Source organism: Methanoculleus oceani (genome assembly GCF_023702065.1).
GTDB classification, from domain to species: Archaea; Halobacteriota; Methanomicrobia; order Methanomicrobiales; family Methanoculleaceae; genus Methanoculleus; species Methanoculleus oceani.
Map to the genome: position 1 here is coordinate 1 of NZ_QFDM01000001.1, position 442,545 is coordinate 442,545.

Below are 442,545 nucleotides of genomic sequence, written 5' to 3' on the forward strand. Positions count from 1 at the left end.
GCGTAGGGACTTGAGTTAACTCTTCAAACGTCTCCAGATCGCTTGCTTGATGTCTGGGGACTGTCTCGAACTTCTTTTCTTCGGGGTGTTGTTTGCACCGTGCACGGATTTCCAGTTCCAATCGCCAGGGGGGGGGGGGCGGAGGGGGAGGGGGGCTTGCCCCCCTCCCCTGTCCCCACCCCCCAGACGCGATACCCAGTGGAAATCCGTGTATGGAGTATGCAACCGAAAAGGAAGTATGAACCGCTCGAAGAGCACTGCTCAAACTTCAACTACTCCACCGGCAGTCTCCTCCTCAAACTGTCGGAGCCACAGCTCCGCGCAGGCTATCCGCCAGAACTCGGTGGAGTACGCGCTCTTCCCCTCAAGGAACTCCCAGTAGTTCCGGAGCACCTGTTCCGCGTCCCAGTAGGGCCGCCGGGAGAACTCGGGCGAGGAGAAGAGCGCGAGGATATGGGATGCAAGTTCGTCCTTCATCCAGACCTCTTCGGGGGTGACGAATCCCATCTTGTCCATCCTGCACCGGACGGCGTCGGGGACCAGCCCCCGGATCGCCCGCCGGAGGACGTACTTCGTGACGCCGCGGCGGACCTTCTGGTCGAGCGGGAGCCCTGCGAGGTACTCCACCAGCCGGTAGTCGAGGAACGGGACCCGGGCCTCGATCGAGAAGGCCATCGAGTTCCGGTCCTCCCAGTGCAGCAGGAGGGGAAGGTTCGATGCCGTGACCTCCCGTTTCAGCACCTCGTCAAGCGATCCCGCATACCGGAGAACCTCCGGCACGGACCCCCGGAGAAGGCCCCGCCGCTCCGAACGGACCCGGAACTGTCGGGTCGCCCACGAGAAGAAGGACCGGTGGTGCCGGGCACTCCCGATTCCCTCCCGGAGAGCGGCGGCGACGTTGCCGCTCCGGAGGAGACCGCGGATGTAGGGCGCCTGGTAGGCGATGTACCCTGCAAGCTGCTCGTCGGCACCCTGCCCGTCGAGGACCACCTTCACCTCGCTTTGGGCAAGCCGCATCACGCAGTACTGGGCATAGATCGAGAGAGACGCAAACGGCTCGTCCTGCATATAGAGCAATCTCCCGATATCCTCCCAGAGCCCGTCCGTGCCCGGTATCGTCCGGCGGCTGGCAACGCCCGTCGCCGCGACCACCGTATCGATATGCCGGCTCTCGTCGAACCTTTCGTCATCGAAACAGACCGAGAACGTCTTCTGCCGGTCCCCGACGCTCTCCGGACTCTCCGCCCGCAGGAGAACGTTGATCAGGGCGGTGACCGTCGAGGAGTCGATGCCTCCCGAGAGGCAGGTTCCGACCGGGACGTCGCTTCGAAGCCTGAGCCGGACGGCATCGGTCAGGAGGTCCCGGACCTTCCCCGCTGCGGCTTCGTCGTCGACCCCTCCCGGGGCGGGGTTCATCGCGAAATCCCAGTAACGCTCCTGCTCCCCGACGCCCTCCTCCGAGACGACGACCGCGTGGGCCGGCGGGAGCTGGAAGATGCCGTCGTACATCGTCCCGGCGGTATGGTCCGCGACCCCCCACGCAAGAAACGTCGAGAGCATCCGGTCGTTCGGCCTTCTCCCCGCTTCAGGATGCTCACGGAGCGCCTTGATCTCCGAGGCAAAGAGGAACGACCCTCCGACCACGGTGTAGTAGAACGGCTTGACGCCCAGGCGGTCCCGGGCGCAGAAGAGTTCGCGGCGCCGCTCGTCCCAGAGGGCAAACGCCCACATCCCGTTGAACCGGGTGAGGCAGTCCCGCCCCCACTCCTCGTAGGCGTGCAGGATCACCTCCGTATCGGTCGCGGAGGCGAAGCGATGGCCGGCGGCCAGCAACTCCTCCCGGAGCTCGCGGTAGTTGTAGATCTCGCCGTTGAAGACAATCTGAAGCGATCCGTCCTCGTTTCCCATCGGCTGCCGGCCTTCGTCGGAGAGGTCGATGATCGCGAGGCGGCGGTGGGCGAGGCCGACCGGGCCGGAGAAATGGCTCCCCTCGCCGTCGGGCCCGCGATGAGCCAGCCGCTCCGCCATCGCCCCGACGAGGGCCGTATCAGCCGCATCTCCGTTCAGGGCAAACTGCCCGGCAATACCGCACATACCAGGAGTCGATCACTCGTCGGAACAGGTCTTGTTCAGGCCCGTGCCGTTGATGTCGCAGGAGGGGCAGGGGCCCGAACCGTTCACCACCCGGTAGGCGTCCGCGAGGACCGCGGAGTTCGCGAGCATACCCGCGATCAGGATAACCTCCAGGATCTCGGCCCGGGTCGCGCCCTTCGCCATCGCCGACTGCATGTGGTACTCGACGCAGTGGCTGCACTTGAGCGCGGCGCCGACCGCGAGGCTGATCAGCTCGATCACCTTCGGCTCGAGCTGGCTGGTCTCGACAACGGCGCCCTTGTAGAGCAGGTGCGATATGAGGATCTCGGGTCGTTCCGCCATCCGCTCAAAGATCAGGGGGACCCTGCCGTATTCGGCCTCGATCTCCCGGAGGAGCTCCTCCGCGATGACGTCCGACCCCCGTTCTGCAACCCTCGTGAGTATCTTCTCGAAATCCATCGCTACACCAATATCCCGGTTTCCGAGAAAGGTTTAATCCGGATCAATATGTAATTGCGCATTCGTGACGGCGTAACGTCGGCGATATCCCCGATGGCGACCCCATCGGCGACCTCGAGCGACCGCACGGCATCGGCGTACGAGTCGTAGGGAAGTTTCACCCGGAGCCCCTCCATCTGGGCGGTCACCGGCGTCGGGTGCGTCAGCATGGTGACCTCGTGGATCTGCTCCTCGACGATCGCCATCAGGCGGGGCGGGAAGACAGAGAGGGGGTCCTTTGCGAGGTTGTCCCGCCGGGCGTCCAGGGTGCGGGAGACCTCGTCCACCAGTTCGTCGAGTTTCGCGAGCTCCTCGGGGCGCTTGAACCGGTGCATGATCCGGCCGACGCCCCCGACGTACCCCTCGACAGGCGGGTCGATGATCCGCATCAGGGTTTCGCGGTCCGGGGCTCCGGTCACGACGATCGGCACGTGGATCCCCCGCCTGAGCACCGGAAACTTCTGCCGGATGCATTCTTCAAAACTCCCGAGCGCGTAGACGGCGAGATCGTGCTCGTTGATGACGTCCCGCTCCTCGTCGTTTAAGTTTGCGATCCGCTTGCCGAATCCCCGGGAGAGCCCGACCATGTTGGTCTTCGCGCCTGCCCGCCGGAGGTACTCGGCGATGTCGCAGGAGGTATGGGGGAGGTGGTGGATCTCCAGGCTCGGGCTGACCACGGCGATCTCGGTCCCGACGAGGGGCGCCTCGATCACCTCGCCGGCGAGCGGCTTTGCAACCTCCCGTATCAGGTCGATATCGTCACGCGGCACGAACGACTGGAGCACGACGTCCTGGGCCATGACGTGTTTCTGCACGATGTAGCCCCCGAGGTCGTCGATCAGGTCCATGATCTCGTCGTGCCGGTAGACACCCCCCTTGTAGGTCACCGGCACCAGCGTCGTCACAGCGTCACCCCCATCTTTGCGAAGATCGGCGCGACCATCGTCTCCACGATGTCGGCCGGCAGGGTATCCTCGCTTGCCACATAGTAAAACTTCTCGTCCCGGATATACTGGCGGCGGACCTTGAACCCCTCGGGGGCAATATACTGGAGCGCGTAGATGACGTCCTTATACAGCGTTTCGCTCGGGTCGGCCACCACCATCCGCTCGAGATCCCCCTCCCCCGCCAGCGCCGCCGGGAGGACGACGGTGAACCGGTCGGGCTGGTCGACGTTCTCCTTACCGTAGCGGGCCCAGAGTTTCTGGAGCAGCGGTGCAAGGTAGGTCTCGTCGCCGATATCGAGGACAACCTCCCTCTCGCCGGGGTTGACGTTTGCAAAGTCGGCAACGCGGATCTCACGCGGCATGTGGCGGAGCAGTCCGGCGGCGACGAAGATCGGCACCTTCGGGTCGACGTAGATGTGCAGCCGGTCGATCGCCTTGATGAGATCGAGGTCCTGGAGGACATCGGCCGCGATCCGCTCGTAGGCGTCCCTCCCGACCTCGTCCGGGGACTCGACCACGAAGTAGTTCAACGGGGGCATCTATTCTCCCTTGATGAATCCGGATGCAAGCAGAGCAGACCCGACCGCGCCGATGTACTGTGAGTGGGGCGGGACGACGATCTCGGTCTGCAGGAGCTGGCCCATCGCGTAGACCAGCCCCTCGATCAGCGAGGTGCCGCCGACCATGATCACCGGCTCCTTGATGTCGATCTCCTGCAGCTGCTGCTCGAAGACCTGTTCCGCAACGCTGTGGCAGGCCGCAGCCGCCACGTCCTCACGCGAGCTCCCTGCGGCGAGCGCGTTCACCAGGCTCTGCGTCCCGAAGACGATGCAGTAACTGTTCATCGGGACGTTCTTCCCCATGCCCTTCATGGCCAGGGGCCCGAGCTCGGTGATGTCCACGCCGAGACGTTTCGCGGTCATCTCCAGGAACCGGCCGCTCGCCCCTGCGCAGATTCCGCCCATCGTGAAGGTCCCGGGGATGCCGTCGAGCACGCTGATCGCCTTGTTGTCCATGCCGCCGATGTCGATGACGGTCGAGGCGCCCCGCTGGTGGCCGGCGAGGTAGACGGCGCCTTTCGAGTTCACCGTCAGCTCCTCCTGGATCAGGTCGGCCCCGAGGTGCTTGCCGATCAGGAACCGCCCGTATCCGGTGGTCCCGATCGCCTGGATATCCTCACGGGTGAGCCCCGCCATCTCGAGCGCGTCAGCAACCGCGCTCTCGGCGCTCTTGATCACCTCGGTCGTCGGGTGCCATCCGGTGCCGACGATCTCGTTGTCCTTCATCACGACCGCCTTCGTCGTGCTCGACCCCGAATCGACGCCCATCGTGATCCCGGTCTGCTCCTCGCGGGCGAGGAGGGCTCTCCGGCGTGCGATGGTGGTCAGCGCCTCCATCCTGGTGAGAAGGGTGCCCGAGGTCGTCCGCTCGGTGAAAGAGTAACTCACCACCGGCAGCCGCGAGTGCTCGTGGATATACCGCCGGAGTTCGTTTCGGACGATCGCCGCCTCGGCACACCGGAAGCAGGTGCCGATGAAGACCCCGTCCGCATCGACCTTCCCTTCCACCAGGGCCTTGCCCCGGGCGATCATCAGTTTTAAGTCGGCGCTCCGGACGTCCAGCCCGAACGCATCGACCGCCCGCTCGACGTCGGCGAGCGCGATGTCGGGGAAGAAGACTTCCGCGTCCACCGATTCGGCGGCTTCGTAGATCTCCTTCTGGACGCCGCTGTATTCCGGCCCGCAGGAGAGCTGGGCGATCCGCACCTTCCGACTCACGCTTCACCCTCCTTTTCGAGACCGGCAAGGAACTTCCTGACTGCGGCGACGAACTGCACGCCCTCCTCCTCGTTTGTGGGGTACTTCAACTCAAGGATCGGGATGCCGCTCTGGCGCAGGGTGAAGAGGATCAACTCGTCGGTGCGGGCGCATCCCATGCACCCGAACGCAAGGTCGGCGTCGGTGACGATGACCGCGGCCTCGGCCTCCTCGAGGAGCGGACCGTAGATAGCCATCCGCCCCCGGACGCCGGACGGCACCTCGACGGCCGCGTACTTCAGGCCACGCTTGGGCTCTTCGGGAGTGATCTGCAGGGGCGGGGAGTCTACCCCGGCGGTCTGTATCCGCTCGCGGATACCAAGGGCTGCACCGAGCGGTTTATGGCCGAACCGGGCTACCAGGTCGGAGAGAATGAGGCTCGTTGCAGGATAAATAAACACCTTTGCCATTCTGTTCAGGACTCCTCTGTCTCTATGAGTTTTTGTAGCCGCTTGATATCGAGTTTGGGTTTCTTCTCCCGTGCGGGCGGCGTCGGTTCCGGCACCTCCGCCTCCTCGCCCCGCCGGTCGAGTTCCTCGAGGCCGCGGGTGATGTAACGGAGGATGCGGAACTCCCGTTCGTGGCCGAGGTAGCCCGGCCTCGCTCCGCCGAGGTTCGCCCGGCACCGTCTCGGGTCCCCGGGAGGGAACCCCCGGTCCTTGACGAAGATATGGCTCGGGTCGAAAGCGCGGATCACTTCGATGAGGCGGTCGACGGACTCCGGTTCGCCCGTCACCTGCAGCCCGAAACACGTCTCCTTGATCAGGACGCCCTCGGACGCTTCGTATGCCCTGAGCGCGAGCTCGCCGGGGGTCATGGACGGGGACTCGACAAAGACGTATTTGGTCACCGTGCCCACGTAGTCGGGAATATACTCGGCCATCACTTCACCTCCTTCACGTATACCGTCGTCCCCTCGCGCATCTTATCGAGGTTCCCGGCATCGAGCACCTTCCCGATGACGTTCGTCCCCGTAAGCGGCTCGGATGTCGGGCCGAACTCGGCGTTCGGCGTCGTGCGGACGCCGATCATACCGGCGCCCCGCCGCGAATCGTTCGTCATCGCGAGGGTGAACGCCGGCACCTCGCCTGCGGGGGTGTTCTCCGGGATGATCCCGACGCCCTTTCCGATCTTCGGCTTGAAGAGGAAGACGTCCTCGAACCGGAAGGCGAGCGGCATCTTCCCGACGGCATGATGCTTGAGCCCGGTCACTTCACGGAAGATCGTGACCGACCGGGGCGCGGCCGCCTCGTCGAGGGTGATGCTGACGACATGGCCGGCCGGCTCCGTTGCGACCCTGACCTCCCCTGCGGCCAGCACCTCGAGCGTCGTTGCCGGGGTCTGGCCGACCACCACGCGGTCGCCAACGGCTTCGTCTGCGGTGAGGGAGACGCCCCGCCGGGCGGCGACCGCCCCGGCGTCTGCAAGCGAAAGACCGACCAGATCGAACTGCTCGGGTTCTGCACGGATAGCGAAGAGGTCGCCCTCGCCGGCAAACCGTACGAGTTCGATACCGTGGATAACCCGGCCTACGACGGTATGCACCGGGCTTGCCGATACGCCCTGCGTGTAGATGTAGACCGCTCCCGAGGATTTCCCTGCCGTCCTGACCGTGACGGTTCCTTCAAGCCTCGGCCCGGAGAACTCAAGAGGGACTTTCGTCGGCACCAGGTGCGTATCGGCGATGTAGGTGCTGCTCGAACGACCCGCCAGGAATTCGCCGCTCTGAACGGAGAGGAGGAAGTGCTCGACGCTCCGGGCGGTTGCGGTATCTATCCCGTCTCCCCCGAAACCCTGGACTTCCGCCTCCACGTAGGAGACGACCTGCATCCCGTCTTCGAGCGGGAACTCCGCATCGCGGGTGATGATCGCGTGCGACCGGTCGGCACGCCGGAGCACCCGCTCGACCCCGGTGATCCGGTCGCCTTCGCCGATCCGGTCGAGCAGTCCCCGCCCGGTGACGACCCTCCCGATGACGCCGCCGTCCGACGGGGCGCCGTAGTCGGCGGCATGCCGCATACGTGCAAATATCAGGTAGGAAAGGGACGGGTCGTAGCCGCCGCACCCGAGGATCACGTCGCCCCGTTCATACCGGCCCGGCTCCCGTGCCGGCCGGACGCCGGACTCGAACGGCCCGAAAGCGGCGGCGTAGCGGTCCTGCCAGTGCAGGCGGAGCCGTTCGGCAAGCCCGGGCTGAAAAAGCCGGGAGACCGTCGTCGGCTCCGCCACCTCGACGACCATATCGCCGGCCGAGGTGACGAACCTGATCTCCCGTGACTCCGCCGCATCCTCCTCGAGTGCCGGGCGGATGACGGCGACGCTGCACCGGAAGTCCCATCCAGGGAGGAGATCCCCGAGCCGGGAACCCGCCGGAACTAGAATGTGTTTTCCGTCCAGGAGGATCTCCATCACATGCTCCTCAGGGGGCTCCGCCGGCCCCCATCACTTTTCGTTCGTCCTCGGTGAGGTGGGCGAGCACCTCCTCCGTCGGGCCCATCTGGATGATCTTGCCTCCCCGCATGAGGGCTACGCGGTCGCAGATATCTCTCACAAATTCCATATCGTGCGAGACCACGATAAATGTCTCGTCCATCTCCTCGCGGGCGTGGAGGATCGAGTGCTTCACGTCGATCTTCGTGATCGGGTCCATCGTGCCGGTCGGCTCGTCGAGGACGACGAGCAGGGGCTCGCGGATGAGAACCTGGGCCAGCGCCACACGGTGTTTCTCGCCCTCGGAGAGCTGACCCGGATAGCGGTCCAGGATCTCCTTGCTCTTCTCGGGCGTAAACCCGGCCATCCCGAGGGTGATGATCGCCTTCCTCATCGCGAGTTCCTTGGGGAACTCAAGGCCGATGGCGTCGGTGAGGTTGTCGAGCACCGTCCTGTGCGGGTAGAGGTCGTATTCCTGGTGAAGGAGGCCGATGTAGCCCTTCGCCCGGCCGCGGTTTTCGATGCCGGGTTTCGTCATATCGATCCAGTCGTCCCCGATCCGGATGTTCATCTCGCCGCTGGTGGGCTCGAGGATCCCGGATATGATCCGGGAGAGGGTCGTCTTCCCTGCACCGCTCTTGCCGATGATCCCGAAGATCTCCTTCTCGCCGACATCGTACGAGACGCCGTTCACCGCCCGGACCACGCCGCGGTCGACCGAGAGGTAGCGCTTGACCACGTCCCGGGCGACCAGGATCTTCTCGCCGACCTCCCCGATCTCGTGCTGCTCGACGTCGCTGTAGTTCTCCATGAACCGGTGGATGACTTCATCGGGGGCCCCGATTCCCTTGATCTCCCCGTTTTCAAGCAGGATCGCCCGGTCCACGACATCCTCGATGACGTTTGAGAAGTGGGACGTGATCACCATCCCCATATCGTTCTTCTGCGCGCTCTCGATGAGCATCCGGTGAACGAGCGTCGCGGTCTCCGGATCGAGCGTCCCGGTCGGCTCGTCCGCAAAGAGCATGAACGGGTTCTTCGCGAGCTGCCGGGCGAGCACCACCCGCTGCTTCTCGCCGCCGGAGAGGTCGCGGGCGATGTGCATCATCCGGTGGGAGAGCCTGACCTGATCGATGAGGTCGGCGGCCCTGCTGACCGCTTTCTCCGCGGGATAGCCGACGTCGTCGAGCGCCCGCAGGATGTTCTCGATCACCCGGTCGTCACCGTAGAGGGCGAACGTCCGCTGAAACATGATGGCGGTCCTTCGCATGATCCGCCGCTTCATTGCTGCGCTTTCTTCCGCCCAGAGGTCGACGTCGACCGGTTTGAGTTCGCCCCCGCAGGTGGGGCACGGCTTTCCCGCCTCGCTCGGGACGCCGATGTAGTCGCACGCATCACAGGCGACGACGTGATAAACGATCGCACCCCGTGTCGGGGGCTGGTCCACGCCCCGCATCAGGTGCATAAGAACGGTCTTACCGGCCCCGCTTCTTCCGATAATACCGACCGTCTCTCCCTCCGCCACCTCGAAATGTATGCCTTTGAGCACAACGGTTCCGTTGAACTCCATGCAGAGGTCCTTTACCGTAATGAGTGGGGTCATCTTGAGCTCCTCGTTAAACTAATCTTCTCGTGGTATCATATTAGGGTTTATATTGTTGCACTTTTCCCGGCCGCCGCGGTATCCGCGAGGAGTTCCGCCACAATACCGGGCACCTCGCTGACGTTCCGGATCACCCGGTCTGCGGTGGTATAGAGTATATCCGGTTTCCGATCGGACTGCTGTTCGGTGAGCACCGCGAGATCCGCCTTCCGGAAAGCGTTCAGGTCGTTGATGGCATCCCCTACCATAACAACCTTGTCATACTGCTCCTGGAGGTCTTCGACGATCCGGGCCTTCATCGAGGGGGTCGCGACGCCGTAGACCCGTTCCCGGGGGATGCCGAGGTAGTCGCCCATCCGTTCGAGCTTTGCGACGCGGTCCCCGGACGCTATGTATGCGGGAACGCCCATCCGGTGCAGTTCGCTGACGGCCTCTCTCGCACCGTCAAACGGTCTCCCCCCCGTCGTCACCGTGAACTCGATGCAGGAGAGGTCCATATTCAGGATCACGCCGCTGTTCATGGTGACGATCGACTCTCTCTTGCAGCAGTTCCAGACCTGCCTGATACAGGCCTGCAGATCGCTGATACGGGCATGCCTGTCGGTATAGAGGAGCTCCGCGACCTCCTCGGCGGGGATGACCCGCCGCGAACAGGCCACCCCGAAGCCTATGGAGCGCTCCAGGAAGAACTCCGAGAGGAGCCGGTCCTCCGGCGCTTCCATGACGTCCCGGGAGTGGAGGTGGAGTACGACGAGCACTCGCGCATCTGATCCGAAGGTGATGGTCGTGGTCTCGACCTCGGTCAGCATCTCGTCGTGAAGGAGATCGCGTGCTACACGGTAGGTCCGGAGAAGTGTGCCCGCACTATCGAAAACAACGGCTACCGACATCTATTCTCACGTCAATAAGTCTATGTAGTGGTCGTCTGAATGAATGACTATGTTACTGAGTGAGACGGCAGCAAGCATAAAGAGTATGGAGATCCGGGGCGCCGGCAGGATCGCACGGGCGGCGGTGGAAGCACTGGCCGATTATGCCAAAAATCTCGACGCGTCCGACCCCGAGACCTTCAAACGGGAGATGCAGAGGGCGGCCGATATCCTCACCGGGACCCGCCCGACCGCCGTCTCGCTCCCGAACGCGGTGAGAAGCGTTATGCGGGCCCTCGACTCATTCGAGTCCGTGGAGGCCGCACGGGACGCGGTTCTTGCCCGGGCAGCGGAGTTCGTCGATCACTCGGAGCACGCGGTCGAGCGGATAGCGGCGATCGGGGCACGCCACATATCCGACGGCGACGTCCTCCTCACCCACTGCAACTCCGAGGCGGCGCTCGGGTGCATCCTCGAGGCACACCGGCAGGGCAAAGAGTTCGAGGTCTACGCGACGGAGGTGCGGCCCCGGGGCCAGGGGCTCGTCACGATCAGGACCTTGAACGACGCCGGAATCCGGACGAACTACATCGTCGACTCGGCGGTCCGCTACTTCATCAACGACGTCGACCTCGTCTTCGTCGGCGCCGACGCGATCGCGGTGAACGGCGCGGTGGTGAACAAGATCGGGACCGCCCAGATCGCGCACGCCGCACACGAAGCCCGGACGAACGTCATCGTGGCGGCCGAGACCTACAAATTTGCTCCGAGGACCATCCTCGGGGAACTGATCGAGATCGAGGAGCGCGATCCCGACGAGGTTCTGCCCCGGGCGGTGGCGGAGGAACTTCCGTTCGTCCAGGTCAGGAACCCGGCCTTCGACGTGACGCCCGCGGAGTACGTCGACCTGATCGTCACCGAGCAGGGGGCGATCCCGCCGGGGCTGGCGTATACGGTGATCCGGGACTGCCTGGGGTGGAAGATCGAGGAGTTGCGGTGAATACGGTGTTCGATGAGGAACCGCTCGATGAGGAGACACTCAGGAAGATCGAGCGGTCGCTTGAGGACCTCAGGGCAGGGCGGACCTATACCCTGGAGGAGGTCATGGCGGAACTGAAGGGGGGTGACCGGCGTGGTCGTCGCGGCGACGGCCCGCGATGACACAGAGAGCGTCTCGCGGCTCGTAGCGGTGCAGGGAGGCGAGGAGCCTGCACCGCTTGCCGGCGAAACGTCCGGATGAGAGGTCTTATGTCTCCGGGGGAGTATCGGGGATATACGACGGGTACGTCTTGTAGACGGAGGAGACCATGCATGACTCGTTGACCTGGACGACAATCATCGAGGCGGTCATGCGGTCGTCGGGGTCCGGGTCCCCGAGGCGAAAGAGAATCTGGGTGTAGTTCACATTCCTCTCAGGATAGGAGCCCTTTGAAAATACGATCGTATCGATGCTCTTGTTGCCCAGCAACCCGACGACCTCCGGATCATGGAGCGCCACGGTCAATGCGTCGCGCGACGTGATCCTCTCCGGGCATGCAACCCCTGCCGTGGCGGGCTCGCCCTGCGCTGCAAGGAGATAGTCGACCCCGGTTCCAGCGATGAAGGCCAGGATTACGAGGGCAGCAGTCAACGGTTTTACACTATTCATAACCTGATACACCTTTGATTACCATGCCGCGGGGGGCATCGGCGATGGAGACTTCGCGATTCCTCCTTATACCTTTTCTCGGACAAACACCAATTTGTCCGGGCGTTCGAAGGCTCCGGATCGGAAGAAAGAGGTGGTCTACCAGCATCGGAGCCTGACGTGTCGGCGCTTCCCTTGGAGACTGGGGGCAGGCAGAACGCGTGCATTCGGCATTTTTCCGACCCTGTCGTCACCGCAGGTCCATCCGCATGAAACGGGTGTACGCCGCTCCGAAGAAGATCGCCGGTAACGCAAGCATCGCGACGATCGGCTGCCAGATGAGAGCGATCAGGCCGGGTAGATCGGGAAGCGGGTCCTCCATGGGGTTGGGCGTCCTCAAGGCAAAGGGGTCGGGGATGATCCACATCGAGAACCGTGGATTGGTGATCGCCAGCGAGAGTTCCAGGTAATTCCTTTGTGGCGAGAGGAGGCGGACGGTCGCTCCGATACGCTCCTGGTGTTCGAGGTAGGCTCGCTCCTCCTCCCGGTACTGCAGCCACACCTCCTCGGTGAATTGCGGGTCGCTCGTGTCCACCGGTTCCGGGGGTGTTCCGGCAACCGCATCGGTAAGGATGCCGCCGAAGATCGGTACGATGGAGGAGAAGACGAAGATAGTGACCAGGGACCAGACAAGAGCGCTCCCGCTGTCGGCAACGACCGCCGAGGCGAGGAGAGCGACCGAGAAGAATGTGAAGAGGTAGACCAGCGAAACGAACCAGAAGACCAGGATCGCACCGAGTTCGGCAGGCGACGGGACGATTGCAAAGAGCAGGAGGAGCGCGAGCGCGATGAGAACCGCGATGCTCATCGCCAGCGTCAGGGCGGCGAATCCACCGAGCGCCTTGCCGGTGATCACCTCGTCGCGAAAAACCGGACGAGAAAGGAGGGTTTTGAGCGAGCCTGACCAGCGTTCCCGCGTGATCAGGTCGAACCCGGTCGCGATCGCAAGCAGCGGGCCGTAACTCGCGACCATCGAGGAGAGGTTGAGGAAGACCGTGAGGAGAGAGGGCTTCTCCGGCATCCACCCGGGATAACCCAGGAACTTCGGCACCGGCGCGGTACCGTCGGAGTATGCCGCGAGTTTCTCGCTGTAGTTCTCGACGCCCTCGTAGAGGGAGACGGAGCAGAGGATCAGGAAGAGGAGGAGGACAAGGGTGAACCGCCGGCTCGCGAGGTGGTCGGCAAACTCTTTCCATGCCACGAGGAGCGTGCGATTCGGACCGGATACCCGGTCTGCCATCCTCTTGTCTTCCACGAATCCGTTACCACCCCGGGTTATAATTTTCAGAAAGAACCTCTCCCGAATGGGCGTTCATCCATATTTCAGCCGCCCTCGGCGGATCCTGCGAGCGGTGCCGCTCGTCGTCGAACGTGATGTGCCAGGCAAGAGGCACCGCGACCGGTTCCGTTGATGGACGTTGCCGTGCGTTCAGGTCGTACCACCGCAACTCTGTCGACCGGATGGCGAACTCGCCGGGATCCTTGCCGTAGGTATCGTTGAGGTACGCCAGAACCCGTTCCTGTACCGCGTCTTCCGGGATCGAGGGGTCAGGATCGGCCATGGTGTCGTTGTTCGATACTTTCCAGAATTTAGAAAAAGAGACGACGCGGCCGTTGACCGAATCGATTGCAAGGATGAACCCGTCATACAGGCAGAGAACGCCGTCGATCGAGCGCCGATACACGAAATGGTACGGGCCGTTTCGCGAACCCAGCGGTGTATCTACCATAGAGAGTGCGGCGTCGGTCTTCACGATGTTCGAACTCTCGGTTCGCTCCCGGAGATACGCATCGGCAATCTCTTCCGCCGCATCGATCGTGATTGCAGGATCATCAGACCGGAAATAGTCGCGGCCATCCTGGAAATGCACCATCTCCCCGTCGACAGCATCAATCGATACCATGATATCGTCTGCAGGATCGCGGTCGTCTTCCGCTTTCACCCGGAACCGCCAGACGTCGCCGTAGGTCTGCACATCGTACGGTTCGGCGACCATCCGTTCGATCCGGATCCCGGGGATCTCCCGCTCCAGTCCGGCCGCGGCGAGAAAACGCGCTTCTTCCTCGCCGATCAGGCCGTCCGGCGACGGTTGGGCCGGTGTCACCCCGGGTGACGCTGTCGCCTCCGGCGATGTCGGTGCAGCCGGTCCGTCTCCACCGGCATCCGTCCCGACACACCCCGCCGACGCTGCCAAACAGGCAAGGAGGAGGACTGCTGCGAGTGTGTAACCGATTTTGTTGATAGGTTTCATGGTTCTATCCTCATTTCACGCATGCCCCGGGAGGCCGCGGAACCGCAAGGGCTATTCCTGTTCACAGCCGCCAGCACCATCAGCCTCCAGGCACGCCGTGGGAGCCGGGAAACGACGCCAATCGAGATCCGCAGACTCACGCAGGATACCGCATGCGGTATCGCCAATCGAGACGTTGTTGTCCGTCTTTATACCTTTTCTGTGCCAATCATCAATTCGACCGGATATTCGAAGGCCCGTATCGTGAATCAGATCCGTTCTGCAGATGCAGGAGCCTGCTACTCCGGCACAATCCCCGAACACCGGCTGCAGGCCGATCGGGCACGTCTGCGCGGCGCCGGCGGGGGCCGGAGATGTGCCGGACTGAAGGTGGCAAGAGCCTTCATCCGCAAGACAGACTCACACGGTATGTTCCGCCGGCACCCGTGCGGGTTCGGGGCTGCGGTCATGCACATACTCCGCCAGCATTCGAGAGGAGTTGTCGGTGAGAGTATACCGCACATACCGCCCCTCCCTCTCGGACGTTACAATCCCCTGGTGTTCCAGATATTTTACGTGCGTATAGACTGTGGCTTTGGACAGACCCGACTCTTCGGCGAGTTCTTCGGTGCGTGTACCCCCATTCAGGGAGATCTGTGTTATAATTCCCCGCAGGGTGTCATCACCCATGGCAATGATAAGAGCCTCTTTTTCAGCAGAGTACGGCGAACCTGTGGCGAAATAATGGCATCTCCCCCTGCTCCTGATCGCCTTCAACAGGCCTGCGGACTCCAGTCTTTCCAGATGATACCCAAGTGTCCCTCTCGTCAGGGACATCTCCTTCAGCAACTTCCTGAAATGCAACCCCGGGTTTGCCTTGATGAAACTCAGGGTCTCAAGCCTCCGCGGGCTGTCCAGAACATTCTTTCTGGAGATTCGTTTGTACCCGAGGTAGCCGACGGCCTTCAGGGGGAGAAGGGTCTCGAACGGGGCCACCGTTAACTGGGGAAACACGCATAGCAGCAGGACGAGCCAGAGCGGGATCGGGTCGATCTCCTGCACCTTCTCGCCCGATACAGATATACCAGGCTCTTGCCCGACGTTTCTAGAAGGCCGGACCGTGTATTCGGTGGCATCGGCAACCGATACCAGCAGTACCGAAAAAAGGATCGAGAGGGTGAGTAACCGGAGAAGTCTGCCCGGTTCAGCGCAGGTAAAAGTTGAGGGTGTATGGTCTCTGGAACGGCACCCGCTCGCCGTATACATCGGATGTCCGGGTTCCTGGTTCCACATAATTGCTATCTGGGTCAATGTCGATATCAATCCTGTTATTTGTCTTCCCATCGCTATCGTCGCGGAACGTGGCGGGCCTACTCCCCGGAAGGACGTATGTCAACATCCGGGTTGAGGCTCAGTCCTCCGGATACACTCTGGATGTGCGACACCGCTTCCGACATAGAACCGGTGCCTGTTAGTCTCACCCTGGCCGATGCTGTCGCACAGCCGCAGGATCATTACCGGAATCGTCCGACGCCGGAGGGCGGGTACCCGCCCTTCAGTTGCCGACACCGGGGGCACAGCGAAGAAGGCAACGGCCGACAGCAGGGCAAGAGTTATACATTTTCTCTTTTCTGATACCTCAATGTCGTATTCCATATTTTATGAGTTTTATAGCACAAACACCAATTCTATTCTCGTCTCTGCCCCCATTTATTCCCGGGGGCGAACTTGCCTGAAAAACCATCACAACCGGATTGGGGCCGGAACAGTCATACCTGAAGAAACGGGTGCAGTATTGACGTGCCGGGACAGCCTGCGCGCAGCGTTGAACTGCACACATCACGAGACGTCATGAATCAGAGAGCCCTTTCCGGAATCGGAGCCCCGGGTCTCGTTCGGCCGCCCCAGCACAGGCTCCAGCCGGCAGCGGCGAATTTCAGAGAGCCAAATGTATTGAACGCCTCGGCATGTAGCTGATTGTGACAGAAAACGTATGTAGAGGAACGTTGAGTTCTCAATCATGAATGCTGCATGCGGTCGCCTGCACCAGTGTAGAGGGTGGAGATGATTGAAGGCCTATCAATAAGGAGATATATCACCCTGGCGATCTGCATCGCATTCGCCGCCGGTGTTCTATCCATATTCGTGCTTAGTTACGACCCAGGACCCCCCACAATTTCCCTTTCGCAGAACATCTACGGCATCCCGCTCTCGGAAATGTGGGCGATCGTAGAGGAGCAGACCGGCGTCGAGAACACAACGGCTGTCCTTAGAGAGTTCAGGCTCGTAACTGCAAACGACGGGTCGATCGAATCGTTGCATATGGACTTCCACGGAGACGCTGAAGGTCTCCATCGATGGTACCGGATTGCAGTCAGCCCTGTGGGCGCCATGACCTGGGATTCCCTGACAATCGATACGGTGCCGGCAGGGGAGCATCCGCTCGTCCTTCTCTCCGAGATCGAACGGATCCCTTATCTGGAGTTGATCGGCGAGAACAGGGGGTTGATCGTCGAAGTCGATGCACAGTATGGGGATCTGGCATACGACGCCGGATATCGACCCCTCTTCGCCCTGAACCAGGGCGAGGTCGTTCCCCTGGAGAGGGTGGTGTTCTCTACAAACGACCCCTGGTATGACATCGCCGTCTTTAACAGAACAGAGGACAGTGTTAGAGGAGGTGTGCACTACTGCACGCTGTTCACGCGCAGCGACCTTGACAGAACTGAGACGGTTGATTACAGGGAGGCGGAGTCTTCCACAAGAGTGTACCATCCTGACGGTCTCTGTGATCAGGGCCCCATCACCGTCACGCTCGGAGGGCTTCCCTTCTCGAAGGGTGGAAAAAGCGCATCGCTTCCGGATCTGGAGAATTTCACCACCGCCATAGAAGATCGGATACAGAAAGACTACCTCTATCCCAACGGGTCTCTCATCGGTTTCGGCTACGATCTTGACGGCTATCTCCGGGTGAGCCTCTGGAACGGCCCGCCTCCGCCGGAGAACGTCTCCTCGATAGAAACAATGTATACGGTGCTTGATACGCGGGCAGGGGAGATGGGGATTGAGGATATCCCGGTGAAGTTCACGGTGTTCATTTCCCCGCCGGAGCCGGTCCTCGGTCCTCGAATGGAACCATAAGGATGCACCGCTCCCCTGCCGGACCCCATCCCCCACGAACCACCACGGTTTATCACCCGCCGCTCCCAATACCTACAATAGCGAGGCTACACTATGGAGATGGAGATCGGATTTACCAAACTGCAGGGAAACGGCAACGACTTTATTTTGATTGACGAATTCGAACAGGAAGCCATCCCCGAGGAGATGAAAGGAGGGTTTGCGGCGCTCTACTGCGACCGCAGGTTCGGCATCGGCGCCGACGGCATCCTCTTCCTCCAGGCGTCCGAGAAAGCCGATATCCGGATGCGGCTCTTCCAGCCCGACGAGAGCGAGGCCGCGATGTGCGGAAACGGCATCCGGTGCCTCGCAAAGTACGCCCATGACGCCGGCTACGTCAAGGAGTCCTGCTCGGTCGAGACCGGGGCCGGGATCGTGGCGGTGACGATGGGCTACGCGGAGGACGAGTTCACCGCGACGATCACCATGCCGGCGCCTGCGTTCGAGCGGAGCGCGATTCCCGCTACGGGGAACGGCGAGTATAAAGAGGAGATCCGCGGTTTCACCGTCTATGCCGCGAACACCGGCGTCCCTCACGCGGTCGTCTTCGTCAAAGAAATAGGCGCCGTCGACATCGCCACCGCCGGCCCGGCCATCAGGAACCACCCCACCTTCGTTGAGGGTGCGAACGTCAACTTCGTCGAGACCGCCGGCGATGTGCTCCGGATCCGGACGTTCGAGCGCGGTGTCGAGGGCGAGACCGAGAGCTGCGGCACCGGCGCCACCGCGGCGGCGGCGATCGCCCGCCGTCTCGGCAACGCCGGGGAGACGGTCCGGGTGGAAACGAAAGGCGGCCCGCTCGTCATCCGCTTCGGCGAGACCGTCACCATGGAAGGCCCCGCCGAGACGGTCTTTGAGGGCGTTATACCGTTCTGATCCCGTCCTCGGTGATCACGAAGTCGAACGAGAGCCCTTCCGGCCGGGACCGGTGCTTCCGGAGCATCGCCCGCCGGACGCTGTCCTTCTTTTCGAGCCGTATGATGGCCTTCGAGAGGTGCTCGAGCGCCGTCCCACCGAGGCCGGCGACCCGGTCGCGTTCGATATCCATGAAGATCTGGTTCGTGATCATGACGGGGATGTCGTACTTCTTCGCAAGCCCGAGGAGTTTTATCATGTGGTGCGAGAGTCTCCGCAACGCCTCCCGGCCGAGATCGAGTTCGGTCCGGTAGAGGGCGGTCGCCGAGTCCATCACCAGCAGCCCCACGGCGGCCTGGCCGTCCCTCTTGAGCAGCCCTTCCGTATCGGCGATCATAGCTCCCTGCTGGGCGAAGTCGAGCGGTTCGAAGAGGTAGAGCCGGTCAGCGAACGCCCCGGCGTTCTCCCCGGCGAGCTGCGTAAACCGCTCCACCGAAAATCCTTCGGTATCGATGTAAACGACCGAGTTCCCGGCCCGGAGAGAGGCCACCGCCGCCATCAGACAGAAGGTGCTCTTGCCGCTCGCGGGTTCGCCGTAGATCTGGGTGATCGTCCGCCGCTCGAGCCCGCCGCCGAGCAGGTCGTCGAGGGCCTGGCTTCCCGTGCTGACCCGGTCCGGCTTCATGGCGCGAGCACACCCCGCTCGATGAAGAGACGGCGTGCAGCCGCCTCGACCGTTCCGGCGACCTCGCGGAGCGGAACCCCGGTCTCCCGTGCGCACGCGGCCGCCTGCTCGTACTCCGCCTTGAAGGAGGTGATTTTCCCTCCCGACCAGCCGCACTTCACGTCGATCGTCCGTTCCCGGTCCCGGATGGTCACCGTGACCGGCTCGATTGTCCGTTCGGCGACGGACCGGTGTACCATCGGTATGCACCGGATGCCGAGCGTTCCGAGCTCCGCGGCCATCACCCCCACCAGGCGGTCGGTCGCATCGGGAGGAGAGATCACCCGGACGAGGTGGCCGCTCCGCCCCTTCTTCATCACGGCGGGAGTAGCGCTTGCGTCCCGGGCCCCTTCCTCCATCAGGCGGCCGATCGTGTAGGCGAGGGCTTCCCCGGTGACGTCGTCCACGTTCGTCTCGAGGATATCGACCCGGTCGCCGCCGGCATGCTCCTCCGTCGAAAGAAGCATCGAGCGGATGACGTTCGGCTTCCCCGGCGGGTTCCGACTTCCCGCCCCGTAGCCGACCGCCCTGATGGCCGCAGGACCGAGGTCTTCGGACCGGAGGGTCGAGAACTCGGCGAGGAGTGCGGCTCCCGTCGGGGTGCAGAGTTCCCGCTCCTCGTTCCCGGGGACGGTCTTCAAGTCCGATCCGGCGAGGACCGCCACGGTCGCGGGAGCCGGGATGGGGAAGGTCCCGTGAGCACCGACCGCAAACCCCCGGCCGAGCGCCACCGGGAGGACGGCCACCCCGGCGACGCCGAGGGAATGAAGGGCGGTGCAGGCTCCCACCACGTCGGCGACGGCGTCGTCCGCACCCACCTCGTGGAAGTGCGCCCCCGTTCCGTGGATACTCTCCTCGGCCCGGTGTATCCGGAGAAAGACCCGCCGGGCCATCTCCCGTGCGGGGGCGGGGGCGTCGCTTTCGGCCACCCGGTCGAGCACCTCGTCGAGGGTGCGGTGGTCTACCGGAGCATGCGCTCTCACCCAGACGGCCCGGATGCCGGAGCGGTCTACCCGTTCAATTGTCGGTTCCCCGACGACGGAACGCATGGCTGCCCGAACAAGCCCCTCATCGGCCCCCAGATCGAGAAGGGTTCCGATGATCATGTCGCCCGCGGCTCCGTTGAACGGATCGAAGAGAAGTATGTTCATGCGTCTCCAGTACTTATAAATCCCCGAAATATAAGAACTAGAGGTAATGCCCGAGATATACTTGAAGGTAGATAGCGCTTATCCGGAGGATCAGGGGGCAGGCAAGGCACGGCTTGACCCTGATACCATGCTGCAGCTCAGGCTCAACCCCGGAGACCTCGTGGCTATCGAAGGGAAGCGTCGCACCGTGGCCAAGGTCTGGCGTGCCATGGTGAACGACTGGCACCAGGGTAAGGTCCGGATCGATAATTTTACCCGGCTCAACACCGGTGCGAGTATCGGCGACCGGGTAAAGATAAGGACGCTGGACGAAGAGGACGAGGCGAAACGGGTCGTGCTCGCTCCTCCCGAGGATCTCCCCAAGCAGCTCCCCATCAACTACGGCAGCGTCGTCAACAAACTGATCGACTTTCCGGTCGTCAAAAACGACTCGGTGCCGATCCAGGCGGGGCTCCCGTTCATGCAGCCCCAGCTCGTCGCGTTCAAGGCCGTGGTGGTCGAGCCGGAGACCGCCGTGATCATCACCAAGAACACGAAGATCGAGTTCTCCGAGAAGCCCGCAGCCGGATTCGAGGGCGTCAAGAGGATCAGCTACGAGGATATCGGCGGCCTCAAGGGCGAACTCCAGCGTGTCCGGGAGACGATCGAACTCCCCATGCGGCATCCCGAGATCTTCCGCAAGCTCGGTATCGAACCCCCGAAGGGCGTCCTCCTTTACGGTCCGCCGGGAACGGGAAAGACCCTCATCGCAAAGGCGGTCGCGAGCGAGAGCGGAGCCCACTTCATCTCCATAGCGGGGCCGGAGGTGATCTCGAAGTACTACGGCGAGAGCGAGCAGCGGCTCCGTGAGGTCTTTGAGGACGCCCGGCAGCATGCTCCCGCCATCATCTTCATCGACGAGCTCGACTCGATCGCCCCCCGGCGCGAGGAGGTGACCGGGGAGGTCGAGCGGCGTGTGGTCGCCCAGCTCCTGACGATGATGGACGGGCTCGAAGAGCGGGGGCAGGTCGTGGTGATCGGGGCCACGAACCGGCTCGACGCCATCGACCCCGCCCTCCGCCGTCCCGGACGGTTCGACCGGGAGATCGAGATCGGGGTTCCCTCAGAGGACGACCGGATCCAGGTGCTCCATATCCACACCCGCGGGATGCCGCTTGCGGACGACGTGGCGATCGCCTCCATCGCCCAGCAGACTCACGGGTTCGTCGGGGCGGACCTTGCCGCCCTCGCCCGTGAGGCGGCGATCAAGGCGTTGCGGCGTTATCTCCCCGAGATCGACCTGGAGGCCGAGGAGATCCCACCCGAGACCCTCGAGAAGATGGAGGTCCAGGGCAGAGACTTCCGCGACGCGCTCCGCGACGTGGGCCCGAGCGCCATGCGGGAGGTTCTCCTCGAAGTGCCCCACACCACCTGGGGAGACGTCGGGGGCCTCGAAGAGGCGAAGCAGGACATCCGCGAGGCGGTGGAGTATCCGCTCACCCAGCGGGAGCGGTTCGAGAACCTCGGGATCGAGCCCCCGAAGGGCGTCCTCCTCTACGGTCCGCCGGGAACGGGCAAGACCCTCATCGCAAAGGCGATCGCAAGCGAGAGCGGGGCGAACTTCGTGCCGGTCAAGGGTCCCCAGCTCCTCTCGAAGTGGGTCGGGGAGAGCGAGCGGGCGGTCCGCGAGATCTTCAAGAAAGCCCGCCAGGTGGCGCCGTCCATCATCTTCTTCGACGAACTGGACGCCCTCGCCCCCGCCCGGGGCGGTGGCACCGAGTCGCACGTCATCGAGAGCGTCTTGAACCAGATCCTCACCGAGATCGACGGCCTCGAGGAACTCCGGGGCGTGGTGGTGATGGGAGCGACCAATCGGCCGGACATGGTCGACCCGGCGCTGCTCCGGCCGGGACGGTTCGACCGGCTCGTCTACATCGGCGAGCCCGGACGGGACGACCGGGAGAAGATCCTCGCGATCCACACCCGTTACGTACCGATCGAGGGCTCGACGATGGAAGAACTCGTGGAACTGACGGAGGGGCTCTCGGAGAACGAACTCGAGGACCTGGTCCTGGCCGTCGGGGCCAACCAACGGGTGAGCATCGAGGACGTGAGGAGTCACCGCGCCGCGATTGAGGCGAGCGACGACGAGGGGCTCCGGAGCCATCTCCGGAGGAAGAAACTCGTCGACCTCTTCTCCCAGCAGAAGGTGAGCCTCGACGACCCGGCACGGGACCGGCTCCTCGGAGAGATTGCGACCGGTACCGAGGGGTTCGTCGGCTCGGACCTCGAGGCGCTCGCCCGGGAATCGGCCATGCTCGCCATGCGGGAAGGCTCCTCCCTCGTGAACACGTCGCACTTCGACCGGGCGCGGGAGAAAGTGCACGCGACGATGAACGAGCGGCTGCGGCAGTACTACGGGAAGGTGCAGCAGCACTTCAAGGGCGGACTGCCGAAAGAAGTGCAGCCGCCGGAATACCAGTGAGAAAACTGTCCGGGGAGACTTCCCGGAAACCTCTTTTTAGCCGATCCGGTTCCCCGGCGGATATGCGATCAGCCCTTCCTTGACGCCTCTGACAAAACCGCCCTTCTCGTAGAGCCGGAAGACGTTCTCCTCCCTCCTGCCGGTAAGAAGCATCACCTTGTAGCAGTTCGCTTTCCATGCGTAATCGAGCACGGCGGCGAGAAGGGCCGTGCCGAACCCCCGGTTCCGGAACTCCCGGCGGGTTACGACGTTCTCGACGAGCCCGTAGGGCCGTGCGCCCCGGGTGAGGTTCGGGAGAATGTGCAGGACGCAAGACGAGACCGGCACGCCTTCGTATTCGAGGAGGAAGAGATGGGTCCGGGGGTCGCGGCGAGGATATCCTCCCAGGCCGTCTCCAGTGCACGAGCATCGGCCACCTCATCGGCATCATGCATGTGCGTATAGAGCGAGAGGACCGCATGCAGGTCCTCCCGGACGGCCTCGCGTACGAGCGGCGTGTCGCTCTGCATACACTCCGGTTCTACCTGTCCGGTAATCTCCTTTTGGTTTTACCCGCCCGGAGTCCCGGTAGTGATCCACAGCCGCGACCGCTCCCGTATCCCCGGGGCAACCTATTTACAGCACCATGCACAAGCATATACATCAAAGCGCATACATGCCGCCCGGAGTCCCCCCATGCCGAATTGTACCACGTTTCTCGACGCCAACGCCTGTAACCCCAAAAAAGTCGCTCTCGTCGTTCCCTCCACCGGAGAGTCCTACACCCGTGCCGACCTCCTGGACCGGGCCTCCCGGGTCGGACGCGGCCTCCTCGACCTCGGGGTCGGGCGCGGGGAGCGGGTCTGCATTTACCTGGACAGTTCGGCGGAGTACCTGGTGAGTTACCTCGCCCTCTGGCGTATCGGCGCCGTCGCCGTCCCGACGAACCGGGTCTACCGGGAGAGCGAGGTCCTCTACGCCGTCCGAGACGCAGGAGCCTCCGCCGTCATCACCGACGTAGAGGGTGCGGCCCTCGTCGGGCGCATCCGGGACCGGGCACCGACGCTCCGGCATATCGTCGCCGTCGGCGGCGAGGCTGCGGGCGCAACCCCCTGGACCGACCTCCTCCGGGCACCGGCGGACCTCCGTGCCGCCCACTGCCGGTTCGACGACCTCTGCCAGATCCAGTACACCTCCGGCACCACGGGAAAACCGAAGGGCGCCATGCTCACCCACGGGAACTGGATCGCGGCCATGGATGCCGAGCGGGACGTCCTCCGGATCACCGATACGGACGTCTACCTCGGGATCTACCCGATGGGGCACGTCGGCGTCAGCTGGGGCATCGCCACGCTCCGGGCCGGCGGGACCTACGTCGTCATGGAGCGGTTCGATCTCTCCCGCTACCTCGACCTCGCCCGCGACCACCGGGCCACGATCGTCGCCGGCATGCCGCCGGTGATCCACTCCCTCCTCCAGACCCCGCCGGGGACCGAGACGGCGCTCGCCACCGCCCGGGTGATGATCAGCGGCGGCGGACCCCTGACGCCCGGGGTCTGGAAGCCCTTCCACGAGCGGTTTAACATCCCGATCGTCAACGCCTACGGCCTCTCCGAGACGGTCGTCGTCGGGACCGGGACCGCGATCCGCCCCGAGCACTACGCGACCGCAGACGAATTCCGGAGCGTCGGCACCCCGGTCGGGTTCTCGGAGGTGAAGATCGTCGCCGCGGACGATCCCGGCCGGGAACTTCCGCCCGGCGAGGACGGGGAGATCGCCCTCCGCGGGCCGGGGGTGGCGCTCGGCTACTGGCAGATGCCCGAGGAGACCGGCGCCGCCTTCCTCCCCGACGGCTGGTTCCTGACCGGCGACGTCGGCCACCTGGACAGGACCGGGATGCTCTATATCACCGACCGCAAAAAGGACATGATCGTCATGTCGGGCTGGAAGGTCTACCCGACCGAGGTCGAGGACGTGCTCGTCCAGCACCCGGGCGTCCGCGACGCGGCGGTCTTCGGGTGCAGCGACGAGCACCGGGGGGAGGTGCCGGTCGCCGTGGTGGTCCCCTCCGGCGAGGACGTCGCTCCCGACGATATCATCGCCTTCGCCCGCGAGCGCCTCGCGGGCTACAAGGTTCCCCGCCGGGTCATCCTCGCCGGCGAGATTCCCCGGGTGAACGGGTGGAAACTCCTGCGGAAGCGTCTGCGGGAAGAGTACTGCGCCGCCGCCGGCGTGCAGGATCGCACCTGACCGGGTAGTATTAAAGAACCGGCGGCGAATAGGTAGTTTAGAGGACACACCACCGAGGTACAGACGTGGCAGACATCACCAGACGTTCAACAGGAATCGCGGGCCTGGACCTTGCACTCGAAGGGGGATTTCCGCCGGGCACCCGCATCATCATCTCCGGATCTCCCCTGAGCGGCCTCGAACTCCTTGCACAGCAGTTCTGGCAGGCGGAAGAAGGAACAGGTGCTTACCTGATGCTCGATGCCGTGCCGCTGGAAGGCATGACCGACGCACGGGGTATGGACGCCGCTGCACTGATCGCGGCCATGCAGGGCGAGAGGATCGTCGTGGACTCCCTCTCCACGCTGATCGCCGCCTGGGGGGTAGACGCGGCTACCGAGTTCGTCCTCGAGGACACCCGCGCGATCATCGAAGGAGGGGCGAACATCGTCTACCTCCTCTACACCGATCTGCACACCCCGCATGAGGAGGCGCGGATGATGCGTGCCGCCGACATCTTCATCACCCTCAGGCACCAGGTCCACGGCAACGAGTTCGAGCGGACGCTCGCCATCGAGAAACTCAAAGATGCAAACGTGCCGCAACGGGTGATCCCCTACCACATCATCGCGAGAGGCCTTGAACTCTCGACGACGAGCAGGGTGGTCTAGCCGGTATACTCGGCCCGGGCCTCGCCCGCCGCAACAACCATATTTTTCAGTTTTCCAAGTGCCGCATCCCGCGACTGCATCCGCAGACCGCAGTCCGGGTCGATGAGCATGGCCTCCGGCGAGAATACGTCGATACCGGCCTCGATCCGTTTGCGGATGGCCTCGACGCTCTCGACGCCGGGATCGGCCGAGTCCACGCACCCGCAGCCGATCATCCGTCCGCGCAGATCCTTCCCCGAGAGCACCTCGAGGTTTTGGGGGTTGTTCGCGAACTCGAAGTCGAATACGGCGACATCCGTCCGGAGGACGTCGTCGATGACGCGCTCGAGGCCCCCGCAGACGTGGAGGCATACCGGCACCCGGAGCCTGCCGACGATCGCGTTCACCGCCTCGCGGCCGACGGCGATGTTTGCGGCCCCCGTGGAGAAGATAGGCTCGTCTATCTGGAGGAGCGTGACCCCAGCGTCCTGGAGGTAGCCCGCCTCGACGGCGAGCGCCTGGGCGAGGTCGAGAACCAGTTCGTCCTTGTTCCGGTAGAACGGGGTCTCGAGCGAAAGGCCGTGCGCGAGCGTGCTCGGCCCGGTGAGGATCCCCTTCACCTTCGGGTGACGGGAGAGGGCATACTTCGTATCCGCGAGCGTGATGGGGCGCTGGGCGGGCTGGACCTTCCCGACGACCGAAGACCCGCGGATGCCGGGAAGGTGGGAGGTGAAGGCCCGGATCATGTCGCCCCGGACCTGGCCGTCGGAGATGATATCGATCCCGGCATCGATCTGGTCGGCGACCGCTACCTCCACCGCGTGTTTCAGCGGGTCCATGAGGGCGCGAACCCCCGAGCCTTTCACCACCGGATAGCTCCCGACCACCGTGGTGGGCAGGCGCTTGCTCATCAACGTCATGGGGTCAGTCTGTGCCGGTCACGCGGGAAGAGCACCGCCTCGCGGATGTTTTGCAGGTCGAGCATCGTCATCACCAGGCGCTCGATGCCGAGCCCCCATCCGGCGTGCGGGGGCATGCCGTAGCGGAACGCCTTCAAGTAAAACTCGAAACTCTCCGGAGAGAGTCCCTTGGCACGGATCCGCTCTACAAGGTTATCATGGTTGTGCACACGCTGGGCGCCGGAGGAGAGTTCCATCCGGGGGTGCATCAGGTCGAACGCCTTGCAAAACTCGGGCTTCTCCGGGTAGGGCATCGCGTAGTAAGGCCTGATGTCGGTCGGCCAGTCGACGATGAAGTAGTGTTGCCCGATCGTATCCCCGATCGCCCGCTCGGCAGCCGGGGAGAGGTCGTCGCCGAAGGAGAGTTTCTCCTCGACGGTGCGGTTCGCGATCTCGATCGCTTCCACATACGGGATACGGGGGAACGGTTTTGCCGGGACCGCGAGGTCGACCCCGAGTTCCGCGAGGTGTTCGCTGCAGTCCCTCGCGACAGCGCCGTAGACGTGGACGATCAGGTCTTCGAGGAGTTCCATGACGTCGTTGTGGTCGGCAAACGAGACCTCGACATCGAGCGACGTGGCCTCGTTGAGGTGCCGGACGGTGTTGTGCTCCTCGGCGCGGAAGATGGGGCCGATCTCGAAGACCCCCTCGAACCCGGCAGCCATCATCATCTGTTTATAGAGCTGCGGGCTCTGGTTCATGAACGCCTCTTTCTCGAAGTAGGCGATCGGGAAGAGTTCGGTGCCGCCCTCGGTAGCGGCGGCGACGATCTTGGGGGTGGCGATGTCGACGCAGCCCCGGGAGGAGAGGAAGGAGGTGGCGGCACAGGTCACCGCCGAGCGGATGAAGAAGATGGCGCGGACACGCGGTTTCCTCGCGTCCAGGAACCGGGAGTCGACCCTCGTATCCATCTCCGCGGGCACCTTCTCGGCGACGTCGAGCGGAAGCGGGCTCTCTGCGACGCTGATGATCTCGAGTTCCTCGGGAACAATCTCGCGCCCGCCGGGGGCTTTCTCGATCGCCTTTACCCTCCCCTGGACCCTGACCACGGACTCTCGCGAGACGCTCCGGGCGACATCAAGGATCTCTGCCGGGACCTTCTTCTTCGGGATGGTCACCTGGATGATGCCGGTCCGGTCGCGGATCAGGAAGAACGAGAGTCCTCCGAGATCGCGGACCTCGTGCACCCAGCCGATGATCTCTGCGGATTCGGTTTCCGGGGTTACGGCCCGTATTGGTAGACGCATATGAAAAACCTGGATACAGTATGGGCCGCGGGAGGTATTTTGTTTTGCGCTCCTCGCCGGGGGTGGCCGGATATGGCCGGTCCCGGACAGCCGTAGGAAAAGGGATGGCCGGTCCGGGAGATAGGGGGTTACAGGAAGACCGCTGCGGCGAGGACCGTCGTCCAGCGACCGCTCATATCCCCTTTTGCCGACTGGCAGGTGTGGGTCGTGTTGATGATCCGACCGCTCGCCTTATAGATCTGTTCCCGCTCCTGCCACGCTTTGTCCGGGTCGAACTCGATCCCGAGCGTTGTCGCGAGCATGGTTGCCGCAAGGTCTTCTGCGTATTCGCCCGAGACCTCTGCAGTCTCGCCGAAGGCGTGGTGCTCGGAGAGGTAGCCGTAGGTGTTGCTCTCCTTGGGCATCGCGTGGCCGATGGCGGCGGATGCGAGCCGGCTCGGTTCGTTGGTCTCGTTCCGGGCCATGACAACGTAGACGATGCTGCCCGGAGAGAGGTCCTTTAAGCCCTCCTCCTTCGAGACCAGCTGGCAGTTCGGGGGAAAGATACTCGAGACGTAGACCAGGTTGTACTTCTCGATGCCCGCCTGCCTGAGAGCCAGTTCAAACGATGCCAGTTTGTCTTTGTGGATGCCCACACCCTTCGTAAAGAAACACTTGGTCGGAACGAACATTAGGGATCTTCTTATCGTTTGACTTTTTTAAAATTTTCGGTAATAACAGTCACAAATTAAAAACGGAGCGGAATTTCCAACCATTTCGACGTTAGAGGACGAAAATGCAGATAAATCGGAAAACACCCGGAAAAATACGGATTGTTCAGGTGCGCCGGGGTGGCCGCGGGCACGCCCGGGCCCGCCGATCTCCCCCTGCAGAACGACCTGAACCGGAATCGTCACCGGAACAGTCCATATCGGAAAACTCCCGCGACCTTGCGGGGAGCGCACCCGTCAGGCGAGATCTCCCCGTGCCTTGATCGTCTCCAGCGCCTCGAACGCTTCCCGCCGGACGTCCCTGTCGGGATCCTGGAGGAGGGTCTGCAGCGCCTCGGATGCCCCGGGGGCACCGATCTCGCCGAGGACGATGGTGGACTCTCGCCGGGTCCCGGCGTCGCCGGTGCCGGCCAGATCGATCAGGGCCGGTGCCGCCGCCTCTCCGGCCCGCCAGAGTGCCTCCATCGCCCGGTGCCGGGCAGCCTCGTCGCCGTTCCCGAGGGCTTCGATGAGCGGGCCGACGGCCGGCGCACCGATATCCGCGAGCGCACCGCAGGCGTACCGCCTGACCTCCCGGTCGGGGTCGGAGAGCGTCTCGATGAGCGGGGCGACCGCTTCCCCGGCCCGGACCTCCCCGAGCACCCGCGCAGCCCACCGGCGGACGGACGGCCGTTCGTCACGGAGGGCGGCCGAGAGGGAGCCGACCGCCGGAGCACCGATACGGGCAAGAACGGCCGCACTTCGCCGCCGGAGATCCTCGTCGTCGTCGCCGAGCGCCTCGATGCAGGGAGAGACCGCACCGTCCCCGAAACCGGAGAGCGCATCGGCGGCGAGAGACCGGACCTGCTCGTCCGGGTCGCGAAGGAGGCCGACAAGGCTCTCCATGCCGCGCTCGTCCCCCGACCGCCGCACCCCGGCGATCGCGCACCGCCGCACCCGGGGGTCGTCGTCGCCGAGCGCCTCCAGGAATACGTCCCCGGCATGGCCGCTCCCGAGCGCCTCCAGGGCTCCACAGCGGATCGCGCCGTCCCCTTCACGGGCCGCCTGCTTCAGGGCGTCCACCGCCGGGCTTCCGATCAACCGGAGCGCCCAGGCGGCGTCTTCACGCACGGCGTCGTCCGCGTACGAGAAGGTCCCGATGAGGTGAGGGATCGCCGCCGGCCCCGCCCGCCCGAGGGCGCCTGCAGCCGCCCGCCGGATGCACCAGTCCTCATCCTCGAGGGCTTTCATCAGCGGGAGCACCGCCGCTTCCCCCATCTCGCCGAACGCCCGGACCGCTCTCCACCGGGTCGCGATATCGGCGCTCTCGAGCGATTCCGCGAGGCCTGCCATCCGGGCATCCTCCTCTGCATCGACAGATGCTGCCGCTGTCTCCTCCTCCTGCTTGCGCACGCCAAACCGGTTCCACAGTCCCATGGTCATCCTCCAGGTGATCGGTCTTCTCCGATGATGGTACGTGGCAGAAGATGGCGTATAATTCTTCTGATCTTCTCCCGGAGCCCCAGGGGGCACCCGTTGCCGTCCTCTGCCGCAGGCGCCCCCGGAGGAACGCTTATAAGGGATGGCGCTGGATCCGGTGCAACCGGGAGTGTGCCGTCGACGCATCACGGTACCCGGATTCGCACGCGCGCCCCGCAACGGAAGGTGGAGAGAAGTGGAACCTGAGAAGAAACCCGCGGCGGTCGTGGACTGTATCGGGCTCTACTGCCCCATGCCGATCGCGATGACAAAAGAGGCGATCGAGAGACTCGACGTCGGAGAGGTGCTCCTGATCGAGGCGGACGACCCCGCCGCGGAGGAGGATATCCGGCGCTGGGCGAACCGGGTGGGGCACGAGATCGTGAAGTTCGAGAAGGATGACGGCGTCATGAGGTTCTCCATCCGGAAGATGAAATGAGGTGAGATGAATGTACGCGGATAAAACGGTGAGTTGTGTCGGGATCTGCCAGTCGCCGATGCTCTCGATCGAGGAGGAGATGGAAACGCTCAACATGGGACAGGTCCTGCAGGTGACGACCGATAAACCGGACCTCGTCGGAACGGTCAGGTCCTGGGCCGGTGAGAACGGGCATACGATCGAGGAAGAGCACGTCGCGAGCGGCGTAACGACCCTCATCGTGCGCAAGGGAGCGGCGGCAACGGCAGAGACGAAGTGATCGCATGGCTGCCGGAGGCTACGTGGATGCAAAGGGAGCCTACTGCCAGGCGCCGGTCATCCTGCTCAAAGAGGGGATGGACAGGCTCGCGAGCGGCGAGATCCTGAAGGTCGAGGTGGACAATGCCCCCACGGAGGAGGACGTCCGGGTCTGGGCAAGGCGGATGGGCCACGAGATCGTGAGCGAAGAGAAGGATGGAGAGAAGATCACCTTCTCCATCCGGAAAGGAGCGTGAAAGGTATGGCACGGATACTTTACATCCAGACCAGCGGCACCGATACCCCCGAGCGGCTGTACGCACCGTTCGTTCTCGCGATGACGGCGCGCAGCATGGACATGGACGCCGACATCTACTTCATGATCAAGGGGGTGACGGTCGTCAAGAAGGGCGCCGCAGAGGAGATCCAGGTCGGGAACTTCCCGAAACTCTCCGAGATCATGCACCAGGCAATCGCTTCCGGGGCAAAGATCTACATCTGCGAGCAGAGCACCCAGCTCCTCGGCATGGCACGGGGCGACTTCATCGCGGAGGGGCAGGTCGTGGGCGCGCTCACCTTAAACGATCTCGCCGTCGACGCCGACGCGGTCATCACGTTTTAGGGACGGCCGGATATGGAGGAGCGAATCTATCTCGACCACGCGGCGGCGATGCCGGTCCACCCGGGGGTTCTCCGGTTCGGGAGGCAGTTCCCGGGCGAATTCGCCGGCAACCCCTCCACGCTCTACCAGGAGGGGCTCGCGGCGCAGGAAGCCGTTTCCCGGGCGCGGGAGCAGGTAGCGTCGCTCGTCGGCGCGAGCGACACGGCCTCGATCGTCTTTTGCAGCGGGGCGACCGAAGCGAACAACATCGCCGTCCGGGGCACCGCACTCCGGAATGCGAAACGGGGGAAAAACGTCGTCGCGAGCGCCATCGAGCACATATCCGTGCTGAACCCGGCAAAAGACCTGCAGAAGAGCGGGTTCTCTCTTACACTCGCTCCGGTCGACCATTACGGCACGATCGACCTCGACGCTCTCAGGAAGGCGGTCACGCCGGAGACCGTTGTTGCGTCGGTCCACTACGCGAACAACGAGATCGGGACGGTCGAGCCGGTCCGGGAGGTGGCGGAGATCGTCCACGACCGGGGCGGGATCCTCCATGTGGACGCCACCGATGCCGCGGGAAGGATACCGATCGACGTGGAGCGTGACGGCATCGACCTTCTCACCCTCTCGGGAAACCAGCTCGGGGGGCCGCAGGGGGTCGGGGCGCTCTACATCCGCCCGGGGGTCCGGGTCCAGCCGGTCCTCGTCGGGGGCGGGCAGGAGCGCGGTCTCCGGCCGGGGACCGAGAACGTCTTCTCGATCGCCTGCATGGGCGAGGCGGCCCGGCTTGCAGGGGAGGAGATGCCGGGGGAGAGCAGACGGCTCCGGGCGATCCGGGACCGGCTTATCTCCGGCATCACGGAGATGGAGGAGGCCTACCTGACCGGCCACCCGACTGAGCGCCTCCCGCACCACGCGAGTTTCCGCTTCTCCCGGATCGAGGGCGAGAGCATACAGCTCGCCATGGACATGCTCGGGATCGCGGTCGCCACCGGGTCGGCGTGCACCTCAAGGACGCTCGAGGCCTCCCACGTCCTCCTCGCCATCGGGCTCGCCCACGACGAGGCGCACGGGTCGATGGTCGCGACGCTCGGGCGCACGAACAGCCCGGACGAGGTGCCCCGGATCGTCAGGGCCGTCGAAGAAACAGTTAAACGCCTGCGGGCCATTACACCGCTGTAGGTAGAAAGAATGGCAGACCAGATCGGATACAGCCAGAAGGTGATGGAGCACTTCATGAACCCGCACAACGTCGGGGTGATCGAGAACCCGGACGGCTACGGCAAGGTCGGCAACCCCGTCTGCGGGGATCTCATGGAGATCTTCATCAGGGTCAAAGACGACGTCATCGAGGATATCAGGTTCCGGACGTTCGGGTGCGGATCGGCGATCGCCACGAGCAGCATGGTGACCGATCTCGCCAAAGGAAAGACGCTCGACGAGGCGATGAAGATCACCCGCGACGACGTGGCGACCGAACTCGAGGGGCTGCCGCCCCGGAAGATGCACTGCTCGAACCTCGCGGCGGACGCGCTCCACGCGGCGATCCAGGACTACCGGGAGAAACAGAAGAAAGAGTGAAAGAGGTGCTTTCAGCACCCGTAGATCAGCGTCAGGATGCTCTTCGCGAGGTCGAGGCTCTTGCCCCGGTTGACCATGAGGGTGTCCAGGCGCAACGCGCCTTCAAGCCCGACCGGGTCCCGGGTATCCTGGATGAAGAGATCCACGAAATCCTCGTAAAGACCGTAGGTCCCGGCCGATGAAGCCTCTTTTCCGAAGGCCTGCATCAGGGCCGCCGCCGGGCCGCTGACCGGCGTATCGCCGATGAACGGGCTGACCGCGATGACGCACTGCCGGCGGAGCGCCTCCCTCACCCCGGCGCACTCCAGGATCGGCGATATGCTCGTGACCGGGTTGCTCGGGCCGATCACCACGGCGTCGCTCGCCTCGATCGCCCCGATGACCTCGTCGGTCGCGACCGGAGGCTCCCCGAACCGCCGGCTCACGCCGTCGATCGCCATTTCACCCCGGTGCTTCACCCAGTACTCCTGGAAGTGCATCTCGCCCTGACCGGTGCGGACGTAGGTCGTCACGACGGAGTCGGTCATCGGGAGAACGGTCGCCCGGACGCCCAGGTTCCGGCAGAGCGCCGCGGTTGCCCCGGTGAGCCTTATCCCGCTCCTGAGCATCTCCCCTCGCGCAACGTGCACCGCCCGGTCCTGGTCCCCGACGGCGATGTACTCGTCGATGCCGAGCCTCGCGAGGAGGTCGTGGGTGATGTAAGAGTCATTGCGGATCCCCCACCACCGGTTGGTGTCGAGGATGCCCGCAAAGAGGTACATGACCGTATCGATGTCGGGCGAGAGGTGGTTGCCGGAGAGCCACGTGTCCTCGGCCGTATTGACGATGACCGCGATATCCCGGTCGTCCAGCAGCTCCCGCATCCCGCGGAGGAGCTTCGGGGTCCCGGTCCCGCCCGAGAGGAAGGTTATCATTGGATAATTAGCGTATCAAGTGCATCTGTATATGTATTTTCCCAAACTTTGCCGGAGGGTCAATGCCCCATTTTCACGAAATTGCGTGGCGTATGACCGCCATGATGTCCCAGGCGAGCGATTCGGCCTGCCGCTCGTGCATCAGGCGTGTCTCGAGACGGAGCGACCCGGGGACGTCGTCGGGGTCGTGGATGTCCTGGACGAAGACGTCGACGATATCCCCATACAGCCGGGAGACCGCCGGAGCGTTCGGTGGTTCCCCGACGGCGTACATGAGGGCGGCGTCCTTTGGGTCCGGCGCGACGCCGCCCGAAAACGGCGAGACCGCGACCACGAACTTCTCAAGGAGGAGATCCCGCATGCCGGCGCAGTCGAGGATGGGGAGGATGCTCGCCGCCGGGTTCGCGGGGCCGATCACCACGGCGTCGCTCGCCTCGATCGCCGCCCGCACCTCTTCCGTGACCGCCGGGGGTTTTGGCCCGACGAGTTCCCGGACCTCCGTCTCCATCCCGGCGGCCGTCCGGTACTCGAGGAGCGGGAGGCGTTCGGTGCCGGTATCGACGAAGAGGGCGGCCTCTCCATCCGTCATCGGGAGGACGGTCGCCCCGATGTTGAGCGAGCGGCACTGCGCCCGCACCGCCTCCGTCAGGGTCCAGCCCCTGCGGAGGAGACCCGCCCGGGCGATCTGGACGGCCCGGGCACGGTCGCCGACCGGGAAGGGTTCGCCGCCCGCCACCTTCGGAAGGTAGTTGTGGGTGGCGTAGGTATCGCCCTTGATCCCCCACCACCGGCCGGTATCGAGGATGCCCGCGAAGAGGAAGACGGCGGTGTCGATGTCGGGCGCACAGTGGCTCCCCGAGACCCAGAGATCCTCGGCGGTGTTCGCGACCACGGCGATCTCGCTGTCGTAGAGGATCTGCCGGGCGCCCCGGATGAGCGCAGGTACTCCGGTTCCGCCGGAGAGGAAGGTGATCATGGCTGAATGTCATTGTATGTGGGGTGTTTGGGGGGTTAAGAGTTTCATTTGGGGGGTGGAGAGGGAGGTGGGGTGTTGGTGGGCGTGCTCCGGGTTCTTGGCCCTGCTGGATGTTCTCGAACGGACACTCGTCTCCAAGGCATAGCCGGTGAAGAATTACATGAGGCTGATGTGGGAAAGGGAGTTATGACAACACGATTTCTGCTCCAATCCGATCAGATTTCTTTTCGTAACGTTTTTCGTCCTCACCACCGCAATTCTCAATTACGATGGGTTGGTGTCAGATAATTACCGAAACTTTTTCCCTGGTACCATTATGCTCCGTCTCTGGGTCATTGCTAACGGAGGTTGCAAATACAGCAGGATATGGCACTACCCGATTTGCAACTAATATTATCTCTCTTTCTGTCAGTGAGGTAGTAATCCCCATTATCATAGCAGTAATTGCAGCTGTTATTGGAGGGGGAATATATGCTGCGATACGCACCGTTGCAACACGAAACAAGGACTTTGAACAGCAATTCTTGCGGGTAAAATTTACATCGAAAATTTCTCCTGATGACTTCGGCTTTGGCAAGGACACCTTTAGCTTTGACAAGGACAAGAAATCCTTCTATCTGGAGAGGAAATATCAAAACAGTGACGAAACCCTAGAAGATCGCATCTCTAAAAGAGTTACTGGTGTCCACTTACGGGGAAATGACGTCCTAATTATGGGAAAACCGGATTCCGGCAAAACTAGGATGGCATATGAAGTCATCAAGAATTTAAATGGTCATTATATTCTGTTGATTCCAAAAACTGGCATTTACGATACTTCAAATCTGAAACTCCCGTTCTACCCACGATCCTATTTGTCACCCAGCCGAAAGCCAAAATTCATCCTCTTTCTTGATGATCTGCAAAAATATTGCACATCAACGAGTCTCGATGACCTAATCTCGAAACTTCAAAGTCGTTTCCCGGTAACTATCATTGCAACTGTCAGGGAGGGAGACGAGTACATAAAGGCCGTTGGGAATGAATTGTTTTGTAATTCTAATAGGTTTTCAGCCCTCTTGGACAGCGACGCCTGTTTCCATATCCCGGACGTTTCAGATGAAGAAGCCAATACAATCGCTTGTGAAACCGGGAAGCCCATCCCGGAGGGATTTGAGGCTATTCGAACCGTAGGGGCAATACTTTCAGGGTGGGATAAGTTAAAAGAGAGTTATACGAAAAAGGTCATGTCTTCGGCAGATATTACTGCTCAGAATGCTCATAAAATTATGATTTCCAATAGGGCTCTCTATGACCTTGGTTTATCTACAACAGACTTCGAAAGGGTCAATATAATCCTAAGCGAGATTTACGGCATTCAATTAAATAAGTCTCAAATTACTGCAGCTGAGAATCACCTGCAGTCTAATCATGTCATTGCATGGGATACTACAACAGGAGAGTGGCTTGCAGGAGGAAAAATCTTAGAGTTTTTGGTGTTGGATGCGTTGAAAGAAACCAAGTTATTAAATCACATCGATTCTGTTTTCAAGCAGTTCCAGGGGAACCACGATTTTCTTGCACTATTTGAATGCGGGATGAGACTTTACGATAGAGATCTGCTGGAGGTTTCCTATCAGGCATTCTCCTACGCAATCCAGATTCCAAACTTGCCAACTTCATTCCAGGGTATCCTGTATTCTTTATTAGGAACTACTCAGGGAGACCTCGCTAAATACTGGTATCCAGTGGACGCTGAAGAAGGGATCAAACTCTTCAACCAAGCCTTTGCGAAGTACGAGAAAGCGGTGCAGATTGAGCCAGATTATCATGAAGCCTGGAATGACTGGGGAAGTAATCTGGCGAACCTTGCCAAATACCGGTATCCGGTGGACGCTGAAGAAGGTATCGAACTCTTCAACCAGGCCTTTGCGAAGTACGAGAAAGCACTGAAGATCAAGCCGGATGACCCTCAAACTTGGCATAGCTGGGGAACAGATTTGGGAGACTTTGCCAAATACCGGTATCCAGTGGACGCTGAAGAAGGTATCGAACTCTTTAACCAGGCCTTTGTGAAGTACGAGAGAGCGCTGAAGATCAAGCCAGATGCCTATCAAATTTGGTATAATTGGGGAATAGATCTAGGGTATCTCGCCGAATATCGATATCCGGTGGACGCTGAAGATGCGTCAGATCTCTTCAATCAAGCCTCTGCGAAGTGCGAGGAAGCATTGAAGATCAAGCCGGATATGCATGGTGCCTGGGTCAACTGGGGAACCACTCTGGGAAAACTCGCCGAATATCGATATCCGGCGGACGCTGAAGAAGGTATCGAACTCTTCAACCAAGCCTCTGCAAAGTATGAGAAAGCGGTGAAGATCAAGCCGGATGACCATGAAGCTTGGTACAACTGGGGAACTGTCTTGGGGTACCTCGCCGAATACCAGTACCAGACGGACGCTGAAGAAGGTATCAAACTCTTCAACCAAGCCTTTGCGAAGTACGAGGAAGCGGTGAAGATCAAGCCGGATAAGTATGATGCCTGGTGTAACTGGGGAAATGTTCTGGGGAGTCTCGCCGAATATCGGTATCTGGTGGACGCTAGAGAAGGTATCGAACTCTTCAACCAGGCCTTTGCGAAGTACGAAGAAGCGGTGAAGATCAAGTCAGATGGCCATCAAGCTTGGTGTAACTGGGGAAATGTTCTGGGGAGTCTCGCAAAATACAGGTATTTGGTGGACGCTGGAGAAGGCATCAAACTCTTCAGCCAGGCCTTTGCGAAGTACGAAGAAGCGGTGAAGATCGAGCCCGATTTCCATGACGCTTGGAATAGCTGGGGAGTTACTCTAGGGAATTTCGCCGAATACCGGTATCCGGTGGATGCTAGAGAAGGTATCGAACTCTTCAATCAAGCTTTTGCAAAGTACGAGGAAGCGGTGAAGATCAAGCCAGATATGTATGAGGCCTGGTGTAACTGGGGAACTAATCTGGGGAGTCTCGCCAAATATCGGTATTTGGTGGACGCTGAAGAGGGTATCAAACTCTTCGATCAAGCCATTGCGAAGTACGAGGAAGCGGTGAAGATCAAGCCAGATTATCATCAAGCTTGGGAGAACTGGAGAAATGTTTTGATTGGTATTGCAGAAGTTTTGCTGAACCATTTCACATATCAGAATCCAGTGGACCTTGAAAAAGTGTCCGAGTATGCCATCCAAGCCGCTAAGAAATACATGGAAGCGATAGAGGACAAGCCGTCACAACCCTCCGTTACGACAGACCGCCAAGTAACCATCACCTGGAACCTCTGGCTATCCGTCCTCGTCCCCGGACTCAGCCTCCCGGTGATTGCAATAGCCATCAGGGAGTACTGTCTCCCCGACCCGACATGGTTCCCGGCCATCTGCGTTGCAGTGCTGGTTGGGGGGGCGTCTATCTATGGGGTCTGGGTAAATAGGGAGTTTAATAAGCAGTATCAAACAGTGACGAATCCAAATTAGGGCTCATTCTTTAATTATGGTGGAAATTGACAAAATTTGAACTTCAATTTGCTGGTATATTTGCTAACGTTGATAGATCTATACTTGGGGTGAATCTCGACAAAGGGTTTCGGTTAGAGAAAATGATCAGAGAGAACTAGCCCCCGGGAGCGCGAAGCGAGACCCGCCCCTCCCCGGCCCTCGATGTCTCCACCCCCACACCCACACCGCGCTCCCGCCGAAAGAAAACCCCTCTCCACCCCGCGCGCCTTCAAATACCTTTATCACTCATCTCCCAAGAATCTTAACAGAACCGATGAAGATCATCAAAGATCCGGTGCACGGCTACGTCGAGGCGGATGCGCTCGCGCTCCGGCTGCTGGACTCGGAGGTCGTCCAGCGGCTCCGCCACGTCACCCAGCTCGGGTTTGCAAACCTCGTCTACCCCGGGGCAAACCATACACGCTTCGAGCACTCGCTCGGGACGATGCACCTCGCAGGCCTCATGTCGGGCGAGCTCGGGCTCGACGAGGACGAGACCGAACTCGTCACCACGGCCGCCCTCCTCCACGACATCGGCCACGGCCCATTCTCCCACGTCACCGAACCGGTGATGGAGGAGTTCACGGGGAGATGCCACCACCAGATCGATCATCTGGTCTGCGAGGGGACGATCGCCGGGATCCTCGAAGCGGAGGGGATCGATCCCGCCGAGGTCTGCGCCGTCGTCGCGGGGAAGCACCGCCTCGCGAGCATCATCCACGGCAGCCTGGACGTCGACCGGATGGACTACCTGATGCGGGACGCCCACTACACCGGCGTGCCCTACGGGACGGTCGACGCCCACCGGCTGATCCGGTGCACGATCTTCGCCGAGTCCGGCATCGCGCTGCACGAAGGCGGGATCAACGCCGCCGAGTCGCTCCTCATCGCCCGGACCCTGATGCGCCCGGCGGTCTACTTCCATCACGTGAGCCGGATCGCGACGAGCATGTTCGTCCATGCCCTCCGCGAGGAGGTGCAGAACGTCCCGGGTGCGGACGCCCGCGAACTGATGCGGATGGACGACGCCGCCTGCATGGAGCGGCTGAAGCACTCTTCCTGCGAAATCACCCGCGACCTCGCCCGCCGGGTCTACGCCCGGGACCTCTACAAGCGGGCGCTCTACATCGGCGAAGACCGGGTGAACGCCGCCGCCCTCCAGCAGGACATCGGGGCCGCCCGGGAACGGGACCTCGCCATCGCCATCGCACAGACCGCGGGGGTTCCGGAGGACTGCGTCCTCGTGGACATCCCCCGGCTCCCCGGCGCCCTCTCGATGGAGGTCCGGGTCAGGAACAGCCACGCGATGATGGATATCGAGGAGGTCTCCCCCCTCATCAACACCTTAAATGACACCCGGCGGCAACAGTGGCGCCTCGGCATCTACACCACGAAAGAGCACCGGAACAGGGTGGAGCAGGCGGGAACAGAGGTGCTCCGGGTGAAGCGGGCGACAAAACAGGATAAACTCATAATTGCATAACATCTGAGGAGCACATGAAGAAGGAATTCGTCGTCGGAGTCACCGGGGCAAGCGGGGTCGTCTACGCCCGCCGCCTGCTCGAGGTGCTCTGCGATCAGGCAACGGTGCATATCGTCATCTCCGATACCGCCCGGCAGATAGCCGGGATCGAGCGGGTGGACCTTACCGGGTTCGACGCCATATACGCCGAGAACAGCAACCTCGCGGCCGATATCGCGAGCGGGTCGTTCTGCTACGACGGGATGGCGATCGTGCCCTGCAGCATGAAGACGCTTGCGGCGGTCAGCAACGGGTTCGCGGACAACCTGATCACCCGGGCGGCGGACGTCTGCCTCAAGGAGAGGCGGCCCCTCCTCCTCCTCCTCCGGGAGATGCCGCTCTCCCGGATTCACATAAAGAACATGCTTGCGGCCGACGAGGCCGGCGCGACCGTGATGGTCGCAAGCCCTCCTTTCTACCAGCACCCGGAGACCATCGACGACCTGGTCGATATGGTGGTGGCCCGGGTGCTCGACCACATGGGAGTCAAGCACCGTCTTGGATCCCGATGGAGCGGATACGATGCGTGATTTCATAGCGATGATGAGGGAGCGGGGCAGGGTCGAGGATATCGAGCGCCCCTGCTCGACCGTGTACGAGGCTCCACGCATGGGGAGCCGGACCGATAAGATCCTCTTCTTCCACGACCTCGACGGCCACCGTGGAGTGATGAACCTTCTTTCCGACCGGGGAGCGCTTGCAGCGGCGCTCGGCGTGGAGGAGCGGGAGCTTGTCCCGCACCTCGCCGCCATGACCTACGGCGGCCGCGTGGTGGACGCGGGCCGTTGCGAAGGCGGCGTCAAGCCCGATCTCTCCCGCCTCCCGGTCATGAAGCACTTCCCCGGGGATGCCGGGCGGTACCTCACGTCCGGGATCGTTTTTGCGCGCTACGACGGCGTCGAGAACGCCTCCATCCACCGGATGATGGTCCTCGACGATCGAAGGGTCGTCGCCCGCCTGGTGGAGGGGAGGCACACCCACACCCTGCTCAAGGCAGCGCTCGCCCGGGGGGAGAGACTCCCGATCGCCGTCACCGTCGGGACCCATCCGCTCGTGACGTTTGCCGCCTGCACCCGTGTCCCGGAAGGAAAGGAACTCGCCTACGCGGCGGAGCTGATGGGCGGAGAACTCCCCGTCAGAGAGTGTGCGAACGGCGTCCGGGTTCCCGACGCTGAGATCGTGCTCGAGGGATATATCGGGGCCGAAAAAGCGGCGGAAGGGCCGTTCGTCGATATCACCGGGACCTACGACCCCGTGCGGCAGCAGCACGTGATCGAGTTCACCCGGATGTACTGCAAGGAGGACCCCATCTTCCACGGCATCCTCCCTGCCGGCGACGAGCACAAACTCCTGATGGGAGCGCCCTACGAGCCGAAGATCTACCGCGCGGTCGGCGAGGTGACGACGGTGAGAGACGTCCTCCTCACAAAAGGGGGCGCCGGCTACCTCCACGCGGTGGTCCAGATCAGGAAGAACACCGAAGGAGACGCGAAGAACGCCATCATGGCGGCGTTTGCCGCCCATACGTCCTTAAAGCACGTCGTGGTGGTGGACGAGGACATCGATATCCACGACCCCCACGACGTCGAGTACGCGATCGCCACAAGGGTCCGGGGCGATACCGACATCATGGTCGTCACCGGGGTGCGGGGCTCGTCGCTCGACCCGACGCGCCTCTCCGACGGGACGAACGTGAAGGTCGGGGTCGACGCCACGATGGTCATGGGGCGGGAAGACGAATTCAGGAGAGCGGAGTGGCCGTAGATGTATCTCGATAACGATGACGAAAGGGTGCTCGCCGGCGAGTTCGGCGAGACACGCCAGAAGATGATGGAGATCCTGGTCGCGCTCGGGGGAGTCTACGACGCCGAGAGGCTCGTCCCGATTGCGAGCGCCCAGGTGAGCGGTGCGTCCTATAAGACCATCGGGAGGTGGGGGCTTGCCTGGCTGCAGAGCCTCAACGCCCGGGTGGCGGTCCCGACGGTCTTAAACCCCATCGGGATGCCGCAGGAGGAGTGGCGGGAGTTCGGGATCCACGAGGAGTTCGCCCACCACCAGACGGAGGTCGTCGAGGCCTACCGGAGGCTCGGGATCCGGCTCGAGTGCACCTGCACGCCCTACTACCTCCGCATCACGGAGTACGGGGAGCACCTGGCCTGGTCGGAGTCCTCGGCGGTCGCCTACGCAAACTCGGTCCTCGGCGCCCGGACGAACAGGGAGGGCGGGCCGAGCGCCCTTGCGGCGGCGATCGTCGGGAAGACACCGTATTACGGCCTCCACATCGTCGCCAACCGGCGGCCGCAGGTCGTCGTCGAGGTCGAGAGCGGCACGGGTCCGCGGTCCGACCACTGGGGCGCCATCGGCCACATCGCCGGGAAGAAGGTGGGGAACCGGATCCCGATCTTTTCCGGTATCCGGCCGGGTCGCGACCACCTCAAGGCCCTCGGCGCCGCGATGGCGGCGACCGGCGCCGTCGCCCTCTTCCACGTCGATAAGATCACCCCGGAGGCCCGGGTCTTTGAGTTCGATACCGGCGGCCTCGACCGGGTGACGGTGACACAGGACGAGGTCGAAGCCCTCTTTGCGGAGACCGAGGTCGAGGCGGTCGCGGTCGGGTGCCCGCACTGCTCCGCAGACGAACTCCGCGAACTCGCGGATCTCCTCAAGGGAAAGACGACGACGAAACCCTTCTACATCTTCGCCGCCCGGGGGGTCGCGCGGAGCAACCCCGACCTGGTGGGCGCCATCGAGCACAGCGGCGCACGGGTGATCCCGGACACCTGCATGGTCGTCTCGCCCCGGATGGACGAGTTCAAGTCGATCATGGTGGACTCGGGGAAAGCCCTCGCCTACGTCCCGGGGATGTGCGGGGCGCTCGCCCGGATCGGGACGAGGAAGGAGTGCGTCGAGATCGCGACGTCGTGAAGGGGGGGCTGCGGCCCGCCATCCCTGTCAAACTCTTTTATATGGTGCTTGAACTCCGTTCGGCCTGAAAGGCCGAACATCGCCCTCGAAAACGCTTCGCGTTTTCTCGAGCTCCGGACGTTCCGTCCGTCGCTCTCCGCAACGTTCATTAGACGATACCCCATAGTTACGCCGCAATGACCTGTCAGGAAGGTCTTGAATGAGAGAGAAGGATATCGACACCATGCGGCGGAAGCGGAACATCGACGGGCTGGTCGGGGCGCTTTCAGACCCGGCAGAGATCGTGCGGCAGACCGCGGCCGAAGCCCTCGGCACCGTCGGAGACGAACGGGCCCTCGAACCGCTGGAGCGGCTGAAGTTCTCGGACCCGGACGCGGGCGTCCGGCGGGCCGCATCGCTCGCGCACTCCCGGGTGGCGGGGAGGCTCGCGGAGAAGAAGGTCGTGGAGGGCTGGCTTCTCGATACGTAGCCGGGCGGGGTCCTGAACGTCTCCTCCCCGCGGTACGGCGTCACCTCCGGTCCACCCGGCAAGGCATATATACCGCCGGGACGTCTACGCGAAAGACGATCAGAGGAGGTTGCTATGGCGACACTGGACGATATCGATGCCATGCGTGACGACCGGGACGTCGACGGGCTGATCCGGGCCCTCGCCGATGAGGACGAGTTCGTACGATCGCAGGCGGCCCTCTCCCTCGGGACGCTCGCTGACCCGAAGGCAACAGAACCGCTTGAGAGGATGCGAAACGAGGACCCGAGCGCCTCGGTCAGGGAGGCGGCCGCGACCGCGTACAGGTGGGTGGTCGGCCGGCTTCGGGAGGTCGAGGCGGCCCGGGAGCCCAAAACCCCGCCGACCCGGTAACACCGGCTCACAGGACGACGAAGTTGAGCCAGAGGAACGCCGTCCCAATGGCCACCGTGACGAAGAGCACAAGCATTCCGACCTTCAGGAACTCCACAAACGATATGGAAAAGCCGTTTCGTGCGGCGATCCCGAGGACGACGACGTTTGCCGACGCCCCGATGACCGTGCCGTTCCCGCCGAGGCAGGCACCGAGCGAGAGCGCCCACCAGAGCGGGTAGATATCCATTGACCCGCTCATACCCTGGATCAGGGGGATCAGGGTGGCGGTGAGGGGGATGTTATCGACGATTGCTGAAGCGATTGCGGCGAACCAGGCGATGATCAGTATGGCCTCGCCCTCCGAGTGGACGTTCTCGACCACGAACCCGGCGACGCTCGCGATGACCCCGGTCTCGACGAGGGCACCGACGACGACGAAGAGCCCGCCGAAGAAGAAGAGGGCCGGCCACTCGATCTTCTCAAAGATCTCCTCCGGGGACTGCCTGCTCCAGAAGAGGAGGATCGATGCGCCGATCAGGGCGACGAGGGCGGGCTCGAGGCCGAGCTGATCGTGGACGAAGAACATCCCGATGACGAGTGCGATGACGACGACCGACTTCTTGAAGAGGGATCGGTCGCGGATCGCCTCCTGCTCCTTTAAGCCCGCAAACGTCCTCTCGATCCCTTCCTGCTCGCCGGGCGAGACGTGGAGCTCCTTTCTGTAGATGAGGACGAGCAGCCCCAGGACGACGACCATGTTGATGACCATCATCGGCGCCATGTTGACGATGAACTCGTTGAACGTCAGGCCGGCGGCCGAACCGATCATGATGTTCGGCGGGTCGCCGATGAGCGTCGCCGCCCCGCCGATGTTCGAGGCGAAGATCTCGGCGATGAGGAAGGGCATGGGGCTGGTCTTCATGACGCTTGCGACGTAGAGCAGCATCGGGGTGATGAGGAGGACCGTCGTGACGTTGTCCAGGAACGCGCTGGCGATGCCGGTCACGAGCGAGAAGAGGAGGAGCACCCGCATCGGGCTCCCTTTTGCCAGTTTCGCCGTCTTGATGGCGATGAACTCGAAGAGGCCGCTGCCGCGGGCGGTGTTGACGATGATCATCATCCCCATCAGGAGGAAGATGGTGCCGAGGTCGATGTACTCCGGGATCTTCTCCCACGGGACGATGTGGAGGAAGACGACGACCGAGGCGCCGAGCATCGCCACCACCGCGCGGTGGATCCGTTCGTCGATGATGAGCGCGTAGGTGAAGAGGAAGACCACGATGGCGATCAGTTCCGGGCCGACGATCACGCCACCCCACCCCGGCGACGGTTGGGGCTCGATGCGGCAGAACACGTCATGAGAGACTGAAAGGTAGACATAGAACTCCCCGAAAAGAATGAACCGTAGAATTCTGGTGTGCACGGCACGCCCATAATCATGCCGGTCCACACAGTCTGCCAGGCCGGTGATTCCCGATGCTTCCGGCGCTGAAACGTCCGGGGGCGAGAGGGGCGGCGATGGAAAGACGCGCCGGGCGCTCAGGAGCGGGAGGAGGGACGGGGACCCTCCGGTTCACCCCGCCGCGGGGGTTTATCCTTGGTGCTCAAGCTCCGGTTCTAGCGAACCGTCGCACGCAACATGACCGCCTTGTAGACCTCCCCGGCGATCAGCACCGGGAGGCCGAGCAGGGCGAGCAGCCCCCAGTCGGCAGGGGTCAGGGGTGCGGTCCCGAGGAAGGTCTGCAGGATCGGGACGTAGACCACCAGCGCCTGGAGGGCGAGGCTCCCGAGGATCGCGAAGATCAGGGCGGGGTTCGAGAAGAACCCGATCCGGTGGAGCGGGAACCGGAACGACCTGAAGTTCAGCACGTTGTAGAGCTCGAAGATGATGAGACCGGTAAACGCCATCGTCCGCGCCCGGTCGAGGTCGACCTGGTAGAGGCCCGAGAAGACGTAGATGGTCAGGAGACCGAGCCAGACCCCGAGGATGAGGACGACGAGGTAGGCGTTCCGGGTGAGGATGGACTCCCCCGGGTCTCGCGGCCGCCTCTGCATGACGTCTTGCTCGGCGGGTTCGAGACCGAGTGCGAGGGCGGTGAGGCCGTCGGTGACCAGGTTGATCCAGAGGATCTGGACGGGGATGAGGATCAGCGGCAGGCCGAGGAGGAGCGCGCCGACGATCGCGACGAGTTCCCCGATGTTGGAGGAGAGGAGGTAGCGGGTGAACCGGGCGATGTTGTCGTACTCCCGCCTCCCTTCCTCGACGCCGGCGACGATGCTCGCGAAGTTGTCGTCCACGAGCACCATGTCGCTCGACTCCTTGGCGACGTCCGTCCCCTTGATGCCCATGGCTATCCCGATGCTCGCCTTCTTCAGTGCCGGAGCGTCGTTGACGCCGTCGCCGGTCATGGCGATGACCGCACGCTCCCGGGCAAGGATATCGATCACCCGGAGTTTGTGCTCCGCCGTGACCCGGGAGAGGACTTTCGTGGTCCGGAGACGGCTGGCGAGCTCATCGTCGGTCAGTGCCTCGAGATCGGCCCCGGTCAGCGCTCCCTCGCTCGAGAGCCCGAGATCCCGGGCGATGGCGTAGGCGGTCAGCGGGTTGTCCCCCGTGATCATGATCACGTCGATCCCGGCGCTCCGACAGAGCCGGATCGCCTCCGCCGCTTCGGGCCGCGGGGGATCGACGATCCCGGCAAACCCGAGAAAGATCAGGTCCTCCTCCACCGTCTCCTCGGTCCACTCGAGACCCTCCGGGAGCGGGCGGTATGCCGCCCCGAGCACCCGGAGCCCGCCGGACGCGTACCCGGCGATCTCCGCGAGGAGTGCGTCACGGAGGTCGTCGGTGAGCGGCACGACCGAGTCCCCCCGGAGCAGCCGGGACGAGCGGGCGAGAAGCACCTCCGGCGCTCCCTTCACATGGGCGACAAAATCCCCCTCTCCGGGGTAGACGATCGTCATCCGCTTCCGGGTGGAGTTGAACGAGAACTCCTTCGCCGCCTCCGGGGCATCCTCGCGGGAGAGGCCGGCTTTCGCCGCCGCGACCACGAGCGCCCCCTCGGTCGGCGTGCCGAGGATCCGCCACCCTCCCTCTTCGAGCTTGAGGGTTGCGTGGTTGCAGAGGAGGACGGTGTGGAGGAACTGCTGGAGCCCGGGGTCCGCGAGCGGGTCGATGGGGTTCTCCCCCACGAGGAACTCGCCGTCCGGAGCATACCCGGTCCCGGTCACCGCGACTTCGGCGCCGGGCGTCTTCACCCGGACGACCGCCATCTCGTTCCGGGTGAGCGTCCCGGTCTTGTCGGTGCAGATCACCGAGACCGCGCCGAGGGTCTCCGACGCCGGGAGGTGGCGGATCAGGCAGTTCCTCCGCATCATGTTCTTGATGCCGATGGCGAGCGTCAGCGTCACGACCGCCGGGAGACCCTCCGGGATCACCGCCACCGCGAGCGAGACGCCGACGAGGAACATCTCGAGAAGCTCCCGCTGCTGCAGAAGCCCGACGGCGACCGCGAGCACCGCGATGCCGAGGGCGATCAGCCCGAGGTCGCGGCCGAGACGGTCCATCTGCCGGGCAAGGGGCGTCGCTTCGTCCTCGACCCGCTGCGAGAGCCCGGCGATCATCCCGAACTCCGTCGTCATCCCGGTAGCGACGACCACGCCCCGTCCCCGCCCGTTGACCACCGTCGTGCCCGCAAAAGCCATGTTGCTCCGCTCGGCAAGGGTGGTCCCGGCAGGGAGCGAATCCGGCGCCTTATCGACGGGTGACGACTCGCCTGTCAGAGGCGCCTCGTCCACTTCGAGCGACGTCGCCTCGACGATGAAGAGGTCGGCGGGCACCCGTTCTCCCATCTCGAGAGCGACGAGATCCCCCGGCACGAGCCCCGCAGCATCGATCTCCTGTCGTTCCCCGCCGCGGACGACCACGGCACGCTGGACGAGCATCTTTTTGAGCGCCTCGATCGCCTCGCCGGCCTGCCACTCCTGGGAGAACCCGAGCAGGGCATTCAAGACGACGATGATGAGGATTGCGGCGGCGTCGACGGGTTCGCCGACGAGGAACGAGATCGCGGCGGCAATGACCAGGATGACGATCAGGACGCTCTTGAACTGCCGGAGGAAGACCTGGAGACGGGTCTCCCGGGCCTCTTCGCGGAGGACGTTTTTCCCGTAGCGCTGCAGCCGCTCATCCGCTTCTCCCGGGCTCAAGCCTGCCGGGCCGGTGCCGAGTTCCCGGCGGACTTCTTCCGCGGAGAGGGTGTACCAGTCAGCCAGAGGCCTCCCTCCCGCAGGCGGTGTTTCTGCCGGATTCTCCAGTCGGCACGGGCATATGTTCCCGGTTTTGCGCAGGGCTATAAAAAGGTATAGAGATCGCATCCATCTGTCCGCGAAAAAGCCGCAACGGCGGCCGGGGCGGTCGGACGGATCGCCGGACGCCCACCGTTCCCGGCCCCGATACCATTATATCCGGCCGAACCGATCAGGGCCGGGTCGGAAGTCCGGCCCGGGGAGGAATGACGATGAGCAGAATAGCAGTCCTGATTACGGATATGTTCGAGGATGTCGAGTACACCAGGCCCGCGGAGGCGTTCAGGGAGGCCGGCCACGACCTCGTCCACGTCGGCCTCTCCGCGGGGGAGACCGTGCATGGGAAGAAGGAGCAGACGCCGGTCAAGATCGACCGGGCCGCATCGGACGTATCGGCGGACGACTTCGACGCGCTCTTCATACCGGGCGGTTACTCGCCCGACAAGCTCCGGGCCCACGATGCACCCGTCGAGTTCGTGCGTCGCTTCGTCGAGAGCGGCAAACCGGTCCTCGCCATATGCCACGCGCCCCAGCTCCTGATCACCGCGCAGGTGCTCCGCGGCCGGAAGGTGACCGGCTGGAAGTCCGTCGCCCAGGACATCAGGAACGCCGGTGCGGAGTACATCGACCGGGAGGTGGTGATCGACGGCAACCTGGTCTCGAGCCGGCAACCGGACGACATCCCCGCGTTTATCGAGGCGTCGCTTGCGAAACTCAAGGAGACCGGCGGCAGGAAGGTGGAGGCTGCGGCTGCAGAGCGGTGAGACGGGAGCGGGGCCGCATAAACTCTTTATGGATGCGGCCCGCACCCAATCTTTGAGATGAATCCTGCAGGTCTGCCGGGGGACGCACGGGAATGGGGCAGGCTTGCGATAATCGCTCTCGCCACGGTGCTCTCCGTTCTGCTGGACCTATTCTTCAACACGGTCACGTACACCCACTTCTTCTACCTGGTGCTCATCCTCGCCGCGTTCTGGTACCGCAGAAGCGCGGTCGCCGTCGGGATTCTGCTCGCCGCGGTCCACATCGCCGTCGAGTACTTCCTCTACGGCCCCCCGGGTCCGGACATCCTCATAAGTGCAGGGGTCTTCGTCGTCGCGGCATACCTCCTCGGGTACCTCTTCGAACTCGCGGGCAGGCGTGCCGACGGCCTGCACTTCCGTATCGGCGAGCCCGGCGCACCCGCATGCGACCGGGATACGAAGAGGCTGATCGCCCGGTTATCGAGCCGGGACCCGGATACCCGCTACCAGGCGGCCGGATGCCTGGGTGACGCGGGCGTTCCCGCTGCGGTCGAACCGCTCGCCGCCCTCCTGGCCGACCCTGAGACCGGCGTCCGCTGGAAGGCGACGGAGGCGCTCGGGAAGCTGGGGTCTCCGGCCGTCGGGCCGCTCACGGAGAGCCTCGATAGCGAGAACGCCGATGTCAGGTGGATGGCCGCGGTCGCTCTCGGGGAGATCGGCGATCCCGCGGCGATCCCGGCACTGATGGGGGCGCTCAACGACGAGGACACCTACGTCCGGAGCAGGGCGGGCCTGGCGCTCGGGGCCATCGGCGAGGCCGCACGGGAGGAACTCATCGCCGGCCTCCACGACGGAAACGAGCGGGTCCGGTGGGGGGCGGCCCTCGCGCTCGGGAGCATCGGGGGAGAGGAGGCCGCTACGGCCCTCATCGGTGCGCTCCGCGACCCCGACGGGGACGTGCGGCAGCGAGCCGCGGGTGCGCTCGGGGATATCGGCGAGCCGGCTCTCCCCTCCCTCATCGAGGCGTTCCGGACGGACGACGAGGAGCTCCGGCGGGGGGCGATAGCAGCCCTCGGTCTCGTCGGAAGGCCTGCCGTCGCGGCGCTCACTGCGGCGCTCCGCGCCGGCGACGACTGGCGCATCCGCAGTGGAGCGGCGGCGGCCCTCGGGGCGATCGGCGAACAACGGGCAACCGACGCCCTGATCCGGGCGCTCGACGACGAGCGGGAGGAGGTGCGCGAGGCTGCACGGGAGGCGCTCGGCAGCATCAGGAAGACATAACACCAGCGAGGGAGCACCTGAACGCTATGACTGACGACACCCGGATCGAGGAACTGATCGCCGATCTCCGGCGGGGCCCTCTCGCGGTGCGCCGGGCGGCGACCGCCGGGCTCGGGGCGAGCGGAGAGGCCGCAGTCGACCCGCTCATCGCCGCGATGCAGGTCGAGGAGAACGACGTCCGGTGGTATGCCGCCCGCGCGCTGGTGCAGATCGGCGAGCCTGCAATCGCCCCCCTCCTCGCGGCGATGCGTGCCGCGGACGACCGGGACTTCCGCCGGTACGCCGCGGCGGCCCTGACGGGGATTGGCGAACCCGCCATCGAACCCCTCATCGGCGTCATCGAGAGAGCCGACCCGGATCTCCAGCCGTTCGCCGCGATGGCCCTCTGCAGGATCGGCGAGCCGGCGGTCGAACCGCTCCTCCGCCTGATGCAGAGCCCGGACCCGAAGACGCAGGAACGCGCCGCGCTTCTCCTCTGGAAGATGGGAGAGCCGGGAGCCGGCCCGCTCACCGAAGCACTTGAGGCAGGCAGCCGATCCGCGAATAATAAATGATCGGGAAGCCTTCAGATCAATAGGGTCTGATGGCACCTCGTATCACAAAGAGCCCCCTCCACCTCCTGCCGATGGGGCGTTACTTAAAACCCCGGATGGTCCTGGTTGCAGGAACTTCGGGTACTGCGGTCCTTGCCGCGCTCCTTGTGGAGCCCCCCGGCACCAATCTTATCCTCTGGTTCCTTCTTTTCCTTCCTGCCGCGATCGCCGGCTACCTCTACCGGGAGAGGGGGATCGTCGTCGCCACCGTGCTCGGGCTTGCCTACATCGGCGTCACGGTGCTGCGCGCATACCCCGAGCCGGGCGCGCTCCTCCCCTTCGTCGCCATGATAGCTCTTGCGTCGCTCGCCTCGACCGTCGGCTACTCGGCCCGGGAACAGATCCACCACCGGGAAGCCATGGAACGGGCTCCCGGAGGTGCGTTTCTTCTCAGGCAGGAGGACGGGACGATAGCGGACGCGAACCGGGACTTCGCGGAGCTCCTGGACTACACGACGAAAGACCTGGAGAACCTGCCGATCTCCAGGATCTGGCCGTTCGCCGACGACCGCGAACGGTTCTTCGCCCAGGCAAAACCGGATGCGGGCAACGTGGTCCTCGAGACGCAGTTCGTCGACCGGGAAGGCAGAATCCGCTGGCTCGTTCTCTGGGGACGCTGCTTCGACGATGCCGTCATCTCCTGCCGGGTCTCGGAGATCACCCGGTACAAAGAAGCGGAAGCGGCCCTGAACGCCGAACACCGCCGCCTCCTCTCGGTCCTGGACACGCTCCCCGCCTACGTCACCCTGCAGGGGGAGGACCATACCTTCCGGTTCGCCAACAGGGCCTTCCGGGAGACCTTCGGCGACCCGGGCGAGAGACCCTGCTACGAGGTGCAGCGCGGCTCCCGCAGGCCCTGCAACCCCTGCCACAGCACGCTGGTCTTTACCCTCAGAAGCCCGCAGCGGTGGGAGTGGGACCACACGAACGGGAAGACCTACGAAGTCCACGCCTACCCGTTCACCGACACGGACGGGTCGCCCCTGATGCTGCAGCTCGGGGTCGACATCACCCAGCGGGTGCAGGCGGAAGAGGCGCTCAAAGGGTTTGCCGGGAACCTCCAGACAAAGAACCGGGAACTGGAGGTGCTGCGAAGCCAGCTCTCCATCGTCAACCAGGAACTCGACGAAATGGTCAGGGAGCGGACCGCCGACGTGGAGAAACTCCTCGCCCAGAAGGACGAGTTCATATCGCAGCTCGGGCACGACCTCAAGACGCCCTTAACGCCGCTGGTCGCGCTGATGCCGAGGATCATCCAGCGGGAGCAGGATCCGAGGCTCCGGCGCCTCCTCGAGATCGCCGGCCACAACGTCACCTACATGAAGGACCTGGTCCAGAAGACCCTGCAGCTCGCCCGGATGAACTCCCTCTACATCGAACTCGACCTCGAACCGCTGAACCTACGCACAGAACTGAACAACATCCTCAGGAACTACGCGGTCTCCTTCAAAGCAAAAGCCATAACCCTCGAGAACCACGTCCCGGCCCAGATCAGCGTCAGGGCCGACAGGGTCCTCCTCGGAGAGATCTTCGATAACCTGATCGCCAACGCCGTCAAATACATGCAGAACGGGACCGGGACGATCAGCATCGACGCCGGCCGCGACCAGGGGGTCGTGATCGTCGCGATCCGGGATACCGGGATCGGCATGACCCACGAGCAGCTCGAACGCGCGTTCTTCGAGTTCTACAAGGCCGATTCCTCCCGGCACGACCTCGAATCGCCGGGCCTCGGCCTTGCGATCTGCAGGCGGATCGTCGAGCGGCACGGGGGCCGGATATGGGCCGAGAGCGACGGAGTGGGGATGGGATCGACCATCTTATTCTCCCTGGAAGCGGTAGACGCCCCGTGAGGAGAATCCGCAGATTTATAATCGATCCGGGCGAGAGAAAACTACGAAAAACCTGGTGGGTGCCAGGGAGGGACCAGATGGCAGAATTACCGTGCCGGCAGATTATGATCGTCGATGACGATGTATTCATCCTTGAGGTGATCGAGGAACTCTTCGAACCGGAGGGGATCGACGTCATCACCGCGGAAAGCGGCGATGCGTGCATCGCGGAACTGGAGAAGGGATTCCGGGGCGTCATACTGATGGATATCATGATGCCCCGAAAGGACGGATGGGAGACGATAGAGGAGATGATCGCCCGGGACCTGATGGACGGGAACGTCGTCGCGATGCTCACCGCAAAGGACATCCCCGACGCGAAACTGGAGGGGCTCAAGGAGCACGTCATCGACTACATCACGAAACCGTTCGAAGCAGACGAGATCGTGGCCGTCGTGAAGGGCTACCTCGATTATCTCGCATGAAGGGAGAGCGCATGGATAACTCTGCACCTGGTCGGGACGGCCGGAACATCGTGGTCATCGGTTCGTCGACCGGCGGCCCGCGAACCCTCGAGACGATCTTTTCACAGTTCCCGCTCGTCGATGCCGCCATCGTTATCGTCCAGCATATGCCGCACTACATCAACAACTCGCTCTGCGCGCATCTTGCAAAGACCTGCCTGATGGAGGTCAAGATCGGGGAGGACGGCGAACCGGTCGAGCACGGTACGATCTACGTGGCCCCAAGCGACGTCCACTTAAAACTCCTCGGGAACCGGACCATCCGTCTCTTCGACGACGAGAAGATCCAGTACGTCAGGCCCTCGATCGACGTCGCCATGACGTCGCTCGAGCGGCACCGCGGCGACCGTCTCGTCGGAGTGGTCCTCTCGGGGATGGGGAGCGACGGAGCCGAAGGGATCCGGCATATCAAGTCGATCGGAGGCACCACCCTCGCGCAGGCCCTCCGGACCTGCGCCATCCACGCCATGCCCCGCGCCGCGTTCGAGACAGGGCGGGTGGACCAGATGCTTCCGCCGGAAGGGATCCGGGAGAAGATCATCCGGATCGCGGGGATTCTCTAACGATTCTGCCCCCGAAGAGATCTGCCGGGACCGGAGGCCCGGACCCGGGAACGAGTCCTCTAAATGCGTGAAGGGCCTATACTTCATGCATGGAGGTCTCACCCGCTACCGCCCGGTACTTCGAGGAACTGATGGCCGGGCTCGAGTCCGCGATGAAGCAGGCGGCTGCCGCACGGACCCGGGGACTCGATCCGAGGACGGAGATCGAGATCCCGGTGGCAAGCGACCTCGCCGACCGCGTGGAGGCGCTCCTGGGCTATAAGGGAATCGCGGCCAGGCTCCGGGAACTCGAGCAGGAGATGTCCCGGGAAGAGGTGGCGCTCCGTATCGGCGACGATTTTGCAGCTAAAATGTTCGGCGAGACCACGCAGGAGGAGATCCTCGACCACGCCATCCGGGGAGCGATGGCGCTCCTGACGGAGGGCGTCGTGGCCGCCCCGACGGAGGGGATCGCGAAGGTCAGCCTCGGGAAGAACGACGACGGGACCGATTATCTAAAGATCTACTACGCGGGCCCCATCCGGAGCGCCGGCGGCACGGCGCAGGCGCTCTCGGTGCTGGTGGGCGACTACGTGCGGCAGGCGCTCGGGATCGGCCGCTACGTCCCCCGCCCCGAAGAGGTGGAGCGCTACATCGAGGAGATCCGGCAGTACAACAACATCATGAGCCTCCAGTACCTCCCGAGCGAGAAGGAACTCCGGATGATCATCACCAACTGCCCCGTCTGCATCGACGGCGAGCCGACCGAGCAGCAGGAGGTGAGCGGCTACCGGAACCTGGAGCGGGTGGAGACGAACACCGTCCGGGGCGGGATGGCGCTGGTGGTCGCGGAGGGTCTGGCCCTCAAAGCCCCGAAGGTCTTAAAAAACGTCCGGAAGATGAAGATGGCCGGCTGGGACTGGATCGAGGAGATGATCGGCGGCGGCCCGAAGAGCGACGACGACGATGCGGGCGCCGCGATCAAGCCCAAGGACAAGTACATCCGGGACCTGATCGGCGGGCGGCCGGTCTTTTCGTACCCGATGCGCAAAGGCGGGTTCCGGCTGCGTCTCGGCCGGGCGCGGAACACCGGGTTTGCGGCGGCGGGCTTAAACCCGGCGACGATGCACATCCTCGGGGACTTCCTCGCGGTCGGGACCCAGATGAAGGTCGAGCGCCCGGGGAAGGCGGCGGGGATCGTGCCGGTGGACTCGATCCAGGGGCCGACGGTCAAACTCCGGAGCGGGGAGGTGCGCCGTGTGGACGATGCGGCGGAGGCCCGGCGGATCGCGGGACAGGTGGACGAGATCCTGGACGACGGCGAGATCCTGATCAGTTTCGGCGAGTTCATGGAGAACAACCACCCGCTGATGCCCCCGAGTTACTGCGAGGAGTGGTGGATGCTCGAAGGGGGGCCGCGGCACCCGGAGAATGAACTCGAGGCGATCGGGTTCGCGCTCGACGGCGCACCCCTCCACCCCGACTACACCTACTTCTGGGACGACGTCGGCCCGGCCGATATCGCCCTTCTCGCGGATATGGTCAGCACCGGCGGCAGGGTCGAGGACGGGGTGCTGATGCTCGAGAACACCCCCCAGACGAAGGCGATCCTCGAGGAACTCCTGGTGCCCCACCACCTTTCAGGGGACCGGATCGCGATCCCCGAGCACCTGGTCTTCCTCGCCTGCCTCGGCCTGACGCTGCAGCTCGAAAAGCGTCCGGCGTGGCAGGACGCCCCGATGGAGAGTTCGCTCGACCTCGTCATGCACCTCTCGGGCTTCACGGTGCGGTCGCGGGCGGGCACCCGGGTCGGCGGGAGGATGGGGCGGCCGGGGAAGTCGAAGCCGCGGGAGATGCGGCCGCCGCCCCACTCGCTCTTTCCCATCGGCGACGACGGCGGTTCGCGGCGGTCGTTCCAGGCGGCCTGCGCCTCGAAACACCGGTCCAACACGGACGGGGGGGTGATCGAGGTGGAGGTCGGCGAGCGGCACTGCCCCGCCTGCGGCGCCTTCACCTACAAGAACCTCTGCGAGTGCGGCACGCATACGGTCCCGGTCTTTCGGTGCCCGAAGTGCGGCAAGGACGTCGGGCAGGCCGTCTGCCCCCGGTGCAACGTGGAGACGGTCTGCCACCAGAAGGTCACGATCAACGTGAAAAGCGAGTACTCGGCGGCGATGGAGAACCTAGGGGTGCGTGAATCGTCCGTTGCACTCCTCAAAGGCGTCAAAGGGCTGATATCCCGCGAACGGCCGGTGGAGCCGATCGAGAAGGGGATCCTCCGGGCGCTGCAGAACCTTTATGTCTTCAAGGACGGGACCTCCCGCTACGATATGATCGACCTTCCCCTGACCCATTTCCGGCCGGACGAGGTCGGCGTCCCCATCGAGCGGCTCCGGGAACTCGGCTACACCCACGATACCTACGGCCGGGAACTCGTCTCGGCCGACCAGGTGCTGGAGCTCCGCCACCAGGACATCCTGGTCTCGGAGGACTGCGGCGAGTGGCTGGTCCGGGTGGCGAAGTTCGTCGACGACCTGCTGGTGCGGTTCTACGGGCTCGAACCGTTCTACCGGGCCGAAAAACCGCTCGATCTCGTCGGCCACCTCCTGATGGGGCTTGCGCCGCACACGAGCGCCGGGGTCCTCGCCCGGCTGATCGGCTACTCGAAGGCCGCGGTCGGTTACGGCCACCCGTTCTTCCACGCGGCGAAACGGCGGAACTGTTTCTCCGGCGACACGGAGATCGCCGTCTCCGACGGCAGACAGTGGATAACGGTGCCGATCCGGCAGTTCGTGACGGAGAATTTCGATCTCAGCAAACCGGGGCTGGACCACGTCGGGACGTTCTACTCCGATCCGGAGCAGCCGTTCTACGTCCGGAGCATCGATCCGCAGGGGAAGGTGAGCCTGAAGAAGGTCACCTCCGTCTCGGTCCACCGGGCCCCGGCGCACCTGATCCGGTTCGTAACAGGGCGGGGGAGGGTTCTTACGGTCACGCCCGACCACGCGATGCTGGTCTGGGACACGGATTACCTCCGAAAGATCCGGGCGCTCGAGGTTGCGGTCGGCGACCGCGTCCCGGCGGAGGAGGGCGGGCTCGTCGTCAGCGACGAGGTCGTCTCCCGCGAGACCGTCCAGGCGCTCGACGACCGGGTCTACTGCCTGACGGTCGCCGATAACCATACCCTGGTCGCGAACGGCATCTACTGCGGGCAGTGCGACGGCGACGAGGACTGCGTGATGCTCCTCCTCGACGGGCTGATCAACTTCTCCCGGGCCTACCTCCCCGAGACCCGGGGCGGGACGATGGACGCGCCGCTGGTCCTGACCACCCGGATCGACCCGGCGGAGGTCGACAAGGAGAGCCTCAACGTCGACGTCTGCGACCACTACCCCCTCGAGGTCTACAACGGCTGCCTCGCCTATGCTCACCCAAAAGACCTCGACAAATACGTCGACCGGGTGGAGCGGCGGCTCGGGACCCCGGCACAGTGCGAGGGGTTCCTCTTCACCCACCCGACCGCCAGCATCTCGGCAGGGCCCCTTGAATCCACCTACACGAAGCTCGGGTCGATGCTCGACAAACTCGAGGCGGAACTCGACCTCGCAAAGAAGATCCGGGCGGTGGACGAGGACGACGTCGCAGAAAGGGTCTTGAACACCCACTTCATCCGCGACCTCCAGGGCAACCTCAACGCGTTTTCCAAACAGAAGGTCCGGTGCATGAAGTGCAACGCGAAGTACCGGCGGATGCCGCTTGCGGGGAAGTGCACCCGCTGCGGGGGCAACGTCATCCCCACGGTCCACGAGGGCTCGGTGAAGAAGTACCTGGAGATGTCGCGCAACATCTGCGAGACCTACGCGGTCTCGGCGTACACGAAGCAGCGGGTGGAGGTCCTCTTCATGCAGATCGAGTCCACCTTCGGCCAGCCCCCGGAGAAGCAGCTGGGGCTCGCGGATTTTATGTGAGTGGGGTGCGGGGGCGGCGGGGGTCTTCCGTTCCCGGCACCTGCCCGGCGAGGGGCTCCGTCCCGGCGGCGGGTTGCCCGGCGGGGCGGGCCGCCATCAAGCTCATTACTTTAGAGGTTCAAGAGGTACAGGCGCGAGTGTTACCGAGAGGCCAAAGGTGATCGACTCAAGATCGATTCTCGAAGGAGTTCGCAGGTTCGAATCCTGCCACTCGCATTTTTGTTTTTTGATGTTTCGGTAGTCGCCCGGCTCTAAGCTTCGTTGATCTTGTCCAGAGCAAGCACCAGCTTACAGGCCTGTTTGTCAGGGTTCCAAAGGACGCAGCGATCACCACGGCAGGGGTCAACAGTCCGGGCCATGTTCGCCATGAACAAAAACGGGCACTCTTTTCTATTTTCAGCCATAGAGATCAGTTCTCTCTACCTAGCAAAAACACCTCACATTTTGGTTATGGGTATTTCGGAAAATGGCCCCCAAAGGGCAACTGTAATACCGCCGGTTCATGGTATGCCAGCAACGTCTTCACGCTTGTTATCTTCAGGTTAATGTCCCTCCTGTTAGCCACGGTTTATTTAGTCAAAATATCTACAAATGCCCTGCAAGTTTGATTTCTAGAGCGAGTATTAAGATTTGAAAATATTATTCTCACTAGCCAGTGAAAGGTGAGAAAAAGTTTCTTGATATTTAACATACTAGGGGGTTGTAATCAAATGGTGGATACACGAAGTCCAGAGCAACGCAGACGCATCATGGCAGCCGTCCACAGTAAAGATACAGGCCCCGAACTTCTAGTACGTCGATATCTTTGGTCGAAAGGCATTAGATATCGCCTTCATCCCGAAAACTTACCGGGCAAACCGGACATCGTCATACCTCGATGCAAGATAGCCATTTTCGTCCACGGTTGCTTCTGGCACGGCCATGAAAACTGCTCTTTAGGTCGCTTACCAAAATCTAGAGTAGATTACTGGAAAAGCAAAATTGAAACTAACAAAAAACGGGACCGCCTCATCAAAGAAGAGCTAAAGGCTTTGGGCTGGCATCAATTAGTAATCTGGAGTTGCCAGTTGAGAACGAAAAAAGCGGCATCTACTGCCTTACCTGCCCTTTTAAACGAGATACTAAATATTTGCCCTGACTTATCCTCAGATGATTCGCGCACTCTGTAAACGTACATGAGAATTATGGCGTTCCTCTTAAGAAGTAGGGTGAATACCTATGGAAGGCTGCGTACTGTTCGAGAGCTTCTTCAGTCTTTTGGGCATTCTCGTCAATTAAGTATCCCAACTCCGCGGATAAGATTTTGCCTCGTTGTCCGTTGCATGGAAGCAACTTCTGGAGGTGCAGGCGTTCTTTTGTACTAAGATCCGGAATTTTGATTAATTTCGGATTTTCCCACGTAAGATTGGCAAATTCCCAGCTTTTGAAAGCTTTAACTACTCTTCGATCCTTGCGAGGCCATATTACTCCTGTTAATGTGAACATCCAAGTTCCATCATTGTAATAGAAAGACGAGACAGGATGGAATGCCAAGTCAGCAACCGCCGGCAACGCTTCCTGGGCGGCAATCTGCAACATTTCCTGAACTAAAGAGGTAAATTTCAGGTTTTCTCTTGGCAGGTCGGTATTCGGGTTGGGCAAGACTTCTGAGAACTTCCTATGAAATTCCTCGATTAGCCTCGCTCTCTCCTCTTCAGGCTTATCCCAACCGTAATCCCTAGAATTGGCGCGTAAAGTAATCTTGACCATGCTTCCTTGAGCAACTTTACCAAGGAGCGTCATGAAATCCTCAAAATGCGTATAGTCCAGTCCGGTATAGTCCAACCAAAATATACTTTTACTATCTAATGATTCATATTCGGCGATAAAAGAACACATATCACAGTTTTTAAGTTGGATGATACCACAGGGAAGATGAAAGCCCTGACGCAGATACACATCTGGATCTTCCTCAATCGAAACCATTTGAACTTCAGGGCAAAACTCGTAAATTAGACGCATATCTTCAAGGTAGGGCCCTCCCATGCCGTAGTACGTGTATTCGTCCAAGTCACCTCCAAGTTTTGAGAGGCGTCTGATTGCCTCGATAAATGCAAACCTATCTGCAGCTTTGTTTTTGCGTAAATGATACGGAGGACTGCTCATTTCATAACTTCCTCGTAAATTGTATCAAAACACTTTATTCCAACCTCATTCGGATCCAATTCGGAGTTTCCAAAATACTCTCCCACTTTTTTTATCTTCACTAATTCTTTTTTGAAAGAGATACGCCGAGTCGTCGGTTCAGGTCTTTCTGGTACAGGCAGATTAGGCTTGTAGTAATTTCCGTTTGGGAGTGAACGTGAGATCTCCTTGAGGGGGAGGTTTTTTGACTCCGTCTTTATCTCATGAAAGGATTGCTTCATTGTTTCCTTAATTTGCCTTTTAGATTCGTCTTCTAAACCTTTCCACTTGTTGGTGTAATCGGTGAAGATTTTCATTCCTTCACGCATTTTATTTTTTATTTGGAGATAAAGAGGGGAAGATGCGTCGATGCCCCTTTTAGTTGTGGTGGTTGGTAACTTACGGGGATCATCTGATTTAAACTCCACAATGCCTGATATCGCAATAAATTGATTGTGGTATCGGGGAACGTTCGCTTCTCCCCATCCAGTCAGTTCGGTACGGTCACAATGTACCACTGTCCTGTCGTTACAGATAATCGTCCATCCGGCATCATATGATGAATATTTTGCACTTTTCTTCTCATCGTCGATCTCATTCTCAGAAGGAGGTTCTCGCGTAAACCCAACTGCCAAAAACACTTCTACGCCATCCGACTCAGTTTCGAAAATATATGGACGTATCCCTGTACTTTCACTAAGATCAAATGACAACTTAGTGGTGCGAGGGCTGACAATTTCATCGTTAATTTTAACTTCAAAGCCTTTTTCGATAATGTAAGCATAAATGGCTGAAATCGATTTTCTTAGCTCGGATATAAAGTTTTTCGCATCTACATCAAATAAATCAGAAATGCCTTCATTTAAGCTTTTAATGACTATTTTAGTACCGTCTGTATCCATCAACCCTTTGACATTTTTCATAGGTAAAAACCAATTGCTTTCATCTTTTAACCATTCTGGCGTTATCTCAACCTCATATTCGTCAGCTCCGCTCCGTGTCGTAATGAGACAGTGCTTACCTATTTTAAAAATTGCTCGTTTCATTCCGATTCCGTAAGTGCCTACGGTTCTGGAGACACCTACTGGACGGTCTTGATCCCGTCCCATCCTGAAGGCATAGGGATGCAATTCCCAAGGAATCCCGCCACAGTTATCTGAAATCGAAAAAAAATCCTTCTTTATTTCAATTTCAGCCCAAAACCCCTGATATGGCTTCTCTCCCTCACATTTACTTGACCGACGAATGCCATCAATACAGTTATCCAGTAAATCAAGAATAGCATCGTTTAAAGCTATGTCACGCGTGAGCATATTGACAAAGAAAGATTTTACTGGAGCCGCATTAACCTCATCATCCTTAATCAACTTTCCTTCTTTCATCTTTTATCTCCCATTCCCGATCATATTGCATTCCGAACGACTGCAAGCAATCGCTCCGCAACTATCGGGCTGACACTGCTCCCGATCTGGCGGAAACTATGCCACTTTGTCGGCGCAAACCGGAACCAATCCGGAAAACCTTGCAGTCTTGCTGCCTCCCGAGGGGTTATCGCACGATTTTCGGTCGGATGAATCGGGCGAAGGGCTTGATGGCTGCCATGATCGCGACCCGTACCTGCCCGTAGAGTCGGACAAAACCCTTCGGGATCTAAGCGAGTAGCTCTTGAAATCGGATCCCTCCTGCCGAACTCTACCTTTGCATACCGCTGAACAACCTCATCCGAATGGCGAGTACCTAAGAAACCGGAAACTAGGCTTTCGTCCCTGAGGCGACTCAGAGCAACAGGATCTCCAACCCCCGGAGGTACGTGACCCTGGAGCCTCGATGCGTAGTAACCATTACCACTGGTGCGAACTATTTGCCAACTCTGCTCCTCTTTCTGCCATTCGGGATTAATTTTTATCGGCAAACCACGCAATGCGTCTTTCACGAATATTTTCTCGATATCCGAGGATGGCAGGAAGTCATTCGCCGTCAGGGGTTCCATTTTGTCCCGGTGATAACCAAAGAAAAATATCCGCGTCCGAGTTGTCGCCACCCCATATTCATTCGCCTTTACCACCAGAGGCGGTAAAAAAACGTACTTATCCTCAACAAAGGAGAGTCCCTCGTTTATGATATCCGAATTCTCCTTACACAAAATGCCGGGTACATTTTCGGCCAAGAAAAACTTAGGGTGGGTTTCTGCGACTATGCGAAAGAACTCTGGGAACAATCTATTACGAGGGTCATTTTTGTCTTTTCTCCCCATCGAACTGAAACCCTGACAAGGAGGGCCACCGATAACCCCTGTGAGACTTCCACTCTTCAATTTGAGTAGATCTAACAGTTTCTCACCCGTTAAATCGGAAACGCTGGTCGAAATGTGAATTGTGTTCGGGAAATTGCACTTATGAGTGCCGAATGCAATCGGATCGTTCTCCACTGCACCGCGAACGATAAATCCTGCACGTGCCGCTCCTATACTGAGCCCCCCCGCGCCGCTAAAAAGATCCACGATTTGAGGGCGGTTTCGCTTATTATGGTTTACTGCATCGACAACGCTTTCTTCAACAACGTGCAATTGATAACCTACCTTTTACGGTTCTTTACCTTCGGAATATTTAACCGATACGATTGGAAGGTCTGCAGCCAAATTTATCGATTGATACATCAGCATACAACAGATCCAATTTAATTCAATGCAACTTTCGGAAAATACTAATTTAGTAGAAGTTAGTAGTTCGCGGCAGCGATGCCCGGGGAAGGCGCAACAGGAGCCCCCAACCCACCCGGCATGCGCCATCAGGACCCGGAGGATTATAAGATGAGCCCGGGAATACATTGAATTTAAACATTGAGCCTTTTGCTGCCCTCAAGACGCAAGCATTTTGCGACTTGCACAGTATATTCGTTGTATCAGCCCATAAATGAGAAAAGAAAAACAGTTTGAAATTCCGGGCGGCTCACTTTATCTTTTTCTCGAGCTTCTTGAGTTTCTTCTTGGCGGCCGGGCTACCCGCAGCCGCCTGCTGCGCGAGTTCTTCTGCCTTGGCCTTCTTTGCTCTGTTTAGTTTCTCCAATTGTTTCTTGCTCGTCGGCATACAGTTACCTCGCTACGTCTTTGAATGGTTCTATTTACCATTTTTCCGTCATATACATATCCCTATCGTTGTACCAGCCGAGAAACTCCGGGTAAATGAAAAATCGGCCAATTCAACTGTTGAAGGCGTATGCAAGGAGGAGAGGAAGGAGAAAGCGTATGCAAGGAGAAGGAGAAGGCGTATGCAACCCAGTCGGCTTTGCCGGCGGCAGCCGCCCGCGAAATCCAGGATCCCCCGCGGCAGAGGAGGGAAGATAACCCGGTCTGACAGGATTAGACAGATAAGAAGTCGCGTATCGAAAAATTATTCCATCCACGGCCACAACCCTGAGTATGACCGATGTAAACCGGCCTATAGTGAGAATACGATGCCCCGACTGCGGTGTTGCGCTTCAGATTACGGCCGAGCACTTGAGAGACAACAAGCCGATCGTCTGCAGCGGCTGCAACAAGATCATGACCCTTCGCGACGTCGACAGGTCGATTGACGGTTATTTAAATGATTTCAGGGCGGCGGTTGAAGAGATCGACCGCAGCACGAAGCACTGACCGGGACGGTTCAATCGTATATCACCGGGCCATATCAATAAAAATAGCCGATGGAGGAGCCCTCCTCCCCCATACCTCGTTATCCCCGGGTCCCACCGCCGGTTGGGGTATTGACTTCAAATCCCAGAGCGCGTGCAAGGGAACTCTTTAGATCGTTGAAGAAGGTGAAGACCGGTTCGAGCAGCTCCTGGGGTTTCGCTTTTTGCTCAACGCTGAGTATCCCTCCCTCATAGATCGTCCTTGTCCCGGAGTCCCAGATCTCAACGGTCACCACACCCTCTCTGACAAACAGGGCATCGCCGACAAGCAAGCTATCTCCTGCATATGCAGGAAAGATCCGGGCATTTCTATGGATCTCCGCTCTGCCCTGAATATATTTCACCGCTCCTGCTTCAGTTTGTCCGTAATCCACGTAAATTATCCCGCTGCCCGTCGGGGTTTCCGTCACCTCGGGAGCCGCCGCCTGTCCGGAGCCGCCGCCTGCCCGTTCGAGCAGGACCGCGGTTCCCCCGGTGCCCCCGCCGAGCATCGTCGCATCGCTCCTGTCGACCAGCTGTATGTCTGCAAACGAGCCGCGCTGCAGGGTGATGATGTCTTTATGGCGCAGCGTGTCGCCCACGCCGGCAGGCTGAACGCTCGTGCCGCGTGTGATGGTGATGGAGTATGCACCGACATCCGAAGCCGGGGTGATCGAGACGATTCGGCCGAGAACCTCCTCATCCGTGTATACCTGCAGTGTGGTATGCGAGCCGGCCTGCCCCGCTGCCGGCAGAACACAGATCGAAAGGAGCCCGATAATAACAAGTAGACGGTAATGCTTCGATAAGGACTGCATAATAGTAAATAGAGAATCTCATATAAATAATATGAGTAAATAAAGACACCTCATGTGAATAATATTAGCAAATATGGGCCCATCCGTGAATAATATTAGAAAATAGAGACATTTCATGCAAATAATGTGTAAACCCATAATGTGGCAGCACGAACCCATGCGACACAACTCTCGCCCCATGACGGCCTCCCGTCATGAGACGATTTCCTGATACCACGCCGGATAGCGCACCGGGAAATCATCTCCGGATAGCCCTGCACCGGAACCCGCGAGAAGCCTCACATCTCCGCAACGCATCCCCGGTGCCTTAAGCCCGCCGCTACACCAGCCCCTGCAACGTCGCGCCCATCCCCGGCGGGCCGGCTGCGAACTCTTCCAGGCCGACCCCCATCAGGAAATCAACGTGAGTGGCTGCCAGCTGTTGCTGTGCCCTGACTGCCGCCGAGAGCGGCCCGTCGATGAGATCTTCCATCGGAAGGCCTCCAAACTGCGAAGCCATATCGGGCAGCGACGATGCAGTGGAGACGGCCGTCGCCCCGGCAACCGGACAGACGGCGCTGCCGACCACCGCAACCAGAAGCCCGGCCACAATGAGACTCCTCCATGCTTCCATTCCCCTATCACCCCCGGGATATGAAAGGGAAGGAAAAACCCCGATATAAATATGCTGTTTCGTCTTTGAGGCATTTCACATCTTTTCACAGTCCATCCGTGCATCCATGCCCGCTTTTTTCACAACTGTTAAATACCCAAAAAGTAACAGAATGCTCTATTGGCAGTGTTGATTTGCCGTTAAACGTCCGGATCGTTTCCCGTTATCGCAGACAGCCATTCTTCGCGGTGCACACTCCCGGGGAGGGGAAGGGACTGCAGACGGTTGCAACGGCAGATGCACCCCGGATACAGAACAACCGTGTGGAGTGCTGTGTATGCAGTTCAATCAAAACAATGCCGGCAGGGTCCTTTCCGCCCTGCTCATCCTCCTGACCGCCGCCATTCTCGTATCAGGCTGTATCGAGTCATCGGAGAGCGGGAGCGGTTCCCTGGCGGGGACGTATTCCGACTCCGGGTACATCCAGATCTGGACGGTCCCTTCAGGTGCGTCCGTCTATGTCGACGGAGAGTACCTGGGGGAGACGGACGATGTGGAGGACCTGTCCGTTCGGGTCAGTCCCGGATCGCATAAACTGGAGATATATAAGCAGGGATACGAGTCGTACCTCGAATACCTGTATATCGGTAGCGGCGAGACCGTGACCAGGGACGTCTTCCTCGAGAGCACCTATTACGACCCGGACCCCGGGCCGGTATGGACACCCGCCCCGACATGGGAGCCGGACCCGACCTATCCGGGCCCCGTGTACGAGGCAGCCACCCGTCCCATCTATTAACCTCTTTTCCGGGGCTGCACCTGTTTTCTCTCCTCCGGAGAGCGCCGGGCAGCCTCGTTCACGATCCGGCACACGGCTCAAAGCGACGGCGGTCGACTCAGGAATCAAGATCCCGTGCATCATCACGCCGGGTATGTAAAAAAAATGTAGTTTCGGGCCGGCAGAAACCCGTCACCAGATGACGGGCCTCTCTCCGACCTCCCGGTAGAGGGCGTCGCCGGGCCGGATCTCCGGGAAGGCCTCGTAGAACTCCGGTATATTGAACAGGACGCCGTTCACCCGGAACTTCTCCGGGGAATGCGGATCGGTCAAGACCAGGTTCCGGAGCGAGTCCTCCCGGTCGTTCACCCTCCAGAGGTGTGGTGCCGCCAGGAAGAACTCCCGGTCCGCGGCGGGATCGGCTGATCCGTTCTCCGTCTTCTTCCACGCGTGGTAGGCCATGGTCAGGCCCCCGAAGTCGGCGATGTTCTCCCCGAGAGTGAGGTTCCCGTTGACGTAAAGGCCGGGAAGCGCCTCGAACGCATTGTACTCGGCCACGAGCAGGGCCGTCCGGCTGTCGAAGTTCGCGGCGTCCTCCTCCGTCCACCAGTCCTTCAGGTTCCCGTCCCTGTCGTACTGCCTTCCCTGGTCGTCGAAACCGTGCGTCATCTCGTGCCCGATCAACCAGCCGAGCGCCGCGTAGTTGAAGGCGGGGTCTCTATCGGGGTCGAAGATCGGCGGCTGGAGGATGCCTGCGGGGAAGACCATCTCGTTCCGGCTCGGGTCGTAGTAGGCGTTCACCGTCTGCGGGGGAATAAACCAGACGCTCCGGTCGACCGGCCCGCCGATCTTTTCAAGCCCTTCGGGCCCGTGGATGAAGGAGTGGGCTCTGGCGGCGCGGACGTTAGCCACGTAGGAGCCGGAGAGGTTCAGCCCGGAGTAGTCCGTCCATTGGTCGGGATACGCGATCTTCTCCCCCATGGCGGCAAGTTTCTCGCGGGCCGCGGCAATCGTCGGTTCGCTCATCCAGGTGAGGTTTTCCATCCGTTCATCGAAGGTCTCCCGGATGGCGAGGAACATCCCCGACACCATTCCGCGTGTCCGGGGGTCCACGTAGTCGGCGACGTATGCCCGGCCAACCAGGTCGCCGAGGAACTCGTTCTCCGCCGCCACGACGCGCTGCCACCGGGGTTTCATCTCCGGAACGCCGTAAAGCGTCGTCTCGTAGAAGGCAAAGTGCTCCTCCTCGAACGATGAAGAGAGGTAGGGGGACGCCTGATCGATCAGCCGGTAACGCAGGTAGACCTTCCAGTCTTCGAGCGGAGCGGTCTCGAGCAGGGAGTCGAGTCCCTCCACGTATCCCGGCTGGTAGACATGCACCCGGCTGACCGGCCCGGAGCCCGGGATGGCGGCGAGGGTCTCCCACCCGACCGCGGGGTACCGCTCCTCGAGTTCGGCGAGAGTATGGATGTTCGTGGTCTTCTGCAGGTCGCGGTTCTCCTCCTGGCTGAGGTGGGCCGCGGCAAGGGTCTCTTCCATGGCATAGATCGTCCTTGCGTCGGCGGCCGCCTCTTTTGAGGACTCGCCGGCGAGCACCAGCACCCGGGCTATGTGCTCCCGGTAGGCATCCTGGAGCTCAATGCTTCCCGTGTCGTTCCGGAAGTAATAGTCCCGGTCGGGCAGCCCGAGCCCGCCCTGGTAGAGGGCCGGAACCATCCCGGTGCTGTCTTCGGGGTTGACCCCGGCCCCATAGAAGTAGACCGGACCAAAACCCCCTTCCAGGAGAACGACCGTGGTTTCAGTCAGATCGGCACGGGAGTCGATCGCGTCGATCGTCGCGAGGAGATCCGAGAGCCCGCTGAGCCCTTCCTGCTGGATCGTCCCGGTATCCATGCCCGACCGGTAGAACTCTCCGAGGAGGATGATGTTTCTATCCGCACTCTCCGGCGGGGCGGCCGCCGCCTTCTCGAGGAGTTCATGAATATCACCGTCCACCCCGTCGCGCATCCCGGTCAATATCGCATAGTACTGCTTATCGGCCGGAATGGGGTGCTCCGCCATCCATGCATCATTCACGTAGGCATAGAAATCGTCGCCCGGGTGGACGGACTCGTTGAGGGTGAATTCGCTCTCCGTCGCCTGCAACGCGGTATCCGGGACCGTTGTCCCGGCGGGGGCAAAACACCCGGCGGATACGAGAGATGCGAGCAGAAGAAGAGGCAACAGAACGTTTTTCACAAGGAGGATGGCTCTTTTTCAGGAATAAGAATTTTGATCTGTGGTAACCGGGTTTCGGAGGCGATGAAGCGAGCAGCTCCTGATTCTGCATGCAGCCAGTCGTTACTGGAGACTGGCTGAGAAGGAGCACAACCGGGTATGGAATGATCGAGGGGTACGGCTTATGCTGCGGCAGCACCGGCAAGAAGATGTGGTCGGGGCATATCCGGGGCCGGGGGATGCGGGAGAACGCGAAGAAGGACCGGCAGCGGGTCCAGGAGGCAGGACGAAAGGGGAAGGGGCCGGCCGCACCCCCATCCCCGCTCGACCTTACCTCCCCCCCGCCCCGGCGGCCGCCCGTTCCGTCAGCCACTCGTAGAACTTGCGGTGCCAGAACGGCACGTCGACCGGCCGGGAAAGCGACTGCCAGGCCGCCCACATAACCCGTTCGGACATGTTCTGCCACTCGCCCGCCCGTTTGGCCATATCGTCCGCCGGCTGCCCTACCGCATGCAGGATCTCGTGCCAGATGCGGAGGATCAGCGCCTCATCATCCCTGTCCTCGCGCGTGACCCGGATGCTTGCCCGGTTCTGCATCCCGCCCCCGAGCGCCCGGGCGGGGATCGCGTCGTCGAAGACGTAGACGGTTCTGTCCGGCACCGGGAAGGGGAAGCCCTTCCACATTGGGTCCTTCTGGTCGAAATAACGGACTTCCGGTGTCCCGGTCCGGACCGTGAACTCGAAGAACGGCGGAATGAGCCGCAGGTGCGGCTCAAGCCTCCGCCGCAATTCTTCGGTCTTGAAGAAGAGGTCGAAGTGAGGCATCGGGGCCGCATTGGTGCGGGTGATAATAAATCCTGAGGTCCGCCGGATACGGCCCGTATCTCCGCCTCCATACTCGTCCGCGGATTCCCCGTATCCGGGCAAGGCGCGGATCGCCGCCGGGACCCTGCGCGCCCGGGATAGTTATCCTCGATCTCCACCCTGCAGAGGCCTTTGTTCGAGTGCCTCCTGCCGCTTGTCGATCCATGCCCGGGTCCAGACCCGGAGATCCCTGATGCTGGCGGACCCCTGCCGGCCGCGCATCGTCCGCAGGTGGTCTTCAAGTTCGTCGGCCATTGAAAATATCAGCGCTTCGGACGCTTCTTCCGGTAACGGCCCTTCTACCCGCAGGCGGGCAGCGCCCAGGTCGAGAAAGTGCTGCAACTCGCCTGTTGCCTCGAGGATCGTGGTGAGATCCAGTCTGACAGTAGGCCCCATGAAGAGGGGATTGACGCACCCGGTAATAACCTCATCCATTTGGTTCAGGGCCCATAGACGACCCCTTCTGTCTGATTCCCACCTTTAAGGACTTCATCCGGCCATAACGCCCACCTGCTCCGCGACCGGGTGAGGAGGATCGGGCGGGTCCCCGACCTCCGGGTGCAAATCATTTTAAGGACTCCCGGTACTCAGTGCACGCCCCCTGGAGTGGGGTCTGGAGATGAAGAAGATGCAGGAGAGATCTGAGGTTATCCTGGAACGCAGGACGCGGACGGCCGGCGAAGAGTGGTTCATGTCGGCCGACGACATCCTGGACAAGAACGTGATCAACCCGCAGGGAGACGACCTCGGGGAGATCTCGGATATGCGGATCGGGTTCCCCGAGGGCAAGGTGCAGTACCTGGTCCTCAGGTACGGGGGCCTGCTCGGCGTGGCGGCAAAGAGGTTCGCCATTCCGCCCGAAGCCGTGATCTACCGTCCGGGGGACGACAACTTCGTCGTGAACATCGACAAGCGGCGGCTGGACGACGAGCCGGGATTCGAGGAGGACAACTGGCCCCGGGAAGCGGACTTCAGCCTGATCCAGTCGGCCGGAGCCATGACCCCCCCGAGCAGGGAGGAGGCGGAGGCCGTGAAGCGGCAGGAGACTCCCCCGCCCGAGGTCATCACGACGGAGCGGGTCGAGACGCGGCCCCGGCGGAAATAACCCCGGACGACGGTTCGGGGCAGGGACACCTTTTTTCGGCAGGAGGAGAGCGACCGCAAGGAAGATTATCCGGGACCGATGAACGGGCCATGTCGTGCCGGCACCTGAAGACGGTCCGGCGCCGGAAGAGCGGCCCTGCGTCGACCCTGGTAACCGGGGAGGAACCCCTAACCTCCGGCAGGTCGTCCTCACCGCCACGCTCATCTCTGCTGCCGTGAAGGAGAGAATGGGAGGGCAGCCGTAGCGGACGGTTCGCCCTGCACCAGGCTTTTATACTCCGGAACCCATGACGCCGACCGTCCATCCCGGCACGCCGGGATGTGGTAACGAGGGGGGGAAAGCATGCAGTTCATAAGCATATTCACCTGGGAGCCAGGGAAGGCGGCCGAGATCATGGAGGCGCGGGCCAGGGAGGAGATTCCGGAAGGTGTGACCCTGATCAACGAGTGGGTCGACATCGTAGGGAACACGGTCTTCCGGCTGATCGAGACGGACGACCCAGTCGCCCTCATGAGAGTCAGTTTTCCCTGGAGTGACCTCGGCTATAAAGAAGTGCATCCGGTCATGGAGTCAAAAAAAGCGTTAACTATTCTCAGGGGATGAGGAGGGGGGCCTTTACGCCCCTCCCCGCAGGCGCCCCGTGCATTTCTGCTCTCTATCGCCCCGGTCGAGCGTTCCGACGCCTGCACACTACAGCATCCCCTGCTGCCCCATCGCAACGAGCAGCATCGTCGCCGCCGCCGAGAGCGAGAAGATCGTCACCGCCCAGACGATTATAAACCCGACAATCATCAGCGGGCTCGTCTCCCGGTAGGGGACGAGCCCCTCGTTCATCCCTTTCGCCGTCCGGTAGGCGTCGTAGCCGCCCCAGAGCCAGACCGCCACGCCCGGAACGATCATGACGAAGAGGCCGAGGAGGCTTCCGAGCAGCACCAGGACGCCTCTTATGAATTGTCCGTTGTAGGCCTGCCCGAGGCCGTTGAAGAGGAGTGAAAGACCTGCGGCTATCGCCGGGTTCTTCCTCTTCTCCCGGCGGGATACCTCCGCCGCCGCTATAGCATCCGCAAGCGAGACCCGTTCCGCCGCATCGCCGTGCATGATTGTCAGGTACGCCCGGCGGGACTATCATTCTTTCCCGGGTTCCCGACAGGGGACGTGCACGCGAGCGGTCCCGACTGCACGAGTTCATGCCCGTCCCTGACGATCGACCTCCCACCTGCTATATACGGGAAAGGCGTATACCCGGTGACGCCGGGATCTGCGGGGCCGGCTTCTGGTGGCGGTATGGAACAGGCTGCAGGAAAGACCCGACAGGAGAGGAAGGCAGATTTCAGGGATCTCGTCTACCGCATCCTCTCCGACGGCCTGATGATCTTCCTCGGCCTGGTGATGGCCCCAATCGTCATCATACCCCTCCTGGTCCCAACCCTCTCCCAACCGGTCGTTGAGTTCCTCAATATGGCCGATACCACGATCATCGCCATCTTCGTCCTCGAATACGTCCTCAAACTGGCCCTTGCAGAGGACCCGGTGAGCCACTTCCTGGACCCCTGGCATCTCCTCGATCTCGTCATCATCACGCTCCCGGTCCTCGAGGTGGTGCCGATTGCCGGTTCGACCCTCGCGAGGTCTTCCCCCACGCTCCGGCTCCTCCGGGTGGTCCGGGTGGCGGCGGCCGGCGGAAGATCGGTTGAGCGGATCGAGCCGGAGATTGCCGTCCCGGGGCCTGCGGCACCGGCATTCTCGACGATGCGGATCCGGGGGAGGGTGGGGGATTCCGGAGACGGCGAGAGGGAGTTTACCCCCGCCGAGGTGAAGAGGTATCTTGACGACCCCTCGGTCGAGGCCTGGTTCGATCTCTCCGGCGCTTCAAGGCTGGATTTCCCGGTGCTCTCGGAGATCCTCGATCTACCCGCCGTCTTCTTCGAGAGCCGGCTGATGAGACCGTCGCACCCCGGGATTACGTTTGCCGACACGACCCGGCTCATCTTCGTGCAGGAGCCGGAACGGACGCTCCGCGTTCAAAACGGGGTGCGGATCCCGGTCGTGACGAACATCGGGCTCATTATCGTGAACCGGAGCAGGACGATCATCACCGTCTCGAAAGCAGAAGACCGCTTCTTCGGACCGATCCGGGCAGGACTCTACGGGAGCGCCCTCGCCGGCGTGCCCCTGGACACCCGGGTCCTCTACGGCTCCCTTGATGGGATCAACGAGAACTACGCCCGGATCCTCGCGGAGCTGGAGGCCGAACTGATGCGGCTTGAGGGTACCCCCAACAACGAGATGCCGAAGGACTTCCTCGATACCGTCTTCCAGCTCAAGCGGGTGAGCAGCGTTCTGGCTTCAAGCCTCTTCCACCAGAGGGAGGTGACGACGATCATCGCGAGGGACCTCCCCTCTACGAAATCACGGGCAGGAGAGAAGAGCATCTTCGACGCGCTCGCGAACGAGACGGACTACCTGCACGAGAGCGCCGGGAACATCCGGGAAGGCCTCCTTTCCCTGATCGACGTCCACATCAACACCGTCTCCTACGAGATGAACCGGGCGATGCGGGTGATCGCCGTCCTCTCGGCACTCGTGCTGATCCCGACCCTGATCGGGCAGGTACTCGGGACGAACATCCTCGGCACCCCCTTCAGCCTCCACATCTGGCAGGTGACCGCCTGGACGATCATCTCGATGCTCGTGGTCGGCTGGGTCTTCTACAAACTGGGATGGCTGAGGTGAGCACTGCCAGCACCGCTGTCCATGATATCCACCTCACTTCCTTTTTCGCATTGTTTATGACCATAACGACCCATTATGTATTGCGTGAGAGTATACGTCGATGAATCCGGCGATCTCGGATTTGGACCACGGGCATCTCAGTATTTTGTTCTTGCAGCCATTGTAGTCCGAGACGATCAGAAGATTCGGCGGTGCTTTAAGAAGATCCGGCAGAGAAAACTCAAGAAATCTCTCAGGGATCTGCCCGAGTTCAAGTTCAACAACACGAAAGGGCTAATAAAAGACCCGATTTTACAATGCATCGCCGATTGCGATCTCGACATCACGTATGCGGTGCTCCGTAAGAATCAGGTGCACAGCAGGTTGAGGGATAAACAGCAGATCATCTACAATTATCTTACAGGATCCCTCATCTCCAAGATTGCTCATCAGTATGCGACCGAAGGACACATTTATGTCTGCATCGACAAATCGACATACAGCCTGGAGCGGGATCATTTCGACGACTATCTCACGTATCGCATGTTCGACGATGGTGCCCCCAATGCAACATCGTTCGATCAGCTCGCCATAGAGCATCTCGACTCTCGAACGGAACCATGTATACAGGCTGCAGACTTCGTGGCAGGCGCAGTCCATCAGATGTATCGGGAAAACGATGAGACTTACTACAGGATTATTGAACCCAGAATCGCGATTGCCCTCGACTTTTTCCAGGGGCGACAGAAGTGAAAGGGTGAACCCTTCCCTACTTTGTCCCACCTACCTCATGGTAGCCTCATTCGTTTCGGGAAGGACTTACTCACTATGCATATACAATGTATAATTGAATATAAAATTATGCACAGGCCACGGCAATAACCTGGGGTCTGCAATCTTGAACCATGCTGCTTTTCTCACATAAGTATTGGACAGAGAAGTGCCTGTTTACCGTGCCGACTGCTTTGCAGGATCTGTTACCTATCATCAGTACGGCCCGATAAACGAGGAGCCGGGATCCTCTTACCAGCAGATGCTGCTTCCACGCACCCCTTCCCACACAGGATTTTCGGCGCACATTCTCGACGGTAAGTGTGACCAGAACCCCGCCATCCTGATCCAGGACCCCCCGCCTCACGGCAGCGCTACCGCGTAAACTCCTTCTCGATCCGCACGCGCCGCCCGAGTTTCGCCTCGTACCACTCCTGCTGCTTCAAGGCCTGCTTTATGCTCCTGATACGGTGGCGGACTCGCGTCCCCGTCGCCGCATCGATCAGTACCAGCCTCGGCATCTCGATCTCCCCATCGATGCATGGAGCTCGACTTCAGGGGTTACGAAGGTTTCCTTTCGGGATCGGCCTACGCACCGACCGAACATCGGATGGTGAGCAACAACGAAGCACTGGCTGGAATTAAATGTTCCGTGTTGTCAGAATGGGCCCCTATCATCAAAAAGAGACGTTGTCTCCCTGCATTAACTTCTCGTCACTACGAAATATAATAATAGTCGGTCTGATACGGGTGAACTATTACTTGCTGGACAAACGAACCATAATTCCCATTTGTAACCAAAAATTCATGGCTCCCAGCAGGCAGCGTTATTGATAAACTGTTTTGGTGACCATGAAGTGTCCCTCGTAGAGTACCATCGACATAGATTTCTGCACCGATTGCATATGGGCTACTCTCCTCAATATTTATACATACCATACCCTCTCCTGAAACCTGTGGAGGAACAGTTGGTTTTGGTGTTGGAATTTCATACAAAAACACGTTCACCTTCTGAGATTCACCTGGTAAAACGGATACAGTTTTAGTATCTTCATGATATCCAGATCTCTTTGCTGTCACTGTATGAGTTCCAGCCGGAACCGAAATTTCTAGGTTTGATTTGCGCCCATAATATATCCCGTCAACATAGACTGATGGGGCTTGCACATTTGAAGAGATAATCAGAGTGCCTGGTAGAGCAGCCATTTCTGAATAAACTACCATCTGAGCATTGGGAGTAATGTTTATAGATCGATTATAAGTCTCATACCCATGTTTTGATATTGTTATCGTATGGAGGCCGCTAGAGAGTTCTAATTCGGTAGCTACCTTGTCTCGGCACGTTGCTGCATATTCACCATCAACGCGTACAATCGCTCCAACAATCGGGGATTCAATTCTCAGTCTACCAAATGATTGAGTTATCGGGTTCTCGGAATCGACCACATTTTCACGGTTGGTATCCGACTGGTTTTGAGTTGCCGCTACATCTTGTAATTTCACCGTATCGCTGCTTGATGTTGTTGTACACCCACAAGAGCAAGTGAATACTACTAGTATGAAAGTTACTAGGAGGTAGGGTTTTTTTATTTCCGAATACTCCTTTTTTATTTTTAACCTTGAGCCAGATCTCCAACGTCTTGTGCAAATCACCTAGAAACACCGTACAGTATGTTTGAGGGGACCACTGAAAATGAAGGTTACGATCCGTACATATTTTAAGCAGAACAATTTCCTATTATTAATGAACGCTATCTTATCTGTCCGTGACCTGATCCCTACCTTTGGCAGACAAGAAAAATCAGTCTGATAATTCGATTTTTGAATTATGTTTTCATAACTCGTTTAGAGACTGTTTTCTTTAATAATTCCCTTTCTGCAATGAAAAATAATGATCTTAGTTTGATTCATCAATCCCGATCATCGGGCACTATTCTCACGTTCACTCCACTACGTCGGATGCTCACGGAGCGGCCGGAAGAACGCCCGGATATCCCGGGCCATGAGTTCCGGGACCTCCATCGGCGCAAAGTGGCCGCCGCGCTCGAGCACCGTCCATCGCCGGATATCTTTGAGGTTGCGCTCCGCATACTCCCGCGGGGGAACCGGGTCGATATCCTTCGGGGGGAGCGCGAGTCCCACCTGGACGTCGACCCTTTGATCCGGTGCAAGCGAGGGCGAGACCCACTCCTCGCGGTAGCTGATGTTCCTGACCGAGGGAACGCTCGTCCAGTAGAGCATGACATTGGTCAGCAGCTCGTCTTTGCTGAAACGCCGCTCGACATCCCCGTCGCAGTCGCTCCAGGAGCGGAACTTCTCGACGATCCAGGCAGCGTAGCCGGCAGGCGAGTCGTTCAGCCCGTAGGCGAGGGTCTGCGGTTTTGTGCCCTGAAGGACTGCATACACACCCTCGGAAAAACCCCACGCCTGTGATTGCGAGAGGTACTCCCGCTCCGCATCCGAGAGACCCGGGAAGTTCGCCATCAGGATGGGGAAGCCGATGTCGGTGAGGTGGAGGCCGACGATCGATTCCGGGTGGTGCACGCCCAGGAGCTGCGAGAGCGGACTTCCGCCGTCCCCGCCGCCGGCGCCGAAACGCTCGTACCCGAGTTCTTCGGTCATCAGCCGCCAGGTTAACTCCGCCATCTTTGCGAGCGGCCGTGCCGTGTCCGATCGCGACATCCCCGGATCGCCGATCAGCGAGGGCACGACGACAGTGAACGAGTCGGCGGGATCGCCGCCGAAGCGAGCCGGATCGGTCAGCATCGGGATCAGTTTGAGGTAGCGGCAGATCGAGTCCGGCCAGCCGTGGAAGAGGATGAGCGGCATCGGATCCGGCCCCTTACCGCGCTCGTGGATGAACCGGAGCTCCGTCCCGTCGATATTGGCGGCGTAGTGGGCGAACCGGTTCAACTCCGCTTCGCGGGCCCGCCAGTCGTATTCGTGCAGCCAGTAGTCGGCGAGCTCCTTCATGTAACTCAGGTTCGTGCCGTAGCCCCAGTCCGCACCCTCGACCTCGTCGGGCCAGCGGGTGCGTGCAAGGCGGCGGTGCAGGTCTCGGTCGAGGACACCGGTCCGGGTGTGCCGGACGAGGTGAAGGAGAAACTCTTCCACCGGTTCGAACGGGGCATGGCACGGGGGAAAGGCGAAGGCCTCGGGCTTTTCATCGTCCGGACGCTGGTGGAGCGCTACGGCGGGAAGGTCCGCGTCGAGGACCGGGTGCCCGGCCGGCCGGAGGAAGGGGCGGCGTTCCGGTTCACGCTCAGAATTGCCGCGTAACTTCACGGTTCTCTGTGGCAGGAGCGGTTAGCCTGCCGATGGAGAGACGTCTGAAAAGATGTAGCCAAAATCGGGGAGAAGAATCGAGGACGAATACGAAACGCCGCCAACAGGACTCGAACCTGTGACATGCTGGTTAACAGCCAGCCACTCTACCAACTGAGTTATGGCGGCACCGGAACAAGTGCTCTATAATGTCTCGCCTGAATCGTATTAAACATTACGGGAATTCTCTTTCCGCATAGCCTGCAAAAGATCGATCAGTTCGTCGACCCCGCCCTCGAGATCGGAAAGAAGGTCGGCCGCGAGCGGCGTCGCCACCGCACCGGCCGGGGAAGCGCGGATATACCCCTCCTGTTCGAGTATCCGCAGCGAGTAACGGACCCGGTGGTAGGGGAGATCCAGGATCTCGGAGAGCTTCATGATCCCGATGGGCTGGTGCTCCACGACCGCCCGGATCACCTCGAGGTGCCTTGAGACGAGTTCGATCTCGGATTTGAGTTTTGCGAGCATTTCATCCGCCCTCAGGTAAGGTGGGTTCACGTGCGTTACGGCTGTTCCTGCAGCCAGGCCTTCGTCAGGGTGTAATGCTTCCGGAACGAGACGGAGAAGGCCACCCCGACGGCGAGGAGGAGGATGCCGATCACGAGGCCGGGGGTTCCTTCTGGCGCGAACCGGAAGAGGACGAAGGCCGCCATGGCGAAACAGAGGACGATGATGTTCAGCATGACCGTCAGTATGACAAACCTGCCCTTGAAAGCCTGTCTGGTTGCCTCATCCATTATTCATACTTGAACGCGGTGGTAAAAGTACTTGTGGTTTCAACGAAAGAGCTGGTATCATGAACGGACTGGATTCGGCTATCCGGGATGCCGGAGCAGCAGCATACGCGGCATACGGATCGTCTGCGGATGCCAACGTACGCTACCTGACCCGGTTCCGCACCACCGACCCCGTGGTCTACGTCCAGAGGCCGGGCGAGCGCGGGATGATCGTCGTCTCGCAGATGGAGCACGAACGTGCGGTCCGTGAATCGGTTGCGGCGGTCGTCACCCGCGCCGATGCCGGGTATCTCGAGTACATCAAGGCCGGAGAGCCGCGCTGGCGGGCGACCGCCCACATGATCGCGGACCTCGCCGGCGGCCCCGTCCTCGTCCCGGCAACCTTCCCGCTCGCCCTCGCCCGGGAACTCGAGTCGTTCCACCCGATCGTGCTCGATGCCGGGGCGGTCGAGGGGATGCGGGCGGTCAAGACACCGGAGGAGATCGAGTGGATCCGGGCCGCACAGCGGGCCACCGAGGCCGCGATGGAGCATGGGATCGCGCTCATCCGCACCTCCGTCCCGAAGGGGGGCATCCTTCACCGGGAAGGCCTGCCCCTCACCTCCGAGGCCGTCCGCGCGGAGATGCACGCCTACCTCCTCGCCCAGGGATACCACGGGGTCGACACCATCGTCTCCTGCGGTCCCGACACCGCCCTCCCGCACAGCCCCGGTACGGGGCCGCTCCGGGAGGACGAGCCTATCGTCATCGACATCTACCCGCAGGACGACCTCTCCGGCTACCACGCCGACATGACCCGGACGGTGGTGAAGGGCGAGCCGACCCCGGAAGTCCGGGAGATGTACGACGCCGTCCGGGACGCAAAGGCTCTCGGCATATCGATGGTCCGTGCCGGGGCCGTCGGCGCCGACCTTTATCGTGCGGTGGTGGAGTTCTTCCGCGACCGCGGCTACGAGAGCAACATGCAGGGGTTCACCCACAGCCTCGGCCACGGCGTCGGGCTCGAGGTGCACGAGGAGCCGTCGCTCGGACCCCAGGGAGGGGTGCTTTGTGCCGGCAACGTCGTCACCATCGAGCCCGGGCTCTACTACTCCGGGACCGGCGGCGTCCGCCTGGAGGATATGGGCGCGGTGACAGAGACCGGATTTGACCGGTTCACCCAATACGAAGAGGAGCTCACGTTATGATCATGGATGATGAAGTCTACGACGCCTACCGGGAAGCAGGGGCGCTGGCACGAAGGGTGCTCCGCCGGGGTGCGGGGCTCGTGAAGGAGGGGGCAGGCCTCCTCGATATGGTCGAAGAGACGGAAACGATGGTGACGGAGGAGGGAGCGCTTCTTGCCTTCCCCTTGAACGTCTCCTTCAACGAGGCCGCGGCCCATGACACCGCCATGCCCGGCGACGAGCGGACGTTTGCCCGGGGCGACCTCATCAAGGTCGACCTCGGGATACATGTCGACGGCTACATCGCCGACACCGCCATGACCGTCGACCTCGGGGATCACGGGGCGCTCGTCGAGGCGTCCCGGGCGGCCCTCGAGGCGGCGATCGCCGCCGTCCGCCCCGGGGTCGCCACCGGGGAACTCGGGACGGCCATCCAGACGACGATCGAGGAGCATGGCTACCGACCGGTCGCAAACCTCACCGGGCACGGCCTCGACCGTTACAACCTTCACGCGAAGCCCACCATCCCGAACGTCGCCATGACCGGCGGGGCCGTCATCGAGGAAGGAATGGTCTTTGCGATCGAGCCCTTCGCCACCACGGGGTCGGGGAGGGTCGGCGAAGCGACGCGCGTGGAGATCTACCGGCAGGTCGCGGCCCGCCCCACCCGCCTGCCGTCGGCAAAGCGGGTTCTTGAAGCGGCACGGCCGCGGCGTGGGCTCCCGTTCTCCCGCCGATGGGTCCCGGGAGACAAGGTCGAGATCGGGCTTTCCGCGCTGGTTCGGGCGGGGATCCTCCATCCCTTCCCGATGCTGCACGACGTACCGGGATCGTTCGTCTCGCAGGCCGAGCACACCCTGATCGTCACGGAGGGGGGGTGCGAGGTCACCACCCGGTGAGTTACGCTTATTGACACCGCATGCCAATATGTCTGCTCATAGATATGACCATTGAAGCGGGTACGCGTGACGTCCTCACCATCATGGAACTCCTGCTCACCGCGGAGATATTCAACCGGAACGAGGATCTCGGCATCAACGACCTTCATCCGCGCTGCCGGGAGTTCTTCAGCGCCGGGAGCGGCGGCAGTTCCGAGGTGAAGCGACCCCTGATCGTGAGCGAGGGGGCGATCAAGAAGGTGTTCGGCAGCCCGGACGCCGTCTGCCAGGCTGTTCGCGCAAACCCGTTCGTCGGCTACGACGAGTTCGGGCAGCGCCTGAGCCTGCCCTCGCTCGACGCGGCGGCAGGATGGTTCCTCAAGAAGGGCGGGCAGGAGAGGGTCGGGGAGAACCCCGTGCTCGCATACTTCTTCGAGGGGAAGGACGGCGTCGCCGTCCGGTACCAGGAAGTTCGGGCGAAGAGCCCCCGGTTCGAGGACACGAAGGAGTACATGGAGGCGAAGGTATCCCGGCTCATCGCCGGGAGCGAGGAGATGCGGGAAGCCCGTGACCTCATCATCATCAGCGCCCCGAACGAGGTCGAGTTTTCGCTCGCAAAACTGGTCTGCACCCCGCGGCAGGAGGAGATCATCAAAAAGATCGGCGTCGCCCTCGAGCACCGGGGATTCTTAAAAGAGCACGGCATCTACGAGTTCGGCCGGCTCCTCTTTGTCGGCCCTCCCGGCACCGGGAAGACCTCGCTTGCGCTCGCGATGTCGCGGGAACTCCACATGCCGGTGCTCGAGGTCCGTCTCGCGATGGTCACCTCCCAGTACCTGGGCGAGACCTCGAAGAACATCGACCGGATCTTCGACCTAGCGAAGAAACTCGCCCCCTGCATTCTCTTCATCGACGAGTTCGACTTCGTGGCGAAGACCCGGGTCAGCGACGATCACGGCGCGATGAAGCGCGCGGTGAACATGCTCTTAAAGAACATCGACCAGATCAGTTTCGTCAAAAACGGCGTTCTCCTCATCGGGGCGACGAACCACCCCCGTATCCTCGACGAGGCGGCCTGGCGGCGATTCGACGAGGTGGTGGAGTTCCCGCTCCCCGACCAGGCGATGCGGCAGGCGATCCTCGAGAAGGTCGCCGCCACCATCGAGTGCGAGTGCGACTTCGCGGACCTCGCCGCCCGGACGGAGGGGTTCTCGGGCTCCGACCTCCGGATGATGATGAAGGAGGCGGTGATGTCGGCGCTGATGGAGGACCGGCACCGGGTCGACCCGGTGGACATCGAACAGGGCCTCCTCAGGGTCGAGGAGCGCAACATCATCCGCGGCATCGGATACTGATATGCAGATCACGCTGCTCGGGACCGGCGACGCCATCGGGACGCCGAAGGTGGGGTGCGACTGCGAGAACTGCCGGGCGATGACGGCGGCGGGGAGATCAAGGCTCCGGACATCCCTCCTCGTCGAGACGGGAGGAAAGCACATTCTTATTGAGTCGTCGCCGGACCTCCGGCAGCAGCTCCTCCGGGCCTGCTCCCCCCGCATCGACGCCGTCCTCTGGTCCCACGGCCACTACGACCATTTCATCGGCTTTGGAGAGTTCTACCGGGTGCAGAAGGTGCCGCCGGCCTATGCGCCGCCGCCGGTGATGGACTACTGCTCCGGCTACCTCCACTTTCTGCCGTTCGAGAAGCACCCGGTCCCGGTGTATGAACCGTTCGACCTCTTCGGGGTCACCTTCACGTTCTTTGAAGTGAACCACCCCCCGGTCTACACCTGCGGCCTCCTGATGGAGCACGACGGCGTCACGGTCGCCTACACCGCCGACACGCGGGAGGATATCCCGGAAGAGAGCCGGGACCTCCTTTCCGGCACCGATATCGACCTCCTCTTCGTGGACGCCATCGCTCCCGAGGGCTACGCCATCAGCAAGCACATGAACTACGCCGAGGCCGTTCGGTTCGCCCGCGACGTCGGGGCGAAAGACTACCGGTGCGTCCACATGAGCCACATGGTCCCGCCGGACATGCCGCACGCGGGATACGATATGGAGACGTTCTGCTGGGAGTAGGCCGGGGAAAGCCCTCCTACCCGTTCCTCCCGGTTGAAAAGAGGAATTTATTCATTTCTTGCGACGTAGAACGTGACCATCCCGCTCGTCCCGGCCCCGTCGTCCGGCAGGAGGTTTTCGTGCCGAGAGACGACGTTAAAACCCTGCTTGTTAAGGATGGGCTCCAGATCCTCCGGACGGTAGTAGTGTGTCCAGAAACGATATACCGCCGGCGGGTCCGATTCCGAGCAGACAGTATGTTGCTGGAGAATGACGCTCGCCTCTTCATAATGGAACGTCTCCGAAAGGGCAAGGTAGGGTGCGTTCTTCCAGAACCCGGCCTCGGCGGCTTCCCAGGATCTGCCGGGAACCTTCATCGTGTCGGGCGCTTTGGGGTTGAGGGTATCAAAGACGAACAGCCCGCCCGGTTTAAGAGCGCGATGGATCTTCTTCAGCAGCCGCGTCCGGTCTTCGGGAGCGAGCACGTCGAAGTCGCAGAAGATCATCATCGCCAGGTCGAACCGGCACTCGAAGTCCATGTCCAGGTAGTTCTGGTGAATGTAGTCGATCTTCAGGTCTCTCCGGGCCGCCTCCCGTCTCGCATAGGCAACAGATCGTTCTGAATAGTCTACGCCGGTCACCAGATGGCCATGTTCTGCCAGCACCTCGCAGTACAGGCCCGGGCCGCACCCGAGGTCCAGTATCGTATTCTGTCCGTCGTGCAGGTGCGTCTCTATCCACTGCACGGTTCTCCGGACGGTATCTTTCTTCCTGCTTGCTGCATCGGTTTCCTGGCTGAGATGCATCTCCAGAAGATGCCCGGAGATGTGATCGTCCTCCCACATGCTTGCATTGCCCGCCTCAAAAAGAGGGGGGCGTTTTGTTACGTAGGGGATATTCGATATCTGCATGGTATTCTCCGTTCTCGTAAGGTGGCATTTTCAGTGGCTTCTTTTTTCCGCCCTGAATAACAGAACCGGGGTGCCGGGGGAGTCCGGCACCCCGCCCCACCCATACCTATAATCCCTCCCGGGACCAAACATAGGGTGCGTATGGCCATGAAACTCAAACTCCTGGAGCTGACTGACGACAGGGCCCGGATCCTCTTTGAGGGCGAAGGGAAGACCTACATAAACGCGCTCGCCGCCGAACTCATCAACGATCCCGAAGTGGACGTGGCGCAGCACAGACAGGTATTCCTGTTCGCAGACCCCGAACTGGTCGTCACCACGATCGGCGGCCGGGCCCCTCTTCTTGCAATCACGGACGCGGCAAAGCGGCTCTCCGGCGTAGCCGGCGAACTCCTCCGGCAGGTGGAAGCCCTCGATACCGCATAGACGGGAACCCGCACGAGGCGGGAACCCCCAACGAGGTGGTTATGAAAAAGAGCGCCGAAGGCTTCACCCGGATTGCCCGGGAAGTCTTTGCCCCCATCTACCCCGTCATCGCAGAGCAGGTGCTCGCGTGGTCCGGGATACGGGACGGCATCTGCCTTGACCTCGGGAGCGGTCCCGGCCTCCTCTCCGTCGCGCTCGTAGAGAAGAGCGATCTTTTCGTCATCGCGCTCGACACCGATCCGGCAATGGCCCGGATTGCCCAGAAGACCGCCGCCGGATTCCCGGACCGGGTGGTCCCGATCACCGGCGACGTTCACTGCATGCCGATGCGGGACAACTCCGTCTCGCTCGTCGTCAGCCGCGGCTCGGTCTATTTCTGGGAAGACCGGGCGCGAGCATTCCGGGAGATCGAGCGGGTACTCCGGCCCGGCGGCGTCGCGTTCGTCGGCGGCAGCTTCGGGACCCCCACGCTCCGGGAGACGATCTTTACCGAGATGCGGCGGCGAAACCCCGACTGGGACCGGGACGTCGCCCGGCGGAGCGGGCGGGCGACCCCGGACGTGCTCCGCCGGGAAATCAGCCGGAGCGGTGTCGCCCACGCCCGTATCAGGGAAGAAGAAGAGGGGATGTGGGTGGAGATCCGGAAAGGCACGATCAGTCGGCCCGCTCGGTGAAGATGATCGTCCCGGCGATCCGGGTGATCTTCACCTTCACCGTCTGACCCGGCTTTGCGTTCGCGACATACATCGTGTAGCGGTCGATCTTCACCACGCCGTCGCCGCGCTTCGAAAGGAACTGCGGGGTGACGTCCATGATGGCGCCCTCGACCGGTTTTGCCGCTGCAGAGGGGTCCACCGTCGCTTTCCGCTTCCGGACCGGCCGGTGGCCGCCGCAGGCGTCGCACCGGAGCGTCAGGACCCGCTCGGTCTTGACCAGGCGGGTGTCGGGCTTTCCGCACTCCGAACAGATGACGTAGTCGTCGACGTAGCCTTTGATGATCGTGTTGATCTGCTCCTGCTCGAACTTCCCCGAGAAGACGGCCCGCGTCCCCTCGATCTTGCCGGCGGTGCCGAGCTCCCCGAGGAGGTGCTTCATCAGGTGGTCCTGGTCGCGCCGGAGGATGCCCGCAATCTCGGCGAAGTTCTCGAGAACCGTGGTCTTCCCCTCGACGAAGGCACGGGCGACGGGAACCGTGAACCGATCCTCAAACTCCGTCGGCTCCGTGATATTGGTATACGCCTCCTTCAGGAGGTCTTCATATGACGGGGTCATACCCCACTATTGGTCGCGCGACGTCAAAAAGTGAGTACCTCATCCGGGGCTTGCGCACGATCATGCAGGCGGGCAGCCCGCCGGTTTTGCAGTATGTTACCGGCTCAGGACCATGCATTGCTGCGAAAAATCCCCGGACGCGACCCGACCGACGTCGAGCGTGCCCGTTTTGAAAACCTCTGGAGCGAACGCTGCAGTTACCGGCCCACGAAAGCCCTCCTCAAGACACTGCCCACGACCGGGAGCGGGATGCTGCTCGGGCCGACGACGCCGCAGTCATGCGGTTCAGCGACACCTGTGCCCTCGCTACCGGGATGGGGAGCCGCAACCACCCGGGTTACGTGGATCCGTACGACGGTGCCGCGAGCGGGCGGACGAGCCCGACCAGGGACTCCACCGCCTCCGGCTTTCGCACCTCCCGCGCCGTGAGCGCGACCGCACCCCGGACGTCGGCGCCCCGGTCTGCAAGCATCGCCGTCATCGTATCGAGAGCCTTCCTCGGTGCCCCGCCCGAGGTGCAGAAGACGACCGCGGCCTTCCCCTCGATGCCCTTCAGGGCGGCGACGGCGGCGTTGACCGCAGGGGTAGGGTTCCCCGCCCACACGGGAGTTCCGACGACGACGGCGTCGTAGCCGGAGACGTCGATGGCGGCGGGTTCGATAGCGGCGAGCTCCCTTCGCATGGCTCGCGGAGCTCCTTTCAGGTACATCCCCACCTTCGAGTAGCCCGCAAGGTCTTTTACTTCGATGAGATCGCCTCCGGTCGCAGCAGCGACCTGCTCGGCCACGATCCGGGTGTTGCCGGTCTCCGAGTGATAGATGATGCAGACGGACATACCGGAGATTACCACCGGCGGGTATAAACGGGTATCGGCCAAAAAGAGAGGGTGTTTACTTCCGGAACTGCGGCATGAATCCGCGGAGTTCCTTGCCCACCTCTTCGATCAGGTGCTCCTCGTCCGCCCTCGTCAGCGCATTGAAGACCGGCCGGTTCACCATATTCTCAAGCATCCACTCCCGGGCGAACTCGCCGTTCTGGATCTCCTCGAGGACCTCCTGCATCGCCGCGTAGGTCTCCGGCCCGATGACGCGCGGCCCCCGTGTCAGGTCGCCGTACTGGGCGGTGTTGCTGATCGAGTCGCGCATCTTCGTAAACCCGCCCTCGTAGATCAGGTCGACGATGAGCTTCGTCTCGTGCAGGACTTCGAGGTAGGCCATCTCGGGCGCGTACCCGGCGTCCACCAGGGTCTCGAACCCGGCCTTGATGAGCGAGGTAATCCCGCCGCAGAGGACCGCCTGCTCGCCGAAGAGGTCGGTTTCGGTCTCCTCGGCAAACGTCGTCTCGAGCACGACCGCGCGGGTCGCACCGATCCCCCGGGCGTAGGCAAGCGCGATGGCGTGCGCCTTGCCCGTGTGGTCCTGGTGGATGGCGATGAGGGCCGGGACGCCCTTCCCTTCCTCGTAGGTCCGGCGGACCATGTGGCCGGGCCCCTTCGGGGCGACCATGATCACGTCGACGGTGGGTGGGGGGACGATCTGGCCGTAGTGGATGTTGAACCCGTGCGAGAACATCAGGCAGGCGTTCTCTCTGATATTGGGGCTGATCTCGGTGCGGTAGACAGCCGCCTGGTTCTCGTCGGGAAGGAGGATCTGGATGATATCGGCACGCTTGACCGCTTCCGCAACGGAATAGACCTCCAGACCGTCTTCGGATGCTCTCTGCCAGCTGCTGCCGGGCCGCAGGCCGATGATGACCTGACAGCCGGAATCACGTAGGTTCAGCGCCTGTCCGCGTCCCTGGGATCCATAGCCGATGACGGCGATGGTCTTGCCCTCCAGGGTGCGGGGGTCTGCATCGGACTCGTAGTATTTTTGCACCATAGGTTCTCACTCCCGGTTGGACAGCAAACCTGATAAATATTATATCGCAGAACTTCACTGCACCAGTGAGGTTCATTTTAAGGTTGATGAAGAGAAACCTTACTCTCTATACGCTATTGAGGATTTGTGATGGAACTGCCAGATGTCCAGTCCAGCCTGCCGGAGGTCCGTATCAACCTGACCAGGGTGGGTGTGAAGAACGTCCAAAAACTCGTTGAAGTCGCCCGACCCGGCAAGCGGCCGGTCATTTTCATCTCCAGATTCGACGTCTTCGTCGACCTGCCGGGAAGTCTCAAAGGTGCGAACCTCTCCCGGAACTTCGAGGTGATCGATGACGTGCTGCAGCAGGCCATCGACGGAGATGTAGAGGAGATCGAGGAACTTTGCAGCGCGGTGGCGAGGAAACTCCTCGACCGGCACGAGTATGCGGAGAGAACCGAGGTCCGGATGCAGAGCAAGTTCATGGTCCGGCGGGAGACGCCGATCAGCGAGACCGGTTGTCATGAGGTCGTAAACGTCCACGCGAGCGCGATAGCCCAGCGGAACGAAGGGAACCCGATCATCCGAAAGAGCATCGGCGCCGAAGTGACCGGGATGACCGCCTGCCCCTGCGCCCAGAACATCATGAAGGACCATGCCCTGCATGTCCTCGAGAACCTCGGCATGGCGGAGGAGAAGATCGAGGCGTTCTTCGACGAGGTGCCGATGGCCACGCACAACCAGCGCGGCCGGGGTTTCCTCTGCATCGAGATCGACGACGATCAGCATATCAGCCTCGAGAAGATCATCAAGATCCTGAAGGATTCCATGAGTGCACGCATCTACGAGCTCCTCAAGCGGGGCGACGAGAGTTACGTGGTGATGGAAGCCCACAAGAACCCGCGGTTCGTCGAAGACTGTGTCCGTGAAATGGCCCGCAAAGTGATCGCGCAGTTCCGGGATCTGCCCGGGGATTCCGTGGTCACCATAAAACAGACGAACGAGGAGAGTATCCACCAGCACAACGCCTACGCGGAACGAAAGGCGACGATAGCAGAGCTCATCGCGGAGATGGACGAGGGCACACTATAAACGGAATATTATTTTACCTTTTTTATAGATAGTTAACACATTTTAATATTTCTTGTTACGTCTTGCGTAAATCGTAATATTCCGAAAAATTCCTGAGCGAAAGATATAAACTCTGTTTTCTTCATATTCCTTGTTGACGTACTCATGTACGTTTTCAGTACAGAATTGTGTGGTAACACCAGTATAGTGTTCAGAACATCATAATATCGGAATGAGGCGATATATTTGTCGAAAGTTGTAGAGATTTCCCCAACAACGAGACATGAAGGCCATTCAAAGCTCGTTCTGAAGGTCAACGATGACGGCATCATCGAGCGTGGAGACTGGCTCAGCATCACCCCGGTGAGGGGAGTCGAGAAACTCGCCATCGGCAAGACGATGGAGCAGGTTCCGAAGATCGCATCACGCGTCTGCGGTATCTGTCCTATCGCGCACACCCTGGCGGGTGTCGAGGCGATGGAGGCATCCATCGGGTGCGAGATCCCCGAGGACGCAAAGCTGCTGCGTTACATCCTGCAGTGTGCCAACAGGATGCACAGCCACGCCATCCACAACATCCTGTCCCTCCCGGACATGTACCTTCCCGGAACCGACGTAAAGATCAACCCGTTCACCAAGGAAGAACCGGTCAGGAGCGTCGCTCTCCGGATCCAGCGGCTCCGTGAGATCGGCCAGACCATCGGCGAGATCGTCGGCGGAGAAGCAATCCACCCGAGCAACCCCCGCGTCGGCGGTATGTACAAGAACATCACCCCGCGTGCCAAGGCGAAGATCTACGATCTCGCAAAGGAATCCCGGGTGCTCGCGCAGGAGCAGATGGAGTTCATGATCGCGATCTTCCGGAACTACCAGAAGCGCGACTGGGCTGAAGTCGGCGGCGTCGAAGTCCCGATCCCGAAGGACCTCGGCTACCACAACCAGGGCTACATGGCCACGGCGCCGGTCTACGGCAGCTCGAGCCTCGACGAGACCCCGATGTGGTTCCCCGAGCGGTTCACCGAAGTCCGCCCCTGGGACTGGTACATGGGCGAAGTCGAGATCGACGAGGCCGACCCGAACTACCCGATCGGCGGCACCACCCCCGTAGGTACCAAGGCCTGGCCCCAGATGGAGGCCTGCACCGGCGTCCCGCTCTATGACGGCCAGCCGGTCGAGGTCGGACCGCGTGCACGTCAGGCAATCTTCAAGAACTACGATGAGAAGGGCACCATCGGCCTGCAGATCGCACGCCAGATGGAGTTCCCCGAGACCGCCTACGGCATCATCGACGCGCTCGACGCGCTCGACACCTCCGGATCGGTGCTCGCCGACGAGATCCCGCAGGGTGACGGCTCCCTCGGATGGGCCGCGAACGAAGCGCCCCGTGGAACCGACGTCCACCTTGCCAAGGTCAAGGACGGCCGGGTGCAGTATTACGGGATGCTCGTCCCGACCACCTGGAACTTCCCCACCTGCAGCCGTGCACTGACCGGTGCACCCTGGCGGCTCGCGGAAGTCGTTATGCGTGGATACGACCCCTGCGTCTCCTGTGCGACGCACATGCTGGTGATCGACGAAGACAAGAGACTGGTGGCCCAGAAACTCATTCAGTGAGCGTACACGCATGCTATTCCGTGAGATCGTGATCGCAGGATGCGGCAACCCCCTCTACGGAGACGACGGGTTCGGTCCTGCAGTCGTCGAAGAACTCCAGAAGCTACAACTGCCCGACAACGTCAAGGTAGTCGATGCCGGCCTTGGCGCCCCTCACTTCCTCTTTACGCTGATGGAAGATGCGGAGGTGCCGGTGAAGAAGCTGATCATCATCGATATCGCCGATTTCGGCGCCAACCCCGGTGATGTGACGAAGCTCCGGCCCGAAGACCTGCCGCCGGGCGCCTACCGGGATGCCCATTCGTGGGACCTTTCCGAGCCACTGCAGCGATTAAAAGACATCATCGATATCACGATCATCGGGTGCCAGCCCAAGCGTGTCGCGAGCCATGAGTTTGAACTGGGGCTCACTGAGGAGGTTGAGGAGGCCATTCCCAAAACAGTGCGAATCGTACTGGAGGAGATTGGGGTAGAATATGGGGCTGCTATCAACCATCAAGGAACGCATCTTTGGGCGTCGCCGGGAGAAACCACCGGAGATGCCGGGAAGAAACCCGGAGAGCAGGCCTGAGGCGAAGCCTGCGGCGAGCGAGCTGCAGACGAAGCCCGCGGTGAAGCCCTCTGATGTGATTGAAAACGAAAAGGTGGAAGTTGTACAAAAGGAGGAAAAGCCTGTGGCAGAAAAGATTTCGATAGGTGAATTACACCTGAGCGGATGTACGGGATGCCTCGTGACGCTTGCGGATAACTACGAGGGTCTCTTCAAGCTGCTCGATGATTACGCGGACCTGGTCTACGCGTTGACCCTGGTCGACGTGCGCCACGTCCCCGAGATGGACGTGTGCCTGGTAGAGGGGTCGTGCTGTCTGAACGACAAGATCTCGGTAGAGGAACTGAAGGAAGCAAGGGAGAAGTCGAAGGTGCTCGTCGCCTACGGCGCCTGCGCAGCCTACGGCAACATCACCCGGTTCTGCCGTGGTGGCCAGTGGAACCAGCCCGGTCACGAAGCGTTCGTGCCGATCAGCGAGGTCGTCGATGTCGACCTCTACATCCCGTCATGTCCCCCGTGCCCGCAGCAGGTCAGAAACGTCGCCGTCATGGCCTACCTGCTGCTTCGGGGCAACGACGAACAGAAGAACCTCGCGACCGCCTACCTGACGCCGCTGATGCAGCTTGCACAGCGCGGCAACGAGGCCTGCGGCTGCGACCTGATGTATGACGTCATCAACCAGGGTCTCTGCATGGGATGCGGAACCTGCGCCGGCACCTGCCCGGTCCGTGCCATCACCATGGAATACGGCAAGCCGAACGTGAACCGCGACCAGTGCATCAAGTGCGGCGCCTGCTACGCGCAGTGCCCGCGGAGCTGGTTCAACTTCGACGTCATGAACAACTATGAGGGCATCATGGATGCCATCAAGGGAGCCATGCAGTGAGGTGAGAAAGATGGACGTACTCGGTAACTACAAGTCCGCTATCTCGGCACGCTCGACCGACAGGGACATCACAAAGAAGTCCCAGGACGGCGGCATCATCACGACGCTCTTTGCCTATGCGCTCGAAGAAGGCATCATCGACGGTGCCATCGTTGCGGGCCCAGGCGACGAGCCCTGGAAGCCGGAGCCCATGGTCGCGACCACGAAGGCCGAACTCCTGGCTGCTGCCGGAACGCGCTACAACATCAGCCCGAACCTCTACCTGATCAAGGAGGCGACCCGCAGTTACGGCCTTGACAGGGTCGGTATCGTCGGTGTGCCCTGCCAGATCCAGGCTGTCCGGAAGGCCCAGCTCTACCCGATCGGCCTGCGCGATGTCGACGACAAGATCGCTCTTGCGCTCGGCATCTACTGTATGGAGAACCTCTCCTACCAGGCGCTCGAAGCGATCGTCGAGGACCACTGCAACCAGAAGATGGAGTCCGTCAAGAAGATGGACATCGGCAAGGGCAAGTTCACGGTCTACACCGAACGCGGTGCAGTCAGCCAGATGCCCCTGAAGCTGATCCACAAGTACGTGCAGCCCGGCTGCAACGTCTGCCTGGACTACGTCGCGAACCTCGCCGACATCTCCAGCGGTTCCGTGGGCAGCCCCGACGGCTGGAGCACGGTCTTCGTGCGGAGCATGAAAGGCAACGCCGTCTGGGACGGCGCCATGGCCGCCGGTCTCTTCGAGACGAAGCCGATGGACCAGGTCAAGCCCGGCCTCGACCTCGTGAAGAAGCTCGCAACCGAGAAGATCACGAAGAACCAGAAGAACGTGGATGCACGTAAGACTGTGGGCCTCAAGGCGGACGGAACCCCCAAGGGTCTCCGGAACCCCTACGAGTCCCCCTGAAACACTTTTTTTTCGGTCGGTTCGGCCTCCCCTCAATCGAATATCGCCGTTAACTGAGTTCTGCCGGGTTTACGTGAAACCGTCGTCCAACCCCGGTCAAGCTGCCCAGGCCGTCACGGATTGGGCATATCACCATGCAGCGGACCGTGCAGGGTTTTACAGAATAGACTCGTCTGGATTATCCAGCCGGGTATACAGACCCGGAGGTCGGGGCTATATCTATCAGGAAAAATCGAGGGTGGGGGCCGCCCCGCCGTAGTTTCCGATTATGTCGGTGGGAGATGGCAGCGGCTCTCTGCTGTTATACATTCCCTTGAAGCGTTTGCCGGGTGCCGTGTTCGTATTCAGTCCCTGAACAGTACCTGGTAGGTTGCCGATTCTGCTCCAAAAAAGTTCCTGCAAAACTCTGCTGCCTTGGAAGGCTCGTATTCCTTGCAGCTGAAGATATCGAGGTAGGCTGCATTGGTCTCGTTCGCGAAGTGACCGGAGACCAGCGATGTCTCGATGAGCTGGGTCATGGAGAATCCTGCGACCCTCTCACAGGGGCCGAAGTGAATGATCTGCGGTTCGCCGAACCTCTTCATATCGATAAGGTCGCACAGTTCGATGATGAACCGGTGAATCTTCTCCGCGTCCCTGATCGATGCCGGGTCGCATCCCTTCAAATCCACACTCGTGTACAGTCCCCAACAACCGCGCTGCTTGAACTGTGCAACGATCTCTGCGTCGCTTACGGTCTCTGCCATAACGTTGTTTGCCGCAACGTTGTTTGTCATTACTTTACTAGCCATGATCTCACCTTCGAGAGGAACTCTGATCGATTGATCTCTGTAGTTTTTGATAGTTCAGATTTTAAACTTATCCATTATACTAATGAGAAATAGCCGTTATTTCCCGGTTACACAAGAGCAATCCCTGCGTATCCGAAATTCTACGACGTAATCTTGACCGATTTTGAAATTGGTGACTTTGCGTGGCCTATCTGCCCCAGAGTATGCAGAGATCCGAGATAAAATCATACTTGGTATGATTATATCCTGGCGCCAGATTTTTTCCGGGGCCCCTGCTCCGGGGTTTCGTGACGTATCGGGACCGTAAAAATTAACTCTTTTTTCGCTACTGTTTCCAGATTTCTTTTCAGGAGTGAAAAACCATTAAGTCGGGGTTTGAAAATATCCACTCCCGTACCAGCCAGTACCCCGACCGAAAGGCAGTCGGGCGATGACTACGGGACCCCCCCTCCGGGGTCCGGAGATCGGGCATCTCCACCACCCGACGCGCATCACCTGTCCCTCCACCGGGCACCCGGCCGGGGACTCGTAAAGAGACCCGCCGCAGGCGGGTGCCCTCACCGGACCACCGGGGGGCGCCGGTGCGCACGCCGGACGTGGGCGTGGAGATCTTCGAGCGTTGGATACTGCCTGCCGCAGACCGGGCAGATGAACTCGCCCGTCTCCACAAAATCAGGGACCCTTCTCCTCCGGGGAGGTTCACCCATCCTGATCCCTCCCGGCCGCAATCTCCTCGAGCGTCCGGTCGGAGACGACCGACCGCGGTTCCGTCGCGACCGGGTTTCTGCCGGGGTCCGCCTCGGCATCGTCCATCTTCACGAGGAGCCAGGCCTCGCCCTTCCCGGTCCTGAAGCGGGTGAGCGCATACCCGCCCCGGACCTTCTCCCCCTCGAGCCGGAAGGAGACGTGACCCCGGCCGAGGGCCTCGGCGACCCCGATCTTACGCCCCTCCTTCTCTGTGAGGTTCCGGTAGGTCCCCCGGTCCCAGACGAGAACCGTCCCGGCCCCGTAACTCCCCTCGGGGATGACACCCTCGAAGCCGGCGTAGTCGAGGGGGTGGTCTTCGGTGGGGACGGCGAGGCGCTTCTCCTTCGGGTCGAGAGACGGCCCTTTCGGAACCGCCCAGGACTTCAGCACCCCATCGGCTTCCAGGCGGAAGTCGTAGTGAAGCGTGGTCGCGTCGTGCTTCTGGATGACGAAGATAGGATGGGAGGTCGCCTCCCGTTCCCCCGGAGGCTCCGGCGTCCGGGAGAAATTCCTCTTCTCGCGATACTCATCGAGCGTATCCGGTCCTGCCATACGGGAACTCCGGCGGTACCGGGGATAAGGATTGCCCCCGTCACAACTTCCGGCCGGACGCAGGGACGATCCGGACGTTCATCTTCTCCGAGCCGATGATCAGGATACCCTCTCCCGGCTGGAAGTTGAGAAGGTCTTTTTCGCTCACCTCGAAGAACTTGGCGTTCTCCTGGGCCTGCTTCTTGTTCTCCGACCGCATGCAGAACTTCACGGCGATGTTCGCCAGGATCTCCTCGTTGAAGTGGGCGATCAACTGGGACGCAAGGATCAGCGAGACCCCGAACTTCCGCATCTCGGTGGCGTACTTGTTTAAGACCGCCTTGATCGCCGTCTTCGATCCGCTCTTCTGGCTCACCAGGAGTTTCGCCTCGTCGACGATGACAAAGAGCCGGAACTTCGCCCGGTCATCCTCCGTCCCCCGCGGGATCTCGCCCGTCGCCTGGAGGGTGTAGTAGATCCGCCGGAGGAAGAGGTCCGCAAAGAGGTAGCGCAGATTCTCCGGGAGGGCGTTTAAATTGATATGGGTGATCCCGCCGGAGAGGATCGTGGGAAGGGAAATCTTCTCCTCCCCCGAGAAGAGTTTGTAGTCGAAGATGTCCTCGAGGTAGGCCGGGATCGCCTCGTCCTCACAGCCCATGATCTCGCCCTCGATATCGTCGAAATCGAGCACCCGCGTCCAGGTCTCGGTGTTCCCCGTGATCCCCGACATCCGGTAGCAGTCCTTGATGATGTTCTTGATCTTTCGGCGCTGCTGGATGCCGAGGGTCGGGAAGTTGATGGAGATGGCATCGACGAAGTCCGAGGTGGCCCGGAGCGGGGTGATCTCGTCGATGGAGGGATCGAGCTCCAGCGGGTTGAAGTAGTACTGCCCGCCCTCGCGGATCTTGTAGGACCGGATGTCCCCCGTGCTCGCGGCCATGTCCCCGTGGAAGTCGATCAGGACGACCGGCATCGCCTTCGTCGCAAGCTCCGAGGCGATGCACCGGATCGTCTCGGTCTTGCCGGCGCCCGAGCCGCCGAGGATGATCATGTGGCCGTTGTTGAGCAGTCCCGGCGACCAGTCGACCTGCCGCCCGTCCGGGGCGTGGCCGAGGAAGATGTCGAGTCCGCCGGCGCGGGGAACGACTGGCCGAAGGGCAGGAGTTCGAGAAGCCGTCGGGCTTCGAGGAACAGAATTTGAGGAGGCCGCAGACGACGGCACGGACGGGATCGACTCTTTCTCCTCTTCTTCCTCCTCTTCCTCATCGTCGGCGAAGAGGGGTTCGTCCCACTCGTCCTCCTCCACCCCCTCTTCGGCCTGAGGCATGGGCGTTGCGGCCGCGCTCTCCTCGAAGACGATAAAGGGCTCTTCACGGAGAGGGGGGAGAGGCTCCGTTGCCGGAGCCGGCCGCTCTATGGCGATTTTTTCAGCAACCTCGGCCATCAGCTCCCGCCCGAGGTCGCGGAGGCGCGCTTCGTAGAGGTTCCGGTCCTTGACGATGAAACGGGCGAGGTCGACCCCGTCGTCCTCGCGCACCCCCTCGAGGACGTAGATCGCGTCGGTGAGCAGGGAGAGCACCCGCACCAGCTCGCGGCGGTGAGCCGGCGAGGCCCGGATACGGTCGTAGTCCTCACCGCAGGCGAGGTAACGCAGAACGGTGAACGTCGAGTAGAACGACTCGAGGAGCATGTCATAGTGCTCCCGGACCCCCGGGTCGATCCGTTCAAGCATCCCCTTGAGGATGTACGCAAACTCCGGTGGAAAGGTATAGACGACGCCGTCGGCCCTGGACCCGTCGAGATCGTAGGCGTAGGCAAGGACCGCGCACCCGGCGGCCTTGAGCCGGGCGGCGAACCGCTCGCACTCGGTAAAGAGGCCGGGACTGTTGTTGAGGAGAAAACTGACGAACGTCTCTTCGGTGCGGGGAAGCGTGGATGGGAAGGTCTTGTTGATAAACGACCCCTTTACGGTCCCCGCGAGAAGGGCCGGGACGACCTCGTGGATCTCGCGGGCCAGTCCCCGGATATCCAGCGCCCGGAGCCGCGCCTCCATCAGCGGCCGGGCTATCGCTTCTCCGGTAGAGGTCGCCCTGATCACCGTCGTGCCGTGCCAGGAAGTGGACGCGATGAGGTCGACCTGCCTGAGCGCGAAGAGCGGTCCCGACGTATAAGCGTAACAACTCTGTTCGACCACGCCCTCCCCTTCCCCCCGGGACGACGCGCTGTTCTGGGCGATATAGATGTAGAGAAGCGTCTCGACGATGTCGCGGACCTCCTGCAGCCGGAAGTCCCGCAGGTATTCGATGACGGCGGGAGGGAACGACTCCACCAGGGTACGGACCCCGGCATCTGCATAGCCCATCGCTTTGAGTGCTTCGGTAAGGTCTGTTGACACGGATTCACCAGCGGGTGCGTTCTCGTGGCGCCGGGGTCTTCCGGGCAGGTGGCGACACGGTACGCTGCACGGTACCGCTGCACGCGATGCGGGCCTGCGGGCAGCCGCATTGGTGAAGCAGGCGGTTGGGAATAGATTTGCTCTCCGACCTATTAAACATAGGCAGTTTGGAGAAAACCGGCCGCATCCGGCAGAATGCTCCCGATACGGGAGAGCCGGGGGAGACATCCCGTCCACTCCGTACGGCACCGGTTCCATTCCCGACCGATCTCCGGTGTCTTATCCCCCATGATCTTACTCTCTTCCTCCGGAATCCGGATAACTCGCCGGAACCTGGAGACAATATGCATGCGGACATTTTTATAATATTAAAATTATATATACAACCAGTCGAGGTGGGCACCCCGTGACTACCCTTACCGAACAGCAGCGAGTGGCCATCGTCATGGCCCTTCTGGCCATATCGATCTTCCTGACCTACTACTTCCACGCCATCCTGATGCTCGGGACCGTCTTTTCGCACTTCTTCTACATCCCGATCATCCTGACCGCGCTCTGGTGGGAGAAGCGGAGCATACTGGTCGCCATCTTCCTCGGCGGGCTCGTCGTCATCAGCAGCGTCCTGTACAGGCCCGATCTCCTGACGTTGAACGACTACGGGCGCGCCCTGATGTTCGTCGTCATCGCCTTCGTCGTCGCCTCCCTTTCCGAGCAGCTCAAAGGGCGGGAGCGCGAGGAGAAGAAGCAGAGAGATCTTGCTCAGCGCTACCTCGACGTGGCTGCCGTCCTCTTCGTCGTCATCGGCGCCGACCATACCATCCGGCTCGTCAACCGCCACGGCTGCAAGCTGCTCGGTTATCGCGAGGAGGAACTGCTCGGAAGAGACTGGTTTACGGCCGTCGTCCCCGAAGCATCCCGGGAGGGGCGGCGACGGGACTTCGATGCCGCGATCGCCAACAATGCCGCCTTCCCCGGCCGGCGGGAGAACCCGGTCGTCACGCGGAACGGAGACGAGCTGATCCTCGCGTGGCAGGACACGGTGTTTACCGGCGACGACGGTCGGGCAGCCGGGATAATCGGTTCGGGAGCCGACATCACCGACCGGATCCGCGCGGAGGAAGCGTTGCGGGCGGCCCACGGCGAGGCAAACCTCTACCTGGACATCATGGCGCACGACATCAACAACGCAAACGCCGTCACTCTCGGCTATGCCGACCTGCTGGTCGAGGCGCTGGAGGGGAAGGAGAGGGAGATGGCCCGGAAACTCAGGGGCGGCATCAGCCGGAGCATCAAGATAATCCAGAACGTCTCGACGATCCGGCGCCTGCATTCCCATGAGACGACGGCAAGACCCGTGGACCTCGACGCCGTCATCAGGGACGAGATCGCCCACCATCCCGATGCCAGGATCGCTTACGAAGGAAAGCCGGTCCGGGTTATGGCCGACGACCTTCTCCCGGAAGTCTTTGCGAACCTCATCGGCAACAGTATCAAGTTCGGGGAGTCCCGAGCCGAGATCGCCGTCCGCGTCGAGAAGGGCGACGGGACGGTCGGGGTCTCGGTCGAGGATACGGGGCCGGGGGTGCCCGACGCGGTCAAACCCGTTCTCTTCACCCGTTTTGCGCGGGGCACGAGCGCCCGGAGCGGGAAAGGGCTCGGCCTCTACATCACCCGCACCCTGATCGAGCGCTACGGCGGGAGCATCAGGGTCGAAGACCGGGTGCCGGGACATCCCGAATGCGGCGCGGCGTTCCGGTTCACGCTCCGGTCCGACCGAACACCGGAGCCGCCGGTATCCCCCGCGCCGGCGGCCGGCCGGATGATCACCGCCAGACCCTGACCGGGTCGATGGCGGCGTCGATGATCAGGTCGAAGTCGAAGAGATCGAGCCAGCCCATCTTCTCAAACATCTGCATGAAGCAGATGCCCACGACCTTCGCCCCGGGATGGGCGGCGACGGCCGTCTGCACCGCTTCTTTCGCGACAGGGACGCCCGGCATCGAGAGCCCGCCCATCAGGACGATCACCTTCGGGTCGACGCGGACGACGTCGCCGGAGACCTGCATCCCGACCCCCTCGGCCGGGCGGATCGCCTTTGCCGCCGCCTCGTCCGCGTAGGGTACGTAAACCTGCTCGAGGGAGAGGTCACGGACGGCGAACCCCAGGAGTTCGATGAAGGGGGTGCAGGTGCCGGGGCAGCCGTAGTAGACGACCTGGTCGCCCGCACCGAGCCCGATCTGCCGGAGGTATGCCTTGAACGGCCGGAGCATCCCGGGGACGCCGGTGAGTTGCTCTTTTAATTCCATGAATGTCCGGTTGTCGCCGGGGCATATACCGTTACCGGATGCGGCCAATCGCTACAGCAGTCCGCACCCGGAGAGGTGATAGAGCCTCTGGACCCTCTCGGCCGCCTCCTCCGATACCGCTTCACGAATACGGACGAGGATGGTCTCGATATCCTCCTCCGGCATACACCCGAGGTCTTCCCGGCCGGAGAGGATCTGGTCGGTGAGGTAGCCCCAGTCCTCGTCGGAGAGGCGGCCGACCCTCTCTGCAAAATCCTCCTCGTCCTCGGCGATGTGGTTAGAGACCGGGGGGAGGATCGAGTGGAACTCGTGCCCCGATTCCGGGCAGAGGACACCGCTGTATTCGGGGGCCAGTTTCCGCAGGATGGCAAAGTCCTTCTCGTCAAGTTCGCGCGCCATGGTGCCGTTCACTCCGGGGTTTGAGGCTTCTTCCGGCTAAAAAATGTTTGGTGCCGCAGGACTACGACTCCGAGAGGAGTTTTCCCGCCCGGGCGATGCTCTCGGTCCTGAGTTCCTCGAAGAAGATGGTGACCACCTCGCGGTCGACACCGAACGTCTTCGTGACCGCGGCGGTGATCTCGTCTGCGAGTATCCGTTTCTGTTCAAGCGTCCGTCCCTCTGCCATACGAATGGTTATTACCGGCATGGTTTCTCAGAAGAGAGTGGGGCGGGACGGTATTTATCGTTGCGGAAGGCCGCCGGGGCAGACAACCCGGAACCCCGTTGCGTCACCCGGCATCTCCCTCGCGATCGTGAGCCCCACGATATCCCGGACCACCTGCCCGAAGGGTTCCCACGCCTCCGGCGGCTCCCGCTGCCGTCCCGCATCCGCGATCCGGGCGGCTGCACCGTCCGTCTCCCGCTCGAGTATCCGTCCCAGCGCCTGACGGGTGCCGTTACTCCCGGAGACGCACCGGAGGAGGAGCGCCTCGGACCCGGGCCGGGACTGGCTCTCTCCAGCAGGCGCGTGCAGGTCCGCGATGTCGTCGGCGATCTGCATCGCCTTCCCGGCAGAGAGGCCGAAGCCCGCGAACGCGGCGACGACCGTCTCCTCCTCTCCCGCCGCCATGGCACCCCAGGCGGCCGCGAGCGAGAAGAGGCACCCGGTCTTTCTGGCGATGATGGCGTCATAGAGTTCTGCTGCCGGGAGCTCCGGGCCCCCGAGCATCTCCCAGGCCACGCCCCGGGCCATGCTCTGCTGGGCTGACGCAAGCATCGTTACGTATCCGGCACCGTAGGGGGCGGCGAGCACGTAGGGGAGAGCGAGGATGCCGACGGCGTCGAGGACCGCACGCCCCTCTCCCCGGGTGAGATGAAGGGATGGGGCCCCCCGCCGGACGGTATCCCCGTCCAGCATGTCGTCGAGGATGAGGCTTGCGGCGTGGGCGAGCTCGACGGCACAGGCGAGGTCGAGCGCCTGGCGGGTGGGTACCGTCGTCCGGGCAAGGCCGGCGTGGATGCGGAGGAGGAGGCCTGCCCGCATCCGCTTCCCCCCGATGAGGAGCGGGAGGACGCCGGGGTCGATTGCACCCCCGCCGTTCGCCGCCTCCTCGATCCGGCAGTTGACAGCGGGCCTTATCCTCTCGAGATACTCGCGAAACGGTATCATGGCTCGTCACTCCCGGAAGCCGGTGCATCCCGTTAAGACGCCAGGGCGGTAAAAAGGTGTGGGTCGCCCGGTGCCATGGGCACTTTCATTGCCCTGCAGAACCACCGGCAGGCCCGGAGGTGCAGCAGTTGATCGTCGAGAGGAAGGTGGGACACCTGGAGGTCGGCGATGCGTTCGGGGACTGGCTCGCGAGCGTCCTCGCCGACCGATTGGCCGGGTGGCGCGGTAAGATCCGGGTCTACCGGGTAGAGCCTGCATCGCACGTCGTCTGCCGGTACGAGTTCGTCGGTTCCGGGGTCAGCGTGGTCGGAAAGTTCTTCGGCGCGCCGACGGGTGCGAAGACCCACTACAACGCGGATGCGGCGATGAAGAACGAGTTCCGCCGGCTCCGCCATGTCTCCGGCTGGATCCGCGTTCCCCATGCCATCGCCACGAACAGCCGGTTTCATGCGGTCCTCGTGACCGAGTATGTCCCCGGCCGGACGCTCCGCGAGCTCCTCGCGGCGAGGATATCCATGTACGACCCCCTGACCGGCGTCGCGCACCTGCTCCGCCGGCTCCACGACGGCACGCGGACCTCCTGCAAACGGGAGCGCGACTTCGCTTACTTCCACGCGATCCTCGACCAGAACACCCTCCCGGGCTCCCGGAGGAAGCGGTTCGACCGCCTGCTCGGGGCGTGGTGGCACGGCACGCGGCTTGACCCCGATGCTGGCTGCATGGTCCACGGCGACGCCACGCTCAGCAACTACCTCTTCGACGGCGAGACCTGCGCGATCGACTTCGAGGGGGCCCGGAACCACACCCACCCGGTCCGCGATCTCGGTATTCTCGCTTCAGAACTCAAGACGTCGGACGGGAGTAGCGCGAGGGCCGAAGACTACATCGGTCACCTGCTCTGGCACTATAGTCGTAGCGTTGAAGAGTTCCGGCGCCATACCGCCGTCCTCCCCTTCTTCATGGCGCTCGGATACCTCAGGATCGCCCGGCTGCCCTGGCGGGCGGCGGAACGTGACTGGCTGCTTTCGGAGGCGGAGGCGTGTCTCGCCGCGATCCACCGGTAGCGGGGGTTCTCTTCGACTGCTACGGGACGCTCATCGACGTCCTGACCGACGAACGCGATATCGAGACCTACCGGTACCTCTCGCGATGGCTCATTTACCAGGGCGTCCGGATCATGCCCAAAGACCTGCAGGAACTCTACGCCGGCCGGGTCAGGGCAGCGGCCGGCCGGACCGGGGGGCCCCATCCGGAGGTGCGGGTCGAGGAGGTCTTTTCCGGCATCTGTGCCGAACACGCGGTCTGGAAGATCGACAGCGAGCGGCTCGGCGTCGAGACCGCCCGGGCGTTCCGGGCCGCGTCGCTCCGGCGGCTCGGCATCATCGAAAAGAGCCGGCGACTGCTCGACCTCTTTTGCACGCAGAAGACGGGGGTCGTCTCGAACGGGCAGCGGGTCTTTTCGGAACGCGAGATGCGGATGCTCGGGCTCTACGACCGTCTCGGCTTCGTCATCTTCTCTTCAGACCTGGGCTACCAGAAGCCGGACCCGCGGATATACGCGGCGGCCCTCGGACGGATGGGGCTTTCCGCCCCCGACGTCCTCTTCATCGGGGACAACTCCGAGAACGACGTCGATGCTCCCCGGAGGCTCGGGATGCAGGCGCTGCACGTCGAGGAGGCGTGGAGGCGCTACGGGGTCTAGCAACGGGAAGCACACGCTAACCGGGGCCGCGGGTTTCATGGGATCCGGGTATACATAGGGCCTCACGATGGACGAAAGACGGTGGCTGATCGCCCTGGGTGCAGGGCTTATTCTCCTCTCGGTCGTGCTTTACGCCCTGCACTTCCTGATCTTTCGGGACTTCTTCCACATCAGCATCTACACGCTCGGCGATATTGCGTTCCTCCCGCTCGAGATCCTGCTGGTGACGCTCGTCTTTCACCAGGTGCTCGCGTCCCGCGACCGGCGGCAGAGGATGGAGAAACTGAACATGCTCATCGGGACGTTCTTCTCGGTTCTCGGGAGCGAGCTCCTGACCTACATCTCCGACAACGATCCCAACCTGGACGAGATCCAGCAGCTGCTGATAGTCGACGACACCTGGACCGACGAGACGTTCCGGGAGGTGGAAAAGCGGCTGAAACGGCATCCCTGCCGTGTCGGGGTGGAGAACGTCGACCTGGCCGGCGTCAAACGGTTCATAGGGTCGCGCGAGGACTTTCTCCTGCGGCTGCTGGAGAACCCGGTGCTCCTCGAGCACGAGACGTTCACCGAACTCCTCCGGGCGGTCTTCCACTTCAACGAAGAGCTGCAGCGCCGGCCCGGCTTCTCCGACCTGCCCGGGACCGACACGGCGCATCTCGCAGGCGACCTCGAACGGATCTACGGACTCCTGATCCGCGAGTGGCTGGACTACATGCGCTACCTGCAGAAGAACTACCCGTACCTCTTCTCGCTTGCAATGCGGACAAACCCCTTCGACGAGACGGCATCGGCAGTTGTAGAATAAACGACGGGCCGAAGGGTGCGACGTTCCAGTGGAACGGAGCAGGAGCACCGAAGGTGCGGGTTGCGACGGACAACGTCCGGAGCATGAGAAGCCGTCAGGCTTCGATTCCGGAGTTCGAGAAAATGCGAAGCATTTTCGAGTGACGACTGCCGGAACGGCAGGAGCTTGAGCACCCTAGGTGCGAATGGCGACGTTCCGTAAGGAACGGAGTTTAAGCGCCGTCAGGTGCGAGTTGCGACGCGTGCCCTAGGGAGGCAGGCGGAGTTTGAGAAGCTGTCAGGCTTCAAATGCGACGCGTGCCCCAAGGGGGCAGGCGGAGCAGGAGCACCGCAAGGTGCGACTTGTGATGTGTGCCCCGGAGGGTGCGACGCTCCAGTGGAATGCGACGGGCCGAAGGGCCAGAGCAGGAGCACCGACAGGTGCGACTTGCGGCGCTCCGCCAGAAGTGGAGTTCGAGTCCCGAAGGGTTTCGAGTCCGGGCCCCCTCTACGCCATCTGCGCCCTGATGTGCTGCACCGTCTCGGGATACTGCTTCTCGAGCCTGTTCTTTTTGAGGTTCTCCCTCACGATCCACCGGATGTCTTTGTCGTCGAGGGTGGCGAGCTGCCGCAGGTACTCAAACCCGATCCCGGGAAGGGCGACGATGACCAGGCTGAGCGTGTAGCCGAGCGCTTTTCGAAGCGCGCGGAAGGCCTCGGACTGCCTCTCCTTCGCGGTGTAGACACGGATCAGGGTCTTCCTGTGGAGCCTGAACGCCGTCTCTGCGAGTTCCGGTTCCGCGAGGAGGTCCGGTTCGGCAATCCCCGCGACCGCCGCCCGCATGGCGAGCCAGGACCCTCCTTCCACCCAGTCTTCCAGCTCCGGAACCGTCGTATCCCGTTGCCGCGAGAGGAGGTTCTGAAGTCCCATCGCCACCGCCTCCCTGATTCGCCACCGCGGGTCGTCGGAGGCCTCCGCCAGGTGTTTGAGCGCCTCCTCGACGCATGCCGGCGATACGGACCCTATCGCACCGATGCCCCGAACACCGCAGAACCCGAGGAACTCGTGCGGGTCTCCCGTCGGCGCATCTTCCGGAGAGACACAGGCAAGCTCGACACAGAGATCCCACAGGACCCGGTGATCGTCGGCATCGGCAACGGCAAACTCCCGCACGGTCTCGGCAAACGCCTCCGCGAGCTCCAGGTTTGCCCGGGGTCCGGGGAGACGGCTCTCCGCAACCAGGTAGGCGAGAAGATCCCCGGCGTTTCCGCTCGAAAGAAAACTCGTGAGCAGCCGGGCAACCTCCCTGATATGGGTCTCTTTGCGGGTCATTGTGTGCAGAGAAGAACGACCCGCAGGCAGTAAAAATGATCGTTACCGGGCGGCCAGGGTTGCCACGAAGGCGTCGAGTGCCGCATGGACATTCTCACCGTTCCGCGCGGAGATAGGGTGCACCATCTCCCCGGGGAGATCCCGGCGGACGGCCTCGGGCACCGCACCCGGACTGTCGCACTTGTTCGCCATGAACGCGAGCGGCACCCTGAGATCCTTCAACTGGCCATAGAGGTGCCGGGTCATCGCGTCCACTCCCGTGGTGGCGTCCACGACGATGATCGCGCCGTCCATCCCCCGCGAGAGGATCTGCCGGACGAACTCGAACCGTTCCTGCCCCGGCGTCCCGAAGAGGTAGACCGCCCGGTCTCTCACCGTCAGCCTGCCGAAATCGAATGCAACGGTCGTGGGTCCTTCTTTCGAGGTTGCCTCGATGTGACGGCTGCGGGGGTCGAGTGCCTGGATGAAACTGGATTTGCCTGCATTGAAGGAGCCGAATACGACAATCTTGAGCCTGCCTTCTGCCATTAGCCTTGTATCGGCACCAGGATGTTTTAGGGTTTCGCTATGGTGGCGCCGTGGCGAGGATGGAGACGTAGCCGACCGGTTCCAGGAAACATTTTTTCCCGAATCGTGATGGAGGGAATGATCGATGGCCGGTCTCGCGGGGGGCTTCCTGAACTATATACCGACGGGTCAAAGTACAGGTATGGAGTCGGAGGAGGTGGATTCCGTCGTGCAGGAGATCGTGGCCACCCTGGATAATCTCTTCCATGCGGAGAAACGTGCAAGACTTCAGGTATCTGCGCTCGAGGAGCGGGAGTATCCCCTGGCCGCGACGTTCGAGATGGTCAGGGATCTGGAGGCCGACAGTGCCATCGAGGAGGCTCTCGCCGGGTTCGGTTTCGAATACCACACCGTCGACGACGATGCCGAACTCTGGATCTCGGATGAGCACGGGCTGATGGTCTTCCTCTCCTTCACCGCCCCGGACGGGCGGTACTACAACTACAGGATCGTCGCGTTCGACGTCGTCGGCGAAGACGAAGAAAGAAGTGCGTAACCGCTGCGGGTGACGACGCGCCCTCCGCCCGCAACACAGAGGGGTGCCGTGCCAGGTGCTATATACCGTAAACGACATCTGGTGTGCGGCAGAACCTGGAGGGATGGAGATGGAACGCTCGGTAAAACGCCTCATGGAAGACAGGGAGAAGCGGCGTGAGGAGAACATCGGCAAATACATCGAGCAACTCTCGGACAGGAGCACCCCCTACCGGCTGCGGGCGGCCGAAGCGCTCGGGGGGTGCGCCGATCCGCGGGCGGTCGAGCCGCTGATCGTTGCCCTCTCCGACCCGGAGAACGAGGTCCGCTGGGTCGCCGCACAGGCGCTCGGGAAACTCCGCGATCCACGGGCGATCGAGCCGCTGCTGCCCCTTCTCGCGGACCCCGACCGGTGGGCGCGGCGCGGGGCCGCCTGGTCGCTCGGCGAGATAGGCGACCCCCGCGCGGTCGAGCCGATCCTCCCTCTTCTTGCGGACAGAAAGAAGGACGTCAGGACGGCCGCCGCCGATGCGCTCGGGAAACTCCGCGACAAGCGCGCGGCCGCTGCTCTCTCCGCCGCGCTCGAGGGTGAGGAGGAGCCCGAGGTTCGGACGGCAATCCGGCGTGCGCTCCGGGAGATCACCGGCGAGGCGGGTCTTTGACCGAACACGAAGGGCGGGAGAGGCTCTTTCGCTACTATCCGGAGGACTTCGGGGCGCTCCCCGTGAGAGTTGTCCACATGGATCTCGCCTTCGACGTCTACGACGGCCACACCCGGGTCGTCTCCGCCTTCACCGCCGAGACACTCGACGCGCCGCTCGCTTCCCTCGCCCTGAACGCCCGCGACCTGGATATCCTCCGGGTCACGTGCGCCGGATATGCCGTCACCTACACCTACGACCGGAGCGCCGCGGCCCTCACCGTCGCCTTCGACCCCCCGGTCCCCCCCCGGACCCGGTTCACCCTCGATACCGAGACGATCTGCCGGCCGAGCAGCCACGTCCTCGAGGGCCTCTACTACGACGGGGCCTGCCCCGCCGGGCCGCCCACCCAGATCACCCAGTGCCAGCAGTGGGGGTTCCAGCGGCTGGTCCCCTGCCTCGACGACATGACCGCGAAGTGCACCTACACGACGGCGATCGTCGCGGACGACGGGTATACGAACCTCATATCGAACGGCGACCCCGCGGGGCCGCGGTACTACCCGGGCCTCGGCCGCTCCGTTCAGGAGTACCGGAGCATCACGACCCCGATGGCCCCCTACCTCTTCTTCCTCGGGGTGGGGTGCTACGACACCCACCGGCGCGAGTTCGAGTACCCCGACGGGCGGACGTTCTCCCTCGAACTTCTCGCAAAACCCGGCTCTGATGCGGCGGCGGCGGAGCGTGCGCTCGATATCCTCGCGGACGCCGTGATGTGGGTTCACCTCTTCACCGGCCCCGCGCAGTACCGCGACCACGAGACCCGGGAGGAGGTGTGGCGCCAGGTCCGGGTGCGGGACGAGGCGAAGCACGCCGGGGACCGGGCAGCCATTGAAGCGTCCAGAAAGGTGCTTGCCGGGCTTGTTGCGGCCATCCAGACAGGCTACGCCTACACGGGAGCAGTCTACCGGGAGATCGCCATGCAGAACTCCGACTTCGGCGGGATGGAGAATGTCGGGAACACAACCCTTGCCGCAAACAGGATCATGCCCTACCCCGAAGCGACCGACCCTGCCTTTGAGTATATGGTCAGGGTGAAGGTCCACGAGTACTACCACAACGAGAACGGCTCCGAGGTGACGGGGAGGAGCCCGTTCGAGCTCTGGCTGAACGAAGCGGTGACGGTCCATATCGAGAACCGGCACCACGCCTTCCTCTTCGGCGAGGCCTACTCCCGCCTCCAGACCGTGCTCGACCTCCTCGACCCCGAGGCCGGGACGCTCGTCCTTGACCGGGGCGCGGGCTCGATGCCGATCGAGCCGGACGGGTTCAACGACCCCAACGACCTCGTCACGGGCGTCACCTACGTGAAAGCCCCCGAATTCGTCAGGATGATCGAGACGCTGATGGGGAAGGAGACGTTTGCGGAAGGGCTCGGCCGCTACCACGACCGGTTCCGGCACGCCAACGCCTCCCGGGACGACTGGATACGCTGCATGGAGGAGACCTCGGGACAGAACTTCTCGGGGATGGCGGCGACCTGGCTGAAGGAGAGGGAGTACCCGGTCCTCACCGTGACCCCCACATACGACCCGGCTTCCCGGCGGTTCACCCTCGCCTACCGGCAGAGCCGCTCACCTGAAGGCCGCATCTGGGAGTTCCCGTTCCGGTTCGCGCTCGTCGACGCCGGAGGCCGGGACCTTACGGACCGGACCGTCCGTATCGCGGACGAGGCAGGGGAGATCGTCATCGACGGCGTCGATCGGCCCGCATTCCTCTCGCTCAACCGCGGCTACTCCTTCTACGGGAAGGTGGCATACCGGCCGCCGGAGGACGAACTCTACCTCCAGGTGCAGAGCGACACCGATATCGTCGGCCGCTTCACCGCGTTTGCGGCGCTCGCCGACCGGGAACTACTCCGGCTCCTCGAGGACCCGGACGCGGCGGTCTCGACGCAGTTTGCCGACCTCTGCACCGCTCTCCTCGCCGACGACCGCCTCATGGAAGAGGCCGGCGGCCAGTTCCTGACGATCTTCCCCTCCGTCGGGGATGAGCGGTTCGCCCACCACTACCGGGCGCTCTACGATGCCCGGAAAAGGATCCTCGGTGCCGTCGCCGTCCGGCATCCGGATGCCCTTCTTCGCGTCTACCGGCAGGCGGCGAACGCTCCGGGCGGCTCGGGCTACCTCGGAGGAGAGGCCGCGGCGATCCGGCAACGGCAGAGGAAGAACACCTGCCTCGCGATCCTCGCTACCCTCGATACCCCCGAGGTCCACCAGTTGATCGCCCGCCAGTTCCGGGAGGCGACGGCCGCAACCGACCGCCTCACCGCATTTTCGCTGCTCCTCGAGAGCAGTGCCCCGGAGCGCCGGGAGATCCTTGCGGCGTTCTCTCTCTCCTCGGCGAGAAGTCCTGTGGCGTGGGAGTCCTTCCTTGCCGCGGTCGCCGGGAGCGATTGCGACGATCTTGTCGCGATCCTCCGCGAAATCGAATCCTCGCCCGCCTTTGCAATAGAGCAGGCCGACCAGCAGCGGGCGCTTTACGGGAGGTTCGCGCTGAACAGGAAGCGGTCGCTTGAGACCGGAGAGGGGCGGGCCTACCTCGCGCAGGTTCTCCGGCGGCTCGCTCCGGTCAATGAGTACAGCACCGTCCGGGCTCTCGACGCGTTTGCGTTCATCGACGGGATGGAGCCCCGCCACCGGGTTCCGGCCGTTGCGGTGCTTGCCGACCTCCTTGCCTCCCTCGATGCGGGCGCCCACCCGGCCGTCTACAACAACGCCCGCCGCTTCCTCATCGGCGCCCCAAAAGCCGTCCGCGCCTATGAGGAGGAGCACGGGGAGATCCCGGCCCTCCGGGGACTCGCCCCCTGACTCACCCGTACTCCAGGTGCAGCCCGACGCCCGCCTCCCGAACGTCCGCGATCTTCGAGAGTGCAACCTTTGCCGCAAGGTCGGTGCAGTGGCAGGGGTGAAGGACCGCCGGCTGCACCTCCGCAAAATAGTCGAGGATCCCCTGCACCTGCTCCGGCGGCGCGTCGAGGAGGTGGAACCCCCCGATGACGTCGGCGACCCGATCTTCGTCGCAGATCTCGCGTGCCTGCTCGACGATCGAGCAGATCCCTGAGTGAGAGCAGCCGGTGATGACGACGAGCCCCTCCGCGGTCTTGCAGGCGAGCGCGGTATCGTCGGCGACGGTGTCGTCCCGGATACCGTCGGGGGTGTAGATGTAGCCGCACGAAGGCGCCCGCTCGAACTCGAACCGCCGCTCGATCTCGCCGAGGAAGACCAGGTTCTCGGTCAGCCAGAGGGGAGCCGCGGTGAGGAGGACCTTCCCGTGCCGGAAGAGTTCCTCGACCGAGAGGTGGCACCCGATCTCCCCGACGCCGTCGCAGCTCCGGGTGAGGAACGCGTCGGGATGAGCGATGAACGTGGGCTCGATCCGCTCGCGACCCTCGAGGATAGCCTCGGTATGGAGCCGGACGAGGGCGTCGAGACCCCAGGTGTGGTCGAGGTGGCCGTGGGAGATGACAATCTCTTCGACGCGGAGGAGGTCGATCCCCATCTTCCGTGCGTTCTTGACGAGGATGCCCGAGTAGCCGGCATCGAAGAGGACGCGGGTCCCGCCGTCCTCGAGGTAGATCGAGAGCCCGGGTTCCGCGAGGAAGTAGCGGTCGGTGAGGGTGGCGTTATCGACGAGGACCGTCAGCCTCATGTGCAGCGTTCACCCCGGGGACGAAGAGGCCGGGAGGCGGCGGAGACCTCGCCCCGGCGGAGAATCGGGGGTGTGAACGGATCCATGCAGATACTGGGAACGTCGGGGTTAAGAAGGTTTCCCGGGGGCGTTCGCACCTAACGATGCTCATCCTCCGTTCCGGTGGAACGTCGCGGCTCGAAGACCTTCGGTCTTCTCATGCTCCGTTCCGGTGGAACGTCGCAACTCGCACCTTCGGTGCTCGAGCTCCGGCTCTTACGACCCGTCGCTTTCCGCACGCTCCCTGAGCGCCCGGTTCATCAGCAGGAACCCGAGATGGGTCGCCCGGAAGGTGCCGGTGAGGTCGACGACGGGCACCAGCAGCCCGGTGAAGACCTCGGCCTGGACGAACCGCGAACCGTCGCCCTCGGGAGCGATGGTGAACCGGTGTTCTCCGTCGAAGAGCCCTGCGATCAGGACACGGCCGATCCACCGGAGCTCGTGGTCTTTCGCGACCCGCAGCACCCTCGGGGAAAACCGCATGCTCTTCCGTCCCGGGGGTCGGATCTCGACCGAAAGGCGTGTCCCCACCCAGGGTTTCCCCTCGATCGAGAGGATGAACGGGTTCCAGTCGGGGTAGGAGGCGAAGTCGGTCAGCACCCGCCAGACGACTCCGGGAGGGGCGTCGATGATGGTCTCGGCCCGGACTTCCCGGACCAGGATCCCGGAGTGTGCCGGCAGGGGGGCGGTCATGCTTTCATCACGATCGCACAGGGGGGGCAGGAAGGGAGAAAAGGCTTTCTTCCTCCCGCAAAACCGGGAGGGGAGAAGGCAGTCCGGGACTGGTTGCCCCGCGGCGGCCGGAGAAAAGAAGTCGTTCCCGGTGAAACCAATCTTTGAGAGTGATCCATGACGGAAACAGGATACGAGACCTTCTCCCCCGGGGATCCGGAGGAACTTGAATCGATCGGCTTTGCAGTCGGCGTGCGGCTCGGGCTCGATCGCTTGAAGGACCTGCAGGAACGCCACGAACTGGAGGTCATCCTCTACTTCGACGAAGACCTCGCCCGGAACTCGACGCTCGAAGCGGACTTCGCGGACTTCCGGATCGTCCCGGTGCAGGCCCGGCCGTTCATGCCTCTTGCGGTCTTCCTGCAGGTGTTGACGGAGCATGATCCGGGGTTTGCAGACCGCATGCGCCGGGAGCCCCCGATAGTCGAGGTCCTGGAGACCGGGACGATCGACCGCTACTCCGGGTGCGTCCTCTGCACGAGGCCGTACGTGAAGGGACTGCTGCTATAACCCGCCGGTCTACCGGCGGGCCGCCCTGCCACGGGCGCCGGGCGTCCGATTCCCGAGATCGAACCCGGCAAGTACCCGGCGGCAGGTGCAGTGGCTGCCCAGGTGGCAGATGGCGGCCTTCGTCACCTCGAACCGGATCGGAAAGTCGATCCCGGGCAGGATCTCCGGAAGGTTGCCGAACCCGAGCGTGATGTGCGGTGAGTAGCGCAGATACGCCGAGGTCTTCTGGAACCGGACGAGGCAGTCGACGGATGATGCGGACGTCTCTCCTGCAAACATCTCCGGTCCGGCCGGGGGCGCAGGATACGGCTTTAATGCGTTCATCACAGTCTTGTGAAAGAGCTGGAGGATCTCCGCCCGGAGGATGTGGAACGCGGAGACGGTCTCTCCCGTGCCCGAGCGGTGTTTCACGACGGCGTCGACGGTCATCGTCATGGGGGAACACTGCCGGGCAATCCGGTCCACCTTTGCGGTGATCTCCGGGATATCGCCGCTTCTTACCGGGAGCATCGCGACCGAGATGTGCGGGAGGCAGTCCTCTCCATCAAGGCGTATTCCCCCGTCCGGGCTGCCGGCGAGCAGGGTCCGGTTCGCGCCGATCGCCATATCCATGATCGGCCCGGGCGGCAGGAGAACGACATCGATAGCAACCGTATCAGGAAGTTTGTGCATGAGGCCGAACTGGCGAAAGAGGTAGAAAAGAGTTTTCCCCGGGATCGGCAGCCCGCTCCGTGACGCCGCCGGGTCACGCCGGGCCCCGCTCACCACCTCACGCCGAAGATCGGCTCCTCCTCGACGATGTTCGTGATCCTCCGGACACTCGCCTCCACCGGGACGTCCTGCCCTGCGCAGAGTCCCTGTTTGAGTTGCTCGAGGCCCGCAGCCACCGAATCATCCTTCGAACGGACACCGCTTACCGTCACCCTGAACGTCAGCGTCACCAGCCATTGAGTCGTCTCCATCTCTTCTCCCTCAGAACGTGGACGGAGTATACCGCCAACGAGTGATAAAGACAGCTCATGAAACCCTCCTGTCCGAAGAGCAAAAAAAGGTGGTGGACTGATGGGTGAGAACGGAGAGCAGCACGGTGTTGTGAGCACCCGGATAATGAGGACGTATAGGGAGGTATAGAGCGTTGCAACACGAATGGAGGTATGTTTGCGACCACTCATCCGGTCAATCGATCCGGTACCGGCTCATCCGTATCCCGGAGACAGTATAATTCCGATTGCATAAAAATATTTTTGGACCCATATACTTATCGCATCGTATTATGCCCCCCGGGGGAGCAGCCATGCACAACGGTTATATATAACCATCAGGGAATCTCGGGCTCCGAAGATCTCTATCCAGGAGAGAAGAGAGATGGTCCAGAAGTCCGCGGCTGCTCCCCGGGGGGGCATAAGGAGGCGAGCGATCGGTTGTATCGCGTGCGCACTCATGGTAGTTCTGGTGCTTGTTCCGACAATAGCGACTGCGCAGGCCCCGACGGTGTTCGTCTCCAACTACACCGTCACCCCCGCCGTCCTGATGCCCGGGGACGAAGGGACGATCACGGTGGTGCTCACGAGTACCGCTTCCCCGGCCACGGGTTCGCCGCTCAACATCCGGCTGGACCCCGGTACCGGAGAGACGAACACCTCGACAGAGACGCCGGAGAACGCCTACATCGAGAATGTGCTCTTAAACGGCGAAGGGATCGATGTTCTCTCCGGGAGTTTCCAGGATATCGGCGAGATCGGTCCCGGCCAGTCCTTCCCGCTCACCTTCCAGATCCGTGCTCCCGGCGAGGCGGGGGTCTACTTCCCGGAGGTCTGGGTCAGCGTGCGGAACGCGGCCGATGTACGGTATCCCGTACCGGTGAACGTCAACTCCGCATACGCCCTGATCAAGAAACCCGCGCTCCGGGTGGAGAGGACCGTCCCGGCATCCGTCGACCCGGGTGATCCCTTCAACGTCACGCTCACGCTCTACAACGAGGGCGGGGCAAGCGCAAGCGACATATCCGTCAGCATCAACGCAACCTCCGGCGCGATCACCGCAGGCAACTCGGAGAACTACTTCATCCCCGAACTCGGGGCAGGGGAAGAGTCGGTCCTCGACCTGACGTTCGAGACCGATACCAGCGCACCCCTCGGACTTACACCTATCCTCGTCACTATCGACTACCGGAGCGCCGATCTCGCAGAGTTCCAGCAGGTGGCGACGATCGGTGTCCCCATTGTCGGCCGCGCCGAGATGGGCATCGCCTCCATCAGGACCGAACCTTCCCGGATCACCGCCGGCGACCCCGTGGACCTGACGATCCGGCTGGAGAACACCGGGACGGCGGACGCGGAGTCGGTCCGGGCAACCGTCGAGGGGCTCTCTCTTCCCGGTTCAAAAGAGGCGTTCCTCGGAACAATCGAGCCCGGCAACGACGGTCCCGCCGTCTTCTCCCTGCAGGCCAGCGAGGCGGGAGAGTTCGACTACACCCTCGTCGTACAGTATACCGACGACTACGGGGCGCACACAACCCGGCAGGCCCTGCAGGTTGTTGTTGCGGAATCAAGCCCGATCCTGGCTATCGCCGCCGTGGCAGCGATACTCATCATTGTCATCGTGGCCGCGGTCTTCTGGTACCGGAGACAGAAGGAGGAGTGACTTGCCCGTGCTTGCAGGCCTCAGGGTCTCCGCGTTCCTGGCGTGGAAGTCCATCCAGCGTGGGAGCAGAGGGACGCTCGCCCTCACCATCATGATCATCGCCCTCATCTTCGTGAACCTGGTCTTCCTCCCCTCCATCATCTCCGGGGTCGTCGAGACCTTCAACACCCAGTCTATCGACTTCGACCTTGGAAATCTGGTCATCGAGCCCCGGGAGGGGAGCCAGTATATCGACGGCGTCGGATCTCTCCAGAAGACGGTCGGGCGGATCCCCGGGATCACCGGCACATCACCCCGGATAGCCGCCGGGGCAACCTACTTTTATAAGGGCCGCAACGCCGCAAGCACGCTTTACGGCATAACGCCCGAGGATGAGCGGTCGGTGACGAGGATTGCCGAGTACATGACCGAGGGAGAGTTTCTCTCGAACGGAGATACCGACGCAATCGTCATGGGCACGACCCTCGCGGGGACGGAGGGGGAGGAGGCAGGCGGCCTTCCCTCGCTTCAGGGGGTCGGGGTCGGCGACTCGGTGGAGGTAGCCTACCCGAACGGCGAGATGCGGACCTACCGGGTGAAGGGGATCTACGAGACCCAGTCCTTCAGCGTCGATACGGCAGCCTTCATCACCAGCCGCGAGATGAGCGGGGTGCTCGGCCTCCAGGACCAGGCGTCCATCATCCTGGTGAAGACCGAGGTTAACGGCAGGGAGGAGGAGTACAAGACGGAGATCCTCTCCTACGGCATCCAGGAGGAGGTCCGGACGTTCCAGGAGAAGTCGGGAGGGTTCGTCGACCAGGCGATCCAGAGTTTCAACATCATCAACGCCATCTCGACGCTCGTCAGCCTGATCATCGCCATCGTGGTGGTCTTCATCGTGATCTTCATCAACACCGTGAACCGGCGGCGGCAGATCGGGATCTTGAAGGCGATCGGGATCGACCAGCAGATCATCATCAACTCCTACGTCCTCCAGGTGCTCTTCATCACCACCGTCGGGGCGCTGGCCGGGATAGTGCTGAACGCCGGCGTGACGACCTACCTGACCGCCTATCCGCTCGTCTTCCCCGGCGGCCCGGTCTACCCGGTCGTGGAAGCGTCGGCAATCCTCCGGAGCATCGCGAGCCTCTTTGCGGTCTCGGTGGTGGCGGGCTACATCCCGGCGTGGCGGATAGCACGGGAGGATATCCTCTCCGCAATCAGGGGGTGAAGAGATGATCGTCGCAGAGGACCTCAGGAGGGTCTACACCATGGGGAGGGTGGAGGTCCGCGCCCTCGGGGGCGTCTCGCTTGAGGTCGCAAAGGGGGAGTTCGTCGGGATAATGGGCGCGAGCGGCAGCGGCAAGTCGACACTCCTCCATATCCTCGGGCTCCTCGACCGCCCCGACTCCGGCAGGGTGACGATCGACGGGACCGACGTCCTCGCCCTCTCCGACCACCGGCGGACCCTCTTCCGGCTGAACCGGCTCGGCTACGTCTTCCAGGACTACGCGCTGATCGGGGAGCTCACGGCACTCGAGAACGTCTACCTAACGTCGCTTGTCCGGGGGGCATCAAAGAAGGAGTATCTCGACCGGAGCGCCGATATCCTGGAGCGGGTCGGCCTCGGCGACCGGATGGACCACCGGCAGAGCGAACTCTCGGGCGGGGAGCAGCAGCGCGTGGCGATAGCCCGGGCGCTCGTGAACAACCCGAGCATCCTGCTCGCCGACGAGCCCTGCGCCAACTTGGACAGCCAGACCTCGAAGAGCATCCTCGACCTCTTCGCCCGGTTGAACGAAGACCTGGACCAGACGATCGTGATGGTCTCGCACGAGGAGTGGCATAAGGAGTACTTCTGCCGGGTCGTCACCCTGCAGGACGGGTTGATCGCGGATGTAACGGAGTGCAGGAAGGGGCCACGCCCGGGCGGCGGGGAGTAGCCGGCCGGTCGCTCGCCCCGAAGTGCCGCACGGTGGCGGTGCCGGTGCAGCCGGGTGCGGCAATTCGGACCTCACACGAGCGGTTGCGGCAGAAAAACCGACGGCGATATTTTTATATCTAACATGAGATACAACCCCGGCCGGTGAGAAGTATGCAGGAGATGAAGACATTCAGGTGCAAGGACCTTGGCCTTGCGTGCGAGTTTGAGGAGAAGGCAGAGAGTGAGAACGAGCTGATCAAGCGGGTCGAAGGGCATGTTCAGACAGCCCACCAGATGAACCCGGAACAGCCCGAAGTGCAGGAGAAGATCCGCAAGGCGATGAAGTGAGGGGCGGCAGATTCATCCGGGATGCACGCCACCGGGACAGGTATGGTGCAGCACAGGCATTCCTGGAGACACTCGCCCGAGGAGGAGGCCGCACGCCGGCGCTGGCAGCATCCGGAGTCCATCCTTGAGGGGATCGGGCTTGCTCCCGGAGGCACCTTCGTCGATGTCGGGTGCGGGGACGGATTCTTCGCGCTTCCTGCGGCACGGATCGTCGGGCCGCACGGCCGTGTCTGCGGGATAGATATCGATGCCGGAGCGCTGGACCTGCTCCGGGAGAAGGCCCGCTCCGGGGGTTTCGACAACGTCCTCCTCCACCAGGGGATGGCCGAGGAGATCGTCCTCTGTGACGGATGCGCGGACGTCGTCTTCTTCGGCATCGACCTCCACGACTTCGTCGACCCGGTCCAGGTCCTTGCGAATGCAAAGCGGATGGCGCTCGACACCGGAGTGATCGTCGACGTGGACTGGAAGAAGGAACCCCTTCCCCTCGGCCCGCCGCCCGCAAAGAAGTTCAGCACCGAGCATGCGGCGTCGCTGATGGCGGAGGCGGGGCTGGAGGTCAGGACGGTGGCGGAGTCAGGGCCGTACCACTACATCATCACGGCCGTGCCGGGGCGGTAAAAAAAGGAGGGGCCAGGGTTACTTCAGGTTCGCGATGCTGCCGTAATCGACGGCGTTTACGAACGCATCGAGATCCTGCTTGGATCCGTCGACACTGATATAGACCATGAACCGTTCATTGATGCCGACCCAGGTGCCATAGGAGTCCGGTTCGGTGAAGACCTCCCAGGCAGGGTGTCCACCGACCGTTTTCTGCTTGTAGTAGCCTTCAGTCGTCTCGAACGCGACAAGCGAGTCCCATGACTCCCAGTAGCCCACACCGTAGTAGGCCGAGTCCTGGATCATGACCGCTGCCACGGCATCGCCTTTCCTGTAATCACAGGACGCCCAGGTCCACTGGCCGTCATCGGCAGTCCAGGATGCCCCGACGGCTTCCTCTGCAGTCCAGCCCGCCGGCGCATCGGGCAGGAGCGAGATAAGGGTCTCAAACGAGACCGCGGTTACGCTTCCCTGTGCGGCCCCGGAGACGGTAGTGGTGGCGGCAGGGGTTACCTGCGGTGTGGTCGTATCGGATTCGTCCGACGTACAGCCTGCCGTGAGAAGGCAGAGCCCGAGCACAACGAGGAGTGCCGGGAAGATCAGTTTCTGGGGGGATATTCTCATAATGATGCCCTCAGGGAGTTTTGAACGACAGAATATTATTTATAGCTTATCGTTTTGCAGTACAGGGCGACTGAAAAGCCCCGAATCTGTTTTGGAGCGCTCACCGATCTCCTCTGGAACGGCCGATCCCCAAATGATCCAGAGATCTCTTCCGGGACTTTCAGTAAATTATTTACCGGATATGACCAATCATATCGCATGGTTCAGAAAAAGAGTATCTATGCCGTCCTGGTTGCAGGACTCCTGGCACTGTGCATGCTCGGTGCCGGTTGCACGTCGCAGCCGGCGGAACCGGGAACCCCGACCGCGACGCCCACCCCGGTGGCGACCACGCCGCCCGCGGCGGAAGAATTCGTCTTTAACGAGACGAACAACAACGAAACCATCACGCTCCCGGTCGGGAGCGCCATCACCATCAGCCTCGACGAGAACCCGACGACCGGATACGAGTGGAACGTCACCTCTTCCGCCGGGCTCGAGTACGTGAACGACACTTACATCGCGCCGGAGACCGGACTCGTGGGTGCCGGAGGCGTGCACGTATGGGAGTACCTCGCTGCCGAGGAAGGCAGCGCCGAGTTCTCCGCGATCTACAAGCGCCCCTGGGAGAACGTGACCGGAAACGAGACCACATTCTCGATGGCGTTTGTCATCGAGTAACCTTCCACCCTCTTTTTGCGCATCCGTGCCGTCACCGCCCGTTCCCGAACCACCGCAAGACCTCCGTCCCCCGCCACGGCCCTCCATGCGCCCCGTAGACCCGTTCCGGCCCGAAGGCAAGGAGTGTCCGGAGGCTCCTCCGTGCCGCCGCGGGGTCGTCCATCCTGAAGGGCAGCCGGGGCCTCCCTCCGGGAAACAGAGCAGAGAGAAGGTCCCCGACGATAGCGGTGCCGCCGGCAACGAGTACCGAGATCGAGCCGGAAGTATGCCCCGGCGTGGGAACGATCCTGCCCCGCACCCCGAAGGCCGCAAGGTCGGCGATGCCCCTGACGACGATATCGGGCTCAACACCGCCCGAACCGGGAACGGTCTTCCTGCCGCCTGCAAACCTCATCAGGCGCGGGATGAGCCCGGCGGGAAAACGCAGCCCGTCAAACCCGAGGCGCATGGCACCGGCGTCGGCCTCGTGGACGGCGACCGGTGCGCCGGTCAGTTCCCGGAGCGCGTCGGCGCTCCCGTAGTTGTCCGGATGGCCGTGGGTGACCAGGATCAGCGAAACTTCGTCTGGCCTGATGCACGCTCTCCTCATCGCGGCCAGGATGGCCATCTCATCCCCGGGGTTGCCGGTGTCGATCAGGATCGCGCTCCGGTCCCTGACAACGAACGCGGTGGTCGGGCCGAGCGGGACGGAGATGACCGCCGGCAGGTAGCGAACGGCGACGCTCTCTGTCCTTCGTGCCGGAGCCCGGGTAGCCTGTCCGCTCCCGGCAGAGCTCCCCATACCCGGGTCGGCAGCCGTCATGGCATTCTTACCATGAGATACCCTCTCGCCGCATCAATGATTCGGTCGGGGTGGGGGTGGAGGTGGGGCACCGGCAGGCAGCGGCTCCGGCGGTGTTTCAATACGCATATATATCGCGGAAACCAGGTTGGCACCATGACTCGTGAGAGAGTGACATCACGGTATCTCCTCGTAATCCTCGCGGTTCTTGCACTGGCGCTCGTCGTCCCGGCAGCCGCACAGGAGACCATCCCACGGGTGGTGCAACCCGGTGAGACGATCGAGGTGGGGAGCGAACCGCTCGTCCTCGACCTCATCAACCTCCGCGACCAGGACACATTCAACCCGGTCACTGAACTCCGGTACTACCGGGACGACGACCCCAACAAGCAGGTCGTCAAGGTCATCGGCGTGCCGAACGACGACCGCGTCACGATCGGTACTCAAACGCTCAACGGACAGTACGGGCGGTACTACGCGTACAGTGACGAGGACGGCCTGCTCCAGCAGAACAGCATCATATTCACGCCCGCTCCGACGGCTACGCCCACAGAGACAACGACACCCACGGCCACGCAGACGCCCACAGAGACGGTAACAGACACAGCCACGGCCACGACGCAGGCACCGCTCCCGGGACTGATCGCAATCGCCGCAATCGGCATCTGCGGGCTGCTCGCGGCAACGCAGAAGCGATAGACAGGCTCCCGGACAGTCTCGCACTTTTTTTCAGGCACGAAGCCATTCCGATTGCAAACCCGGCAACCTCCGGCAAGCAGATCCGCTCGCCGGGAGACACGAAACGAGGAGGGGGATCGGGATTACGCCAGGTGGTCATCCGGCCACGGGATCTGCTCCTTTAACCTCTTGCGCCGGCAGATACCCTTGACCACGTCGTCCACGATGCCTCCGGGAACCCGCTTGAACCCACCGAATTCGATGTTCCACGTCGCACGACGCCCGGTGGCGAACCGGACGGCTCCAGCTGCGTTTCAACACATATAAATATTGCGAAAACAAGTTTGGCACTATGACGTGTGATAAAGTAATATCCCGGTATCTCCTCGCGATCTTCGTTGTCCTTTGCCTGGCGCTCGTCGTCCCGGCAGCCGCACAGGAGACCGGCAAACTGACGGTACAACCCGGCGAGACGATCGAGGTGGGGGCCGAACCGATCATCCTCGACCTCATCAACCTCCGCAAAGCGGATACGTTCAACCCGGTCACGGAACTCCGGCTCTACCGGGACGACGACCCCTTAAAGCAGCTCGTCCAGGTCATCGGCGTGCCGAACGACGACTTCTTCAAGATCAACGTCTACACGCTCAAAGGGAAATACGGACGGTACTTTGCGTATAGTAAACAGGACGGCCTGATACACGAAAACAGCATCGTATTCGTCCACGCTTCAACACCTACGGCCACGGAGACCGTCGCTACGGCCACGGAGACGCCCGCAGAGACACCGGTGGCAACGACCGCCACGGCCACGACGCAGGCGCCGCTCCCGGGACTGATCGCGATCGCCGCTCTCGGCATCTGCGGGCTGCTCGCGGCGGCGCAAAAGCGGTAGGCAGGCCCCGGTGCGGTGAGGGGTGGGCTCCCTCGCCGTGCCGTCCTCCGGGAACGTTCATCTAACCTCCTCTATTCCGAAAAACCTCTTCTCAGATCACTCGATAGGCCGGCGGTTTCCTGTAGAACGCCGAAGGGTGGCCCTGCGGAGGCCTCCCGGCCGGGCAGGTCAATGTTATATACATCCGTGCATACTCCCCGCCCGAGGAAGGATTACCTGTGCGGCCTCTCCCCACGCTCCCTGCGATAACCGCTCGATACCCACGTCATAGAGTTCCTGTGCTCTCAGGGGTTACGAAAAGCCGTCAGGAGCTTTTCTCCAACACGGGGGTTCCCCGGGCCGGCACTCCAGAAGCGGCCGGAAGAACCTCCGGGAGGCTGAAATGCTGGATAAACGCAACTTCTATGTACCGGTGCTGGCGCTGATCGCGCTCGCGCTTCTCACCGGCATCGCATCGGCCGCCGAGCATCAGGTCACCAACGCTACGGTGGACCAGGTCTATGCAGCGGTCCTCAATGATCGCATCCTCTGGTCCGACAACCGGACGGGAGACCACGACGTCTACCTCTACAACCTGACCGAGGAGAGCGAACGCACCCTCTCCCCGGCGGGCACAGACCAGTTCGCCGCAGCGCTGCCGGCCGGCATGGGGATGAGCACAGACCGGGTCGTCTGGGAGGACAATCGGAGCGGGAACCGTGACATCTACCTCTACGACCTCACCACGGGAGAGGAGACGCAGATCACCAACGGGTCCGGCCACGAGGTCAACCCCGCCATCGCCGGCGACTGGATCGTCTGGCAGGACAACCGGAACGGCAACTGGGATATCTACCTCTATGACCTCTCTACCGGACAGGAGACCCGGATCACCGAAAACGAGAGCGCGCAGATGACCCCCGCCGTCACGGAGAGTATGGTCGTCTGGAACGACTACCGGAACGGCAACTGGGATATCTACGCCTGGACGCCCGATGAAGCGGCACCGTCCGCCCCGTCTGTGCCGGGACCGGCCGGGACGCCCGCTCCAGGGGCCGATCTGACACCCTCTCCACCCGGAGCGCCGGGTACGGTCACCCCGACACCGGAAGCGACGACAACCCCCTCACCAACCTCAACGGTAACCCCGGCAGAAGACCTGCCGCCAACAACCGCACCGCCAACAGGAACCCTGCCGCCGTTGACCTTCATAGCCGTGACACCTACGACGCTGCCGCCGTTGACCTTCGTAACCGTGGCGCCAACCCAGCCGCCGGTAATCCTGTGACTGAAACCGGAACAGATGCGAAACCCGGCATAACCGCCGGCCCCGCATCGCGCCCTGCGGGACGACACGGGGGCCCGGATAGAGGCGGCCCGCCCGTCATGCTCCCGGACTCCCGCGGGGCCTCGGCAGGGGTCGGCGCGAAATCCCCTCCGCGCCCGAAAGGAGAGATGCGGGGCATTGCAGCGGAAAGGCCGGTCTGCATCGCGATCCTGTACCCGGCAGGCTGCTATTATATACAGCCAGACCCATTCCCCGCCGAGGAAGGATCACCCGTGCACCCTGCTCCCCCAATCTCTTGCGATTACCCGTTTGATGCCCATACCAGAGATATCCTGTGCTCTCAGGGTTACGAAATGCCGTCGGGAACCTTTCTCCAACACGGGGGTTCCCCGGGCCGGCACTCCAGAAGCGGCCGGGGGAATCTCCAGGAGACTGAAATGCTGGATAAACGCAACTTCTATGCACCGGTGCTGGCGCTGATTGCCCTCACGCTCCTTGCCGGTGTCGTATCGGCAGAAGAACATCAGATTACCAACGCTTCGGTGGACCAGGTCTATTCAACGGTGCTCGACGACCGCATCCTCTGGTCCGACAACCGGACAGGCGACTACGACGTCTACCTCTACAACCTGACCGAGGAGAGCGAGCGTGCGGTCTCGCCGCCGGATACCGACCAGTTCGCCTCAGCACTCCCGGCCGGCATGGGGATGAGCGGAGACCGGATCGTCTGGGAGGACAACCGGAGCGGGAACCGGGATATTTACCTCTACGAAATCGCCACGGGAGAGGAGAGCCAGATCACGAATGAGACCGGCCATGAGGTCAATCCTGCCGTCGCCGGGGACTGGATCGTCTGGCAGGACAACCGGAACGGCAACTGGGATATCTATCTCTACGACATCGCCACGGGAACGGAGACGCAGATCACCACGGACGAGAACGTGCAGATGACCCCTGCGGTCACGGAGAGCATGGTCGTCTGGAACGATTACCGGAACGGCAACTGGGACATCTACGCCTGGACACCCGACGCAACGGCACCATCCGCGCCGTCTGGGCCGGGGGCGGGCGGGATCCCTGCTCCAGATGCGCCGCCGGCTCCAGGGGCCGATCCGACACCCCCACCACCCGGGGCATCTGGCACGACCACCCCCCCGACCACTTCGGCACCAACCGTGACATCGACAGCTACCCCGACCCCAACACCGGAGGAGGATTACGAAGTCGGTGAAGTACCCCCGGGACCATCGCCTGAATCGCAGGGGGGACCACCTGTAACGCCGGTAACCTGGACACCCGTCGAGGTAACGCCGAGAATTCCGCTACCCAGCGAGCTAGGCGATCCGCCGCTCGTCGTAACACCGACGCCCCCGATCCCGGGGCCGCTCTGACACCCCCTCCACCCGGGGCATCTGGCACGACCATCCCACCGACCACTTCGGCACCAATCGTGAAATCGATAGCTACCCCGACCCCAACACCGGAGGAGGATTACGAAGTCGGTGAAGTACCCCCGGGACCATCGCCTGAATCGCAGGGGGGACCACCTGTAACGCCGGTAACCCGGATACCCATCGAGGTAACACCGAAAAGCCCGCTACCCAGCGAGCTAGGCGATCCGCTGCTCGTCGTAACACCGACGCCCCCCGATATAATCGTCAAGTGATCGGATCCAGACCGGCGTAGAATCTCAGATACACCCGGTGGGACATGCCCCTGCATTCCAACGGGCCTACTGAGTAGCAGAGCATACAGATGTTTAAAGGTCGGAGACGGAGCTATCTCGAGGGTAGTTTTCAGCAACAAATTCCTGCCGGCAGTCTCGCGCGGTGAAGAGAACGCATCCGCTCGCCGCAGAGAAAAACAAAAAGGGAGGGTATCGGGGGGTGATTACGCCAGGTAGTCGTCCGGGCGCGGGATCTGTTCCTTCAGACCCTTGCGCCGGCGGATGTTCTTGACCACGTCGCCCACGATGCCGGCGGGGACCAGTTCGAACCCGGCGAACTCGGTGCTCCACATCGCACGCCCTTCGGTGGCGGACCGGATGTCTCCGGCAAACCCGAAGAGCTCGGCGACCGGCGCCCTGCCGACGATCGTCATCGTGTCGCCTTCGCTCAGCATATCGGAGACCTGACCGCGCCGACCCTGGATCTGCGAGGTTGCCGCACCCATCTGGTCGGTCGGGACCGTGATCTGGATCTTCTGGATAGGCTCGAGGAGCGAGTCGCCGCCCATCAGCAGCCCCGCCTTGACGGCGCTCCTGACCGCCGGAATGACCTGACCGGGACCGCGGTGAATGGCATCCTCGTGGAGTTTCACGTCCACCAGCCGAATTTTCAGGTTCTGGACCAGCTCGTCGGCGAGCGGGCCGCCGCGGAGCGCTTCGCGCCAGCCGTCGAGGACCAGTTCCATCGTCTCGTTGAGGTACTGGATACCCTTCGTCATGTCGATGAACATGTTGGTAGCCTCGATCGCCTTGACGTTCTTGGCCTCGTCCTTATCCATACCGGCGGCAACGAGGGCATCACGCCGCTCGAGCGCCTGCTGGTTCATCGAGACCTCGCCGTCCTGGATCGCCTTCACGACTGCCGGGTCCATCGGCTCGAGCTCGATGTAGAACCGGTTGTGGCGGTTGGGCGACTTCCCTTCGACCGGGCCTGCCCCGCTCGTGATCGTCTCGCGGTAGACGACGATCGGCGGGGAGGTGATGATCTCGACACCCTTGTCGCGCTTGATGCGGCCGGTGATGATCTCGAGATGGAGTTCGCCCATGCCGCTGATCAGGTGCTCGCCGGTCTCCTCGTTGATCGAGACCTGCACCGTCGGGTCTTCCTTGCCCACCTGCCGGAGGACCTCGACGAGCTTCGGGAGGTCCTTCATGCTCTTCGCCTCGACGGCGACGGTCATGACCGGCTCGGAGTAGTGCTTCAGCGACTCGAAGGGAGTCATATCGATGAGCGTCGTGACGGTCGAACCGACGATGGCGTCCTTTAAGCCCGTCACGGCGGCAATGTTGCCGGCGGCCAGTCCTTCCACCTCGATCCGCTCGGCACCCATGAAGATACCGACCTGAGCGAGGCGGTTCGCGCGCTTTGCCGTACCCATGACGTAGCACTCGGTGCCCCGGCGGAGCGTCCCCGAGAAGAGACGGCCGGTGGCGACCTCGCCTGCATGCGGGTCGAACGATATATCGGTGACCATCAGGCAGACGGGGCCGTTCGGGTCGCAGTTGATCATTGCCTTGCCCTCGGGGGAGGTGTAGTCGCCGTGCCAGATGATGTGGACACGCCGGTCCTGGGCCTGGAGGGGGTTCGGGAGGTGCTTGACCACCATGTCGAGCAGCACGGCATGGAGGGGGCTGTTCTTCGCCAGCCACTTCATGTCGCCGGTGTTGCACTTCTCGTAGACATCCTTGAACGAGACACCGCTGCTCTTCATGAACGGAGCGGAGACGGCCCAGTTGTAGAGAGCCGAGCCGAAGGCGACGGTGCCCTTCGCGGCATCCAGTTTCCAGCCTTCGTTATACATCTTCTCGTTCATGCCCTTGATCAGTTTGTTGACCTTGTCGATCACCTTCGCGAGGCGGATCTGCATCTCCTGCTCGTCCACCTTCAGCTCGTTGATCAGCCGGTCCACCTTGTTGATGAAGAGAACCGGGCGGACACCCTCCTTCAAGGCCTGCCGCAGCACCGTCTCCGTCTGGGGCATGGTGCCTTCGACCGCGTCCACCACGACGACGGCGCCATCCACCGCACGCATGGCGCGGGTCACGTCACCGCCGAAGTCCACGTGGCCGGGGGTATCGATCATGTTGATGAGGTACTCCTCCCCGCCGTACTCGTGGACCATCGATACGTTGCTCGCATCGATGGTGATGCCGCGTGCCTGTTCCTCCTCGTCGGAGTCCATGAAGAGCTGTCTGCCGGCGAGCTCCTCGCTGATCATGCCTGCGCCGGCGAGCAAATTGTCCGAGAGTGTTGTCTTTCCGTGATCGATGTGGGCGACGATACCGATGTTCCGGATGTGCTCCGGCTTGTCCATCAGCTCCGTCACCCGCTCTACCATCTTCTTTCGTCTGGTCATGAAATACACCAAAAAAATAATAGAGAGTTTTAGCGGGCAGCCTTTGCAATACGTTCTCTTTCTTCTTTCTTCGAGACGGCGTATGAGCGGGTGTCGCCGTTCGCCGCAGCGATCAGCTCTTCGGCAAGCGCCTCGCTCACGCTCTTCTTCTTCTTGTGGCTCGCCTGCAGGACACCGGCAGTGATGAACCGGAGCGCAGTATCGACACGGCGCTGGGGAGCGGTATCGACCGACTTCGGCACGTTGATACCGCCGTATTTCAGCCGGACGGTCTCCTCGCGGGGCCCGGTGTTCGCGACTGCGTCCACCAGCACCTGAACCGGGTTCTTCTTGGTCTTCTTGTTGACGATCTCGAAGGCGTCCCGGACGATGCGGATGGCGAGTTCTTTCTTGCCGGTATTGTTCTCGGTCTGCATCAGCTTGTTGATCAGGCGCTCGACGATCAGCATGTTGCTCTTGTTGAACTGCTGGCCGACGAGCTTGCCGCAGGAGTGCGGCACGATCATCGTGTGCAGGTTCACGTAACGGGCAAGGCTCGGGTCCTGGATCTCCACCTCGCTCATGTCCCAGCGGTTAAAGAGGAGCTGCTGGGCTCCCGTTCCCGCCTCTGCTTCTACCATACTATTTACCTCCGCGGCTTCTCCTTGCGGCCCGTGACCATTTCACGCAGGCTGACGTTGTTCACCTTGGTCACGACGAACCGGACGCCGGGGATATCACCCATCGACCTGCCCAGTCTGCCGCCGATGCCCTCGATCTCGACCTCATCGTGTTCGTCGATGAAGTTGATGGCACCGTCGCCGACGGCGAACGCCGTTACCTGACGACCGTTCTTGATCAGCTGTACGCGGACGCACTTCCTGATCGCAGAGTTCGGCTGCTTTGCCTCAACACCCACCTTCTCGAGAACAATCCCGCGGCCCTGCGGTGCTCCCTCAAGGGGGTCGGATTTCACATCGAGCCCGAGCTGGCGCCGTGCGTAAACGGTGTCGTGCCACCGGTTATTATTTGCGTCGCGCTTCAGTTTTCGGGCTGCAAATTTACCATTTCCCATCGAATACCCTCGTATCAGTTGAATTTGTGGATAGGAGCAACTCCTGGTGTGCTATAAAGCAACGCGCGTTACGGATTTATATATTGTGGAACCCGTCTGCGCGCCGATCTTCCGCCTTAATTATTTGATCGGGAGCTGATATAATATTATATCCTGGCGGGCAACCTTCATTGATGATAACCCGGATATACAAAGAGGTTTTTTTCGAGGCTACCCATCGCCTGATCCACTATCAGGGGAAGTGTTTCCGGCTGCACGGTCACCAGTGGCGTGTAGAGACCTGGATCGAGGGTGAGGCCGATGAGCGCACCGGGATCGTCCTTGACTACAACTGCATCAAAGAGGTCGTCGGACGATTCGACCACCAGGTGATCTTAAACGAGGACGACCCCATGGCGGCATGCATCGAGGCGTTCCATCCGGTCGTCACCACCCCGGGCGACCCGACGAGCGAGCTCCTTGCCGGCCTCGTCGCGGAGATGATCGATGCCGAAGCCGCACGGCAGGGACACGATGCCCGCGTGGCGAAGATCCGGGTCTGGGAGTCGACGACCTGTTACGCAGAGCGCACCTATGATCGTCAGTGAGATCTTCCGGAGCCTTCAGGGGGAGGGGAAGAACCAGGGGCGGCCCTGCACATTCGTCCGGCTCGCCGGGTGCAACCTCCGGTGCGCCTGGTGCGACACCTCCTACGCCAGGGAAGGCGGGACGGAGATGAGCGTCATAGAGGTCCTCGACCGGGTCTGGCTGCAGAACGGGAAGCAGATCTGCATCACCGGCGGGGAACCACTCCTGCAGCAGGAGGAGGTTCTCGAGCTCCTCAAGAAGTTCAGCCTTCATGGATATACCGTCGAGATCGAGACGAACGGCACCCGCGACTTCCGGCGGATGCAGCCGTACGCCTCCATCTGCATGGACGTCAAGTGCCCCTCGTCGGGCGAGAAGAGCGATCTTTCGCTCCTCTCATTCATCACCCCCCGCGACTGCGTCAAGTTCGTGGTGGCGGACGAGGACGACCTCCTCTATGCACAGGCGGTGATGAGCCGGTGCGAGATCCGCGGCGAGGTCTTCATCTCGCCGGTGGAGGGGTCCGATTACCGCGCCATCGCAGACTACGTCGTGAAAGAGAACCTCCCGGCGAGGTTCCAGCTGCAACTCCACAAGATCCTGGGGGTAAAATGATGAAAGCGGTCTGCCTTCTCTCGGGCGGCATGGACTCCACCACGCTCGCCTACGTCGCAAAGGATATGGGTTACGAGATCGTCGCACTCCACTTCACCTACGGTCAGCGGACGGAGAAGAAGGAACGGTCATGTGCCCGAACCGTCGCCCGTATGCTCGATGCTACGGAGTTCGTCGAGATCAGCCTCGAACACTTCAAGAAGATCGGGGCCTCGAGCCTGACGAATGAGAAGATCCCGGTCGAGGAGTATGCCGGCGAGGAGGAGGGGATACCGAGCACTTACGTTCCTTTCCGGAATGCGAACCTCCTCGCCATCGCGACCAGCCTCGCGGAGGCCCGGCGGGCGGAGGCGATCTTCATCGGCGTCCAGACCGGGGACTACCCCGGCTACCCCGACTGCCGGCCGGAGTTCATCGAGGCGTTCCAGCGGGCGGTCGACCTCGGCACGGCGGCAGACCCGCGGATCACCCTGATGACGCCCTTCGTCCGGATGACGAAGGTGGATATTGTCAGAAAGGGGCTCGCGCTCGGCGTCCCCTACGAAGAAACCTGGTCCTGCTACCAGAACGACGACCGGGCCTGCGGGGTCTGCTCCTCCTGCCACTACAGGAGGGAGGCGTTCCGTGAGGCCGGGATAGAGGACCCGATCGAGTACGAGAGGTGAATAATGGAGATCTACAGCGGTGGAAGGCTTACCGTCGAGATGAAGGAGGTCACGCTCCCGAACGGAGAGAAGAAGGAGCGGGTGGTCATCCGCCCGGGCGGGGCGGTCGCGATCCTCCCCCTCGAGGGAGACGACTGCTACCTCATCCGGCAGTACCGGTTCGCCGTCGACGAATACATCTTCGAGGCGCCGGCAGGCACCATCGACGAGGGCGAGAAGCCGCATGAGACCGCATACCGGGAACTGATCGAGGAGACCGGGATGAAGGCGGAGACGTTCGTTCCGAAAGGCTGGATCTACCCCTCTCCCGGCTACACCGACGAGCGGATCTGGCTCTACCGGGCAGAAGGGCTCTCTCCCTGCTCCGACTACGGGATGGACGACGACGAGGTGATCGAGGTCGTCCGTGTCCCGGCAAGAGACCTCGGGGCGATGATCGCGGACGGCAGGATCGTCGACGCAAAGACGATCTGCCTCATCTGCCGGTGCCTGCAGTGAGGGGGCGGATGTGCGCAGATTTATGCCCTCTCCGGGGAAACATATGGTAGCTTCGACAAACAACATTCAGCTGGCCTGGTGAACTCCTATGGAAGAGACGCAAGAGATGGATACCCCGCGAAAGCGCTATGAATTTAAAAAGATGCTTGAGAGGCTTGCGGAGAAGGAGGGGAGCGGCACCGAGCTGATCACACTGTATATACCCCCGGATAAGCAGATATACGACGTGACCGCCCAGCTCCGCGACGAGTTCGGACAGTGCGCCAACATCAAGAGCAAACAGACCCGGACAAACGTCCAGAGTGCCATATCCTCCATCCTCTCCCGCCTGAAATACTATAAGCGCCCGCCGGAGAACGGCATGGCGGTCTTCTGCGGCACGATCAACATCGGCGGCGACCGCACCGACCTGGACTGCGAGATCATCGAGCCGCCCGAACCGCTCAACACCTATATGTACCGGTGCAGCTCCTCGTTCGAACTCGAGCCGTTGCAGCAGATGCTCGGGGAGAAGGAGATCTACGGCCTGATCGTCCTCGACCGGCGGGAAGCCTACATAGGCTTTCTGCGGGGCAACCGTATCGAGCCGATCCACGGCATCACCTCGACGGTCCCCGGCAAGCAGCGCAAGGGCGGCCAATCGAGCGCACGTTTCCAGCGGCTGCGGCTGATCGCTATCAACGAGTTCTACAAGAAGATCGGTGATCATGCAAGCGAGATCTTCCTCGCCGAGAAGGACTTCTTCGAGCGGTTCAAAGGCGTGCTGATCGGCGGTCCGACGCCGACCAAGGAGGAGTTCGAGGCGGGGGGTTACCTCCATCACGAACTGCAGAAGCGGATCATCGGACTCTTCGATGTCTGCTACACGAACGAGTCCGGGCTTGCCGAACTCGTCGAGAGTGCGTCGGATGCCTTGAAGGGCCTTGATGTCATCAAGGAGAAGAACGTGATGAACCGGTTCCTCCAGGAACTGGTCAAAGACGACGGGCCGGCCGCTTACGGCGAGGAGAGCGTCCGGAAGAACCTGGAGCTCGGGGCCGTCGATACCCTCCTCCTCTCGGACAAACTCCGGAGAGCCCGGCTGAAACTTGCCTGCTCAAACAGCGACTACACCGAGGAGCGGACGGTCAGTATCGAACCGGGAAAACATATCAAGGATCTCGACTTCGGCACCTGCCCGAACGACGGCGGGTCGTTCTACGTGGCGGAAGAGACCGATATCATCGAAGAACTGACCACGCTCGCGGATCAGAGCAGCGCGTCGGTCAGGATCATCTCGGACGACTTCGAAGAAGGCTCGATGCTTTATAATGCGTTCGGCGGGATCGCAGCGATTCTGCGTTACAGGACCGGATATTGATGTTTCAGGAGAAGTACCACCAGATCGAGTGCATGCTCCGGGCATGCACCGGTGAAGAGGATGTCCTCCTCACAACGGGGGGAGATCACGCCGATCTCGCCTCGACCGTAGCGTTTAAACTTGCAAAGAGGGAGAAGCGGGCCCCCCAGATGATCGCCGCCGATATCGCTGGCAAGCTCTCGGTAAATCCCGAACTCGGGGATATCCAGGTCGAGGCGACCGGGCCTTACATCAACTTCCGGTTCGGGCCGACGCTTCTCTCCGAGGCCGTCAGGGAAGCCGTTCGCTCCGGCTACGGGAGCCTCTCCCGCCGCTCCGGGCGGGTGGTGCTCGAGCACACCAGCGCGAACCCGAACGGCCCCCTCCATGTCGGCCACATCAGGAACACCGTCATCGGGGACACCCTTGCCCGGGCATTCCGGAAGGCCGGCTATCCGCTCGAGGTCCAGTATTACTTAAACGACATGGGCCGCCAGATCGCCATCGTCTCCTGGGGGTTCGACCACCTCGGTCTCGCCCGCGAGGAGGGCGAGAAGGAGGACCACTACGTCGCCCGGGTCTACATCGCGGCGAACCGGGAGATCGAGAAGAACCCGGAGATCGTAAACGAGATCGACCGCCTCATGCAGAAGGTGGAGCGCGGCGACGCGGAGACCGTCGCAAAGTTCAGGAAGGCCGTCTCCCTCTGTGCGGAGGGGATCAAGGCTACCCTTGCCGCCCTGAACGCTCATCATGACCGATTCGTCTGGGAGAGCGACTTTGTCCGGATCGGCGACGTGGACCGGATCATCGAACGGATCCGGCGCCTGCCGCAGGCCCACGAGGACGAGACGCTCTGGGTCGACCTCACCGAGCAGGGTTTCGAGAAGAAGTACATCCTCCGGCGGAGCGACGGCACCTCGGTCTACAGCACCCGGGACCTTGCCTACCACACCTGGAAGGGGCGCAACTACGACCGGATGATCGACGTCCTCGGGGCTGACCACAAACTGATCGGCGCTCAGCTCCGTGCCACCCTCGAACTCCTCGGCGAACAGCCGCCCGAGATCGTCTTCTTCGAGTTCGTCTCCCTCCCCGAGGGCTCCATGAGCACCCGGGCGGGCAAGTTCGTTTCAGCGGACGCGCTGGTGGAGGAGGTGGCCGCGAAGGCATTCGATGAGGTGACCGCCCGCCGGCCGGAACTCCCCGAGGGGGAGCGACGCTCAATCGCAGGGTCGGTCGCCATCGCCGCCATCCGCTACGACATCGTGAAGGTCTCCCCCGAGAAGAGCACGGTCTTCAACTGGAAGGAGGCACTGGACTTCGAGCGGCAGAGCGGCCCCTACATCCAGTACGCCCACGCCCGCGCCTGCAGCATCCTCGAGAAGGCCGGGGAGTTCGAGCAAGCGTATAACTACGAGACCGAACACGAGGTCGCGCTCGCCCGGCACCTCGCGAGGTTCCCCGCCGTCGTCGAGCAGACCATAGAGGAACTCCGTCCTCACCTGCTCGCCTCCTACGCCCGCGAGCTTGCCGACCTCTTCAACGCCTTCTACCACTACGACCCGGTCCTGAAGAGCGAGGGCGAGACCCGGAACAGCCGCCTTACGCTCGTCGACGCGGTCAGGAACACCTTGCAGGAGTCCCTTACGACTCTCGGGATCGATGCACTCAGAAGCATGTAAGGCCCTCAAAAAGCAGGGCTACCAGTTCATCACCCCGAACACTTCGGCGGCTGTCAAGCCCTGCATGTGGAACAAGCGGGCGCTTAAGGGCGGGGAGATGTGCTACAAGGCGCAGTTCTACGGCATCGAAAGCCACCGTTGCGTCCAGATGACCCCGACTCTCAAATGCAACCAGCAATGCCTCTTCTGCTGGCGGTCGTTCGAGCACGAGGTGACGGAAGAGGAGGAGTGTCCGCCGGATGTTATCGTCGCAAACCTCCGGCGCGTCCAGAAGAAGGCGCTCTCCGGCTACAAGGTCTCGCCCTACGTCACGCCGGAACGGTTCGCGGAGGCCCTCGACCCCACGATGGTCGCGATATCGCTCTCGGGGGAGCCGACCTGCTACTCGCGCCTCCCGGAACTGATCGACGGACTCAATGCCGATGGGTACACGACGTTCCTTGTCTCGAACGGGACCCGACCGGACGTCCTCGCGAGGTGCCGGCCATACCAGACCTACGTCTCCCTGGACGCTCCCGACCGGGGGACCTATCTCTCTCTCTGCCGGCCGAGGGAAGACTACTGGGACCGGGTGCAGGAGAGCCTTGCCGGGCTTGCCGGCCGCCGGTCGGCCATCCGCACCACCGTGGTGCGCGGCTACAACGACTTCTCCCCGGAGGGGTATGCAGCGATCTACCAGGACTCCGGCGCCCGGTTCGTGGAGGTAAAGGGTTATATGTATCTGGGGTACAGTAGGAATCGACTGCAGAGGGACCAGATGCCCGAACACTGCGAAGTACGGGCGTTCGCGGAGAATATAGCGGAACACTGCGACTATTGCATCATGGACGAGAGCCCGGTGAGCCGGGTCGTCTGTCTGGAGCGAGACGTATGAGATTCGATGTGGAAGAGTTCAAAAAGAGAGCGAGAGAGGACTTCGAGCACGCGTGGCACGAAGGGCCGTCGGTACTGACCCCGCCGGGGGTCTCGGGCCGGTACCCCCGGTTGAAGTACACCCGGGCTGCGGCGCACCCGATCTTCGAGATCATGCAGCGGCTCCGCGAGACCTACCTTTCGATGGGGTTTGACGAGGCGATGAACCCCCTGATCGTCGAAGAATCGGACATCTACCGGCAGTTCGGGCCCGAAGCAATGGCCGTCCTCGACCGGGTCTTCTACCTCGGCGGGCTGCCCCGCCCGAACGTCGGGATAGCGAGAAAGCAGATCGAGGAGATCGAGGCCATTCTCGGCCGTGCCCTCCCGTCCGGGGCCGAGGAGAAACTCCGCGAGACCCTCCATGGCTACAAGAAGGGAACGGTCGACGGCGATGAACTGACGCATGAACTCGCGGCCGTCCTCGAGGCCGACGACGCCGCCGTGGTGCATATCCTGGATGCGGTCTTCCCCGAGTTTAAGGCGCTCGCCCCCGAGTCGTCGCGCAACACCCTCCGGAGCCACATGACGAGCGGCTGGTTCCTGACGCTCTCCTCCCTCTGGGAGAAGCGTCACCTCCCGCTCCGGCTCTTCTCGATCGACCGGTGCTTCCGGCGTGAGCAGGAGGAGGGCCCCACCCGCCTGATGACCTACCACTCCGCCTCCTGCATCGTCGCGGGAGAGGACGTCACCCTCGAGGAGGGAAAAGCCATCAGCGAGGCACTCCTCTCGGCGTTCGGCTTTACGGAGTTCCGGTTTCAGCCCGACGAGAAGCGGTCGAAGTACTACATGCCCGAGACCCAGACGGAGGTCTACGCCCGGCACCCGGTCCTCGGCTGGGTCGAGGTCGCCACCTTCGGCATCTACTCGCCATCGGCGCTCGCGGAGTACGGGATCGGCGTGCCGGTGATGAACCTCGGCCTCGGGGTGGAGCGGCTCGCGATGATCGCCTACCAGTCAAACGACGTCCGCCAGCTCACCTACCCGCAGTTCTTCCCGCATGACCTCTCCGACCGCGAGATCGCCGGCGCCGTCCACCTCCGCGAAGAGCCGGCGTCTGCGACCGGGAAACGGATGGCGGAGGCAATCCGCGCTACGGCCGCCGAGCACGCGACCGCGCCGGGGCCCTGTGCGTTTGTCGCGTGGAAAGGCGAGATTGCCGGAAGGGAGGTGGAAGTCATCGTCGAGGAACCCGAATCCAACACGAAACTCTGCGGGCCGGCCTGTTTCAACGAGGTCTTCGTCCACAACGGTTCGGTGCTCGGGGTGCCGGATACCGAGAAGTGGGCGTCCGTCCGGCAGGAGGGAGCCTCCACCGGAATCACCTACCTCGACGCGGTATCGAGCCTCGCCGCCGCACGGATCGAGGAGGCGGCACGGTGCGGGGAGGAGGCCCACGTCCAGGTGAAGATGTCGAAGCTCCCTTCCGACGTCAACCTCAGGATCGAGGAGTACGCGATGCGGTTTGTCACCGACCACAACAAGAAGGTGGACCTCCGGGGGCCGGTCTTCCTGACGGTCAGGTCCGTCATCCCGGAGCCGCCGACTCGATAAGGCTTTTTTCCCGTCCCGGTTTCTCTTTTTTCCCGGCCGCGCCGTCTTTATCGCGCTCGATGCACCTCCGGAGCAGGGGCAGCACGTCCCGCTGGGCAACCAGGTTGAAGCGGGCCCTGCTCGGGGAGAGACCGACCTTGATCGAATAGGCTTCGGGCGGCATCGCCTCAAAGAGGTCTTCATCGGTCCTGTCGTCCCCGATAGCAAGAATGAAGTCCCAGGCATGTCGGGAGACCCAGTTCAGCGCCGCCCTTCCTTTGTTGACGACGTTGTTCTTGATCTCGATGACCTTGTTCCCCTCCATGACGCCGACGTTGAGGTTCGACGTCAGGTGCAGGAGGTCGTCTTTGAGATCTTTAGCCCGCTGTGCACCGAGCAGCGGCTCGGTTCTCCGGTAGTGCCAGACGAGGGAGTAGTCCTTCTCCTCGATGAAGGCGCCGGGCGTGCGGTCCGTGTAGAGTTCGAGGAGCGGGTAGATCTCTCCTTTCCACTCGTCCGAGAGCGCTTCGGGCATCCGCCACTCCCCGGAACGCTCCTTTATCCAGACACCGTGCTCGGCGATGATCCCGAGATCCATCGCCCCGAACCAGGCATCCAGCGTGGACCGGTCTCTGCCGCTGATCACCACCACCTCGTTTCCGGGTGTGCGGGAGAGGGCCTCGAGCACCTCCCGCGTGGCGTCGCCGGGAACCGCTTTCTCGGGTTTTGCGGCGAAGGGCACCAGGGTGCCGTCGTAGTCGAGGAGGAGGAGCCGATCCTTGCCAGCAGCGTAATCCGTGACCAGCTCCTCCCTGATGGCGGGGGTGACGATCTGCTCCGAGCGCTCGACCCGGACCGCCCGGGCATCGCTCAAGCGGTTGAGGAAGTCACCGACCCAGTGCTCGATGTCGTAGCGCATCAGCCGTTTCTGCATGGCCCGGTTCCGCTCGGCCTGCTCCTTCTCCGGCATGGCAAGCGCCGCCTCGATCGCCTCGATCACCGCGTCCTGGTCGTTCGGGTTGACGATGACCGCCTCCGCGAGTTCCTCGGCCGCTCCCGCCATCTCGGAGAGGATGAGGACTCCCGTGCCGTCGGTCCTGGTGGCGACGTACTCTTTCGCCATCAGGTTCATGCCGTCCCGGAGCGGCGTCACCAGGGCGACGTCGGCGGCGCTGTAGAACGCCACCAGTGTCTCGAAGGGGAGGAAGTTGTAGAAGTAGCGGACAGGGATCCAGTCGGTCGTCCCGTACTGCCCGTTGATTCGGCCGACGAGTTCGTCGATCCGTTTCTTCAGCATCTGGTAACTGCTGACGCTGGTCCTGGACGGGACCGCGACGAGGACGAGGGAGACCTTCCCCTGGTATTCCGGCTTCTTCGTAAGGAGTGCGTCGAAGGCCTCGAGCCGGAGCGGGATCCCCTTCGTGTAGTCCAGGCGGTCGAACGAGAGGATGATCTTTCGTTTCCCGTACTTATGCCGGATCCGTGTGATCTCCTTCTGGACCGGGGTGCTGCCCGCGGAGTCGGCGAACCGGTGGTAATCGATGCCCATCGGGAAGAGGTCGGTCCGTACCATCCGGGTCCCGGTCCTGACCTCCCCGAAGGTGTGCTCGTACCCGAGGAGCCGCCGGACGCTGGAGAGGAAGTGGCGGACGTAGCCGTAGGTGTGAAAGCCGATGAGGTCCGCTCCAAGGAGGCCGGAGAGGATCTCCTTCCCCCAGGGCAGGTTCCGGAACACCTCGAACGACGGGAAGGGTATGTGGTGGAAGTAGCCGATCTCCGCGTCGGGCAGGCGCTCCCGGAGCATCTGCGGCAGAAGCATCAGGTGGTAGTCGTGGACCCAGATGACGTCGTCGGGCCGGGCCACTTCCATCACGGCATCGCAAAACCTCTCGTTCACCCGCTGGTAGACCTGCCATGTCTTCGGGTCGTAGTCTGCAAAGAGGTTGAAGTAGTGGAGGAGCGGCCAGAGGGTGTTGTTGCAGAACCCGTCATAGTAGTGCTTGATATCGTACGGGGAGAGGAAGACCGGATGGCACTGCTCTTTTTTGAGCATATCGACGATCCGGTCTTTCTCCTCCTCCTGCTTCCTCTGAACGTTCATACCGGGCCAGCCGACCCAGAGGCTCTCGTAGGACTTGTAAAAAGAGCCGACTCCAGTCGCAAGACCGCCGACACTCCGTTGCAGGCGGAGATCGCCGTTCTTCCGGGAGATGCTGATCGGAAGCCTGTTTGAAACTATCAATAACCGGTTCATGGTTGACCCTGCTCACAATCGTGGGAATGATCACCACCCAAGGATTCTCAACCAAAATTAAGGTTTTGGAGAAATCTCGAAAAATTGCAGACATCGAACCCGGGGCGAACAACTCTTCTTCCCGGCTCTCCCGGAGCCCGCCGGCACCGCGTATCCCGCGCATGCCCCATCGCGGCGGTTTCGTCTGGGCATCCGCGGCGGCGGTTGCCGGCGGGAAGGCCGATTTTCACAGGGCCCGGCGTGGCCGGGATGCCGGTCCGTATACCGGCGGGAAGGCCCCGACGGATGGCGTCCCCGGAGGCACACCCGCACGATACCGGAAACGTTATATTTTTCTAACTCAATGTTAGATATACCTAACAGGTGAAGTGATGAAGACGCGATACGCGGTACAGATTGCGGCGGGAGCGGTTCTCGGCGCTGCAGGAATCCTCCTCCCGTTCCTCGTAGCCGGGACGGAGGCAATCTCCTCGATCCTGGTGACGATCGGTCTCGTGATCCTTGCGGTGGCCGTGGTCCGGCACTGGAGGTTCCGGGACGAGCCGGAGAAAGACGAGCGGACGCAGAAGATCGGGGCATACGGCATCTCCTACTCGTGGTTCCTCACCCTCGTCTTCCTCGCGCTCCTCTTCTGGGTGGACTACCTCGGCGTGCTCTCCCTCACGGTCGAGAGCGTGCTGCTCGCCACCATCCTGTTGATGGGGCTCTCGGCCCGCATCTTCCAGTGGTACCTCTTCCGGCAGGGTGACATAGCGTGAGACCGGCAAACGCAGCCGGACGGCATCTGCCCGGGAAGGGGGACGTCGGGTGAAGACCCGGATCCGGGAACTCCGGGCGAAGACGGGGATTACCCAGGAAGAACTGGCACAGCAGGTGGGGGTCCGCCGGGAGACGATCGTCTTTCTCGAGAAGGGGAAGTACAACCCCTCCTTAAAACTCGCTTACAGGGTGGCCCGGGCACTCGGCTCCACCATCGAAGAGGTCTTCACCTTCGAGGACGAGGACCCGGCATGATCGTGCCGTAGCCGGAAGACCGGGAACCTCTGAACGCCGCTGCCATCCGGACCTCCCCGGACAGGCGGGCCCCGGGATTCGCAACCGACACCCCCGGGAGAGGACGGGCAGGCGGGTGCAGCAGAAAGCGTCCGCTCCGGGACGATACGACGGAAAACGGAGGAATCGCAAAAAGATATTGGGGACAATCACTAAGGTTGGAGTGGCAGGGTAAAAGCATTTTGATTTAAAATTCGTAGAATAATGCTCCCGATTTTCGTTTAAACGATCATTTGCGCCCATTTCCCCGGAACCAATTTTTATCAGACCATGAATATATTATATGGGAACGCTCCGATCATTCGGGGTGAGCGCAGCACCAGGGAATTGTTTTCCGCATTTTGGAGAGACATGTGTCAATCGTTTCTACCTGCCGGTCACCGCCGTCCGGCCTCCCGCAAAGACCCGCGGACGGCAGAACGTGCAGAACGCCGGCCCCTTCCGATCGGTCTCGGCGATTGTGTTCGAGAACCGCATGACACACCGGGGATCATCACAGTGGGCGAGCCCGAAGGTGTGTCCCAGTTCATGCACCGCTTCCACGACGGCCCGGCGCTGGAAGATGCCCAGGTCTTCAGGGAGGCTGTAGAACGGCTGCCTCAAGCGATGGAGGGAGATCAGGGCGCATCTCCGGCCCGCTATCCCGAAGACGAAGTTCATGCCCGGGAAGTAGAGATCGGCGTCGGTGACCCCCAGTACCCGATCGTAGTCGGCGGTCTCCGTGGAGAGCGAGAGGAACTCGAGCACCATCTCCGCATCGTACTGGTTGCGGGCGGTGTTCCGTGCAGCCGCGGGGAGCGGGATCTCCCTGCCTGTCGCCACATCACGGGAGAGCGCTGCCTTCAGAGGGTTCTTGAGCATCAGTATCTCTGCCGGATCGACCTTCCCGATAGGAACGAGGATGATACTCATGGCGGCGTCCCGGCGCCGGTTATCGGCAGGCGAGAACTTGATGGTATCGGTCAGGGATTCGTGGGTTGGCCCCCCATGACAGAGAACCGTCCGGCAAGGTCTTCGAGGATGATAACGGCCGCCTCCCGGTCAAGCGGCTGGTTCTGGTTCCCGCACTTCGGGGAGTAGATGCATGCCGGGCACCCAGCGGCGCACGTGCAGTCGCGGACCAGTTCGTGCGCCATCCCGGCGATCGCAGGGAGAAGGGCGAAGGCTTTCTCCGCAAGCCCGATCCCGCCCTCGTAGCCGTCGTAGACGAATATCGTCGGCGCACCGGTCGCGGAGTGGAGAGGGGTCGAGAGCCCGCCGATATCGCGGCGGTCGCAGACGACATGATAGGGCATGACGGCGATCAGGGCGTGCTCCGCGCCGTGCAGCCCGCCGGCAAGGTCCTGCCCCCCGGCGGCGACCGCTTCCGCCGTCCGATCCGGCACGGTGAACCAGAGAGCCTTCGTCGCGAGGCGGAGCGGCGGGAGGTCCAGCCGGTGGTGGCTCACGAGGCGGCCGTAGTGCCGTACCGTATACCCGACGACCTCTTCGGTGACCGTGACGTCGCCGAACGAGACCTGTACGCCGCCGATATCGCGGCGCCGGAGTTCCTGCACGACCGCCACGTCGGTGGTGGTGAGAGGCTGGGTGTAGGTATCCGTATCGGCCTCTTCCACCCGGATGGTATGTTGGTCGAGGTCCATTCCGGTCACCGCGTAGGTCTCTCCCCGGTGGAGGAGGACGGCGCCCGGGTGTCCCTCCCGGTAGGCCTGCCCCCGATCCATCGTCTCGAGCAGCCTCGCCCCGTGCATCACCCGGAAGGTATCGGAGGAGACGGCGTCGAGGCTGACCGTATCCGCCGCCCGTCCCTGTCCGGCGTAGATCCAGCCCCTTGAGGCCTTCCGGAGCAGGTGGACCCGCTCGAACGCCGCAAGCATCTCCGGCAGATCCTGGCCGAACCAGCGGCCGTCGCGCTCCGGATCGACCGGGAGTTCCGCCGCCGCGCAGAGGAGGTGGCCCGAGAGGATGTAGGGGTTCCCCGTATCCACGACGGCGTGCTCGCAGGGCCGGGAGAAGAACGCCTGAGGGTGACGCATGAAGTACTGGTCGAGCGGGTTCTCGAACGCGACGAGAACGGCAAACGACTCGCCGGAACGGCGCCCGGACCTCCCCGCCTGCTGCCGGACCGAGATCATCGTCCCGGGATACCCGGAGATGATGACGCCGTCGAGCGACCCGATATCGATCCCGAGTTCGAGGGCGTTCGTCGTCACGACGCCCCGGAGACTGCCGTCTTTGAGGGCGTCCTCGATCGCCCGCCGGTCTCCCGGGAGGTAGCCGGCCCGGTAGGCGCTTATCCCGGGGACCCCCCGGGCCCGGATCGCGATCAGTTCGGCAAGTTTCCGGGAGACGGTGAAACAGAGCGTCCGGCACCCGCTCTCCACCGAGGCGAGGAGGAGGTCTTTTGTCACCGAATGGACGGACCGTCCGCCGTCGGCAGAGGGATTGTAAAGGACGAACGCTTTCTCACCCCCGGGAGACCCGTCCTCCCCGATAGAGATCGCCTCCTCGCCGGTCAGGCGGGCGGCGAACTCCGCGGGGTTTGCAAGGGTGGCGGAGGAGAGGACGAACTGCGGGCGGGCACCGTAGTGTCCGGCGATGCGGGCAAGACGGCGGAGGAGCATGGCCATATGCGACCCCGCGACGCCGCGGTAGCGGTGCGCTTCGTCGATGACCACGAACCGGAGGTTCCGGAAAAACCGGCTCCACTTCATGTGCCAGGCCAGGACCTGGTGGAGCTCGTGCGGGTTCGAGAGGACGACCCGTGAGCGCTCCCGGATCGCCGGCCGCCTCCCGCCGGGCGTGTCGCCGTCGTAGATGGCGGCGTCCACCCGGATCCCGGAGACCCTCTCCAGCTCCCGGACCACCTTCATCTGGTCGTTCGCGAGTGCTTTTGTCGGGTAGAGAAAGAGCGCGGTCGCGGCGGGGTCCCCCGCGAGGCGCTCGAAGACCGGGAGCAGGAACGCGAGCGTCTTCCCGCTCGCGGTCGGGGTGGTGATGATGACGTTCTCCCCCGCCCGCAGGTGCTCGATCGCCGCGCACTGGTGGGTATAGAGCCGGATCCCCTTCCCGTCGCAGTAAGCCCGGACTTCTTCCGGGAGTGGGCGGGAGAGGTCACCGTAGCGGGCTTCACGGGGAGACGTGGTCTCGATATGCACGACCCGCTCCCGGAAGTCGGGGTCGGTCGCGAACAGGTCGAGGAAGTCACGCACCGCCGTCGCCATCCCCCCGGAGAAGCGCGAAAAGGCGGGCGAGCGAGACGAGGTCCTGCCGGTTATGCTCCACCACCGGGACGAGCGGGCCGGGATTCCCGGTCCGCTGGTAGGCGTCGTAGAACTCCGGCACCATCCTGCCAGGAACATCGCTCTCCCGGCCGACGCCGAGGACCCCCGTCTCGAGCGCGCCGAGCCGGCAGGAGGCAAACGAGTCTCTCCAGCGCCGGCGTGCAAAATGGAGGACGTCGAAGTGCGGCATGCCGAGGTCTGCCGGAATGCCGTAGTAGGCAAGCCGCTCCCTGATGTAGGGGAGGTCGAACGCCCGGCCGTTGAAGGTGACGAGTGCCGTACCATCCGCTTCCAGATCCGGGAGGACAGCGGTGAGCGCCGCCTCCTCCTCAACGACCGACCGGAGCAGGTACTGGCGGGTGGTGATCGATCCGTCCCCGACCCGGGCGAGGCCGATGAGGATGATCGGCCGGGAGAAGAGTCCCAGCGTCTCGATGTCGAGGAAGACGAAGTCTTCGGGGGCATGGAACCGGCTGGCCTCGAGGAGGAGCGGGTCGCTTCGTCGATGCCGCCGCCCGATCCACTCCAGAAGATCGCAGGTGTTTCCTTTTGCTACCGAGTCAAGGAGCCGTGCGGCCTCGCGGCGGTAGCGGGGGTGCCGGGCGAGATCGGCGACCGTCCGGTAACCCCGCCCCTTCAGCCTCCGCTCCGTCGCCTCGCCGATGCCGTGGACCAGGGTGAGGTCGCCGAGAATGGCCGCCGCCGCCCGGTCCGGACTCCGGTCGTCGAGGTCCATGGCACTCCGGGATTCGAGAACGTAACATGTCCCGGAAGGGCACGCAACCTCCCGGCCGCAGAAGACGTCCTCGAGTGCCCGCCCCCGGTACCCGGCGACGAGGTCGTCCCGGAGCCTCCGGGCCCTGTCGTAGTCGGAGCGGCAGATGAACGAGGACCAGGGGTCCGGAGAATACTCGTTGCTCTCGCCGACGGCATCGTACTCCCCGGCCCGGTCGACCCGGGCCCGCCACAGCCTCCCTGCCTGATCGAACGGGTGAGCCATCCTGTCGGCAGAGGGTTGGATTCTGCCGGCATTCAACATAACCGCCGCGTGGTGAAAGTGAACGGGGACCTCCCTCCCCCGTGTCCCGGGCACCGCATAAATACTCCTGCAGACAACAGAAGGAGAGATATGGAGATAGGAGCAGTTCTGATCGACATCGACGGCGTCCTCTACGTCGGCGACCGGCCGGTCGCTGGAGCGGATCGGGCGCTCCGGGAGCTCGACCGGCAGGGGATACCCTACCGGTTCGTCTCCAACACCACCCGCCGCTCCCGCCGCTCGGTCTCCGCCCGCCTGCAGGGCCTCGGCTACGCCATCCCGGAACCCTGGATAATCACCGCCCCGGTCGCCGCCGCCACACACCTGCGGGAAGGAGGGCGGACCCGGTGCTTCCTCCTCACCACCCCCGACGCCCGGACGGACTTCGAGGAGGCCGGTATCGTGGCTGTCGAGGAGGGGGCCGATGCGGTCGTGGTCGCCGATGCGGCCGACGGACTCGCCTATGCCACGCTGAACCGTGCGTTCCGCCTTCTCGTGAACGGCGCGGACCTCGTCGCGCTCGAGAAGGACCGCTACTGGATGGGGCCGGACGGGCTGATGCTCTCGGCCGGCCCCTTCGTGGCCGCGCTCGAGTACGCCACCGGAAAGGAGGCGGAGGTGATCGGGAAACCCTCGGGGGCGTTCTTCCGCCGTGCGCTCCGGGAGATCGGGATAAACCCGGATAAGGCGGCGATGGTCGGCGACGACATCGTCACCGATATCGGCGGCGCCCGGGCCTGCGGAATGCAGGGCATCCTGGTCAGGACCGGCAAGTACCGGGAGGAGACGGTCCGCCGATCCGGCATCGTGCCGGACCTCGTCATCGACTCGCTCGCGGACCTTCCCGACTATATCTGATACCATGTGGAAACGCATCCTCACCGCGCTCGTCCTCGTCGCCGCGGCACTCGGTGCCGGATGCCTGGGCGGCCTCCTGCACCCTTCGGTCGTCGCGCCGGCGATCGTGCCGGTCGAGGACGCGGTTCTCGATGACCCGCCGGTCTACACCTTCCCCTTCGAGGACGGGGAGGAGACGATCCGGATCGACCCCGACCCGGCGGTCTACGCCGGTGCGAAAGAGGCCGATCGGCAACTCTACCTCGCAAAAGACCTCCCAAAAGAGGAGTGGATCCCGATCTATTATCGGGCATTCGTCAACGACTCCCACCAGGAGCCCTTTTACGCAGACCTGCTCGCGGCACTCCGCGAGATCCGGGACCGGGAGGGGCTCGACGACGACCGCTACCTGGAACTGATCGCCGCGTTCGTGCAGTCCATCTCGTATGAGACCGACGCCTCGATTGTGGAGCCGAAGTTCCCCATCGAGACTTACGTCGACGGGGAGGGCGACTGCGACGACAAAAGCCTCCTCCTCGCCGGGCTCCTCGCACGGGAAGGCTACGGGGTCGCGCTCCTCTACTTCGGGGAGGAGGGGCACATGGCCGTCGGAGTGGGGAGCGCCGGGTGCTTCTACCGCAACACGTCTCGCGCCTACATCGAGACCACGAATAGAAGTTACGTCGGTATCCCGCCCGCGGCGCTCGCGGACGGGACGGTCCTCGCCTCCGACCCCCTGGTGATCCCGGTCGGGGACGGGGACCGGTTCTACGGTGCGTGCGGCGAGGTCGAGGCGATCGAGCGCGCCCTCTCGGCATCCCGCGACCGGGCCGGGGAACTCGGGGCGGAACTCGCGGCACGCGGCCGGGAGCTCGAAGAGGAGAGAGCGTCCCTTGAGTCCCTCGGCGCACGGCTGACGGCTCTCTCCCGGTCGGGGGAGATCCGGGAGTACAACCGCCTCGTCCCGGAATACAACCGGATGGCCCGGGACTACAACGATGCGATAGGAGCCTACAACGCCCTGCTTGATGAGTCGATGGCTACCGTGGACCTCCACAATTACCTTATCGCCCACGCCCACGATCGGCCCGGGTCGTACCTCCGTGCCCGGGAGTACCTCGCGGGGTGACCGGGGGCCGGTCACTCCCGGACGGTGCAGCGGGGGAGGTGCCGGGATTCCCGGGAGAGTTCAGGCGTAGCTCTTTGTCTCAAGAAGGGTACGGTTTGCCGGAGCGGTGGTGGCGAGGTACACCGCTTTACGCATCTGGCTCCGCCGAACAACGGTCGGATACCGGGCAGCCCGCTCGGCGAGGCAGGCAAACGTGGTGAATGCGGATCTTTCCATATATGAAACGGAGTGAGGCCGTTACTTAACCGTAGGCCGCGTGCGGGGTGAAAGTGAAGATCCGGGAGGTCCGCCCGGAATTCCCCACTTTTTACGCAGCGGTTCGGGGAATTTGAACTCATTCGGCCGGAATATCGGGTGTCACCCCGACCCGGACCCTTAGCCGCCGGAACGGTAATTGCTCCGTTGGCAAGTGTTAATGTATCCCCTGACAAATACATGGAACGGAGTGCCGTATGCTGGATATCAGTGATTTACACGTGGAAGTGGATGGCACCGAGAAGCTCCACGATATCAACCTCCATATCGGGCAGGGGGAGACCCATATCCTGATGGGGCCGAACGGCTCGGGAAAGAGCACGCTGCTCAAAGCCATCATGGGGTTCGGCGGCTATACTATCACGTCCGGGTCTATCGTTTTTAAAGGACAGGACATCACCGGGATGCCGATCCACGAACGGGCCCATCTCGGGATAGGCATGATGTTTCAGCACCCGCCCGCGATATCCGGGCTGAAACTCGGGAAACTGCTCGCCGCCACATCCCACATGGGGGAAGACGCGATAGAGGCGCTCGCACAGACGGTCAACATGGAGGACTTTCTTGCCCGGGATACCAACGTCGGGTTCTCCGGCGGTGAGATAAAGCGCAGCGAAGTCCTGCAACTGAAGGTGCAGCAGCCCGATTTCCTCATGCTGGACGAACCGGAGAGCGGCGTCGACCTCGAGAACATGAACCTGATGGGCAAGGAGATCGCAGGCCTGCTCGAGAAGGATGTCCATATCGTCAACCGCCGTCGGAGCGGCCTGATCATCACCCACACCGGCTACATCCTCGATTACCTCGAGGCCGACCAGGGGCACGTGCTGATCGACGGCCAGATCCGGTGTCACGGAAACCCCCGCGAGATCCTGCGCGTGGTCAAAGAGAAAGGATACGGAGAGTGTGTGCGTTGCAAACAGATGTGACCGATATCGAGCAACTCTCAGAGAAGGACCGGGAACGCCTCGCTCTGACCGGCCTTGAAGTAGGGATGCAGAATCGGTGCGGGAGTTTCTTCCAGATCGACCAGGACGTGATCCAGACCACCTGCGGGGCCGAAGGGATCGAGATGATCCCCATCAAGGCCGCCCTCGAGAAGTACGACTGGATCAAGGACTACTACTGGAACGCCGTATCGCGCGATAAGGATAAATACACGCAGTACCTGGCGAAGCAGGAGAACCCGCAGGGCCTCGTCGTCATCGCTCACGAGGGTGCAAAGGTCGAGATGCCCCTCCAGGCCTGCCTCTTCCTCCGCGAAGAGCCTGTGCAGCACGTCCACAACATCTTCATCGCGAGGGAAGGCTCGGAGATCAACATCATCTCCGGCTGCGCGAGTTCCTGGCAGAAGGAGCACGGAGCGCACATCGGGGTGACCGAGATTTACGTCGGCAAAGGGGCCAAGGTCACGTCCACGATGATCCACAACTGGAACCCGGGGATCAGCGTCTTCCCGCGGAGCGCCACCATCGTCGAGGAGGACGGGACGTTCCTCTCGAACTACGTCTGCATGCAGCCGGTCAACCGGATCGACATGTACCCGACGGCACGCCTGGTCGGGAAGAACGCCGTGGCCCGGTTCTCGAGCATCGTCGTCGCGACGCCGGGCTCGACCCTCGACCTCGGCTCCCGCGCCATCCTCGGCGCCGAGCACACGAGCGCCGAGCTCGTCACCCGGGCGATCACCACCGGCGGCACCATCATCTCCCGGGGCCACATCCTCGGCGAGAAGGACAACACCCGGGGCCACATCGAATGCAAGGGCCTGATCTTAAAAGACGGCATCATCCACGCCATCCCCGAGATAGAAGGGACGCTGACCGGTACCGAACTCTCCCACGAGGCTGCTGTCGGCAAGATTGCCCGCCACGAGATCGAGTACCTCATGGCACGAGGACTCTCCGAGGAGGAGGCCACCGCAACCATTATACGCGGGTTCCTGGATGTGAAGATCAGCGGTCTGCCTGCAGTTCTGCAGGCGCAGATCGATGCCGCAATCGATAAAGCTGAATCAGGGTTCTGATTCGGGAGAGGGGATGACACAGATCGATCCCTGCATGGGGGAACGCGAGGAGATGGTGGAGTTCCAGATCCGGGCCCGGGGGGTCGGGGATCGGAGGGTGCTCGCCGCGATGCGGAAGATCCCCCGCCACCTCTTCGTGCCGAAGGGCTTCGAGCGTGCCGCCTACGAGGACCGGCCGCTCCCCATCGGGGAGGGGCAGACCATCTCCCAGCCCTACATCGTCGCCGTCATGACCGAACAGCTCGAACTTAAACCGCACGACCGGGTCCTCGAGATCGGGACCGGCAGCGGCTACCAGGCGGCACTCCTCGCCGAACTCGCCGGCACGGTCATCTCCGTCGAACGCCTGCCAGATCTTGCCGAACGCGCCAGAAAGAACTTCGCCCGGGCGGGGGTCACCGGTGTTACGGTAGTCATCGGCGACGGCACGCAGGGGTACCCGCCGGAGGCACCCTACGACGCCGTCATCGTCACGGCGGCATCGCCCGATATCCCGAAGCCCCTGATCGACCAGCTCGCCGAAGGCGGGCGATTGATCGCTCCCGTCGGGCCGCGGGAGTGTCAGGACCTCGTCAAACTCGTCAAACGCGAAGGGAGGGTGGATAAGATCCCGCTCGGCGGCGTCTGTTTCGTGCCGCTGATCGGGCAGTTCGGATGGAAGGGAGAAGATTCCCCGTGAAGGTCTATGACATCACCCGGGACCTCTCCGAGAACGGCGTCCTCTACCCCGGGGACGTCCGGCCCCGGTTTCGCGAGATCGACAACGGGCAGTACCGCGTGACCGAGATGACCCTCGGGAGCCATTCCGGGACGCACATCGACGCCCCGTCGCACTACCTGGAAGGGGGCCGGACGGTCGACGAGATCCCGCACGGGGTGCTGGTGGGGCCCGCACGGGTGCTCGACTGCAGCGACGCGGGAGGGATCATCGGTCCCGGCAGCCTCGCTGGCCGCCTCGACGGCGCGAGGACGATCCTCGTAAAGACCTGGTTCTCGGGACGGCGGGAGTTCGAGCCCGGCTACCCGTCGCTCTCTCCCGAAGCGGCGGAGATGATCGTCGAGGCCGGGATAACCTGCCTCGGGACCGATGCCCCGTCGATCGAGGCATTTCATGGCGACGGTTCGGTCCACCGCCGGCTGCTCGGGAGCGGGACGGTCATCCTCGAACTGCTCGATCTCTCTGCCGTGCCGGGAGGAGACTATTTCATGGTGGCGCTCCCCATGCGGCTCAAAGGTGCGGACGGATCGCCCGTGCGGGCGATCCTCTGGGATAAGGAGGAAGAATCATGAGTTTCTGGCACGATGCAATCGGGAGACTGGAGACGATCCTTGCGGACAGCGGGTGCGAGGACGGTGTCGTGACGCTCGGTGTGAACTACGAAGCAGACGTCTGCCAGTACCCCAGAGGGGTCTGCATGGAGGGGTGCTTCGGCGGGCGGGGCGGACAGTTCATCACGAGCGAGCCCCTCCGGGCCAACACCCGGGTCTCCTTCATGTTCGGTGCGCCGCTCGCAAGCCCAAAGCAGCGGAGTGCAGCAGGCGCGATCGTCAACGCCGTCTCGGCGTTCCTCTGCCTGGCACGGAAACTCCGTCCGTGCACCCCCGACTGCTACGCCCCCTGCCTTGCGGAGCTCTCCCGCGAGGTCGGCGGCAAACGGATCTACCTCGTCGGCCCGATGCCGGTGCTCGAGCGGGCCCTCGGCAACCAGATCGTTGATGCGCCGGAAGCGGCCGATCTCTTCCTGGTCGCCGGAGACGGCATGACAACCGACGCAGGGGTCGCCTGCATCGACGAGTACCGGGGAAAGAAGCGGATGATCTTCCTCGGCCCGTCGGCCGCCGGGGTCAGCGGCCTTATAAGTCTCGAGCACTGGTGTCCCTACGGACGATGAATACCTTTTTTTAGGAAAGAAAGGATTATACAGGAGTATGCTTTTCGGCTCTTCCGGAATCCGGCAGGAGTTCGGTCCCGGTCTCGTCGATCTCGCGCTCCGCATCGGAGCAACCACCGCAGCCGGCGCTTCGGGGATCGTCGTTGGCAGGGATACCCGCACGACCAGCGAACTGCTGGAGCACGCCGTCATCGCCGGGATGCTCTCGGCCGGTGCAACCGTCTACACCTGCGGTATCGCGCCCACGCCGACGGTCGCGCACGCGACGGGATGCGTGGACGCAGGGTGCATGATCACCGCCTCGCATAACCCCGAGTCCTACAACGGGGTCAAACTGCTCAACCCCGACGGGTCGTCGTTCACCCGCCGTCAGCAGACGGCAATCGAGGGTGCGCTTGAGGGGTCGCACTGGGAGAACTGGGACAGGCAGGGGCACGTCTCTCCCGTCGACGCGGTGGACGCGCACCGGGAGGCGATCCTCGATCGGGTCAGCCTCTCCCGCCCCATCACGGCCGTGCTGGACTGCGGCAACGGTGCGGGAAGCGTCATCACCCCCGACCTCCTTAGCGAGGCGGGAGCAGCCGTAGTCGGGCTGAACTGCAACGTCGCAGGGAGGTTTGCCCGGCCTTCAGAGCCGCTCGAGAAGAACCTCCCCTACATCGGGGAGATCGTCCGGAGGCGGGGGGCCGCGTGTGCGGTGGTCAACGACGGCGACGCCGACCGGATGATGGCGTTCGACGAGAAGGGCCGCTACATCGACGGAGACCACCTCCTCATGCTCTTCGCGAAGTATCTCGACCGGAAGCACGTGGTCACTACCGTCGACGCCTCCATGGCGATCGAAGAGGTCGCGGAGGTCCGCCGCACGCCGGTCGGCGACAGTTTCGTCTCCGAAGAACTCCTCTCCTGGGGAGATTTCGGCGGGGAGGCATCGGGTAGCTGGATCTTTCCCGAGCACTCCTACTGCCCGGACGGGGTCTACGCCGCGGCCCTGCTCTGCGAGATCGCGTCGGAGTGGTCGATCGCCGAGGAACTCGACCGGATGCCCCGGTATACCCTCCTCCGGGAATCGTATCGAATCGACGCTCCGGGAGAGATCATGGCGGCGATCGGTGCCGACGAGCCGACGCACGGTATCCGGTTCGAGGATGAAGACGGCTGGTACCTGATCCGTGCAAGCGGCACCGAACCGAAGGTCCGGATCACGGCCGAGGGAAAGACGCCCCAAAAGGCGAAAGAGATGCTTGAAGCGGGGCATAACGCCCTTGAGCGAGCGAAACGTATTCTGGAGTGAGTATATGCAATGTGTCGTACTGGCAGCAGGCGAGGGGAAACGGATGCGTCCCCTGACCGCCCGGCGTCCGAAGGTGATGCTTCCCATAGCCAACCACCCGATGATGGAACATCTGGTCCTCGCGGCCCGCGATGCAGGGATCACCGACTTCATCTTCGTCGTCGGTTACTTCGAGCGTGAGATCCGGAACCACTTCGGGAACGGAAGCGGCTTCGGCGCGAAGATCACCTACGTGACCCAGCGGCACCAGCTCGGCACCGCCGACGCCCTGCGGGCGACGGCAGGAATGATCGACGACCGGTTCCTCCTCTTAAACGGCGATATGGTCCTCAAATCCGACGACATCAAGGGGTTCTGTCGGATGGATGCCCCCTGCGTGGGGATACACGAGACGGACCACCCGCAGGACTACGGCGTGGTGACCGTGGAGGGAGGCCGCATCACCGGCCTTGAGGAGAAGTCCGAAGACCCGAAAAGCAACCTGATCAACGCGGGAGCCTACCTCTTCGACCCCGATATCTTCGACCTCCTCTCGGGGATCACGATATCGGGCCGGGGCGAGTTCGAGCTGACCGACGCCCTCGAAACCTACATAGGGAAGAGAACGCTCAGAGCTTACCCGCTGGACTACTGGCTTGACGTCGGCCAACCGTGGGACCTCCTCGACGCAAACGAGGCGCTCATCTCCTCGCTCTGCCACGAACGGCACGGCACCGTCGAAGACGGGTGCACCGTCCCGGAGACGGTCAGCATCGGGAAAGGGACCGTTATCCGGGCCGGGACCTACATCGAGGGGTCCTGCGTCATCGGCGAGAACTGCATCATCGGCCCCCATGCTTATATCCGGGGCTCTACCGCCATCGGCGACAGCTGCCACATCGGCCACGCGACCGAGATCAAGAACTCCATCATCATGTCGGGAACAAAGATCCCGCACTTCAACTACGTGGGCGACAGCATCGTCGGCAGCGGATGCAACTTCGGGGCAGGCACCAAGGTCGCAAACCTCAGGCACGACAACGGAGCGGTGAAGGTCTGTGGGAAGACGACCGGCAGAAGAAAGTTCGGCGCCATCATCGGCGATAACGTCCTCTTCGGAATCAACTGCTCGGTCAACGTCGGGAGCCTCATCGGCAGCAACGCGAGAATAGCTCCTCACTCCCTCGTGGAAGGGTGCATCGAGGACGGTTCAATCATCAGGTGATATGATGCAGGCAGTCATTCTAGCAGCGGGAGAAGGGAGTCGCCTCCGGCCACTCACCCGGAGCAAGCCCAAAGCCATGCTTCCGGTAGCAAACCGGCCGATCATCGAGTACGTCATCGACGCCCTGCTGGAGAACGGGATCCGTGACATCGTAGTGGTGGTCGGATACCGTAAAGAGGAGGTCATCCGGCACCTCAACAGGCTCGACGCCCCCATCCAGGTCGTCGTGCAGGAGCGGCAGCTCGGGACCGCGGACGCTCTCCGTGCGGCCGCGTCAGAGATCACCGACGACTTCCTCGTTCTCCCCGGCGACAACTATATCAACGCAGAATCTATTGCCCGGATCAGGAAGGAGCAGAACGCCATGCTCGTCGCCGAGCACCCGAACCCCTCGAACTTCGGGGTCGTGGTGATCAGGAACGGCCTCGTCCGCGAGGTCATCGAAAAACCCGAAGACGCCCCGACGTTCACCGTATCGACCGGAGTCTACTCGTTCACACCCGATGTCTTCTCCTACCTCCAGACGACCGAGATCCCCGACGCCCTCTCCGCCATGATCGCAGCGGGCCGGCGAATACGGGCGATCCCGGCAGACGACTGGCAGGATGCCGTCTATCCCTGGGACCTCCTGAAACTGAACAGCCGGATGCTCAAAGGGATCATCCCCGAGGTAGGGGGGACGATCGACGCATCCGTCATTCGCCGGGGGACCGTGCATATCGGAACCGGGACGACAGTCGGCCCGAACACCGTCATCTACGGACCCGTCACCATCGGGAGCAACTGCAACATCGGCCCGAACTGCGTGATCATGCCCGATACGAGCATCGGCGATAGGGTGGTGCTCGAGCCGTTCACCTACGTCGCCGACTCGCTCATCATGAACGACGTCACGATCGGGTCCCACTCAAGGATCGTCTCGGCAGTCTTCGGCCAGGGATGCATCCTCGCCGACCATACCACCACCTACCCTTCTGCGAGTTTCATCGAAGTCGGAGGCCGTATCCAGAAGGAGGAATTCGGTGCAGTCCTCGGTGAAGGGGTTCGTGCGGCACCATTCACAACGTTTAAGAACTGCATCGCCGGTAACAGTGTCACCATTGAGGGTGGGAAGACGGTGGTCGGTCTCATCGAAGATGGCACCCGGGTGATGTAGATGTGCGGAATCGTCGGTTATATCGGGAGACGGGACGCAACCCCGGTCCTGATCCAGGGCTTGAAGCGGCTCGAGTACCGTGGTTACGACTCGTTCGGGATCGCGACGGTAGGGAGCGCGATCGAGGTATATAAGAAGACGGGCCGCATCTCCGACGGGGAGGCCGGGGCGGTCGGCCTTCACGGGTGCACCGGGATCGGGCATACCCGGTGGGCCACGCACGGCGAACCCAACGACATCAACGCCCACCCGCATACCGACTGCGAGGAGAGGATCGCCGTGGTGCACAACGGAGTCATCGAGAACTACGGCGAACTGAAGCGGCAACTGCAGGAGCGCGGCCACACCTTCCGGTCCGAGACCGATACCGAGGTGATCGTCCATCTCATCGAGGAGCATTACGACGGGGATCTCCTCGGGGCGGTCAACGCAACCCTGCCCCTGCTCAAAGGCTCGTACGCCGTCCTCGCGATCGCCGAGGATACGCAGAGAATCGTCGCCGCCCGCGACGCGAGCCCGCTCGTCCTCGGCGTCGGGGATGCCGAGGTCTTTGCCGCCTCGGATATGACGCCGCTCCTCGAGTACACCGAACGCGTGATCTTCCTCGAGGACGGCGACGTCGCCGACATAACGCCCGACCGCTACACCATCTACCACGACGGCCAAACAGTGGAGCGCCCGGTCGAACTGATCGGCTGGTGCGTCGAGGATACTCGAAAAGGCGGGTTCTCCCACTACATGTTAAAGGAGATCTACGAACAGCCCCAGTCCTTTTACGAGACCGTCAGGGCAGGCATCGACGAACGCGTGCGGCAGATGGTCATAAAGGCAGACGAGATCACTCTGGTTGCATGCGGGACGTCGTATCACACTGCTCTCGCCTTCAAATACCTGGCCGAATCGCTCTGCAGCATACCGGTACGGGTCGAGATAGGGTCGGAGTTCAAGTACTTCACCCCGCCCCTCCGCGGCCTCGTGATCGCGGTCTCGCAGTCGGGGGAGACCGCGGATACGATCGCCGCCTTAAAGATGGCGAAAGCCCGCAACTGCCCCACGCTCGCCATCACCAACATGCAGGGGAGCACGGTCACCCGGGTTGCGGATGAGACCCTGCTCATGCGGGCCGGCCCCGAGATCGGCGTCGCCGCAACCAAGTCCTACACGGCGCAGCTTGCGGCGCTGATGCAGATCGTCAACCTCCGGTGCGAGGGGGCGTTCGACGACGCCCTGTCGCACGCGCACCTGGCCATAGGGGATGTCCTCCTCCAGGATGTCCGGGAGGCGGTCAACCTCTGTTCTACGGCCGAGCATGTCTTCTTCGTGGGAAGAGGGGCGTTTTACCCGGTCTCACTGGAAGGCGCCCTCAAGATGAAGGAGATCAGTTACGTCCACGCCGAGGGGTATGCGGCGGGGGAACTCAAGCACGGCCCCTTCGCCCTGCTCACCGCGAAGACGCCGGTGGTCGCCATCTGCACCCCCGGCCCGACCTACGGCGTGATGGCCTCGAACATCAAGGAGATGAAGGCAAGGAAAGCGCCGGTCATCGCGCTCGGCGTTGCCGGCGATACGGAACTTGCCGAGATCGTGGACATCTTCATCCCCATTCCGAACACACATCATCTGGTGCAGGTGCTGACCACATCGGTCGTCCTCCAGCTGCTCGCCTATCATACTGCCTGTGCGCTGCAGCGGGATGTCGACAAGCCGCGGAACCTGGCAAAGAGCGTGACCGTTGAATGATTGAGTATGGACGTAACGCCCTCGGCAAGGGGGCGACGATATTCGAGCCGGTGACTATCGGGTTTCCTTCCCGCGACCGGATCGGAGAGGAGGACTACCCGGGCGCCACTATCGGGCGGAACGCGGTCCTCCGGTCGGGCACCATCATCTACTGCGACGTGACGATCGGCGATGCCTTCCAGACCGGCCATAACGTGCTGATCCGCGAAAAGACGACCATCGGCAACGGGGTGGCGATAGGCACGGCGGCGGTGATCGAGGGCGACTGCACGATCGGCGACGATGTCCGCCTTCAGAGCCTGGTCTACGTCCCCACCGGCGCCCGGATCGGCGACCGGGTCTTCGTCGGCCCGAACGCCGTGCTGACGAACGATCGCTACCCTCCGGGGCCTCACGAATCCCTCCGGGGTCCGGTGATCGGGGACGATGCCGTCATCGGTGCGAACGCGACGGTTCTCCCCGGCGTCACCGTCGGGGAGGCAGCGTTCGTCGCCGCCGGAGCGGTGGTGACGAAGGACGTCCCACCCGGGACGCTCGCGGTGGGGACCCCGGCACGGTTCCGGCCGCTGCCGGCGGAAGCGAGGCGGTGCCGATGAAGATCCCCGTCGCCCGGCCACTCGTCGGGGAGGAGGAGATCGCGGCCGTCACCGACGTGATGCGGTCGGGGATGCTGGCACAGGGGTCGGTCGTTACGGAGTTCGAGTCCCGTTTCGCGGAATACTGCGGTGCTTCGCATGCAATCGGCGTGAACTCCGGGACCGCGGCGCTCCATGCGGCCCTCCTTGCCGCCGGCGTCGGGCCGGGAGACTCAGTGGTCGTCCCGGCGTTCACGTTCTTCGCGACGGCGTCGAGCGTCTCGATGTGCGGGGCAACACCGCTCTTTGCGGACGTCGACCCACAGACGTTCAACATCGACCCTGATTCGGTCGGGGATCTCGTCCGTCCCGACACCCGGGCGGTCATCGGGGTCCACCTCTTCGGGCAGCCCTTCGACGTCGGCGCTGTCCGCGCTCTCTGCAACGACCACGACCTCGTCCTCATCGAAGACGCAGCCCAGGCACACGGCGCGGAGTACCACGGGAAACGGGCGGGGAGCCTTGCCGACCTTGCCTGCTTCTCGTTCTATCCGACAAAGAACATGACCACCGGCGAAGGGGGCATGGTCACGACCGACGACGACCACCTCGCCGGGCGGGTCCGGCTCCTCATCAACCATGGACAGAGCCAGAAATACCTGCACTCGGCCGTCGGCTACAACTACCGGATGACGAACATCGCCGCCGCCATCGGCCTCGTGCAACTCGGCCGGGTCGAGGAATTCAACGAGCGCCGGATCCACAACGCCCGGTACCTCGACCGCCACCTCGCGGGCACGGGACTCGTCACGCCCTACGTTGCGCCGGACGTCCGGCACGTCTACCACCAGTACGTGACGAGGCTCCCCGCCGGCTACGCGCTTTCGAGGGACGCGTTCATGAGCGCTCTCGCGGAGCGGGGGATCGGGACCGCCGTCCACTACCCCATCCCCGTCAACCGGCAGCCGGTCTACGAGAGCGCAGGTGAGCGTGCCTCATGCCCGGTATCGGACGACCTTGCGGCATCGGTCGTGAGCCTCCCCGTCCACCCGTCGGTGACGGACGAAGAACTGGCGTACATCTGCGATGCGGTCCGGGGGCTCCGAGCCGCATGACCGGATTTAGATATTCATGAAGATTCTGCTCGTTTCCACCCAGGACTACATCCATCACCCGATCCCGTCGAGGCACCACAACATCTTCGAGGAGCTCGCGACACGGCACGAGGTCCACGTGCCTCACTTCCACGTCAGCCGGGGCAAGGAGCGCGAGACCCGTCTCCATGTCCACGAGGCGACGCAGTTTCCCGTGGAGAGCCCCTTCCTCCACTACACCGCAAACGCACCCCGCCACTACCGGGTCATACGCGAGATCATCCGCGACCACAATATCGACATCGTCGTCGGCGCCCACGTCCTCGCGGGGACGGCAATGATCCGGGCGGCAGAGAAGGCCGGCGTGCCGGTGGTCTTCGACCTCAAAGACTGGTTCCCCGACTCCGCCGCCGCCTACTACAAAAATCCCGCCGTGCAACGGCTGCTCCGGGAAGGCGTCCTCGCCATAACCCGTTACAACCTGGATCACAGCGACGTCGTCACGACGGTCTCCCCGGGGCTCGTTGCAAAACTCAGGAGCTACGGCTACGAGGCGGAACTGATCACGAACGGCGTCGACACCGACCTCTTCCGCCCTATGAACAGCGGGGCGATGCGTTCCGCCCTCGGGATCGCCCCCGACGCCTTCGTTCTCGGGTTTGCCGGCGCCGTCGAGCGGTGGTATGCCCTCGACGAGGTGATCCGGGCGTTCCCGGAGATCCAGAAGAAGCACAAGAATGCAGAACTCCTGATCGTCGGCGGTTCGCTCTTCACCGGCTACCTGGACGAACTGCGGGCGCTCGCGGCCCGGCTCGGGGTTGCCGACCGGGTGCACTTCACCGGCGCCGTCGATTACCGCGACCTCCCCGGCTACATCGCGCCGATGGACCTCTGCCTCATCCCGCTCTCTCCTCCACAGTGGGTCGATATCGCCCTCCCCAACAAGTACTTCGAGTACTCGGCATGCGGGAAACCGATCCTCTCCACCCCCATCCCCGACATGCTCCGGATGGGCGGCGACCACATCGCCGTCTACCGGGGCAGGGAAGAGTTCCTGGAGCGGGTCGACGAACTGGCTCTCTCCCCGGAGTGTGCCCGCCCCGCGATCGAGGAGCACAGCTGGAAGAAGAAGGCCGAAGCGTTCGAGAAGATCTTTGCGCGGGTGACGGGAACACGCTGAAATCCACTCTTTTTTCCAGTGTCGCGGATACGCCAAGGTTATTAATGGTTCGAAGGGAAACTGATTCGTAACAAGGAGTGTCCGATGGCTCAGATGGATCTCAAGAAGTACCAACCATATATCATCATTGGCGTTATCGTCCTGTTCGCCCTGCTCACGCTCTGGACACGGGGTATCCCTTCGGAAGGCCTGGTGACCGCGGAAGGCGTCAACCTCCTCGGCAACGACCCCTGGTATAGTCTCCGCCAGGTCGAGCAGACCGTCGCCAACTTCCCAAGCTACGCCTGGTTCGACATCATGACGCTCTACCCGAGCGGCGACGTCATCTACTGGGGACCGCTCTTCATTCAGATCATATCGGCGCTCTGTGTCCTCGTCGGCGCAACGACGCGGCCCGAGATCATGGTAGTGGCATCCTGGGTCCCGCCGCTGATGGCCGTGGCGATGGTGCCGGTCACCTACCTGCTCGCGAAAACGATTGCCGACTGGAAGACCGGCCTCATCGCGGCAGGCCTGATTGCGGTCATCGGCAGCAACTACGCCTACCGATCGCTCTTCGGGTTCGTCGACCACCATATCGCGGAGACGCTTTTTTCGACGATCTTCGTCCTCGCCTACGTCGCGGCCCTGCTCGCGGCACGCGATATTTCGCTCTCCAAAAAGAACCTCGAGACCCTGAAGATGCCGGTGATAACGGCGGCGCTTGCCGGTGTTGCGTACCTCCTCGGACTCTTCAACATGCCGACGATGATCCTCTTCGCGCTCATCGTTGCAGCCTTCACCCTGGTCCAGTTCCTCCTGGACTTCTTCCAGGACAGGTCAAGCGACTACCTGGTCCTCGTAAACGCCGTCGTCTTCGCCGTCGCAATCGTCGGGATGGCGGCGTCCGGCTTCCCGCACCCCGGCCTCGATCTCTCCCGATACACCGTCGGGCACGTCATCGCCTACGCCGCCCTCATCGGCGGGACGGTCGCGCTCTACGGGCTCTCGACCTACCTGAAGGGGCGCCCGAAGTATTACTTCCCGGCCGCACTCGCCCTCGTTGCGGCACTCGCCGTCGCGGTGCTCTTCGTCGCCCTGCCGGACATATACAACCTTCTGGTAGCCAACCTCTTCTCCTTCTTCGGTGAACGGGCCACGACCACGACCGTCCAGGAGGCGCGGGCCTGGTCGTTCGACGCGGCCTGGATGACGTTCCACTGGGGCCTCGTGCTCGCCGCCGGCGGAGCTGCCGCCCTGCTCTGGTGGAGCAGGGAGAGGGTGAACCCGGCCCACGTCTTCGTCCTGATCTGGACGGGGGTTATCCTCGCTTCGACGATGGCGCACGTCCGCTACGAATACTACCTCGCCGCAAACATCGCCCTGCTCTCGGCGGTCTTCGCAGGAGCGGTCATAGATGCGACCTGGAAAGACGCCGCGCGCCTCCTCGGGAGAGGGGGCGGCAGCAGGGCATCCTCCAGCCCGGCGGCCACCGAGAAGCAGGAGGAGCCGGGAAGGAAGGGTAAAAAGGGCGGCAAGGCCCCTGAAGCCCGGAAGGCGAAAGTTCCCCCGAGAGACCAGCCGGACTACCTCAAAGTCGGGACCTTCGCTGCGGTCATCGCCGTCACGCTCCTCTTTGCCGTGGCATCCCTCCAGGCAAACCTTGCCATGGCCACCAGCGCGAGATATAGCGGCATGGACTCGCAGTGGATGGAGGCGCTGGAATGGATGGGCGAAAACACCCCCGACCCCGGCGTCGATTACTACGCCATCTACGACCGGAACACCTTCACCTACCCCGAGGGTTCCTACGGCGTCATGTCCTGGTGGGACTACGGCCACTGGATAACCTTCATCTCGAAACGGATCCCGAACAACAACCCCTTCCAGCACGGCGTCTCAGGCCCGAACGGCTCGGCAACCTACTTCGTCTCGACCTCCGAGGAGGCCGCAAACCGGATTCTCGATAACATCGGCACTCGCTATGTCGTCACCGATATCCAGCTCGACACCTCGAAGTTCCACGCCCCGGCGACCTGGGCCGATCCCGCCGTGGGTCAGGAGCCCTTCCAGCCCTACTTCCTCCTCCCGGAGAGCGCGGGCTCGACGGGTTACCAGGCGGTGCCGTTCAACAGCCAGAATTACTACCTGACGATGATCTCCCGGCTCCACAACTTCGACGGCTCCATGACCGATCCGACATCGCAGGTGATCTACGCCGAGTACCGTGAGGAAGGCTCTGCGAACACCTCTCTCCCGGTCATTACGCGCACCGAGCAGATGAACGCCACCGCAGGCGCGGCCGCGGTGGAGGCCTACAACAGGAACGCGCCGGCGGGATCGGGTGCGACGCTCCTGAACATGTATTACCAGTACCGGGGAGACTCGATCCTCCAGCCGCTCGAGCGTGTACCGGCGCTCCAGCACTACCGACTCGTCCACGAGACGCCCCAGAACGTCTACGGCAACGTCGGTGAGAGCGGTCCCGACCTCAAAGCCGTCAAGGTCTTCGAGTATGTTCCCGGTGCCCGCATCAGGGGCGAGGGGATCATCGAAGTGCCCGTCGTCACGAATACCGGCCGGGAGTTCACCTACCGCCAGGAGAGCGTGAACGGTACGTTCATCGTCCCGTACGCGACGTCCGGGTGGTCGGGCGAGGTGAAGACTACAGGGTCCTACCGGATCACGGGCATCGGCCAGACGTTCGACGTCACCGAAGATGATATCCAGCAGGGACGCACCATTAACTGAACGAGGATGCGCTCTTCGGTCATCTATGGTGACGTCTTCACCCGGCACGACATGGAACTCCACCCCGAATCGGGCTCCCGGTTACGGGTAGCCCTCTCCGGGGTCCCCGGAAACGTGAGGTGGCGCCCCCCGGTCCGGGGTACCGAGGGGGACCTGGAGCGGATTCACCGCCCGCAATACATCCAGTGGGTGCGGGAACTCGCCCGGGGAACCTGTTTTTTAGACGCGAACACCTACGTCACCTGCCACTCGTTCGAAGCAGCGCTTTATGCCGCCGGATCGACCTTTGCGGCGGTCGAGCGGGCGCTTGACGGCGAACACCTGTTTGCCCTGGTCCGTCCGCCGGGACATCATGCCGAACCCGACCGGGCGATGGGGTTCTGCATCTTCAATAACGCCGCCGTCGCGGCGGCGAAAGCCCTCGAGTCGGTCGACCGGGTTGCGATCCTCGACTGGGACCTGCACCACGGCAACGGCACCCAGACGGCTTTTTACGGGAGCGACCGGGCGCTCTTCTGCTCGGTACACGAGGAGAACAGTTTCCCCAAGACCGGCTGGGTGGACGAGATCGGCACCGGCGCGGGCCGGGGCTACACCCTCAACGCCCCGCTTGCGGCAGGGTCCACCATCGCCGATTACCGGCATGTCTTCGAGGAGGTCTTCGTCCCGGCGCTCGTCCGGTTCCGGCCCGACGTCCTGATCGTCTCGGCCGGGCAGGACGCCCTCGCCGACGACGAACACGGGAGGATGAATCTCGAACCCGACGACTACGGCGTGCTCGCCGGGATGCTGATCGACGGCACGGACCTCCCCCTCGCACTGACGCTCGAAGGAGGTTACGGGCCGTCGCTGGGCAAAGCGATCGCCGCAATATTTCGTGCCCTCCAGGGGGAGCGTCCGGTCCCTGCAGAGATACCCCTGCACCGGAGCACGAAAAGGGTCGTGGATCTCCTGAAGAAGGTCCGGTTTTGCTAGCCCGTGAAGGATCTCAACCCTGCGCGGAGTGCTTCCGATCGGGATCCATGTAAGAGATCTCGAACCCGGGAAGGATGACACGCACCACCGGCACTGCGGTCCTCGATAGGTCGCAGACGCAGACCCGGTCCGTATGGGGGCCGACCTTCTCGAGCACCTGCCGGATATCGAGGTCGAACCGGTCGGTGCTCGTGTCGGGAACCTCGGCGATATCGACGGATTCTGCATCGGCAAACCAGATCCCGTTGATCCGCTTCAGCCGCTCGTACCCCGCCTTCCTGATGACCGTCTCCCGCCGGGGATCGCTCGGGCCGCCGTGGCCGCCGTAGAGGTAACTCCCCCGGCTCCGGGCGACCCCTGTCAGGGCGCGGAGCGCTGCAATCTCGGGGCAGGTGTGCGTCCCCGAGCCGATGACGATCATCGCCGGGTCCTTCGTGACGGTGTCGTCCGCGGCGGCCGCGACCGTGGGGATACCGGTCTTCCCGTCGAGCAGCCAGAGGTGGATACCGACCCCGTTCTCCTCGAACCGGTCGAGGATCTCGCGGGCGGGGCATTTCTTCTCGAGGGTGAGGCGGCGGCCGAGGTCGCGGTTTTTCTCGGCAACACTGAGCGCGTCCCGCTCGATCACTTCGAAGAGGGCGTGCAGGATCGCCTCCTCCATGACATTCCCCGCTGCAAGCCCGTTCGGGTCGCTCCGAAAGAGGGGCACGGTCATGCCGAGCGAGTCGTAGGGGTGAAAGACGGCGTTGCTCGGAACATAGACCTCTTCATCGTTTAAGATATCCCACGCCGGCGTCCAGTGGAGCATCTCTCCCTGTTCGAGTTTTCGCGGAAGGATCAGGTCTTCGGGGTGTACCGCCCGTCCCGGGCCGATCTCCTCGTAGGTCGCGTACTCCATCCGGTCGCCCCGGTACTCGGCGGAGTAACGCTCGAGCGCCCCCATCATCGCCGAGACCCGGGCGTGGACCGGTTCCTTTCCCTTTCCGGTGTGGACGCGAACCCCGCCCCGCGCCGCTCCCGGCCGGATCGCCGCAAAAACCGGGATCCCGAGACGGTCCAGGGGGGTGAGATCGATGATCTCGGCAACACCGATCTCCGTCATCAACGGCTCCACGTCGGCACGGGTCTCCTCAGGAGACCGGGAGCGGTGCGTTCCGTCAAAGTACAGCTTCTCTACCGGGCGAATCGTGATTGCCATTCAAGATACCTTGGAGGTGATACCTTAATAGTATGACAGATGTACCCTACCACGTTATGAGCACGGATGACGTGGCAGTGGGCGCAGTCGTCCGATACCCACGCACCGGCACGACCGGAAAGGTCGTGCGGGTCGAGGAGATCGACGGCTGGAAGTATGCCGAACTCGACAGCACCGGACTCTACTACCGGGTGGACGAACTCATCAGTGCCGACAAAACGGCCGGGAGCGTGGAGAGAGAGGAGCGCTCTCTCGAGGAATACTTAAAAGAGCACAAGGAACTCCAGGAGCAGCTCGAAGAGGTGTGGGAGAAGGGGACCGACCAGAGCTGCGAGGGCGGCGGTTAACCCTCGACCGGTATGGTGGTGAGTTTCACCGCCTCAACGCCCTTCTGCGCCATCAGTCTCTCGGTAATATCCTTCAGTACGGCTCCGTCCCCCCGGATCAGGATCACTTCGAGGCACTTGTTCTGGGTCACGTGCGAATGAAGGGATGCCTGGATGTTATGGGCGTACTGGTGCTGTATCTCGGTGAGCGTCTGGAGCAGCCCCCGCTGGTCATGGTCGTAGACCATGGTGATGACGCCCTGGCGCTCCCCTTTTACATCGGATATCCACTGGTAGTGGGTGATGTAACTCCGTATTGAATCCCGTATCCCTTCGGATCGGGAAGAGTATCCCCTGAGGCTCAGGATCTCGTCGAATTTATCGAGAAGGTTCTTGGGTAGAGAGATCCCGATACGTGAAAGTTCGGTATCACCTGACATGTTGCGATCAGTTTCCATATCTCTATTCATGGGGTATAAATTTTCGCTAACATCCAGGGTATTATTCACACTTCGTATGCCACCCGGGCGGCAGCAAACGGGAGATCGCCCGGGTGCGCTATAAAAACGGGGCCGCCGACAGAAACGTAATCCCTACTGATTATGTATAAGTAGTGTCACTATATATTGGATAAGGAGGTTCGAAAACTTTTGCGAGATGCATTCATTCCCGGTGTCAATATTGGGCTCGTGGGTCATGTCGATCACGGCAAGACCACTCTGGTCAGCGCGCTGACCGGTACCTGGACAGACAGGCACAGCGAGGAGATCAAGCGCGGCATCTCCATCCGGCTTGGCTACGCGGATACAACTTTTTACAAATGTGAGGGGTGCAAGGGGGCAGAGGCTTATACCTCCCATCCGGAATGCCCGAACTGCGGAGAGAAGGCAGTCCCGTTCCGGACAGTCTCGTTCGTCGACGCCCCCGGCCACGAGACGCTGATGGCGACGATGCTCTCCGGCTCCGCGCTGATGGACGGCGCGATGCTCGTTATCGCTGCAAACGAGGTCTGCCCGCAGCCCCAGACCAAGGAGCACCTGATGGCGCTCGAGTTGATCGGCATCAAGAAGATCATTATCGTCCAGAACAAGATCGACGTGGTCACCCAGGCCGAGGCACTGGAGCACTACAAGCAGATCAAGCGGTTCATCAAGGGCACCATTGCCGAGAACGCACCCATCATCCCGGTCTCCGCGCAGAAAGGAGTCAATATCGGCGCCCTTATCCAGACCCTTGATACGATCATCCCGGAACCCGTTCGCAACCCGGATGTCGACCCGTTGCTGCTCGTCGCACGATCGTTCGATGTCAACAAACCCGGCTGCAGCTGGCGGGACGTGAAGGGCGGCGTCATCGGGGGCTCGCTCATCCGGGGAATCCTGCGTGAGGGGGACGATATCGAGATCCGCCCCGGCCGACAGGTTCAGATCGAGAACCGGACGAAGTGGGAGCCGGTCGAGACGAAGATCACCTCCATCTACGCCGGTAAGATCAGCGTGACCGAAGCGGCGCCCGGAGGCCTTCTCGGCGTCGCGACGAAACTCGATCCGGCACTGACGAAGAGCGACGCCCTCGCCGGACAGGTGGCCGGGCTCGCGGGGAAACTGCCGCCGGTCTGGGAGCGGCTGAAGTTCGACGTCACGCTCATGGACCGGGTGGTCGGCGCGGACAGCGAGCAGATCATCGAGCCCTTGAAGCATAAAGAGCCGCTGATGCTCTCGGTCGGTACCGCCGTCACCGTCGGCGTGATCGTGAACACGAAGAAGAACCAGGTGGAGGTCCAGCTGAAACGGGCGGTCTGCGCGGAGGTCGGCGCACGGATCGCCATCAGCAGGCAGGTCGGCGGACGATGGCGGCTGATCGGCATGGGTGTTCTGGTCGAGTGAGGGTACTCCTCGACACGAACGCCCTCCTGATGCCGGCCCAGTTCGGGATCGACCTGTACGGCGAGCTCATGGCCCTCTTTGGGGACTTCGAACCTATAACGCTCGAAGAGGTGGTCGGCGAGCTCTCCGGGCTCGCCCGTGGGCGCGGCCGCGATGCGGCTGCCGCCCGCGTGGGCCTCGCGATGGCCCGGCGCTCGACGGTCGTGTCGAGCGGGAGTACCGCAGAACGTGTGGACGACCGGGTGATCGAGTACGCCCGACGGGAAGGATGCACCGTGGTGACGAATGATCGGGAACTCCGGAACGCTCTCCTTGATGAGGGAATCGACGTTGTGTCGATGCGCAGAGAGCGAACACTGGAGCTGATGAGGGGTTAGTGAAACCATGTACTATAAGATGACGCTGGAGGACAAGGTGCGCGTTCCGCCGCACCGCCTCGGGGAAGACCTGGAGAAGGTTATTCTCAACGTACTGCAGGAACAGCTGGAGGGCAGCATCGCAAAGGAGATCGGTATCTTCATTGCGGTCACGAAGATTCTCAACGTCGGCGAGGGGGAGTTGATCCCCGGAGACGGTGCGGTCTACTATGACGTCAGGTTCGAGGCGGCAGTGCTCCGCCTGGCGCTCCAGGAAGTGATCGAGGGCGAGGTGGTGGAGACGACGAGTTTCGGCGCCTTCATCAGCCTCGGGCCCATCGACGCCATGCTCCACGTGAGCCAGATATCGGACGAATACATCAACTACGACGAGAAGAACGGCAGGCTGATCTGCCAGGACTCGAAGCGGTCCATCGCCGTCGGCGACGGTGTCCGGGCCCGGATCGTCGCGCTCTCGTTGAACGAGCGCGAGCCGAGAGAGAGCAAGATCGGCCTCACCATGCGGCAGTCGGGGCTTGGAACTTTGACCTGGCTGGAAGAGGAACTCGAAGAAGAGAAGAGGAAAGGAGCGGCATAACATGGTCGTCCGTAAGAAGGTGGTCCGGGTCTGTCGCGAGTGCCACCGGGTCGTCGAAGGGGAGAGTTGCGTGGTCTGCGGCACGGCCAACCTGAGCGAAGACTGGGCGGGCTACGTCGTGATCATCGATCCGGAACACTCGGAGATCGCAAAGAAGATGAACATCACCATGGCCGGCCGGTACGCGCTGAAGGTTCGTTGATGCTCCGGCTTCCCGAAGCGCACCGGGATCTCTTCAAAAAGCCGTTCGGCACCCTATACGGGAATATCGACGAACTCCTCCCACGGCTTGAAGGCCGGGCAGTCTACGCCGTCGGGGACGTGGTGACCCACAACCTCCTCGCCGCGGGGGTCGTCCCGGATATCGCCATCATCGACGGCTATACGATGCGCATGCCCTGCACCCGTTCACCCCTGCTCCGGGCGCGACGGCTGACGGTGAAGAACCCTCCCGGCACGATCACCGGCGAACTTGAGGACGCGATCGGGGAGATCGTCCGGAACCCTCCCGGGGTGATCTTCGTCGACGGCGAGGAAGATCTTGCAGTCATCCCGCTCGTCCTCGCCGCGCCCACCGGAGCGGCCGTCCTCTACGGCCAGCCGGGAGAGGGGGTCGTCCTCCGGCTCGTTGATGCGCCGGCGAAGCAGGAGGCCACGTCTATGCTGAATGTTTTCGTGCGCGAGTGAGGGATGCGGTGAAACCCGTTCCCGCGCTCCATCCCAGAGTGTGAACTACCCCCCGCTTACGCAGGGGGCTTCCTGCGAGTGTCCGGGTCTCTCAGGGATTGCCAGACCTGTTTGTCGCAGATTACCAGCAAAGTGCCGGTAGCCCGTCCACAGGGCATTCTGTGATAGGAACCTGACCATGATGTTGACCGCACTGTTTCGGTCGCGATCCAGGGTGTTCCCGCATTCACATGTCATCACTCGTTTCCAGAGCGGCATCTCATGAAGCGCCCCACAGACACAACAGGTTTTGGTCGTGTTCTGTTCATCGACTGTTATTACTCTCTTACCTGCAAGGGCTGCCTTGTAGGTTAAAAGTCCGATGAACCTTGATAGGTGTCCCGTGTTCTGGGTGGAGCGGTTGAGCCCGGGGGTGGCCTGCCAGGATCGGGGCATCTGTTTCACGCTCAGATCCCCGACGAGGATCGTGGCGGCCCGGGTGTTCGCAATGAGTTTCTTGCTCGCTTTGTGCTGGAAGTCTTTGAGCTGGTTGCTCTGTTTCCGTTCGCACTTCCGCTTGAGTTGATTCAGCTTTCGCCACTTCCGGCTCTTCTTCTTACAGTGGTCCCTTCGGGCCTGCAACTCAGCGATCGGGGTTTTCCAGTACCTGTCGGGACGAGCCAGGGGGACCTCGATGAACTTCCCATGACTGTTCACCCCGACGTGTCTGGTGACCCCCAGATCAAACGCCTGATAGAGGCTGTTGTCACGGTACTCCTGCTGAGGCTGGACTTCGTGAACAATGGATATGTAGTATGCTCCTTTGAGGTCGTCGTGGAACAGATCAACCTGTTTGGCGCTGGAGAAATGAACCCCTTCGGGGAGGGCGAAAGACAGGGGAACCGTGTTGTAGAAGTGGGAGAATCGGATCTGGACACCCTTGAACGTGAACCCGCTCTGGTTGTAGCGCAGCGTACAAAAGTGATCCTTACCCTTAAATCCTGGAGGGTTTGCGTCCACATCCCCGGCCTGTCGCAGGGCAAAGAACGACCTGAAATTGTCGTCCAGAGACTTCAATGTAGTCTGGAGCACCTTAGAGTAAACCCATCGGTACTCTGGATACTTCTTCTTCAACGCAGGAAGAGCTTTCGCCTGCTGCACATACCCGATATGCTGCTTATCGGGTCGATCCTTGTTCTCCTGATAGTTCCGCAACCGATCAGCAAGCGCAAAATTGTAGACTAACCGGCACTTCTCGGAGAGATGCCAGAGCACGTCCTCCTGTTCGGGCGTGACCTGAATCTTGATCTTCGTGGTAACGTACATCGGGAGCTCTCCTGCCGGTTATCACGTTAATTTTTGACATACTTCGGCATAATGAATAGCCGCGCGGGGTGAAGGTGAATCCAACATTTGGGCGCCGCTCCCATCCCCCAGCGTGCGCAGGGAGGCTTCCCGCTCTACCCCTTCAACCCCCACAGAGTATAAATAAACCCCCAAACAATATTTTAGGGATATCGATGGACTTCGAAATTACCCGTGATGTGAGGAACGAGGTGTTGAGCAGGCGTGAGGTTTCGTTTACTCTCACCTTCGACGGACCGACGCCCTCGCGGAAGAGCATTCAGGAGAAGCTCGCCGCGTTGCAGAACAAGGATGTGAACCTCGTCGTGCTGGACCTTGAGCGGACCCGGTTCGGGAAGATGGAACTTCTCGGCCGTGCCCGGATCTACGACGACGAGGAGACCAAGAAGTCGACCGAGCGGGAGTACCTGCTCAAGCGCGGCGAGCCGAAGGCCGAGAGCGAGGCGTGAGAAGCATGGCGGTCAAGAGACACGAGTGCTACGAAGTCAAGGGCGATGCGGCGGTTCTGCAGAAGCGGCACTGCCCCCGGTGCGGCCCCGGCGTACTGATGGCCGAGCACAAGGACCGGGTGGCCTGCGGCAAGTGCGGCTACACCGAGTTCCAGAAGTAGGTCCTCACCCCCTGATACCAATACGGTCCCGGCCACGGTTTACAGGCCGGGGCCGGTCTTTTTCGTAACGTGACGAACGGAACGATCGGGACGAACGGAGCGATACCTGTTTTATGTCTGATATAACACTCGATGACGGGCTGGTGCTGGGTCTCGAGGGGACCGCGTGGAACCTCAGTGCCGCCCTCTTCGGGGAAGACCTGGTCGCCCTCCACTCGTCGCCCTACGTCCCGCCGAAGGGAGGAATCCACCCGAGGGAGGCCGCGCAGCATCACGCCTCGGCAATGAAGGAGGTCGTCTCCCGGGTGCTCACGGAGCCGGAGCGTATCCGGGCCGTCGCCTTCTCCCAGGGGCCCGGGCTCGGCCCATCGCTGCGGACGGTGGCGACCGCCGCACGAGCCCTCTCGATCGCCCTCGGCGTGCCGCTCGTCGGCGTCAATCACTGCGTGGCGCACGTCGAGATCGGGAGGTGGGCAACGGGGTTTTCCGACCCGGTCGTCCTGTATGCGAGCGGCGCGAACACGCAGGTGCTCGGCTACTTAAACGGCCGGTACCGGATATTCGGGGAGACGCTGGATATCGGCCTCGGGAACGCGCTCGACAAGTTCGCCCGGAGCCACGACCTCCCGCACCCGGGCGGTCCGGTCATCGAGACCCTTGCACGGCAGGGAGACTATATCGAACTTCCTTACACGGTGAAAGGGATGGACCTCGCCTTCTCCGGGCTCGTCAGCGCCGCCCAGGAGAGCAACGCGAAGCTCGAGGACGTCTGCTTCGGCCTGCAGGAGACTGCGTTTGCAATGTGCGTCGAGGTGACGGAGCGGGCGCTCGCGCATGCCGGCAAGGACGAGGTGCTGCTGGTCGGCGGGGTCGGTGCGAACGGGCGGCTGCAGGAGATGCTCGAGGTCATGTGCGAAGAGCGGGGAGCGGCGTTTGCCGTCCCGGAGCGGACCTACCTCGGCGACAACGGCGCGATGATCGCCTACACGGGCAAGATCATGCTGGAGCACGGCGCCGTGCTCTCCCTCGAGGAGTCGCAGATCCGCCCGGGCTACCGGGCGGATGAGGTTGAAGTCGCCTGGCGGACGGAGCCCGGCGAGATCTTTGCCGCCGCCCCGCACGAGGACGGCGTCGCCCGGGGCGCCGAGGCGGTCGTGGAGATCGGGGAGGAGCGGGTGGTCAAGCGCCGGACGAGCAAGCGCTACCGGAACCCGGGTCTCGATCGGCGACTGATCGCGGAGCGGACCCGGGCCGAGGCCCGCCTGATCGCGGCGGCGAGGCGGGCAGGCGTCCCCACCCCGGTGATCCGGGACGTCACCGCGGATACGATCGTCATGGAGCGCGTCGCGGGAGAGGTGCTGAAGTACGTTGCCACGCCGGAGAACATCTACCTCGCGGGTGAGGCGGTCGGGAGGCTGCACGGAGCGGGGATCGTTCACGGCGACCTGACGACGAGCAACATGATCGTCCGCGACGGCCAGTGCGTCCTGATCGACTTCGGGCTTGCGTCGACGTCCTCAGAGGTCGAGAGCCGCGGGGTCGACCTCCACGTATTCTTCCAGACGCTCGAGAGCACGACGGAGAACTTCGGGGAGTTGAAGGAGGCCTTTATCAGGGGATACGCGGGCGTGTTCCGGGGGGCGGATGAGGTCCTCTCCCGGGAGCATGAGGTCGAACTGCGGGGGCGCTACCTGTGAGGCTCGCGGTGGTGACGAGCAACGCCAACAAGGCGCGGGAGGTGGCGGCCTACTTTGCGGGGGTGCTGGAGGTCGAGCACGTCCCGCTCGAGTGTCCGGAGTACCGCCACGACGATGTGGGAGAGATCGCCCGGGCGAAGGCGGAGTTCGCCTACCAAACGCTCTCTCGCCCGCTGATCGTCGACGACACCGGCCTTTTCGTCGACGCGCTCCGTGGGTTCCCCGGGCCGTACGCCGCCTACGTCCACGACACCATCGGCAACGCGGGGGTTCTGAAGCTCATGGAGGGTGTCGAGGACCGGAGCGCCCACTTCGAGACGGCGATCGCGTTCGCGCGCGAGGACGGCATCAGGATCTTCCGGGGAATCCTCCCGGGGACACTCGTCGCCCCCCGGGGTGAGGGCGGGTTCGGCTACGACCCGATCTTCGAGCACGCCGGGCGGACGCTCGCCGAGATCCCGCTTGCCGAGAAGAGCCGGATCTCTCATCGGGCGCGGGCGCTCGAGGCGTTCCGCGCCTGGGTCGAACGGGCGGCCAAAGAAGGCAGAACTGTTAATAGTAGCAAGAACGAATAGTACCAAACTGACAAGTGGTGTTTTCAACATGGCAAGATTTCCCGAAGCTGAAGCACGTCTGCTCAACGTAAAGATCTGTATGAAATGCAACGCCAGGAACGCAATCCGCGCGACCCGCTGCCGCAAATGCGGCTCCGACGAACTCCGCGCCAAGTCCAAGGAACGGAAGGCGTAACGCACCCGGCCGCGCAGAGGCGGTCCCGGCATACTCTTTTTTGCGCAGGTTATGGGTGAGCGGGAGCGCCCCGCCGTTCAGGCGCTGTAGTAGGTGACCTTTCGGCCCTCTTCGCTGTACTCGCCCCGGTAGGTCTCGATGTTACGCTTGTAGCCGATCCGCTCCAGAAATCCGAGGTCGCGGAGCCGCTCGCGGACCCGCATCACATCGGCCTCGTCCGCCCAGTCCCGGGTGTAGACGTAGATGACCGACCGCTCGTCACGCGAGTCCGGGTTCGGTTTGGCGGTGCTGACCTTCGCGGATATCCCGAGCGACCCCTTCACCGTCTCGTCCCGGACCTTCCTCCACGCCTCGTCCACCTCGTCCGCGGGGACGAATATGAGCCATTTCCCCACCTGTTCGTCGTCGAGGCCTCTCGCCGCGGGCCCGGGGGCGTCCTGGACGATCCAGTACATCCGGGTCGTCTTCGAGGGGAGGGCCCCTTCGCCCGCCTTGAGGGGTGCATAGATCGCATCGATTCCGCCGAACAGCCGGAGGAGCGCCTCGGCGAGCACCGGGTAATCCTCTTCGAACCGCTCGAAGATCTCGCGGACGTCATCTTCAAAGTCGGCCCCCTGTTCGACGAGTTCGAACAGGTACGGGCCCCGGGCATGAAGTTCACGGTTGAGGTAGACCTCAAAGATCCCGTACGCGACTTCGGCCAGGGACTCCGGATCGATCTCTGCCATACTTACTGGTAACCACCGGGGCGGTAAAAATGGTTTTGAAGTGTTACCGGCCCAATCTCTCTGCGACGAGTGCCGCGGCACGCTCCCCGGACAGAAGCATCCCCCCGAAGATAGGCCCCATGCGGCACTCCCCGGCAACGGCATTCGCCGCCATCCCGGCAACGAAGAGGCCGGGGAAGACTTCTTTCGTGTGATCGAGGATCCGGGACTCGGCACGCTCGGCCCACATGAAACTCTCGCCCTTCACCCGGAGTTCGCCGCCTTTCTTCTCGATCATCCTGGCGATCATGGCATCGTGACCGGTCGCGTCGACGGTGCAGGTGCAGGCCACGGTGAGCGGGTCGACGTGCAGCCCGGCCATATCGACCGGCGTCCAGTTGATGACGAGGCCGCCGACCCTGCCGTCGCCCCTGACCACGACGTCCTCAACGGTGGTGAGGTTGAAGAACTCGACGCCGGCGTCGCAGGCTGCCGAGGTGAGTTTCGCGACCGCTTCCACCGATTTCGCGACGTAGTAGCCCTCCTCGAACTCCCTGTAGGCGATACCGAACCGGTCCAGGAGCCGCCGGGCTTCTTCCTGGACGACGATCCTCTGAAACATCATCCCGCCGCCCCACATGCCGCCGCCGATGCTGAGTTTCTTCTCGATGAGTGCGCACGAGACGCCCCGCTCCCCGAGGAGCGCGGCACAGGCGAGCCCCGAGGGGCCCCCGCCGATGACGGCGGCGTCCATCTCGAGGTGGTCGATGAATGCCCGGTGCTGCTCCTCGAGAATGGCCCTGCTGATGGTCACTTCGTTCAGCGTCATCGGTTCTAATGTATATCGCCCCGGTGTCATAAGGACACTGGCATACGGTGGAAACGCACCGGATCGCGGTTCAAACGGGAACGCTCAGGGAGTTTCCGGCGTACATCTTAATATCGATCCGGTCCAATAGATCTTCGTCATGAAGTGGACGCGCGACTTCGGTCTCACGATGAGGATGCTTTTGACGTCGTTCCTGCTCCTCATAGTCTACCTGATCTTTCTGGGCATCCTTTCGGCCCTGGGATTCGGCTTTGAGTTCCTTCTCTTGGTAGCTGCCGGCATGGCATTCGTTCAGTACTTCTTCTCGGACAAACTGGTCCTCTGGAGTACCGGCACGCGTATCGTCGGGGAGGACGAATATCCCGAGCTGCACCGGATAGTCCAGCGCCTCGCTACCGAGGCGGATCTCCCCATGCCGAAGATCGGGATCATGCAGTCACCCGTCCCCAACGCGTTTGCCACCGGGCGGAACCACAAGAACGCCGTGGTTGCCGTCACCGACTCGATCATGCGGACGCTCAACCGCGAGGAACTCGAAGCGGTGCTCGCTCACGAGCTCTCGCACGTGAAGAACCGGGACATGCTCACCCTGACGGTGGCGAGTTTCCTCTCGATGCTCGCGTTCCTGATCATGCGGAACTGGCTCTTTATCGGCCTCTTCGGCCGACGGGACAGCAACGGAGGCGCATTGATCCTGGTCTTCATCGCCTCGATCCTCGTCTGGGTGGTGAGCACCCTCCTCATCCGGGCGCTCTCCCGCTACCGGGAGTTCGCGGCGGACCGGGGCAGCGCCGCCCTGACCGGCAACCCGAGGGCACTCATCTCCGCTCTCCAGAAGATCAGCGGGCGGATGGATTACATCCCGGCAGAGAAGAAACAGGAAGTGGAGGGGGCAAACGCCTTCTTCATCATCCCCGCCCTCTCGGGGAACACCCTGATGGAGCTCTTCTCCACGCACCCGCCGCTGGAGAAGCGGGTGGCCGCCCTCGAGGAGCTGCAGGCGGAGATGCGTGGATACTGAACCCGGCCGGGTTCTCTCCACCCAATATTTAATATTCAGCACGGCCTATCTATGTAGGCATACCGTGCATTGCATCGATGGTCTAGTGGTATGACTTTGGCCTTCCAAGCCAATAGCCCGGGTTCAATTCCCGGTCGATGCATGGGGCTCGTGGTCTAGCTGGTTATGACGTCGCCTTCACACGGCGGAGGTCTCGAGTTCGAATCTCGACGAGCCCATCATTAACGACTTCTTTTGGCGTTAAAACGAGACAATCGCGGCCCATCCCTGTTCTGGCGTTATTCACAAGCGCATCTATCAAACGGGATGCGTTGTTCGTGTTGTTCCTCAACCATTCTAACGTTTCAGGCGACAACGTGAGATGCATTTGACTCCTTAATCTCTTTGCATGTACCTTATATTGCCTATGGAGGGCGGGATTAAGATAGGGTGGCAATTAAGGCATAGATATATATATTATAATGACACGGGCCACGATTGGTGTGAGAGATGGTCGATGGTGAAATGTCTTCAGGGATAAGAGAATTGATAGTTGAAGAAATAACAAGGGCAGTGCTTGAGAGATTACCAGCTGAAGGATTAGAAAGACTAGCTGGAGAATTCGAACTCTTTGAATATAATTGTACGGGAAGCGGATTCACCTGCGGGCAGAGATATGTATGTAACGCAAAAGGGCATTCATGCAAAGGAGTATTTGATTGCATGCAGAGTTTCGTTTGGAGGAAGTAGGACCTTGATTGCTCGATAACAAGATCAAATCATATCATATGGCGAAAAATCTGAATCAGTAAATGATCTGTCTCAGGAAATCCATGAAAAGATCGTGAGACGTTTAGCCTAAAGCAAGAAAGCGGATAACCACACTACTACCACTGTGAAGTCAAGGATACACATATGGAACCGATTATAGGTGTATTAAAGGTGAACACTCTTGTGCTAATCATTTTATAGTGAGGCACTTTTGTAGTAAGGTGTTGCATAAGCACTGGAGATAAAATGGAGGATAAATTTAGTGATCTGGTACAGCAAAATCTATTTTCCGAATCACCAGATATTCCATATTTAAAGAGTATAATAGAATCCAATTTAGAATTAAATTCGGAAGATACAAATGAACTTATCTATAGTATTACATTAAAATTAAATTCATCTCTCTTTCCACCCGTAACTGGCATAGAATTAATTTTAACAGAAGGATGCAATCTTGCGTGTTCTTATTGCTTTGAGAAGGATATGGCAGGACATAGTAAAATGCCAAGAAATATCGCTGCTAAAGCGATAGATTTATTGATCGATTATTCGAATGATTGTTCAGAATTGCATATAACTTACTTTGGTGGAGAGCCTCTACTTAATTACTCTGTTATGCGATATATTACAGAATACGCCCAAGAGCAATCATCATTACGAAATAAATCAATCAATTTCAATATGACTACCAATGGCACATTATTAAACCGCTCAATTGTCGAATATTTATCCAGCAACAAAATAAAAGTATTAGTGAGCGTTGATGGACTTAGAAGGACGCACGATAAACATCGAAAAGATAAAAATGGCAATGGGACATTTGATCGTGTCTATAAAAACCTTAAACTGCTAAAAGAAAAGCAGCCGTGGATTGGCATTAAGATGACCATTATGCCTATTGAATGCAAATATCTATTCGATGATGTCATAAATTTATATAATATGGGTGTAAACCAGTTTCTTATTGGTCCGGCAACTGGAGTAAGTTGGTCAGCTCAGACCATAAACACCTATTTATCACAATTAGAAAAGCTTTATGAGTGGTATTTCAGTTATCCTCGATCAGATTTAAGAATCAATGAGTTCGACGAAATAGAGAATAAGCCTTTCTTTGGGTGTCATGCAGGTAGAACAAATATTGCAGTAGGCATAGATGGACAAATTTCACCATGTTCAAAGATACTAGCCATAAATAATACCAATCTTTTATCCAAATTAGGGAATGTCTACCTCGGTTTAACAAATTTTAAAAACCGATTGAGATTAAATGAATGTTCGGAACTTCATGTAGAATGCGAGCGCATGGGCATATCAGAAGAATATCGAGGGGGCTGTTATGCAAGTAATTATTATGAAACTGGAAGTCTATTTATTCCCAGTATGAAGGATCATAACTTCGATAAAGCACGACACTCACTTTCAGAAAAATTTCAACAATTAAAAAGAATTACTAATTGATATAGCAAAATATCAGTGGGGGTGGGAAGTTATATGGATTCGGATGTAGAAGAAATCAGCGAGAATTTGGAGGTACTTATTGAGGAAATTACTCAAGAAGTCCTCGAACAAACATCTGCTTGCAGAAGCGATATAATTTAGCAAGAAAATGCCCAAATAACCAAAATTACAGACATCTCGGTGATTATACATGTCCCAAGGGCAAGACGTACGAATGCTAGGTAAAAAAAACATGCCTGCCTAGGAATGTTTGTTTGTGCCAGCGTACATAGTTGAAGACGGTAGTTGCAGCATCGGTGAGATGATTATACGCCTCGATGATATCCTTCCGTCTCCGGGACTGTCCTGTCCTTCCCTGACTTCTTGATTTGTATCTTCCGTCTCCAGCTCTCCAGCCTCCGAATGTGATCCCGGAGTAACTACTTCTTTTCTCCTCACGAAACACCCGAGATAGGATCGCAGTCTGCCTCCCCTGTGGCGGCCACTACCTCTTCCACACACTCCGCCGGGATGCCGTAGAGGGCTGAGGTCTCCTCGACGATCTGTCGGCGGGGGATACCGTCGCGGAGCATGGCGGCAACGGTTCGCTTGAGGTCGTGCGTGATCTCCTCACCTTCATACGTTCCGTTCACGCGGGCGTATTTGAGCGTGCTCATACTCGCGCCCCTCCCGCCGGGTGAGTTCCCCGGCCAGGGCATCGCGGTGGTGGAGATATCCGACAGGACGGTTCGTGGGCTCGAAGGTGCCAGGGTCGCGAAAGAGGATCTGCTCATGGTGGAGAACAGGCGAGCGTGTCGTGGCTGAGTCTGGAAAGGGGCTGCTAAATGCGAACCGTGCGCGGTTGAAAGCGAGCGGGATGCGAAGACCGCAACCGCTGACTCCCAACGAAATGTTGGGGCAGGAATTTATTCCGCCTGCAGGATCCCGATGATCCGATCGATGACCGATGTGACGGTCTGGTCGTTGAGACGGCCGGCTCGATAAAGAATCAGATCGACGCTGGCAGAAAAGAGCCGGTTTGGCCGGATGTTGCTCGGTTTGTGGAGCGTACCCTCTGCAAAATTCACGTCGGTGATACCAACGGCATAACGATCCCGGATCTGCTGGCTCGTGATCTGGCAGAGGATGACATCGTCCCCACCGGGCGCCGCAACGACAAGAGCCGGGCGCCGTTTCACGGTTGAGAGATCGGAGAAGGGAAACGGTACAACGACAACATCGCCCTTCACAAATCGCTCCACGCCTCTTCCTCCTCGGGCCGGAGCCAGTCTTTCCGGAGCACAGGCTCGCTCGCGAGGGCGGTGTCCGGGGCAGCCTTCCGGCGCCGGGACTTGAGGAACCGGATGAAATCGAGCACCTCACCGTACGTCCGGGGCGGAAGGTCGCTCAACTCACTGATGATCTCCTCTTTTACGTGCGTCATGACACCTTCACCTCTGCGGTATAAGATCCTCTGGTGCTTCAATCTACATATCTCTGTCTGAAGAGGAGTTGTTACCAGGGCGAGCTAGCCCCGGCACTGAGAAAAGGTGCGGGTTGCGACTCGCGACAGTTCATCAGAACCGGAGCGGGAGAAGACCGAAGATCTTCGAGCGAGGATTTTGAGGCACGGTTACGGGCGCTGGGGGGCCGATGGGGTCGCCGGCAGCGTGGTGGCGGTGCTGGTGAAGGTGCTCGGTGGGGGATAAGGCAGTGTAAGAGGGCTCCCAATGCCCGACCAGAACCACCACCCCACCCTCCCCGAACGCCCACACACCCAATTGACACCCCAGGCAAATCAAGAGGTTCCCGTGAACATTTCAAAACCCCTTTCACGCTGCACGCAAGAATCCTGTACACGTACCATGAACGATGGAACGACACCCTATTCAGACCGGGAGATCATCAACAGGTGGGCGGTTGCAGAGATCGATGCCGGCATCTCCCGTATCCTCTCCGCGAAGGGATTGATACGCCCGGACGCGGAGAGGTGCATCGGTTTCTTCTACGTGGATCACGAGGAGGGCATCACCTTTCGTATCCATTCCCTCTGCCGGACCGGGGCCGGAAGGCCGGAGATCGTCGCGAACTTCGAGAACCACGGCGAGGGACTCATACTTCACTCCGACGAGGTGGGAACGTATACGCTCCTCTCAAACGATGAAGCGAACGATCTCTCGCTGCTCGAGGAACAGCGATGGCGCCTCTATTACGAACCGGAAGCGCTCCAGGCAGTAAGAAAAAGGGTTGACCTCGACAGGTTCAGGGCTCCGGGGTATTTCGACGACGTATCGGTGATCCTTTGCTCGAACGACCGGGAACTGATCCCCGAAGGCGTGTGGGTCCGCCTGGAAGGCCAGTCGGACGACGGCGCCTCATTCCGGGGAACGCTCCTGAACGAACCCTACTCGGACTTCGGCGTGCACGAAGGGGAGATGGTCACGGTGACCTTCGCCGAGGACGAGGAAGGGCGGTTCCTGGTCGCAGAAACGGGGTCGTAATCCCTCACCTCCGGATGGCCGGGACCTGGACACCATCCGGAAGAGTATACTTCTTGCCAGGGGGTCTCTGCTGCAAAAGGCAAAGGAAAACAAACGAGAGGATATCTCCACCGCTAAGTACCCGGTTTACCGATTCGCGATCCTATAGCCGATGTATCCTCCCACAAGCGCCCCTACGAGCCCGCTGGATACGAGTGCGGTAGTTTCACCGGAACCCAGGATGCCCATAAGTGAGGCGACGCCGAAAAGTGCCCCTATGAGTGTAAAAGATATCCGCTTGAGCATCGGTAAGAGAGCCCTCTACTCCAGAGCAGAAAAGACAATCGGAACGGTGAGGAAGGTTAGTCAGAAGTTTAATGGAGTGTGAAGCGAGAAGTCGCTACCGTGCTTACTTCCTCAATTTTAAGCGATAGTCTCTCCTCGAAGCGATCTCATCAAGAATCCGATGAAGAGCCTTTGACTTTGCCCTGACATCAAGTCCCCCGGATTCTTCTCTTGCCCGGGACAGCGCTTCCTCAAGGTCTTCAAGTTCCAGAACAGTTGCAGCAATGCAGTAGTAGCTTTTTGAACGGCCTTCGTTGAAGTCTTTCAGCATCTCCCTGAGTAAGAACCCGCGTTGTTCCTGTATCTTTTGAAATGCGGACACTCCATGCCGGGATATAAACGAGATATCTTCCTCGAGTGTCTGGTAGCACTTAAAAGAATCGTGCTCTTTACCGGCTTCCCTGTGTTTCTTCCATTTTTCGCACGTATCGCTCTCTTCGCACTCCCAGCAGAATTCGATTCCCTTTCTCTTAACGGCACATGTGATAAACGGGCAACCGACCGCCATTCTGGTTGAGCTCTTGCACCCAGAACATCTACTCTCTGCTTCGGTATTGTACATGGGGCAAAGCCGACAGGAGAGTCCGCAGATTCCGATATCGGGATACTCGATACGCATGATCGTTGTTACGTGCGATATCTCTCCAGATATCTCTTATGATAGCATAGCGGGAGCTCTGTAGATTTCAATCGGGTCCGTGTTCAGCCCGAAGCGCCGGAAGCAGACCTCTGGTCGTGAACCCGTGCTCGAAGAGAGCATCCGGAATTTCCGGGCAACCCTGTGCGAAACCCGGAGTTCTGTCTTCCGGTGAAATCGGTCCGGCCGGCGCCCCTGCGTGCATCCCCGGCCCCCTCACAACGCTTCGATCACGTTCCCGACCACGGACTCGAGGTCCTCGCCCGAACACGCGACGGTGAGATCGGCATACTTCTCGTACAGCGGGACGCGCTCGTCGTACATCTCGCGGAGGCTCTGGCCCGGAAGGAGGAGTATCCCCCTGGTCGTGATGTTCTTGAGCCTCTTTTCCATCTCGTCATACGAGATCTTGAGGTACACGACCACCCCTCCCGACCTCAGGTGCGCCATCGCATCTCCGCTGCAGACCACGCTGCCACCCGTCGCGATCACCGCACGGTGGGGGTGAAGGGAGAGGATCGTCTCTTTCTCGATCCGCTTGAACGCATCCGGCCCGTCTTCGTCAAGGATCTCCTGCAGCATCCTCCCGGCCCGTTCCTGTATCAGGATATCCGTATCGATGAACTGCATGCCGAGGGATTTTGCAAGGATGACGCCCACGGTGCTCTTCCCCGCACCGGGCATGCCGATGAGGATGATGTTTTCGTGGTAATGCATACTGCTCCCGGAACCCGATGGACAGGGGGGCCCTCCTTTGGTACCTAGATGGGATTTCGGGGGAGATGAAGGTTGTTTTGACAAAAAGTGCAACCGCCCGGTGTTGCCCCGGCAACGCTCACAGCCGGGAACGGTATCGGGTGGCATCACGACCCTGCGAAGCAGAAGGTGTTTTATCTGATATCGAAGAACCGCGTTCGATCGAGCATGAATGCGAAAGAGGTAGTTGGAGCGCTTGTCGGCGCCTTTGTAGCTTTTCTCGGCCTGCTATGGTTTTTGCAGGGTACAGGAATTCTTCGGATGCGCCCGATATTATGCATCGCGAATTGCGAGGAAGTCGTCGGCCCATCACCATTCTGGGCGGCGGCAGGAGCGATTGCGTTCATCATTGGGGCCATTGTCGTTGCCGTCAGCGTGAGGCGCGCCAAAACGCCCTGAGACCTATGAACCAGCGTGACTGAGTCTACCCGAAGGGCTACACTTTCACCCCCCGCTCTGAGTATTTTTGCTGTCCCAGGAAGCATCAGACTTGCCCGGAACCCGGGATCGGCGCGGTCAATAGCCCGCACGAGGGGTGTTCGGACGAAATGCAAGAAGGCTGCATCCTCACGGCCGCAGCGCACGTTGAGGGTGAGGGCAAGGCATACTGCTCTCTGTGCAGTCCTGCTCGTGAAAACGGATCGTTCTGCGGGGAGTAGGGCGAACATTGACTATGCAAACGCGGACGGCGGGAAGATCATCCTGATCTGTTCGGTGTGCCGGAGCAAGACGGCACTCAAGAGCGGTCCCCCGGACGCGGGAACCATGGCGAGAACTTCATACGAAGAGGAGGCATGACAACCGATACTGAAATCGCTGTCGCCGGAGAGTATTCGGCACACCAGCGGGAGATTCTACTGGAAACCGTGGCGAAGGGCTGCAGTCCCGAACAATTCATGCTCATGCTGGAACTTGCGAAGAGGTATAGGCTGGATCCCTTCGCCCGGCAGATATGGGCGACGCCTGCAGGGATCTTCGTCGGACGCGATGGGTTCCTGGCGTTAGCGCACGCTTCAGGCAATTTCGACGGGATGGAAACGACGTTTGAGGAACAGGACGGAAAACTGTTCTCAGCGACGTGTACGGTCTACCACAAGAAGATGCAGCACCCTATCCGGGTGACGGTCCGGTTTGACGAGTTCAACAGACCGAACTCGGACGCCTGGAGGCGGATGCCGTATGTGATGCTCCAGAAATGTGCGGAGGCTCACGCGCTCCGGCGGGCGTTCTGCGTGACCGGGCTGTATGATGAAGCGGAATTCCCAACGGAGGGGCCGGCGAGAGGGGCGTTCGCACCGACGGTCACCGTGGACGGTGAGCCGGTCCCGGTGGAGCGGGTGTCGGAGCGGTGCTCCCAGTGCGGGCTGCACGATCCGATGGTCGACGCTTTCCGGGAGAGATACCGGGCGGCGTTTGAGGAGGCGGGGGTGGTCCTCCCCGAGGGCGTTTGTGAGGAGTGCGCGAAGGAGCTCTGGAAACATGGAGAGCCGCAGTGAGGGGAAACGGTCTTCCGGCCCCCTGATCGCTCCTGACGAGATAGAGATCATCCACTCGGACGGGGGAGCCCTTCACCATCGCAATCGACTCGCTGAGAAGGAGTTGAGCGACCCCTCTCCCTTTTCTTTTTTAGTAACGGTTCGGGCCGCCTCCGCCACATTCTGCCGTGGGCACACCCGGCGGCTTGTATCCACACCACAGGTATGTCCATCTTCGCAAAAATTTATTAATACTACCGAGGCCTGTCCGAACGATTTGTATGGCGCAATTTGAGGAGAAGAAGGAAATGATTCCCGAAGACCTGTACGTTCGGATGCAGAGGCAGCTGCTGAGCATGCCCATGACTCAGATCAAGATGAAAGTGGAAGAACTCAAAAAGATATGCCTGTGCCCTCAATGCCCTACGAACAACGACTGCGCGAAAGATGCAGGGGAACTTCTTTTCTGCTCCACCGGGCGCAGCTTCCACTGTATCACGGAAAACAAAGGATGCCTTTGCCCCGGCTGCCCGGTGGCCAGTCAGATGGGGCTCAAGTATCAGACCTTCTGTCTTATGGGGAATGAAAAGGCTCAGCGTTTCGATGCGATGCTGAAGATGTGAGGGGATGGTGTTTTCAGCACCATTCTTGCATGTGTGCGGCTGCATTGCCGGTATTTTTCAGCAGATGTGGCGTCTCAGGGCAATGTGAAACGGAGTAACTTTCTAATTCGTTTTCATCGGAGTTCCATAGGTATTTCCGCTGTGACCACATCCGGCAGTGCCGGCATGACAGTCCGGTAATAACCATTAATAGTAACAAGCGCTACGGTCCTCCGGTGGATCCGTTGGCTCATGAGAGACAGGTTTTCACGGTCGGTCTGTGGATCGTGAAACCCGGAAAGGAAGAAATATTTGTGAAAAAATGGCAGGAATTTGCCCGGTGGTCTCTGGATAACCTGGAGGGCAGCCGGTGGGTGTACATGGTGCAGGACCTGGAACAGAAAAACAAGTTTGTTTCTTTCAGTCCCTGGGATTCCCTGGAGACTGTTGCTGCGTGGCGGCAAACTCCGGAATGCGCATCGTCCATAGCCGAACTCAGGGAACTGTGCGATGAGGTGACGCCCGGGACGATGAAAGAGGTGGCCCACCTCACGCGATAACCCGTCGACACTACGTACGGAGCGAGGAGACGTCAATGGAGACGATACGGTCGAAAGACGGAACGCTTATCGCCTACGAGCGAAGCGGGATGGGGCCGGCACTGGTCCTGGTGCACGGCACAACTGCGGATCATACGCGCTGGCAGACCGTCCTCCCGATGCTCGAGCGGACGTTCACCGTATATGCCGTCGACCGGCGGGGCCGCGGCCGGAGCGGAGATGCGGCGGACTACGCCATCGAGCGTGAGTATGAGGATATCGCTGCTGTCGTGAGTTCTATCCCCGGGCCGGTGAACCTCCTGGGCCACTCCTACGGCGCATTGATCTCTCTGGAAGCCGCTCTCCGCGTCAGCAACCTCCACAAACTCATTCTTTACGAACCAGCCATCCGGTTAGACGGGCCTATCTACCCACCCGGTATCCGGGCTCAAATCCAGGCCCTCCTTGATTCAGGGGACCGGGAAAAGGCACTCTTAATACTGTTCCACGAGATTGCGGGGGTGCCGGAGGACCAACTCGCATCATTGCAAAAAGAGCCTGTGTGGGCGGCCCGTCTGGCAGCAGCGCATACCATCTCCCGGGAACTCGTTGACGAGGACTACATTCTCGACCCTCTGCGGTTCAAAGATCTCAACGTTTCCACATTGCTGCTGTCGGGAAGCGAAAGCCCTGACTTTCTCAGGGCAGCGACGAAGGCGGTGCATGCGGCGTTGCCGAACAGCAGGGTCGTGGTCATGCCCAGGCAGCAGCACATCGCGATGAGCACGGCACCGGAACTGTTCGTCCGCCTGGTCACCGGGTTCCTGACGGAACCGGACTGACCGGGTCGGGGTAGGTTGACCGGGCTGGATTCAGACGCGCCAGAATGCCAGGGCCTTTTGCAGGAGGCCCATTTTTGCATTCACCTTATTCGCTGCCCTTTTTTCCCTTGCAGCCGCACGCACCTGTCGGTGCCGAGAAAACCTATGTATGGGATATATGCTTTTACTGTTACATGGAAGATCGGCCCATAAAGGTCCTGGTCATCATGGGCAGCGCCCGGAAGGCGAATACCTACCGCGCAGCCGAACGGATCCGCGAGATCCTCCAGGAGAACGCAGCGGTGGACTGGGAATACGTCATGCTCAAGGATGTCAATCTGGAGCAGTGCCGCGGGTGCTACACCTGTTTCGACCGGGGGGAGGAGTACTGCCCCATCAAGGACGATGCGGCCCTCCTCGAGCAGAAGATGCATGACGCGGACGGGGTGATCTTCGCCACCCCGGTCTACGCGTTCCAGGTCTCGGGACTGATGAAGGTCTTCATCGACCGCCATGCCTACATCTGTCACCGCCCCCGCTTCTTCCGGCAGAAGGCACTCCTTCTCACCAGCGCCGGAGCGGTGGGAAGCAAGGAGGTGCTGGAGTACCTCAATGCAGTGGCCCGCATCTGGGGCTTCGAGGTCGCCGCCCGGGCTGGGATCGTCTCCCACGCGAAGATGGGCCCGCTCCCCGCCTACCGGATTCAGGAGAACGAAGAGAAGCTGCAGGCGGCGGCAAAGGCCTTTCTCGCCGCGCTCCGGAGGGGAACGCGTGCGAGGCCGGGGCTCTTCGACGTGATGGCGTTTCATATCGGGCGGGCGCCCTGCGACGAGCTGGGCGAGTCGGCTCCCGCGGATCATGCTTACTGGAAGGAGCAGGGCTGGCTCGAGAAGGGGCGGCGCTATTATGTGGACGTGCCGGTCAGTCCGGTCTACCATGCCCTGGGCACGGTGGCGGAGTGGTACCTGCGGCGGCGGATACGGAGGGATTTGAGGGAAGTAGGTTGATGAGCCGGTGCGGATGCAGAAGCGGAGAGAAGGATACAGAGAGTTCGGTCGCCATAAATCATCAAAAATCCTCGTCTTTCTGCAGTTTGATAACAACCCCTCCCCCGCGCTCCAGAACGACAATCCTGCCCATGATCTCCTCCCTCAGCCCCCCGGGAAGCCTTCCTGCCTGCCACTCCCGTTCCCGGGCGACATTCACCACGGCGTTCGCCGGGTCGGCCGCCGCGACGGCCTTGAGGGCGTAGTACGCACCCCCGTAGGCGTGCTGGGGGACGTGCGCGGTCGCCACCGCCTGGCCCGCGGCCCGTGCAGCAAAATGAGCCGCGTCATTCTCTTTCGCATCGCGGGCGGCGGCATGGGCGGCGAGCGACGCCCCGCGGATCTCGGTCATCCTGAACACGCCGGTTCGGGCCCACGTCCGGCAGGCTTCGATGGCCTTGCGCGGCCGGTCGTCCTCGGGATAGGCCTTCTCGAAGAGCCCAAGCACCCGCTCGGCGCAGTCCGCGGCCCAGGCCGCCATCGTTACCTGATCGTCTCTGCTGTACTTTTTCATGAACTAATAACTCCTGGATGCTGTTTTTGAGATTCTTCAAGTAAAAGGGTTGACATGCAATGGCTTTGAATCTTCAATTCAACCAGGAGGTCCGGATCCGTACCATGCGTGAGGGGGAGGTCACAGGAAAAGCAGACGTGGACGGCGAAGCGCGGCTGTCGCTCACCGTCACCAACACGGGGAGACGATACGGGACAGAGGTCGTGCAGACTGGCGGGGGTTCCAGGACGTATACCCTTCGGCCCGCCCGGCAGGCACACCTGAACCGGGCCGGCGCCTCAACTCTTACGGTGTGTTGTTTGAGTCGTGGAACCGGGTGCCGGGCCATCAGAGCAAACTCCAGAGACAGCCGGCACACCAAAAAGAAAAAAAACTATTTTCCGAATCGCTCCGGGAACTGCTGCACAATCCCATCTGATAGCGTATCCGATAGGACGAGAATTTGATCATAGATCTCGTCGTAGGCTTCGATATCAGCGGTGTAGTTTCCATTTACGCGTGCAACGACTTCATCGTTCGTCATCGCGAGGTGCATGTATAACGCTTCCTGTATGGCCGATTCTTCGAAGTTTGGGTTCGCATCCGCAAGGAATGCGGCGATGTCATCTGCATTCTGGTTCCACCGCGCCGAATCGGCATCCACCTGTGATGTGTTCTCCGCCTTCACAGCCTCAATGATATCAACCGCAATCAGGATATGCTCCTTTAGCAATGCGGTCAGGTTATCCCCGGCCTCCTCTCCGTAAAAGGGTTTGATGGCATCGCCAATGTCTTCCTGATTCGAGAGAAGTCGTGCTGCGGTGGCATTGGTATCTGGAGCGTTCTCAAGCGATGATACGATGTACATACGTGTCCAGACAACGTGTTCAGTCCATAATGAGTCCATGGTTGTCCTGAGTTCGAACTCTTCCTGGGAATAGACCAACGGGGTGGTAGTATTATTTATTACGGAAGATTGTGTGTGCTGCGCCGCCATACCAGGTGTAATAACCAGCAGGGTAAGACAAACGCATACAATTCCCATCAAAATAATTCTTTTCCTCATAGCGTGATCCCCTCCTGGGAGAGCGTGCCCACATAACACGCCGGATATTTATGCTTATCTGAAGCGGCGCCGTGTTGCATAAATCCGGTCCTTTGGCCCAAACAGAGAAGATGCCGGACATCCGGCCCGCCCCTTTATGAACGAGATCTTCAATCCTGCTCTATTATCGGGATACCTCACCATGGAATACTAATCTAGAACAATGTAAATTGCCTTACAAGTCAACTCACGTTGACTTACACAGACCCGCCTCACTCACGGGCACCGCAACGTAGAACTGACAGGGCCCCCTAAAGGGCAACCGATCCATGCAAGCGGCGACGCAGCCACCACGGGAGTTGAATAATGCCTCATGAACATTTTACCGGACAACACCGCCGGCTCGGAAGAACCGCAGCCTGGGCCGTCTTCTTCCTTCTCGTGGCATACGCGGTTACGCTGGTCCTCGGGCTCCTCTCGCTCCAGTCGCCAGCGGACCCGATCGGCGATCCTTACTTCTCCCTGCTGGAGCTGCTCATCGTCGTGCTGGCGCCGCTGATGGTCGTCGTCATGGTTGCGGTCCACGGTTACGCCTCTCCCGGAGCCAGGGCGTACAGCCTCACGGCGCTCGCATCCATGGTCATTATGGCGGGGATAACCTCCAGCGTCCATTTCGTCATCCTTACCGTAAGCCGCCGGATCGCGTCCGCGGGGTTCCCGTGGGCATCGTTCCTCTTCTCCTTCGAGTGGCCGTCCGTCGTGTACGCCCTCGACATCCTCGCGTGGGACGTCTTCTTCGCCCTCTCGATGCTCTTTGCCGCGCCCGTATTCCGGACGGGGCGGCTGGAGAAGACGGTCGGGGTTCTCATGGTCGCGAGCGGCGTACTGAGCCTCGCGGGGCTCGCCGGCGTGCCGCTTGGCGACATGAACATCCGGAATATCGGCATCCTTGGCTACGTCGGGGTCAGTCTGATCGTATTTCCCCTGCTCGCGATCGTCTTCGGGCGTGCTCAACCGGCGCCCGGAGAGGCCGGGTGAAGTCCGGTTCGGGATCAGGGATCTGCGGCTACACAGCCTCCCATGGCAGAGTTATCAGGACCGAATCTCAAAGAGCCAGCCCCGGCTCATCAAACAGATGTATGAATAAGGAAAGGCCTGGAGAGGGGCGGGCCGCAAGAGTATATTTATGTGTGCACGGGGGTACACCGCATGCCTCTCCCCGGGTGTAGGTGAATGGAGGATCATGGATAACGTGGCTGTAGACGGCATCACGCTTGAGTGCGAGGTCTCGGGGAGCGGCGAGTCCGCGATCTTTATTCACGGCGCCCTCATCGCGGACTCGTTCCGACCGCTGTTGTTCGAGCCGGTCCTGGCCAACCACTACAAACTCGTCCTGTACCACCGCCGGGGCTACGCGGGCAGCAGCCACAGCGATGCCTCCACAAGCATCGCGCAGCAGGCCGCCGACTGCCGGGCATTGCTGCATCACCTCGGCATAGAGCGTGCGCATGTCGTGGGGCACTCATCGGGTGCCTGTATCGCCATTCAACTCGCATTAGACTCTCCGGACACCGTCGGATCGCTGGCCCTGCTGGAACCGGCGCTCATCGTCGGATCCGCCGGCCCGGCCTACCGGGACGCTCTGCTGCGAGGCCGGGAACGGTACGGGAAGGAGCCCCCGGAGCAGCTCGTAGACGAGTTTCTTCAGGCGCGCTTCGGAGCCGGGTATCGTGCTTCGCTCGACCGGATGGTGCCGGGAGCGTTCGAGCAGGCGGTCGCCGATGCCGGGACCTCGTTTGATCAGGAAGTACCAGCGCTGCTGGAATGGAGGTTTGGCGAGGCCGAGGCGAAGAGCATCACACAGCCTGTTCTCGCCGTCGTCGGCAGCGAAAGCACCGCCCTCGGGGCACGTTTCGGGGAGACGCACCAGCTTCTTCTCGATTGGCTCCCGGATGTCCGGGGTTTCGTCCTCCCGGGCGCTGCGCACGGGATGCAGATGCAGAACGCCCGGGACATGGCCGGGGCGCTCGCAGACTTCTGGGCACGCCACCCGATCCGGCCTGGATACCCCCTCACCCGGTCTCGAAGCTCGTGACGCCGTAGCACTCATCGAGCGGGAGGTCGGGGATCTCCTTCGTGTACATCCGTGCCGTGCCGAAGACCGGAACCATCCCGTGCCGCTCTGCGAGCGCGATACCGGCGCCGTTCGGCTCCGGCACATCGAGGAAGAGCGGCTGGCCGGGCACCGCCGCCGCAAGGCCGCAGTAGATCCGCCCGGCGATCTCCGGCGTGTCGGCAAAGAGCGGGCCGATCTTCGCACCCCTGCGGCACGGCCGCACCTGCCCGTAGCCGCGGACCTCCCCGTCCTCGAGGACGGCCAGCGCCGTCGCGCCGGGCTGCGCCAGCCAGTGACGGAGGAATTCCGGCCGCTCTGCCGGGAAGTGGCGTGCATCGTAGCGGACGAGGGCGTCGAAGGGAACGCTCGCGGCGTCTGCGAGACCCGGAGGACGGTTGCCCCCGCCGAGACCCTCGTACCTGATGTTCCGGTGTGAGAAGAGGAAGCCGTGGTCTCTGTAGCGGTCCTGCATCTCGAATACTCCGTCGATCCCGAAGTTGTAGGGCCTGGCGAGCCGGTCGGCGCACTCCTGGATCGCAAGACCGACACCCCTGCCCCGATATTCGGGGTCCAGGATGTAGAACCCGCCGAAGGCGAACTCGTCCGAGTAGACCATGATCGAAAACGTTCCAACCAGGCGATCGCCGAGGAGCACCGCGAAGAATGCCTGCGGGTCGACCGCGTAGTAGCATTCTCCGTCGGAGAGGCCGGGGTTCCAGCCCTCCCGTTCCGCCCAGTCGACCGCGATCCCGATTTCGGTTCGCGTCATCGGGCGAATTGCAATCTCACCTGATACTGCCATACTATGCGTGCAACGCAGCGAGGGATGAAAGTTTGGAACCGATCGCGCTCCGGTCACGCCCAGTATCCCGGATATCTCCGTCCCTCCCGATAAGTGTTCTAATCGGATTAATGCCGGAAGAGAACCAATAACATGCAAGGACGAGAGAGCATGAGCAAGACAATCATTACCGTCGTCGGAAAGGATACCGTCGGCATTATCGCGAAGGTCTGCACGTATCTTGCAGATAACCAGGTCAACGTCGAGGACATCTCGCAGACGATCGTGCAGGGATACTTCAATATGATGATGATCGTCGATACCAGCGGATCAACAAAACCGTATGCCGGGATGGTGACCGAACTCGACGAACTCGGCGATGCGATCGGTGTCAGGATCCGGTGCCAGCGGGAAGATATCTTTACAAAAATGCATCGTATCTGAGGGATTTTATGGTCACTATTCTCGAGGTGAACGAGACGAACAAGATGATCGAGCAGGAGAAACTCGATGTGAGGACCATCACGCTCGGCATCAGCCTTCTTGACTGCTGCGACTCCGATCTCGATGCCTTAAACCGGAATATATACGACAAGATCACCCGGCTGGCAAAAGACCTCGTCTCAACCGGGAGGGAGATCGAGCTCGAGTACGGGATCCCGATTGTAAACAAGAGAATATCCGTAACCCCCATCGCACTTGTCGGCGGACGGGCCTGCAGGTCCCCGGAAGATTTTGTAGAGATTGCAAAGACGCTGGATCGGGCCGCACGGGATACGGGGGTCAACTTCCTCGGGGGATACTCGGCCATCGTCTCAAAGGGCATGACCCCGGCCGATGAAGCGCTCATCCGCTCAATCCCGGCGGCTCTCTCCTCGACCGAAAGGGTCTGCAGCTCGGTCAATATCGGCTCGACGAAGACCGGGATCAACATGGATGCCGTAAAACTGATGGGAGAGATTGTACGGGAGACGGCCGAGGCGACGAAAGAGAATAACTCCCTTGGCTGTGCGAAACTGGTCGTCCTCTGCAACGCCCCCGACGACAACCCGTTCATGGCCGGGGCGTTTCACGGCGTCTCTGAAGCGGATGCGGTCATCAACGTGGGCGTAAGCGGGCCGGGCGTCATCAAGCATGCACTCGAGGGTGTCCGGGGAAAGAACTTCGAGATTCTCTGCGAGACGGTCAAGAGGACGGCCTTCAAGGTCACCCGTGCCGGGCAACTCGTCGCCCAGGAGGCGTCGGAGAGGCTCGGGATCCCGTTCGGGATCGTCGACCTCTCTCTGGCTCCGACACCCTCCGTCGGGGACAGCGTCGCCGGGATCCTCGAGGAGATGGGACTCGAATCGGTCGGCGCACCGGGGACGACGGCCGCGCTCGCCCTCTTGAACGACCAGGTGAAGAAGGGAGGGATTATGGCGAGCTCCTTTGTCGGCGGGCTCTCGGGTGCATTCATCCCGGTCAGCGAGGACCAGGGGATGATCGATGCGGTGAACCGCGGCGCCCTCACGCTCGAAAAGCTCGAGGCGATGACCTGCGTATGCTCGGTCGGCCTCGATATGATCGCAATTCCGGGCGACACACCCGCTTCGACGATATCCGGTATCATCGCGGATGAGGCTGCAATCGGGATGATCAACAATAAGACGACCGCTGTGCGGCTGATCCCGGTGATAGGAAAGGATGTCGGCGAGACCGTCGAGTTCGGCGGACTGTTAGGCCATGCACCGGTGCAGCAGGTGAACAGGTTTTGCTGCGCCGACTTCATAAACCGTGGCGGGCGGATTCCCGCACCGATTCACAGTTTTAAGAACTGAGTGCCGGGGAGGTTCGGTCCCTTTTTTCGATCCCAGCGGCACGAACCGGTACTTCCCCGATGGGTGGACCCGGATCGCCTGCGGCAGGCCGTGAGAGCCGGGACGGCAACCCGACACACGCCACCATCCGCGACGCCGGTATAATAACAGTGGTTAACACAGCACGAATAACGAATATATTTATTCCACCTGGATGAATTCCCCGTTCAGCCCTTAACAGGGGGGCTGGATTATGAATTCTACCAGAAATCGATTATTAATGGTAATGCTCATTGCATTTCTCGCCGTGGGCGTCGGCATCGTGAGTGCGGACAAACCGCTCGCCGCCGGGGGGCAGGGGCCGGTTGCGGAGTTCAGGCTGACCGCCGACGACCCCGTCGATGCCGCGGAGTTCGGCCGATCCGTGGCCATGGACGGAAACCTCGTGGCAGTGGGGGCCGGCGGGGCGGATACCGATTCGGTCAGCAGTGCCGGGGCCGTCTACCTCTTCAAGCGCCAGGGCCGGGGATACGTCCCGGAAGCGAAACTGGTCGCCCCGGATCCAACCGATGGGGCTGAATTCGGGAGAGCCGTTGCGATCCAGGGCAACACGGTGATCGTCGGAGCCCGGTTCGCACAGGTCGGCGACCTCTCAAATGCCGGAGCCGTGTATGTGTTCAAGAAATACCAGGGATCATGGCACTTCGAGGACAAGATCGTCTCTCCCGAGCCGGCCGACGAGGATAACTTCGGCCGTGCTCTTGCCATCCAGGGCAACCTTCTCGTGGTGACGGCCCGGAAAGAGAACCTCAACGCTGCCGACGTCGGTGCCGCCTACGTGTTCGTCTGCCGTGGCGGCAGCTGGACGAACACGGCAAAGATCACTGCAGGCGACCCCGCACCGGGAGCCTACTTCGGCCAGTCGGTGGCCGTACAGGGAGATCTGATCGTGATAGGCGCCCGCAATGCCGACCCCGAGGGCGCCGGCGCGGCCTACCTCTTCCGCAAATCCCCGGACGGATGGGCGGAGGTCGCAAAGATAACGCCGCCGGACGGAAAAGCGGATGACAACTTCGGGTTTACGGTTGCGATTGCCGGAGACACGATCGCGGTCGGTGCCCGGAGAGCGGACCTCCCCGGCGCAAAGGACGCAGGTGCGGCCTATGTCTTCTCCCTGAACGGGAACTCCGCCGACCTGGTAGCCAGGCTCACCGCAGGCGACGCGATGGCCGGCGACCAGATCGGCCAGGCGATAGCCATCGCCGGAGACGTCATCGCGGTGGGCGCCAACCGGGCCGACATCGGGGACGATGCCAACCGGGGTGCAATCTATCTATTCCGCCGGACGGGCAATCAGTGGATTGAGGTCGGGAAGGTTACCGCATCCGATGGAGTGGCAGGCGATGAATTCGGCTACTCGCTATCGGCCTTCGGCAACCGCATGGTGACAGGGGCGCACTTCGCCGATTCAACGGCAGGAGCGGCGTACGTGGTCCCGCTGAGGCCGTAAGCACTGAAGTCGGTGGGGGCACCTCCCTGCCGCACTCTTTTTCATCCTCATGGCTGCGGCCGTCCTGCCTGGAGTGAAGCGGGATAGCAGCACGGGTTTCCTCCCGGTGCGTATGGGTGCCGTTCATTCAACCGCTCAACCATATCGATAACGGGCCAGGGTCCCGGGCCCCCACAGGAAGACCACAACCGCAGCCATGACGGTCAGGATGACACTCACCAGGACGGGGTCGTACGGGAAACCGTAATCGGGGACCGATCCCATGTTGATCATGGCATGAAACAGGATCATGCCGAACACGCTCTTTCCCGTGTTGTTATAGAGCCAGACCATAAGGATGCGTGCCATCACCGTCGCGACGCACTGGCCCGCCACCCAGAGCGGTGGGTTCGCGAGGGAGTAGGGCACGAGGTGCCACAGGGCCCATACCGTCCCCAGAATGATACCCGCGGGGAGCGCCCCCCACCGGTCCTGCAGCGGGTCGAGGGCGTATCCCGACCAGCCCACCTCTTCGCCGATCGCGAGGATGAAGAAGACCGGGAAATAGACGGGCATCATCAGGAGCGGAAACTGCAGGCCGGGGATCGAGACCCCCATCAGCCTCATCAGTCCGTATTGCAGGGTTGTCGCGGCCGGTATCAGGAGAAGAAGAGGGATATACCAGATCTTTCGCCGGATCCGTTTGTAATCAAAGGACCTTTTCCAGAGAAGCCTCACGCCGTCCGACCCGGCCTTCCGGCAGGTAAGGATCGAGGCCGCGATGAAGGGGTTAAAGACCATCAACAGGCTGTACGGAGCAACGAGACGGAGCACGTACACGGGAAGGGAGAACAGGAAGACCAGCAGGAAAAAGAGCCACACGAATGTCGCTGTCGGGATATTTTTCATCGGCGCCTCCGGCCTGCGCCGCTCCGGAACGGCGATTCAGGAAGCGACTGAGGGTCCTTTCCTCTTTCATCGTAAATAAGTTTCCTCCCTCCGTTCTCCACCAGCCGGGCACCTCTCATCCGAACGGCGGGGTACAGACGCATGCACCGCGAAACGCTTCACCCGTGACCTGAGCCGCCGCCTCAGGCCCCGGAGAGCGCCGCAGCCAGGTCGCGGCCGCACCGGTATGCCCGCTCGAGCACCTCCCCTCTCTCTCCGACGATGCCCGGCTCGAAACAGTTGAGGACCGGTAGCTCCGCAACCACCTCATACCCGAGCGGCCGGAGCGGCAGGGAGAGCGCCTCCAGCGCAACGCCGAGGTCGGCGGGATCCCCCTGCTCGCCCACCGCGAACACCACAGCCTTCCGCTTCCGGTCCGCAAGACGGCTGGAGTAGCCCCGGGGACGCTCATCGGTGAAGTCATAGAAGGCGTAGAGCCGATCGATGAACGCCTTCATCTGGCTGGTGACGTTGTAGTGGTAGACGGGCGAGCCGAGAACGAGCGCATCCGCTTCCACGATGCGGGGGTACAGCATGGTCATACCGTCGTTGAAGCGGGTGCAGGTCAGGTCATGCCTGCACCGTTCGCAACCGATGCAGCCGGCGATAACGTACTTAGAAAGGCTGACGGCGCTCACTTCGCCGCCTGCGTCGGAGACCCCGCGGAGAACCTCCGCAAGGAGGCGGGCGGTGTTCCCCCTCGCCCTCGGGCTTCCGCTAATGCCAAGCACTTTCATGATCGGAGTTCTCGCTGAACAGAGGAATAAGGGTTCCGGGGGTTGCAGCAAGGAGCCGGCCCGGGTGCCCATCCAGACACCGCGCTTCTCAAGGCCGACCGCTGGCTTCACAAGAGGAGAGTCGCGCCGCAGGGCCATGAAGTGGCGCCCGGGAGCAAGCCTGCCGTGGTCTGGAGGGTGCGGCTCAGCAGATACGCCCGCTCCCACCCGGTCCAAGGGTTGATATGCACACCGCCGTATCATGAGCCCCATGACCCGGGAATACCCGCGCCCCCGCCTCGTCGTCAGCCGCTGCATTGAGTTCGACCCGTGCCGCTACGACGGTTCGAAGATACCCTCCCCCACGGTGGCACGCCTGAGGGAGTACGCCGACTGCATCCCGGTCTGCCCGGAGGTCGAGATCGGGCTCGGCGTCCCCCGGGCGACCGTCAGGATCGTGCGGATAGACGGTTCCGACCACCTCGTGCAGCCGGCCACCGGGCGGGACGTTACGATGGAGATGTCCGCCTTCGCAGCACGATTCCTCGATTCCCTGCCCCCAATCGACGGTTTTATTCTCAAAGGCTGCTCTCCAACCTCGGGAACCCGGAACGTCCGGGTGTATCCGTCACCTGAAAAATCCGCGGCGATAGCAAAGTCCGCAGGGTTTTTCGCCCGCGAGGTGCTGAAGCGGTACCCGGACCTCCCCGTAGAAGACGAGCTGCGCCTGAACAATGCGCGGATCCGCGATCATTTCCTCTCCGGGGTCTTCATCATGGCGGCATTCCGGGGCATCGAAGCAACCCGGGACCGCGAAGCCCTCGTGCAGTTCCATGCGAACAACAAGCTCTTTCTGCTCGCCTCGAGCCAGAAGATGTTGCGGGAGGCAGGAAGGCTCGTCGCAAACCGGGCAGAAGTTGAACCGGCAGAACTATTCCTCCGGTATCGCCGGATGCTCTCTGCGGCGCTCGCACGGCCTCCCCGGTATACCGGCAACGTCAACGTTCTCCTGCATACCCTGGGATACTTCAGCGACCGGATCTCAGGCGAAGAGAAGGCGTACTGCATCAGGCTGATCGACCGTTATAAAAACGGCCACGCTACGCTGGCAGAACCCCGCGGCCTGCTCCGGTCGTGGGTGATCCGGTTCCAGGAGCCATACCTGATGAACCAGTCGTTCTTCGCTCCATACCCCGTCGAACTCGTGGACCTGCCGGGAGATGTTACCGATCGCGGACGAAACGTCTGGAATAGCAGAGAGGACCCGGCATCATAATCGCAGCCCTGCTGTCGCGAGCGAGCGCTTATAATATTCCGGGCGAGATGAACATCCATGCACCGGATCATCGACTGGAACGAGCTCTGGAAAGCGCTTCATACGGGTTCGTCCGAACGTGCCGAAAAAGACCGCGACCCCGCCGCCCACTGGGACAGACGCGCCGCCGCCTACCGGCGGATCACCCGCGACGAGCGATCGGCAACCCGGCATGAACTCGCGACCCTGGACGTACGACCGGGCGACACCGTGCTCGATATGGGTGCGGGAACGGGGAGACTGGCCGTGCCGATTGCCCGGACCGCCGCCCACGTGACGGCCCTCGACCCGTCGGGAGGCATGCTCTCCATCCTCAGCGAGCGGATGGCGACGGAGGGGCTCACGAACTACTCCTGTGTTAAGATGCGCTGGGAGGATACGGTGATCGGGAAGGATATCGAGCCGCACGACGTGGTCGTCGCGGCGTTCTCGCTCGGCTTCTACGACCTCGCCGCCGCCCTCGAAAAACTCGATGCCGCGGCTCTCCGGACGACCTACCTCTTCTGGCACGCGGGCGAGTGGCGGGGCCCCGAGGAGATGGCGCTGTACAGGGCAGTCTTTGGGGAGGAAGCGGCCATGCGGAAGGGGTACCCGGACTACATCTACCCCGTCAACATCCTCCACGACGCCGGGATCCACCCGAACGTCAGGATCTACCGTGCCGTCTGGGACGCGGTCTACGACTCCCCCGAAGAGGCCGCCCGGACCTGGGTGGCGATGCACAACCCCGGCATGGAAGATCTCTCCCCGGTCAGGGACTACTTCGCCCGGACGCTCCGGAGGGACGAATCCGGGAGATACGTCGAGACGACGGTACGGCCGACCGCGGCGGTCTGGTGGGAGAAAGACAATCGGAAGAACAGCCGGTAACGGTCGGTGTTCCTCCGGCCAACTCAAGGCCCGGACACAGAACGTGCGGGGAGGCCGGGCAACGCCCCGGGGCTACTTTATATCCCCTGAAACGTATCTCTCAATCAGATGCAGAACCAGCAGCCCGTCGACCTGAACGCCATCGCATGGATGGCGATGCGGCAGTACGGCTTTATCCCCGGGTTCCCGCCGCCCGTTCTCCGGGAAGTCGAGGGTCTCGACCCGAAGGTCTTCCCGGATACCCTCGAAGACCCCCGCGACCTCCGCTCGCTCCTCTGGTCGTCGATCGACAACCACGACTCAGAGGACCTCGACCAGATCGAGGTCTGCGAAAGAGAGAACAACGGCGCGATCCGGGTCAGGGTTGCAATCGCCGACGTCGACGTCTACGTCCCGAAAGATTCGGAGACGGACCGGCATGCCGGCCATAACGGAACCTCGGTCTACACCGGCGTTACGACCTTCCCGATGCTGCCCGACCGCCTCTCGGCAGGCATCACCTCGCTCCTGCCCGGCCGGGACCGGATGGCGGTCGTCATCGAGTATACGGTCCTTGCCGACGGAAGCACGGTACCCGGCGACGTCTACCGGGCAATTGTTGCGAACCAGGCAAAACTCGTCTACGAGGAGGTCGGCGACTGGCTGGAAGGAAGCGCCCCCGTCCCCCCGGCGGTCGCGGAGACGCCGGGCCTCGAGGAGCAGGTCCTCCTCCAGGACGAGGCCGCGGTGCGCATGAAGAAGCGCCGGACAGAACAGGGGGCGCTCTCCCTCGAGACGATCGAGGCCGAACCGGTCGTGGCGGACGGGCGGGTCATAGGGCTCGTCGTCCAGCGGCAGAACCGCGCGCGGTGCCTGATCGAGGAGTTCATGGTCGCGGCGAACGGAACCCTGACAGCGTTCCTGAACGACGCCGATCTGCCCATGATCCACCGGGTCGTCCGCACCCCGAAGAACTGGGAGGGGATTGTTGCGGAGGCGGCGGAACGCGGCGAGACGCTGCCCGCCGAGCCGGACGCGGAGGCGCTCACCCGGTTCCTCATCCGGCAGAAAGCGGCCGACCCCGACCGCTTCCCCGACCTCTCCCTGACGGTGGTGAAACTGATGGGGGCGGGCGAGTACGTGGCCTTCCGGCCGGGCGACGAACCGATCGGCCACTTCGCCCTCGCCGTCACCGACTACACCCACGGCACCGCCCCGAACCGGCGCTACGTCGACCTCGTCATCCAGCGTCTGACCAAATCGGTCGTTGACGCCGAACCCTACCCGCCCTACACGCCCGCCGAACTCGACGAACTTGCCGTCCGGCTCACCGGCCGGGAGAAAGCGTCTCAAAAGGTCGAGCGCTTCGTCCGGAAGGCCGCGGCCGCGGTCCTGCTCCGGGAGAGGATCGGTGAGGCGTTCGATGCGTTCGTCACCGGGGCATCGGAGAAGGGGACGTACGTTCGGCTGATCGACCCGCCGGCCGAAGGAAGGGTCGTGCTGGGCGAGCAGGGGCTCAGGGTCGGCCAGAGGGTGCGCGTCCGCCTGCTGGCGGCAGACCCCTACAAAGGCTTCATCGACTTCGGGCGCACCCGGTGAGGGATGGCCTCCCGGGGACCGGCAAAAAGAGGGGATCTATTGCATCCTGTCCAGGTGAACGTCCACCTGCGGGAAGGGAATCTCGATGCCGGCCTCCTTGAACGCCCTGACGACGTCGCGGGTCAGGTCCCACTGCACGCCCCAGAAGTCCGATGTTTTCGTCCAGGCCCGCAGGGAGAGGTTCACCGAAGAGTCGGCCAGTTCGGTGACGACAACCTCGGGTCCCGGCAAGGGGAGCACCGCCTTGTGGGCCGTCATCAGGTCGGTGGCGACCCGGATCGCCGTATCAAGGTCGCTGTCATAGGCGACCCCGACCTTGACCTCGGTGCGGCGGGTATCCATCCTGGTGGAGTTAATCACCGGGCTCCCCCAGACCAGGGAGTTCGGGATGGTGATGTAGGTGTTGTCGGGCTTCAGCAGTTCGGTCGCCATGATGCCGACCGAGGTGACCGTCCCGGATATGCCGTTGACCTCGACATATTCCCCCTTGTCGATGGGGCGGAAGGCCGCCACCCAGACCCCGGCGGCGAGGTTGGTGATGGTGTCCTGGAGGCCGAAGCCGAGGATGAGTCCGATCACCGCCGAGAGCCCGAGCACCATGGAGGAGACATCGAACCCGAGCGTCGCGAGGACGATGAGGGCGAGGATCACGTAGAGCAGGACCGAGAAGAAACGGACCAGGAACTCGATGACCAGGGCGGGCAGGTTTGATGCCCGGGAGAGCATCTTTGTGAAGGCAGACGTGAGCACCTTCACCACAATCCACCCGATGATCGCGACCAGCACGGCGAGAACAACGCTTTCGAGCGTGATGTCGGAGAGCGGAACGGTGAAGTTGAGGATTTCTGCGATCTCCATGCATTAAGGTGGCACGGGAGGTCAGATATACTAAACCCTCCGGATGGGGGAAAGAAGAGGGGAGCACCGCCACAGCCGCGACCACACCGCTCCTGCATGGCCGGACGGAGAGGAGGAATACGGTTGACCCGCAAAAGAGGTAAACCGGGCATAAGCCTGCCATGAAGACGCCGCTCTTTTCCTTCAGCAGGCAGGCCCGGTGCCGCTGCGCGGGACAGCCGGATTCAATACCCGAGCAGCTCCCGGATCAGGACAAGGGTTATCCTCCCTTCGGCAACTTCGTTCTCGAGGATCACGTATTTGCCGATATAACTTCCCGTGCCGTAGGCACGCTTTGCGCGCTGGTTCTCGAGGGGCAGGGCGTACTCCCGGCACCGCCGGAGCGCATCGTCGACGGTCGGCACGATCTTGTTCGTCCCGGAGACGAGGATAAGACGGGCCGCCGCGTGAGGCCACGCCCCCGTCCGGCTCCCGGTCTTGTCGCACGCAACGACCTCGCCAGACTCGGCGATCGCCTGCACCCCGGAGAGGAAGTAGTCGGCGGCCACGCTTTTGCGGCGGAGTGCATGCCGCTTCTTTTCATCGTCCTCGGCGGTGATGGCCGCGTGGTAATCCCGCCATCCCTTCGGGTTCTCTTTGAGCATCCGGTCGTATCCGATCTCGATCAGGGTCGTCGAGTAGCCGTTCATGACCTCGGCTCCTTCGGGCAGCAGGTCGACGACGGTCCTGAGAGCGTCCTCTGCCGTATCGACGGGGATCACCCTGACGTTCCGGGCCTCGATCGCCTCAATCGTCCTTTTGATCGTCGCTTCGTCCGGCGTCCGGCTCCATCGCTCCGTATCCGCCCCGGCATCCTTCAGCAGGTTAACCGCACTGTATTCCGTGGCTTTCGCCATCTGCTGGGTAACATTCGCCATCCGATCACCCGGGGACGGGGGGATGCGATCCCACATATACCTCTCTATGAACGGGCGTGCAGGACGGCATCAGGCCTGTTATGGAGAACCGCGGAGAAGACTTACACTCTCCGCAAGGGGCTTCAGTACCATACACGCTCCATGAGCACCCGGCCGTCCTCACGGAACCTGACCCCCTCCATCTCGAGCAGTCTCCGTTTCATAGCGAGGCCTGCCTGAAACCCGCCCAATCGCCCGTCAGAACGCAGGGCACGGTGGCAGGGGATGACGGGGGGAAACGGGTTTCCCGCGAGCGCGCTGCCAACTGCCCGGGAGGCACGTGGGCTCCCGATATGCCGGGCGATGCGCCCGTAGGTGCTGACATGCCCCCGGGGGATGCCATATTCTGCGAGGAGCACGCGCCGCTGGAAGGGCGGGCACCGGTCCAGGTCGAGGAGACCGATATCGAACTGCACGTCGTGCCCTGCAAGGAACGACTGGATCCCGGCAATCAGCGTCCGGATGCTGTCATCCCGCGGTTCTGGAATGAGAACCATCTCTTCGATCATCGCCGTATCGGCTCGAGGATCGCCGGGGAGGATAATTCTCCGGACCTTTGGCCCGGTTCCAGGTTGAATCCAGATGAGGCGGATCCGGCCGAACGCCGTCGCGATGCCGGTGGTCACCGGCACCGTCGTATGAGACTGATCGCCGGGGGATTGATCCATAATTCGAGTGAACTGCTGCCCGTATCTAACTTGCGGGGATGTTCGGGACAAAGCAGGAGGCTCACTTCTACTGTTAGCGGCTCCGTCGAGGAAGGTTCCGGCGTGTTTTTTTGGTATTCCATCCCACAAGAGGGTATGAAAAGATGCTACCTCGTCGGCATGGTCTTTCTGCTGGTTTTCGCGGCCGGATGCAGCGTCCCTGTCGAACAGGAGGCCGTGGAGGAGAATATGACCACGAGAGACCTCGCGGGTTTCGTCCGGGAGGCCGCCACCTACGCAAAGACAGCCGGAGAAGACGCAGCACTCGCCGAATTCAACAACGGGGCGGGCAGGTTCTCGCGGGGAGCCCTGTACGTATACGCCTACGATTACAACGGGACGCTTCTTGCGCACCCCTACGAGAAGGATGCGGTCAGAACGAACCGGGAGAACTGGACCGACGTCCGGGGGCTGCCGGCGATCCGCATCGGTGCGCATACGGCGGCAGACGGCGGCGGGTACATCGCTTACCTCTATCCGGCGCCGGAAAACGGGTCGATCGACGAGTCGGCAAAAGGCACCTACGTCCCGAAGATCGGCTACGTCGCCCCGGCCGGGGAGACGTGGTGGGTGGCTTCAGGCGTCTACCTCTCTGAGGCGGCCGGTCCCGGCCGGGAGCCGTACCCGGAGCCCGTATCGGCGATGATCGACCTCGTCGAGCGCGGTGCCGCCTACGGCCGCGAACAGGGGGCGGAAGCAGCATTTTCCGAGATCTCGAATGCGTCCGGGATGTTTGTCGATCCGGCAGGCCATTACCTCTACGCCTACGATTACAACGGGACGCTCCTTGCCCATCCCCACCTGCAGGCCTCGATAGGCACGAGCCTGATCGAGAGAGAGGACCCGTTCGGGATGAAGAACATCCGGGCGCTCCGGGATACGGCAGAGTCGGGCGGCGGGTTCATCGTCTTCGTCTGGCCGAACCCGGAGCAGGAAAACCGTGAGGAGCTGAAGATCGGGTACGTCCTCCCGGGCGACGAGACGTGGTGGGTCGGGTCCGGCGTCTACTTAAGCGAGATCACCGGCGAGGATGCGTCATTCCCCTCCCCGGCTCCCTGAAGAACCCCTTTTTTCGAAAAAACCGCATTGTTCCGGCTGTAGGCCAACACCCCTTCCGGTGCCCTTCGTAGACGGGATGATCGGGACCGGCGGGCCTCTTCGTAGCCGCTGCGGGAGAGGGGGACGGACCCCGAGTACCTTCAGATTCCCGGCGAGCCCGGACGTCTCATACCCTCCGCATCAGGGAGAAGCGTTCCAGATATCCCACAGGTTCTTCCAGCCGTCCGCCGTGTGCTTCCACACGACAACGAACTTGATCCTCTGCTCGGCAGGCGTTTCACCCGGAGGATGGACCCTGAGAATGCCCGTTCCCTTCTCGTGCAGGTAATCGCCATCCCCGGAGAGTTCGAGCGTGGTCAATTCCGCCCCCTTCACGCCCGAAGCCATGACCGTTCGCCAGAACTCCTCGATCGCTCCCCTCCCCTGGATCATGGGAGCATCCGGGGGGAAGACGACGGCATCCCCGGCATAGATAGATGCTGTTATTGAGGCATCACCCTTCAGGAACCCTTCGGAGAATTGTTTGTTATTCGCATCGATGATCTTCCTTACTTCGTCGGCAACCATATCCTATCCTCGGCAGATCGTTGATCCGGTGTACCACCGGCCCCGGAAGCCGGGGCCGTCATACATGATCGAACCCACCTGATTCCGTCGGGGTATTTAACGGTTCCTCGGCGAGCCGGGGAGATCTACCGGGGATGGGGATCCTTTGCGGAGCTGCATGCGCCCTTAAATGAGGGGGCGGACCCTCGTAGGCCCGGGAGACCCCGGCAAAGAGCCCCTGCACGGAGGCCATCCCGGGGCAGGAGCGTTTCGCCGGCAAAACGCCGGGAGAAGCCCTCATCCGGCAGGCAAGGAGACCAAACGGCCGCCGTTCGCCAAAAAAGTCAGGGGGACGGTGCGGCCTCCACGGCCGTCTCTTCCGCCCCCACCTCCTCGCTGTCCCAGACGAGGGTGTTCTTCATCTCGGTCATGATCACCCTCGAACCGGAGGGGACCCGGATCGCGTCGCCGATGTCCTCAGGCTCCCGCGCCCAGACGACCTGGTGCTTGACCTCCCCCCCGGGCAGCAGCACTACGACGCTGTAGGTGTTCATACCCTCCTCGGGGGCACCCTCCCCCTCGCCCGGGGTAACACGATAGCACGTAAACGTGACCGGTCCCGATCCTTCCGTCATCTTCTCTTCTGCTTCGCCTTTCATACGCATTCCTCCGTCACCCGGACGTGCGCGGGCCCTCGCGGCTCTGCGCGGCCTCCACGGATGGTGAGAGACCGTCTTCTCTATCCGCCAGGGTTCCCGCCTCACTCCGGAGAGCCACCTCCTCTGGACCCCCACCTAATAATAGCTTGCCCATGCCGCAGCTCCCGGTGAGAGGGACGCCCCGCACCCGAGCCGGATGGCCGCCGGGTCATCAACCCGCCCCGTCCAACCTTCCGGAGAGGTTCCACAGTATCATCGGGGCCTTCTGGATGGCGGCACCGTCCCGGAGCCCGGCCACTTCGGCCAGCACCGAGAGGCCGAGCCCGGCGTTCCTCTTCGCATACCCAAACGAGACGTGGTCGATGGTGTCGTCCGGGGTATGGGCAGGGCCGTGCTCCTCGCAGTGGGTCGTCACGGCCGGGTAGCCCCGGGCCCGGAAGGGTATATGGTCCGAGGCACAGGTGTGGTTGTTCCCGGTCAGGGTGAAGTTGAGCCCGTAGAGGGTGTTATGGCCCGCCATGAGCGCCGCAATATCCGCAGATCGCTCGTCGTAGACGATATCGAGGACGGAGCGATTCATGGGATCGTAGCAGGCCGAGTCGTAGTTGAAGTAGAGCACGACCGGGATCGTCGCGTTCCCGGCATAGTCGGCGCTGCCGTACCGACCGATCTCTTCGGCGTTCCAGAACGCGAACTCCACAGTCCGGTTAAATGAGTGCCGGCTCATCACCCGGGCGAGTTCCAGGACGATCGCGACGCCGCCCCCGTTGTCGGTAGCCCCGGGCGCACGGTCGGGGTCCGAGGACGTGCTGTCGTAATGCGCCCCCACCACCACGACTCCGTCGGAGTTGTTGCCGCTACCGGGGAGCGTGGCGACGACGTTGTTGAGTTCCCCGCCCCGGAACTCCACCTCGAGCCCGGGGATATCGGCAAGCCTCCGGTAGAGGTACTCGCCCGCCTCCCGGTTTCCAGCCGAGCCGTACACCCGGGTCGAAAAGTTCTGCAGGTCGTATGTCGTGTTCTCGAGTTCGGATTCATCGATCTCCGCGAGCATTGCGGCGATGGCGGGATCGTACTCCTGCTCGGGTGCGCCGGTGGCGCCTGCCGGGGCGGCCGCGAGGAGAACGGTCATGCCGGCGAGCAGCAGAACGCAGAGCGGCATCCACCGGAAGTGGACATGCCGTCGGGTATACCTGTCGGGCGCTGAATCACGTTCCATGAATGATCACACAGAAGACGCCGAATTGGGGGTAGAGATACATATACTTTCGCCCGGGAGATGAGAGGGTCGTGATCCGGGAGAGGGGTTGGTTCCGGCTCGAATCGCTGAAATAACGCCCCGACGCCTGCCACCGGAGAGGAGCCTCCCGGGGCCAGGTATATATCGCATGACAAAGACAGGTCTCTAAACCCGACCCGGGTACGGATCACCACCGGAGCATACAATGCCTGACCGACCATCAGCAGGCGACGAGTCGACCCTCTTACGATGGATGCGGTTTGAGATCGGCAGGATCAACGACGGCGTCGTCGCGGAACGCAAACGCCTCTCCCGGCTCCTCTCGGAGGAGCACCCATCGTCGGTCACGAAGGGCGGGAACCGGTACGAGTTCGACCGCGACGTCCTCCTCCGGCTGGAGCAGGCCCTGCCGGGGGAGTTGCAGAGACGACTCCGGCTCCCGATCCTCTTCTACTTCGACTCCACGGTCCCGGACAGTTTCTTCCTCGCGGACGAGGCTGCGGTGCAGGCCCTCCAGAGCCTCCAGGAGATCAGCCCTCTCAGAAGGATGCAGGGCGGGAGACTCTGGATAGCGAAACCTCTCGTGTACGCCATCATGAACAGGTACCCGACGGCCGTGCAGATCATGATGGGTTAGGAACGATCCTAAACCCGGAAAGAGCGGGTCCCCTCCCCGGCCCCCGGCATGCCCTCCGGCTGGTGGCCGACGACGGGATACGCGGCCGGCGAGGCGTTCCCGGGCAGGTAATCCGCATCCCGACCCTCAACGGCCGGTGAATCCACCGGAGACGGCCGGTCCTGTGCTCCGACGACGATGCAGGTTATCAACCCGCCAACGACAAGGGTTTGAATGGCGACGGTCAATATTGTGGCCATCTTCTGCTGGTAGATCTCGATCACCTCGCATGCCGGTAGCGGGGATCGTATTTAAATTTTGTTAATTTTATGAAATTAAATATTATATTTTGCTACATATATCCATAGATATAGCGAATCGGCGGAGACCATGCAGCCGGCAGCCGGATCGCACTCACCCGGTTCCGGCGATGGCCCGGCGCCCGCCTCTCCCGGTGAAGAGCCGCACCGGCGGAGCAGGGACGAGGTCAGCCGGAGCGACCGGACGGCTGTCCGGGATCGCTCTTCCTCGCGACGGTTCGCCGGACCCGTTCAAGCACCGGGCGGGTGGCCTCGTCCATCCGCCGGTCGAAGTAGTCCACCCATTCCGCAACGACCCCTAGCTGCTCCCGCTGCGCGCGAAGTTGTTCCTGCAGGTCGTCGACGGTCTTCTGGAGCCGGCCGATCTCCTCGACCCTCAGTCCCTGTTCCCGCTTGAGTTCATCGACCAGGCGCGCGATTCGGCGTTCCTGCCGGGCCAGCGTATCCTGCATCACCCCGAGATCGATCACCACCTCGGGCGGGAGCGGGACGGCGGTCCGGTCGACCTCACCAGCCGGTTCTTCCGGCGAGGGTTTTCTGCCGGATCGGATCTCTCCGACGATCTCGTCCGGCGAAAGACCCTTCCCGGAGAGTTCTATGAGTTCCCGGACAATCCGGACCGTCTTTGGCGGGAAGAGCCTGACCGGGCCGATGGTCCGGCAGGTAAAGAGGCTGTCGTAGGTCTGGACGAGTGTCCGGACATCCTGCTCGGAGATCCCGGTGAGACGCGCGATATCCCCGATCTTGAGTTCTTTCTCTGTCACGATGCCACCCTCTGCGCCCGCCCGACGCTCGAGCGGGAGCCCTCCCGTAACTCTTTGTCCTCATCAGGTATAGGTGCGTGCCGGATCATGGGGTTTTTCTCGCCGCCGTCCCAGTACTGGTACATGAATGGGGGAGCAAAGGAGAGAGTCCCGTGCGGCATGACCGTCGTCCGGAAGGCGGTGCGCTCCGCCCGTCTTCAGGTGCGGCCGGACGGGACCCTGCGGGTGGTCGCTCCCCCGACGTTCGACATTGGGGGGTTTCTGCAGCGCAACGCGGCCTGGATCGAGAAGCGGCGCGAGGAGTTCGACCGGCTGGCCGCCGAAGGGTGCGGGCAGGAAGACCTGCTCCTCCTGCACGGGCGGTTCCACCGCCTGGTCCCGGGTGCGCGGTTCGCGATCGACGGGACCGGCGGGGCCGTCGCCTGCCCATCCGTTCCCGCCCTCAAAAGAAACCTCTCCCGGATGCTGAAGGAGGAGGTTCTCGACCGACTGGAAGCCTGCCCGGACCTCAGCAGCCGGAGGCAGGGGCGGATCTCGGTGAAGATGCAGAAGACCCGTTGGGGGAGCTGCTCGACGCTCGGCAACCTGAACGTCAACCTGCGCGTCATAGCACTTCCCGACCCCCTGCGGGAGTACGTCGTCGTCCACGAGGCTGCCCACCTCCGCGAGCAGAACCACTCGAAGCAGTTCTGGCGTCTCGTCGGCGACCATTACCCCGGGTACCGGGCGGCGGAGGCCGAGCTGCGGCGTTACTGGGTCATCCTCGAACGGAACCGGGTATGGGGAACACTGCGGGACACGGGGTGAAAGAGACCGGTATCAGGAGTACTTCCTCCAGAACATGGAGAGTTTTCTCGATTCCGCCCACCGCCCGTCGAGCTGATCGATGATCCCGTTGATCCGCTGCACCTGCTGGCGGATCTTCTCCGTCGCCGCGGCATCGTCAAGCAGTTCGGCACGCCCCATGATCGCCTGGAGCGGGTTCCGGATATGGTCGGCGAGCAGGGCGAACTGCTCCATGTTCCGCTCGATCTGGGTGTAGGCCTTTAATTTCAGGTCCTCGACCTCCCTCTGGGCGGTGACGTCGCGGGAGACGGTGACGACCCTTGCGACCTCGCCGTGCTCGAAGATCGGGACCCGCATCTCCCGGAGGATCATGGTCCGGTCGCCGAACGTGAGAGGCCGCTCCGATGTCAGCGGCCGGCCGGTCCGTATGACCCGCTCATACATCTGCCGGGTGGCGGGAGGGAGGAACGGCAGGACGGCGAAGAGATCCTTGCCGACGACGTTTGTTTCGAGCCCGAGGTCTTCGCACCAGGCGACGAAGGCGTCGTTCGCGAGAAGAAGGGTGAACCGGGTATCGACGACGGTGACGGTATCGGTGATGGCGTCAAGGACGACCTGGTAGAGGTCTTCCGACTCCCGGAAGATGTACTCGGACTGCTTCCGGTCGAGTGCGCCCGCGATGATGTGAACGGCTGCAGAGAGGAGCGCCACATCCTCGTCCGCGAACCGGGCACCATCGGTATCCCGGTCGAACCCGACAAAGCCGACGACCGCCCCGTTCAGCCGGAGCGGAACCATCAGCGTCGCGGTAACGCCGTGACGCTTCAGGAACTCGCGCTCCTCCCTGCTCTGCCGCCCTTCACGGGACGCTCCGCTCACGAGCACGGTCTCGCCTTCGAGGATCCGCACGACCCACCGGGGAAGGTCGCTCGAAGGAAACTTCCGGGACTCCCCCCGCCGGGGGTTTCGCTCCGGCCGGCACCACTCGTGCGTCGTGCCAAGAAGCGTCCGTGGATCGTTGAAGAGGGAGAGGTAGGCCCTGCAGACCCCGCACGCACGGCCGAGGTCCTCAAGCGAGTCGTCGATGGCCGGATCGATCTCCGCAGGATTCATGAACCGTGCGGGCATCGCCGCGACGGCCGCTTCAAGGCTGCGGTGGTGGCCGGGCGCATCCTCGGCCTTGCGCCGCACGGTGACGTCGATGCAGGAGAGGAGGAGCCAGACGTCTGCGGTCCCGGGGTCACGGACTGTGCTGACCGATATCCCGGCGTCGAAACGGGATGAATCTCGCCGCCGGGCGGCAACCGTCCCGCTCCACCTGCCGGCAGAGAGAGCGCAGCCGATGCAGTCCTGCCCTTCTCCCGGGGAGAGCCAGAGGAGGGTCGCGGGCTTTCCGACCATCTCCTGCAGGTCATACCCCCACATGGCAAGCAGCGCAGCGTTGGCAAAGGCGATACGTCCCTCCCGATCGACGATGCAGATCCCGGAGAGCGAGGTCTCGATCACCTGCCGCAGCATCGCAGCGGTGACGCCGGATATCCCGGCCGGGGTCTCGCCGGCGACGGAACTCTCGCCCTCCCGACAGTCCGGACCGTCGCCGTGCTCCTCGCCGGTCGCCAAACGGTTCGTTGTATGCGGATCCATATCCTGATCGTCCCGGGCGGCAGAACGGAGCCGCCCCTTGCCGCTCCGGAGAGCGGCGGTATGCGGCGTCTCCGGATCTCCGGTCCGGGTTTTCCGGACAGGTCAGGATGATTAATCCCCTGTTCTGCGTATTATAGTTTCTGTTTGTGTTGCGTCGACTCCGGCCCGGAGAGGGCATCTGCCTCGTTTAAAACACCAGAAGAGAGGGGGGGTCGGGCCCTCCCCGACAGAAGGAAAACCGCCGGCGTCAGCCGCGGGGGTCAGGCGTTCGTCTCCTGTTTCCGCGAATAACTCCGGTACATCACCAGGAGTGCGGTGCCGATCAGGAGGAAGACGGCAAGCGAGACCCAGAACCCGGTTCCCTCCGGGATGAGGTTCACGATATAGTCGATGCCGAGAGCGATGGCAAAACTGCCGATGATGCCGCCGATGGTGATGCAGGAGAGGACCTCCGTCTTCGTCATCCCGAGCATTCTTCCGACGACGGAGCCGACGATGCTCCCCGACCCGTCAAAGGGGAGGGCTACAAAGGCGATGAGACCGACGAAGTAGAGCCGTTCAAGCCACGGCCGCCGGTCGAGGAACGTCCTGCCTGCGGCCACAAAGCGGCTGACCCAGGGGCCGATGCGGGGGATGCGCAGGACCAGCGGGAAGTTCCAGGCCATGAAGAGCCCGCCGGCAAAGTCCAGGAACGCCAGGGCAAACGCGGCCAGCCACCAGGGGATCCCGCAGAGGATGCAGACCGGGATGATCGTCTCCCGGCCGAGCGGCGGAACGATATAGGCGACCATCATCCCGACAAGCAGGAGCCACTGCTCCGCCGGAAGGAAGAACCACATGACAGCAAGGAAGAGCCCGCAGAGGAGGAGCGGAACCGAGACTTTCAGCCAGTTGATCCGGCCGTCATCTCCGTCATCGCCCCATAACACATCTATCTGCCGCATGAACCGCCGTCACCTGCGGGTGAGTCCCGCGCTTCCCGGGGCCGGAGTCACTCTTCACCGGCAGGGCTGGTGGGACCGGATGGGCCCCGGGTATTCAGGATACGCTCGATGATCTTCGATGAACTGGCAAGCGAGCCGGGATACCCGGGTATCCGGACGACGTCCGCGTCGAGCCCGCGGTCCCGGAGTCTCTGCCGGAGATGCTCCTCGTCGAAATGCTGGTTAAACCCGAGCGTGATGATATCGGGCCGGATCTCTGCTATCGGCCTGAACATATCGTGGAGGTCGCCGAGGAGCGCATGGTCGACCGGCTTTAATGCCCGGACCATCCGGAGCCGTTGATCCTCCGGGAGGATCGGCCTCGGCTTATGCTTCACGTTCGCGTCCCGCGCCACGATCACCGAGAGTTCGTCGCCGAGTCTCCGGGACTCCTCGAGGTAGTAGAGGTGCCCGGGGTGGAGGATATCGAACGTCCCCGTCGCGACCACACGGATCACTCGACCACCTCAAGGGACATCGCGCTCCCGTCCGCCCGGTAGCACCGCCAGTCCCTCTCCGTGTAAGGGGAGCCGACGATGACGTGGTAACGTCCCACCGTGGGGAAGAACCTGAGATCCGCCGACGACGGGGAGAGGACCCCGTTCGGGTGGCTATGGGCGCTGCCGGCCTGGTGGATGTCCAGCGGGAGCATATCGATGAAGAACGAGGCGCTCTCTTCCCCGACGATGGTGCCGGGCACCAGGTCGAGGTCCCGGATAATGCCGTTCCTCTCTCGCAGCACGGCGACGAACTCGTTCGGGTGATGTTCCTTCCCGAGTTCGAAGAGCATCGCAAGCAGATCCCTGCTGATCCCGCGTATGGCCATTCTACTGAATGGTGGGAGAGGAGGAAACATAAGCCCTCGCGTTCGGCATGTGTCCCCGGCCTGTGGGGGTCCGGAAGAAAAAAGTGGGATCGTTTAAGGGATGACCCGTTCTTCCGGCGTGGCCTCCGGGGTCGCGTTCCCGTCGACGGTGGCGTTCACCGTCTCGAACATGAGCGGTATGAGCGGGGTGTGGTCGTTGTTGACCAGCTGGACCGAGAGGTTGTGCTCGCCCGCCGTCACGTTCTCCCAGGTGTATGAGGTGTTCGCGGAGACGACGTAGCCGCCGGTCTCCGGGATGGCGGGCGCGCTCGCGTTCGTCGGCACCGGGGCGTCCAGGTAGTAGTGCAGGTGACCTTCGCCCGGCGCGTTCGCCTGCCCGGTCGGCTCCACCAGCGTGAAGTTCGTGACGTTCACGCTCACCGTGACGTTCCCGGCAGCGATGCTGGCGCCCTCCTCCGGCGACGTGATGGTGACGTTCGCGTCAGCGGTCTCGTTCCCCGCCGGGGTCACGTTCTCCGGCAGCACGAGACCCGGCGGCACGAGGACCGTGTCGATGATATGGACGACGCCGTTGTCGGCCGTGATATCGGATGCGACGATTGTGGCGTTCCCTACCGTGAGGGTGCCGTCGGCCGCCACGACGGAGAGGTTGTCCCCGGTGAGCGTCTCAAGAACCGTCTCGTTGCCGGTGGCGTTTACTTCCGCCATCAGGTCTTCTAAGGTATAGTTCCCCCCCACCACGTGGTGCATGAGCAGGGTATCAAGCGTCTCCGTATCGTTCGAGAGTCCGGCACGGGTCTCGTTGCCGAGAGCTTCGAAGGCGGCATCGTCCGGAGCAAAGACCGTATACGGCCCCCCCGTGGCAAGCACGGTTTCGGTAAGGCCCGCCCCCCCGACGGCATCCGCAAAGGAGGTCAGATTCTCATTCCCCGCGATCAGGTCGGCCAACGTCGCGTTCTCCGGCTCCTCCGTCGGGGTCGCGGTCTCCTCCCCGTCGACCATCATTCCCTCCGGGACGACGATGACGACACCCTGCATGGGTGTCCGTTGCGTCGAGGCGTTGAGCGTACAGCCGTACGGATAGGTTCCCGTATCGGCGAAGGTGTAGTCGAACGTCTCGTTCTGTTCTATCGGCCCGGAGTCGAAGAGTCCGCCCGTGCTGGTGACGGTATGGCTTACCTCGTCGTAATTCGTCCAGGTTACCGTAGTATTGCCCTCAACCGTGAGCGAAGGGGGGAGATACGCCCCGTCGCGTATATCGACGTCGGCAGTTGCCGCGAGAACCGGCAGGGCAACGAGTCCGATGGCCAGGGCCGCTACGAGCCCGAGTATGGTTGGATTCCGTCTCATGCAGTCTCACCACGTTTATGAATCACGGCAGGAAGAACGGTCGGCATCCCGGACTCGGACCCTGAAGACGCTTCTAACCTCCAGTTCATGATACCGGTGATACCAGCCCGAACAGTTCGGCACCGCTCCCCGCTGCCACGGACGGGAAAATAACCATACAATTATATAAATATTATTATATTTTGGTGGAACCAGGCCGCCGGACCGGGACCGGTCTCCTCCATCATGAACGGCATACGGGAACGGGCCGTTCAGAACGGCCCGTCCTGCTCGAAGCTCCTCCTGTACCTGATGGCGAGTTCCGCCTTGAAGAGTTCTTTTCCGAGATAAGCAGCATGGTCGAGCCGGGAGAGGCTCCCGTTCTCGAGGAGCGTGTAGAAGACGTCCTCCCAGCGCCTCCCCCGCACGGCGCGATCCTTGTGGACCGCGACGATGCAGTCCCCCTCGATGCCGATGCGGATGCACCCGAGAGGGTCGTAGACGATCTCGTCCGCGGCGGGATGCGCATCCATGATACCCCCGTACTCCAGCGGAGGTTCGCGCCGTCGCCGTTTCTCCTTCAGGATCAGGAGATCGAGCCCCAGGTCTTTGGGATACGGCCGGTCGGTCACGAGGGCCATCATCTCGGTCGCCCGCCGCATCTCCGCGACCGATCCGGTGGTCTTGTCGCTGTGTTCGCTCGTGAAGACGACGGCGGCCCCGACCTCGTGCGCCATCCCCGCGAGCAGCGCGTTCGCCCCGGAAGAGTCGGCGTCCAGCAGTTCCACGACGTTTCCCGCCCCGAAGAAGAGCGGGCAGGAAACCTCCATGAACCCGGAGAGCGAAGCGGCGAGTCCGGACCCCACCGGCTGGAGGAGGGGGTCGGCGATCAGGCAGCGGATCCCGGCATCCTGTGCGGCGGCAAGGTTCTCCGGGAGCGTCCGTTCACGAGGCACCACGACCGCGGCCGCCCCGGCATCCGCGACCGCCTCCCCGACGGCGGGGATGTTTCCCTCGTGCAGGGAGAGCACCAGGTCGGCACGGAAGAGAGCCGCCGCGATGAGGGAGGGGTCCTGCGTATCGACCGCGAGGGGGCCTTCGATATCCGCAAGGGCAGCAAAACACCGCTCGACATCGCCGGGTGCCGCGTCGAAACCGAACCCCAGGTCGACGATGTCGGCCCCGTCGGCAAAGAACCGCCGGACGTCGGCGGGGAGATCGTCGCGCTTGTGCGCATCCATGATCTCCGCGAGCACCTTCATCCTCGAACCCCCGCCGATCTTCACGCCGCGGACGATGAAGTCCGCCTCCGCCTCCGCTTCCCGGAGCGCCACCTGCCGGAAGGCCTCCTCACGACGTGTCTGTGCGAGGAACTCGTCGGCGGGAACGGTCTTTGAGAGCCGGACACGGTCAAGCACCGAAAAGACCAGCGGGAGGTCGGCCGCGTGCCGCGGGCCCCGGTAGACCGGGACGCCGGTCTCGCGCTCGATATCGGCAAAGGATGCGGTGCACATCCCGGAGACGATCGCCATGTCGTAGTCACCGGCAACGAGCAGCACCCGGAGGTCGGCGGGGGCAAGAAACGACGCAATTTCGCCGGTAACCGCAACATCTGTCTCGTAGCGGTCGCTGAACCGCTCAGCGGCCGCTTTTACTATTGCGACCGTTGCCGATCCGGTCGGGAGGAGAATGCGCATAACACTTCACTTATTATTCAGGGGATGACAAATAATCTGATCTCATGCTGCGGTGCGATCTGCATGTCCACACAAGGTTCTCCAGGGACGGAGAGAGCAGTGTGGAGGAAATCCTCCGGCGAGCGGAGGCTGTCGGCCTCGACGCTGTCGCGATCACCGATCACGACACGGTGGAAGGTGCCCGCTACGCCCTCGAGTGCGACACCTCCGTGACCGTGATTCCGGGCACGGAGGTATCGACGAGACAGGGCCACCTGCTCGCTCTCGGGGTCACGGAGCCCCTGCCGGCAGGGCTTGACTTCCACGAGACCGTCGCCCTTGCCCGTGCCCGGGGCGCTCTCCTCATCCTCCCGCACCCCTACCACCGCTGGCGTCACGGCGTCGGGAGGAGACTCGCGGCGGGTATCGGAGCAGTGGATGCAGTGGAGGTCTTCAACAGCCGCTACATCACCGGGTCGGCGAACCGGAAGGCCGCAGTCATTGCACGGAGGTTCGGGAAACCCGGCGTTGCCGGGAGCGACGCCCACAACGCCCGTTACGTCGGGTTCGGGGTCACGTACGTCACGGCCGAGCCGGATGTGGCCTCCATCCTCTCCGCGATCCGGGAAGGGCGGACGATGGCGGGAGGGAGGATGACCCCGCTCCACACCTACACACGCCAGTCCATCAAGGGCGCTCTCCGCAGGATTCGGCGGACGGTACACGGATGAACCTGGCGTTCCGTTTCTCGTACTTCGGGGACCGTTTCTTCGGCTCGCAGATGCAGCCTCTGCTCCGCACCGTTGAGGGGGAGTTCATCGAGGCCTGCCGGCGCCTCCAGGTCTTCGACGACTGGCGGGAGGCGAACTTCGTCACCGCCGGCCGCACCGATCGCGGGGTGCATGCCCGTGGTCAGGTCTGCTCGTTTTCTACCGACAGGCCCGAACGGGCGGTCCGGGCACTGAACCAGGTGCTCCCGGCCGACATCTGGTGCACGGCGTGGGCCGGGGTCCCGGATGGGTTCCACCCCCGGTACAGCACCGCATCGAGGACCTACCGCTACTACTTCTTCTCCCCGGGCAACGCCGCAGCCATGCACGAAGCGGCACAGGAGTTTCTCGGGCGGCACGACTTCTCGGCGTTCGCCCGCGTCGGCGACCGGAGCCCGGAGAGGAGGATCCTTGCGGCACGGGTCTTTAAAGACGGGCCGTTCACCGTCTTTGAAGTGACAGGGGAGAGTTTCCTCTGGAATATGGTCCGGTGCATGGCGACGGCGCTCGAACGAGTGGGGAGGGGCGAGGCCGGCGCCGGAGAGATCGCACGGCTCCTTACAGCACCGGTGGAGCAGAGAATCCCTGCGGCCCCTCCCGAGGGGCTGATCCTCTGGGATATCGATTGCGGGGTCTCCTTTGCACCGCTCCCGATCGACGAGAAGAGCCGCCGATACCTTGCCGACCGCTACCGTTACCACGCTCTCATGGCGGAAGTATCCGCATGCCTTGCACCGGATGACCGGTGGCCGGACACATCCCGGATATAATACTTCCCAATACGGCAACCCGGTGCAGAGAGGATCGGGAAACAGACCCCTCTCATAATCGCTGCTTTAAAAGTATCAGACCGCAGGCAATGGATCTTCCAAAAGCGGTGCGGCAGGCGGGATCAGACTGTTTACCCACCATCCGGGGCTGCCGGGCTTAACCTTTCCTGATCGCGATACCCGATAATACCGGACACAGCCGGAATCGTAGCATGCCGATGTTCCATCCATCCGTACGGGAAGCTGATGAACTTCCCTCACAGAGTCGAAATATTTAACTACCCTGAGAGGATTTTAAGGGCACCAGGGTAAACCAAATTAGATCTATTTTTTGATTTAGTCAATGAGATATGCTTAATAATAACCTATTAATATATGTCAGCACAGTCCCGTTTCAGTACGTCAAGAGGGGAAAGTGGATGTACGACAAGGATCCGGTTCGGGCGAGGCCACCCGCTCACGTAGAGGGGTGGTTCGCCGAAGAAACAACTGTGCCATTGCCACAGTACATAGATGCAGAGAGAGACAGATGGATCGAACGGCATATGCCCCGGAGTATCGGACAGGAGAGCCCGATAGGCACCCCTGCCCTCCGCTGTGAGGTCCAGGAGCAGATCAACCCTTTACGGACGCCGGCGGCTCCGGGAAACCGGCGGGTGGTGAGCGAGACCACCGAGGCTGCCGCCATTCCGTCCCGCCGGTCGGGCAGGCTCAGGACACTTGCAGCGATCCCCTGTTTCAACGAGGAGGTTGCGATCGGTTCCGTCGTTCTCCGGGCCCGGCAGCACGTCGACGAGGTCCTGGTCATCGACGACGGGTGTACGGACAGCACCGTGAAGGTCGCCCGGGATGCCGGGGCGACCGTCATCTCGCACGGAGCCCAGAAGGGGAAGGGGCAGGGGATCAAGAGCGCCCTTAAGTATGCAGTCGGGCACAACTACGACTGTCTGGTCCTCATGGACGGAGACGGTCAGCACAACCCCGGGGAGATACCTCTCCTGGTCGAGCCGATCCTCGCCGATACCGCAGACCTCGTCATCGGCTTCCGGACCTTCGATCAGATGCCCTTTTACCGCCGGTTCGGTCGGGCGGTGCTTGATGTCGCCTCCAGCACCGGCTGTTCGATAACCGACTCACAGTGCGGCTTTCGGGCACTGAACAGGAAGACCATGGAGTCGATGCTCGGTACGCTCCGGAAGGATGACTTCTCGACCGAATCGGAGATGCTCCGGATCGCCCAGGAGAGGCACCTGCGGATCGGGGAGACGCCGATCAACTGCAAATACGGTGATTTTGACACATCCACAAAGAACCCCTTATCTCATGGAATGGAGGTGCTCGGATCGATATTCTGGCTCGCCGTGGAGAAGAGGCCTCTCCTGCACATCGGCCTGCCCGGGCTCGCTGCGATGCTTGCCGGGATCTTTCTCCTCCTACGGTTCTTCCAGGGATTTAGCGAGACCGGCCTCGTCGCGATCGAGCAGGGCATGCTTGCAACGCTCTTCCTGATCCCGGGGACCATCGCACTCATGCTGGGCCTGATGCTTGCCCTTATCGCAAGAATGCGGGAGTGAGCGGAAGTGAACGGTACGACGCAGAGGAGAGGTGTAGAATGATTGGAGTAATACTCGGCACACGGCCGGAGATCATCAAGATGTCTCCCGTCATCAGGGAATGCGAACGCAGAGGTCTTGACTACTTTATCCTCCATACCGGGCAGCACTACTCCTACGAGATGGACCGGCTCTTCTTCGAGGAGCTTGAACTTCCGGATCCGGACTATAGTCTCGACGTAGGTTCCGGGACCCATGCCGGTCAGACGGCGAAGATCATGACCGGTGTCGAGGATATCCTGGTGAAGGAGTCACCCGACATCGTTCTGGTGCAGGGAGACACGAACACCGTCATGGCCGGGGCTCTCGCGGCATCGAAACTGCATGTGCGGGTGGGGCATATCGAAGCGGGCCTCCGGAGTTTCAACCGCTGGATGCCGGAGGAGATCAACCGGGTGCTCACCGACCACATCTCGGACTACCTCTTTGCCCCGACAGAGAGAGCCCGGGAGAACCTCCTCGCGGAGGGCATCGTGGACCGGAAGATCTGCGTGACCGGCAACACCGTCGTCGATGCGATCTACCAGAACCTCGACATCTCAAAGAAGAAAGGCAACGTCTTAAAAGACCTCGACCTCAAGCCCCACGAATACTTCCTCGTCACCGCCCACCGGCAGGAGAACGTGGACAACCGGACACGGCTCAAGGAGATCCTCAAAGGGCTCGAAGGAGTGCAGAAGGAGTTCTCCCTGCCGGTCGTCTTCCCGGTCCATCCGAGGACCGAAAAAAGAATCAAGGAGCTGGGCATCGGCGTCGATGGATTGAACCTCACCAAACCCTTCGGGTTCCTGGAGTTCCTGCAGCTGGAGTCGCAGGCGAGACTCGTGCTGACCGATTCCGGCGGCGTCCAGGAGGAGACCTGTGTTCTCGGTGTCCCCTGTGCTACGATGCGCTACGACACGGAACGGCCCGAGACGTTGGACGTCGGATCGAACATCCTGGTAGGGGCCGATTCAGGGAAGATCCTTGAAGGGGTCCGCTCGATAGCTGCCTGGAAGTCCGGCTGGATGAACCCCTACGGCGATGGAATCGCTGGAAAAATGATAGTTATGGTCTGTGCTGCTGCACGGTCCCAATGATTGCTCAAGGAGATGCACATGAAGATCTGTGTACTGGGATTAGGATACATAGGATTGCCGACTGCACTGCTGTTTGCGGCTCACGGAGCGGACGTCGTGGGCGTCGACGTGAAGCAGAGCGTGGTGGATGCCCTGAATCACGGGAACCTGCCGTTCAGGGAGCCGGGGCTTGAGGACCTGTACCGCAAGGCTAAAGAGCGATTTTACGCCAGGATCGAACCGGAGGCCGCGGATGCATTCCTGATTGCCGTGCCGACACCCCTGGATCCGGCAACAAAGGTCTCCGACCTTTCATACGTCAAAAAAGCGGCCGACATGATCGCCCCCCACCTCCGGAAAGGAAACCTGGTCATCCTCGAATCGACCGTCCCGCCGGGAACGAGCGAACGGGTCGTCATCCCCAGGCTTGAGAAGAACGGTGTCGTTGTCGGTGATTTCCTGTACGCCCATTGTCCCGAGCGGGCAATCCCCGGGCGGACCCTGCAGGAGATGGCGGGCAACAGCCGCATCATCGGCGGGTACGACCGGGACTCCACCGACCGGGCGACCTCGATCTACCAGACCTTCGTCCGCGGGCAGATATACCAGACCGATACGCGGACGGCGGAGTTCGTCAAACTGATGGAGAACACCTGCCGCGACGTGAACATCGCGCTCGCGAACGAGTTTGCCCAGCTCGCCGAGGAGTGCGGGATCAATGTCTGGGAGGCCATCACCCTCGCAAACAAGCATCCCCGGGTCACCATCCTCAACCCGGGCCCGGGCGTCGGAGGACACTGCATCGCCATCGATCCCTGGTTCCTGACCGAGAACTCGACACGGTGCAGGATGGTCTCCACGGCGCGGGAGGTCAACGATTCCATGCCGAACTACGTGCTGCACGTCGCCCGCAACCTGCTCGCCGGCGTCAGAAATCCGACGGTCAGCATCTTCGGCGTCGCCTACAAGGGCAATATCGGCGACACCCGGGAGAGTCCGGCATTCAAGTTCATCCAGCTCGCCGAGAACGAGGGGTATACCATCAGGTGCCACGACCCGTACGTGGCAGAATTCCCGCACCCCCTCATGGATGCTCTGGATGCAACCGCCGGGAGCGACTGTGTCGTCATCCTCACCGATCACGACTGCTTCCGCACGATGGACCCGGCGGGGCTCCGGATGAGAACGAAGTTCGTCATAGACGCCCGGAACATCCTCGACCATGAGAAGTGGACCGACCGGGGTTTTGCCGTCCGCGTGCTGGGTGATGGCTCATCGGTGCAGCCCGTGCCCCTGGGCGAGGTCACGCCCCAGGCGAGCCTGTATCCCGCAGGTGCTGCGCGGTCGATCGCAGCGCCAGCGCCGCCGTCTATCTCCCTGCTCTCTCCGAACGGGCGGGAGGACTTCCTTTAGCCCCCGCACGCGGTTTATCAGGGGGCTTGACAACCGGTCTCCGGCGACCGTATCCAGATACTACGAGGAGTTGCATGAAACAGGTATGCATCGTATCACAACATTTTCCACCGGAAAAATCAGGAAACGCATCACGCATCCATGACACTGCCGTGCATCTTGCAAAACTGGGTATCGACGTGACCGTGCTTGCGCCGCACGCCACGTTTCCCACCGGCTCGTTCTCCCGCACCTGGAAGCGGTCGGACGTGCAGGAGGTCAACGGGGTCCGGGTTGTACATCTCTGGACCTGGCAGCCGGGATCAGGAAACCCGGGGTTTGCAAGCAGGATGGCTTACTACCTCTTCTTCCCGATCCACGCCGCACTCTGGCTCCTCTTCAACCGGAATCGGTTCGATGCGATCGTCACGTCGGCACCGCCCCTCTTCACCGGGATCCCGGGATATGTCCTGAAACGGACGTCACGGGTGAAGTGGATCCTCGATATCCGCGACCTCTGGATCGACGCATCGATAAGTCTCGGGTTCCTCAGGGAGGGAAGCATCTACGAGAGGATGAGCCGGAAGTTCGAGCAGATGTGCCTCGCACGAGCAGATCTCGTCGGGGTCACGACCGAAGAGCTCGGGCGGAGGATCTCGTCGCGCTACCGGGTCACGGCCCCCATGAAGTTGATGCCCAACGGCGTCAACACCGACTTCTTTCGCCCCACGAACGGCGGAAAGAAGCGGCAGATCATCTATGCCGGCAACGTCGGGCACGCCCAGGATCTCGATAAGGTGGCTCTCGCCGTCAAGTCGATGAACGGCACCTACAACCTGAAGTTCCTCATCGTCGGCGACGGCGACACGAGGGAGCACCTTGAGAAGCTGGTGAAAGCCGAGAGCCTGACCGGCTCGGTCGTCTTTACGGGCACCCTTCCGCGCGAGGAGATCCCGCGGTTGCTCTCCGAGTCGCTCGTGGGAGTGGCGCCCTTAAAGAGGCTCGCGAACCTCGAGTACGCTGCCCCCACCAAGGCCTACGAGTACATGGCCTGCGGGATACCCTTCGTCGGTTGCGGAAGCGGCGAGATCGCCCATCTCGCAGAGGAGTCGGGTGCGGGGGTCATCGCCGACAACACGCCGGAGGCGATCGCCGCGGCGCTCTCGGCGCTCCTGGACGACCCGGAGCGGATGGAGGAGATGGGGCGCCGGGGCCGGGAGTACGTCGCAGAGCACTATGACCGGCGATCGGTCGCCCTGAAACTGAAGCAGTGCATCGAGAGGATGACATGGACGGGCGCCTGACATCGCTTCTTGCCCGGGTTGCCGGAGAGGTCCGGGAGCTCGCCGTCGTCGACGGCGAGACCGCGTACATCCGCGACCCGGTCTTCGGCATCATCCGGAACCGCGTGCACGCCGAGGTCTGCAAGGCATTGCTTCGCCTGGGCGGCGACCCGCTCGTGGGCCCGATCCTGAACTATGTCGCCGGGTGCCAGAACCCGGACGGGTCCTACAACGAGGTTCACGTCAACTACAACGAGCCTTCGGCCCTGATCACCGCGTTTATCGGCGACGCGCTCCTGGAGGCGGCAGACCGGCATCCGCACGAGGATGCGCTCCAAAAGGCCCGGGACTTCGTTCTCGCGGCCGAAAGAAGGCCGGGATATTTCCTGAAGTCCCGGGGGTATACCGCCGACCACCTGAACGTCGACGCCTCATGCGGGGCGTTCCTTGCCCGGTATGCGGAACGGTACGACGATGCGGACGCCCGTGCGGCCGCCCTCCGGGCGGTGGAGAACATCGTCCGTCACCAGTGTAAATGCGGCGTTTACCCCTACGCCGTCGATAAGGGGACCTACCCGTACGTCTTCAAACTCCCCTGCGTGCACTACCAGGGGGTGACGATGTACTACCTGGCAAAGACAAACGACGTGCTTCACGACGACCGGATCGATGAAAGCCTCGCGGAAGGGGCCCGATGGCTCGCAGATGCCCAGCGTCCCGACGGGAGGTTCGACTGGTCGAGGAGCGGGCTATCCTTCGCATACTACCTCTCCGGAGCATACGCGTTTGCCCAGGCCTCCTTTGTCTATGCGTCACGCATGGACGACCGTTACCGGGAACACGCCGATCTCTGCCTCAATCGGCTCGGGGAGTATGTGCAGGGGCTCGCGCCCCGGTGGGAACCGGGGGCCTGGAGCGATCTCGTCCCATCCGTCGCCACTGCGGCAACGGCGGCGTCGCTTGGGGGGTATCCGCTACGGCACCGGGCGTTCCGGTTCGGCTACGGCATGTACCGCGAGATCGCCCGCCGTCGTTACGGCAAGACCGTGGAGACGCAGTCTTTTGAAGGGCTCTGCCGGCTGCTCGGGATCCGATCGTCGACCGTGGAGCCGTCGAATAACTTCCCCGATCTCTTCATGACATCGGAGATGCTCGACTGCCTCAGCCAGTCGAGAATATGGGGGGAACATACATGAAACAGGTATTACTCGACCTGCAGTCAGGGTCTATCCAGGTGGAGAACGTCCCCGTTCCCACCGTAACGAGAGGGGTCGTCGTCGAGAACGCCTACTCCCTCATCAGCGCCGGCACGGAGTCGTCGCTGATCAATCTCGCACAGCAGTCGCTCGTCGGCAAGGCGAAAGCACGTCCCGACGACGTGAAGAAAGTTCTCCAGAAGGTCGGCACGGACGGCCCGCTCTCGGCGTACCAGCAGGCGATGAGCCGCCTTGCAAAGCCCGAATCGCTCGGCTACAGCTGTGCGGGCACCGTGGTGACGACCGGGGCCGACGACTTCGAGGTCGGCGACCGCGTCGCCTGCGCCGGGGCCGGGTATGCGGTGCATGCCGAATACGTCTCGGTCCCGAAGAACCTCTGTGTCAGGATCCCCGAAGGCGTCAGTTTCAGGGAAGCAGCGTTCACGACCGTCGGGTCGATCGCAATGCACGGTGTTCGGAACGCAGAAGTCACGGTGGGCGAGAACGTTGCGGTGATCGGCCTCGGGCTGATCGGGCTCCTCTGCGTGCAGATCCTCAAAGCCGCAGGGTGCCGGGTCATCGGGATCGATATCGACCGGGAGAAACTCTCGCTCGCAGCAAGCCTCGGTGCGGACGTCGTCTCGAACTACGACGGCCTCACCGAGAGGATGAGGGCCCTCTCGCCGTTCGGGGCGGACGCGGTCGTCATCACCGCGGCCACCCGGTCGAGCGCCCCCATCGAGGCCGCCGGCCACCTGGTCAGGGATAAGGGGAGGGTCGTGGTCGTCGGGAACGTCGGTATGAACGTGCCTCGCGACATCTTCTACGAGAAGGAGGCGGAGGTCGTCGTCTCCCGGTCTTACGGCCCCGGCCGCTACGACCGGAACTACGAGGAGCGAGGGATCGACTACCCGATCTACGTCCGGTGGACGGAGCGGAGGAACATGGAGGCGTTCCTCGAGCTGGTGCGGCAGAAGCGGATCGATCTCGACCGCCTGATCACCCACACCTTCCCGCTCGACGATGCGCCGGAGGCCTACAACCTCATCAATACCGGAAAAGAGCGGTTCATCGGAGTCCTCCTGCAGTACAGCCCGAACGGTTCGAGCGTCTCCGGCACCGTCACCCGCCTCCCGGGGCCCGAGGGACGGAGGCGGAAGGTGCCGGTCGGAGCCCGGACGCTCGGATGTATCGGTGCAGGGGTCCACGCCCAGAGCGCCCTCTACCCCCACCTGCCGGGGCTCCCCGTGAACCTCGGGGGGGTTGCGACCGCGACGGGTCTCTCGGCGCAGACGGTTGCGAAGAAGTACGGGTTCTCCTACTGCACCACCGACTACCAGAAGATCCTCGAGGACCCGGGGATCGACGCGGTGATGATCGCGACCAGAAACGATCTCCACGCGCCCATGGCGATCGACGCACTGCGTGCCGGGAAAGACGTCTTCGTGGAGAAACCGCTCGCCACCGACATCGACGGGCTCAGGGGGCTTGTTGCGGCCCAGAACGAGTCCGGGCAGCGGCTGATGGTCGGGTTCAACCGGCGCTACTCCCCGCTCTCACGGAAGATGAAGGAGTTCTTCGGGAACAGGGCAACCCCCGTGGTCCTGCACTACCGCGTCAACGCCGGGCAGATCCCGCCCGAACACTGGGTGCACGACGACGAGCAGGGCGGGGGCATGCTGATCTCGGAGTGCTGCCACTTCATCGACTTCATGCAGTACATCACCGGGGCACGGCCGGTCCAGGTCTATGCCCGGGCGATCGAGCCGACCGGGACCCTCCGGAAGTACGACAACTTCCAGGCGACCCTGACCTTCGACGACGGGTCGGTCGGCACCGTCACCTACACGACACTCGGTGACCGTTCTTACCCGAAGGAGACAGTCGAGGTCTTCTGCGACAACGCTGTCGGGAGGATCACCGACTTCCGCGACCTCGAGCTCCGGCGGGACGGGAAGGTATCAAGGGAGAGGCGGTGGCTCACCCAGGAGAAGGGGTTTGCCGAGGAACTCCTGGCGTTCGTGAAGGGCGAAGAGCCGGATTTCGCCGGCAACGTCGCGACGACGCTTGCGACGTTTGCGGCATGGGAGTCGATCGATACCGGGACACCCCAAAAGATCGATCTCGGGCTGGTCGGGCTCTGAAACACTCCCGGGCATCAATTTTTTCAGTCGCGATTGTTGGTGTTCCTTTCGCGTTCTCGAAGAATGAAGTTCTTCTCGAGCTCCGGCCCTTCGGCCCGTCGGCCAGTCCCACCTGCCGGTGCTCCCGCTCCGGCCCTTCGGCCCGTCGCGAAAAACACCCGGGGAGAGCCCGGGACTCGTCTGCACCCGACTCAGCGGGAGGTTCACAAAAGTGGATATTAGGGATGTTTACTGGGACGAAAGCCGGGCACCCCGGACGTATGTCAACTGCTCGCGGATCCTCTCCGGGATCGTACGGGGGTCTTCCACCATAGCGGCCTTCTTCCACCCTTCCTCCCGACATGAACAGTCCAGCCCGTCGAACTCCGCCGTATCGAAGTGACAGTTGTAGCGCTCGATCGCACCGGTGATCTCGGCATCGCACTTCCCGCAGTTCCGGGCCCAGTCGAGAGACTCGACCGAGTAGTTCCAGGGGCTGACGTAGACGTGGGCACGATCCCCGAACCGCTCCCGGCACTGCTGCAGGAGATCGACGAGACTCCAGAGCCACGGCGGGCGGTAGAGGTTATTCTTCCAGAGTTCGTGCACGACAGTGTTCTTCTCGACCGTCGTCACCTCGAGATCGACATAGGCGATCCCCCGGGATACACAGTACGCCACGGTCCGCAGGATATCGTCTATCGCCTCTCCCTCGGTAAGGAACGGCGGCTTTACGAGAAGAAGGGGTTTTGTCAGCACGCCCATTCCCTGCATCCTTGAATGGAAGTGATCGAAGTTATTTGCCGAGAACCCCTTGTTGATGCAGAGGTTCATCACCTGGGAGTTCGCGGACTCAAACCCGAACGCCACCTCGAGTTGCCGCCCGTTTAAGGCCTTCTTCATCTTTGCCACATGCTCGTCCGGCGAGTAATCGATCCTCGACTCGACAACCACCTTCCTGATGTTCCTGTAACCGTCGATATACGAGCAGATCTTCTCGATGGCGGCGACCGGCATCTCTTTTTCGTTAAAGATGTTGCCATCGTTATATATCGAGACGATCGGGTAATCCCCCAGGTCGACGGCGTTCATCACGTGCTCGAACTGTGCGATGTACTCCTCCGCCGAGACCTCCCGGCCCCGGGATGTCGCACAGTAGAACCCGCACATGGTGCATCCCCCGGTCTTCTCGACCCACTCGCAACCCGTGGAGCGGAGGAAGATGATCAGCCGCCTGATCGGCCGCCCGTCAAGGTAGCCTACCCGCTCCTCCCAGCCGATGGGTACTGTAAAATCGAGGTTCTCCGGGGCGCCTCCGTTCTGCCTGCGCAATCCGCCGGCCAGTGCCCGTATCTCGTCCAGGATGTCATTCTCGGTCGGGAGACCCGTGAAGATCTCCGCAGTGCTACTGCTATCAGGTACGGCCTTCTCTAGAATAATTATCCCCCCTTGCCCGGGCCTGCATCATCATATCGGGTGTGCACGGCTCCGGTGACTGTCGCCTTATCTTGCTAAGACATACCCCTGATAGGCTTTCGCATATTTATAGTTTATCCAAATGCTCACTTCATCGGGCCATGTTTGCCAAACGGCATTATTTGGCAGGAAATCAAGGGAATCAGACAGTGCGCCGTTAAGAGCCGGATCCGCACCCCCGCCATACTTCCGCCGGAGGGCTATTCATGCATCTATAGAACCCTGATCTCAAATGGAACAGATGACAGGATGCCAATTTTTATATACGTTGTTCGGGGCTATACTATCTCGATGCATCGGGGAAAACGTCGCCTGCAGGGGTTGGTGCTCCCGGCAGACCACCCGGAAAGCAGCCAGAGAAGAGCCGGCGAAAACCGGGAGACGGTGAGGCGAAGAGGCGGTACAACGGTGCTGTTCCGGTACGTATGGCAGAAGAGTACATAGGCAGGGGAGAGAAGATCGTGATACGCCTGGGCGAGAGGATCTGCGGCAGGGAGTCGTTCACAGCAAAAGCCCTCAGCATCCTCCCCTCCTACAACGTCTATCGAAAGACTTACACCCTCCTTCAGCAGTCCCGGCGGTGGAGCCGGGAAGAACTCGCGGCCTACCAGGCGCAGGCGCTCTCGCGCCTGCTCGACCACGCTTACGAGAACGTCCCCTACTACCGCCGGGTCTTTGAGGAGCGTGGCCTCGTGCCCGGGGACATCCAGACCCCGGAAGACCTTGTCCTCCTCCCGTTCCTGACCCGGGAAGACCTGCAGAACAACCTCCCCGACTTAAAAGCCCGGAACTACCCGGAGACGGCCTTCGAATACGTCACCACCGGCGGTTCCACCGGCATCCCGGTCGGGTTTTACTACGAGAAAGGGGTCTCCCGGGCCCGGGAGTGGGCGTTCATGAAGACCCAGTGGGACCGCGTCGGCTACCGGTTCGGCGACCGGTGCGTCGTCCTCCGGGGCTACATCGTCGGGTCCCCAGAAGACGGCATCTACTGGAAGAAGACGCTCTGCGGCAGGTGGCTGCTGATGTCCTCCCATCACATGACCGAGGAGACCATGCCGGCCTACATCGACCGGATCCGGAGGTTCAAACCCCGGTTCATCCAGGGATACCCCTCCACGGCCGTGATCCTGGCCCGGTACATGCGGGAGCACGGCATCGAGCCGTTCCCGACCGTGAAAGCGGTCCTCTGCGGGTCCGAAAACCTCTACCCCTGGCAGCGGGACCTGCTTGCAGAGGCGTTCGGGTGCCGGGTCTTCTCCTGGTACGGGAACTCCGAGCAGACGGTGCTCGCCGGCGAGTGCGAGGAGAGCACCAGGTATCACATCTTCCCCGAATACGGGATCGTCGAACTGATCGGGAGAGACGGCCGGCCCGTCGAGGGGCCGGGCGCGATGGGGGAGGTGGTCGCGACGAACCTCACCAACTTCGTCTGCCCCCTCATTCGCTACCGGACCATGGACCTTGCCACGGCAGCCGGGGGGGCCTGTGCCTGCGGGCGGAGTTACCCGCTGCTCGAGCGCGTGGAGGGGCGGGTTCAGGACTTCATCGTGACGTGCAAAGGAGAATTCCTCTCCGGGATCGCCATGAACATCGACACCGATGCGTTCGATAACGTTAAACAGTTTCAGTTCTACCAGGAGAAGGTTGGAGAAGTCATCCTGAACATCGTGAGAAAATCGACGTTCAGCAAGCAGGACGCGGAGTATCTCTACCATGAAGTGAGCCGGAGTTGCGGTGACGACGTCATCATCACCATCAGGTACGTCGACAACATACCGCTCACCGCCCGCGGCAAATACCGCTACTTCGTCCAGAACCTGCCAATACGCTTCAGCGAACGAGAGGGGGTGAAGGTTGAGCATGTATCACCCGACATGTCCGCCTGACCCGGGAGGTGTGCATACGAAGGCCGGTCTCTTGAACTGGGCATCTCACGCGAACCCGCTCACCGTAAAAGCGCTCAGTCTGGTGCCGTCCTACCGTACGTATCGGAAGATGTATGCGCTTCTCCAGCAGTCCCAGTGGTGGAGCCGGGAAGAACTCGTGGCCTACCAGACCCGGGCGCTCTCTCGCCTGCTCGACCACGCTTACGAAAATGTCCCCTACTACCACCGGGTCTTTGAGGAGCGGAGTCTCGTGCCCGGGGATATCCGGACACCGGAGGACCTTGTCCTCCTCCCGTTCCTGACCAAAGAGATCATCCAGGCCAACCTCGCCGACCTGAAGGCCCGGAACTACCCGGAGACGGCCTTCGAGTACGTGCGCACATCCGGCTCCACCGGCACCCCCATGGGGTTCTACTACGAGAAAGGAGTCTCCCGGGCCCGGGAGTGGGCGTTCATGAAGACCCAGTGGGACCGCGTCGGCTACCGGTTCGGCGACCGGTGCGTCATCCTCCGGGGGCACGTCGTAGACGCGGCATCAAGCGGTGTCTCCTGGAGGCGGGCGCTCTTCGGCCGGTGGCTGATCATGTCCTCCCACCAGATGACCGAAGAGGCGCTGCCGGCCTATATCGACTGGATACGGAAATTCCGGCCCCGGTTCATCCACGCCTACCCCTCCACGGCCGTGATCCTGGCCCGGTACATGCGAGAGCACGGCATCGAGCCGTTCCCGACCGTGAAGGCGGTCCTCTGCGGGTCCGAGAACCTCTACCCCTGGCAGCGGAGCCTGCTTGCAGAGGCGTTCGGGTGCCGGGTCTTCTCCTGGTACGGGAACTCCGAGCAGACGGTGCTCGCCGGCGAATGCGAGGAGAGCACCCTCTACCATATCTTCCCCGAATACAGCATCGTCGAACTGATCGGGGGAGACAACCGGCCCGTCGAGGGACCGGGCGCGATGGGAGAGGTGGTCGCGACAAACCTCACCAACTTTGTCTGCCCCCTCATCCGCTACCGGACCATGGACGTCGCGGTTGCCACCGAGAAGCAGTGCTCGTGCGGGAGGCAGTACCCCCTGCTCGAGAAGGTGGAGGGGAGACTGCAGGAGTTCATCGTAACCCGGAGCGGGCACCTGATATCCGTCACCCCCATCAACTACGAATCGGAAGCGTTCGAGAACATCCGACAGTTCCAGATGTACCAGGAGGAGAGGGGCGAGCTCATCATGAAGGTCGTCAGAAAGCCGGCCTACACCGAGGAAGACACGCAGCAACTGACCAGGGAGCTCCGGTGGCAGCTCGGCGACGAGGTGAACGTCCACGTCCGTTTCGTCGATGAGATCCCCCGCACCGAAGGCGGGAAGTTCCGGTACCTTATCCAGAAACTCCCCATCTCGATCGGGGATCTCTGACGGCTCAGTCGATATAAGAGACGACCCTGCGCTTCAGCCAGGGTTTGTTGACGACGGTGCTGTAGGCCCATTCCGCCAGCGTCCCGACCATATCCTTCCGAAAGACCTCCATATACATGCCGAGATCCGAACAGAACCTGGATTTGAAGAAGTTCAGGTCCGGCGTGTTCGCTCCGATGTTCTCGAAGGTCCGGTAACCCTCAGCCCGTGTACGCTGGACCAGGAGCCACTGGAGATACTCGTTCCCGGCATGAGCACTCTCGATCCGCGGCGTTCCCATCCATAGCAGGAAGCGTTTGTATTCCTGGGTGGCGACAGCCCCCGTGAGCGCGCCTTCCCGGTCATAGAGATAGTAAGCCGCGAGATGATCCGGGTACGCACGGAAGAGGTCCTCGACGTAGCGCCTGCTGATCACAGGGATGTTCATCTCCGGCTGGCTGAACCGTTTGGCAATCGATGCATACAGCGTCGAAATATCGGCGCTCCGCACGAGATCCATACCGGCCTTCTCGGCCTTCCGGATCTTGTTGCGGAGTTTGTAGTGGAAATCGCCCCAGATCGCCTCGATCGGCCGCGAAAGGTCGATCACGTACGTGTAGTGGACCTTCGGGGCATACCCCCTCCAGAGGAATTGCCTGATATCGGTGAGGCCGGGCACAAGGGTCAGGGAGAAGTAGTGCGGCGAGATCGCTTCGATCTCCGCGGAGAGGTCGCCCGCAACAAGGTCCATGATCACCTCCTTCTTGCCCAGTTTCAGCGCATCAAACTCCTTCGCCGGGACGAAGCCCTGGTAGGGGACGACCGCCTGCATGGGCGGCGGCGAAAAAAGCATCTTTACCCCGTGCGCGCTCTTGAAGAAGAGCGGAGCGAGGCAGACCAGTTCCTCACCCTTGTAAACCCCGTAGGGGAGGAGCCGATACCCCGCATGCTGCGCGGTGATCGTTATGTAGTCCCACTTGTGGAAAAGCAGCCCGTAAGGGCTTGCATCAACAAATGAATCCCAGATCTCTCTATCTTTCACGAGTTCGAGCACCATAGGCCTGACTTCCGGGCGATCGGTCGTGTCGGACCGTGTCCGCTACAGGATAGCCGGAACTCATACTTATACGTTTCTTACACCGGACTCCGGCCTCAGGAATCTATACCGTTCTCCGCGGATTCAGAAGGGGGCCGGGGCCGGGGGGACACCTCCCGCTCACCTGATGTAGGGGACCATCAGCTTCTTGGCGAAGGAGAGGTATGCCCACTCGGAGACCGCCCCGAGGGTATCTTTCTTCTCGACCTCGAAGTACATCTTGAGGTCCGGGTTGAACTTCGACTTGAAGAAGACGAGGTCCGGGTTGTTCGCACCCATGTTCTCAAAGATGCGGTAGCCTTCGGCCTGCGCACGCTGGATCAGGAGCCACTGGAGATACTCGTTTGCAGCATGGGCGGTCTCGACCTTCGGTGTCCCTATCCAGAGCAGGAACCGCTTGTACTCCTGAGCTGCCACCACGGCCGCGACCTCGTCCTCTGCATCGTAGAGGCAGTAGATGCCGATCCTGTCCGGGTAGGCACGCACGAGGTCTTCGAGGTAGTCCCGCCGTATGGGCGGGATGTCGAGCGACGGATCCCGGTAACGATCGGAGATGAGCCCATGAAGCGTGGAGATATCGCCTGTCTTCTCCAGCCGGAGACCGGCCGCGGCTTCTTTCTTCAGTTTGTTCCGGAGTTTGTAGTGAAGGTTGCTCCAGAGGTCCTCAAGCGGCCGGTCGAGGTTGATGGTGTAGGTATACCGGACCCGTGCGTCGCACCGGTCCCAGAGGTAATGGCGTATATCGTTGAACTCCGGGACGAAGGCTATCGAGAGGTAGTTCGGTGAGAGGTCCCGGATCTCTTCCAGGATCTCCCCTGCAATCATCCCGAGGAGGGATTCCTTCTTGCTCTGTTTAAGCCCTTCGAACCCCCTGCTCATCACGCACCCGAGATGGGGTATCACCGTGAGCGGGGGAGGGGAGAAAACAGCGTTAATGCCATGCATCCGCCTGCAAAAGAGCGGGAATACGCAGACAGGTTCATCCCCCTTATAGACCGCGTACGGGAGGAGCGTGCACTCCGTATGCTTTGCTGTCAGGTGCAGGTAGTCCCACTTATGAAAGAGGAGGCCCGAGGGGCTCTCATCGATGAAGGTGTCCCAGGTATCTCTGTCGTCAACTCTTCTCGCGGTCATTCCTTTCGTCACCTCTGTCCGGTCACGCTATCCGCTGCTCGGCGACCTCTAATCACTTCCGGGGTCCATATATATCTTTCTCAGGATCCGCAACAGGCCGCCGGGAGGTCGGACGTGGCCGCCCCGCCCGGAAGGTCCCCGGAAGGCCCGGAATGACCCGGGTCACGGCGTCTGACAGCCGACAGCAATCATTATATACGGTGACACGCGAGGTAGGGGCATGGTTGCACTCCGCCTTCTTGCCATGGACGATGTCTCGTTTCGCTCGTGGGAGGGCAACGGTTCGGGTGCGTACGGTGACATCTGGGTGATCATCTCAGAGAAAAATCTCTTTCCTGAGTTCCTGAAGCATTTTTGTCGTGCATCCGGCCGGGATCTGGTCTCCATCCCGTACTCCGAGAACTTCTTCTGAACGCATCCACTGTCCGGGAACACTTGCCGTCTCCATCGTGCTCGCGGTCTCATTCCGCATCCCGGGGAGCAAAACGTTTAATGCGGAGTATCGACATGAGCACTCTCGATGGGTGTGCGGATGAATCATCGGGGATTGAAGGCTCTCCGGCTTGAAGATTCTGTGACGGCGAGGGCACTCCGCATCCTTCCCGCATACTCTGCGTACAGTAAGACTTACACCCTCCTTCAGCAGTCCCGGCGGTGGAGCCGGGAGGAACTCGCGGCTCACCAGGCGCAGGCGCTCTCGCGCCTGCTCGACCACGCTTACGAGAACGTCCCCTACTACCGCCGGGTCTTTGAGGAGCGTGGCCTCGTGCCCGGGGACATCCAGACCCCGGAAGACCTTGTCCTCCTCCCGTTCCTGACCCGGGAAGACCTGCAGAACAACCTCCCCGACTTAAAAGCCCGGAACTACCCGGAGACGGCCTTCGAATACGTCACAACCGGCGGTTCTACCGGTATCCCGGTCGGGTTTTACTACGAGAAAGGGGTCTCCCGGGCCCGGGAGTGGGCGTTCATGAAGACCCAGTGGGACCGCGTCGGCTACCGGTTCGGCGACCGGTGCGTCGTCCTCCGGGGCTACATCGTCGGGTCCCCAGAAGACGGCGTCTACTGGAAGCGGGCACTTCTCGGCCGGTGGCTGCTGATGTCCTCCCATCACATGACCGAGGAGACCATGCCGGCCTACATCGACCGGATCCGGAAATTCCGGCCCCGGTTCATCCAGGCGTACCCCTCCACGGCCGTGATCCTGGCCCGGTACATGCGGGAGCACGGCATCGAGCCGTTCCCGACCGTGAAAGCGGTCCTCTGCGGGTCCGAAAACCTCTACCCCTGGCAGCGGGACCTGCTCACCGAAACCTTCAGGTGCCGGGTCTTCTCCTGGTACGGGAACTCCGAGCAGACGGTGCTCGCCGGCGAGTGCGAGGAGAGCACCAGGTATCACATCTTCCCCGAATACGGGGTCGTCGAACTGATCGGGAGAGACGGACGGCCCGTCGAGGGGCCGGGCGCGATGGGGGAGGTGGTCACGACGAGCCTCATCAACCCTATCTGTCCCCTCATCCGCTACCGGACCATGGACGTTGCGGTTCTCGGGAAGGCCCCCTGTTCCTGCGGCCGTGCCTACCCGCTGCTCGAGAGAGTGGAAGGAAGGCTCCAGGAGTTCATCGTCACGAAGGATCGCCGGTTCATATCGATGACGGCGGTGAATATGCACTCCGATGTCTTTGACAACGTTGCACAGTTCCAGTTTTATCAGAGGGAGGAAGGAGAGGTTCTGATGCGAATTGTGAAAAAACCGGGGTATGTCGACCGGGATACGGAACGCATTCTCCGGGAACTCAACAGGAAATTTGAAGGCGACGTGGATGTGACCATCCGTTTCGTCGAGACTATTCCCCGCACCCGGCGCGGCAAATACCAGTTCCTGATACAGGACCTGCCGCTGGACCAGTGGGGCATTTCGGTGTGAGAAACATGCAAAAACTCAGATTAACGGCAGTCGGAGATACATGGGCCCGGACAGCGAAAAACGGGTACCCGTTCGGGGAGGTCCGGCATCTCCTCCGGGATAAGGACGTCCTCTTCGGGAACCTGGAGACCACCCTCTCGGATACGGGAGATCCGGCAGAGAAGCATCACGTGATCTTCACGTGCCCGGATGCGGCCCGCCATCTGGTGGAGGCCGGGTTCGACGTCATGAGCGTTGCAAACAACCATTCCGGCGACCTCGGTGCCGCGGGCTTCAAGAACACCCTGAATGCCCTCGAGAGCCGGGGCATCCTCGCCGTCGGCGGATCGGCGACCGAGGAACGGCAGGAGCCGGTCATCCTCGAGAAGAACGGCATCTCGATCGGGTTTGCGGGCTATACGATCGGCAAACTCGCCATATCACGCGAAATCTCGGTCAACCGGCTGGTCGAGGAGGATGTCTTCAGGGATATCGCGTCCCTTAAGGGCCGGTGCGACCATATCGCCGTCTCGCTGCACTGGGGGACGGAGATGGCCTACTACCCGTCCCCCGAGCAGATCGACCTCGCCCACCGGCTCATCGATGCAGGGGCCACCCTGATCCTCGGGCACCACCCCCATACCATGCAGGCGATCGAGCGCTACCACGGGGGGCTCATCGCCTATTCGCTCGGCATGTTCCAGTTCGAACCCCAGTGGCCTCACAACATCTCACGGGAGGCGATCATCCTCTCGGTCGACCTGCAGAAGAACGGCGTCGTCGGGGAGTACGAGGCGCAACCGCTCATCATCGACGACGATTTCATCCCCCATCCCGCAGAGGGGGTCCTGGGAATGGAGATCCTAGACTTCCTCGACGAGATCTCGCGGCCGGTCGCCGAAGGCAGGCTCACCAGAGCAAGGTGGTTTGAGGAGATCGCGCCGGTCTACATGAAGATGAACCTCGAGAGTTACCGTTACCGGATACGCCGCAAAGGTCTCTTTCCCCTCCTGGAGATGGGGGCCTGGTTCTTTACGCCCTTCTGCCTGAAGTGTTACGTCGGCCTGGTCCGCCGGTTGTTTCGCCCGGCGCCGACGCGGGAGAGGCGCGCGCCCGGACAGAACGCCGGGAACTGAACGGGGGTGAGTGGAGGCGGCAGGGCTCCAGCTCAACCGGACTCCGCCCCCGGTCCAATTTTCGTGCATACCTCATTCCGACGTACTTTCGCCGGTCATTCCCATGGAATGCCCCCGGGTGCCCGGGAACGGGATCGCAAAACTCTCATTACAATTGGTGACAATTATAGATGAGAGGAGTGTAAACAATTTGTCCGCGATTCCAAAGGAGGAGTATCTCTATAAGTGTACGTCCGCCTGTGCGGGGTGCAGCTCTTCCCTGTGTCTTCGTTATGTGCTCAAAGCCGCCGGCCCCGACTCTGTCCTGGTCGTGCCCGCCTGCTGCACCAGCGTCATCCAGGGGATCTACCCCGGCACGGCAATGAACGTGCCCGTCTATAACATAGCATTTGCCGCAGCCGCCGCCTGCGCCTCCGGCCTGAGCAACGCACTTAGTGCGCTCGGGAAAGAGACCAACGTCATCGTCTACGCAGGCGACGGCGGAACGGTCGATATCGGAATTCAGTCGCTCTCCGGCGCTTTTGAGCGCGGCACCAATTTCCTCTACATCTGCTACGACAACGAGGCATACGGCAACACCGGCATGCAGCGGTCGGGCTCGACGCCCCTCGGGGCACGCACCACCACGACCCCCGGCGGCAAGCCCACGGCCAAGAAGGACCTCGACCGGATCGTCGAGGCGCATAACCCCCCCTACATGGCGACCGCCTGCAGCGCCTACCCTCTCGACCTCTACAAGAAGGTGAAGAAGGCGCTCTCGATCGAGGGTCCCAAGTTCATCCATATCCTCGCACCGTGCCCGCCGGGGTGGCGCTACCCCACGGAGAAGACCGTCGAGATGGGGAAGTTGGCGGTGAAGACCGGGACGTGGATTCTCTACGAGCGCGAGTTCGGGAAACTCGCGATCAGCGGCCCGTCGAAGGCCGCGATGAAGAAGCCCGCGCCTCTCGAGGACTACATCAAAGGCCAGGGCAGGTTCAAGAACCTGAGCCCCGAGATCTTTGACGAAATGCGCCAGCAGGTGGAACGGAACATTCAGCGCCTTTCCCGCGAGGAGGCCGGCGTATGCTGACGATCGCGACCGGCAACAAGGCTGTGGCGGCCGCGGTGAAGGCCGCAAAACCCGGCGTCGTCGCCGCATACCCGATCACCCCCCAGACCGAGATCGTCGAGCAGCTCGCCGAGTACGTCACCACCGGTGAGCTCGAAAGCCGGTACATCCCGGTGGAGAGCGAACACTCGGCGATGGCCGCCTGCATCGGGGCGAGCGCGGGGGGCGTGCGCACCTTCACGGCGACGAGTTCGCACGGTCTCCTCTACATGCACGAGATGGTCCACTGGACTGCGGGCGCACGCCTGCCGGTCGTCATGGCGAACGTCAACCGCGCTCTCGGACCCGGGTGGAACACCTGGGCGGAGCACACCGATGCTTTCTCCCAGCGCGACACGGGCTGGCTGCAGGTCTTCGTGGGCACGGTCCAGGAGGCCTACGACGCCACCCTGATGGCCTTCAAGATCGCCGAGAACGAGAAGGTTCTCCTTCCCGTGATGGTCAACCTGGACGGATTCACGCTCAGCCACATCATGCAGTCGCTGGAGACGGTCGAGATCGGCGACTTCCTGCCCCCCTTCCATCTCCCGCACGCCATCGACACGGAGAACCCCTGCGGCTACGGGCCCATGACCGGACCGGCCGACTACTTCCGGTTCCGCTGGGATATCGAGCGGTCGATGCGCGACGCCCGGGGCGTGATCGCGGACGTCGAACGGGAGTTTGCGGAGCGGTTCGGTCGCTCCTACGGCCCTACCGAGGACTACCGGTGCGAAGATGCCGACGTCGTCGTCATCGCCATGGGATCGCTCGGGAAAGAGGCGGAGGTAGCGATCGACCGCCTCCGCGACGATGGGGTTAAGGCCGGGTCCATGCGCCTGCGCTGGTTCCGCCCCTTCCCGGACCTCGACCTTGCCGGGCGGGAGGTCGTGGTGATCGACCGCGACTACTCCTTCGGCTTTGGGGGCGTGGTGGCGCATTCCATCAGGTCGAAGACGGGAATCGAGCCCTACAGCGTGATCGCCGGCCTCGGCGGCCAGGAAGTCACCTATAATGATATTGCAGACTTTGTCCGGAACAGGTGTCCCGGCGAAGAGACCTGGTTTGGGGTGAGCGACCATGTATGAGATCAGGATTCACTCCCGGGGCGGGCAGGGCGGCGTCACCGCCGCGAAGCTTCTCGCCCTCGCTGCGTTCAGGGACGGGAAATACGCAACGGCCTGCCCCTTCTACGGGGCGGAACGGCGCGGTGCGCCGGTCGTCTCGTTCGTCCGGATCGACGACGAACCGATCAAGATCTACAGCCAGATCCACGAGCCGGATCTCGTGATCGTGCTCGATACGAGCATCATGGACGTGGTGGACGTCCTGCAGGGTCTCAAGGTCGATGGGACGGTCCTCCTGAACAGTGCCCACCCGGTTGCCGGGTGCAACGGGACCTGCCGTCACGTCGACCTGACCGGGATCGCGCTCGCGGAGAATCTGGTGGTCGCCGGGAGCCCCATCCTGAACACCCCGGTGCTCGGGGCGCTCGCGAAGATGGGCATCGTCACCCTCCCCTCGGCAGAACAGGCAATCCGGGAGATGTTTGCCGACGAACGGAACGTGAAAGCCGCTGAGGCGGCGTACGAGGAGTTGAAGGTATGAGAGAGAGACTTGCGCTCAGCAGGCCGAAGGAGGCCGCGTCGGGGAAGACCGGAACGTGGCGGACGTTCCGGCCCGTGGTGGACAAGGAGGCGTGCAACGCCTGCGGGCTCTGCGCCCAGTACTGCCCGGACGGGGTCATCGACGAAGAACTCAACATCGATCTCGACTACTGCAAGGGATGCGGCATCTGCTCAAACGAGTGCCCGAAGCAGGCCATCGCTATGGTGCGCGAGGAGCGCTGACCTCGTCGGCTCCGCCGACAGGGCACTGCCCGATATACTCCAGATTGAACCGGTAGAAGTGCGTGTAGCCGCAGTTGCGGCACCGGGTCGTGAAGTGGCTGCACCCGATCGTGAGGTCGTGCGGCCCTGTGACCCCGCATTTTTTACACGGGGCTCCGGCCTCGATATTCCAGATGTCATAACACCCGATCGGGGTGCAGATCCCGATCGCCCCGGTGTTCTCAAACCGTGGGACGAAGATCCGTGTAGCCCCGCAGGCAGAGCAGACCACCTGCGCCTGCGCGGAGACCGCTTTTATGATCTGGTCGGCATCCTCGCCGCAGTGGTAGCAGTTGGTGCGGTGCCGGGTGAAGATGAACCGCTCGCTCATGCATGATACTTGAGGGGCGCAAGATAAAACCTCCGGCCCGGCGTGCGGTCACCCTTCCAGCAGGATGGCCGGTTGCGTGCCGCGCTCCGGCCGGACCGTGATGGGAGGTAAACGTTAAATAGCACTCTCGCACCTCTGCTGCCATCGAGGAGGTTATGAGATGGCAGCGTTGAGAGTCGCACCCTATGTCTGTGCTTACTCGGATGAGAGCGAAGAGAATCTTCATATCGAGATAGAACTACCAGGCGTCGAGAAGAAAGACATCACGTTTAAGATGCAGGAGACCAGTTTTTCCATCGATGCAGCTCGCGGCGACGTTCGCTACGTCGGTACGTACGCGATCGGCTGTCCCGTCGATACCAACAAGGCGAAGGCGACCTTCAGAAACGGTCTGCTTGCCGTGGATGTCCCTTATATCCAGCCGGTCGCGGAGGAGACGAAAGAGATCCCCATCGCAGAGTGAAGCGGCCTGCAACCGGGGTTTCTTCCCTTTTTTATTACGGGGCACCGCCGGGTACGCTTCTCCCCGGCAGTGAAAGGAGTGGTGGTTCTTCCGGAAGCACCCCTCCACCGCGAAGAGTCACCTTTATTAGCCTGCATCAGCACGTCAGGGTATGAACCCGGCACACGGACACAACCCGGAGGCACCAGGAGCACCGGTGCGGGAGAAATCGCCACCGAATCGTCTGATCAACGAACAGAGCCCGTATTTACTCCAGCATGCCCATAACCCCGTCGATTGGTATCCCTGGGGTGAAGAGGCTTTTCTCCGGGCGCGGGAGGAGGGGAAACCGGTATTCCTCTCCATCGGCTACTCGGCCTGCCACTGGTGCCACGTCATGGAGGAAGAGTCGTTTGCAGACCCGCAGGTCGCGAACCTCTTAAACGACGTCTTCATCTGCATCAAGGTGGACCGCGAGGAGCGGCCGGATATCGATCAGGTCTACATGGCGGCCGCCCAGGCACTGACCGGGGCCGGAGGATGGCCGCTCACCATCTTCATGACCGCCGACCAGAAACCGTTCTTTGCAGCGAGTTACATCCCCAAAGAGAGCCGCTACGGGATGACCGGTCTCTTAGACCTCATCCCCCGGATCAGCAAGATCTGGCAGGGCCAGCGACAGGAACTCGAGAACGCAGGGAACCAGGTGCTGGAATCGCTGCAGAACGCCGCCCGCACCCCACCGGGGGAGGGCGAGCTCTCGGAGGCGATCCTCGATGAGGCCTACGACACCTTCTTCCGGGTCTTCGACGGGGAGAACGGCGGGTTCGGGGATGCGCCCAAGTTCCCGACCCCGCATAACCTCATATTCCTGCTTCGGTACGGGAACCGGACCGGGAAGGAGCCGGCGTACTCGATGGTCGAGAAGACGCTGCACGCTATGCGGCGGGGTGGAATCTTCGACCAGATCGGCTACGGGTTCCACCGCTACTCGACGGATGCAGAATGGTTCGTCCCGCACTTCGAGAAGATGCTTTATGACCAGGCACTTCTCGTCGTAGCGTATACGGAGGCCTACCTTGCGACGGGGAGAGAAGAGTTTGCCCGAACCGCCCGGGAGACGATCGCCTACGTCCTGCGGGAGATGACCGATCCGGGCGGCGGTTTCTACTCGGCGGAGGACGCGGACAGCGAGGGCGAGGAGGGGAAGTTCTACGTCTGGACGAAGGATGAGATCCTCGGGGTTCTCGGGGAGGAGGACGGGGAGCGGTTCTCCCGAATCTTCGGCGTCACGGAGCCGGGTAACTACCGGGAGCAGCCCGGCGAGAGGAGGACCGGCAAAAACATCCTTCGGCTGCGTCGCCCTCTGGCTTCATGGGTCCACGTCTTCTCGACCTCGGAAGAAGACCTGGCCTGGTTCGTGGAGAGTTCCCGGCAGAAGCTCTTTGCAGCCAGGGAGGAGCGGGTCCGCCCGGGAAAGGACGACAAGATCCTCACCGACTGGAACGCTCTCATGATCGCTGCTCTCGCCAAAGCAGCCCGGGTATTCGACGAACCGGATTACCTCGCGGCAGCGGAGAGGGGAGCCGCGTTCGTCCTCACCAGTCTTCGCCGGCCGGACGGGCGGCTCCTCCACCGTTACCGGAACGGCGAGGCCGGTCTCGCCGCGACCCTCGACGATTACGCGTTCATGATCTGGGCGCTCATCGAGGTCTACGAGGCGTCGTTCTCTCCAGGCTACCTCCGGGCCGCCACCGAACTCTCCCGCGATCTCGTCGCCCGCTACTGGGACTGCACCCATGGGGGGTTCTTCTTTGTGCCGGATGATAGCGACGTTCCCGTCCGCCAGAAACCGGCCTACGACGGGGCGATACCCTCCGGCAACAGCGTGGCCATGTACGCCCTCTTCGCTCTCGGCCGGATGACGGCGAATCTCGAACTCGAGGAGACGACGAACCGGATGCGGCAGGCTTTCGCCGGTACCGTCCGCGAATCCCCTACCGCCTACTCCCACTTCCTCACCGGCCTCGAGTTCATGCTGGGGCCGAACTTCGAGGTGATCATATCCGGTGCTCCCGGCGCGGCAGATACGAAAACGATGATCAGCGCCGTCCGGTCGCACTACGCACCCGACGCCATCGTCATCTTCCGCCCTTCCGAAGAGGAGAGCCCGGAGATTGCGGAGATAGCCGGGTTTACCCGGGATATCGTGACTGTCGGCGGGAAAGCGACGGCCTACGTCTGCACCAACTACGCCTGCGACATCCCGACGACCGATCCAGACGAGATGCTGCGGCTCATGAAGTCGACGGGAAAGTCGCCGGAGCCGATCGTCTGATAGCAGGATTCCGGTGCCCGTCCGGCGAGAGATACGCCGGCGGGTGCTGCAGCCCGGTGAGAGGCCTGGTACGATGATGCGCAACGGGGTCGATATGGAGAGGGTGAACGCCCTCAAGGAGGTGGTGCGGAAGGATGCGGCGGCGGGCAGGAGAACCCTCTCCGGCATCACGAGCTGGAACGGCGGTGCGCATTCCACCACGATCGTCCGGAACTTCGCCATTCCGGCCGACGAACCGGTCGTCCTCGGCGGGACCGACCGGGGAGCAAGCCCGACGGAACTGGTGCTGACGGGTCTTTGTGCCTGTATCGCGACCTCTATCGCCTACAGCGCGGCTGAAGACGGGATCGAGGTCGATTCGATCGAGATCGATGTTGCGGGCGACCTCGACCTCAGGAGGTTCCTCGAAGTCTCCGACGACGTCCGGCCGGGTCTCGAGGAGATCCGCCTGACCGTCCGGGTGGATGCCGATGCACCGCGGGAGAAGATCGAGGAACTCGTGCATCATGGCTACCGGCGCTCGCCGGTTGCGGCTTCGCTTGAAGGCAGGGTGCCGGTCAGGGTCTGTATCGGGTGGGAGGAGACGGGGTCGGGTGGGACTCAGCGATGACCCGCAACGAAGCGGGGGCGCAGACGCATATCTGCGATTAGCGACGGGCCGAAGGTCTGGAGTTCGAGCACCGAAGGTGCGATGATGAAACCCACTTTCAGAAAGGGTTATCTTTTAGTACCTGTAATACGCACACATACAGACTTGTTTCCCCGCTTATAGCGGAAGCTTCAGGGTCGAGGTGATGGGATGCGGAAGCAGAAGTTGATCAATGCGTTGCTGTACGCAGTGGAGCACGACCGCCGCATCGGCCGGACGAAGCTCCTGAAGTTCATCTTCTTCGTGGACCTCATCTACTACAATCAGAGAGGAACAACGCTCTGCGGGACGACCTACATTCGCATGCCCAAAGGTCCTGCCGAGGCTGCGGCGTTCGAACTAACGTCCGAATCGAACGCATATTTTGACGTAAAGGCACCGACAACAAAGGCGTACCCGGGAAGGCGGACGTCGGGCGGCCGTTCCCGGAGCAGGAGCTATGAACCCTACGTATACCGCCCTAAGGTCCATGCGGATCTCTCGCTGTTTACGCCCTACGAGTGGGTGCTTCTCCGGACCGTGCTTCAGTGGATGAAGTTTCAAAAGGCAGACCGCATAAGCGACGTAACCCATCAGTTCCGTCTCTGGAAGGAGTTTTCTGACGGTGAGGAGATCCCGCTTGAGCGCTTCCAGTTGAATCCGAACGAGCTTGCATACTTGGAGTATTGCGGCCTGCACGCCGACGGCTTCGAGCGCACGTTCTGTACGGGAATCCTCCCCCTCTCCTCGGAGGTTGCCGGTGCGCTCCACCCCCTGAAGGCAGAGCGGATTGCCACCGTCGAAGAGATCTTAGACCACTTCATCGCGGCGTATCCGTTGCCCGCCCTTGAGATCTTCTACGACGCATACCTGGCGTGGGACGACGCATACCGCTCAACGCTCCGCCACAATCCCTTGCACGCCCCCACGCTTGCGGCCGGAGGCTGCGATGCCCTCTGTTTCGTCTCGCACGTCATCGCGACGAAGATGATCCCGGTTGCGTATAAAGAGGAGCAGTTGAAAGAGTTCTGCGACACCGCGGAGCGGCGCTTCAATATCGAGCGGGACGCGATCGCCCGCGATATTCCACCCTCTCTCCCCCCGGATTCCGACGGCGAGGTCTCGGCTCTCGTCGATATGGCGATGCGCATCTCCCGCGATCTCGCGTGCAGCGAGTCTCCGGCAGGGAGGAGGTAGCCTGCCCTATTTTCTCGACAGTAACGTCCTTATCGGGTACTACTTTCACGTCGCCGACACCTGGGGGAACGAGGCTGCGGATGTCTTCGACGATCCGGAGCCGAACCATTCCAGCACGGGAGTCTGGGCCGAGTGTTTCGGTGACGGGACGGGAGGCCGGTGCCACACCATTCAGCACGTGATCGTCCGTGAGTTCCGGCGGGCGGTTGCACACCTGAAACGGGGCGGCTCGACGGACACCCTTCTTGCCGAGGCCGAGACCGGCGGGTGGCGAACCGTCCCGCTTCTCCGGAATGTTGCCGGACTCTGCTGCGAGCAGCCGGGAGCGGCTCTGGATACACTCGCAGCGGTGAAAGAGCAGTATGAAGAACTCTGCCGGCGGCGGGGTTCCGTCCTCGAGGATCGGAAGATGCTGACCATCCATGCGCGAACGGAACCCTACCGCGAGATCTGGAACCGGTTCAGTGCGGTCATCGCTGACTATGACGACTGCGAGGTGCTCCTCGACGCCCACCACGTCGCCGCAACGATCAACGGCATGGTGCTCTACACCGGGGATTACCGCCACATCATCGCCAACCGGGATCTCATTCTTTCCGAAACCAGCCTCCACGACGTCCGGTACCTGGGCGATCGGACGGACCGCCCCCCGCTGACGTGAGAAACTGCGGGGGAAGTGGCGGCTTTGTGCCCCGGAGAATTTTGTGGGGAGTTCTGCCGGAGCCGGAGGATCTCCCGGTGGGTGCAGCCCGGTGAGCGGAATAAAGATGGTACTGGAGCCGGCGGATTCTAGCTGACAATAAAATCAATATCCCGCTCCTCCGGGCAGCGTGAATAAATGCAAACCCTAATGCCTGCCTCCTTTCCATATTCCATTGATAGCCATGCCCGCCCCGCCCGAGATCGTCGATCTGGTCAAGCGGTTCGACCAGTATTATGCAAAGTATACGTCACAGTCCTACAACGAGTTCCAGGTCAGAAAGGAGTTCATCGATCCTTTCTTTGAGGCCCTCGGCTGGGATGTGAACAACCGCTCGGGGCTCGATGAGCGTTACAAGGACGTGATTCACGAGGATACGGTGAAGGTGGAGACGTCCACCAAGGCGCCAGACTACTCGTTCCGGATCGGGGGTATGCGGAAGTTCTTCGTCGAGGCGAAGAAACCCGCCGTCAACCTCAAGGAAAACCCGGAGCCCGCTTATCAGGTGCGCCGGTACGCCTGGAGCGCGAAGCTGTCGGTCAGCCTGCTCACGGACTTCGAGGAGCTCATCGTCTACGACTGCACGGCGAAGCCTTCCCCGAAAGATAAGGCGTCGATGAAACGGATCGGCTACTACCGATACACTGACTATATCGAGAAATGGGACGAGATCGCGGCGATCTTCTCCAAGCAGGGCATCCTGACCGGCGGGTATGACGACTACGTCGAGAGCCTGAAATTGAAGAAGGGCGGGAAGGGCACCGCCGGTATCGACGACGCCTTCCTCGCGGAGATCGAAGGGTGGCGGGACATCCTCGCAAAGAACATCGCGCTCCGGAACAAAGACCTCTCGGTCCGGGAACTGAACGCGGCGGTGCAGAAGACGATCGACCGGATCATCTTCCTGCGGATCTGTGAGGACCGCGGAATCGAGGAGTACGGGCAGCTGAAGAGAATCGCCGCCGGGAAAGACGTCTACGAGCAGTTGAAGGCGATCTTCCGGTACGCGGACGACCGGTACAACTCCGGGCTGTTCCACTTCTCCGCGGAGGTTGGCCGCGAAGACCCGGACAATCTGACGCTCTCCCTCTCCATCGACGACAAGGTGCTCAAGCAGATCATCGGCCACCTCTATTACCCGGACTCGCCCTACGAGTTCTCGGTCTTCCCCGCGGATATTCTCGGCCAGGTCTACGAGCAGTTCCTGGGGAAGGTCATCCGCCTGACGGCCGGGCATCAGGCGAAGGTCGAGGAGAAGCCGGAGGTGAAGAAGGCGGGCGGGGTCTTCTACACGCCGACCTACATCGTGGAGTACATCGTGAAGCAGACCGTCGGGAATCTGGTCGAGGGGAAGGACCCGAAGGCGGTCGCCGGCCTCCACGTCCTCGACCCGGCCTGCGGTTCGGGGTCGTTCCTCCTCGGCGCCTACCAGTACCTCCTCGACTGGCACCTTGCGTGGTACATGGACAACCTGGTCCCGCTGCTCGCGAGCGGGAAGAAGATGACCGACCAGGCGGTGCTGGCACTTCTCCCGGTAAAACCTGCGCCGGCAAAAAGCGGCCGCGGGAAGAAGAGGCGGGGGGACGAGTACATCCTCCCGGTCTACCAGGCGACCGATACCGACTGGCGGCTGACGACGGAGGAGAAGAAACGGATCCTCCTCAACAACATCTACGGCGTGGACATCGACCCGCAGGCGGTGGAGGTGACGAAACTCTCGCTCCTCCTCAAGGTGCTGGAGGGCGAGAAGTCCGAGCGGATCGGGAAGCAGCTGACGATCACGGGGGAGCGGGTGCTGCCGTCACTCCATAACAATATCAAGTGCGGCAACTCGCTGATCGGCCCGGAGATCTACAACGACGTGCAGATGACCCTCGACGACGAGGAGGCGATCTTCCGGATCAACGCCTTCGACTGGAACCGGGCGTTCCCGGGCATCATGCAAGCGGGCGGGTTCGATGCGGTGATCGGGAACCCGCCGTATGTGCGCCAGGAGATCCTCGGGCGGGAGTTCAAAGACTACGCGAAGAAACACTACGCGGTCTACCACGGCGTCGCCGATCTTTACACCTACTTCATCGAGAAGGGAGTCTCGCTCCTCCGGCCGGGCGGGCAGTTCGCCTACATCGTGGCGAATAAGTGGATGCGGGCGAACTACGGGAAGTCGCTCAGGCAGTGGCTGAAGGAGAAGCGGATCGAGGAGATCGTGGACTTCGGGGATCTGCCGGTCTTCCAGAACGCCACAACGTACCCGTGCATCGTGCGGGTATCGACCGGGGAACCACGTTCAAGTTTCAAGGCGGCAAATGTCGATTCGCTCGACTTCAGCGATCTCATACAGTATGTAAGCGAGAAGCGTTTCCCAGTGATCCTGCGTTCATTGGAGAATTCAGGCTGGTCACTCATCGATGCAAAATCTCGCGACTTATTAAATAAACTTCAAGCGGTCGGGGTTTCACTCGCGGATTACATTCACGGGAAAATATACTGGGGAGTGAAAACCGGCCTCAACAAAGCATTTGTCATCGATGGAAGTACAAAGCAGCGTTTGATTAGCGAAGATCCAAGAAGTGCCCCATTCATCAAGCCATATCTCGCTGGAAAAGAAATTAAGCGCTATAGTCCACTCAAGAATTCGCAGTTCCTGATCTTATTTGAAAAAGGCTGGACGGATCTCAATTCCGAGGGGTACCGGAATAAATGGCTCTGGTTAAAAGAAAATGTGCCCGCAATCGCCAATTACCTGGAACCTTATGCAAAGGAGGCAGAAAAACGCTATGATAAAGGTGATTACTGGTGGGAACTCCGTGCTTGTGAATACTACTACGTATTCGAAAAAACGAAGATACTCTATCCTGAGATATGCCAAAGACCTGAGTTCACAATAGATGCTGAAAGACTCTATCCCAACAACAAGTGTTTCGCGATTCCAAAAGATGATAAGTACTTGTTGGGCATACTAAACAGCAAACTCACCACATTCCTCTTTGAGATTTTACTCCCTAAACTACGAGGGGGGTTCTTTATGCCGGCGGCAGTCGTTGTTCAGACCTTCCCCATCCACCCCATCGACCCCTCCGACCCCGCCGACGTCGCCCGCCACGACCGCATGGTCGCCCTCGTCGAGAAGATGCTCGACCTGAACAAGCGCCTCGCGGCGGCGAAGGCTCCGCACGAGAAGGAGGTGCTCGCCGGGATGATCGATGCTACAGACCGGCAGATCGATCGGCTGGTGTATGAGCTATACGGGCTCGCGGAGGAGGAGGTGGCGGTTGTGGAGGGGGCACATGCACGGTAATCTCCTTTTAGATGATCAAATCCACATTGAGCAAATTCGGAAATACCTGTGGAGCGGAAGAGAATATGGCAAAGCCGCAGTGATGGTCGGTAGCGGATTCAGCCGGAACGCCGAAAGATTCTCACAAACTACCCCTCCCTTTCCTCTTTGGAGCGACCTCGGAAGAATATTTTATGATGCCCTCAACCCCCAATGGAACGAACCTACATTGGGAAGCACCCGTCCGGTTTCCGGAGTGGCTGCCGTTAAATATGCGTCCGAGTATGAGGCCAAATTTGGGAGATTGGCTTTAAACAATCTTTTACTCGAAAGTACACCTGACAATAAGTATTCTCCTGGAAACCTGCATGAACTCCTACTATCATTACCGTGGTCAGATGTTTTCACCACAAACTATGACACCTTGCTAGAGCGAACACTTCCAAGAATATTTGATAAAAAATACGATACGATCGAGAATATTAACCAGATCCCTACTAAAATGAAACCACGAATAATCAAATTGCATGGAAGTTTCCCGTCAAACTTCCCGTTTATTATAACCCAAAAGGACTATGACGACTACCCTAAAAATTTTGCTCCGTTTACAAATTTGGTTCAACAATCAGTAATGGAAAATATCTTTTGCTTGATTGGTTTTTCTGGAGATGATCCAAATTTCGTCAGATGGGTCGAGTGGGTTAGAAAGTATCTAGGAGGATATGCTCCCCCAATCTATCTGTGCGGGGTTCTAGACGCGAACCAACTTGACAGAGATAGGTATGAGAATAACGGCGTCAAGATGATCGATCTTGCACCATTATTCCCTCGTACTGAGTGGCCAGACTCTGATGAAAGGCACCGATGTGCTATGGAATGGTTTTTGTGGACGTTAAAACTTGGTGAGCCTCAAAATAAGTTAAGATGGCCTAAACCCACAAGGGTTCCACAACCCAAACTCAGTAGCAGTTTTATTCCCCAACTTCCACCGGGTACGCCCCCTCTACCTAACTTGGGGCCAGCGAGTTCTAAGGATAATAAAATCTCTCCAGAGGGTCTCATCGAACTGTCTAAGAGATGGCACGAACAGAGACTTCACTATCCGGGTTGGGTTGTTACTCCCAGTGAGAATCGTGCGGTGATTTGGAATTATACTCATGGCTGGATAAACCCTATCGTAAATTCGATTGGATCTCTCGATTTCCCTGAGAATCTCTACTTGCTCTTTGAACTGATCTGGAGGCTTGATAAAGCCCTTGTCCCACCCTATGGTAGGGTTGCTGAGGCCTTAAGGAAGTTATTGATCTCAATAAATCCATACCCCCAGATCATTCATCAGGATGAGGCAGAATATAGGCCAGACGTTGAGGAAGTAAGAGAACTTAATTGGAAACGGATCGGCGAAAGTTGGGTTTATCTCGCCTTTGCTATGGCAAGGCAAACGCGTGAGTTCTTCAATGAGAATGAACACCAACAGTGGATGGGTTGGCTGGAAAAAGTAAGTGAATTGAAAAAGGAATGGAAAATCAGATATTACTACGAAGACTCATTGTACAATCTTTTCAAATTCAACCAGGATCAGGTTCACGAGATTCTCGAAACATGGCCAGAAGATTACGATATCCCTCATCTTGCAGTTAAACGCGCTGCGATTCTTGCAGAGTTAGGAGAATTGGCCGACGCGGAGCGGATATTGCATGATACACTAACCCAACTTCGCTCCCACTTACAATCTAATGTTGACGACTATGCCTTACTCTCGCAAGAGGGTTGGACGATGAATTTGTTGCATCTGATTAGTCATAGCAACCTATGGCCTCTCGATGACACCCTTACTGAGGAATTCCATAATCGATGGGAGCGATTGGGATATTACCGGTGTAGCCCTCTGCCTGATATTGAATGGTTGAAAACGGGCGTTAGTACTCCTACACCAGCATCCGTCCCACGGTTTGAAAGGAAAAGAGACTTTGATCCCGGTACAGTGACGAATACAATGCATCTCTTCTCAGGTCAAGACTTTGATAGGTATCTTTCAGCATTTTCCTTTTTGAGACTGTATGAGGATGCAGGCATGCCGATGATGTGTGGATTTGTCTCAGTCTACTCAGAGGAAATTGCCAATGCGTCGAACGCTATCGAAGACCTTGCACCTTATTGGTCTTTAAACGCATTAATTCGGTCACGGAAAAATGACCATGTAAATACGCGGTTTAACCGCGCATATATTGCTGCTCTCAGCCAAGAACAGGTAGATGCATATCGTTCGTTATTATTCAATTCCCTCCAAAAATCAGTAAAATACTTAATCGAAAATCCTTCCATTAACCATCGAACTAAGCCATCTTTTCCATATCGACAGACCATAACACTCTCTGAACTCCTCTCCAGACTTTGTATTAGATTTTCACCGTCAGAACTGTCACAGTTACTAGAAACAACAAGCGAGATGTACAAAAGCCCTGTTTTTTATCGCGATCCTGCGTTGCACGATGGTATCAAGCACTTATTCCAGAGAATCTTTCACACAATGACAGATGATCAAATTTTATTATTACTCCCACAGTTGCTATCACTTCCTATAGTAAATGAAGACAACTACCGCCCTGCAATCGTAGGGCATTGGATCGAACCGTTTGAATACATCAACCTCGGGAAAAATGTTACCATTCCCGAAAATCTCGATCAAAACGTAATCAAAATACAGATAGCGAGACTAATACGAATTGCAAAGCTGGAGGATAACGAGGCCAGGTCACGCGCGCTCTTGCGATTAGTTTTCCTAATCAATACCAGAGCGCTTGATGAGGCGGAAGAAAAGGAATTTGCCGAGGCTATGTGGGATAGAATTGATCCAAATACAAGCCTTCCAGGTCAAACGTCATTCCTCAAATCAGCATTCTTCAGGCTCCCTCAAATTGAAAACGGCGATGCAAAAGAGAAATTTAGAAACTACTTATCCTCAATACCGATCCCTAGGATAATCGTCCGCAAATTTGCACCAGATGGTAAACAAATAGGTGTAACAGCACATGTTTCAAACAATCTCTCAAACTACCTAAGTGAGTGGGAAAGTGCATCTCCACCAAGAACATGTCCCCATACCTGTGAGGACGGCAAGTACATTGATTGGACTCCTGATGAACGATCTGCTTTGCTCCTCAAAGTCGAAGAAGTGTGGGATGATCTAAAGGAACTCTTAGGTGATCCCAGCAAAAATTTGGAACCATACACTCTGGACTCGCTCCATTCGCAATTTTCTGGGCTTGTCAGATTACTCAACGCTGTAATATTACCTAATATTCACCAACTGCGTAAAGACCAGGCAGAGAAACTCAAACTCCAACTGTTACCTGAGATGGAAGATCTGGGGGTTAATGTCCTTTCAGCCTATCCTTTTGTTCTTTTGATAGACTCTAGTTATTATGAACGGGTAACTGCTCTGTTGCGGGAGGGGATCATTTCGCCAAACCCTTCTAAAGTGCATGATGCGCTGATTGGAATTTATCACTGGATCTGCTGTAGCAGAAACGAAAACTGTTTGTCACCCCCAGAAGACTTACTGAATGAATTGGTGCATAAGATATCTACTCGTCGACAACCCGAACTGGATATGGCCCTGAATATCGCCGCAGCAACTGTGGAAGGCTGTCCAGGTACTTTTTCTCAAAAGCAACTGCAGGAACTCTATATTGGACTAGAATATCTTCTCGTTGAGACAGACCTTGCGCACGAACATGAGAGCGATGCACGTTGGGATCAGCCGATATCTATACCTCTTAACGAAAAACCAGACATACGGCGGTATTCGGCAGTTTTAGCGCATGCACTTCACAAATATTGCACTGCTCATAACAACGGTGTGCCGACAGTGCTCGACAAATGGAAAGAGATCTGTAAAAGCGATCCATTGCCGGAAGTGCGAAAAGCATGGAAAATGTAAAGCAAATGGATGGATTGAACGAGACACAATCCAATCCTCTTTGTTCCGTGTTAACTCTCCCATCTCAGCGTTTTTACTGTGATGTATCACGTTGAGAGAAAAGGCCATTAACTTTAGACCCTCAACCGGCAGACCACACTCCCTCCGGTCGGCCGAAGCCCGCACCTTCGGTGCTCCGTTCCGTCCCACGAGCCTCACCTCCCTTCGCTCATGGCGTCTGCCGGGAAGTGCTCGTCGTGCCATGCTCAGTACCGTGCTCCTCGCACGGAGGGCGGTCTTGCGTCACCCCTCAAACGACCCCCACCGCCCGGCGCTTCGCGCCTCCTCACTCGCACCTGACGGTGTTCAAACTCCTTCCCCGCAGGGGAAGTCGTTCCGCCCCCGCCGCGGGGGGGCGGGCAGTGCAGGGCGATGGGTCGTAGATGGGGAGACACAACCAACCGAACCGATCCCCCTGTGACGCTCATAATAGAGGGAGGGGGTCTGCCGGCCAGAACCCCGCGGACCAACCGCCACACCTATGAGTCAGTCCTTGAGAAGCGGATAGTTCGCCGCTGCCCAGCCGACAGTGCCGCCGAGCAGGTTCGTGACGTTCCGAAAGCCGTGCTTCTCGAGGATGCTCGCGGCAAGGCTCCCCTTGAACCCGACGTCGCAGTGGACGACGATCTGCTTCTCCTCGGGGATCTCCGCCAGGTGCTCTTCGAGGTGCCCGACGTAGATGTGGTGGGAGCCCGCGATGTGGCCGTCCTCCTCCCGGTGGTTGACGTTCCTGACGTCGAGGATCCAGACCGACGGGTCGTCCAGGTGCTCCGCGAGGTCGGTGGGGGACCAGGTGCCGGCCCGCTCGATCTCCTCGCCCTGCCGGAACCAGGCCGCAAACCCGCCGGCGAGGTATCCCGCGATGTTGTCGTAGCCGAGCCGCACGAAGTGGCGCACCACGCGGTCCAGATCCAGGTTGAAGTCGTCCACGAGAACGATCGGGTCCTCGTAATTCAGGTAGTAGCCCATGTAGAGGGGGAGGCCCTGCCGCCAGATGTTGAGGGTCCCGGGGATATGCCCCCCGGCGAAACTCGTCGGGGACCGGATATCGACGATCTGCGCCTTCTTGTCCAGGAGAAAGCGGATCTCCCTGGCCGAATAGGCCCGCAGGTGCGGGAGGTTGTAGATCAGGGGCGGGCCTTCCCGGTTGAGTTTCCGCATCATCGTAAAATACGGCGGCTCGTAGAGCCGTTCGTTCACCTTAGACTCGACGAACTCTTCTCTCTCCATGGAGAGCAGCCGGTTGGTTGCCTTTTCAAAACCGATGGTCGTGTACTCCCGGTCGCTGATATTCCCGCCGCAGACCGAACCGGCGCCATGGGCGGGGCAGACGATCACCCCGTCGGGAAGCGGGAGAATCTTCTCGTGCAGGCTCGCATAAAGCATCTCGGACATCTCCCGCCGCAGGTCTTCGCCGGCAAGATCGGTTCTCCCGACATCGCCGGCAAAGAGCGCATCGCCGGTAAAGACCATCAACGGGTCGTCGGAGACGGACCGGTCGCGGAGCAGGAGCGATATGCTCTCCACGGTATGGCCGGGCGTCTCCAGGACCTCGATCTCGAGCGATCCGATCATGAACGTCTCCCCTTCCCGGACGCCGGTGCCGAACCCGAACGCCTCCCGTGCCCCGTGCAGGATCTCCGCCCCGGTCGGACGGGCGAGCTCCCGGGAGCCGATGACATAGTCCTCGTTCTTATGCGTCTCAAAGATCTTCGTGATCTTCATGTTCTCGCGCCCGGCGATGCTCCCGTAGATCAGGCAGTCGCGACGCGGATCGATGACCGCCGCCTCCCCGCCCGACCCGATGACGTATGAATTGTGAGCAAGTATCTCGGATTTTATCTTCTCAAACAGCATCCGTATCCATCTCCCCGGGGAACGGGTTCCGTTTCCCGTTCCGATGTGCGGGAATACGGGAAGGGCATATAAAAGGTTTCCGGGGGAATGCGGAGAGCGGGACGGACGTTACCATCCGTCGCCCGGACACCGGTCGGCACGGGGAAGGTGGGACTGCTTACCCTGCCGGGTGGCCCTGACCTCGAGGATGCTTCCCACCGCCTTGAACGCATCTTCAAGTTCCGAGAAGTTCGGGATCCGGCAACCCCGGAGGATGCGCAGGCCGCTCCTGATACTGTCGCCGCCAAGCATACAGCCCACCACCATCTTCTCCGTGTTCCGGGAGAACCGGACGATCTCGTTTGCAACGTGCGCCGGATCGACGAGCGTGGTCGGCACGGCGATCACGAACGCGATGTCCCAGAAGTCCTGGTGCCGGATCAGCACGTCGAAGAGGGCGGCGAACCGGGTGGCGTCGGCATCACCGAGGATATCCATCGGGTTTGCGTGGTTCCAGTACGGCGGCAGGAACGCGTTCAACTCGCGAAGCACGTCGTCCGGGAGGTCGACCATATCGACCCCGTGCGTCTCGGCGTAGTCGGAAGAGAGGACGGCGAACCCTCCCGCACTGGTGATGGCAATCGCCCGTTTTCCCTGCGGGTAGCCCTCGGACGCCAGGAGCTCCGCCAGGTTGAAGGCGTCCCGAAGGCTCCGGGCCGGTATCACCCCCGCCTGCTTGAACGCCGCGACATACACATCGTAACTCCCGGCAAGCGAGCCGGTGTGGGATGATGCCGCAGCCTTGCCCTTCAGGGACGACCCGGACTTCACCGCCACCACCGGCTTTCTCCCGGCAACCTCACGCACGATCTGGGCAAACCCGCGTCCGTCCAGGATCTCCTCGACGTACAGGGTGACCGACCGGGTCTTTTCGTCCTGCTCGGCAAACCGGAGGTAATGTTCAAACCCGAGGTCCGCCTGATTGCCCACCGAGACGACGGCAGAGAACCCGAACTCTTCAGGGAGGCTCCAGTCGACGACGGTGGTGATGATCGCGCCGCTCTGGGAGATGAAGGCCACGCCCCCGGGCCTCGGTGAGACCGGGTCGAACGTGGCGTTGATCCACTGGTGCGGCATCATGATCCCGAGGCAGTTCGGACCGATGATCCGGATAGAGTGCCTGCGCGCGATCGTCGTGACCTCCTCCTCGAGGGCCGCGCCGTCACCGCCGATCTCGCGGAACCCGGCGGTGACGATGATCGCGAGCCGGACGCCCTTCTCACCGCACTCCTCCATCACCCCCGGGACGAGACGGGCCGGCACGGCGATGACCACCCAGTCGACCGGGCCCGGGATCTCCTTCACAGAGGCGTAGGCCTTGCGCCCGAAGAGTTCCGCCCGTGCCGGGTTGACCGGATAGAGGTCCCCGGGAAAGGATAGGAGATTCCGGAGGACGGAGTAGCCCACCTTGTTCGGGCTTGCGGATGCGCCTATCACCGCAATGGATTTCGGATAGAAAAGATCCTGGGGCGCCCGGATACTGAGGCGGGCGGCACCGCCTCCGGCGGTATCCCCGACGATGATCCTCGCATCGACGACGCTGGCTCCTTCTTCATAGACGATGACCGGGTTCAGGTCGAACTCCCGGATCCGTGGGTCCTCGACGAAGATGCGTGCCATCGCCGCGATGATCCGGACGAGGGCCTCCTCGTCCTTCGGGGGCTCCCCCCGGTATCCCCGGATGAGCCGGTAACCCTCTATCTCGTGGATCATCTCGCGGATCTCGTCTTCGGTGACGGGCAGTACCCGGATGGAGACATCTTCGAGGAGTTCCACCAGTTTCCCTCCGAGGCCGAACGTGATGACTTTCCCGAACGACGGGTCGGTCTTCCCGCCGATCAGCACCTCGAGCCCCCCGGGCATCTGTTTCTCGACGATGATGCCGGTGACCGCCGCTTCCGGGGCCCTGGCGGCACTGTTCCTCATGATGGCCCCGAACGCCTCCTCGGCATCATCCGGTCCCTCGATCCCGGTGATGACTCCGCCGACATCGCTTTTATGGATGATCTCCGGCGAGATGATCTTCATGACGACGGGGTAGCCTATCCGCCCGGCGGCCGCCCGTGCATCGCCGGCGCTGGTGGCGAGGTGATGGGGCGGCACCGGTATCCCGCACGAGTCCAGCAGGCGGTATCCCTCAGATTCGGTTAGCATTCTCTCCGGCATGCATATCCCTCATTGTAGGCCGGTCGTGCATGACCGGTGTCCCGTTCCAGGGATTAGTCCGGTCGGCCATAATAGTTATCCATCTCGTGGGAACGGGCCCGGTTTCCGTCGGAGAGCGCGATAAAGGCGGCATACGGCGTTCGGACCCCGTGAGCCCGGAAGGGTCCGCCGGACTTCGGGGTCGTGGACCAGTACGACCGACTGTCGGTGAAGTAACACGAATCAAAACTGCGTCATACCAGGTAGGTCTTATTCCGTTAACTATAATAAACAGTGTTACTATTATTGGTATTAGTATGCCTCTATGCCGATACGCCGGGCTGCTTGCGGCCCTCGTTGTACTTATGCTCGCCGCCGGGTGTACCGGCACCGGGACCGATTCGACCGTCGCCCAGGGCAACACCAGCCAGACCGTCACGATCACCGACGGGTTTGAGCGGACGGTCACCGTCCCGTCGCCCCCGGAGAGTGTGGTCTGCTCGGGCTCCGGAGGTCTCCGTTACCTCGTCTACCTGCAGAGCCAGGACCTCGCCGTCGGCGTCGACGACCAGGAGAAGAAAGAGCAGGTGATGGAAGGCCGGCCTTATGCCCTCGCTTGCGGGTCGCAGTTCAAGGACCTCCCCCTGATCGGTGAACTCAGGGGCAAGGACGACCCCGAGAAGATCCTCGGCATAGGCCCCCAGGTCATCTTCAAGACCGGGTCCACCGGCACATCATACGGGACCAGTGCCGCCGAGGCCGACAAACTCCAGGGGAAGACCGGCATCCCGGTCGTGGCCTTCCCCTACGGCTCCCTTCGGAACGACGCCGAGAAAACCGAGATGTACGCCGGCCTCCGCGCAATGGGCAAGGTTCTCGGGAAAGAGGACCGGGCCGAAGAGGTGATCGCCTACATCGAGGCGACGATAGCCGATCTCGAGGCCCGGACCGGCGACATTCCCGAGGCTGAACAGAAAGCGGTCTACATCGGCGGTGTCTCCTCGGCGGGCGCCCACGGCATCATCTCCACCGAACCGGCCTATCCGCCGTTCCTCTGGGTGCATGCGAAGAACGTCGCGGCAGGTCTCGGCACGGCTCACGCCGATGTCGCGAAAGAGGCGCTCGTCGACTGGGATCCCGAATACATCTTCATCGACGCCGGCACGATCCAGATGGAGAACGACGGGGCAATCGGCGAGCTGAAGACCGACCCCGCACTCCAGGGCCTCTCTGCCTCGAAGGAAGGCAGAGTTTACGGTGTTCTCTCCTATAACTTCTACAACGTGAACTACGAGACCGTGCTTGCCGATGCCTACTTCATCGGGAAGACCCTGTATCCCGACCGGTTCGCCGATGTCGATCCGGAAGAGAAAGCGGACGAGATCTATACGTTCTTTGTCGGCAAACCGCTCTTTGAGGAACACAACAGTGAGTACAGGAGTCTCGGGTTCACCGCGATCCCGCTGTAATGCGGGGCTTGAGCAGGAGGGTATGAAGAGATGCACTTTGCAGACGGGGCCATCCCTGCGGAATACCTGGGATATGTGCGGAAGAAGAATCTCTGGATACTTGGCGGGGCAGTCCTCCTCTTTCTCCTCCTGATCGTATCAATTTCGGTTGGTGCGGTCAGCATTCCCCCGTACGACGTCTTTCTCTCCCTCGTGAACGGCACCATCGACCGGATCAACGTGCTCCTCCACCCTGGCACCGCTCTCACCGTATCCAGCACAGACCTGATCGTCTGGAACATCCGCCTCCCACAGGCACTTGCCGCGATCGTCGCCGGGGTCGGGCTCTCGGTGGCGGGAGTCGCCATGCAGTCGATCCTCCGAAACCCGCTCGGGTCGCCGTTTACGCTCGGCATCTCGAACGCCGGCGCATTCGGGGCGGCCGTCTCGGTCATCCTCCTCGGCGCGGGAGAGATGCACTCTTCGGTCGCTAACGCCGTCACCCTGAACAACCCCTACCTGACGACGATGGTGGCGTTCATCTTCTGTCTCCTCGCGACAGCCGTGATCCTGCTCATCTCCCGGATACGCGGGGCGTCTCCCGAGGTGATGGTGCTCGCCGGCGTCGCCCTCTCCTCCCTCTTCACGGCGGGGACGATGTTTCTGCAGTACTTCGCCGACGATACCCAGCTCGCCGCAGTCGTCTTCTGGACGTTCGGCGACGTCGGCCGGGCCAGCTGGCAGGAACTCGGGATCATGGCCCTCGTCACGGTAGCGGCCTGCCTCTACTTCATCGCGAACCGCTGGAACTACAACGCGATCGACGCCGGCGACGAGACCGCAAAAGGGCTCGGGGTCAGCGTCGAAGCGGTGCGTGATATCGGAATGGTCGTCGCGGCCCTCGTATCCGCCGTGATCGTCTCGTTCCTCGGGGTCATCGGGTTCGTGGGCCTGGTCTGTCCGCACATGGTGAGGAGACTCATCGGCGACGACCAGCGCTACCTGATCCCGGGGTCCTGCGTGATGGGCGGGATCCTCCTCCTCGCCTCGGATACCGTCGCCCGGGTCATCGTGGCGCCGTACATCCTCCCCGTCGCCGTGCTCACGGCATTCCTGGGCGCACCGGTCTTCATCTACCTGCTTCTCAGGGGGTACCGGCGATGATCCTCGACGTCGCCGGCGTGGCGTTCAATTACCGGAGCGTTCCGGTCATCCGGGATATCACGTTCGACCTCTCGCCGCACCAGATCCTCGCGATCCTGGGGCCGAACGGCGTCGGAAAGACGACGCTCTTAAAATGCATGAACGCCATCCTGCGGCCGAAGACCGGGTCGGTCCTCATCGAGGGGGCGGACCTCCTCACCGCAGACCGGATGGAGATCGCCCGCAAGGTCGGCTACGTTCCGCAACGGTGTGAGGCCGGCCGGATGACCGTCTTCGACGCCGTCCTCCTCGGGCGCCGGCCGCATATCGGGTGGGACGTGACGGAGGCGGATATCCGGATCGTCGAGGTGGCGATCCGGATGCTCAACCTCGAGGACCTGACGCTGCGCTACATCGACGAGATGAGCGGCGGGGAACTCCAGAAGGTGAGCATCGCCCGGGCGCTCGTTCAGGAGCCCCGGGTGCTGCTCCTCGACGAACCGACGAGCAGCCTCGACCTCAAAAACCAGCTCGAGATCCTCGGGATCGTCCGGCGAGTGACAACGGACCACAACGTTGCCGCGGTGATGACGATGCACGACCTGAACATGGCGCTCCGCTACGCCGACCGGTTCATCCTCCTAAAAGACGGTGTCATCCACGCCGCGGGGGGCCCCGACGTGGTGACGCCGGAGACCATCGAGGCGGTCTACGGCGTTCCCGTGACTGTCGAGCGATACAACGGGTTCCGCTTCGTCGTCCCCCTGGAACCGGAGAGCGCCTGAGAGCCCGGGCAGCGCCCGGGCCCGCGAAAAACCGCGGTCGGGGTAACGTATAAGTCCACCCTCGCCGATATGCCCGCCGGGCATATGGTGCTCGAAACGTTCATCGGGATCGCCGAGATAGTCCTCGGAACATTCGGGGCGCTCTTCATCGTCTACGGAGCGGTGATCGCGATCGTCGAGCTCCTGGCACGGGAGACACGCGTCAGAGCGCTGAGTTACCACGACATCCGGTGGGTCTTCACCACGCGTATCCTGATCGGCCTCGAGTTCTTCGTTGCCGCCGATGTCTTGAAGACGATCCTCGAACCGACGCTCGAGGATCTGACCATCCTCGGGGCGCTCGTCGCCATCAGGACCGTCGTGAGTTACTTCCTCGGGAAGGAGGTGAGCGAACTCCCGGAGGACAGAAAAATGTAAGGAGGGTGTTTCGGGGTCACTCACCCTTCCGGTCCCGCAGCGCCGTCAGGTGCTTGTGTGCCCCGGCGACGACCCTTCGGGAGTTCGCGAAGGTGATCGCGCGCAACGCCTCGTCGTGCGGGAGCCACTGATAGGCGATATGTTCGTCCGAGAGTGTCACCTCCGCTTCCGGGGTCTCGATCAGGTAGTAGACGACCTCCTTGTAGACCGTGTGCGCCCGGCGCTGGAAGAAGTAGTGGACCTCCTCCCGAAACCCGGGGACGAACGTGGCTCGCGTGATCCCGGTCTCCTCCTCCAGTTCGCGGAGCACCGTCTCCTCCTCGCTCTCGCCGCGCATGCCGTGCCCCTTCACCAGGTCCCAGTGCCCGGCCCCGTACTGCAGGATGAGGTACTGGAGATCCGTATCCCGCCGGACGACGACCGCACCGTATGACCGCTCTTTTGCCATGGCCCTTCAGTCCTGTATCGCAGATCCCCCGATACCCGTAAGTTCGCGCCCGACGACCCGGAAATCCTCTTCCAGGGCCCCCCGGTATGCCGGGTTGTAGAGCGCGGCGGCGGGGTGGAGGGTGGGGATGAGGCGGACCGGGTGGCCGAAGAGGAGGCCCGGGTAGACGGTCCCCCGGATCTCCGTGATCCGGTCGAACTCGACCGGCAGGAGGGAGAGGATGTGCCTGCTCGAGTGCCGGCCCAGCATCACGATCACCTTCGGCGCGACGAGCCGGATCTGCTCCTCAAGATACGGGGTGCACGCCCGGATCTCCTCGTCCCGGGGGTCGCGGTTCCCGGGGGGCCGATGCTTGACGATGTTCGCGATGAAGACGTCGTCCCGCGAGAGACCGAGCCCTGCGAGGAGGCCCTCGAGGAGTTTCCCCGCCCGGCCGACGAACGGTCTCCCGGTGAGGTCTTCCTGCTTCCCCGGCGCTTCGCCGATCAGCATGAGGTCGGCTCCGGGGTTCCCGTCCCCCGGAACCGCATGATGGGTGTTCTCCCAGAGGGGGCATTTCCGGCACTCGCCGATGACGGCGGCAAGCTGTTCTATCGCTATCTCTCTCCCCGTCTCCTGCACCATGCCCACACTATTGACGATAACTCGTATAACCTTCTTATGCATTGCGTTTTACCGCCGGCGCCGGCGGACTCCGGGGAGCGTTCATTCCACTGTCCATCGTGGCATCACCCGTGGCGACCGGGGGCGGGTCTGCGGCCCGTTCGCCGGGCTCACCTGCGGTGCTCCCGCTCCGGCCCTGCGGCCCGTCGCACTCTGTTCCCGCCCGTCCGCAACTCGCACCTGCCGGTGCTCGAGCTCCGCTCCTCGGCCAGTCCGCAACTCGCACCTAGCGGTGCTCGAACTCCGGCCGCTCGCTACGCTCCCGCCCGTCGCCACTCAAAATTAATACCCCCAAAGATGAACATTATATAGAATTTCCCGGCGAGCGTGCGGCCCGGCCTCACCGGAACGGCGGCGAACCCGGGTTTTCGGCCAGGTCTCGGGCTGCAGGACGAATGGAGCGATTTGTACAATGAGCGATATAGATCATACCTGTTTTGACACGGCAAAGATCGATAAGATACAGGATCTGCGCGAGCGCGGGGTGACGATCTACCCCTATACCTTCGACCGCAGGGATACCGTCGATGAGATCAAGGAACGGTTCTCCACGATCGAGCACGATAAGAGCGAGGAGGAGGTCAGCACCGCGGGCCGCATCTACATCGTCCGCCAGCACGGCAAGACGATCTTCGCGGACATCGGGGACTCGACCGGCAGGATACAACTCTACCTCCGCAAAAACGACCTCGGCGAGGAGCAGTTCGACCTCTTCAAACAGTACGTCGACGCCGGCGACATCGTCGGCGTCGTCGGCCACGTCTTCCGGACGAAGATGGGCGAGATCACCATCTGGGTCGACCGGTTCGAACTCCTCACAAAGTCGGTATGTCCCCTCCCCGAGAAGTTCCACGGGCTCAAGAACGTCGAGACCCGCTACCGGCAGCGCTACCTCGACCTGATTATGAACGAGGAGAGCCGCGAGACCTTCCGGACCCGGAGCAGGATCATATCGCTCCTGCGGCAGTTCCTCTTCGAGCGAGACTTCCTGGAGTTCGAGACGCCGACCCTGCAGCCGATCTACGGCGGCGCGAACGCCCGGCCATTCACCACCCACCACAACGCTCTCGACCAGAAACTCTACCTCCGGATCGCGCCGGAGCTCTACCTCAAGCGTCTGGTCGTCGGCGGTTTCGACAAGGTCTTTGAGATCGCGAAGAACTTCAGGAACGAGGATATCGACACCAACCACAACCCCGAGTTCTCGATGGTCGAGATTTACGAGGCCTACCGGGACTACAACGACATGATGGACCTCACCGAGGAGATCCTCGCTCACCTCGCGGAGAGGGTTCTCGGGACGACCACCTGCTCGTTTGCCGGGCACGACCTGGACTTCTCCCGCCCCTGGCGCCGCCTCTCGATGGAGGAGGCAGTGCGGGAGTACGCCGGCATCGACATCCAGGCCATGAGCCTCGAAGAACTCCGTGCGTTCGGCCTTGAGCACTGCGTCGAGGGCTGCGAGAGCGCGGAGACCCGGGGAGAGTATCTGGTGCTCTTCTTCGAGCACTTCGGTGAGAAGCACCTCATCCAGCCGACGTTCGTCTACGACTTCCCGATCGAGAACTCGCCGCTTGCAAAGAAGCACCGGGAGAAGGAGGGGCTGACGGAGCGGTTCGAACTCTTCATCGCCGGGATGGAGATGGCGAACGGCTTCTCGGAGTTGAACGACCCCCTCGACCAGAAGGCCCGGCTCGAACAGCAGGACGCGAAGCGCCGGAAGGGCGATCTCGAGGCGCAGATGATCGACTACGACTTCATCAACGCGCTCGGCTACGGGATGCCCCCGACGGGCGGTGTCGGCATCGGCATCGACCGCCTGGTGATGCTCCTCACCGGCAAGGACTCGATCAAAGAGGTGCTCCTCTTCCCGCAGATGAAGACCGCCGTCCCGGGACCGAACGGGGCAGAGCCGGAACAGAACGACGGGGAAGAGTGACCTCCCACTCATTCTGGTCATGAACGGACAGAACCGGGCCGCCATCCGTCCCGGCATGACGGTGGATATCGTGCTCAAACGCGACCAGCGGATCGGGAAGCTCACCCGCGGCGTTGTTGCCGAGATCCTGACCAACTCGTCCTTCCACCCTCACGGGATCAAGGTCCGGCTCCGGGACGGACAGGTCGGGCGGGTGCAGGAGATCGTCGGATAAGGTCACCCGGCCTTCCTGAGGGTGAACCGGATGGCCACCCCTTCCTCCGGCCGCCCCTCCACCCGGTCGTCCGCCCGGATCTTCCCGTCATACCGTTCGACGAGCATCCGGCAGATGTAGAGGCCAAGGCCTCCATTGCTTTTTCTACCGTTTTCACCGTAGAAGCGGGTGAACAGGCGTTGCTTCACCTCGTCGGCGATGCCAGGACCGCTGTCTTCGACCGAGACCAGGACTTCATCACCGCGCTCCTCGACCCGGATGGCGATCTCGACCGCCGGCCCGCCGAACTTCACCGCGTTGCCGATGAGGTTCGTGAAGATCTCGGAGAGGAGGTCGTCGGCGAGCACCGGGACGGCGGTCCCCGCGTAGGTGATCCGCACATCGGGGAAGTGCTCGATCTCCGCCCGAATAACGGGATCGAGAGCGACCGGGCCGAGGACGGCAGCCTCTTCACGGATCTGCCTGATGGTATTGACGTTTCGGATGATCTCGATGCTTTTCTTGAGGCTCTTCTGCACTTTCGCGGTGTAATTCCGCTCTTCCCCCTCGAGTTCTTCCATGAGGAGGTCCGTGTAGAGGCTGGCGGTGTTGATGGTGTTTCTGATATCGTGCGTCATGATATCCAGGTAGAGGTTTGCCTTTCCGGTCGACTCCTGCAGTTCTGCCGTGCGCGCCTCGACCTGTTCCTCCAGGTTCTCGCTGTACTCGCGGATCGTCTCCTCAGAGTCCTGGAGGCGGCTTATGGCAGCTTTGAGGTTCGCGACCATCGTGTTGATGCTCCGCTCGAGTTTCACGACTTCGCGTGTTGCCGAGAGCCGGACGGTGTGGTCGAGGTTTCCCTGCGCGATAACGTCGACGTCGTCGATGATCTCCTCGAGGGGGCGTGTGAGGCGGCGCGCTACAAGGAAGATGACCGCGCTCGAGAGAACGATTGCGAGGATTGCAACGACGGCGCGAGAGTAGAGCATCTGGTCGAGCTGGCTCTGTATGAGTCCCGTATCATAGGTCAGTTCGACGACGACGCTCGGGTCAGACGGATAGTCCGGGTCTTTCAGGTCGATGAAGAGGTACCGGATCCGCCTTCCGTGCTCATCCTGCACCGCGTAATCCGTTCTGCCGGGGATGATCGTCCCGGTGATGAGAGCCTGTGTTCGGGCATCGGCGGGATCGCCGCCCGCCTCGACGGGGTTGCCCCAGATATCGTAAACGCAGATCGAATCGAGGTACGGATTCAGGGCGACGAACTCCTGCGTGCTCTCCCGTGAGCGCAAACGGTTCCGTTCCTCCACGAATGCATCCGGCACGAGCCCGAGTTCGAGAAGGTAGCGGTGGTCCGGAGTGGGCATGTAGGCATACTTCCGGACCTGCCCGGTTGCGGGCTCGTACACCACACGGTCGGGGGAGAATTCGTGCCCAAGGCGCATCCGGGTGATCTCGGCATAGAAGTCCGGGTTCTCCTTGAAGTCGATGCCCCGGTCAGGAGGATAGGTGGTGTACTCGATTACTCCCGACGAGTTGATGACGTAAAGATCCATATCTCCTCCAAGCTCCTCTTTGATCGCCGGGAGGTCCATCTGCGACGGATCCCTTCCCGCCCGCCCATACTCCTCAAGAAAGAGCGAGAATCCTCTCTGCAGTCGCAGGTTGAGGGAATCGTCAAAGAGCTTGAGGCCGGTATCCGTGTCCACGATCGATTCCCTGATGCTCTTTTCGGTGACGCTCTGGAGGGTGGCGAGGTCGGAGGTCATCCTCTCTTCGGCCTGCATATAGTCGTAGACCGAGATGAGACCGATGGCGGGGATGACGATGAGAAGGATGGCTACGACAAGAGTAGGCGTAAACGGCCAGCCTTCCGGAACAGGTGTGCGGTCGCTCTTCATAGGTCACGGTCCTGCAGGGGACGGAGCGCGCGTTCGACTGGCCGGCGGATGCACGCCGGCCGTACCATCTGTACCGGATCGTGCTCGCTCCGCAGAACAGGGTTTTCCCATCTTAACGGGCACTAGTGGGCGTCTCTCCATCTAAAAATCTTCGCGATCAGGATAGGGTCCCGGGAGGGAGAGGGGGGCAGGCAGGGTGCGAGTGACCGTTTACTCCCCCGGCGCCTTCCGGAGCGTAAACCGGATGGCTGTGCCGCACTCCGGCCGCCCCTCCACCCGGTCGTCCGCCCATATCTTCCCGCCGTAGCGCGTAATGAGCATCCGGCAGATATAGAGGCCGAGACCAGCCCCCGCAAGCGCTCCTTCCCCCCTCCGGAAGCGGCGGAAGAGCGAGGCCTTCATCGCGCCGGGGATTCCCGGGCCGGTATCCTCGATCGAGACAAGTACTTCATCCCCGTGCTCTTCCACCCGGATGGTGACCTCGACCGCCGGCCCACCGAACTTCACCGCGTTGCCGACGAGGTTCGCAAGGACCTCAGAAAGAAGGTTATCGGCGAGGACTGTGACCTCTCGCCCCTCGTACCGGATCCGGGTCGCGGGGTGGTTCGCCACCTGTGCGCGGATCACCCGGTCGAGGTCCACCTGCGCCAACGCTGCTCCGTCCCCCCGGGCCTCGCGGAGGGTGGCGACGCAACCGATGATCTCCGAACTCTGCTCGAGCTGGGAGAGCATCTTTCTGGCCATCTCCTGCTGCTCCTCTTCGAGCGCATCGACAATGAATCGGGTGTATCCGATAGCGACGGTGTTTGCGTTGTTGATGTCGTGGACCATGATGTCCAGGAAGAGTGTTGCCGTCCTGTTGGACTCCTCGAGGTCGGCCGTCCGCTCCCGGACCAGATCCTGAAGCCGGGCGCTGTACTCCCGTGTTGCCTCCTCCGACTCCCGGAGGCGCCGGATGTTCCCTTTGAGGGAATCAATCATGGTACCGATGCTCTCCTCGAGACGGGTAAACTCCGTTCCTGTAGATACCCGGATCCGGTGGTCGAGATCCCCCCGGGCGATCCGATTGACGTCATCGACGATCGCCCGTATCGGGCGGGTAATCTGCCACGAAACCGGGACCGCGATGCAGCAGGCGATCATGCCCGCAAAGACCGCGAGGAGAATGTGGCTAAGCCGCATCTCCTCGAGCCGGGCGTCGAGGAGAGCGGTACTGTAGGTCAGTTCGACGACCCTGCTTGTATCCGACGGGTAGTCGGTAGCGGAGAGGTCGACAAGGATATACCGGGTGAACCTTCCTGCGGCCGGATCCGCTATCGTCCGATCCTGCTTCTCTTCAAAGACTCCCCGGGCAACGGAATTGATGATAGCAGGATCGGTCGGGCTCTCCGAATCGGTCGCGTTGATGAGCCTCCCGTAACAGTCAAAGATCCGGATGCTCTCGAGCGAAGGGTTCAATCGCATCAGGTCCTCTTTAAGGGTCTGGTACTTCGGATCGAACCGGCCGGTCTCGACCGTAGTGCAGATAAGCCCGAGCTCGAAGAGGTAGCGGTGATCGGGAGACGGCATGTAAGCGTACTTCCGCAACCGTCCGCTCGCCGGCTCAGCCAGGACCCGGTCCGCCGCGAACGCATCGCCGGACAGGATCTCCGTGATCCGGTCGTAGAAATAGGGGATCTCCCTGAAATCAAGGCCGAGATCCGGGGGATAAGTAGTGTACTCGATGATACCGCTCTCGTTGATGATGTAGATGTCCATCTCTCCCCCGAGCTCCCCTTTGACGCGGGAGAGGTCCATCATCCCCGGGTTTCTTCCCGCCCGCTTGTACTCGGCAAAGACCGGGTCGAATCCCTCCCGCATCTGGCGGTCCAGCGTGCTGTCGAAGAGTTTCAGGCCCGCATCCACGAGCTGTATCGATTGAATGACGCTCTTCTCCGTCTGCTCCCGGAGCAGGCCTTCCTCGGCGATCAGAGCCTCCTCGACCTGCCGGTAGTCCATGGCCGAGATCAGCCCGATCACCGGGAGCGTTATCAGGAGCATGACGAGCACCAGATGTGTGCTGAAACGACGAGGCTTCCTGCCGGTACCGTCCGTCGCCGTCATGGGCTGCTTCCCTCCCCGGCCTTTGGGAGCGTAAACCGGATGGCCGTGCCGCACTCCGGGCGCCTCTCCACCCGGTCGACCGCCCGGATCTTCCCGCCGTAGCGTTCGATGAGCATCCGGCAGATGTAGAGCCCGAGCCCGGTCCCGGCGCCCCTGCCGGTCCCGCGAGCAAGTCGCTCGAAGAGACGAGGTTTGAGAACATCCGGGATCCCCGGCCCGGTATCTTCGACCGATACCAGGACCTCGTCGCCGTGCTCTTCCACCCGGATGGTGACCTCGACTGCCGATCCGCCGAATTTCGCCGCGTTCCCGAGCAAATTTGCAAAGACCTCGGAGAGGAGATCGTCGGCGAGCACGCTGACCGTGGTGCCGGCGTAGGTTATCCCGGTGATGGAAGAGCGCTCTATCTCACGCCTTACGAGGGGATCAAGATCGACCGGTTCAGGATGCCGTACCCCCCCCTGGATATGCTGGATGGTGTTGACGTTCCGGACGATCTCCATGCTCTTTGCGAGCCCCATCTTCGCCTTCCGGATCAGTTCGGCCTCGGGCTCTCCCTCGAGGTCGGCGAGGAGGAGGTCCGCGTAGAGGCTTGCGACGTTGTTGGCGTTGTTGATGTCGTGCCCCATGATGTCCAGGTAGAGTGTTGCCATCCGGTTGGACGCCTCAAGGTCGGCTGTCCGCTCCCGGACCTGGTCTTCGAGAGTATGGCTGTACCGGACGAGTTCCTCCTCCGACTCCCCGAGCCTCCGCATGGTCTCCTTTAAGGATGCGACCACTCGCCGCACACTCTCCCCGAGATGCACGAACTCCTCGTCCCCCCCCACCCGTATGGGGTGAGAGAGGTCCCCGCGGGCGACGGCGTCGACGTCCTCGACGAGGGTGCGTATCGGTCGTGTCAGGTGATGCGCGGCGAGGGCCGAGAGGCAGCCGATGCAGAGGAACGCGATGAGCAGGACACTCGTATGGTGGTCGAGTATCCCGGCGAGTTTTGTCTCTGCGGCCTTCGTATTGCAGGTCAGTTCAACAACCATGCTCATATCCGATGCGTAATTGCCGTCCGTCATATCGATGAAGAGGTACCGGGTCAGTTCGCCTGCGGTGGTGTTCTCCACTTCAAGCGTGGTCCTCTCCCGGTAAGCCTCTCTGACCATGGCCAGCCGGCGATCGTCGTCGGGATGCTCCTTGCCGGTGATCCGGGTGCCCAGACAGTCGAAGATCCGGATCTCCGTGATGTCCGGGTTCAGGCTCACCAGTTCCCCGACCATATCCCGGTACTTCAGCTCCGCGCGGTACCGCTGAAACTCAGACTCCACCAGGCCGAGCTCGAAGAGGTAGCGGTGGTCGGGAGAGGGCAGGTACGCATACTTCCGGAGTTCGCCGGTGGAGATCTCTGCGACGACCCTGTCGGCCGAGAAGACGTTCCCGAGCCGGATCGCCGTGATCCGGTCGTAAAATGAAGGGATCTCCTTAAAGTCGTACCCCAGATCGGGGGGATAGGTGGTATACTCGATGATACCGCTCTCGTTGATGATGTACAGGTCCATCCTGCCCCCGAGCTCCCCCTTGACCCGAAGGAGGTCCATCTTCGATGGGTCCCTGCCCACGCGCTCGTATTCTGCGATAAACGGATCGAAACTTTCCCGCATCTCGTGGTTTAAGGTGTTGTCGAAGAGTTTCAACCCGGTGTCCACCAGGTTCATCGAGAGGGCTATTCCGGACTCGGTCTGGCTCCGGGATTCTACAGCATTCTCTTCCAGTTCCTGCCTGACCGCCGCAGAATCGATGAACGAGAGCAGGCAGACGACAGGGGCCATCGCGAGCAGGATGGCGGCCAGGAGATAGAGCATGAGCGGCAACGACGGCCTTACAACTCTCTTTACCGTCATTTGGGTATCCTCTCCGCTCTTCATGCGTTACCTTCCCGGGGATGGAACGGTTCCTCAATGAGGGATATATCTGTAGCTATATAGTATGAACGATTTTAACGCGAACTTATGAATTTGAACAATTCATTTCGTCTGAAGATACCGTAGAAGGCAGCAGAACACTCTTTCTGCAAACCCGTGCTGAGAAAAAGGATCTCCGCGACTGGCGGGAACGAAGAGAGCGGCAGGAGCGGAGTTCGAGCACCGGAGGTGCGAGTCGCGACGTTCCGATAGTCGCGACGTTCCGATAGGAGCGGAGTTCGAGCACCGGAGGTGCGAGTCGCGACGTTCCGATAGGAGCGGAGTTCGAGCACCGGAGGTGCGAGTCGCGACGTTCCGATAGGAGCGGAGTTCGAGCACCGGAGGTGCGAGTCGCGACGTTCCGATAGGAGCGGAGTTCGAGCACCGGAGGTGCGAGTCGCGACGTTCCGATAGGAGCGGAGTTCGAGCACCGGAGGTGCGAGTCGCGACGTTCCGATAGGAGCGGAGTTCGAGCACCGGAGGTGCGAGTCGCGACGTTCCGATAGGAGCGGAGTTCGAGCACCGGAGGTGCGAGTCGCGACTGTGGACACAGGACAAAAAAGAGAATGCCGGGACCGGATCGCGGCCCCGGACGTATCGTGGACGGTACGGTGATCTTACATCGGGGGCATGCCCATGCCGCCCATGCCGCCACCCATGCCTCCGCCCATGGCAGCCATCTCCTCAGGAGAGGGGCCGGCGGACTTGGACGAGGCGATGACGTCGTCGATCCGGAGGATCATGACGGCGGCCTCGGCGGCGCTGGAGACTGCCTGGGTCTTCACCCGCAGGGGCTCGATGACACCGGCCTTGAGCATATCGCCCGATACGGCGTTGAAGACGTCAAGTCCCATGTACTTTGCGTTCTTGCCACCCTTCTCGTGGGCTGCGCGGAGGGCGACGAGCATGTCGATCGGGTCGAGGCCCGCGTTCTCGGCAAGCGTCCTCGGGATGATCTCGAGCGCGCTTGCAAACGCCTCGATGGCGAGCTGGGCACGTCCGCCGACACTTGCGGCGTATTCGCGGAGCCGGAGGGAGAGTTCGATCTCGGGCGCACCGCCGCCGGCAACGAACTTCTTGTCCTCGATGGCAACGCTGACGACCCGCAGGGCGTCCTCCATGGCACGGTCGAGTTCGTCGACGACGTGCTCGGTACCACCGCGGATGATGATCGAGACGGCCTTCGGGTTCTCACACTCGGTGACGAAGATCATCTCTTCGCCGGAGACCTTCTTCTCCTCGACGCTGCCCGCCTTGCCGAGTTCCTCGGGGGCGATGGCGTCGATGGAGCTGACGACCGAGCCGCCGGTGGCGCGGGCGAGTTTCTCCATGTCGCTCTTCTTGACACGCCGCACGGAGAAGATGCCGGCCTTGGCGAGGTAGTGCTGGGCGATGTCGTCGATACCCTTCTGGCAGAAGAGGACGTTTGCACCGCTTGCGATGACCTTGTCGACGATGCCCTTGATCATCCGCTCCTCTTCATCGAGGAACATCTGGAGCTGGTCGGGGCTCGTTATGCTGATCTCGGCGTCGACCTCGGTCTTCTTGAACTCGACGGCGGCGTTCAGCAGCAGGATCTTCGCGTTCTTGACGACGCGGGGCATGGCGGGGTGCACACGCTCCTTGTCGATGATCATGCCCTCGACGATCTCGGACTCCTCGATGGACCCGCCGACCTTCTTCTCGACCTTCACGAACTCGGTGTCGACGGTACCGTCGGCGTCTGCGACCATCGTGATCGCCTTGACGACAAGTTCGGTGAGTTTCTCCTTTGCGGCCTCGGCGCCCTTGCCGGTCATGGCGGTGTCGGCAATCTTCTGGAGCATCGCCATGTCGTCGGGCTTGATAGCGACGGCGATGTCGTCGAGGATCTCCTGTGCCTTATCGGCGGCCATGCGGTAGCCGTGGGCGATGACCGTAGGGTGCACGTCCTGGTCGAGGAGGTCCTCGGCACGCTTCAGGAGTTCGCCTGCGATCACCACCGCAGTCGTGGTGCCGTCGCCGACCTCGTCGTCCTGGGTCTTTGCGATCTCGACCATCATCTTTGCAGCCGGGTGCTCGATATCCATCTCTTTCAAGATGGTCACACCGTCGTTCGTGATGACGACGTCGCCGATGGTGTCGACGAGCATCTTGTCCATACCCTTGGGGCCGAGCGTCGTCCTTACAGCGCTTGCGACGGCCTTTGCGGCTGCGATGTTGCCCGACTGTGCGTCACGACCGCGGGTACGCTGGCTACCCTCTTTCAGAATAAAGATTGGTTGTCCTCCAAGACTTGACATAGGTATCACCGTTGTTAAGCGATAGAAAGGTAGGTTTGTAGTTCTATATAAACCTATTCACTCATTTATCATATCTATGAGTTCCGAGCCGTCTTCGAGGGTGTGGAGATGCTCTTCCCCGATAAGGAGGGTTTTGCCGATTTTTTTCTGCTTTTTGTAATCCGTGACGACGCACACTGCAAACGTCTTCGTGATCTGGGAGATGTTGCCGATGAGAGAAGCGCGCTTTACAATCTTCTGGGAGGTCCCGTAGGCCGTCAGGATTGTATGCCTATCAAAGAGCGCCAGCGCCTGGAACGGAGCCTGCCGCATCGCGTGGATCTCCATTCCCATGCGTTCGAGATCGACCAGGACGTCGCCGGTAGTGGACTCCGGAGGCTTCTCCGGCTCGGGTGAGCGGTAGCCGACGAGCTCGATCGTCTCGACGAGCGGGGCATTGAAGAGCTCCTCGAGCTTGATGGCGACATCGAGCGTGGTCCCCATCCCGCTCTCGTACTTGCTGATAGTCCGGCGGGAGACCCCGAGGTGCGACGCGAGGTCCCCGAGCGACATCCGGGATCGCTCCCGCACCTCCCGCAGGAGGTCGCCTTTGATCTTCACGTAAAGACCGCCCGGGGATGCGTAGACCATCGGCGAGAGGCCTTCCACGAAGTAGTCGTAGAGCGTCTCGGGGCTGAGGGCGAAGAGCCCGTAGCGGATGTAGACGACGCCGCGCTCGAGGGCCGCATCGCGCGCCCGCTCTCCGACGATGAGAGGGGTGGCCTGAAGGTACCGGGCGATCAGGTTGAGGTCCCAGGCGATGTCGGCACTCACGCTGTCGATGTGAGAGGCGACTTTGATGATGACGAGGTTGTCGCCTTTCTTCGCGATAAGGTCGAAACTCCGCGGACGGATGTTGCACCGCTCCGAGACGTCGAAGTCCGCGAGAAGCATGATGCTGATGACCATCTGAGGAAGGCGATCCTGCGACATAACCCGTAAGAATCGATATAGCCGGAGAACGATATAAACTAGAGGGTTATGTGGATCGGGATCGACGACACGGATTCTCCTGCGGGGATGTGCACCACGTATATCGGGGCGGTTCTGGTGCGGCAGCTCGAGCGAGCAGGGATCCGTGTCGTCGAAGCCCGCCTGGTCAGGCTGAACCCGAACGTCATCCACAAGACCCGGGGGAACGCGGCGATCTGCATCGAGGCCGAGGGGGATGCGGACGCGGCGTTCGCCCTCGCCTCTACGTGTGTCGAAGCGCTCGCGGAGTTCGACGCCGCCGGGACCAACCCGGGGGTGGTGGTCTCCCGTATCCGGCCGCCGCCGGACTTCTACTACGCGGCGCTCCGGGAGTTCTGCACCGTGGACGAGGCCGTCGAGGTGCTCGAGGCGGCCGGGGCCCGCTACCGGGGCTACAAGAACCGGCGCGGCCTCATCGGCGCAACGGCGGCGGTTGCGAGCGATCTGCCCGACCGGACCTACGAACTGCTCGTCTACCGGAAGCGGGAGAACCGGGGCACCCCCCGGCAGGTGGACCGCGGGAGCCTCTTCTCTGCCGAGGAGACGACCTACCCCCACACCTGGGACACGGTGGACAGGGAGAACGACGTGGTGGTCTGCGTGCCCCATACCCCCGACCCGGTCCTCTTCGGGATCCGGGGGGAGAGCCCGGCATGGGTAGAGGAAGCACGTGCCCATGTCCGCTCCGAGGAGCCGGCCTGCGAACAGGTCTACGTCACCAACCAGGGGACGGACGCCCACCTGGTTCCGGGGACGGTCGGGATGCTCCGGGAGGGGCGGTCCTACCTGGTGCGGGGCACGGTCGCGAGTTCCCCGGCCACCGGGCCGGGCGGCCACGTCTCGTTCCTTCTTTCGGACGAGGGCGATGAGATCCGGTGCATGGCCTACGAGCCGACCAAGGGGTTCCGGGACGTCGTGAGGAAACTCGTTCCAGGGGACGTGGTGGCCGCGGCCGGGAGTTACAAGGGAGGGAGCCTCAACCTCGAGAAGATCGGGGTCTCTCATCTTGCCGATGCGATCCGCATCCGCCCGCCGGTCTGCCCGGCCTGCGCAAAAAGGATGACGAGCGCGGGAACAGGAAAAGGATACAAGTGCAGGGTCTGCGGCGAGCGCAGCCGGGAGCCGGAGATCGAGCGGATCGAGCGGCAGCTCAAGCCCGGGTGGTACGAGGTCCCTCCCACCGCCCGCCGGCACCTCGCACGGCCGCTGGTGCGCGGCGTCCCCGTGTGGGAGCAGGCCCTGCTCCAATCGGGCCGGGAATGCGACCGTCGTCCCCGCAAGCAACCGTGACCCCGTGGGGTGCAGAACCAGGGGCCCTTCCCCACCACGTCAATCAAATAAAGTTTACAAAAAAAGATTTATAATGTTTGTGCGTTAACTTATCCCAGGTGATCCCGTGCCGACTATCAGCGGCGAGAGCGCACGTCCTCTGGCCTGTCCGCCCGCAACGGTGCCAACCCCGGGAGGACAGAGTTCACCCGGAGGCTGTACGGACTCGCGGTCGAGTATGCACGGAACGGAGAGGAAGGTAGCCCTCTGGATGCTCTTCTGTTTCCGGCCCGAAAGTCCGCTCTTCCAGAGATGGTCCGGTATATCCGGACCCCCCGACACGGCGGGACGAGTGGGATCATCCCGTGTCGAATAACCAGTCATCCCCTGTCTGGCAGCGGGAGCCCGACCCTCGGGTTCCCGCAACGTTTCAATTTTTCATGCGGCGGCTCTCTCGGCGGGGTTTCTGAGTTGCGATCTGCGGGACGTCGGGGATTCGGTTGCCGTGGACGCACACCGTGACGCACTCACGAAAAGACGATCCATTATCGTGCATGAATACCAACACCTCTCAAGAGCTGGTGTAACACTATCATGACCTTCAAGTATGGGGATGCGGTACAACAGGCACGGGTGCGGCCGGGGATGACGGTCGGCGAACTCGTCGATGAACTCGGGAAAGCCGGGGCTTACAACGGGGGATCCCTCTGGCAGGCGGTCAACATCTACGAGCGGATGCTCCGTGACGAGAAGGCGCTGAAGTTCTTCGGCCTCTCGGGCGCCATGGTGCCCGGCGGCATGGGCGGCATCGTTTCCGACCTCATCGGGCGCCGACATATCGACGTGCTCGTCTCGACCGGGGCGAACCTCACCCACGACGTCATCGAGGCGATCGGCTGTCACCACTACCACGGGACCTGTGAGGTCTCCGATACCGAACTCTGCGAGGAGGGGATCAACCGGATCTACGACATCTTCCTCCCGAACGATGCCTTCATCCTGTTCGAAGAGTTCATGCAGGACGTCTACTCGTCCCTCCCGGAAGGCTCGACGGTCTCGATCTCCGATCTCCTCAACCGGATCGGCAGCCGGCTTGACTCGGGGATCCTCGCGGAAGCGGCAAAGGCCGGGGTGCCGGTCTACTGCCCGGCCATCCAGGACTCGATGATCGGACTGCAGTACTGGCTTTTTTCGCAGACGCACAGGGTCACGGTCAGCGCGTTCGACGACATGCCCGGGCTGCTTGATCGGTGCTTTGAGGCCGAACGGGCCGGCACCATCCTTGTCGGCGGCGGCGTCCCGAAGAACTACATCCTGCAGAGCAAACTGATGACCGAGAGCGGGTTTGACTACGCGGTGCAGCTCACCGGCGACCGGCCGGACCTCGGCGGCCTCTCGGGCGCGACGCTCGACGAGGCCCGCTCGTGGGGCAAGCTCACCGGGGAGGCCACCGCCGCGACGGTCTACGGCGACGCGACCATCAACCTGCCGCTCCTCGTGGCCGCAACTCTGGAGAGGCTGGAAGAATGACCGAGCTTATCCTCTCTCTGGACGTGCTCGACCGGAAACGGGCGGTGCAGATCGCAGAGTCCTGTGCACCCTTCATCGACGAAATCAAGGTCGGCTACCCTCTTGTCCTCTCGGCCGGCCTATCTATCGTCGAGGACCTTGCCGGGCTCGGCCTGCCGCTCATCGCCGACTTCAAGGTCGCGGATATCCCCAACACCAACCGCCTCATCTGCGAAGCGGTCTTTGCCGCCGGGTTCGATGCCGTGATTGCCCATGGGTTCGTGGGAGCCGATGCCGCGAGGGCCTGCGTCGAGGTGGCGCACAACCACAGCGGGGCGGCGTACATCGTCGCCGAGATGAGCCATCCCGGGGCGACCGAGTTCTTCCATGGTGGTGTGGCCGAAAGCCTCGCGGAACTCGCCGTCGCCTGCCGGGCCGACGGCATCATCGCCCCCGCCACCCGCCCGGAACGGATCGCACGGCTCCGGGAGATCGTCGGCGAAAAGGCGATCTACTCCCCCGGCGTGGGGGCACAGGGCGGCGACCCCGACACGGTGGCACGGCTGGTCGACGGGGTCATCGTGGGCAGGAGCATCTACGAGGCAGAGGACCCGGCGGCCGAAGCCGAACGCTTCTCCCGCATCCGCCGGTGATGAGTTCTCCGTTCCGATCCTTTGGGAGATGACGAACCCTATGAGTGGTCTGAGGCGGATGCGGCTCACCCCGCATCTGAAGAGTTATATATTCTCTCGCAGATACTGGTATCATGAACTGGAGCCACGAACAGCAGAAACTGGCAGAAAGATACCGGAGCCTCGACGAAATCCCCGTAGACGAGCGGCGGTACAAGTGCCACACCTGCCACTTCGTCGTGGACGAAACCCCCTGCCCCCACTGCGGCGAGACCTCGCTTGAGGTCATGTGCCCGCTCGACCACTGCGACTGCCACCACTCCATAGTCGAGAGTATCGAGTACTGTCCGCTCTGCGGCCATGCCGTCTGCCCGGAGTGCGGGAGCCACGACGTCGTGCAGATCAGCCGGGTCACCGGGTACCTCCAGGACGTTGCAGGCTGGAACGCGGGCAAGCAGCAGGAATTGAAAGACCGGGTCCGCTACTCCGTCGTATGAGATATTTTGTCAGGGACGAGACTCTTTTTCTTCGCGGCCGGTTCCGGGCGGCGAGCACCGGCATCAACGGTGGTATCGCCGACGTCACGACGGTCTTGAACCACACGGTGCCGCACGACTTCGAGGATGACCCGTCGCGTCACCTCGACCTCCTCGCCGCCCGGCATGGCCTTTTCAAGGATTGTTTCGGGCTCATGACGGCGGTCAATATGCGCCACCTCTGCGTGCTCCAGTACGACTTCATCACGGTCTTCATCACCGCCGGGGTGACCAACCCGACGCCGCCCCCCGCTCCGCACACCATCAACATCATTGCCTACAGCAGGGAAGGGATGGTCGACGCGGCGCTCCTCGAGACGATCGTCACCGCGACGGGGGCAAAGGCCCAGGCGCTCCACAACCTCGGATACGATTTTCCCGGGACCACCACGGATGCGGTCGCCGTCGCCTGCGAGCGCGACGCCGCCATTGCACACACCTATGCCGGAACCCTGACCGAGGTCGGCCGGCGGGTCCATGCGGCCGTCCTCTACGGGGTCCCGGAGGCTCTCGCACGATACGAAGGCAAGGTCCGGCGGAACGAGCCGTCGTTCTTCATTTACAGCCGCTACGGCGGCGATCACTGGGTGGAGTGGCAGAAGGAGGGCTGCCCCTACTACCCCTGCCACTTCCCGGGACAGCGGTGCGACTACTGCTACTGCCCCTGTTACCCCTGCGCAGACGAGGAACTCGGGGAATGGGTCGAAAGTTCGAACGGCGGCAGGGTCTGGGGGTGCGCAAGGTGTACGCTCCTGCACGTCCCGGAGATCGCAGACTACATGAAAAGAAATCCGGAGGCCGCTCTCGCCGAGCTCAAGCGCCTCAGGGACCGATTATAATCGAGTTTTATGCCTCGGCGACGCCGAGGGCGGAGAGCATCTCTTCGAGAGGAATGCCGTGAGCCTGGGCGGCTTCCCGGATTGTTTCGTTATTTGCGATGGCGCAGCCGAGGCAACCCATTCCGAACCGGAAGAGTACCTGTGCCGATTCGGGCTTCTCCCGAAGGAGGTCCGCGATTGTACTGTCCGCAGTTAATACCATGCAGCTGATGTTGTCCCTGCCCCTATATATACGTTCAAGGATCGGGTGCAGGGAAGCCCTGATTCGACCGCGGACTCCAGAACGATGCATCCGCCTGCCCCCGCTTGTTCGGGCAAGCCCGCCGGATTCATATACCCATCCTCCCCGGCAGGGAGGCGCCTTCGGGCAGTGGAGAGATACACCCGGCGTGAAGGCGGGGACAGGGCGCTGCTGCCGCACTTTCCGCAGCCCGGCCGCACCGGGAGGCTTCCGGAGGGAATCCGGGATCACTTTCACATCGCGGGCCGAGTCTTAATACCCTGATGAGGAGAAGTACAGACTGGAGATGTAAGTATGAACCTATCTGAGGTAACAGAGAGAATCTCCCGGAAACTTGAAGCGAAAGGCGCACAGCCCGATCGGCAGAAGATCGAATCACGCCTCCGCCGTCTCGCGGAGGAGTTCGGTGTCAACATCGACGAGGCCGAGCGGACGGTGACGGCCGATCTCGCCCGCGAGCTCAACATCACCGGTGTCGGGAACACCTCCACCGAACTCCGCCCGATAAGCGGGATCGTCCCCGGAGAGTGGGTGACGATCGAGGGAAAGATCGTTGCCCTGACCCCGCCGGTGTCACCCTCGATCGCGCAGAGCGGGATCATCGCCGACTCGAGCGGCGCCATGCGTTTTGTCGCCTGGGCCCGGGCGAACGCCCCTGCGATGGAGTACGGCCACTGGTACCACATCGAGTCCGCGGTCGTCGACGAGTACAAAGGCACACCCAACCTGAAGATACACTCGGGCACCACTATCTCCCGTATGGAGAAGGATGCTCCGCTCCTCCCCTCGATCACGCCGGTTGCCGAGCTGAAGCCCGGCGTGGGGAGCGTGCGGGCCAAGGTCATCCAGGACTGGGAAGTCTCCCACGATCGGATGCTCCAGACGGGGCTCCTCGGCGACGAGACCGGCACCATCAAGTTCGTCATCTGGAAAGAGGATACGAAGGAGAAGCTGGAACTCGATGCCGTCTACAACATCTTCTACGCCACCGTCGACGAGTACAACGGCAGGCTCTCCCTCGCCCTGAACACCGCGATGTACATCACGGATGAGGGCGATATCGAGGTCGGGCGAAACGAGACCGAGGTCCAGGGGGCTCTCGTCCACGTCGCTCCCGGCTCGGGCCTGATCAAGCGCTGCCCCGTCGAGGGATGCAACCGGACGCTCTCCCGGCAGAACTACTGCCCGGTGCACGAGATCCAGCCCGAGTTCCGCTACGACCTCCGCTTAAAAGCGGTTCTCGACGACGGCATACGTGCCAGGAATGTCCTGATGCAGCGCGATATCGTCGAAGCCCTCGCAGGGATCACCCTCGATGAGGCCGTTTCTATCGCGGAGACGAACCCGCTCGGCATGGACGAGATCTTCTACCGCATCCGGAACGCGGTGCTCGGGCGCTACTACACCTGCGCGGGGAACGAGTTCGGCGGCAGGCTGCTCGTCAACTCCTGCGCCCCGATCACGTTCAAGCCCGAGGAACTGGCTGCATTGCTGAACCGGGCCGGGGGTGAGGCGGCATGAAACCCCAGAGCGCATTCGAACGCGAACCGGCACGCAGGGTCTTTGCATCCGAGCTCCGGGAGACCCGCTACCAGTTCAAGGACGGCGAGGACGAGAAGAGTCCGACCTACGTCATCCTCCCGAGCGGCATCCGGAGCAACCGTATCTTCATCGTCGGGACCCTCACGGAGAAGCAGCGGCAGGGCGACCAGAACGTCTTCTACCGCGGAAGGGTGGTCGACCCGACGGGCACCTTCTTCATCATGGCCGGGTCCTACCAGCCCGAGGCGATGCAGCAGCTTGCCCGGATCGAGCCGCCGGCGTTTGTCGCCGTTGTCGGGAAGCCGAACCTCTACACGACCCAGGACGGGAACTGTCTGGTCTCGGTCCGCGTGGAATCGATCTCGGTCGTGGACCGCGATACCCGCGACCTCTGGGTGCTGGATACCGCCCGCGAGACCCTGGACCGGCTCGACGCGTTCGGGACCACCGAAGACTCGAAGAAGGCCCAGGAGGAGTACGGGACGCAGCCGGACGTCTACAAGAAGATCGTCTACGACGCTCTCTCCCAGGTGCAGCTGTAGAGCCGGGCTCTACCTCCGAAAAATCCTTTTTTTTGACGGAACCGCCATTCTTCTCTCCCCGGACAGACACGGACGCTGCTGTCCATCATTCTCGCAGCCAGCAGGTCCGGACCACAGGCGGGATTCGGACACGGTAAAACAGTGCATCTCTTCACCGGAGGTGCGGTGCCGGGCATGACGATGGGGGGCGGTCATACCCGGGATCGACCCGCGTATGCCGGAGCAACACCAGAAGCCGGCTTCGAGGAGATCAATCGACAAAAAAGATGGTTCCCGAAGGGGCAAAACGGCCGGGAAACATCTACTCCTTCGGCTCCCCCTCCATCTCCCCGGCGGGCTCCTGCCGGGCGCCCTTCCATTCCCCCTTCAATTCCGGGTAGTCCGCGAGGATCTTGCTGACCGTGCTCCTGCTGACGTCGAACATCCTGCAGATCTGGCTGATGCTCGTCCCGGCCTGCCGGATCGTGAGGAGGGCCTCGACCTGACCCTCGTTGAGCGCTTTCGGCCTCCCGATGGGGCGTCCGTCCTCTTTCTTGGTCTTCTTGGACACCGGCGGGGCGGTCTTCCGGGCGCTCTCCCGGTACTGGTCCATAAACGCGGCGAAGTTGCCGATGGCCTCTTTCCGGAGCTCCGGGTCGTCCCGGAACCCGAAAAAGTCGTTATTCACGCAGTAAACCGTGTATTGGTCGTTTAAAGTTTTGAGTGTCGCAAGCCCGGCGTCCATATCCCTGGCAAGACCCGCAAGGTCGTAGATGACGATCTCGGGACAGTTATTGGCGGCACAGTAATCCAGCATCTCAACAAAGCCCTTTCGCTTCTCCGGGGGCGTTGCATTTGCCCGGTGGTCATGGAAGATTTCAACAATCTGAAACCGATATTTGCAATAATTCTCGACTTCATTCTTTTGTGCTGCGAAATCTCCCTTCTTTCTCGTATTCAAGTATGCCACAGCAGCTCTTTTCATCCGTTTATGATGCCGTATAATCATATATATTGCTTTTGAAAAAGCATGCCCGACGCCTTTTTGCGGCACGATGGAAGATCCCATGCATATTCCCGCTCCCTGCGGACAATGTGCAAAAAGGTTCTCCGGACATATTCTCCGGAGGCAGAACCTGCGGGGCGAAAAAGAGGGAACTGTTATTCTTCCGGTCTCCCGGACTCCCACCGGTCCAGCACGTCTTTCCCCTCGATGAAGACGAGCCCGTGCTTTCTCGCATACTCCATCGCACCCTCCTTGGAGAGTGCAAATCCCGTCTCGTCGTCCAGCATCTCGCAGATCGTGACCGCCGGGGTGACCCCGGCCATGGCGGCAAGCGCGATCGAGAGTTCGGTCTGCCCGCGCCGCTCATCGAGCAGCCGGTCGGCGGCCCGGAGGAGCGCCATATGGCCCGGTGTCCGGAAGTGTGCTGCAAAGTCGTGCCCGCCGCCGTTGAGCGACCGCTTCACCTCTTCCGCTACGGCCGTGACCGTCAGAGCACGGTCACGGTCCGTGACCCCGGTATAGGTCTCCCGGTGGTTCACCCAGAGGGAGAACGACGAATGGTTCTTCGGATCGTAAGGCACTTCGCCGTCCTTCTCGACAAGGCTGCAGGCACGCAGAACGTCGTGCGCAAACGGCAGACCGAGCCTCTTTGCCGCCTCCGGGTGAACCGCCGTGCAGATCAGTCCGCCCCCGTCTTTACGCATCTGCCGGATGTGGGCAGGCGTGACCGCATCTGAACGGATCGCGAAATCCGTCTCGCGCTCCCGGTTGTCAAAGTCGTACAGCAGGACGAATTCGCCCCTCGCGAGGGCCTGTATGGCTGCATCAATCATGGGTAATCTCCACCTCGATCGTATCGTTATCGTTTAAGTTCAGGGCTTTGCGGAGTTCGCACCCGGCGATGACCTCGACGATGTCCTCCGGGTAGTGGGTGCGGGAAGGCACGACTATCGCGCATTTATGGCCCCTGATCCGGCAGGGAAGGACCCTGGCCCCACCGAACGTCCGCTCATCGGCAGTAAACCCGGGAATATCGATCCAACCGGCATGGTCGAGCTGCTTGCGGACCTCAATGCTCGCCGCATCGAGCCTGATGTTCAGGGTTCCGGGGAAGGGTTCGAACCCGAGGCACCCACCGAACTGCTCCTTGTAGTGGGGGATGCTCATGTAGTAGCGCCCTTCCCCGAGCCCGCTGATCACGGTTCCGGCAAGGGTATACTGCCTGCGTTCCGGGTTGAAGATCCTGACGTAATCCGCATACTCCCGCTTCAGCGCCTGCTCGCCCTCCCGGGTGACGGCGACGTACTGGCCGTCGGGCTTCATCGACCGGACGACGAACTGCTGCCGCTCAAGGGCGATCAGCCGCCGCGAGGCGGTCTGGGGGCTGATCCCGAGCTCGTTCCCGAGCGACTGCGACGAGAGCCAGATCGGGCCCCGGCACCCGCCGAGCAGGGCGATCGTCTTCAAGGACTGCAGGTCTTCCGCTTCAACCATCATACCATAATTGAGATGCATACTATATACGGGTTGCGCAAAAATCCCGATGGATGGATCTTCGTGAAATGTCGATGTGGTATACGCTAATTTTTTAAGTCGAAGTGTTAACAGTACCTGCATGAAATCCGGAGTGCGGCATCAGCTTGCCGAGAAAATGGCAGGAGAGATCACACTTTCGGACTCACCGGGACAGGCCCTCAAGAAGTGGCGGCAGAGTTTCAGCATCCCCCAGGGGCTGCTCGCCGAGCGTCTCGAGGTCTCTCCCTCCGTTATCAGCGATTACGAAAGCGGACGGCGAAAAAGTCCGGGAACCGCCATCGTCGGCAAGATCGTCGATACGATCCTCTCGATCGACGAGGACAACGGTAGCCGGTTCATCAACAAATTTGCAAAAATTCTGTACAGTGAGTTCGACGAAGACGTCATCTACGACATCCACGAGTATGCATCCCCCGTGGCTCTCTCCGACTTCGCCGGAGTCATCGAAGCCACGACGCTCTGCGGCCCGATGGACCAGACCGTCTACGGCTATACGGTGATCAACAGCCTCAATGCGATCCTCCAGCTCTCTTCGAGCGAGTTCAACCGCATCTACGGCTGGAGCACGGAGCGTGCCCTCATCTTCACCGAGGTCTCGACCGGGAAGTCCCCCATGGTGGCGATCCGGGTCACGCCCTTCAAGCCCCGCTGCGTGGTGCTGCAGGGTATCAGCCCGGGAGAGGTGCACCCGATCATCCCGGGCCTTGCGGAGCGCGACCGGATCACCGTACTCTGCACGCAGATGGATGTCGAGACGATCATCAGTTCACTACGAGGAAAGGCATGGTAGGCATTTATTCATACGGCGTATACATCCCGCGATACCGGATAAAAGTCCCGGAGATCGCCCGGGTATGGGGTGCCAACGCAGACGACATCACCCGGGGTCTCGGTGTCTTTGAGAAGTCCGTCCCCGATCTCGACGAGGATACCGCAACGATCGCCGTCGAGGCGGCCCGTGCCGCCCTCCGGCGGAGGGAGATCGATCCCGAGGCGATCGGGGCCATCTACGTGGGAAGCGAATCACACCCCTACGCGGTCAAGCCCACGGCCTGCACGGTCGGCGAGGCAATCGGGGCGACCCCCAACATGACCGCCGCAGACTACGAGTTTGCGTGCAAAGCAGGAACAGCGGGCATCCAGACCTGCATGGGCATGGTCAAGAGCGGGATGATCCCGTTCGGGATCGCCATCGGTGCGGATGTGGCACAGGGCGCTCCCGGCGACGCGCTCGAGTACACGGCGGCAGCCGGCGGGGCGGCGTTCGTCATCGGCGACGGGGAGACCATCGCCGATATCAACCGGACCTGCTCCTACACCACCGACACGCCCGACTTCTGGCGGCGCGAAGGACAGAACTACCCCCGCCACGGCGGGCGGTTCACCGGCGACCCGGGCTATTTCAAGCACGTCCAGGGCGCCGCCCGGCTGATGCTCGAGCAGGCGGGCACGATCCCGAAGGACTACGACTACGCCGTCTTCCACCAGCCCAACGCGAAGTTCCCCCAGCGGGTGGCAAAGATGCTCGGGTTTACCGACGAGCAGATCCGACCCGGCCTCGTCGTCCCGAGGCTCGGCAACACCTACTCGGGGGCATCGATGATCGGGCTTGCGGCTACGCTCGACGTGGCGAAACCAGGCGATCGGATCTTCGTCACCTCGTTCGGTTCCGGGGCCGGGAGCGACGCCTTCGACATCACGGTCACCGATGCCATCGAGTCCGGGGAGTTCGACCGGGCGGCGGCGCCGAGCGTGGAGAAACTGCTCGCAAACCCGACTTACCTCGACTATGCACTGTATGCCAAACACAAGGGAAAGATCGTGATGCAGAAATGAGAGACGTAGCAGTAATCGGAGTCGGGTGCACGGAGTTCGGGGAGCACTGGGGCACATCGTTCCGCGACCTCTTCGTCAAGGCGGGGGCGCTGGCGCTCGATGATGCCGGGGTCACCGGCGAGAACATCGACGCCCTCTACGTGGGGAACATGAGTGCCGGGCGATTCGTCGAGCAGGAGCACATCGGTGCCCTGATTGCGGACTATGCCGGGCTCGCGACCAACCACGTCGCCTCGACCCGGGTGGAAGCGGCCTGCGCCTCCGGCGGGCTTGCCTTCCGGCAGGCGGTTATCGCGGTCGCAAGCGGCATGGAGGATATCGTCGTCGCCGCGGGCGTCGAGAAGATGACCGATGTCGGAACCGGGGCGAGCGTGGACATGCTCGCGAGCGCCGCGGACCGCGAGTGGGAAGGGTTTGCCGGGGCGACCTTCCCCGGGCTCTACGCGATGATCGCGACCGACTACATGCACCGCTACCCCCTCACCCGGGAGCAGCTCGCACAGGTCGCGGTGAAGAACCACGAGAACGGCGCAAAGAACCCGATCGCCCAGTTCCAAAATCGTATCACGGTCGATACGGTGCTGAACTCATCGCTGGTCGCCGACCCCCTGCGGCTCTTCGACTGCTCGCCGATCACCGACGGGGCGGCGGCGGTCGTCGTGGTCCCGCTCGAACGCGCCCGCGAGTTCACCGATTCGCCGGTGCGGGTGCTCGCAAGCGCCCAGGCGAGCGATACCATCGCGCTCCACGACCGGCGGGACATATCCACCCTGGACGCCTCGGTCGCCGCAGGCAAGCGGGCGTTTTCGCAGGCAGGCCTCACCCACAGGGATATCGACATGCTGGAGGTCCACGACTGCTTCACGATCGCCGAGATCTGCGCGATCGAGGACCTCGGGTTCTGTAAGAAAGGCGAGGCGGGGAGACTCACCGCGGAAGGGGCGACGGCCCTCGGCGGGGAGATCCCGGTGAACACGAGCGGCGGCCTGAAGGCCTGCGGCCACCCGGTCGGTGCGACCGGGATCAAGCAGGTCTACGAGATCGTCAACCAGCTCCGCGGCGAGGCCGGGGCCCGGCAGGTGGACGCGGAGATCGGTATGGCCCACAACGTGGGCGGCACCGGCGCGACGGTCGTCGTGCACATCCTGGGGGCCTGAAGATGTCGGTATCACGGTTCTGGAGAAAGATTCCGCAGCGCTACAACCTCATCGGGACGCAGTGCACGACCTGCGGGCGGCACTTCTTCCCGCCCCGGTCGCTCTGCCCCGATTGCCGGAGGAGCGGCGAGATCGTCGACCACAAGTTCATTGGCAAGGGAACGGTCGTCACCTACACGGTGATCCGGTCGGCAAGCGATCAGTTCGAGCACACTACCCCGTATGTCCTTGCGATCGTAGCACTCGACGAGGGGCCGAGGCTCACCACCCAGGTTGCCTGCCTCCCCGAGGAGGCGAAGATCGGGATGCGGGTCAAAAGCGTCTTCCGCCGGGTGGCGGCGGACGGCGAGAGCGGCACCATCCACTACGGCACGAAGTTCGTGCCGGCGGAGTAGCCCTTTACTCTTTTTGGGGTCTCACGCAAGAGGGACTCCATCACTATCCCTCCATTGGCGATTCATGCGGAGTTCGGGAGAGGGTTGTTGGCAGTTCCCTTCGCACCTGACGGTGCTCAAGCTCCGTTCCTGCGGACAGTCGTTCTCCGGAGCGTCGTCCCTCGGTATTATGCTCCTGCTCTTCGAACCTGTTGATTCCCTGTGGCTACATCTGGCACGGATTCCGTGGGGGAATCGCCATGAGGGGAGGGGCTGACGGGGAGGGGGGCTTGCCCCCTCGAAACCCTCCGGGTTTCTCATGCTCACTCCGTTCGCACTCCCCATTGTCCCCACCCCCGCGATGCGATATCCAATGGAAATCGGTTGATGGGATAGCGAGATTGCGACTAGTTACAGAGCAGGAACACAAGAAATCGTTAAACTTCGAGAGGGGCTTTCACGTCCGCTATGTTCGTATTTTCTCCCACCAGGGATCAAGACGCGAGTTCCAGATAGGGAAGCCCTGGCAAACCCTGATCTGGAAACCCTCACTTCTTCTCCACCACAATATCATACACCGCGTGCCACTTCCCCGGCGAATAGGTCCTGACCTGCCGCTCGGCGATCTCGCCGCCGGTCACCGCCCGAATCAGGGGGAGATACTCCCCCTCCCGCTCCTCGAGCGCGTAGAGGTGGATCGTCCCGCCGTCCCGGCAGAGCGCGGCGGCCGCCGGGAGGAACTCCGGCGCGGCGAGGGGGAGGTTCATGACGACCCGGTCGAAGGGAACAAACCCGATCCGGGGAAGGTGGGCGGCGTCGGCGAGCATCGGGATGACGTTTGTCGCCCGGTTGAGCGCGATGTTGTGGACCAGGAGGTGGACCGCGGCGGGGTTGAGGTCCGCGGCGACGACGAGAGCGGCCCTGTGGGCAAGGGTGATCGCGAACGGCCCGACCCCGGCGAACATATCGAGGACCCGCTCCCCCTCCCCCATCGCCTCGAGGACCCGCTGCCGCTCGGTCGAGAGCCGGGCCGAGAAGTAGGCGAGGGCAAGGTCCACGTCGAAGGAGAGCCCGTACTCGGTCACCCGGGTGCGGGTGGAGGGAACACCCGCAAGGACGGAGAACCGGCGGGTGCGGTACTCCCCCTCGACCGCGGTCTGGGGGAACAGCACCGTCTCGAGCGACGGCCGGGAGGCGAGCAGCCGCTCTGCGCCTTCCGGATCGTTCTCCTGCATGATGGCGATCCCGCCCACGAGCTCGTGGCGTGGGAGAACGGCCTGCTCCGGCACCGCCTCGAACTCGCACCGGACGGCGCCCGGGACCTCCTCCGTCACCGGGAAGAGGACCGCATCGCCCTCGGGGCGCGGCCTGAAGTTCCGGTCGAGGAGCCCTTCTTCAAGCAGCCGGCGCCGAGTCTGCTCGGCCTCTCGCTTCGGTACCGCAAGGCACCACTGTTCTTCTCCCACATCGACCACCAGCCATCTTTAGGTATGAGTTCTCATACTATTCATGGATGAGTATATCGGGAGGCTGAAAGACGGCTCCCTCAAACTCTACGCGCTCGAGAAAGAACTCCCGCCCGAGGAGGCCGTCCGGGTGCGGCGGGCGTTCGTCGAGGGCGAGACCGGCACCGCCCTCCACGCGGTGGGGTCGTTTACGATCGGGATCGAGCGGGTGGTGAAGCGCAACATCGAGAACATGATCGGCGCCGTACAGGTGCCGCTCGGCGTTGCGGGGCCGCTTCCCGTGAGGGGCGAGTACGCCGCCGGGTCGTATTACCTCCCCCTGGCCACGACCGAAGGGGCGCTCGTCGCCTCGGTGAACCGCGGATGCTCGCTGATCGGCCGGGCGGGGGGCGCGGACGTGCGGATCATGCGGGATGGGATGACCCGGGCGCCGGTCTTTGCCGCCCGCGACGTCGTCCATGCCCGGGACGTTGCTGCCTGGGTGGAGGGGCACGTCGCCGAGATCCGAAAGGTAGCGGAGAGCACCACGAAACACGGGGAGTTCCTCGACGCCGTCACCTACGTTGCCGGGACGAGCGTCTTCGTCCGGCTCGAGTTCGACACGAAGGACGCCATGGGCATGAACATGGTGACGATAGCAAGCCAGAAGGTGGGCGAACTCATCGAGCGTGAGACCGGGGCCCGCCTCGTCGCCACCTCCGGGAACATGTGCACCGACAAGAAGCCGGCGGCGATCAACCTGGTCCGGGGCCGGGGGAAGACCGTGGTCGCGGGGGTGCGGCTGACCGACGCGATGGTCGCCGACCTCTTGAAGACCGATGCGGAGACGCTCATCGAGGTCAACTACAGGAAGAACCTTGTGGGCTCGGCCCGGGCGGCCTCGTTCGGGTTCAACGCCCATGCCGCAAACGTCGTCGCCGCGATGTTCATCGCCTGCGGGCAGGACCCCGCCCATGTCGTCGAGGGGAGCACCGCGATCACCACCGTCGACCGGGTGGACGGCGGCGTCTACGTCTCGGTCACCCTCCCCTCACTCCCGGTGGGGACGGTCGGCGGCGGCACGGGGGTCGATACCCAGCGGGAGTGCCTGGAACTCCTCGGCGTCGCGGGTGGTGGCGACCCGCCGGGAGCTCATGCAAAGGCATTAGCGGAGATCGTGGGGGCGGGGGTGCTCGCCGGCGAGCTCTCCCTCCTCGGCGCCCTCGCGGCCCAGCACCTGGCCCGGGCCCACCAGGAGCACGGTCGGGGATAACACAATCCCCCTTAGAAACGGAACCACTTCATCATGACCAGGGCGTCTTCATCGTTTGCGTAATAGGAAGCGATATGTAAGACCACCCGGTAGCCGAGACGGCGATAGAACTCCTGCGCCCCGGCGTTGGTGATCCGGACCTCCAGCTGGACTGCGCTCGCGCCTAAAACGGCATACTCCTGCTCCAGGCGGCGGATGAGGTGCTGCCCGATCCCCCGGCGCCGGTACCCGGGGGCGACCGCGAGGTTCATGATGTGCCCGTACACCTCTTCCCCGGTGTCCTCAACGCCCCCCGCGACGAAGCCGGCCAGGTCCCCGTTGTCTTTAGCCACAAAAAACGTCTCCGGGTAGTAGGCAAGCGACTCCTGGAGCGTCCTCTCGTCCCAGGGGTCGTCGAAGGCCGACCTCTCGATGGCAACTATCTGCGGAATGTCTGCAGGCTGTGCCCGGCGAATGGTGAGTTGAAGCGGCATCATAGTTACCGGTCTCCCCCTTGTGGAGTGCCTTATCTAATATAGTGTCAGGGGACAAAATAGTAGGCACATACGAGTGGCGGTTTCTATGGTTCAGATCTATCGTTTCGCGGCGGTCCGTCCGGGTCGGGGGTACTCCGAAAAGATTCCTTCCGTGCCCTACGACGTGGTGACGGCAGAGGAGGCCCGGGAGTGTATCGAGGAGAACCCCCTGAGTTTTCTGCGAGTCAGCCGGCCGGACGCCGAACTCCCCGGTCTCGCTCCGCACGACGACCGGGTCTACCAGCGGTCGCGGGAGGTCTTCGACGGCATGCTTGCGGACGGCCTGATGCAGCGGGACCCCCAGCCCGGAATGTACGTCTACCGGGCCGTCCAGGACGGCGAAGAGTTCATCGGGCTGGTCTGCTGCGTGGCGACGGAAGACTACGAGAGCCGGCGGATCCGGCGGCATGAACTCACCAGGTACGACAAGGAGGAGGACCGGACCCGGCACATCGACGCGGTCGGGGCCAACACCGGCCTGGTCTTCCTGCTCTACCGCGATTCCGGCGAGATCTTCCCTTACGTCCGCTCACTCATCGACGAAACGGGGCCCGACGGGAGCACCACGAGCGGCTCGGGAGTACTCCACCAGGTCTACCGGGTCGTCGATGAAGCGGTCCTCTCCCGCCTCGAGGGTCTTTTCTCGTCGGTTCCGGAAACCTACATCGCAGACGGGCATCACCGGGCCAAATCGGCGGTGAACGTGGCGGAGAGGCGGCGAAGCGACGGCAGATTCACCGAAGAGGCAGGGAAGTTCATGGTGGTCCTCTTCGCCCACGACCGGGTCCGCATTCACGGCTACAGCAGGCTTGTTTCGGATCTCGGCGGCTACGCCACCCCCCGTGAGTTCATCGAGGCGCTCCCGAAGTCGGGCTGGAACGTTCGGGCCTACGGGAAGGTCGACGCTGCCGGCTACCAGATCCCGCCGCTCGCGGCCCGGGATGCGCCGGTACATGTGATGCACTTCTACCTGGATGGGACCTGGTACGAGGTCTCCCGGCCGATCGCGGACCCCGCAGACCTGATCGGGTCGCTCGACGTCTCGGTCCTCCAGAAGGACGTCCTCGAGGGGATGCTCGGCATCTCCGACCCCCGCGGCGACCCGAGACTCCACTACATGGGTGGGGCAAAACCCCTCTCCGCTCTCGAGCGGCTCGTGGACTCCGGCAGGTACGCTCTCGCGGTAGCGATGCAGCCGGTGCGGGTCGAGACGGTGCTCGCGATCGCCGATATGGACGGCGTCATGCCCCCGAAGTCCACCTGGTTCGAGCCGAAACTCCTCTCGGGGCTCGTCGTCCATACCATCGACTGAAAAATCCATATCATCATCTTTAACTCTTTTTCTGCCCGATCACCTTTTATGATCACGATTGCTCTCCCCAAGGGGAGCCTTGAAGCGCAGACGCTCCAGCTCTTCAAGGAGGCGGACCTCGAGGTCAGGCGAACCGACCGCGACTACAACCCCCGTATCAACGATCCCCGGATCGGGAAGGTGAAGATCCTCCGGCCGCAGGAGATCCCGCTCTACGTCCAGATGGGCTACTTCGATCTCGGGATATCGGGGCTCGACTGGGTGCAGGAGAGCGGCGCCGACGTTGTCGAGGTCGCGAACCTCTCCTACAGCAAGACCGGCGACGGTAACGTGAAGATCGTGGTCGCGGTCCACCGCGACGAGCCGGTCGAGAGCGTCGCCGCCATCCGCCCGGGCAGCCGGGTGACGACCGAGTATCCCCGGATCACGGAGCAGTTCTTTGCGGACCTCGGGATCCCGGTCAGGCTCTTTCCCTCCTACGGGGCCTCGGAGGCGAAGGTTCCCGACCTCATGGACGTCGTCGTCGACCTCACCGAGACCGGGAGCACGCTCAAGAAGAACGGGTTGAAGATCGTCGGCCAGATCATGGAGTCGCACACCGCGCTCCTTGCAAACCGCGAGTCCCTCCTGGACCCGGAGAAGCGCCGGGAGATCGAGGAGATCGTAACCCTCCTCCTCGGGGTGATCGAGGCGCGTCACCAGGTGCTCCTGACGATGAACGTGCCCTCGAGCGCGCTCGACCGCGTCATCGAGGTTCTCCCCGCGATGAAGAAACCCACCGTCGGCAGGCTGCACGGCATCGACTACTTCAGTATCCAGACGGTGGTGCAGAAGGGGCTCGTCAACGGCCTCATCCCGCCGCTCAAGGCCGCGGGCGCCGAAGATATCCTCGAGATCCCGATAGCGAAAATTGTGCGGTGAGGGGGCCGCCCTCACCGGCGCCGGGAGTATTCCTCCGAGCAGGCGTAGCAGACGAACTTCCCGTCCTCGACCCGGATCCGGGACTCGGCGGCCAGTTCGCCGCATTTCGAGCACGGGACCGACGAAAAGATTCGCGCCCGCTCCGGGATCTCGACATCGACCTCCCGGATGGAGAAGAGTTCTTCGGCGGGCATCTCCATGATGGTGTCGACGATCCGGTGGATCCGCTCGTGGAACTCGGCCTGCTCCCCGCCGGAGGCCCGGCCCTGCATCACCCGCGCCCGGAGCGGCGCAAGGTCGGGGTCGAGCGAGTCGATGTTAAACGACGGGTTTGCCGCCACGCGGATCGCGGCCCCGGTTTTGCGGTTGATGAACGTGAAGGCATGCTTGCCGTGGTCCTTGAAGAGGAGGTTTCCCTTTCCTGCGGTGCAGCCCGTCAGGACCTGGATGGCATCGACGCCGCAGGCGTCGGTCTCGGCGATGGTGACGAGTTCCTCGTCCTTCGACCTGCCGGAACAAAGCCGCGAGAGAGCGATCTCTGCGGCCCGGTAGCCCGTCGCGAGACCGGGACAGACGTGGCCGTGAAAGGCGACCGCTTCGGCGAACCGGTCGTGTGCTTCTCCCGGCGTACCGGGGGGTGAGGTGTTACACATATGCTTACCTTGCATCAGATGTTGTTACGAACTGAGGGATATATATTACGATAACGGGCCGGAACCCGCGGGCCCGATCCCCCGGCATATAAGCGCCGAACCACTCCGGCCGGCGAGCCCGGACGTCAGGCGAAATATTTTTGCCGCATGTGGCCTGCACGTTTCCAATATCCCATTCTAGCGGCAGATCTTTGAAAATACAAGAGAGGTGGTTATTTATATGGCCTCGTGTATAATGACTGCTTTACATGAGAGTTCCCGGGGGCGTTCTGACCCTGCTTGCCGTAATCTGTATCCTCTGCACCGCGTGCGGTTGTCTCGGTGCGTCTTCGCCGCCATCGGACGGCGGCACCACGGGGGGCGGGATAACCCCCATCGACCTGCCGGAACCGTCGGATGCCTGCACCCTCACCGAGGCTCTCGCGGAACTGGATCTCCTCGGGGCCGAGGGCGGCCTGAACGTCACCGGCACATCGGTGCACCAGGTGCTCGGGGCCGGCATGGGCTCTGACGGCCGGGCCGCCTCCTGGGCCCTCGGTCTTGCGGACGGCGAGGAGGTGCGCTGGCTCACGTTCGGCGCTATGGGCTGGAGAGAGATCTCGCTCCGTGCCCCCCTGCCCGACGCGGAGGTGAATGTGACCGAGACCCTCGCCCCCGAGGAACTCCTCGCGATGCAGGAAGGGGTGCTCCGGCCGGTGATGGTAAGCCTCGATGCGGATACGGTTGATATCGCGCTCGCCGAGGGGATCTACACCGTCACCGTCCGTTCGAATGCCGGGATGAAGACCCTCGCGTTCCGGGCCGATACCGGGGAGGTGATCGTATAAGACCAATGGCCGACGACGGGGCGATGTCGCTTGACTTCCTCGCGGGGTTCACGATCTTCATGCTCGCCCTGATCATGGTGGTGAGCATGGTGCCGGGGCTCCTTGCAGGCCTCGAGAGCAGCGGCATCGACTACGACGCGGTCGCCTACCGGACGGGGGTGATCCTGGTCGAGGACCCCGGCTGGCCGGTCTACCCGCCCTGGGAGATGAACGACGGGGCCCATAAGGACGAGATCGAGCGGATCGGCCTTGCGATCTCGAAAGACACCCCGAACATCCTCCTCTCGACAAAGGTCGATGCGTTCTTCAACGACTCGTTCTTCACCCCGGATGACTACCGCAACCTGGCAATCTTCGGCGACATCCCTTACTCCTACAACATCTCGCTCCGGAGCCTGGACGGGTCGTATAATCACAGGACCGGCGATCCCCTCCCTCCCGGCTACGGCTACATCCGCCGGGTGGTGAAGATCAAGGAGCCGGGAGTGGCGGAGATCGTGGGAAATATTGCGTCACCGTACTGGACAGCCACCCCGCCGAGCCCGACCCAGACGCTCACTGTCCGGCTCGACTTCGCCCGCCTGCTGGACCCGTCCGTCGGCCCGGCTTACCGGCTCGACCCCCGGGTTGAGCCGGTGAACGTGACGATCACGAACTTCGGCGCGTACCTGAATATGACCGAGCCGTCTACCACGAACGCAACGCTCAAGAGTGTGACGTTCTGGAAGAAGGACCCGACGAGGGCGAACCCACGGTTCACCCGTATTCCGTTCTCGTACAATACGGAAGACCCGAGTCTCTACACCCTCTCCGTCGACGGGAATCCGAATGACCTCACGCCGGGCGGACCGGTCACCGACAACATCTCCCTTGTGCTGAAGCCGGCCGCCACCTCGCTCTTCACCCTGGACCAGAACAGCATCCTGGATATCCGGTTTGCCTTCGAGGACGACCCCCCGCGGACCATGCTCAACGGCACCTATCCGTATGACTACGGAACCGTCACCCTCCCCGCCCTGAAGACCGGCGTTCTGGAGGTGGCGATATGGTGAACGACGGAGGACAGCTCTACACGATGGAGGGCGTCGCGGCCGGGATCATCATGCTCCTGACCGCGTACATCGTCATCAGCACGACGAGCATCTACACCGCGGGAGATACGCATATCCCGGATATGCAACTTGAGCAGCTCGGAAGCGACGTACTCGCGATGATGGATACGCCGGATACCAACGGAAGCGATAGCCGGCTGGTTGTGCTCGTCAAGGGTGGAGTCCCAAGTGGCAATACGCTCCGGACCGAGTTCCTCGATAACTGTAAGATGCGAGCAGGAGACGATGACGACGACCTCAGGGCCCAGGTCTACCTCACCCACAGGACATTCAGCGGTGACGTAAACACGATCCAGCTCTCACCGTCGGACCCCGGGTTCACCGGACGTGAGAACGCAGTGCGGGTGACACGGTGGGTACATCTGCCGGAAGGAGGTTACCTCTCCGCATTCGGTATTGATACTTCCCGGCCGCACGCCGCCCTCGTGGAGGTGCTGCTATGGCGTGCATGAACGAAGACGGCCAGTGGATCGTGCTGATGGGTCTTCTGACCGCCCTTGCACTGTTCTTCCTCGCGCTGATCATCAACCAGTCGGCGCTCGTCGGGCAGACGACGGCCGAAGGGGTGCTCGAGTTCCCGAAGAACGACATCCGGGACCTGCGATTGGAGATATTCGACTATTATGACAGTTATGAGGGGGGACTCACCCCTCTGGAACAGCAGCATTACGTGGAGGACATCGTCAGGATATCGCTCGAACGAAAGAACGCCGTGGTGTACTTCTGGGACGGTCCGCAACAGGACGTCTCCGGCCGTATGCTTCGCCCGATAACCATCCACTACAACAACGGGGTGACGGAGTACGATGAGACCGTGTATTACTGAACCGATGAACGAAGAGGGCGTCACGAGGCTCATGGAGTACGTCATCATCAGCGGCATGCTGCTCCTGCTGATGGTCGTCATGATGTTCACCGTCAACGCCGTCTTCATGGAGGGGCCGGCGGACACGCTCCGCTACCACGCCTTCGTGGATATCGGGAACGGGGTGAGCACCCGGATCGTGGATCTCTACGTGATCGCGCCCGGCAACGGGACGATCGCCACGAAGTTCGATATCCCCGACGACGTGGCCGGGAAGGGCTACTTCGTGAACGTGGGGATGACGGGAGCGAGCCAGGCGATCCTGGTGCAGGGCGGCGATATCCAGAGCCGGGTCGCCATCGCCGGTATCGGGGCGACGAAGGGTGTTTCCGGCAACACCACCGGCGCGGGATGGAACATGATCCAGTACGACTCAAAAGGGTTTTAGGGAGGGAGAGATCCGTGAAGATGAATGAACGGGCGGTCTCCGAGGCGATCGGGTTTGTCCTGATCCTCGGGATCGTCATCAGCGGCATCGGTCTGGTCACGCTCTACGGCTACCCGGTGCTCATAAAGGAGCAGAGCAACACCGACGTAAAGAACATGGAGCGGGCGATGATCGTCATCCAGAACGACATGAAGAGCCTCTGCTACAAGAACGTGCCTTACAAGGAGACGTCGCTGCAGGTGAGCGGCGGGACGCTCGAGGTGGTCAACTCCACCAGTTACGGGGGGTTAATCAACGTCTCAACCGGCACCGAGTCCTTGAACTACTCAGTGGGCGCCCTGATCTACCGCTCCGATCGCGGCACCGAGGTGATCACCCTCGAGAACGGTGCGGTGATGACGCGCCAGGAGGGGTCGACGGGTTCGGCGATGCTCGCCGAGCCCCGGTGGTTCTATGACGCGCCCACGGGGACGTTTGTCATTTATATCATGAACATCACCACCGACGACCTGATGGCGAAATCGGGGATGGGGGCGGTGAGGATGAGCCTGGAGAACGTGGACACACAGGTTCGCACCTCTCCCGCCGCTGTCACGGTGACGTATACCACAGATGGCGATAATAACCTCTCTGTGGCGTGGGATAACTACCTGACCGGCATCAGCCCGAGCGGAACCTTCCCCCTGACAGGGGTAAGCAAACTCGTCATAAAAGAGTACAGGATCAAAATCTACGATATCTAACTTTTTTCGAACCTGGAATTCACGAAGGAGAGAGAGTCCGTCTCTCTCACCGCCGTGCCTCTACCGTATAAGGAGATCTATTGCAAAAAGCGTATCAGAGATACCGGTTCTTCCGGAGCCACTCCACCTGGGGTCTCGTGTAGCGGTAGATGATATCGCACTTCTCGTCCTGGAAACTCCAGGGGACGACAATCAGGACATCTCCTTCCCGTATCCAGACCTTCTTCTTGATCTTACCCTTGATCCGCCCGGTGCGCGTCACCCCGTCGAAGCAGCGGATCTTGATATGGTTTGCCCCGAGCATCAGTTCGGCGCTTGCGAACATCTCCCGGTTCCTCTTGTTCGGCAGGCGCACGCGGATAATCTCTTCTCCCGCCTCCCCTCCCATGGATTCGGGTTTGCGCTTCGCAGGATCAGTCAGTTCATCAACCCCATCGCTCCAGAGTATTTGGTCTTTTGTGTGTCCAATTTATACAACTGCTAGCTTATCAAATATTCTCCCGGAGGCTTGATAGCGACCGCAACGGCTGGCGCTCACACCCCGGCTGGCCGCGAGATCGTCCGGACGGAACCCCCGGCCGATCACCCGGTTCCCCGGAGACCGCCACCGGGACGGTTATGTATGTTGCCGGGACTACCTACTCAACGTACCATGGCATGCCCGGACCCGTCGCGCGGGATCTACCTCACCTACTTCATCCAGGTGCTCATCCTCCTCGCCGCAGTCTACAGCATCACGGCAGGCGAGTACTTCCTCGGACTCTCGGCAGGTGTCGCCTTCCTCCTGACGGTGGCGCCGTCCCTCATGACGAGGAATCTGCGCCTCTGCCTGCCCTGGGAGGTCAACCTCCTGGTCGCCGTCTCCCTGTACCTCCACGTCATGGGCCACGTCGGGGAGTACTACGTCCTCTTCTCGCCCTACTACGACAAACTGACCCATCTCGTCTCCTCGGTCACCGTCGCGCTCATCGCTTTCTTTCTCGCGGTCCTGGCCGAGCACCAGGGTGGCGTCCGGCTGACGCGATCGGCGATCATCGTCTTCATCCTGGTCTCGACGCTCGCTGCAGGGGCGATATGGGAGATCTACGAGTTCGTGGCCGACCAGGTCTTCGGCACGGACCTCCAGCACGGGAACATCGATACCATGTCGGACCTCGTCGTGGATCTCATCGGGGCAGTGATCGGCGCTGCTCTCGCAGGTGTCGCCCTCGCAAGGGAGGAGAGGCACCGGTTTATCCGATTCTTCGCCGACCCGTCCTCCGGCAAGGACCCGGCCGATATCGTGGTCGACCCGGTCGATCCAACCCGCAGCCGCTGATCCGCCCGGCCCGAATCCGGCGGATCATATTTATATTCTAAAGGTAGAATAAAATGCAGTGATCCTGAAGGCTCCAAGCACACGGTACCTGGCGTTATTCATGCTCATCCTGCTTCCATCCATGACCGGCTACATGGCCTGGGAAGGACGGGCCGTCGACGTGACCGTCCTTACGATCGACGGGGCACCCGAAGGCGTCGTCTATATCACCGACCCTCACGTCAAGGAGTCCAACATCGGCCACGTCAGGGAGGTGATCTCCGAGGTCAACCGCTTAAACCCCTCCCTCGTCCTGATCGGCGGCGACTTCGTCACCGGCGAGGAAGAAGACTTCTCCTCCCAGGAGGTCTGGCGGTCGCTCGACGCACCGGCCTACGCCGTGCTCGGGAACCACGACTATCGGGTGGGGACCGACGGCCGGACGGGCATCGAGAGGCTGCTTGCCACCCGGGCTTCCGCCATGATCACCGCCGACGCATACGATGTCTCCGCCTTGAACGACGGTTCCGCCGATACCGCGTTCGCCGACGATCTCACCGTAGCGCTGGAGGAGAACGGCGTCCATGTCCTCAGGAACGACCACGCCCGGGTTCCGGTCGGGGATGAAGAGATCGTCATCGTCGGCGTCGATGACGGATGGGCCGGAATGGCCGACCCGCCCGAGGTTCCGGCGACGGATACGTTCACCGTCTACCTCATCCACGAGCCCTCCTGCAGGGCAGACTGGGACGCCGACCTCATCCTCGCCGGTCACACCCACGGCGGCCAGTTCCTCTTCCCGGTTATTGCACAGTTAAACGACCTCGGGGTCGTCGAACTTGCAGGTATGTTCGAGACGAACGGGACGCCGACCTACATCTCCCGCGGGGTCTGCAGCGCGAGTTTTGCGGGAGTGGATCTCCGGTTCAACTGCCGGCCCGAGATTGTCCTGATCAACCCGACCGAAGAACAGCTCCGGACGATCGGCGGGTCTGCAACCCCGCTCCCGGAGACCGGCACGGCATGAGCGGGAAGCCCGCCGGCCGCCCCCGCACCCCTGCAGGTTAAATACCCCATCCACGTATTGTCCGGGAATGGTATCTCCTGCCGAACGGCGGTATACGCTTCTTGCAGTCGCGCTCGGGTCCTCGCTTGCACCGTTCATGGTCGCCGGTCTCTTCGTGGCGATCCCGGCCGTCGGGGAGGAGTTCACGGCAGACCCGGTGGTCCTGAGCTGGATCCCGACCGTCTTCTTCCTTGCCGCAGCCATGTTCCTCATCCCCTTCGGGAGGATTGCCGACATTTACGGGGGAAAACGGGTCTTTTCCATCGGCCTCGCCATATACTTCATCTCCGCCCTCATCTCCGCCCTCGCCCCGACGGCACCCGTCCTCATCGGTGCCAGGTTCCTCACCGGCGTCGGGGCCGCGATGATCTTTGCGACATCGTTTGCCCTGCTGGGACTCATCCTGCCGGATAGCGAGCGGGGGACCGCTCTCGGGGTCAACATCGCCGCCAGCTTCGGCGGGTTCGCGCTGGGGTTCCTTGCGGGCGGCCTCCTTGCCTATTACGGCACCTGGAGGGTGCTGTTCCTGGTGCCGCTGCCCGTCGCCCTGCTCGCCGTCGGGATCATCCGGCGATACCTGCGGGGGGAGTGCGCTTTATCACGCGGGACGCGCCCGGATCTCCCCGGTATCGCTCTTTCCACGACGACGATCCTCCTGCTCATGGTCGGGCTCTCCCTCCTGCCGGCGGTGCAGGGTGCCGCCGCCCTCGTCGCCGGCCTCGCAGCGCTCGGCGCCTTCATCGTCCACGAAGCCCGGACAGAAGATCCGGTCCTCGATATCCACCTTCTCCTCCGTAACCGGCCGCTTGCTCTCGCGAACGCCGCGGTCCTGGCCTACAGCGCGGCAGCATCCGCATACGTCTATCTCTTCAGCCTGTACTTTCAGTATGTCCAGGGGTTCGATGCCCGGCTGGCCGGGAGTCTCTTCCTCGTCGCAAGCCTGGTCACGGCATCCCTGGTCGGGTACGCCGGCCGGCTCTCGGACCGGGGGAGTCCGCACCTGGTCGCGACGGCCGGCGTTGCGATGACGATCGCAGGCCTCGCCACCCTCTCCTTCATCGACCCGGCAATGCCCGTAGCCGTCCCGGTTTTTGCACTGGCGCTCATTGTAGTGGGAATCGCGTTCTTCCAGCCGCCGGTCTACAACATCGTCATCGGGGCGGCCGAACGGGCGATGTACGGGGTGGCATCGGGACTTGTCGAGACGATGCGCCTCCTCGGTATGACCGCCAGCATGGCCGTCACCATCGTCGCCTTCGCCCTCTTCTTTAAGGGCATGGCGATCACCGGCGAAACCGTTCCCCTGCTTCTCGGGAGCATGCAGACGCTCTTCCGCATTTATCTCGCTCTTGCCGTGGTAAGCCTCGTGATGACCTGGCTTACCGGGCGTGCGGGGAGGAGTGCACCGTAACTATGGTTCCAGGATTTCACGCGCCCGGCCGGCGATCAGCAGCACCTCCTTGAGGGGGATGCCCGCGTCGTGGGCGATGGCCGCGGCATCGCCGTAGGCGACCTGCTTCGCCGTGACGAACCCGGCTGCGGCCAGCCGGGCCGAGACCGACGCGCCCACCCCGGCAACGATGGTGACGGGATAGGACTGCGTCTTCTCGATCATCGTCCGGAGGTTCCGGTCCACCGGGTAGTCCCACCCGATATGCCCGATCCCCCGGCACGTCGCGTAGCGTTTCGCGTGCTCGGAGAGCTTGGTGTTGCAGACGATCAGGGCGCCGTCGATCGAGACGGTACACCTCCCGGACCGGAACCCCTCCTGGAGGTCCTCGACGATCGCCCGGGCGATCCGCCCTTCGTCAAGGCCGGTCATCCGGTGGTGGCTCGCGTGGTGCTTCACCTCGACAAAGACGGTGGCCCCGTCTTTCTGCGCGATAGCGTCCACTTCGTGCTCCCCGCACAGTCCGGCGAGGATGCATCCCGCCTCCACCCGGTAGCCGTGCTCCCGGAGGAGAACCCGCACGAACTCCTCGAACTCCGGTTTCGGGCGAAGGAGAGCGAGTGCTCTCCGGAGGTTGGTCCGGTGCGCGACGGCGGGGCGGACGGCCCGGGCCCGGGTGCGGATCATCCGGAGGACCGCAGCGGTTCTCACGTCGTCCGGGACTGATTCCTCGATCTCGCCGGCGATCCGGCCGGCATCCTCCGCACCGAGACCCATGTTCCGGAGCGTCCGCTGCACCTTCCCCGGGTCGAACGGCTGCCGGGTGCCGTCGGCCTTCGTGACATGCTTCATCAGGTACGGTTCTCGGCACCCGGGACGAAAAGCGTTCGCCAACGGGCTCCCCGACGGTGGCGATCACCCGGTCATCGAGACGACCCGGAACCGGCCGATCGATGACGGGGGCGGACCCCGGGTCTGCGGCACGAGTCATGATGCCGCATCATTATCTTCTCCCGCGCCCAACCGGGACTACGAACAGATGGAATCGCTACAACGTCCGGTCGTCCCGATCCTCGGCGCGGGGGCGGTCGGCCTCTCGCTCGCCGGGAAACTGGAGAGCGTCGCGACGGTCTATGCGGCCTGCCGCCCGGCGCATGCCGGCGCGATCCGGGAGCGGGGCCTCGTGATGGAGGGGATCTGGGGGAACGGCACCGTCGATGGGATTACCTGCGTCTCCGGGTCGCAGGAGGTCCCACCCGGGGTCGACTTCATCATCGTCACCGCGAAGGGCACCGATACCCGGGCGATCTGCGAGGAGTACGCCGCGGTGATCCGGGGCCGGCCGGTAGCAAGCCTCCAGAACGGCATCGGGAACGAAGAGATCATTGCTGGGTACACCGACACCGTCATCGGCGGGACCGTGACGACGAACTTCTCGGTCCTCGGGCCCGGGCATGTCCGGGTCCTGAGCGAGAGCGCCCCGATGCGCCTCGGGGTCTGGTCCGGCGACGGTGGCGCCGCCCTCGACCTTCTGATCGGCGTCATCCGGTCGGCCGGCATCCCGGTCGAGGCCGACAACGATATCCGCTCAGGGAAGTGGGCGAAAGCCCTCCTCAACATCGCGGTGAACCCGATCTGCGCCCTCCTCCGGGCCCCGGTCGAGGTCGCCGCCGACGGGGAGGTCCGGGAGACCGTAGCCGCCCTCATCCGCGAAACCTTCGCCGTCGCCGGCGCAGAAGGGGTGCGGCTCCCCTGGGCGACCGCCGACGACTACCTCGCCCACCTCTTTTCGGTGCAGGTGCCCGACTTCGCCGCGGTCTACCCCTCCATGTACTACGACCTCCGGCGCGGCCGCCGGACGGAGATCGACCTCCTCAACGGGTATATCGCGTGCCTCGGGGAGCGCCACGGCATCGAGACGCCGCACAACCGGTGCATCGCCGGCCTCGTCCGCTACGCGGAGGCGCACCCGGACGCACCGTGAGGCTCACTCCCCGCTCATCTTCGCGGCGAGCCGTCGGGCCGCCTCCTTCGCCTTCGCTTCCGTCCTCCAGAGCCCGGTCTTCCCGACGGGGGCCCCTTCACGGTCGTAGAGCTGTACGTAGTAGCCGCCGTCCTGGCGGGCGAACCGGACCTCGCCGACGATGTCGGGGCCGTACTCCTGCATGCCCTGAGAATGTGGGCGCGAAGGATATGATGGTTCCTGTGGTCTCTATATGGAAGGAGGGTAGTACCACTCATCCGGTGTGATGGTGATGATCCTCATCGTGTACTACTCCTGGCAGGGGCATACGGAGAAGGTGGCGGCGGCGCTTGCGGAGCGGGTCGGTGGCAGACTTGAGAGGATCGAACCGGTCTCCGAGGTGGGGATGTTCAGGAAAGCCATGATGGCGATGCTCGGGATGCGGGCGGCGATACGCCCGGTGCAGACGAACCTCGCCGACGTCGACTTCCTGGTCGTCGCAACCCCGGTCTGGTCGCAGAAGATCCCGCCCTACGTCGTCGAGTACCTCTCGGGGGTCACGAACGCCGCGGGAAAACCCTTCTCGGTGCTCGTAGAGATGGGCGGTTCCGGGGCGGAGAAGGCGGCTGCGATCGTGAGGAAGAGCCTCGAAGCAAAAGGGATGCGGTTCGTCTCGTCGGCATCCACGCTCGAGAGCGAGGTCGATGCCGGGCGGCTCGGCCCGGCGATCGAGGAGTTTGCCCGGACGATTGCGCAGGCTGCCGCTCCGGCCGCGTAGTGCTCAGAGTGTCAGCGGTATCCCGAGGAGGTGGAGCACCACCGTGATCAGGACGCCGAAGATCCCGCCAATCGCACAGATCAGGACGGTGATCACGTTGATCGGGATGTCGGGCCGGCCGACGAGTTGCATCAGGTCGAGGAGGTTAATAAGCCAGAGCAGGATCACGCCCACGATGGCGTTGATGATGAGGCCCGTTACACTCTTGACGGCCTTGTAGAGGACGAACGCGATGACGACCACCAGGATCAGCGCGAGAAGTCCCGTGAGTAAGCTCATACCGCTCGTTTGACGCGTTCGGTATTGAACATTCCTACACGGGGGCTGGGCCCCGTTCGAGGTACCCCAGGGCCTCGAAGACCGGCTGGAAGCAGACCCCGTTCCCGGTCTTGACGCACCGGATCCCGGGAACCCCTTCGTAGGCGCCCATCGTCCGACCGTCGCCGAGTTCGACCCAGTCGTGGACGGCAACGCCCTTCCCGAAGACCTCCACGTGGAGGGCGTCGGTGCGGAACGTCTCTGCATTCCAGACCATGAGGCCGTGGACCGGGCGGGCGGGGATCCCGTTCCGGCGAAGGACCTCCGCACGAAGGAGCGCGAGGTCGGTGCAGTCGCCTACCCCGTAGGCAAGGGTCGCGTTGAGGCCCACCGGGAAGAGGCGGGGGGAGCCGTCGACGCAGGCAAACGTTCTCCGGCCCACCCGGTCGATGAGCGCGTCGGGGGAAGAGTCCCGGAGGGCTTCGGGAGATGCGGAAAGGAGGGCGATCTCGTCTACCGAAGTCACCCCGGCGGCGCTGATCCCGGGGTTGGCTCCTCCGCCGTCGTAGACCAGGTGCCCCTGCGGGATAAGGATTGAGAGGAGAAGAATCGCGTTAATAATGCTCCAAACCACGTTATTGTCTCAATATATTTTAATGCACATGTTGGTATATTAGGGCTTCTATTTTGATGGCGGGCACGTATGCAGAGGATATAAGATTTTCAGGGGTACCGGGAACGGGCACTCCGGGAGATGGATCTCCCGGCGACGAGAGGGACGGTCGGGGCCTTGAGCCGGCGAAAAGAAGGGTTCCGGAGATCGGCGGGGTCACCGGGGTTCGTGAAGGCCGGCGATGTGCCGTGCCGCGAGGGCTGCGGTGGAGAACGCGGCCTGGAGGTTGTAGCCCCCGGTGTCGCCGTCGATATCGAGCACCTCGCCGATGCAGTAGAGGTTTTCGACGGTCTTTGACGCCATCGTTTTTTTGTCGATTCCTTCGAGGGCTACTCCGCCCCTCGTCACCATCGCTTCGTTGAATCCGCCGAGCCTCTCCACCCTGAACGGGAACTCCGCGAGAGATGCGGCGAGGGCGTTCCGGGCCTTCTTCGTGAGCCGGGCGCAGGTCTCTCCCGCCGGAACCCCGGCGAGGTCGAGCAGCCGCCGGGCGAACCGTTCCGGGAGGTCGAGGTCGCCGAGGACGGTCTTCACCTGCCGGGCCCCGCCCGCCGCGACCGCGTCGGTGAGGCGCTTTCGCACCGCCTCCGCCTCCGGAAGGAACGCGACCCGGAGGACGTCGCCCGGGCGGATGGAGCGGGAAGCGTCGAGTATCCCCGGGCCCGAGAGCCCGGTGTGCGTCAGCAGGAGATCGCCGGTGTGGCGGCCGACCAGCTTCCCGTCCCGGTAGACGGTGAAGGTGAGGTTCTGAAACGATATCCCGGCAAGGTCGGCGAACGGGTAGTCCTCGACGTAGACCGGGGCAAGCGCCGGGGCGACCTCTGTCGTCGGCTGCCCGAGGGACCGGGCGAACGCGTAGCCGTCCCCGGTCGAGCCGGTCGCGGGGTAGGAGGCCCCGCCGGTGGCGAGGACGAGGACCCCGGCCCGGACGGTCGCCTTCGCCGTCCGGACGATGAAGACGTCGTTATCGCGCTCGACGTCACGGACGGGGTCATCGCACCGGATCTCCACCCCGCGGGCGGCGCACTCCGCGAGGAGGACGGCGAGGACGGCGGCGGACTTCCGGGTCTCCGGGAAGACCTTACCCTCCGGTTCGGCTTTCATACGAAGACCGCGATCGGCAAAGAAGGCGACGAGATCCCGGTTCGTGAAGTTCATCAGCGCGGGCCGGAGGAACGCCCCGTGGTCGCCGTAGTGCGAGGAAAAATCGGCGATCTCTCCGTCGTGGGTGATGTTGCACTGTCCCGACCCGGCAACCAGGAGTTTTCGTCCCGGCGCGGGTTTCTTCTCGAAGACGATGACGTCCCGCCCATCCCCCGCCGCCTGCAGGCCGCAGAAGAGCCCGGCGGGGCCTCCCCCGATGATCACGATAACGTCGTTCACGGCATTAACCGGTGTACCGTGCTTCCCCGGGGAACATCAGCGTTGGGGTGCGGGGGCCGCTACATGCATATAGGGGCGGGATATATGGAAGCGGTATTATGAATCACGGCTGGGTCGTCCTCGTCGGAGGGGTCATCGCGTTGCTCCTCATCGCGCCTGCCGGTGCCGTCCCGGCGATTACTGCAAACGTCACGTACGCCGGGGTCCCCGCCGCCGTCAACTTCACGGATACATCCGGGATCGTCGACGTGGTCTCCCGGACCTGGTCCTTCGGCGACGGGACGGCACAGAACATCCCCGGCGCTCAAGAGCGATCGGTGGTGCATGCCTATCCGGACCCGGGCTCCTACAACGTGACGCTCTCGATAGCGACCTTCTCATCCGTCGTAACCACCACGGCGACCGTCGAGACCTTCGCCCACCGGCAGGCGGTCCCGGTCGAGAACCCCTCCGGCGTCGACGGCCTTGCGGTCCTCTTCAACGCCACCCATCTCCCGGGGATGCAGCCGGACTTCGCCGACATCCGCTTTACGGACGGGGCCGCCATCCCCTACTGGATCGAAAACGTCACAGAGGGGTCCCACGCCCGCGTCTGGCTCGCCCTCCCGGCGAACGCGACGGCGGTCACGATGGTCTACGGCAACCCGGAGGCCCGGGACGCCGGCGACCCCGACGCCGTCTTCCTCTTCTTCGAGGACTACGAGAGGGGAGATCTCTCGCGGTGGTCGTTCTGCGGTTCGAACGCCGGGATTCAGTCCGACGTCGTCCGCGACGGTGCATACGCCGGGGATATCAACGTCTCCGAGCCGGACCTGCGCCACCTCGCCAACAACCGGATGTGCCTCGCGAACATCTCACACGGATCGATCGTCATCGAGGGCGACTTCCGGGTCAGCGAGTTCGGGAAGTGGTGCGGTTCGGGCTACATCCAGGCCTGGAACGGGACCGACCACCTGTATGCCCTCCACCTCAGGAACGGCTCCGTGCAGCACTACGACGGCGACCACCACAACTTCTCCGCCGACGCCCGGGCAGAACCCGATACCTGGTACCACGTCAGGGTCGTCCTGGACACGCACAACGCCACCGAGCACGCCTGGCTGGACGGCGAGTACCTGGGGAGTGCACCCATGCGGTTTGCCGACGGATCGCCGGTCCCGGAGGACGTGATCTTTGACGACTTCGCGCTGATCGGGTCTTCCGCGTGGTACTCCGGCGATCCGCACCACTTCTACGCCGACAACGTCGTCGTCAGGCGGTACGAGCCCGCCCCGCCGGTGCTCTCGTATGGGGACGGTTCATAGGGGGAGAGATCGGAATGTCGTGGCAGACCTCTATCCCGGCAGGGGGGATGCGGCGCACCGCCGTCACCCTCCTTATCGCCGTCCTGCTCTGCAGCGCCGGCTGTGTGGTTCCCGCGCTCCGGGAACCGACCATCACCCTCAGCGGGGTCGCGGTCGAGAACATCACCCCGGGGAGCATCGACCTCTCGCTCCGGCTGGTCGTCGATAACCCCAACCCCGTCGGCGCCACCCTGGCCCGGGTCTCGTTCGACGTCTACTTCTTCGACGACAGAGAATGGGTCTTCCTCGCACACGGGGAGCAGGAGGGGATTGCAATCCGGCCCAATGGCGAGACCGCCGTCACCATCCCGGTGACCGTCGATAACCTGCGGCTCGTGCAGGCGTTCCTCCGGGGCCTCGCGGACGGGGCGGTCACGCTCCGGGTGAGCGGCTCGGGGGTCCTCGACTTCGGCATTACGACCTTCGAGGTCCCTTTCGAACGGACGGTGGAGGTGGGGTTGGGTCAGGCCTGAGTGGCCACGAGGGCGAAATAGATCACGACAAGCCCCTGAAAGGCGAAGTAGCCCACGATGTTCGCGACGGCATAGGGAAGAGCGCCCGCCCGCCCGGCGCACCGGTGCGAAAACCCCCACAGAGCGATCACGAGCGGGATGAGGGATACGAGCGCCACCGGCCGGAAGTCCACGGGAGCGAAGACTCCGGTGAGGGCATAGAGGGTGAGCACCGCGGTCGCGAGGGTCGCAGCGAGGGCGATGAGCGAAAACCCGAAGATGCGGCCTTTCCGGGCGACGAGGGTCCGCTTCCCCCCGGCGATGTCGCCCTCCATATCCGGGATCTCGACGCTCGTGATGAAGACGAGCCCGTAGAGGCAGAGCGGGAGGGCGAAGGCGAAGAAGGCGGCATCGAGCGTTCCTGCCGCGACGAAGTAGCCCGCGCCCGGCATCAGGAGACCGAAGGTGACCATGTTCGCGACCTCGCCGAGTTTATGGTAGGCGAGCGCGAGCGGCGGCGCCGTGTAGAACCAGCCGAGCAGGTTGCCCGCGATGCCGAAGACGAGGAAGACGACCGGGTAGGCGTAGACGGTCACGAAGAGATACCCGATCAGGACCGAGACCGCCATCAGGACGACGGCCGCCCGGAAAGCGGCGGGTTTCAGGTCCGGGTTGGCGGCGAGGACGCCGCTCCCCCCGGATATCGGCGTCGTCTCGACGAACCGGTCGGCGTCGGCATCGAAGTAGTCGTTGCTGTAGTGGACGGAGAGGTGCGCCGCCGCCATGGCCGCGTAGCCGACGAGGAACTGCACCGGGGTGAACCGTGCCCCGAGGAGGGACGCGAGGAGCGCCCCGGCGGTGAACGGGATGAACCCCGAGAGGAGGAAGTGGAACCGGCCAAGTCTGATGAACTCAGCGATGGCACGGGTGTCCATGGGAAGAATCTCCAGCCGCGGCATAGGGGGGGCGGGTATATAGCCTTTTTCCGATCCCTACCCATCCCGGCCGGACGCAAGGAGCGGCACCACGGCCCGCAACGCATCGACGCCTCCCTCGACGTAGATGAGGCCGAGAACCGCCCGGGCAAGGGTCTCCTTCTCCTGCTCGAGTCTCTCGCCGTCCGGAGAGCGGCGGAACCCGGAACCGATCCGGCTCTCGTGGAGACCCCATCGGTCGCAGAGAGCGGTGAGACCTGCTGCCCCGACGTCTTCGCCGGGGAGGACCTTCAGCCGCAGGGTGACGTCGCCGATGAGAGCAAGGGCGTGGGAGTCGTCGGCGAAGCTCCCGAGCATTGCCAGGTCGCCTGCATGGATCGGGAGCGCGTCTTCAGGAAACCCGGCGAATATCTCCGAAAAAAGCCGTTTTGTAGAGGGGGCCATCAGAACCCGGGCAAGCCCGTCCGGACCCCGGAAGGCATGCCCGGTCTCCTGCTCGATGCGGGGAAGGGTGCGCTCTGCCACAAGAGCGGCCTGCTCCGCCAGGCGGCCGGTCGCCCTGCACCACCCACGTATCCGCCGGAGCCGCCGCGATCGCCGGGCCGATCGCCGGTGAGCGGGGAGGTACTCCAGATGGTACTCGCGCATGAGCCCTTCCTGCAGCACCGCGAGGGTCTCCTCGAGCGGGTGGGAGAGCGGCCCGTACTCGTACGCCATACGATAGGTAGGATAACGGATTGATTATAACTTTGTCCTCATGTAAACCCTCATCTATTGATGAGGGATCACACGAGACCCAGAACGAACGCGGCAGCGACTACGAGGTGCAGGCAGAGAAAGACAGGAACGAGCTTGAACGCTGTCTTCTGGGTCTTGTGCCGGAAGGCACGCATCGCGGCAAACGCCCCGAACGGCCCGAAAAGGGCGAGTACGAGGAGCGTCTTCTCCGGTGTTCTGCGTGCATTCTTCTTTGCGGACTTTTTGTCGCGGTAATAGGTGATGAACGAGACGGCGTTCACCAGAGCATAGATTGCCAGAGCAACCCCCGGCAGTAAGGTATCCACCATTAAGAACTCCCGCTGCCCGCCCCGATTCCCGAGCGCCGGGGCTGCAACAGGGTACTTTACGCTCTCGGTCTTTTTATGCGGTTCTTTCCGGTTGTGCTTCTGCCCCGGGCCCTGGAGGGGTCAGAGCCCGGGTCTCGCGAGAGGAGACACGAACGGGGTGAACCTGCTCTTCTCCGCGAGGCAGACCGGGCAGCGCCAGTCGTCGGAGGGGTCCTCAAACGCAGTTCCCGGCGGAACATCCGCATCTCCGGTCTTTTCGTCGCGGACATGTCCGCAGATCGAGCAACGGGGGGTCTGCATGGTCGTCACCGGCAGGAAGCGGTCCGGCTGCAGACGTAACCCTGCTGCAACCTTTTTTGAGTCGGAGCACATAACCCGGAGTACGACCATGAGAGAGACCCTTGTCGCGCTCGCAGACCTCACCCGCGCCCATTTCTTCTTCGTCTGGCCCCTGCTCTTCTGCTCGGGACTCGCGCTCGCGTTTGAGAACTACGGCGGATTCTCGTGGGAACTTGTCGGCCGGGCGGCGCTCATCGGGCTCTTCGGGTTCGAAGCCGGATTCGTCTTGAACGACTACGTCGACCGGGAGTACGACCGGCGGGACGTCAATGGCTCGCTCACCCGCTACTGGCGGCCGTTCGGCAAGCGGCCGATACCGGCGGGAAAACTCTCCCCCCGGGCGGCCTTCGCCGTCTTCCTCCTCCTCGCCGGGCTTGCGGCCGCGCTCGCCGCAACCCTGCCTTCGCCCCACAACCTCTACGTCCTCGGCATCATGGGCTACTCGTACCTGGTCGAGTACTTCTACCAGACAAAGAAGCGGGACCAGACCCTGCCGGTCGCCCAGGTGATCGGGCGTACGGACTTCGCCCTCTTCCCCGTCGCCGGCTACCTTGTGTACGGGAGCCCGGACGCAACCGCCCTCCTCTTCTTCCTCTTCTTCTACCCCTGGACGCTCGCCCACCTCGGGGCGAACGACATCGCCGACGTCGTGAACGACCGTGCCCGGGGGATGGTGACGGTCCCGCGTCTGACCTTCGGTCTGACCGGGTCGGCTCCGGAGGACCCGACTCCGCTCCTCTACGGCATGAAGGGCGCGGCCGTCTGGGTCCTCGGCTTCTCGGTCGTCCACGCCGTCATGGCGCTCGTCTTCGGCCTCACGCTCGGGCCTGTCACGCTCGCGGGCTTTGCCGCGGGACTCGCCCTCCTCGGTATGGCAAACTACCTCATCCTCCGGGGGAAGAGCCCGGAAGCGGCGATGCGGGCGCTCCCGCTCATGCATGCAACGGTGATCGTCTACGCCGCGGCGATCATCGCAGGCGCCTTCCTCTGAGGTCGGCCTCAAATCTCCTTCTGCATCCAGACGGTGTCGAAAAGGACCCCGCGTTTGGACCCGACGTTCCCAAAGCGCCCGCACTCGATAAATCCGTGCCGCCGGTGGAACCGGATGCTCCCCTCGTTCAGCGACGAGATGCTCGCAAGGATGCAGGCGATCCCGCGCTTCCTTCCCTCGGCCTCCAGGTAGCCGAGCACCTCCGACCCGATCCCGCGCCCGGTCAGTTCGGGCCGCAGGAAGCAGGTTACCTCGGCGGTCCGGGCGAACGCCGGCATCGGGTTGTGCGGGCGGAGCATCCCGAACCCGGCGACCCCGCCGTCTCCGTCCCGTACCGCGACGACCGGGTAATCCCGGGCGATCCCGAGGATCACGTCGAAGAAGGCATAGGGCACCTTCTCCTCCGGGTAGGCGGCAAAGGTGTTCTCGACGTAGTAGTTGAAGATATCGACGACGGTCCTCCGGTCGGCGAGTCCGACCGGAGTCAGGGTGTGTTCCGGCATGACTGACCTCCGACTGCGGCGCTCTTCCCGATACCGGGAGAGCGCCCGTATGGAATAGTGTTCGATCGTTACTCTATATCAGGCCACCCAGAGCTGCCGGTCTCATTATAGGGGATGTGTCCAGGCCGGGCCGACGGTCAGGGAATCGCCCGGCCGTCCCCTTCTCTACTCCACGATGAAGTCGCCGTTCATCGAGGGATGGACGTCGCACCGGAAGAAGTAGGTCCCCGGGGTCTCGGGTGCCGTGAAGGTGTAGGTCGCCTGGTCCGGGCCGGTGACGATCTCGCCGACGAAGATCGCCGTGGCCGCCGAGGAGTCCGTGTAGACCGCGACGTTGTGCGGGGTGCCGTCATCCCGGTTGTCGAAGTTCACCGTCACCCCCGCACCCGCCGGGACCGTGATCGTCTTCATGCTGAAGGCGAAGTTCTCGGCCGCGATCGCGACCGTCACCCTCTCCGCGGCGCGGGCCACCTCCGGGGTCACGTCCGCACCCCCGTAACGGGCGCCATGACTACGGTTATTCGTGCCATGAACCCCACCGGGTAGGCCGGGGGCATAAAGGTTGCCCTGCCCGGTACCGGAGCCGCGGGCGACCCGACGCATCATGACGGTGAACCTCGGAACCTACGTCCGCAGCGGGGCGGTCACGTTCGCCGGGACGATCTTCCAGGCCCTGCCGGTCGCGGTGGACGCATCCGGTCCGGCGACACCGGTCGTGAGCGCGTAGAGTTCCGAACGTTCATCCTCGCCGAACCCGAGGAGAAAGTCATTCCCGGACCCTGCGGACATTGCGGTGACGTTGAGTCCCTGCAGCCGCCACATCGCGATGTCACCGGGCATGAGGTTCTCGGCGGAGGCGGGGAAGCCCGACGCGTTCCATCCCGGCGGGGGTGTCGCGGCGACGAAGTTGCCGTTCCAGTAGCCGAAGACGTAGCGCCCCGAGAGCTCCGGGAGCTCCGTGCCGCCGTAAACCCGGCCGCCGATGATAACCGGACCCAGGTCACGGCCGCCCTCGATGATGGGGCCGATCAGGGGCTCCCCGAGGGGACCGACGGCCTCGCAGGTCCCGGGGGGGTCCCGGAAATGCAGGAGGTCGAAACAGTGGGTCCCCTCCCTGAGGCGCCAGCCGTAGTTGCCTCCTTTCACAACAAGCGAGACCTCTTCAAAGAGGTCCTGGCCCGCGTCGGCAGCATAAAGGTTGCCTTCGGCGTCGAACGAGATGAAGGCCGGGTTCCGGAACCCGTAGGCGTAGATCTCGGGCGGGATGCTCGCGTTCGCGAGGAAAGGATTGTCCTCCGGGACCCCGTAGAGGGAACCCGCCCCTGTCGACCAGGTGGCGTTCTCCGGCGGCTCCGGGACGTTCCCGGCAGAGATGTCGTCCACGTCGATCCGGAGCACCTTTCCGTAGATCGTCGTCAGGTCCTGGGCGTTCCCGGTCTCCGGGGTGTGGCCGGTCCCGCTGTCGCCTGCTGCGCCCCCGTCGCCGAGAGAGACGTAGAGGTAGCCGTCACGGGGACCGAACGCGATGCTCCCGCCGTTATGGGTAGACTGCGGTTTGTCGATCTCCAGGAGGACCTTCTCGGAGGTCATGTCCACCCGGTCCGGGTCCGCGGGGTCGACCCGGAACTCGGAGAGGCGGTTCGTGCAATCCCAGCCTTCCGGCGCCCCCTCGCGCAGGGGTGCGCTGTAGAACGCAAAGACCCGTCCGTTCTCCGGAAAGCCGGGGTGGGAGGCTATCGAGAGGAGCCCGCGTTCGTCGAACGGCGGGTTGAGATCGACCATGCGATCCCGGACGTCCAGAAACGGCTCCTCAAGGAGGGTGCCGTTCCCGTCGATGACCGAGACCGTCCCGATCTGGTCGACGACAAAGAGCCTGCCCGTGCCGTCGCCGGCGTCCGTGAGCATCAGCGGTGCGACGAAACCTTCTGCCACGGGCTCGAGGCTCACGTCGAGCGTCTCGTTCTCTCCGGCAAGCCTCGTCACGGAGGTGCTGTTCCGGTAGTCCGCCGCGTACGCCGACCCGGCGTTCGTCAGGTTTCCGGCGTCCGGCGACTCCTGCGCCCCGGCAAAGCCCGCCAGGGCGAAGATCACAAGGACGGATGCCATGACTGCGGCTGCTCGTAGCATGAGCCACACCCCGTGAGCGAGAGCCATAAAGGTTACCCGATCCGTTCGTAGATCCGGACCCCGCCTTCATCGTAGACGAGACGAAGCCCGCTTTCCGGCAGCCGGACGTCGTAACGCTCGTGTTCTGGCTCCCCGACGTAGAGGAGGGTCGCGTTGTACTTCTCCATGAGTACGAGGGTCTCCTCCGGGTTCTCGTAGATCGCCCGGATCTCCGCCGGGCGATCGGTATACCACGCCCCGTTCCCCCGCCAGGTCAGTTCGTGGCCGATCTGCCCGAGGACCGTCGGGATGCCGGAAAACGACGAAACCCGTGAGTAGTAGCCGTAGTCCCCGTTCTCCGCCTCCACGATACAGTGACCGCCCGGAAGCGTCCGGAGGTAGTCGACCGCCGCAGCCTCTCCTGGCCGCGTGGCGTCGAGGTAGGCGAACCCGTCCAGGGTGCGGTAGCCAGCCGGGGGATAATCGATCCCGAGAAGGCCCCGGCCGATATCGACGTCGAGGGCGAACGGAGCGGCGATGAGGGCGATGGCGGCGACAACCGCAAGCCACCGGTCCGCCGGGAGGACCGGTCGCCGCCCTGCAAGCCACGCCCCGGCGAGGAGGAGGGAGCCCGTGCCGAGAAGGATCCAGGCGTCGAAGTAGAACTTGAAGATGGTGTTGAACCGGCTGTAGTCCCCCCCGAGCATCTCCTGGAAGTAGAAGACCTCGCAGAAGACGAGCACCGAAAGACCGGCGATGCAGAGGAGGGCCGGAAACGCGTGACGCCTCCTGAGGAGAAGGCAGGCGAGCGGCACCAGCGCGATCCCGAGGACGACGTAGCCGACGGCGAGGAACGGGAGGGCAAGAGCAAGCAGGACCGGGAACCGCCGGATATCCCGGGCGACGGCGGCGTAGATGATTCCAAGGAAGCCGCCCCAGACCACGAGGAAGGCGAACGGGTCGGTGGGGGAGAACCCCCAGCCGATCCCCCCCACGCCCGCGGGCTCGAGGTGCAGGTAGTAAGGGAGGTAGATGAGGAGGGCTGCCGCCGGGACCGCGACGGCGGCGGCGAGGGTGGGGAGATCCCGTTCCCGGAGAGAGAGCACGAGGAGGAAGACGGCGACGACGGGACCGTAGACGAGGGCGTCCCAGGAGCATAAGAGCGGCATCGAACCGATGCTCAAGGCCAGGAGGAGGGAAAGGGTTCCCCGTCCCCGGAGATCGAGCCCGCCCCAGCGGCACCATGCAAACCCGAGGAGGAGGAGGAGGAAGGCCTGGTTGAACACGGCCATCTCGAAGGCGTGAACGTTCCCGAGGAGGAGGGAGAAGGCCGGGAACTCGAACCGTGCGCCGGCGACGATCCAGTTGGTATCCTGGAGCGCACCGTAAAGGTCCCGGCCCGTGGCGAGGAACCAGGGAACCGACGGGGGGACGAGGAGGAGGACCGCGAGGGGGAGCCACCGCCACCGCGAAAGAAGGAGATGCCCGAGGGCATAGAGCGCCGCGAACGCCGTCCCGTAGACAGTTCCCGGAATCAGGTTGAAGGCCACTTCCGACGGAATGCCGGTGACGATCGCGAGGCAGCCCATCAGCCAGTGGCCGAGGTAGTAGTAGACGGTGAGGTGGCCGCCTGCAAACCAGGGGTCGAGCGGCGGCACCACGGGCTCCCGGATCACGCTCGCGAGGAAGGCGTGGTTCATGTACTGCTCGCTGAAGTAGCCGATGGGCGGGTTTACGAACCGGACCGCAAGCGCGAAGAGGAAGCCGACGGCGAAGACCGCGTCCCAGGCGAGGAGGTCCCGGATCTCCCGTGGCCGGTACTCGCCCCGCGAGAGACCGTAGGCGCCGAGGCCGACGAAGACGAGGAGGGCAAGGGCGACCGGGACGCCGAGGAGGCCGCAGTACCAGGTCGCGAGGGCGAAGAGGAGGAGGGAGGCCGGGTAGGCCGCCGGGTAGGCGTAGTCGCCGAGCGCCGGGCGGAGACGGGGCCAGAGAGCGAGCTGGATGCCTTTGATGAGGGCAACCCAGAGGAGCACATCGTACGCCTGCAGGATGAGGTCCACGCCCTGCTATCGGGGTTTGAGTATATGCGTCTTGTGTCCACATCCGTGGACGGCGGGCGAGTCTTCGGAAGGCTGCCCGGCCGCTTTGCGGAGAGGTCACGGCCGGGCGGGAGGTTCGGCGAGATAACGGACCGGGTGGGGGCGGAGAAGGTCGTTGCGGCCGCCGCGATGAGGGCCGGAGACCGCTCCTGCAGGGCTCAGCGCGGTTGTGCCTCCGCCTTCATCGCTTCGGGAGGTCCTCTCTCGCGGTCGCCCCAATCCCCGCACTCGGTGATGACCTTCCACGTCTCCCGGATCCCCTCCTCCAGCCGTGCGATCCGGGCGGTCCCGCCGAGGCTCTCCTCGACCTCGAAGAACTCCCGTGCCTTTTGCTCGTTGAACGGGCCGTAGCGCTTGATGCCGTCCTGGTCGCTGAGAACTTCGACCCTGTACTTCAACCGGGAGATGTTCATCATCATTCACCAGTCCAGAATCGCCTGCAGATCCATAAACCTTGGGGGTCCTATGACACGAGCTGGACATGGGCTTTCCGTGTCGCTTCCCGGCCAACGAAATACCGGTTCCGGAAGACCGGTTCCGGAAAACCGGTTCCGGAAGACCGGGGCAACGCCCCGAAGACCACACGCGCGTGTGTGCCGACCGTCGCGTTTTAGCCCCGGTCCACCGGGCAGGGGCGAAAGCCGCCCGGGAGAGTGCCTTCGAGACGGGCATAAGGCACCCGGTAATCCTGCTTTCCCGCCCTCTGTACGAGGATGCTGCACCACCGATGAGAAGGCCGGTGAAGTACATTATATACTATCCAATCACAACTCTACAGGCAGTGTTCTATCTGCATGAGCAATCCAATGGATTATAACAGAGGAAACAGAAATTTCGGTGGACCGAGGAACTTCGGCGGGCCCCGTGAAATGACGAAGACCGTTTGTTCAGACTGTGGGAAAGAGTGCGAAGTCCCCTTCAAGCCGACCGAAGGCAGACCCGTCTATTGCCAGGACTGCCTCCCGAAGCACAGAAAACCCCGGTTCTAAACCAATACATTCTTCTTTTTCCAAGAATCGTTAGAGTGAATCTTCGGTTGAGACCGGAGAGTCACGAGACACTCTTGCCGGATCTCCGGCAACACCCGATTCCTCCGGAGCGGAGCGTCCCGGGGTACCGTGACACCCCGGGAGAGCGGGCTCACCGGAGCCCGAGTTCGGAGAAGAGGCTGTCCCGGAGCGCCCGGAGAGCATCCGTCGCCGGGGACTCGCTCCGGGTCACGGGGCGGCCGCCTCGCACCGCTTCGATCACCTGTGGGTCGAACGGGATCTTTCCTGCCACCGGGATCTCCTCCTTCCTGCAGTAGTCCTCGATCCTTGCGCAGATATCCTCCGCGAGGTCGAACCGGTTGATCGCGACGAAGATCCGGACGCCGAATCGCCGGCAGACCGTCACCAGCCTTGCGAGATCGTGGAGCGCGGAGACTCCCGGCTCCGTGACGATGAGGACCGCGTCCATACCGCCGATCGTCGCGATCAGCGGGCACCCGATCCCCGGCGGGCCGTCCGCGAGCAGCAGGTCGGCGCCGCCCGCAAGGTTCATGGCCCGCTTCTTCACCTCGGTGACGAGCAATCCTGAGTTCCCGGAGCCCGGGAAGAGCCGGGCATGGGCAAGGTTCCCCCGGTCCGTCGCCGAGGTGTAGATCTCGCCGCAGACGCGGAGTTCCATCCGTATTGCCCCCATAGGACAGACGTAGGTGCAGACACCGCAGCCCTCGCAGTGCAGGGCCTCCGCCTCCCAGGCGTCGTTACGCACGATCGCCCCGAAGCGGCAGTGATCCGCGCATATCCCGCAGTTGCGGCATCGTTCAGGGTCGATCCGGGCCGCCTCGAGCCCCCTGAACTCTTCCGTGGTGAGCCGCCGGGGCTCGAAGAGGAGTTCCAGGTTCGCGGCGTCCACGTCGCAGTCGGCGAGGACCTGCGGCACTCCGCTGATATCCGCAAGCGCCGCCGCCACCATCGTCTTTCCCGTGCCGCCCTTGCCGCTGACGACCGCGAGCCGGATCACCGGCTCACCCCCGCGATCTTCACGATCCCGTCAAAGAGGGCGGCGAACCGATCCTCCCACCCGGGAAGATCGCGGCAGATGAGCCCGCCCCGGTTCTGGACGGCGGCGATCTCCCGCGAGAACGGGATGGTCATGAGGACGGGGAGCCCGCGCTCCCGGCAGAAGTCGAGGGTCGCCTCGTCCTGCCCGTCGCTCCGGTTGATCACGACGCCGGCGGGAATGCCGACCCTCTCCGCCACCTCGGCCGCGAGGCGGAGGTCGTGAAGCCCGAACGGCGTCGACTCCGTGACCAGAACGCAGGCATCGCTCCCCTCGAGGGTCTCGATCACCGGGCAGGCGATCCCGGGGGAGGCGTCGTAGAGGGTGAGCGGGTGCCCTTGTGCGAGCAGTTTTGCCGCCCGGATGACCGCCGGGGCCTGCACCTCCCCTTCGTTTAAGACGCCGCTGATCAGCGTGAGGGCGGGGAGCGGGCAGGAGCATGCCACCCGGCCGACGGTACGCGGGACCTCCCCGACAGCCCCCTGCGGGCAGACGAGGCTGCAGCCCCCGCAGGAATGGCAGAGTTCCGGGAAGAGGATAACCCGGTCTTTGATGACCGAGAGGGCCCCGAAGCGGCAGAACTTCCCGCACTCACCGCAAAAGGTGCAGCGGGCGAGATCGACCTCCGGGACCGGCGTCGTCACCGGTATGTCCACGGCAGAACCCGGGAAGAAGAGATGGAGGTTCGGCTCCTCGACATCGCAGTCGACGAGTGCCACCTCGCGGGAGCGGGCGAGCGTGAAGGCGAGGTTCGCCGCCACCGTGCTCTTCCCGGTGCCGCCTTTGCCGCTTGCAATCGCGATCTTCATGCTGTATACCGCTTCAGGCGAGAGGGAGCGGCTGCAGGTTCCCGGCGGTATGCTCCGCGAGGGCATCGGCCACGCTGCCGCTTCCGCGGTAGGCATAAGCCTTGATCCCGCCCGCTTCGAGCGCTTTCGCGGCGTTCCCGCCGACCTGGCCGGTGATGACCACCGTCGCGCCGTGCTCCGCGAGCATCTGGACCGCCCGGGGCCCGACCCCGCCCGCAGCGTCAACGAGGGGATTCTTAATCGATTCGGATTTTCCCGTCTCCGTATCGACGAAGACGAAGTAAGGCGCCCGGCCGAACCGCTGCTCGACCGGGGCGGACGTGCCTTCTGCACGTGCTGTGATACCGATTATCATGTTAATACACTCCTCTGAGGGTTATACATACGAGCATAATACTGTGGATGGTGCTATCGTGTCATTCAAGCGAGATGGCGCCCGCCGGACACTCGTCCACACAGGTTCCGCAGTCCACGCAGAGTCCGGGGTCGACCTTCGCCCTGCCGTCGTCCATGGTGACCGCGGCCGCAGGACAGGCCGACACGCACGTCTCGCACCCGGTGCATACCTCCGGGTCAACCACCGCCGCCATGCTCAGTGTGCCCCGTCGCACTCGCCGCCGTCTTCGTGGTGGCAGGAACTCTTCCCCGGCGAGAGACGGCCGGCAATATAGTCCTGCGCGACGTAATCAACGTTTCCACCGATGCCGAGAAGAACCTCGATATCGTTTCCGTGGAAGAGCTCGATGGCCCGCGGTCCCATTCCGCCGGCGATGATCAGGTTTACTCCGTGCTCCGCGAGGAAGACCGGAAGCCGCCCGGGTTCGTGACCGGGGCTCGGAAGGTCGTCCCTCCGGTAGATGATCGACTCCTCCACGTCAAATATCGCATACCCTTCACAATGCCCGAAGTGTTCGGATACCCGGTTGCCGTCCTGTGCAATCGCAATTCTCATGATTTCACCCGGTCCTGCGGCCCCGTGCAGGAGATGAGCCGCATACGAACATACTACACATAAGCGCGAAAGTAAGTAAAACCACCTATCGTACCATCCGGGAGGAGTGCCGGACCGGGGAATCTTTTTTAAGGCGAGCGACACCCTGCGGTGTAGTTGCAGAAACTTGGTGAGACTGATGGTTCAGCCTTTGGATATCGAAGAATACCGGAACGTCTACGAGCCGGAAAAGGTAGAATGTGCCAGCACCGGGGAGATGAGGCCGATGGAGGAGATCATCGGCCAGGAACGGGCGCTCAGGGCGCTGAAGTTCGGCCTCGAGATCCGGGAGAAGGGGTTCAACGTCTACACCGCGGGCGCCCAGGGCACCGGGCGGATGACCGCTGTCCGGAGTTTCCTCGACGAACTCGCCAGGGCCAAGCCCCGGGCAAGCGACTGGGTCTACGTCCACAACTTCCAGGACCAGTACGAGCCCAACGCCATCGCCCTCCCGGGGGGGAGGGGGCCCCGGTTCAGGGAGGATATGAAGCGGTTCATCGAGGAGGCCCGGCAGGCGCTTCCCCGGGCGTTCGAGAGCGAAGAGTACGCCAAACGGCGGGATGAAACCCTCCAGTCGCTCCAGGGGAACAGGACCGACCTCATCGCCCGGATCAATCAGCGCGCCCAGGAGGCGGGGTTCATCATCCAGATGAGCCCCATCGGTCTCCTGACTATCCCGGTCATCAACGGGAGACCGGTCCCCGAGGAGGAGTTCATCACCCTCCCTGACGAGGTGCGGGCGGAGGTCCAGCGGCGCCGGGACGCCCTCAACGCCGACCTCCGGAGCACGCTCCGGCAGGTGCAGGATATCGAGCGGCAGGGGGCCGAGGCGGTCAAGGACGTGAACCACGACATCGCCCTCTACGCGATCGGCAACCTCGTCGCCGAACTCAAGGAGAACTACGCCGACGTCCCGGAGGTTCCGGCCTACATCGACGCCGTCCAGAACGACATCCTCGAGAACCTCCAGGCCTTCCTCGGGGTCCCCGAGCAGCCGGGCGCCCCGCCCCAGTTCCAGGCCTTCATCCGGGAACTCCCGTTCCGGAAGTACGAGGTGAACGTCGTCGTGGACAACGCCGGCACGGAGGGCACACCGGTGATCGTCGAGCAGAACCCCACCTTCCAGAACCTCCTCGGGAAGATCGAGAAGGAGGTCCAGTTCGGCATCTTCACGACCGACTTCACGATGATCCGGCCGGGCTCGCTGCATAAGGCCAACGGCGGCTACCTCATCCTCGACGTCGAAGACCTCCTGCGCACCCCCCTCTCCTGGGACGGGCTCAAGACGGCCTTAAAGACGGGGGAAGCCGTCATCGAGGAGCCGGGAGAGCGGATGGGGTTCATCACGGCAAAGACGATCAAGCCCGAGCCCATCCCACTCGATATCAAGGTGGCCCTCATCGGGACCCCGATGATCTACCAGCTCCTCTACCGGATGGACCCCGACTTCAAGGAGCTCTTCAAGGTCAAGGCAGACTTCGACATCGTGATGGAACGAAACGACGAGAACGCCGGGAAGTACGCCGACTTCATGTGCAACCTTGTCCGGGAGGAGAACCTCCGGCACCTGGACCGTGAGGCGATCGCCCGGGTGATCGAGTATGGGTCAAGACTCGCCGCAGACAGGGAGAAACTCTCGACCCTGTTCGCCGCCGTCGCGGACCTCATCCGGGAGGCGAACTTCTACGCCGCGAGCGACGGCGCGGAGCAGATCCAGCGGCAGCACGTCATGAAGGCGATCGATGAGAAGGTCTACCGCTCGAACCTGATCCAGCAGAAGATCGAGGAGTACATCCGGCGGGGGATCTTCCTCATCGAGACCGAGGGGGAGAAGATCGGCCAGGTGAACGGCCTCTCAGTCATCGGCCTCGGGGACTTCGCCTTCGGCCGGCCGTCGAAGGTGACCGCGAGCATCGGGGTCGGCCGCGAGGGGATCATGGACATCGAGCGGGAGGCGGCGCTCGGCGGGCCGATCCACACGAAAGGCGTCCTGATCATCAGCGGCTACCTCAACAACAACTACGCGAGGGACAAGCCCCTCGGCCTCTCGGCCCGGCTCGTCTTCGAACAGAGTTACGAGGGGATCGAGGGCGACTCCGCGTCGAGCACCGAGCTCTACGCCCTCCTCTCGGCGCTCTCGGGTCTCCCCTTAAAACAGTACCTCGCCGTCACGGGCTCGGTGAACCAGAAGGGCGAGGTCCAGGCGATCGGCGGCGTGAACGAGAAACTGGAGGGGTTCTTCGAGGTCTGCAAGGCCAAAGGGCTCAACGGGAACCAGGGAGCGCTGATCCCCGCAAGCAACGTCCAGAACCTGATGCTCAAGGAGGAGGTTGTCGAGGCCGCGAAGGCCGGGAAGTTCCGGATCTACCCGGTGCGGACGATCGACGAGGGGATCGAGGTCCTGACAGGCGTCCCGGCGGGCACCCGGCGGGAGGACGGGACCTACGAGGAGGGGACCGTAAACTACCTGGTGGACCGGCGGCTCCGGGAGATGGCGGAGACGCTCAAAGGGTTCCAGCCAATGGCGGCGAAGTGACCGGGATGGAGCGGAGACGTTCGGTCTACATGGACCATGCGGCGACGACACCGACGCGGCCCGAGGTCGTCGAGGCGATGCTCCCCTACTTCTCGGAGCGGTTCGGGAACCCCTCCTCGCTTTATACCCTCGCCCGGGAGGCGAAGGGGGCGGTGGAAGAAGCGCGGGGACGGGTGGCGGCGGCGATCGGCGCGAGTCCCGAGGAGATCTTCTTCACCTCGGGCGGGACGGAGGCCGACAACTGGGCGGTCAAGGGGGTGGCGGCGGCGAGCCGGAAGAAGGGCGACCATATCGTCACCTCCGCAATCGAGCACCACGCCGTCCTCCATACCTGCCGGGCGCTCGAGAAGCAGGGCTACCGGGTGACCTATCTCCCGGTCGACGAGTTCGGCCGGGTGGATCCGGGAACCGTCGAGGAGGCGATCACCGATCGGACAGTCCTCGTCTCGGTGATGGCCGCGAACAACGAGATCGGGACAATTCAGCCGGTCCGGGCGATTGCGGGAGTCGCCCACGACCACGGCGTCCCGTTCCATACCGACGCTGTTCAGGCGATCGGGGCCTTCCCGGTGGATGTCGAAGAGATGGGGGCCGACCTCCTCGCCATCTCCGCCCACAAGTTCGGCGGCCCGAAGGCGACGGGAGCGCTCTATGTCAGAAAGAAGACCAGGATCGGGACGTTCATGGACGGCGGGGCGCAGGAGCGGGGCCGGCGGGCCGGGACCGAGAACGTTCCCGGGATCGTGGGGCTCGGGCGGGCGATCGAACTTGCGGTCGCCGGGATGCCCCGGAACGCCGCCCGGCTTGCCGCGATGCGGGACCGGCTGATCCGGGGGAGCCTGGAGGCGATCCCCGATACCCGGTTAAACGGCCACCCGGTCGAGCGGCTCCCGAATAACGTCAACGTCGCGTTCCGCTACGTCGAGGGGGAGTCGATCCTCCTCATGCTCGACGCCCTCGGGGTCGCCGCCTCGACCGGGAGCGCCTGCACCTCGGCGTCGCTCGAGCCCTCGCACGTCCTGACCGCCTGCGGCCTCCCCCACGAGGAGGCTCACGGCTCGCTCCGGCTCACCCTGGGGCCCCGGAACACCGACGACGACGTCGATTACGTCCTCGAGGTCCTCCCGGGGATTATCGGGCGCCTGCGGGAGATGTCGCCGCTCCGGGAGGTGACGTGATGGTCGGCATCTTCAAGGCCTACGACATCCGGGGGCGCTACCCGGACGAGCTCGACGAGGGGACGGCAGAGAGGATCGGGAACGCCTTCGTCCGGCTCCTTGCGGCGGAGCAGGTCGTCGTCGGGCGCGACATGCGGCTCTCGTCCGCATCGCTTGCCCGGGCGTTTATAGAGGGGGCGGTCGAGGCCGGGGCGGAGGTCGCCGATATCGGGATGGCGAGCACCCCGCTCCTCAACTACGCGATCATCGCCGGGGGGTTCGACGGCGGCGCGATGGTGACGGCCTCCCACCTCCCCGGGGAGATGAACGGGTTCAAACTCGCCCGGGAGAACGCCATCCCTCTCTCCGGCGACCGGGATCTGCCGCTTCTCGAGACGAGGGTCGAGGAGCAGCCGGCAGCCCGTGCCGGCGGGTCCTGCCGGCGGGTCGAGATGCTGGATGCCTACATCGGGAAGGTGACCGGGTTCGTCCGGGCGCCGAAACCGCTCACGATCGTCGTGGATGCCGGGAACGGGATGATCGGACCGGAGGTGCCCCGGCTCTTCTCAAGGGTCCCGGCGTGGCGTCTGGTGCCCCTCTACCTCGAGCCCGACGGGCGGTTCCCCCACCACCACGCAAACCCGCTCGACCCGGAGACCACCCGGGAGCTCCAGGACCGGGTCGTCGCGGAGGGCGCTGACATGGGGGTCGCGTTCGACGGCGACGGCGACCGGTGCGGGTTCGTCGACGAGCGGGGCGAACGGGTCCGGGAGGACCTGGTGACCGCGCTCATCGCGGAGTTCCTGCTCGAGGAGAACCCGGGGGCGACGATCCTCTACGACCTTCGGTCCAGCCGGGCTGTTCGCGAGGCGATCGAGCGGGCAGGAGGGCGGGGCGTCCGCTCGAGGGTCGGCCACGCCTTCATCAAGGCCCTGATGCGGGAGGAAGACGCCCTCTTCGCCGGTGAGCTCTCCGGGCACTACTACTACCGGGAGATGGGCTTTGCGGACAACGGGCTCCTGACGATGGTCCAGATCGCGAACCTCATCGCCGCGAGCGGCCGGCCGCTCTCCGAACTCGTCAAGCCCCTCGATCGCTACCCCTCGACAGGGGAGATCAACCTCCGGGTGAGCGAACCGGCGGCAGTGCTCGCGGTGCTTGCGGCGCGCTACCACGACGCGGAGCTTGACAGACTCGACGGGCTGACGGCGGCCTATCCCGACTGGTGGTTCAACATCCGTCGCTCCCATACCGAGCCGGTGGTGCGGTTGAACGTGGAGGCGGAGACGAGGAGTCTCCTCGATGAGAAGAAGCGGGAGGTCCTCTCGGTCATCCGCGACGCCGATGAGGCGGCGAGGGAGGGGTAAGGGCCGGATCTGCACGGATAAAGGGAGTGGCGAGAACTGCCTGCTCACACCGCCGACCTCTATTGATTCACGCACCCTTCACCGGACGATCTCTCCTCCGCATCGGCGCCGCCAGCACGCCCCACGTAGAAGAGTCGTTCGGTTTTTCGCCGCCCGGGAAGGCGCCGTTAATCCATCGGTTCGGTGGGAAGAGCACGATGGCCGACAGCCGCAACTTATAAGTATCCGATATCCCACTGTTGCCCGGCAGGCTGCAGCTTGCAACCGAAGCGGGGTTGGGTGGAGCGCCCGGAAACCGTTATCCGGGGGAAAAAGAGCCGAAATACAACGGACACCCAAACCTCGAGGAAGGCAGAACAGGTATTGATGTGGTGATGATAATGGCGGAACAGCAGATGGAGTCCCGGCCCTGGCAGGAGACCATGGTCCGGAAGACCAACAACCAGGAGGAGCAGTTCAATCCTGACAAGATCAGGAGGTCGGTGCAGAACGCCGGAGCAGACCAGCAACTGGCGGACGAGATCACCCGGCAGATCCAGGAGAGCACGCACAGCGGGATGACGACCACTGAGATCGACAACAGTATCCAGGAGACACTCAAGCAGAAGGATATGAACGCTTACAACAACTGGATGCAGTGGAAAGAGCAGCACCAGAAGATGCGGTAGGGAGTTTTCCGGAGCATTCTGCAGGCAGTCTCTCATACTACAGGTGCCAGAGATCCGTCGGCAGGTCTGCACGGCGGACTTCTGGACGTTACGCCTGTCGGGTATGCGGGTGCCCTGCAGAACGCGCACAATGTTTTTATGATCACAGAACAATATTTATATGCAGTGAGATTCCGGCAAAATCCCGGAGATCCGAACTGAATGCGCCTTTCCGAATTCAGGCCGGCTGCATCACGATTCTCGGGCCCGTAGCTTAGTCCGGTCAGAGCGCCCGGCTCATAACCGGGCGGTCGTGGGTTCGAATCCCTCCGGGCCCATGTTTTACGAGCACTCCGTGAGGATCTCCGGTACATAAAGGGCCGGCTACACAAACGAGCGTTTATCCGATGCATTGCAGGGAAATCCGTTAGAAAGGCCTATCTACCGGGACGTGAGAGTTTCCTGGGACTATGATCGAATGGGCCGTCATCCTTTTACTGTTTCTTGCGGTTTTAGCACTATTTTACAAGTATTCCAGGATTCAAGGTCAGGTCGAACAAAAAGCACGAGAGATATTTGAATCCTGGCGCCGGAGGGAACGAGAAGATATTGAAAACTGGAAGGAACAGGAACTCAGGCGGCTTTCGGACGAAAAAGCAAAAATTCTTTTCGAAAAGTGGAGACTGGACGAAGAGGGAAACATCCGCACCGATGCAGTAAAGCGCAGCCAATCGGTGACCCGGGGGAAGGTCACGGAGTGCCTCATCCCGTATTTCCCCGACTTCCCCTACAATCCAAAGGATGCACGGTTTTTGGGGACTCCGGTCGATCTCATCGTCTTCGACGGATTGTCCGACGGCGAGGAAGTGCAGAAGGTGGTGTTCGTCGAGATAAAAACAGGTAAAGCCGCCAACCTGAGTAAACGGGAGCGTGCCGTCAGGGAATGCATCAAAGCCGGACGGGTGCAATATTTCACAATCCACCAGTCGTTCGATGACAGTACCAACCAACTGCGCGATATGGGAATGAACTAGTCGTACACGGTCTTATCGGGTTTTGAATCGTCTCCATCCCGTGATACTGCGGCCCCGGGTTCGAAGCCCTCCGGATCGACTCACGCCTCAAAAAAAAGTTCGGATCTGATACCTGTAGATCCAGTTACCGGGGCGACGGATCGAAGGCGACGTCCTCATCCTCCGGACACCCCTCCTCCAGCCGGCGGCCGCACCCGGCAATCCGGATCGTCTTCCCGTGGACCAGGGCGTCGGCGACCTTCGCCCGCGCCTCGTGGAGGTCGCGCCAGAGTGTCTTTCGGGAGACGCCGAGGGCAACGGCAGCCTCTTCCTGTTCGAGCCCCCGGAGGTCGACGAGCCGCAGGGCCTCCACCTCCTCGGGGAGGAGGAGGACGACCTCGTCGGGCGCCCCGCAGAGGGGGCCGAAACAGCGGAACGCTTCCCGGTTCCCGATCATCCGGCGGACCCGGGGCCGGCCGCGCCCGCGGCGGCACCGCCCCTCGCCGGGCTCGTTCTCGTTCACGGTATCATCTCTGGAGAAGAACTCCGTCCCACATGCAGATAGTGCCTTCGCTTCGGCCCGGCACCGACCGTTACCACCGGCCGCGTGCCCGGCCGCCGCGGCCAGAGCCGCGACCGCATCCCCACGGGATACCGCTCCGGCCGATGCCGCGAAGCACCGGCGTCGCGGACTCGCCTTCCGCCGCCGCAGACCGGGGCGGAACGCACCGTCCCCGGCGGCCGCCCGTCATCGGGCCACGGCCGGCCGGTCCGGTTCCATCAAATCCTGGCATGGTGTATCACCTCCAGTATTACACATATGCGCATAAATATATTAAATGGTTTTAGGCGGCAAACCGCCTTGTGGATGAATTGTAATAGCGAAGAGAGGTCTGCCCGAGGGTGAGTCCGGGCGATCACCGGTAGTAAACCAGAGATTCGTCATGGGAAGACGCCGTAGATCTCTTCACGGGGATCTTCTCAAACGCCAGAACCTCGATCCTCTCTCGATAGTTCGGGTGAACTTTAGCCAGATCCTTCAAAAACGTCTTTTTATAGCGGCAGAGGACCATACTACTCTTCTTTCATTTGCGCATAGTACTGCCGTGACAGGATGCGGGAGAGATGCCCCGGGGCAGAAGACACTCAGCGCCGGCTCCGGGGGAGGAGCGCTGCCCCGGCCAGAGTCAAAAGAGCGGTGAGCCACGGGGCCGGAGGGGCACCGCCGGATGAGCCGCCGGGCGTCGTGCTCTTCGTCACCGCGAGAGCAAGGCTTGCGGAGGGGCCGGGGGTGCAGGCCGCGGTCCCGGCAGCAGCACTACCGAAAGGGTGATCGTCTTCCCGGCACCGGCGTCCCCCGCTGGTGATCAGGCGTTCGTCAAAGAGGACGTCACCGCCAAAGACCTCGATGGCGGTGAGGGGGCGTTTCGCAGTCACGATCATCGATCCGGGCGGTGATGACGGGCCCGGCCGGCGCCGGGCTTTTGTCGATCGTGACCATACCCGAGAACTCCGCAGGAGGATGAGATGGCTGATGCCGCTCCCGCGAGGGCGAGGAGGAAGAGCAAAACCGTCTCATTCGCATCACACTCCCATGACGCCGAGGGTGCCCGGCCCGGTCATGTAGAGCCAGTAGCCCCGGCCGGGGTAGACCACTCTCGTATCGGCGTTCTGGCCGCTCCCGCCGTTGACGACCCCCGCTTCGAAGGCCTGCGCCCCGTCGTTAAACCCGATCAGGATCGTCCACTGCCCGTCGACCGAGTAGAGGGCGTCCCGTGCCGTCATCGGGGAGGTGCCGGGGAAACCGACGGCGTTCCAGCCGGCCGCGAGACTGCGCTCCGGGGGCGAGACCGGGAGGGCGGTCGAGAAGTTGAGGGCGACCGTCGCGGGCCCGGCCGAGTAGATCCAGATCCCTTCGAGGGGGACGAGGCGGTCGCTCGGTGTGAGGGCTATCCACGCCCCGCCGGCGGTGTCGTAGCGGAGGACTGAGTGGCCGTCGGTATCGACGGTAGAAAAGATTGCTGCGGTGTCGTTCCCTGCCGCAAGCGGCCGGGGGATCGAGATGAAGTTCCAGCCCGGGGCGAGGGTGAGGTTGTCGCCGGAGAGCGGAGACTCTCGACTCCCGATCACGGTGAAGGTCGCAGTCTGGATCGCAGCCGTCCTGATCGACTCAACCGTGACGGTGTACTGACCCGGCCGAAAGCCGGTCGCATCGACCTCGAAAGACCACCTGTTCAGACCGTCACCCTTCACGACGGCTACAGTACCGGCGTCCGTACTGTTATCGACCGGACCGGCAACCGGGATCACCTCGACGGACAGCAGATTGCCGGCCGCGAGGTTCGTGGTGCCGGCAACTGTGAACGTGCTTCCCGTGGCCTGCTCGCCGATCGGGTCGATGAGGACCCGGGGCTCCTCGACAATGAAGGTGAAATTCGTATACGTGTCAATGAACTGAGAGTCAAGGGCGGCGATCAGTGCGTCGGCCGCTTCGTGTGGCTGCAGAGCAGTAAGATTGACGGGTGTTATGTCGTTGCCCATAAGCGTGGTCCCTGAAACCCGGACGTCGAATGCATCGTCATAGGGGTGCTGGACGACGACGTCGTAACGCCCGGTCTGCATGACCATCGTATCTTCAAACGGGATAATGTACTCAAACGTGCCATCGGAGCCGACAGGAGCAGGCTGCTGGAACCTGTAATAGTTCTCGCCGAATATCCATACGCGGACATTGGCCGGATCGCCGGTCGCAGTCCCGGTGATCACCAGATCGTCACCCTTCGCGACGACGGCGTTCGCGGTTGCCTCAACGGAAGGAGCCCGGAGTTGTATGGAAGTTGTGCTATAGGGAGCACCGTTGAGAGCATTCCTGGCGCGGGGCTCCGAGAGAGCATAAACGGTGTAACCGCCGGCATCCAGTATCCTGGTGTAGAGGAGAGAAGTATTCCACCGATAAGTCCAGGTATCGTCGGTATCGACGTCCACCCGGGTGAAGGTGCTCTCGTTGCCGGTTTGAACGCCTGCACTGAGAATCCCTTTCCTGAGATCTTCGAACCCGATGCCGTTAGGAGGGAGGTTCGGGCCGGTCAGGAAGAGGTAGGTGACGTCGTTATCGGTATTGGTCCCGGAGAAGACGATCTCGTCGCCTATATAGTAGAAGCCGGTGCCGGATGCAACGACGGTCACGGCACCCCTCTCGACGAGCACTTCGGCCTCATCGAAAACATCCGGGTTTACCGGATCCTCGACGCGGATCGTGAACCGCCGTTCGCCGGTGCTCTGATTGGTGTCGAACTGGACGGACCGGGTACCGGCGGCGTTGGTCGTAACAGTCACTGCGGAGCCGGTGTTGTTCGTCACACCAACCTGGCCGGGTGCGATCTCCGGGTGCTCTCCGGGACCAAGGCCGTCAACCTCTCTGACAGAGAGATGATACTCCTTGCGCGGCTCGCCGGTGACGGTCACAACGAAGTCGCTTCCACGGATAACACTGCTCTTGCTGACAGCGATGCCGGGCATCCCGGCGGTCATGGTCCCTATCACCCCTGCTGTTTCAGCGCCAGATCCTGCTGCAGGGACCTGAATGAAGACGGTATCGCCGGCTGTGCCGGGGCTGTCAAATGCCGCCGCTGGCGCAACGACCAGCGCAGCCAGGAGGGCCACGGCAACAGCCATCCGGATTGATGTTCGTTTTAAGATCATCATAATCCCTTTCTCGATGGTGCGTAGCCGGGAGGGCTTGCACCACGCAGGACGCTGGTCGCGGAAGCTGGAGCGCGAGACGGATATCGCTCGACCGGTTGGTGCCCCTATCCCGTGCGCGGGCCATGGTCTCGTATACGGCAGATAAAGGTATCGTTGCTGGCCGGATTGTAGAATAGAGGGCATATTTATCCAGCATCGCAGGAGGGCAGGTTCCCCGTTACGGTGATGACCGGGTTCCCACCGGCGGTCGGGCTCCGGGGCGGCCCGGAGGGGAAAAAGTTGTCCGTCTGGAGCAGCGGAACCGTTGCCGGCCGTCATGCCCGGCCTTCCTCCTTCCGTCAGGGCGTCGACGGCACCGGTCCCGATGGTCCAGCGGTATGACGCCGCCTGCTCAGGGCGACGCCATAACCGGCCAGACCATAACGCCAGGGGACACTCAACCCCCGAACCCTTCGGAATCTCCGAAGAGTTGCCCGGCACCGCATCGAAAGATCGACCGGGGGCAACCTATATCCCGCACCCCGCACCCTCACCGAGCATGCCCGCCGGTGAGACGAACTGGAGGAGGAGCCTTCCTGCCGACCTCGTCGCCGGCGCGACCACCGCCCTCGTCGGCATCCCGCAGGCGATGGGGTTCGCCCTCGTCGCCGGGATAAACCCGATCTACGGCCTCTACACCGTCACGTTCTCGACGGCGATCGGGGCGCTCCTCACCGGCTCTTCCTACCTCAAGGTGATGCTCTCAAACGTCCTCGCGGTCTCGATCTACTCGGTCCTCGCCCCGGTCCCGGAGGCCGACGTCCCGGCCACCCTCTTTGTCCTGACGCTCCTTATCGGGCTCTTTCAGCTCGGGTTCGGGCTTGTCAAGGCGGGCAGCCTGACCCGGTTCGTATCGAACGCCGTCCTCACCGGGTTTGTCACGGGAGCAGCGCTCCTCATCGTCCTCGGGCAGCTCGGGAACCTCACCGGCTACGAACTCCCGAGGGAAGCGATCCGGATCCTCGCCGTGCCCGACCTCATCCTTCATGCGGGCGAGATCCAGCCGCAGGCGATCGCGGTCGGGCTCCTGACCATCGCCCTCGTCCTCGTCTTCCGGCGGGTGCCGCACCTCAGTTCCGTCGCCCTCGTCCTCCCGATCGTCATCGCGGCCCTCCTCGTTGGGGCCGTATTCCCGGAGATCGCGCTCGTCGGCGATGTCGCCGCGATCCCCGACGGCCTCCCGTTACCCGTCATCCCCGACCTCGCCCTCGCGCCCGGACTCCTCGTCCCGGCGCTCGCCCTCGCCATCATCGGGCTCGTGATGACCGTCGGGATCACGGAGACGACCCCGGAGCCCGACGGCACCATCGCCGACGTGAACCGGGACTTCTCGGGACAGGGAATCACGAACATCCTCTGCAGTTTCCTCCAGTGCGCACCGGCGGGCGGGTCGCTCTCGGCGACGGCGCTCAACGTCGCCGCGGGGGCAGAGACCCGGATGGCCAATCTCATCTCGGGCGCCCTTGTCGGGCTGGTCGTCGCCATCGCGGGACCGCTTGCCGAACTGATCCCGCTCCCGGCCCTTGCCGGCATCCTGATCCTCATCGGGATCGAACTCATGAACCGGCCCCACGAGATCGCCTGCATCTGCAGGTACTCCCGCTCCGGGCGCTGGGCGATGGTCGCCACCTTCGTCTCCACCCAGGTCCTGCCGCTCCAGTACAGCATCTACGTCGGCGTCCTCCTCTCGCTTGCCATCTACCTGGTCACCTCCACCCGGGAGGCAACCGTGGTCCGCCTCGTCCCGGCGGGAGGGGGGATGTTCCGGGAAGAACCGGCGCCCAACCGGCTCCCGGGCGGTCGCCTTACCATCCTCTCGGTCTCCGGCAACGTCTACTTCGCCACCCTCCGGGCGATCGAGCGTTCGCTTCCGTCCCCGGAAGGGGCAGAAGGCGCCGTCGTGGTTCTCGCCCTCCGGGGGAGAGTCGAAGCCGGCACCGGGCTCTTCCGGATGCTGGAACGCTATGCCCGCCAGGTCGAGGCCGGGGGGAACCGGCTCATCCTCGCCGAGGTCGACCCCCGACTTCTATCGGGCCTGGAAGGGACCGGGGCGGCGGCGGCCATCGGACACAGGAACATATTCTTCGCGACGCCGATCGTCGGGGAGTCACTCATGGAGGCGATCCGGGCGGCGGAGCCCCTGGTCCGGGAGAAGGAGTGACGCACCGCCCGGAAAACTCTTTTCTCTTCGGAACGCCCATACCTTTTCTGTGAATATGACCGCCGAGAGCCTCTCCCCCCCCGCCCGGATCGCGATCGTCGGGGCGGCGGTCGTCATCGTTCTCGCGGGGATCCGGGCGGCCGCCCCGCTCCTCGGCCCGTTCCTGGTCGCCGTCTTCTTCGCCATGATCACCGCGCCCGTCATGACGTGGCTGACCCGGCGGGGAGTGCCCCCGGTCCTCGCCGCCGGAACGGTGGTCGTGGCCCTCATCGGGCTCCTCGTCGGGGTGCTCGCCTTCCTCGGCGTGGCTTTCACCGGGTTTATCCGCTCCCTGCCGCAGTACCAGGCGAGCCTCGAGGGGCAGGCTGCCGGACTCGCCGATTACGGCATCGACCCCGGGACCTTCACGGTATGGGACTACATCGACCAGGGGTACGTGATCCAGCAGGTGGCCGGGCTCGCCCGGCAGGTCGGGAGCATCACCTTCGACATCTTCATCGTCTTCGTCGGGATCGGGTTCCTTCTCCTTGAGGCGCCCCGGCTCACGGCTGCTCTCGCGCGGCGCCTGGGGCCAGAGAACTCCCTATACCGGCACTTCTCGCAGTCGGGCCGGATCCTCATCGATTACGTGGTGGTCAGAACGAAGGTGAACCTGATCACCGGCGTCGGGACCGGGCTCTTCCTCACCCTCCTCGGGGTCGACTTTGCGGTGCTCTGGGGCTTTGTCGCCTTCGTCCTGAGCTACGTCCCCTACATCGGCCTCGTCGCAGCCGCGATCCCGCCCACCCTCCTCGCCTTCATCGAATACGGGCCGGCGGGAGCGGTGGCCGTCATCGCCGCCGTCGCCCTCATCGACGCCGCCGCCGAGAACCTCGTCCTCCCCCGGATGGCCGGGCGGGAACTCAACCTCTCGCCGTTCGTCGTCCTCTTCTCCGTCATCCTCTGGGGGCTCGTCCTCGGGGCGGTCGGGGTCTTCCTTGCCATACCGCTGACGATCGCGGTCAAGCTCTTCCTCGAGAGCTGGGAGGAGACCCGGTGGATAGGGGAGATGATGGGCAACGGAGGCCGGCGGGAGTAAGATCCGGACCGACCGCAGGGAATATATATCCTCAATTATATTTTCGACTGCATCCCAGCAGTGGAGGATCTATGAGTGATCTGATTGCCATCGCCTATGACGGCGAGGAAACCGCGTTCCGGGTCAGAGATCGGCTCATCCAGCTGACGAAGGAGCACGTCATCGAACTGGAGGACCTGGTGGTTGTCGTCCACCACCGGGACGGAAAGACCGAGATCAAGCAGGCTACCAACCTGGCCGGCATGGGGGCGCTCTCGGGCGCCTTCTGGGGGCTTCTGATCGGCCTGATCTTCTTTGCCCCGATCTTCGGGCTTGCCATCGGGGCGATCACCGGCGCGCTCGCCGGGCGTTTCTCCGATTACGGCATCGACGACAACTTCATCAAGGAGGTCGCGGAGAGTGTCGGGCCAGGCAACTCCGCGGTCTTCCTGCTCGTCAAGAAGATTACGCCGGACAGGGTGGTCGACGCCATCAGGGAGTTCGGGGGCCACGTCATCCGGACGTCGCTCTCGGAGGCGGAGGAGGCGAACCTCCAGGACGCCTTCGGGGCCGGGACGGCGGCAAAAGCAGAGGTGCCGCCACCCTCCCCGTGAGCAGGAGGGCGGCAAGCGCCTCACTTTTTGGACCTTTGCGGACCGGTCCTCGTTGAGGTACGCCCCGGTGCAGGAGCGTATTCCCGGCATACCCTTTCGTTGTGGGGCTCTTCGCGGTACCGGGGTGGAAGATGCGGGAAGTCAGGGTTACCAGGACGGAGCGGGACGGGGCGGTGGAGATCGGGTTCCGGTTCAAATCGAGCGATCAACTCCTCGACCCGGACGACCCGTCCCCCCTCCCCGCCCGGGAACTCACGGAGTTTGCCGAAGAATACATCGCCAGTTATCTCGACGGGTGCAACCTCAAAGAGATCGCCGGCATCACCGTAGGTCTCCCGGGGGAGTCGCTCTCGCCGGAGAAGGCCGCGCTCCTCCCGGAAACGATCCGGCGGCACTTCTCGTTCCGGATAGCCGACCTCGACGACGACAGAAGGGTCTCCCGCAGGGAGGGCAGGATCAGTCTCGCCCTGGCCATCCTCAACGCGGCGATCGCCGTGCTGTTCATCGGAGTCATTGCCGGGCGCCTCGACGGCCCCACCGCGATCCTGCTCACCGGCCTCGTCACCATCTTAAACTGGGTGACGGTCTGGGACACCTACGAATACTTCGTCTATGACTACCGGCGCGAGGTGCGGAAGCGCCGGATCTACGAAAAACTCGCGGACATCGATATCCGGGTCGAGGCATGGTGACGCAGGAGAACCGACCCGGGGACGGGTGACGGCCGGAACCTTTTTCTGATTCACCCCGGAGAGGGGGCGCCATGCTTGAACAGATGAAGACGGGTGCAGGAGACGTCGTCGGGTTCCGGTTCGACGGCGAGATGACGGCCAAAGACTACGACGGGACGCTGATCCCGGCGCTCGAGGCGGTGGAGAAGGGCCACCCGATCCTCCGGATACTCTTTCATATCGTGAACTTCCACGGCTGGAAGCCGCATGGGCACTGGGAGACCCTCAAGGACTGGCCGGGGATGGAGAAGGTCGACCGGATCGCGATCGTCGGCGGGGAGAAGTGGGAAGAGTGGATGAACCACCTGCCCGGACTCTTTGTGGGCTTTTTCGGCATCGACGTGCGGTATTTCACCGAAGGCCACCTGGACGCCGCACTCGACTGGCTGCGGAAGCCGATAGCCGCAAAAGAGGCCGCTGTCGAGGTGGAGTGACACAACCAGGGCGCAAAAGCCGCCTCCCTGAAGAACAGGCAATCTTTTTTCACCCCGGGCAACCTACCGGTGATCAGACAGACAGCGATCCCATGCACTATTATAAGGATATCATATTCGAAAAACCCCTGCCGGAAGAGATCCGGCGGCTCGATCTGCTCCCGGCGGACCTCCACTTCCACACCCGGCACTCCGACTCGGCCACCCGTGTGCGGGACGCGCTGAAACTCGCGGCCCGCCGGAGAGTCGGGCTTGCGATCACCGACCACAATCAGGTCGGCGGCGTGGCCGATGCAGAGCGGCAGGGGATCCGGATTCCCCTCATCCCCGGGATCGAGGTCAGCGCCAACGACGGCCCGCACATCCTCCTCTACTTCTACTCGGCCTCCGACCTTCTGGACTTCTACCGGCGTCACGTCGAGAAGAACCGGAGAAACGGCCCGTTCACCGCAATACGTCTCGATACCCCCGAGATCCTCGATCGCCGGGAGGGGTACGCCTGCATCGCCGCCGAGGCGCACCCCTGCGGCTACGCTTTCCTGAACCGCGGGGTCGAGCGGTGTGTCGCCGGCGCGTGCATCGGCGAAGAAATCTTCTCCCGCCTCGACGCGCTCGAGGTGATCTGCGGGGGGATGGCCCGGTCACATAACCTGAAGGCGGCCGGGCTCGCCGTCGCCCATGGTCTCGGGCGGACCGGCGGAACCGACGGCCACCTCCTCCACGAACTCGGCGGGGTCGTCACCTGTGCCGAGGCCGATACCGTGGAAGAGTTCCTGGATGCCGTCCGGGCGAGAAAAACCGTCATCATCGGCCGCGAACGACCGCTCGTCGAGAAGGCGGTGATGGGGACCGCGGTCCTCCCGCACCACCTCCCCTATACCGTCCCCATCCTCCAGGCCCGCTGGGAACAGAGCCTCCCCCGGATCAGGAAGTTCGTCCAGGGCCGGCTGAACCGGTGAGGGCCCTCACCCGAGCGGCGAGAAGAGACGGGAGACCGACTCCTTCACCCGGACACCGAGGGACCGTGCCCGGTAGTCCTCCGGCGTGATCTCGGTGGAGACGGCAAGATCCTCCTCGAACGCCCGCATAAGATCGGCCCCGACGGCCGCATCGTAGAAGAAGGCGTTCGCCTCGAAGTTCAGCCGGAAACTCCGGACGTCCCAGTTCGCACTCCCGACCGAGCCCGCCTTTCTGTCGACGACGATCGTCTTTGCGTGGAGAAACCCGTCGTCGTAGGTATAGGCCCGCACCCCGGCATCGAGCAGGTCGCCGATGAACGAGAGGGTCGCCCAGTAGACGAACGGGTGGTCGGGCTTGCAGGGGATCATGATCCGGACGTCGACACCGGAGAGTGCCGCGAGCCGCAGGGCGTCGGTGACGCTCTCGTCCGGTATGAAGTAGGGTGTCTGGATGCAGACCGACTCCCGGGCGGAGTTGATCAGTTTGAGGTAACCCTCCTTTATCGGGTTCCACCGGGTATCCGGGCCGCCGGAGACGATCTGGATCGGCGTCGTGCCGGGCGAGCCCCCGCCGGAGAAGTAGCGGGTCTCGAGGTCCGCGTTCTCGCCGGTCACGTAATGCCAGTCGAGGAAGAACCGGAGCTGGAGCATCCGGACGGCATCCCCCGTGATCCGGACGGCGGTGTCGCGCCAGCGGCCGAGCGGCCCCTCCCCCAGGTAATCGTTTCCGATGTTGAACCCGCCGATGAACCCCACGACCCCGTCGATGACGGCGATCTTTCGGTGGTTGCGGTAGTTGACCCGGTAAAACGAGGGGAAGAAGACCCCGATCTTCCCTCCGGCGTCCGCCAGTTCGGAGAACGCCGCTCGCGACCCGCCTCCGGGCCGGGATCCCATGGCGTCGAAGAGGAGCCGGACTTCGACGCCCTCCCGCGCCTTCTCTGCGAGGGCGTGGATGACCGCCCGCCCTAGGTCGTCGTCGTTGACGACGAAGTACTCCAGGTGGATGTGGCGGTGTGCGCCCCGGATCGCGGCAAAGAGTGCGTCGAACTTATCCTCGCCCCGGGTGTAGATAACGACCCGGTTCCCCTCAGTCAGGCACGCCCGGTTGTTCTGGAGGAGGAGGAAGATCGTGTCGCGGAACTCCTCCGCCTCCGGGGTGGTAAACCGGTGGTGGTTGCCGGCGAGCGCCCGGTGCTGCTTCTCGAAGATCCCCTGGAGATAAGAACGGTCCTCCTGCTCCTTGATGACGAACATCTTCTGCCGGGTATAATTCTGCCCGAAGAGCAGGTAGAGCACAAAACCGACGGGAGGCAGGAGGAAGAGGACCATCAGCCAGGCCGTCGTGGCCGTCGGGTTTCTCCGCTCGAAAAAGACGATGGTGACGGCGAATACGACGTTGAGGGCAAGGATGAATCCTATTGAGAGTTCCAATTCCATTCTCGCAATCCCCTGCCGGAACGGGGCATCGCCATCTATCACCGCACAGGAGTATATACGTGTACCCACCGGCGCATCACCGCCGACCAGCCATACCTTTTTTTCTTTGGAGGGCCATAGGAGCACCCATGCTTGACCGGATGAAGGAAAGTTCAGGGAGTGTTCTCGGGTTCCGGTTCGACGGGAAGTTGAGCGAGAGCGATTATGCCACCGTCCTGATCCCGGAACTCGAACGAGCGATGAAAGATCACCAGAACGTCCGGATCCTCTTAAAGATCGAAGGCTTCCGCAGCTGGAGACCCGGCGAGGCCTGGGAAGCCTTCAAGCAGTGGCCGGGAATGGAGAGGGTCGACCGGATCGCCGTCGTCGGCGGAGAGCGGTGGCGGGAATGGATGAACCACCTGCCGGGGCTCTTTGTCGGGTTCTCCGGGGTCGACGTTCGCTACTTCCCGGAGAACCGTCTCCGGGACGCCTGGGGCTGGCTCCGGGAAGGGCTCGTGGTCCTCCCGGTCCCGGAATGAAGTTCCGGGTAGTCGCCGGCCCGGACCCTTCCTGCGATGCCGGAGAGGGTGCCGCCGCCGTCTTCCTTCTCGAGCACCTCCGGGCGAAGAACCTGAGGGCTGCCAGGGGGAGCGATCAAGGGGAGAACGCCGGAAGCGCCGGCCGGAAGGAGGGGACACGTCACCGAGAACAGCCTGCCGCTGCGCAATCGGCCTGCGGAACTCCTTTCCGGGGAGCTGCAGTGCGTTTATGTGGACCGGGTGCCACACTTCAGCGCCCATAGGAACCAGGTGGAGGAACCTTCATGCGCATTGGACGTCGCACGGGCCTGATCATAGTCATATTGCTGATCGGCGCCATCACCGCCCTCAACGCCCTCGACCTGGCGGGGGGCGGATCGGGAGTGACGGAGCTTGCACCTGCGGAGGTGCGGGAGTACCGGGGTGAGCAGCTCTCCTCGATTACGGATTTTCGTGAGAACTCGATCCGTGGCCCGCAGTATGTGAATGCGAGCACCTACACTCTCACCATCGACGGACTGGTGGAGAGCAGAAAGGGATACTCCTACGATGCGCTCATGGAGCGGTTCCCTCACTACCGCAAGGTTGTTACCCTCTACTGCGTGGAAGGCTGGGACGTCACCATCCTCTGGGAGGGGATGAAAGTAGAGGATCTCCTGCAGGAGGCGGGAGTGGAGCCGGGGGCAGATACGGTCATCTTCTACGCGGAGGACGGCTACTCCTCATCACTTCCCCTTGCCTACATCGAGGACCGGGACATCCTGCTGGCCTATGCCATGAACAACGTCACCCTCCCGGCGGAGCGGGGATTCCCCTTCCAGCTGGTGGCCGAAGACCGCTGGGGCTATAAGTGGGTGAAGTGGGTGACCCGGATCGAAGTATCCGACGATGAGAACTACCGCGGCTACTGGGAGAGCCGGGGGTATTCGAACAACGGGAGCATAGACCGATCCTTCTTCGATCGGGGATAGGAAGGGGCAAGGATGGTGCGGTTCACGTATCGGAAACTGGTCTCCTGGACCCTCCTCGCATTGACGCTCCTCTTCCTGATCAGCGGCTTCGGGATCACGGAACCATGGCTGGTGCGGCCCCTGACGTTCGGGCTTCTCGATAAGGCGCTCTCCCAGCAGATCCACTTCCTTCTCTGGGGCCCGTTCCTGATCGTGCTGGTGCTGCACATATACTACTCCTGCGGCATCTTCAGGAAATAATCCTTAGTAAGGCTATTCGCGGCAAAGAGGACGAATACGTAAATAAACAGCAAGACCCGGAGATGATGAAATGGACAACCCCTCTAACGACGATCGTATCTGCAAGAGGGAGGGGACCGTGCCCGCTCCGTCCCGCCTCGCATCCCTCACCCGGGTTGTCATCATCACTGCCGTCATCGTCACCGGCATGCACCTCGGCGCCGCGATTGTGAGCCCGGTGCTCGTCGGGTTCATCCTGGCGGTCATTGTCACGCCGACGGTGCATCGCCTGGAAGAGCGCGGGCTGCCCCGGGTGGCAGGGGTGCTGGCGATGGTCGGGGCGATTGCCGGTGTTGTCCTGCTGCTCGTCGCACTCCTGAGCCTGTCGCTTGTCGAGCTCGACAGCGCGCTCCCCGCCTACCAGGACCTTCTGCGAGCGCAGCTTGTGGGGCTGCAGTCGTGGTTTGCAGACCTGGGAATTCCGGTATCGGTACAACCGCCCGAATCACCGAACGGCTCCATGCTTATCCCGCCGCTCTGGGAGATTCTCGCCGAACTCTCTATCCTGGCCATCGATTTCCTGGTCATCCTGATCGTAACCGTCCTCATGCTCCTGGAGGTAGCCTCTTTCCGGGGGAAACTCGTGCGAAGCCTGGGATCCGACACCATGGCGGAACTCAACCGTTCCGCGAGCGACCTGGTTGCATATGCGTCCTTCCGCACCAAAAGCGGGCTTGCGACCGGTATCGCTGTCGCGATTCTCCTGCTGCTCCTCGGGATCGACGCCCCGGTGCTCTGGGCGGTCCTGATTGTCGTGCTCGGCTACATCCCCTACTTCGGGCTGCCTATCGCATCGGTGCCCCCTATCGGGCTTGCCGGGCTCCAGCACGGCCTCCCGGGGGCACTTGCCGTTGCGGTCGGCATCTCTATCATCGACTTTCTCGCCCGCCGCTTCCTCCTGCCGTACCCTGCCGAGCGGGCGCTCCGAATCTCCCCGCTGGTTATCATCCTCTCGGTCCTCGCCTGGACGCTGGTGCTCGGCGTCCCGGGACTGTTTCTGGCAGCTCCGCTGACTCTGCTTGTAAAGGCGGTGCTGTCGAGTTCGGAAGAGACACGGTGGATGGCAATACTGATGGAGCCGTCCGGGGATGCTGGGGGTCCTGGAAAACTCTCCACGGAGCGATAGGCCGCACGCCCCCAAAATGTAATATATCGGCAATAATAATGCAATTCGCCGAAACCTGCGATCGAACCCAAAAAAATATCCAATAAACGCCGTCTGAGAGGTGATTGGACTGTTGATGGAGCGGACCTGATGCGTGCCGGGACCGGTTGGCCGGTGCGGGAACCAAGAAGCCGGAACGGTCGAACCCGTGCAGCAGGGAGAGCACTCTTCCTGGCTCTCCTGCTCGGGGTACTGGTGGGCACGGGAGCCGCTCAGATGCAGGAGAATGCCAGTGTCCAGGAGCTGGACGGGAGAATAGAACCAGGTCAGGCTATCATTTACGATCTCCCCGGCCTGCAGGCGGGAGAAACCCTGTACGCCTATGCGGAGGGAGCTTCAGGAAACCTTGACCCGTTCCTCGCCGTAACGAACCCTGAGCTCAACACGAGCCGGGTGCGTAACGAATTCGCAAGCGAGGTGAACAGTTCGCTTGCAGCGGGGCAGGACCCGCTCAGGGTGATCCCGGAGATTGCCGGCCGGTACTTCCTCGCCTGGAACGACGATACGAACGGCACCTACGACTCCGCCCTGCAGCACCGCATTCCCGCCGACGGCGACTATCTCCTGATCGTGATCGGCTCTCCGGCAAAACCCCAGCAGACCTTCGGAGACTATCGCCTCCTGGTCGGGATCGACGCCCCGCAGGTGCTGACCGGCCAGGCCGAACCGACAGGGGCCACCATCGCGATCTTGAATGCCTCGGCTTCGAAGATGCGTGTCGGCGTCCAGGAGGTGACGGGGAACCTCTCCGCCAACACATCATCGACCTTCTACACCTTGAGCCCGGTAGAGACGAACGACACGTTCTACGCCTTCATCGAAGCGACCTCCGGGGACCTGATCCCGGCGATGATCCTGCGGGACTACGGCGGCAAACCTCTCGCAGTGGTGGCTCCTGCAACGGGGGGGACCAGCGCCACGCTCCAGTACACCTTCGGCGGCGCCAGCAGCAACAACCGGCTGGAGGTGCTCTCAAGCCCGCTGAACGGGGCCAACACGACGGGAGACTTCCGCCTGCTGACCGGCCTGAACGCCCCCGGCGTGCTCGCGGGCAACGAACCGCCCGGAGGCCCCCCCGTCCTGCAGGAGCCCATCAGGGTTAAAGTCGGCGTCGAACTGGACCAGATCACCGGCGTGGACCAGGTCAGCGAGAACTTCGCTGCGGTGGCCAACATCTGGATGGAGTGGACAGACCCCGCCCTGGCATTCAGCCCGGACGAATGCGGCTGCCGGGTCAAGATCTACCGGAGCATCGACGATTTCGTCACGGCCGAGGGGTCACGGTGGCCGGAGTTCACGCTTATCAACCAGCAGGCGCAGCGCTGGACGCAGAACCAGCTCATCCTGGTGCAGCCCGACGGCACCGCCACCTACTTCGAGCGTTTCTGGACAACCCTTCAGGCGCCGGACTTCAACTTTCGGGCCTACCCGTTCGATACCCAGGACTTCTACATCCGCATCGACTCGCTCTACCCTGAAGGGCTGTATGTCTATGAGCCATGGCCGGAGAAGACCGTCGTAGGCACCCAGCTCGGGGAGGAGGAGTGGTACATCACCTCGAGCGACACCAACATCAGCACGGTTCAGATCACGACCGAAAACTCCCGCTACTCCTTCCACTTTGCGGCTGCCCGTCACCTGACCTTTTACATCCTCCGCATCCTGCTGCCCATCCTGATCATCATCATCCTGACCTACATCACGTTCCTCCTCAAGGACTACGGCAAGCGGGCCGAAATAGCCAGCGCCAATCTGCTCCTCTTCATCGCGTTCAACTTCACCATCGCCGGCGACCTGCCGCACCTCGGCTACCTGACCTTCCTTGACGCCATTCTGGTCGCCACCTTCGTCATCACCGGTGCAATCGTCGCCTACAACCTCTACCTGAGATGGCTGGCGACGGAGGCGCAGAAAGAGATCGCCGAGCGTATCGACCGGGTGATGGTCTGGTTCTACCCGGCGGCGTACATCGCTGCGCTCATTCTTGCCTTGCTGCTCTTCTGAGCACTGCGCCGCTGCCGCACGCATATTTATGTATCGACGGCCAATGCACTGGCATGAACTGCCCGGTCTGCGGGGGAGACTGCATCGAGAACGCTCCCACGCTCCTTGCACGGCTGCCGCACGCTTTCGCCCCCTGCCCCGACTGCATGGGGCTCGTCTACGACAAGAGGAGCCCCCCGCCCGATATCGATACGGCCGGGCCCTGCCCTTCCTGCGGGAAGCGGTTCATCGACGAGGTCTTCGCCCAGATCTACCGGGTGATGGCCGCTGAGGGGGACCTCGCCGGGACCGAACCCCTCGCCGCCGCCGCAACACCGCTCGTTCACCCCGGGTTTGCCATGCGCTCGGCCCCTCACCTCCCGCCCCGATCGCTCGTCCTCCTCTCCCGGTCGGTCGGGGAGCGGGCGGCCGCCCGCCTGGTCGCCGAGGTCCCGGAGGTCCGGGGGGTCGTCAGGACCGGGGCCGGGACGCCGGGGATCACGGATACCGACGCGGCGCCGCAGGCATACACCCTGCTTGCCGGGTGCGACGTCCGGGCCGACATCTTCCCCACCCGGGCGGGACCGATCGTCGTCTACAAGCAGCAGTCGGTCCTACACGTCGAGTTCCCCCGGGACCAGAACGAGAAGATCCTCTCTCTCGAGCGCGAGATCGGGCAGCACCGGCCCCGGACCTTCGTCGACGCCTGCTCCGGTGCCGGAACTCTCGCGCTTGCCGCCGTCCGGGCGGGCATCCCCCGCGTGATTGCGAACGACGCCTGGTACGCGGCAGCCTTCTGGACCACCTGCAACCTCCGGGTGAACCGGGAGGTCCTCGGGATCGGGGAGGTGACGATGCACCGGTCCTGCGACGACCTCCGGCGCCGACCGGTCGCGCGGGACCCCGTCCTCGTCGCCACCGTCACCGGCGCGCAGGAGATCGAGGTTTACCAGGGAGATCTGCGGCTGCTTCCGGCCGTCCTCCCGCCCGAAATCGACCTCGCTGCCCTCGACCTCTTCGAGAAGGCGGATGCCGGGAAGGTCGGCCGGATCACCGGAGCCTGGCAGGCCCGGGTGGGCGGAGCTATTTTTATCCCATAGACTACAGTATATACGGGGACTAGCCCGGGTGGCTCGGCGTCACCTGTCACCCGAAACCGCCGTCAGCGGGGGGCGAAGTCTGAGGAAGGCCGCAGCGGCCTGCAGGATCCACTGCGTCCCGACGGAGAAGCCTCGTCCCATGAGGTCGGCGGAGAGGTATCAAAGCCCCGGAGGGGGCGGCGACCTTTTGCCGCGGGTACCGGTTCAGGCCCGGAAGGGAGCAGACTTACCGTGGACGTTCGGCGCCCATGGGGGTGCGGGGTGGAGGAGGGATGCAGCGGTGAATGCCTGTGCGCACGGTCGACCGAGGACGTGTCCCCAACGGCGATCTCCATGGCAAAAGTAACGATTCTTGGGGCTACAGGGAACGTCGGCATATTTGCGGCCCATACCATATCCGAGATCCCGTACGTCAGCGATATGCTGCTCGTCGGGAGGCCCGGGCGCGAAGATTTTCTCGCGGGCTGCTGCCGTGACCTATCCGACTCGTTTGCTGCGCGAGGCACCGACATCCGCCTCTCGTACAGCACCAACCTTGCAGATACGAAAGACTCGGATATCTTCATCTGTACGGCAGGCATGCCCCGTCAACCGGGACAGGACAGGAACGATCTCGCCTTCGAAAACGCAAAGATCATCGCCGAGACCGCCGAGACCATCGGCCGGTCTTCGCCCGACGCTATTCTCTTTCTGGTGACGAACCCCGTCGACGTCATGACCGCCGTCGCCCTGAAGTACTCGGGGCTCCAGCCGAGACAGGTCTTCGGCCTCGGGACGCACCTCGACTCGATGCGCTTAAAGTCGCTGATTGCGCGGTACTTCCGGGTCCACGTCAGCGAGGTGCATACCCGCATCATCGGCGAGCACGGCGAGAGCATGGTTCCGCTCTGGTCGGCGACGACGATCGGCGGCATCCGGATCAACCACCTGCCCACCTTCTCGGGGCTGCCCGCGCAGGAGATGATCGACACCGTCAGAACGAGCGGCGAGGCGATCATCAGGGATAAGGGCTCCACCGTCTACGGTCCCGGAGAAGCGATTGCAACCCTTGTAAGGACGATCCTCGGGGACGAGAACCGGATCCTCACCGTCTCAAGCTACATCAAAAGCGAGATCCACGGGATCGGCGACGTCTGCATAGGCGTGCCCGCCCGGATCAACCGGAACGGCGTCTTCCCGGTGCCGCTCAGCCTCGAAGAGGACGAAGTCGCCGGGTTCAAAGAATCGGTCGTAAAGATCCGAAAGATCACTGCCGAAGTGATGGAACGGCTCGAAGCGGCCCGGTAAGCGGGAAAAGTGAGTATCGGGAATCCACTTATACAAGTGTGGATTCGATGATCTCGGCGCTTGCGACGCCTTCAAGATTCTGGAGCGCTGCTTCGATCTCATCGGGAGCCCCGGCTTTGTCGGGGACGACGATGGCGGCTTTCAGCGCCACAAGACCGAAGCCGATCGGCTCTTCTCTGATATCGTCGACCGGGACGGCCGCCTTGACCGCGGCTTTCAGCGCTTCACGGTCGACATCGGGGGACTCGGGCATTATCTTCACGATAATGGCTACGTTGCCCATCGGTTATGGCCCCCGGAACCCGCACTTCGGACATGTATATGCTATGCTCTGCTCCCTGCACCGGTAGCACCTGTTAATCTCGTGCGCACACACCGGGCACGGGAACCAGGTGGATCCTTCCTCGGCCAGCGTGGCGTTGCAGGAGGTACATCGATCTCTCGCTGTCATCGTTGTTTCCTCGAATGTTAACCTATCATATCGCCCCCGCAGCAATTAAAATCTCGGATCGACGAGAGTCCCGACGACCGCCTCGTCCCGGAGGGCACGGCGGACCCGGTCGTCGTGCCTGCCGCTGACCACCCGGGCCCGGAGACCGTGTTCGAAGACGAACCGGATGAATGCGGGATCGACCTCGTCGGGGGTGAGGGAGGGGTCCTCGACCCTTGAGAGGAGCCTGCGGTGGTGGTGGATACCGTCGACCGATTTGAGGAGGAGGAGGTCGGCGGAGAGTTCTTTCGCGACCCAGGCGGCGATGGTGTCGGAGGTGACGTTCCAGGAGTGAGGGACGGGGTCGATCTCGCGGAGAGCACAGTAGGGAAGGAGGACCGTCACCTCCGAAGGAAGCGTGAGCCTGAAGGCCGCCGGGACGCCGTGCGAGGCGATGTACCACCCGAACTGCTCCATGCCGGCGATCGCCATCCAGTGGCCGGCGGTATCGGAGACGGCGAGGCGCCGGACGAGGTCGGCAAACTTCCCGCCCCCGGGCACGATCAGCACCGGGCGTCCGACCTCCCGGAAGATCTCGAGCAGGGGAACGACCCGGTCAAAGAGGCTCCCCCCTACCTTGACGACCAGCGGGGGTGCAGGCGAATTCATATCGCTCTGCTATTAAACCGGGGGATACATAACCCTGCGTATGCGCCGGATCGCCGCCGTCATCCTGCTCCTTTGCCTCCTTGCCGCCACGGCCGGCGGCGTCCGGATCGTCGAGTTCTGTCCGGACCCCTACCAGCCCGGCGACCCCGACGAGTACCTGGTGCTCGAGGGTGCGGGGGTGCTCGACGGGTTCGTCCTCTCCGACGGCGAGGGCGGGTACCGATTCCCGCCGGGAAGCCGGATCGACGGGCGGCTGGTGGTCGCGAGGAGCGGCCCTGCGTTCGAGCGGGCTCACGGCTACCTGCCCGACTTCGAGCTCGAGGCGCGGACAGCGGCCGTGCCGGACGTGATCCCGAACGGGAACCTCCTGATGGCGAACCGGGCCGACGAACTCCTCCTCTACCGGGGGACCACCCTCGTCCAGCAGGTCGCCTGGCCCGCCGATGTCCACCCCCGGGAAGGGCAGATCCACTACCTCGAGGGCGATCTCTGGGACCCGCGCCCGCTCATGATAGGCCAGTCGCGCCTCGTGCCCGGAACCTTCGAGGGCGTCGCGGTGACCGCGTTCGCCGCGCCGGACTGCTCGTACGAGGTCTTCTCGGCAGCCGTCGCGGGAGCGGAACGCGAGATCCTGGTGAACGTCTACGAGTTCACCGATCCTGCCATGGCCGAAGACCTCATCCGCGCCCGCGAGCGGGGCGTGGACGTGACCGTCCTCCTCGAGGGCGGGCCGGTGGGCGGCGTCTCGCCTGAAGGGCGGGCGGTCGCGGGCGCCCTCAACCGGAGCGGTATTGTGGTCCTTTCGATGACGACGACCGATGCCGCCCACGCGAAGTACCGCTACGACCATGCCAAGTATCTCGTCATCGACGGGAAGACCGTCCTGCTCGGGAGCGAGAACTTCAAGCCCGGCGGCTACCCGGCTCCGGGGCTGCAGGGCAACCGCGGGTGGGGTGTCCTCCTCGAGGACCCCAAACTCGCAGCCTACTTCCGGGAGGTCTTCCTCCTCGATGCGGCGGGCGGCGACATCGTCCCCCTCGAGGGCACGGCGGCCGAACTCTGCACGCCCTGGGCGCCCGCCTACACCGTGGAGTTCACCGTCTGCTCCGTGGAGGGGGCGCGGGTGACCCCGGTCGTATCCCCCGACACGAGCGCGCTCATCCTCGGGCTGATCGAGGGGGCGGAGAAGAGCATCGCTATCGAGCAGGCCTACATCACGAACGAGACGACATACGACCTCAACCCCTACCTTGCGGCCGCGATCGACGCCTCCCGGCGCGGTGTCACGGTGCGGGTGCTTCTCGATGCCGTCTGGTTCAACACCGAGGACGATGCGGACAACGACGAGATGGTCGGGGTCATCAATCGGCTTGCCGCGGCCGAGGGGCTGCCGCTCGAGGCACGGCTCGCGGATCTCGAGGCGAACAACCTGGCGAAGATCCACAACAAGGGCGTCATCGTCGACGACCGGGCGGTGCTCGTCAGCAGCATCAACTGGAACGCCAACTCACCGGCATTCAACCGGGAAGCGGGCGTGATCATCGAGCACCCGGGTATCGCCGCCTACTACACCAGGGTCTTTGAGGACGACTGGAACGCCTCGAAAGAGAACAGAGCAGGAGGGGCTCCCGGACCGGACCAGCTCAAAATAGTGGCGGCGGCATGCATACTCGCCGGACTTACGGGGCTCTACCTCTACCGGCGCAGACGCACCTGAGACGGTCGCCTCACCGTCTCCCGGCGGATCGGCAGACGTCGCAGATGGTGATCGTTCCTTCACCCGAGGCAACGGCGGAGACCCACCGCTCGATGACCACCTCGAGATCGCCGGGGAGATCCTGCCGGACAAACCCGCGTTTCCGGCTCAGGTACTGTGAGATCGCAGCCCTGCTGATCCCGAGGCGCTTTGAGGCCTCGCTCTGGCTGATTCCCCGGTCATTCACCAGCCGGTAGACCATCTCGGCGCGCATCTGCGGAAGGAGCCTCCGCGCGAGGGTATCGCAGCGCATGATATCGCAGGAAGGAGGCTCGGTCATTGCGCAGACACCATCTGGGACTCTTTGTACTCGTAGAGGATCTGCCGGGCGTCCCTGAAGTTGAACTTCTCCACGATCATATCGTTGTCCTTGAGTCTCTTTAAAGCATAGCGGACGGTGCGGGGGGCCAGGCTGCTGAGCCGGACGAGCTCCTTGTGGGTCAGGGCACCCCCGTCCTCAAGAAGCAGGAGGATCTTCCGGGAGGACGGGGGGAGGCTCACATAATCCATGCAGGATAGTTAACGCTGTTAACATATCAAACTGACGGATGTTATAACTCCGGGGGACTATAGAGTAACTATGCTGGAACGGCAGGAGAAAGCAGCAGTCATCGTGCTCCTCTGCGTCGTCGGGATCGTGCTTTCGGTGCACCTCCTCTTTGCCGCCTTCGCCCGACCGCTGGTGGCGGATACGTACTCCGAAGAGGTCCCGGACGGGGCGCTGGTTCTCCTGGAAGGGAATATCGAAGAGATCGCAGAGACTTCGACCGGCGCGCACCTGATCCTGACCGTCAACGGCACCCGGGTCTTTCTGCCGGAGAACGTGGCCGCTACGCTCCAACTCCACGAGAACGAGAACGTAACGCTGTATGGGGTCGTCCAGACCTACCGCGGAAAGCGGGAGGTGGTGGTGGCCTCCGCCGGGGATATCCGGGTGCTCGAGTGACCTACTTCGTCTTTGTGTAAAATATGTCGGCGCCGTCGGCATCGCCGAAGAGGGGCCGGCTGCGCCGGGGCTTCTCACGAACTTCTTCCGTCTTCGTGGTCTCCGGTTCGGGCTCCCGGCGGGCGGGCGCCGGGCTCTCGTCGGGTTTCTTCTTTCGTCCCCCCTCCACACCGGTCCCGGAGGGGAGGTCTCCGTCGTTGATCCGCACGCTCGGCATACAGGAGAATCACCCGGACCGCTATATGACACCTCTGGATCGGCCACCGGGAACACCGGGCACTTCCGGATACAACGAGCCGTTCTTCTCCCTCCCACCGGGAAAGAGAGACGATCTGAGGGAGCGAGCGGACGCAGGGCAGGATCTCGCGCCACGGTCTGTCGCTGCGCGGGCACTTTCCGCAGTTTCCACCGGAACGGGAGTTCGAGCCGTATGCCGGTGGTCCCGGACCGGAGCACCGCCGGCCAGGCCTTGCGCGGCAGAAAACCCGGAAGGAATTTCACGCGGCAACAGAGATATTCAACCATCGAAAGAACAGCAGTGATCCGGGCAAAGAGAGCCGGCGACGCGGCGGGCCGGAGCGGTACGGAAGATTACCCGCTCTCGGCCGTCCCCGGCGAAGCCCGGCAGGGGTTCTGGCCGATCACCCTGGTGCTGCTCGGGTTTACCTTCTTCTCCGCCACGATGTGGGGCGGCGCGAGGATCGGAGTTGCGTTCCGGTTCTGGCCGGACCTCGTCGGGATCATTCTCTGCGGAAGCGCGATCCTCGCGCTCTACGTCGCCGGCCTCGGATACATCGGCTACAAAAGCGGCTTTTCCACCGTCCTTTCCGCCCGGTTCGCCTTCGGCGATGCAGGCAGCAGGTGGTCCGACGCACTCCTCGGGCTCACCCAGATCGGGTGGTACGCCTGGGGGACCGCGACGGTCACGATCGTTCTCATCCACCTGCTGGATCTCGATGCACGGATCCAGGCGCCCCTGATGATCGTGTTCGGCCTCGTCTTCTGTCTGACGGCGTACATCGGCTGCCGCGGGATTGCAGTCCTTTCGTGGGTCTCGGTCCCGGCGATGCTCCTTCTCATCGCCGCAAGCGCCTCGGTCGCCCTCCAGGATGCCGGGAACGGGGCGGGGCTCCTCCCGCCGGGAACGGCGGGCGCACTCACGGTCGCCGAAGCACTCACGATCGTCGTCGGCACCTTCGTCTCCGGCGGCACCCAGGTCGCCAACTGGACGCGCTTTTCCGGATCCGCGCGGACCGCCGCCGGCTCCGTGCTCCTCGCGTTCTTCTTCGGGAACGGGCTGATGATCGCCGTCGGGGCCGTCGGCGCCGCCGTCTACGGGCTCTCCGACATCGTCGAGGTGCTGGCGGTCCAGGGCCTTCTCTCCGCCGGCATCCTGATGCTCTTCTTGAACATCTGGACGACTCAGGACAACACCATCTACAACTTCTCGGTCGCTGGATGCCACTTCTTCAGGACAGAACAGCGGCGGCTGGTCACCTTCGCCGGCGCCGCCGCGGGAACCCTGTTCGCCCTTCTCGGCATGTACGACTGGCTGATCCCCTACATGGTTCTCCTCGGCGTGCTCATCCCGCCGCTCGGCGGGGTGATCATGGCGGACTTCTTCGTCCGGCACCGGGGGCGCTACCCCGAACTCGCGAAGGCGACCGTTCCCCGGTTCAACCGGCGGGGGCTCGCGGCATACGCTGCCGGCTCCATCGCCGCCCTCGCGGTCCCGGGCATCCCCCCGGTGAACGGGATCGCCGCCGCGTTCCTCGTCTACGCGTGCCTCGTCCGGCTCACATGAACCGCTCGAACCGGTCGCGAGGCACCCGGCAGATCGGGCAGATCTCGGGCGGCTCATCCCGGGCGCAGAGGTAGCCGCAGACCCGGCACCGCCAGACCGGATACGTCAGGGCCCCCGGGGCGCGGCCGGCCGCGGCACGCTCTTCTTTCTGCCGCTGGCGCTCCGCCGGCCCCGGCCGGCGTTCCGGGACAGGGTCGGGGGCGCGGCGGCCGGCCTCCACATCGGCGGTGACGTAGAGGGCGCAGTAACAGGCGCCGTAATCGGTGAGATCGGGGTCGCGGTAGTCGCAGGGGCAGATGATATCCAGGTCGTCCTCCCGGTCTCCCGAGGCAAGCCTGCAGGGGCAGGAGATGTAACCGTAACGTTCCCGGTTCGCAAGCAGCCCCCGGACGAGGCCCCGGGTGAACTCCCGGTCCGGGTTGAGATGGTAACCGCCTGCCTCCGCCTCGCGGGCGAGGTCGTCCATGAAGCGATCGATCTCCCCGTCGCTCGCAGCGTCAGGCACCGACCGCCTCCCGGATCTCGTCTTCCCGGAACCCCACGACCACCCTGGCGTCGTCGATGACGACTGTGGGAAACGAGAGCCGTGGGTTCCAGCGTTCGACTTCCCGGACCACGCGATCCCGCTCCTCGCCCGCGAGCAGGTCCACGTAGACGTACGAGAACCCGACGCCGAGGTCGGTGAGGAGCTCTTTTGTTCGGGCGCACCAGCCGCAGGTGCTCAGGGCGTAGAGAACCACCCTGCCGCGGTCTTTTCCGGGCACATGCTGCATCTCAATCAAGGGTTTCCTCCGTCTCGCCCCTGGTATGGAGACCGGAGGTAAGTAGCTTGCCCTGGAACGGGGCGGCTCAGGAGAAAGTGGGTTTGAGGAGGAGAAGAAGATCGGAGCCATCCCCGGTGACCGCCAGCGACGCCCCGCAGAGTCCGAACTTCCGCCGGTAGAACCGGAGCCTCCGGGGAGAGAGAGTGCCGGAACCCCGGATCAGGAGCCCGACCGCATCCCCCTCCCGCCGGGTGGAGAGCCGGATCTCCCGGGCGCCGGCGGCCGCCATATCCTCGAGGATACCGACGACCTCGTCGCAGAACCGTTCCCGGTCGATCAGCACCGGCGAGAGCGGGTCATCGTCTCCGTCGAGAACGAGATCGACGCCCTCGAAGAGCGGGAGGTAGGCGAGCCGGGAGACGAGTTCCGCCCGGTACGCCGCCGGATCGTCCGCTGCCTCGATGAATGCCGCGTCCGAGAACGGACACGTCAGGGCTCCGGCGACCAGGTCGCGCAGCACCGACGGGAGGTCGACAGCGGAGAGGTGCGCGGTGTCCCGGTAGCCCAGGATCGTGTTCATGAAGTCGGCAAGCAGGCGGTCGGCCCGGCGGAGGAGCGACGCATCGACGACGTGGTTGAGCCGGTCACCCGCGAAGTGTGCCTCGACCCGCTGGATCACCTGGACGGCCTTGAGGACGAGCTGGACCTCGAACTTCTCCCCGGCGTTGAACTCGTCGGCAAACCGTGAAAAGTCGGCAAGAAAGCCATCGATCTGATCGGACTCCAGGAGTTCCTGGTAACGCCGGGCCTCTTCTGCCTCGCCGAGGTCGTCGAGGCGATACGCAAGGGCGTAGAGGCGCCCCGCAATCGCCGCAAAGACCCGGTTGGCCTCCTGGAGCAGGTCGACGGCGTGCTCCAGTGAGTCGGCGAGCCGTTCCCGGTCGAAGATGCCGACGCCCGCCATCTTCTCCGCCTCCCCCTGCAGCCGGTCGAGGAGCCCCGGCATCGCCGAGGCCGGGATGCTCCTGCCGTGGCCCGGGCAGCAGAGGCTCACCGGTTCGTGGGCGAGGATCCACCGGACCCTTCCTACGGACGCAAGCAGCGCCGGCTGGTCCCACCCGGCAATTCCGGCGATGCCGGGGCTCGTGGAGAAGAGGAGGTCGCCGATGAAGAGGTACTCGCCGAAACGGATGCAGATGCTGTCGGGCGAATGCCCCGGGGTGTGATAGATGAGAAGGGTGTTCCCCGAGCGGAGCGGGACCTGCTGCCGGTGAAGAGCGATGCCGCCGTCCGCACCCAGGGTCTCGCGGTCGCGGGCGGCAAGAAGGGGGAGGCTGACCGGGAGCGGCTCGATCTCCCACCCCATGAGCTCCGCAACCGTCCGGGCCGCATCACCGGCCTCGAGCGCCCGGGCACCCGTCTCCTCCGCGGCGACGGAGAGGTGTGGGAGAGCCCGGAACCGCCGGTCCCGGATTGCCTGGTAGCAGTGGTCGGCGTGGCAGTGGGTGACGATGAGGATGACCGGCCGCGGGGTTTCCCGGAGGAGGGCATCCACGAGCGCCATGATCCGGTTCATCTGGCCGGGGTCCGCCCCGGTGTCGATGAGCAGGATCTCGCCGGGTGTCCGGATGAGATAGGCATTCGAGCAGGTGACATCCGGCTTCCGGAGGAAGGGGTAGATCTCGGCGCCGGCTGTTCCCGGTACCGGTTGCCATTGCTGATCGTTGAGCATTGCGCGCACCCGGAGAGATGGATATAATTGACCAGTGTTGCACCGCAAAGGAGAAAAAACAGGCGGGTTTTTCCCCGAAGAAGGATAGTCCGGCCGGATGACCGGGGCCGGGTAGCTTCATATCCCACCGTGCAGGAAGGAGAGGTGAGGTGAAATGAAGGTATGAACGTCAGGAGACTTGCCGGAATCGCAGTCGCGCTCGTGCTCACGGCATGGATCTGCGGCACTGCCGCCGCACAGGAGACGGCCATCAACGAGATCGGTATGGTCGCCGCCAACGAGACGCTCACCATAAGCGGGACGACGAACCTCGCTCCCGGGAACCACCTGCTCGTTGAGGTGACGCCGGTCGGCTTTGAGCCGACGAACAAGTCCGCACCGGGCGGAACGGGAGGCACATCGGGGACGGCCGTTGTAGAGGAGGGGAACGCCACCGCAAACACCTGGTCGTTTACCGTGGACACGTCCGGGTTTGAGCCAGGCGTTTACACCGTGACCGTGGAGTGGGTCGAGGGCGACGCCACCGCAAGCACCACCTTCACCGTCGTCGAGGCGGCAACAGCAACCCCGACGGTAACGACTCCGGCCGCCACCGCCACCACGCCGCCGGCAACGGCACCAGGCCCCACGCCGACCGCGGCAGGACCCGTTCTCCCGGCGGCGGCTCTCGCGGCAGGGCTGGCCGGCTACCTGGTGAGGCGGCGGTAGGGGCCGAAAATTCTTTTTCCCTCACCGCCGGTCAACGACCCGCTTCGGCCGGCCGGGCGCCCGGTGGAGTTCGAGCCCTCCCGGCGGCGTGACGCTGCAGAGAACCTGCAGCGTTCCGTCCTCGTATGCCCCCGAAAGGGCCGGAATCGACCGCAGAAGGGCGGCAACGAACGTCTCCTCGACCGCCGCCGGATCGACGCGGGCGGGATCGAAGCACTCCATGCTCACCCGGAGGATGGTCTCTCCCGCCTCGTCGCCGCCGTAGATGAACGCCTCATACTCCCCGTTCAGGTGGGCCATGTTTTCGGGTGCAAAGACCGCCGCCTCCACGTCCACGCGGTTGAGCCCGATATCCCCGATCCGAACCGTCTCCGCCTCCCGCCGGGGGGAGGCGATCCGCATATGCGTCCGCCCGCACCCGCACCGCTCCCGGGAGACGACCGAGCATGTATCCTCCGTATCGTAGTTGATGAGAAGCGTCCCCGCCTTCTTGCCGGGCGCAAGGAGCGTCGTGTAGACCAGCCGCCCCGTCTCGCCGTCATGGACGAACCGGTTCATCCCGGGGTCGTAGAGGTCGAAGTGAACCAGATCCTCGGGGACATGGAGCCCTGCCTGGCGGGTGCACTCACCGCACATCGTCCCTTCGGTGCTCCCGTAGGTGTTGTAGACCGGGCAGCCCCAGACCCCCTCCAGGTAGCGCCGGGACTCCGGGGCGAAACTCTCGCCCCCGACGACGAGTCGTTTCACGCCCGCGCTCCCGGGCGGGTGCCCTTCCGCCTCCATGCGGCGGGCGAGCCGGAGGAGTTTGAAGACACTCCCGATCACCGCCGTCGGGCGATACTGTTCCATTACCCTGACCGGGAAGGTGCACTTCCCCTCCGGGACGATCGCCATCCCGAGGTCGCGGGCGGCGAGTGTCATGGTGTTTGCGCCGACGTTCATCCCGTAGGAGGCGCAGACCACCACCCGGTCGCCGGCCTCAAAGCCCTGTGAGGTAAAAAGCCGGGCATATTTCTCCGCATACCGCTCCCAGTCCTCCCAGGTGAGAAAGAAGCTCTTCGGAACCCCGCTCGTCCCTGAGGTCTCGTTGACCGTGAAGACCGCCTCCCAGGGGACGCTTTTGAAACAGAACTCCTTCTCCTGCGGGGGCTGGTAGCGACGGATCGTCGCACCGGAGATGATGGGAAGGTCGCGGAGATCCTCGTGCTCCCGGATTGCTTCCGGGCGGATGTTGTGCCGCCCGAACCAGCGGCGGTAGAAGGGGGAGTGTTCCTGCGCGTACCTGACGGTCGAGCGGACCCTCTCATCGATGAGCGCGTCGAGATCAGGTCTGCCAAGCGTCTCCACCGCCGGGTCATAATACCGGTCGTCTGTCATCCGGCCGGGATAGACGCACGGGATAAAATAGGTGCCGGGGGATCAGAGCGCCCAGGCGGGAATCTCCAGAGGGAGTCCGAGCGCCCAGAAGACGATCGTATAAAGGCAGATCATCCAGAGCGCAACACCGATGATATCGAGTGCCCAACCGGACCGGAGAAGGTCTTTCGCGTCGATGTAGCCGCTCCCGTAGGCGACGGCGTTCGGCGGCGTTGCGACCGGGAGCATGAACCCGATCGAGGCGCAGACCGCAGCGGTCATCATCAGGACGATCGGGTTGACTCCCATGCTGACGGCCGTGACCGCCATGATCGGCATCAGGATGGCCGCTATGGCTGTGTTCGAGGCGATCTCCCCTGCAAACACGATCCCCAGCGCCACGATGAGGAGCAGGAGGAATATCGGGAGCCCGTGGATGAGGGTGAGGGACTCGACGATCGCCGCGGCAAGCCCGCTCTCGAGGAACCCGTTCGAGAGAGCGATGCCGCCGCCGAAGAGGAGGAGGATGCCCCAGGGGATCTTCACCGCCCACTCCCACTCCATCGTGAAGATACCCTTCTTCACGTCGACCGGGAGGACGAAAAGGAGGAGCGCACCGAAGATTGCGATGGTGGAGTCCTTGATCCCGGGGAAGATTATATCCAGGCCCGGAATGACGAACTCCCCGATCTCCTTCGTCTGCTCGAATACCCAGGCGAGGGCGGTCAGGGTGAAGACGATGAGCGTCCATCGCTCCCCGACTGAGATCCGGCCAAGTTTTGCGAGCTCTTCCCGGATGATCCCCCCGGCACTCGGGAGGGTCGATCCCATCCGGCGGTAGGGACCCTCGATGAGCCAGATCCAGGCAAGGAAGAGAAATATAGCAGCGAACGGGACGCCGAACATCATCCAGGTGAAGAAGTCGATGGAGGGCGCGTCAGGAAAGATCGTCGCGAGCTGGGCGATGAAGATCCCGTTCGGGGGCGTGCCGATGATCGTGGCGATCCCCCCGATGGTCGCGGCGTAGGGGATCGAGATGATCAGGCACCGGGCGAGGGCCTGTTCCTTCTCGTCGAGGCTCTCGAGGGATTTGTCGGTCCCGGGAATGATCGTCAGGATGATCGCGATCGCGATCGGGATCATCATCATCGCCGTCGCAGTGTTCGAGATCCACATCGAGAGGAACGCGGTGGCGACCATGAACCCGAGCACCAGGCGCCTCGGGCTCGTCCCGACGATCCGGATGATATGCAGCGCGATGCGCCGGTGCAGGCCCCACCGCTGCATCGACATAGCGATGATGAACCCCCCGAGGAAGAGGAAGATCACCTCGTTGCCGTAGGATTCCGCCACCTCCACCGGCGAGAGAACCCCGAGCGCCGGGAAGAGGACCAGTGGAAGCAGGGCGGTCGCTTCAAGGGGGAGGACGCCCGTGACCCAGAACAGGACCATGAGGATGGTCACTGCCGCGACTGACTTGGCCTCGGGCGCAAGGACGGTGGGATCGACGGGAATCGCCAGAACCACAAAGAAGACGAGGAGCGATGCAATAATAAAGGCGACCCTGCTCATTATCAAAAATGGGAGAAGGAATTATTTAAGTGTAAGGAATCGAATTTAACTCTATTTTCGGCCTTAAAACTGAATCAGGGCATTATCGGCACCAATCTGCCGCAAAAGGCCGATTTTGCCGCGGCCGGTGCAGGGCCGGACGGGGAAGAAGCCGTCGCGTCATCGTACCAACCTATATCAGCAAAATCAGCATATGAGGTGTCATGACACCGGATTGGATCCGCAGGCGAGGCCTTCCTGTCCTCCTCGCCGTCTGTATCCTTACCCTCTGCGTGGGGCAGGCCGGAGCCCGCGGCCCGACGATCGGCGATATCCAGCCCCACGATACGATCTTCGTCTACGAAGAGGGGCTCGACCTCTCGCAACTAAGGAACGCGACCACGGACAACCCCGTCACGGAGCTCAGGAAGTACCAGGACAACAACCCTGATCGAGGGGTCACGAGGAACGTCCCGGTCGTCGACGACACGAACTTCGAGGTGCTGGACTTCCTCGTGGGCGGGGATTACGGGACCTACTACGCCTACAACCCCGAGGACGGGGTGACGGCACTCGTGATGATCCGCGAGCCGGAGATCTTCCTCGATGTGGTCCTCGCAAGCCCCCACCACAACGAGCCTCTTGCCGGATACGCCGTCTCCCCGAACACCCGGATCGCGTTCCGGATAGCCTCCCCCGACGTCGGGGCCTTCTACCAGGCAGGCGGCGTCTACCCGGCGACGGTCGACATACTGCTCACCACCCCGGGCGGCGCGGAGACCACCGTCATCAGCGGGATCAACCTTGCGGGGTTAAACGTCAGCTCGACCCGGTTCTACACCGACGATCCCGGCCGGCCGGGCGCGATCCCGCTCTCAGGCATCGGTGAGCCGGGGACCTACACCGTCCGGGCCGTATGGAGACAGCCTGCAGCGTTCGACGCCTACGCCGCGGACTCCGAACCCGTGACGTTCACGGTCGCGAACCGTATCGGGGTGGACACTACCGCGACGCCGACACCCACCGCAACCGTGACGGCCACGCCGACGCCAACCCCCACACCGACGACCCCGCCCACGACCGCACCGACACCGACGGAGACCGCCACCCCGGTCCCGACCGCGACGACGGTGCCGGCAACCCCGACGCCTACCGCGGCGCCGCTCCCGGGCGCTCTGGCCGTTGCAGCAGCCGGTTTCGCCCTCACGCTCGCCGGCCGGCGACGGTAAAAGAGATCAACAGAACCGGCAGCCGCAGCCGCCGGCCGCGTCCCGGATCCGGCGGAGGGCTGCTGCCGCCCATTTTGCGGCGCCCGGGTCGGCGTCCTCGAGCGCCTGCATGAGCGCCGGAACCGCCCTCGCATCCCCGATCGTCCCGAGGGTGTAGGCCGCCCACATCCGGAGGCGGGGATCGGGATCCTCGAGCGCGGAAAGGAGGGGCGCCAGGGCGGCCTGACCGAGGGCGGCGAGGGATGCCGCCGCTGCCATTCGATCGGCACTTTTGCCGTCGCGCAGGATACGGATCAGCGCTTCGGTCCCCGCCGTCACGGCGACTCTTTCTCCTGCTCGCTCGAGGCCAGGATCTCGTCCAGGCCCACGTAGATCGGGAAGACCTCGTGGACACCTGCGAGCAGGAAGACCTTGTAGACATCGGGCTGGAGCGAGCAGAGTGCCATCTCTCCATCCACCCTTCTTAGGTCACGGAACTTGCCGAGCAGCACCCTTAGACCGCTGCTGCTCATGTAGGCGGCCTTCTCCAGGTTCACGAGCACCCGTTTCCCGCCCCGCGCCAGCACCCCGGCGATTGCCGTATCCAGGCGTTCCGCCGATTCCGCATCGATTCTGCCGTCAACCGATACGATCGCCGTATCGTCTCGTTCGTTGACCGTTACGTCCATGGTCTTTTTATCGGTGCAAGAGGAGAAAAAGGCGCTCGTCTTGAATCGGGACCTGCGCCGGGGCTTACGCAGAGGCTTACGCAGAGGCTTACGCAGAGGCTTACGCCTTTCAAAAAAGAATGGTTAGTGGGTCTGCCGGTAGTAGTCCCATGCATCGACTACGGTAGCGTTTGCAAAGATGCAGACGCCGTACTCGCTCCCGTCGGGGTTCTTCCGGATCTCGTAGGTGTGACCCTGCTCGATGCACCAGACCGCAGCCGGGTTCGCGATGCCGGCGTTTCCGCCGCACCGCTCACAGGCCCACGGGACATCGATGATCTCGATCGGAGTCCCCCACTGCTGGATCGTCGCGGTATCCCGGGCTATCTCCCCGATGAAGGAAAGACGCATCCCGTCAACGCGGTAGGTTTCGTTCAGGTCGAGCGGGAGGTAACGTTCGCCGTCATCGGCGACGATCCCGTAGAACCCGCCCTCAAGATCGACGAAAGCGACCGTCCCGTTCTTCGCGACATAGGTCGCGTTCCCCGCCGTATCGATGGCGATGACCTCGACCGGGACGCCCCACTGCTGGATGGTCATGGTGTTCTCCTGCACCCCGGCAACGAACGTCACATTCATGCCGTCAACCTCCCAGGTCTCGTTCAGGTTGAGCGGGAGATAGTTCCTGCCGTCGTCGGTGACGAGCCCGTAGAACCCGCCCTCAAGGTCGATGTAGGTGACGATCGCGTTCCCGGAGACGAGCGGGACGCCATCGGTCCGCTCGATCGACCGGATCTCAACCGGGGTTCCCCACATCTGGATCCCCGCGCCGTCCTCTTTCACGTCGGCGTTGAAGAGTACCCGGAGACCATCGGTCCGGTACTCCTTCGGAAGGTTTCCAGGGAGGTAGTTCCTGCCGTCGTCGGTGACGATGCCGTAAAACCCGCCCTCAAGGTCGATGTAGGTGACCGTCCCGTCGGCTGCAACCGTGCGGCGGGTGTCGCCCTTCTCAATCTCGACGATCTCGACCGGCGTCCCCCACTGCTGGGTGGTCGCCGTATCCTCCAGGACATCGACGACGAACCGGACCCGCAGATCGTCCTGCCGGTACTCCGCCGGGAGGTCGGCGGGGAGGTAGCGTTCGCCGTCGTCGGCGACGATCCCGTAGAACCCGCCCTCAAGATCGACGAAAGTGATCGTGCCGTTCCCGGAGATGCGGTCTGCCGTTGTGTCCCCGTCACCGGCGGCCATGCACCCGCAGGCGACGACGGCCCCGAAGAGAGCAAGGACGATGACCAGGTAGTTCGAATAGGATCCCGTCATAAGGCATCAACGTCGATACATTCTCCCGCCGGAGGTAAGTAGGTTGCCTTAACTACGAAGGGGTTCGGACCTATCCCGCCCGGCGGGCTGTCTGCGCCGGGAAGGGTGCGACTGCTCGAACGGCAGGGGTTTGAGAGACCCCGTCACTTATCTATATCCATCCACCGAACTTCGCGTTCTTTGCACGTCGCACTTCGCGGCTTCGCGTGCGTTGACAGTGAAGGGAAGTGATACGGGCTCACGCGAAGAGCGCGAAGCCGCGAACGGAGCGTAAGCTGGCAGGAACCCGCACAAAGGGAAGAAGAGACTGATGCTGTCAGGTTCGGATCAGGAGGCCGGGTGGAAAAAAGGTATTACCGGCCCCCGACGCCGCCGCCACCAAAGCCGCCGCCGCCGCCGAAGGACCCGCCGCCGCCGAACCCTCCGCTGCCGCCGCTTGACGGCGGGGAGTAGAAGACGATCGGGGCAAAGATCACCGGCATGTTCGAGTAGAGCGGCATCCCGACGTCCGGGAGGTTGATGTTCAGGTTCTTCATCGCCTGCTCCACCTTATCGCCGAGGCCGAGCGCTGTCCCGTAGACCAGCCATTCTCCCCACATCGAGAGGTCTGCGGGGGAGTACTGCCGGATCAGGGCGAGATCCGAGAGGAAATAGGCAAACGCGTCCCACTCGAGTTTCTCCCTGTAGTGGTCGCCTCTCCAGAAGCCGAAGAGCGTCGAGGGGAAGAGGGCTGCAAGCCCGACCTGGACCGCGACGATGAAGGAGAGGATGCCGGCCGGGATCAGGAGGAAGGCCGCGCCCGGCGCGAAGATGAACGCCAGGATGGCAAGCCCACAGGGGATGGCTCCAAGGAAGATGAGCGGGAGGATGAACGTCCGGCCGTCCTTGATGTACCGCCGGGAGAGCGTGGTATCCACGTCCCGGGTCAGGGCCTTGAGCGACTGCTGGTACTGCAGGATCCGGTGCTGGTAGCCGGGACTCCGCCGGGCGGTCTGGGCGAACTTCTCAAGCTCGGCGGTGTCCACGACATGGTCGTCGGCGACGTTTGCAAGGAAGGTGAGCACCCGCTGCTCGTAGGGATCGGAGGACTCCCCCGAGACGATCCGGACCGTGACCCCGTCGCCGTCCGGTTTTTCGGCCACCACGATCTTTTTCTGCCGGTGGAGGTCGAGGACCGTCGCGTAAAACCCGTTGTCGTCGAATTCGAGGGCGTCGCCCTTGAAGAGGAGGTTCACCTGCCAGGGTTTGAGCGCGGTGTTCGGCGTGAAACTCAGGTATTCCGGCACCGTGAACGGTTTCTCCCTGCCGTAGCGGAGGTAGACGCCGAGGAGGATAAACGGCATCGCGAGGACAAGGACGGTTGCGAGGCCGTAGAGGATCTCCGCCGCCCCGTAGAGGATCGGGGGCCACCGGTTGGCATCGGCCGCCTGCTGCCGGACGTCCGGGACGAACTCCGGGTACGCGTCAATCCCCTCCATGAACGCGAGATCGAGGATCATCTCGACGTTCAGCGAGTCATCCTGCGGGGCGTTCCCCGTGATGACGACGGCCTCCGCCGTCCGCTCGACATCGAGGGTCGGGGGATGCGTGTAGACCTCCTCGATAGCACCGGCGAACGGGAGGGTGATCCGCAGGCTCCGGTAGGGAACGTGCTCGTCGACGAACTTCAGGTTCAGGTGCGCCCACTGGCTATCATACTCGATCGGTGGCCGGACCCGGTAGCGGAACTCCGCCGTGTAGGTACCCGGGGCGAAGTAGTCGGGGTTGTAGAGGCCCACCTCGCTGTCGAACGCAAGGCTCCGGATCGTCGCGAGGTCGGCGGAGCTCGCGGTCCCGGCGGCCGTTCGCACCTCGCCCCAGTAATCCTTGACGTAGCCGACGGTCCCGGGCGGGGCAGTCATCCCGAGAAACTCGATGTGCGGCCGGTCGATAGCGGTGAAGGTGAGCGGCGCGTCCCAGTAGCGAAAGAGCATCCGGTACTCCCCCGCCGATCGGACGTCATAGGTGTAGCGCTCGACGAGTGTCCCGTTCTCGTAGAAGACGGCGTCGTAGTGCTCGACATCCAGGCTTCCCCGGAAGAGCCCGGGAAGCGCGTTCGCTCCGACGACCGCCAGCACCCCGACGAGCAGGGTGATGGCAACAAGGATGAGGATCTGCTGCCGTTCAGTCACGCGCATGGTTCATCAGAACGATATCGTCGGAACCCGCTCGATCTCCTCGCCGAACTCCAGGTACTCGAGCTTCTTAAAGCCCATGACGCCGGCGACCAGGTTCGAGGGGACCGTATCGGTCATGGTGTTGTACTGCTGGGCGATGTTGTTGTAGGTGTAGCGGTGCCGGGCAATCTCGTCCTCGACACCCTGGACCGCGCCCATCAGGTTCTGCACCGTCTGCGAGGTCTTGAGGTCGGGGTAATTCTCCGCGACGGCAAGCAGCCGCCCGAGGACCGACCGGGACTCACGTTCGAGTTCGTTCAGGTCGCCGGGACCGGCGCTGCCGATACGGGCCCGCATCTCGGTCACCCCGGTCAGGGTCTCCTTCTCGAAGGCTGCGTAGCTCTTCACCGCGCCGAGGAGCTGCTCGATCATGTCCAGTCGCTTCTTCATCGCGACCTTCACCTGCCCGACCGTGGCTTCGGCGGAGTTCTTGAGGGAGAAGAACCGGTTATAGATGCCTACGGCGGCTGCCGCGATGCCGATGACGATCAGCACCACGACTACGATAAGGACAAGGGAGATGATGTCCACCAAAGTTGTCACCAGTACTCTATGTGCCCCGCGGCGTATTTAAGTGGTGACCCCCGAAACAGCGGGGAGGAGGAGGAAATCGCCGATGCGGCAGGACCGGCCTGGATTCGGCGTATCGGCCGTGCTCTCCCGGACGACCGGCTATTCTGCGATCTCCTCGCCGGAGCTCACCATCGCCACGACATTGCCGTCCGCATCCCGGAGAAGAGCGTTGTGCCAGAGTATCGGGTGTTCCCGGCCGTCCCGGGTGACGACCGGGCTCTTCTCGAAGGGAGGGGGCTCGATCCGGCCGGCCACGAGGCGAACAAAGTTCTGCGCGAGCCGGTCGCGCAGGCGCTCGGGGACAACCGTTGCAAACCAGTTCTTTCCGGCGAGGTCTCCCTCGGCATACCCGAGAATCTCGCTCCCCTTCCGGTTGACCAGGTCGATGGTTCCATCCGCCCCGATCACCACGATCATCACGCCGGCCGCCTCCAGGTAGCCCTGCGCCCGGTCACGCTCGGCGACCAGGAGTTCCTCGGCGGCGGCGCGGTCGGTGACGTCCTCGGCTATCCCGAGCATGTACTTCAGCATGCCCCGGGAGTTGAAGATCGGGATCTTCTTCATGGAGAGTGTCCGTCCGCCCGGGAGGTGGGCTTTCTCCTCGAGGGCGATCGTTCGCTCCACAAGCTCCCGGTCGCCGTCGGCAAAGAATGCCGCCATTTCCGTCGGGAAAAGTTCCGTTGCCCGTTTTCCCGCCATCTCCTCCTGCGTCATCCCGAGGAACGTCTCGGCGGCCTTATTCGAGAAGACGAACGTGTTCCCCTCCACTTCCCGGACAAAGACCATGCTCGGGATGTTGTTGACCACCGAGTAGAGGAACGATTTCCACTGGGCCACCCGTTTTGCAGCACGCGCCCGTTCGGTGACGTCACGACAGACCACCCGGTAGCCGGTGAAGTCGCCTATCACGTCGTAGACCGGCGTCCCGCTCACCTCGAGGACGACGGGGCTCCCGTCCCGATGGAGCATCGTCCATTCAAAGAGGACCCCGGGTTTCGGGTCGGCGAAAAGTACGGCAAACTGCTCTCTGACCCGCTCGGCCTTCTCCGGGGGCATGAAGTCGCAGGGCGTCTTTTGAAGCATCTCTTCGGGTGCGTAGCCGAGGATCTCCCGGCTCTTGGGACTGACATACGTGAACGTGCAGGCCTCGTCGACGTTCAGGATCAGGTCGCTGACGTTCTCGACGAGGCTCCGGAAGAGCAGTTCGCTCTCGCGCAGGGCCTCTTCCGCCCGCCGCTCCTCGGTGATATCCTCGAGGATGATGGTGACTCCCGGCGCTCCGTCGTTGAAGACGGTGGGAAGGAACTTGATCCGGAAGAAGAGCTCCTCGTCGCGCCGCAGGAACCGGAGTTCTTCCGTAACCTCGCGGCCGTTGAGGGCGTCGGTGATCCGGCTCCGTATCAGCGGGTGATCGAACGCGGCGAGCGGCGACGTCTCGATACCGCTTCCGATGATATCATCCCGCTCCCTCCCTGCAAACGCACAGACGGCATCGTTCGCCTGGACGATCCGGCGGTCGCGGTCGAGGACCAGCACGAGATCCGACGAAAAATTGAGCATGGCGGCGATGGGAACCCGTTGCGAGAGATAGAAGACCTTGGCCTTTCCGTAGGTCTCCATCTCAACCTGGCCGGATACGAGAAGGACGTCGAGGTACCGGGAGACGGTGTTCCGGTTGATCCCGACGGCGGCGGCAAGATCGGAGACCGACATGCCGCGCGGGTGCTCTTTCAAGGCGCCAAGCAGGAGAGAGAGTGCGTCGGTAGTGGGATCCATGTGCAAACAGAGTTTCACGCCGGGGGTTATAGGGTTTTGCAGTGTCGCATGCTATGATGCCACACACAACGCCACACCACAATGCAAGGCATTGACCAAAAACAATATAAATGAAACAGATCAATCTGTGATCCCCAGAGTCGGGAGACGGGGAATCTCTCCGACAAACCGGGCCGCACAGGCACATGTGACCCGGACCGGCACAAGAACGGCTGGGAACGGTGAACGGAACATTCACCACGCTGATTGCATCAACGTCATGATGTACCAGGGAACCCCGGTACATCCAGGCACACCTCTCTAAACACTCATACCGGCACGGTGGACGGGGGCCCGGACGGGAGGCACAACCGCCCGGGAACCACCCGCGGACACCGCATGGTTATCACACACCCGACAATACACCCTCATTTTTTTGTTGTTTCGGCAGGAGACGTCCCGGAACAGAGAGCAACATCTATCTTCCATTGAATTGAAAGCTCTTTCAATGAGCGGGCATGTTGAGATCCTCGAGAGAAGAGCGGGCGCCGTCGATATCATTGTGGTGAAAGGAAGGCTCGACGCAAGCTCTTCGGAGAAGGCGGAGGAGCAGATCAACCGGGTGCTCGATGCCGGAGGGAGAAGCCTCCTCGTCAACCTCTGCGACCTCGACTACATCAGCAGCTCCGGCCTTCGGGTACTGCTTGCCGCACTGAAGCGGCTGAAGAAGGACGGCGGGGCGCTCCGGATAGCCTGCGCACAACCGCAGATCCTCGAAGTCTTCACCATGGCAGGATTTCACCGGATCTTCTCTCTCTCCCCCGACGAGGCGGCGGCGCTTGCCGGGTTTGCGGCGGGGCCCTGAGCGGCATCCGGGGCGGTAGACCAGCATGGCGTTCTCCGGCTACGGCGATATGTTCTTCGTGCTCCTGCAGATGATCTGCGTCATCATGGTGGTCGCCTACCTGATCACCCGGACGGCGTCGTTCACCCGGGTGCTCGACGGCATATTCACCTGGAAGAGCCAGGCGGTTCTCACCCTCCTCTTCGGGGCGCTCTCCATCTACGGCACCGAGAGCGGCATCACCATCCTCGGCGCCACCGCGAACGTCCGCGACCTCGGCCCCATGGTGGGGGGGCTCGCCTGCGGCCCGGTGGTGGGACTCGGCGCCGGCCTGATCGGCGCGGCGTACCGCTTCTCCCTCGGGGGATTCACCGCCGTCCCATGCGCGACCGCAACCATCCTCGCGGGCCTCTTCGGGGGGCTGATCTTCCTCGCCGCCGGGCGGAAGTTCATCGGGATGCATGGTGCGGTCCTCTTCGCCGTCGGTATGGAGACGTTCCACATGGGGCTCACCCTCCTCCTCTGCCGGCCGTTTGAGCAGGCGCTCGAGGTCGTCGAGGATGTGGCCTTCCCGATGATCATCGCCAACGCCACCGGGGTCTTCATCTTCGCGTTCATCATCGGGAACCTGATCACCGAGCGGCAGACGAAGGCGGAACGGGACACCTACCTCTCGGAACTCGAGCGGAAGAAGGCCGAACTCCGGATCGCGCACGACATCCAGATGAGTTTCCTCCCCGAACGGCTGCCTGAGGTTCCGGGCATCGAGCTCGCCGCCCTCTCGCTCCCGGCAAAGGAGGTCGGCGGGGACTTCTACGACGCCTTCCCCCTCCCCGGCGGGAGGACCGCCCTTGTCATCGCCGACGTCTCGGGGAAAGGCGTCCCTGCGGCGCTTTTCATGGCGCTCTCCCGGACGGTGCTGCGGGCGAACTCGCTGGTTCCCCGGAGCGCCCGCGAGGCCGTCAGCGAGGCCAACATGCTGATCGCCGAGGACGCGAAGTCAGGGATGTTCGTCACGCTCTTCTACGCGGTTGCCGACCCGGCCAAAAAGACGCTCACCTACGTCAACGCGGGACATAATCCGCCTCTCCTCTTCCGGTCGGACGGGGGCCGGCCGCTGGAACTGAAGGGAACCGGGATCATACTCGGGGTCATGCCGGATGCCGATTACGGTGAGGAGACCGTCAACCTCGAGAGCGGGGACATCGTCCTGCTCTACACCGACGGCATCACCGAGGCGATCAACCCCGACGAAGAGCAGTTCGGGGAGAAACGGCTGATCGAGACAATCGCGGGCTGCCGCGACCTCTCTCCCGCCGGGATCGTCGAGAAGGTTCGCGACGCGGTTGTGAAGTTCTCGGGCGACGAGCCGCAGTTCGACGACCTGACCATAATGGTTCTCCGGGTGGTCTGATGGCGGAACTTATCGTGCGGGCGGATCTATCGGCACTCGCGACGATCGCCGACTTCCTTACCGAGGCGCTCGCCGGGTGCGGCGACGACCTGATCTTTGCGATCCAGCTCGCCGTGGACGAGGCCTGCAGCAACACCATCCTCTACGGGTTTCCCGACGGGGAACCCGGGACGATCACGGTCACCTGCACCGCCGACGCCGACGCCGTCCGCGTGACGATCGCCGACGACGGAGTTCCCTTCGACCCGCTCACCGCCCCGTCGCCGCTTCTCGACATCCCCGCGGAAGAACGGCCGATCGGGGGGCTCGGGGTCCACTTCATCCGGACGGTGACGGACAGCGTGACCTACACTCGCGAAGGCGGTAAGAACGTCCTCTCGATGGAAAAGAAGCGGCCGGCATCATCCTGACGCCTTGATGAGCGACCCGAGCACCCGGGGCAGATCTTCTTTTTTCGTGACCACGGTCGCGGACTCCTCGAGCATCAGGTTGACCCGCTCGTGGTGCCCGACGACCCGGAAGTCGGTGCGGAGCGCGACAATCCTTCTACCGAGAGCGTACGCGTACCCCATCTCCCACGAGGTCCCGGAATCGGCGTCCGCCCCGTCGATGACCGCGACGACGGTATCGGCATCCTGGAGCGCCGCGGCGTGCTGCGCGAAGATGGCCCGGTGCTCCTCCCGGCACCGGGTGTGGCTCGTGTCCCCCACCTCCTGGGGGAGGTAGACGTCGAAGAGGTGCGCTTCGAGGAGGTCGCGGAGCGTGAGGTTGTAGGCCCTCTCCGCCTCGGAGAAGAGCGGGGCGGCGAGGTAGACCCGGTAGCGGGCGAACTCCTTCACGTCGATTGCCGGGATATCCGGGAACCGGGAAAGAAACGCCCCGCGTCCGGGCTGTTTTATGGACGAGTAGTAGGTGGCGTTCACCCCGCAGGTGGGAGAGGAGTCCACCCCGACGATCGCGAGCGGCGGCTCCCCGCGTTCGCGGACGACGGCACGGACCTCTGATTCGAGTCGGTCGAGGAGCGCGGCAAACTCGTCGGTCGCGAGCCTATCAAGGAACGAGCCCGGTTCCCGGTCGGCGCCGAGGTAGATCGTCTCCGGGCAGGGGAGCGGGACCATCTCGACTGAGAAGCGCCGGCAGCGCTCAATGGCCCGGCGGAAGTGGCGGAGGTCCTCATCGGTTGTAATCCCGCGGGCGCGGCACGCGGGGTTTTCGATGCAGGGAGCGACGAGCACGTACATTGATAGTACCTGGACGGCGTACCATAACAAAGCAGATGATACCGCTCTACGCCTACCGGGACGACACCTGCGACCCCCGGAAATGCACGGTGAAGAAACTGGCCCGGCGCGGGCTTCTCCGGATCGTCACGAGCATCGCGAAGATCCCCCGCTCGACCCTCCTCCTCGATCCGACCGCCGAGCAGGCGGTCTCTCCCGCCGACCGGCACCTCCCCTCGATAACGGCGCTCGACTGCTCCTGGGAGGTGCTCGATACCGGGGCCGTCGCCTCCTGGCGCAACCGCCGGGCGCTCCCGTTCCTGGTGGCTGCAAACCCCGTGAACTTCGGCCGGCCGTTCCGGCTGACCTCGGTGGAGGCGATGGCCGCGGCGCTCTACATCCTCGGGGAGAGGGAGCAGGCCCGGGAGATCCTTGCCCCGTTCGGGTGGGGGCTGCGCTTTTTTGAGGTGAACGCCGACCCCCTCGAGGACTATTCGCGGGCAAAGGACAGTGCCGAGGTCGTCGCCCTCCAGGCACTGTATATGTGATGCACTCCGGGTTGACCGGGGGATACAGTGCGATGGAGTCTCACGTGGCGTATGGATGGTAACGCAACCTCGCGAAGAGGGTATGAGTCCCGGTGATGAAAGCCAGGCGTCTGTCGTTGCAGCCTGAAAGCCCCGGGATGTAACCGGAACCGTCGGCACCTCCCCGGGCGGCACGTTTTTATGCCGGGAGCCTCCAGTCCGCGTCCGAGGATCGGAGGTTACCGGATCATGGATACCGAACGAGAGAGGGTGCTCCTCGCGGCGGCCCACGCCGTGACGTTCAAGCCCGACTACATGACCGTCGACAAACTGGAGGCGGCGACCCGCGGGCACGGGGCGCTCGTCATCCCCGCGTTTGCCGCGGCGAACTCGCTCGCGGAAGATATCTTCTGCAGCATCGGCGCCCCGGAGATGAGCCTGATGAACATGACGGTGGTCGATGCCTCGGCCCCCCACCTGCCGCTCGATACAATCATCGGGAAGGCGGTGGGCGAGGCAAAACGGGGCGGGGCGGAGGCGGCGAACGCGGCCCTGATCGTCGCCACGCTCGCCTACTTCTCGGGGAGCTGCGCCCGCGCCGGCGTGCCGCTCGGGAACCGGAAGCTCGGCGCCATCGCCCGGATGCACGCCGGCGGCGACAGGACGAGCGCCATCGCCCTGACGACGAACAAGTTCACCCACCGCGTCCCGGCGTTCCCCGCGTACCTCGCGATCTACGAGGCGCTGATGGAGAAGCGGCTGACCCGCCTCGACGGCGCGGTCCTGCCGCCCTTCGTCGCCGGCGGGGGCGTCATGGGCCACGCCGCACTCGGCGAGGACTACAACATCCCCGAACTTGCCAGAAACGCCGCGAAGGTCGGGACAGAGGCGATGATGCGGAGCATGGAGGGCGCCGGGACGACACCCTACCCCCTCTGGCCGGCCCTGATCGCGGCGGCGGTGACGATGGAGCTCGTCCACCCGGACGCCCTCCTCGGGGAGGAGTTCGGGAAGTTCGGGCAGGTCGATTCCGCCTACCTCGCCGGGAAGGGGGCCGTCGAGGCGGCAAAACTCCCGGAGAAGATCCACATGCGGGGGACCGGGGAGGAGTACGACACCGCCCGGATCGTCGGCGACTTCGGGCTGATCTTAAAGGACATCGGCGGACCGTCGGTGATCGGGTCGATGGTGACAAACGAGCTCTTCGCCGGGTTCCAGGAGTCCGCCATCATCGGGGCCGGGTTCTCCGGCGGGCCGGTGAACGTCCCGCTCGGCCACCTCGCCGGCGACATCCTGCCGGCGCTCCGGCTGCTTCTTGCAAACGGCGGCGATGTCGAGGCAACCGCAACGGCGATCCGGGACTACAAGATGCAGTCCTTCATCGACCCGGAACTCGCCCTCTGCGGCCTGAACACCATCGTCCGGAAGGCGGAGGTCGTGAACCGGGGCTCGGTGACGGAAGCCTGCATCCGGGCGAGCGAGCCGGTGCGGGACCGGGCGATCTACCGGCGGGCGGCGAAAGTCTACGAGATGCTCAAGGCGGGGAAGTCGCTCGAGGAGGCGGCCGCGACTCTCGACGAGGAGAAGAAGGCCACCGTCGAAGAGCGGGGCTCCGCGGCCCTCTCGGGATTCACGGGGAAAGAGATCGCGTTCCACTTCACTGAGATCGCACCTCATGCGCGGAGGACCGACCCGTTCACCGCGAAGTTCTGGGGATTCGACGCAAAGATCTCCTACGATGTCGCCATCGACGGGAAGGACTACCACATCGAGAACCTCACCGCCCGGGTGGTCCCGGAGTACGCCCTCGAGGGGAAGGGCCGGGACGACCCCGATATGGGGACCGCCATCTTCGTCGGCGCCGTCCTTACCCAGGAGATGCAGTACAGCGGGCACACCATCCTCAACGTCACCGTACCGGCAGCGGTCGCAGCCGCCCTCGGGACCGACCCGATAGAAGCGGCGAAGCAGGCGGCGAAGGGTGCACGCCTGACGAACGCCATTGCCGGCGGCCGGGAGGCGGCGCAACGGGTGGCGGAACTTGCGCAGACGGTGTACGCAAGCCTCAGCGAGCCGTCCGGGGGAGCGGAGTGAGGAAACGGCGGGGAGCATGAAAGTCCTCGTCATCGACCCGGCCTGCGCAGGTATCGCGGGGGATATGCTCCTTGCGTCCCTCATCGACCTCATCGGCGAGCCCCGCGCACTCGATCCGCTTGCTGACGCGATCCGCAGACTCGATCTCTGCCGGGAGTTCAATTACGAGGCAAAAGCCGTGGATACAGGCGGCATCGCGGCGACCCGGCTCGCGATCGAGATCGAGGAGGGGAGCGCGAGGGACGCGGGCGATCTCATGGAGGGGACCGCCGCGGCCGCAGGTGCTGCAGGCCTCTCGCCGGGCGCATGCTCCCGGGCGCTTGCGGTCACGGGCGACCTCGCCGCCGCCGAGGCGCACCTCCACCGGGCCGGGTTTTCGCGACACGCGATCGCCTCGGTGGACACGATCTTTGATATCGTCGGCACGATGCTGCTCCTCGACCGGGCCGGGTTCCTGGAGGGGACGATCGTCGCGACACCCCCGGCTCTCGGCGGCGGGACCATCCGGACGGAGTACGGCGAGATCCCGGGACCCGCGCCGGCGACGCTCGATATCCTCGCCCGGCACCGGTTCCCGTACGCCTCCGTGCCCGTCGACGTCGAGCTGACCACGCCGACAGGGGCGGCCCTGCTTGCCGGCCTCGCGGAACGCGCGGTAAATCCCTACCCGGCCATGGTCCCCGTCCGGGTCGGCTACGGTACCGGCACCCGGGAGGTTCCGGGACGGCCCGACCTGCTCCGGGTGGTGGAAGGGGAACGCCTCCCCCCGGGAGAGGACCGGGTCGTTATCCTCGAGACGAACCTCGACGACGTCTCCGGGGAGGTGGTCGGCTACGCGGTCGAGCGCCTCTTTGCGGAGGGAGCGGTGGACGTCTTCGTCACCCCGGCGCTCGGGAAGAAGAACCGGCCGGTCAGTATAGTATCGGTGATGGCGGCGTCGGGAGACGAGGACCACCTGATCCGGGTCCTCATGGAGGAGACGGGGACCCTCGGGGTGCGGGTGCACGAGTTCCGGAAGGTGGTGGCCGCCAGGGAGAGGGAGGCGGTGCCGGTCAGTCTCGGCGGGAGGGTGTACCCGGTCCGGGTGAAGACCTCGACCGTCAACGGTCGTCTGATCGCAGAGAAACCCGAGTACGACGACCTCTCGGCAATCGCACGGGAACAGGGCATTCCTCTCCGGTTCGTGGACGATGCGGTCAGGTTGCGCTTATCGGAGCGGAAAAGAGAGCATACCAGCGCTGGAAGGGGTGCAGGGGGTGGATGCCCACCCGACCGCCCAAACGTGCTGAATGCCGCACGCGACGAGTGAGTGCGGACACTTCCCCACGGGGAAGTCTCCCACTCGCGTCTACAGTTCTCTCATGTCACCGGGGTAATAGTTCCCCAAACTATTAGATGACGCATGCGATATTTATACGATTCTATTTGGTATCACCCATCAACCCCCATTTTCGCCCCAATTCGCCGAAAAACTATTGAAGGGTCCGGCGTTTTCCCGAATAGTTGCAGTGTCGTTGCTCTTGAACTGAAAAAAACGAGAAATTGACGCCACAAAGGGAAGATAATTCTTTCCCGCCGTCAGACAGGCGGCACCTCGCGGAAGAGGCGCATCATCGTCCTCGCGTCCTCGAGCATTGCGTGATCGTTATTGAAGAAGACATACGCCCGCTCCGGGCCGATGGCGGCTATCCCATCCCTGATTCCCGCAAGTTCACCGTCGGTATAGTCGTGCCGGTACCAGCCCTCCCGCCCGTGCATCCTGAGGTAGACGGTATCGCCGGGAAATACCCGTTCCCGAAAGTCGGGAGAGTCGACCGAGACCAGAAGGGTTGCTTCCTGCAGCCTCCGGCACGCCTCGTCGTCACCGAGCACAGCGGGGTTCCTGACCTCCACGGCACACCGCCGGCCGAGGTCGATCGCCTCGAGAAAAGCGATGATGCGATCGACGTCCGCGAGCGCCGGGGGTGCCTGGAAGAGGTAGAAATCCACGAGATCGTCAAGCGGGAGGAACCTCTCGCGGAACCGCTCCCAGACACCGATCGCCTTCTCGTTGAACCGGTGCCGGTGGGTGACCGACCGGTTCACCTTGACGCTCCACCGCAGCCCCGACCCCGCACCGGCCCATGAACTGACGGATTTCTCCGATGGGAACCCGTAAAAACTCGCGTTTAGTTCGATAGCGTTCAGGCCGGAGTGCTCGACGAACCACGCGAGGCTGCCTCCCCGGTTCCATGCATACGCCCACCCGCTCGTGCCGACACGGACCTCCATGCCGGGACCTTTCGGCGGGCAGGCAATACAATTCTTTCGGCCGCCTGCCGGAACCCGGGCACCCAGGCGGAGAACGTGTTAATCCGCCTGTTATTGTGTCTTTTCTCAAAAACAATCCTGTGAAATTTCAGCATATTTAATAATACGACCGGGTAACTTCGATTATGCGAATAACCGCAATAATTGTCGCCCTTCTCATCGCCGTCGCGGTGCTCGGGGCAGGCTGCACGGAAGAGAGTCAGCCCCCCCTGCAGGGAACCGGGGATTCGGTCCTCCAGGATGCCGTCTCCGGGATAAACGACGAACTGGAGTCGGTCCGGGCCTCGACAGCGGAGGACGCCCGGGTGCTCGGGGAGACCGGGCTCACGAGTGCCGCCGGGAAGGAGGCCGTGCGGCAGACGATGCTGAACCACCCCTGGGCGGAGTCGGCGCTGGTGATCTCGAGCGACGGCATCGTGGTTATGGCCGTGCCCGAGAATTACGCCGACCTGGTGAACAGCGATCTCTCGGGCCAACCGCAGGCGGAGCGGGCAGTCCGGGAGCAGGCACCGGTGGTCAGCGAAGTCTTTTACCTGGAGGAAGGATTCTACGGGGCCACCCAGAGTTATCCCGTCTTCGGGGAGGAATACCTTGGATTCGTGAGTATCGCATACCGGTCCGACGCCCTCATCGAGCGGGTGATCGCGCCCCTGACGAACGGCACCCCGTACGACGTCTGGGTGACGCAGACCGACGGACGGGTGATCTACGACACGACTCCCGAGGAGATCGGGAAGAACCTCTTCTCGGACCCGGGATACCAGTCCCCGGGACTCCAGGAGGCGTTTGGCCGTATCGTTGCCGAACCGTCCGGAACTGTCGAGTACTCGTTCTGGGACCGGAACTGGGAGCGGATGGTGACGAAGGAGGCGAAATGGGATACCGCCGGCATCGACGGAGCCGAGTGGCGCGTCGTCGTCACGCGGAGTACTGATGCGGGAGAGCAGCAGGGCGCAATAAGCGAGAGGCCGCCTGCAAAGGATGCCGCCGACGAGATGAAGGCCTTCGTTGCCGGGGCGGCCGCATATGCCCGGGAGCACGGACGTGACGAAGCGCTTGCCGCGTTCAACAACCCGGACGGGGAATTCGTCAGGGGCGAGCTCTACATCTTCGCCTATGATATGAACGGCACCGTCCTTGCCCTTCCCTTCCAGCAGGCTCTCATCGGCACGGACCGCAGCGGCGTGCATGACTCGAGCGGCGTGGCGTACATCCACAGCATGAGCAGGGCGGCGGCGGAAGGGGGCGGCAGCGTTTACTACGTCTACCCGAACCCGGCGAGGGGGTATGCCGAAGAACTCAAACTCGGGTATGTTCTCCCCGTGGACGGGACATGGTTCGTCGGTTCGGGGATTTACGTCCCGGAGGTCGGGACCGAGTTTAACACACAGGCCAGGGAGACCCTCGTACAGCGGGTGAAGTCCGCAAGAGACTACGCACAGGTACACGGAAAAGAGGCGGCATGCGCCGCGTTCAACGATCTCTCCGGGGACTTCGCCGACGGTGGAGCATATATCTTCGCCTACGGAACGGACGGGACGACGCTTGCCCTGCCCTACCAGTCCGAATTCATCGGGACGAAACGTCTCAGTCTCGAGGACCGGTACGGCGTCCGGGTGATCATGCTCGAGATCGCCGCCGCAGAGGCCGGGGGCGGGTTCGTGTACGTCACCTACTATAACCCGGATACCGGGCTTGACGGGCTGAAACTCTGTTATGTGGCCCCGGTGGACGGGGAGTGGTTCGTCGGCTCAGGCGTATACGCTTGAGAGCATCCGGGCAACGATTGCCGGGACGGGGCTAACCCCCGGGCCCGGCCCCCCCCTGTGAACCCGGCACGGCGGGCACTACAATTTTTTTTCAGCCGTTCACCAGAACCCGGGCATCAGGACGTAGATCGCCCAGCCCATGTGCTCTCGGCCGTAGCCGAAGTACTCGTCCTGGATGCGGTGGAGGTAGTCGATCACGAAGTCGCGTTCGGGGTGGCCGGGGTTTTCGGCGAGCCAGGAGAGGACCGACTGCCAGATCCCCGACTCATAGCGGTCCCAGTCGTCCCCGGCGGACCGGAGGACGGCGGCAACGTCGAGCCCGGCCTCCCGCACGGCACCGAGGATCTCGTACTCGGTCAGGACGTCGGGCCATTCCCGGGCGAACTCGGGCGGGGTGCGGTCGGATCGCCAGCAGCGGTCGCCGATGACGACGGCCCCCTCGTCAGAGACCATGCCGAGGAGGGCGTCGAGCGTCGCCGCAAACCCGCCCCAGATATGGGACGCCCCGATCGAGGCGGCGCAGTCGCACGGTTCGTCGGGGACGTACTCCCGGGCGTCCATGCACCGGACGGCAAGCCGGTCACCGAGCCCCGCGGCCCGGAACGTCTCCTCCGCCCGGCTGCAGGCATCCTCCCGGGCCTCGATGCCGAGGCCGGATATACCGTACTCGCGCCCCCAGAGGGCGAGGATCGTCCCGTTCCCGCACCCGGCCTCCACGACGCGGGAACCCCCCCGGAGCCCCGCAGCCCGCCCGGCGGCGAGCACCTTCTCAGGCGTCGTGGGGTTCATGATCGCGAGCGCTCCCTGCGATATGCTGACGAGTTCGTTGATCTCCATGATCGGTGGTCCTCCAGGCCTATCGTACAGGATACGCCTCCCCTTCTTAAAGCCCTGCGCACCGCTCTGCTCTGCCGGCAGGCCAACGGCCGCCCCGTTCATCGCCGGAGGGGCGCCCGGTCCATCGGGGGTGCGATCCCGACACGACGGGAAAGACATATATATCGTACGCCGAAGTTAAACACCAGTGGTTGTATGCAGCTGGAGCAGGACATCCCGGAAAGAGTCCTGCGGACCCTCAGGTTCCGGCCGAAGGGCATGACGATCACCGAGATTGCAAAAGCCCTCGGCGTAAACCGGAACTCGGTCTCGAAGCATCTTGAGGTGATGCAGGCGGCAGGCCATGTCGAGTCGCGGCTCGTCGGCAACGCCAAGGTCTACTCGGTCGCACAGCGCGTACCCCTCTCGGCGTTCCTCTGTTTCACGAAGAACCTGATCCTGATCCTCGACGCCGACCTCACGATCGTCCAGGCCAATGACCAGTGTCTCAGGCGGTTCGGACGCGCAAAAGAGGAGATCGTAGACCGGAATATCCGCGATGCCGATCTTCCCGTCGTCTCTTCCCCCGAAGCCCTCGCCGTCGTCGAGGGGCTCGAGCGGGAGCAGGTGATCACCGATATCTCTCACCGGCGGGACGACGGCAGCGAGTCCTTCTACCAGATGCAGGCGATCCCGACGACGTTCGAGGATGGGGAGAAGGGATGCACGATCGTGCTCGAGGATACCACCGAGCGGAAACAGTATATCCGGAATACGATGCTCCTCGCCCGGACGGCGATCGACCTCGTCGACCTGCCGCCGGTGGACGACATCTACGGCTACACCGCCAACCGGATGCTGGAACTCGTGCCGGGAGCGTATGCCTACATCTTCTCCTACGATGAGGTCGACCGGCAGTTCGTCATCCGGGCGATCGCGGGTGAGAAATTCCAGGAGAGGCTCACGGAAATCCTGGGGCGGGATCCCGTCGGCATGGTCTTCCCGATCAACCGGATCTTCGACGCTCCCTATCACCAGACCCCGCTTTCGCTGCGCGGCCTCCAGGAGTTCGTCCTACGTCCCGAACCATCCTCGTGGTCGTTCTACGACCTCTGCTTTGAGGCGATCCCGGAGGAGGTCTGCGAGGCGATCCTCGAACGGTTCGATATCACAAAGATATGCATCACGGGACTGATCTGGCGTGATCGCCTCTACGGCATTGCGGGCATCTTCCTTCCTCCCGGGAGGGAGGTTGAGAACCGGGAGACGGTGGAGTCGTTCATCCGGCAGGTATCCATCGCCCTCGCCCGGCGGCAGACCGCCGGGCAGCTCCGGCGGAGCGAGGCCCGGTTCCGGAACATGGTCGATTCGTCCCCCTTCGGGGTCGCGCTCATCGACCGCGAGAGGCGGTTCGTCTACGTCAATCGGAGGTTCGTGGAGATCTTCGGCTACGGGCCGGACGAGGCACCCACAGTCACGGAGTGGACCCGGCTGATCTTCCCGGACGAAGAGGTCTGGCAGGAGGCCCTCGGTGCCTGGCGATCGGACCTCGAGCGTTCGGTCCCGGGCCAGGTCAGGCCCCGGACGTTTACTGTCCGGTGCCGGGACGGATCGAGGAAGATGGTTCTTTCCCGCTTCGTAACACTCTGCGACGGGACAGAGTACTCGACCTGCGAGGATATCACCGAAGAGACGCGGGCCTACCACCTCCTCGTCGCGGATATCGCCGATCTGCGGCGGCGGGAGCAGGAACTCCTCTTGAAGGACCGGGCGATCGCCTGCACCCGCCGGGCGGTTGCACTCCTCAGCCCGGACGGGATGGTGACCTACGCGAACGCCGCCTACCTCGCCCTCTGGGGTTACACGACCGCAGATGAGGTGCAGGGGTCGCACTTCTCCCGGTTCTGGGCGCAGCCCGACGAGATCCAGGGTATCGTCCGCGCAGTCATCGACGGCGGGTCCTGGCACGGCGAGCAGACCGGCATCCAGAGTGATGGTGCGACGTTCCGGGCGGATCTCCTCGGAACACCGATCGTCAGCCACGACGGCAGGGTGCTCGGCATGATGGCGGCAGTTACTGCCCAGTAGGGCAGTAACTTGAAAAACGCGAAGCGTTTTCGAGTGGCGAGGTTCCGCAGAACGACGTCCCGAAGGGACGGAGTTCGAGAAACCCGATGGGTTTCGAGGAACCGAGTCTGAGCACCGTCAGGTGCGAGTGGCGAGGTTCCAACGGAATGCAACGGGCCGAAGGGCAGAGTAACTTGAGCACCGGCGCCCGCTTCCGAGTATAAAAACCTATGCCAGGCAGAGCCGCTCCACGGCACCGCCCGGCAGTTCCGGTTCGTAAAGGCTTATTGTAGTCCCGGGACACCCCACATCCGTACAGGAGGTGAGGAGATGCAGAAGACAATCGAGAGGAAGGAAGGAGAGGGGGAAGATACGGCACAGGTCCGGGAGCTGATGCACGCCATGCTCAACGCCGACACCTACACCAGCCTGCAGGCTGTCAGCGCCCTCGGGACCATCGGAGCGCCGGCGGTCGGGCCGCTGGTGCAGGCCCTGCTCAGCGTCGACAGTGACGCACGCTGGACCGTGGCGATGGCACTCGCCCGGGCCGGGGCTGAAGCGGTGGAGCCGCTCGTCGGGGTCGTGCTCGTTGCGGACGACGAGATCAAAAATCCGGCGATCTGGGCGCTCGCAGAGATCGGCGACCACCGTGCGGTCGACCCGCTGGTCGGCACCCTCCGGACCAGCCGGTCCGAATGCTGCCGGGCCCTGACCGCCGCGGCCCTGCTGAAACTGGGCGATCCTGCCGGCATCGCCGAGGTTCGGAAGGTGTTCGAGCAGTCGGGCGAGGGGTTCGCGGGCCTTGCCATGGAGGCCTACGAGGGGACGTAAGTGTCCCTGCCCGGGAACAAACTCAAATCCTTTTTTGGTTGACCGGGGGGCAGGACAGATAGGTAATTACAAATAGAGCCCCTCAAAAAGAGATTATTATGCAAGGGCCCCATATCCTGCTCCTTATCCTTCTGGCGGCGGCTGCCGTTGCCGGGGGCTGCACCGCCACCGGGGATGCCGGGGAGGCGCAACCGGTCTCCCCCACCCCTACAGAGGCGCAGGGGGTAGGAGCAGGCCAGCCGGCCCCAACTCCGGCCGCACCCGCCCGGGGGGATAAGACGCCGCAGAGCGTGGAGTTCGTCGACCCTGCGACCTACCACATCGCGACCCCGACGCCCACGACAACGATGACGAAACTGCCAAACGATCTTCAGGTCTCCGGGGAGATGGTAGAATACTCAACGGCAACCATCGACTACCCTGCCCGGGTTCTTGCCACCGGGGTCTACCATATTCCTTACCCGTACTGGGATCTGAACGTGAGCGCGACGCCGATGAACGACTATCCCTGGCTCGTGATAGAGGTCCGGGACCCGGAGGATCCAAACCGGGTGGTCAAGGAGATCCGGTATTCCAGGTCCGACATACTATATTCCGGTAACAGTTCACATTCCAGTAATAGTTCAACAAAAGCGGCCACACAAAAAGAGGAGACATTCACCATCCGGGAGGGGTACGACGACTTTTACTTCGTCATTCGCTCGGAGTCGCTGAAGTCGCTCACCATCACCATCAAGGTTCCGGAGAAGTACCTCGTCTAAGCAGGGGGGGCGTCTCCTCCCTCTTCTGCGGCGCGGAGCTCGCGGGCGTAATCTCCTGTCGCGGTGACGTACTCCTTCCAGGCCTGATCCGCCGCGGCAAGGTTCTCTTTCGCTGTGGTGTATGCCCGCACGTCATAGGCGGCCGCAGCCGACGACCAGAGGGAGAACGCACGGTTCAGGTGGTCGAGCGCCCGGACGTAGGCCGATTGCGCCCCCGCATACGCTTCCGGGACCCTGTCGGTCCCGACGACCTGCCGGTGGTAGGCCGAAACAGCCCTGCCGTACTCGGCGACGGCCGCAAACTCCCGCATGCAGGCATCGCATCCGGCGACCGAGAGGTCGGCCGTGGAAGAGCGTATGTGGGCGGAGACCAGCTCTTCGACCAGGAGGAGGTCGGCCTCCGATGCAGCCACATGGCTCCCGAACGCCGCAACCTGCTGATCTCCGGTGTAGTTGAGAAGAAGCGTCCACCCGAGGAAAGCAATCGCTATCGCGGCAACCGCCACAGCGACGGAGACGAGCGTCTTCTTCCGGCCGATGGTAACCTTCGGGAGGTTCGGGAGGTTCGGGATCTCGAGGTTCATGCTTTTTACGCTCCTCCTGCCGGCAGCGCGACCGGGCGGATGTGATATTCAACCGGGGTGGGGATATAACGGAGGGGGACGATCCGTGGCGTCTCCGATCTCACGCTCCCGATCGGGCCGTCCTGGGTATCTCCGATAGGGAACGGTTTTCCCCAAAACGTCGAGTTTCCCGTTGAGATCGTGGTGTAATTCGTCCCCTCGACGTAGTAGTAGTGCTTTCCCCCGTACTCGAAGTATCTCGGCGTGTACTTCGCATAGTAGGGGTTGAACTCATTCATCCGGATGCCGAGGGCCATGTGATCCGAGTATAAGAGCAGCACCGTGTCATACCCGAGAGCGTCGAGAAGACCTCCCATCAGGATGGCCGCATCCTCGCAGTCCCCTTTCCCGTCGACGAGCATCTCGACGGGGTATTTGGGATACTCAACGCCGTCCTTTACAGGCCGGGCATAGCGGGGGAGGGCTCCTTCGGTGTAGGAGTCCGTGCTGCTGTCGGGCTCATACGGGATCTGCTGGACGAAGAAGATGAGGTTCATCATCCGGAAGTATTCCTCCTCCGGGTTGCCGGCGGGGGGAGCAATCCGGCGGGCGAGATCCTCGAGGATCGGCCGGTCGGCATCGGCGAGAGCATACCTCCCCCAGGCGAGCGAGTCGGCAAAGCGCGGTGTCTCCCGGTGTGCAAGGAAGAGCGCCTCCGGGATTCGGACCTGCGTCGTCTGGACGCCGCCGTCGATCGCCGTCCAGCGGAACGCCCGGGTGTAAGCCGCGCCGCCCTCCGGGAAGGGAGTCGCCGTCGTTACCGGTGTGGGCGGGACGTATACGGCCGGTTTCGGGATAGAAGCCGGTCCGGGAGAGGCGAGGCCGATCGGCTCCCCGAGGAGCGCGGGTTTCACTACGAGGGCGACGACCAGGATCACGAGCCCGCCCGCGAGAACCGGGACAATATCCTTCCATTCCATCTCCGGGGTCCCTCCGCGTATCGGTAAGTAGGTATGGGCGACCTCCCGCTAAAAATACGTCGATCCCCAGTCGCTTACGATGCCCGGACACCAAAGAACGCGGCGATGAACCGGAACACGGCGTAGAGGAAGTAGAGGCCGAAGACCCCGGCGACGATGCCGACCGCAAAGAGGAGGAGGGCGGCCGCCGGCATCACCGACGGTAACGCCGGGGGGACGAGGGCGAACGCCGCCCAGAGCATCGCCGCGATAACGGTGGAGAGCAGTGCTTTCCGGACGATTCGGGCTTTCGTCATCTTCAGTTCTCGTCGCAGAGCTCGAACACAGGCGGATAGAGGACGAGTCCCCCGACGGTCTCGGCGGCCCCGGGCCGGAGTTCGAGCATCATGAACGCCTCGTCCGGGACCGGGAAGGGCGCTGCAAAGCCTTTCTCGCGTGCCGGGACGAACCCGAATCGGGGGTAGTAACCGGGGTGCCCGACGACTATGACGACGCCGTAGCCGAGCCGCCGGCATTCGGCGAGTCCCTGGAAGACGAGCGCGGAACCGATCCCCTGCCGCTGAAAGGACGGATCCACCGCCACCGGGGCGAGAGCGAGCACCGTGCCGTCTTCGATCGTTCTCACGGGGGAGAAGAGGATATGGCCGACGACCCGGCCGTCCGTCTCCGCGACCAGGGAGAGATCGGGAATGAATCCTGGTGACTTCCGGAGGGCTTCGACCAGCCGGGCCTCGCCTTCACGCCCGAACGCACGCCGGATCAGGTCATGGACCGCCGGGTAATCCTCTCTCGCTTCAGGCCGGATCGCTACCGGATGGGGCGCCATGTACCGTACGTAACCCCCGGTACTCCTTGAACCTGCCGGACCGGTTCCGGATCACCTCACTCCAGGCTCGGGGCCTGTGGGGCAGACGCCCTCGACGCCGGCCAGCTGCCTTGCCGGCCCGGCCGCATACATGCAGACCGAAGGATAATACCTGGTGACATATTCCTTGAGCATCCGGTGGGAGCAGTACTGCGGGGTGATGCTCTTCATCGACTCCTTCATCATCCGGACCCACCTGTGCGGGACGTCGTCCATCGTCCGCGAGTAGTAAAGCGGCGAGATCTCGTTCTCGATGAGATCGTAGAGCACCTCTGCGTCCGCCCGGTTCTCTCCCGCATAGGGTGCGCGGCCCTCGAAGCCCCAGCCGTTCCTTCCGTTGTAACCCTCGATCCACCACCCGTCGAGAACCGAGAGGTTCAGTACCCCGTTCATCCCCGCCTTCATACCGCTCGTGCCGCTCGCCTCCATGAGCGGGACAGGGGTGTTCATCCAGACATCCACCCCATGTACCATGTAGCGTGCAATTTGCTCGCCGTAATCCTCGACAAATGCGATCCGGCCCCCGAACCGGGGGTCCTGGCAGTACTGGTAGATCTTCTGCAGGATACGCTTGCCCGGCTCGTCGGCCGGGTGGGCCTTCCCGGCGAAGATGAACTGCACCGGCCTCCAGCGGTTGTTCACGATCCGGTCAAGCCGGTCCAGGTCCTCGAAGATGAGGTCCGCCCGCTTGTACTCGGCGAACCGCCGGGCAAACCCGATCGTCAGCGCCGAGGTATCGAGCATGAGCCCTTCGGCCGCGAGATTCGCGGGCTCTTCGCGCAGATTCGCCCATTTGCGGCGTTTTCGATCCCGGATCCGGGCAAAGAGTTTCATCTTCAGCCACTGATGCTCGCGCCAGAGTTCTTCGTCCGGGATCTCGTCGACCACCTCCCAGAGGATCGGGTTATCGTAGTCCTCCCGCCAGTTCGGGTGGACCGGGTCCATGTACCGGTCGAAAAGCCCCTCGATCCGGTGGTTCAGCCAGGTCGGCACGTGAACGCCGTTCGTGATGGCGTCGATCGGCACCTCCCGGGGAGTGAGGTCGGGCCAGAGGGGCTGCCACATCTCCCGGGCGACCTCGCCGTGCTTCTGGGAGACTCCGTTGTGGAAACGGCTCATCCTGAGCGCAAAGGCGGTCATGTTGAACCCGGCGCCCGGGTTATGCGGGTCATCTCCGAGCGCCATGAACTCGTCCCAGGTAAGCCCGAGCGACGAGCAGTAATTGCGGAAATACTTCGCCATCAGGTCTTCTGGGAAGACGTCGTGGGCGGCCGGAACGGGAGTATGGGTGGTGAAGACCGAGGTGCCCCTGACCCGCTCGAGCGCCTCTTCACGCGGCATTCCGGACGCGAGCCGCTCACGAAGCCGCTCGAGGATGGCAAACGCAGAATGGCCCTCGTTCAAGTGCATCGCCGAGTAGTCCACGCCCAGGGCATGGAGGACCTTCCTCCCGCCGATACCGAGCACCAGTTCCTGCCGGAGCCGGCACTCGAGCTCCTTTAAGTAAAGGCGATGGGAGATGCTCCGGTTCTCGGGGAGGTTCTCGTCGATATGGGTGTCGAGGAGGTAGAGGGGGACCCGTCCCACCTGCACCTTCCAGACCGCGACATAGATGGGCGGCTCGATCAGGGGGACCTGCACCACAAGCTGCTTCCCGTCGTCGCCGATCACCCGGAGAACCGGGGCGGCGTCGCGATCCAGGATCTCCGCGACGTTCTTCTGCCACCCGTCCCCCTCGATATGCTGGTGGAGATAGCCTTCGGCGTACATGAACCCGACGGCGACCGTCGGCACGCCGAGGTCGCTCGACGACTTGACGTGGTCGCCCGCGAGGATCCCGAGCCCCCCCGCGTAGAGCGGGAGCGAGTGGTGCAGCCCGAACTCGCTTGAGAGGTAGGCGATCGTCAGCGGCGCCCGTCCGGGATAGTGCTGCGCAAACCAGCTCGTCCCCGGCACCATATACTCCTTGAACCGGTGCATGATGATATCGTAACGGCGGAGGTACTCCGGATTCGCTGCCGCCCGCTCGAAGAACCGGGGCGGGGTATCGAGAAGCATCCTGACCGGGTTATGGCGGCTCATCTTCCACTCCGCCCGGTTCAGCATCTTGAAGAGCACGCTCGCCGAGGAGTGCCAGCTCCACCAGAGGTTGTACGCGAGGTCGACCAGCCCGAAGATCCGTTCCGGGACGTGGGCGAACCGGTCGTAGGGTATCTCCGTCTTCATCGCGACGGGCATTATCTGCCTCACAAGATAAGTGCTTCTGTCAGGAGGGGCGGGCGGGCAGGGATCGGCTCACCGCCGCTCTTCACGCTCCATGTACTCCCGGATCTTTTTCTCCTCCCAGTCTCTCCCGAGGAACCGGTCCCTGCCGAAGACCTGGAGCGCGTGGAAGAACACGCCCACCCCCCAGAAGATGGTTACCCAGTAGAACCAGAGCGCCCCGGGGCTGGAAACCATGTTGATCGTGAAGAGGAGGAGGTTGACGGCGATGTAGACCGCAAGGTGCATGTAGAACCCCCGGATCTCCTCGACCCGCCTCTTCGCACGAGCATAACTGTTCTGTTCGTCCATATATTCCGGTTACGAACCCTGACGTTTATACCTGCCTATGCCGTTCCTCATGGTTTTCCCGGGGGTATCGCGAGAGTGAAGGGTATCGCTGCCCGGCACCGGCAAGACCTGCGCGGCGTGCGGGCCCCTGCCGGGATAACAGGGGGATTGAAGAGACAGTTTCGACGCATTCTGCCGCAAGATGGCCGAAAGGAATGGAAAGGTATTATATGCACCTTTTGCCGATGTTCCTTCATTATAACCCGGAGGAGCGTGTATTCGAGTGCGGCAGATGATCGAGGCGAACGACCTCACGAAAGACTACGGTAATGTTACTGCGGTGAACAGGGTATCGTTCTCCGTCGCGGAAGGGGAACTTTTCGGCCTGCTCGGGCCGAACGGCTCGGGCAAGACGACGATGATCCGGATGCTGACCGGGCAGGTCCGGCCGACCTCCGGGTCGGCCCGGGTGATGGGGCTCGATGCGGCGAAAGACCCCATCGGGGTCCGTGGACTCGTCGGGATCATCCCCGAACAGGAGACGCCGCCGAGTTTCCTCACCGCGGAGGAGTACCTCCGCTTCGTGGCCAGCATCCGCAACCTCGATTCGGTGGACGAGCGGTGCGACCGCTGGTTCGACCTGCTGGAGTTCGGGGACAAAAAGGACGTCCTCTGCAAGGACCTCTCGCGGGGCACCCGGCAGAAACTGATGTTTGCGCAGGCGTTCCTCCACGAACCAGAGCTCGCCCTCATCGACGAGCCGCTGATCAACCTGGACCCCATCATGCAGCGGACAGTGAAGGACTTCCTGCAGGAATACGTCCGTGACGGCGGGACCGTCTTCTTCTCCACCCATATCCTCGAGATCGCCGAAGAGATCTGCGACCGGATCGGGATCATCCACAACGGCAGGCTCCTTCACGCCGGTCGGGTCGAAGACCTCGTCGGGTCGGACAGGCACCTTGAGCCCTTCTTCCTCGACCTGGTCAAGGGTGATGCCGGTGCCTGACCTCTTCCTCGCGATGATGAAGGAGGAGTGGCGGATCCACTCGACGATCTTCGGGAGCCTCGGGTTCGCCCTCTTCCCGGCGGTCGTCGCGGTCTTTGCCCTTCTCGGGTCGCTCACCCTCCCGCTCTTTGCTGACGTGCTCCCGTACGCCGCGGTCGCGCTCCTCGCGCACGCCCTCTTCCTGCTCATGGGCGTGATGGTGGGGTCGTTCGGTCTCATGGGGCGGGAGTTCATGAACCGCCGGTTCGGGCAGGCGAGCCTCGTCGCTTACGCCTCCAGGAGCCTCCCGGTCTCGGAGCGGCGAATATTTGCGGCGTTTCTCGTGAAGGACACGGTCTACTATATCCTGCTCTACGTCCTCCCCTTCGCGGCCGGATTTGCCGCGGCGACGCCGTTCATCGGCCTCGATCCGGGTCTGGGGCTCCTCGCGTTCGTCTCTCTCGCGCTCGCCTTCCTCCTCGGACTCTCCGTCGTCTGCTTTCTCTCGACCCTCTACGCACGCTCTGTTGCGCTCCTCGCCGGAACCGTAATTGTGCTCGCAGTCGCCGGGGTCGCGGCTTCACGCTCCGGCCTCGCCGTCCTTCCCCCGTATGCCTTCTTCCTCGACCCGGCACCGGAACCGTTCGCGCTCTCGCTCCTCCTCATCCTGGTCCCGGCAGCCGTCTCGGTGCTCTTCGTCACCGTCGAATACCCGGATCGGACGAAGCGGTTTAAAAACAGCCTCGATCCCCTCGCGGAGAGGGTCCGCGCCCTCGGGAGCGCGCACTTCATCGCCAAGGACGCCCTCGACCTCCTGCGCAGCGAAGGAGGCGCGGGGAAGGTGATCTTCTCGTTCCTCTTCCCCCTCGGCCTCATCTGGGTCTGTCTCCGGGTCCTGATCCGGTTCATCCCGGGGATCGATCCCCTCGTGGTCTTTGCGGTCCTCCTCGGGGTGATATCGGCCACCATCTACAACTGGCTGACCGAGTTCGACTCCTTTACGTCCTACGCCTTCCTGCCGGTAAGGGTCTCGGAGGTGATCGACGCAAAACTGAAGAGTTACGGCCTCGCAAACCTCCTCCCGGCCACGGTGCTCGCGCTTGCGGCAGCGACCGCCGGCGGGGCGGGGACGTTCATCCCGGCCCTTGCCGCGTTCCTCTCGGTCTCGGTCTACACCCTCGCGGTGACGGTCTACCTCACCGGCCTCCACCCGAACGTGATGCTGTACTCCGCCGGGGTCTTCCTCCGCTACCTGCTCGCGATAAGCCCGGCGCTCCTTCTCCTGATCTTCGCGTCGATCCTCGACCCCTGGTACGCAGCCTTGAGCCTCCTCCTCATCGCGCCGGCGGCGTTCCTTCTTTCCCGCGGCCGGGCGAAGTGGCAGGCGTGGGAGATGCCGGGATATTAAACCCCCGCTGCACCTCTCACTTTCACCCCCCGCACGGCGCAGCTTCAAGAGCATTGCGGGAGACCCAGGGAGTATGCTACGAAGAGCCGGCTACCTCGAGAGGTGCAGGTCCGCCGCAGTCGACGAGGAGGGGAGAGCCTGCCGGATCGTCGAGGTCGCACTCGACGGCCGGCGGTTCGGAGTCCGGGTCGGCGAACTCCTGCAGGCGCTCGACGGGCGGCGCCCCGCCCGGGTCGGGCCGCTCCGCCGGGACCGGGGGCCGGTCCTCGGCGATACGGTCGGCCACGCGGAGCGGTCCCGAACGGGGGCGGCGATCGTCTTCGAGTTCCTCACCGGGGAGCGTTACACGGTACCGGCGGCGGCACTCCGGGCGGTCCTCGCCCGGGCCTCCACCTTCGCGCCCGTCGCGGCGATCCTGCCGGGGGCGAGGCCGGCCGCCCGGCAGCAGGTTCTCGTCACCGGGTAGCCGCCTCGCGGTCCCGAGAGGCTCTGCGGTCACGCCGTGACCCGCTTCCTCGCGTACTCGTCCCAGTGCGCCTCGATGAAGCCCCGGATCCCCCGGCCCGGCCTGTACGGCGGGTATATCCGGCGGTAGGCCGCCTCGGCGTCGGCAAGGCTCTCCGTCGGCAGGACGTCGGTGTAGGCCGCAAGGTAGAGGAGCCCGATCGCCGCCGACCGGGAGACCCCGAAGCCGCAGTGGACCAGCACCGGCCGGCCCTCCGAAAGACACCGGTGGATGAAGCGCAGGGCGGCATCGATCGCCTCTTTCGGGACATCGGCGGGATCCCTCGAGTCGACCAGGTTGAGCATCAGCCGGTTCCCCCGCCGGGCGACCAGATGCTCGGGGTGATCCGGGGGCACCGTGCCGAGGGGCGAGTAGGTAACCGCCAGGCAGTGGTAGGGGTTCCGGCAGGCGTGCACCACGCACCAGGTCTCGTGGGCCTCTACCGCGACCTCGTAGTCCTCCTGCGTCCCGATATACAGGTTCTGGTAGATCTCGATCATGCTTCCCGTCCCGTTTCACCGTGTCTCGAGCGCGTACGCCGCCGCCCCGAGGAGCGGCGCCTGTCCTGCAAGGTCGGAGACGACAAGCCGGGGGAGGGCGAGGTAGCGGTCGATGCAGGGCTCCATGTGCCGGATCACGACATCTCCGTAGTAGAGGGCGAGCGGCCCGTCGAGCACGATCACCTCGGGGTTGTAGGCGACGATGACCGCCGAGACCCCCCGGGCGTTCACTTCCCCGAGCGTCCCCATGAAGGCGAGGGCGACCGGGTCCTCCGCCCGGGCCGCCTCGAAGATCGCCCTGGTGGAGCCGGCGTCGAACGCTACCTGCCGGACGTCGGCCGCCTCCCGCCACGCCGCGAAGAAGCGGGGGACGTTCTTTGCAGAGGCGTAGGCCTCCCAGTGGCCGGCAAACCCGCATCCGCAGACGAGGTTGTAACGGGTATCGACGGGGATGTGCCCGATCTCCCCGGCATTCCCGTTCACTCCGAGCAGCAGGCGGCCGTTCACCACCGCTCCGCCGCCGATGCCGGTCGAGAGGGTGACATAGACGACGTTATCGGAGCCGCGGGCGGCGCCCGCCCACCGCTCGCCGAGAACGCCCGCCCGGGCGTCGTTGATCAGGGCGACCTCAAGGCCGAACCGCTCCCGGAGCGGCTCGACGACCTCCACGACCGGGAAAGCGATGTTCGGTGAGTCGACGACCCACCCGCGGCCGAGATCCAGGGGTCCGGCCGACGCGACGCCGATGGCCGCGGCCTCCCGTCCTTGCGGCGACGCGAGGAGGGCCTCGATCCGGGCGACGATCGCCGCGGTGATCACCTCCCCGGAAGGCCCCGTGGCCGGCGTCGGGACGGCGTCGTGGGCGAGTACGGTCGCGTCGGAATCTACCAGGGCAGCGCGGAGGTTGGTCCCGCCGAGGTCAACGGCAATCACGGTGGTCATATGGGTCACTCCTTTCGATGGCAGGTGCTTCTCTTCTCGAATTGCGCGGACCAGCGGGATAAACCTACCCTTCTCCCCATTCCCGGATCAGACGTCCTCCCCCACCGCCAGGCAGGGATACTTCTCCCGGGGATACCTGCCCTCTATGGAATCGCGGACGAACTGTTCCCTCGATGCGGCCGCGAGGAGACCGTTGTAGACCTCTTTTGTGACGCCGGCATAGCGGTAGGCGTCCCCGGTCGAGCAGATGACGAGAAGCGCCTTCGTTGTCGGATCATAGCCGACGGACCTGACGCCTGCGCGTCCGGCTGACTGTTGAGACATGCGAACCGGGTGTGGTCGGCGGGGATGATAGCGGTTGCGGCGGGTACCGCCGGAAGCCTCACCGGACCTTCTCGTAGGGGTAGCGCAGCCGGATGAACTCCCCGAAGTAGCGGCCCTTCGACCGGGCCGCGAGCATTCCTTCGTAGACCGCGGGCGGCACGCCGACGTAGTGGTAGACACCGCCGCTGTGGAACTCGACCTCCAGGACCTCGTCTTCCGGGTCGTAGCCGATGGATTTGATGTTGGTGGACTCGACGGTCTGGCGTTGCATGGGCGGAAGTAGAGGGGTTGTGAGGGATAAGAGTTGTGGGGGATGGGGCTCAACGGTCGGCGGCGATCGGTCGGGAGATCTATAGCGCCACGGTGAAGGCCGCGAACGTTGCGAGCGCCGCGAGCGTGAGAAGTGCGAACGCCCCGACCGTCCAGACGACCATGAAGAGGACGACCGCGGCGAGGCGCACCTCCCGGAACGGGACGATTCCCGCGTTCATCCGCCGCGCCGTTGCCCAGGCGTCGTAGATCCCGAAGATCCAGACGGCCACCCCGGGAATGAGCATCACGAGAAGCCCCGCGAGCACCCCGAAGAGCACCAGGATACCCTTACCCGTCTCTCCGTTGCAGACCTGACCGAGCCCCGGGAAGAGGAGGGAGAGTCCCGCCGCAAACACCGGGTTCTTCTCCTCCCGCACCGGGCCACCATCTCCAGCCCCCCTGGTGCCCGCTCCAAAGAGTTCAACCGGTTCCGTCATGGTTTCCGTATGTGTACTGCTCTCCGGGGAAGGAAAGAGGTTCCGGCTCATCCGCACCGGAGCTCCGTCAGGCTCATAACCTCAAGAAGCCATCCTTCGTTGAGGAGATCCGCATGGCACGAAGAGACGTAACTTACGAAGAGGCAAAGGCGATGGGCGCGCAACTCGGTATCACCTGGAAGGAGTTCGACGTCGAACAATTCCGGCGCGGCATGGTCGTGGAACTCGAACACGGCCTCCATGACCCGGCGACGAACGTCACCGACGACGACCTCTATCTGACGGCAAAGATTGCGCTTGCGCATTTGAACGAGTTTCCGGACTACTACGACCGGCTCGAGGGGATGGAGGAGAAGGCCGAGGCCTACTGGGCGGAGCACAGGGCGCAGGGCTGAGACGCTTACCACCACGACAGCCCCGCCGTAACGGTCGATACGGCCGGCAGGAGGAGAAGACCGATCAGCCAGACCGCAAGGAAGAGGAGGACGGCCGCAATGCTGCTCTCCCGGTACGGCACCGTGCCGCCGTTCATCCTCCGCGCGGTGGCATAGGCGTCGCAGGCGCCATAGAGCCAGACGGCCGCACCGGCGGGAGCAAAGTAGATACCCCAGAGCAGCGTCCCGACGAGGATCAGCACGCCTCGCAAAAACTGCCCGTTATACGCCTGGCCGAGCCCGACGAAGACGAGCGAGAGGAGAGCGGAGAATCCTGGATTTTTTGATTCACCGGTAACCGGGGTGTTCATTCTGCAGGTCACGAGTAGACACCGGCACCGGAAAGGGTGCCGTGATGAGAAATGCTTTGTGGGTGGTGGGGGGAGGGCGGGTGCCGGGGCTGCGCCGTCTTTGCCGGAAGATAAGGTTCCTGACGCCGCACAGGCAGCCGCCCGGCTGTCTGTCCGGTGGAGGGCTAATTCAGCACAGGCGGATGCCTTCGGCGGGGGCGATAACAGAGTGGTGGGGCGAACCCCGTCCACATTCCCCATTACTTCGTCGCGTGGAGGAGTAATATATTCCCCGGGTGCCGTGAGCTCGAGGGTTGAACCGGCCGGTTCAACATACCCGGCACTCCCGGATCGCCGGGACCGTCCGCCGCTCCCGCCACTCGTCGTGGAGGACCCCCCGGACGTCGACGTCCTCAAAGACACCCCACTTCCGGTCATGCTCCCGGAGGTGCGCCTCATGTGCCATCCCGCACTTCTCCATCACCCTGCCCGACGCCGGATTTCTGGAGAAATGCATGGCATAAATCCGGTGCAACCCGAGGACGGAGAACCCGTACTCGATCGCCGCCCGGGCGGCCTCGGTCGCATACCCCCGGCACCAGCAGGGTCTCGCGACCCAGTAGCCGAGCTCCGCCCGCCCGTGACGGCGGTTGATCTCCACGAGCCCGACCGCGCCCACGAGATCCCCGATCCGGGCCCGGGTGACGGCGTAGACGACGTGCACTCCATTTTCGAACCCGGGACGGTGGGTGGCAACCCAGTTCTCAGCCGCTCCGTCGGGGTAGGGGTAGGGTATCTCGAGCGTGCTGGACGCGACCTCATAATCGCCGGCGAGCCGCTGCACCTCCGGGGCATCCGCGAGGGTGAAGGGCCGCAGGAGCAGGCGGTCGGTCACGAGGACGGGCTGTTGCGTCATACAGGCGTTCTTCGCAGCGGTGAGGGGATCTGCGCCTCCCCATGAGGGGGCGGCTCCCGGACGATCCCCCAGAGATCAACGTCCTCGTAGACTCCCCATTTCCTGACATGGTGCCGGAGTCGGCCTTCGTATACCATCCCGCACTTCTCCATCACTCTTCCCGATGCCGGGTTCCGGGAGAAGTGGTGGGCATGGACGCGGTGCAGCCCGAGGGTCGAGAACCCGTACTCGATCACCGCACGGACAGCCTCGGTCGCATACCCCCGGCCCCAGCAGCGCCTCGCGACCCAGAACCCCAGCTCGCCGCGGGCGTGATCGGTGTCGATCCGCAGGCGGACGCCGCCGATAAGCCCCCCTTCCCCGGCGAGCGTGACGGCGAAGGCCGCGGCGTCGCCGCGCTCGATGCCCTCGCGGAGGGAGGCGATCCATACCTCGGCGAGGCCGTCCGGGTAGGGGTAGGGGAGGAGAGTCGTCGCGGCAACAGCGTAGTCTCCGCAAAGCCGCTGAACCTCCCGGGCGTCCCCGGGATCGAACGCCCGCAGGAGGAGGCGGCGGGTTGCGAGGATGGGCTGTTTCTCCATGGATATATGCTCATAGCACCGGCCTGATATAAATCCTGCCGCACCGCAGCCCGGACCGAAGGAGGGGACGACCCGAAGACCTCCGGCAGGAGCCTCTCTCCCCTGTTCGCGGCCCGGATGGAAACAATCCGGGTTTATATCCTGCGTTCCCTTTTGCCGGGATTGCACTCCAGAATAGACATTATGGGCACTCAGAGGTCCCCGTTAGGGCTAAGAGTGCCTTATATCACTGTTATTTGCAAACCAGCAACCTTTATAAATTTTTGTTCTGTATTCCATCATGCATGATCAAAGTCGCGATCAACGGGTACGGCACCATCGGTAAACGAGTCGCCGATGCGGTCGCCGCACAGCCCGACATGGAAGTGATAGGGGTCTCAAAGACAAGCGTCTCCGCCGAGGCGTACATCGCAAAAGAACGCGGATACCCCCTTTACATCGCAGATCTCAGTAAAAAGCCGGCGTTCGAGAAGGCCGGCCTTGAGGTCGCCGGCGACGTCGATGCGATGCTGAAAGCCGCCGACATCGTCGTGGACGCCACCCCCGGCGGCGTCGGGGAGAAGAACCGCCCGATCTATGAGAAGCTCGGGAAGAAGGCAATCTTCCAGGGCGGCGAGGATCACGAGGTCGCCGGGTTCTCCTTCAACGCCCACGCGAACTACAACGAGGCTGCCGGAAAGCAGTTCGCCCGGGTCGTCTCGTGCAACTCCACCGGGCTCGTCCGGATCATCCACGCCATGGACCAGGCCTTCGGCGTCGCGCGGGTCCGGGCGGTGATGGTCCGGCGCGGAGCGGACCCCGACGACATCAAGCGGGGACCGATCGACGCCATCGTCCTCAACCCGGCGACCATCCCGAGCCACCACGGTCCCGACGTCAAGACCGTCCTCCCGCAGATCGACATCGTCACCCTCGCGATGATCGTCCCGACGACGTTTATGCACATGCACACGATCCAGATGGACTTGAAGAAGGAGACCACCCGCGAGGAGGTGCTGAAGGTCTTTGAGGACCACAGCCGCATCGGCCTCGTCCGCAAGGCCACCGGCATCAAGAGCAACGCCGAGCTCCGGGAGTACACCCAGGACCTCGGCCGGCCGAGGACGGACCTCTGGGAGAACGGCGTCTTCGAGGAGTCCGTCTCGGTGCTGAACGGGAAGGAGTTCTACTGCTTCCAGGCCATTCACCAGGAGGCCGATGTCATCCCCGAGAACATCGACTGCATCCGCGCCCTGATGGGAACCGTGAAGGATCCGCAGGAGTCCATCCGGATGACCAACAAAGCGCTCGGCCTCGTCGCCATCGGGTGAACGGCGGGACCAGGGGAGGAAGAAGCATTAACTCCCCGGCAAACCCACTCTTTTCAATGGATCCGTACGAACTGGTGACGCGGAATACCGTAGAGGTCGTCACCGACGAGGAACTGCGCGCGCTCATCGACCGTCCGGTCAGGCGGGTCTACACCGGCTACGAGCCGAGCGGGGAGATCCACCTCGGCCACATGGTGACGGTGAACAAGCTGATGGACCTGCAGCAGGCAGGGTTCGAGGTGACCGTGCTCATCGCCGACCTCCACGCGTTCTTAAACCGCAAAGGGACCATGGAGGAGATCCGGGAGACGGCCGAATACAACCGCCGCTGCTTCGAGGGGCTCGGTCTGGTCGGCGCAAACTACGTCCTCGGGTCGGACGTGCAGCTCACGCCGGAGTACGAACTCCGTGTCCTCGAACTCTCCCAGGCGATCACCCTCAACCGGGCGAAGAGGAGCATGGACGAGGTCGGGCGGCAGATGGAGAACCCCACGGTCTCCCAGATGATCTACCCGATCATGCAGATGGTCGATATCGCGACCCTCGAGGTGGACGCCGCCGTCGGGGGGATCGACCAGCGAAAGATTCACATGCTCGCGCGGGAACACCTCCCCTCGATCGGGTATCCGGCGCCGGTCTGCATCCATACGCCGATCATCAACGGCCTCGACGGAAAGAAGATGTCGTCGTCGGCCGGAAACGTCATATCGGTCGCCGACTCCGAGGAGGATATCAGGCAGAAGATGAAGAAGGCGTTCTGCCCGCCAGAGGTCGAGAACAACCCGGTGCTCCAGATCCTGCGGTACCATGTCTTCCCCCGGGCCGGGGCGGTCGTCATCCGCCGGCCCGCGAAGTTCGGCGGGGACCGGGAGTTTGCCGTCTACGAAGACCTCGAGCGGGCCTATGCCGCCGGCGAGGTACACCCGCTCGACCTGAAATCGGCGGCCGCCGCTCACCTCATCGATATCCTCGCCCCCGTACACGATTACGTCTGCAGCAGGTGATCCGGCCGTGAGCCTTGAAGATGAGCACGAGCGGTTCGACCGCAAGATCGAGGCGATGGGCGTCAGGATAAAAGACGCCGATACGGTGAAGGTACGGGACGATGTCTTCGACGAGGTCACCCTCATGGCCCTCTACAAGCTCGTCCACAAAAAACTGATCACGGTCATCGGGGGGCCGATCAGCACCGGGAAAGAGGCGAACGTCTTTTACGGCGAGCGCGACGGGCAGGGGATCGCCATCAAGATCTACCGTATCCAGACCGCGAACTTCAAGGCGATGACCGAGTACATGGCGGGAGACCGCCGGTTCTCGAGCGTCCGGGGAACGCGCAAGGGCCTCATCTTCGCCTGGACCAAAAAGGAGTTCAGCAACCTTGCCCGGGCGCACGATGCGGGGATCCCGGTCCCCGAGCCTCTGGCGTTCGACCGGAACATCCTCCTGATGACGTTCCTCGGCGAAGATGAGGTGCCGTATCCGCAACTCAGGAACGCCGAAGTCGAGGATTACGGAGCGGTATACCGGCAGATCCTCGGCTACGTGGAACGACTCTACCGGGAGGCGCGCCTGATCCATGCCGACCTCTCCGAATACAATATCCTCTACCACGAGAAACCATACCTGATCGATATGGGACAGGCGGTCACCCCGGATCACCCGCGAGCGCCCGTGTTTCTGATCCGGGATATAAAGAACCTCAACAGATATTTCTCACGCTACTGCGATGTGCCCGACGAGCAGGAGATCATCAGAACGATCGTCGGCACCGGACACCGGGAACCCTGAACACCGGAGAAGGGATGCAACCATGACCACACAGGAGATAAAAGTTTCAACGGCGAGGATCGGTGTACTCATCGGCAAGAGCGGGTCCACGAAACGCGAGATTGAGGAGAAGACCGGGATAACCCTCCGGATCGACAGCGAGGAGGGGATGGTGACGATCGAGGGCGAGGACCCCGTCGGCGTCATGACGGCGACAAACGTCGTCTCCGCAATCAACCGGGGGTTCTCGCCGGAGCGTGCGTTCCGGCTTCTCGAGGACGAGGACATGATGCTCGACGTCCTCGACCTCGCCGACCTCTCGGGGACGACCCGGCAGCTCGAACGGCTCCGGGGCCGGATCATCGGGAAGGCGGGGACGTCCCGCGCCCAGATCGAGGATATGACCAGCACGGAGATCTCGGTCCACGGGAAGACCGTCGCGATCATCGGTCTCCCGGACCAGGCCGAGACCGCGAGGAAGGCGGTGGAGATGCTGATCCAGGGCGTGCCCCACGAGCACGTCTACGGGTTCCTCGACCGGAAGAAGAAAGAAGCCAAGCAGACGATGCTGGAGTACTATTCGTGATACGGGCGGGAAGGAGGACCGACCCCGCCCATGGCCATGACGATACGTGGAATATGCGGTTTGCAGTGGAAATGAAGGGGTATACATGGAGATAGCCGACCTCCCCGTCCCGCCGGATCTCGCCGCCGGCTACGCTCGGTGCGGGATCACGGAACTCTACCCGCCGCAGGCCGCCTGCGTCGAAGCAGGCCTTTTTTCGGGGAATAACCTCCTGATCTCCATCCCGACCGCGAGCGGCAAGACCCTGGTCGCCGAGATGGCGATGCATCATCAGGTCGGGCGGGGGGGCAAGTGCCTCTATATCGTTCCTCTGCGGGCGCTCGCGAGCGAGAAGTTCGAGGAGTTCTCGGGGAAGGGCCTCCGGGTCGGGATCGCCACCGGCGACTTCGACCGGCGGGACGACTACCTGGGGAGAAACGACATCATCGTGGCGACGAGCGAGAAGGTGGACTCGCTCCTCCGGAACCGGACGCCGTGGCTCGCCGAGATCACCCTGCTCGTCGTCGACGAGGCTCACCTGATCGACGACCCCTCAAGGGGGGCGACGCTCGAGATGGTGATTGCAAAACTCCGGCACAAAAACCCGGAGATGCAGATCATCGCCCTCTCCGCCACAATCGGCAACCCCGAGGACCTCGCCGGGTGGCTGGATGCCGAACTCGTCGAGAGCGACTGGCGGCCGGTCGACCTCCGGGAGGGGGTCTTCTTCCAGGATGGCATCCGGTTTGCCGACACCACCCGGGAGGTCGGGCGCCGGAGCAAGTACGAGGACCTGGACCTCGTCCTCGACACGGTCGCGGAGGGAGGGCAGTGCCTGGTCTTCGTCAGTTCACGCAAAAACGCCGAGGCGTTTGCAAAGCGGGCCGCTTCAGGGCTGAAACTCGCAAACCCGGTCCTCGCCGGCTACGCCGATAAGCTGCGCTCGAACGCAGGGACCGATATGGGGAGGACGCTCGCGGCCTGCGTCGCGCAGGGAGCGGCTTTCCACCACGCCGGGCTCGCGCGGGAGGAGCGGCAGATCGTTGAGGCAGGGTTCCGGGAGGGACATATCAAGGCGATCGCCTCGACCCCGACGCTCGCGGCCGGACTGAACCTGCCCGCCCGGCGGGTGATCGTCCGCGACTACCTCAGGTTCAACGCGGGGGAGGGGATGGTCCCGATCCCGGTCCGGGAGTACCGGCAGATGGCCGGGCGGGCCGGGCGGCCGCACCTCGACCCCTACGGCGAGGCCGTCCTGATCGCGAAGTCCGAGGAGATGGTCGAGGAGCTCTTTGACTACTACATCGGGGCGCCCGCCGAGGACGTCCGGAGCCGGTGCGCGAACGAAGCGGTCCTCTGTACCCACATCCTCTCGCTCATCGCGACGGGGTTCGCCCGCGAGCGCGATGAGGTGCTGGGGTTCATGGACAAGACGTTCTACGCCCACCAGGGCGAGAGCCCGCTCGCGCTCTCGCGGGCGGTCAACCGGGTGCTCGAGTTCCTGCGCGAGAGCGAGATGATCACCGAGGTGGGGGAGTGGCTCGAGGCCACCGAGTACGGCTCGCTCGTCTCCCGGCTCTACATCGATCCCAGGAGCGCCGAGACAATCGTGACGGCGATGGTCGGGCGGAAGGAGTACACCGATATCGGGCTCCTGCATCTCCTCTGCTCAACCCCGGATATGCCGACGCTCTATGTCAGGAGAGACGACATGTACGCCCTCGACCGGTTCCTCGCCGACCACCGGGACGACCTCTGGATGGAGATCCCCTGGGACGCAGGCGAGGGGTTCGACCGGAGTCTCAAGACCGCGCTCCTCCTCGGCGACTGGGCCGACGAAGTGGGCGAAGACGTGATCTGCGAGCGCTACAACGTTGGTCCGGGCGACGTCTACGGGATGGTGGAGAGCGTTGCCTGGCTGGTCCACGCGAGCCGGCACCTCGCGGGACTCTTTGCCCCGCACCTCAAGGCCCCCATCGAGGAGATGGAGCTCCGGACCAAGCACGGTATCAGGAAGGAACTCCTGCCCCTCATCAGGCTCCGCGGGATCGGCCGGGTCCGGGCGCGCCGGCTCTTCAACAGCGGCATCGGGTCGCTCGAGGCGCTCCGCGCAGCGGGGCCGGAGAAGGTCGGGAAGGTTCTCGGCCAGGGGATCGCCGCCCAGATATTCGAGCAGCTCGAGGGGACGCGCGACGAGATCGGGGAGGTCGGCGAAGAGCAATCGACCCTCTCCCGGTTCGGGTGAAAGGAATGACGGAGATAACATGCGAGATCTACCGGGCGGTCTTTACGGTCGATGAAAATGCCGGATTCTTAAGCAAGGTCCGCAAGGTAGCCGACGAGTACGGGACCCACATCATCCTCTTCGACGCCGACCGCCTGGCAGGACGGGATCACGTCGAGGCGGCGCTCCGGCACGCCTGGCGGTCGTGGACCGGCGGCGAGCCGATAGCGAACTCGCTTGAGATGGAAGCGCTCCTCTACGCCGCGGGGACCCGGCAGTGCCAGACGGCCGCGTCCTTCGGGATTCATCCGGGAGAGAACCGTTCCTACATCGCCGTCTGCCCGGCGGCAGCAGGCGTCCGGGACCGCCTTGCCGACCTCGTGACGTTCGTCGACACTGACCGGGAGGAGAGGATCGATCCCGCGAAGCGGGCGCGCCTCGCGGAGCTCTTCGGCATCACTCCAGAAGAGGTTTCGGTGGTCGGGGAGGACCGGTTCCGGGAACTGGTCCTCGAGCGAGTGGCGCTCCTCGACGTCTACCGCTGACCCGCCGAGGCGTGGGTGAGGATGTGCCGGATCTCGGGAATGATGATCTCCCGGGCGGCGAGCGTCACGGCCTTCGTGGATCCCGGGATGCAGAAGACCGCCCGGCCGTCGACGACGCCCGCGATCGCCCGCGAGAGGATCGCGGCGGTCCCGATCTCCTCGTAGCTCTTCAGGCGGAAGAGTTCCCCGAACCCGTCGATCGTCTTTGCGAGCAGCGGCGCGACCGCCTCGATGGTCACGTCGTCGGGGGTGAGCCCGGTGCCCCCGGTGATGATGACGCAGGTTGCACGCGAAAGCGCCGTAGAGACCTCGGAGCGGATTCGCTCCAGATCGTCGGGGATCACGGCGTAGTGGGTCACCTCGATCTCCGCGGCGGAGAGGAGGTCGATGAGTGTCTTTCCGCTGGTATCGGTCTCCGGTTTCCGGGTCGAGGAGACTGTGATGACGGCACCGGTCACGATGAGAGGTTTAAGATGGTTACTCTCCATAAGATCTTCCAGTACCCCTGTACCGCGTATTTTACTTCTTTCTATCCCCTGATTGGAGGGGTTCAATCCCCGACCCCTTTGTTTCGACTGGAACTATGAGGGGGCGCCCGGGTCCGGGGATGTGGTCGATGCAGGAGGAGGGAGGGAATTCCCGGATCCCCGGCGGGCAGATCAGGTTCATGAGAGGTAGTTGACAGGAGCCGGGCCGGCAGAAGAACCGTCCAACCGGGGATTGTCGACCGCATCCCGGAAGGGAGGTGGTTGCGATCCATGGGTACCGACGATCCGACCCACCAGGACAGAAGTCCGGTTCACGCGGGAGAGACGATCCGATCCACCAGGACAGAAGTCCGGTTCCGGGAGGAGTGACGATCCGATCTTCCGGGACAAAAGTCCGGTTCACGCGGGAGAGACGATCCGATCCACCGGGACAGGGGTCCGGTTCAGGGTGAAGTGACGATCCGATCTTCCGGGACAAAAGTCCGATTCAGGGAGGGGTGATGATCCGATCCGGCCAGAATAATAACCGGATCTCACCTGATGGCCGATCGATCCGGCGATAAAAGATCCCGATCTATCCTTTCTCCTTCCTCATTCTGCATCCTCTCCTTCCCACGTTGCACCCTTTCCTTCCCGCTCTGCACCCTTCTTTGCTCACTCCATACTCTCCCCTTCCCCCTTTGCGCTCTTCTTCGCTTTCCTCTTACTCTTCTCCTCCTATCCTGTACACTTACCATAAAACTTTATATCATGAATTGCAGAGGTACACATGACTATCATCATCACCTTTGATTAGATGATACACCCTCCCGTATCATCATCACCCTCCAGTCGAAACAAAGGGGTGGGGGTGATCCCGTATCATCATCCTGATCTGCTCCCCGATACCATTCTCATCCTGAGCAGTTCATCGCTATTCCGCCGGCAGTCAACGGCGCCTCGTTCCACTGGAAACGAAGGGGTTATCAGTCTCGAAAACAATCATATTAAGAGTCCTCGACACGAAAATTTCCTGTCCTGGCAACCCCCTCCGGTGACATTATGTCGGACGATAAAACAAACCCAATGGGACTATTCAAGAAATACCTGACCAATAGACGTATATTTAAGAACAGGGAAGTGCTCCGACACAGTTATCGTCCCCAGATTCTTCCTCACCGGAAACCGCAGATCGACGAACTCGCCTCCATCCTTGCCCCTGCCCTCACGAACGAGACCCCTTCAAATATCCTCATCTACGGTAAGACCGGGACCGGGAAGACTGCGTCGGCCCGGTATGTGGGAACGGAGCTCGAGAACGCCAGCGCACTCGCCGGGACGAAGTGCAGGATCGTCCACCTCAACTGCGAAGTGATCGACACCCAGTACCGGGTCCTCGCCCAGATCGCGAACGGCCTCGACGATGCCGACGAGCACCCGAGCGACAGCACGAGGAACCACATCCCCATGACCGGGTGGCCGACCGACCAGGTCTACATGGAGCTGAAGAACCAGCTCGAGAGCAGCGGCGGGGTCATGGTCATCATCCTCGACGAGATCGACAAACTCGTCAAGAAGAGCGGCGACGACACCCTCTACAACCTCACCCGGATCAACTCCGACCTCAAGTTCGCGAAGGTCAGCATCATCGGGATCTCGAACGACCTCCGGTTCACCGACTTCCTGGACCCCCGCGTCCTCTCTTCCCTTTCCGAGGAGGAGATCGTCTTCCCCCCCTACAACGCCCCGCAACTCTGCGACATCCTCCAGCAGAGGGCCGAGCTGGCGTTCGTCGAGGGCGCGCTCGGCGAGACGGTCATCCCGCTCTGTGCGGCACTCGCGGCGCAGGAGCACGGCGACGCCCGGCGGGCGCTCGACCTCCTCCGGGTCTCGGGCGAACTCGCGGACCGCGAGAACGCCACGGGCGTGGATGAGAAGCACGTCCGGATGGCCCAGGAGAAGATCGAGACCGACAGCATGGTGGAGTGCATCTCCACCCTCCCGACCCAGAGCAAGGCGGTCCTCTACGCGATGCTGATCCTCGAGCAGATGGGCAAACGGATCTTCACGAGCGGCGAGGTCACGGTGGTCTACCGCGAGATCGCCCGGATCATCGATCTCGACGTCCTGACGCACCGCCGGATCACGGACCTCATCTCCGAGCTCAACATGCTCGGCGTCATCAACACCCGGGTCATCTCGCGGGGCCGCTACGGCCGGACGAAGGAGATGTGGTTCGACGCAACGACGAGTAAGATCGAAGAGGTCGTTACGCGCGACCCGAGGCTCGACGATGAGAGACTTAAAAAGCTCGACATCAACCGCTTAAGAGCAATGTTCAGGTGAAGCCATGAATGAAAAGGACCGTATCCTCCTCCATCTCCTGGAGGAGAACTGCCGCACCCCGTTAAGCGAGCTCGCGGTGCTGGCCGAGGTGAGCGAGCAGGATGCAAAGGACCGGATCGGCCGGCTGGAAGCGTCCGGCGCCATCCGCCGTTACGGAGCGGTCGTCGACTGGGAGCAGGCCGGCAACGGGAATGTCGCCGCGGTGATCGAGCTGAAGGTCTCGCCTGAGCGGGACTTCGGCTACGACCGGATCGCGGAACGGATCTCCCGGTTCCCGCAGGTCCGGTCGCTCCGGCTCATGACCGGGACCTACGATCTCCAGCTCCTGGTCACCGGGCCGAGCATGCACGAGATCGCGCGGTTCGTAGCCGAGCAGATCGCCCCGATGGACCGGATCCGTGAGACGGCGACGCACATTATCATGAAGACCTACAAGGAGAACGGCACCACCTTCGCCGAGCGCGAAGAGGTCGAGCGTCTCCCCTACTCGTTCTGAGGTGAGGTGCGATGAGGGACTTCGTCTCGGAACGGGCCCGTGCCATACCCCCTTCGGGCATCAGGCGGTTCTTCGACATCGCCCAGACGATGGAGGACGTCATATCCCTGGGTGTCGGCGAACCGGACTTCGTGACCCCCTGGTGCGTCTGCGAGGCATCCATCTACTCCATCGAGCAGGGGTCGACCGCCTACACCTCGAACAAGGGGACGCCCCAGCTCCGGGGCGCCATCAGCCGCTACCTCGACACGCGGTTTAACACCCGCTACGACCCTGAAGCGGAGATCATCGTGACCTGCGGCGTCTCGGAAGCCGCCGATATCGCCATCCGGGCCGTCGTCGACCCGGGCGACGAGGTGCTGGTGGCGGAGCCGAGCTACGTCTCCTACACCCCCTGCGTCTCCCTCGCCGGCGGTATCCCGGTGCCCGTCCCCTGCCGGGCGGAGGACGAGTTCCGGCTGACGGCCGACGCGCTCGCGGAACGCATCACCCCGCGGACGAAGGTTCTGATCGCAAACTTCCCGAACAACCCTACCGGCGGGGTGATGCAGGAGGCGGACTGGCGCGGGATCGCCGATCTCCTGGTCGACCACGACCTTCTCCTCATCAGCGACGAGGTCTACGCCGAACTCACCTACGCCGGCGACCACTTCTCGCCGGCGACGATCCCCGGGCTCTTTGAGCGGACGATCACCTTGAACGGGTTCTCGAAGGCCTTCGCCATGACCGGGTGGCGGATCGGCTACCTCTGTGCCCCGCCGGCAATCGCCGCGGCGGCCTTGAAGATCCACCAGTACGTCGCGCTCTGCGCCCCCGTCATGGGACAGATCGCGGCCTACGAGGCGCTCAGGATCGGAGAAGCCGAGAAGGACGCCATGGTCAGGGAGTACCGGCTCCGGCGGAACCTCTTCGTCGACGGGCTGAACAAACTCGGTCTCGCCTGCCACGTCCCGAAGGGTGCGTTCTATGCCTTCCCCTCGGTGGAGAGCACCGGCATGACCGACGTCGAGTTTGCAGAAGCGCTCCTCCGCGAGCAGCATGTGGCCGTCGTCCCCGGGAGCGTCCTCGGATCTTCCGGTACCGGGCACGTACGGTGCGCCTACGCGGTCTCGCGGGACGATCTCAAGGAGGCACTCTCCCGGATGGGGGCCTTCCTGGAATCGATAAAATAAAAATAACTCCATAAATATCTTCAAAAGAAAATCGAAACTCTTTTATGGAATATCCCTGCCCGGGCAACTGATAGTTTGATGTCCGACAGGAGAATGACGGGCGGACAACCCCTTTATTTCCACTGGAGATGTGGATTTATTCAGGGATTTTGGGTGCCCGGGATCCCGTCGCGCTCGTATCGGGCATACGTATCCTGTCCTCCAAACCCCGGGCAGATCTTCGGGTTCGCATCCGCGCTCCGGCAAACGATCTGATTACAGATCGCCATGCCGCTCCGGAGGGAAAAACTCCAAGCGATGGTCTGGAATACCCATGAAATGAAAATTCCACTGGAAACAAAGGGGTCCAGATCCCGATGTCAACCGTGCCGGGGGATGATCCGCGGATACCAGGATTGATATATGATGACCGCTGTCCGCGAAAACGTGGAATAGACGGGAATATCGAAGTGCAACCCCGGAGACACCTGCCCGGGAGTCCGCGCCTGCCGGGAGATGTGGCCGACCACGCGGGATGCCCTCTGTTGCCCGCGCCCCGGGCGATCCCGCCAGCGCTCCCTCCTGCGGGCGCAAAACGGCGTTGAGCGAGCGGTGCGGGGGCTGCCGGAACCCTGTTGCCTTTAAGCGGGGTGACTGCTCTCCCGGCATCACATTGTAACGTTTATCACCCAGTATCGCTCTATCCTACTTGATAGAACAATGAGTTGTACTATTATCGTCGGCGGGTTCTTTGGTGACGAGGGAAAAGGAAAGATCGTAGCCCACATCGCTCACCAGGACAGACCATCCATCATCTCCCGGGGCGGCGTCGGCCCGAACGCCGGGCATACCGTCTGTATCGGAGAGAAAGAGTACGGTGTCAGGATGGTCCCCTCGGGGTTCGTCTACCCGGAAGCGGCCCTCATGGTCGGGAGCGGCGTGCTCGTCGACCCCAGGGTCTTCCTGCGGGAAGTCGACCTGCTCGGCGTCCGGGGCAGGATCTTTGTCGACGGGCGGTGCGGCATCATCGAAGAGGATCATATCGCCCGGGACAGGGCGAGCGAGCACCTCAGGGATAAGATCGGGAGCACCGGAACCGGGTGCGGCCCGGCCAACGCGGATCGCGTCCTCCGGACGTCCCGGCAGGCGAAAGACGTCCCGGAGCTTGCGGGGTTCATCACCGACGTGGCGCAGGACGTCAATGGCGCCCTGGACCGGGATGAGGTGGTCCTCCTCGAGGGGACCCAGGGCTTCGGGATCTCGCTCTACTTCGGGACCTATCCGTTCGTGACGAGCAAAGATACCTCCGCCTCGCAGATCGCCGCCGACAACGGCGTCGGCCCGACCCGGATCGACGATGTCATCGTCGTCTTCAAGGCCTACCCGACCCGGGTCGGCGAGGGTCCCTTCTCCACCGAGATGTCGGCGGAGCGGTCGCACGAACTCGGGATCGAAGAGTTCGGCACCGTCACCCATCGCCAGCGCCGCATCGGCACCTGGGACGGGAAGATGGCCCGTTACTCGGCGATGATCAACGGATGCACCCAGGCGGCGATCACCGGCATCGACCGGATCGACCCGGCCTGTTTCGGCGCGACAGACTACGACCGGCTGACCCGGAAGGCGAAGGACTTCATCGCACAGGCCGAAAGAGACATCGGCAAACCCGTCACCCTGATCTCGACGGGTCCCGAGATGTCCCAGATCATCGATCTGCGGGGAGAACGATGAGAAGGAACCTGATGGAGATACTCTGCTGCCCGGTCTGCAAGGGCGAACTTTCGCTGACCGTGACCGAAGAGAGCGGTGAGGAGGTGCTGGAAGGCACCCTCCGGTGCGCGGCGTGCAGCGTCGACTACCCTATCAGCGAGGGCATCCCGAATCTCCTCCCGCAGACCGCCTGTGAGGACTGAGCTGGCCGATGTCGGAGATATTTCTCAACCGCCGGGGGATTAACTCCATCGAGGTTCCGGACGAGGTCGAGGCGACGCCGGGGAGCGACCTTGCCCTCCATATCGTTAACCACGGCTCGCCGCTCCACATCACCCTCGCCTCACCGAACTCCTCGACCTTCACCGACTTTTTCCACGAGAACCTCTACGTGAACAGAATCGAGGAGTTCCGGATCCCCATCCGGGAGAATGCCTACCCGGGGGTCTTCAACGTCGAGGTCATCGCCGGATACGGCGCTAAAAAGGCGGAGTTCCGGGTCGTCGTCAGGGAGCGGGCGGCACCGGAGCCCGGGCCGGTCGAGGTCCCTCCGAAAACGGCCGCCCACCGGGCCTCGTTCCGGTGGCAGTCTTCCATCCCGGCCCTCGCCCTCGTCGCCGCCGCCCTGGTGCTCTACGGGCTGTGGCTGGCCTACCGGGTTGATCTCTTAAACGCCGCTGCGTTTGGGGCGTTGCTCATCGGGGTCATCCTCGCATGGCTGCGGCAGCGGTCGTAGTCGCCGCGTCGCTGCTGGTGGACCGGCTGATCGGCGACCCGCACTCACGGTATCACCCGGTGGCGGTCCTCGGCAGGTTCATCGGATGGTGGGGGGTTCCGGGCCGCTACCCGGTCCGCATCCAGCGGGCGGCCGGAGTCGCCGGAACCGTTCTGACCGCATCGCTCTTTGCCGTCCCCTTCGTTCTCGTCCAGTTCGCGGCCCCCTGGTACCTCTACCTCCTCCTCGCGCCATTCCTGCTCAAGACCTGTCTCGCCTGGCGGGCGCTCGAGGAGCATGCCGCCGCCGTGGTCCGGGCGCTCGAGGACGGCGGCATCGATGCGGGCCGCTCAGCGGTCGGGATGATGGTGAGCAGGGATACGGCGCGCCTCGAGCGCGAGCACGTCCTCTCGGCCGCCTACGAGTCGATGACCGAGAACCTGGTGGACAGCATCGTCTCCCCGCTCTTCTACTTCGGGGTCTTCGGCCTCGCCGGGGCCGCGGTCTTCCGGGCGGTCAACACCCTGGACGCGATGCTCGGCTACCGGGACGAGCGGCTCCGGATCGGCTGGTTCCCGGCACGCGCCGACGACGTCGCAAACTTCATCCCGGCCCGGCTCACCGGCTTCATCCTCCTCGCCTACTTTGCGGCGAAGGGCCGGTTCGCCCCGGCCTGGGCGGTGCTCCGCCGGGATAGAAAGAAGCGCCCGGGGTTCAACGGCGGGATCCCGATGGCCGTCATCGCCGGCGGCGTCGGGATCCGGCTCGAGAAGCCCGGTTTCTACACGATCGGGGACCCTGAACGGACGCTTGCCGAGGCGGGCGCCGGGATCGTCCATGCGGTCCGGGCGGCGACGATCATCTTCGCCCTCGCCGAGATCGCCGCACTATTTTTATTGGGGTTCATGAGCTATACATAAGAATAATGAAACTCGAGGAACTGAGATTTGGCACCGAGCTGATCAAGCGCGGCTTTGCGTCGATGCAGAAGGGCGGCGTCATCATGGACGTGGTCAACGCAGAGCAGGCGCAGCTCGCCGAGGAGGCCGGTGCCGTCGCCGTCATGGCGCTTGAGAGGGTCCCTGCCGATATCAGAGCGGCCGGAGGCGTGGCCCGTATGGCCGACCCGCAGAAGATCGTCGAGATCATCGATGCGGTCTCCATCCCGGTGATGGGGAAGGCCCGGATCGGCCACTTCGTCGAGGCGCAGATCCTGGAAGCGCTCGGCGTGGACATGGTCGACGAGAGCGAGGTGCTGACCCCGGCGGACGAGCAGTTCCATATCGATAAGACCAGGTTTGGTGTCCCGTTCGTCTGCGGCGCCCGGAACCTCGGGGAGGCGCTGCGCCGGGTGAACGAGGGGGCGGCGATGATCCGGACGAAGGGCGAGGCCGGCACCGGCAACGTCGTGGAGGCGGTCCGCCACATGCGGGCGATCATGGGCGGGATCCGGGCGCTGAAAGGGATGGACAGCCAGGAGCTCGTCGACCGGGCCCGCGAGATCGAGGCGCCCGTGGAACTCGTCATCGAGTGCGCAAACCTCGGCCGCCTTCCCGTCGTGAACTTCTCCGCCGGCGGCATCGCGACGCCCGCCGACGCGGCGCTGATGATGCAGCTCGGGGCCGACGGGGTCTTCGTCGGGTCGGGGATCTTCAAGTCCTCAAATCCCGAGGAGACCGCCCGGGCGATCGTGGAGGCGGTGAACCACTACGATGAGCCGAAGGTCATCGCCGAGGTGAGCAAGGGTCTCGGCGAGGCGATGAAGGGCCTCGATGTCCATCTTCTTCGGGAAGAAGAGGTGTTGCAGACCCGTGGGCGTTAAGGTCGGTGTTCTCGCGCTCCAGGGCGACGTTGCCGAACACATCGCGGCGTTCCGCGGTGCTCTCGCGGACAGGCCGGGCTCCTCGGTCGTCCCGGTCCGGCAGGCGCGCGACCTCGCGGGGCTCGATGCCCTCGCGATACCGGGCGGTGAGTCCACCACCATCTCCCGGCTGATCGGGAAAAACGGGCTCCATGAGCCGCTCGCGGAGTTCGCGGGCGGAGTATTCGCCACCTGCGCGGGGATGGTCCTCGCGGCGGACCGGGTGGACGATGCCCGGGTGCGGCCCCTCTCCCTCATCCCGATGCACGTGGCGAGGAACGCCTTCGGGCGCCAGGTCGACTCCCGCGAGGCGTTTCTCAATGTCGCGGGCCTCGCGGACCCTTTCCGGGCGATCTTCATCCGGGCCCCGGTGGCGACCGAGGTCGGACCCGGCGTTGAGGTGCTCGCCCGCATCCCGGAAGGGATCGTGGCGGTCAGGAGCGGCCGGCACATGGCGTTCGCCTTCCACCCGGAGCTTGGAGGAGACCTGCGCCTGCACCGGATGTTCTTAGAGGGTCTCGGGGTATAGGACCCGGGATTCACCCTTTTTTACGACTCCCGGCGTCGCCTGTCACCTGTCTTGTCCAGGCAGTGCCATCGGCGGTCAGCCGGTAGATGATCCAGTTTCCCTGCGCCTCGCCGGCGATCAGTCCCGCCTTCTTCAGGACGGAGAGGTGGTAGGAGAGCTTCGAGTCCGCTATCCCGAGCACCGCCTTGATGACGCAGACGCAGAGCGGCTGGACGGCAAGCATCGCGAGGATCTTGAGACGGAGGGGGTCGGCGAGTGCGCGAAAAAGAGCGCTCTCTCTTTTGAGGTGTTCGTCTCCCGGCAGCCTCCCCGTCAGCCCCGCGATGCCCCCGCACCGGCAGAGCGACTCCTCGACCTCCGGGGGGAGGGGCAGCGTCTCTTCCCGGCACTCTCTCTTCTCTTCCACGATATTCCCGTCCTTTTCACACTGGTATGAAACGAGGCGACATATACCTTTTCCGGGCTGTCATGTCCTTTATCACCCGCGCATTCCACCCCGGACACATGTCCTCTCGCGCGGGAACCGGAAGCAGTACGGTCACAAATCGCCCCCGATGAGTCAAGCAGAGAGCTCGGCAGGGTTGTCCTGCCGCACCCGGCACCGGGTTTCATAACCTTTATGCCCGACCCCGCACACATTACTTCAAAATAATTTGAATTTGCAGATCCCGGACCCTCTGCGAGGTAGACTCATGATCGACATACTCATCAGCGCCCTCTCATCGGGGCTTGCCTCCGTGCTCGACTACCTCTCGGCGCACGTCCTCACCTGCCTGGTCCCGGCGTTCTTCATCGCCGGCGCCATCACGGCCTTCGTCAAAAAAGACGCTATCCTGAGATACTTCAGCCCGGACACGCCGAAGCCGATCTCCTACGGGATCGCATCGGTCTCGGGGACGATCCTTGCGGTCTGCAGCTGCACCATCCTCCCGATATTCGCGGGCATCCTCAAGAAAGGGAGCGGGATCGGTCCGGCAACGACGTTTCTCTTCGCAGGGCCCGCCATCAACATCCTCGCGGTCATCTACACCGCGTGGGTCCTCGGGTTCGACCTCGGGATAGCACGGGCGGTCTCTGCGGTTGTGCTCGCCATCGTCATCGGGCTTGCCATGGCGCTGATCTTCCGGTCCACCGACGTCGAGACGCTCAAGAAGAAGGCGATGGCGCCGAGCGTCGCCGGGGCGTGCGAGGAGGAGAAGCCGCGCTGGGTTACGCCCGCCTTCTTCGCCCTCCTCGTAGGGGTGCTGGTCTTCGGCGCCTCGCCGCTCGACTGGACGCTCCGGCTCGGCATCGTCTACGTCCTGACCCTCGCCATCGCCGTCCTGCTCATCTACTATTACGACCGCGACGAGGTGACCGACTGGGGGCTCGAGACCTGGGACCTGACGAAGAAGATCTTTCCCATCCTGATCGGGGGGACGTTTCTCGTCGGGATCATCGCCTTCTTCCTCCCGCCGGAGACCTTCCAGCCCTACTTCGGGGACAACTCGCTCGCGGCGAACTTCCTTGCGGCAGTCGTCGGGATGATTCTCTACATGCCGACGCTGCTCGAGGTCCCGATCATCGGCACGACCTTCGGCTACACCACCGGGCACATGGCTGCAGGACCGGCGCTCGCCCTCCTGCTCGCCGGCCCGACGGTCAGCCTCCCCTCGGTCCTCGTCATTTACCGGATCGTCGGGGCGAAGAAGACGGCGGCCTACGTGGCACTGGTGGTCGTTTTCGCGACCGTTGCCGGGTTCGTCTACGGGAACGGGATGCTGCTTATCTAGGAGAGGGTCTATGAAGACGGAGAAGAGAGAGAAGCCCTGCTGCGCCGCCGAAGCCCTGCGACGCATCCGCCGGATCGAGGTCGGGGGTGTCGTCGTCGGGCTCGCGATGCTCGACGACGTCCTGGACGACGTCATCGATCGCGGTCTTGCCGGGGAAACCGCTATCGGCGATGAACTGGTGAGACAGGTGAAGATCTACAACTACATCCCGAAGGAGGCGGAACCGCTCTACCGGGAGGCGCTCCTTTTAGCGTATCAGAACGAGGTGAAGAAACGATGAAGGTTGAAGTGCTCGGAACCGGCTGCGCCAAGTGCAAGCGGCTCACGAAGAACGTGGAGGCAGCGATCAAAGACCTCGGCATCGAGGCCGAACTCGTCAAGGTCGACGACATCACCGAGATCATGGACCGCGGCGTGATGCTGACGCCGGCGCTCGCCGTCGACGGGGAACTCAAAGTCTCCGGCCGGGTGGCGGACGTGAAAGAGATCAAGGAGATCCTGCAGGGGTGAGATGCCTTTCGCCCCCGTGGAGGAAAAATGGTGCTGATAGAGGTATTCGGGACCGGCTGCGTCAAGTGCAGGCGGATGCTGAAGAATGTCGAGATCGCGGTCAGAGACCTCAAGATCGATGCGGACGTCCACAAGATCGAAGATCTCGATGCGATGATCGATCGGGGGGTGATGCTGACGCCGGCGCTCTACGTCGACGGCGAGGCCAAGGTCGTCGGCCACGTCCCCTGTGTCGAGGATATCAAACAGATACTGCTGGGAGAGAAGTAAACCATGACGGAACAGAACATACCCCGGTGCGCCTGTGAATCCGGGATAGAGACGGAAGGCGGCACGAAACGGATCATCTTCGCCTGCGCCGGCGCATCGAAGGCCGGACAGCTCTCGAATGAGGCCGCTGTTCAGTTAACGAAGGAAGGATACGGGAATATCGCCTGCACGGCCTCCCTCGCCGTCTCTACACCCTCGATCAAGAAGAAGGTCGAGGCAGCGGACAAGGTGATCGTCATCGACGGCTGCCCGGTCGGCTGCGCCCGCCAGATCGCTGAGAAGGCCGGCATCACGCCCGACCAGGAGATCGTGGTCACGGACCTCGGGATCGAGAAAGGCGGGAGCCTCGACCTCTCCGAAGAGGACATCGAGACGGTCGTCTCCGCCGCCTGGGAGGGACGGGGGAGAGAGAAGCAGGAGCAGAGGGCTGAGGTCTCCGGTGGATGCGGCTGCGGTACCGATTGCGGTTGCGGGGGATCGACGGACACCCTCGTCGTTGAATGGCGGCATATCGGAAGAGACGTCGAGAACACCTGCGAGCGGTGCGGCGAGACCGGACGGGCGGTGATGGACGTCATCGAAGAGATACGCCCCATCCTCGAGGAAGGGGGCGTCGCGGTCCGGGTCGTCGAGACGATTCTCACGAACGAGGAGATCGGAGAGTCGAACAGCATCCTCTTCAACGGCGTGCCGCTCGAGGACCTGATCGAAGGGATGGAGGTGACCACCACGCCCTGCGCTTCCTGCGCCTGCATCACCGGGCAGGACGATGCAGCGTGCCGTGCGGTCGAGTATAACGGCGAGCGTTACGAGTCGATCCCGCCGGAGCTGATCGCCCGGGCGGCACTCAGGGCACTCGGGCTGGAGTGATACCATGAAGAAGAGAGTGCTCTTCGTCTGCACCCATAATTCCGCCCGCTCGCAGATGGCGGAAGGCTACCTGAACACCCGCTACGGCGACCGCTACCAGGCTTTCTCCGCCGGCACCGCGCCGGGAACCCTGAACCCCCATGCCATCCGCGCGATGGCCGAGATCGGGATCGACATCTCCGGCCACCGCTCAAAGGATCTCGGTGAGTTCGACGAGCAGGAGATGGACCTTCTCGTCGCCGTCTGCGAAGGAGGGCTCTGCCCCTTCTTCCCCTGGGCGAAGGAGGAGATCCATCAGGAGTTCCCCGACCCGTCGAGACTCACCGGCACCGACGAGGAGATCATGGCGGGCGTCCGGCGCATCCGCGACGAGATTACGGGCTGGATTGATGCGACGTTCGGGGGGGTCTGAACGGCATTCACCGTCATCGCCTGTTCGGGGATATCGAACACCGGGAAACTGACGGCCCAGACCGGGGCGATGCTCCTCCACTGCTCCTGCGGGGCGGTCGAGGCCTGTATCGCGGCCACCCGACCGACGGCGTCGCTGGAGGCTGCGGTCCGGCACGCGGATCGTGTCCTGGTGCTGGACGGGTGCGCCGACTGTTGCGGGCAGAAGAAGCTCCAGGCGCTCGGGGTCGAGCCGCACCTGCACCTTGTCGCAACTGACTGCGGCATCGAGAAGAACGGGATGGCCGAACCCCGGTTCGATGAGATCGAGCGCCTTTCAGCCGCCGTGCTGGAGGCGATCCGGCGGTGAACCGCGTTTTGTCCCCGACACGCAGTGGAGAGACGTCGATATCTTCGGCAGGGGAATGCAGTGATGAAGCATCACTGGAGAAAGCGTATATATCAACCTGTACAAGAACACAGAATCATTTCAAACTAAATTGCAACAGTCAATCCAGCGACAGGAGCGTCCCTGATGAAAACAAAACAACCATGCAGTCCTGAGGCCCCGCGCGTGCGCCGGGGGCTTGCCTGCAGCATAACCGGACGAAAGGTCCTGCCGTTAGTTGCGCTGTCGGTTCTCCTGGCCTTTGCCACCCTCTTTGCAGGATGCATGACAGAACCCGGCGGAGCGGATGCCGCCACCGTCTCGCCGCTCAACGGCACCGTCACGAACGTCGAAGTCATCCACTTCACCGCACCGAACCAGTGTTATTCCTGCGTGGTGCTCGGCGACTACGCCGAAGAGACGGTGAAGACACACTTCCCCGGTGAACTCGGCTCCGGGAAGGTGATCTTCGATCACGTCGACGTCGCCGACCCGGAGAAGAAGGAGATCGTCGAGCGCTACGGCGCGACCGGCTCGTCGCTCTGGATCGGCACCTACGACGACCAGGGCGGATTCTACAAAGAAGAGGATACCCGGGTCTGGTACAAACTCAACGACAAACCCGGCTACATGCAGTATCTCAAGACGCTGATCGGGATGCGTCTCGCCGGGGACTTCTCGCAATGAGCCTGATGGGGTTCATGGAGACGATGGGGACGAGCAGTGTTCCCCTCGTCGCCGCGTCCTTCATCGGGTTGATGATGGCCCTCTCGCCCTGCCCGCTCGCGACGAACATCGCCGCGATCGGCTACCTCTCCCGCCGGATCGGCAGCCCGGGGCAGACCCTCCTCGCCGGGGTGCTCTACAGCGCGGGAAGGGTGGTCGTCTACGTCGGCATCGCCGCAGCGATTGTGACCCTCGGGCTCTCCGTCCAGGGGATCTCGCTCTTCCTCCAGACCTGGAGCGAGGTGCTCGTCGGCCCGTTGCTGATCGTGATCGGGGTCGTGATACTCGATCTCGTCCCGCTTCCCTCCTTTCAGGGCGGCAGCAGGCGATTTGCCGCGTTCAAGGAGCGGGTCGCCGATCAGGGGCTCGCGGGAAGTTTCATCCTCGGCGTGCTCTTCGCACTGACTTTCTGCCCGTTCTCGGCGGTGCTCTTCTTTGCGATGCTGGTCCCGCTGGCGCTCCGGACCTCTGACCCGCTCGGGGTGCCGGCGGTCTTTGCCGTCGCGACCGCTCTGCCGGTGATCGCGTTCTCGCTGATCATGGTGACCGGGATCGCGAAGGTGGGGAGCGCGATGAAGGCGGCGGAGAGGTTCGAGTACTGGATGCGACGCATTGTGGGGGTGCTCTTTATCGGGATCGGGATATACCTTCTTGCGGCAATGCTGCTCGCGTGAGGCCGGATGCTACCGGGTGCGAGTCGCTCCCGGCGGCGCCCATCTGCCATGCCGTATAGATTCAACTTTTATTGAAACAGAAATATTCATAACCTATACGACCAACAGTAGTTCAAACCAGGTTGAAACACTCCGGCGAACCCGCCGGGGCGGACGTGAAGACCATGACAGGCGAGAATGAGAAAAAAGGCGAAGCAAAGATCGGATCACGGATAAAGAACCTCTTCTCTTCCGGCTGTGGCTGCGGTGGCGGCGGCTGTTGTGGGACGAAGATCGTCCCGAAGGCGAAGAAGGAAGAGCCCGAGACGAAGGAGGAGTAACGCACCTATCCGGGAGCGGGCCCCATGGATGTTCTCTCGACGCTCATCACCGCCGGGCAGTTCTTCGTCGTGATAACCGCCGAACTGATCCTCCTCTTTGTCGGGATCACGTTCCTCGTCGGGCTGCTCCAGGCCTACATCCCTGAAGAGCGGATACGCCGCGTGCTTGCCGGGAGGCGGGAGGGTGTCGGGAATGTCCTTTCTGCCGGGTTCGGGGCGCTCACCCCCTTCTGCTCCTGCTCGACCATTCCCATCCTCCTCGGCCTCCTCGATATCGGGATACCGTTCGGGGTCTGCATGTCGTTTCTGTTTGCGTCGCCGCTCTTGAACCCGGTGATCCTCGCCCTCCTCGTCGCGCTCGTCGGGGTCGTCCCGACCGCGATATATGCCGCCGTCACGTTTGCCGCCGCCGTGGTCATAGGCTGGCTCCTCGGCCGGCTCGGCTACGAGCGCTACGTCAGGGACGTGATGGTCGAAGGGCGGCCGGAGCCCTGTGACTGCGCCGCGGGCCACACAGTCCGCATACGGGGAGCGTTCTCCTTCGCGGTCAGCCTCTTTCGGCAGGTCTTCCCCTACCTTCTCCTCGGCGCGGGGATCGGGGCGTTCATCTACGGGTTCATTCCCGAAGACCTGATCGTCTCCCTCGCGGGACCGGATAACCCGCTCGCCATCCCGGTGGCGGCGGTGATCGGGGTGCCGATGTACATCCGGGCGGAGACGCTCATCCCGGTGAGCGCTGTCCTCCTCGAGAAGGGTATGGGGATCGGCGCCGTGATGGCCCTGATCATCGGCGGCGCGGGGGCGAGCATCCCGGAGGTGACGCTTCTCTCGGCGATCTTCGAGCGGCGGCTGGTCGCCGCCTTCGTGGCGACGATCCTCACGGTCGCCGTCCTCGCCGGCATACTCTTCCAGGTGCTCAGCGTGATCTGACCACGTTATGAGGTGAAAGAATGGATCCGAACATACTCTGCCGTGCCGCGGACGCCCTGCGGCAGGTCCGTCGGGCGCGCGAGCATAAGTATATCCTACCCGGTGCCGGGGCGGTGTATGCCGCCGCGCCGGCGAGGGAGTTTCGGGCCGACCGGCGCCCCGGCGGCTGCGGCTGCTCGAGGTGACCGGTGATGGGCACCGTCGACCAGATCCACTCACAGGCCGCCGGCTCGCGGCTCTCGTTCCTCGACCGCTACCTGACAGCCTGGATCGTCCTCGCCATGGTCGCCGGCGTCGCCGTCGGCTATCTTTTCCCCGCGGTGCCTGCAGCGATCACCGGCTTCGCGGTCGGGACGACATCGATCCCTATCGCGGTCGGGCTGATCCTGATGCTGTACCCGCCGCTCGCGAAGGTCCGCTACGAGGAGCTTGGCCGGGTCTTCCGGGACACCCGGGTACTCGGCCTCTCCCTCGTCCAGAACTGGGTCGTCGGCCCGGTCCTGATGTTCCTCCTCGCGGCAGTCTTCCTCTTCGACCGGCCTGAGTTCATGTACGGCCTGATCCTCGTGGGCCTCGCCCGGTGCATCGCGATGGTGATCGTCTGGAACGACCTTGCCTGCGGCGATTGCGAGTACTGCGCCGCGATCGTGGGCTTAAACTCCGTCTTCCAGGTCCTCTTCTATGCCCTCTACGCTTACGTCTTCATCACCGTCCTCCCGCCGCTCCTCGGGATCGGGGCCGGGACGGCGGTGCCGATCACGATCGCGGGCGTCGCCGTGACGGTCTTCGTCTACCTCGGCATACCGTTCATCGCCGGGCTTCTGACCCGGTTTACGCTCATCCGGGCACGATCGAAGGCGTGGTACCAGGAGCAGTTCATCCCGAGGATATCGCCGATCACCCTTGTCGCCCTGCTCTTTACGATCGTCGTGATGTTCTCGACCCAGGGGGCAAACATCGTCGCCCTCCCCTTAGATGTCGTCCGGATCGCCATTCCGCTCACGATCTACTTCCTTGTGATGTTCTTCTTCTCGTTCTGGATGTCCTGGAAGGTCGGCGTCGACTACGGCCGGTCTACCGCGCTCTCGTTTACTGCGGCAAGCAACAACTTCGAACTCGCCATCGCCGTCGCCATCGGGGTCTTCGGGATCGGCTCGGGTGTGGCGTTCGCCACGGTCATCGGCCCGCTCCTTGAAGTGCCGGTGCTGATATCGCTCGTGAACGTTGCCCTCCGACTGCGGGACCGGTGGTATGGCGGGGAGGCGACAGTGACATGTCCCGTCGGTGCCAATGGAGGAGGTACACCATGAAGAAGGAACTCGTCATCGAATGGAAACACATCGGAAGCGAGATCGAGAAGACCCGCGAAGAGTTTGAGGAGACCGGGATGACGCTCAAAGCGGTCCTCGCAGAGATCAGCATGCTCCTCGAGATGGAGGGGGTCGGCGTGCGGATGGAGGAAACCGTCCTCCCCGATGATGCCCCCGCGGGATCGGAGAGCCTCCTCTTCAACGGGGTCCCGGTCGAGGACCTTCTCGAGGGGGTCGAGGTGACCGCCGCGTCCTGCTCCTGCACATCCTGCGAAGACTGCGGGGGGGAGACGGAGTGCCGGATGCTCCGCTACAGCGGCGAGGAGTACAGAGTTATCCCGCCGGAACTGATCGGGCGGGCGGCCGCAAAAGCGCTTGAACTGGAGTGAAGGCGTGGCGGAGCCGCGCTTCGATGAGATCGAGCGGCTCAGCGGGGCGATCCGGGCTCACCCTTCCGGGCCGTAGCATCGTCTGAGGATTGCCGGGGGTGCTCCGGCGGCCGCCCCCGCGAGCAGGGGGGGATCGCCGGCGATATAATCCATAAACGGGACCGTTGGCGTCGTGGAGATTGCCTGCGCCTCCCGCCACTCCCAGACGGCGTCCATCACATCGCCTGCCGTCGCCATCACGCTCGCGGTCCCGACGTCCACAACGACCGGGTTCGTGATCTTCCAGCGTTCGACGACCGTATCGAGGAGCCGGCGCCGGACGGTCCAGACCATCGGCGGGTGCGGGTGCGTGAGCAGCCGGTCGAGTTGCTCCGCCCAGACCGCGCCCTGGAGCTCGAACCTTCCCACCTCGTCGACGACCATCAGATCGGTCCTGTAAGGATCCGGCGGCGCGAGCGCCCGGCGGCCGAACGCGAGCCCTTCCGGCCGAAAGTAGAATCGACCGTGGACCTCGCACCGGGGATCGGGATCGATCGAAGAGAGCTCCTCGTGCCCGCCGGTGGCAAGGTCGACGAGGGTGAACCCCGATCTGCGGCCGTCCCGCATATGCCCGGGAGCGAGCACGCCCCTGACCCGGACGTGCAGCCCGACGGTGAGCCCGAGGACCAGGTGCAGAAACGTCGTCTTGCACTGGCCCTGCCCGCCGGTGATGATGAAGACCGGCTCATCACGGGAGGCGTTCACTCCGGAGTACATGAGGATACATTGTGGCCGCGAGTATAAAACACTTTTACTCAAATGCTTTGTTAAAGTTAAATTGTTTACCGGTTAGATGCGTCCGGGGCCCGCAGCCCTCATGCGGGGTCCGATGCCAGGGGTCCCCATGGACCGGGAGAAGGCCCCTTTGGCCTGCAGAACCTCGTCCCGCGTGAGAGGGGACCGGAACCGGCGCCGCCGGGGGAGGAGACCGGTGCGTGAGGGGGCATACCCCCGCATATCATATAAGTAGCAACGGCGGACAATACCTTACGGAGATTTTCTTATGACAGACCAGAAGAACGGAACAAAGGTCGTGCTCCACACGACCATGGGAGCTATCACGATTCGCCTCTACGACGACATGCCGGTGACCGCGGGCAACTTTGCAAAACTGGCGAAATCCGGGTTCTACGACGGCACGATCTTTCATAGGGTGATCGCGGGATTCATGATCCAGGGCGGCGACCCGACCGGCACCGGGACGGGCGGCCCGGGATACACCATCACCGACGAGTTCGTGAAGGGTCATTCGAACACCCGCGGGACGATCGCCATGGCGAACACCGGCCGCCCGAACAGCGGCGGCAGCCAGTTCTTCATCAATCTGGTGAACAACGACTTCCTCGACTGGGACAACCCCAAGACGCCGAGCGCCCACCCGGTCTTTGGCGAGGTGGTTGAGGGGATGGACATCATCGACAGGATCGCGAAGGTGAAGACGAGCTCTTCCGATAAGCCGAAGGTCCCCGTCCGGATCGAGAAGGCCGAAGTCGTGGAGTAACGTCCCTCTACCCATGAGCGACGCCGGCGCCGGCCGCAAGAATCCGGGCTTGATCGAGGAGCGGATCGGCTACACCTTCAATGACCGCGCACTTCTTACGCGGGCACTCACCCGCCTCGCGTACACCCTGGAGGCGGGTCTCCCCCCCGAGACCCACATGGACGCTCTTGCCACCCTCGGCGATGCGGTCATCAACGTGGTCGTCGTGGAAGCGGTTGTTGCGGGCGGAGCGCACGACAAGGGCGCGATAACCAACAGAAAGATGAACCTGGTGAATATGACCCGGCTCAGAGGGCTCGCGGAAGACCTCGACCTCGCCGACTACGTCCGCTGGGGAAAAGGGGAGGCCGCCCAGCGGGTCTGGACCTCCGGCCGGGTCCTCGCCGAGTGCCTGGAGGCGCTCGTCGGCGCCGTCTACCTGGACGGCGGGATGGCCGCGGCCGCGGGAGTGCTCCGGCGGCTCGGGCTCACGGAGAAGGGGTAAGTTCTCGCCTTCATTCCTCCGTCGCCGTCGCCGACACGGCCTCTCTCGCCGGAACCCCCGCCGGCGGCCGCATCAGGAGCCAGGCGACGACGAACCCCACAGCGGCGAGGGCCGCGACCCACGGGAAGACCCCGAGGTAGGTCCCGGTCGCCGTCCGGATGAATCCCGCGAGCTGCGGCCCGACGATGGCGCCGGCGCCGTAGGCGAGGAAGACGACCCCGTAGCACCGCGGGTAGTCGCACGTCCCGAAGTAGGACGCCGTCGCCGCCGGAGCGATGGCGAGCCAGCCCCCGAGGCATCCCCAGAGGACGGCGAACGAGAGGATGTAGGCCGGTGCCCCCGGCGCGAGCCACATCAGGACCGATGCCGCCGCGATCAGCGCAAACGTCAGCATCGCCGTGGTGCGGGGGGATATCCGGTCGGCGAGACCGCCGAACGCCGGCCTCCCTGCACCGTTGAAGACGGCGAAGAACCCGACGAGGAGCGTCGCGAGCCCCGCGTCGACTCCGGCGAGCTCGGTCCCGACCGGTTTTGCGATCGATATCGCCATCAGCCCCGCGAGGCATCCGACGAAGTAGCAGGCGAAAAGGCCGTAGAACGTCCCCGTCCGGAGCATTGCACTGCGGTCGCACTCGCAGACCGGCGTCGTGCCGACCCCGGGCGCGGGCGCCGTCCATCCCGCCGGCCGCCAGCCCTGCGGCGGGAACCGGAGCGGCAGGGCCGAGATGACCAGCACGGCGATGAGCGTCACCCCGAAGACCTGAAACGTCGTCATCACCCCGTAGGCGGCGATCAGGGCACCTGCAGCGTTTGCGGTGACAAACGCCGAGAAGCCGAACCCGAGGAGGGCGAGCCCCACCGCGAGCCCCCGCCGGTCCGGGAACCACCGGGCTGCCACGGCGACCGGCGCCCCGTAGGCGATCCCGACCCCGAGGCCGCCGATGACGCCGTAGACGACGTAGAGGGCCTCGACCGACGTCGCCGTCGAGGCGAGGAGCCACCCGAGGCCGGTGAGGATCCCGCCGACGATCGTCACCCTCCGCGGGCCGTAGCGCTCGATATACTTCCCGGCGAGCGGCATCGCTATCGCGAAGAAGGCGAGGAAGACCGAGAACGGGAGGAGGACCTCTCCCGCCGTCACCTCCCGACCGAGCGCCGCGGTGAAGTGCGCCGCAAGCGGCGCGACGAAGACGCTCCATGAGTAGATGCTCCCGAGGCAGAGGTTGATGACGAGGCCGAGGGCGACGAGCCCCCAGCGCCCCTTCTCGGCAGGCATGCCGAAGACCTTCGGTGTGTCGGACATGATGTTCCCTCACGAAAGAAGAGGAGGGTTACTCCTCCAGAGTGGAGATGTCCCCCGGGTCCATGCCGAGCTCCCGGGCCTTTAAGACCCGGCGCATGATCTTGCCGCTCCGGGTCTTCGGGAGCCTATCCATGTACTCGATCTCGGCCGGCACCGCGACGGGCCCGAGGCTTTTCCTGACATGGCGGGCGAGTTCGTCGGAGAGGCCGTCGCCGGGGTCCGCACCCATGCGGAGGGTGACGAAGGCCTTGATGACGTTCCCCTTCAGGGGATCGGGCTTCCCGATGACGGCCGCCTCAGCCACCGCGTCGTGGGAGACGAGCGCACTCTCGACCTCCGCGGTCCCGATGTTGTGCCCGGAGACGACGATCAGGTCGTCGGCCCGCCCGATGACCATGATGTAGCCGTCCTGATCCTTCACCGCGAGATCGCCTGCGGTGTAGCATCCCGGGATGGTGTTCCAGTAGGCGCGGTAGCGCTCGTCGTTGCCGTGGACCGTCCGGAGCATCGCGGGCCAGGGTTCCTTGATGACCAGGAACCCGCCGGTGCCGGGCGGGACCGGGTTGCCCGCTCTGTCGACCACGTCCACGACGGCGCCGGGGATGGGCTTTCCGGCAAACCCCGGCTTCATCGCCTCGCCGATCATCGTCGTCACCATCTGCATCCCGGTCTCGGTCTGCCACCAGGTATCCACGATCGGGCACCGCCCGCCGCCGATCGCGCGGTAGTACCACTCGAATGCCTCGGGGTTGAGCGGTTCGCCGACCGAGCCGAGCACCCGGAGCGTTGAGAGGTCGTACTTCGCCGGCCACCCGTCGCCGTAGCGCATGAACATCCGGATGGCGGTCGGGGCGGTGTAGAAGATCGTCACCCCGAGGTCCCGGATCAGCTGCCAGTAGGCGCCCGGGTCCGGGTAGTCCGGCGTCCCCTCGACGAGGACGACGGTCGTGCCGACCGCGAGCGGGCCGTAGACGATGTAACTGTGGCCGGTGATCCAGCCGGTGTCGGCGGTGCACCAGTAGACGTCGTTCTCCTTGATGTCGAAGACGTGGCGGGTGGTGTAGTAGGTCCCGACCATGTAGCCGCCGCAGGTATGCACGATGCCTTTCGGTGCGCCGGTCGAGCCGCTCGTATACAGGATGAAGAGCGGGTCCTCGGCATCCATCGTCTCCGCGGGGCATTCCGGGGCGGCGTGGACCATGAGGTCGCCGTAGTCGACCTCCCGGGCGGGATCGAGGTCGACGGCCGGGGTTTCGCGCCGGAGGACGACGACCCGCTCGACGCACGGGGCGTGCGTGAGCGCTTCCCTCGCGATCCCCAGGAGGGGGATGGCTTTTCCACGACGGTAGCCGGCGTCTGCGGTGATGAGGACTTTTGCCTCCGCGTCGTTGATCCGCATGGCAAGCGCATCGGGCCCGAACCCACCGAAGACGACCGAGTGGACTGCCCCGATCCGCGCACAGGCGAGCATCGCGATGACCTGCTCGGGGACGAGCGGCATGTAGATGCAGACCCGGTCGCCCTTCCCGACACCGAGGCTCGCGAGACTGTTTGCAAACCGCATCACCTCGCGGTAGAGGCCGTCGTAGGACAGGACCCGCTCCTCTCCCTGCTCGCCGCGCCAGACGATCGCCGGCTTATCCTTCCGGTCGCCGGCGACATGACGGTCCAGGCAGTTGTAAGTGATGTTCAGGTGCGCATTGACGAACCACTTCGCGTAGGGGTAGTTCCATTCCCTGACTCGATCCCACGGCTTGAACCAGACCAGTTCCCGGGCGATCCGGTCCCAGAAGGCCTCCGGGTCGCGCACGAATTCCTGGTACGCCCGGGTGTAATCCGGTGTCCAGGCGGTCGCCTTACACCGGGGGTCGGGGAGGTAGCTTTTCTCCTCCAGTTTCACGGCAAATGTCTCTGCCATCTTCCCACTCTTCTACATGATTAATCATGCCGGATTGCCCCGGTCGATTCCCGTGCGGGTTCGACACAGTGCAAAAGCGGCTCATTTCGGGTCCGTCATTTTCCGATCGGTCGGCCCGTGGTCGTGTTGCTGTACATGCGGTCGCCGGCAACCTGTGCCGGCCCCCGCCGGGAGCGTGGTTTCTCCGGGCGCCTCCTCCCGTGTGGCCGCCCCAGATTATACATGATCTATCATGTATAATTTGACATGATCAATAATGTAGGATTTGGAGATAAACCTTATGGTCTGCCGGAAGGCCGGAGCCGGGGTTTTGCCCCGGGAGAGTGTTACAGCCACCCTTTCCGGTTGATGGCCACCGCGAGGAGGGAGGAGACGATCAGGGAGAGGATGATGATGATGACGAATCCGTAGGGGTGATCCTCAAGGGGAACGGGGACGTTCATCCCGAGGAAACTTGCGATCATCGTGGGGATAGCGAGGATGATGGTTATCGAGGTGAGGAGTTTCAAGATGTTGTTGAAGTTGTTCGATATGATCGAGGCGAAGGCGTCCATTGTCTCGGTGAGGATCGTCGAGTAGGTGTTCGCCATCTCGATCGCCTGCTTGTTCTCGATGATGACGTCCTCGAGGAGGTCGGTATCGTCCGCGTACATCCGGAGCGGCTGGAACGTCAGGGTCTTATCGAGGACGATCTGGTTGCTTCGAAGCGACGTCGAGAAGTAGACCAGGCTTTTTTTGAGGTTCATCAGCTGGATCAGTTCCCGGTTCCGCATCGACTGGTTCAGTTCGGCCCCGATCCGGTCGGATACCCGCTCGATCTGGCGCAGGTACTGGAGGAAGTAGGATGCGTTTAAAAAAAGGATCTGCAGTACGAACCGGGTCTTTTTGAAGGTGTAGAAGTGTTTCACCCGGCCGTTCGTGAAATCCTGGACGATCGCGTTCTCGCGGAGGCAGACGGTGACGATGGTATCGGGCGTAACGATGATCCCGAGCGGCATCGTCGTGTAGAGGATCGTCTGCTCGGGGTACGGCATCGGGATATCGATGACGATCAGGGTGACGCCGTCCTCGGTCTCGGTCCGCGGACGCTCCTCCTCGTCGAGTGCCGCACGGAGGTAATCCCCCGGGACGGAGAGTCTTGTCGCGACCTCCTCGATCTCCTCCCCCGACGGATTGATCATGCAGACCCATGAACCGGGCTCGAACCGCCCGGTCTCCTCCGTCCGGAGAGCCGGTGCTGCCTCAACCGTGCGGTATATGTGGATCATGCGGTCTCTCACCTCCTGAACCCGGGCTCACAGGATTACATTATCTGCGCGGCGGGAAGAAGGTATGGCCTCCCGGGAGGCATCGAGCTTAAAAAAAGGTTAGATGACCAGGATCAGCGGCGCAAAGACCAGCGCGACCATGGACATCAGTTTCAAGAGGATGTTGATGGCGGGTCCCGACGTGTCCTTGAAGGGGTCGCCCACGGTGTCGCCGACGACGGCCGCCTTGTGGGCCGGGGAACCCTTTCCGCCGAGGTGGCCCTGCTCGATGTACTTCTTTGCGTTGTCCCAGGCTCCACCGGCGTTCGCCATCGTGACGGCGAGGAGGAACCCGGCCGCAAGCGAGCCTACGAGCAGGCCGCCGAGCGCTTCGGTGCCGAGGACGAACCCGACGGCGAGAGGCGCGGCGACGGCGAGGATGCCGGGCAGGATCATCTCGCGCAGCGCCGAGTTCGTGGAGATGGCGATGCAGGAGGTGTAGTCGGGCTCGGCCGTCCCCTCCATGAGGCCGGCGATCTCCTTGAACTGGCGGCGGACCTCGTGGACGATGCTGTATGCAGCTTTCCCCACCGCCATCATCGTGATGGAGCAGAAGAGGAACGGAAGCATCGCACCGATCAGGAGGCCGATGAAGACGTTCGGGACCGATATGTCGATGACCGAGAGGCCGACCGCCTGGGTGTAGGCGGCGAAGAGGGCGAGCGCCGTCAGCGCCGCAGAGCCGATGGCGAACCCCTTGCCGATGGCAGCGGTGGTGTTGCCGACGGCGTCCAGGGTGTCGGTGATCTCGCGGACTTCGGGTTTCTGGTGGGACATCTCGGCGATACCGCCGGCATTGTCGGCAACCGGGCCGTAGGCGTCGACGGAGAGGGAGATGCCGAGCGTCGAGAGCATGCCGACGGCGGCGATCGCGATACCGTAAAGCCCGGCGACCTGGTACGAGACGTAGATCGCGACGGAGATGATCAGGACCGGCCAGATGGTGCTCTCCATCCCCTTCGCAAACCCGGTGATGATGGTGGTCGCAGCCCCGGTTTCGCTGGACTTGACGATGGCAAGCGTCGGGCTCCGGTCAAAGGAGGTGTAGAACTCGGTGATCAGGCCGATAGCGAACCCTGCTACGAGACCGGCGACGGTTGCGTAAAAGACCCCGATATACTCCGCCCCGAGGAGCGAGGTCACGAGGAAATAGACGGAGATGACGACCAGGACGAGCGCGGAGAGCAGACCCTTGTTGAAGGCCATGTGGATGGCACTGCTCTCGGTCTTGTTGGTCCTGACGAAGAACGAGCCGATGATGGACGCGACGATACCGACCGCGGCGATGAGCAGCGGGAGGACGATCACGTTCATGGTGATGGCGTTCGGGAACTGCGTGGCCGCGACGGCGACGCCGAGGACCATCGCTGCGATGATCGAGCCGACGTAGGACTCGTAGAGGTCCGCACCCATGCCGGCGACGTCGCCGACGTTGTCACCGACGTTGTCGGCGATGACGGCCGGGTTCCGGGGGTCGTCCTCGGGGATGCCCGCCTCGACCTTGCCGACGAGGTCGGCGCCGACGTCCGCGGCCTTGGTGAAGATACCGCCGCCGACACGGGCGAAGAGGGCGATCGAACTTGCTCCGAGGCCGAACCCGGTCACGATGGTGAGGATTTCAGCCTGGGAAAGCCCGGTTACGGTGCTGATGACCACGTACGCGATCGAGAGCCCGAGGAGCCCGAGCCCGACCACGGCCATGCCCATGACCGAGCCGCTCGCAAACGAGACTTTGAACGCATCTGCGATCCCTCTCCTTGCGGCGTTCGTGGTCCGGACGTTTGCGGCCGTGGCGGTGAACATGCCGATGTAGCCGGCGGTCGCCGAGAGCGCCGCACCGAGCACGAAGCAGGCGGCGGTGAGCGGGTTGATCCAGACGGCGAGGACGACGGCAAGCACGACGACGAATATTGCTATAGCGCGGTACTGTCTGTTCAGGTAGACCATTGCTCCCGTATGAATGGCGGCAGCAATCTTCTGCATCAGGTCGGTACCTGTACCCTCCCGCCTGATACTCATATACGAGTATCCTGCGAACAGGAGAGCAAGAACGGCACCAATGGGTGCCAGATATACCAGATCCATCTCTCTGCATTCCTCCGATTGAGTACCATATACAAAGGGATTCAACATTTTTAAATATGTGGAAAAGATCCGGGGAGATCTGATGGAAATTCAGCTAAAATCCAGCACTTCGGGCTGGAGTGTCTGGAGATCGACGACGAACGCCCGCGCGGGCGTAGGGTGGATATTCATCTGTTTCTGAAACGCAGTCTGGGACTGCCAGGTGCCGGTGTTCACTCCGAGGACGCCCCGGTAGCGGGTGATGCCGCAGATGTGGACGTGCCCCGTGAGGAGGATCTCCGGGAGCGGATCGATGACGAGCCGGTCGGTCTTCATCGCTGCGATGGGGGTCCGCATACCGTAGGGAGAGGCCAGCAGCCGACGTTTCAGCATCTCCTCCATGATCTCGCCGGGCCGCTCGTAACTCGCTCCCGGAATGAGCCCGATCATGTCGTCGATCGACCGCCCGTGGTACATCAGGACCCGGACGCCCTGGAGGTTCAGCAGGCAGGGGTTCTCGACGAGGGTGCAGTTTGCCGGGAACTTCCCGGTGAACTCCGGCGGGATCGCCGGCTGCGGCTCGGCCATCCTGACGACGTCGTGGTTCCCCGGGGCGGCGACGATCCGGATCCGGGAGGGCAGGTCCCGGAGCATCTCTGCAAAGACGTCGTACTGCTCGTAGATGTTCTTGATCGTCAGTTCGTTCTCCTGCCCGGGGTAGATCCCGATGCCGTCGACGAGGTCTCCCGCGATCAGGAGGTAGCCGGCGTCGGAGTCCTGGAGCCAGTCGGCGAACCGGTTCCACCCCTCCTCGAGGAACGTGTCGCTCCCGACATGAACGTCGGAGATCAGGACCGCCTTGCCCGGCCGGTCGCTCCTGAACGGGGCGTTGTTGATGGGAACGTCCGGGCGGGAGAGTTGCTCGGCGAAGAAGAGTCCCCCGTCGTTTGAGAGTTTTCCCTTGACCCCGATCACCTCGTCGGGGAGGATCCGCTCCGCCTCCGCGAAGGAGTCGTCCCTTCCTTTATTGAAGAGCACCCGCATGGCCCCGGTGGGATCCTCCACCTCGACGAGCCGGTGCCCTTTGGCGGTCGTCCGCACGTCGGCCACCATCCCGATGACGTTGCACTCCTCGTCCCGGTAGCGGTGGGGGGATTTGACCAGCGCCTCGATCGGCATCACGTTCATCCGGCTCCGGATCATGGAGGAGAGGCTGTTGTAGCGGTCCCGGAAGTAGTGGACGGCGTCCTCGTGGCCGCTGACGCTGCCCGTGGTTCCGGGGTTCCCCATGATCACCTCGAGTTCCGGATCGACGAGGAACCGGGTCCCGTCACGGACCTTCCGGAGGCCCGGGATATGCTCCGCTGAGATGACCAGGGTGCCGCCGGGGACCCCCGCTGCTATCCGGTCGATGAGCGTCGGGTCGTCCTGCTCCCGGATGTAACTCACCACATCAGGATGGACCTGATGCTTCAGCTCAAGGAACCGGCGTACGATCTCGGCGTTGGCGAGCATGGACTTCATGTTATTCTCCCCCCGGCAATATGGGTTTATCTTTTTCGCGCTTCACCCCCGGACAACCTATGTATATGAAGGATAGCAATCTCTTTAGAACAGATGTCGGATACCACCTGGCTGCAGCGTGCAGCATCGGCCCTCGCGGCGTTCCGGGAGAGTGACCGCCCGGTCGTCTCCCTCGCCCGGGATCTCCTCTGGGTCGTCGCGGTCGTGGGCGGCATTGCTCTTCTTCTCTACCTCTTCGCCGGCACCTGGCCGGCGGTGGTCACGATCGAGTCGGAGAGCATGGTCCCGAACATGAACGTCGGCGACCTGGTGCTCGTCGTCGACGAGGACCGGTTCGGCGGTCTCACGACGTGGGTCGAGGGGCAGAGGATCGGACACTCGTCCTTCGGGGACTACGGCGACGTGATCGTCTACCGCCCGAACGGCGCCGACTCCGTCCACCCGATCATCCATCGGGCGATGACCTACGTCGATACCGCCGCCGTGGAAGAGTCGGGACTCGGGCAGTACTACGAAGACCCGCACGGCGGCTACATCACCCGGGGGGACAACAACCCCTACATCGACCAGGGAAACCTCCGGATATCCGGCGTCGGGGTGGTCGAGCCGGTGAAGAAGGAGTGGATCGTGGGTAAAGCCCTCTTCGCGGTGCCGCTCATCGGCTACCTGCCCCTGCATCTCGTCGAGTTTGCCGTCATCGTCATCCTGATCATCCTCATCCACGATTTCGTCCTTGCGCGGCGCAAAGAGAAAGAGGAATAAATCCGGAATTACAAGAGAGTTGCTTACGATGCCGTATTCGCTGAAAAATCTCCTCGACGACACGCTCGCCGGCCACCGGCTCACGGAGGAGGAGGCCGTCCGCCTCCTTTCGACGCGCGACCGGGGCATCTGGGATATCGCCGCCGCCGCAGACGAGCTCCGGGAGCGGAAGGTCGGCGACGTCGTCACCTACGTCCGGAACCAGAACATCCACGTCACCAACATCTGCAAGAACCTCTGCGGGTTCTGCGGGTTCGGGCGGCGGGCGACCGACCCGGATGCGTTCTGCGACGGGAGGGACGCTATCCGGGAGAAGGCGCGCCAGGCCGCGGCCCGGAACGTCACCGAGATATGCCTCCTCTCCGGCGTCCACCCGGACTACACCCTCGACTCCTACATCGACCTCATCTCCTGTGTCCGGGAGGTGGCGCCCGGCGTGGACATCCACACGGCGAGCCCGGACGAGATTGCCTGGGCGGCGAAACGGAGCGGTCTCTCGACGAAGGAGGCGATCGATCGCCTGCGGGATGCGGGCCTCGGCACCCTGCAGGGCACGGCGGCCGAGATCCTGGTCGACGACGTCCGGCGGGTGATCTGCCCGAACAAGTGCGACACGGCAACCTGGGTCCGGATCATCAAGGAGGCGCACCGTCTCGGTCTCCGCTCGACGGCGACGATCATGTACGGCTCCTGCGAGAGCGAGGCGGACCGGGTCCGGCACCTCGCGGTCCTCCGGGAGATCCAGGACGAGACCGGTGGGTTTACCGAACTGGTGCCGCTCTCCTACCTCCACGAGAACACCGACCTCTACCTGAGGGGCCTCGCGCCTGCGGGCGCCACCGGTCGTGAGGATCTCCTGCTCTTTGCGGTCGCGCGTCTCTTCCTGGACAACTTCGACCACATCCAGATCTCCTGGGGTAAGGTCGGGAGGAAGACGGCACAGCTGGGGCTGTTCGCGGGCGGCGACGACCTGGGCGGGACGATGTTCTGCGACGACGTCAGCACGGATGCCGGCGGCGAGGGCGCCGACTACCTGGATCCGGACGAGATGCAGCGGATCGCAAGCGACCTCGGCCGGATCCTCAGGCAGCGGACGACGACCTACGAGATGGTGTGAAGTGCGACGGGCCGAAGGGCCGGAGCATGAGAAAACGCGCAGCGTTTTCGAGTTGCGACTGGTGGCGGGCCGAAGGGTGCGACTGCCGGAACGGCAGGAGCTTGAGAAGGGCGAAGGCCTTCGAGCCGGAGCTCGAGAAAACGCGCAGCGTTTTCGAGCAGCGACGCTCCGTCGTTGCCGGACGCCGGAATCGGTGAACTACTGAGACCGCGTCACATCCTGTTCAGGGCCTCCCTCCCGGGCATCCCGATCTCGACGCGGCGCTGCACCGCCGGGAGGTTTGCCGCCTTCACCTCGGCATCCATCAGGCCGTCGAGGTCTTCCAGGGTGGACTCCGAGGCACCGACGATCGCTGCGGGAACCCCGGCGTTTGCCAGCGCCTCGATATCGAACCCGTCCGTCCCGATCATCCCCTCGTCGGTCACCCAGGCCATCAGGCTGGTGCTTCCGACCGGGATGACGTATCCGTATGCATCCTTGTAGCTGAGTCGCGTCCGCTGGTGACACAGGATCTGCTGAGCCATGGCTGCCGGGGTACCCCGGGAACTGATAAGTGTATGCACCACCACCGGGCGCACCCGAAGGTTCTTGCCCTGACCGTGCCAGATCAACGTACCGCATCGGGGAAGGATGAGAGGTATGACGCCGCCACTGCGACAGATGCTTGGAGACGTGCTTGCCGGCCACCGGCTCACGGAGGAGGAGGCCATCGACCTCATGAGAACGCGTGACCGGGGCGTCTGGGATATCGCCGCCGCCGCAGACGAGCTCCGGGAGCGGAAGGTCGGCGATGTCGTCACTTACGTCCGGAACCAGAACATCAACGTGACCAATCTCTGCGTGAACGCCTGTGGGTTCTGCGGGTTCTCCCGGAAACCGGGAGACGCCGATCTCTTCTTCCACGACGAGGCCGTTGTGCGGGAGAAGGCCCGGACGGCGCGTGAGCGCAACGTGACCGAAATCTGCACGGTGAGCGGCCTTCACCCGGAGTTCGACGCCCAATCCTACGCAGATATCTATTCCTGGATACGGGACGAGGCTCCCGGGGTTCATATCCACGCGAGCAACCCGATGGAGGTGGCCTACGCCGCGAAGAGAAGCGGTCTCTCCACCCGTGAGGTGCTGCTGGAGATGCAGGCCGCGGGACTCGGGACGCTCTGCGGGACGGCGGCCGAGATCCTGGTGGACAGCGTCCGCGCGGCGATCTGCCCGGACAAGATCGATACGGCGACCTGGGTCCGGGTCATCAAAGAGGCGCACGATCTGGGCATCCGCTCGACGGCGACGATCATGTACGGCCACTGCGAGAGCGAGGCGGACCGCGCCCGGCACCTCGCGGTACTCCGGGAGATCCAGGACGGGACCGGAGGGTTCACGGAGTTCGTCCCACTCTCGTTCATCCACCAGAATACCCCCCTCTACCGGGCGGGGCTCGCGCGTCCCGGGGCGACCGGCAGGGAGGATCTCCTGATGTTTGCGGTATCAAGGCTCTTCCTCGACAATTTCGATCACATCCAGGCTTCCTGGGTGAAACTGGGGACGAAGATGGCGGGGATAGCACTTCTTTCGGGTGCGGACGACCTCGGGGGAACGCTTTTTGAGGAGAGTATCTCGCGGGAGGCGGGCGCCCGGGATACCGATTATCTGGATCCGGCCGAGATGCGGCGGATGGCCGCGGACCTCGGGCGGACGCTCCGGCGACGGACAACGACCTATGCCCTCCTTCCGGACTGATCCCCGGGAATGGCCGGATCGCTTCGTCCGCCCGCCGTATTCTGGGAAAATTATAAATGTCCCAAAATAGATTGTGGCTCCTCAACGTCGGCCGGACGCCGGCGATTGGGGGGAGTAAAAGATGGTAAATGGTCTTGTAGGCCTTGCAATCCTCTTCTTTGTACTGGCACTTATCTTCGCCATACTCGGGGCACGGGGCATTGCAGGGATGTCGATGTCGATCGCGAAGTGGCTGGTCATCATCTTCATAGTCCTCGCGATAATATCGCTGCTGCTCTGACCGCCGGCCGGGTCCATCGGCAGATGAACGGCCCTCATGGGCCCGGTATCCGGGCGGGCGGAGGATACCGGGTCTTCGGCAACGACGACGGCATCCTTTTTCCTGAAGGGCCCCGGCCTCACCTGGTGGGCGCGCCCGCCCCCGTGAACATGAGAAAGCCGCGGGCGTGCCCCTCCGGTACCGCGAGAGCCGGCTCTCAGTCCTCCGGCCGGAGATACCTGACGATTGTATCCGCGACCCCTGCGGCCCTCTTCATCGCCTGCTCGTCCTTCCGGACGTCTCCCGGCGCATAGCCCCTGCCGCAGACGTAGCCGAGATACGAGAACTCATGGGCGTTCAAGAACCCCTCCATGGTCTCGAGGGAGCGTTCCCCTCCCCGGTCGGCGCAGACGGCGACGGCCACGGCCCTCCTCCCCGAAAGCCTCCTGTCGTGGAAGAGGGAGTAGGTCCGGTCGATCAGGTTCTTCGTCTGGCCGTTGATGTCGTAGTAGTAGGTCGGGGCGCCGAGGACCAGCACTTCGCAGCCGATCATCTTCTCCGCCACGTGGGACCAGTCGTCATCCTCCGTCACGCACCACTTCGCATCCTTGCAGGCTTCGCAGCCTGTGCAGGGCCGGATGTCCATATCGGCAAGCGAGAGGTACTCGGTCTCGATGCCCGCCTCCCGCACCCGGTCGAGGATGGTAGTGACCAGCAGCGCGGTGTTGCCGTTCTTCCGCATGCTTCCGGAGATACCGAGAACATTCATACCCTATGCTCGCCCCCCGCGTTCTTGATTCTTGTGATCCGGGCATCCAGATCCAGACCCCGGAAGCAGGCGAGGAGCTCCGGGACCGGGTCGCCGGAACGGTGGAAGAGGTGGGAAGGGCAGGCACAGTCGCTGCACCCGAATCCGGGGACATGTGTCCCGCCTACGGCGCGGGCGAGGTCGCACTCGCAGTCCCGGTCTGTCGCGGCGGTGACGACGACGGCAGGGGCGAAGTGCGGGTCGAGGAGGAGGTAGTCGATGTGCCACCGGGGAGGGCGGTCGCGGCGAAGGGCGAGCCTCACGTGCCGGTCCGCACGGGCGAGGCCACCGCTTCCCTGCGCCGAACCGACGTAGACATGCCTGCCCGGCGCGAATTCCCTTGCCCCGAGGGCGCCGATGCGGACCTCGCACCGTGGGTTTTCGAGGATCAGGACGTAGACTCCCTTATCCATAAAACCGGAGCGCCTCCCGGGCGGCCGCGATATGCCTCCCGCCGCCGCGGGCGACGGGCTCCCCGTGCCCGGGGTAGAGCCCCTCGACCGCAAGCGCGCTAAGTCGCTCGATGGATGCCGCGAGCAGCCTCCGGTCCCCGCCCGGGAAGTCGTAGCGGCCGAAGGACCCGCCGGTAAAGACGGTGTCCCCCGAGAAGAGCACCTTCGCTGCTTCGTCGTAAAGGCAGATCCCGCCCGGTGTATGCCCGGGGGTGTGGATCACGCGAAGGCTCCCGACCCGGTCGCCGTCGGAAAGGATGGTCTCGGGGACGATCCCGGGCGACCGGGCCCCAAAGTGCATGGCGAGGCTCCGGGTATCGTCGGCAAGGCCGGGCGCGTCCGCCTCGTGGATGCAGACGGCCGCATCGCCGCAAAGCCGGGCGATCTCCCTGACGTGGGCGATGTGGTCGTAGTGGGCATGGGTGATGACGATCGTCTCGATCGCTTCGGCATACGGCTCCACTGCCATCGGGAGAACGCCTGCGTCCACAAGGACGTTTCCGTAAACGAACGAATTAGCGTAAGTCGTGCCGCTCGAGATCCACCGGACTGGCATGCAGACTAATATGGCTTCCGGACAAATGGTTCTTATGCACACCCTGATCTCTGCATGCCTGCGCGGGGTTCCCCCGGAGGTGGAGGCGATCGCCCGGGAGGAGGCCCTCGTCCCGCACCGTGCCGCGCGGGCCGTCACCCGCGGGCGGATCGTCATCCCAGCGAACCCCGTTCGGCCGCACCGGCTCTGCGCCATCGGGGAGGGCTGCAGGGTGCGGGTCAACGTGAACGTCGGGACGTCGGGCGCCCGGTGCGACGAGGACCTCGAGGTCGAGAAGGCGAAGGCTGCCCTCCGGGAGGGGGCGGACGCCCTGATGGACCTCTCGACCGGGGGAGATCTTGCCCGCATCCGGCGCCGGATCCTCGAACTCGATGCGCCCGTCGGCACGGTCCCGGTTTACGAAGCGGTCCGGCGGGCGGGGAGTGCCGCGGACGTCGACGCCGATCTGCTCTTTAAGGTGATCCGGGAGCATTGCCGGCAGGGCGTGGACTTCCTGACCCTGCACTGCGGCGTGAACCGCGATGCCCTCGCGTCGCTCCAGGCCGACCCCCGGACGATGGGCGTTGTTTCCCGGGGCGGGGCGTTCCATGTGGCGATGATGGCCTCGACCGATGAGGAGAACCCGCTCTATGCCGAGTACGACTACCTGCTCGAGATCCTCGCCGAGCACGACGTCGTCGTGAGCCTCGGCGACGGGATGCGCCCGGGTGCGCTCGTGGATGCCGGCCGCCTCGCGAAGACGACCGAGTACCTGACGCTCGGGCACCTGGCGAAGAGGGCGCTCGCCGCCGGGGTGCAGCGGATGATCGAGGGGCCGGGACATCTCCCGGCCGACCAGATCGGCTACAACGTCCGGATGCTCAAGGAACTGACCGACGGTGCTCCGCTCTACCTGCTCGGTCCGCTCGTGACCGACGTGGCGCCGGGCTACGACCACGTCGTGGGGGCGATCGGCGGCGCGATCGCCTGTATGCACGGCGCCGACTTCCTCTGCATGGTCTCCCCGAGCGAGCACCTGGCGCTGCCGGACCTCCGCGACATCGTTGAGGGGACCAGGGTGGCGAAGATCGCCGCGCACGTCGGGAGCCTCTCCCGCGCCGCGGCGAAGACGAAGAACCGCGAGATCCGGATGGCGGAGGCGCGCCGGGCGCTCGACTGGGATAAACAGTTCGAGGCGGCGCTCGTCCCGGAGGAGGCCCGGCGCATCCACGAGCGGGACGGGGAGATCGAGACCTGCTCGATGTGCGGCGACCTCTGCGCCGTAAAGATGGTGCGGGATATCCTCAAGGCCCCACAGGAGCGAATGGAGCCGTGAAAGGGTTCCGCTGAATATCCTCCTTATTTTCCAAATTTTCCATCGATCCAGACGGTTATCGCGTCCCGGCTCCGCCGGTAGGCGGCGAGTACCTTGTCGGGGGTTCCGGTGGCCCGACCCGGGTCCGGGAAATCGACGTGGAGCGTCTCCTTTGTCCAGGGAAACATCGGGCAGACGCCACCTGCACAGAGCGCGACCACGTAGTCCATCTCGGTTCCATCGAAGAGGGTGAGATCCTTCGCCCGTTGCTCTGAGATACTGATCCCGATCTCATCCATCACTCTTGCGGCGAGGGGATCAAGGGCGGTGGGGGCAATTCCGGCGGAGCAGGCCTCGTAGCGGTCGCCGTAGCGGGCGCGGAGGTAACCCTCCGCTATCTGGGTCCGGGCAGCGTTGTTCGTGCCGATGAAGAGCACTCTCTGCTTCATGCCCCTCTCTTGCCGGCCGGATCGTGAAAAAGGTATTTCAGGCGCTGTGCGCGCCGAGGATCCGGACTGCGAGCAGGGCGGCGTTCTCGCCGTTATCCACCCCGACGCAGGCCACGGGGACCCCCCGTGGCATCTGGACGATGGAGAGGAGGGCGTCGAGACCCATAAGTTTCCCGCTCACCGGGACCCCGATCACCGGCCGCTCTGTTTTCGAGGCGACCACTCCGGGGAGCGCCGCCGAGAGTCCGGCGATCGCGATGAAGACATGGGCAGTGCTCCCTTTCACGTACTCGTCCAGTTTGTCGGGGTCACGGTGCGCCGAGATCACCCGGTAGTCGTAGGATACATCGTGCTCCTTTAAGACTGCAAACACCCTCTCCGCAACGGGGCCGTCCGAGGCGGAACCGCAGATAACCGCGACGTCAACCATATCTAACTTCGGTATGCCTTCGCCTCTTCTTCTCTCTGCCGGTATCGCATGGTGGAGAGGTTGATATGAATCCACATCCAAGTTCCTTGCAGGAACAGCGTCTGTCCTCGACGAGACGATATGGACTGATCTCTCATGGAACACGAACCACTCCTCATGATCCCGGGCCCTGTACCCGTCCCGCAGCGGGTACGCGCCGCCATGACGCGGCAGGCCATCAACCACCGCGGTCCTGAGTTCGGGGCCGCGTATGCGGACTGCGTCCGGACGTTAAAGACCCTTTTTGGCACCGCAAACGAACTCTACGTCATCAGCGGCTCGGGAAGCGCCGGCATGGAGGCCGGGATCGCCAACTTCGCGCGGGACAAATTGATCGTCTCGCTCATAAACGGCAAGTTCGGCGACCGCTTCGCGAAGATCGGAGAGCGTTACGGCACCGTCACACCCATCGAGTCCGGGTGGGGAACCCCGCTCGATCTCGGTGCCCTCGAGCGCGAACTCGAGGCCGGGGCCGAGGTCGTGACCATGGTCCACAACGAGACGAGCGCCGGGATCAAGAACCCCGCGCCCGAGGTCGGCAGACTTGCCCGGAAGCACGACGCGCTCTTCCTCATGGACGGGGTCACCTCCATCGGCGGCGACGACGTCCAGATGGATAAGTGGGGCGTGGATATCGCCGTCGTCGGCTCGCAGAAGTGCCTCGCCGCCCCGGCGGGTCTCGCCGCCATCGCCGTCAGCGAGCGTGCCTGGGACCGGATATCGGAGAAGCGCCCCTTCTACCTGGATATGGCCGCCTACAGGAAGAGCGGCAGGGGCACCCCGATGGAGACCCCCTACACCCCGGCGGTCCCGCTCTTCCTCGCGCTGTGCGAGGCGTGCAAGATGATCGAGGAGGAAGGCGTCGGTGCCCGGATCGCCCGCCACCGCCGGATGGCCGACGCCGTCCGCGCCGCGGCGAAGGGATGGGGCGTCGACCTCTTCCCGAAGCTCGACGCACACCATGCCTACTCGAACACCGCCACCGCCATGCGGATCCCCGATGGCGTCACCGATAAGGATCTCCGTGGGACCGTCAAGCAGTTCGGCATCGAGATCGCCGGCGGCCAGGACCACCTCAAGGGCAAGATCTTCCGGATAGGCACCATGGGTGGTGTCGGGGCGCAGGAGATCCTCGCCACCCTCGCGGCCGTCCAGTACACCCTCAGAAAGTCCGGGTTTGAGGCCGGCGACGGCGTCGAGGCAGCCGCCGGGGTGCTTCTCGGATGAAGATCGGGATCGCCGACACCACGTTTGCCCGAATAGACATGGGCCGGATCGCCATCGATGAGATCCGGAAGCACGCGAGCGTGGGGCTGGAGCGCTACGTCGTCCCCGGGATCAAGGACCTCCCGGTGGCGTGCAAGAAACTTATCGAAGAGCGGGGGTGCGATCTCGTGATGGCGCTCGGGATGCCCGGAGGGGCGGAGAAGGACAGGGTCTGCGCCCACGAGGCCTCCCAGGGCCTCATCCTCTGCCAGCTCCTGACCAACCGGCACATCATCGAGGTCTTCGTCCACGAGGACGAGGCGAAGGACGCAAAGGAGCTTGCCTGGCTGATGGAGCAGCGAACGAGAGAGCACGCGGTGAACGCCGTCCGGCTCGCGCTCCGCCCGAAAGACCTCGAGAAGCTCGCCGGGACCGGCCAGCGGCAGGGGTTCGAGGACGTCGGGCCCGCACGCCCCTGACGCAAAAAGTGAGGATTATCAATAACCGGTGCGAGTAGTACCACAGGAAGGATTAAAATGACGGTAAAACTTGGATTCGTCGTCGCGGAGTTCAACCGCGACATCACCTATATGATGGAAATCGAGGCCCGGGAGCACGCCGGTTTCCTCGACGCGGAAGTTGCCGATACGATCTATGTCCCCGGCGCCTACGACATGCCGCTCGCGATCAAGAAGTTGCTCGGACGCGGGGATATCGACGCGGTCGTCACGATCGGGTGCGTCATCGAGGGCGCCACCCAGCACGATGAGATCGTCGTCCAGCATGCCGCGAGGAAGATCATCGACCTCTCTCTCGAGTTCGGCAAGCCCGTCGCCCTCGGCATCTCCGGGCCGGGGATGACCCGGATGGAAGCGACCGAGCGTATCGACTACGCGAAGCGTGCCGTCGAATCGGCCGTGAAGATGGTCCAGCGATTGGGATGAGGAGCCTCTCGGAGAAGATTGCGGCCATCGCTCCCTCCGCGACGATCGAGATCTCGAACGCCGCAAAGCGGATGGCCGCGGAGGGCGTCGACGTCATCAGCCTCTCGATCGGGGAGCCGGACTTCGATACCCCGGCCCACATCAAGGACGCCTGCGTCGACGCCCTCTGCCGCGGGGAGACCCACTACGCCCCGAGCGCCGGAATACCTGCACTGACGGGCGCGATCGCGGAGAAGATCACCCGGGAGAACGGCTTTGCCGTGCAGCAGGACGAGGTGCTCGTCACCTGCGGGGCGAAGGACGCCATCTACGAGGCGATGGAGGCCGTCCTGAATCCCGGGGACGAGGTGCTCATCCTCGATCCGGCGTGGGTATCCTACGAACCCTGCGCCCGTCTCGCGGGCGCCGGCGTCCGGCACCACCCGCTCTCTCCCGCGACCTTCCAGGTCGACGATACTCTGCTTGACGCCGTCGGCCCCCGGACGAAGATGGTCGTGGTCAACTCCCCCTCGAACCCCTCCGGCGCGGTGCTTGATGCGGCTTCAATCCGGCTCATCGCCGATATCTGCCGTGACCACGACCTCTACGCTCTCTCCGACGAGATTTACGAGAAGCTGGTCTACGGGAAGGAGCACGTCTCCCTCGCCTCCCTCGAGGGCATGGCCGAGCGGACGATCACCGTCAACGGGTTCTCGAAGGCCTACGCGATGACCGGGTGGCGGATCGGCTACGCGGTCGCTCCCCGGCCGATCATCCGGCAGATGGAGAAGGTGCAGCAGCACACCATATCGCACCCGACGACGTTTGCGATGTTCGGCGCGGTCGCTGCGCTTCGAGGCAGCCAGGACTGCGTGGAGGCGATGCGCCGCGAGTTCGAACGCCGGCGCGACTACGTCATCCCGGCGCTCCGCGACCTCGGCTACGTCACCGCCCCGGCGGACGGCGCCTTCTACGCCTACGTGAAGGTCGACGGCGACGATATGGCGATTGCCCGGTCGTGGCTCCGGGACGCTCATGTGGCGGTCACCCCGGGAACCGCGTTCGGCACCCCCGGCTGGCTCCGCGCCTCCTACGCGACCTCGATGGAGAACTTAAAGGCTGCGATCGGGCGGATCGCCCGGGTCTAGAACCCCTTACTTTTCCCCAGCTCCGGGTTTGCAGCCCGGGTCTAGAACCCCTTACTTTTCCCCAGCTCCGGGTTTGCAGCCCGGGTTCGGTTCGACAGCCGTTGTGCCCTCTCGTGGTATTTGACCGCCTCGGTGGGGCGGTCAAGATAGACGAGCGCCATCGCCTTTCCGTTGAGCGCTTCGGCGTCGTCGGGGCTGAAGGCGAGCGCCTGGTCATAGCAGTCGAGGGCCTCCTCGTAGCGTTCCAGGAGCACGAGAGCGTTCCCCTTCGTGCTCCAGACCTCGTGTTTCGAAGGGTCGATCTCGAGCACGTGCGAGTAGCAGGCGACGGCTTCGCCGTACCGCCCGAGGATGAAGAGCGCAAGGCCTTTATTATACCAGGCGTCCGCGTTCTCCGGGTGGGCCAGGAGTTCCTGGTCGTAGCAGACGAGTGCCTTGTCGTAGTGCGAAAGAATGGAGAGGACGCTCGCTTTGTTGTTCCAGACCCCGCGGTTCTCAGGGTCGACCTCGAGCGCCCGCTCGTAGCAGACGAGCGCCTCTTCGTAGCGTTCGAGCTGGTAAAGTGCGTTGCCGTAGTTGTTCCAGGCGACGGCGTTCCCGGGGTCCTTCCGGACCACGGCCTGGTAGCAGGTAATCGCGGCCCCGCAGTTTCCGAGGGCATAGTAACACTCGCCCCGGTAGTAGTCTGAGTCCGTGTAGTCGGCCCGGATCCTGAGCGCCTGGTCGAAGCACTCTACCGCCTCCCCATAGCGCTTCAGGACGAAGAAGAGAAGGCCCTTCTGGTACCAGATCTCCGCATCGACGGCGTTTTCCCTGAGCGCCCGGTCGAAGCAGGCGAGCGAGAGGTCGTAACGCTTCAGTTTCTTCAGCACTATGGCCTTCTGGTACCAGATCCCCGGATGCTCGGGGTTGATCCGGAACGCCCGGTCATAGGCTTCGAGGGCCTCCTTGTAGCGTTCGAGGTTCTGCAGTGCCCTGCCCCGGTTGTAGCAGGCGCCGGCGTCGTCGGGACGGAGAGCGAGCGCCCGGTCGAAGCATCCCACGGCCTCGTCATAGCGCTGAAGCGCCGCAAGCGTGCATCCCCGGGTGTACCAGGTGTCGGCGTGGTTCGGGTCGATGACGACGGCCCGATCATAGGAGGCGAGCGCGTCCTCGTAGCGGGAGAGGAGGATCTGGATCGTTCCCCTGGCATACCAGGCGTTTGCGTTCCCGGGATCGAGCGCGATGACCCGATCGTAACAGTCGATAGCCGCGTCGTACCGGCGCTCGGCAGCGAGCGCCGTTCCGCGGGCGAGCCAGGCCTCGACCCAGCCCGGTTCGAGCGCGACGACCCGGTCGTAGCAGGCGATCGCGTCAGGGGCTCGCCCGATCTTTCGGAAGGCGTGGCCCCGGATGAGCCAGCCACTCGCGGAATCCGGCGCGAGTTTCACTGCCTGACCGCAGGAGCCGGCCGCTTCCCGGTACTCCCGGAGATCGTACAGCACCTGCCCCCGGGCGTGCCAGAGCCGGGCGCAGGTGGGGTCGATCCTGATCCCCTGGTCGAAACATTCGGCCGCTTCCCGGTAGCGCCGGGCGTCTCTGAGGGCGAGTCCTTTGTGATACCAGGCTGCGGTGACGTTGGCGTTCAGGCTGATCGCCCGGTCGTAGCACTCGACGGCCCGGTCGTACTGCCCCTGCTCGGCGTATGCCCGTCCCTTCCCGCACCAGGTTTCGGCGCTCTTCCAGGGGAGTTCCATTTTGTGAGTGATTGCGGTCCTCGGGCAAAAAGGGTTTCGATAGAGTTCGCGGGAATGTCTCCGCCTGGAAGGAAAACCCTTCCCTGCAATGCTTCCTTCCCGGGACCCGATCGGCCCGGTGCGTGGGATCGATTGGCAATGTATACATGCTCCGGGATCAAAACCGGGAATCAGGGTAGCCCGATCGGGCCGGATGAGTATGAAGAGGATGCGCGATACCCCGAACCGCGATCGTCCGCGCGAGAAACTGGCAGAACGGGGACCGCAGGCGCTCACCGATGCCGAACTGATTGCTCTTCTCCTCGGGCGGGGCACAAAGGCGCGGGACGTCCGGCAGGTTGCCGGCGACGTCGAACGCTACCTGAAGAGTGTCAAAGACAGTCCATCCTATAACGAACTCCTTGAGATAGACGGGATCGGCTCGGCGAAGGCCTGCGAGATCATGGCCTGCTTCGAACTCGGGCGGCGGTATCTCGGGAACGACGGCGTCTCCGGGCACCGGATCGCCTGTCCCGAAGACGTCCTCCCGCTTGTTGCGGAATGGCGGGACAGGAAGCAGGAGTACTTCTTCTGTATCACCCTCAACGGCGCCGGCGAGGTGATCGAACGCCATATCGTCACCGTCGGGATCTTAAACCAGAGTCTCGTCCACCCCCGGGAGGTCTTTGCCGAGGCGATCGCCGACCGCGCCGCCTCGGTGATCCTGGTTCACAACCACCCATCGGGCACGCTCGAGCCTTCCACCCAGGATCTCGGCATCACCCGGCAACTCGTCGAGGCCGGATCGATCCTCGGCATCAGGGTGCTCGACCACGTCATCGTCACGAAGAAAGGCTACGTGAGCCTGAAAGAACTCGGGCATCTTTGACCTCCGGGAGCGGTATGAGCACTCATTTTCGGAACTGCCGGATCGGAAACGTTATATTTTTCTAACATCATGTTAGATATAAATAACAGGTGAATCGATGAAAATGGGATACGCGGTACAGATTGCAGCGGGAACGGTTCTCGGGGCTGCCGGACTTCTCCTCCTGTTCCTCATCGACGGGACAGAGGTGATCTCCCCGATCCCGGTGACGATCGGCGCGGCGCTCCTTGCGGCGGCTCTCGTGCGGTACCGGGTGTCCCCGGGCGAACCTCCCGTGAGTCCCGGTCGATGCCCCGGCAGGGCCGGTTCTATTCCCCGGTTCGGGTTGAATTCCTCTGGAGGATCCCCGAAATCCGATAGATACCCCATCATTCGCCACCGTGATCCTGAAAAAAGTTTATCACTTCCCATCGGCCAAGAATACACGAGGCGTACTTAACCATGGAAACAGGATTTCTCCGGGTACTGCTCAACCCCGGGCGCTTCTTTGAGGCGCGCATGCAGGATGAGCCGAGCCTGAAGATACCGGCGCTCATCGCGCTCGTCATCGGACTGATCGGCGTGGTCTCTGCCGTGCTGATGGCGAATATCACCATTGCCATGCTTCCCGATGAGATGCAGGGGCTCGGGGTGCTCATAACAATCTTCTCCGCCGCTATTGCCTTCATCGGGGGGCTCCTGGTGTGGGTCATCTACGGCTTCGTCTTCTACCTCGTCTCGATGGTCTTCAAGGGCTCAGGAGACCTCAAGCGGACACTGGAGTTCACGGGCTACGGGCTTCTGCCCCAGGTATTCGGGGGCATCATCGGGACGTTCTTCACCTATCAGCTTCTCTCGGGCCTGACCGTCCCGCCCATGACAAGCCCCGAGCAGATCGCGGAGTTCTCCGAGAGCCTGGTGAGCATTCTGACGACCGATCCCCTGGCGCAGATCGCCGGGCTCGTGAGCATCCTCTTCATGATCTGGAGCGCGAACATATGGGTCTTCGGCATGAAGTACGCACGGAACCTCTCCACGCGGGACGCGGTCCTCACCGTCGGGATACCCATAGGTCTCTACATCCTCTATACGCTCATTACACTTGCCGGATGGCTGTAACATGAAACCACTCTATCTTGTCATCATATCACTCCTCTGCGCCGTGATAGCGGTCGCCGCACCGGTGAGCGCCGCTCCTGCAGACATCACCGTCGTCTCCTCGTCGCTCGACCCGCCGGTCCTGATGAAAGGGGATACCGGGACGCTGACAGTCGTGATCCAGAACAACGGTGCCGAGACCGTGGCCATCAAGAGCGCCCGGCTCTACGGCAGCGGGGTCGTGCCGCTGAGCGAGCCCTACCCCTCGGTCGGGGAGATCGGCGCCGGGAACAGCAAGACGTTCACCTTCACCGTCCGGGCGGACGGGGGCGAGGGGACGTTCTACCCGCAGTTCGTCCTTGACTTCCGCGACGGTGCCGGCAGCCTCCGCTACCCGGTCCCGGTCCAGGTCGAGAACACCCCACTCAGCGCGTCGGTGATCGGCAAGCCGGACGCCTTCGCCGCAGGCCGGACGGCCGAGATTACCGTCCGAGTGGGCAACCCCCGCCCGAACGCCGCCTCCGGCGTCCAGGTGATCCCGCAGGGGACCGGCTTTTCCGCCACCCCGACCGGCGGGTTCATCGGTGCTCTCGCCCCTGACGCGTCCGGGACCGTCGTCTTCAACCTGACCCCGACCACGGAGACGGCCGTCACGTTCCAGGTGGTCTGGCGCAACGGGATCAACACCCACACCGCCGATCTCGTGCTGCCGGTCGCCTTCGGCGAGGACAAGCGGCAGGCGGACCCCATCATCACCAACGTCGAGGTCGCGCCCGTCGCCGGCGGCTACCGGATCGTGGGCGACGTCATGAACGCGGGCCTCGAGTCCGCCCGGTCGGTGCTCGTCACCGCCGGCGCGCCCGCGACCCCCATCGATCCCTTCCGGGTCTACGTCGTCGGGACCCTCGACCCTGACGACATCTCCTCGTTCGAGGTGACGTTTAAGGCCGATGCGACCACGACCGAGATCCCGGTCGTCGTCGAGTACCGGGACGACGACGGGAACCGATACGCCGCGACGACGATGGTCGGGCTCGGCGGCACCACGGCGCCGCTCGAGGAGCGGGACGGCGAGTTCCCGGTTGCCGGGATCGTCGTCGTGGTGCTGGTCGCGCTCGGGATCGCCGGGGCAATCTACTACTCGTGGAAGCGGACGTAACGACGATGCCGGTCATCAGTTTCGAGCACGTGAGCAAGGTCTACCCCCTCCCCGCCGGCGACGTCGTGGCGCTCGACGGGGTCGATATCGCCATCGAGCAGGGCGAGTTCGTCCTGGTCATGGGGCCGTCGGGGTCGGGGAAGTCGACGCTCTTAAACATCATGGGGTCGCTCGACGTCCCGACCTCGGGCGAGGTCACCATCGCCGGCAACCGGATCGGCGGGATGGACGACGACGACCTGACCCTGCTACGGCGGGACCACATCGGGTTCGTCTTCCAGCAGTTCAACCTGATCCCGCTGCTCTCGGTGGTCGAGAACGTCGAGTATCCGCTCATCCTCAAAGGCCGGCAGGACGGGTCCCGCGAGCGGGCACAGGAGGTCCTCGCCGCGGTCGGGATCGCGGAGACGCACTTCACCCACAAGCCGGGCGAACTCTCCGGCGGGCAGCAGCAGCGGGTCGCGATCGCCCGGGCACTCGTCAACGACCCCGACTTCCTCCTCTGCGACGAGCCGACCGGGAACCTGGACTCGAAGACCGGCACCGCCATCATGGACCTCCTGGACCGGATGAACCGCGAGGAGGGCAAGACCGTCGTCATGGTCACCCACGACCCCCACATGACCGACTACGCCGACCGGACGATCCGGCTCGTCGACGGGAGGGTGGCAGAATGACTTTCTTCAACCTTGCCCGCCGGAACGTCAGCCGTCACTGGCTCCGGTCGGTCCTTGCGGTCATCGGTATCGTCATCGGGGTGATCGCGATCGCCACCCTCGGGATCATGGGCAACAGCATCGGCCTCATGTTCGGCGACATGGTCACCGACGTCGGCGACACCCTCATCGTCTCTCCGGCGACGGGCGTGGGCGGGGGAAAACTCACCGAACGGCAGGTTGCCGATATCACACGGGCGGTCGGCTCCAACCTGGTCATACCGTTCTCGAGCACCGCCGATAAGATCTCCGTGGGCGAAAAGGAGGGCGGCGCGATGCTCTACGCGATCCCTGCCGGGGATATCCCCTCTCTGCTCGAGGTGGAGTCGGGAGCCTACCCGAGGGATACGGGCGCCGGGTGCCTGATCGGGAGTCAGCTTGCCGCGAACAGCAGGGAAAACGGCCTGAAACTCGGTGCCCGGGTCAGGATAGGCGGCGAAACCCTCCGGGTCGTCGGCGTGCTCGAAGAGCGGGGGATGGGGTTCGACATCAACCCCGACTACGCCATCGTCGTGCCCTACTCCTGGTACTCGAGTCACTACGACGAGGACGATTACGACCAGGTGATCGTGAAGGTCAGAGACGTCAAGGATATCGACGCGGTCAAGGAGTCGATCGAGCAGAGGATGAACCGGCGGGAGGACGTCGTCACCGTCATGGACACCAGGGGGATCCTCGAGAGCATCTTTGAGGCCACCGAGTCGATCACGGTCTTTCTGATGGGCATCGGTGCGGTATCGCTCATCGTCGCCGGCGTCTCGATCCTAAACGTGATGCTGATGTCGGTGACCGAGCGGATCAAGGAGATCGGTGTCCTGCGGAGCATCGGCACCCGCCGGAGCGAGGTGATGCGGATGTTCATCTACGAGGCCCTCTTCCTCGGCCTTGCGGGTGCCCTCATCGGGGGAATGCTCAGTTTCGGCGCTGGCTACGTTGTGACGGCAATCTTCGTCGGGAACGCGGATTACCTCTTCGACCCGACGAGTCTTCTCTACATCATCTTCGGGATGGCCTTCGGCGTCATCACGAGCGTGGCCTCCGGCCTCTACCCGGCCTGGAAGGCGGCGAACTTAAACCCGATCCAGGCGTTGCGCCACGAGTGACGACTTACCCCGCACACTTCTTTTTTTCCCGCTCGATCGCGTCGCGAAGCGTGCCGATGGTGTCCCCGGTTTTTGCGGGTGCGTCCGGAAGGAGGGTGAGGTACTCAAGTTCTCCCTCGGTGACGAGGAGTGCAACCGGTGTCAGGCTGACCGTGGCGGCTCCCTCCATGCAGATCGCGAACGTCCTGACGATGGGGATGATGCACCGGTCGCCGACCCTGCGGCCGCCGCCGACGACGAGGTCGGTCTCTTCACGCACCCGGAGCACCTCTTCCCGATACCCGGCGAAGCCGCTGCCGCACCTGTTTCTGCAGGAGAGCCCTCACCACCGGGATGAGGATCAGGAGCGGGCGGCGGATCCGCATCTTAAGCGTGAAGGTGCCTTCGAAGATCCTCTGATTGAAGACCGGGGTCATCACGAAGTCGACCGCCTCAACCGGCCAGAGGGCGTAGCGGACGGCGGTGCAGTAACCGTAGACGACGCCGGTGTCGGCGGGACTCTCGAGGCCAAGGGTGACGTCGCCCCGGAGCGTCTCGAGGCAGAGGGACCGGATGAAGGCAGCAAGGATCTTCTGGAGATGGGGCCAGAGGTCGCCGGCGGCGTCGAGATACTCTCTCACCGAAAGAGCCGGTTTTGGCTTCTCCTCCTTCTTCACCTTCTTTTCCTCCGGCTCTGCTGCCGCTATCTCGCGGAGATCCCGGGTCATGACCGGGCGGCCGGCGAGGAGAATCTCGAGCACCTGCACCCCGTCGGTGACCCGGACCCTCGCTCCCACGATGCCCCAGGCTACGGTTGCCGTCGCCCGGGCACTCTCCCGCCTGCAGTCGGCGACCGTCGAGACGGTCACCGGGACCAGGTACAGGGCAAGCAGAACGAGCAGAAGGATGACGGCGACGACGAGCAGGATGGAGAAGAGAAGTGTCGCGGCCATGGAATGGAGGGGAAGAGATCCTTATGCCTCTTCACCGCTCACCGGGATCTCCTTTCCCTCTTCCGATACCCGGGGCATCTTGCCCTTGCGCTGCTGCATCATCTCGGAGCCCTTTTCGAGCACCCTCTCGACGTGGGGGCCGACAGCCTCCCCGATCGTCGAGATCACCTCGGCGATCTCGCTCTTCTTCTTGAGCGATACCACCTGGATGCCCTCGGGGCCGGGGACACCCCTGGTGATGATGATCAGGGCGACGGCCGATATGCCGCCTCCGCCGCCGGTCCCGGCCCCGCCGTGATGGCTGCCTTCCCTGAACCCTCCCGTGCCTTCGCCACCGCCGAATCCGAGCCCGAACTCGGCGACCGGTATGATAACCCGCTCGCCGGCCTCGATCGGGGCACCGAGAACGGCGCTCGCGCAGAGTGTTCGTGCAAGTTGATCCACGGTTATCTGGAGCATCGATTCGCCAGTCATACCATTCACCACAGGTATTCCACTCTCCGGCCTCGTATATAATGGTTGGGGTTTTCCGGCGACCGCAGAATGCCTCTCCGGAGGCGGAGGCATACCTGCTGACGTCAGCGGGGTGGCCGATCGGTTGATGGAGGATGTTGCTACCCCGGACTGGAACGAGGTCTGGAGGGGAGAAGTTTGTCCTCGCCAGTCTCTTGACCTGCGCCGCGATCCGGTGGGAGATGCGGAGGCGACGACCTCACAGCAGAAGCCGTCCGCCGACGGCCAGCACGACGAGAATAACGAGGCCGAGGGCGGCAACGAGCGCCCTGCGGGCCGTGGGACTCACAACCCGGGCGAAGAGGGCCCCGAGTTCCCGCCGGTAGAGGTAGGCGAACAGGCCGGCGATCAGGAAGAGGAAGAGCCATTCGCTCGGCTGGGCGAGCTCCCGCAGGACCGAGTCCCAGAAGTAGTTTTCAGAGTAACCGTGCCGGGGGAGAGGACCGAGGAACGGCCAGAACCATTCGACAGGGTGCCGCCACATCCCGTCGAAGAACTGATGGCTCGCCATGCCGGCGGCGACCACGAAGAGGCCGATGCTCTCGCGGTGGTGGTAGAGGAGGAGACCGGCGATGAGGATCAGGGAGAGGACGGTGAGACCGTGAAAGTATATCCTGCCGTAGTCTACGGTCCCGGCGAGGATTACGTGTCCGACTGGCTTGTCGATCAGGTCGGGGAGCACGGCGCCCAGCGCGGCGAGCGCGATAACCCGTCGGTCGCCGGCGATCGCCGCGATCACGGCTCCTATGAGGACACCGACCATGGCATGGGCGAGGAGGTACATCGCTATCCTGTGGTAGGGCGACCATATACCAGTTTTCCCCGGAGACACATCCGGGTCCCTTCGGGCCCGAGAGTGGGCAACGGTCCCCCGATCCCCTTGTTCTAAGATGTGCCGTGTTGATCAATTCTGGTGCACAATGTATATCTGTGTGCAGGGTACACCATGGTGTATGCAGACGAAGATCCTCCTTGACGAGGAGGAGATGCCGAAACGGTGGTACAACATCCAGGCAGACCTCCCGACGCCCATGGATCCGCCCCTTCACCCGGGGACCGGGAAACCCGCGGTCCCCGACGACCTCCGCCACATATTCCCGATGGAACTGATCCGGCAGGAGATGAGCACGGAACGCTACATCGATATCCCCGAAGAGGTCCGCGATATCCTCACTCTCTGGAGGCCGAGCCCTCTTTACCGGGCGAGAAGGCTCGAGGCTGCCTTGAAGACGCCGGCAAAGATCTACTACAAGTGGGAGGGCGTGAGCCCGCCGGGCTCGCACAAGCCCAACACCGCCATCGCCCAGGCCTATTATAACCGCGAGGAAGGGATCGAGCGGCTCGCGACCGAGACCGGGGCGGGACAGTGGGGCTCGTCGCTTGCGTTTGCAACGAGCCTCTTCGACATGGAGTGCACCGTCTACATGGTCCGGAGCTCCTACGACCAGAAGCCCTACCGCAAAAGCATGATGCAGGTCTACGGCGCCGAATGCATCCCGAGCCCGTCGCTTAAGACCCGGTCGGGCCAGGCAGTGCTCTCCCGCGACCCCGAGACACCCGGAGCCCTCGGCATTGCCATATCGGAGGCGGTCGAGGACGCGGCCGCCCACGAGAACACCAACTACTCGCTCGGCTCCGTCCTCAACCACGTCTGTCTTCACCAGACGATCATCGGCCAGGAGGCACAGCAGCAGATCGCGATGGAGGACGCCTATCCCGACGTGGTGATCGGGTGCGTCGGCGGCGGCAGCAACTTCGCCGGTCTCTCTTTCCCGTTCGCCGGCGAGAAGATGACCGGAAAACACCCCGATACCGATATCATCGCGGTGGAGCCGGCCGCCTGCCCGACCCTGACGAAGGGGCTCTACACCTACGATTTCGGGGATATCGCGGGGCTGACCCCGCTCCTGCGGATGTTCACCCTCGGCCACGACTTCGTCCCGCCGGCGATCCATGCCGGGGGTCTCCGCTACCATGGGATGGCGCCGCTCGTCTCCCGTCTCGCCCACGATGGGGTGATCCGGCCTGTCGCCTACCGCCAGAACGAGGTCTTCGAAGCCGCGGTGACCTTCGCCCGGACGGAGGGGATCGTCGTCGCGCCGGAGGCCGCCCACGCCGTGAAGGCCACGATCGACGAGGCCCTCCGGTGCCGTGAGACCGGTGAGGCAAAGACGATCCTCTTCAACAACTCCGGCCACGGCAACTTCGACTTCTCCTCCTACGAAGCCTACTTTGCAGGACAGCTCGTCGACTACGAATACCCGGTGGAGCTGATCAAAGATTCGCTCTCCCGGCTGCCGGTGACGGGGTGATGCCGGTGGACTGGACAGCGCTCTAAGAGAGCCGAACACAAACCCGGGATGCGAAGAGGTCGTCGCCGCGGCAGACGCGAGCCTCCGGCCTCTCATCGTCCCGGTATTTTCCGAGATCCCGCTTCCCGCGTCTTCACCGGCCGACCTCTACGCCTCTCTCCGCGAAGGGCCCGGGTTCCTGCTGGAGTCGCTCGAGGGGAGCGAGAAGACCGCCCGCTACTCCTTCATCTGCACCGCCCCGGCCGCGACCATCGCCGTGACCTCCGACGGCACGGTGACGGTCTCCGGGGACTCCCGCATCCGTGAGATCGTCACCGGCATCGAGGCCGCCGACGCCGTCGACGCCGTCCGCTCGTTCATGGGCCGGTTCCGGGTCGCCTCCTCGCCGCTCCCGCGGTTCTCGGGAGGACTTGCCGGCTACTTCTCCTACGACCTCATCTCTTCTATCCACCCGACGTTCCGGGCGGAACCGGCGGAAGATCCCGAAGAGCCCGTCGCCCGGTTCATGCTGGCGCAAAACTGCCTCGCCCTCGACCACCACAGAGAGCGGCTTGCGGTCATCGGGAACCTGCTCCTTGTCGACGGGGCCGATGCAGAGGAGGAATACTACCGGGGCCGTGCGGCGGTTGCCGAACGGGCCGCCCGGATACGCGATCTCTCCCCGGCACGCCCCGGCGATCCGGGCCCCTCCGGGGTCGTGGCATCGTCCTGCACCCCGGAGGAGTTTTCGGGGGCGGTCATGCGGATCAAGGAGCATATCGTGGCAGGCGATATCTTCCAGGCGGTCCTCTCCCGGCGGCTCACCTGCCGTATCGGGGGCGACCCGTTCGGTGTCTACCGGCGGCTGCGGGTGAGAAACCCGAGCCCCTACATGTACTACCTGGACTTCGGCGACTGCCAGGTCGCCGGGAGCAGCCCCGAGATGCTCGTCCGGGTGGAGAACGGCCGGGTGACGACCGTCCCGATCGCCGGTACCCGACCGCGGGGGTCGACCCCGGCGGAAGACGAGATGTTCGCGGCCGATCTCCTCGCGGACGAGAAGGAGCGGGCCGAGCACATCATGCTCGTCGACCTTGCGAGAAACGACGTCGGGGCAGTCTCCGCCTTCGGGAGCGTCTCGGTGGAGGGGTTCATGACCATCGAGAAGTTCTCGCACGTCCAGCACATCGTCTCGACCGTCTCGGGCACGCTCTGCGAGGGATGCGACCGGTTCGACGCCCTCCGATCCTGTTTCCCCGCCGGGACCGTCTCGGGAGCCCCGAAGATCCGGGCGATGCAGATCATCGGCGAGGTGGAGGGGCTCCGGCGCGGGATCTATGCGGGAGCGGTCGGTTACATCGGCTTTTCCGGCACGATGGACCTTGCGATAGCCATCCGGACGGTTATCGTGGAGAACGGCGTCGCCTCCGTCCAGGTGGGGGCCGGGATCGTGGCCGACTCCGACCCCGGCCGGGAGTGGATCGAGACCGAGAACAAAGGGCGGGCGATGCTTGCGGCGCTTGGTGCGGAGGCGGAATGATGCGGGTGCTCGTCATCGACAGTTACGACAGTTTCACCTTCAATCTCTGCCAGCAGATCGGAATGCTCGGGGCGGAACCGGTCGTGGTGAAGAGCGACACGCCCCTCAAGCGGATCCAGTCCGTGCCCTTCGACCGTGTCGTCCTCTCGCCCGGGCCGGGGCATCCCCGGGACTCCGCCCTCTACCGGGCGGTCCTCAGCACGATCAGCCGTATCGTCCCGACGCTCGGGGTCTGCCTCGGCCACCAGGCGATCGGCCTCGCCTTCGGGGCCCGGATCGCCCGGGCCGACCGGCTGATGCACGGGAAGCGGTCGGTGATCCGGCACGACGGTGCAGGAATCTACGCGGGGGTTCCCGACCCTCTCGTCGCGACCCGCTACCACTCGCTCGTCATCGATCCCGCCACGGTCCCGGACTGCCTCGAAGTGACCGCCCGGAGCGACGACGACGGGGCGGTCATGGGCGTCAGGCACCGGGAGTTCCCGATCGAGGGGGTTCAGTTCCACCCGGAGAGCATCCTCACCCCGGAGGGAGACAGGCTGATGGAAAACTTCCTCTTCGGCACGGGGGGCGGGGCATGATCCGCGAGGCGATCGCCCGGGTATCCTCGGGCACGGACCTCACCCCGGCCGAGGCGGGGGGGGTGATGGAGGAGATCATGCGGGGGGCGGCGACACCCGCCCAGATCGGCGGGTTCCTCACGGCGCTGCGGATGAAAGGGGAGACCGAGGCGGAGATCGCGGCGTTCGCCCGGGCGATGCGGGCGGCCGCCGTCCCGGTCTCCCTCCCGACCCAGGCACGGGTGGATACCTGCGGGACCGGGGGCGACGGTGCGGGGACGTTCAACATCAGCACCGCGGCCGCCTTCGTCGCGGCCGGGGCCGGGATCCCCATCGTGAAGCACGGGAACCGGGGGGTGTCGAGCCGGTGCGGCTCGGCCGACGTCCTCGAGGCGCTCGGTGTCTCCGTCGCGATCCCGCCGGACCGGGTCGCGGAGGTCCTCGCGACCGCCGGGATCGCCTTCCTCTTCGCCCCGGCCTACCACCCGGCGATGCAGCACGCCCGGTCGGCCCGGCAGGAGATCGGGATCCGGACGGTCTTCAACCTCCTCGGTCCCCTCACGAACCCGGCAGGTGCCGGGGCCCACCTCCTCGGCGTCTACGACCCCCGCCTGACCGTCCCGGTCGCCCGGGTGCTCGGGAACCTCGGGGTCGAGCGGGCGATGGTGGTTCACGGCGCCGGTCTCGACGAGATCGCGACGGCCGGGCCGACGACGGTCGGGGAACTCCGGGATGGGGAGGTCCGGGCCTACACCCTCGACTGCACGGAGTTCGGGATCCCGCGCTCGTCCGTCGCCGCCCTTCGCGGCGGCGGGCCCGGGGAGAACGCCCGGACCCTTCTCTCCATCCTCGAGGGAGACGACGGCCCCGCACGGGACATCGTCCTCCTCAACGCCGGGGCGGCGATCTACCTCGGCGGGAAGGCCGGCAGCATCGCCGGGGGCATCGCCCGTGCCGAGGTGTCAATCGAATCGGGGGCGGCGCTCGACCGGCTCCGCCGCCTGATCGAGGCGACCGGAGGCGGGGCATGATTCTCGACGAGATCATCAGGTCGACCGGCGAGCGCCTCGAGAGTTTCCGGCCTCTCCCGGCGGTCGATCCCGGCGTTCCACCTCGCCGGAGTCTTGAGAAGGCCATCCGGGCCTGTCGGGAGAAGAACGCGATCATCGCGGAGGTGAAGTACGCCTCCCCGTCCCGCGGCAGGATTCACGACGGCTGCACCCCCGAAGCGATCGCGGGGGAGTTTGTCGCCGCCGGAG

General features: G+C 62.8%; 468 protein-coding genes, 5 tRNA genes and 1 other RNA gene (1 of these 474 only partly in view). 276 read left to right on the forward strand and 198 right to left on the reverse strand.

Features of this window, described 5'->3' with window-relative positions:
- Window positions 1–261 precede the first annotated feature (261 nt).
- From asnB to DIC75_RS00050, 10 genes are read right to left on the reverse strand one after another with little or no spacing between them, the layout of a single operon-like run.
- On the reverse strand, window positions 262–2,094 hold the full coding sequence (gene asnB / locus DIC75_RS00005; protein WP_250985964.1) for an asparagine synthase (glutamine-hydrolyzing): 1,833 nt from the start codon (window positions 2,092–2,094) through the stop codon (window positions 262–264).
- 12 nt (window positions 2,095–2,106) lie between these two features.
- Window positions 2,107–2,553, reverse strand: coding sequence for a carboxymuconolactone decarboxylase family protein (locus tag DIC75_RS00010; protein WP_250985965.1), 447 nt, complete (start codon window positions 2,551–2,553; stop codon window positions 2,107–2,109).
- Window positions 2,554–2,555: 2 nt separating this feature from the next.
- The gene (locus tag DIC75_RS00015) at window positions 2,556–3,497 is read right to left on the reverse strand and encodes a methanogenesis marker 7 protein (protein ID WP_250985966.1); all 942 of its coding nucleotides are present in this window, start codon (window positions 3,495–3,497) and stop codon (window positions 2,556–2,558) included.
- Window positions 3,494–4,078, reverse strand: a complete 585-nt coding sequence (locus DIC75_RS00020) for a methanogenesis marker 17 protein (RefSeq protein WP_250985967.1) — start codon at window positions 4,076–4,078, stop codon at window positions 3,494–3,496. The genes DIC75_RS00015 and DIC75_RS00020 overlap by 4 nt, the downstream gene beginning before the upstream one ends.
- Entirely contained in the window at window positions 4,079–5,317 is a 1,239-nt protein-coding gene (locus DIC75_RS00025) for a methanogenesis marker 15 protein (RefSeq protein WP_250985968.1), read from the reverse strand.
- Complete coding sequence (locus DIC75_RS00030; protein WP_250985969.1) at window positions 5,314–5,766, reverse strand: methanogenesis marker 5 protein; 453 nt, start codon at window positions 5,764–5,766, stop codon at window positions 5,314–5,316. Before DIC75_RS00030 ends, DIC75_RS00025 begins: the two co-directional genes overlap by 4 nt.
- A 5-nt stretch (window positions 5,767–5,771) precedes the next feature.
- Window positions 5,772–6,239 carry a methanogenesis marker 6 protein gene (locus DIC75_RS00035; protein WP_250985970.1) on the reverse strand — a complete coding sequence of 156 codons (468 nt, stop codon included), beginning with the start codon at window positions 6,237–6,239 and terminating at the stop codon, window positions 5,772–5,774.
- Window positions 6,239–7,765 carry a methyl-coenzyme M reductase-associated protein Mmp3 gene (gene mmp3 / locus DIC75_RS00040; RefSeq protein WP_250985971.1) on the reverse strand — a complete coding sequence of 509 codons (1,527 nt, stop codon included), beginning with the start codon at window positions 7,763–7,765 and terminating at the stop codon, window positions 6,239–6,241. The genes DIC75_RS00035 and mmp3 overlap by 1 nt, the downstream gene beginning before the upstream one ends.
- A gap of 10 nt (window positions 7,766–7,775) precedes the next feature.
- Window positions 7,776–9,389 (reverse strand): methyl coenzyme M reductase system, component A2, encoded by a 1,614-nt coding sequence (gene atwA, locus DIC75_RS00045; RefSeq protein WP_250985972.1) that lies wholly within the window; start codon window positions 9,387–9,389, stop codon window positions 7,776–7,778.
- Between the two features lie 47 nt (window positions 9,390–9,436).
- A complete protein-coding gene (locus DIC75_RS00050) occupies window positions 9,437–10,279 on the reverse strand; it encodes an HAD family hydrolase (RefSeq protein ID WP_250985973.1) in 843 nt (280 codons plus the stop codon).
- 49 nt (window positions 10,280–10,328) lie between these two features.
- On the opposite strand from DIC75_RS00050, the gene DIC75_RS00055 reads away from it, so the two are divergent.
- Together DIC75_RS00055 and DIC75_RS00060 are read left to right on the forward strand one after the other, a co-directional pair.
- A complete protein-coding gene (locus DIC75_RS00055; RefSeq protein WP_250985974.1) occupies window positions 10,329–11,258 on the forward strand; it encodes a ribose 1,5-bisphosphate isomerase in 930 nt (309 codons plus the stop codon).
- Entirely contained in the window at window positions 11,255–11,419 is a 165-nt protein-coding gene (locus DIC75_RS00060) for a hypothetical protein (protein ID WP_250985975.1), read from the forward strand. The genes DIC75_RS00055 and DIC75_RS00060 overlap by 4 nt, the downstream gene beginning before the upstream one ends.
- A gap of 85 nt (window positions 11,420–11,504) precedes the next feature.
- Here the strand turns inward: DIC75_RS00060 and DIC75_RS00065 are convergent, their stop codons facing one another.
- The 4 genes from DIC75_RS00065 to DIC75_RS00080 all read right to left on the reverse strand — a co-directional run bounded on the left by DIC75_RS00065 (window position 11,505) and on the right by DIC75_RS00080 (window position 15,469).
- A complete protein-coding gene (locus DIC75_RS00065) occupies window positions 11,505–11,906 on the reverse strand; it encodes a hypothetical protein (protein WP_250985976.1) in 402 nt (133 codons plus the stop codon).
- A 229-nt stretch (window positions 11,907–12,135) separates the two neighbouring features.
- Window positions 12,136–13,200 carry an ABC transporter permease subunit gene (locus tag DIC75_RS00070; protein ID WP_250985977.1) on the reverse strand — a complete coding sequence of 355 codons (1,065 nt, stop codon included), beginning with the start codon at window positions 13,198–13,200 and terminating at the stop codon, window positions 12,136–12,138.
- 7 nt (window positions 13,201–13,207) lie between these two features.
- Window positions 13,208–14,197 carry a YcdB/YcdC domain-containing protein gene (locus DIC75_RS00075; RefSeq protein ID WP_250985978.1) on the reverse strand — a complete coding sequence of 330 codons (990 nt, stop codon included), beginning with the start codon at window positions 14,195–14,197 and terminating at the stop codon, window positions 13,208–13,210.
- Window positions 14,198–14,596: 399 nt separating this feature from the next.
- The gene (locus DIC75_RS00080) at window positions 14,597–15,469 is read right to left on the reverse strand and encodes a winged helix-turn-helix transcriptional regulator (protein ID WP_250985979.1); all 873 of its coding nucleotides are present in this window, start codon (window positions 15,467–15,469) and stop codon (window positions 14,597–14,599) included.
- Window positions 15,470–16,240: 771 nt separating this feature from the next.
- Between DIC75_RS00080 and DIC75_RS00085 the strand changes: the two genes are divergently transcribed.
- Entirely contained in the window at window positions 16,241–17,317 is a 1,077-nt protein-coding gene (locus DIC75_RS00085) for a hypothetical protein (RefSeq protein WP_491630622.1), read from the forward strand.
- Window positions 17,318–17,416: 99 nt separating this feature from the next.
- Complete coding sequence (gene dapF / locus DIC75_RS00090) at window positions 17,417–18,232, forward strand: diaminopimelate epimerase (protein ID WP_250985981.1); 816 nt, start codon at window positions 17,417–17,419, stop codon at window positions 18,230–18,232.
- Here the strand turns inward: dapF and radB are convergent.
- A complete protein-coding gene (radB, locus tag DIC75_RS00095) occupies window positions 18,219–18,896 on the reverse strand; it encodes a DNA repair and recombination protein RadB (RefSeq protein WP_250985982.1) in 678 nt (225 codons plus the stop codon). The genes dapF and radB overlap by 14 nt on opposite strands.
- Window positions 18,893–20,086, reverse strand: coding sequence for a nickel pincer cofactor biosynthesis protein LarC (gene larC, locus DIC75_RS00100; protein WP_250985983.1), 1,194 nt, complete (start codon window positions 20,084–20,086; stop codon window positions 18,893–18,895). The genes radB and larC overlap by 4 nt, the downstream gene beginning before the upstream one ends.
- 46 nt (window positions 20,087–20,132) lie before the next feature.
- Here larC and DIC75_RS00105 point away from each other — a divergent pair, with 46 nt between their 5' ends.
- Window positions 20,133–22,550 carry a CDC48 family AAA ATPase gene (locus DIC75_RS00105; protein WP_250985984.1) on the forward strand — a complete coding sequence of 806 codons (2,418 nt, stop codon included), beginning with the start codon at window positions 20,133–20,135 and terminating at the stop codon, window positions 22,548–22,550.
- A gap of 36 nt (window positions 22,551–22,586) precedes the next feature.
- On the opposite strand, the gene DIC75_RS00110 is transcribed toward DIC75_RS00105, so the two are convergent.
- Window positions 22,587–22,877: a GNAT family N-acetyltransferase gene (locus DIC75_RS00110; protein WP_250985985.1), complete on the reverse strand. Its 291-nt coding sequence runs from the start codon at window positions 22,875–22,877 to the stop codon at window positions 22,587–22,589.
- Window positions 22,878–23,225: 348 nt separating this feature from the next.
- On the opposite strand from DIC75_RS00110, the gene DIC75_RS00115 reads away from it, so the two are divergent.
- Both DIC75_RS00115 and DIC75_RS00120 read left to right on the forward strand, forming a co-directional pair.
- Window positions 23,226–24,779, forward strand: coding sequence for a class I adenylate-forming enzyme family protein (locus tag DIC75_RS00115; RefSeq protein ID WP_250985986.1), 1,554 nt, complete (start codon window positions 23,226–23,228; stop codon window positions 24,777–24,779).
- Between the two features lie 65 nt (window positions 24,780–24,844).
- The gene (locus tag DIC75_RS00120; protein ID WP_250985987.1) at window positions 24,845–25,429 is read left to right on the forward strand and encodes an RAD55 family ATPase; all 585 of its coding nucleotides are present in this window, start codon (window positions 24,845–24,847) and stop codon (window positions 25,427–25,429) included.
- Here DIC75_RS00120 and DIC75_RS00125 read toward each other — a convergent pair.
- The 4 genes from DIC75_RS00125 to DIC75_RS00140 form a co-directional block, all read right to left on the reverse strand.
- Window positions 25,426–26,328: a methionine synthase gene (locus DIC75_RS00125; RefSeq protein WP_250985988.1), complete on the reverse strand. Its 903-nt coding sequence runs from the start codon at window positions 26,326–26,328 to the stop codon at window positions 25,426–25,428. The two genes, DIC75_RS00120 and DIC75_RS00125, sit on opposite strands and share 4 nt — an antisense overlap.
- Window positions 26,325–27,614, reverse strand: coding sequence for an aspartate--tRNA(Asn) ligase (gene aspS, locus DIC75_RS00130; protein ID WP_250985989.1), 1,290 nt, complete (start codon window positions 27,612–27,614; stop codon window positions 26,325–26,327). The genes DIC75_RS00125 and aspS overlap by 4 nt, the downstream gene beginning before the upstream one ends.
- Before the next feature lie 128 nt (window positions 27,615–27,742).
- Complete coding sequence (locus DIC75_RS00135; protein WP_250985990.1) at window positions 27,743–28,285, reverse strand: pyruvoyl-dependent arginine decarboxylase; 543 nt, start codon at window positions 28,283–28,285, stop codon at window positions 27,743–27,745.
- A 276-nt stretch (window positions 28,286–28,561) separates the two neighbouring features.
- Window positions 28,562–29,740 carry a HEAT repeat domain-containing protein gene (locus tag DIC75_RS00140; protein WP_250985991.1) on the reverse strand — a complete coding sequence of 393 codons (1,179 nt, stop codon included), beginning with the start codon at window positions 29,738–29,740 and terminating at the stop codon, window positions 28,562–28,564.
- A gap of 238 nt (window positions 29,741–29,978) precedes the next feature.
- Between DIC75_RS00140 and DIC75_RS00145 the strand changes: the two genes are divergently transcribed.
- From DIC75_RS00145 to nifU, 6 genes are read left to right on the forward strand one after another with little or no spacing between them, the layout of a single operon-like run.
- Window positions 29,979–30,221, forward strand: a complete 243-nt coding sequence (locus DIC75_RS00145; protein WP_250985992.1) for a sulfurtransferase TusA family protein — start codon at window positions 29,979–29,981, stop codon at window positions 30,219–30,221.
- Between the two features lie 10 nt (window positions 30,222–30,231).
- The gene (locus DIC75_RS00150) at window positions 30,232–30,480 is read left to right on the forward strand and encodes a sulfurtransferase TusA family protein (RefSeq protein WP_250985993.1); all 249 of its coding nucleotides are present in this window, start codon (window positions 30,232–30,234) and stop codon (window positions 30,478–30,480) included.
- A 4-nt stretch (window positions 30,481–30,484) separates the two neighbouring features.
- Window positions 30,485–30,715: a sulfurtransferase TusA family protein gene (locus DIC75_RS00155; protein ID WP_250985994.1), complete on the forward strand. Its 231-nt coding sequence runs from the start codon at window positions 30,485–30,487 to the stop codon at window positions 30,713–30,715.
- 5 nt (window positions 30,716–30,720) lie between these two features.
- Window positions 30,721–31,080 carry a DsrE family protein gene (locus tag DIC75_RS00160; protein ID WP_250985995.1) on the forward strand — a complete coding sequence of 120 codons (360 nt, stop codon included), beginning with the start codon at window positions 30,721–30,723 and terminating at the stop codon, window positions 31,078–31,080.
- A gap of 12 nt (window positions 31,081–31,092) precedes the next feature.
- Complete coding sequence (locus tag DIC75_RS00165) at window positions 31,093–32,247, forward strand: cysteine desulfurase family protein (protein WP_250985996.1); 1,155 nt, start codon at window positions 31,093–31,095, stop codon at window positions 32,245–32,247.
- Window positions 32,248–32,256: 9 nt separating this feature from the next.
- The gene (gene nifU / locus DIC75_RS00170) at window positions 32,257–32,646 is read left to right on the forward strand and encodes a Fe-S cluster assembly scaffold protein NifU (protein WP_250985997.1); all 390 of its coding nucleotides are present in this window, start codon (window positions 32,257–32,259) and stop codon (window positions 32,644–32,646) included.
- 11 nt (window positions 32,647–32,657) lie between these two features.
- On the opposite strand, the gene cofD is transcribed toward nifU, so the two are convergent.
- Window positions 32,658–33,560 (reverse strand): 2-phospho-L-lactate transferase, encoded by a 903-nt coding sequence (gene cofD / locus DIC75_RS00175; protein ID WP_250985998.1) that lies wholly within the window; start codon window positions 33,558–33,560, stop codon window positions 32,658–32,660.
- Between the two features lie 73 nt (window positions 33,561–33,633).
- Window positions 33,634–34,536: a 2-phospho-L-lactate transferase CofD family protein gene (locus tag DIC75_RS00180; RefSeq protein WP_250985999.1), complete on the reverse strand. Its 903-nt coding sequence runs from the start codon at window positions 34,534–34,536 to the stop codon at window positions 33,634–33,636.
- A 269-nt stretch (window positions 34,537–34,805) separates the two neighbouring features.
- On the opposite strand from DIC75_RS00180, the gene DIC75_RS00185 reads away from it, so the two are divergent.
- The 7 genes from DIC75_RS00185 (at window position 34,806) to DIC75_RS00215 (ending at window position 43,342) form a co-directional block, all read left to right on the forward strand.
- Window positions 34,806–38,012: a tetratricopeptide repeat protein gene (locus DIC75_RS00185; RefSeq protein WP_250986000.1), complete on the forward strand. Its 3,207-nt coding sequence runs from the start codon at window positions 34,806–34,808 to the stop codon at window positions 38,010–38,012.
- Between the two features lie 295 nt (window positions 38,013–38,307).
- Entirely contained in the window at window positions 38,308–39,516 is a 1,209-nt protein-coding gene (locus DIC75_RS00190) for an HD domain-containing protein (RefSeq protein ID WP_250986001.1), read from the forward strand.
- A gap of 14 nt (window positions 39,517–39,530) precedes the next feature.
- Window positions 39,531–40,085, forward strand: a complete 555-nt coding sequence (locus tag DIC75_RS00195; RefSeq protein WP_250986002.1) for a UbiX family flavin prenyltransferase — start codon at window positions 39,531–39,533, stop codon at window positions 40,083–40,085.
- Entirely contained in the window at window positions 40,078–41,319 is a 1,242-nt protein-coding gene (locus DIC75_RS00200) for a UbiD family decarboxylase (RefSeq protein ID WP_250986003.1), read from the forward strand. Before DIC75_RS00195 ends, DIC75_RS00200 begins: the two co-directional genes overlap by 8 nt.
- Entirely contained in the window at window positions 41,320–42,480 is a 1,161-nt protein-coding gene (locus DIC75_RS00205) for an aconitase X (protein ID WP_250986004.1), read from the forward strand.
- A gap of 199 nt (window positions 42,481–42,679) precedes the next feature.
- The gene (locus tag DIC75_RS00210) at window positions 42,680–42,949 is read left to right on the forward strand and encodes a HEAT repeat domain-containing protein (protein WP_250986005.1); all 270 of its coding nucleotides are present in this window, start codon (window positions 42,680–42,682) and stop codon (window positions 42,947–42,949) included.
- A 69-nt stretch (window positions 42,950–43,018) separates the two neighbouring features.
- On the forward strand, window positions 43,019–43,342 hold the full coding sequence (locus tag DIC75_RS00215) for a HEAT repeat domain-containing protein (RefSeq protein WP_352151541.1): 324 nt from the start codon (window positions 43,019–43,021) through the stop codon (window positions 43,340–43,342).
- A gap of 7 nt (window positions 43,343–43,349) precedes the next feature.
- Here the strand turns inward: DIC75_RS00215 and DIC75_RS00220 are convergent, their stop codons facing one another.
- Complete coding sequence (locus tag DIC75_RS00220) at window positions 43,350–44,630, reverse strand: ArsB/NhaD family transporter (RefSeq protein ID WP_250986928.1); 1,281 nt, start codon at window positions 44,628–44,630, stop codon at window positions 43,350–43,352.
- 311 nt (window positions 44,631–44,941) lie between these two features.
- Window positions 44,942–47,701, reverse strand: a complete 2,760-nt coding sequence (locus tag DIC75_RS00225; RefSeq protein ID WP_250986007.1) for a cation-translocating P-type ATPase — start codon at window positions 47,699–47,701, stop codon at window positions 44,942–44,944.
- Window positions 47,702–47,844: 143 nt separating this feature from the next.
- On the opposite strand from DIC75_RS00225, the gene DIC75_RS00230 reads away from it, so the two are divergent.
- From DIC75_RS00230 to DIC75_RS12310, 9 genes are all read left to right on the forward strand, one after another.
- Window positions 47,845–48,396 (forward strand): type 1 glutamine amidotransferase domain-containing protein, encoded by a 552-nt coding sequence (locus DIC75_RS00230; protein WP_250986008.1) that lies wholly within the window; start codon window positions 47,845–47,847, stop codon window positions 48,394–48,396.
- A gap of 57 nt (window positions 48,397–48,453) precedes the next feature.
- Window positions 48,454–49,656 carry a HEAT repeat domain-containing protein gene (locus DIC75_RS00235; RefSeq protein WP_250986009.1) on the forward strand — a complete coding sequence of 401 codons (1,203 nt, stop codon included), beginning with the start codon at window positions 48,454–48,456 and terminating at the stop codon, window positions 49,654–49,656.
- Between the two features lie 26 nt (window positions 49,657–49,682).
- Window positions 49,683–50,210: a HEAT repeat domain-containing protein gene (locus DIC75_RS00240; protein WP_250986010.1), complete on the forward strand. Its 528-nt coding sequence runs from the start codon at window positions 49,683–49,685 to the stop codon at window positions 50,208–50,210.
- Between the two features lie 29 nt (window positions 50,211–50,239).
- Window positions 50,240–52,102 (forward strand): ATP-binding protein, encoded by a 1,863-nt coding sequence (locus DIC75_RS00245; protein ID WP_250986011.1) that lies wholly within the window; start codon window positions 50,240–50,242, stop codon window positions 52,100–52,102.
- Between the two features lie 77 nt (window positions 52,103–52,179).
- Entirely contained in the window at window positions 52,180–52,566 is a 387-nt protein-coding gene (locus DIC75_RS00250; RefSeq protein WP_250986012.1) for a response regulator, read from the forward strand.
- A gap of 11 nt (window positions 52,567–52,577) precedes the next feature.
- Entirely contained in the window at window positions 52,578–53,168 is a 591-nt protein-coding gene (locus DIC75_RS00255) for a CheB methylesterase domain-containing protein (protein ID WP_250986013.1), read from the forward strand.
- Window positions 53,169–53,257: 89 nt separating this feature from the next.
- The gene (locus DIC75_RS00260; RefSeq protein WP_250986014.1) at window positions 53,258–57,115 is read left to right on the forward strand and encodes a DNA-directed DNA polymerase II large subunit; all 3,858 of its coding nucleotides are present in this window, start codon (window positions 53,258–53,260) and stop codon (window positions 57,113–57,115) included.
- Window positions 57,116–57,248: 133 nt separating this feature from the next.
- A tRNA-Leu gene (locus DIC75_RS00265) sits at window positions 57,249–57,331 on the forward strand.
- 494 nt (window positions 57,332–57,825) lie between these two features.
- Window positions 57,826–58,284: a very short patch repair endonuclease gene (locus DIC75_RS12310; protein ID WP_352151344.1), complete on the forward strand. Its 459-nt coding sequence runs from the start codon at window positions 57,826–57,828 to the stop codon at window positions 58,282–58,284.
- A gap of 13 nt (window positions 58,285–58,297) precedes the next feature.
- Here DIC75_RS12310 and DIC75_RS00270 read toward each other — a convergent pair whose 3' ends face one another.
- From DIC75_RS00270 to DIC75_RS00285, 4 genes are all read right to left on the reverse strand, one after another.
- Window positions 58,298–59,260 carry an O-methyltransferase gene (locus tag DIC75_RS00270; protein ID WP_250986015.1) on the reverse strand — a complete coding sequence of 321 codons (963 nt, stop codon included), beginning with the start codon at window positions 59,258–59,260 and terminating at the stop codon, window positions 58,298–58,300.
- Entirely contained in the window at window positions 59,257–60,660 is a 1,404-nt protein-coding gene (locus DIC75_RS00275; RefSeq protein WP_250986016.1) for an ATP-binding protein, read from the reverse strand. Before DIC75_RS00275 ends, DIC75_RS00270 begins: the two co-directional genes overlap by 4 nt.
- A 20-nt stretch (window positions 60,661–60,680) precedes the next feature.
- A complete protein-coding gene (locus tag DIC75_RS00280; RefSeq protein ID WP_250986017.1) occupies window positions 60,681–61,844 on the reverse strand; it encodes a DNA cytosine methyltransferase in 1,164 nt (387 codons plus the stop codon).
- A 382-nt stretch (window positions 61,845–62,226) separates the two neighbouring features.
- Window positions 62,227–62,364, reverse strand: a complete 138-nt coding sequence (locus DIC75_RS00285; protein ID WP_250986018.1) for a hypothetical protein — start codon at window positions 62,362–62,364, stop codon at window positions 62,227–62,229.
- A gap of 332 nt (window positions 62,365–62,696) precedes the next feature.
- On the opposite strand from DIC75_RS00285, the gene DIC75_RS00290 reads away from it, so the two are divergent.
- The gene (locus tag DIC75_RS00290; RefSeq protein WP_250986019.1) at window positions 62,697–62,912 is read left to right on the forward strand and encodes a hypothetical protein; all 216 of its coding nucleotides are present in this window, start codon (window positions 62,697–62,699) and stop codon (window positions 62,910–62,912) included.
- A 79-nt stretch (window positions 62,913–62,991) separates the two neighbouring features.
- Here DIC75_RS00290 and DIC75_RS00295 read toward each other — a convergent pair whose 3' ends face one another.
- Together DIC75_RS00295 and DIC75_RS00300 are read right to left on the reverse strand one after the other, a co-directional pair.
- Entirely contained in the window at window positions 62,992–63,747 is a 756-nt protein-coding gene (locus DIC75_RS00295; RefSeq protein ID WP_250986020.1) for a hypothetical protein, read from the reverse strand.
- Between the two features lie 319 nt (window positions 63,748–64,066).
- Window positions 64,067–64,360 (reverse strand): DUF2589 domain-containing protein, encoded by a 294-nt coding sequence (locus DIC75_RS00300; protein ID WP_250986021.1) that lies wholly within the window; start codon window positions 64,358–64,360, stop codon window positions 64,067–64,069.
- Between the two features lie 316 nt (window positions 64,361–64,676).
- Here DIC75_RS00300 and DIC75_RS00305 point away from each other — a divergent pair, with 316 nt between their 5' ends.
- Window positions 64,677–65,138 (forward strand): PEGA domain-containing protein, encoded by a 462-nt coding sequence (locus tag DIC75_RS00305; RefSeq protein WP_250986022.1) that lies wholly within the window; start codon window positions 64,677–64,679, stop codon window positions 65,136–65,138.
- 171 nt (window positions 65,139–65,309) lie between these two features.
- Here the strand turns inward: DIC75_RS00305 and DIC75_RS00310 are convergent, their stop codons facing one another.
- The 3 genes from DIC75_RS00310 to DIC75_RS00320 all read right to left on the reverse strand — a co-directional run bounded on the left by DIC75_RS00310 (window position 65,310) and on the right by DIC75_RS00320 (window position 68,633).
- Window positions 65,310–67,355 carry a M13 family metallopeptidase gene (locus tag DIC75_RS00310; protein ID WP_250986023.1) on the reverse strand — a complete coding sequence of 682 codons (2,046 nt, stop codon included), beginning with the start codon at window positions 67,353–67,355 and terminating at the stop codon, window positions 65,310–65,312.
- Window positions 67,356–67,664: 309 nt separating this feature from the next.
- On the reverse strand, window positions 67,665–68,159 hold the full coding sequence (locus tag DIC75_RS00315; RefSeq protein ID WP_250986024.1) for a hypothetical protein: 495 nt from the start codon (window positions 68,157–68,159) through the stop codon (window positions 67,665–67,667).
- Window positions 68,160–68,300: 141 nt separating this feature from the next.
- On the reverse strand, window positions 68,301–68,633 hold the full coding sequence (locus DIC75_RS00320; RefSeq protein ID WP_250986025.1) for a hypothetical protein: 333 nt from the start codon (window positions 68,631–68,633) through the stop codon (window positions 68,301–68,303).
- A gap of 193 nt (window positions 68,634–68,826) precedes the next feature.
- Between DIC75_RS00320 and DIC75_RS00325 the strand changes: the two genes are divergently transcribed.
- The 3 genes from DIC75_RS00325 (at window position 68,827) to DIC75_RS00335 (ending at window position 69,906) form a co-directional block, all read left to right on the forward strand.
- A complete protein-coding gene (locus DIC75_RS00325) occupies window positions 68,827–69,303 on the forward strand; it encodes a PRC-barrel domain-containing protein (RefSeq protein WP_250986026.1) in 477 nt (158 codons plus the stop codon).
- A 94-nt stretch (window positions 69,304–69,397) separates the two neighbouring features.
- Window positions 69,398–69,547, forward strand: coding sequence for a hypothetical protein (locus DIC75_RS00330; protein ID WP_250986027.1), 150 nt, complete (start codon window positions 69,398–69,400; stop codon window positions 69,545–69,547).
- A gap of 98 nt (window positions 69,548–69,645) precedes the next feature.
- Window positions 69,646–69,906 (forward strand): DUF3303 domain-containing protein, encoded by a 261-nt coding sequence (locus DIC75_RS00335; RefSeq protein WP_250986028.1) that lies wholly within the window; start codon window positions 69,646–69,648, stop codon window positions 69,904–69,906.
- 87 nt (window positions 69,907–69,993) lie between these two features.
- Here the strand turns inward: DIC75_RS00335 and DIC75_RS00340 are convergent, their stop codons facing one another.
- Complete coding sequence (locus DIC75_RS00340) at window positions 69,994–70,401, reverse strand: hypothetical protein (RefSeq protein ID WP_250986029.1); 408 nt, start codon at window positions 70,399–70,401, stop codon at window positions 69,994–69,996.
- Window positions 70,402–70,587: 186 nt separating this feature from the next.
- On the opposite strand from DIC75_RS00340, the gene DIC75_RS00345 reads away from it, so the two are divergent.
- Together DIC75_RS00345 and DIC75_RS00350 are read left to right on the forward strand one after the other, a co-directional pair.
- Window positions 70,588–72,036: a CorA family divalent cation transporter gene (locus tag DIC75_RS00345; RefSeq protein ID WP_250986030.1), complete on the forward strand. Its 1,449-nt coding sequence runs from the start codon at window positions 70,588–70,590 to the stop codon at window positions 72,034–72,036.
- Between the two features lie 84 nt (window positions 72,037–72,120).
- Window positions 72,121–72,768, forward strand: a complete 648-nt coding sequence (locus tag DIC75_RS00350; RefSeq protein WP_250986031.1) for a DUF3800 domain-containing protein — start codon at window positions 72,121–72,123, stop codon at window positions 72,766–72,768.
- A 392-nt stretch (window positions 72,769–73,160) separates the two neighbouring features.
- Here the strand turns inward: DIC75_RS00350 and DIC75_RS00355 are convergent, their stop codons facing one another.
- The 3 genes from DIC75_RS00355 to DIC75_RS00365 all read right to left on the reverse strand — a co-directional run bounded on the left by DIC75_RS00355 (window position 73,161) and on the right by DIC75_RS00365 (window position 75,900).
- Entirely contained in the window at window positions 73,161–73,307 is a 147-nt protein-coding gene (locus DIC75_RS00355) for a hypothetical protein (RefSeq protein ID WP_250986032.1), read from the reverse strand.
- Window positions 73,308–73,503: 196 nt separating this feature from the next.
- Entirely contained in the window at window positions 73,504–74,232 is a 729-nt protein-coding gene (locus DIC75_RS00360) for a PEGA domain-containing protein (protein ID WP_250986033.1), read from the reverse strand.
- A gap of 504 nt (window positions 74,233–74,736) precedes the next feature.
- The gene (locus DIC75_RS00365; RefSeq protein WP_250986034.1) at window positions 74,737–75,900 is read right to left on the reverse strand and encodes an epoxide hydrolase family protein; all 1,164 of its coding nucleotides are present in this window, start codon (window positions 75,898–75,900) and stop codon (window positions 74,737–74,739) included.
- On the opposite strand from DIC75_RS00365, the gene DIC75_RS00370 reads away from it, so the two are divergent.
- Window positions 75,880–76,065, forward strand: a complete 186-nt coding sequence (locus DIC75_RS00370) for an ATP-binding protein (RefSeq protein ID WP_250986035.1) — start codon at window positions 75,880–75,882, stop codon at window positions 76,063–76,065. The two genes, DIC75_RS00365 and DIC75_RS00370, sit on opposite strands and share 21 nt — an antisense overlap.
- A 101-nt stretch (window positions 76,066–76,166) precedes the next feature.
- On the opposite strand, the gene DIC75_RS00375 is transcribed toward DIC75_RS00370, so the two are convergent.
- From DIC75_RS00375 to DIC75_RS00385, 3 genes are all read right to left on the reverse strand, one after another.
- A tRNA-Asn gene (locus DIC75_RS00375) sits at window positions 76,167–76,239 on the reverse strand.
- A 39-nt stretch (window positions 76,240–76,278) separates the two neighbouring features.
- The gene (locus DIC75_RS00380) at window positions 76,279–76,578 is read right to left on the reverse strand and encodes a hypothetical protein (RefSeq protein ID WP_250986036.1); all 300 of its coding nucleotides are present in this window, start codon (window positions 76,576–76,578) and stop codon (window positions 76,279–76,281) included.
- 35 nt (window positions 76,579–76,613) lie between these two features.
- Window positions 76,614–76,847 carry a hypothetical protein gene (locus DIC75_RS00385; protein WP_250986037.1) on the reverse strand — a complete coding sequence of 78 codons (234 nt, stop codon included), beginning with the start codon at window positions 76,845–76,847 and terminating at the stop codon, window positions 76,614–76,616.
- Between the two features lie 59 nt (window positions 76,848–76,906).
- On the opposite strand from DIC75_RS00385, the gene DIC75_RS00390 reads away from it, so the two are divergent.
- From DIC75_RS00390 to DIC75_RS00405, 4 genes are read left to right on the forward strand one after another with little or no spacing between them, the layout of a single operon-like run.
- The gene (locus tag DIC75_RS00390; RefSeq protein WP_250986038.1) at window positions 76,907–78,034 is read left to right on the forward strand and encodes a M24 family metallopeptidase; all 1,128 of its coding nucleotides are present in this window, start codon (window positions 76,907–76,909) and stop codon (window positions 78,032–78,034) included.
- Complete coding sequence (gene map / locus DIC75_RS00395) at window positions 78,031–78,912, forward strand: type II methionyl aminopeptidase (RefSeq protein ID WP_250986039.1); 882 nt, start codon at window positions 78,031–78,033, stop codon at window positions 78,910–78,912. Before DIC75_RS00390 ends, map begins: the two co-directional genes overlap by 4 nt.
- Window positions 78,913–78,956: 44 nt before the next feature.
- The gene (locus DIC75_RS00400) at window positions 78,957–80,246 is read left to right on the forward strand and encodes an ATP-binding protein (protein WP_250986040.1); all 1,290 of its coding nucleotides are present in this window, start codon (window positions 78,957–78,959) and stop codon (window positions 80,244–80,246) included.
- A gap of 1 nt (window position 80,247) precedes the next feature.
- The gene (locus DIC75_RS00405; protein ID WP_250986041.1) at window positions 80,248–80,976 is read left to right on the forward strand and encodes an MBL fold metallo-hydrolase; all 729 of its coding nucleotides are present in this window, start codon (window positions 80,248–80,250) and stop codon (window positions 80,974–80,976) included.
- Window positions 80,977–81,023: 47 nt separating this feature from the next.
- On the opposite strand, the gene DIC75_RS00410 is transcribed toward DIC75_RS00405, so the two are convergent.
- On the reverse strand, window positions 81,024–81,866 hold the full coding sequence (locus tag DIC75_RS00410; protein WP_250986042.1) for a class I SAM-dependent methyltransferase: 843 nt from the start codon (window positions 81,864–81,866) through the stop codon (window positions 81,024–81,026).
- A 147-nt stretch (window positions 81,867–82,013) separates the two neighbouring features.
- Between DIC75_RS00410 and DIC75_RS00415 the strand changes: the two genes are divergently transcribed.
- A complete protein-coding gene (locus tag DIC75_RS00415) occupies window positions 82,014–82,292 on the forward strand; it encodes a DNA-directed RNA polymerase subunit L (RefSeq protein ID WP_250986043.1) in 279 nt (92 codons plus the stop codon).
- A gap of 41 nt (window positions 82,293–82,333) precedes the next feature.
- Window positions 82,334–82,966 (forward strand): class I SAM-dependent methyltransferase, encoded by a 633-nt coding sequence (locus DIC75_RS00420; protein ID WP_250986044.1) that lies wholly within the window; start codon window positions 82,334–82,336, stop codon window positions 82,964–82,966.
- Here DIC75_RS00420 and DIC75_RS00425 read toward each other — a convergent pair.
- The 3 genes from DIC75_RS00425 to ilvC form a co-directional block, all read right to left on the reverse strand.
- Entirely contained in the window at window positions 82,947–83,564 is a 618-nt protein-coding gene (locus DIC75_RS00425) for a translation initiation factor IF-2 subunit beta (RefSeq protein WP_250986045.1), read from the reverse strand. The genes DIC75_RS00420 and DIC75_RS00425 overlap by 20 nt on opposite strands.
- Window positions 83,565–83,901: 337 nt before the next feature.
- On the reverse strand, window positions 83,902–84,399 hold the full coding sequence (locus DIC75_RS00430) for a flavodoxin family protein (RefSeq protein WP_250986046.1): 498 nt from the start codon (window positions 84,397–84,399) through the stop codon (window positions 83,902–83,904).
- A gap of 55 nt (window positions 84,400–84,454) precedes the next feature.
- Window positions 84,455–85,444: a ketol-acid reductoisomerase gene (gene ilvC / locus DIC75_RS00435; RefSeq protein ID WP_284738333.1), complete on the reverse strand. Its 990-nt coding sequence runs from the start codon at window positions 85,442–85,444 to the stop codon at window positions 84,455–84,457.
- Window positions 85,445–85,573: 129 nt separating this feature from the next.
- Here ilvC and mptA point away from each other — a divergent pair, with 129 nt between their 5' ends.
- The 5 genes from mptA to frhB all read left to right on the forward strand — a co-directional run bounded on the left by mptA (window position 85,574) and on the right by frhB (window position 90,442).
- Entirely contained in the window at window positions 85,574–86,515 is a 942-nt protein-coding gene (mptA, locus tag DIC75_RS00440; protein WP_250986047.1) for a GTP cyclohydrolase MptA, read from the forward strand.
- A 225-nt stretch (window positions 86,516–86,740) separates the two neighbouring features.
- Entirely contained in the window at window positions 86,741–88,108 is a 1,368-nt protein-coding gene (gene frhA / locus DIC75_RS00445; RefSeq protein ID WP_250986048.1) for a coenzyme F420 hydrogenase subunit alpha, read from the forward strand.
- A 10-nt stretch (window positions 88,109–88,118) separates the two neighbouring features.
- Entirely contained in the window at window positions 88,119–88,679 is a 561-nt protein-coding gene (gene frhD / locus DIC75_RS00450) for a coenzyme F420-reducing hydrogenase, FrhD protein (protein WP_250986049.1), read from the forward strand.
- A gap of 103 nt (window positions 88,680–88,782) precedes the next feature.
- Complete coding sequence (gene frhG, locus DIC75_RS00455) at window positions 88,783–89,544, forward strand: coenzyme F420 hydrogenase subunit gamma (RefSeq protein WP_250986050.1); 762 nt, start codon at window positions 88,783–88,785, stop codon at window positions 89,542–89,544.
- Window positions 89,545–89,554: 10 nt separating this feature from the next.
- Window positions 89,555–90,442: a coenzyme F420 hydrogenase subunit beta gene (gene frhB / locus DIC75_RS00460; RefSeq protein ID WP_250986051.1), complete on the forward strand. Its 888-nt coding sequence runs from the start codon at window positions 89,555–89,557 to the stop codon at window positions 90,440–90,442.
- 344 nt (window positions 90,443–90,786) lie between these two features.
- Here frhB and speD read toward each other — a convergent pair whose 3' ends face one another.
- The 4 genes from speD to DIC75_RS00480 all read right to left on the reverse strand — a co-directional run bounded on the left by speD (window position 90,787) and on the right by DIC75_RS00480 (window position 94,906).
- Complete coding sequence (speD, locus tag DIC75_RS00465) at window positions 90,787–91,233, reverse strand: S-adenosylmethionine decarboxylase (RefSeq protein WP_250986052.1); 447 nt, start codon at window positions 91,231–91,233, stop codon at window positions 90,787–90,789.
- Between the two features lie 557 nt (window positions 91,234–91,790).
- Window positions 91,791–91,940 (reverse strand): C2H2-type zinc finger protein, encoded by a 150-nt coding sequence (locus DIC75_RS00470; protein ID WP_250986053.1) that lies wholly within the window; start codon window positions 91,938–91,940, stop codon window positions 91,791–91,793.
- Entirely contained in the window at window positions 91,933–92,532 is a 600-nt protein-coding gene (locus DIC75_RS00475) for a DNA polymerase ligase N-terminal domain-containing protein (RefSeq protein WP_250986054.1), read from the reverse strand. The genes DIC75_RS00470 and DIC75_RS00475 overlap by 8 nt, the downstream gene beginning before the upstream one ends.
- A 40-nt stretch (window positions 92,533–92,572) precedes the next feature.
- Window positions 92,573–94,906, reverse strand: a complete 2,334-nt coding sequence (locus DIC75_RS00480) for an ATP-binding protein (RefSeq protein ID WP_250986055.1) — start codon at window positions 94,904–94,906, stop codon at window positions 92,573–92,575.
- A gap of 406 nt (window positions 94,907–95,312) precedes the next feature.
- Between DIC75_RS00480 and DIC75_RS00485 the strand changes: the two genes are divergently transcribed.
- Window positions 95,313–96,746 (forward strand): sensor histidine kinase, encoded by a 1,434-nt coding sequence (locus DIC75_RS00485; RefSeq protein ID WP_250986056.1) that lies wholly within the window; start codon window positions 95,313–95,315, stop codon window positions 96,744–96,746.
- Here the strand turns inward: DIC75_RS00485 and DIC75_RS00490 are convergent.
- From DIC75_RS00490 to DIC75_RS00505, 4 genes are read right to left on the reverse strand one after another with little or no spacing between them, the layout of a single operon-like run.
- Entirely contained in the window at window positions 96,730–97,212 is a 483-nt protein-coding gene (locus DIC75_RS00490) for a DUF2124 domain-containing protein (RefSeq protein WP_250986057.1), read from the reverse strand. The two genes, DIC75_RS00485 and DIC75_RS00490, sit on opposite strands and share 17 nt — an antisense overlap.
- 51 nt (window positions 97,213–97,263) lie before the next feature.
- Complete coding sequence (locus tag DIC75_RS00495; protein WP_250986058.1) at window positions 97,264–97,623, reverse strand: hypothetical protein; 360 nt, start codon at window positions 97,621–97,623, stop codon at window positions 97,264–97,266.
- 49 nt (window positions 97,624–97,672) lie between these two features.
- Window positions 97,673–97,858: a 2-hydroxymuconate tautomerase gene (gene thmT / locus DIC75_RS00500; RefSeq protein ID WP_250986059.1), complete on the reverse strand. Its 186-nt coding sequence runs from the start codon at window positions 97,856–97,858 to the stop codon at window positions 97,673–97,675.
- Between the two features lie 33 nt (window positions 97,859–97,891).
- The gene (locus DIC75_RS00505) at window positions 97,892–98,821 is read right to left on the reverse strand and encodes a polyprenyl synthetase family protein (RefSeq protein WP_250986060.1); all 930 of its coding nucleotides are present in this window, start codon (window positions 98,819–98,821) and stop codon (window positions 97,892–97,894) included.
- Between the two features lie 119 nt (window positions 98,822–98,940).
- On the opposite strand from DIC75_RS00505, the gene DIC75_RS00510 reads away from it, so the two are divergent.
- The 3 genes from DIC75_RS00510 to DIC75_RS00520 all read left to right on the forward strand — a co-directional run bounded on the left by DIC75_RS00510 (window position 98,941) and on the right by DIC75_RS00520 (window position 101,331).
- Window positions 98,941–99,885 carry a phosphotransferase family protein gene (locus tag DIC75_RS00510; RefSeq protein WP_250986061.1) on the forward strand — a complete coding sequence of 315 codons (945 nt, stop codon included), beginning with the start codon at window positions 98,941–98,943 and terminating at the stop codon, window positions 99,883–99,885.
- Window positions 99,861–100,523 (forward strand): HAD family hydrolase, encoded by a 663-nt coding sequence (locus DIC75_RS00515; protein ID WP_250986062.1) that lies wholly within the window; start codon window positions 99,861–99,863, stop codon window positions 100,521–100,523. Before DIC75_RS00510 ends, DIC75_RS00515 begins: the two co-directional genes overlap by 25 nt.
- A gap of 67 nt (window positions 100,524–100,590) precedes the next feature.
- On the forward strand, window positions 100,591–101,331 hold the full coding sequence (locus tag DIC75_RS00520) for an MJ1433 family protein (RefSeq protein ID WP_250986063.1): 741 nt from the start codon (window positions 100,591–100,593) through the stop codon (window positions 101,329–101,331).
- A 486-nt stretch (window positions 101,332–101,817) separates the two neighbouring features.
- Here the strand turns inward: DIC75_RS00520 and DIC75_RS00525 are convergent, their stop codons facing one another.
- Together DIC75_RS00525 and DIC75_RS00530 are read right to left on the reverse strand one after the other, a co-directional pair.
- Entirely contained in the window at window positions 101,818–102,642 is an 825-nt protein-coding gene (locus tag DIC75_RS00525; protein WP_250986064.1) for a hypothetical protein, read from the reverse strand.
- A gap of 42 nt (window positions 102,643–102,684) precedes the next feature.
- Entirely contained in the window at window positions 102,685–103,170 is a 486-nt protein-coding gene (locus DIC75_RS00530) for a GTP-binding protein (protein ID WP_250986065.1), read from the reverse strand.
- 124 nt (window positions 103,171–103,294) lie between these two features.
- Here DIC75_RS00530 and DIC75_RS00535 point away from each other — a divergent pair, with 124 nt between their 5' ends.
- From DIC75_RS00535 to DIC75_RS00545, 3 genes are all read left to right on the forward strand, one after another.
- The gene (locus DIC75_RS00535; protein ID WP_250986066.1) at window positions 103,295–103,705 is read left to right on the forward strand and encodes a hypothetical protein; all 411 of its coding nucleotides are present in this window, start codon (window positions 103,295–103,297) and stop codon (window positions 103,703–103,705) included.
- Between the two features lie 109 nt (window positions 103,706–103,814).
- On the forward strand, window positions 103,815–104,345 hold the full coding sequence (locus tag DIC75_RS00540) for a HEAT repeat domain-containing protein (RefSeq protein ID WP_250986067.1): 531 nt from the start codon (window positions 103,815–103,817) through the stop codon (window positions 104,343–104,345).
- On the forward strand, window positions 104,342–107,194 hold the full coding sequence (locus DIC75_RS00545) for a M1 family metallopeptidase (RefSeq protein ID WP_250986068.1): 2,853 nt from the start codon (window positions 104,342–104,344) through the stop codon (window positions 107,192–107,194). Before DIC75_RS00540 ends, DIC75_RS00545 begins: the two co-directional genes overlap by 4 nt.
- Before the next feature lies 1 nt (window position 107,195).
- Here DIC75_RS00545 and DIC75_RS00550 read toward each other — a convergent pair whose 3' ends face one another.
- On the reverse strand, window positions 107,196–108,035 hold the full coding sequence (locus DIC75_RS00550) for an MBL fold metallo-hydrolase (RefSeq protein WP_250986069.1): 840 nt from the start codon (window positions 108,033–108,035) through the stop codon (window positions 107,196–107,198).
- A 255-nt stretch (window positions 108,036–108,290) separates the two neighbouring features.
- The gene (locus tag DIC75_RS00555) at window positions 108,291–108,767 is read right to left on the reverse strand and encodes an SRPBCC domain-containing protein (RefSeq protein WP_250986070.1); all 477 of its coding nucleotides are present in this window, start codon (window positions 108,765–108,767) and stop codon (window positions 108,291–108,293) included.
- A gap of 156 nt (window positions 108,768–108,923) precedes the next feature.
- Between DIC75_RS00555 and DIC75_RS00560 the strand changes: the two genes are divergently transcribed.
- Entirely contained in the window at window positions 108,924–109,316 is a 393-nt protein-coding gene (locus tag DIC75_RS00560; protein ID WP_250986071.1) for a hypothetical protein, read from the forward strand.
- Between the two features lie 9 nt (window positions 109,317–109,325).
- On the opposite strand, the gene DIC75_RS00565 is transcribed toward DIC75_RS00560, so the two are convergent.
- Complete coding sequence (locus DIC75_RS00565) at window positions 109,326–109,988, reverse strand: 2'-5' RNA ligase family protein (RefSeq protein WP_250986072.1); 663 nt, start codon at window positions 109,986–109,988, stop codon at window positions 109,326–109,328.
- An 89-nt stretch (window positions 109,989–110,077) separates the two neighbouring features.
- Window positions 110,078–110,278, reverse strand: a complete 201-nt coding sequence (locus tag DIC75_RS00570; RefSeq protein WP_250986073.1) for a hypothetical protein — start codon at window positions 110,276–110,278, stop codon at window positions 110,078–110,080.
- A gap of 478 nt (window positions 110,279–110,756) precedes the next feature.
- Between DIC75_RS00570 and DIC75_RS00575 the strand changes: the two genes are divergently transcribed.
- The 5 genes from DIC75_RS00575 (at window position 110,757) to DIC75_RS00595 (ending at window position 114,831) form a co-directional block, all read left to right on the forward strand.
- A complete protein-coding gene (locus tag DIC75_RS00575; protein ID WP_250986074.1) occupies window positions 110,757–111,959 on the forward strand; it encodes a COG1361 S-layer family protein in 1,203 nt (400 codons plus the stop codon).
- A gap of 7 nt (window positions 111,960–111,966) precedes the next feature.
- On the forward strand, window positions 111,967–113,169 hold the full coding sequence (locus DIC75_RS00580; protein WP_250986930.1) for an ABC transporter permease: 1,203 nt from the start codon (window positions 111,967–111,969) through the stop codon (window positions 113,167–113,169).
- A gap of 4 nt (window positions 113,170–113,173) precedes the next feature.
- Window positions 113,174–113,881 (forward strand): ABC transporter ATP-binding protein, encoded by a 708-nt coding sequence (locus DIC75_RS00585; protein WP_250986075.1) that lies wholly within the window; start codon window positions 113,174–113,176, stop codon window positions 113,879–113,881.
- Window positions 113,882–114,033: 152 nt separating this feature from the next.
- The gene (locus DIC75_RS00590; protein ID WP_250986931.1) at window positions 114,034–114,210 is read left to right on the forward strand and encodes a DUF1059 domain-containing protein; all 177 of its coding nucleotides are present in this window, start codon (window positions 114,034–114,036) and stop codon (window positions 114,208–114,210) included.
- Window positions 114,211–114,252: 42 nt separating this feature from the next.
- On the forward strand, window positions 114,253–114,831 hold the full coding sequence (locus DIC75_RS00595; protein WP_250986076.1) for a class I SAM-dependent methyltransferase: 579 nt from the start codon (window positions 114,253–114,255) through the stop codon (window positions 114,829–114,831).
- Between the two features lie 18 nt (window positions 114,832–114,849).
- Here DIC75_RS00595 and DIC75_RS00600 read toward each other — a convergent pair whose 3' ends face one another.
- Entirely contained in the window at window positions 114,850–115,434 is a 585-nt protein-coding gene (locus tag DIC75_RS00600) for a DUF3558 domain-containing protein (RefSeq protein ID WP_250986077.1), read from the reverse strand.
- 198 nt (window positions 115,435–115,632) lie between these two features.
- Here DIC75_RS00600 and DIC75_RS00605 point away from each other — a divergent pair, with 198 nt between their 5' ends.
- Window positions 115,633–116,094 (forward strand): protease inhibitor I42 family protein, encoded by a 462-nt coding sequence (locus DIC75_RS00605; protein WP_250986078.1) that lies wholly within the window; start codon window positions 115,633–115,635, stop codon window positions 116,092–116,094.
- Window positions 116,095–116,125: 31 nt separating this feature from the next.
- Here DIC75_RS00605 and DIC75_RS00610 read toward each other — a convergent pair whose 3' ends face one another.
- On the reverse strand, window positions 116,126–116,896 hold the full coding sequence (locus tag DIC75_RS00610) for an MBL fold metallo-hydrolase (RefSeq protein WP_250986079.1): 771 nt from the start codon (window positions 116,894–116,896) through the stop codon (window positions 116,126–116,128).
- 135 nt (window positions 116,897–117,031) lie between these two features.
- On the opposite strand from DIC75_RS00610, the gene DIC75_RS00615 reads away from it, so the two are divergent.
- The 4 genes from DIC75_RS00615 to DIC75_RS00630 all read left to right on the forward strand — a co-directional run bounded on the left by DIC75_RS00615 (window position 117,032) and on the right by DIC75_RS00630 (window position 121,106).
- Window positions 117,032–117,574 (forward strand): hypothetical protein, encoded by a 543-nt coding sequence (locus DIC75_RS00615; protein ID WP_250986080.1) that lies wholly within the window; start codon window positions 117,032–117,034, stop codon window positions 117,572–117,574.
- Window positions 117,575–117,905: 331 nt separating this feature from the next.
- Window positions 117,906–118,448, forward strand: a complete 543-nt coding sequence (locus DIC75_RS00620; protein ID WP_250986081.1) for a hypothetical protein — start codon at window positions 117,906–117,908, stop codon at window positions 118,446–118,448.
- 382 nt (window positions 118,449–118,830) lie between these two features.
- The gene (locus tag DIC75_RS00625; protein WP_250986082.1) at window positions 118,831–119,715 is read left to right on the forward strand and encodes a hypothetical protein; all 885 of its coding nucleotides are present in this window, start codon (window positions 118,831–118,833) and stop codon (window positions 119,713–119,715) included.
- A gap of 437 nt (window positions 119,716–120,152) precedes the next feature.
- The gene (locus DIC75_RS00630) at window positions 120,153–121,106 is read left to right on the forward strand and encodes a hypothetical protein (protein WP_250986083.1); all 954 of its coding nucleotides are present in this window, start codon (window positions 120,153–120,155) and stop codon (window positions 121,104–121,106) included.
- Window positions 121,107–121,605: 499 nt separating this feature from the next.
- On the opposite strand, the gene DIC75_RS00635 is transcribed toward DIC75_RS00630, so the two are convergent.
- From DIC75_RS00635 to DIC75_RS00645, 3 genes are read right to left on the reverse strand one after another with little or no spacing between them, the layout of a single operon-like run.
- Window positions 121,606–123,798: an elongation factor EF-2 gene (locus tag DIC75_RS00635; RefSeq protein ID WP_250986084.1), complete on the reverse strand. Its 2,193-nt coding sequence runs from the start codon at window positions 123,796–123,798 to the stop codon at window positions 121,606–121,608.
- A gap of 29 nt (window positions 123,799–123,827) precedes the next feature.
- Entirely contained in the window at window positions 123,828–124,418 is a 591-nt protein-coding gene (locus DIC75_RS00640; RefSeq protein WP_250986085.1) for a 30S ribosomal protein S7, read from the reverse strand.
- A gap of 5 nt (window positions 124,419–124,423) precedes the next feature.
- Window positions 124,424–124,852: a 30S ribosomal protein S12 gene (locus tag DIC75_RS00645; protein ID WP_250986086.1), complete on the reverse strand. Its 429-nt coding sequence runs from the start codon at window positions 124,850–124,852 to the stop codon at window positions 124,424–124,426.
- A 173-nt stretch (window positions 124,853–125,025) separates the two neighbouring features.
- On the opposite strand from DIC75_RS00645, the gene DIC75_RS00650 reads away from it, so the two are divergent.
- From DIC75_RS00650 to sepS, 8 genes are all read left to right on the forward strand, one after another.
- Window positions 125,026–125,439 (forward strand): 6-pyruvoyl trahydropterin synthase family protein, encoded by a 414-nt coding sequence (locus DIC75_RS00650; protein WP_250986087.1) that lies wholly within the window; start codon window positions 125,026–125,028, stop codon window positions 125,437–125,439.
- Window positions 125,426–126,034, forward strand: a complete 609-nt coding sequence (locus DIC75_RS00655) for a 7-carboxy-7-deazaguanine synthase QueE (RefSeq protein WP_250986088.1) — start codon at window positions 125,426–125,428, stop codon at window positions 126,032–126,034. Before DIC75_RS00650 ends, DIC75_RS00655 begins: the two co-directional genes overlap by 14 nt.
- Complete coding sequence (gene queC, locus DIC75_RS00660) at window positions 126,034–126,699, forward strand: 7-cyano-7-deazaguanine synthase QueC (RefSeq protein WP_250986932.1); 666 nt, start codon at window positions 126,034–126,036, stop codon at window positions 126,697–126,699. The genes DIC75_RS00655 and queC overlap by 1 nt, the downstream gene beginning before the upstream one ends.
- A 3-nt stretch (window positions 126,700–126,702) precedes the next feature.
- On the forward strand, window positions 126,703–127,197 hold the full coding sequence (locus DIC75_RS00665; protein WP_250986089.1) for an NUDIX hydrolase: 495 nt from the start codon (window positions 126,703–126,705) through the stop codon (window positions 127,195–127,197).
- Between the two features lie 88 nt (window positions 127,198–127,285).
- Window positions 127,286–128,557: a peptide chain release factor aRF-1 gene (gene prf1, locus DIC75_RS00670; protein ID WP_250986090.1), complete on the forward strand. Its 1,272-nt coding sequence runs from the start codon at window positions 127,286–127,288 to the stop codon at window positions 128,555–128,557.
- The gene (gene argS, locus DIC75_RS00675; protein WP_250986091.1) at window positions 128,557–130,221 is read left to right on the forward strand and encodes an arginine--tRNA ligase; all 1,665 of its coding nucleotides are present in this window, start codon (window positions 128,557–128,559) and stop codon (window positions 130,219–130,221) included. The genes prf1 and argS overlap by 1 nt, the downstream gene beginning before the upstream one ends.
- Window positions 130,202–131,095, forward strand: a complete 894-nt coding sequence (twy1, locus tag DIC75_RS00680; protein WP_250986092.1) for a 4-demethylwyosine synthase TYW1 — start codon at window positions 130,202–130,204, stop codon at window positions 131,093–131,095. The genes argS and twy1 overlap by 20 nt, the downstream gene beginning before the upstream one ends.
- A complete protein-coding gene (gene sepS / locus DIC75_RS00685; protein ID WP_250986093.1) occupies window positions 131,092–132,687 on the forward strand; it encodes an O-phosphoserine--tRNA ligase in 1,596 nt (531 codons plus the stop codon). Before twy1 ends, sepS begins: the two co-directional genes overlap by 4 nt.
- Here the strand turns inward: sepS and DIC75_RS00690 are convergent.
- Window positions 132,662–134,920 carry a bifunctional alpha,alpha-trehalose-phosphate synthase (UDP-forming)/trehalose-phosphatase gene (locus DIC75_RS00690; protein WP_250986094.1) on the reverse strand — a complete coding sequence of 753 codons (2,259 nt, stop codon included), beginning with the start codon at window positions 134,918–134,920 and terminating at the stop codon, window positions 132,662–132,664. The two genes, sepS and DIC75_RS00690, sit on opposite strands and share 26 nt — an antisense overlap.
- Window positions 134,921–135,291: 371 nt before the next feature.
- Between DIC75_RS00690 and DIC75_RS00695 the strand changes: the two genes are divergently transcribed.
- Window positions 135,292–135,678 carry a hypothetical protein gene (locus DIC75_RS00695; RefSeq protein ID WP_250986095.1) on the forward strand — a complete coding sequence of 129 codons (387 nt, stop codon included), beginning with the start codon at window positions 135,292–135,294 and terminating at the stop codon, window positions 135,676–135,678.
- Between the two features lie 49 nt (window positions 135,679–135,727).
- Window positions 135,728–135,934 (forward strand): helix-turn-helix transcriptional regulator, encoded by a 207-nt coding sequence (locus DIC75_RS00700; protein WP_250986096.1) that lies wholly within the window; start codon window positions 135,728–135,730, stop codon window positions 135,932–135,934.
- A 405-nt stretch (window positions 135,935–136,339) separates the two neighbouring features.
- Here the strand turns inward: DIC75_RS00700 and DIC75_RS00705 are convergent, their stop codons facing one another.
- Genes DIC75_RS00705 through DIC75_RS00715 form a run of 3 tightly spaced genes read right to left on the reverse strand, consistent with a single transcriptional unit; the run spans window position 136,340 to window position 140,257 of the window.
- Entirely contained in the window at window positions 136,340–136,885 is a 546-nt protein-coding gene (locus DIC75_RS00705) for an archaemetzincin family Zn-dependent metalloprotease (RefSeq protein ID WP_250986097.1), read from the reverse strand.
- A gap of 50 nt (window positions 136,886–136,935) precedes the next feature.
- On the reverse strand, window positions 136,936–139,197 hold the full coding sequence (locus tag DIC75_RS00710; protein ID WP_250986098.1) for a DEAD/DEAH box helicase: 2,262 nt from the start codon (window positions 139,195–139,197) through the stop codon (window positions 136,936–136,938).
- Entirely contained in the window at window positions 139,178–140,257 is a 1,080-nt protein-coding gene (locus tag DIC75_RS00715; protein ID WP_250986099.1) for a ribonuclease H-like domain-containing protein, read from the reverse strand. The genes DIC75_RS00710 and DIC75_RS00715 overlap by 20 nt, the downstream gene beginning before the upstream one ends.
- A gap of 129 nt (window positions 140,258–140,386) precedes the next feature.
- Here DIC75_RS00715 and DIC75_RS00720 point away from each other — a divergent pair, with 129 nt between their 5' ends.
- Both DIC75_RS00720 and DIC75_RS00725 read left to right on the forward strand, forming a co-directional pair.
- On the forward strand, window positions 140,387–141,154 hold the full coding sequence (locus DIC75_RS00720) for a TIGR01458 family HAD-type hydrolase (RefSeq protein ID WP_250986100.1): 768 nt from the start codon (window positions 140,387–140,389) through the stop codon (window positions 141,152–141,154).
- 4 nt (window positions 141,155–141,158) lie between these two features.
- Window positions 141,159–142,262, forward strand: coding sequence for a hypothetical protein (locus tag DIC75_RS00725; protein WP_250986101.1), 1,104 nt, complete (start codon window positions 141,159–141,161; stop codon window positions 142,260–142,262).
- A 60-nt stretch (window positions 142,263–142,322) separates the two neighbouring features.
- Here the strand turns inward: DIC75_RS00725 and DIC75_RS00730 are convergent, their stop codons facing one another.
- A complete protein-coding gene (locus DIC75_RS00730; RefSeq protein ID WP_250986102.1) occupies window positions 142,323–142,478 on the reverse strand; it encodes a hypothetical protein in 156 nt (51 codons plus the stop codon).
- 236 nt (window positions 142,479–142,714) lie between these two features.
- Here DIC75_RS00730 and DIC75_RS00735 point away from each other — a divergent pair, with 236 nt between their 5' ends.
- From DIC75_RS00735 to DIC75_RS00800, 14 genes are all read left to right on the forward strand, one after another.
- Window positions 142,715–143,446, forward strand: coding sequence for an ABC transporter ATP-binding protein (locus DIC75_RS00735; RefSeq protein WP_250986103.1), 732 nt, complete (start codon window positions 142,715–142,717; stop codon window positions 143,444–143,446).
- A complete protein-coding gene (locus DIC75_RS00740) occupies window positions 143,443–144,543 on the forward strand; it encodes a SufB/SufD family protein (RefSeq protein WP_250986104.1) in 1,101 nt (366 codons plus the stop codon). The genes DIC75_RS00735 and DIC75_RS00740 overlap by 4 nt, the downstream gene beginning before the upstream one ends.
- Before the next feature lie 13 nt (window positions 144,544–144,556).
- Window positions 144,557–145,222: a protein-L-isoaspartate(D-aspartate) O-methyltransferase gene (locus DIC75_RS00745; protein WP_250986105.1), complete on the forward strand. Its 666-nt coding sequence runs from the start codon at window positions 144,557–144,559 to the stop codon at window positions 145,220–145,222.
- Window positions 145,219–145,833, forward strand: a complete 615-nt coding sequence (locus DIC75_RS00750; RefSeq protein WP_250986106.1) for a cyclase family protein — start codon at window positions 145,219–145,221, stop codon at window positions 145,831–145,833. The genes DIC75_RS00745 and DIC75_RS00750 overlap by 4 nt, the downstream gene beginning before the upstream one ends.
- A complete protein-coding gene (locus tag DIC75_RS00755; protein WP_250986107.1) occupies window positions 145,830–146,435 on the forward strand; it encodes a hypothetical protein in 606 nt (201 codons plus the stop codon). Before DIC75_RS00750 ends, DIC75_RS00755 begins: the two co-directional genes overlap by 4 nt.
- A gap of 37 nt (window positions 146,436–146,472) precedes the next feature.
- On the forward strand, window positions 146,473–147,729 hold the full coding sequence (locus tag DIC75_RS00760; RefSeq protein WP_250986108.1) for a phosphopentomutase/phosphoglucosamine mutase: 1,257 nt from the start codon (window positions 146,473–146,475) through the stop codon (window positions 147,727–147,729).
- Window positions 147,730–147,733: 4 nt separating this feature from the next.
- Window positions 147,734–148,933, forward strand: a complete 1,200-nt coding sequence (glmU, locus tag DIC75_RS00765; RefSeq protein ID WP_250986109.1) for a bifunctional sugar-1-phosphate nucleotidylyltransferase/acetyltransferase — start codon at window positions 147,734–147,736, stop codon at window positions 148,931–148,933.
- 1 nt (window position 148,934) lies between these two features.
- A complete protein-coding gene (gene glmU, locus DIC75_RS00770; protein WP_352151360.1) occupies window positions 148,935–150,089 on the forward strand; it encodes a bifunctional sugar-1-phosphate nucleotidylyltransferase/acetyltransferase in 1,155 nt (384 codons plus the stop codon).
- Window positions 150,090–151,829, forward strand: a complete 1,740-nt coding sequence (gene glmS, locus DIC75_RS00775; RefSeq protein ID WP_250986110.1) for a glutamine--fructose-6-phosphate transaminase (isomerizing) — start codon at window positions 150,090–150,092, stop codon at window positions 151,827–151,829.
- Complete coding sequence (locus DIC75_RS00780) at window positions 151,826–152,425, forward strand: acyltransferase (protein WP_250986111.1); 600 nt, start codon at window positions 151,826–151,828, stop codon at window positions 152,423–152,425. Before glmS ends, DIC75_RS00780 begins: the two co-directional genes overlap by 4 nt.
- Window positions 152,422–153,519, forward strand: a complete 1,098-nt coding sequence (locus DIC75_RS00785) for a DegT/DnrJ/EryC1/StrS family aminotransferase (protein ID WP_250986112.1) — start codon at window positions 152,422–152,424, stop codon at window positions 153,517–153,519. The genes DIC75_RS00780 and DIC75_RS00785 overlap by 4 nt, the downstream gene beginning before the upstream one ends.
- A gap of 16 nt (window positions 153,520–153,535) precedes the next feature.
- Window positions 153,536–154,678 carry a glycosyltransferase gene (locus DIC75_RS00790; RefSeq protein WP_250986113.1) on the forward strand — a complete coding sequence of 381 codons (1,143 nt, stop codon included), beginning with the start codon at window positions 153,536–153,538 and terminating at the stop codon, window positions 154,676–154,678.
- A gap of 84 nt (window positions 154,679–154,762) precedes the next feature.
- Window positions 154,763–157,408: an oligosaccharyl transferase, archaeosortase A system-associated gene (locus DIC75_RS00795; RefSeq protein WP_250986114.1), complete on the forward strand. Its 2,646-nt coding sequence runs from the start codon at window positions 154,763–154,765 to the stop codon at window positions 157,406–157,408.
- A gap of 6 nt (window positions 157,409–157,414) precedes the next feature.
- Window positions 157,415–158,383, forward strand: coding sequence for a histone deacetylase family protein (locus DIC75_RS00800; protein WP_250986115.1), 969 nt, complete (start codon window positions 157,415–157,417; stop codon window positions 158,381–158,383).
- A 13-nt stretch (window positions 158,384–158,396) separates the two neighbouring features.
- Here DIC75_RS00800 and DIC75_RS00805 read toward each other — a convergent pair whose 3' ends face one another.
- Window positions 158,397–159,581, reverse strand: a complete 1,185-nt coding sequence (locus DIC75_RS00805; protein WP_250986116.1) for a YcaO-related McrA-glycine thioamidation protein — start codon at window positions 159,579–159,581, stop codon at window positions 158,397–158,399.
- A gap of 56 nt (window positions 159,582–159,637) precedes the next feature.
- On the opposite strand from DIC75_RS00805, the gene DIC75_RS00810 reads away from it, so the two are divergent.
- Window positions 159,638–159,928, forward strand: a complete 291-nt coding sequence (locus tag DIC75_RS00810; RefSeq protein ID WP_250986117.1) for a DUF2098 domain-containing protein — start codon at window positions 159,638–159,640, stop codon at window positions 159,926–159,928.
- On the opposite strand, the gene nikR is transcribed toward DIC75_RS00810, so the two are convergent.
- Window positions 159,925–160,347 carry a nickel-responsive transcriptional regulator NikR gene (gene nikR / locus DIC75_RS00815; RefSeq protein WP_250986118.1) on the reverse strand — a complete coding sequence of 141 codons (423 nt, stop codon included), beginning with the start codon at window positions 160,345–160,347 and terminating at the stop codon, window positions 159,925–159,927. The genes DIC75_RS00810 and nikR overlap by 4 nt on opposite strands.
- A 210-nt stretch (window positions 160,348–160,557) precedes the next feature.
- Here nikR and DIC75_RS00820 point away from each other — a divergent pair, with 210 nt between their 5' ends.
- Genes DIC75_RS00820 through DIC75_RS00840 form a run of 5 tightly spaced genes read left to right on the forward strand, consistent with a single transcriptional unit; the run spans window position 160,558 to window position 163,434 of the window.
- The gene (locus tag DIC75_RS00820) at window positions 160,558–161,793 is read left to right on the forward strand and encodes a translation initiation factor IF-2 subunit gamma (protein ID WP_250986119.1); all 1,236 of its coding nucleotides are present in this window, start codon (window positions 160,558–160,560) and stop codon (window positions 161,791–161,793) included.
- On the forward strand, window positions 161,790–162,170 hold the full coding sequence (locus tag DIC75_RS00825) for a type II toxin-antitoxin system VapC family toxin (RefSeq protein ID WP_250986120.1): 381 nt from the start codon (window positions 161,790–161,792) through the stop codon (window positions 162,168–162,170). Before DIC75_RS00820 ends, DIC75_RS00825 begins: the two co-directional genes overlap by 4 nt.
- Window positions 162,171–162,177: 7 nt before the next feature.
- Complete coding sequence (locus DIC75_RS00830) at window positions 162,178–162,747, forward strand: DNA-directed RNA polymerase (protein ID WP_250986121.1); 570 nt, start codon at window positions 162,178–162,180, stop codon at window positions 162,745–162,747.
- Window position 162,748: 1 nt separating this feature from the next.
- Window positions 162,749–162,949 carry a transcription elongation factor subunit Spt4 gene (gene spt4, locus DIC75_RS00835; protein ID WP_250986122.1) on the forward strand — a complete coding sequence of 67 codons (201 nt, stop codon included), beginning with the start codon at window positions 162,749–162,751 and terminating at the stop codon, window positions 162,947–162,949.
- Window positions 162,949–163,434, forward strand: a complete 486-nt coding sequence (locus tag DIC75_RS00840; RefSeq protein ID WP_250986123.1) for a GTP-dependent dephospho-CoA kinase family protein — start codon at window positions 162,949–162,951, stop codon at window positions 163,432–163,434. Before spt4 ends, DIC75_RS00840 begins: the two co-directional genes overlap by 1 nt.
- 45 nt (window positions 163,435–163,479) lie before the next feature.
- On the opposite strand, the gene DIC75_RS00845 is transcribed toward DIC75_RS00840, so the two are convergent.
- Window positions 163,480–164,739, reverse strand: a complete 1,260-nt coding sequence (locus DIC75_RS00845; RefSeq protein ID WP_250986124.1) for an RNA-guided endonuclease InsQ/TnpB family protein — start codon at window positions 164,737–164,739, stop codon at window positions 163,480–163,482.
- Between the two features lie 194 nt (window positions 164,740–164,933).
- Here DIC75_RS00845 and DIC75_RS00850 point away from each other — a divergent pair, with 194 nt between their 5' ends.
- From DIC75_RS00850 to DIC75_RS00870, 5 genes are all read left to right on the forward strand, one after another.
- A complete protein-coding gene (locus DIC75_RS00850; RefSeq protein ID WP_250986125.1) occupies window positions 164,934–165,227 on the forward strand; it encodes a 30S ribosomal protein S24e in 294 nt (97 codons plus the stop codon).
- A 5-nt stretch (window positions 165,228–165,232) separates the two neighbouring features.
- On the forward strand, window positions 165,233–165,388 hold the full coding sequence (locus DIC75_RS00855) for a 30S ribosomal protein S27ae (protein WP_250986126.1): 156 nt from the start codon (window positions 165,233–165,235) through the stop codon (window positions 165,386–165,388).
- Between the two features lie 113 nt (window positions 165,389–165,501).
- Window positions 165,502–167,085, forward strand: coding sequence for a bifunctional N(6)-L-threonylcarbamoyladenine synthase/serine/threonine protein kinase (locus DIC75_RS00860; protein ID WP_250986127.1), 1,584 nt, complete (start codon window positions 165,502–165,504; stop codon window positions 167,083–167,085).
- A complete protein-coding gene (gene rdgB / locus DIC75_RS00865; RefSeq protein ID WP_250986128.1) occupies window positions 167,082–167,660 on the forward strand; it encodes an RdgB/HAM1 family non-canonical purine NTP pyrophosphatase in 579 nt (192 codons plus the stop codon). Before DIC75_RS00860 ends, rdgB begins: the two co-directional genes overlap by 4 nt.
- Before the next feature lie 28 nt (window positions 167,661–167,688).
- The gene (locus DIC75_RS00870) at window positions 167,689–167,835 is read left to right on the forward strand and encodes a 50S ribosomal protein L40e (RefSeq protein WP_214020928.1); all 147 of its coding nucleotides are present in this window, start codon (window positions 167,689–167,691) and stop codon (window positions 167,833–167,835) included.
- Window positions 167,836–167,912: 77 nt separating this feature from the next.
- Here DIC75_RS00870 and DIC75_RS00875 read toward each other — a convergent pair whose 3' ends face one another.
- Entirely contained in the window at window positions 167,913–168,563 is a 651-nt protein-coding gene (locus DIC75_RS00875) for a putative phosphothreonine lyase domain-containing protein (protein ID WP_250986129.1), read from the reverse strand.
- Between the two features lie 43 nt (window positions 168,564–168,606).
- Window positions 168,607–169,371 (reverse strand): sulfide-dependent adenosine diphosphate thiazole synthase, encoded by a 765-nt coding sequence (locus tag DIC75_RS00880; protein WP_250986130.1) that lies wholly within the window; start codon window positions 169,369–169,371, stop codon window positions 168,607–168,609.
- 139 nt (window positions 169,372–169,510) lie between these two features.
- On the opposite strand from DIC75_RS00880, the gene htpX reads away from it, so the two are divergent.
- The 5 genes from htpX (at window position 169,511) to DIC75_RS00905 (ending at window position 172,600) form a co-directional block, all read left to right on the forward strand.
- Window positions 169,511–170,392, forward strand: coding sequence for a zinc metalloprotease HtpX (gene htpX / locus DIC75_RS00885; RefSeq protein WP_250986131.1), 882 nt, complete (start codon window positions 169,511–169,513; stop codon window positions 170,390–170,392).
- A gap of 71 nt (window positions 170,393–170,463) precedes the next feature.
- Window positions 170,464–170,534: transfer RNA gene (locus tag DIC75_RS00890), tRNA-Gly, on the forward strand.
- A gap of 2 nt (window positions 170,535–170,536) precedes the next feature.
- Window positions 170,537–170,610 (forward strand) — tRNA-Val (locus DIC75_RS00895).
- A 271-nt stretch (window positions 170,611–170,881) separates the two neighbouring features.
- On the forward strand, window positions 170,882–171,121 hold the full coding sequence (locus DIC75_RS00900; RefSeq protein WP_250986132.1) for a hypothetical protein: 240 nt from the start codon (window positions 170,882–170,884) through the stop codon (window positions 171,119–171,121).
- Between the two features lie 267 nt (window positions 171,122–171,388).
- Window positions 171,389–172,600 carry a radical SAM protein gene (locus DIC75_RS00905; RefSeq protein ID WP_250986133.1) on the forward strand — a complete coding sequence of 404 codons (1,212 nt, stop codon included), beginning with the start codon at window positions 171,389–171,391 and terminating at the stop codon, window positions 172,598–172,600.
- 434 nt (window positions 172,601–173,034) lie between these two features.
- On the opposite strand, the gene DIC75_RS00910 is transcribed toward DIC75_RS00905, so the two are convergent.
- The 3 genes from DIC75_RS00910 to DIC75_RS00920 form a co-directional block, all read right to left on the reverse strand.
- On the reverse strand, window positions 173,035–173,256 hold the full coding sequence (locus tag DIC75_RS00910) for a hypothetical protein (protein ID WP_250986134.1): 222 nt from the start codon (window positions 173,254–173,256) through the stop codon (window positions 173,035–173,037).
- Window positions 173,257–173,505: 249 nt separating this feature from the next.
- Entirely contained in the window at window positions 173,506–173,841 is a 336-nt protein-coding gene (locus tag DIC75_RS00915; protein WP_250986135.1) for a type II toxin-antitoxin system PemK/MazF family toxin, read from the reverse strand.
- Window positions 173,826–174,023 (reverse strand): hypothetical protein, encoded by a 198-nt coding sequence (locus DIC75_RS00920; RefSeq protein ID WP_250986136.1) that lies wholly within the window; start codon window positions 174,021–174,023, stop codon window positions 173,826–173,828. Before DIC75_RS00920 ends, DIC75_RS00915 begins: the two co-directional genes overlap by 16 nt.
- 106 nt (window positions 174,024–174,129) lie before the next feature.
- Here DIC75_RS00920 and DIC75_RS00925 point away from each other — a divergent pair, with 106 nt between their 5' ends.
- Together DIC75_RS00925 and DIC75_RS00930 are read left to right on the forward strand one after the other, a co-directional pair.
- Window positions 174,130–174,288 carry a hypothetical protein gene (locus DIC75_RS00925; protein WP_250986137.1) on the forward strand — a complete coding sequence of 53 codons (159 nt, stop codon included), beginning with the start codon at window positions 174,130–174,132 and terminating at the stop codon, window positions 174,286–174,288.
- A 156-nt stretch (window positions 174,289–174,444) separates the two neighbouring features.
- A complete protein-coding gene (locus DIC75_RS00930; RefSeq protein ID WP_250986138.1) occupies window positions 174,445–175,080 on the forward strand; it encodes a hypothetical protein in 636 nt (211 codons plus the stop codon).
- Window positions 175,081–175,468: 388 nt separating this feature from the next.
- On the opposite strand, the gene DIC75_RS00935 is transcribed toward DIC75_RS00930, so the two are convergent.
- Together DIC75_RS00935 and DIC75_RS00940 are read right to left on the reverse strand one after the other, a co-directional pair.
- Window positions 175,469–176,023, reverse strand: a complete 555-nt coding sequence (locus DIC75_RS00935) for a DUF3795 domain-containing protein (protein ID WP_250986139.1) — start codon at window positions 176,021–176,023, stop codon at window positions 175,469–175,471.
- 234 nt (window positions 176,024–176,257) lie between these two features.
- Complete coding sequence (locus tag DIC75_RS00940) at window positions 176,258–176,758, reverse strand: shikimate kinase (RefSeq protein WP_250986140.1); 501 nt, start codon at window positions 176,756–176,758, stop codon at window positions 176,258–176,260.
- A gap of 300 nt (window positions 176,759–177,058) precedes the next feature.
- On the opposite strand from DIC75_RS00940, the gene DIC75_RS00945 reads away from it, so the two are divergent.
- The 6 genes from DIC75_RS00945 (at window position 177,059) to DIC75_RS00970 (ending at window position 181,241) form a co-directional block, all read left to right on the forward strand.
- Window positions 177,059–177,196, forward strand: coding sequence for a hypothetical protein (locus DIC75_RS00945; protein WP_250986141.1), 138 nt, complete (start codon window positions 177,059–177,061; stop codon window positions 177,194–177,196).
- A gap of 395 nt (window positions 177,197–177,591) precedes the next feature.
- Window positions 177,592–178,293 carry a recombinase RecT gene (locus DIC75_RS00950; RefSeq protein ID WP_250986142.1) on the forward strand — a complete coding sequence of 234 codons (702 nt, stop codon included), beginning with the start codon at window positions 177,592–177,594 and terminating at the stop codon, window positions 178,291–178,293.
- 260 nt (window positions 178,294–178,553) lie between these two features.
- Entirely contained in the window at window positions 178,554–178,895 is a 342-nt protein-coding gene (locus DIC75_RS00955) for a DUF2769 domain-containing protein (protein ID WP_250986143.1), read from the forward strand.
- A 215-nt stretch (window positions 178,896–179,110) separates the two neighbouring features.
- Window positions 179,111–179,434, forward strand: a complete 324-nt coding sequence (locus DIC75_RS00960) for an antibiotic biosynthesis monooxygenase family protein (protein WP_250986144.1) — start codon at window positions 179,111–179,113, stop codon at window positions 179,432–179,434.
- 35 nt (window positions 179,435–179,469) lie between these two features.
- Window positions 179,470–180,255: an alpha/beta fold hydrolase gene (locus tag DIC75_RS00965; protein ID WP_250986145.1), complete on the forward strand. Its 786-nt coding sequence runs from the start codon at window positions 179,470–179,472 to the stop codon at window positions 180,253–180,255.
- 173 nt (window positions 180,256–180,428) lie between these two features.
- Window positions 180,429–181,241: a flavodoxin family protein gene (locus DIC75_RS00970; protein ID WP_250986146.1), complete on the forward strand. Its 813-nt coding sequence runs from the start codon at window positions 180,429–180,431 to the stop codon at window positions 181,239–181,241.
- Between the two features lie 61 nt (window positions 181,242–181,302).
- On the opposite strand, the gene DIC75_RS00975 is transcribed toward DIC75_RS00970, so the two are convergent.
- Both DIC75_RS00975 and DIC75_RS00980 read right to left on the reverse strand, forming a co-directional pair.
- Entirely contained in the window at window positions 181,303–181,794 is a 492-nt protein-coding gene (locus DIC75_RS00975; RefSeq protein WP_250986147.1) for a putative immunity protein, read from the reverse strand.
- A 373-nt stretch (window positions 181,795–182,167) separates the two neighbouring features.
- Window positions 182,168–182,641, reverse strand: a complete 474-nt coding sequence (locus DIC75_RS00980) for a hypothetical protein (RefSeq protein ID WP_250986148.1) — start codon at window positions 182,639–182,641, stop codon at window positions 182,168–182,170.
- Window positions 182,642–183,184: 543 nt separating this feature from the next.
- On the opposite strand from DIC75_RS00980, the gene DIC75_RS00985 reads away from it, so the two are divergent.
- The gene (locus DIC75_RS00985; protein ID WP_250986149.1) at window positions 183,185–183,856 is read left to right on the forward strand and encodes a hypothetical protein; all 672 of its coding nucleotides are present in this window, start codon (window positions 183,185–183,187) and stop codon (window positions 183,854–183,856) included.
- Between the two features lie 205 nt (window positions 183,857–184,061).
- Window positions 184,062–184,913: an alpha/beta fold hydrolase gene (locus tag DIC75_RS00990; protein ID WP_250986150.1), complete on the forward strand. Its 852-nt coding sequence runs from the start codon at window positions 184,062–184,064 to the stop codon at window positions 184,911–184,913.
- Here the strand turns inward: DIC75_RS00990 and DIC75_RS00995 are convergent.
- Window positions 184,891–185,736, reverse strand: coding sequence for a GNAT family N-acetyltransferase (locus DIC75_RS00995; RefSeq protein ID WP_250986151.1), 846 nt, complete (start codon window positions 185,734–185,736; stop codon window positions 184,891–184,893). The two genes, DIC75_RS00990 and DIC75_RS00995, sit on opposite strands and share 23 nt — an antisense overlap.
- Window positions 185,737–185,886: 150 nt before the next feature.
- On the opposite strand from DIC75_RS00995, the gene DIC75_RS01000 reads away from it, so the two are divergent.
- The 3 genes from DIC75_RS01000 (at window position 185,887) to DIC75_RS01010 (ending at window position 189,021) form a co-directional block, all read left to right on the forward strand.
- A complete protein-coding gene (locus DIC75_RS01000; protein WP_250986152.1) occupies window positions 185,887–186,159 on the forward strand; it encodes an ACT domain-containing protein in 273 nt (90 codons plus the stop codon).
- An 8-nt stretch (window positions 186,160–186,167) separates the two neighbouring features.
- Window positions 186,168–187,532: a PFL family protein gene (locus DIC75_RS01005; RefSeq protein ID WP_250986153.1), complete on the forward strand. Its 1,365-nt coding sequence runs from the start codon at window positions 186,168–186,170 to the stop codon at window positions 187,530–187,532.
- Window positions 187,533–187,791: 259 nt separating this feature from the next.
- Window positions 187,792–189,021 (forward strand): FG-GAP repeat protein, encoded by a 1,230-nt coding sequence (locus tag DIC75_RS01010; RefSeq protein ID WP_250986154.1) that lies wholly within the window; start codon window positions 187,792–187,794, stop codon window positions 189,019–189,021.
- 135 nt (window positions 189,022–189,156) lie between these two features.
- Here DIC75_RS01010 and DIC75_RS01015 read toward each other — a convergent pair whose 3' ends face one another.
- Both DIC75_RS01015 and DIC75_RS01020 read right to left on the reverse strand, forming a co-directional pair.
- The gene (locus tag DIC75_RS01015) at window positions 189,157–189,909 is read right to left on the reverse strand and encodes a CPBP family intramembrane glutamic endopeptidase (protein ID WP_250986155.1); all 753 of its coding nucleotides are present in this window, start codon (window positions 189,907–189,909) and stop codon (window positions 189,157–189,159) included.
- 182 nt (window positions 189,910–190,091) lie between these two features.
- On the reverse strand, window positions 190,092–190,685 hold the full coding sequence (locus DIC75_RS01020) for a flavodoxin family protein (protein ID WP_250986156.1): 594 nt from the start codon (window positions 190,683–190,685) through the stop codon (window positions 190,092–190,094).
- Between the two features lie 250 nt (window positions 190,686–190,935).
- Here DIC75_RS01020 and DIC75_RS01025 point away from each other — a divergent pair, with 250 nt between their 5' ends.
- From DIC75_RS01025 to DIC75_RS01035, 3 genes are all read left to right on the forward strand, one after another.
- Window positions 190,936–191,940 carry a YbgA family protein gene (locus DIC75_RS01025; protein WP_250986157.1) on the forward strand — a complete coding sequence of 335 codons (1,005 nt, stop codon included), beginning with the start codon at window positions 190,936–190,938 and terminating at the stop codon, window positions 191,938–191,940.
- A gap of 57 nt (window positions 191,941–191,997) precedes the next feature.
- Window positions 191,998–192,849: a class I SAM-dependent methyltransferase gene (locus tag DIC75_RS01030; RefSeq protein WP_250986158.1), complete on the forward strand. Its 852-nt coding sequence runs from the start codon at window positions 191,998–192,000 to the stop codon at window positions 192,847–192,849.
- Window positions 192,850–192,957: 108 nt separating this feature from the next.
- Window positions 192,958–194,427 (forward strand): RNB domain-containing ribonuclease, encoded by a 1,470-nt coding sequence (locus DIC75_RS01035; RefSeq protein ID WP_250986159.1) that lies wholly within the window; start codon window positions 192,958–192,960, stop codon window positions 194,425–194,427.
- A 36-nt stretch (window positions 194,428–194,463) separates the two neighbouring features.
- On the opposite strand, the gene DIC75_RS01040 is transcribed toward DIC75_RS01035, so the two are convergent.
- From DIC75_RS01040 to DIC75_RS01050, 3 genes are all read right to left on the reverse strand, one after another.
- On the reverse strand, window positions 194,464–195,285 hold the full coding sequence (locus DIC75_RS01040) for a mechanosensitive ion channel family protein (RefSeq protein WP_250986160.1): 822 nt from the start codon (window positions 195,283–195,285) through the stop codon (window positions 194,464–194,466).
- Window positions 195,286–195,509: 224 nt separating this feature from the next.
- Window positions 195,510–196,202 (reverse strand): lactate utilization protein, encoded by a 693-nt coding sequence (locus tag DIC75_RS01045; protein WP_250986161.1) that lies wholly within the window; start codon window positions 196,200–196,202, stop codon window positions 195,510–195,512.
- 122 nt (window positions 196,203–196,324) lie between these two features.
- Complete coding sequence (locus tag DIC75_RS01050; protein WP_250986162.1) at window positions 196,325–196,909, reverse strand: methylated-DNA--[protein]-cysteine S-methyltransferase; 585 nt, start codon at window positions 196,907–196,909, stop codon at window positions 196,325–196,327.
- Window positions 196,910–197,044: 135 nt separating this feature from the next.
- On the opposite strand from DIC75_RS01050, the gene DIC75_RS01055 reads away from it, so the two are divergent.
- Window positions 197,045–198,007: a cache domain-containing protein gene (locus tag DIC75_RS01055; protein ID WP_250986163.1), complete on the forward strand. Its 963-nt coding sequence runs from the start codon at window positions 197,045–197,047 to the stop codon at window positions 198,005–198,007.
- A 180-nt stretch (window positions 198,008–198,187) separates the two neighbouring features.
- On the opposite strand, the gene DIC75_RS01060 is transcribed toward DIC75_RS01055, so the two are convergent.
- The 3 genes from DIC75_RS01060 to DIC75_RS01070 all read right to left on the reverse strand — a co-directional run bounded on the left by DIC75_RS01060 (window position 198,188) and on the right by DIC75_RS01070 (window position 200,431).
- Complete coding sequence (locus DIC75_RS01060) at window positions 198,188–198,574, reverse strand: YybH family protein (protein ID WP_250986164.1); 387 nt, start codon at window positions 198,572–198,574, stop codon at window positions 198,188–198,190.
- 323 nt (window positions 198,575–198,897) lie between these two features.
- Window positions 198,898–199,212 carry a hypothetical protein gene (locus tag DIC75_RS01065; RefSeq protein ID WP_250986165.1) on the reverse strand — a complete coding sequence of 105 codons (315 nt, stop codon included), beginning with the start codon at window positions 199,210–199,212 and terminating at the stop codon, window positions 198,898–198,900.
- Between the two features lie 211 nt (window positions 199,213–199,423).
- Complete coding sequence (locus tag DIC75_RS01070) at window positions 199,424–200,431, reverse strand: M28 family metallopeptidase (RefSeq protein WP_250986166.1); 1,008 nt, start codon at window positions 200,429–200,431, stop codon at window positions 199,424–199,426.
- Window positions 200,432–200,657: 226 nt separating this feature from the next.
- Between DIC75_RS01070 and DIC75_RS01075 the strand changes: the two genes are divergently transcribed.
- Window positions 200,658–201,089 (forward strand): DUF61 family protein, encoded by a 432-nt coding sequence (locus DIC75_RS01075; RefSeq protein ID WP_250986167.1) that lies wholly within the window; start codon window positions 200,658–200,660, stop codon window positions 201,087–201,089.
- An 8-nt stretch (window positions 201,090–201,097) separates the two neighbouring features.
- On the opposite strand, the gene DIC75_RS01080 is transcribed toward DIC75_RS01075, so the two are convergent.
- Both DIC75_RS01080 and DIC75_RS01085 read right to left on the reverse strand, forming a co-directional pair.
- Window positions 201,098–201,352, reverse strand: a complete 255-nt coding sequence (locus tag DIC75_RS01080) for a hypothetical protein (RefSeq protein WP_250986168.1) — start codon at window positions 201,350–201,352, stop codon at window positions 201,098–201,100.
- Between the two features lie 203 nt (window positions 201,353–201,555).
- Entirely contained in the window at window positions 201,556–202,152 is a 597-nt protein-coding gene (locus tag DIC75_RS01085; RefSeq protein WP_250986169.1) for a MerR family transcriptional regulator, read from the reverse strand.
- A gap of 87 nt (window positions 202,153–202,239) precedes the next feature.
- Here DIC75_RS01085 and DIC75_RS01090 point away from each other — a divergent pair, with 87 nt between their 5' ends.
- Window positions 202,240–202,959 carry a M48 family metallopeptidase gene (locus DIC75_RS01090; RefSeq protein WP_250986170.1) on the forward strand — a complete coding sequence of 240 codons (720 nt, stop codon included), beginning with the start codon at window positions 202,240–202,242 and terminating at the stop codon, window positions 202,957–202,959.
- 12 nt (window positions 202,960–202,971) lie between these two features.
- Here the strand turns inward: DIC75_RS01090 and DIC75_RS01095 are convergent, their stop codons facing one another.
- The 6 genes from DIC75_RS01095 to DIC75_RS01120 all read right to left on the reverse strand — a co-directional run bounded on the left by DIC75_RS01095 (window position 202,972) and on the right by DIC75_RS01120 (window position 209,417).
- The gene (locus tag DIC75_RS01095) at window positions 202,972–204,582 is read right to left on the reverse strand and encodes a PAS domain S-box protein (RefSeq protein ID WP_250986171.1); all 1,611 of its coding nucleotides are present in this window, start codon (window positions 204,580–204,582) and stop codon (window positions 202,972–202,974) included.
- 260 nt (window positions 204,583–204,842) lie between these two features.
- Entirely contained in the window at window positions 204,843–205,526 is a 684-nt protein-coding gene (locus tag DIC75_RS01100) for a small multi-drug export protein (protein ID WP_250986172.1), read from the reverse strand.
- A gap of 47 nt (window positions 205,527–205,573) precedes the next feature.
- Complete coding sequence (locus DIC75_RS01105) at window positions 205,574–206,023, reverse strand: FAD synthase family protein (protein WP_250986173.1); 450 nt, start codon at window positions 206,021–206,023, stop codon at window positions 205,574–205,576.
- Window positions 206,020–206,391, reverse strand: coding sequence for a Mov34/MPN/PAD-1 family protein (locus DIC75_RS01110; protein WP_250986174.1), 372 nt, complete (start codon window positions 206,389–206,391; stop codon window positions 206,020–206,022). The genes DIC75_RS01105 and DIC75_RS01110 overlap by 4 nt, the downstream gene beginning before the upstream one ends.
- Window positions 206,392–206,484: 93 nt before the next feature.
- The gene (locus tag DIC75_RS01115) at window positions 206,485–207,741 is read right to left on the reverse strand and encodes a fasciclin domain-containing protein (protein ID WP_250986175.1); all 1,257 of its coding nucleotides are present in this window, start codon (window positions 207,739–207,741) and stop codon (window positions 206,485–206,487) included.
- Window positions 207,742–207,992: 251 nt separating this feature from the next.
- Window positions 207,993–209,417: a dihydropteroate synthase-like protein gene (locus DIC75_RS01120; RefSeq protein WP_250986176.1), complete on the reverse strand. Its 1,425-nt coding sequence runs from the start codon at window positions 209,415–209,417 to the stop codon at window positions 207,993–207,995.
- Window positions 209,418–209,461: 44 nt separating this feature from the next.
- Here DIC75_RS01120 and DIC75_RS01125 point away from each other — a divergent pair, with 44 nt between their 5' ends.
- The 8 genes from DIC75_RS01125 (at window position 209,462) to DIC75_RS01160 (ending at window position 219,622) form a co-directional block, all read left to right on the forward strand.
- The gene (locus DIC75_RS01125) at window positions 209,462–210,127 is read left to right on the forward strand and encodes a CehA/McbA family metallohydrolase (RefSeq protein ID WP_250986177.1); all 666 of its coding nucleotides are present in this window, start codon (window positions 209,462–209,464) and stop codon (window positions 210,125–210,127) included.
- On the forward strand, window positions 210,124–210,936 hold the full coding sequence (gene truA / locus DIC75_RS01130; protein WP_250986178.1) for a tRNA pseudouridine(38-40) synthase TruA: 813 nt from the start codon (window positions 210,124–210,126) through the stop codon (window positions 210,934–210,936). Before DIC75_RS01125 ends, truA begins: the two co-directional genes overlap by 4 nt.
- A gap of 545 nt (window positions 210,937–211,481) precedes the next feature.
- Window positions 211,482–212,510, forward strand: coding sequence for a glycosyltransferase family 2 protein (locus DIC75_RS01135; RefSeq protein WP_250986179.1), 1,029 nt, complete (start codon window positions 211,482–211,484; stop codon window positions 212,508–212,510).
- A 38-nt stretch (window positions 212,511–212,548) separates the two neighbouring features.
- On the forward strand, window positions 212,549–213,628 hold the full coding sequence (wecB, locus tag DIC75_RS01140) for a non-hydrolyzing UDP-N-acetylglucosamine 2-epimerase (protein ID WP_250986180.1): 1,080 nt from the start codon (window positions 212,549–212,551) through the stop codon (window positions 213,626–213,628).
- Between the two features lie 18 nt (window positions 213,629–213,646).
- Window positions 213,647–215,020, forward strand: coding sequence for a nucleotide sugar dehydrogenase (locus DIC75_RS01145; RefSeq protein ID WP_250986181.1), 1,374 nt, complete (start codon window positions 213,647–213,649; stop codon window positions 215,018–215,020).
- Window positions 215,021–215,094: 74 nt separating this feature from the next.
- On the forward strand, window positions 215,095–216,303 hold the full coding sequence (locus DIC75_RS01150; protein ID WP_284738338.1) for a glycosyltransferase family 4 protein: 1,209 nt from the start codon (window positions 215,095–215,097) through the stop codon (window positions 216,301–216,303).
- Window positions 216,288–217,478 (forward strand): prenyltransferase/squalene oxidase repeat-containing protein, encoded by a 1,191-nt coding sequence (locus DIC75_RS01155; RefSeq protein WP_250986183.1) that lies wholly within the window; start codon window positions 216,288–216,290, stop codon window positions 217,476–217,478. Before DIC75_RS01150 ends, DIC75_RS01155 begins: the two co-directional genes overlap by 16 nt.
- The gene (locus DIC75_RS01160; protein WP_250986184.1) at window positions 217,475–219,622 is read left to right on the forward strand and encodes a bi-domain-containing oxidoreductase; all 2,148 of its coding nucleotides are present in this window, start codon (window positions 217,475–217,477) and stop codon (window positions 219,620–219,622) included. The genes DIC75_RS01155 and DIC75_RS01160 overlap by 4 nt, the downstream gene beginning before the upstream one ends.
- Before the next feature lie 228 nt (window positions 219,623–219,850).
- Here DIC75_RS01160 and DIC75_RS01165 read toward each other — a convergent pair whose 3' ends face one another.
- A complete protein-coding gene (locus DIC75_RS01165) occupies window positions 219,851–220,933 on the reverse strand; it encodes an archaeosine biosynthesis radical SAM protein RaSEA (RefSeq protein ID WP_250986185.1) in 1,083 nt (360 codons plus the stop codon).
- Window positions 220,934–221,502: 569 nt separating this feature from the next.
- Between DIC75_RS01165 and DIC75_RS01170 the strand changes: the two genes are divergently transcribed.
- Window positions 221,503–222,966, forward strand: a complete 1,464-nt coding sequence (locus DIC75_RS01170) for a phenylacetate--CoA ligase family protein (RefSeq protein ID WP_284738339.1) — start codon at window positions 221,503–221,505, stop codon at window positions 222,964–222,966.
- Between the two features lie 10 nt (window positions 222,967–222,976).
- Complete coding sequence (locus DIC75_RS01175; protein WP_250986186.1) at window positions 222,977–224,371, forward strand: phenylacetate--CoA ligase family protein; 1,395 nt, start codon at window positions 222,977–222,979, stop codon at window positions 224,369–224,371.
- A 4-nt stretch (window positions 224,372–224,375) separates the two neighbouring features.
- Here DIC75_RS01175 and DIC75_RS01180 read toward each other — a convergent pair whose 3' ends face one another.
- Both DIC75_RS01180 and DIC75_RS01185 read right to left on the reverse strand, forming a co-directional pair.
- The gene (locus tag DIC75_RS01180; protein WP_250986187.1) at window positions 224,376–225,407 is read right to left on the reverse strand and encodes a GNAT family N-acetyltransferase; all 1,032 of its coding nucleotides are present in this window, start codon (window positions 225,405–225,407) and stop codon (window positions 224,376–224,378) included.
- A 159-nt stretch (window positions 225,408–225,566) separates the two neighbouring features.
- On the reverse strand, window positions 225,567–226,580 hold the full coding sequence (locus tag DIC75_RS01185; RefSeq protein WP_250986188.1) for a GNAT family N-acetyltransferase: 1,014 nt from the start codon (window positions 226,578–226,580) through the stop codon (window positions 225,567–225,569).
- A gap of 220 nt (window positions 226,581–226,800) precedes the next feature.
- On the opposite strand from DIC75_RS01185, the gene DIC75_RS01190 reads away from it, so the two are divergent.
- The 7 genes from DIC75_RS01190 to DIC75_RS01220 all read left to right on the forward strand — a co-directional run bounded on the left by DIC75_RS01190 (window position 226,801) and on the right by DIC75_RS01220 (window position 232,562).
- A complete protein-coding gene (locus DIC75_RS01190) occupies window positions 226,801–226,992 on the forward strand; it encodes a hypothetical protein (RefSeq protein ID WP_250986189.1) in 192 nt (63 codons plus the stop codon).
- Window positions 226,993–227,100: 108 nt separating this feature from the next.
- Window positions 227,101–228,507, forward strand: coding sequence for a phenylacetate--CoA ligase family protein (locus DIC75_RS01195; protein ID WP_250986190.1), 1,407 nt, complete (start codon window positions 227,101–227,103; stop codon window positions 228,505–228,507).
- Between the two features lie 5 nt (window positions 228,508–228,512).
- Window positions 228,513–229,622, forward strand: coding sequence for a CapA family protein (locus DIC75_RS01200; protein ID WP_250986191.1), 1,110 nt, complete (start codon window positions 228,513–228,515; stop codon window positions 229,620–229,622).
- A gap of 190 nt (window positions 229,623–229,812) precedes the next feature.
- A complete protein-coding gene (locus DIC75_RS01205; RefSeq protein ID WP_250986192.1) occupies window positions 229,813–230,694 on the forward strand; it encodes a thiamine pyrophosphate-dependent enzyme in 882 nt (293 codons plus the stop codon).
- Window positions 230,688–231,800, forward strand: a complete 1,113-nt coding sequence (locus tag DIC75_RS01210; protein ID WP_250986193.1) for a transketolase C-terminal domain-containing protein — start codon at window positions 230,688–230,690, stop codon at window positions 231,798–231,800. The genes DIC75_RS01205 and DIC75_RS01210 overlap by 7 nt, the downstream gene beginning before the upstream one ends.
- Window positions 231,793–232,320 (forward strand): 2-oxoacid:acceptor oxidoreductase family protein, encoded by a 528-nt coding sequence (locus DIC75_RS01215; RefSeq protein WP_250986194.1) that lies wholly within the window; start codon window positions 231,793–231,795, stop codon window positions 232,318–232,320. Before DIC75_RS01210 ends, DIC75_RS01215 begins: the two co-directional genes overlap by 8 nt.
- Window positions 232,317–232,562: a 4Fe-4S binding protein gene (locus DIC75_RS01220; RefSeq protein ID WP_250986195.1), complete on the forward strand. Its 246-nt coding sequence runs from the start codon at window positions 232,317–232,319 to the stop codon at window positions 232,560–232,562. Before DIC75_RS01215 ends, DIC75_RS01220 begins: the two co-directional genes overlap by 4 nt.
- On the opposite strand, the gene DIC75_RS01225 is transcribed toward DIC75_RS01220, so the two are convergent.
- Window positions 232,540–232,932, reverse strand: coding sequence for a hypothetical protein (locus tag DIC75_RS01225; RefSeq protein WP_250986196.1), 393 nt, complete (start codon window positions 232,930–232,932; stop codon window positions 232,540–232,542). The two genes, DIC75_RS01220 and DIC75_RS01225, sit on opposite strands and share 23 nt — an antisense overlap.
- Before the next feature lie 160 nt (window positions 232,933–233,092).
- On the opposite strand from DIC75_RS01225, the gene DIC75_RS01230 reads away from it, so the two are divergent.
- From DIC75_RS01230 to DIC75_RS01260, 7 genes are all read left to right on the forward strand, one after another.
- A complete protein-coding gene (locus DIC75_RS01230; RefSeq protein WP_250986197.1) occupies window positions 233,093–233,395 on the forward strand; it encodes an Hsp20/alpha crystallin family protein in 303 nt (100 codons plus the stop codon).
- Between the two features lie 196 nt (window positions 233,396–233,591).
- Entirely contained in the window at window positions 233,592–235,712 is a 2,121-nt protein-coding gene (locus DIC75_RS01235; protein ID WP_250986198.1) for a thioredoxin domain-containing protein, read from the forward strand.
- 73 nt (window positions 235,713–235,785) lie between these two features.
- Complete coding sequence (locus tag DIC75_RS01240; RefSeq protein ID WP_250986199.1) at window positions 235,786–236,322, forward strand: OsmC family protein; 537 nt, start codon at window positions 235,786–235,788, stop codon at window positions 236,320–236,322.
- A gap of 189 nt (window positions 236,323–236,511) precedes the next feature.
- Complete coding sequence (locus DIC75_RS01245; protein ID WP_250986200.1) at window positions 236,512–237,537, forward strand: type II toxin-antitoxin system antitoxin SocA domain-containing protein; 1,026 nt, start codon at window positions 236,512–236,514, stop codon at window positions 237,535–237,537.
- A 178-nt stretch (window positions 237,538–237,715) separates the two neighbouring features.
- Window positions 237,716–238,198, forward strand: a complete 483-nt coding sequence (locus DIC75_RS01250; RefSeq protein WP_250986201.1) for a hypothetical protein — start codon at window positions 237,716–237,718, stop codon at window positions 238,196–238,198.
- Between the two features lie 223 nt (window positions 238,199–238,421).
- Entirely contained in the window at window positions 238,422–241,535 is a 3,114-nt protein-coding gene (locus tag DIC75_RS01255) for an Eco57I restriction-modification methylase domain-containing protein (protein WP_250986202.1), read from the forward strand.
- The gene (locus DIC75_RS01260; protein ID WP_250986203.1) at window positions 241,525–245,457 is read left to right on the forward strand and encodes an SIR2 family protein; all 3,933 of its coding nucleotides are present in this window, start codon (window positions 241,525–241,527) and stop codon (window positions 245,455–245,457) included. Before DIC75_RS01255 ends, DIC75_RS01260 begins: the two co-directional genes overlap by 11 nt.
- Window positions 245,458–245,982: 525 nt before the next feature.
- On the opposite strand, the gene DIC75_RS01265 is transcribed toward DIC75_RS01260, so the two are convergent.
- Together DIC75_RS01265 and DIC75_RS01270 are read right to left on the reverse strand one after the other, a co-directional pair.
- Window positions 245,983–247,353, reverse strand: coding sequence for an MBL fold metallo-hydrolase (locus DIC75_RS01265; RefSeq protein ID WP_250986204.1), 1,371 nt, complete (start codon window positions 247,351–247,353; stop codon window positions 245,983–245,985).
- Window positions 247,354–247,461: 108 nt separating this feature from the next.
- Entirely contained in the window at window positions 247,462–249,546 is a 2,085-nt protein-coding gene (locus DIC75_RS01270) for an acetate--CoA ligase family protein (RefSeq protein ID WP_352151371.1), read from the reverse strand.
- Window positions 249,547–249,854: 308 nt separating this feature from the next.
- On the opposite strand from DIC75_RS01270, the gene DIC75_RS01275 reads away from it, so the two are divergent.
- The 4 genes from DIC75_RS01275 to DIC75_RS01290 all read left to right on the forward strand — a co-directional run bounded on the left by DIC75_RS01275 (window position 249,855) and on the right by DIC75_RS01290 (window position 253,330).
- A complete protein-coding gene (locus tag DIC75_RS01275) occupies window positions 249,855–251,006 on the forward strand; it encodes an iron ABC transporter substrate-binding protein (protein WP_250986206.1) in 1,152 nt (383 codons plus the stop codon).
- 30 nt (window positions 251,007–251,036) lie between these two features.
- On the forward strand, window positions 251,037–252,149 hold the full coding sequence (locus tag DIC75_RS01280) for a FecCD family ABC transporter permease (protein ID WP_250986207.1): 1,113 nt from the start codon (window positions 251,037–251,039) through the stop codon (window positions 252,147–252,149).
- Window positions 252,146–252,913, forward strand: a complete 768-nt coding sequence (locus DIC75_RS01285) for an ABC transporter ATP-binding protein (protein ID WP_250986208.1) — start codon at window positions 252,146–252,148, stop codon at window positions 252,911–252,913. Before DIC75_RS01280 ends, DIC75_RS01285 begins: the two co-directional genes overlap by 4 nt.
- A gap of 69 nt (window positions 252,914–252,982) precedes the next feature.
- The gene (locus tag DIC75_RS01290; protein WP_250986209.1) at window positions 252,983–253,330 is read left to right on the forward strand and encodes a DUF1622 domain-containing protein; all 348 of its coding nucleotides are present in this window, start codon (window positions 252,983–252,985) and stop codon (window positions 253,328–253,330) included.
- 16 nt (window positions 253,331–253,346) lie between these two features.
- Here the strand turns inward: DIC75_RS01290 and DIC75_RS01295 are convergent, their stop codons facing one another.
- A complete protein-coding gene (locus DIC75_RS01295; protein ID WP_250986210.1) occupies window positions 253,347–253,778 on the reverse strand; it encodes a bis(5'-nucleosyl)-tetraphosphatase in 432 nt (143 codons plus the stop codon).
- Window positions 253,779–253,784: 6 nt separating this feature from the next.
- Window positions 253,785–254,402, reverse strand: coding sequence for a type-4 uracil-DNA glycosylase (gene udg, locus DIC75_RS01300; protein WP_250986211.1), 618 nt, complete (start codon window positions 254,400–254,402; stop codon window positions 253,785–253,787).
- Window positions 254,403–254,853: 451 nt separating this feature from the next.
- On the opposite strand from udg, the gene lysS reads away from it, so the two are divergent.
- Together lysS and DIC75_RS01310 are read left to right on the forward strand one after the other, a co-directional pair.
- Window positions 254,854–256,380 carry a lysine--tRNA ligase gene (gene lysS, locus DIC75_RS01305; protein ID WP_250986212.1) on the forward strand — a complete coding sequence of 509 codons (1,527 nt, stop codon included), beginning with the start codon at window positions 254,854–254,856 and terminating at the stop codon, window positions 256,378–256,380.
- A 19-nt stretch (window positions 256,381–256,399) separates the two neighbouring features.
- A complete protein-coding gene (locus tag DIC75_RS01310; RefSeq protein ID WP_250986213.1) occupies window positions 256,400–256,594 on the forward strand; it encodes a YwbE family protein in 195 nt (64 codons plus the stop codon).
- Window positions 256,595–256,596: 2 nt separating this feature from the next.
- On the opposite strand, the gene DIC75_RS01315 is transcribed toward DIC75_RS01310, so the two are convergent.
- From DIC75_RS01315 to DIC75_RS01335, 5 genes are all read right to left on the reverse strand, one after another.
- Complete coding sequence (locus tag DIC75_RS01315; protein ID WP_250986214.1) at window positions 256,597–258,474, reverse strand: sensor histidine kinase; 1,878 nt, start codon at window positions 258,472–258,474, stop codon at window positions 256,597–256,599.
- Between the two features lie 210 nt (window positions 258,475–258,684).
- Complete coding sequence (locus tag DIC75_RS01320; RefSeq protein ID WP_250986215.1) at window positions 258,685–260,577, reverse strand: sensor histidine kinase; 1,893 nt, start codon at window positions 260,575–260,577, stop codon at window positions 258,685–258,687.
- On the reverse strand, window positions 260,574–262,466 hold the full coding sequence (locus DIC75_RS01325; RefSeq protein ID WP_250986216.1) for a sensor histidine kinase: 1,893 nt from the start codon (window positions 262,464–262,466) through the stop codon (window positions 260,574–260,576). Before DIC75_RS01325 ends, DIC75_RS01320 begins: the two co-directional genes overlap by 4 nt.
- Window positions 262,467–263,143: 677 nt before the next feature.
- Window positions 263,144–264,808, reverse strand: a complete 1,665-nt coding sequence (gene thsA / locus DIC75_RS01330) for a thermosome subunit alpha (RefSeq protein ID WP_250986217.1) — start codon at window positions 264,806–264,808, stop codon at window positions 263,144–263,146.
- Between the two features lie 57 nt (window positions 264,809–264,865).
- Complete coding sequence (locus tag DIC75_RS01335; protein ID WP_250986218.1) at window positions 264,866–265,780, reverse strand: transcriptional regulator; 915 nt, start codon at window positions 265,778–265,780, stop codon at window positions 264,866–264,868.
- Between the two features lie 48 nt (window positions 265,781–265,828).
- Between DIC75_RS01335 and DIC75_RS01340 the strand changes: the two genes are divergently transcribed.
- The 5 genes from DIC75_RS01340 (at window position 265,829) to DIC75_RS01360 (ending at window position 270,604) form a co-directional block, all read left to right on the forward strand.
- A complete protein-coding gene (locus DIC75_RS01340; protein ID WP_250986219.1) occupies window positions 265,829–267,109 on the forward strand; it encodes a tRNA(Ile)(2)-agmatinylcytidine synthase in 1,281 nt (426 codons plus the stop codon).
- Window positions 267,110–267,682: 573 nt separating this feature from the next.
- A complete protein-coding gene (locus DIC75_RS01345) occupies window positions 267,683–268,618 on the forward strand; it encodes a deoxyhypusine synthase (protein WP_250986220.1) in 936 nt (311 codons plus the stop codon).
- Window positions 268,615–269,250 (forward strand): orotidine-5'-phosphate decarboxylase, encoded by a 636-nt coding sequence (gene pyrF, locus DIC75_RS01350; RefSeq protein ID WP_250986221.1) that lies wholly within the window; start codon window positions 268,615–268,617, stop codon window positions 269,248–269,250. Before DIC75_RS01345 ends, pyrF begins: the two co-directional genes overlap by 4 nt.
- A 113-nt stretch (window positions 269,251–269,363) precedes the next feature.
- Window positions 269,364–269,726 carry an anaerobic ribonucleoside-triphosphate reductase gene (nrdD, locus tag DIC75_RS01355; protein ID WP_250986222.1) on the forward strand — a complete coding sequence of 121 codons (363 nt, stop codon included), beginning with the start codon at window positions 269,364–269,366 and terminating at the stop codon, window positions 269,724–269,726.
- Window positions 269,723–270,604 (forward strand): adenosylcobinamide amidohydrolase, encoded by an 882-nt coding sequence (locus DIC75_RS01360; protein ID WP_250986223.1) that lies wholly within the window; start codon window positions 269,723–269,725, stop codon window positions 270,602–270,604. Before nrdD ends, DIC75_RS01360 begins: the two co-directional genes overlap by 4 nt.
- A gap of 7 nt (window positions 270,605–270,611) precedes the next feature.
- Here DIC75_RS01360 and DIC75_RS01365 read toward each other — a convergent pair whose 3' ends face one another.
- The gene (locus tag DIC75_RS01365) at window positions 270,612–270,806 is read right to left on the reverse strand and encodes a DUF1858 domain-containing protein (protein ID WP_250986224.1); all 195 of its coding nucleotides are present in this window, start codon (window positions 270,804–270,806) and stop codon (window positions 270,612–270,614) included.
- Window positions 270,807–271,139: 333 nt separating this feature from the next.
- On the opposite strand from DIC75_RS01365, the gene DIC75_RS01370 reads away from it, so the two are divergent.
- Complete coding sequence (locus DIC75_RS01370) at window positions 271,140–272,366, forward strand: nucleotide-binding protein (RefSeq protein ID WP_250986225.1); 1,227 nt, start codon at window positions 271,140–271,142, stop codon at window positions 272,364–272,366.
- Window positions 272,363–272,929 (forward strand): RPA family protein, encoded by a 567-nt coding sequence (locus tag DIC75_RS01375; RefSeq protein ID WP_250986226.1) that lies wholly within the window; start codon window positions 272,363–272,365, stop codon window positions 272,927–272,929. The genes DIC75_RS01370 and DIC75_RS01375 overlap by 4 nt, the downstream gene beginning before the upstream one ends.
- A 301-nt stretch (window positions 272,930–273,230) precedes the next feature.
- Here DIC75_RS01375 and DIC75_RS01380 read toward each other — a convergent pair whose 3' ends face one another.
- The 3 genes from DIC75_RS01380 to DIC75_RS01390 form a co-directional block, all read right to left on the reverse strand.
- A complete protein-coding gene (locus DIC75_RS01380; RefSeq protein WP_352151374.1) occupies window positions 273,231–273,977 on the reverse strand; it encodes a recombinase family protein in 747 nt (248 codons plus the stop codon).
- Window positions 273,978–274,069: 92 nt separating this feature from the next.
- The gene (gene ribB, locus DIC75_RS01385) at window positions 274,070–274,747 is read right to left on the reverse strand and encodes a 3,4-dihydroxy-2-butanone-4-phosphate synthase (RefSeq protein ID WP_250986228.1); all 678 of its coding nucleotides are present in this window, start codon (window positions 274,745–274,747) and stop codon (window positions 274,070–274,072) included.
- Window positions 274,740–275,408, reverse strand: a complete 669-nt coding sequence (locus DIC75_RS01390; protein ID WP_250986229.1) for a DUF120 domain-containing protein — start codon at window positions 275,406–275,408, stop codon at window positions 274,740–274,742. The genes ribB and DIC75_RS01390 overlap by 8 nt, the downstream gene beginning before the upstream one ends.
- 121 nt (window positions 275,409–275,529) lie before the next feature.
- Here DIC75_RS01390 and DIC75_RS01395 point away from each other — a divergent pair, with 121 nt between their 5' ends.
- Genes DIC75_RS01395 through DIC75_RS01410 form a run of 4 tightly spaced genes read left to right on the forward strand, consistent with a single transcriptional unit; the run spans window position 275,530 to window position 278,838 of the window.
- Window positions 275,530–276,240 (forward strand): helix-turn-helix domain-containing protein, encoded by a 711-nt coding sequence (locus DIC75_RS01395; protein WP_250986230.1) that lies wholly within the window; start codon window positions 275,530–275,532, stop codon window positions 276,238–276,240.
- Window positions 276,234–277,286, forward strand: a complete 1,053-nt coding sequence (locus DIC75_RS01400) for a hydroxymethylglutaryl-CoA synthase (RefSeq protein ID WP_250986231.1) — start codon at window positions 276,234–276,236, stop codon at window positions 277,284–277,286. The genes DIC75_RS01395 and DIC75_RS01400 overlap by 7 nt, the downstream gene beginning before the upstream one ends.
- Window positions 277,283–278,443, forward strand: a complete 1,161-nt coding sequence (locus DIC75_RS01405) for an acetyl-CoA acetyltransferase (RefSeq protein ID WP_250986232.1) — start codon at window positions 277,283–277,285, stop codon at window positions 278,441–278,443. Before DIC75_RS01400 ends, DIC75_RS01405 begins: the two co-directional genes overlap by 4 nt.
- A gap of 2 nt (window positions 278,444–278,445) precedes the next feature.
- A complete protein-coding gene (locus DIC75_RS01410; protein WP_250986233.1) occupies window positions 278,446–278,838 on the forward strand; it encodes a Zn-ribbon domain-containing OB-fold protein in 393 nt (130 codons plus the stop codon).
- 527 nt (window positions 278,839–279,365) lie between these two features.
- Here DIC75_RS01410 and DIC75_RS01415 read toward each other — a convergent pair.
- On the reverse strand, window positions 279,366–280,283 hold the full coding sequence (locus DIC75_RS01415; RefSeq protein ID WP_250986234.1) for a class I SAM-dependent methyltransferase: 918 nt from the start codon (window positions 280,281–280,283) through the stop codon (window positions 279,366–279,368).
- A gap of 43 nt (window positions 280,284–280,326) precedes the next feature.
- Between DIC75_RS01415 and hmgA the strand changes: the two genes are divergently transcribed.
- Window positions 280,327–281,535 (forward strand): hydroxymethylglutaryl-CoA reductase (NADPH), encoded by a 1,209-nt coding sequence (gene hmgA / locus DIC75_RS01420; RefSeq protein WP_250986235.1) that lies wholly within the window; start codon window positions 280,327–280,329, stop codon window positions 281,533–281,535.
- 11 nt (window positions 281,536–281,546) lie between these two features.
- Here the strand turns inward: hmgA and rimI are convergent, their stop codons facing one another.
- A complete protein-coding gene (gene rimI / locus DIC75_RS01425) occupies window positions 281,547–282,011 on the reverse strand; it encodes a ribosomal protein S18-alanine N-acetyltransferase (RefSeq protein ID WP_352151376.1) in 465 nt (154 codons plus the stop codon).
- Window positions 282,012–282,096: 85 nt separating this feature from the next.
- Here rimI and DIC75_RS01430 point away from each other — a divergent pair, with 85 nt between their 5' ends.
- Both DIC75_RS01430 and hisG read left to right on the forward strand, forming a co-directional pair.
- The gene (locus DIC75_RS01430; RefSeq protein WP_250986236.1) at window positions 282,097–283,362 is read left to right on the forward strand and encodes a DUF1015 domain-containing protein; all 1,266 of its coding nucleotides are present in this window, start codon (window positions 282,097–282,099) and stop codon (window positions 283,360–283,362) included.
- Between the two features lie 48 nt (window positions 283,363–283,410).
- Window positions 283,411–284,283, forward strand: coding sequence for an ATP phosphoribosyltransferase (gene hisG, locus DIC75_RS01435; RefSeq protein WP_250986237.1), 873 nt, complete (start codon window positions 283,411–283,413; stop codon window positions 284,281–284,283).
- An 11-nt stretch (window positions 284,284–284,294) separates the two neighbouring features.
- On the opposite strand, the gene DIC75_RS01440 is transcribed toward hisG, so the two are convergent.
- The gene (locus DIC75_RS01440) at window positions 284,295–284,936 is read right to left on the reverse strand and encodes an FmdE family protein (RefSeq protein WP_250986238.1); all 642 of its coding nucleotides are present in this window, start codon (window positions 284,934–284,936) and stop codon (window positions 284,295–284,297) included.
- Window positions 284,937–285,184: 248 nt separating this feature from the next.
- Between DIC75_RS01440 and DIC75_RS01445 the strand changes: the two genes are divergently transcribed.
- Genes DIC75_RS01445 through DIC75_RS01470 form a run of 6 tightly spaced genes read left to right on the forward strand, consistent with a single transcriptional unit; the run spans window position 285,185 to window position 288,871 of the window.
- The gene (locus tag DIC75_RS01445; protein ID WP_250986239.1) at window positions 285,185–285,763 is read left to right on the forward strand and encodes a hypothetical protein; all 579 of its coding nucleotides are present in this window, start codon (window positions 285,185–285,187) and stop codon (window positions 285,761–285,763) included.
- Window positions 285,764–285,768: 5 nt separating this feature from the next.
- Window positions 285,769–286,815: a DUF7287 family protein gene (locus DIC75_RS01450; RefSeq protein ID WP_250986240.1), complete on the forward strand. Its 1,047-nt coding sequence runs from the start codon at window positions 285,769–285,771 to the stop codon at window positions 286,813–286,815.
- Window positions 286,809–287,327, forward strand: coding sequence for a DUF7288 family protein (locus tag DIC75_RS01455; protein WP_250986241.1), 519 nt, complete (start codon window positions 286,809–286,811; stop codon window positions 287,325–287,327). Before DIC75_RS01450 ends, DIC75_RS01455 begins: the two co-directional genes overlap by 7 nt.
- Complete coding sequence (locus DIC75_RS01460; RefSeq protein WP_250986242.1) at window positions 287,315–287,701, forward strand: hypothetical protein; 387 nt, start codon at window positions 287,315–287,317, stop codon at window positions 287,699–287,701. Before DIC75_RS01455 ends, DIC75_RS01460 begins: the two co-directional genes overlap by 13 nt.
- 4 nt (window positions 287,702–287,705) lie before the next feature.
- Window positions 287,706–288,128 carry a hypothetical protein gene (locus DIC75_RS01465; protein WP_250986243.1) on the forward strand — a complete coding sequence of 141 codons (423 nt, stop codon included), beginning with the start codon at window positions 287,706–287,708 and terminating at the stop codon, window positions 288,126–288,128.
- Between the two features lie 20 nt (window positions 288,129–288,148).
- The gene (locus DIC75_RS01470) at window positions 288,149–288,871 is read left to right on the forward strand and encodes a DUF7289 family protein (RefSeq protein WP_250986936.1); all 723 of its coding nucleotides are present in this window, start codon (window positions 288,149–288,151) and stop codon (window positions 288,869–288,871) included.
- Window positions 288,872–288,965: 94 nt separating this feature from the next.
- Here DIC75_RS01470 and eif1A read toward each other — a convergent pair whose 3' ends face one another.
- On the reverse strand, window positions 288,966–289,259 hold the full coding sequence (eif1A, locus tag DIC75_RS01475) for a translation initiation factor eIF-1A (RefSeq protein ID WP_250986244.1): 294 nt from the start codon (window positions 289,257–289,259) through the stop codon (window positions 288,966–288,968).
- A gap of 264 nt (window positions 289,260–289,523) precedes the next feature.
- Between eif1A and DIC75_RS01480 the strand changes: the two genes are divergently transcribed.
- The 3 genes from DIC75_RS01480 to DIC75_RS01490 all read left to right on the forward strand — a co-directional run bounded on the left by DIC75_RS01480 (window position 289,524) and on the right by DIC75_RS01490 (window position 292,645).
- Entirely contained in the window at window positions 289,524–290,189 is a 666-nt protein-coding gene (locus DIC75_RS01480; protein ID WP_250986245.1) for a DUF2238 domain-containing protein, read from the forward strand.
- Window positions 290,190–290,247: 58 nt separating this feature from the next.
- Window positions 290,248–291,195 (forward strand): metallophosphoesterase, encoded by a 948-nt coding sequence (locus DIC75_RS01485; RefSeq protein ID WP_250986246.1) that lies wholly within the window; start codon window positions 290,248–290,250, stop codon window positions 291,193–291,195.
- Between the two features lie 67 nt (window positions 291,196–291,262).
- Complete coding sequence (locus DIC75_RS01490; protein ID WP_250986247.1) at window positions 291,263–292,645, forward strand: MFS transporter; 1,383 nt, start codon at window positions 291,263–291,265, stop codon at window positions 292,643–292,645.
- Here the strand turns inward: DIC75_RS01490 and DIC75_RS01495 are convergent, their stop codons facing one another.
- Window positions 292,646–293,476: a restriction endonuclease gene (locus tag DIC75_RS01495; protein ID WP_250986248.1), complete on the reverse strand. Its 831-nt coding sequence runs from the start codon at window positions 293,474–293,476 to the stop codon at window positions 292,646–292,648.
- Between DIC75_RS01495 and DIC75_RS01500 the strand changes: the two genes are divergently transcribed.
- Complete coding sequence (locus DIC75_RS01500) at window positions 293,463–294,608, forward strand: ketopantoate reductase family protein (protein ID WP_250986249.1); 1,146 nt, start codon at window positions 293,463–293,465, stop codon at window positions 294,606–294,608. The two genes, DIC75_RS01495 and DIC75_RS01500, sit on opposite strands and share 14 nt — an antisense overlap.
- Window positions 294,609–294,611: 3 nt before the next feature.
- On the opposite strand, the gene DIC75_RS01505 is transcribed toward DIC75_RS01500, so the two are convergent.
- Window positions 294,612–294,791 (reverse strand): hypothetical protein, encoded by a 180-nt coding sequence (locus DIC75_RS01505; RefSeq protein WP_250986250.1) that lies wholly within the window; start codon window positions 294,789–294,791, stop codon window positions 294,612–294,614.
- A gap of 88 nt (window positions 294,792–294,879) precedes the next feature.
- On the opposite strand from DIC75_RS01505, the gene DIC75_RS01510 reads away from it, so the two are divergent.
- The gene (locus DIC75_RS01510) at window positions 294,880–295,365 is read left to right on the forward strand and encodes a flavodoxin family protein (RefSeq protein ID WP_250986251.1); all 486 of its coding nucleotides are present in this window, start codon (window positions 294,880–294,882) and stop codon (window positions 295,363–295,365) included.
- Between the two features lie 3 nt (window positions 295,366–295,368).
- On the opposite strand, the gene DIC75_RS01515 is transcribed toward DIC75_RS01510, so the two are convergent.
- The 3 genes from DIC75_RS01515 to DIC75_RS01525 form a co-directional block, all read right to left on the reverse strand.
- On the reverse strand, window positions 295,369–295,644 hold the full coding sequence (locus tag DIC75_RS01515; RefSeq protein WP_250986252.1) for a pro-sigmaK processing inhibitor BofA family protein: 276 nt from the start codon (window positions 295,642–295,644) through the stop codon (window positions 295,369–295,371).
- A gap of 34 nt (window positions 295,645–295,678) precedes the next feature.
- Window positions 295,679–296,257, reverse strand: a complete 579-nt coding sequence (locus tag DIC75_RS01520) for a transglutaminase domain-containing protein (protein WP_250986253.1) — start codon at window positions 296,255–296,257, stop codon at window positions 295,679–295,681.
- Window positions 296,258–296,452: 195 nt separating this feature from the next.
- Window positions 296,453–297,679: a BaiN/RdsA family NAD(P)/FAD-dependent oxidoreductase gene (locus DIC75_RS01525; RefSeq protein WP_250986254.1), complete on the reverse strand. Its 1,227-nt coding sequence runs from the start codon at window positions 297,677–297,679 to the stop codon at window positions 296,453–296,455.
- Between the two features lie 98 nt (window positions 297,680–297,777).
- Here DIC75_RS01525 and DIC75_RS01530 point away from each other — a divergent pair, with 98 nt between their 5' ends.
- Window positions 297,778–298,983 carry a DUF2341 domain-containing protein gene (locus DIC75_RS01530; RefSeq protein ID WP_250986255.1) on the forward strand — a complete coding sequence of 402 codons (1,206 nt, stop codon included), beginning with the start codon at window positions 297,778–297,780 and terminating at the stop codon, window positions 298,981–298,983.
- A 14-nt stretch (window positions 298,984–298,997) separates the two neighbouring features.
- Window positions 298,998–299,495: an LEA/WHy family protein gene (locus DIC75_RS01535; protein ID WP_250986256.1), complete on the forward strand. Its 498-nt coding sequence runs from the start codon at window positions 298,998–299,000 to the stop codon at window positions 299,493–299,495.
- Here DIC75_RS01535 and DIC75_RS01540 read toward each other — a convergent pair.
- From DIC75_RS01540 to DIC75_RS01555, 4 genes are all read right to left on the reverse strand, one after another.
- A complete protein-coding gene (locus DIC75_RS01540) occupies window positions 299,486–300,433 on the reverse strand; it encodes a prenyltransferase (RefSeq protein WP_250986257.1) in 948 nt (315 codons plus the stop codon). The two genes, DIC75_RS01535 and DIC75_RS01540, sit on opposite strands and share 10 nt — an antisense overlap.
- 33 nt (window positions 300,434–300,466) lie before the next feature.
- On the reverse strand, window positions 300,467–301,126 hold the full coding sequence (locus DIC75_RS01545; protein WP_250986258.1) for a hypothetical protein: 660 nt from the start codon (window positions 301,124–301,126) through the stop codon (window positions 300,467–300,469).
- A 68-nt stretch (window positions 301,127–301,194) separates the two neighbouring features.
- Window positions 301,195–301,476 (reverse strand): DUF1294 domain-containing protein, encoded by a 282-nt coding sequence (locus DIC75_RS01550; RefSeq protein ID WP_250986259.1) that lies wholly within the window; start codon window positions 301,474–301,476, stop codon window positions 301,195–301,197.
- Between the two features lie 120 nt (window positions 301,477–301,596).
- Window positions 301,597–301,776, reverse strand: coding sequence for a rubredoxin (locus tag DIC75_RS01555; RefSeq protein WP_250986260.1), 180 nt, complete (start codon window positions 301,774–301,776; stop codon window positions 301,597–301,599).
- A gap of 88 nt (window positions 301,777–301,864) precedes the next feature.
- On the opposite strand from DIC75_RS01555, the gene DIC75_RS01560 reads away from it, so the two are divergent.
- Window positions 301,865–302,806 carry a UbiA family prenyltransferase gene (locus DIC75_RS01560; protein WP_250986261.1) on the forward strand — a complete coding sequence of 314 codons (942 nt, stop codon included), beginning with the start codon at window positions 301,865–301,867 and terminating at the stop codon, window positions 302,804–302,806.
- A gap of 8 nt (window positions 302,807–302,814) precedes the next feature.
- On the opposite strand, the gene DIC75_RS01565 is transcribed toward DIC75_RS01560, so the two are convergent.
- From DIC75_RS01565 to DIC75_RS01585, 5 genes are all read right to left on the reverse strand, one after another.
- A complete protein-coding gene (locus DIC75_RS01565; RefSeq protein WP_250986262.1) occupies window positions 302,815–303,309 on the reverse strand; it encodes a GNAT family N-acetyltransferase in 495 nt (164 codons plus the stop codon).
- A gap of 165 nt (window positions 303,310–303,474) precedes the next feature.
- A complete protein-coding gene (locus DIC75_RS01570; protein ID WP_250986263.1) occupies window positions 303,475–303,792 on the reverse strand; it encodes a cupredoxin domain-containing protein in 318 nt (105 codons plus the stop codon).
- A 141-nt stretch (window positions 303,793–303,933) separates the two neighbouring features.
- Window positions 303,934–305,436: a PQQ-dependent sugar dehydrogenase gene (locus DIC75_RS01575; RefSeq protein WP_250986264.1), complete on the reverse strand. Its 1,503-nt coding sequence runs from the start codon at window positions 305,434–305,436 to the stop codon at window positions 303,934–303,936.
- Between the two features lie 32 nt (window positions 305,437–305,468).
- Complete coding sequence (locus DIC75_RS01580) at window positions 305,469–307,478, reverse strand: DUF2298 domain-containing protein (RefSeq protein ID WP_250986265.1); 2,010 nt, start codon at window positions 307,476–307,478, stop codon at window positions 305,469–305,471.
- A 197-nt stretch (window positions 307,479–307,675) separates the two neighbouring features.
- The gene (locus DIC75_RS01585) at window positions 307,676–307,936 is read right to left on the reverse strand and encodes a hypothetical protein (RefSeq protein WP_250986266.1); all 261 of its coding nucleotides are present in this window, start codon (window positions 307,934–307,936) and stop codon (window positions 307,676–307,678) included.
- 375 nt (window positions 307,937–308,311) lie between these two features.
- Between DIC75_RS01585 and DIC75_RS01590 the strand changes: the two genes are divergently transcribed.
- Window positions 308,312–308,506, forward strand: a complete 195-nt coding sequence (locus tag DIC75_RS01590) for a CxxC-x17-CxxC domain-containing protein (RefSeq protein ID WP_011845255.1) — start codon at window positions 308,312–308,314, stop codon at window positions 308,504–308,506.
- A gap of 151 nt (window positions 308,507–308,657) precedes the next feature.
- On the opposite strand, the gene DIC75_RS01595 is transcribed toward DIC75_RS01590, so the two are convergent.
- The 5 genes from DIC75_RS01595 to DIC75_RS01615 all read right to left on the reverse strand — a co-directional run bounded on the left by DIC75_RS01595 (window position 308,658) and on the right by DIC75_RS01615 (window position 311,324).
- Complete coding sequence (locus DIC75_RS01595) at window positions 308,658–309,524, reverse strand: ATP-binding protein (protein ID WP_250986267.1); 867 nt, start codon at window positions 309,522–309,524, stop codon at window positions 308,658–308,660.
- The gene (locus DIC75_RS01600; protein WP_250986268.1) at window positions 309,521–310,372 is read right to left on the reverse strand and encodes a nucleotide-binding protein; all 852 of its coding nucleotides are present in this window, start codon (window positions 310,370–310,372) and stop codon (window positions 309,521–309,523) included. The genes DIC75_RS01595 and DIC75_RS01600 overlap by 4 nt, the downstream gene beginning before the upstream one ends.
- Window positions 310,373–310,385: 13 nt before the next feature.
- On the reverse strand, window positions 310,386–310,727 hold the full coding sequence (locus DIC75_RS01605; RefSeq protein WP_250986269.1) for a NifB/NifX family molybdenum-iron cluster-binding protein: 342 nt from the start codon (window positions 310,725–310,727) through the stop codon (window positions 310,386–310,388).
- 61 nt (window positions 310,728–310,788) lie between these two features.
- On the reverse strand, window positions 310,789–310,962 hold the full coding sequence (locus tag DIC75_RS01610) for a 4Fe-4S binding protein (RefSeq protein ID WP_250986270.1): 174 nt from the start codon (window positions 310,960–310,962) through the stop codon (window positions 310,789–310,791).
- Window positions 310,963–310,964: 2 nt separating this feature from the next.
- The gene (locus DIC75_RS01615) at window positions 310,965–311,324 is read right to left on the reverse strand and encodes a NifB/NifX family molybdenum-iron cluster-binding protein (RefSeq protein ID WP_250986271.1); all 360 of its coding nucleotides are present in this window, start codon (window positions 311,322–311,324) and stop codon (window positions 310,965–310,967) included.
- A 190-nt stretch (window positions 311,325–311,514) separates the two neighbouring features.
- Between DIC75_RS01615 and DIC75_RS01620 the strand changes: the two genes are divergently transcribed.
- The 6 genes from DIC75_RS01620 to DIC75_RS01645 all read left to right on the forward strand — a co-directional run bounded on the left by DIC75_RS01620 (window position 311,515) and on the right by DIC75_RS01645 (window position 318,104).
- A complete protein-coding gene (locus DIC75_RS01620) occupies window positions 311,515–313,899 on the forward strand; it encodes a Lon protease family protein (protein WP_250986272.1) in 2,385 nt (794 codons plus the stop codon).
- A gap of 5 nt (window positions 313,900–313,904) precedes the next feature.
- On the forward strand, window positions 313,905–315,077 hold the full coding sequence (gene nifS, locus DIC75_RS01625) for a cysteine desulfurase NifS (protein WP_250986273.1): 1,173 nt from the start codon (window positions 313,905–313,907) through the stop codon (window positions 315,075–315,077).
- Window positions 315,077–316,423 (forward strand): phosphomannomutase/phosphoglucomutase, encoded by a 1,347-nt coding sequence (locus DIC75_RS01630; RefSeq protein ID WP_250986274.1) that lies wholly within the window; start codon window positions 315,077–315,079, stop codon window positions 316,421–316,423. The genes nifS and DIC75_RS01630 overlap by 1 nt, the downstream gene beginning before the upstream one ends.
- A 380-nt stretch (window positions 316,424–316,803) precedes the next feature.
- Window positions 316,804–317,091, forward strand: a complete 288-nt coding sequence (locus tag DIC75_RS01635) for an ATP cone domain-containing protein (protein ID WP_250986275.1) — start codon at window positions 316,804–316,806, stop codon at window positions 317,089–317,091.
- Window positions 317,092–317,333: 242 nt separating this feature from the next.
- Window positions 317,334–317,408: transfer RNA gene (locus DIC75_RS01640), tRNA-Ile, on the forward strand.
- Between the two features lie 132 nt (window positions 317,409–317,540).
- Window positions 317,541–318,104 carry a Holliday junction resolvase-like protein gene (locus DIC75_RS01645; protein WP_250986276.1) on the forward strand — a complete coding sequence of 188 codons (564 nt, stop codon included), beginning with the start codon at window positions 317,541–317,543 and terminating at the stop codon, window positions 318,102–318,104.
- Window positions 318,105–318,228: 124 nt separating this feature from the next.
- Here the strand turns inward: DIC75_RS01645 and DIC75_RS01650 are convergent, their stop codons facing one another.
- The 5 genes from DIC75_RS01650 to DIC75_RS01670 all read right to left on the reverse strand — a co-directional run bounded on the left by DIC75_RS01650 (window position 318,229) and on the right by DIC75_RS01670 (window position 321,758).
- Window positions 318,229–318,606: a DUF134 domain-containing protein gene (locus DIC75_RS01650; RefSeq protein WP_250986277.1), complete on the reverse strand. Its 378-nt coding sequence runs from the start codon at window positions 318,604–318,606 to the stop codon at window positions 318,229–318,231.
- A 70-nt stretch (window positions 318,607–318,676) separates the two neighbouring features.
- Complete coding sequence (locus DIC75_RS01655) at window positions 318,677–318,877, reverse strand: DUF5320 domain-containing protein (protein WP_284738342.1); 201 nt, start codon at window positions 318,875–318,877, stop codon at window positions 318,677–318,679.
- A 123-nt stretch (window positions 318,878–319,000) separates the two neighbouring features.
- Window positions 319,001–319,156, reverse strand: a complete 156-nt coding sequence (locus DIC75_RS01660) for a hypothetical protein (RefSeq protein ID WP_250986278.1) — start codon at window positions 319,154–319,156, stop codon at window positions 319,001–319,003.
- A gap of 73 nt (window positions 319,157–319,229) precedes the next feature.
- Window positions 319,230–319,520 (reverse strand): hypothetical protein, encoded by a 291-nt coding sequence (locus DIC75_RS01665; protein ID WP_250986279.1) that lies wholly within the window; start codon window positions 319,518–319,520, stop codon window positions 319,230–319,232.
- Window positions 319,521–319,667: 147 nt separating this feature from the next.
- Window positions 319,668–321,758, reverse strand: a complete 2,091-nt coding sequence (locus DIC75_RS01670) for a hypothetical protein (RefSeq protein WP_250986280.1) — start codon at window positions 321,756–321,758, stop codon at window positions 319,668–319,670.
- A 568-nt stretch (window positions 321,759–322,326) separates the two neighbouring features.
- On the opposite strand from DIC75_RS01670, the gene DIC75_RS01675 reads away from it, so the two are divergent.
- The 6 genes from DIC75_RS01675 (at window position 322,327) to DIC75_RS01700 (ending at window position 327,783) form a co-directional block, all read left to right on the forward strand.
- Window positions 322,327–323,988, forward strand: a complete 1,662-nt coding sequence (locus tag DIC75_RS01675) for a SulP family inorganic anion transporter (RefSeq protein WP_250986281.1) — start codon at window positions 322,327–322,329, stop codon at window positions 323,986–323,988.
- A gap of 55 nt (window positions 323,989–324,043) precedes the next feature.
- Complete coding sequence (locus DIC75_RS01680) at window positions 324,044–325,066, forward strand: AI-2E family transporter (protein ID WP_250986938.1); 1,023 nt, start codon at window positions 324,044–324,046, stop codon at window positions 325,064–325,066.
- A 71-nt stretch (window positions 325,067–325,137) separates the two neighbouring features.
- Entirely contained in the window at window positions 325,138–325,659 is a 522-nt protein-coding gene (locus DIC75_RS01685; protein WP_250986282.1) for a DUF1269 domain-containing protein, read from the forward strand.
- Between the two features lie 131 nt (window positions 325,660–325,790).
- Window positions 325,791–326,351 (forward strand): hypothetical protein, encoded by a 561-nt coding sequence (locus DIC75_RS01690; RefSeq protein ID WP_250986283.1) that lies wholly within the window; start codon window positions 325,791–325,793, stop codon window positions 326,349–326,351.
- A gap of 71 nt (window positions 326,352–326,422) precedes the next feature.
- Window positions 326,423–326,824: a SpoIIAA family protein gene (locus DIC75_RS01695; RefSeq protein WP_250986284.1), complete on the forward strand. Its 402-nt coding sequence runs from the start codon at window positions 326,423–326,425 to the stop codon at window positions 326,822–326,824.
- A gap of 92 nt (window positions 326,825–326,916) precedes the next feature.
- Window positions 326,917–327,783: a PHP domain-containing protein gene (locus DIC75_RS01700; RefSeq protein WP_250986285.1), complete on the forward strand. Its 867-nt coding sequence runs from the start codon at window positions 326,917–326,919 to the stop codon at window positions 327,781–327,783.
- Window positions 327,784–327,789: 6 nt separating this feature from the next.
- On the opposite strand, the gene cls is transcribed toward DIC75_RS01700, so the two are convergent.
- On the reverse strand, window positions 327,790–329,223 hold the full coding sequence (gene cls / locus DIC75_RS01705) for a cardiolipin synthase (RefSeq protein ID WP_250986286.1): 1,434 nt from the start codon (window positions 329,221–329,223) through the stop codon (window positions 327,790–327,792).
- 128 nt (window positions 329,224–329,351) lie between these two features.
- On the opposite strand from cls, the gene DIC75_RS01710 reads away from it, so the two are divergent.
- From DIC75_RS01710 to DIC75_RS01745, 8 genes are all read left to right on the forward strand, one after another.
- Window positions 329,352–329,744, forward strand: coding sequence for a SpoIIAA family protein (locus DIC75_RS01710; RefSeq protein WP_250986287.1), 393 nt, complete (start codon window positions 329,352–329,354; stop codon window positions 329,742–329,744).
- Window positions 329,745–330,028: 284 nt separating this feature from the next.
- The gene (locus DIC75_RS01715; protein WP_250986288.1) at window positions 330,029–330,715 is read left to right on the forward strand and encodes a molybdopterin-dependent oxidoreductase; all 687 of its coding nucleotides are present in this window, start codon (window positions 330,029–330,031) and stop codon (window positions 330,713–330,715) included.
- A gap of 12 nt (window positions 330,716–330,727) precedes the next feature.
- Complete coding sequence (locus tag DIC75_RS01720; RefSeq protein ID WP_250986289.1) at window positions 330,728–330,955, forward strand: hypothetical protein; 228 nt, start codon at window positions 330,728–330,730, stop codon at window positions 330,953–330,955.
- Between the two features lie 70 nt (window positions 330,956–331,025).
- On the forward strand, window positions 331,026–332,120 hold the full coding sequence (locus DIC75_RS01725) for an AI-2E family transporter (RefSeq protein WP_250986290.1): 1,095 nt from the start codon (window positions 331,026–331,028) through the stop codon (window positions 332,118–332,120).
- Between the two features lie 255 nt (window positions 332,121–332,375).
- Complete coding sequence (locus DIC75_RS01730; RefSeq protein ID WP_250986291.1) at window positions 332,376–334,163, forward strand: ligand-gated ion channel; 1,788 nt, start codon at window positions 332,376–332,378, stop codon at window positions 334,161–334,163.
- Window positions 334,164–334,216: 53 nt separating this feature from the next.
- On the forward strand, window positions 334,217–335,242 hold the full coding sequence (locus DIC75_RS01735) for a hypothetical protein (RefSeq protein ID WP_250986292.1): 1,026 nt from the start codon (window positions 334,217–334,219) through the stop codon (window positions 335,240–335,242).
- 12 nt (window positions 335,243–335,254) lie between these two features.
- An RNA gene (gene ffs / locus DIC75_RS01740) (signal recognition particle sRNA) lies at window positions 335,255–335,564 on the forward strand.
- A gap of 11 nt (window positions 335,565–335,575) precedes the next feature.
- Complete coding sequence (locus tag DIC75_RS01745) at window positions 335,576–336,529, forward strand: malate dehydrogenase (protein WP_250986293.1); 954 nt, start codon at window positions 335,576–335,578, stop codon at window positions 336,527–336,529.
- 28 nt (window positions 336,530–336,557) lie between these two features.
- Here DIC75_RS01745 and DIC75_RS01750 read toward each other — a convergent pair whose 3' ends face one another.
- Genes DIC75_RS01750 through DIC75_RS01760 form a run of 3 tightly spaced genes read right to left on the reverse strand, consistent with a single transcriptional unit; the run spans window position 336,558 to window position 337,628 of the window.
- Window positions 336,558–336,812, reverse strand: a complete 255-nt coding sequence (locus tag DIC75_RS01750; RefSeq protein ID WP_250986294.1) for an elongation factor 1-beta — start codon at window positions 336,810–336,812, stop codon at window positions 336,558–336,560.
- Between the two features lie 3 nt (window positions 336,813–336,815).
- On the reverse strand, window positions 336,816–336,980 hold the full coding sequence (locus tag DIC75_RS01755) for a zinc finger domain-containing protein (RefSeq protein ID WP_250986295.1): 165 nt from the start codon (window positions 336,978–336,980) through the stop codon (window positions 336,816–336,818).
- Between the two features lie 45 nt (window positions 336,981–337,025).
- Window positions 337,026–337,628 carry an amino acid kinase family protein gene (locus DIC75_RS01760; protein ID WP_250986296.1) on the reverse strand — a complete coding sequence of 201 codons (603 nt, stop codon included), beginning with the start codon at window positions 337,626–337,628 and terminating at the stop codon, window positions 337,026–337,028.
- Window positions 337,629–337,668: 40 nt separating this feature from the next.
- On the opposite strand from DIC75_RS01760, the gene DIC75_RS01765 reads away from it, so the two are divergent.
- Window positions 337,669–339,345 (forward strand): phospholipase D-like domain-containing protein, encoded by a 1,677-nt coding sequence (locus DIC75_RS01765; protein WP_250986297.1) that lies wholly within the window; start codon window positions 337,669–337,671, stop codon window positions 339,343–339,345.
- Between the two features lie 10 nt (window positions 339,346–339,355).
- Here DIC75_RS01765 and DIC75_RS01770 read toward each other — a convergent pair whose 3' ends face one another.
- Window positions 339,356–339,664, reverse strand: a complete 309-nt coding sequence (locus DIC75_RS01770) for a transcriptional regulator (protein WP_250986298.1) — start codon at window positions 339,662–339,664, stop codon at window positions 339,356–339,358.
- On the reverse strand, window positions 339,661–339,894 hold the full coding sequence (locus tag DIC75_RS01775; protein WP_250986299.1) for a winged helix-turn-helix domain-containing protein: 234 nt from the start codon (window positions 339,892–339,894) through the stop codon (window positions 339,661–339,663). Before DIC75_RS01775 ends, DIC75_RS01770 begins: the two co-directional genes overlap by 4 nt.
- 70 nt (window positions 339,895–339,964) lie before the next feature.
- On the opposite strand from DIC75_RS01775, the gene DIC75_RS01780 reads away from it, so the two are divergent.
- Window positions 339,965–340,330, forward strand: a complete 366-nt coding sequence (locus tag DIC75_RS01780; RefSeq protein WP_250986300.1) for a hypothetical protein — start codon at window positions 339,965–339,967, stop codon at window positions 340,328–340,330.
- A 1-nt stretch (window position 340,331) separates the two neighbouring features.
- On the opposite strand, the gene DIC75_RS01785 is transcribed toward DIC75_RS01780, so the two are convergent.
- A complete protein-coding gene (locus DIC75_RS01785; RefSeq protein ID WP_250986301.1) occupies window positions 340,332–340,547 on the reverse strand; it encodes a hypothetical protein in 216 nt (71 codons plus the stop codon).
- 213 nt (window positions 340,548–340,760) lie between these two features.
- Here DIC75_RS01785 and codB point away from each other — a divergent pair, with 213 nt between their 5' ends.
- A complete protein-coding gene (gene codB, locus DIC75_RS01790) occupies window positions 340,761–342,134 on the forward strand; it encodes a cytosine permease (RefSeq protein ID WP_250986302.1) in 1,374 nt (457 codons plus the stop codon).
- Here codB and DIC75_RS01795 read toward each other — a convergent pair.
- The 3 genes from DIC75_RS01795 to DIC75_RS01805 form a co-directional block, all read right to left on the reverse strand.
- On the reverse strand, window positions 342,127–342,639 hold the full coding sequence (locus tag DIC75_RS01795) for a ferredoxin-thioredoxin reductase catalytic domain-containing protein (protein WP_352151383.1): 513 nt from the start codon (window positions 342,637–342,639) through the stop codon (window positions 342,127–342,129). The two genes, codB and DIC75_RS01795, sit on opposite strands and share 8 nt — an antisense overlap.
- Complete coding sequence (locus tag DIC75_RS01800) at window positions 342,632–342,907, reverse strand: glutaredoxin family protein (RefSeq protein ID WP_250986940.1); 276 nt, start codon at window positions 342,905–342,907, stop codon at window positions 342,632–342,634. The genes DIC75_RS01795 and DIC75_RS01800 overlap by 8 nt, the downstream gene beginning before the upstream one ends.
- A gap of 76 nt (window positions 342,908–342,983) precedes the next feature.
- Entirely contained in the window at window positions 342,984–344,630 is a 1,647-nt protein-coding gene (locus tag DIC75_RS01805) for an MBL fold metallo-hydrolase (protein WP_250986303.1), read from the reverse strand.
- Window positions 344,631–344,792: 162 nt separating this feature from the next.
- On the opposite strand from DIC75_RS01805, the gene DIC75_RS01810 reads away from it, so the two are divergent.
- Complete coding sequence (locus tag DIC75_RS01810; protein WP_250986304.1) at window positions 344,793–345,338, forward strand: hypothetical protein; 546 nt, start codon at window positions 344,793–344,795, stop codon at window positions 345,336–345,338.
- Window positions 345,339–345,359: 21 nt separating this feature from the next.
- On the opposite strand, the gene ftsA is transcribed toward DIC75_RS01810, so the two are convergent.
- Window positions 345,360–346,715 (reverse strand): coenzyme F390 synthetase, encoded by a 1,356-nt coding sequence (ftsA, locus tag DIC75_RS01815; protein ID WP_250986305.1) that lies wholly within the window; start codon window positions 346,713–346,715, stop codon window positions 345,360–345,362.
- A 42-nt stretch (window positions 346,716–346,757) separates the two neighbouring features.
- On the reverse strand, window positions 346,758–348,266 hold the full coding sequence (locus DIC75_RS01820) for an SLC13 family permease (protein WP_250986306.1): 1,509 nt from the start codon (window positions 348,264–348,266) through the stop codon (window positions 346,758–346,760).
- A gap of 203 nt (window positions 348,267–348,469) precedes the next feature.
- On the opposite strand from DIC75_RS01820, the gene DIC75_RS01825 reads away from it, so the two are divergent.
- Window positions 348,470–349,474 (forward strand): DUF3821 domain-containing protein, encoded by a 1,005-nt coding sequence (locus DIC75_RS01825; RefSeq protein ID WP_250986307.1) that lies wholly within the window; start codon window positions 348,470–348,472, stop codon window positions 349,472–349,474.
- A gap of 6 nt (window positions 349,475–349,480) precedes the next feature.
- On the opposite strand, the gene DIC75_RS01830 is transcribed toward DIC75_RS01825, so the two are convergent.
- The 6 genes from DIC75_RS01830 to DIC75_RS01855 all read right to left on the reverse strand — a co-directional run bounded on the left by DIC75_RS01830 (window position 349,481) and on the right by DIC75_RS01855 (window position 356,009).
- The gene (locus DIC75_RS01830) at window positions 349,481–349,792 is read right to left on the reverse strand and encodes a HEAT repeat domain-containing protein (protein WP_250986308.1); all 312 of its coding nucleotides are present in this window, start codon (window positions 349,790–349,792) and stop codon (window positions 349,481–349,483) included.
- Window positions 349,789–350,142 (reverse strand): STAS domain-containing protein, encoded by a 354-nt coding sequence (locus tag DIC75_RS01835; RefSeq protein ID WP_250986309.1) that lies wholly within the window; start codon window positions 350,140–350,142, stop codon window positions 349,789–349,791. Before DIC75_RS01835 ends, DIC75_RS01830 begins: the two co-directional genes overlap by 4 nt.
- A 123-nt stretch (window positions 350,143–350,265) precedes the next feature.
- A complete protein-coding gene (locus tag DIC75_RS01840) occupies window positions 350,266–351,444 on the reverse strand; it encodes a putative hemolysin (RefSeq protein ID WP_250986310.1) in 1,179 nt (392 codons plus the stop codon).
- A gap of 353 nt (window positions 351,445–351,797) precedes the next feature.
- Window positions 351,798–353,621, reverse strand: a complete 1,824-nt coding sequence (locus DIC75_RS01845) for a DUF2207 domain-containing protein (protein ID WP_250986311.1) — start codon at window positions 353,619–353,621, stop codon at window positions 351,798–351,800.
- A gap of 6 nt (window positions 353,622–353,627) precedes the next feature.
- On the reverse strand, window positions 353,628–354,206 hold the full coding sequence (locus DIC75_RS01850) for a LemA family protein (protein WP_250986941.1): 579 nt from the start codon (window positions 354,204–354,206) through the stop codon (window positions 353,628–353,630).
- Between the two features lie 126 nt (window positions 354,207–354,332).
- Window positions 354,333–356,009 carry a PAS domain S-box protein gene (locus DIC75_RS01855; RefSeq protein ID WP_250986312.1) on the reverse strand — a complete coding sequence of 559 codons (1,677 nt, stop codon included), beginning with the start codon at window positions 356,007–356,009 and terminating at the stop codon, window positions 354,333–354,335.
- Window positions 356,010–356,496: 487 nt separating this feature from the next.
- Between DIC75_RS01855 and DIC75_RS01860 the strand changes: the two genes are divergently transcribed.
- Genes DIC75_RS01860 through DIC75_RS01870 form a run of 3 tightly spaced genes read left to right on the forward strand, consistent with a single transcriptional unit; the run spans window position 356,497 to window position 358,656 of the window.
- Window positions 356,497–356,853: an STAS domain-containing protein gene (locus tag DIC75_RS01860; RefSeq protein ID WP_250986313.1), complete on the forward strand. Its 357-nt coding sequence runs from the start codon at window positions 356,497–356,499 to the stop codon at window positions 356,851–356,853.
- 25 nt (window positions 356,854–356,878) lie between these two features.
- Window positions 356,879–358,246, forward strand: a complete 1,368-nt coding sequence (locus DIC75_RS01865; protein WP_250986314.1) for a PP2C family protein-serine/threonine phosphatase — start codon at window positions 356,879–356,881, stop codon at window positions 358,244–358,246.
- Entirely contained in the window at window positions 358,246–358,656 is a 411-nt protein-coding gene (locus DIC75_RS01870; protein WP_250986315.1) for an ATP-binding protein, read from the forward strand. The genes DIC75_RS01865 and DIC75_RS01870 overlap by 1 nt, the downstream gene beginning before the upstream one ends.
- Here the strand turns inward: DIC75_RS01870 and DIC75_RS01875 are convergent.
- Window positions 358,648–359,487 (reverse strand): nucleoside 2-deoxyribosyltransferase, encoded by an 840-nt coding sequence (locus DIC75_RS01875; RefSeq protein ID WP_250986316.1) that lies wholly within the window; start codon window positions 359,485–359,487, stop codon window positions 358,648–358,650. The two genes, DIC75_RS01870 and DIC75_RS01875, sit on opposite strands and share 9 nt — an antisense overlap.
- Before the next feature lie 35 nt (window positions 359,488–359,522).
- On the opposite strand from DIC75_RS01875, the gene DIC75_RS01880 reads away from it, so the two are divergent.
- The 3 genes from DIC75_RS01880 (at window position 359,523) to larC2 (ending at window position 363,396) form a co-directional block, all read left to right on the forward strand.
- A complete protein-coding gene (locus tag DIC75_RS01880; RefSeq protein ID WP_250986317.1) occupies window positions 359,523–360,014 on the forward strand; it encodes a DUF367 family protein in 492 nt (163 codons plus the stop codon).
- Window positions 360,015–360,242: 228 nt separating this feature from the next.
- The gene (locus DIC75_RS01885; RefSeq protein WP_250986318.1) at window positions 360,243–362,087 is read left to right on the forward strand and encodes a hypothetical protein; all 1,845 of its coding nucleotides are present in this window, start codon (window positions 360,243–360,245) and stop codon (window positions 362,085–362,087) included.
- Between the two features lie 16 nt (window positions 362,088–362,103).
- Window positions 362,104–363,396, forward strand: a complete 1,293-nt coding sequence (gene larC2 / locus DIC75_RS01890) for a nickel pincer cofactor biosynthesis protein LarC2 (RefSeq protein ID WP_250986319.1) — start codon at window positions 362,104–362,106, stop codon at window positions 363,394–363,396.
- Between the two features lie 269 nt (window positions 363,397–363,665).
- Here the strand turns inward: larC2 and DIC75_RS01895 are convergent, their stop codons facing one another.
- A complete protein-coding gene (locus tag DIC75_RS01895) occupies window positions 363,666–364,358 on the reverse strand; it encodes a DUF72 domain-containing protein (RefSeq protein WP_250986320.1) in 693 nt (230 codons plus the stop codon).
- A gap of 164 nt (window positions 364,359–364,522) precedes the next feature.
- Between DIC75_RS01895 and DIC75_RS01900 the strand changes: the two genes are divergently transcribed.
- A complete protein-coding gene (locus DIC75_RS01900) occupies window positions 364,523–366,166 on the forward strand; it encodes a cache domain-containing protein (RefSeq protein WP_250986321.1) in 1,644 nt (547 codons plus the stop codon).
- Window positions 366,167–366,265: 99 nt separating this feature from the next.
- Here DIC75_RS01900 and DIC75_RS01905 read toward each other — a convergent pair whose 3' ends face one another.
- On the reverse strand, window positions 366,266–367,003 hold the full coding sequence (locus tag DIC75_RS01905) for an SAM-dependent methyltransferase (protein ID WP_250986322.1): 738 nt from the start codon (window positions 367,001–367,003) through the stop codon (window positions 366,266–366,268).
- A gap of 195 nt (window positions 367,004–367,198) precedes the next feature.
- On the opposite strand from DIC75_RS01905, the gene DIC75_RS01910 reads away from it, so the two are divergent.
- The 3 genes from DIC75_RS01910 (at window position 367,199) to DIC75_RS01920 (ending at window position 370,641) form a co-directional block, all read left to right on the forward strand.
- Window positions 367,199–369,070, forward strand: a complete 1,872-nt coding sequence (locus DIC75_RS01910; RefSeq protein ID WP_250986323.1) for a PAS domain S-box protein — start codon at window positions 367,199–367,201, stop codon at window positions 369,068–369,070.
- A gap of 309 nt (window positions 369,071–369,379) precedes the next feature.
- Window positions 369,380–369,880: a HEAT repeat domain-containing protein gene (locus tag DIC75_RS01915; protein ID WP_250986324.1), complete on the forward strand. Its 501-nt coding sequence runs from the start codon at window positions 369,380–369,382 to the stop codon at window positions 369,878–369,880.
- Between the two features lie 98 nt (window positions 369,881–369,978).
- Window positions 369,979–370,641: a hypothetical protein gene (locus DIC75_RS01920; RefSeq protein ID WP_250986325.1), complete on the forward strand. Its 663-nt coding sequence runs from the start codon at window positions 369,979–369,981 to the stop codon at window positions 370,639–370,641.
- On the opposite strand, the gene DIC75_RS01925 is transcribed toward DIC75_RS01920, so the two are convergent.
- The 6 genes from DIC75_RS01925 to DIC75_RS01950 form a co-directional block, all read right to left on the reverse strand.
- Complete coding sequence (locus DIC75_RS01925) at window positions 370,638–371,225, reverse strand: hypothetical protein (RefSeq protein WP_250986326.1); 588 nt, start codon at window positions 371,223–371,225, stop codon at window positions 370,638–370,640. The genes DIC75_RS01920 and DIC75_RS01925 overlap by 4 nt on opposite strands.
- 5 nt (window positions 371,226–371,230) lie before the next feature.
- A complete protein-coding gene (locus DIC75_RS01930; protein ID WP_250986327.1) occupies window positions 371,231–372,184 on the reverse strand; it encodes a transglutaminase-like domain-containing protein in 954 nt (317 codons plus the stop codon).
- Window positions 372,185–372,258: 74 nt separating this feature from the next.
- Window positions 372,259–372,480, reverse strand: a complete 222-nt coding sequence (locus DIC75_RS01935; RefSeq protein ID WP_250986328.1) for a hypothetical protein — start codon at window positions 372,478–372,480, stop codon at window positions 372,259–372,261.
- A gap of 2 nt (window positions 372,481–372,482) precedes the next feature.
- On the reverse strand, window positions 372,483–373,010 hold the full coding sequence (locus DIC75_RS01940; RefSeq protein ID WP_250986329.1) for a GNAT family N-acetyltransferase: 528 nt from the start codon (window positions 373,008–373,010) through the stop codon (window positions 372,483–372,485).
- 51 nt (window positions 373,011–373,061) lie between these two features.
- Window positions 373,062–375,275, reverse strand: coding sequence for an alpha-glucan family phosphorylase (glgP, locus tag DIC75_RS01945; protein ID WP_250986330.1), 2,214 nt, complete (start codon window positions 375,273–375,275; stop codon window positions 373,062–373,064).
- 69 nt (window positions 375,276–375,344) lie between these two features.
- Window positions 375,345–375,623: a 2TM domain-containing protein gene (locus DIC75_RS01950; protein WP_250986331.1), complete on the reverse strand. Its 279-nt coding sequence runs from the start codon at window positions 375,621–375,623 to the stop codon at window positions 375,345–375,347.
- A gap of 271 nt (window positions 375,624–375,894) precedes the next feature.
- Here DIC75_RS01950 and DIC75_RS01955 point away from each other — a divergent pair, with 271 nt between their 5' ends.
- The 3 genes from DIC75_RS01955 to DIC75_RS01965 all read left to right on the forward strand — a co-directional run bounded on the left by DIC75_RS01955 (window position 375,895) and on the right by DIC75_RS01965 (window position 378,464).
- A complete protein-coding gene (locus DIC75_RS01955; RefSeq protein WP_250986942.1) occupies window positions 375,895–376,611 on the forward strand; it encodes an ABC transporter ATP-binding protein in 717 nt (238 codons plus the stop codon).
- Window positions 376,598–377,998, forward strand: coding sequence for a hypothetical protein (locus tag DIC75_RS01960; RefSeq protein ID WP_250986332.1), 1,401 nt, complete (start codon window positions 376,598–376,600; stop codon window positions 377,996–377,998). Before DIC75_RS01955 ends, DIC75_RS01960 begins: the two co-directional genes overlap by 14 nt.
- Before the next feature lie 73 nt (window positions 377,999–378,071).
- Entirely contained in the window at window positions 378,072–378,464 is a 393-nt protein-coding gene (locus DIC75_RS01965; RefSeq protein WP_250986333.1) for a hypothetical protein, read from the forward strand.
- A 29-nt stretch (window positions 378,465–378,493) separates the two neighbouring features.
- Here DIC75_RS01965 and DIC75_RS01970 read toward each other — a convergent pair whose 3' ends face one another.
- From DIC75_RS01970 to DIC75_RS01990, 5 genes are all read right to left on the reverse strand, one after another.
- Window positions 378,494–379,003 carry a dual specificity protein phosphatase family protein gene (locus DIC75_RS01970; RefSeq protein WP_250986334.1) on the reverse strand — a complete coding sequence of 170 codons (510 nt, stop codon included), beginning with the start codon at window positions 379,001–379,003 and terminating at the stop codon, window positions 378,494–378,496.
- Window positions 379,004–379,018: 15 nt separating this feature from the next.
- Complete coding sequence (locus tag DIC75_RS01975; RefSeq protein WP_250986335.1) at window positions 379,019–379,945, reverse strand: ROK family protein; 927 nt, start codon at window positions 379,943–379,945, stop codon at window positions 379,019–379,021.
- Between the two features lie 87 nt (window positions 379,946–380,032).
- Window positions 380,033–380,269 (reverse strand): KTSC domain-containing protein, encoded by a 237-nt coding sequence (locus DIC75_RS01980; protein WP_250986336.1) that lies wholly within the window; start codon window positions 380,267–380,269, stop codon window positions 380,033–380,035.
- A 58-nt stretch (window positions 380,270–380,327) separates the two neighbouring features.
- On the reverse strand, window positions 380,328–380,540 hold the full coding sequence (locus DIC75_RS01985) for a KTSC domain-containing protein (RefSeq protein ID WP_250986337.1): 213 nt from the start codon (window positions 380,538–380,540) through the stop codon (window positions 380,328–380,330).
- A 79-nt stretch (window positions 380,541–380,619) separates the two neighbouring features.
- Entirely contained in the window at window positions 380,620–381,018 is a 399-nt protein-coding gene (locus DIC75_RS01990) for a hypothetical protein (protein ID WP_250986338.1), read from the reverse strand.
- A 113-nt stretch (window positions 381,019–381,131) separates the two neighbouring features.
- On the opposite strand from DIC75_RS01990, the gene DIC75_RS01995 reads away from it, so the two are divergent.
- Entirely contained in the window at window positions 381,132–381,413 is a 282-nt protein-coding gene (locus DIC75_RS01995) for a DUF5661 family protein (RefSeq protein ID WP_250986339.1), read from the forward strand.
- Between the two features lie 5 nt (window positions 381,414–381,418).
- Here DIC75_RS01995 and DIC75_RS02000 read toward each other — a convergent pair whose 3' ends face one another.
- From DIC75_RS02000 to DIC75_RS02010, 3 genes are all read right to left on the reverse strand, one after another.
- Window positions 381,419–381,775, reverse strand: coding sequence for a DUF5683 domain-containing protein (locus tag DIC75_RS02000; RefSeq protein WP_250986340.1), 357 nt, complete (start codon window positions 381,773–381,775; stop codon window positions 381,419–381,421).
- Between the two features lie 295 nt (window positions 381,776–382,070).
- Window positions 382,071–382,658, reverse strand: coding sequence for a GNAT family N-acetyltransferase (locus DIC75_RS02005; protein ID WP_250986341.1), 588 nt, complete (start codon window positions 382,656–382,658; stop codon window positions 382,071–382,073).
- Window positions 382,655–383,239, reverse strand: a complete 585-nt coding sequence (locus tag DIC75_RS02010) for a GNAT family N-acetyltransferase (protein ID WP_250986342.1) — start codon at window positions 383,237–383,239, stop codon at window positions 382,655–382,657. The genes DIC75_RS02005 and DIC75_RS02010 overlap by 4 nt, the downstream gene beginning before the upstream one ends.
- A gap of 284 nt (window positions 383,240–383,523) precedes the next feature.
- Between DIC75_RS02010 and DIC75_RS02015 the strand changes: the two genes are divergently transcribed.
- The 6 genes from DIC75_RS02015 (at window position 383,524) to cgi121 (ending at window position 389,650) form a co-directional block, all read left to right on the forward strand.
- Entirely contained in the window at window positions 383,524–384,549 is a 1,026-nt protein-coding gene (locus tag DIC75_RS02015) for a type II glyceraldehyde-3-phosphate dehydrogenase (protein WP_250986343.1), read from the forward strand.
- Window positions 384,550–384,605: 56 nt separating this feature from the next.
- The gene (locus tag DIC75_RS02020; protein ID WP_250986344.1) at window positions 384,606–385,553 is read left to right on the forward strand and encodes a tyrosine--tRNA ligase; all 948 of its coding nucleotides are present in this window, start codon (window positions 384,606–384,608) and stop codon (window positions 385,551–385,553) included.
- 7 nt (window positions 385,554–385,560) lie between these two features.
- The gene (locus DIC75_RS02025; RefSeq protein ID WP_250986345.1) at window positions 385,561–386,337 is read left to right on the forward strand and encodes a serine protein kinase RIO; all 777 of its coding nucleotides are present in this window, start codon (window positions 385,561–385,563) and stop codon (window positions 386,335–386,337) included.
- A 22-nt stretch (window positions 386,338–386,359) separates the two neighbouring features.
- A complete protein-coding gene (locus tag DIC75_RS02030) occupies window positions 386,360–386,902 on the forward strand; it encodes a KH domain-containing protein (protein ID WP_250986346.1) in 543 nt (180 codons plus the stop codon).
- Between the two features lie 85 nt (window positions 386,903–386,987).
- Window positions 386,988–389,126, forward strand: a complete 2,139-nt coding sequence (locus DIC75_RS02035; RefSeq protein WP_250986347.1) for an ATP-dependent DNA helicase — start codon at window positions 386,988–386,990, stop codon at window positions 389,124–389,126.
- A gap of 5 nt (window positions 389,127–389,131) precedes the next feature.
- On the forward strand, window positions 389,132–389,650 hold the full coding sequence (gene cgi121, locus DIC75_RS02040; protein WP_250986348.1) for a KEOPS complex subunit Cgi121: 519 nt from the start codon (window positions 389,132–389,134) through the stop codon (window positions 389,648–389,650).
- Here the strand turns inward: cgi121 and DIC75_RS02045 are convergent.
- The gene (locus DIC75_RS02045; RefSeq protein WP_250986349.1) at window positions 389,641–390,138 is read right to left on the reverse strand and encodes a MogA/MoaB family molybdenum cofactor biosynthesis protein; all 498 of its coding nucleotides are present in this window, start codon (window positions 390,136–390,138) and stop codon (window positions 389,641–389,643) included. The genes cgi121 and DIC75_RS02045 overlap by 10 nt on opposite strands.
- Before the next feature lie 1,041 nt (window positions 390,139–391,179).
- Between DIC75_RS02045 and DIC75_RS02050 the strand changes: the two genes are divergently transcribed.
- From DIC75_RS02050 to DIC75_RS02060, 3 genes are read left to right on the forward strand one after another with little or no spacing between them, the layout of a single operon-like run.
- Entirely contained in the window at window positions 391,180–392,463 is a 1,284-nt protein-coding gene (locus DIC75_RS02050; protein ID WP_250986350.1) for an ORC1-type DNA replication protein, read from the forward strand.
- Window positions 392,464–392,467: 4 nt separating this feature from the next.
- Window positions 392,468–392,959: an Lrp/AsnC family transcriptional regulator gene (locus DIC75_RS02055; protein ID WP_250986351.1), complete on the forward strand. Its 492-nt coding sequence runs from the start codon at window positions 392,468–392,470 to the stop codon at window positions 392,957–392,959.
- An 11-nt stretch (window positions 392,960–392,970) separates the two neighbouring features.
- Window positions 392,971–394,131, forward strand: a complete 1,161-nt coding sequence (locus DIC75_RS02060; protein WP_250986352.1) for an aminotransferase class I/II-fold pyridoxal phosphate-dependent enzyme — start codon at window positions 392,971–392,973, stop codon at window positions 394,129–394,131.
- A gap of 140 nt (window positions 394,132–394,271) precedes the next feature.
- Here the strand turns inward: DIC75_RS02060 and DIC75_RS12260 are convergent, their stop codons facing one another.
- A complete protein-coding gene (locus DIC75_RS12260; RefSeq protein WP_284738343.1) occupies window positions 394,272–394,400 on the reverse strand; it encodes a hypothetical protein in 129 nt (42 codons plus the stop codon).
- A 430-nt stretch (window positions 394,401–394,830) separates the two neighbouring features.
- On the opposite strand from DIC75_RS12260, the gene DIC75_RS02065 reads away from it, so the two are divergent.
- The 6 genes from DIC75_RS02065 to pdxT are packed head-to-tail and all read left to right on the forward strand — an operon-like array spanning window position 394,831 to window position 398,925.
- Window positions 394,831–395,841, forward strand: coding sequence for an adenylosuccinate synthetase (locus DIC75_RS02065; RefSeq protein WP_250986353.1), 1,011 nt, complete (start codon window positions 394,831–394,833; stop codon window positions 395,839–395,841).
- Window positions 395,838–396,023, forward strand: a complete 186-nt coding sequence (locus DIC75_RS02070; protein ID WP_250986354.1) for a methytransferase partner Trm112 — start codon at window positions 395,838–395,840, stop codon at window positions 396,021–396,023. Before DIC75_RS02065 ends, DIC75_RS02070 begins: the two co-directional genes overlap by 4 nt.
- Window positions 396,024–396,031: 8 nt before the next feature.
- The gene (locus DIC75_RS02075; RefSeq protein ID WP_250986355.1) at window positions 396,032–396,556 is read left to right on the forward strand and encodes a DUF7524 family protein; all 525 of its coding nucleotides are present in this window, start codon (window positions 396,032–396,034) and stop codon (window positions 396,554–396,556) included.
- Window positions 396,535–397,455 (forward strand): adenosylcobinamide-phosphate synthase CbiB, encoded by a 921-nt coding sequence (gene cbiB, locus DIC75_RS02080; RefSeq protein WP_250986356.1) that lies wholly within the window; start codon window positions 396,535–396,537, stop codon window positions 397,453–397,455. Before DIC75_RS02075 ends, cbiB begins: the two co-directional genes overlap by 22 nt.
- 5 nt (window positions 397,456–397,460) lie before the next feature.
- The gene (gene pdxS / locus DIC75_RS02085) at window positions 397,461–398,357 is read left to right on the forward strand and encodes a pyridoxal 5'-phosphate synthase lyase subunit PdxS (RefSeq protein ID WP_250986357.1); all 897 of its coding nucleotides are present in this window, start codon (window positions 397,461–397,463) and stop codon (window positions 398,355–398,357) included.
- On the forward strand, window positions 398,347–398,925 hold the full coding sequence (gene pdxT, locus DIC75_RS02090; protein ID WP_250986358.1) for a pyridoxal 5'-phosphate synthase glutaminase subunit PdxT: 579 nt from the start codon (window positions 398,347–398,349) through the stop codon (window positions 398,923–398,925). Before pdxS ends, pdxT begins: the two co-directional genes overlap by 11 nt.
- Window positions 398,926–398,935: 10 nt before the next feature.
- On the opposite strand, the gene DIC75_RS02095 is transcribed toward pdxT, so the two are convergent.
- A complete protein-coding gene (locus DIC75_RS02095; RefSeq protein ID WP_250986359.1) occupies window positions 398,936–399,331 on the reverse strand; it encodes an ArsR/SmtB family transcription factor in 396 nt (131 codons plus the stop codon).
- A gap of 286 nt (window positions 399,332–399,617) precedes the next feature.
- Here DIC75_RS02095 and DIC75_RS02100 point away from each other — a divergent pair, with 286 nt between their 5' ends.
- From DIC75_RS02100 to DIC75_RS02165, 14 genes are all read left to right on the forward strand, one after another.
- A complete protein-coding gene (locus tag DIC75_RS02100) occupies window positions 399,618–400,697 on the forward strand; it encodes a permease (protein WP_250986360.1) in 1,080 nt (359 codons plus the stop codon).
- A gap of 10 nt (window positions 400,698–400,707) precedes the next feature.
- Complete coding sequence (locus DIC75_RS02105; RefSeq protein ID WP_250986361.1) at window positions 400,708–400,977, forward strand: hypothetical protein; 270 nt, start codon at window positions 400,708–400,710, stop codon at window positions 400,975–400,977.
- The gene (locus tag DIC75_RS02110) at window positions 400,974–401,207 is read left to right on the forward strand and encodes a thioredoxin family protein (protein ID WP_250986362.1); all 234 of its coding nucleotides are present in this window, start codon (window positions 400,974–400,976) and stop codon (window positions 401,205–401,207) included. The genes DIC75_RS02105 and DIC75_RS02110 overlap by 4 nt, the downstream gene beginning before the upstream one ends.
- Before the next feature lie 27 nt (window positions 401,208–401,234).
- Window positions 401,235–401,477, forward strand: a complete 243-nt coding sequence (locus DIC75_RS02115; protein ID WP_250986363.1) for a thioredoxin family protein — start codon at window positions 401,235–401,237, stop codon at window positions 401,475–401,477.
- 3 nt (window positions 401,478–401,480) lie between these two features.
- Window positions 401,481–402,347 carry a putative zinc-binding protein gene (locus DIC75_RS02120; RefSeq protein ID WP_250986364.1) on the forward strand — a complete coding sequence of 289 codons (867 nt, stop codon included), beginning with the start codon at window positions 401,481–401,483 and terminating at the stop codon, window positions 402,345–402,347.
- A gap of 4 nt (window positions 402,348–402,351) precedes the next feature.
- On the forward strand, window positions 402,352–402,759 hold the full coding sequence (locus tag DIC75_RS02125; RefSeq protein ID WP_250986365.1) for an arsenate reductase ArsC: 408 nt from the start codon (window positions 402,352–402,354) through the stop codon (window positions 402,757–402,759).
- A 15-nt stretch (window positions 402,760–402,774) separates the two neighbouring features.
- Window positions 402,775–403,107, forward strand: coding sequence for a putative zinc-binding protein (locus DIC75_RS02130; protein ID WP_352151545.1), 333 nt, complete (start codon window positions 402,775–402,777; stop codon window positions 403,105–403,107).
- Window positions 403,108–403,410: 303 nt separating this feature from the next.
- Window positions 403,411–403,812 carry a nitrophenyl compound nitroreductase subunit ArsF family protein gene (locus tag DIC75_RS02135; protein ID WP_250986367.1) on the forward strand — a complete coding sequence of 134 codons (402 nt, stop codon included), beginning with the start codon at window positions 403,411–403,413 and terminating at the stop codon, window positions 403,810–403,812.
- Window positions 403,809–404,525 (forward strand): aromatic aminobenezylarsenical efflux permease ArsG family transporter, encoded by a 717-nt coding sequence (locus DIC75_RS02140; protein ID WP_250986368.1) that lies wholly within the window; start codon window positions 403,809–403,811, stop codon window positions 404,523–404,525. The genes DIC75_RS02135 and DIC75_RS02140 overlap by 4 nt, the downstream gene beginning before the upstream one ends.
- A 155-nt stretch (window positions 404,526–404,680) precedes the next feature.
- Window positions 404,681–404,845: a hypothetical protein gene (locus DIC75_RS02145; RefSeq protein ID WP_250986968.1), complete on the forward strand. Its 165-nt coding sequence runs from the start codon at window positions 404,681–404,683 to the stop codon at window positions 404,843–404,845.
- Between the two features lie 24 nt (window positions 404,846–404,869).
- Entirely contained in the window at window positions 404,870–405,775 is a 906-nt protein-coding gene (locus DIC75_RS02150) for a permease (RefSeq protein ID WP_250986369.1), read from the forward strand.
- Window positions 405,776–405,795: 20 nt separating this feature from the next.
- On the forward strand, window positions 405,796–405,960 hold the full coding sequence (locus DIC75_RS02155) for a hypothetical protein (protein WP_250986370.1): 165 nt from the start codon (window positions 405,796–405,798) through the stop codon (window positions 405,958–405,960).
- 6 nt (window positions 405,961–405,966) lie between these two features.
- Window positions 405,967–407,085, forward strand: coding sequence for an ACR3 family arsenite efflux transporter (arsB, locus tag DIC75_RS02160; protein ID WP_250986371.1), 1,119 nt, complete (start codon window positions 405,967–405,969; stop codon window positions 407,083–407,085).
- Window positions 407,082–407,474 carry a DUF2703 domain-containing protein gene (locus DIC75_RS02165; RefSeq protein WP_250986372.1) on the forward strand — a complete coding sequence of 131 codons (393 nt, stop codon included), beginning with the start codon at window positions 407,082–407,084 and terminating at the stop codon, window positions 407,472–407,474. Before arsB ends, DIC75_RS02165 begins: the two co-directional genes overlap by 4 nt.
- A gap of 57 nt (window positions 407,475–407,531) precedes the next feature.
- On the opposite strand, the gene DIC75_RS02170 is transcribed toward DIC75_RS02165, so the two are convergent.
- Window positions 407,532–408,230: a nucleoside-triphosphatase gene (locus tag DIC75_RS02170; RefSeq protein WP_250986373.1), complete on the reverse strand. Its 699-nt coding sequence runs from the start codon at window positions 408,228–408,230 to the stop codon at window positions 407,532–407,534.
- A 286-nt stretch (window positions 408,231–408,516) separates the two neighbouring features.
- On the opposite strand from DIC75_RS02170, the gene DIC75_RS02175 reads away from it, so the two are divergent.
- Window positions 408,517–409,014, forward strand: a complete 498-nt coding sequence (locus DIC75_RS02175; protein WP_250986374.1) for a peptidylprolyl isomerase — start codon at window positions 408,517–408,519, stop codon at window positions 409,012–409,014.
- Between the two features lie 13 nt (window positions 409,015–409,027).
- On the forward strand, window positions 409,028–409,498 hold the full coding sequence (locus DIC75_RS02180; protein ID WP_250986375.1) for a ribonuclease III domain-containing protein: 471 nt from the start codon (window positions 409,028–409,030) through the stop codon (window positions 409,496–409,498).
- Between the two features lie 10 nt (window positions 409,499–409,508).
- Here DIC75_RS02180 and DIC75_RS02185 read toward each other — a convergent pair whose 3' ends face one another.
- The 5 genes from DIC75_RS02185 to DIC75_RS02205 all read right to left on the reverse strand — a co-directional run bounded on the left by DIC75_RS02185 (window position 409,509) and on the right by DIC75_RS02205 (window position 417,605).
- Window positions 409,509–410,801, reverse strand: coding sequence for an L-lactate MFS transporter (locus tag DIC75_RS02185; protein WP_250986376.1), 1,293 nt, complete (start codon window positions 410,799–410,801; stop codon window positions 409,509–409,511).
- Between the two features lie 28 nt (window positions 410,802–410,829).
- Window positions 410,830–412,719 (reverse strand): acetate--CoA ligase, encoded by a 1,890-nt coding sequence (gene acs, locus DIC75_RS02190; protein ID WP_250986377.1) that lies wholly within the window; start codon window positions 412,717–412,719, stop codon window positions 410,830–410,832.
- Between the two features lie 326 nt (window positions 412,720–413,045).
- Window positions 413,046–413,987, reverse strand: coding sequence for a magnesium transporter CorA family protein (locus tag DIC75_RS02195; RefSeq protein WP_250986378.1), 942 nt, complete (start codon window positions 413,985–413,987; stop codon window positions 413,046–413,048).
- 99 nt (window positions 413,988–414,086) lie between these two features.
- Window positions 414,087–416,111 (reverse strand): sodium-translocating pyrophosphatase, encoded by a 2,025-nt coding sequence (locus tag DIC75_RS02200; RefSeq protein WP_250986379.1) that lies wholly within the window; start codon window positions 416,109–416,111, stop codon window positions 414,087–414,089.
- A gap of 90 nt (window positions 416,112–416,201) precedes the next feature.
- The gene (locus tag DIC75_RS02205) at window positions 416,202–417,605 is read right to left on the reverse strand and encodes a DNA-directed DNA polymerase II small subunit (RefSeq protein WP_250986943.1); all 1,404 of its coding nucleotides are present in this window, start codon (window positions 417,603–417,605) and stop codon (window positions 416,202–416,204) included.
- A gap of 102 nt (window positions 417,606–417,707) precedes the next feature.
- Here DIC75_RS02205 and DIC75_RS02210 point away from each other — a divergent pair, with 102 nt between their 5' ends.
- From DIC75_RS02210 to DIC75_RS02220, 3 genes are read left to right on the forward strand one after another with little or no spacing between them, the layout of a single operon-like run.
- The gene (locus tag DIC75_RS02210) at window positions 417,708–418,376 is read left to right on the forward strand and encodes a S24/S26 family peptidase (protein ID WP_250986380.1); all 669 of its coding nucleotides are present in this window, start codon (window positions 417,708–417,710) and stop codon (window positions 418,374–418,376) included.
- 28 nt (window positions 418,377–418,404) lie between these two features.
- Window positions 418,405–419,493 (forward strand): 5-amino-6-(D-ribitylamino)uracil--L-tyrosine 4-hydroxyphenyl transferase CofH, encoded by a 1,089-nt coding sequence (gene cofH, locus DIC75_RS02215; RefSeq protein WP_250986381.1) that lies wholly within the window; start codon window positions 418,405–418,407, stop codon window positions 419,491–419,493.
- Between the two features lie 26 nt (window positions 419,494–419,519).
- Window positions 419,520–419,690 carry a hypothetical protein gene (locus DIC75_RS02220; RefSeq protein ID WP_250986382.1) on the forward strand — a complete coding sequence of 57 codons (171 nt, stop codon included), beginning with the start codon at window positions 419,520–419,522 and terminating at the stop codon, window positions 419,688–419,690.
- Between the two features lie 15 nt (window positions 419,691–419,705).
- Here the strand turns inward: DIC75_RS02220 and DIC75_RS02225 are convergent, their stop codons facing one another.
- Window positions 419,706–420,017: a YunC family protein gene (locus tag DIC75_RS02225; protein ID WP_250986383.1), complete on the reverse strand. Its 312-nt coding sequence runs from the start codon at window positions 420,015–420,017 to the stop codon at window positions 419,706–419,708.
- A gap of 106 nt (window positions 420,018–420,123) precedes the next feature.
- Between DIC75_RS02225 and cofH (DIC75_RS02230) the strand changes: the two genes are divergently transcribed.
- Both cofH (DIC75_RS02230) and DIC75_RS02235 read left to right on the forward strand, forming a co-directional pair.
- Window positions 420,124–421,227 (forward strand): 5-amino-6-(D-ribitylamino)uracil--L-tyrosine 4-hydroxyphenyl transferase CofH, encoded by a 1,104-nt coding sequence (cofH, locus tag DIC75_RS02230; RefSeq protein ID WP_250986384.1) that lies wholly within the window; start codon window positions 420,124–420,126, stop codon window positions 421,225–421,227.
- A gap of 121 nt (window positions 421,228–421,348) precedes the next feature.
- Window positions 421,349–421,507, forward strand: a complete 159-nt coding sequence (locus DIC75_RS02235) for a DUF1328 domain-containing protein (protein WP_048183097.1) — start codon at window positions 421,349–421,351, stop codon at window positions 421,505–421,507.
- Window positions 421,508–421,703: 196 nt separating this feature from the next.
- On the opposite strand, the gene DIC75_RS02240 is transcribed toward DIC75_RS02235, so the two are convergent.
- The 3 genes from DIC75_RS02240 to DIC75_RS02250 are packed head-to-tail and all read right to left on the reverse strand — an operon-like array spanning window position 421,704 to window position 423,302.
- Entirely contained in the window at window positions 421,704–422,255 is a 552-nt protein-coding gene (locus DIC75_RS02240) for a flavodoxin family protein (RefSeq protein ID WP_250986385.1), read from the reverse strand.
- Window positions 422,252–422,707 (reverse strand): GIY-YIG nuclease family protein, encoded by a 456-nt coding sequence (locus DIC75_RS02245; protein ID WP_250986386.1) that lies wholly within the window; start codon window positions 422,705–422,707, stop codon window positions 422,252–422,254. The genes DIC75_RS02240 and DIC75_RS02245 overlap by 4 nt, the downstream gene beginning before the upstream one ends.
- Window positions 422,700–423,302, reverse strand: a complete 603-nt coding sequence (locus tag DIC75_RS02250) for an MBL fold metallo-hydrolase (RefSeq protein ID WP_250986387.1) — start codon at window positions 423,300–423,302, stop codon at window positions 422,700–422,702. The genes DIC75_RS02245 and DIC75_RS02250 overlap by 8 nt, the downstream gene beginning before the upstream one ends.
- Window positions 423,303–423,327: 25 nt before the next feature.
- Between DIC75_RS02250 and thiC the strand changes: the two genes are divergently transcribed.
- Complete coding sequence (thiC, locus tag DIC75_RS02255) at window positions 423,328–424,617, forward strand: phosphomethylpyrimidine synthase ThiC (RefSeq protein WP_250986388.1); 1,290 nt, start codon at window positions 423,328–423,330, stop codon at window positions 424,615–424,617.
- A gap of 23 nt (window positions 424,618–424,640) precedes the next feature.
- Here thiC and DIC75_RS02260 read toward each other — a convergent pair whose 3' ends face one another.
- Both DIC75_RS02260 and purE read right to left on the reverse strand, forming a co-directional pair.
- Window positions 424,641–425,045 (reverse strand): arsenate reductase ArsC, encoded by a 405-nt coding sequence (locus DIC75_RS02260; protein WP_250986389.1) that lies wholly within the window; start codon window positions 425,043–425,045, stop codon window positions 424,641–424,643.
- Window positions 425,046–425,082: 37 nt separating this feature from the next.
- Window positions 425,083–425,475 (reverse strand): 5-(carboxyamino)imidazole ribonucleotide mutase, encoded by a 393-nt coding sequence (gene purE / locus DIC75_RS02265; RefSeq protein WP_250986390.1) that lies wholly within the window; start codon window positions 425,473–425,475, stop codon window positions 425,083–425,085.
- A gap of 135 nt (window positions 425,476–425,610) precedes the next feature.
- Between purE and DIC75_RS02270 the strand changes: the two genes are divergently transcribed.
- From DIC75_RS02270 to DIC75_RS02285, 4 genes are read left to right on the forward strand one after another with little or no spacing between them, the layout of a single operon-like run.
- Window positions 425,611–426,741 carry a pyridoxal-phosphate-dependent aminotransferase family protein gene (locus tag DIC75_RS02270; RefSeq protein ID WP_250986391.1) on the forward strand — a complete coding sequence of 377 codons (1,131 nt, stop codon included), beginning with the start codon at window positions 425,611–425,613 and terminating at the stop codon, window positions 426,739–426,741.
- Window positions 426,738–427,199: a riboflavin synthase gene (gene ribC, locus DIC75_RS02275; protein WP_250986392.1), complete on the forward strand. Its 462-nt coding sequence runs from the start codon at window positions 426,738–426,740 to the stop codon at window positions 427,197–427,199. The genes DIC75_RS02270 and ribC overlap by 4 nt, the downstream gene beginning before the upstream one ends.
- A 57-nt stretch (window positions 427,200–427,256) precedes the next feature.
- Entirely contained in the window at window positions 427,257–427,664 is a 408-nt protein-coding gene (gene ribH, locus DIC75_RS02280) for a 6,7-dimethyl-8-ribityllumazine synthase (protein ID WP_250986393.1), read from the forward strand.
- The gene (locus DIC75_RS02285; RefSeq protein ID WP_250986394.1) at window positions 427,661–428,791 is read left to right on the forward strand and encodes a pyridoxal phosphate-dependent aminotransferase; all 1,131 of its coding nucleotides are present in this window, start codon (window positions 427,661–427,663) and stop codon (window positions 428,789–428,791) included. Before ribH ends, DIC75_RS02285 begins: the two co-directional genes overlap by 4 nt.
- Before the next feature lie 41 nt (window positions 428,792–428,832).
- Here DIC75_RS02285 and DIC75_RS02290 read toward each other — a convergent pair whose 3' ends face one another.
- Window positions 428,833–430,527, reverse strand: coding sequence for a tetratricopeptide repeat protein (locus DIC75_RS02290; RefSeq protein ID WP_250986395.1), 1,695 nt, complete (start codon window positions 430,525–430,527; stop codon window positions 428,833–428,835).
- A 199-nt stretch (window positions 430,528–430,726) separates the two neighbouring features.
- Between DIC75_RS02290 and radC the strand changes: the two genes are divergently transcribed.
- From radC to DIC75_RS02315, 5 genes are all read left to right on the forward strand, one after another.
- Window positions 430,727–431,395 (forward strand): RadC family protein, encoded by a 669-nt coding sequence (gene radC / locus DIC75_RS02295; RefSeq protein ID WP_250986396.1) that lies wholly within the window; start codon window positions 430,727–430,729, stop codon window positions 431,393–431,395.
- A gap of 441 nt (window positions 431,396–431,836) precedes the next feature.
- A complete protein-coding gene (locus DIC75_RS02300) occupies window positions 431,837–432,493 on the forward strand; it encodes a Yip1 family protein (RefSeq protein WP_250986397.1) in 657 nt (218 codons plus the stop codon).
- A 1-nt stretch (window position 432,494) separates the two neighbouring features.
- Complete coding sequence (locus tag DIC75_RS02305) at window positions 432,495–433,631, forward strand: COG1361 S-layer family protein (protein WP_250986398.1); 1,137 nt, start codon at window positions 432,495–432,497, stop codon at window positions 433,629–433,631.
- A 5-nt stretch (window positions 433,632–433,636) separates the two neighbouring features.
- Window positions 433,637–434,308 (forward strand): ABC transporter ATP-binding protein, encoded by a 672-nt coding sequence (locus DIC75_RS02310; RefSeq protein WP_250986944.1) that lies wholly within the window; start codon window positions 433,637–433,639, stop codon window positions 434,306–434,308.
- Window positions 434,305–435,450, forward strand: coding sequence for an ABC transporter permease (locus tag DIC75_RS02315; protein ID WP_250986399.1), 1,146 nt, complete (start codon window positions 434,305–434,307; stop codon window positions 435,448–435,450). The genes DIC75_RS02310 and DIC75_RS02315 overlap by 4 nt, the downstream gene beginning before the upstream one ends.
- Before the next feature lie 4 nt (window positions 435,451–435,454).
- Here DIC75_RS02315 and DIC75_RS02320 read toward each other — a convergent pair whose 3' ends face one another.
- The 4 genes from DIC75_RS02320 to DIC75_RS02335 all read right to left on the reverse strand — a co-directional run bounded on the left by DIC75_RS02320 (window position 435,455) and on the right by DIC75_RS02335 (window position 437,679).
- Window positions 435,455–435,709 (reverse strand): hypothetical protein, encoded by a 255-nt coding sequence (locus DIC75_RS02320; protein WP_250986400.1) that lies wholly within the window; start codon window positions 435,707–435,709, stop codon window positions 435,455–435,457.
- Window positions 435,702–436,382 carry a DUF2953 domain-containing protein gene (locus DIC75_RS02325; RefSeq protein WP_250986401.1) on the reverse strand — a complete coding sequence of 227 codons (681 nt, stop codon included), beginning with the start codon at window positions 436,380–436,382 and terminating at the stop codon, window positions 435,702–435,704. The genes DIC75_RS02320 and DIC75_RS02325 overlap by 8 nt, the downstream gene beginning before the upstream one ends.
- A gap of 21 nt (window positions 436,383–436,403) precedes the next feature.
- A complete protein-coding gene (locus tag DIC75_RS02330; protein ID WP_250986402.1) occupies window positions 436,404–436,856 on the reverse strand; it encodes a spore germination protein GerW family protein in 453 nt (150 codons plus the stop codon).
- Window positions 436,857–437,094: 238 nt separating this feature from the next.
- Window positions 437,095–437,679 carry a metal-dependent hydrolase gene (locus tag DIC75_RS02335; protein ID WP_250986403.1) on the reverse strand — a complete coding sequence of 195 codons (585 nt, stop codon included), beginning with the start codon at window positions 437,677–437,679 and terminating at the stop codon, window positions 437,095–437,097.
- A gap of 169 nt (window positions 437,680–437,848) precedes the next feature.
- Here DIC75_RS02335 and DIC75_RS02340 point away from each other — a divergent pair, with 169 nt between their 5' ends.
- The 5 genes in view from DIC75_RS02340 to DIC75_RS02360 are tightly spaced (at most 10 nt apart) and all read left to right on the forward strand, a layout consistent with a single transcriptional unit that may run on beyond the window.
- The gene (locus DIC75_RS02340; protein ID WP_250986404.1) at window positions 437,849–439,207 is read left to right on the forward strand and encodes a TrpB-like pyridoxal phosphate-dependent enzyme; all 1,359 of its coding nucleotides are present in this window, start codon (window positions 437,849–437,851) and stop codon (window positions 439,205–439,207) included.
- 10 nt (window positions 439,208–439,217) lie between these two features.
- Window positions 439,218–440,726: an anthranilate synthase component I family protein gene (locus DIC75_RS02345; protein WP_250986945.1), complete on the forward strand. Its 1,509-nt coding sequence runs from the start codon at window positions 439,218–439,220 to the stop codon at window positions 440,724–440,726.
- Window positions 440,726–441,307 carry an anthranilate synthase component II gene (locus DIC75_RS02350; protein ID WP_250986946.1) on the forward strand — a complete coding sequence of 194 codons (582 nt, stop codon included), beginning with the start codon at window positions 440,726–440,728 and terminating at the stop codon, window positions 441,305–441,307. Before DIC75_RS02345 ends, DIC75_RS02350 begins: the two co-directional genes overlap by 1 nt.
- Window positions 441,304–442,317: an anthranilate phosphoribosyltransferase gene (gene trpD, locus DIC75_RS02355; protein ID WP_250986405.1), complete on the forward strand. Its 1,014-nt coding sequence runs from the start codon at window positions 441,304–441,306 to the stop codon at window positions 442,315–442,317. The genes DIC75_RS02350 and trpD overlap by 4 nt, the downstream gene beginning before the upstream one ends.
- Window positions 442,314–442,545: the beginning of an indole-3-glycerol phosphate synthase TrpC gene (locus DIC75_RS02360; protein ID WP_250986406.1), read on the forward strand. The gene runs 527 nt beyond the window's last position; 232 of the gene's 759 nt are visible here — the first part of the coding sequence; its start codon is at window positions 442,314–442,316; its stop codon lies off the right edge, out of view. The genes trpD and DIC75_RS02360 overlap by 4 nt, the downstream gene beginning before the upstream one ends.

What these genes read in the sequence shown, in the direction of transcription:
- DIC75_RS01325 (WP_250986216.1), bottom strand. Translation starts at nt 262,466, where the DNA reads ATGACGGTAAAGAGAGTTGTAAGGCCGTCGTTGCCGCTCATGCTCTAT.
- DIC75_RS02245 (WP_250986386.1), bottom strand. Translation starts at nt 422,707, where the DNA reads ATGGATAAGGGAGTCTACGTCCTGATCCTCGAAAACCCACGGTGCGAG.
- trpD (WP_250986405.1), top strand. Translation starts at nt 441,304, where the DNA reads ATGATCCGCGAGGCGATCGCCCGGGTATCCTCGGGCACGGACCTCACC.
- DIC75_RS01895 (WP_250986320.1), bottom strand. Translation starts at nt 364,358, where the DNA reads ATGGAGGTCCGTGTCGGCACGAGCGGGTGGGCGTATGCATGGAACCGG.
- DIC75_RS01975 (WP_250986335.1), bottom strand. Translation starts at nt 379,945, where the DNA reads ATGACCACCGTGATTGCCGTTGACCTCGGCGGGACCAACCTCCGCGCT.
- DIC75_RS00695 (WP_250986095.1), top strand. Translation starts at nt 135,292, where the DNA reads ATGAAGACGCGATACGCGGTACAGATTGCGGCGGGAGCGGTTCTCGGC.
- DIC75_RS02120 (WP_250986364.1), top strand. Translation starts at nt 401,481, where the DNA reads ATGACGGAACAGAACATACCCCGGTGCGCCTGTGAATCCGGGATAGAG.
- DIC75_RS01920 (WP_250986325.1), top strand. Translation starts at nt 369,979, where the DNA reads ATGCAAGGGCCCCATATCCTGCTCCTTATCCTTCTGGCGGCGGCTGCC.
- DIC75_RS00615 (WP_250986080.1), top strand. Translation starts at nt 117,032, where the DNA reads ATGACTCGTGAGAGAGTGACATCACGGTATCTCCTCGTAATCCTCGCG.
- DIC75_RS01310 (WP_250986213.1), top strand. Translation starts at nt 256,400, where the DNA reads ATGAACGGACAGAACCGGGCCGCCATCCGTCCCGGCATGACGGTGGAT.
- glmS (WP_250986110.1), top strand. Translation starts at nt 150,090, where the DNA reads ATGTGCGGAATCGTCGGTTATATCGGGAGACGGGACGCAACCCCGGTC.
- DIC75_RS01150 (WP_284738338.1), top strand. Translation starts at nt 215,095, where the DNA reads ATGAAACAGGTATGCATCGTATCACAACATTTTCCACCGGAAAAATCA.
- DIC75_RS01015 (WP_250986155.1), bottom strand. Translation starts at nt 189,909, where the DNA reads ATGAAAAATATCCCGACAGCGACATTCGTGTGGCTCTTTTTCCTGCTG.
- DIC75_RS00735 (WP_250986103.1), top strand. Translation starts at nt 142,715, where the DNA reads ATGCTGGATATCAGTGATTTACACGTGGAAGTGGATGGCACCGAGAAG.
- DIC75_RS01835 (WP_250986309.1), bottom strand. Translation starts at nt 350,142, where the DNA reads ATGGACGTAACGGTCAACGAACGAGACGATACGGCGATCGTATCGGTT.
- DIC75_RS01800 (WP_250986940.1), bottom strand. Translation starts at nt 342,907, where the DNA reads ATGCAGCATGTGCCCGGAAAAGACCGCGGCAGGGTGGTTCTCTACGCC.
- argS (WP_250986091.1), top strand. Translation starts at nt 128,557, where the DNA reads ATGTTTCAGGAGAAGTACCACCAGATCGAGTGCATGCTCCGGGCATGC.
- DIC75_RS01710 (WP_250986287.1), top strand. Translation starts at nt 329,352, where the DNA reads ATGCTTGACCGGATGAAGGAAAGTTCAGGGAGTGTTCTCGGGTTCCGG.
- DIC75_RS01285 (WP_250986208.1), top strand. Translation starts at nt 252,146, where the DNA reads ATGATCCTCGACGTCGCCGGCGTGGCGTTCAATTACCGGAGCGTTCCG.
- DIC75_RS01720 (WP_250986289.1), top strand. Translation starts at nt 330,728, where the DNA reads ATGGTGCGGTTCACGTATCGGAAACTGGTCTCCTGGACCCTCCTCGCA.
- DIC75_RS01860 (WP_250986313.1), top strand. Translation starts at nt 356,497, where the DNA reads ATGAGCGGGCATGTTGAGATCCTCGAGAGAAGAGCGGGCGCCGTCGAT.
- DIC75_RS01735 (WP_250986292.1), top strand. Translation starts at nt 334,217, where the DNA reads ATGAACTGCCCGGTCTGCGGGGGAGACTGCATCGAGAACGCTCCCACG.
- DIC75_RS01370 (WP_250986225.1), top strand. Translation starts at nt 271,140, where the DNA reads ATGAACCTATCTGAGGTAACAGAGAGAATCTCCCGGAAACTTGAAGCG.
- DIC75_RS02300 (WP_250986397.1), top strand. Translation starts at nt 431,837, where the DNA reads ATGGAAACAGGATTTCTCCGGGTACTGCTCAACCCCGGGCGCTTCTTT.
- DIC75_RS02170 (WP_250986373.1), bottom strand. Translation starts at nt 408,230, where the DNA reads ATGTACTCCGGAGTGAACGCCTCCCGTGATGAGCCGGTCTTCATCATC.
- DIC75_RS01495 (WP_250986248.1), bottom strand. Translation starts at nt 293,476, where the DNA reads ATGAAGCATGTCACGAAGGCCGACGGCACCCGGCAGCCGTTCGACCCG.
- DIC75_RS02060 (WP_250986352.1), top strand. Translation starts at nt 392,971, where the DNA reads ATGAGGGACTTCGTCTCGGAACGGGCCCGTGCCATACCCCCTTCGGGC.
- DIC75_RS00135 (WP_250985990.1), bottom strand. Translation starts at nt 28,285, where the DNA reads ATGTTCGTTCCGACCAAGTGTTTCTTTACGAAGGGTGTGGGCATCCAC.
- DIC75_RS00325 (WP_250986026.1), top strand. Translation starts at nt 68,827, where the DNA reads ATGCAGGAGAGATCTGAGGTTATCCTGGAACGCAGGACGCGGACGGCC.
- DIC75_RS02270 (WP_250986391.1), top strand. Translation starts at nt 425,611, where the DNA reads ATGGAACACGAACCACTCCTCATGATCCCGGGCCCTGTACCCGTCCCG.
- DIC75_RS02125 (WP_250986365.1), top strand. Translation starts at nt 402,352, where the DNA reads ATGAAGAAGAGAGTGCTCTTCGTCTGCACCCATAATTCCGCCCGCTCG.
- DIC75_RS00955 (WP_250986143.1), top strand. Translation starts at nt 178,554, where the DNA reads ATGGCGCAATTTGAGGAGAAGAAGGAAATGATTCCCGAAGACCTGTAC.
- DIC75_RS01480 (WP_250986245.1), top strand. Translation starts at nt 289,524, where the DNA reads ATGGCATGCCCGGACCCGTCGCGCGGGATCTACCTCACCTACTTCATC.
- radB (WP_250985982.1), bottom strand. Translation starts at nt 18,896, where the DNA reads ATGAAGCCGGACCGGGTCAGCACGGGAAGCCAGGCCCTCGACGACCTG.
- DIC75_RS01940 (WP_250986329.1), bottom strand. Translation starts at nt 373,010, where the DNA reads ATGGCGCCCCATCCGGTAGCGATCCGGCCTGAAGCGAGAGAGGATTAC.
- DIC75_RS02110 (WP_250986362.1), top strand. Translation starts at nt 400,974, where the DNA reads ATGAAGGTTGAAGTGCTCGGAACCGGCTGCGCCAAGTGCAAGCGGCTC.
- DIC75_RS00980 (WP_250986148.1), bottom strand. Translation starts at nt 182,641, where the DNA reads ATGTACATCGTATCATCGCTTGAGAACGCTCCAGATACCAATGCCACC.
- DIC75_RS01955 (WP_250986942.1), top strand. Translation starts at nt 375,895, where the DNA reads ATGATCGAGGCGAACGACCTCACGAAAGACTACGGTAATGTTACTGCG.
- DIC75_RS01470 (WP_250986936.1), top strand. Translation starts at nt 288,149, where the DNA reads ATGAATGAACGGGCGGTCTCCGAGGCGATCGGGTTTGTCCTGATCCTC.
- DIC75_RS00725 (WP_250986101.1), top strand. Translation starts at nt 141,159, where the DNA reads ATGTGGAAACGCATCCTCACCGCGCTCGTCCTCGTCGCCGCGGCACTC.
- DIC75_RS01780 (WP_250986300.1), top strand. Translation starts at nt 339,965, where the DNA reads ATGCTGGAACGGCAGGAGAAAGCAGCAGTCATCGTGCTCCTCTGCGTC.
- DIC75_RS01390 (WP_250986229.1), bottom strand. Translation starts at nt 275,408, where the DNA reads ATGGTTGAAGCGGAAGACCTGCAGTCCTTGAAGACGATCGCCCTGCTC.
- DIC75_RS01980 (WP_250986336.1), bottom strand. Translation starts at nt 380,269, where the DNA reads ATGTCTCAACAGTCAGCCGGACGCGCAGGCGTCAGGTCCGTCGGCTAT.
- DIC75_RS00270 (WP_250986015.1), bottom strand. Translation starts at nt 59,260, where the DNA reads ATGAGCAGTCCTCCGTATCATTTACGCAAAAACAAAGCTGCAGATAGG.
- DIC75_RS01100 (WP_250986172.1), bottom strand. Translation starts at nt 205,526, where the DNA reads ATGCGGCAGATAGATGTGTTATGGGGCGATGACGGAGATGACGGCCGG.
- hisG (WP_250986237.1), top strand. Translation starts at nt 283,411, where the DNA reads ATGATCACGATTGCTCTCCCCAAGGGGAGCCTTGAAGCGCAGACGCTC.
- nikR (WP_250986118.1), bottom strand. Translation starts at nt 160,347, where the DNA reads ATGTCAGGTGATACCGAACTTTCACGTATCGGGATCTCTCTACCCAAG.
- glmU (WP_250986109.1), top strand. Translation starts at nt 147,734, where the DNA reads ATGCAATGTGTCGTACTGGCAGCAGGCGAGGGGAAACGGATGCGTCCC.
- DIC75_RS00800 (WP_250986115.1), top strand. Translation starts at nt 157,415, where the DNA reads ATGCGCTCTTCGGTCATCTATGGTGACGTCTTCACCCGGCACGACATG.
- DIC75_RS00975 (WP_250986147.1), bottom strand. Translation starts at nt 181,794, where the DNA reads ATGAAAAAGTACAGCAGAGACGATCAGGTAACGATGGCGGCCTGGGCC.
- DIC75_RS01960 (WP_250986332.1), top strand. Translation starts at nt 376,598, where the DNA reads ATGCCGGTGCCTGACCTCTTCCTCGCGATGATGAAGGAGGAGTGGCGG.
- DIC75_RS02260 (WP_250986389.1), bottom strand. Translation starts at nt 425,045, where the DNA reads ATGAAGCAGAGAGTGCTCTTCATCGGCACGAACAACGCTGCCCGGACC.
- DIC75_RS00630 (WP_250986083.1), top strand. Translation starts at nt 120,153, where the DNA reads ATGCTGGATAAACGCAACTTCTATGCACCGGTGCTGGCGCTGATTGCC.
- DIC75_RS02205 (WP_250986943.1), bottom strand. Translation starts at nt 417,605, where the DNA reads ATGCTCGCCAACGCCGAGATCGTACGCCGGTTCCTTGAGCTGAAGCAT.
- DIC75_RS01695 (WP_250986284.1), top strand. Translation starts at nt 326,423, where the DNA reads ATGCTTGAACAGATGAAGACGGGTGCAGGAGACGTCGTCGGGTTCCGG.
- glgP (WP_250986330.1), bottom strand. Translation starts at nt 375,275, where the DNA reads ATGAAGACGGAGATACCCTACGACCGGTTCGCCCACGTCCCGGAACGG.
- DIC75_RS00650 (WP_250986087.1), top strand. Translation starts at nt 125,026, where the DNA reads ATGATAACCCGGATATACAAAGAGGTTTTTTTCGAGGCTACCCATCGC.
- DIC75_RS00805 (WP_250986116.1), bottom strand. Translation starts at nt 159,581, where the DNA reads ATGGCAATCACGATTCGCCCGGTAGAGAAGCTGTACTTTGACGGAACG.
- DIC75_RS00140 (WP_250985991.1), bottom strand. Translation starts at nt 29,740, where the DNA reads ATGGGACTGTGGAACCGGTTTGGCGTGCGCAAGCAGGAGGAGGAGACA.
- DIC75_RS01840 (WP_250986310.1), bottom strand. Translation starts at nt 351,444, where the DNA reads ATGACGGGATCCTATTCGAACTACCTGGTCATCGTCCTTGCTCTCTTC.
- DIC75_RS01700 (WP_250986285.1), top strand. Translation starts at nt 326,917, where the DNA reads ATGCACTATTATAAGGATATCATATTCGAAAAACCCCTGCCGGAAGAG.
- DIC75_RS00230 (WP_250986008.1), top strand. Translation starts at nt 47,845, where the DNA reads ATGAGCAGAATAGCAGTCCTGATTACGGATATGTTCGAGGATGTCGAG.
- udg (WP_250986211.1), bottom strand. Translation starts at nt 254,402, where the DNA reads ATGGTGCAGGAGACGGGGAGAGAGATAGCGATAGAACAGCTTGCCGCC.
- DIC75_RS00830 (WP_250986121.1), top strand. Translation starts at nt 162,178, where the DNA reads ATGTACTATAAGATGACGCTGGAGGACAAGGTGCGCGTTCCGCCGCAC.
- DIC75_RS00665 (WP_250986089.1), top strand. Translation starts at nt 126,703, where the DNA reads ATGGAGATCTACAGCGGTGGAAGGCTTACCGTCGAGATGAAGGAGGTC.
- DIC75_RS00155 (WP_250985994.1), top strand. Translation starts at nt 30,485, where the DNA reads ATGGCTGCCGGAGGCTACGTGGATGCAAAGGGAGCCTACTGCCAGGCG.
- DIC75_RS00245 (WP_250986011.1), top strand. Translation starts at nt 50,240, where the DNA reads ATGGCACCTCGTATCACAAAGAGCCCCCTCCACCTCCTGCCGATGGGG.
- frhD (WP_250986049.1), top strand. Translation starts at nt 88,119, where the DNA reads ATGCTATTCCGTGAGATCGTGATCGCAGGATGCGGCAACCCCCTCTAC.
- DIC75_RS00425 (WP_250986045.1), bottom strand. Translation starts at nt 83,564, where the DNA reads ATGACCCCGTCATATGAAGACCTCCTGAAGGAGGCGTATACCAATATC.
- DIC75_RS00085 (WP_491630622.1), top strand. Translation starts at nt 16,241, where the DNA reads ATGATTGAAGGCCTATCAATAAGGAGATATATCACCCTGGCGATCTGC.
- aspS (WP_250985989.1), bottom strand. Translation starts at nt 27,614, where the DNA reads ATGCGTCTACCAATACGGGCCGTAACCCCGGAAACCGAATCCGCAGAG.
- lysS (WP_250986212.1), top strand. Translation starts at nt 254,854, where the DNA reads ATGAGCGATATAGATCATACCTGTTTTGACACGGCAAAGATCGATAAG.
- DIC75_RS01290 (WP_250986209.1), top strand. Translation starts at nt 252,983, where the DNA reads ATGCCCGCCGGGCATATGGTGCTCGAAACGTTCATCGGGATCGCCGAG.
- DIC75_RS00990 (WP_250986150.1), top strand. Translation starts at nt 184,062, where the DNA reads ATGGATAACGTGGCTGTAGACGGCATCACGCTTGAGTGCGAGGTCTCG.
- DIC75_RS00850 (WP_250986125.1), top strand. Translation starts at nt 164,934, where the DNA reads ATGGACTTCGAAATTACCCGTGATGTGAGGAACGAGGTGTTGAGCAGG.
- eif1A (WP_250986244.1), bottom strand. Translation starts at nt 289,259, where the DNA reads ATGGGAGGGGAGGCGGGAGAAGAGATTATCCGCGTGCGCCTGCCGAAC.
- ribC (WP_250986392.1), top strand. Translation starts at nt 426,738, where the DNA reads ATGAAGATCGGGATCGCCGACACCACGTTTGCCCGAATAGACATGGGC.
- cgi121 (WP_250986348.1), top strand. Translation starts at nt 389,132, where the DNA reads ATGACGGAGATAACATGCGAGATCTACCGGGCGGTCTTTACGGTCGAT.
- DIC75_RS01820 (WP_250986306.1), bottom strand. Translation starts at nt 348,266, where the DNA reads ATGAGCAGGGTCGCCTTTATTATTGCATCGCTCCTCGTCTTCTTTGTG.
- DIC75_RS00195 (WP_250986002.1), top strand. Translation starts at nt 39,531, where the DNA reads ATGAAGAAGGAATTCGTCGTCGGAGTCACCGGGGCAAGCGGGGTCGTC.
- DIC75_RS00420 (WP_250986044.1), top strand. Translation starts at nt 82,334, where the DNA reads ATGAAAAAGAGCGCCGAAGGCTTCACCCGGATTGCCCGGGAAGTCTTT.
- DIC75_RS01445 (WP_250986239.1), top strand. Translation starts at nt 285,185, where the DNA reads ATGAGAGTTCCCGGGGGCGTTCTGACCCTGCTTGCCGTAATCTGTATC.
- wecB (WP_250986180.1), top strand. Translation starts at nt 212,549, where the DNA reads ATGATTGGAGTAATACTCGGCACACGGCCGGAGATCATCAAGATGTCT.
- DIC75_RS01785 (WP_250986301.1), bottom strand. Translation starts at nt 340,547, where the DNA reads ATGCCGAGCGTGCGGATCAACGACGGAGACCTCCCCTCCGGGACCGGT.
- DIC75_RS00845 (WP_250986124.1), bottom strand. Translation starts at nt 164,739, where the DNA reads ATGTACGTTACCACGAAGATCAAGATTCAGGTCACGCCCGAACAGGAG.
- DIC75_RS01810 (WP_250986304.1), top strand. Translation starts at nt 344,793, where the DNA reads ATGAACGTCAGGAGACTTGCCGGAATCGCAGTCGCGCTCGTGCTCACG.
- DIC75_RS01245 (WP_250986200.1), top strand. Translation starts at nt 236,512, where the DNA reads ATGCGGAAGCAGAAGTTGATCAATGCGTTGCTGTACGCAGTGGAGCAC.
- DIC75_RS00490 (WP_250986057.1), bottom strand. Translation starts at nt 97,212, where the DNA reads ATGGAATTAAAAGAGCAACTCACCGGCGTCCCCGGGATGCTCCGGCCG.
- DIC75_RS01550 (WP_250986259.1), bottom strand. Translation starts at nt 301,476, where the DNA reads ATGGTGGATACCTTACTGCCGGGGGTTGCTCTGGCAATCTATGCTCTG.
- radC (WP_250986396.1), top strand. Translation starts at nt 430,727, where the DNA reads ATGAAGAGGATGCGCGATACCCCGAACCGCGATCGTCCGCGCGAGAAA.
- DIC75_RS01725 (WP_250986290.1), top strand. Translation starts at nt 331,026, where the DNA reads ATGGACAACCCCTCTAACGACGATCGTATCTGCAAGAGGGAGGGGACC.
- DIC75_RS00985 (WP_250986149.1), top strand. Translation starts at nt 183,185, where the DNA reads ATGCCTCATGAACATTTTACCGGACAACACCGCCGGCTCGGAAGAACC.
- DIC75_RS01265 (WP_250986204.1), bottom strand. Translation starts at nt 247,353, where the DNA reads ATGCTGTTTGAGAAGATAAAATCCGAGATACTTGCTCACAATTCATAC.
- spt4 (WP_250986122.1), top strand. Translation starts at nt 162,749, where the DNA reads ATGGTCGTCCGTAAGAAGGTGGTCCGGGTCTGTCGCGAGTGCCACCGG.
- DIC75_RS01270 (WP_352151371.1), bottom strand. Translation starts at nt 249,546, where the DNA reads ATGCTAACCGAATCTGAGGGATACCGCCTGCTGGACTCGTGCGGGATA.
- DIC75_RS01230 (WP_250986197.1), top strand. Translation starts at nt 233,093, where the DNA reads ATGGCAGCGTTGAGAGTCGCACCCTATGTCTGTGCTTACTCGGATGAG.
- DIC75_RS00345 (WP_250986030.1), top strand. Translation starts at nt 70,588, where the DNA reads ATGGAACAGGCTGCAGGAAAGACCCGACAGGAGAGGAAGGCAGATTTC.
- thsA (WP_250986217.1), bottom strand. Translation starts at nt 264,808, where the DNA reads ATGTCAAGTCTTGGAGGACAACCAATCTTTATTCTGAAAGAGGGTAGC.
- DIC75_RS00305 (WP_250986022.1), top strand. Translation starts at nt 64,677, where the DNA reads ATGCAGTTCAATCAAAACAATGCCGGCAGGGTCCTTTCCGCCCTGCTC.
- DIC75_RS00520 (WP_250986063.1), top strand. Translation starts at nt 100,591, where the DNA reads ATGGACGAAAGACGGTGGCTGATCGCCCTGGGTGCAGGGCTTATTCTC.
- DIC75_RS01180 (WP_250986187.1), bottom strand. Translation starts at nt 225,407, where the DNA reads ATGGTGCTCGAACTCGTGAAAGATAGAGAGATCTGGGATTCATTTGTT.
- DIC75_RS01610 (WP_250986270.1), bottom strand. Translation starts at nt 310,962, where the DNA reads ATGGCGGCGGTGGTTGACCCGGAGGTATGCACCGGGTGCGAGACGTGC.
- DIC75_RS01560 (WP_250986261.1), top strand. Translation starts at nt 301,865, where the DNA reads ATGAGAGAGACCCTTGTCGCGCTCGCAGACCTCACCCGCGCCCATTTC.
- DIC75_RS01535 (WP_250986256.1), top strand. Translation starts at nt 298,998, where the DNA reads ATGTCGTGGCAGACCTCTATCCCGGCAGGGGGGATGCGGCGCACCGCC.
- DIC75_RS02185 (WP_250986376.1), bottom strand. Translation starts at nt 410,801, where the DNA reads ATGTCCGACACACCGAAGGTCTTCGGCATGCCTGCCGAGAAGGGGCGC.
- DIC75_RS02220 (WP_250986382.1), top strand. Translation starts at nt 419,520, where the DNA reads ATGAGAAAACGCGCAGCGTTTTCGAGTTGCGACTGGTGGCGGGCCGAA.
- DIC75_RS00200 (WP_250986003.1), top strand. Translation starts at nt 40,078, where the DNA reads ATGCGTGATTTCATAGCGATGATGAGGGAGCGGGGCAGGGTCGAGGAT.
- DIC75_RS01600 (WP_250986268.1), bottom strand. Translation starts at nt 310,372, where the DNA reads ATGAAGATCGCGATTGCAAGCGGCAAAGGCGGCACCGGGAAGAGCACG.
- DIC75_RS01005 (WP_250986153.1), top strand. Translation starts at nt 186,168, where the DNA reads ATGGTCACTATTCTCGAGGTGAACGAGACGAACAAGATGATCGAGCAG.
- DIC75_RS01125 (WP_250986177.1), top strand. Translation starts at nt 209,462, where the DNA reads ATGCTGCGGTGCGATCTGCATGTCCACACAAGGTTCTCCAGGGACGGA.
- DIC75_RS01065 (WP_250986165.1), bottom strand. Translation starts at nt 199,212, where the DNA reads ATGAAAGGCGAAGCAGAAGAGAAGATGACGGAAGGATCGGGACCGGTC.
- DIC75_RS01320 (WP_250986215.1), bottom strand. Translation starts at nt 260,577, where the DNA reads ATGACGGCGACGGACGGTACCGGCAGGAAGCCTCGTCGTTTCAGCACA.
- DIC75_RS00055 (WP_250985974.1), top strand. Translation starts at nt 10,329, where the DNA reads ATGTTACTGAGTGAGACGGCAGCAAGCATAAAGAGTATGGAGATCCGG.
- DIC75_RS01040 (WP_250986160.1), bottom strand. Translation starts at nt 195,285, where the DNA reads ATGGAGATCGCAGAAATCCTCAACTTCACCGTTCCGCTCTCCGACATC.
- DIC75_RS00730 (WP_250986102.1), bottom strand. Translation starts at nt 142,478, where the DNA reads ATGGAAAGATCCGCATTCACCACGTTTGCCTGCCTCGCCGAGCGGGCT.
- DIC75_RS02010 (WP_250986342.1), bottom strand. Translation starts at nt 383,239, where the DNA reads ATGGAGAAACAGCCCATCCTCGCAACCCGCCGCCTCCTCCTGCGGGCG.
- dapF (WP_250985981.1), top strand. Translation starts at nt 17,417, where the DNA reads ATGGAGATCGGATTTACCAAACTGCAGGGAAACGGCAACGACTTTATT.
- DIC75_RS00780 (WP_250986111.1), top strand. Translation starts at nt 151,826, where the DNA reads ATGATTGAGTATGGACGTAACGCCCTCGGCAAGGGGGCGACGATATTC.
- DIC75_RS01365 (WP_250986224.1), bottom strand. Translation starts at nt 270,806, where the DNA reads ATGGTATTAACTGCGGACAGTACAATCGCGGACCTCCTTCGGGAGAAG.
- DIC75_RS01575 (WP_250986264.1), bottom strand. Translation starts at nt 305,436, where the DNA reads ATGCTACGAGCAGCCGCAGTCATGGCATCCGTCCTTGTGATCTTCGCC.
- DIC75_RS02195 (WP_250986378.1), bottom strand. Translation starts at nt 413,987, where the DNA reads ATGATCCACATATACCGCACGGTTGAGGCAGCACCGGCTCTCCGGACG.
- DIC75_RS01075 (WP_250986167.1), top strand. Translation starts at nt 200,658, where the DNA reads ATGCCTGACCGACCATCAGCAGGCGACGAGTCGACCCTCTTACGATGG.
- DIC75_RS01825 (WP_250986307.1), top strand. Translation starts at nt 348,470, where the DNA reads ATGACACCGGATTGGATCCGCAGGCGAGGCCTTCCTGTCCTCCTCGCC.
- DIC75_RS00160 (WP_250985995.1), top strand. Translation starts at nt 30,721, where the DNA reads ATGGCACGGATACTTTACATCCAGACCAGCGGCACCGATACCCCCGAG.
- DIC75_RS00970 (WP_250986146.1), top strand. Translation starts at nt 180,429, where the DNA reads ATGGAAGATCGGCCCATAAAGGTCCTGGTCATCATGGGCAGCGCCCGG.
- DIC75_RS02105 (WP_250986361.1), top strand. Translation starts at nt 400,708, where the DNA reads ATGAAGACGGAGAAGAGAGAGAAGCCCTGCTGCGCCGCCGAAGCCCTG.
- DIC75_RS01490 (WP_250986247.1), top strand. Translation starts at nt 291,263, where the DNA reads ATGGTATCTCCTGCCGAACGGCGGTATACGCTTCTTGCAGTCGCGCTC.
- DIC75_RS00180 (WP_250985999.1), bottom strand. Translation starts at nt 34,536, where the DNA reads ATGATCACCTTCCTCTCCGGCGGAACCGGAGTACCTGCGCTCATCCGG.
- DIC75_RS02055 (WP_250986351.1), top strand. Translation starts at nt 392,468, where the DNA reads ATGAATGAAAAGGACCGTATCCTCCTCCATCTCCTGGAGGAGAACTGC.
- DIC75_RS01410 (WP_250986233.1), top strand. Translation starts at nt 278,446, where the DNA reads ATGTCGGTATCACGGTTCTGGAGAAAGATTCCGCAGCGCTACAACCTC.
- DIC75_RS00050 (WP_250985973.1), bottom strand. Translation starts at nt 10,279, where the DNA reads ATGTCGGTAGCCGTTGTTTTCGATAGTGCGGGCACACTTCTCCGGACC.
- DIC75_RS00505 (WP_250986060.1), bottom strand. Translation starts at nt 98,821, where the DNA reads ATGATACCGTTTCGCGAGTATCTCGAGAGGATAAGGCCCGCTGTCAAC.
- DIC75_RS02330 (WP_250986402.1), bottom strand. Translation starts at nt 436,856, where the DNA reads ATGACTGGCGAATCGATGCTCCAGATAACCGTGGATCAACTTGCACGA.
- DIC75_RS00355 (WP_250986032.1), bottom strand. Translation starts at nt 73,307, where the DNA reads ATGCCGAGGCTGGTACTGATCGATGCGGCGACGGGGACGCGAGTCCGC.
- DIC75_RS01255 (WP_250986202.1), top strand. Translation starts at nt 238,422, where the DNA reads ATGCCCGCCCCGCCCGAGATCGTCGATCTGGTCAAGCGGTTCGACCAG.
- DIC75_RS01090 (WP_250986170.1), top strand. Translation starts at nt 202,240, where the DNA reads ATGGGGTTTTTCTCGCCGCCGTCCCAGTACTGGTACATGAATGGGGGA.
- DIC75_RS00240 (WP_250986010.1), top strand. Translation starts at nt 49,683, where the DNA reads ATGACTGACGACACCCGGATCGAGGAACTGATCGCCGATCTCCGGCGG.
- DIC75_RS01645 (WP_250986276.1), top strand. Translation starts at nt 317,541, where the DNA reads ATGATCGAATGGGCCGTCATCCTTTTACTGTTTCTTGCGGTTTTAGCA.
- DIC75_RS00380 (WP_250986036.1), bottom strand. Translation starts at nt 76,578, where the DNA reads ATGCTCGCAAAACTCAAATCCGAGATCGAACTCGTCTCAAGGCACCTC.
- DIC75_RS02020 (WP_250986344.1), top strand. Translation starts at nt 384,606, where the DNA reads ATGGATCCGTACGAACTGGTGACGCGGAATACCGTAGAGGTCGTCACC.
- DIC75_RS01515 (WP_250986252.1), bottom strand. Translation starts at nt 295,644, where the DNA reads ATGAGCTTACTCACGGGACTTCTCGCGCTGATCCTGGTGGTCGTCATC.
- ribB (WP_250986228.1), bottom strand. Translation starts at nt 274,747, where the DNA reads ATGATTGATGCAGCCATACAGGCCCTCGCGAGGGGCGAATTCGTCCTG.
- map (WP_250986039.1), top strand. Translation starts at nt 78,031, where the DNA reads ATGATCATGGATGATGAAGTCTACGACGCCTACCGGGAAGCAGGGGCG.
- DIC75_RS00335 (WP_250986028.1), top strand. Translation starts at nt 69,646, where the DNA reads ATGCAGTTCATAAGCATATTCACCTGGGAGCCAGGGAAGGCGGCCGAG.
- DIC75_RS00720 (WP_250986100.1), top strand. Translation starts at nt 140,387, where the DNA reads ATGGAGATAGGAGCAGTTCTGATCGACATCGACGGCGTCCTCTACGTC.
- cbiB (WP_250986356.1), top strand. Translation starts at nt 396,535, where the DNA reads ATGGCTGCGGCAGCGGTCGTAGTCGCCGCGTCGCTGCTGGTGGACCGG.
- DIC75_RS01190 (WP_250986189.1), top strand. Translation starts at nt 226,801, where the DNA reads ATGGTTGCACTCCGCCTTCTTGCCATGGACGATGTCTCGTTTCGCTCG.
- DIC75_RS02315 (WP_250986399.1), top strand. Translation starts at nt 434,305, where the DNA reads ATGACTTTCTTCAACCTTGCCCGCCGGAACGTCAGCCGTCACTGGCTC.
- DIC75_RS00150 (WP_250985993.1), top strand. Translation starts at nt 30,232, where the DNA reads ATGTACGCGGATAAAACGGTGAGTTGTGTCGGGATCTGCCAGTCGCCG.
- rimI (WP_352151376.1), bottom strand. Translation starts at nt 282,011, where the DNA reads ATGATGCCGCTTCAACTCACCATTCGCCGGGCACAGCCTGCAGACATT.
- DIC75_RS00715 (WP_250986099.1), bottom strand. Translation starts at nt 140,257, where the DNA reads ATGGCTCACCCGTTCGATCAGGCAGGGAGGCTGTGGCGGGCCCGGGTC.
- DIC75_RS00870 (WP_214020928.1), top strand. Translation starts at nt 167,689, where the DNA reads ATGGCAAGATTTCCCGAAGCTGAAGCACGTCTGCTCAACGTAAAGATC.
- DIC75_RS02070 (WP_250986354.1), top strand. Translation starts at nt 395,838, where the DNA reads ATGAGAAGGAACCTGATGGAGATACTCTGCTGCCCGGTCTGCAAGGGC.
- DIC75_RS01615 (WP_250986271.1), bottom strand. Translation starts at nt 311,324, where the DNA reads ATGAGAATTGCGATTGCACAGGACGGCAACCGGGTATCCGAACACTTC.
- DIC75_RS00525 (WP_250986064.1), bottom strand. Translation starts at nt 102,642, where the DNA reads ATGACCCGCAAAGAGACCCATATCAGGGAGGTTGCCCGGCTGCTCACG.
- twy1 (WP_250986092.1), top strand. Translation starts at nt 130,202, where the DNA reads ATGCACTCAGAAGCATGTAAGGCCCTCAAAAAGCAGGGCTACCAGTTC.
- DIC75_RS01220 (WP_250986195.1), top strand. Translation starts at nt 232,317, where the DNA reads ATGAGAGAGAGACTTGCGCTCAGCAGGCCGAAGGAGGCCGCGTCGGGG.
- queC (WP_250986932.1), top strand. Translation starts at nt 126,034, where the DNA reads ATGAAAGCGGTCTGCCTTCTCTCGGGCGGCATGGACTCCACCACGCTC.
- DIC75_RS01655 (WP_284738342.1), bottom strand. Translation starts at nt 318,877, where the DNA reads ATGCCAGGATTTGATGGAACCGGACCGGCCGGCCGTGGCCCGATGACG.
- hmgA (WP_250986235.1), top strand. Translation starts at nt 280,327, where the DNA reads ATGGATGAGTATATCGGGAGGCTGAAAGACGGCTCCCTCAAACTCTAC.
- htpX (WP_250986131.1), top strand. Translation starts at nt 169,511, where the DNA reads ATGAAGTGGACGCGCGACTTCGGTCTCACGATGAGGATGCTTTTGACG.
- DIC75_RS01545 (WP_250986258.1), bottom strand. Translation starts at nt 301,126, where the DNA reads ATGGCGTACGAGTACGGGCCGCTCTCCCACCCGCTCGAGGAGACCCTC.
- DIC75_RS00065 (WP_250985976.1), bottom strand. Translation starts at nt 11,906, where the DNA reads ATGAATAGTGTAAAACCGTTGACTGCTGCCCTCGTAATCCTGGCCTTC.
- DIC75_RS01240 (WP_250986199.1), top strand. Translation starts at nt 235,786, where the DNA reads ATGATGCGCAACGGGGTCGATATGGAGAGGGTGAACGCCCTCAAGGAG.
- DIC75_RS02150 (WP_250986369.1), top strand. Translation starts at nt 404,870, where the DNA reads ATGGATGTTCTCTCGACGCTCATCACCGCCGGGCAGTTCTTCGTCGTG.
- DIC75_RS00530 (WP_250986065.1), bottom strand. Translation starts at nt 103,170, where the DNA reads ATGGCAGAAGGCAGGCTCAAGATTGTCGTATTCGGCTCCTTCAATGCA.
- DIC75_RS01430 (WP_250986236.1), top strand. Translation starts at nt 282,097, where the DNA reads ATGGTTCAGATCTATCGTTTCGCGGCGGTCCGTCCGGGTCGGGGGTAC.
- DIC75_RS02210 (WP_250986380.1), top strand. Translation starts at nt 417,708, where the DNA reads ATGTCGGATACCACCTGGCTGCAGCGTGCAGCATCGGCCCTCGCGGCG.
- DIC75_RS01775 (WP_250986299.1), bottom strand. Translation starts at nt 339,894, where the DNA reads ATGGATTATGTGAGCCTCCCCCCGTCCTCCCGGAAGATCCTCCTGCTT.
- DIC75_RS00860 (WP_250986127.1), top strand. Translation starts at nt 165,502, where the DNA reads ATGTCTGATATAACACTCGATGACGGGCTGGTGCTGGGTCTCGAGGGG.
- DIC75_RS02350 (WP_250986946.1), top strand. Translation starts at nt 440,726, where the DNA reads ATGCGGGTGCTCGTCATCGACAGTTACGACAGTTTCACCTTCAATCTC.
- thiC (WP_250986388.1), top strand. Translation starts at nt 423,328, where the DNA reads ATGGTTCTTATGCACACCCTGATCTCTGCATGCCTGCGCGGGGTTCCC.
- DIC75_RS01360 (WP_250986223.1), top strand. Translation starts at nt 269,723, where the DNA reads ATGAGATATTTTGTCAGGGACGAGACTCTTTTTCTTCGCGGCCGGTTC.
- DIC75_RS01440 (WP_250986238.1), bottom strand. Translation starts at nt 284,936, where the DNA reads ATGTGTAACACCTCACCCCCCGGTACGCCGGGAGAAGCACACGACCGG.
- DIC75_RS01805 (WP_250986303.1), bottom strand. Translation starts at nt 344,630, where the DNA reads ATGCTCAACGATCAGCAATGGCAACCGGTACCGGGAACAGCCGGCGCC.
- DIC75_RS01135 (WP_250986179.1), top strand. Translation starts at nt 211,482, where the DNA reads ATGCCCCGGAGTATCGGACAGGAGAGCCCGATAGGCACCCCTGCCCTC.
- DIC75_RS01770 (WP_250986298.1), bottom strand. Translation starts at nt 339,664, where the DNA reads ATGACCGAGCCTCCTTCCTGCGATATCATGCGCTGCGATACCCTCGCG.
- DIC75_RS01505 (WP_250986250.1), bottom strand. Translation starts at nt 294,791, where the DNA reads ATGCAGGAGTACGGCCCCGACATCGTCGGCGAGGTCCGGTTCGCCCGC.
- DIC75_RS01405 (WP_250986232.1), top strand. Translation starts at nt 277,283, where the DNA reads ATGAGAGACGTAGCAGTAATCGGAGTCGGGTGCACGGAGTTCGGGGAG.
- DIC75_RS00415 (WP_250986043.1), top strand. Translation starts at nt 82,014, where the DNA reads ATGAAACTCAAACTCCTGGAGCTGACTGACGACAGGGCCCGGATCCTC.
- DIC75_RS01055 (WP_250986163.1), top strand. Translation starts at nt 197,045, where the DNA reads ATGAAAAGATGCTACCTCGTCGGCATGGTCTTTCTGCTGGTTTTCGCG.
- DIC75_RS00745 (WP_250986105.1), top strand. Translation starts at nt 144,557, where the DNA reads ATGACACAGATCGATCCCTGCATGGGGGAACGCGAGGAGATGGTGGAG.
- DIC75_RS01195 (WP_250986190.1), top strand. Translation starts at nt 227,101, where the DNA reads ATGGGTGTGCGGATGAATCATCGGGGATTGAAGGCTCTCCGGCTTGAA.
- DIC75_RS00785 (WP_250986112.1), top strand. Translation starts at nt 152,422, where the DNA reads ATGAAGATCCCCGTCGCCCGGCCACTCGTCGGGGAGGAGGAGATCGCG.
- DIC75_RS01095 (WP_250986171.1), bottom strand. Translation starts at nt 204,582, where the DNA reads ATGGATCCGCATACAACGAACCGTTTGGCGACCGGCGAGGAGCACGGC.
- cofH (WP_250986384.1), top strand. Translation starts at nt 420,124, where the DNA reads ATGAGAGGTATGACGCCGCCACTGCGACAGATGCTTGGAGACGTGCTT.
- DIC75_RS01460 (WP_250986242.1), top strand. Translation starts at nt 287,315, where the DNA reads ATGGCGTGCATGAACGAAGACGGCCAGTGGATCGTGCTGATGGGTCTT.
- DIC75_RS02310 (WP_250986944.1), top strand. Translation starts at nt 433,637, where the DNA reads ATGCCGGTCATCAGTTTCGAGCACGTGAGCAAGGTCTACCCCCTCCCC.
- DIC75_RS01215 (WP_250986194.1), top strand. Translation starts at nt 231,793, where the DNA reads ATGTATGAGATCAGGATTCACTCCCGGGGCGGGCAGGGCGGCGTCACC.
- DIC75_RS00250 (WP_250986012.1), top strand. Translation starts at nt 52,180, where the DNA reads ATGGCAGAATTACCGTGCCGGCAGATTATGATCGTCGATGACGATGTA.
- DIC75_RS00010 (WP_250985965.1), bottom strand. Translation starts at nt 2,553, where the DNA reads ATGGATTTCGAGAAGATACTCACGAGGGTTGCAGAACGGGGGTCGGAC.
- DIC75_RS01160 (WP_250986184.1), top strand. Translation starts at nt 217,475, where the DNA reads ATGAAACAGGTATTACTCGACCTGCAGTCAGGGTCTATCCAGGTGGAG.
- DIC75_RS02115 (WP_250986363.1), top strand. Translation starts at nt 401,235, where the DNA reads ATGGTGCTGATAGAGGTATTCGGGACCGGCTGCGTCAAGTGCAGGCGG.
- DIC75_RS02225 (WP_250986383.1), bottom strand. Translation starts at nt 420,017, where the DNA reads ATGGCTCAGCAGATCCTGTGTCACCAGCGGACGCGACTCAGCTACAAG.
- DIC75_RS01970 (WP_250986334.1), bottom strand. Translation starts at nt 379,003, where the DNA reads ATGATCGAGATCTACCAGAACCTGTATATCGGGACGCAGGAGGACTAC.
- mmp3 (WP_250985971.1), bottom strand. Translation starts at nt 7,765, where the DNA reads ATGGAGATCCTCCTGGACGGAAAACACATTCTAGTTCCGGCGGGTTCC.
- DIC75_RS00565 (WP_250986072.1), bottom strand. Translation starts at nt 109,988, where the DNA reads ATGCACAAACTTCCTGATACGGTTGCTATCGATGTCGTTCTCCTGCCG.
- DIC75_RS01635 (WP_250986275.1), top strand. Translation starts at nt 316,804, where the DNA reads ATGGCGGAACAGCAGATGGAGTCCCGGCCCTGGCAGGAGACCATGGTC.
- DIC75_RS00585 (WP_250986075.1), top strand. Translation starts at nt 113,174, where the DNA reads ATGATCGTCGCAGAGGACCTCAGGAGGGTCTACACCATGGGGAGGGTG.
- purE (WP_250986390.1), bottom strand. Translation starts at nt 425,475, where the DNA reads ATGGTTGACGTCGCGGTTATCTGCGGTTCCGCCTCGGACGGCCCCGTT.
- DIC75_RS00945 (WP_250986141.1), top strand. Translation starts at nt 177,059, where the DNA reads ATGCGCCCGATATTATGCATCGCGAATTGCGAGGAAGTCGTCGGCCCA.
- nifU (WP_250985997.1), top strand. Translation starts at nt 32,257, where the DNA reads ATGGCAGACCAGATCGGATACAGCCAGAAGGTGATGGAGCACTTCATG.
- DIC75_RS02075 (WP_250986355.1), top strand. Translation starts at nt 396,032, where the DNA reads ATGTCGGAGATATTTCTCAACCGCCGGGGGATTAACTCCATCGAGGTT.
- cofH (WP_250986381.1), top strand. Translation starts at nt 418,405, where the DNA reads ATGCCGTATTCGCTGAAAAATCTCCTCGACGACACGCTCGCCGGCCAC.
- codB (WP_250986302.1), top strand. Translation starts at nt 340,761, where the DNA reads ATGCCGGTGGTCCCGGACCGGAGCACCGCCGGCCAGGCCTTGCGCGGC.
- DIC75_RS00190 (WP_250986001.1), top strand. Translation starts at nt 38,308, where the DNA reads ATGAAGATCATCAAAGATCCGGTGCACGGCTACGTCGAGGCGGATGCG.
- DIC75_RS01950 (WP_250986331.1), bottom strand. Translation starts at nt 375,623, where the DNA reads ATGGACGAACAGAACAGTTATGCTCGTGCGAAGAGGCGGGTCGAGGAG.
- DIC75_RS01400 (WP_250986231.1), top strand. Translation starts at nt 276,234, where the DNA reads ATGGTAGGCATTTATTCATACGGCGTATACATCCCGCGATACCGGATA.
- DIC75_RS01565 (WP_250986262.1), bottom strand. Translation starts at nt 303,309, where the DNA reads ATGCCGGAACACACCCTGACTCCGGTCGGACTCGCCGACCGGAGGACC.
- DIC75_RS01275 (WP_250986206.1), top strand. Translation starts at nt 249,855, where the DNA reads ATGCCTCTATGCCGATACGCCGGGCTGCTTGCGGCCCTCGTTGTACTT.
- DIC75_RS00555 (WP_250986070.1), bottom strand. Translation starts at nt 108,767, where the DNA reads ATGACCGCCCCCCTGCCGGCACACTCCGGGATCCTGGTCCGGGAAGTC.
- DIC75_RS00635 (WP_250986084.1), bottom strand. Translation starts at nt 123,798, where the DNA reads ATGACCAGACGAAAGAAGATGGTAGAGCGGGTGACGGAGCTGATGGAC.
- DIC75_RS01855 (WP_250986312.1), bottom strand. Translation starts at nt 356,009, where the DNA reads ATGGATCCCACTACCGACGCACTCTCTCTCCTGCTTGGCGCCTTGAAA.
- DIC75_RS02015 (WP_250986343.1), top strand. Translation starts at nt 383,524, where the DNA reads ATGATCAAAGTCGCGATCAACGGGTACGGCACCATCGGTAAACGAGTC.
- DIC75_RS00430 (WP_250986046.1), bottom strand. Translation starts at nt 84,399, where the DNA reads ATGTCCGTCTGCATCATCTATCACTCGGAGACCGGCAACACCCGGATC.
- mptA (WP_250986047.1), top strand. Translation starts at nt 85,574, where the DNA reads ATGGAACTGCCAGATGTCCAGTCCAGCCTGCCGGAGGTCCGTATCAAC.
- DIC75_RS00275 (WP_250986016.1), bottom strand. Translation starts at nt 60,660, where the DNA reads ATGAAAGAAGGAAAGTTGATTAAGGATGATGAGGTTAATGCGGCTCCA.
- DIC75_RS01120 (WP_250986176.1), bottom strand. Translation starts at nt 209,417, where the DNA reads ATGCGCATTCTCCTCCCGACCGGATCGGCAACGGTCGCAATAGTAAAA.
- DIC75_RS01455 (WP_250986241.1), top strand. Translation starts at nt 286,809, where the DNA reads ATGGTGAACGACGGAGGACAGCTCTACACGATGGAGGGCGTCGCGGCC.
- DIC75_RS01875 (WP_250986316.1), bottom strand. Translation starts at nt 359,487, where the DNA reads ATGTACGTGCTCGTCGCTCCCTGCATCGAAAACCCCGCGTGCCGCGCC.
- DIC75_RS00255 (WP_250986013.1), top strand. Translation starts at nt 52,578, where the DNA reads ATGGATAACTCTGCACCTGGTCGGGACGGCCGGAACATCGTGGTCATC.
- DIC75_RS00225 (WP_250986007.1), bottom strand. Translation starts at nt 47,701, where the DNA reads ATGCGATCTCTATACCTTTTTATAGCCCTGCGCAAAACCGGGAACATA.
- DIC75_RS00755 (WP_250986107.1), top strand. Translation starts at nt 145,830, where the DNA reads ATGAGTTTCTGGCACGATGCAATCGGGAGACTGGAGACGATCCTTGCG.
- DIC75_RS02340 (WP_250986404.1), top strand. Translation starts at nt 437,849, where the DNA reads ATGCAGACGAAGATCCTCCTTGACGAGGAGGAGATGCCGAAACGGTGG.
- DIC75_RS01345 (WP_250986220.1), top strand. Translation starts at nt 267,683, where the DNA reads ATGACCTTCAAGTATGGGGATGCGGTACAACAGGCACGGGTGCGGCCG.
- DIC75_RS00935 (WP_250986139.1), bottom strand. Translation starts at nt 176,023, where the DNA reads ATGCGTATCGAGTATCCCGATATCGGAATCTGCGGACTCTCCTGTCGG.
- thmT (WP_250986059.1), bottom strand. Translation starts at nt 97,858, where the DNA reads ATGCCGGTAATAACCATTCGTATGGCAGAGGGACGGACGCTTGAACAG.
- DIC75_RS01020 (WP_250986156.1), bottom strand. Translation starts at nt 190,685, where the DNA reads ATGAAAGTGCTTGGCATTAGCGGAAGCCCGAGGGCGAGGGGGAACACC.
- DIC75_RS00290 (WP_250986019.1), top strand. Translation starts at nt 62,697, where the DNA reads ATGACCGATGTAAACCGGCCTATAGTGAGAATACGATGCCCCGACTGC.
- DIC75_RS01280 (WP_250986207.1), top strand. Translation starts at nt 251,037, where the DNA reads ATGCACTTTGCAGACGGGGCCATCCCTGCGGAATACCTGGGATATGTG.
- DIC75_RS02290 (WP_250986395.1), bottom strand. Translation starts at nt 430,527, where the DNA reads ATGGAACTCCCCTGGAAGAGCGCCGAAACCTGGTGCGGGAAGGGACGG.
- DIC75_RS01870 (WP_250986315.1), top strand. Translation starts at nt 358,246, where the DNA reads ATGGCGGAACTTATCGTGCGGGCGGATCTATCGGCACTCGCGACGATC.
- DIC75_RS00705 (WP_250986097.1), bottom strand. Translation starts at nt 136,885, where the DNA reads ATGAGTATCATCCTCGTTCCTATCGGGAAGGTCGATCCGGCAGAGATA.
- DIC75_RS00590 (WP_250986931.1), top strand. Translation starts at nt 114,034, where the DNA reads ATGCAGGAGATGAAGACATTCAGGTGCAAGGACCTTGGCCTTGCGTGC.
- DIC75_RS00645 (WP_250986086.1), bottom strand. Translation starts at nt 124,852, where the DNA reads ATGGGAAATGGTAAATTTGCAGCCCGAAAACTGAAGCGCGACGCAAAT.
- DIC75_RS01660 (WP_250986278.1), bottom strand. Translation starts at nt 319,156, where the DNA reads ATGGTCCTCTGCCGCTATAAAAAGACGTTTTTGAAGGATCTGGCTAAA.
- DIC75_RS00600 (WP_250986077.1), bottom strand. Translation starts at nt 115,434, where the DNA reads ATGAGAATATCCCCCCAGAAACTGATCTTCCCGGCACTCCTCGTTGTG.
- DIC75_RS02250 (WP_250986387.1), bottom strand. Translation starts at nt 423,302, where the DNA reads ATGCCAGTCCGGTGGATCTCGAGCGGCACGACTTACGCTAATTCGTTC.
- DIC75_RS02235 (WP_048183097.1), top strand. Translation starts at nt 421,349, where the DNA reads ATGGTAAATGGTCTTGTAGGCCTTGCAATCCTCTTCTTTGTACTGGCA.
- ftsA (WP_250986305.1), bottom strand. Translation starts at nt 346,715, where the DNA reads ATGACAGACGACCGGTATTATGACCCGGCGGTGGAGACGCTTGGCAGA.
- DIC75_RS01210 (WP_250986193.1), top strand. Translation starts at nt 230,688, where the DNA reads ATGCTGACGATCGCGACCGGCAACAAGGCTGTGGCGGCCGCGGTGAAG.
- DIC75_RS00995 (WP_250986151.1), bottom strand. Translation starts at nt 185,736, where the DNA reads ATGGCAGTATCAGGTGAGATTGCAATTCGCCCGATGACGCGAACCGAA.
- DIC75_RS01995 (WP_250986339.1), top strand. Translation starts at nt 381,132, where the DNA reads ATGGCACGAAGAGACGTAACTTACGAAGAGGCAAAGGCGATGGGCGCG.
- nrdD (WP_250986222.1), top strand. Translation starts at nt 269,364, where the DNA reads ATGAACTGGAGCCACGAACAGCAGAAACTGGCAGAAAGATACCGGAGC.
- DIC75_RS00610 (WP_250986079.1), bottom strand. Translation starts at nt 116,896, where the DNA reads ATGACGGCTGCCGACCCGGGTATGGGGAGCTCTGCCGGGAGCGGACAG.
- DIC75_RS00920 (WP_250986136.1), bottom strand. Translation starts at nt 174,023, where the DNA reads ATGACGCACGTAAAAGAGGAGATCATCAGTGAGTTGAGCGACCTTCCG.
- DIC75_RS01900 (WP_250986321.1), top strand. Translation starts at nt 364,523, where the DNA reads ATGCGAATAACCGCAATAATTGTCGCCCTTCTCATCGCCGTCGCGGTG.
- DIC75_RS01590 (WP_011845255.1), top strand. Translation starts at nt 308,312, where the DNA reads ATGAGCAATCCAATGGATTATAACAGAGGAAACAGAAATTTCGGTGGA.
- DIC75_RS02325 (WP_250986401.1), bottom strand. Translation starts at nt 436,382, where the DNA reads ATGGCCGCGACACTTCTCTTCTCCATCCTGCTCGTCGTCGCCGTCATC.
- DIC75_RS00115 (WP_250985986.1), top strand. Translation starts at nt 23,226, where the DNA reads ATGCCGAATTGTACCACGTTTCTCGACGCCAACGCCTGTAACCCCAAA.
- DIC75_RS02335 (WP_250986403.1), bottom strand. Translation starts at nt 437,679, where the DNA reads ATGTACCTCCTCGCCCATGCCATGGTCGGTGTCCTCATAGGAGCCGTG.
- DIC75_RS00930 (WP_250986138.1), top strand. Translation starts at nt 174,445, where the DNA reads ATGAACGATGGAACGACACCCTATTCAGACCGGGAGATCATCAACAGG.
- DIC75_RS01985 (WP_250986337.1), bottom strand. Translation starts at nt 380,540, where the DNA reads ATGCAACGCCAGACCGTCGAGTCCACCAACATCAAATCCATCGGCTAC.
- DIC75_RS00205 (WP_250986004.1), top strand. Translation starts at nt 41,320, where the DNA reads ATGTATCTCGATAACGATGACGAAAGGGTGCTCGCCGGCGAGTTCGGC.
- nifS (WP_250986273.1), top strand. Translation starts at nt 313,905, where the DNA reads ATGGAGCGGAGACGTTCGGTCTACATGGACCATGCGGCGACGACACCG.
- DIC75_RS01685 (WP_250986282.1), top strand. Translation starts at nt 325,138, where the DNA reads ATGAGTGATCTGATTGCCATCGCCTATGACGGCGAGGAAACCGCGTTC.
- DIC75_RS01155 (WP_250986183.1), top strand. Translation starts at nt 216,288, where the DNA reads ATGGACGGGCGCCTGACATCGCTTCTTGCCCGGGTTGCCGGAGAGGTC.
- DIC75_RS00690 (WP_250986094.1), bottom strand. Translation starts at nt 134,920, where the DNA reads ATGAACCGGTTATTGATAGTTTCAAACAGGCTTCCGATCAGCATCTCC.
- DIC75_RS02305 (WP_250986398.1), top strand. Translation starts at nt 432,495, where the DNA reads ATGAAACCACTCTATCTTGTCATCATATCACTCCTCTGCGCCGTGATA.
- DIC75_RS00320 (WP_250986025.1), bottom strand. Translation starts at nt 68,633, where the DNA reads ATGGATGAGGTTATTACCGGGTGCGTCAATCCCCTCTTCATGGGGCCT.
- DIC75_RS00900 (WP_250986132.1), top strand. Translation starts at nt 170,882, where the DNA reads ATGGTCGATGGTGAAATGTCTTCAGGGATAAGAGAATTGATAGTTGAA.
- DIC75_RS01905 (WP_250986322.1), bottom strand. Translation starts at nt 367,003, where the DNA reads ATGGAGATCAACGAACTCGTCAGCATATCGCAGGGAGCGCTCGCGATC.
- DIC75_RS00410 (WP_250986042.1), bottom strand. Translation starts at nt 81,866, where the DNA reads ATGCAGATATCGAATATCCCCTACGTAACAAAACGCCCCCCTCTTTTT.
- asnB (WP_250985964.1), bottom strand. Translation starts at nt 2,094, where the DNA reads ATGTGCGGTATTGCCGGGCAGTTTGCCCTGAACGGAGATGCGGCTGAT.
- DIC75_RS00295 (WP_250986020.1), bottom strand. Translation starts at nt 63,747, where the DNA reads ATGCAGTCCTTATCGAAGCATTACCGTCTACTTGTTATTATCGGGCTC.
- DIC75_RS02100 (WP_250986360.1), top strand. Translation starts at nt 399,618, where the DNA reads ATGATCGACATACTCATCAGCGCCCTCTCATCGGGGCTTGCCTCCGTG.
- DIC75_RS00710 (WP_250986098.1), bottom strand. Translation starts at nt 139,197, where the DNA reads ATGGCGACGGCGGTGCGTGACTTCCTCGACCTGTTCGCGACCGACCCC.
- DIC75_RS01060 (WP_250986164.1), bottom strand. Translation starts at nt 198,574, where the DNA reads ATGGTTGCCGACGAAGTAAGGAAGATCATCGATGCGAATAACAAACAA.
- DIC75_RS00470 (WP_250986053.1), bottom strand. Translation starts at nt 91,940, where the DNA reads ATGGGTGAACCTCCCCGGAGGAGAAGGGTCCCTGATTTTGTGGAGACG.
- DIC75_RS01225 (WP_250986196.1), bottom strand. Translation starts at nt 232,932, where the DNA reads ATGAGCGAGCGGTTCATCTTCACCCGGCACCGCACCAACTGCTACCAC.
- DIC75_RS01880 (WP_250986317.1), top strand. Translation starts at nt 359,523, where the DNA reads ATGATACCGCTCTACGCCTACCGGGACGACACCTGCGACCCCCGGAAA.
- DIC75_RS01910 (WP_250986323.1), top strand. Translation starts at nt 367,199, where the DNA reads ATGCAGCTGGAGCAGGACATCCCGGAAAGAGTCCTGCGGACCCTCAGG.
- DIC75_RS00640 (WP_250986085.1), bottom strand. Translation starts at nt 124,418, where the DNA reads ATGGTAGAAGCAGAGGCGGGAACGGGAGCCCAGCAGCTCCTCTTTAAC.
- DIC75_RS02175 (WP_250986374.1), top strand. Translation starts at nt 408,517, where the DNA reads ATGACAGACCAGAAGAACGGAACAAAGGTCGTGCTCCACACGACCATG.
- DIC75_RS01690 (WP_250986283.1), top strand. Translation starts at nt 325,791, where the DNA reads ATGCGGGAAGTCAGGGTTACCAGGACGGAGCGGGACGGGGCGGTGGAG.
- DIC75_RS02135 (WP_250986367.1), top strand. Translation starts at nt 403,411, where the DNA reads ATGACAGAACCCGGCGGAGCGGATGCCGCCACCGTCTCGCCGCTCAAC.
- DIC75_RS01730 (WP_250986291.1), top strand. Translation starts at nt 332,376, where the DNA reads ATGCAGGAGAATGCCAGTGTCCAGGAGCTGGACGGGAGAATAGAACCA.
- DIC75_RS02030 (WP_250986346.1), top strand. Translation starts at nt 386,360, where the DNA reads ATGACCACACAGGAGATAAAAGTTTCAACGGCGAGGATCGGTGTACTC.
- DIC75_RS01530 (WP_250986255.1), top strand. Translation starts at nt 297,778, where the DNA reads ATGAATCACGGCTGGGTCGTCCTCGTCGGAGGGGTCATCGCGTTGCTC.
- DIC75_RS01110 (WP_250986174.1), bottom strand. Translation starts at nt 206,391, where the DNA reads ATGGCCATACGCGGGATCAGCAGGGATCTGCTTGCGATGCTCTTCGAA.
- DIC75_RS02155 (WP_250986370.1), top strand. Translation starts at nt 405,796, where the DNA reads ATGGATCCGAACATACTCTGCCGTGCCGCGGACGCCCTGCGGCAGGTC.
- DIC75_RS02285 (WP_250986394.1), top strand. Translation starts at nt 427,661, where the DNA reads ATGAGGAGCCTCTCGGAGAAGATTGCGGCCATCGCTCCCTCCGCGACG.
- DIC75_RS02240 (WP_250986385.1), bottom strand. Translation starts at nt 422,255, where the DNA reads ATGAATGTTCTCGGTATCTCCGGAAGCATGCGGAAGAACGGCAACACC.
- DIC75_RS00105 (WP_250985984.1), top strand. Translation starts at nt 20,133, where the DNA reads ATGCCCGAGATATACTTGAAGGTAGATAGCGCTTATCCGGAGGATCAG.
- DIC75_RS01510 (WP_250986251.1), top strand. Translation starts at nt 294,880, where the DNA reads ATGATCCTCATCGTGTACTACTCCTGGCAGGGGCATACGGAGAAGGTG.
- DIC75_RS01375 (WP_250986226.1), top strand. Translation starts at nt 272,363, where the DNA reads ATGAAACCCCAGAGCGCATTCGAACGCGAACCGGCACGCAGGGTCTTT.
- DIC75_RS01555 (WP_250986260.1), bottom strand. Translation starts at nt 301,776, where the DNA reads ATGCAGACCCCCCGTTGCTCGATCTGCGGACATGTCCGCGACGAAAAG.
- DIC75_RS00385 (WP_250986037.1), bottom strand. Translation starts at nt 76,847, where the DNA reads ATGGATGAGGCAACCAGACAGGCTTTCAAGGGCAGGTTTGTCATACTG.
- DIC75_RS00550 (WP_250986069.1), bottom strand. Translation starts at nt 108,035, where the DNA reads ATGAGGCTGACGGTCCTCGTCGATAACGCCACCCTCACCGACCGCTAC.
- atwA (WP_250985972.1), bottom strand. Translation starts at nt 9,389, where the DNA reads ATGACCCCACTCATTACGGTAAAGGACCTCTGCATGGAGTTCAACGGA.
- DIC75_RS00390 (WP_250986038.1), top strand. Translation starts at nt 76,907, where the DNA reads ATGAACGGACTGGATTCGGCTATCCGGGATGCCGGAGCAGCAGCATAC.
- DIC75_RS01380 (WP_352151374.1), bottom strand. Translation starts at nt 273,977, where the DNA reads ATGGGATCTTCCATCGTGCCGCAAAAAGGCGTCGGGCATGCTTTTTCA.
- DIC75_RS00340 (WP_250986029.1), bottom strand. Translation starts at nt 70,401, where the DNA reads ATGCACGGCGATGCGGCGGAACGGGTCTCGCTTGCGGATGCTATAGCG.
- pyrF (WP_250986221.1), top strand. Translation starts at nt 268,615, where the DNA reads ATGACCGAGCTTATCCTCTCTCTGGACGTGCTCGACCGGAAACGGGCG.
- DIC75_RS00910 (WP_250986134.1), bottom strand. Translation starts at nt 173,256, where the DNA reads ATGAGCACGCTCAAATACGCCCGCGTGAACGGAACGTATGAAGGTGAG.
- DIC75_RS00795 (WP_250986114.1), top strand. Translation starts at nt 154,763, where the DNA reads ATGGCTCAGATGGATCTCAAGAAGTACCAACCATATATCATCATTGGC.
- DIC75_RS00625 (WP_250986082.1), top strand. Translation starts at nt 118,831, where the DNA reads ATGCTGGATAAACGCAACTTCTATGTACCGGTGCTGGCGCTGATCGCG.
- DIC75_RS01315 (WP_250986214.1), bottom strand. Translation starts at nt 258,474, where the DNA reads ATGAAGAGCGACCGCACACCTGTTCCGGAAGGCTGGCCGTTTACGCCT.
- DIC75_RS01465 (WP_250986243.1), top strand. Translation starts at nt 287,706, where the DNA reads ATGAACGAAGAGGGCGTCACGAGGCTCATGGAGTACGTCATCATCAGC.
- DIC75_RS00940 (WP_250986140.1), bottom strand. Translation starts at nt 176,758, where the DNA reads ATGCATTACCACGAAAACATCATCCTCATCGGCATGCCCGGTGCGGGG.
- glmU (WP_352151360.1), top strand. Translation starts at nt 148,935, where the DNA reads ATGATGCAGGCAGTCATTCTAGCAGCGGGAGAAGGGAGTCGCCTCCGG.
- DIC75_RS00570 (WP_250986073.1), bottom strand. Translation starts at nt 110,278, where the DNA reads ATGGAGACGACTCAATGGCTGGTGACGCTGACGTTCAGGGTGACGGTA.
- cofD (WP_250985998.1), bottom strand. Translation starts at nt 33,560, where the DNA reads ATGATAACCTTCCTCTCGGGCGGGACCGGGACCCCGAAGCTCCTCCGC.
- DIC75_RS00020 (WP_250985967.1), bottom strand. Translation starts at nt 4,078, where the DNA reads ATGCCCCCGTTGAACTACTTCGTGGTCGAGTCCCCGGACGAGGTCGGG.
- pdxS (WP_250986357.1), top strand. Translation starts at nt 397,461, where the DNA reads ATGAAACTCGAGGAACTGAGATTTGGCACCGAGCTGATCAAGCGCGGC.
- DIC75_RS01865 (WP_250986314.1), top strand. Translation starts at nt 356,879, where the DNA reads ATGGCGTTCTCCGGCTACGGCGATATGTTCTTCGTGCTCCTGCAGATG.
- DIC75_RS02165 (WP_250986372.1), top strand. Translation starts at nt 407,082, where the DNA reads ATGAAGAAGGAACTCGTCATCGAATGGAAACACATCGGAAGCGAGATC.
- DIC75_RS00235 (WP_250986009.1), top strand. Translation starts at nt 48,454, where the DNA reads ATGAATCCTGCAGGTCTGCCGGGGGACGCACGGGAATGGGGCAGGCTT.
- DIC75_RS00030 (WP_250985969.1), bottom strand. Translation starts at nt 5,766, where the DNA reads ATGGCAAAGGTGTTTATTTATCCTGCAACGAGCCTCATTCTCTCCGAC.
- DIC75_RS01990 (WP_250986338.1), bottom strand. Translation starts at nt 381,018, where the DNA reads ATGACGGAACCGGTTGAACTCTTTGGAGCGGGCACCAGGGGGGCTGGA.
- DIC75_RS01585 (WP_250986266.1), bottom strand. Translation starts at nt 307,936, where the DNA reads ATGATGATGAACATCTCCCGGTTGAAGTACAGGGTCGAAGTTCTCAGC.
- DIC75_RS01260 (WP_250986203.1), top strand. Translation starts at nt 241,525, where the DNA reads ATGCACGGTAATCTCCTTTTAGATGATCAAATCCACATTGAGCAAATT.
- DIC75_RS01050 (WP_250986162.1), bottom strand. Translation starts at nt 196,909, where the DNA reads ATGGATCAATCCCCCGGCGATCAGTCTCATACGACGGTGCCGGTGACC.
- DIC75_RS01540 (WP_250986257.1), bottom strand. Translation starts at nt 300,433, where the DNA reads ATGCCGCGGCTGGAGATTCTTCCCATGGACACCCGTGCCATCGCTGAG.
- DIC75_RS00535 (WP_250986066.1), top strand. Translation starts at nt 103,295, where the DNA reads ATGGCCGGTCTCGCGGGGGGCTTCCTGAACTATATACCGACGGGTCAA.
- arsB (WP_250986371.1), top strand. Translation starts at nt 405,967, where the DNA reads ATGGGCACCGTCGACCAGATCCACTCACAGGCCGCCGGCTCGCGGCTC.
- DIC75_RS00300 (WP_250986021.1), bottom strand. Translation starts at nt 64,360, where the DNA reads ATGGAAGCATGGAGGAGTCTCATTGTGGCCGGGCTTCTGGTTGCGGTG.
- truA (WP_250986178.1), top strand. Translation starts at nt 210,124, where the DNA reads ATGAACCTGGCGTTCCGTTTCTCGTACTTCGGGGACCGTTTCTTCGGC.
- DIC75_RS12260 (WP_284738343.1), bottom strand. Translation starts at nt 394,400, where the DNA reads ATGGCGATCTGTAATCAGATCGTTTGCCGGAGCGCGGATGCGAACCCG.
- DIC75_RS01935 (WP_250986328.1), bottom strand. Translation starts at nt 372,480, where the DNA reads ATGACGAAAGCCCGAATCGTCCGGAAAGCACTGCTCTCCACCGTTATC.
- DIC75_RS00560 (WP_250986071.1), top strand. Translation starts at nt 108,924, where the DNA reads ATGACGGAAACAGGATACGAGACCTTCTCCCCCGGGGATCCGGAGGAA.
- DIC75_RS01045 (WP_250986161.1), bottom strand. Translation starts at nt 196,202, where the DNA reads ATGGCGAATGTTACCCAGCAGATGGCGAAAGCCACGGAATACAGTGCG.
- DIC75_RS01675 (WP_250986281.1), top strand. Translation starts at nt 322,327, where the DNA reads ATGCCCGCCGGTGAGACGAACTGGAGGAGGAGCCTTCCTGCCGACCTC.
- DIC75_RS01450 (WP_250986240.1), top strand. Translation starts at nt 285,769, where the DNA reads ATGGCCGACGACGGGGCGATGTCGCTTGACTTCCTCGCGGGGTTCACG.
- DIC75_RS00840 (WP_250986123.1), top strand. Translation starts at nt 162,949, where the DNA reads ATGCTCCGGCTTCCCGAAGCGCACCGGGATCTCTTCAAAAAGCCGTTC.
- DIC75_RS00260 (WP_250986014.1), top strand. Translation starts at nt 53,258, where the DNA reads ATGGAGGTCTCACCCGCTACCGCCCGGTACTTCGAGGAACTGATGGCC.
- DIC75_RS00285 (WP_250986018.1), bottom strand. Translation starts at nt 62,364, where the DNA reads ATGCCGACGAGCAAGAAACAATTGGAGAAACTAAACAGAGCAAAGAAG.
- speD (WP_250986052.1), bottom strand. Translation starts at nt 91,233, where the DNA reads ATGGCTAGTAAAGTAATGACAAACAACGTTGCGGCAAACAACGTTATG.
- DIC75_RS00575 (WP_250986074.1), top strand. Translation starts at nt 110,757, where the DNA reads ATGGTAGTTCTGGTGCTTGTTCCGACAATAGCGACTGCGCAGGCCCCG.
- DIC75_RS01395 (WP_250986230.1), top strand. Translation starts at nt 275,530, where the DNA reads ATGAAATCCGGAGTGCGGCATCAGCTTGCCGAGAAAATGGCAGGAGAG.
- DIC75_RS02200 (WP_250986379.1), bottom strand. Translation starts at nt 416,111, where the DNA reads ATGGATCTGGTATATCTGGCACCCATTGGTGCCGTTCTTGCTCTCCTG.
- DIC75_RS01010 (WP_250986154.1), top strand. Translation starts at nt 187,792, where the DNA reads ATGGTAATGCTCATTGCATTTCTCGCCGTGGGCGTCGGCATCGTGAGT.
- prf1 (WP_250986090.1), top strand. Translation starts at nt 127,286, where the DNA reads ATGGAAGAGACGCAAGAGATGGATACCCCGCGAAAGCGCTATGAATTT.
- larC2 (WP_250986319.1), top strand. Translation starts at nt 362,104, where the DNA reads ATGAAAGTCCTCGTCATCGACCCGGCCTGCGCAGGTATCGCGGGGGAT.
- DIC75_RS00620 (WP_250986081.1), top strand. Translation starts at nt 117,906, where the DNA reads ATGACGTGTGATAAAGTAATATCCCGGTATCTCCTCGCGATCTTCGTT.
- DIC75_RS00210 (WP_250986005.1), top strand. Translation starts at nt 42,680, where the DNA reads ATGAGAGAGAAGGATATCGACACCATGCGGCGGAAGCGGAACATCGAC.
- DIC75_RS00475 (WP_250986054.1), bottom strand. Translation starts at nt 92,532, where the DNA reads ATGGCAGGACCGGATACGCTCGATGAGTATCGCGAGAAGAGGAATTTC.
- larC (WP_250985983.1), bottom strand. Translation starts at nt 20,086, where the DNA reads ATGAACATACTTCTCTTCGATCCGTTCAACGGAGCCGCGGGCGACATG.
- DIC75_RS01070 (WP_250986166.1), bottom strand. Translation starts at nt 200,431, where the DNA reads ATGGAACGTGATTCAGCGCCCGACAGGTATACCCGACGGCATGTCCAC.
- DIC75_RS01885 (WP_250986318.1), top strand. Translation starts at nt 360,243, where the DNA reads ATGGATACCGAACGAGAGAGGGTGCTCCTCGCGGCGGCCCACGCCGTG.
- DIC75_RS00605 (WP_250986078.1), top strand. Translation starts at nt 115,633, where the DNA reads ATGGTTCAGAAAAAGAGTATCTATGCCGTCCTGGTTGCAGGACTCCTG.
- DIC75_RS00405 (WP_250986041.1), top strand. Translation starts at nt 80,248, where the DNA reads ATGCAGATCACGCTGCTCGGGACCGGCGACGCCATCGGGACGCCGAAG.
- DIC75_RS02035 (WP_250986347.1), top strand. Translation starts at nt 386,988, where the DNA reads ATGGAGATAGCCGACCTCCCCGTCCCGCCGGATCTCGCCGCCGGCTAC.
- DIC75_RS00125 (WP_250985988.1), bottom strand. Translation starts at nt 26,328, where the DNA reads ATGACGTTGATGAGCAAGCGCCTGCCCACCACGGTGGTCGGGAGCTAT.
- DIC75_RS01295 (WP_250986210.1), bottom strand. Translation starts at nt 253,778, where the DNA reads ATGGCAAAAGAGCGGTCATACGGTGCGGTCGTCGTCCGGCGGGATACG.
- DIC75_RS00950 (WP_250986142.1), top strand. Translation starts at nt 177,592, where the DNA reads ATGACAACCGATACTGAAATCGCTGTCGCCGGAGAGTATTCGGCACAC.
- DIC75_RS00655 (WP_250986088.1), top strand. Translation starts at nt 125,426, where the DNA reads ATGATCGTCAGTGAGATCTTCCGGAGCCTTCAGGGGGAGGGGAAGAAC.
- DIC75_RS01745 (WP_250986293.1), top strand. Translation starts at nt 335,576, where the DNA reads ATGGCAAAAGTAACGATTCTTGGGGCTACAGGGAACGTCGGCATATTT.
- DIC75_RS01915 (WP_250986324.1), top strand. Translation starts at nt 369,380, where the DNA reads ATGCAGAAGACAATCGAGAGGAAGGAAGGAGAGGGGGAAGATACGGCA.
- DIC75_RS01340 (WP_250986219.1), top strand. Translation starts at nt 265,829, where the DNA reads ATGTGGATCGGGATCGACGACACGGATTCTCCTGCGGGGATGTGCACC.
- DIC75_RS00875 (WP_250986129.1), bottom strand. Translation starts at nt 168,563, where the DNA reads ATGGCAGAGATCGATCCGGAGTCCCTGGCCGAAGTCGCGTACGGGATC.
- DIC75_RS01930 (WP_250986327.1), bottom strand. Translation starts at nt 372,184, where the DNA reads ATGGAATGGAAGGATATTGTCCCGGTTCTCGCGGGCGGGCTCGTGATC.
- DIC75_RS01025 (WP_250986157.1), top strand. Translation starts at nt 190,936, where the DNA reads ATGACCCGGGAATACCCGCGCCCCCGCCTCGTCGTCAGCCGCTGCATT.
- DIC75_RS02140 (WP_250986368.1), top strand. Translation starts at nt 403,809, where the DNA reads ATGAGCCTGATGGGGTTCATGGAGACGATGGGGACGAGCAGTGTTCCC.
- DIC75_RS00810 (WP_250986117.1), top strand. Translation starts at nt 159,638, where the DNA reads ATGAGCACGGATGACGTGGCAGTGGGCGCAGTCGTCCGATACCCACGC.
- frhB (WP_250986051.1), top strand. Translation starts at nt 89,555, where the DNA reads ATGGACGTACTCGGTAACTACAAGTCCGCTATCTCGGCACGCTCGACC.
- DIC75_RS01925 (WP_250986326.1), bottom strand. Translation starts at nt 371,225, where the DNA reads ATGAACCTCGAGATCCCGAACCTCCCGAACCTCCCGAAGGTTACCATC.
- DIC75_RS02180 (WP_250986375.1), top strand. Translation starts at nt 409,028, where the DNA reads ATGAGCGACGCCGGCGCCGGCCGCAAGAATCCGGGCTTGATCGAGGAG.
- DIC75_RS00760 (WP_250986108.1), top strand. Translation starts at nt 146,473, where the DNA reads ATGCTTTTCGGCTCTTCCGGAATCCGGCAGGAGTTCGGTCCCGGTCTC.
- DIC75_RS01605 (WP_250986269.1), bottom strand. Translation starts at nt 310,727, where the DNA reads ATGATAATCGGTATCACAGCACGTGCAGAAGGCACGTCCGCCCCGGTC.
- sepS (WP_250986093.1), top strand. Translation starts at nt 131,092, where the DNA reads ATGAGATTCGATGTGGAAGAGTTCAAAAAGAGAGCGAGAGAGGACTTC.
- DIC75_RS00595 (WP_250986076.1), top strand. Translation starts at nt 114,253, where the DNA reads ATGGTGCAGCACAGGCATTCCTGGAGACACTCGCCCGAGGAGGAGGCC.
- DIC75_RS00315 (WP_250986024.1), bottom strand. Translation starts at nt 68,159, where the DNA reads ATGCCTCACTTCGACCTCTTCTTCAAGACCGAAGAATTGCGGCGGAGG.
- DIC75_RS01750 (WP_250986294.1), bottom strand. Translation starts at nt 336,812, where the DNA reads ATGGGCAACGTAGCCATTATCGTGAAGATAATGCCCGAGTCCCCCGAT.
- DIC75_RS01335 (WP_250986218.1), bottom strand. Translation starts at nt 265,780, where the DNA reads ATGTCGCAGGATCGCCTTCCTCAGATGGTCATCAGCATCATGCTTCTC.
- ribH (WP_250986393.1), top strand. Translation starts at nt 427,257, where the DNA reads ATGACGGTAAAACTTGGATTCGTCGTCGCGGAGTTCAACCGCGACATC.
- acs (WP_250986377.1), bottom strand. Translation starts at nt 412,719, where the DNA reads ATGGCAGAGACATTTGCCGTGAAACTGGAGGAGAAAAGCTACCTCCCC.
- DIC75_RS01680 (WP_250986938.1), top strand. Translation starts at nt 324,044, where the DNA reads ATGACCGCCGAGAGCCTCTCCCCCCCCGCCCGGATCGCGATCGTCGGG.
- DIC75_RS02045 (WP_250986349.1), bottom strand. Translation starts at nt 390,138, where the DNA reads ATGGAGAGTAACCATCTTAAACCTCTCATCGTGACCGGTGCCGTCATC.
- DIC75_RS00905 (WP_250986133.1), top strand. Translation starts at nt 171,389, where the DNA reads ATGGAGGATAAATTTAGTGATCTGGTACAGCAAAATCTATTTTCCGAA.
- DIC75_RS00790 (WP_250986113.1), top strand. Translation starts at nt 153,536, where the DNA reads ATGAAGATTCTGCTCGTTTCCACCCAGGACTACATCCATCACCCGATC.
- DIC75_RS01670 (WP_250986280.1), bottom strand. Translation starts at nt 321,758, where the DNA reads ATGGCTGTTGCCGTGGCCCTCCTGGCTGCGCTGGTCGTTGCGCCAGCG.
- DIC75_RS00855 (WP_250986126.1), top strand. Translation starts at nt 165,233, where the DNA reads ATGGCGGTCAAGAGACACGAGTGCTACGAAGTCAAGGGCGATGCGGCG.
- DIC75_RS00880 (WP_250986130.1), bottom strand. Translation starts at nt 169,371, where the DNA reads ATGACGCTGAACGAAGTGACCATCAGCAGGGCCATTCTCGAGGAGCAG.
- DIC75_RS01965 (WP_250986333.1), top strand. Translation starts at nt 378,072, where the DNA reads ATGCTACGAAGAGCCGGCTACCTCGAGAGGTGCAGGTCCGCCGCAGTC.
- DIC75_RS01035 (WP_250986159.1), top strand. Translation starts at nt 192,958, where the DNA reads ATGCAGAACCAGCAGCCCGTCGACCTGAACGCCATCGCATGGATGGCG.
- DIC75_RS01630 (WP_250986274.1), top strand. Translation starts at nt 315,077, where the DNA reads ATGGTCGGCATCTTCAAGGCCTACGACATCCGGGGGCGCTACCCGGAC.
- cls (WP_250986286.1), bottom strand. Translation starts at nt 329,223, where the DNA reads ATGGAATTGGAACTCTCAATAGGATTCATCCTTGCCCTCAACGTCGTA.
- DIC75_RS02050 (WP_250986350.1), top strand. Translation starts at nt 391,180, where the DNA reads ATGTCGGACGATAAAACAAACCCAATGGGACTATTCAAGAAATACCTG.
- DIC75_RS00080 (WP_250985979.1), bottom strand. Translation starts at nt 15,469, where the DNA reads ATGTGGAACCAGGAACCCGGACATCCGATGTATACGGCGAGCGGGTGC.
- DIC75_RS00540 (WP_250986067.1), top strand. Translation starts at nt 103,815, where the DNA reads ATGGAACGCTCGGTAAAACGCCTCATGGAAGACAGGGAGAAGCGGCGT.
- DIC75_RS02005 (WP_250986341.1), bottom strand. Translation starts at nt 382,658, where the DNA reads ATGACGCAACAGCCCGTCCTCGTGACCGACCGCCTGCTCCTGCGGCCC.
- DIC75_RS01170 (WP_284738339.1), top strand. Translation starts at nt 221,503, where the DNA reads ATGGCAGAAGAGTACATAGGCAGGGGAGAGAAGATCGTGATACGCCTG.
- DIC75_RS01760 (WP_250986296.1), bottom strand. Translation starts at nt 337,628, where the DNA reads ATGAATTCGCCTGCACCCCCGCTGGTCGTCAAGGTAGGGGGGAGCCTC.
- DIC75_RS00165 (WP_250985996.1), top strand. Translation starts at nt 31,093, where the DNA reads ATGGAGGAGCGAATCTATCTCGACCACGCGGCGGCGATGCCGGTCCAC.
- DIC75_RS00400 (WP_250986040.1), top strand. Translation starts at nt 78,957, where the DNA reads ATGACCATTGAAGCGGGTACGCGTGACGTCCTCACCATCATGGAACTC.
- DIC75_RS01030 (WP_250986158.1), top strand. Translation starts at nt 191,998, where the DNA reads ATGCACCGGATCATCGACTGGAACGAGCTCTGGAAAGCGCTTCATACG.
- DIC75_RS01000 (WP_250986152.1), top strand. Translation starts at nt 185,887, where the DNA reads ATGAGCAAGACAATCATTACCGTCGTCGGAAAGGATACCGTCGGCATT.
- DIC75_RS02065 (WP_250986353.1), top strand. Translation starts at nt 394,831, where the DNA reads ATGAGTTGTACTATTATCGTCGGCGGGTTCTTTGGTGACGAGGGAAAA.
- DIC75_RS01755 (WP_250986295.1), bottom strand. Translation starts at nt 336,980, where the DNA reads ATGACAGCGAGAGATCGATGTACCTCCTGCAACGCCACGCTGGCCGAG.
- DIC75_RS12310 (WP_352151344.1), top strand. Translation starts at nt 57,826, where the DNA reads ATGGTGGATACACGAAGTCCAGAGCAACGCAGACGCATCATGGCAGCC.
- DIC75_RS00965 (WP_250986145.1), top strand. Translation starts at nt 179,470, where the DNA reads ATGGAGACGATACGGTCGAAAGACGGAACGCTTATCGCCTACGAGCGA.
- DIC75_RS01715 (WP_250986288.1), top strand. Translation starts at nt 330,029, where the DNA reads ATGCGCATTGGACGTCGCACGGGCCTGATCATAGTCATATTGCTGATC.
- DIC75_RS01845 (WP_250986311.1), bottom strand. Translation starts at nt 353,621, where the DNA reads ATGCGCGTGACTGAACGGCAGCAGATCCTCATCCTTGTTGCCATCACC.
- DIC75_RS00035 (WP_250985970.1), bottom strand. Translation starts at nt 6,239, where the DNA reads ATGGCCGAGTATATTCCCGACTACGTGGGCACGGTGACCAAATACGTC.
- DIC75_RS00185 (WP_250986000.1), top strand. Translation starts at nt 34,806, where the DNA reads ATGGGTTGGTGTCAGATAATTACCGAAACTTTTTCCCTGGTACCATTA.
- DIC75_RS01185 (WP_250986188.1), bottom strand. Translation starts at nt 226,580, where the DNA reads ATGACCGCGAGAAGAGTTGACGACAGAGATACCTGGGACACCTTCATC.
- DIC75_RS01200 (WP_250986191.1), top strand. Translation starts at nt 228,513, where the DNA reads ATGCAAAAACTCAGATTAACGGCAGTCGGAGATACATGGGCCCGGACA.
- DIC75_RS01145 (WP_250986181.1), top strand. Translation starts at nt 213,647, where the DNA reads ATGAAGATCTGTGTACTGGGATTAGGATACATAGGATTGCCGACTGCA.
- DIC75_RS01765 (WP_250986297.1), top strand. Translation starts at nt 337,669, where the DNA reads ATGCGCCGGATCGCCGCCGTCATCCTGCTCCTTTGCCTCCTTGCCGCC.
- ilvC (WP_284738333.1), bottom strand. Translation starts at nt 85,444, where the DNA reads ATGGTGCAAAAATACTACGAGTCCGATGCAGACCCCCGCACCCTGGAG.
- DIC75_RS01115 (WP_250986175.1), bottom strand. Translation starts at nt 207,741, where the DNA reads ATGAGACGGAATCCAACCATACTCGGGCTCGTAGCGGCCCTGGCCATC.
- DIC75_RS00075 (WP_250985978.1), bottom strand. Translation starts at nt 14,197, where the DNA reads ATGAAACCTATCAACAAAATCGGTTACACACTCGCAGCAGTCCTCCTC.